Source organism: Pseudoalteromonas espejiana DSM 9414, from assembly GCF_002221525.1.
Lineage (GTDB): Bacteria > Pseudomonadota > Gammaproteobacteria > Enterobacterales > Alteromonadaceae > Pseudoalteromonas > Pseudoalteromonas espejiana.
In genome coordinates, this window is the sequence record NZ_CP011028.1 from 3076242 (window position 1) to 3442500 (window position 366259).

At 40.7% G+C, this 366259-nt stretch carries 326 protein-coding genes, 2 tRNA genes, 5 rRNA genes, 1 other RNA gene, 2 pseudogenes and 1 riboswitch (2 of these 337 only partly in view); of the genes and pseudogenes, 143 read left to right on the plus strand and 193 right to left on the minus strand.

Annotation, left to right across the window (positions count from 1 at the left end; translation table 11 throughout):
- The 4 genes in view from PESP_RS13925 to PESP_RS13940 are tightly spaced (each overlapping or abutting the next) and all read right to left on the minus strand, a layout consistent with a single transcriptional unit that may run on beyond the window.
- A protein-coding gene (locus PESP_RS13925; protein WP_089348561.1) for a response regulator transcription factor crosses the window boundary here: on the minus strand, window positions 1-661 show its 5' portion. It extends 20 nt beyond the left edge of the window; the window shows 661 of its 681 coding nt (coding positions 1-661); the start codon lies at window positions 659-661; its stop codon lies beyond the left edge, outside the window.
- Window positions 661-3846, minus strand: coding sequence for an efflux RND transporter permease subunit (locus PESP_RS13930; protein WP_089348562.1), 3186 nt, complete (start codon window positions 3844-3846; stop codon window positions 661-663). The genes PESP_RS13925 and PESP_RS13930 overlap by 1 nt, the downstream gene beginning before the upstream one ends.
- Window positions 3846-4991, minus strand: coding sequence for an efflux RND transporter periplasmic adaptor subunit (locus tag PESP_RS13935; RefSeq protein WP_089348563.1), 1146 nt, complete (start codon window positions 4989-4991; stop codon window positions 3846-3848). Before PESP_RS13935 ends, PESP_RS13930 begins: the two co-directional genes overlap by 1 nt.
- Window positions 4988-6349: a TolC family protein gene (locus PESP_RS13940; protein ID WP_089348564.1), complete on the minus strand. Its 1362-nt coding sequence runs from the start codon at window positions 6347-6349 to the stop codon at window positions 4988-4990. The genes PESP_RS13935 and PESP_RS13940 overlap by 4 nt, the downstream gene beginning before the upstream one ends.
- Window positions 6350-6501: 152 nt before the next feature.
- Here PESP_RS13940 and PESP_RS13945 point away from each other — a divergent pair, with 152 nt between their 5' ends.
- The 4 genes from PESP_RS13945 to PESP_RS13960 all read left to right on the plus strand — a co-directional run bounded on the left by PESP_RS13945 (window position 6502) and on the right by PESP_RS13960 (window position 13890).
- On the plus strand, window positions 6502-7194 hold the full coding sequence (locus PESP_RS13945) for a hypothetical protein (RefSeq protein ID WP_245852081.1): 693 nt from the start codon (window positions 6502-6504) through the stop codon (window positions 7192-7194).
- 194 nt (window positions 7195-7388) lie between these two features.
- Window positions 7389-10133: an Ig-like domain-containing protein gene (locus PESP_RS13950; protein WP_089348566.1), complete on the plus strand. Its 2745-nt coding sequence runs from the start codon at window positions 7389-7391 to the stop codon at window positions 10131-10133.
- 18 nt (window positions 10134-10151) lie between these two features.
- Window positions 10152-12830 carry a TonB-dependent receptor gene (locus tag PESP_RS13955; RefSeq protein ID WP_089348567.1) on the plus strand — a complete coding sequence of 893 codons (2679 nt, stop codon included), beginning with the start codon at window positions 10152-10154 and terminating at the stop codon, window positions 12828-12830.
- Window positions 12823-13890, plus strand: coding sequence for a cytochrome-c peroxidase (locus tag PESP_RS13960; RefSeq protein WP_089348568.1), 1068 nt, complete (start codon window positions 12823-12825; stop codon window positions 13888-13890). The genes PESP_RS13955 and PESP_RS13960 overlap by 8 nt, the downstream gene beginning before the upstream one ends.
- A gap of 16 nt (window positions 13891-13906) precedes the next feature.
- On the opposite strand, the gene PESP_RS13965 is transcribed toward PESP_RS13960, so the two are convergent.
- The gene (locus PESP_RS13965) at window positions 13907-14434 is read right to left on the minus strand and encodes an acyloxyacyl hydrolase (RefSeq protein ID WP_089348569.1); all 528 of its coding nucleotides are present in this window, start codon (window positions 14432-14434) and stop codon (window positions 13907-13909) included.
- A gap of 170 nt (window positions 14435-14604) precedes the next feature.
- Window positions 14605-15942: an MATE family efflux transporter gene (locus PESP_RS13970; RefSeq protein ID WP_089348570.1), complete on the minus strand. Its 1338-nt coding sequence runs from the start codon at window positions 15940-15942 to the stop codon at window positions 14605-14607.
- 172 nt (window positions 15943-16114) lie between these two features.
- On the opposite strand from PESP_RS13970, the gene PESP_RS13975 reads away from it, so the two are divergent.
- Window positions 16115-17011 (plus strand): LysR family transcriptional regulator, encoded by an 897-nt coding sequence (locus tag PESP_RS13975; protein WP_089348571.1) that lies wholly within the window; start codon window positions 16115-16117, stop codon window positions 17009-17011.
- An 87-nt stretch (window positions 17012-17098) separates the two neighbouring features.
- On the opposite strand, the gene PESP_RS13980 is transcribed toward PESP_RS13975, so the two are convergent.
- The 4 genes from PESP_RS13980 to PESP_RS13995 form a co-directional block, all read right to left on the minus strand.
- On the minus strand, window positions 17099-17338 hold the full coding sequence (locus PESP_RS13980) for an HP1242/YdcH family protein (RefSeq protein WP_089348572.1): 240 nt from the start codon (window positions 17336-17338) through the stop codon (window positions 17099-17101).
- Between the two features lie 136 nt (window positions 17339-17474).
- Window positions 17475-19331, minus strand: a complete 1857-nt coding sequence (locus PESP_RS13985) for a monovalent cation:proton antiporter-2 (CPA2) family protein (protein ID WP_089348573.1) — start codon at window positions 19329-19331, stop codon at window positions 17475-17477.
- 2 nt (window positions 19332-19333) lie between these two features.
- A complete protein-coding gene (locus PESP_RS13990; protein ID WP_089348574.1) occupies window positions 19334-19942 on the minus strand; it encodes an NAD(P)H-dependent oxidoreductase in 609 nt (202 codons plus the stop codon).
- A gap of 93 nt (window positions 19943-20035) precedes the next feature.
- Window positions 20036-20881, minus strand: coding sequence for an enoyl-CoA hydratase/isomerase family protein (locus PESP_RS13995; RefSeq protein ID WP_089348575.1), 846 nt, complete (start codon window positions 20879-20881; stop codon window positions 20036-20038).
- Between the two features lie 307 nt (window positions 20882-21188).
- Here PESP_RS13995 and PESP_RS14005 point away from each other — a divergent pair, with 307 nt between their 5' ends.
- Together PESP_RS14005 and PESP_RS14010 are read left to right on the plus strand one after the other, a co-directional pair.
- Window positions 21189-22487: a YHYH protein gene (locus PESP_RS14005; protein ID WP_089348577.1), complete on the plus strand. Its 1299-nt coding sequence runs from the start codon at window positions 21189-21191 to the stop codon at window positions 22485-22487.
- Window positions 22488-22876: 389 nt separating this feature from the next.
- A complete protein-coding gene (locus tag PESP_RS14010; protein WP_089348578.1) occupies window positions 22877-23644 on the plus strand; it encodes a DUF6515 family protein in 768 nt (255 codons plus the stop codon).
- 30 nt (window positions 23645-23674) lie between these two features.
- On the opposite strand, the gene PESP_RS14015 is transcribed toward PESP_RS14010, so the two are convergent.
- On the minus strand, window positions 23675-24148 hold the full coding sequence (locus PESP_RS14015) for a VOC family protein (RefSeq protein WP_089348579.1): 474 nt from the start codon (window positions 24146-24148) through the stop codon (window positions 23675-23677).
- Between the two features lie 174 nt (window positions 24149-24322).
- Here PESP_RS14015 and PESP_RS14020 point away from each other — a divergent pair, with 174 nt between their 5' ends.
- Window positions 24323-25339: a substrate-binding domain-containing protein gene (locus PESP_RS14020; protein WP_089348580.1), complete on the plus strand. Its 1017-nt coding sequence runs from the start codon at window positions 24323-24325 to the stop codon at window positions 25337-25339.
- 118 nt (window positions 25340-25457) lie between these two features.
- On the opposite strand, the gene PESP_RS14025 is transcribed toward PESP_RS14020, so the two are convergent.
- The 3 genes from PESP_RS14025 to PESP_RS14035 all read right to left on the minus strand — a co-directional run bounded on the left by PESP_RS14025 (window position 25458) and on the right by PESP_RS14035 (window position 29183).
- Window positions 25458-25928 carry a GFA family protein gene (locus tag PESP_RS14025; protein ID WP_089348581.1) on the minus strand — a complete coding sequence of 157 codons (471 nt, stop codon included), beginning with the start codon at window positions 25926-25928 and terminating at the stop codon, window positions 25458-25460.
- A gap of 106 nt (window positions 25929-26034) precedes the next feature.
- On the minus strand, window positions 26035-28107 hold the full coding sequence (locus PESP_RS14030) for a catalase (RefSeq protein ID WP_089348582.1): 2073 nt from the start codon (window positions 28105-28107) through the stop codon (window positions 26035-26037).
- A gap of 242 nt (window positions 28108-28349) precedes the next feature.
- Window positions 28350-29183, minus strand: a complete 834-nt coding sequence (locus PESP_RS14035) for a mechanosensitive ion channel family protein (protein WP_089348583.1) — start codon at window positions 29181-29183, stop codon at window positions 28350-28352.
- A gap of 256 nt (window positions 29184-29439) precedes the next feature.
- Between PESP_RS14035 and PESP_RS14040 the strand changes: the two genes are divergently transcribed.
- Window positions 29440-30219, plus strand: a complete 780-nt coding sequence (locus tag PESP_RS14040) for a DUF2189 domain-containing protein (RefSeq protein ID WP_089348584.1) — start codon at window positions 29440-29442, stop codon at window positions 30217-30219.
- Between the two features lie 97 nt (window positions 30220-30316).
- On the opposite strand, the gene PESP_RS14045 is transcribed toward PESP_RS14040, so the two are convergent.
- The gene (locus tag PESP_RS14045) at window positions 30317-31096 is read right to left on the minus strand and encodes a nucleoside-binding protein (RefSeq protein ID WP_089348585.1); all 780 of its coding nucleotides are present in this window, start codon (window positions 31094-31096) and stop codon (window positions 30317-30319) included.
- 368 nt (window positions 31097-31464) lie between these two features.
- Between PESP_RS14045 and dps the strand changes: the two genes are divergently transcribed.
- Window positions 31465-31980: a DNA starvation/stationary phase protection protein Dps gene (dps, locus tag PESP_RS14050; protein ID WP_089348586.1), complete on the plus strand. Its 516-nt coding sequence runs from the start codon at window positions 31465-31467 to the stop codon at window positions 31978-31980.
- A gap of 246 nt (window positions 31981-32226) precedes the next feature.
- Here dps and PESP_RS14055 read toward each other — a convergent pair whose 3' ends face one another.
- Window positions 32227-33594, minus strand: coding sequence for an alkaline phosphatase PhoX (locus PESP_RS14055; RefSeq protein ID WP_089348587.1), 1368 nt, complete (start codon window positions 33592-33594; stop codon window positions 32227-32229).
- 209 nt (window positions 33595-33803) lie between these two features.
- On the opposite strand from PESP_RS14055, the gene PESP_RS14060 reads away from it, so the two are divergent.
- Window positions 33804-34952 carry a hypothetical protein gene (locus PESP_RS14060; protein WP_089348588.1) on the plus strand — a complete coding sequence of 383 codons (1149 nt, stop codon included), beginning with the start codon at window positions 33804-33806 and terminating at the stop codon, window positions 34950-34952.
- 64 nt (window positions 34953-35016) lie between these two features.
- Here the strand turns inward: PESP_RS14060 and PESP_RS14065 are convergent, their stop codons facing one another.
- Window positions 35017-35694 carry a glutathione S-transferase family protein gene (locus tag PESP_RS14065; RefSeq protein WP_089348589.1) on the minus strand — a complete coding sequence of 226 codons (678 nt, stop codon included), beginning with the start codon at window positions 35692-35694 and terminating at the stop codon, window positions 35017-35019.
- Between the two features lie 308 nt (window positions 35695-36002).
- On the opposite strand from PESP_RS14065, the gene PESP_RS14070 reads away from it, so the two are divergent.
- Genes PESP_RS14070 through PESP_RS14080 form a run of 3 tightly spaced genes read left to right on the plus strand, consistent with a single transcriptional unit; the run spans window position 36003 to window position 37718 of the window.
- On the plus strand, window positions 36003-36683 hold the full coding sequence (locus tag PESP_RS14070) for a CsgG/HfaB family protein (RefSeq protein ID WP_089348590.1): 681 nt from the start codon (window positions 36003-36005) through the stop codon (window positions 36681-36683).
- Window positions 36683-37030, plus strand: coding sequence for a DUF4810 domain-containing protein (locus tag PESP_RS14075; RefSeq protein ID WP_089348591.1), 348 nt, complete (start codon window positions 36683-36685; stop codon window positions 37028-37030). Before PESP_RS14070 ends, PESP_RS14075 begins: the two co-directional genes overlap by 1 nt.
- 1 nt (window position 37031) lies before the next feature.
- Complete coding sequence (locus PESP_RS14080) at window positions 37032-37718, plus strand: DUF799 domain-containing protein (protein WP_089348592.1); 687 nt, start codon at window positions 37032-37034, stop codon at window positions 37716-37718.
- Between the two features lie 59 nt (window positions 37719-37777).
- Here the strand turns inward: PESP_RS14080 and PESP_RS14085 are convergent, their stop codons facing one another.
- Entirely contained in the window at window positions 37778-38368 is a 591-nt protein-coding gene (locus PESP_RS14085) for an acyl carrier protein phosphodiesterase (protein WP_089348593.1), read from the minus strand.
- A 263-nt stretch (window positions 38369-38631) separates the two neighbouring features.
- On the opposite strand from PESP_RS14085, the gene PESP_RS20620 reads away from it, so the two are divergent.
- Window positions 38632-38865 (plus strand): hypothetical protein, encoded by a 234-nt coding sequence (locus PESP_RS20620; RefSeq protein WP_245852083.1) that lies wholly within the window; start codon window positions 38632-38634, stop codon window positions 38863-38865.
- 305 nt (window positions 38866-39170) lie between these two features.
- Complete coding sequence (locus tag PESP_RS14095) at window positions 39171-39416, plus strand: DUF4235 domain-containing protein (RefSeq protein ID WP_089348594.1); 246 nt, start codon at window positions 39171-39173, stop codon at window positions 39414-39416.
- A 195-nt stretch (window positions 39417-39611) separates the two neighbouring features.
- Here PESP_RS14095 and PESP_RS14100 read toward each other — a convergent pair whose 3' ends face one another.
- Both PESP_RS14100 and PESP_RS14105 read right to left on the minus strand, forming a co-directional pair.
- A complete protein-coding gene (locus PESP_RS14100; RefSeq protein ID WP_089348595.1) occupies window positions 39612-40106 on the minus strand; it encodes a hypothetical protein in 495 nt (164 codons plus the stop codon).
- A 372-nt stretch (window positions 40107-40478) separates the two neighbouring features.
- Window positions 40479-41711: a Vgb family protein gene (locus tag PESP_RS14105; RefSeq protein WP_089348596.1), complete on the minus strand. Its 1233-nt coding sequence runs from the start codon at window positions 41709-41711 to the stop codon at window positions 40479-40481.
- A gap of 158 nt (window positions 41712-41869) precedes the next feature.
- Between PESP_RS14105 and PESP_RS14110 the strand changes: the two genes are divergently transcribed.
- Window positions 41870-42223, plus strand: a complete 354-nt coding sequence (locus PESP_RS14110; RefSeq protein ID WP_089348597.1) for a lipoprotein — start codon at window positions 41870-41872, stop codon at window positions 42221-42223.
- A gap of 181 nt (window positions 42224-42404) precedes the next feature.
- Here the strand turns inward: PESP_RS14110 and PESP_RS14115 are convergent, their stop codons facing one another.
- Entirely contained in the window at window positions 42405-43151 is a 747-nt protein-coding gene (locus PESP_RS14115) for a CPBP family glutamic-type intramembrane protease (protein ID WP_089348598.1), read from the minus strand.
- Window positions 43152-43280: 129 nt separating this feature from the next.
- On the opposite strand from PESP_RS14115, the gene PESP_RS14120 reads away from it, so the two are divergent.
- Window positions 43281-43475, plus strand: coding sequence for a hypothetical protein (locus tag PESP_RS14120; RefSeq protein WP_089348599.1), 195 nt, complete (start codon window positions 43281-43283; stop codon window positions 43473-43475).
- Between the two features lie 48 nt (window positions 43476-43523).
- The gene (locus PESP_RS14125) at window positions 43524-43832 is read left to right on the plus strand and encodes a hypothetical protein (RefSeq protein ID WP_089348600.1); all 309 of its coding nucleotides are present in this window, start codon (window positions 43524-43526) and stop codon (window positions 43830-43832) included.
- A 298-nt stretch (window positions 43833-44130) separates the two neighbouring features.
- Here the strand turns inward: PESP_RS14125 and PESP_RS14130 are convergent, their stop codons facing one another.
- The 8 genes and pseudogenes from PESP_RS14130 to PESP_RS14165 form a co-directional block, all read right to left on the minus strand.
- A complete protein-coding gene (locus PESP_RS14130; RefSeq protein WP_089348601.1) occupies window positions 44131-44472 on the minus strand; it encodes a hypothetical protein in 342 nt (113 codons plus the stop codon).
- 65 nt (window positions 44473-44537) lie between these two features.
- Window positions 44538-45512 (minus strand): transposase, encoded by a 975-nt coding sequence (locus PESP_RS14135; protein ID WP_089348602.1) that lies wholly within the window; start codon window positions 45510-45512, stop codon window positions 44538-44540.
- A gap of 425 nt (window positions 45513-45937) precedes the next feature.
- Window positions 45938-47422, minus strand: a complete 1485-nt coding sequence (locus tag PESP_RS14140; RefSeq protein WP_089348603.1) for a hypothetical protein — start codon at window positions 47420-47422, stop codon at window positions 45938-45940.
- Window positions 47423-47465: 43 nt separating this feature from the next.
- Window positions 47466-48613, minus strand: a pseudogene (locus tag PESP_RS14145) (IS3 family transposase).
- Between the two features lie 292 nt (window positions 48614-48905).
- The gene (gcvP, locus tag PESP_RS14150) at window positions 48906-51797 is read right to left on the minus strand and encodes an aminomethyl-transferring glycine dehydrogenase (protein ID WP_089348604.1); all 2892 of its coding nucleotides are present in this window, start codon (window positions 51795-51797) and stop codon (window positions 48906-48908) included.
- 152 nt (window positions 51798-51949) lie between these two features.
- Window positions 51950-52339 (minus strand): glycine cleavage system protein GcvH, encoded by a 390-nt coding sequence (gene gcvH, locus PESP_RS14155; RefSeq protein WP_089348605.1) that lies wholly within the window; start codon window positions 52337-52339, stop codon window positions 51950-51952.
- A gap of 127 nt (window positions 52340-52466) precedes the next feature.
- Window positions 52467-53549 (minus strand): glycine cleavage system aminomethyltransferase GcvT, encoded by a 1083-nt coding sequence (gene gcvT / locus PESP_RS14160; RefSeq protein WP_089348606.1) that lies wholly within the window; start codon window positions 53547-53549, stop codon window positions 52467-52469.
- 100 nt (window positions 53550-53649) lie between these two features.
- Window positions 53650-54249 carry a hypothetical protein gene (locus PESP_RS14165; RefSeq protein ID WP_089348607.1) on the minus strand — a complete coding sequence of 200 codons (600 nt, stop codon included), beginning with the start codon at window positions 54247-54249 and terminating at the stop codon, window positions 53650-53652.
- A gap of 126 nt (window positions 54250-54375) precedes the next feature.
- Here PESP_RS14165 and PESP_RS14170 point away from each other — a divergent pair, with 126 nt between their 5' ends.
- Both PESP_RS14170 and PESP_RS14175 read left to right on the plus strand, forming a co-directional pair.
- On the plus strand, window positions 54376-55224 hold the full coding sequence (locus PESP_RS14170; RefSeq protein ID WP_089348608.1) for a LysR family transcriptional regulator: 849 nt from the start codon (window positions 54376-54378) through the stop codon (window positions 55222-55224).
- A gap of 286 nt (window positions 55225-55510) precedes the next feature.
- Window positions 55511-57667, plus strand: coding sequence for a TonB-dependent receptor family protein (locus PESP_RS14175; protein ID WP_089348609.1), 2157 nt, complete (start codon window positions 55511-55513; stop codon window positions 57665-57667).
- 108 nt (window positions 57668-57775) lie between these two features.
- On the opposite strand, the gene rlmB is transcribed toward PESP_RS14175, so the two are convergent.
- From rlmB to PESP_RS20475, 5 genes are all read right to left on the minus strand, one after another.
- Window positions 57776-58519, minus strand: coding sequence for a 23S rRNA (guanosine(2251)-2'-O)-methyltransferase RlmB (rlmB, locus tag PESP_RS14180; protein ID WP_089348610.1), 744 nt, complete (start codon window positions 58517-58519; stop codon window positions 57776-57778).
- Complete coding sequence (rnr, locus tag PESP_RS14185) at window positions 58516-61017, minus strand: ribonuclease R (RefSeq protein ID WP_089348611.1); 2502 nt, start codon at window positions 61015-61017, stop codon at window positions 58516-58518. Before rnr ends, rlmB begins: the two co-directional genes overlap by 4 nt.
- 146 nt (window positions 61018-61163) lie before the next feature.
- Window positions 61164-61778: a response regulator transcription factor gene (locus PESP_RS14190; RefSeq protein WP_089348612.1), complete on the minus strand. Its 615-nt coding sequence runs from the start codon at window positions 61776-61778 to the stop codon at window positions 61164-61166.
- Window positions 61775-62878, minus strand: coding sequence for a sensor histidine kinase (locus PESP_RS14195; RefSeq protein ID WP_089348613.1), 1104 nt, complete (start codon window positions 62876-62878; stop codon window positions 61775-61777). The genes PESP_RS14190 and PESP_RS14195 overlap by 4 nt, the downstream gene beginning before the upstream one ends.
- The gene (locus PESP_RS20475; RefSeq protein ID WP_164504430.1) at window positions 62875-63045 is read right to left on the minus strand and encodes a hypothetical protein; all 171 of its coding nucleotides are present in this window, start codon (window positions 63043-63045) and stop codon (window positions 62875-62877) included. Before PESP_RS20475 ends, PESP_RS14195 begins: the two co-directional genes overlap by 4 nt.
- Window positions 63046-63201: 156 nt before the next feature.
- On the opposite strand from PESP_RS20475, the gene PESP_RS14205 reads away from it, so the two are divergent.
- The 4 genes from PESP_RS14205 (at window position 63202) to queG (ending at window position 67285) form a co-directional block, all read left to right on the plus strand.
- On the plus strand, window positions 63202-64068 hold the full coding sequence (locus tag PESP_RS14205; RefSeq protein WP_089348615.1) for a DMT family transporter: 867 nt from the start codon (window positions 63202-63204) through the stop codon (window positions 64066-64068).
- Window positions 64065-64766, plus strand: a complete 702-nt coding sequence (locus tag PESP_RS14210) for a glycerophosphodiester phosphodiesterase (protein WP_089348616.1) — start codon at window positions 64065-64067, stop codon at window positions 64764-64766. Before PESP_RS14205 ends, PESP_RS14210 begins: the two co-directional genes overlap by 4 nt.
- A 59-nt stretch (window positions 64767-64825) precedes the next feature.
- A complete protein-coding gene (locus tag PESP_RS14215; protein WP_089348617.1) occupies window positions 64826-66043 on the plus strand; it encodes a methyl-accepting chemotaxis protein in 1218 nt (405 codons plus the stop codon).
- 108 nt (window positions 66044-66151) lie between these two features.
- Window positions 66152-67285, plus strand: coding sequence for a tRNA epoxyqueuosine(34) reductase QueG (queG, locus tag PESP_RS14220; RefSeq protein ID WP_089348618.1), 1134 nt, complete (start codon window positions 66152-66154; stop codon window positions 67283-67285).
- A 33-nt stretch (window positions 67286-67318) separates the two neighbouring features.
- Here queG and PESP_RS14225 read toward each other — a convergent pair whose 3' ends face one another.
- The 3 genes from PESP_RS14225 to PESP_RS14235 form a co-directional block, all read right to left on the minus strand.
- Complete coding sequence (locus PESP_RS14225) at window positions 67319-68446, minus strand: response regulator (RefSeq protein WP_089348619.1); 1128 nt, start codon at window positions 68444-68446, stop codon at window positions 67319-67321.
- Window positions 68447-68494: 48 nt separating this feature from the next.
- Window positions 68495-70486, minus strand: coding sequence for a sensor histidine kinase (locus tag PESP_RS14230; RefSeq protein WP_089348620.1), 1992 nt, complete (start codon window positions 70484-70486; stop codon window positions 68495-68497).
- Window positions 70487-70596: 110 nt separating this feature from the next.
- Complete coding sequence (locus PESP_RS14235; protein ID WP_089348621.1) at window positions 70597-71088, minus strand: GNAT family N-acetyltransferase; 492 nt, start codon at window positions 71086-71088, stop codon at window positions 70597-70599.
- Window positions 71089-71169: 81 nt separating this feature from the next.
- Between PESP_RS14235 and PESP_RS14240 the strand changes: the two genes are divergently transcribed.
- The 6 genes from PESP_RS14240 to PESP_RS14265 all read left to right on the plus strand — a co-directional run bounded on the left by PESP_RS14240 (window position 71170) and on the right by PESP_RS14265 (window position 76827).
- On the plus strand, window positions 71170-71745 hold the full coding sequence (locus tag PESP_RS14240) for a glutathione peroxidase (RefSeq protein ID WP_089348622.1): 576 nt from the start codon (window positions 71170-71172) through the stop codon (window positions 71743-71745).
- Window positions 71746-71823: 78 nt separating this feature from the next.
- A complete protein-coding gene (locus PESP_RS14245) occupies window positions 71824-72105 on the plus strand; it encodes a peptidylprolyl isomerase (protein ID WP_055014157.1) in 282 nt (93 codons plus the stop codon).
- 62 nt (window positions 72106-72167) lie between these two features.
- The gene (locus PESP_RS14250) at window positions 72168-72746 is read left to right on the plus strand and encodes a glutathione S-transferase family protein (protein WP_089348623.1); all 579 of its coding nucleotides are present in this window, start codon (window positions 72168-72170) and stop codon (window positions 72744-72746) included.
- 17 nt (window positions 72747-72763) lie between these two features.
- Entirely contained in the window at window positions 72764-73114 is a 351-nt protein-coding gene (locus PESP_RS14255; RefSeq protein ID WP_089348624.1) for a DUF2750 domain-containing protein, read from the plus strand.
- 309 nt (window positions 73115-73423) lie between these two features.
- Window positions 73424-74104, plus strand: a complete 681-nt coding sequence (locus PESP_RS14260) for a site-specific integrase (protein WP_089348625.1) — start codon at window positions 73424-73426, stop codon at window positions 74102-74104.
- A 149-nt stretch (window positions 74105-74253) separates the two neighbouring features.
- Window positions 74254-76827 (plus strand): M1 family metallopeptidase, encoded by a 2574-nt coding sequence (locus PESP_RS14265; RefSeq protein WP_089348626.1) that lies wholly within the window; start codon window positions 74254-74256, stop codon window positions 76825-76827.
- Between the two features lie 66 nt (window positions 76828-76893).
- Here the strand turns inward: PESP_RS14265 and PESP_RS14270 are convergent, their stop codons facing one another.
- Both PESP_RS14270 and PESP_RS14275 read right to left on the minus strand, forming a co-directional pair.
- Complete coding sequence (locus PESP_RS14270; protein ID WP_089348627.1) at window positions 76894-77259, minus strand: hypothetical protein; 366 nt, start codon at window positions 77257-77259, stop codon at window positions 76894-76896.
- A 64-nt stretch (window positions 77260-77323) separates the two neighbouring features.
- The gene (locus PESP_RS14275; RefSeq protein WP_089348628.1) at window positions 77324-78196 is read right to left on the minus strand and encodes a hypothetical protein; all 873 of its coding nucleotides are present in this window, start codon (window positions 78194-78196) and stop codon (window positions 77324-77326) included.
- 116 nt (window positions 78197-78312) lie between these two features.
- Between PESP_RS14275 and PESP_RS14280 the strand changes: the two genes are divergently transcribed.
- The 3 genes from PESP_RS14280 (at window position 78313) to yjjG (ending at window position 80507) form a co-directional block, all read left to right on the plus strand.
- A complete protein-coding gene (locus tag PESP_RS14280) occupies window positions 78313-79212 on the plus strand; it encodes a phosphoribulokinase (protein ID WP_089348629.1) in 900 nt (299 codons plus the stop codon).
- 62 nt (window positions 79213-79274) lie between these two features.
- Window positions 79275-79814: an inosine/xanthosine triphosphatase gene (yjjX, locus tag PESP_RS14285; protein WP_089348630.1), complete on the plus strand. Its 540-nt coding sequence runs from the start codon at window positions 79275-79277 to the stop codon at window positions 79812-79814.
- A gap of 18 nt (window positions 79815-79832) precedes the next feature.
- Entirely contained in the window at window positions 79833-80507 is a 675-nt protein-coding gene (yjjG, locus tag PESP_RS14290; RefSeq protein ID WP_089348631.1) for a pyrimidine 5'-nucleotidase, read from the plus strand.
- A gap of 81 nt (window positions 80508-80588) precedes the next feature.
- Here the strand turns inward: yjjG and lpxC are convergent, their stop codons facing one another.
- From lpxC to mraZ, 16 genes are all read right to left on the minus strand, one after another.
- Window positions 80589-81500, minus strand: a complete 912-nt coding sequence (lpxC, locus tag PESP_RS14295; protein ID WP_089348632.1) for a UDP-3-O-acyl-N-acetylglucosamine deacetylase — start codon at window positions 81498-81500, stop codon at window positions 80589-80591.
- A gap of 106 nt (window positions 81501-81606) precedes the next feature.
- Window positions 81607-82854: a cell division protein FtsZ gene (ftsZ, locus tag PESP_RS14300; protein WP_089348633.1), complete on the minus strand. Its 1248-nt coding sequence runs from the start codon at window positions 82852-82854 to the stop codon at window positions 81607-81609.
- Between the two features lie 23 nt (window positions 82855-82877).
- A complete protein-coding gene (gene ftsA / locus PESP_RS14305; protein ID WP_089348634.1) occupies window positions 82878-84110 on the minus strand; it encodes a cell division protein FtsA in 1233 nt (410 codons plus the stop codon).
- Window positions 84107-84892 (minus strand): cell division protein FtsQ/DivIB, encoded by a 786-nt coding sequence (locus PESP_RS14310; protein ID WP_089348635.1) that lies wholly within the window; start codon window positions 84890-84892, stop codon window positions 84107-84109. Before PESP_RS14310 ends, ftsA begins: the two co-directional genes overlap by 4 nt.
- 1 nt (window position 84893) lies before the next feature.
- Window positions 84894-85814 carry a D-alanine--D-alanine ligase gene (locus tag PESP_RS14315; protein ID WP_089348636.1) on the minus strand — a complete coding sequence of 307 codons (921 nt, stop codon included), beginning with the start codon at window positions 85812-85814 and terminating at the stop codon, window positions 84894-84896.
- Window positions 85811-87220: a UDP-N-acetylmuramate--L-alanine ligase gene (gene murC / locus PESP_RS14320; protein WP_371862715.1), complete on the minus strand. Its 1410-nt coding sequence runs from the start codon at window positions 87218-87220 to the stop codon at window positions 85811-85813. The genes PESP_RS14315 and murC overlap by 4 nt, the downstream gene beginning before the upstream one ends.
- Window positions 87221-87262: 42 nt before the next feature.
- On the minus strand, window positions 87263-88339 hold the full coding sequence (gene murG / locus PESP_RS14325) for an undecaprenyldiphospho-muramoylpentapeptide beta-N-acetylglucosaminyltransferase (RefSeq protein WP_089348638.1): 1077 nt from the start codon (window positions 88337-88339) through the stop codon (window positions 87263-87265).
- Window positions 88336-89511, minus strand: coding sequence for a cell division protein FtsW (ftsW, locus tag PESP_RS14330; RefSeq protein ID WP_089348639.1), 1176 nt, complete (start codon window positions 89509-89511; stop codon window positions 88336-88338). Before ftsW ends, murG begins: the two co-directional genes overlap by 4 nt.
- Window positions 89508-90842: a UDP-N-acetylmuramoyl-L-alanine--D-glutamate ligase gene (murD, locus tag PESP_RS14335; RefSeq protein WP_089348640.1), complete on the minus strand. Its 1335-nt coding sequence runs from the start codon at window positions 90840-90842 to the stop codon at window positions 89508-89510. Before murD ends, ftsW begins: the two co-directional genes overlap by 4 nt.
- On the minus strand, window positions 90843-91925 hold the full coding sequence (gene mraY / locus PESP_RS14340) for a phospho-N-acetylmuramoyl-pentapeptide-transferase (protein ID WP_089348641.1): 1083 nt from the start codon (window positions 91923-91925) through the stop codon (window positions 90843-90845). It abuts the gene before it with no gap.
- Window positions 91925-93307 carry a UDP-N-acetylmuramoyl-tripeptide--D-alanyl-D-alanine ligase gene (locus PESP_RS14345; protein ID WP_089348642.1) on the minus strand — a complete coding sequence of 461 codons (1383 nt, stop codon included), beginning with the start codon at window positions 93305-93307 and terminating at the stop codon, window positions 91925-91927. Before PESP_RS14345 ends, mraY begins: the two co-directional genes overlap by 1 nt.
- Complete coding sequence (gene murE, locus PESP_RS14350) at window positions 93304-94782, minus strand: UDP-N-acetylmuramoyl-L-alanyl-D-glutamate--2,6-diaminopimelate ligase (RefSeq protein WP_089348643.1); 1479 nt, start codon at window positions 94780-94782, stop codon at window positions 93304-93306. The genes PESP_RS14345 and murE overlap by 4 nt, the downstream gene beginning before the upstream one ends.
- Window positions 94775-96592, minus strand: coding sequence for a penicillin-binding transpeptidase domain-containing protein (locus tag PESP_RS14355; RefSeq protein ID WP_089348644.1), 1818 nt, complete (start codon window positions 96590-96592; stop codon window positions 94775-94777). Before PESP_RS14355 ends, murE begins: the two co-directional genes overlap by 8 nt.
- Window positions 96589-96915: a cell division protein FtsL gene (gene ftsL, locus PESP_RS14360; protein WP_089348645.1), complete on the minus strand. Its 327-nt coding sequence runs from the start codon at window positions 96913-96915 to the stop codon at window positions 96589-96591. The genes PESP_RS14355 and ftsL overlap by 4 nt, the downstream gene beginning before the upstream one ends.
- Window positions 96912-97850 carry a 16S rRNA (cytosine(1402)-N(4))-methyltransferase RsmH gene (gene rsmH, locus PESP_RS14365; RefSeq protein ID WP_004589408.1) on the minus strand — a complete coding sequence of 313 codons (939 nt, stop codon included), beginning with the start codon at window positions 97848-97850 and terminating at the stop codon, window positions 96912-96914. The genes ftsL and rsmH overlap by 4 nt, the downstream gene beginning before the upstream one ends.
- A gap of 28 nt (window positions 97851-97878) precedes the next feature.
- On the minus strand, window positions 97879-98337 hold the full coding sequence (gene mraZ / locus PESP_RS14370) for a division/cell wall cluster transcriptional repressor MraZ (protein ID WP_089348646.1): 459 nt from the start codon (window positions 98335-98337) through the stop codon (window positions 97879-97881).
- 501 nt (window positions 98338-98838) lie between these two features.
- On the opposite strand from mraZ, the gene PESP_RS14375 reads away from it, so the two are divergent.
- The 3 genes from PESP_RS14375 to PESP_RS14385 are packed head-to-tail and all read left to right on the plus strand — an operon-like array spanning window position 98839 to window position 99882.
- Window positions 98839-99177: a DUF883 domain-containing protein gene (locus PESP_RS14375; RefSeq protein WP_089348647.1), complete on the plus strand. Its 339-nt coding sequence runs from the start codon at window positions 98839-98841 to the stop codon at window positions 99175-99177.
- Window positions 99178-99182: 5 nt separating this feature from the next.
- Window positions 99183-99638 (plus strand): hypothetical protein, encoded by a 456-nt coding sequence (locus PESP_RS14380; RefSeq protein WP_089348648.1) that lies wholly within the window; start codon window positions 99183-99185, stop codon window positions 99636-99638.
- Window position 99639: 1 nt separating this feature from the next.
- Window positions 99640-99882, plus strand: a complete 243-nt coding sequence (locus PESP_RS14385) for a hypothetical protein (protein WP_089348649.1) — start codon at window positions 99640-99642, stop codon at window positions 99880-99882.
- Window positions 99883-99933: 51 nt separating this feature from the next.
- Here PESP_RS14385 and PESP_RS14390 read toward each other — a convergent pair whose 3' ends face one another.
- Window positions 99934-100914 (minus strand): glutathione S-transferase family protein, encoded by a 981-nt coding sequence (locus tag PESP_RS14390; RefSeq protein WP_089348650.1) that lies wholly within the window; start codon window positions 100912-100914, stop codon window positions 99934-99936.
- Window positions 100915-100935: 21 nt separating this feature from the next.
- Window positions 100936-101778, minus strand: a complete 843-nt coding sequence (locus PESP_RS14395; protein WP_089348651.1) for a pirin family protein — start codon at window positions 101776-101778, stop codon at window positions 100936-100938.
- Between the two features lie 249 nt (window positions 101779-102027).
- On the opposite strand from PESP_RS14395, the gene PESP_RS14400 reads away from it, so the two are divergent.
- Window positions 102028-105072 (plus strand): bifunctional diguanylate cyclase/phosphodiesterase, encoded by a 3045-nt coding sequence (locus PESP_RS14400; protein ID WP_245852185.1) that lies wholly within the window; start codon window positions 102028-102030, stop codon window positions 105070-105072.
- Window positions 105073-105157: 85 nt separating this feature from the next.
- Window positions 105158-106048 (plus strand): LysR family transcriptional regulator, encoded by an 891-nt coding sequence (locus tag PESP_RS14405; protein WP_089348652.1) that lies wholly within the window; start codon window positions 105158-105160, stop codon window positions 106046-106048.
- On the opposite strand, the gene PESP_RS14410 is transcribed toward PESP_RS14405, so the two are convergent.
- On the minus strand, window positions 106045-107007 hold the full coding sequence (locus tag PESP_RS14410; RefSeq protein WP_089349181.1) for a YihY/virulence factor BrkB family protein: 963 nt from the start codon (window positions 107005-107007) through the stop codon (window positions 106045-106047). The two genes, PESP_RS14405 and PESP_RS14410, sit on opposite strands and share 4 nt — an antisense overlap.
- Window positions 107008-107116: 109 nt before the next feature.
- Here PESP_RS14410 and PESP_RS14415 point away from each other — a divergent pair, with 109 nt between their 5' ends.
- The 5 genes from PESP_RS14415 (at window position 107117) to PESP_RS14435 (ending at window position 114554) form a co-directional block, all read left to right on the plus strand.
- Window positions 107117-108205 carry a mechanosensitive ion channel family protein gene (locus PESP_RS14415; protein ID WP_089348653.1) on the plus strand — a complete coding sequence of 363 codons (1089 nt, stop codon included), beginning with the start codon at window positions 107117-107119 and terminating at the stop codon, window positions 108203-108205.
- 524 nt (window positions 108206-108729) lie between these two features.
- Window positions 108730-110001 (plus strand): dicarboxylate/amino acid:cation symporter, encoded by a 1272-nt coding sequence (locus PESP_RS14420; RefSeq protein ID WP_089348654.1) that lies wholly within the window; start codon window positions 108730-108732, stop codon window positions 109999-110001.
- A gap of 35 nt (window positions 110002-110036) precedes the next feature.
- Window positions 110037-111098, plus strand: a complete 1062-nt coding sequence (locus PESP_RS14425; RefSeq protein ID WP_089348655.1) for a putative porin — start codon at window positions 110037-110039, stop codon at window positions 111096-111098.
- Between the two features lie 340 nt (window positions 111099-111438).
- A complete protein-coding gene (locus PESP_RS14430; RefSeq protein WP_089348656.1) occupies window positions 111439-113145 on the plus strand; it encodes a transporter substrate-binding domain-containing protein in 1707 nt (568 codons plus the stop codon).
- Window positions 113142-114554 (plus strand): sigma-54-dependent transcriptional regulator, encoded by a 1413-nt coding sequence (locus PESP_RS14435; RefSeq protein WP_089348657.1) that lies wholly within the window; start codon window positions 113142-113144, stop codon window positions 114552-114554. Before PESP_RS14430 ends, PESP_RS14435 begins: the two co-directional genes overlap by 4 nt.
- A 237-nt stretch (window positions 114555-114791) precedes the next feature.
- Here PESP_RS14435 and rnpB read toward each other — a convergent pair.
- An RNA gene (gene rnpB / locus PESP_RS14440) (RNase P RNA component class A) lies at window positions 114792-115156 on the minus strand.
- A gap of 43 nt (window positions 115157-115199) precedes the next feature.
- Window positions 115200-116057 (minus strand): 16S rRNA (cytidine(1402)-2'-O)-methyltransferase, encoded by an 858-nt coding sequence (rsmI, locus tag PESP_RS14445; protein WP_089348658.1) that lies wholly within the window; start codon window positions 116055-116057, stop codon window positions 115200-115202.
- A gap of 61 nt (window positions 116058-116118) precedes the next feature.
- Here rsmI and PESP_RS14450 point away from each other — a divergent pair, with 61 nt between their 5' ends.
- From PESP_RS14450 to dolP, 4 genes are read left to right on the plus strand one after another with little or no spacing between them, the layout of a single operon-like run.
- Complete coding sequence (locus tag PESP_RS14450; protein ID WP_089348659.1) at window positions 116119-118005, plus strand: penicillin-binding protein activator; 1887 nt, start codon at window positions 116119-116121, stop codon at window positions 118003-118005.
- Window positions 118006-118017: 12 nt separating this feature from the next.
- Entirely contained in the window at window positions 118018-118389 is a 372-nt protein-coding gene (locus PESP_RS14455; protein WP_089348660.1) for a YraN family protein, read from the plus strand.
- Window positions 118390-118434: 45 nt separating this feature from the next.
- Window positions 118435-119028, plus strand: coding sequence for an SIS domain-containing protein (locus tag PESP_RS14460; protein ID WP_089348661.1), 594 nt, complete (start codon window positions 118435-118437; stop codon window positions 119026-119028).
- Window positions 119021-119587, plus strand: coding sequence for a division/outer membrane stress-associated lipid-binding lipoprotein (gene dolP, locus PESP_RS14465; protein WP_089348662.1), 567 nt, complete (start codon window positions 119021-119023; stop codon window positions 119585-119587). Before PESP_RS14460 ends, dolP begins: the two co-directional genes overlap by 8 nt.
- 59 nt (window positions 119588-119646) lie before the next feature.
- Here dolP and PESP_RS14470 read toward each other — a convergent pair whose 3' ends face one another.
- The 8 genes from PESP_RS14470 to zapE all read right to left on the minus strand — a co-directional run bounded on the left by PESP_RS14470 (window position 119647) and on the right by zapE (window position 126150).
- Window positions 119647-120084, minus strand: a complete 438-nt coding sequence (locus PESP_RS14470) for a ClpXP protease specificity-enhancing factor (RefSeq protein WP_089348663.1) — start codon at window positions 120082-120084, stop codon at window positions 119647-119649.
- Window positions 120084-120710, minus strand: coding sequence for a stringent starvation protein SspA (sspA, locus tag PESP_RS14475; RefSeq protein ID WP_089348664.1), 627 nt, complete (start codon window positions 120708-120710; stop codon window positions 120084-120086). The genes PESP_RS14470 and sspA overlap by 1 nt, the downstream gene beginning before the upstream one ends.
- Window positions 120711-120790: 80 nt before the next feature.
- Window positions 120791-121540: a cytochrome c1 gene (locus tag PESP_RS14480; protein ID WP_089348665.1), complete on the minus strand. Its 750-nt coding sequence runs from the start codon at window positions 121538-121540 to the stop codon at window positions 120791-120793.
- Entirely contained in the window at window positions 121537-122802 is a 1266-nt protein-coding gene (locus tag PESP_RS14485; protein WP_089348666.1) for a cytochrome b, read from the minus strand. Before PESP_RS14485 ends, PESP_RS14480 begins: the two co-directional genes overlap by 4 nt.
- A complete protein-coding gene (gene petA, locus PESP_RS14490) occupies window positions 122802-123392 on the minus strand; it encodes a ubiquinol-cytochrome c reductase iron-sulfur subunit (protein WP_004589105.1) in 591 nt (196 codons plus the stop codon). The genes PESP_RS14485 and petA overlap by 1 nt, the downstream gene beginning before the upstream one ends.
- A 554-nt stretch (window positions 123393-123946) precedes the next feature.
- Window positions 123947-124339: a 30S ribosomal protein S9 gene (rpsI, locus tag PESP_RS14495; RefSeq protein WP_024600778.1), complete on the minus strand. Its 393-nt coding sequence runs from the start codon at window positions 124337-124339 to the stop codon at window positions 123947-123949.
- An 8-nt stretch (window positions 124340-124347) separates the two neighbouring features.
- Window positions 124348-124776, minus strand: coding sequence for a 50S ribosomal protein L13 (rplM, locus tag PESP_RS14500; protein WP_002957960.1), 429 nt, complete (start codon window positions 124774-124776; stop codon window positions 124348-124350).
- A 285-nt stretch (window positions 124777-125061) separates the two neighbouring features.
- Entirely contained in the window at window positions 125062-126150 is a 1089-nt protein-coding gene (zapE, locus tag PESP_RS14505) for a cell division protein ZapE (RefSeq protein WP_089348667.1), read from the minus strand.
- A 134-nt stretch (window positions 126151-126284) separates the two neighbouring features.
- On the opposite strand from zapE, the gene PESP_RS14510 reads away from it, so the two are divergent.
- The 3 genes from PESP_RS14510 (at window position 126285) to PESP_RS14520 (ending at window position 129412) form a co-directional block, all read left to right on the plus strand.
- Window positions 126285-126728, plus strand: a complete 444-nt coding sequence (locus PESP_RS14510; RefSeq protein ID WP_089348668.1) for a Z-ring associated ZapG family protein — start codon at window positions 126285-126287, stop codon at window positions 126726-126728.
- Between the two features lie 148 nt (window positions 126729-126876).
- Complete coding sequence (locus tag PESP_RS14515) at window positions 126877-128229, plus strand: Do family serine endopeptidase (protein ID WP_089348669.1); 1353 nt, start codon at window positions 126877-126879, stop codon at window positions 128227-128229.
- Window positions 128230-128329: 100 nt separating this feature from the next.
- Window positions 128330-129412: a trypsin-like peptidase domain-containing protein gene (locus tag PESP_RS14520; RefSeq protein ID WP_089348670.1), complete on the plus strand. Its 1083-nt coding sequence runs from the start codon at window positions 128330-128332 to the stop codon at window positions 129410-129412.
- Between the two features lie 86 nt (window positions 129413-129498).
- Here PESP_RS14520 and murA read toward each other — a convergent pair whose 3' ends face one another.
- The 7 genes from murA to mlaF are packed head-to-tail and all read right to left on the minus strand — an operon-like array spanning window position 129499 to window position 134163.
- Window positions 129499-130758: a UDP-N-acetylglucosamine 1-carboxyvinyltransferase gene (gene murA, locus PESP_RS14525; RefSeq protein WP_089348671.1), complete on the minus strand. Its 1260-nt coding sequence runs from the start codon at window positions 130756-130758 to the stop codon at window positions 129499-129501.
- 13 nt (window positions 130759-130771) lie between these two features.
- On the minus strand, window positions 130772-131029 hold the full coding sequence (locus PESP_RS14530; protein WP_089348672.1) for a BolA family protein: 258 nt from the start codon (window positions 131027-131029) through the stop codon (window positions 130772-130774).
- 5 nt (window positions 131030-131034) lie between these two features.
- Window positions 131035-131328 (minus strand): STAS domain-containing protein, encoded by a 294-nt coding sequence (locus tag PESP_RS14535; RefSeq protein WP_089348673.1) that lies wholly within the window; start codon window positions 131326-131328, stop codon window positions 131035-131037.
- On the minus strand, window positions 131321-132001 hold the full coding sequence (locus PESP_RS14540; protein WP_089348674.1) for an MlaC/ttg2D family ABC transporter substrate-binding protein: 681 nt from the start codon (window positions 131999-132001) through the stop codon (window positions 131321-131323). Before PESP_RS14540 ends, PESP_RS14535 begins: the two co-directional genes overlap by 8 nt.
- Window positions 132002-132006: 5 nt before the next feature.
- The gene (gene mlaD / locus PESP_RS14545; RefSeq protein ID WP_089348675.1) at window positions 132007-132555 is read right to left on the minus strand and encodes an outer membrane lipid asymmetry maintenance protein MlaD; all 549 of its coding nucleotides are present in this window, start codon (window positions 132553-132555) and stop codon (window positions 132007-132009) included.
- Between the two features lie 13 nt (window positions 132556-132568).
- A complete protein-coding gene (gene mlaE / locus PESP_RS14550) occupies window positions 132569-133348 on the minus strand; it encodes a lipid asymmetry maintenance ABC transporter permease subunit MlaE (protein ID WP_089348676.1) in 780 nt (259 codons plus the stop codon).
- Window positions 133348-134163, minus strand: a complete 816-nt coding sequence (gene mlaF, locus PESP_RS14555; RefSeq protein WP_089349182.1) for a phospholipid ABC transporter ATP-binding protein MlaF — start codon at window positions 134161-134163, stop codon at window positions 133348-133350. Before mlaF ends, mlaE begins: the two co-directional genes overlap by 1 nt.
- 243 nt (window positions 134164-134406) lie before the next feature.
- Here mlaF and PESP_RS14560 point away from each other — a divergent pair, with 243 nt between their 5' ends.
- The 12 genes from PESP_RS14560 (at window position 134407) to mgtE (ending at window position 143736) form a co-directional block, all read left to right on the plus strand.
- A complete protein-coding gene (locus tag PESP_RS14560; RefSeq protein WP_089348677.1) occupies window positions 134407-135375 on the plus strand; it encodes a calcium/sodium antiporter in 969 nt (322 codons plus the stop codon).
- A gap of 2 nt (window positions 135376-135377) precedes the next feature.
- The gene (locus tag PESP_RS14565; RefSeq protein ID WP_089348678.1) at window positions 135378-136349 is read left to right on the plus strand and encodes a KpsF/GutQ family sugar-phosphate isomerase; all 972 of its coding nucleotides are present in this window, start codon (window positions 135378-135380) and stop codon (window positions 136347-136349) included.
- Window positions 136350-136901, plus strand: coding sequence for a 3-deoxy-manno-octulosonate-8-phosphatase KdsC (gene kdsC / locus PESP_RS14570; protein WP_089348679.1), 552 nt, complete (start codon window positions 136350-136352; stop codon window positions 136899-136901).
- Window positions 136898-137452 (plus strand): LPS export ABC transporter periplasmic protein LptC, encoded by a 555-nt coding sequence (lptC, locus tag PESP_RS14575; protein WP_089348680.1) that lies wholly within the window; start codon window positions 136898-136900, stop codon window positions 137450-137452. Before kdsC ends, lptC begins: the two co-directional genes overlap by 4 nt.
- Window positions 137442-137990, plus strand: a complete 549-nt coding sequence (gene lptA, locus PESP_RS14580; protein WP_089348681.1) for a lipopolysaccharide transport periplasmic protein LptA — start codon at window positions 137442-137444, stop codon at window positions 137988-137990. Before lptC ends, lptA begins: the two co-directional genes overlap by 11 nt.
- Entirely contained in the window at window positions 137987-138712 is a 726-nt protein-coding gene (lptB, locus tag PESP_RS14585; RefSeq protein WP_089348682.1) for an LPS export ABC transporter ATP-binding protein, read from the plus strand. The genes lptA and lptB overlap by 4 nt, the downstream gene beginning before the upstream one ends.
- A 69-nt stretch (window positions 138713-138781) precedes the next feature.
- A complete protein-coding gene (locus tag PESP_RS14590; protein WP_089348683.1) occupies window positions 138782-140281 on the plus strand; it encodes an RNA polymerase factor sigma-54 in 1500 nt (499 codons plus the stop codon).
- 27 nt (window positions 140282-140308) lie between these two features.
- Window positions 140309-140596, plus strand: coding sequence for a ribosome hibernation promoting factor (gene hpf, locus PESP_RS14595; RefSeq protein ID WP_089348684.1), 288 nt, complete (start codon window positions 140309-140311; stop codon window positions 140594-140596).
- Between the two features lie 4 nt (window positions 140597-140600).
- Window positions 140601-141053 carry a PTS sugar transporter subunit IIA gene (locus PESP_RS14600; RefSeq protein WP_089348685.1) on the plus strand — a complete coding sequence of 151 codons (453 nt, stop codon included), beginning with the start codon at window positions 140601-140603 and terminating at the stop codon, window positions 141051-141053.
- A 19-nt stretch (window positions 141054-141072) separates the two neighbouring features.
- Complete coding sequence (gene rapZ / locus PESP_RS14605; RefSeq protein WP_089348686.1) at window positions 141073-141918, plus strand: RNase adapter RapZ; 846 nt, start codon at window positions 141073-141075, stop codon at window positions 141916-141918.
- Between the two features lie 40 nt (window positions 141919-141958).
- Window positions 141959-142231, plus strand: a complete 273-nt coding sequence (locus PESP_RS14610; protein WP_089348687.1) for an HPr family phosphocarrier protein — start codon at window positions 141959-141961, stop codon at window positions 142229-142231.
- Between the two features lie 146 nt (window positions 142232-142377).
- Window positions 142378-143736 carry a magnesium transporter gene (gene mgtE, locus PESP_RS14615; RefSeq protein ID WP_089348688.1) on the plus strand — a complete coding sequence of 453 codons (1359 nt, stop codon included), beginning with the start codon at window positions 142378-142380 and terminating at the stop codon, window positions 143734-143736.
- Window positions 143737-143756: 20 nt separating this feature from the next.
- Here mgtE and PESP_RS14620 read toward each other — a convergent pair whose 3' ends face one another.
- Complete coding sequence (locus tag PESP_RS14620; protein ID WP_089348689.1) at window positions 143757-146186, minus strand: zinc-dependent metalloprotease; 2430 nt, start codon at window positions 146184-146186, stop codon at window positions 143757-143759.
- Window positions 146187-146340: 154 nt separating this feature from the next.
- Here PESP_RS14620 and PESP_RS14625 point away from each other — a divergent pair, with 154 nt between their 5' ends.
- A complete protein-coding gene (locus tag PESP_RS14625; RefSeq protein WP_089348690.1) occupies window positions 146341-147309 on the plus strand; it encodes a class 1 fructose-bisphosphatase in 969 nt (322 codons plus the stop codon).
- A gap of 160 nt (window positions 147310-147469) precedes the next feature.
- On the opposite strand, the gene PESP_RS14630 is transcribed toward PESP_RS14625, so the two are convergent.
- From PESP_RS14630 to PESP_RS14665, 8 genes are all read right to left on the minus strand, one after another.
- Window positions 147470-148219 carry a HesA/MoeB/ThiF family protein gene (locus PESP_RS14630; RefSeq protein WP_089348691.1) on the minus strand — a complete coding sequence of 250 codons (750 nt, stop codon included), beginning with the start codon at window positions 148217-148219 and terminating at the stop codon, window positions 147470-147472.
- Window positions 148212-149750, minus strand: a complete 1539-nt coding sequence (thiE, locus tag PESP_RS14635; protein ID WP_089348692.1) for a thiamine phosphate synthase — start codon at window positions 149748-149750, stop codon at window positions 148212-148214. Before thiE ends, PESP_RS14630 begins: the two co-directional genes overlap by 8 nt.
- 13 nt (window positions 149751-149763) lie before the next feature.
- Entirely contained in the window at window positions 149764-150555 is a 792-nt protein-coding gene (locus PESP_RS14640) for a thiazole synthase (RefSeq protein WP_089348693.1), read from the minus strand.
- A gap of 5 nt (window positions 150556-150560) precedes the next feature.
- Entirely contained in the window at window positions 150561-150755 is a 195-nt protein-coding gene (gene thiS / locus PESP_RS14645; protein WP_089348694.1) for a sulfur carrier protein ThiS, read from the minus strand.
- 7 nt (window positions 150756-150762) lie between these two features.
- On the minus strand, window positions 150763-151764 hold the full coding sequence (locus PESP_RS14650) for an FAD-dependent oxidoreductase (RefSeq protein ID WP_089348695.1): 1002 nt from the start codon (window positions 151762-151764) through the stop codon (window positions 150763-150765).
- A gap of 89 nt (window positions 151765-151853) precedes the next feature.
- On the minus strand, window positions 151854-153806 hold the full coding sequence (thiC, locus tag PESP_RS14655; protein WP_089348696.1) for a phosphomethylpyrimidine synthase ThiC: 1953 nt from the start codon (window positions 153804-153806) through the stop codon (window positions 151854-151856).
- 142 nt (window positions 153807-153948) lie between these two features.
- Window positions 153949-154054: riboswitch (TPP riboswitch) on the minus strand.
- Between the two features lie 106 nt (window positions 154055-154160).
- The gene (locus tag PESP_RS14660; protein ID WP_245852086.1) at window positions 154161-154559 is read right to left on the minus strand and encodes an META domain-containing protein; all 399 of its coding nucleotides are present in this window, start codon (window positions 154557-154559) and stop codon (window positions 154161-154163) included.
- A gap of 111 nt (window positions 154560-154670) precedes the next feature.
- Window positions 154671-155084, minus strand: a complete 414-nt coding sequence (locus tag PESP_RS14665) for an acyl-CoA thioesterase (RefSeq protein WP_089348698.1) — start codon at window positions 155082-155084, stop codon at window positions 154671-154673.
- Between the two features lie 84 nt (window positions 155085-155168).
- Here PESP_RS14665 and PESP_RS14670 point away from each other — a divergent pair, with 84 nt between their 5' ends.
- Window positions 155169-157307 (plus strand): TonB-dependent receptor, encoded by a 2139-nt coding sequence (locus tag PESP_RS14670; RefSeq protein ID WP_174694389.1) that lies wholly within the window; start codon window positions 155169-155171, stop codon window positions 157305-157307.
- A 92-nt stretch (window positions 157308-157399) separates the two neighbouring features.
- Here PESP_RS14670 and PESP_RS14675 read toward each other — a convergent pair.
- From PESP_RS14675 to radC, 4 genes and pseudogenes are all read right to left on the minus strand, one after another.
- Window positions 157400-158427 (minus strand): annotated as a pseudogene (locus PESP_RS14675) (IS3 family transposase).
- 160 nt (window positions 158428-158587) lie between these two features.
- Window positions 158588-158743, minus strand: coding sequence for a 50S ribosomal protein L33 (gene rpmG, locus PESP_RS14680; protein WP_004587947.1), 156 nt, complete (start codon window positions 158741-158743; stop codon window positions 158588-158590).
- Between the two features lie 11 nt (window positions 158744-158754).
- Window positions 158755-158991 (minus strand): 50S ribosomal protein L28, encoded by a 237-nt coding sequence (gene rpmB / locus PESP_RS14685; protein ID WP_004587946.1) that lies wholly within the window; start codon window positions 158989-158991, stop codon window positions 158755-158757.
- 270 nt (window positions 158992-159261) lie between these two features.
- Complete coding sequence (gene radC, locus PESP_RS14690) at window positions 159262-159936, minus strand: RadC family protein (protein ID WP_089348699.1); 675 nt, start codon at window positions 159934-159936, stop codon at window positions 159262-159264.
- A gap of 145 nt (window positions 159937-160081) precedes the next feature.
- On the opposite strand from radC, the gene coaBC reads away from it, so the two are divergent.
- From coaBC to PESP_RS14705, 3 genes are all read left to right on the plus strand, one after another.
- Window positions 160082-161275 (plus strand): bifunctional phosphopantothenoylcysteine decarboxylase/phosphopantothenate--cysteine ligase CoaBC, encoded by a 1194-nt coding sequence (gene coaBC / locus PESP_RS14695; protein WP_089348700.1) that lies wholly within the window; start codon window positions 160082-160084, stop codon window positions 161273-161275.
- A gap of 101 nt (window positions 161276-161376) precedes the next feature.
- The gene (slmA, locus tag PESP_RS14700; RefSeq protein ID WP_004587943.1) at window positions 161377-161964 is read left to right on the plus strand and encodes a nucleoid occlusion factor SlmA; all 588 of its coding nucleotides are present in this window, start codon (window positions 161377-161379) and stop codon (window positions 161962-161964) included.
- A 160-nt stretch (window positions 161965-162124) separates the two neighbouring features.
- Window positions 162125-164884, plus strand: a complete 2760-nt coding sequence (locus tag PESP_RS14705; RefSeq protein ID WP_089348701.1) for a S9 family peptidase — start codon at window positions 162125-162127, stop codon at window positions 164882-164884.
- Window positions 164885-164927: 43 nt separating this feature from the next.
- On the opposite strand, the gene PESP_RS14710 is transcribed toward PESP_RS14705, so the two are convergent.
- On the minus strand, window positions 164928-165836 hold the full coding sequence (locus tag PESP_RS14710; RefSeq protein WP_245852088.1) for a tetratricopeptide repeat protein: 909 nt from the start codon (window positions 165834-165836) through the stop codon (window positions 164928-164930).
- 78 nt (window positions 165837-165914) lie between these two features.
- A complete protein-coding gene (locus PESP_RS14715) occupies window positions 165915-167099 on the minus strand; it encodes a BaiN/RdsA family NAD(P)/FAD-dependent oxidoreductase (RefSeq protein ID WP_089348702.1) in 1185 nt (394 codons plus the stop codon).
- A gap of 329 nt (window positions 167100-167428) precedes the next feature.
- Between PESP_RS14715 and PESP_RS14720 the strand changes: the two genes are divergently transcribed.
- Window positions 167429-169204, plus strand: a complete 1776-nt coding sequence (locus tag PESP_RS14720) for a S8 family peptidase (protein ID WP_089348703.1) — start codon at window positions 167429-167431, stop codon at window positions 169202-169204.
- A gap of 52 nt (window positions 169205-169256) precedes the next feature.
- Here PESP_RS14720 and PESP_RS14725 read toward each other — a convergent pair whose 3' ends face one another.
- From PESP_RS14725 to rplU, 7 genes are all read right to left on the minus strand, one after another.
- Window positions 169257-169730 carry a peroxiredoxin gene (locus PESP_RS14725; protein ID WP_089348704.1) on the minus strand — a complete coding sequence of 158 codons (474 nt, stop codon included), beginning with the start codon at window positions 169728-169730 and terminating at the stop codon, window positions 169257-169259.
- An 82-nt stretch (window positions 169731-169812) separates the two neighbouring features.
- Window positions 169813-171738, minus strand: a complete 1926-nt coding sequence (locus tag PESP_RS14730; protein WP_089348705.1) for a methyl-accepting chemotaxis protein — start codon at window positions 171736-171738, stop codon at window positions 169813-169815.
- Window positions 171739-171901: 163 nt separating this feature from the next.
- On the minus strand, window positions 171902-172279 hold the full coding sequence (locus PESP_RS14735) for a DUF3718 domain-containing protein (protein ID WP_089348706.1): 378 nt from the start codon (window positions 172277-172279) through the stop codon (window positions 171902-171904).
- 78 nt (window positions 172280-172357) lie between these two features.
- Window positions 172358-172849, minus strand: a complete 492-nt coding sequence (folA, locus tag PESP_RS14740) for a type 3 dihydrofolate reductase (RefSeq protein WP_164504431.1) — start codon at window positions 172847-172849, stop codon at window positions 172358-172360.
- A 70-nt stretch (window positions 172850-172919) separates the two neighbouring features.
- Window positions 172920-174071 (minus strand): Obg family GTPase CgtA, encoded by a 1152-nt coding sequence (cgtA, locus tag PESP_RS14745; RefSeq protein ID WP_089348708.1) that lies wholly within the window; start codon window positions 174069-174071, stop codon window positions 172920-172922.
- A gap of 136 nt (window positions 174072-174207) precedes the next feature.
- Complete coding sequence (gene rpmA / locus PESP_RS14750; RefSeq protein WP_004587922.1) at window positions 174208-174465, minus strand: 50S ribosomal protein L27; 258 nt, start codon at window positions 174463-174465, stop codon at window positions 174208-174210.
- Between the two features lie 16 nt (window positions 174466-174481).
- A complete protein-coding gene (rplU, locus tag PESP_RS14755; protein ID WP_004587921.1) occupies window positions 174482-174793 on the minus strand; it encodes a 50S ribosomal protein L21 in 312 nt (103 codons plus the stop codon).
- 421 nt (window positions 174794-175214) lie between these two features.
- Between rplU and ispB the strand changes: the two genes are divergently transcribed.
- Window positions 175215-176186, plus strand: coding sequence for an octaprenyl diphosphate synthase (gene ispB, locus PESP_RS14760; RefSeq protein ID WP_089348709.1), 972 nt, complete (start codon window positions 175215-175217; stop codon window positions 176184-176186).
- Between the two features lie 93 nt (window positions 176187-176279).
- Here ispB and mdh read toward each other — a convergent pair whose 3' ends face one another.
- Window positions 176280-177212 (minus strand): malate dehydrogenase, encoded by a 933-nt coding sequence (gene mdh, locus PESP_RS14765; protein WP_089348710.1) that lies wholly within the window; start codon window positions 177210-177212, stop codon window positions 176280-176282.
- 225 nt (window positions 177213-177437) lie between these two features.
- Between mdh and argR the strand changes: the two genes are divergently transcribed.
- The gene (gene argR / locus PESP_RS14770) at window positions 177438-177905 is read left to right on the plus strand and encodes a transcriptional regulator ArgR (RefSeq protein ID WP_004587918.1); all 468 of its coding nucleotides are present in this window, start codon (window positions 177438-177440) and stop codon (window positions 177903-177905) included.
- Here argR and PESP_RS14775 read toward each other — a convergent pair.
- The 9 genes from PESP_RS14775 to pdhR form a co-directional block, all read right to left on the minus strand.
- Window positions 177902-178801, minus strand: a complete 900-nt coding sequence (locus PESP_RS14775) for a Dyp-type peroxidase (protein ID WP_089348711.1) — start codon at window positions 178799-178801, stop codon at window positions 177902-177904. The genes argR and PESP_RS14775 overlap by 4 nt on opposite strands.
- A gap of 46 nt (window positions 178802-178847) precedes the next feature.
- Window positions 178848-179897 carry an ABC transporter ATP-binding protein gene (locus PESP_RS14780; protein ID WP_089348712.1) on the minus strand — a complete coding sequence of 350 codons (1050 nt, stop codon included), beginning with the start codon at window positions 179895-179897 and terminating at the stop codon, window positions 178848-178850.
- The gene (locus tag PESP_RS14785) at window positions 179898-181529 is read right to left on the minus strand and encodes an ABC transporter permease (protein WP_089348713.1); all 1632 of its coding nucleotides are present in this window, start codon (window positions 181527-181529) and stop codon (window positions 179898-179900) included.
- Complete coding sequence (locus PESP_RS14790) at window positions 181529-182533, minus strand: extracellular solute-binding protein (RefSeq protein ID WP_089348714.1); 1005 nt, start codon at window positions 182531-182533, stop codon at window positions 181529-181531. Before PESP_RS14790 ends, PESP_RS14785 begins: the two co-directional genes overlap by 1 nt.
- 904 nt (window positions 182534-183437) lie before the next feature.
- Entirely contained in the window at window positions 183438-184124 is a 687-nt protein-coding gene (locus PESP_RS14795; protein WP_089348715.1) for a tRNA-uridine aminocarboxypropyltransferase, read from the minus strand.
- A gap of 232 nt (window positions 184125-184356) precedes the next feature.
- Window positions 184357-185784, minus strand: a complete 1428-nt coding sequence (gene lpdA / locus PESP_RS14800; protein ID WP_089348716.1) for a dihydrolipoyl dehydrogenase — start codon at window positions 185782-185784, stop codon at window positions 184357-184359.
- A gap of 334 nt (window positions 185785-186118) precedes the next feature.
- Window positions 186119-188029 (minus strand): pyruvate dehydrogenase complex dihydrolipoyllysine-residue acetyltransferase, encoded by a 1911-nt coding sequence (gene aceF / locus PESP_RS14805; protein WP_089348717.1) that lies wholly within the window; start codon window positions 188027-188029, stop codon window positions 186119-186121.
- 10 nt (window positions 188030-188039) lie between these two features.
- Window positions 188040-190706, minus strand: coding sequence for a pyruvate dehydrogenase (acetyl-transferring), homodimeric type (aceE, locus tag PESP_RS14810; protein ID WP_089348718.1), 2667 nt, complete (start codon window positions 190704-190706; stop codon window positions 188040-188042).
- A gap of 91 nt (window positions 190707-190797) precedes the next feature.
- Window positions 190798-191547: a pyruvate dehydrogenase complex transcriptional repressor PdhR gene (gene pdhR / locus PESP_RS14815; RefSeq protein WP_089348719.1), complete on the minus strand. Its 750-nt coding sequence runs from the start codon at window positions 191545-191547 to the stop codon at window positions 190798-190800.
- Window positions 191548-192023: 476 nt separating this feature from the next.
- Between pdhR and PESP_RS14820 the strand changes: the two genes are divergently transcribed.
- Window positions 192024-192476 carry an REP-associated tyrosine transposase gene (locus tag PESP_RS14820; RefSeq protein ID WP_089348720.1) on the plus strand — a complete coding sequence of 151 codons (453 nt, stop codon included), beginning with the start codon at window positions 192024-192026 and terminating at the stop codon, window positions 192474-192476.
- A 174-nt stretch (window positions 192477-192650) separates the two neighbouring features.
- Here PESP_RS14820 and ampE read toward each other — a convergent pair whose 3' ends face one another.
- Window positions 192651-193502, minus strand: coding sequence for a beta-lactamase regulator AmpE (gene ampE, locus PESP_RS14825; protein ID WP_089348721.1), 852 nt, complete (start codon window positions 193500-193502; stop codon window positions 192651-192653).
- Between the two features lie 13 nt (window positions 193503-193515).
- Window positions 193516-194070, minus strand: coding sequence for a 1,6-anhydro-N-acetylmuramyl-L-alanine amidase AmpD (ampD, locus tag PESP_RS14830; protein WP_089348722.1), 555 nt, complete (start codon window positions 194068-194070; stop codon window positions 193516-193518).
- A gap of 246 nt (window positions 194071-194316) precedes the next feature.
- On the opposite strand from ampD, the gene nadC reads away from it, so the two are divergent.
- The 7 genes from nadC to yacG all read left to right on the plus strand — a co-directional run bounded on the left by nadC (window position 194317) and on the right by yacG (window position 201180).
- Entirely contained in the window at window positions 194317-195162 is an 846-nt protein-coding gene (gene nadC / locus PESP_RS14835) for a carboxylating nicotinate-nucleotide diphosphorylase (protein WP_089348723.1), read from the plus strand.
- A gap of 475 nt (window positions 195163-195637) precedes the next feature.
- The gene (locus PESP_RS14840) at window positions 195638-196105 is read left to right on the plus strand and encodes a pilin (RefSeq protein ID WP_214631482.1); all 468 of its coding nucleotides are present in this window, start codon (window positions 195638-195640) and stop codon (window positions 196103-196105) included.
- Between the two features lie 78 nt (window positions 196106-196183).
- Window positions 196184-197410 carry a type II secretion system F family protein gene (locus tag PESP_RS14845; protein WP_089348724.1) on the plus strand — a complete coding sequence of 409 codons (1227 nt, stop codon included), beginning with the start codon at window positions 196184-196186 and terminating at the stop codon, window positions 197408-197410.
- Window positions 197411-197561: 151 nt separating this feature from the next.
- Window positions 197562-198452, plus strand: coding sequence for a prepilin peptidase (locus PESP_RS14850; protein ID WP_089348725.1), 891 nt, complete (start codon window positions 197562-197564; stop codon window positions 198450-198452).
- 1 nt (window position 198453) lies between these two features.
- Entirely contained in the window at window positions 198454-199095 is a 642-nt protein-coding gene (gene coaE / locus PESP_RS14855) for a dephospho-CoA kinase (protein ID WP_089348726.1), read from the plus strand.
- Between the two features lie 125 nt (window positions 199096-199220).
- On the plus strand, window positions 199221-200897 hold the full coding sequence (gene pilB, locus PESP_RS14860; RefSeq protein ID WP_089348727.1) for a type IV-A pilus assembly ATPase PilB: 1677 nt from the start codon (window positions 199221-199223) through the stop codon (window positions 200895-200897).
- Window positions 200898-200949: 52 nt separating this feature from the next.
- The gene (gene yacG / locus PESP_RS14865) at window positions 200950-201180 is read left to right on the plus strand and encodes a DNA gyrase inhibitor YacG (protein WP_089348728.1); all 231 of its coding nucleotides are present in this window, start codon (window positions 200950-200952) and stop codon (window positions 201178-201180) included.
- A gap of 88 nt (window positions 201181-201268) precedes the next feature.
- On the opposite strand, the gene PESP_RS14870 is transcribed toward yacG, so the two are convergent.
- Window positions 201269-201760, minus strand: a complete 492-nt coding sequence (locus PESP_RS14870) for a Spy/CpxP family protein refolding chaperone (protein ID WP_089348729.1) — start codon at window positions 201758-201760, stop codon at window positions 201269-201271.
- A gap of 171 nt (window positions 201761-201931) precedes the next feature.
- On the opposite strand from PESP_RS14870, the gene PESP_RS14875 reads away from it, so the two are divergent.
- The 3 genes from PESP_RS14875 to PESP_RS14885 are packed head-to-tail and all read left to right on the plus strand — an operon-like array spanning window position 201932 to window position 204986.
- Window positions 201932-202621, plus strand: a complete 690-nt coding sequence (locus PESP_RS14875; protein WP_089348730.1) for a response regulator transcription factor — start codon at window positions 201932-201934, stop codon at window positions 202619-202621.
- A complete protein-coding gene (locus PESP_RS14880) occupies window positions 202599-204014 on the plus strand; it encodes an ATP-binding protein (RefSeq protein ID WP_089348731.1) in 1416 nt (471 codons plus the stop codon). Before PESP_RS14875 ends, PESP_RS14880 begins: the two co-directional genes overlap by 23 nt.
- Before the next feature lie 3 nt (window positions 204015-204017).
- Window positions 204018-204986, plus strand: coding sequence for an alpha/beta fold hydrolase (locus tag PESP_RS14885; RefSeq protein WP_089348732.1), 969 nt, complete (start codon window positions 204018-204020; stop codon window positions 204984-204986).
- Here PESP_RS14885 and PESP_RS14890 read toward each other — a convergent pair.
- Complete coding sequence (locus tag PESP_RS14890; protein ID WP_483878438.1) at window positions 204952-205833, minus strand: cation diffusion facilitator family transporter; 882 nt, start codon at window positions 205831-205833, stop codon at window positions 204952-204954. The two genes, PESP_RS14885 and PESP_RS14890, sit on opposite strands and share 35 nt — an antisense overlap.
- A 108-nt stretch (window positions 205834-205941) precedes the next feature.
- Here PESP_RS14890 and trmL point away from each other — a divergent pair, with 108 nt between their 5' ends.
- Window positions 205942-206406, plus strand: a complete 465-nt coding sequence (gene trmL, locus PESP_RS14895; RefSeq protein ID WP_089348733.1) for a tRNA (uridine(34)/cytosine(34)/5-carboxymethylaminomethyluridine(34)-2'-O)-methyltransferase TrmL — start codon at window positions 205942-205944, stop codon at window positions 206404-206406.
- 69 nt (window positions 206407-206475) lie between these two features.
- Here trmL and gpsA read toward each other — a convergent pair whose 3' ends face one another.
- From gpsA to PESP_RS14915, 4 genes are read right to left on the minus strand one after another with little or no spacing between them, the layout of a single operon-like run.
- Window positions 206476-207483: an NAD(P)H-dependent glycerol-3-phosphate dehydrogenase gene (gene gpsA / locus PESP_RS14900; RefSeq protein ID WP_089348734.1), complete on the minus strand. Its 1008-nt coding sequence runs from the start codon at window positions 207481-207483 to the stop codon at window positions 206476-206478.
- Window positions 207484-207486: 3 nt separating this feature from the next.
- Window positions 207487-207972, minus strand: coding sequence for a protein-export chaperone SecB (secB, locus tag PESP_RS14905; RefSeq protein ID WP_089348735.1), 486 nt, complete (start codon window positions 207970-207972; stop codon window positions 207487-207489).
- A gap of 34 nt (window positions 207973-208006) precedes the next feature.
- Window positions 208007-208264 carry a glutaredoxin 3 gene (gene grxC / locus PESP_RS14910; protein WP_004588615.1) on the minus strand — a complete coding sequence of 86 codons (258 nt, stop codon included), beginning with the start codon at window positions 208262-208264 and terminating at the stop codon, window positions 208007-208009.
- A gap of 30 nt (window positions 208265-208294) precedes the next feature.
- The gene (locus PESP_RS14915) at window positions 208295-208726 is read right to left on the minus strand and encodes a rhodanese-like domain-containing protein (protein WP_089348736.1); all 432 of its coding nucleotides are present in this window, start codon (window positions 208724-208726) and stop codon (window positions 208295-208297) included.
- A 578-nt stretch (window positions 208727-209304) separates the two neighbouring features.
- Between PESP_RS14915 and gpmM the strand changes: the two genes are divergently transcribed.
- Genes gpmM through PESP_RS14935 form a run of 4 tightly spaced genes read left to right on the plus strand, consistent with a single transcriptional unit; the run spans window position 209305 to window position 214099 of the window.
- Complete coding sequence (gene gpmM / locus PESP_RS14920; protein ID WP_089348737.1) at window positions 209305-210849, plus strand: 2,3-bisphosphoglycerate-independent phosphoglycerate mutase; 1545 nt, start codon at window positions 209305-209307, stop codon at window positions 210847-210849.
- 3 nt (window positions 210850-210852) lie between these two features.
- Window positions 210853-211992, plus strand: coding sequence for a murein hydrolase activator EnvC family protein (locus PESP_RS14925; RefSeq protein ID WP_089348738.1), 1140 nt, complete (start codon window positions 210853-210855; stop codon window positions 211990-211992).
- A 36-nt stretch (window positions 211993-212028) separates the two neighbouring features.
- Window positions 212029-213294, plus strand: a complete 1266-nt coding sequence (locus tag PESP_RS14930; RefSeq protein ID WP_089348739.1) for a S41 family peptidase — start codon at window positions 212029-212031, stop codon at window positions 213292-213294.
- A gap of 43 nt (window positions 213295-213337) precedes the next feature.
- A complete protein-coding gene (locus PESP_RS14935; protein ID WP_245852091.1) occupies window positions 213338-214099 on the plus strand; it encodes a divergent polysaccharide deacetylase family protein in 762 nt (253 codons plus the stop codon).
- Window positions 214100-214234: 135 nt separating this feature from the next.
- On the opposite strand, the gene rpoH is transcribed toward PESP_RS14935, so the two are convergent.
- The 4 genes from rpoH to ftsY form a co-directional block, all read right to left on the minus strand.
- Complete coding sequence (rpoH, locus tag PESP_RS14940) at window positions 214235-215098, minus strand: RNA polymerase sigma factor RpoH (protein WP_089348741.1); 864 nt, start codon at window positions 215096-215098, stop codon at window positions 214235-214237.
- A gap of 526 nt (window positions 215099-215624) precedes the next feature.
- Window positions 215625-216611 (minus strand): permease-like cell division protein FtsX, encoded by a 987-nt coding sequence (gene ftsX, locus PESP_RS14945; RefSeq protein WP_089348742.1) that lies wholly within the window; start codon window positions 216609-216611, stop codon window positions 215625-215627.
- Complete coding sequence (ftsE, locus tag PESP_RS14950; protein WP_089348743.1) at window positions 216608-217285, minus strand: cell division ATP-binding protein FtsE; 678 nt, start codon at window positions 217283-217285, stop codon at window positions 216608-216610. Before ftsE ends, ftsX begins: the two co-directional genes overlap by 4 nt.
- A 76-nt stretch (window positions 217286-217361) precedes the next feature.
- On the minus strand, window positions 217362-219446 hold the full coding sequence (gene ftsY, locus PESP_RS14955; protein ID WP_089348744.1) for a signal recognition particle-docking protein FtsY: 2085 nt from the start codon (window positions 219444-219446) through the stop codon (window positions 217362-217364).
- A gap of 206 nt (window positions 219447-219652) precedes the next feature.
- On the opposite strand from ftsY, the gene rsmD reads away from it, so the two are divergent.
- The 14 genes from rsmD to PESP_RS15025 all read left to right on the plus strand — a co-directional run bounded on the left by rsmD (window position 219653) and on the right by PESP_RS15025 (window position 235347).
- Window positions 219653-220258 (plus strand): 16S rRNA (guanine(966)-N(2))-methyltransferase RsmD, encoded by a 606-nt coding sequence (gene rsmD, locus PESP_RS14960; protein WP_089348745.1) that lies wholly within the window; start codon window positions 219653-219655, stop codon window positions 220256-220258.
- 145 nt (window positions 220259-220403) lie between these two features.
- Window positions 220404-220619, plus strand: coding sequence for a 30S ribosomal protein S21 (gene rpsU, locus PESP_RS14965; protein WP_002957797.1), 216 nt, complete (start codon window positions 220404-220406; stop codon window positions 220617-220619).
- A gap of 20 nt (window positions 220620-220639) precedes the next feature.
- Complete coding sequence (locus PESP_RS14970; RefSeq protein ID WP_089348746.1) at window positions 220640-221086, plus strand: GatB/YqeY domain-containing protein; 447 nt, start codon at window positions 220640-220642, stop codon at window positions 221084-221086.
- Between the two features lie 239 nt (window positions 221087-221325).
- Window positions 221326-223077 (plus strand): DNA primase, encoded by a 1752-nt coding sequence (gene dnaG / locus PESP_RS14975; protein WP_089348747.1) that lies wholly within the window; start codon window positions 221326-221328, stop codon window positions 223075-223077.
- A gap of 124 nt (window positions 223078-223201) precedes the next feature.
- Entirely contained in the window at window positions 223202-225046 is a 1845-nt protein-coding gene (gene rpoD / locus PESP_RS14980; RefSeq protein WP_089348748.1) for an RNA polymerase sigma factor RpoD, read from the plus strand.
- Window positions 225047-225112: 66 nt separating this feature from the next.
- Window positions 225113-225994, plus strand: a complete 882-nt coding sequence (prmA, locus tag PESP_RS14985; protein WP_089348749.1) for a 50S ribosomal protein L11 methyltransferase — start codon at window positions 225113-225115, stop codon at window positions 225992-225994.
- 282 nt (window positions 225995-226276) lie between these two features.
- Entirely contained in the window at window positions 226277-227248 is a 972-nt protein-coding gene (gene dusB, locus PESP_RS14990) for a tRNA dihydrouridine synthase DusB (RefSeq protein WP_174694398.1), read from the plus strand.
- Between the two features lie 19 nt (window positions 227249-227267).
- Window positions 227268-227558 (plus strand): DNA-binding transcriptional regulator Fis, encoded by a 291-nt coding sequence (gene fis, locus PESP_RS14995; protein WP_002957804.1) that lies wholly within the window; start codon window positions 227268-227270, stop codon window positions 227556-227558.
- 191 nt (window positions 227559-227749) lie between these two features.
- On the plus strand, window positions 227750-229336 hold the full coding sequence (purH, locus tag PESP_RS15000) for a bifunctional phosphoribosylaminoimidazolecarboxamide formyltransferase/IMP cyclohydrolase (protein WP_089348751.1): 1587 nt from the start codon (window positions 227750-227752) through the stop codon (window positions 229334-229336).
- A 101-nt stretch (window positions 229337-229437) separates the two neighbouring features.
- Entirely contained in the window at window positions 229438-230259 is an 822-nt protein-coding gene (locus tag PESP_RS15005; RefSeq protein WP_089348752.1) for a class I SAM-dependent methyltransferase, read from the plus strand.
- A 16-nt stretch (window positions 230260-230275) separates the two neighbouring features.
- Window positions 230276-231559 carry a phosphoribosylamine--glycine ligase gene (purD, locus tag PESP_RS15010; protein ID WP_089348753.1) on the plus strand — a complete coding sequence of 428 codons (1284 nt, stop codon included), beginning with the start codon at window positions 230276-230278 and terminating at the stop codon, window positions 231557-231559.
- Window positions 231560-231668: 109 nt separating this feature from the next.
- Window positions 231669-234209, plus strand: a complete 2541-nt coding sequence (locus PESP_RS15015; protein ID WP_089348754.1) for an EAL domain-containing protein — start codon at window positions 231669-231671, stop codon at window positions 234207-234209.
- Window positions 234210-234237: 28 nt separating this feature from the next.
- On the plus strand, window positions 234238-235047 hold the full coding sequence (locus PESP_RS15020; protein WP_089348755.1) for a DUF2797 domain-containing protein: 810 nt from the start codon (window positions 234238-234240) through the stop codon (window positions 235045-235047).
- Window positions 235048-235053: 6 nt separating this feature from the next.
- Complete coding sequence (locus PESP_RS15025) at window positions 235054-235347, plus strand: hypothetical protein (protein WP_089348756.1); 294 nt, start codon at window positions 235054-235056, stop codon at window positions 235345-235347.
- An 11-nt stretch (window positions 235348-235358) separates the two neighbouring features.
- Here the strand turns inward: PESP_RS15025 and PESP_RS15030 are convergent, their stop codons facing one another.
- From PESP_RS15030 to PESP_RS15055, 6 genes are all read right to left on the minus strand, one after another.
- The gene (locus PESP_RS15030) at window positions 235359-236276 is read right to left on the minus strand and encodes a histone deacetylase family protein (protein ID WP_089348757.1); all 918 of its coding nucleotides are present in this window, start codon (window positions 236274-236276) and stop codon (window positions 235359-235361) included.
- A gap of 93 nt (window positions 236277-236369) precedes the next feature.
- The gene (locus PESP_RS15035; protein ID WP_089348758.1) at window positions 236370-237911 is read right to left on the minus strand and encodes a serine hydrolase; all 1542 of its coding nucleotides are present in this window, start codon (window positions 237909-237911) and stop codon (window positions 236370-236372) included.
- An 11-nt stretch (window positions 237912-237922) separates the two neighbouring features.
- Entirely contained in the window at window positions 237923-238417 is a 495-nt protein-coding gene (locus PESP_RS15040; protein WP_089348759.1) for a gamma-glutamylcyclotransferase family protein, read from the minus strand.
- A 21-nt stretch (window positions 238418-238438) separates the two neighbouring features.
- The gene (locus PESP_RS15045; protein ID WP_089348760.1) at window positions 238439-239065 is read right to left on the minus strand and encodes a LysE family translocator; all 627 of its coding nucleotides are present in this window, start codon (window positions 239063-239065) and stop codon (window positions 238439-238441) included.
- An 11-nt stretch (window positions 239066-239076) separates the two neighbouring features.
- A complete protein-coding gene (locus tag PESP_RS15050; protein WP_089348761.1) occupies window positions 239077-239850 on the minus strand; it encodes a hypothetical protein in 774 nt (257 codons plus the stop codon).
- Window positions 239851-239859: 9 nt separating this feature from the next.
- The gene (locus PESP_RS15055) at window positions 239860-240342 is read right to left on the minus strand and encodes a CreA family protein (protein ID WP_089348762.1); all 483 of its coding nucleotides are present in this window, start codon (window positions 240340-240342) and stop codon (window positions 239860-239862) included.
- 173 nt (window positions 240343-240515) lie between these two features.
- Between PESP_RS15055 and PESP_RS15060 the strand changes: the two genes are divergently transcribed.
- Window positions 240516-240845 carry a 5-carboxymethyl-2-hydroxymuconate Delta-isomerase gene (locus PESP_RS15060; RefSeq protein ID WP_004588643.1) on the plus strand — a complete coding sequence of 110 codons (330 nt, stop codon included), beginning with the start codon at window positions 240516-240518 and terminating at the stop codon, window positions 240843-240845.
- 63 nt (window positions 240846-240908) lie between these two features.
- Here the strand turns inward: PESP_RS15060 and PESP_RS15065 are convergent, their stop codons facing one another.
- Window positions 240909-242789 carry a methyl-accepting chemotaxis protein gene (locus PESP_RS15065; protein WP_089348763.1) on the minus strand — a complete coding sequence of 627 codons (1881 nt, stop codon included), beginning with the start codon at window positions 242787-242789 and terminating at the stop codon, window positions 240909-240911.
- A gap of 159 nt (window positions 242790-242948) precedes the next feature.
- Window positions 242949-243902, minus strand: a complete 954-nt coding sequence (locus tag PESP_RS15070; protein WP_089348764.1) for a LysR family transcriptional regulator — start codon at window positions 243900-243902, stop codon at window positions 242949-242951.
- A gap of 149 nt (window positions 243903-244051) precedes the next feature.
- On the opposite strand from PESP_RS15070, the gene PESP_RS15075 reads away from it, so the two are divergent.
- Window positions 244052-244873: a DUF4437 domain-containing protein gene (locus PESP_RS15075; protein ID WP_089348765.1), complete on the plus strand. Its 822-nt coding sequence runs from the start codon at window positions 244052-244054 to the stop codon at window positions 244871-244873.
- A gap of 252 nt (window positions 244874-245125) precedes the next feature.
- On the opposite strand, the gene PESP_RS15080 is transcribed toward PESP_RS15075, so the two are convergent.
- From PESP_RS15080 to PESP_RS15090, 3 genes are all read right to left on the minus strand, one after another.
- Window positions 245126-245202 (minus strand) — tRNA-Ile (locus PESP_RS15080).
- A gap of 268 nt (window positions 245203-245470) precedes the next feature.
- The gene (locus PESP_RS15085; protein WP_004587604.1) at window positions 245471-245629 is read right to left on the minus strand and encodes a YqaE/Pmp3 family membrane protein; all 159 of its coding nucleotides are present in this window, start codon (window positions 245627-245629) and stop codon (window positions 245471-245473) included.
- Window positions 245630-245694: 65 nt separating this feature from the next.
- Complete coding sequence (locus PESP_RS15090) at window positions 245695-246261, minus strand: BON domain-containing protein (RefSeq protein WP_089348766.1); 567 nt, start codon at window positions 246259-246261, stop codon at window positions 245695-245697.
- 318 nt (window positions 246262-246579) lie between these two features.
- Between PESP_RS15090 and PESP_RS15095 the strand changes: the two genes are divergently transcribed.
- Window positions 246580-247236 (plus strand): LiaF domain-containing protein, encoded by a 657-nt coding sequence (locus PESP_RS15095; RefSeq protein WP_089348767.1) that lies wholly within the window; start codon window positions 246580-246582, stop codon window positions 247234-247236.
- A gap of 68 nt (window positions 247237-247304) precedes the next feature.
- Here the strand turns inward: PESP_RS15095 and PESP_RS15100 are convergent, their stop codons facing one another.
- Complete coding sequence (locus PESP_RS15100; protein WP_089348768.1) at window positions 247305-247721, minus strand: VOC family protein; 417 nt, start codon at window positions 247719-247721, stop codon at window positions 247305-247307.
- A gap of 435 nt (window positions 247722-248156) precedes the next feature.
- On the opposite strand from PESP_RS15100, the gene suhB reads away from it, so the two are divergent.
- Complete coding sequence (suhB, locus tag PESP_RS15105; RefSeq protein WP_089349187.1) at window positions 248157-248960, plus strand: inositol-1-monophosphatase; 804 nt, start codon at window positions 248157-248159, stop codon at window positions 248958-248960.
- Window positions 248961-249174: 214 nt separating this feature from the next.
- Here the strand turns inward: suhB and PESP_RS15110 are convergent, their stop codons facing one another.
- The 7 genes from PESP_RS15110 to queA all read right to left on the minus strand — a co-directional run bounded on the left by PESP_RS15110 (window position 249175) and on the right by queA (window position 257445).
- Window positions 249175-249981 (minus strand): substrate-binding periplasmic protein, encoded by an 807-nt coding sequence (locus tag PESP_RS15110; RefSeq protein WP_089348769.1) that lies wholly within the window; start codon window positions 249979-249981, stop codon window positions 249175-249177.
- Window positions 249982-249998: 17 nt separating this feature from the next.
- Entirely contained in the window at window positions 249999-251786 is a 1788-nt protein-coding gene (locus PESP_RS15115; RefSeq protein WP_089348770.1) for a GGDEF domain-containing protein, read from the minus strand.
- Between the two features lie 130 nt (window positions 251787-251916).
- A complete protein-coding gene (gene secF, locus PESP_RS15120) occupies window positions 251917-252864 on the minus strand; it encodes a protein translocase subunit SecF (RefSeq protein ID WP_089348771.1) in 948 nt (315 codons plus the stop codon).
- A gap of 9 nt (window positions 252865-252873) precedes the next feature.
- Entirely contained in the window at window positions 252874-254733 is a 1860-nt protein-coding gene (secD, locus tag PESP_RS15125; protein WP_089348772.1) for a protein translocase subunit SecD, read from the minus strand.
- 19 nt (window positions 254734-254752) lie between these two features.
- Window positions 254753-255088, minus strand: a complete 336-nt coding sequence (gene yajC / locus PESP_RS15130; RefSeq protein ID WP_004587613.1) for a preprotein translocase subunit YajC — start codon at window positions 255086-255088, stop codon at window positions 254753-254755.
- Window positions 255089-255113: 25 nt separating this feature from the next.
- Window positions 255114-256238 (minus strand): tRNA guanosine(34) transglycosylase Tgt, encoded by a 1125-nt coding sequence (gene tgt / locus PESP_RS15135; protein ID WP_089348773.1) that lies wholly within the window; start codon window positions 256236-256238, stop codon window positions 255114-255116.
- 175 nt (window positions 256239-256413) lie between these two features.
- Entirely contained in the window at window positions 256414-257445 is a 1032-nt protein-coding gene (gene queA / locus PESP_RS15140) for a tRNA preQ1(34) S-adenosylmethionine ribosyltransferase-isomerase QueA (protein ID WP_089348774.1), read from the minus strand.
- A 202-nt stretch (window positions 257446-257647) separates the two neighbouring features.
- Between queA and PESP_RS15145 the strand changes: the two genes are divergently transcribed.
- Window positions 257648-260164, plus strand: coding sequence for an EAL domain-containing protein (locus tag PESP_RS15145; RefSeq protein ID WP_089348775.1), 2517 nt, complete (start codon window positions 257648-257650; stop codon window positions 260162-260164).
- Between the two features lie 204 nt (window positions 260165-260368).
- A complete protein-coding gene (locus PESP_RS15150) occupies window positions 260369-260581 on the plus strand; it encodes a hypothetical protein (RefSeq protein WP_089348776.1) in 213 nt (70 codons plus the stop codon).
- A 16-nt stretch (window positions 260582-260597) separates the two neighbouring features.
- On the opposite strand, the gene PESP_RS15155 is transcribed toward PESP_RS15150, so the two are convergent.
- The 7 genes from PESP_RS15155 to PESP_RS15185 all read right to left on the minus strand — a co-directional run bounded on the left by PESP_RS15155 (window position 260598) and on the right by PESP_RS15185 (window position 269238).
- Window positions 260598-261518 carry a hydrogen peroxide-inducible genes activator gene (locus PESP_RS15155; protein WP_089348777.1) on the minus strand — a complete coding sequence of 307 codons (921 nt, stop codon included), beginning with the start codon at window positions 261516-261518 and terminating at the stop codon, window positions 260598-260600.
- Window positions 261519-261601: 83 nt separating this feature from the next.
- Window positions 261602-262870: an inorganic phosphate transporter gene (locus tag PESP_RS15160; RefSeq protein ID WP_089348778.1), complete on the minus strand. Its 1269-nt coding sequence runs from the start codon at window positions 262868-262870 to the stop codon at window positions 261602-261604.
- Window positions 262871-262909: 39 nt separating this feature from the next.
- Window positions 262910-263587, minus strand: coding sequence for a TIGR00153 family protein (locus tag PESP_RS15165; RefSeq protein ID WP_089348779.1), 678 nt, complete (start codon window positions 263585-263587; stop codon window positions 262910-262912).
- A 150-nt stretch (window positions 263588-263737) separates the two neighbouring features.
- Window positions 263738-264439: a phosphate signaling complex protein PhoU gene (phoU, locus tag PESP_RS15170; RefSeq protein WP_089348780.1), complete on the minus strand. Its 702-nt coding sequence runs from the start codon at window positions 264437-264439 to the stop codon at window positions 263738-263740.
- Between the two features lie 45 nt (window positions 264440-264484).
- Window positions 264485-265312 carry a phosphate ABC transporter ATP-binding protein PstB gene (gene pstB, locus PESP_RS15175; protein WP_089348781.1) on the minus strand — a complete coding sequence of 276 codons (828 nt, stop codon included), beginning with the start codon at window positions 265310-265312 and terminating at the stop codon, window positions 264485-264487.
- A 26-nt stretch (window positions 265313-265338) separates the two neighbouring features.
- Window positions 265339-266988: a phosphate ABC transporter permease PstA gene (pstA, locus tag PESP_RS15180; protein WP_089348782.1), complete on the minus strand. Its 1650-nt coding sequence runs from the start codon at window positions 266986-266988 to the stop codon at window positions 265339-265341.
- 15 nt (window positions 266989-267003) lie between these two features.
- On the minus strand, window positions 267004-269238 hold the full coding sequence (locus PESP_RS15185; RefSeq protein WP_089348783.1) for an ABC transporter permease subunit: 2235 nt from the start codon (window positions 269236-269238) through the stop codon (window positions 267004-267006).
- Between the two features lie 604 nt (window positions 269239-269842).
- Between PESP_RS15185 and PESP_RS15190 the strand changes: the two genes are divergently transcribed.
- The 3 genes from PESP_RS15190 (at window position 269843) to ppx (ending at window position 274092) form a co-directional block, all read left to right on the plus strand.
- Window positions 269843-270349 carry a glycine cleavage system transcriptional repressor gene (locus tag PESP_RS15190; RefSeq protein WP_089348784.1) on the plus strand — a complete coding sequence of 169 codons (507 nt, stop codon included), beginning with the start codon at window positions 269843-269845 and terminating at the stop codon, window positions 270347-270349.
- A 175-nt stretch (window positions 270350-270524) separates the two neighbouring features.
- The gene (ppk1, locus tag PESP_RS15195; RefSeq protein ID WP_089348785.1) at window positions 270525-272612 is read left to right on the plus strand and encodes a polyphosphate kinase 1; all 2088 of its coding nucleotides are present in this window, start codon (window positions 270525-270527) and stop codon (window positions 272610-272612) included.
- Window positions 272605-274092 carry an exopolyphosphatase gene (gene ppx / locus PESP_RS15200; RefSeq protein ID WP_089348786.1) on the plus strand — a complete coding sequence of 496 codons (1488 nt, stop codon included), beginning with the start codon at window positions 272605-272607 and terminating at the stop codon, window positions 274090-274092. The genes ppk1 and ppx overlap by 8 nt, the downstream gene beginning before the upstream one ends.
- Window positions 274093-274128: 36 nt before the next feature.
- On the opposite strand, the gene PESP_RS15205 is transcribed toward ppx, so the two are convergent.
- The 7 genes from PESP_RS15205 to PESP_RS15235 form a co-directional block, all read right to left on the minus strand.
- Entirely contained in the window at window positions 274129-274584 is a 456-nt protein-coding gene (locus PESP_RS15205; RefSeq protein ID WP_089348787.1) for a hypothetical protein, read from the minus strand.
- A gap of 179 nt (window positions 274585-274763) precedes the next feature.
- Window positions 274764-277886, minus strand: coding sequence for an efflux RND transporter permease subunit (locus PESP_RS15210; protein ID WP_089348788.1), 3123 nt, complete (start codon window positions 277884-277886; stop codon window positions 274764-274766).
- Between the two features lie 2 nt (window positions 277887-277888).
- Window positions 277889-279412: an efflux RND transporter periplasmic adaptor subunit gene (locus tag PESP_RS15215; RefSeq protein WP_089348789.1), complete on the minus strand. Its 1524-nt coding sequence runs from the start codon at window positions 279410-279412 to the stop codon at window positions 277889-277891.
- A complete protein-coding gene (locus PESP_RS15220) occupies window positions 279402-280751 on the minus strand; it encodes a TolC family protein (protein ID WP_089348790.1) in 1350 nt (449 codons plus the stop codon). Before PESP_RS15220 ends, PESP_RS15215 begins: the two co-directional genes overlap by 11 nt.
- A 100-nt stretch (window positions 280752-280851) precedes the next feature.
- On the minus strand, window positions 280852-281211 hold the full coding sequence (locus PESP_RS15225; protein WP_245852093.1) for a hypothetical protein: 360 nt from the start codon (window positions 281209-281211) through the stop codon (window positions 280852-280854).
- A gap of 63 nt (window positions 281212-281274) precedes the next feature.
- Window positions 281275-281883, minus strand: coding sequence for a paraquat-inducible protein A (locus PESP_RS15230; protein WP_089348791.1), 609 nt, complete (start codon window positions 281881-281883; stop codon window positions 281275-281277).
- A gap of 2 nt (window positions 281884-281885) precedes the next feature.
- The gene (locus PESP_RS15235; RefSeq protein WP_089348792.1) at window positions 281886-283151 is read right to left on the minus strand and encodes an EAL and HDOD domain-containing protein; all 1266 of its coding nucleotides are present in this window, start codon (window positions 283149-283151) and stop codon (window positions 281886-281888) included.
- A 157-nt stretch (window positions 283152-283308) separates the two neighbouring features.
- Here PESP_RS15235 and PESP_RS15240 point away from each other — a divergent pair, with 157 nt between their 5' ends.
- From PESP_RS15240 to PESP_RS15250, 3 genes are all read left to right on the plus strand, one after another.
- Window positions 283309-284067: a substrate-binding periplasmic protein gene (locus PESP_RS15240; RefSeq protein ID WP_089348793.1), complete on the plus strand. Its 759-nt coding sequence runs from the start codon at window positions 283309-283311 to the stop codon at window positions 284065-284067.
- Window positions 284068-284136: 69 nt separating this feature from the next.
- Window positions 284137-284703 (plus strand): PhnA domain-containing protein, encoded by a 567-nt coding sequence (locus tag PESP_RS15245; RefSeq protein ID WP_089348794.1) that lies wholly within the window; start codon window positions 284137-284139, stop codon window positions 284701-284703.
- Between the two features lie 116 nt (window positions 284704-284819).
- Window positions 284820-285635, plus strand: coding sequence for an META domain-containing protein (locus PESP_RS15250; RefSeq protein WP_089348795.1), 816 nt, complete (start codon window positions 284820-284822; stop codon window positions 285633-285635).
- A gap of 392 nt (window positions 285636-286027) precedes the next feature.
- On the opposite strand, the gene PESP_RS15255 is transcribed toward PESP_RS15250, so the two are convergent.
- Window positions 286028-286867 (minus strand): 23S rRNA (adenine(2030)-N(6))-methyltransferase RlmJ, encoded by an 840-nt coding sequence (locus PESP_RS15255; protein ID WP_089348796.1) that lies wholly within the window; start codon window positions 286865-286867, stop codon window positions 286028-286030.
- Window positions 286868-287104: 237 nt separating this feature from the next.
- On the opposite strand from PESP_RS15255, the gene zapB reads away from it, so the two are divergent.
- The 8 genes from zapB to PESP_RS15300 all read left to right on the plus strand — a co-directional run bounded on the left by zapB (window position 287105) and on the right by PESP_RS15300 (window position 292807).
- Entirely contained in the window at window positions 287105-287335 is a 231-nt protein-coding gene (gene zapB, locus PESP_RS15265) for a cell division protein ZapB (RefSeq protein WP_024031454.1), read from the plus strand.
- Window positions 287335-287637, plus strand: a complete 303-nt coding sequence (locus tag PESP_RS15270) for a cell division protein ZapA (RefSeq protein ID WP_004587640.1) — start codon at window positions 287335-287337, stop codon at window positions 287635-287637. The genes zapB and PESP_RS15270 overlap by 1 nt, the downstream gene beginning before the upstream one ends.
- A gap of 62 nt (window positions 287638-287699) precedes the next feature.
- On the plus strand, window positions 287700-288722 hold the full coding sequence (locus PESP_RS15275) for an MBL fold metallo-hydrolase (protein WP_089348798.1): 1023 nt from the start codon (window positions 287700-287702) through the stop codon (window positions 288720-288722).
- Window positions 288723-288773: 51 nt separating this feature from the next.
- Window positions 288774-290237 (plus strand): LysM peptidoglycan-binding domain-containing protein, encoded by a 1464-nt coding sequence (locus PESP_RS15280; protein WP_371862734.1) that lies wholly within the window; start codon window positions 288774-288776, stop codon window positions 290235-290237.
- Window positions 290238-290305: 68 nt separating this feature from the next.
- Complete coding sequence (locus PESP_RS15285) at window positions 290306-290794, plus strand: FKBP-type peptidyl-prolyl cis-trans isomerase (RefSeq protein ID WP_089348799.1); 489 nt, start codon at window positions 290306-290308, stop codon at window positions 290792-290794.
- A 26-nt stretch (window positions 290795-290820) separates the two neighbouring features.
- Window positions 290821-291549, plus strand: a complete 729-nt coding sequence (locus PESP_RS15290; protein WP_089348800.1) for an SDR family NAD(P)-dependent oxidoreductase — start codon at window positions 290821-290823, stop codon at window positions 291547-291549.
- A 10-nt stretch (window positions 291550-291559) separates the two neighbouring features.
- Window positions 291560-292399, plus strand: coding sequence for an amidohydrolase family protein (locus PESP_RS15295; protein WP_089349190.1), 840 nt, complete (start codon window positions 291560-291562; stop codon window positions 292397-292399).
- A 42-nt stretch (window positions 292400-292441) separates the two neighbouring features.
- Window positions 292442-292807, plus strand: a complete 366-nt coding sequence (locus tag PESP_RS15300; protein WP_089348801.1) for a hypothetical protein — start codon at window positions 292442-292444, stop codon at window positions 292805-292807.
- 91 nt (window positions 292808-292898) lie between these two features.
- Here PESP_RS15300 and PESP_RS15305 read toward each other — a convergent pair whose 3' ends face one another.
- The 4 genes from PESP_RS15305 to PESP_RS15320 all read right to left on the minus strand — a co-directional run bounded on the left by PESP_RS15305 (window position 292899) and on the right by PESP_RS15320 (window position 296042).
- The gene (locus PESP_RS15305; RefSeq protein ID WP_089348802.1) at window positions 292899-294074 is read right to left on the minus strand and encodes a mandelate racemase/muconate lactonizing enzyme family protein; all 1176 of its coding nucleotides are present in this window, start codon (window positions 294072-294074) and stop codon (window positions 292899-292901) included.
- 9 nt (window positions 294075-294083) lie between these two features.
- Window positions 294084-294851 carry a class II aldolase/adducin family protein gene (locus tag PESP_RS15310; RefSeq protein WP_089348803.1) on the minus strand — a complete coding sequence of 256 codons (768 nt, stop codon included), beginning with the start codon at window positions 294849-294851 and terminating at the stop codon, window positions 294084-294086.
- A gap of 170 nt (window positions 294852-295021) precedes the next feature.
- Window positions 295022-295345: a c-type cytochrome gene (locus tag PESP_RS15315; protein WP_089348804.1), complete on the minus strand. Its 324-nt coding sequence runs from the start codon at window positions 295343-295345 to the stop codon at window positions 295022-295024.
- Between the two features lie 157 nt (window positions 295346-295502).
- Window positions 295503-296042: a DUF2058 domain-containing protein gene (locus PESP_RS15320; RefSeq protein ID WP_089348805.1), complete on the minus strand. Its 540-nt coding sequence runs from the start codon at window positions 296040-296042 to the stop codon at window positions 295503-295505.
- 199 nt (window positions 296043-296241) lie between these two features.
- Between PESP_RS15320 and PESP_RS15325 the strand changes: the two genes are divergently transcribed.
- Window positions 296242-297387, plus strand: coding sequence for an MFS transporter (locus tag PESP_RS15325; protein WP_089348806.1), 1146 nt, complete (start codon window positions 296242-296244; stop codon window positions 297385-297387).
- Here PESP_RS15325 and PESP_RS15330 read toward each other — a convergent pair.
- Both PESP_RS15330 and PESP_RS15335 read right to left on the minus strand, forming a co-directional pair.
- A complete protein-coding gene (locus PESP_RS15330; RefSeq protein WP_089348807.1) occupies window positions 297354-297854 on the minus strand; it encodes a prolyl-tRNA synthetase associated domain-containing protein in 501 nt (166 codons plus the stop codon). The genes PESP_RS15325 and PESP_RS15330 overlap by 34 nt on opposite strands.
- 1 nt (window position 297855) lies before the next feature.
- Window positions 297856-298260 carry a putative periplasmic lipoprotein gene (locus PESP_RS15335; RefSeq protein WP_089348808.1) on the minus strand — a complete coding sequence of 135 codons (405 nt, stop codon included), beginning with the start codon at window positions 298258-298260 and terminating at the stop codon, window positions 297856-297858.
- Window positions 298261-298425: 165 nt separating this feature from the next.
- On the opposite strand from PESP_RS15335, the gene PESP_RS15340 reads away from it, so the two are divergent.
- From PESP_RS15340 to PESP_RS15355, 4 genes are all read left to right on the plus strand, one after another.
- Window positions 298426-298501: transfer RNA gene (locus tag PESP_RS15340), tRNA-Ala, on the plus strand.
- A 152-nt stretch (window positions 298502-298653) separates the two neighbouring features.
- Window positions 298654-299916: an ABC transporter substrate-binding protein gene (locus tag PESP_RS15345; RefSeq protein ID WP_089348809.1), complete on the plus strand. Its 1263-nt coding sequence runs from the start codon at window positions 298654-298656 to the stop codon at window positions 299914-299916.
- A gap of 65 nt (window positions 299917-299981) precedes the next feature.
- Entirely contained in the window at window positions 299982-303134 is a 3153-nt protein-coding gene (locus PESP_RS15350; RefSeq protein ID WP_245852096.1) for a hybrid sensor histidine kinase/response regulator, read from the plus strand.
- 57 nt (window positions 303135-303191) lie between these two features.
- The gene (locus tag PESP_RS15355; protein ID WP_089348811.1) at window positions 303192-305417 is read left to right on the plus strand and encodes a two-component system response regulator; all 2226 of its coding nucleotides are present in this window, start codon (window positions 303192-303194) and stop codon (window positions 305415-305417) included.
- A gap of 49 nt (window positions 305418-305466) precedes the next feature.
- Here PESP_RS15355 and PESP_RS15360 read toward each other — a convergent pair whose 3' ends face one another.
- Entirely contained in the window at window positions 305467-306714 is a 1248-nt protein-coding gene (locus PESP_RS15360; protein WP_089348812.1) for a glutamate-5-semialdehyde dehydrogenase, read from the minus strand.
- A complete protein-coding gene (gene proB / locus PESP_RS15365; RefSeq protein ID WP_089348813.1) occupies window positions 306711-307817 on the minus strand; it encodes a glutamate 5-kinase in 1107 nt (368 codons plus the stop codon). Before proB ends, PESP_RS15360 begins: the two co-directional genes overlap by 4 nt.
- A gap of 852 nt (window positions 307818-308669) precedes the next feature.
- Between proB and PESP_RS15370 the strand changes: the two genes are divergently transcribed.
- A complete protein-coding gene (locus tag PESP_RS15370; RefSeq protein WP_089348814.1) occupies window positions 308670-310520 on the plus strand; it encodes a cation:proton antiporter in 1851 nt (616 codons plus the stop codon).
- 81 nt (window positions 310521-310601) lie between these two features.
- Here the strand turns inward: PESP_RS15370 and PESP_RS15375 are convergent, their stop codons facing one another.
- The 15 genes from PESP_RS15375 to cutA all read right to left on the minus strand — a co-directional run bounded on the left by PESP_RS15375 (window position 310602) and on the right by cutA (window position 326195).
- On the minus strand, window positions 310602-311240 hold the full coding sequence (locus PESP_RS15375) for a tetratricopeptide repeat protein (protein ID WP_089348815.1): 639 nt from the start codon (window positions 311238-311240) through the stop codon (window positions 310602-310604).
- A 111-nt stretch (window positions 311241-311351) separates the two neighbouring features.
- Window positions 311352-312665, minus strand: a complete 1314-nt coding sequence (locus PESP_RS15380) for an adenylosuccinate synthase (RefSeq protein ID WP_004587661.1) — start codon at window positions 312663-312665, stop codon at window positions 311352-311354.
- A 216-nt stretch (window positions 312666-312881) separates the two neighbouring features.
- Window positions 312882-313760 (minus strand): protease modulator HflC, encoded by an 879-nt coding sequence (gene hflC, locus PESP_RS15385; protein ID WP_089348816.1) that lies wholly within the window; start codon window positions 313758-313760, stop codon window positions 312882-312884.
- Between the two features lie 5 nt (window positions 313761-313765).
- Window positions 313766-314941, minus strand: coding sequence for an FtsH protease activity modulator HflK (hflK, locus tag PESP_RS15390; RefSeq protein WP_089348817.1), 1176 nt, complete (start codon window positions 314939-314941; stop codon window positions 313766-313768).
- A 100-nt stretch (window positions 314942-315041) separates the two neighbouring features.
- Window positions 315042-316331, minus strand: a complete 1290-nt coding sequence (gene hflX / locus PESP_RS15395) for a ribosome rescue GTPase HflX (RefSeq protein WP_089348818.1) — start codon at window positions 316329-316331, stop codon at window positions 315042-315044.
- Between the two features lie 15 nt (window positions 316332-316346).
- On the minus strand, window positions 316347-316610 hold the full coding sequence (hfq, locus tag PESP_RS15400; RefSeq protein WP_004587665.1) for an RNA chaperone Hfq: 264 nt from the start codon (window positions 316608-316610) through the stop codon (window positions 316347-316349).
- An 82-nt stretch (window positions 316611-316692) separates the two neighbouring features.
- Window positions 316693-317610, minus strand: a complete 918-nt coding sequence (miaA, locus tag PESP_RS15405; protein WP_089348819.1) for a tRNA (adenosine(37)-N6)-dimethylallyltransferase MiaA — start codon at window positions 317608-317610, stop codon at window positions 316693-316695.
- A gap of 10 nt (window positions 317611-317620) precedes the next feature.
- Complete coding sequence (mutL, locus tag PESP_RS15410) at window positions 317621-319480, minus strand: DNA mismatch repair endonuclease MutL (RefSeq protein ID WP_089348820.1); 1860 nt, start codon at window positions 319478-319480, stop codon at window positions 317621-317623.
- Between the two features lie 32 nt (window positions 319481-319512).
- Window positions 319513-320856, minus strand: coding sequence for an N-acetylmuramoyl-L-alanine amidase (locus PESP_RS15415; protein WP_089348821.1), 1344 nt, complete (start codon window positions 320854-320856; stop codon window positions 319513-319515).
- Between the two features lie 58 nt (window positions 320857-320914).
- The gene (tsaE, locus tag PESP_RS15420; protein ID WP_089348822.1) at window positions 320915-321379 is read right to left on the minus strand and encodes a tRNA (adenosine(37)-N6)-threonylcarbamoyltransferase complex ATPase subunit type 1 TsaE; all 465 of its coding nucleotides are present in this window, start codon (window positions 321377-321379) and stop codon (window positions 320915-320917) included.
- Window positions 321380-321504: 125 nt separating this feature from the next.
- Window positions 321505-322845 carry an acetyl-CoA carboxylase biotin carboxylase subunit gene (gene accC / locus PESP_RS15425; protein ID WP_089348823.1) on the minus strand — a complete coding sequence of 447 codons (1341 nt, stop codon included), beginning with the start codon at window positions 322843-322845 and terminating at the stop codon, window positions 321505-321507.
- Window positions 322846-322870: 25 nt separating this feature from the next.
- Complete coding sequence (gene accB / locus PESP_RS15430) at window positions 322871-323341, minus strand: acetyl-CoA carboxylase biotin carboxyl carrier protein (protein ID WP_089348824.1); 471 nt, start codon at window positions 323339-323341, stop codon at window positions 322871-322873.
- A gap of 32 nt (window positions 323342-323373) precedes the next feature.
- Window positions 323374-323826: a type II 3-dehydroquinate dehydratase gene (gene aroQ / locus PESP_RS15435; RefSeq protein WP_089348825.1), complete on the minus strand. Its 453-nt coding sequence runs from the start codon at window positions 323824-323826 to the stop codon at window positions 323374-323376.
- Window positions 323827-324054: 228 nt separating this feature from the next.
- A complete protein-coding gene (locus tag PESP_RS15440) occupies window positions 324055-325875 on the minus strand; it encodes a protein-disulfide reductase DsbD (protein WP_089348826.1) in 1821 nt (606 codons plus the stop codon).
- Entirely contained in the window at window positions 325875-326195 is a 321-nt protein-coding gene (cutA, locus tag PESP_RS15445; RefSeq protein WP_089348827.1) for a divalent-cation tolerance protein CutA, read from the minus strand. Before cutA ends, PESP_RS15440 begins: the two co-directional genes overlap by 1 nt.
- Before the next feature lie 188 nt (window positions 326196-326383).
- Between cutA and PESP_RS15450 the strand changes: the two genes are divergently transcribed.
- The 7 genes from PESP_RS15450 (at window position 326384) to PESP_RS15480 (ending at window position 332387) form a co-directional block, all read left to right on the plus strand.
- The gene (locus PESP_RS15450; protein WP_089348828.1) at window positions 326384-326860 is read left to right on the plus strand and encodes an FxsA family protein; all 477 of its coding nucleotides are present in this window, start codon (window positions 326384-326386) and stop codon (window positions 326858-326860) included.
- A gap of 109 nt (window positions 326861-326969) precedes the next feature.
- Complete coding sequence (locus tag PESP_RS15455; protein WP_089348829.1) at window positions 326970-327257, plus strand: co-chaperone GroES; 288 nt, start codon at window positions 326970-326972, stop codon at window positions 327255-327257.
- Between the two features lie 48 nt (window positions 327258-327305).
- On the plus strand, window positions 327306-328955 hold the full coding sequence (gene groL, locus PESP_RS15460) for a chaperonin GroEL (RefSeq protein ID WP_089348830.1): 1650 nt from the start codon (window positions 327306-327308) through the stop codon (window positions 328953-328955).
- Between the two features lie 498 nt (window positions 328956-329453).
- A complete protein-coding gene (locus PESP_RS15465) occupies window positions 329454-330401 on the plus strand; it encodes a bifunctional helix-turn-helix transcriptional regulator/GNAT family N-acetyltransferase (RefSeq protein ID WP_089348831.1) in 948 nt (315 codons plus the stop codon).
- Between the two features lie 10 nt (window positions 330402-330411).
- Window positions 330412-331095 carry an alkylmercury lyase family protein gene (locus tag PESP_RS15470; protein ID WP_089348832.1) on the plus strand — a complete coding sequence of 228 codons (684 nt, stop codon included), beginning with the start codon at window positions 330412-330414 and terminating at the stop codon, window positions 331093-331095.
- Between the two features lie 544 nt (window positions 331096-331639).
- Window positions 331640-331909, plus strand: a complete 270-nt coding sequence (locus tag PESP_RS15475) for a hypothetical protein (protein ID WP_089348833.1) — start codon at window positions 331640-331642, stop codon at window positions 331907-331909.
- Window positions 331910-331988: 79 nt separating this feature from the next.
- Window positions 331989-332387 carry a VOC family protein gene (locus PESP_RS15480; protein WP_089348834.1) on the plus strand — a complete coding sequence of 133 codons (399 nt, stop codon included), beginning with the start codon at window positions 331989-331991 and terminating at the stop codon, window positions 332385-332387.
- A gap of 2 nt (window positions 332388-332389) precedes the next feature.
- Here the strand turns inward: PESP_RS15480 and PESP_RS15485 are convergent, their stop codons facing one another.
- The 7 genes from PESP_RS15485 to rph all read right to left on the minus strand — a co-directional run bounded on the left by PESP_RS15485 (window position 332390) and on the right by rph (window position 341779).
- Window positions 332390-333862, minus strand: coding sequence for an NAD(P)H-hydrate dehydratase (locus PESP_RS15485; protein WP_089348835.1), 1473 nt, complete (start codon window positions 333860-333862; stop codon window positions 332390-332392).
- 571 nt (window positions 333863-334433) lie between these two features.
- Window positions 334434-334548, minus strand: a 5S ribosomal RNA gene (gene rrf / locus PESP_RS15490).
- A gap of 140 nt (window positions 334549-334688) precedes the next feature.
- Window positions 334689-337575, minus strand: a 23S ribosomal RNA gene (locus PESP_RS15495).
- Window positions 337576-337869: 294 nt separating this feature from the next.
- A 16S ribosomal RNA gene (locus tag PESP_RS15500) occupies window positions 337870-339405 on the minus strand.
- Together the 16S, 23S and 5S rRNA genes form the textbook arrangement of a ribosomal RNA operon.
- A 562-nt stretch (window positions 339406-339967) precedes the next feature.
- Entirely contained in the window at window positions 339968-340351 is a 384-nt protein-coding gene (locus PESP_RS15505; RefSeq protein ID WP_004588246.1) for a diacylglycerol kinase, read from the minus strand.
- 57 nt (window positions 340352-340408) lie between these two features.
- A complete protein-coding gene (gene pyrE, locus PESP_RS15510; protein WP_089348836.1) occupies window positions 340409-341053 on the minus strand; it encodes an orotate phosphoribosyltransferase in 645 nt (214 codons plus the stop codon).
- Window positions 341054-341065: 12 nt separating this feature from the next.
- On the minus strand, window positions 341066-341779 hold the full coding sequence (gene rph, locus PESP_RS15515; RefSeq protein ID WP_004588248.1) for a ribonuclease PH: 714 nt from the start codon (window positions 341777-341779) through the stop codon (window positions 341066-341068).
- A 163-nt stretch (window positions 341780-341942) separates the two neighbouring features.
- On the opposite strand from rph, the gene PESP_RS15520 reads away from it, so the two are divergent.
- Window positions 341943-342803, plus strand: a complete 861-nt coding sequence (locus PESP_RS15520; protein ID WP_089348837.1) for a YicC/YloC family endoribonuclease — start codon at window positions 341943-341945, stop codon at window positions 342801-342803.
- Window positions 342804-342872: 69 nt separating this feature from the next.
- Here the strand turns inward: PESP_RS15520 and PESP_RS15525 are convergent, their stop codons facing one another.
- From PESP_RS15525 to PESP_RS15555, 7 genes are all read right to left on the minus strand, one after another.
- On the minus strand, window positions 342873-345335 hold the full coding sequence (locus PESP_RS15525) for a S8 family serine peptidase (protein WP_089348838.1): 2463 nt from the start codon (window positions 345333-345335) through the stop codon (window positions 342873-342875).
- 101 nt (window positions 345336-345436) lie between these two features.
- Window positions 345437-346075 carry a response regulator transcription factor gene (locus tag PESP_RS15530; protein ID WP_024032425.1) on the minus strand — a complete coding sequence of 213 codons (639 nt, stop codon included), beginning with the start codon at window positions 346073-346075 and terminating at the stop codon, window positions 345437-345439.
- Window positions 346072-346800: a sensor histidine kinase gene (locus PESP_RS15535; protein ID WP_029773155.1), complete on the minus strand. Its 729-nt coding sequence runs from the start codon at window positions 346798-346800 to the stop codon at window positions 346072-346074. The genes PESP_RS15530 and PESP_RS15535 overlap by 4 nt, the downstream gene beginning before the upstream one ends.
- Window positions 346793-350032, minus strand: coding sequence for a serine/threonine-protein kinase (locus tag PESP_RS15540; RefSeq protein ID WP_089348839.1), 3240 nt, complete (start codon window positions 350030-350032; stop codon window positions 346793-346795). The genes PESP_RS15535 and PESP_RS15540 overlap by 8 nt, the downstream gene beginning before the upstream one ends.
- Before the next feature lie 95 nt (window positions 350033-350127).
- Window positions 350128-351021: an FHA domain-containing protein gene (locus tag PESP_RS15545; protein WP_089348840.1), complete on the minus strand. Its 894-nt coding sequence runs from the start codon at window positions 351019-351021 to the stop codon at window positions 350128-350130.
- Window positions 351022-351054: 33 nt separating this feature from the next.
- Window positions 351055-351891: a DUF6689 family protein gene (locus PESP_RS15550; RefSeq protein WP_089348841.1), complete on the minus strand. Its 837-nt coding sequence runs from the start codon at window positions 351889-351891 to the stop codon at window positions 351055-351057.
- A 147-nt stretch (window positions 351892-352038) separates the two neighbouring features.
- Window positions 352039-354507: a S8 family peptidase gene (locus PESP_RS15555; RefSeq protein ID WP_089348842.1), complete on the minus strand. Its 2469-nt coding sequence runs from the start codon at window positions 354505-354507 to the stop codon at window positions 352039-352041.
- 264 nt (window positions 354508-354771) lie between these two features.
- On the opposite strand from PESP_RS15555, the gene gmk reads away from it, so the two are divergent.
- The 5 genes from gmk to PESP_RS15580 all read left to right on the plus strand — a co-directional run bounded on the left by gmk (window position 354772) and on the right by PESP_RS15580 (window position 360179).
- Window positions 354772-355392, plus strand: a complete 621-nt coding sequence (gene gmk / locus PESP_RS15560; protein ID WP_089348843.1) for a guanylate kinase — start codon at window positions 354772-354774, stop codon at window positions 355390-355392.
- Between the two features lie 114 nt (window positions 355393-355506).
- Complete coding sequence (gene rpoZ, locus PESP_RS15565) at window positions 355507-355782, plus strand: DNA-directed RNA polymerase subunit omega (RefSeq protein ID WP_004588253.1); 276 nt, start codon at window positions 355507-355509, stop codon at window positions 355780-355782.
- A 127-nt stretch (window positions 355783-355909) separates the two neighbouring features.
- Entirely contained in the window at window positions 355910-358015 is a 2106-nt protein-coding gene (gene spoT / locus PESP_RS15570; RefSeq protein ID WP_089348844.1) for a bifunctional GTP diphosphokinase/guanosine-3',5'-bis pyrophosphate 3'-pyrophosphohydrolase, read from the plus strand.
- A 12-nt stretch (window positions 358016-358027) separates the two neighbouring features.
- Window positions 358028-358420 (plus strand): RidA family protein, encoded by a 393-nt coding sequence (locus tag PESP_RS15575; protein ID WP_004588255.1) that lies wholly within the window; start codon window positions 358028-358030, stop codon window positions 358418-358420.
- A gap of 151 nt (window positions 358421-358571) precedes the next feature.
- The gene (locus PESP_RS15580) at window positions 358572-360179 is read left to right on the plus strand and encodes a flagellar assembly protein A (RefSeq protein ID WP_089348845.1); all 1608 of its coding nucleotides are present in this window, start codon (window positions 358572-358574) and stop codon (window positions 360177-360179) included.
- Between the two features lie 24 nt (window positions 360180-360203).
- Here PESP_RS15580 and asnA read toward each other — a convergent pair whose 3' ends face one another.
- The gene (gene asnA / locus PESP_RS15585) at window positions 360204-361199 is read right to left on the minus strand and encodes an aspartate--ammonia ligase (RefSeq protein ID WP_089348846.1); all 996 of its coding nucleotides are present in this window, start codon (window positions 361197-361199) and stop codon (window positions 360204-360206) included.
- Between the two features lie 196 nt (window positions 361200-361395).
- Between asnA and asnC the strand changes: the two genes are divergently transcribed.
- The 3 genes from asnC to recG are packed head-to-tail and all read left to right on the plus strand — an operon-like array spanning window position 361396 to window position 364723.
- A complete protein-coding gene (asnC, locus tag PESP_RS15590) occupies window positions 361396-361854 on the plus strand; it encodes a transcriptional regulator AsnC (RefSeq protein ID WP_089348847.1) in 459 nt (152 codons plus the stop codon).
- 40 nt (window positions 361855-361894) lie between these two features.
- The gene (gene trmH, locus PESP_RS15595; protein WP_089348848.1) at window positions 361895-362581 is read left to right on the plus strand and encodes a tRNA (guanosine(18)-2'-O)-methyltransferase TrmH; all 687 of its coding nucleotides are present in this window, start codon (window positions 361895-361897) and stop codon (window positions 362579-362581) included.
- Window positions 362582-362641: 60 nt separating this feature from the next.
- Window positions 362642-364723 (plus strand): ATP-dependent DNA helicase RecG, encoded by a 2082-nt coding sequence (gene recG, locus PESP_RS15600; protein WP_089348849.1) that lies wholly within the window; start codon window positions 362642-362644, stop codon window positions 364721-364723.
- Window positions 364724-365167: 444 nt separating this feature from the next.
- On the opposite strand, the gene rrf (PESP_RS15605) is transcribed toward recG, so the two are convergent.
- Window positions 365168-365282 (minus strand): 5S ribosomal RNA (gene rrf / locus PESP_RS15605).
- A 143-nt stretch (window positions 365283-365425) separates the two neighbouring features.
- Window positions 365426-366259 (minus strand): 23S ribosomal RNA (locus PESP_RS15610) (it continues 2053 nt past the right edge of the window).

A 366259-nucleotide genomic window follows, 5' to 3' on the forward strand; every position in this document is an offset into this window, starting at 1 on the left:
GTTTTATTGCAAAGCCAACACTTGGAATGGTTTCAAGTTTCACTTGTTCAGTAGCTGCCTCTAACTGCTTACGCAAGTGGTAAATATGCACTTTTAAGCTATTACTGTCGGGCTGCTCTTCGCCCCAAACGGCTTGCATAATAGCGCTGCGTGTAACAGGTTGCGGTGCTTCGCGTACTAAGGTTTCAAGCAGTTTAAAAGCAATGGGAGAGAGCTTTAATGTTTGCTCTTCAACACTTGCACAGCGCTGAGCTAAATCTAACTTTAAATTAGCTAAGGTGAGGCGTTTAGCCTCACCGCTTTTACGCTTTGCAAGTACTTGTACACGTGCTACTAGCTCTTTCATGGCAAAAGGTTTAACTAAATAATCGTCGCTACCGGCGGCAAAGCCTTCTAGTTTGTTGTCGAGGCTATCGCGAGCAGTCAGCATTAATACCGGCGTATCTTTACCTTGTTCGCGCAATGTTTTACACATTGTTAAGCCATCCATTTTGGGCATATTTACATCCAAAATAATCATTTGGTACTGATTATTTTGAATTAAATTTAAACCCATAACCCCATTACTTGCATGGTCACACTCAATGTCTTCTATATCGAGGTAATCTACAATTGTTGTTGCAAGGTCTATGTCGTCTTCAACCAGTAGTACGTTTATCATTAAGAGGCAGCTCCTTGAGTGCGTTTACCACTTAAAAAGTCTAACATATTGGCAAGTAAGCGCTTAACGTCTATTTGAATCATTAATAAGGCCGGTATTAGTATTAATGTAATAACCGTTGCAAACAAAATACCATAACCAAGTGATACCGCAGCAGGAATTAAAAACTGTGCCTGCATTGAGGTTTCGCCTAATAACGGCACTAAGCCCGCATACGTTGTAATTGAGGTAAGCAAAACAGCCCGTAAGCGGCTTGTACACGACTCTATAATGGCATCGTGCGTGTTCATGCCCTCTTCTTTTACAAGCTCGTTAAAGCGCGAAACAAGTAATAGGCTGTCGTTTACTACTACCCCGCTTAGCGCCAAAATACCATTTAAAGAAAGTATGCTTATGGTTAAGTCGTTCCACCAGTGGCCTAAAATAGCACCCACAATACCAAACGGAATCGCCACCATAATCAACATAGGTTGAATGTAAGATTTAAGCGGAATTGCCAACAATACGTAAATAACTAATAACGCCGCTATAAACATAGTGCCCATTGAGCCGGTGGTTTCGTCTTGCTCTTCGGCTTCACCAGCAAAGTGAATACTTAAGTTAGGGAACTGCTTAGTAAGCTCAGGTACTAAATCGCGACTTAAATTATCAACCAGTTCATTAGAGGCCACTACGTTTTTATCTACTTGCGCACTTAAGTAAATTGCACGTAGGCCATCAATACGGGTTATTTCATCTTGTTGATATTCACTGCTTATATTGGCTACGTTAACTAAAGGCACAACGGTGCCATCGGGTAATCTAATACGCGATTGCAATATATCGGCCGGTGTTTTACGAGCGTTTTCTGGGTAGCGTACACGTACTTTTACTTCGTCTTTATCGCGCTGGTAGCGCTGTACAATTGCACCACCAAAAGCTTGTAATACTTGCTCTGATAGGCTCGCGGTATCCATACCTAAAGCCCGGCCTTGTGCGTTTAAAGTAAATTTAAGCTGCGGCTGACCTGGGTTTAAGTTGTCGTCTATACCATTAACACCAGCGGTGTTTTGTAAGCGCTCTTTAAACAGTGCGCCTGCGGCCATAACGGTTTCGTCATCCCATGCTTTTAGCTCTACTTTAAAGTTATCGACCATTTTACGAGTAGCCAATACTTGTAGCTTTTTACTGCCCTCTGGCATGCCTGCAAGGCGTTGCCATTCTTGTGCAAATTCGTTGGCGGTAAATTCGCCCTCGTTTAACAGCTCAACACTTACCGTACCGCCTGTATCGCTACTGCTCACTAATTGTAAGCTGGTTATTTCGCTATCTTGCGAGTCGTACTTATCCATTAAATTTTGCTGTGCTTGCAGTGCACTTTGCTCAAGCGCTAACAAGTTTTTATTAGTTTGCCCATAAGCAGCATCGTTTTGCATAACAAGCTCAGCGCTGACAGTATCACCGGCAATGCTTGGGAAAAAACCAACTTTTACTGCACCCGTCATAGGCATACCAATAACAAGTATAAAAAAGGCAATAAATGCAGCAACTACGGCATATCTAAAGCGTAGTGAGTATTCAATTACGCGGCGATACACATTAGCGCTAAACCAATTTAGGCCGCTGTCGGCACCGTGCTGCACTTTTGACCACAAGCCACTAAGACCTGACTTTAATTGGCGTTTAGTGCTTACGTGCGCTAAATGCGACGGTAAAATAAGCTTTGATTCAACAACAGAAAGTAATAAACAAATAGTCACTACGGTTGCAAACTGAGCGTAAATTTTACCTAGGTTGCCTGATACATTCGAAAGCGCCACAAACGCAGCCACCGTGGTTAATACGCCAAATATAGTGGGTACAGCTACCTTCATGGTGCCTAAAATAGTGTTATTAAGGGTATCGCCATGTTTTTTGCGGGTAGTATATATACTCTCCCCCACTACTACGGCATCGTCGACCACTATGCCCAGTGCCATAATAAAACCAAAGGTGGTCATTTCATTTATAGTAAGCGCGGTGAAGCTGTCGGTCATAAAGTACAGTGTGCCAAAAAATACAAATGGCAAGCCACCGGCAACCCACAATGCAACACGTACGTTTAAAAATATCGCTAAAATTACAAACACCATAATAATCCCGGTTACGGCATTTTTAGTAAGCAGCGATAGGCGCTCGGTGATCATGGTGCTTTTATCTTGCCAGCTTTCAAGCTCTACATTTTGTGGCAATAAACCGCGCTCGTGCCATGTATCAATTACGCTGTGTGCTTGCTCAACAATCGTGGTTATATCGCTATTTTCATCCATTAAAATTTCAATGCCTACAGCATTTTTTTGATTATAACGGCTTAACGAGTTGGTATCTTCTGCGAAAGTGTCGGTAACGGTTGCTACATCACCTAATTTAATTTGTGTGCCTGTTTGTGTTGTTAGTAACACAATATCGGCAAAGTCGCGCTGCCAATAAGCTTGGTCTGCGGCTTTTAGGCGCATAATTTTATTGCTATCGCGCAAGCTAGTCGAAAGCGGGCTCGATGATTCGTTGTTAATCACCTCGCTTACATCGCTAATGGTTAAACCGTAGGCTTGTAATTTACCTTCGTCGATTTCTACCGACATCATAGGGTCAAGCACGCCCGATTGCTCTACATCGCTAATGCCTGATTTAGCTAATAAATCAGCTTTTAATTGCTCACCTAGGCTTTGCAATGTATGGCGGTCGGCATCACCAAATAATTGTATGGATAATGCGTGATCTTGCCTACGGGCTTTGTCGATCACCGGCTCTTCGGCATCTGCCGGAAAGTTGTTTATGGCATCTACTTGGTTTTTTACATCGGTGAGTAGTTCATCTAACGAGTAGTCGGTTTTTTTCTCTATGCTTACATGGCTGCCGCTGGCATCGGATGTAGAGGTAATACGCTTAATACCGGGTACGGTTTCAAGGGCTTCTTCTACTTTTAGGGCTATGCCCTCTTCTGCTTGTAAGGCATCGCCACTGTCGTAAACCACCGATACCGAAATAGTATCTGGCTCAAGGCTTGGAAACGCCTCTTTACGCAAGGTAGAAAGCGACATTATACCCATTACTATTACGCTAATTAGTAATAAATTAGCCGCTACAGAGTTATTAGCAAACCAGCTAATAATGCCGTGCAAAGGGTTAGTATTATTAGGTAATTGCGGTGCTTGATGCGGGCTCATTATGGCATCTCCTCAACAACGGGGTTTACTAACATTTCGTTTAGGTAGCTCACTAACGGGCGGGCAACAACACGTAAGTTACTTTGCCCTTCAATAGGCGAAATATAAACATATTCATCACGCTCAAATACTTTATTAGCTTTAATACTTACTAAGCTGTTTTGCTCGTTTACGTACCAAATTAGGCCATCTTGCGATACCGCAGAAGCCGGTAATTTAATTACGTTATCAAGCGATTTACCAGCAATTTGCACCGCTAAAAAAGTACCTGGCAATAACGGTGTTGCTTGCTCAAAAGGTTTGTCTAGCGCAACCACTACACTGCGCTGACGCGAGCTGTCGTCAAGGTGTTGCTCAAAACGAGCAATGTAACCTTGCCACTGATTTTGGGTTGTTACATCGCTTAAAATAACCTCACCCGACTTATCGCTTGCTAAGTTTTGCCACTGACTTAATGAAAGCGGTACGCTAATTTCTACTTTGTCGGTGCTGTTTAATGTAGCAAGCGTGTCGCCAATGCTTACATACGTACCTAGGTCTATATCGCGCGATAAAATAACAGCATCAAATGGGGCGCTAAGGCGAGTATTTTTTTCATCACGTTGCGCTGTTTGTAATGCGTATTGAGCATTATCGGCAGTAGCTTGTGCAGCTTCTAACTGTAGCGTTCTAAATACTAATGGTGAGCTGGGAGCTTCGGTAACGCCCGAGCGCTGCCATTCACGTTTTGCTTGGCCTCCTAAGTCTTGCTCTTCTTGTAGTGCAAGCTTGGCATCGGCAAGGGTGGCTTTAGCACTTGCGACGGCTTGTAGGTATTCGGTGTTATCTATTTGTGCAAGTACTTGGTCTTTTTTAACTAAATTACCTGTGGCAAATTGCTCACTCATAGTCGTTATTTCGCCCTTAACTTGCGCTTTTAAGGTAAGTGCCCAATGTGCTTTGGCTTCACCGTGGCCGCTAACATACGCTTGATACGTACTTGGCACAGCATTAATTACCGTTACATTTGGCGCTATAGATTCAGTTGGCTCAGGCTTTGGCCCGTTCGCTTGTGCTGCCATTTTTTGGCCGTTATATGTAATAGCAAGCCCTATGCAAACAATGGCAACTAGGGTTACAACAACAGGTGCTGGCGAAATTTTCATGACGATACTCCAAGGCCCAAGGCAAGGCCTAAATCTATACGGTTAGTTAAAAGGGTGTAATTTATTTGGCTAAGCTGAGCTTGTAGGTCGTATACCTGTTGCTGCACGGTTAGTAGGTCTAAAATATCAACCAACCCCTGCTGGTATTTGCTTTGGTAGTTGCTAAAACTGCGCTTAGCACTGGCAAGCGCTTTGCTAATTTGTAGCTGCTGCTGCGTTAATGATTGCTCTTGGCCTAGCGCATTTTCTACTTCGTTTACGGCGCTTAATAAGGTGTCTTGATATTCCCAAAACGCTTGTTCGGCATTTAACTTTGCAATATCAACTTGTGCACGCAATGCTCCACCTTGAAACAATGGCGCACTTAAGCTTCCTAATAAGTTCCAAACTGGGCTGGTTAATAACGCTTGGCTTGGTGTAGTTGCTAAATCGCTAAGCGATGCCGAAAGCGTAATGCTTGGCAGTAAATCTTTGTAAGCTACATCAACTAAATAACGTTTAGATTGAATGTTGTAATAGGCACTTTGTAGGTCGGGGCGACGCGCTAAATCTTGCTCTGGTAACGCGCTTAGTGGCTCAACAACCTCAGGTAAAACAGAAGTAGTAGGTAAGTTTTCAAGCTTATCAACGCCCACTAATAATACTAAAGCACGTTTAGCTTGCGCTATTTGCTCTTGGTAATCGGCAATAGTGGCACGGGTCGATAACGTATCGGTGCGGGCGGTATCAAGGGCTTCTAAATCGCCTAAGCCGTATTGGTAACGCTCAACAATACTTTGTTCGTTATTTTCTAAAACCGTTAAACGCTGCTGCTCTATATTTAATAAATCTTGCTGCAAAATAATGTTTAAATACGTGCGTATAACGCTTGCTACTAAGGTGTCTTTAGCGCCTTGGTAAGTGGCTTGATTACTAGCAATAGTCATGTCTTGCGCGGCAACGTTATCAGCAATTTTTTGCCATACGTCGGCTTCCCAGCTTACACCTACCGATGAGCTGTACTGCGTGCCACTCGTTTCGTTGCGCTGCGCGTCAAAGCCTGCATCTACGCTAAACCACTGGCTTGCTGCGGTAACATCGCGCTGTGCATAAGCAAGTTTTAGCGCCACATGCACTTGGTTAAACGAAGGGTTATTTGCAACAGCCTGCTCAATAAGCGAATCAAGCCCCGCTATATTCACTAAATCAGTGATATAACTAACCTCGGTTGCATCTTCTTGTGTGTATTGCCAATTTGCATGCTGCTTTAGCGATTGCTCGGTGCTATTACCTGTATAGCTTGGCTGGCTACTACACGCAGCAAGCGTACAGCTAAGTGCAAGCAATAAAACTGTTGAGCGCTTTTTAAAATAAACCATTTAACTGTGCCTAATTTACATCATTACACATAGTTTATTAGGGCAAGGGTTAAGGATGGGTTAAAAGGGGTTAACTACTTTAGCCAAATTAGTATTTGCCACGTTTAGGCAATTTACGTAGGCTTTGGCAAAAATACTCATTCAAAACCCACATGCACAAATTCATTTTTACTCTTTTTTTAATACTCCCAACTTTATTACAGGCTCAAGTCACCTTAAGTGATAAAACCCTTATTTATAATGGCGAAATCAATAAACAAAATAACAATGCAGCAGTTGAGATTTTAAAAAACAATCCCACAATTAATACCTTTACTATTACCAGCGGCGGCGGAAACATTGATTTAGGAATGGATTTAGCCGAACTAATTTTGGCTTATAAGCTAACCGTAAATATAAAACAGTTTTGTTTTTCATCGTGTGCTAATTATGTGTTACTTGCCGGGCACCCTACTATAATTGAGCCCAATACAATTATTGGTTGGCATGGTGATGCAGCCTCAGCAAAATGGTTAGATAGCGATATTGACGCCATGGTTAAACATTTAAAAGAGCCACAAAAAAGCCAAAAGTGGCAAAGTTTACGTGCTCATTACGATGAAGTGATAAATAAAGCAAGCCTGCGCGAAAAAGCCTTTTATAAAAAGCTAAATGTAAATCACGACCTACTAACGGTGGGGCTTGGCGCAAGTTTACACAGCGCAGCCATAAAGCAGCGCGCCCGTGGCTGGACGTATTCACCTAAAGTGCTTGAGTATTTCAAAGTTCGCAATATTGATTTTGGTAAATGGCAGCCGCGTTCAGCTAAAAATTTCCCTCTTCTTATTATTAACGATCTTAACTAGAACATCCCCCTTATTTTAGTGACGCTCTGTTATTTGCAATATAAACCCTGTTAAGCGCAGGGTTTTGCTTTTTAGGTACATTTTCTACCTCAATTGAATACTCACTATTTATAATACAAATACAAATCACACTTTTAAATCTAATTGATATGCGTTATCATTCGCAACATCATTAACTTTTTATATTAACAATAATGAACACGTTTATTAAATATACCCCAATATTATGCGCCCTTGCTTTAGCGGGCTGTGGTGGTGGCTCTGGCAACACAGCTCCACAATTTGCACAACCTAATTTAAGCTTTACAGTAAACGAAGACACTTCATTTACTGCTCAAGTAACGGCAACCGACGACGAGGCACTTAGCTACACATTAGCAAACGCGCCAAGTAATGGGACGATAGCGGTAGAAGCAAATGGTGAGTTTACGTATACGCCTTTTAGTAATTACTATGGTGAAGATACCGCGACCATTAGCGCAAGCGATGGCAGCTTAACGGCAAATGTTGTAGTACGTTTTGCCGTAGAAAATGTTAATGATGCACCACAGTTACTAACCACAAACGTGTTTGTTACCTCTTCAACCACCACAGAAGGGGTTATTACTACTCAAGACTTAGATGGCGACACCGTAACTATTAGCTTAATTACACCACCAAGCAATGGCGTAATGAGCATAAATAGCACCACGGGTGAATTTACCTATGAAGCACAAACTCTGAGCAGCATTAATGAGCAATTTGAAATTAGCTACACAGACGGCCTAATTAGCGAGCCGTTAACTGCAATTATTTCGTTAAGCCCTTCTTATGTAACTAACGAAGACAAACTTAATTATTACTACAGCTCTAGCTTATCTCACTTAAAACAAGCAGATGAGTTAAGCGCAAATATTGCCGATGAACTTTCTCGATATGACGTATACGCAACACAAGCTGCGGCCTATGCGCGTGCAGGATTTTTAGATACAGCTAACGACTACCTAGCGCTTATAAACGAGCAAACAGCACGTTCTTCGGCACTAAAAGATGTAGCGCAAGCACTAGACGAAATAGGCCAAACAGAACAAGCAAACGACTACCGCGTCCAAGCAGTGGCGGCCTACAACCAATACCTAGCTGATAAAGGTTTCGATAACATTGCCTCATCAGACGCATCAGCGCTTTATTCTTTAGTAAAAAGCTATTTAGCCGCTGACCAAGTTTCGCAAGCAAGTAATCTTTTAAATACAATTTCGTTATACGCTGAGCAAGTACGCGAAGACGAATACACATCAAGCTATGGCTACTTTTTAAATGGCGTACGCTTATCAATAGATGACGCCCTAGAAAGCTACGCGCAAAGCCTAGACGAAAGCGATTTAACTCAAGCAAAATTACTTGCCAATAACTATGCACAACTTGCCGTAAAATCTGGCTACAGACTGGTACGCAGTGGTGATTACGAAGGCCAACCATACGAGCAATACAAAACATTGCACGGTGCTTGGGCTGCGCAATACCTTTATAGAGCTGGCGAATTTGAAGCAGCAAAAGATTACACTAACCAAGTACTTGCTATGTATGGCTCAACGGGTTTTGATAGTAACTATAACTACAGTGCGTCGGCTTATAGCGCCGCTACTCTAGATAACTACACCTACCCTATTCAATTTTTAGCAGGCTTAATTGAAGGCTTATACCAAAGCGACGAAAACCCAGCAATAACGCTATCAGATAGCGAAACCGATATAAACAACGCGCAAGAACAAGTGTATGGCTTTAATATAGCTAACCGCCTGCTTGATGGTGAAGATATAACGAGTGCCGCAGCACAAGCTCGCAGCTTTTTTACTGAAAACGGCGATTACAACGAGTTTTTTAGAGCGCTAACATTGCTTGATAACGTCCCTGGCACAGGGCTAATTTTAAGTGAAGCCGGTAGAAACGACCTAGCGCAGCAAGTATTTACCTATGCAGGTGACTTTTTGACCTCTGATGAATACATTAGCAAAGAGTCATCAACCACATTTTTAACCGGTTTTAAAGGCTGTAAGTCATTAGTAAGTTTAACCGCTCGAGTAGATGGCGATGCATCAAGTGCAGCTAATAAATGTTTAACCATGCTTAATACGCTCAATGCCGGCGAAATACGTACACTAAGTAATAGCTCATCAATTACGGCTCATAATCAAGTAATGGTATCGCTTATTGAAGGCGGCTTATCGGAGCAAGTAGCTGGTGTACACAGTCAACTACTTAGCTACATTGCACTAGATGAAGATACCGAAGACAGGTTTGAAGCTCGCTTAGAAACCTTAGGCTATTTAGTTAATGCAAACCAAGCATCGCTTGCAAGTAGTACTTTAAATGATGCCATTACTGAAATAACCCCTGAGCTAAATGCATTAACAAGCGACCAGCTAGAAACTATTTTAGCCGCTGTTAAAGCTGAAGTAATTGGCTTAGAAGAAGCGCAAACAGGTGAGTTTTTACGTTATTCTATGCTTTCAAGTATGGGGTCAAACGCAGCGAGCATTAGCGACTTTTCAGCAAATTATAGTAATGCAAAAACACAAGCAAGCACGCTTTTAAATACGCTTGAGCCTCTTATTATGGGCTTTGCCGATACAATTATTGCCGACAACATGGAAGACTTAGTTAACAGTTTTACGTTAATTAACGATACTAGCAAAGCGCAAAGCTTAATAAATAATGGCGTTAATGGTGAGGCCGATCAGCTTGAGCTTTACATAGGCATGACCAACTTAGTCGCCTCTCGCGATGACTTTAGAGGCATAGCTATTGCTAGCGTAGATACCGACCACGACGGCCTACCTAACTTCTTTTTACCTAACACCAGCGATGAAGACATAGCCTTAGCTGGATTAATTGCCGACCAAGACGCCGATAACGATGGCGTAATTGATAGCGAAGACACTACCCCACTAGGTATTTAAAAATAAGAGCCGTAATAAATGCAGACACCGACTACCCTCGCGTGTCTGCTTTTGCTTTCTCAGGGTGTATACGCCGCAGAGCAGCAACAGCAGACCGAGCCAAAACCACAGCCATGTAACGAACTTAAAGATGAGCAAAAAGAGCGCTGTGAAGCACTTGAGCACATTGAAGTAAAAGGCCAGTACATAGGCATAGAAGTACCCGAAGTTATTGGGCGTTCTTACTTAAACCGTGATTTTATAAACGCCACACCTAAAGGCAATGGCGATATAAATGAACTAATTGCATTACTCCCTGGCGTACAGCTAAGTAACGAAGCGTATTCTATTGGTAGCTTAGCTGAGATTAGCGCACCAGAAATTTCTATTTCAGGCGCGCAGCCTTGGCAAACAGGGTTTTCGTTAGATGGATTAAATTACAATAACCGCATAGACCCAGCCAGTAGCAGCCGATTAAGTTCTTCATCAGATGATGTATCCGGTGGCGTACAAAGCATGAATGTAAACTCTGATGTAGTTGAGTCTATTACTGTTTATGACCATAACATTCCGGCTGAGTTTGGTGGCTTTTCGGGCGGTATCGTTGATAGTAAAACTAAAAGTGTTTTTGCAACCGACAGCTTTAGTTTTGGCGTGCGGGGGAATCAAAGCAGCTGGGGGAGTTACCATTTTATAGAAGCAGATCAAGACAGTTCACAGCAAAATGTTGATCAAAGCACCCTTGAAGAGCCTAAATACGAAAAAATCAGCTATAACCTGCGTGCAAATAAACAAATTAATGAGCGTCATGGCTTAATGATGAGCGTTAATTACTTAACCAGCGACATTAGTGATTTGTCGTTAGGGGAAGTAAAAACACAAAGCAGAAAAAACATTAATGCTATCGTTAAATACGGCTACCGTAATGGCTGGGTAGATGCATTAGATTTAACTTTAATGTACTCGCCATATGAAGTAGATAACTTTATCACCGATGCCAAAGACAGTGACTTTCATTTAGAAGGAGGCGCTATTGGCGCCGTTGCGGCATTAACTGAGCATTTTGACTTTGCAACATGGCACAGTAATCTTAACTTTAGTATGAGTGATAGCAGCCGAGAAGGCCCTGCGCACTTTTACAACTGGCTACAAGCAAAAGGAAAAGATTGGGGACAATACGCCGACCAAGGTGATGCACAAACACGTTACTCTCGCCAAGGGGGATATGGCGCTCTCGATAACACCCAATACACCACCAGCTGGAAAAACACCCTTGATTTTAAAACGCTGGAGTTTGCAGGCACTGAGCACCGCATTAAAGCCGGTATTGAACTTATTCGCCAAGAAGTAGAACGCGAGCGCATACAAAATAGCTACAGCTACGACTCCCCTATTATTTGGTCAAGTAGCACAACACCACTTAATTGCAGTGGTTATACGCTTGATTGCCAAGCACTTCAAACCACTATTTCTATTGACGAACTTGCAGCGCAACTTGGTGGCGAAATTGATTTTAATAATCAAGCGCATATTACAGCCTACTCAAATAATGTAACCGCAACTGCACAGTATTTTAATGGCCGTTTAGTAACCCCTGCAGAGTATATAAGTGTGGCGTTAAATCGCGCATCTTTTTATGCAACCGACCACATCACATTAGGGCAATTAAACCTAAATTTAGGTATGCGATACGAATATGATGACTTTTTAGCTAATCATAATATCGCACCACGTATATCGCTGGGTTACGATGTATTTAACGACAACCGCACTATTATTAGTGCAGGAGTTAACCGCTATTACGATTCAGCCATAATTGGCTATAAAGTAAAAGAGCAGCAGCGTTTTTCATACCGAGAATACCGCCCAATTGAAAACGGTTACCTTCAAGGGTGGCTGCCCTCTAACTATACTGGTGCGTTTAAATACCGCTTTGATGATGTAAACACCCCATACGATGACGAACTCGCATTAGGCATTGCGCATTCATTTGAAAAAGCGGGCAATGTATCGCTCAAATATGTAAAACGTAAAAAGCATCAGCAATTTTCTCAGGTTACCGATGAAGAAGCAGGTAGCGATGGCTATAAATATATCCGTATGACCAACGAAGGCGATGGCAGCTCAGAGCGCTATTCTATTTCGTGGAGCGCGCAATTTGGTAGCCATTCATTATGGGCCAATGCCTCCTACGCTGAAAACAAAATTTCAAACGACGACTACAATGCCACGGCTGAAAACACCCCACTTGATGAACTCGTTTACTACGTAAATGCTAGTGGCAGTGGCGAACTCGTAACTCTTGGGCAGCTTGAGCAAATTCGCACAAACTTTGGTACTCCGGTAACCGGCGCGCTAGGTTGGAATGTTGATTGGACCAGCTCATTAAGCACAGGCCTAAATGTTACCTTTAGCGACAGCTACACCAGCGCTGTTAGTACCGGCGCGAGCGAAAGTATTGGCCTTGAACAAAGCTGTACAAGTTGCCCTGTGGAGTCAACGCTTGTTGATGTATACGAAGAACAAGAAATTCGTGCCAGAACCATGTTAGGCCTTAGCCTGCGCTATAGCCACAACCTAACAAAAACTCAGTCAGTTGAAATAAGAGCTGATATTTCTAACTTTTTAAACGCACGTACTTACACAGTAAACGAAGGAGCATCAGGCATTGAGCCTGGGCGTATGTTTTGGCTAGGAGTTAGCTATAACTATGATTAGGTTATTAAGCATTTTTGTACTGTGCTCTTTTAGCTTAAACGCCACACCAACAAGTAGCCACGATTTACGCTCACTGTATAGCAAAGGCCAAGCACATTGGCCTGCTATTCAAACCAGTGATGGCAGAAGTGTTGAGCCCATGTCGCTTTTGCCTGTAGCGTCGCCAAAACCTGAGCATGTTGCTTTAGGTGACAAGCTTTTTCATGATGTGCAGCTCTCGCGTAATAGTACCGTTAGCTGCGCTACCTGCCATGAGCGTGATAAAGGCTTTCATGATGGCCGCACAACCGCAGTAGGTATTGATGAGCAAATAGGCACACGTAACACCCCTGCTATTTTTGGTATAGATCAATGGCAAAGCTTTTTTTGGGATGGGCGCGCAAACACTGCTGAGCAGCAAGCACTTATGCCCATAGCAAACCCAATTGAAATGGACCTAGACCCCCAAGTAGCCTTAGCGCGGGTAAATAAAGATAAAAGCTATCGCATATTTAATCAAAGTGCTTTTAATAGTAATACCCTCACTTCAAAGCAAATGGCAAAAGCCTTAGTTGCGTTTGAGCGAACATTAGCCGCGCCAAATAGCCGCTATAAAACGTTTTTAACGCAGCTTAATAAACACCCACAACACGCAATTAGTAGCTTAAGTGATAATGAGCTAAATGGCCTGCACCTATTTAGAACTAAAGCCAAATGCATGACCTGCCATAACGGTGCACTACTGAGTGACAATCAATTTCATGGCACTGGGCTGCATTATTACGGCCGTCGCTTTGAAGATAAAGGCCGCTTTGATGCCACAAATAACCCTGATCACATAGGGCAATTTAGAACCCCCTCTTTACTAGGCTTAATGCAAACATTTCCGTGGATGCATAACGGCTTATTTGATGATTTAGCAGGCATTGTAGCCTTATATAACCACGGTGGTGTAAGACCAAGGCCACGAAAAAGCCAACTAAACGACCCGCACTTCCCTAAAACCACTGACCTGCTTATTAAGCTTAATTTAACCAAGCAAGAACAAGCCGACCTAGTCGCATTTTTACGTATATTATAAATCGTAAGCTACTCACCTAAAGTGCGCGTGAGTAGCTTAGCGAGATAAAATCAAGGCCTGGGTTGGGCTTTTTAATACCTGCGTTTGAATAATGGAAATACTTAAGTGATACGCTGTGCTGCTCAGTATCGCCAAATTTCATGGCTATGCCTATGCGGTCTTCAAATTGATAATGGGTGCTTATGTTTTTACCCGCAAATTTAGTGTCGTCTAATAGGCTTAAACCAATACCAAACTCTGCAAAAACACGGTTACCTGCAATGCTACCAATAGGATAAAAAATAACGGGCGATAGCGACAAACCTAAATTAGCGTCGTAACGTTTTGGGTCATCGTATTCAAAAAAGTTAACGTTGGCTTCAAGGTAAATTTCGAGTTCCTCAAATCCTTCTATTTGGTAATCAAGGGCGTATTGATAAGCAAGTTTAACGCCTTGTACGTCACCCTCATCTTGAATGTAGCTCATTGAAAAGTAGTTTTGTGCAGCCGTTGCAGCGCCTGCGTATAACGTTATTGCTATTAAAAATAGTTTATAAAGTTTCATGTTGTTCACCTCAAGCAGTTTTCTTTTTTATTGCAATTGCTTGAACTAAACACAGCGGCATTAGCCACTATAGATTAAGCAATTACGCTATGAGATGTATAATAATTGCATGCAACTATTTTGATAATTGCAATTATAGTGGAATAACTTTCTTTATAATTTTGATAATACTAAACAGCAATAGAATGCCCGCTAAACGGCATAGTTAGGCGGTTATATTGCTGCTTAAATAGCTGCCAACCCACAATACCCGACAAGGTATTGCCGCATGCCATACCAATAAACAGCCCTGTTAGGCCATAAAAATGCGAGCCTAACCAAAGAAGTGGCAAATAGCACAAAAATAACCGTAATATTGAAATAAATAACGCCGTAGTAGGAAACCCCAATGCGTTACATACCGATACCGTGATCATGCACACACCAAGCGCAGCGTAACTTAGCGGCACAAACGCAAAGTAATCAATTAAGTTTAAAACAATGGCGCTGTTTTCACTTAATGCATGTGCAAGTGGGTTAGCTAAGGCATAAATAATAACGGCTAATAAAATTTGTACGCCAATAACAAAACCGCAAGCAAGTTTTACAACGCTCATTATTTGCTTAAGCTCGCCACGCCCTTTTAAATTACCCACAATGGGCGGTAAGGCCATGGTAAGCGCTAAAATTAAAATAATTGCTATATATTCAATTCGGTTTGCAAGCCCCCAAGCCGCTACAGCAAAACCACCATAAGCGGCAATCAGTGCGGTTACTATCATGGCTGAAATAGGCGGAATAAATTGCGAAAGTAAAGCCGGCGCCATCATTTTAGCTATTGCTTGCACCGCTCGTTCAGTGCGGTTTTTTATAACCTCAAAGGTAATTAGCTTTCGTTTAATAAGCGTATAAAATATAACAATAAAACCCGTTAAAAATGCAATACATGTTGCCCACGCAGCGCCCGCTAAGCCCATATTAAAGGTAAACATAAAAAGCGGATCGATGGCAATATTTAACACGCTGGTTAGCACCATTATGCGCCCAGGTAATAAGGTTTCGTTATGCGCGCGGCAAATACTGTAGCCAATATAAAGCAAAGCACCAATCCAGCAGCTTAATAGCCAGGGCAACCAATAAAGTGCGGTTAGCTTAAATAATGAAGGCGAAGCACCCAATATTAAAATAATAGGTTGCTGGAAAAACCACAGCCCTACACATAAAATGGTCACCACAAGTGTGCCAATAACAATAATTAAGTTACCTAAATAGCGTGCGTAGTTAAGTTTGTTTTCACCAAGGGCTGTTGAAATAGTCGCGGTGGCAGCAATACCTAACCCTACTTGTACACCTACAACCACCTGAAAAATAGCAATACTAAACGCCACTACGGCTAATGGGTCGGCTCCTAATTTAGCAATAAAAATGCTGTCGATTAATTGGCTACCCATAATAGAAAACAAACCAACCAACATAGGCCATGTTTGCTTAAATAAATGCTTAGAAAGTAATGATGTATTACGATTCATGGAATGGACTCACTCTAAATTTAAAATTTAAACGAGATAAAAAACAGAAAAAAAAGGCGCTTATAATAAGCGTCAAAGGAAAAGTCACAATCAATAAGCTGTTAGTATATTTACACAACTAACTTTTGATAATATAGTTGTTTAAATAATCAGTTTATTGAAAAATTTGATAATGAATATTGCCCATTTAAATCTGTTTGTAAGAATAGCAACAACACACAATATTAGCTTAGCAGGCAAGGAGTTAGGCTTGTCGGCTGCGGTTTCTAGCGCGCAAATGAATAAGCTTGAAGAAACCCTAGGCGTTAAACTTATGCACCGTACAACGCGTAAAGTGTCGTTAACTGAAGAAGGCCAAGCTTTTTTACCTCACGCCGAAGAAGTACTAGCCAATATTGAAATGGCGCGTGCGTCGGTAGGTATAGGCAGTGTTACCCCACAAGGTAAGCTACGTATTACTGCACCAGCCTCATTTGGGCGTATGCATATTATTCCTGCGCTAGAGGGCTTTATTGAGCAATACCCCGACCTGACAATTGATTTACGCCTAAGCGATAGCATTATTGATATGGTTGGCGGAGGTTTTGACATAGCAATACGCGACGCCGCATTAAACGACTCAACCCTAATTGCTCGAAAAGTTGCCCGCGACAAACGCTTAATTTGCGCATCACCTAAGTACCTTGCTAAACACGGCACACCTAAAACACCGCAAGATTTAAAAAATCATACCTGTGTTAATTTACATGGTTTAACTACGTGGTCGTTTACAACACCCGAAGGCCCACAAAATATTAAAACCAATAATGTATTACAAGCCGATAACGGTGAAGCCGTGCGCGACGCGTGCGTACAAGGCTTAGGTATTACATTAATGTCGAGCTGGTGTGTATATAAAAAGCTACAAAGTGGTGAGCTGGTACAAATTTTAGAAGACTACCCACTTGCATCCGACACCGCTATTTGGAGTGTTTACCCTAGTTCGCGTTTATTAGCGCCAAAAGTAAGGGCCTTTATAGACTACTTTAGCGGCTACTTTGGTGACGAACCCTACTGGGAAAAAATATAATTATTTAACCATAAAATATAAAAGCACAAACCTAGGTTTGTGCTTTTTGCGTTTTAAGCTTTAACTTTAAAGTTTTAAATAAAACCGTTACTTACTGATTAAACGCTTATAGATGATGTCTTTAAGTACTGCGCGATCATGCTTTAACTGATGCATTGCTTCGTCATCAATTGGGGCGTTTTCAAGTTCTAACTCACGAATTTGCGTATCCAGTGCGTTGTATTTTTCAACTTGCTGTGCAAATTCTGTATCACTTTTTATAAGCGATATAAGTGTGTCTGTGTACTGTGGGAATTCGTTCGCTACTGAGTGATTTTCGCCTAACATAATCGTTCTCCGTTGTTTTAATAGGTAACCCCTTGGGCATATAAAAATAGTAGCAACTAACCTTTATTTTTATAATACCCATTTTAACAGAGTTACTTTATTGAATAATTTGATAATAGTTTAATATAAACTAACGCTACGTTGGGTTTTTAGCTCTCCAGGCGTTATCGGTCGCTCTTAGGTTTTCGCTATCTATACTCATTACTTGCTCAAGATGCTGATGATGCTGCTTATACGCCGATATATAGCTCTCTTGCTCGTTGCGATTTTTATAAAGCTCAGGCATTACATGGGCATCTTTTTGTTTAAACAAACGTTGTAGGCGGTAAGCCTCATAGGGCTCTACCCCTAATGCTTCTAGAGCGGCTTGCCCCATTTCCAGTGCGCTACCAAATGTTTCTCGGTGAATGCTATTAAGGCTGCTATCCATCAGTTCAAATTCGGCTTCGCGGTTATATGCACTAATTACTATTTTAAGCCACGGAAAATGCTTTTTAGCCAGCTCAGCTAAATGTTTGGCTTGTTCGGTATTGCTCATGGTAATTACCAGTAGTTCTGCCGATGCCGCCCCTGCTGCATGAAGTAAATCTAAACGCGTGGCATCGCCATAGTAAACTTCAAAGCCGAGTTTTCTCAGTAGGTTAACGTTATTAGCATCGTTATCTAAAATAACGGGTTTAATACCTGAAGATATTAAAAAGCGTCCAAGGTCTGTGCCTAAGCGGCCAAAGCCTGCCAAAATAACACGATGATTTTGCTGTGCTATGGTATCGGGCTCTGAGCTTTGTGCCGGTATTGCTTGGTTTTGTGCTAAAAACTTATCATGAAAAATAAATAACAACGGCGCTAAAAACATTGAAATAGCCACTGCCGATATAAGCGGGTCAATCACGTTATTGGCTAATACACCGTTATTTTTTGCAAACTGAAATAACACAAACGCAAACTCCCCACCTTGCGCTAAGGCAATGGCAAATAACGAGCACGCTCCCGAGCTAATTTTAAATAACTTGCCAACAGCCAATAATACCAACCACTTTATGGCAATTAAGCCTGTTGTTAAGCCAAGGATTAGTAATAGGTTATCGCCAATTAACGTAAAGTTTAAACTCGCCCCAATGGAAATAAAAAATATCCCCAGCAGCAAGCCTTTAAAGGGTTCTATGTCGCTTTCAAGTTCGTGTCTAAATTCGCTGTCGGCAAGTACCACACCTGCTAAAAATGCCCCAAGCGCAGGCGATAACCCTACGGCAAGCATTAACAAAGAGGTACCAATAACCAAAGCAAGCGCAGCGGCAACAAACACTTCGCGAATACCGGTTTTTGCTATGGCTCTAAATATAGGTTGGCTGGCAAATTTACCAATTAAAAATACCGCAAAAATAGCCGCAAGAGTCAGTATCACTCGCAAATAATTAGGCAGTGTTGTTATATCAAAAAGCACAGAGCTGTGGTGTGAGCCGCCCGCTATAGTAAATGTTGCCAATAACGGCAGTGCTGCAAGCATAGGAATAACCGCTAAATCTTGAAACAACAATACAGCAAACACACTGCGCCCTGCTTCTGTGTTCATTTGGCCTTTTTCTTGAAGGGTTTGTAGCACAATAGCGGTAGACGATAACGACACGATTAAACCAACGGCCAATGCTTGCTGCCACGGTAAAAATATTAGCGCAATAGCAGTAATAATAATGCTTGTAACAATTACCTGCGAACCACCAATACCTAAAATAGGCAGTTTTAATTGCCACAATAAAGACGGTTTAAGTTCAAGCCCAACTAAAAATAGCATCATCACTACGCCAAATTCAGTAAAGTGCATAATGGCTTCTACATCACCAATTAACGAGGCGCCAAAAGGGCCAAAAGGGCCAATAATTATACCGGCAATTAAATAACCCAGCACTGAGCCTAAACCTAATTTTTTTGCTATGGGTACCGCAATGGTTGCAGCCGCTAAAAATATAAATACTTGAAGTAAAAAACCTTCCATAGCTAGTCCCTCCTGATAAGTTTATTTAAATCAGAGTTAAAAAATTCACTGTGCGCCAACTGCGTTGCATCTAGTTTGCTATCTCGCAGTGCTAAAATGGCGCGGCGATATTGCTGAGCGTAATTATGTACCTGCTCTGGTGCTAAACCACGGTGCACACCACTAATTACAAACGGCGGTAAGCATTGCATTTTGCATAAATTAACAGTGGCTTTAAAAGGCGAAGTGAGTTGCTCAATGGTAAATTTATTTATACCCGTGGGCGTGTAGGTATCGGCATCGCCTCCGGTTGTAATGGCCTGTAGCGCCAATTTATTTTTTAATGCATCACCTTTTGAGCCGTACGCCCAATCGTGCTCAAGTACTAGGTCAAACCACTGTTTAATTATGGCTGGGCTTGAGTACCAGTAAAAAGGATGCTGAAAAACAATAATATCGTGTGCTTCGCACAACGCTTGCTCGCGCTGCACATCAATCATCAGATCGGGGTAATGTGCGTATAAGTCATTAACAGTAACGCCTTCAAGACCCTCTACTGCGTTGCGTAACCCTTTATTTATATTTGAGCGAGCTGCTGCTGGGTGAGCAAAAATAATGAGTATTTTTTTCATGTTTATCGCCTATTGCACTGTAAAAGCAAAGCCTACAGCTGAAGTTAAATAAAATAAGGCGCGCTGCTATGCACTGCGCCTTAGCTAAAACCGTTATTTAACGTCTTGAATTGAAACCACCATGTCGGGCCAATTACGTTGGTTTTCCATGCTGTACTCGGCACCTTGCTCATCGGCGTATTTAAAACGCCTTAACGCAGGTGTTTGGCTTGTCGCTTGGTATAACCAATAAGCTTCAGCGCGTAGCGCTTCTTGAATAGGTAAGTCGATTGACTCATACACCGCTTGTTTAGTGGCATTAATCGATTCGCTTGGCCAAAGCGCAATGCGTTTTGCAAGTTTATCAACGTACGGGCCTATTTCGTCTGGGTTTAGTGCACGGTTAACGGTGCCATAAAATTCGGCTTGGTCTGCGTCAAAGTCATCGGCGCTCAGCACTATTTCAAGCGCTCGGCCTAAACCAGTTTGGCGCGCCATACGCGATGCACCACCGCCACAAGGTAAAATACCCATGCCCACTTCCATTTGCATAAACTTAGCTTTTCCGCGAGCTGCAAAGCGCATGTCGCATGCGAGCGCAAACTCATGGCCGCCACCTCGGGCAAAGCCTTCTATTTTTGCAATGGTTGCTTGCGGTAATTTACTAATGCGTTCTAGCACAACTTGAAGGTCGAGCAGTTTTACTTCATTTCGTGGAACAGCCTTATCAGACATATCCTTTAAAAATTCGGTATCGGCATGCGAAACAAATATTTCTGGGTGAGCCGATTGAAACACCACCACTTTAATTTGTTTATCGGCTTCTAACTTTTGTGCCAACATTGTTAAATCTGCAAGCATTGGTAAACCTTGAACATTTACCGGTGCGTAGTCAAAAGTAACCGTTAAAATTCCATTATCTGCAATGGTATTGAATGTAGTAAACCCTTCGTATTTCATAGCGTTATCCTTTGTTATTTTGTGTAAATAAATAAACGTTAAATGTTGTTAGCAACAATCAACTGAACGATTTACATTCTAGTAACTAAAGATAAATTTGATAATATTGATATTAAACGAATTAGTTTACTGTTATTTTTGATAATAACTGGTATTACCACCATCTCATTAGTAATTAGCCCTGTATGTTTTTTAAACCACTACTTTATTGCGAACTGGGTTGAGCTATTAAATGAAATTTTCATTTTATTTGCACAATTTATTGCCATACTTAGGTACACAAAATTAAACAGTATTTGGGGTAAGTATGAGCTTAACCAAAGTCACTGAAACGGTGGCAAGTAGCATTAACGCAAAAAAAGCTAAACTAACACTTTGTATATTAAGTAGCGCTGTACTTTTATCTGCATGTGGCGAACACGCCCAAACCGACAATACAGCAGCTGCCTCTCAAGAACAAACAGCCAAAAACACGCTTATAAATACCGATGATTTTAATATTAAAGCCATGGTAAAGCTGCCACAAACTGTTGAGTGTACGCTTGAAAACGGCTTACAAACCCAATGTGCTCAGGTTGTTTTAAAATATCAGCCCGACAACATTAAAGTAGGCCCTTTTTGCCCAGAAACACTCGACGACGTTGGCGGAATTTGGGATTGGGATGGCACAGACGCAGGTTTATATAGATTAGATAAAGCGTTTTTAACCATGCTTAACGAGCAAGGTTTTACCTTTTATGACGAAGACGGCAACGTACATATTGTTGATAACGCAACCATTCGACCTACCGTTGATCATGCATGCATTAATGTATCGGTAGATAAGAGCGTGGAAATTACCGCCCTTTTGCCACTTCACCCTGTTATGTCTGAGCAATCAACTGCTTTGGGCACAGTGTCTAAAGTAGGGATAGCGCTTGCGGGTGTACCTATATTTTCAGATGCGCCAAGTGTGCAGCGCACTGGGCATTTACCCGCTTTAGACACCTGCGCGGGCCATATTGACCCTGGTGGTTGGTACCACTATCACGGCACAGCAAGTGATATAGATAGCGTATATAAACACGAACATGTAAAGGCTAACTGTAATAATTTAGCGCAAAAGCCAAGCGCCCTATTTGGTTATGGCTTTGATGGCTACCCAATTTACGGAAGCCAAGAAGTTGATGGTACAACCCCTGCCGAGCTTGATAGCTGTAATGGCCACACAGGCCCTACGGGTGAAAACGGCATAGTTACTTACCACTACCATGCCAGTAATACATTCCCTAACTTACCTAAGTGCTTAAAAGGCGTGGTTGCACAAAACAACTTAACGACCACAGCACAAGCGGGTGTAGGGGCTAAACCGCCTGAAGGCACTAAAATAACTCGCCATGAACCACCTGGTGGCGGTGGCCCAAAAGCAGCAGGCCCTGATGGCGGCGGCATGTCACCACCTGGGTTTGCACAAGCAGCTAAAAAGCTAGGCGTAAGCGAAAAGGCGCTTAATCAAGCTATGCAAGACGCTGGCGGCCCCAATGCCGATTTAGCGGTTGTAGCAAAAGCACTTAACGTACCATTGGAGCAATTAAAAGCAGCCCTACCCGAAAAACCAAAACGCTAATTAACCTAAACTCTGGTTAAGAGATTTACTAACATATTGAACCATGATGATATTTAGGTTTATTCTCTAGCCAGAAATTTTCAGTAAATTCAACGCTGTTAGCGCTGAAATAGCTGCTTGAGATAAATTTATTATCTAAAGTTCAGGTTAAATACAAATTACGGCAAGTGTTAAAAGCACTCGCCGTAACAATTAGTTACGCGATTTATAGCCTATAAAAGTTCCTAAAATCGTTAAAAATGCGAGAAAACGTTGGCTTGTGTCAAGAACAGTAAACGTTAGTAAAAAGCTGTAAACATCCCCTTGTTAGCCGTTACATGTCAGTTACCATTCAGTTTAAAGCGCTAGTATTGAACCCAGTTATGTAAAAACATACACGAGGCAATATTATGAAACTCACTTTTTTACTCCCAGCTCTACTTGCATTTGGCACAGTATCTGGCTCTGCGCTTGGAGCACCAAACGAGCGAGAGAACAGCAAAAATTTTAATAACGACCGTGCTAAACGTATTCAGTACAAACGCGATGAGCGCCGTGAAGATAAAAAACAACGTATTGAATATAAACAAAACAAAAGAGAAGATCGCAAACAAGAGAAACGCGAAAAGCGTAAAGAAACAAAACGCAAAGTAGTGCATTACAAGCAAGAAAAACGCAAACGTACCTACATAAAAAATAACCGCCACAATGTAGTTACCTACAGACCAGGGCGCTATTTTAATCATTTACCGCGTAACAGTGCATCAATTAGATTTAATGGTATTTCGTTTACCTTTAGTGACGGTATTTATTATCGTAAAGCGAAAAGAGGCTACCATGTTGTTAAGCCACCAAGAGGTTTAAGAATACGCTCATTACCTAGGCACTACTCGCATTTTAAGCGCCATAACACCACTTACTACACCTACCAAAATGTATATTACGTGGCAGACAATAATGGTTATAGAGTAGTTGATGAGCCTAAAATAATTGTTAATCAGGCTATAAAGGTAGGCAGTGCTAAAAATTACGATTTAGGCCACACCTACGACACCCTCCCTATTTCAGCAGAGGCTGTCACTATTAACGATCAACAATATTTTAAGTACCAAGGTATTTATTTTTTACCGCAAATAAATGGTGACGAAATAAAATATTTAGCTATCAATTTAGGTTAATAACCCCTCATAACAAAAGAGCAAGCTGCTTTATGCATCTTGCTCTTTTGACATTAAGTCAGCCATTCTTTGATTAATTTCTTGATCTGTTAAATCTTCTTTGTGTGTGCCTATGGTCCACATATGGCCATATGGGTCTTGTAACGTGCCCGCTCTATCGCCATAAAATTGATCGTGTACTGGGCGTATTTGCGTGGCACCTAGCTCTATGGCTTTATTAAAAACTGCATCTACGTCTTCAACGTACAGCATTAAGCTTACCGGTGTGCCTCCAAGTTTTTTTGGACTTTTAAAAGACTCATCTGGGCATGAATCTGAAATCATAATATGCGAGTCGCCAATTATAATTTCAGCATGTGCAATGCCGCCTTCGGGTAAAGGCATTTGCATAACAAGCTGGGCATTAAATGCATCGCAATAAAAGCAAATGGCTTGCTGCGCACCATCTATAATCAGATACGGTGTTACTGAACTAAACCCCTTAGGAATTGCTGAAACGGCCATGCCTATCTCCAAAATTTTATTATGGGTGTACATTTAGCGTATAGGTTAAAAACAGTTCTTTCAATGTGTTATGGCATGCAAATTAGTACAATTAAACTAGCCAATTGAAGGTTAATAACTATACTAACCGTAATATATATCTTACGAATAAAAAAATTAATCAGGACTTTTATAATGTTAGCAAATTTAAAACTAGCTCTTAAAAAGTTTAAAAGTCTTAAATTTTTAACCTTAAGTACATTGCTTTTATTTACTCATCAAAGTGCTGCCAATATAGTGATAGCAATCGTAGGTAAAACTAAAAATGACAGCTTTTATCAACAGGCTTTTAAAGGGTGCTTAAAGTTTGCAAGTGATCACCCAGAAGTAATATGCAAATACGATGGCCCAAAAGACTTTCAGGATATCCGCAGTCAATCTATAGTTATCAATAACTTAGTGCAACAAGGAATTGATGGACTTATTGTAGCCACCACCGATTCTCAGCATTTAGTGACCCGTTCACTTATGGCGCTAAAAAGTAAAAACATTCCGGTTATTACCTTTGACTCAGACCTACTAGAAAAACACCAGCATCATCGACTCGCATACGTAGGCAGTAATAACTTCGACTTTGGCATAGCCTTAGGAGAGCAAGTCAAAAAACTAACTAAAAAAGAAAATAACACTATTTGTATGCAATCAGGGCACCACACTACCCCTAACTTAAATAAACGTATTGCAGGCGTGAGGTATGCACTTTCTAAGCAATCAACTGAGCATTTATCTGGTCAAAATGGTTGGCGTGAACACAACCGCTGCCCATTATTTAGTCTAGGCAAGCGCGAAGAGTCACTTATACAGTTGATGCATATATTAAAAACTAAAAACCCGCCTATATTTTTAGCTGTCGCTGGGTTTGCACAATTTAACCCACACTATGTCAATGCACTTGAGCCTTACAAGCAGATGATTGAAAGTAAAGATATTATAATAGTATCTGCCGATACCGAAGAAATTCAGCTCAATGTGCTTAGTAGAGGCTTGTCGTCCGCTAATATTGGTCAAAACCCTTTTGAGATGGGGCGTTTAAGCACTGAGCTTATGCATGATTACATTCTATATGACAAAAAGCCCGAGCAAACTCATTACTACACCGATTTTCACTACTGTACACAAAGTAACGCCACACACTGCACCGTAAACCATTAGAACATTTTTGGTGCACTACCCCCATGAATACTAATTAGTTAGGCATATTTATAAAAGCCATTTACGCCTATTAATTAAGGTGTAGTGCATTAAGGTGTAGTGCATTAAACTGAATACATTATTGCTCTAGGTTTAAACGTTGATGCCAAGCAGCAATACTTTCATCAGGGTACTCCTCAAATTGCTTATCACCTTTATTTATGGGTGTATTTACCCAGTTTGCTTTACTACCAAGCATTAAATGAGTCCGCTCTGGGGGTATGGGTAACTCACTATCTATTGCACCAGCAAAAGGATGAACTTGCTCTGGCCAACGTGCATCGTATAACCATAAGTTGGCACTACAATGCTTACAAAAATGACGCTCTGCAGGGCTGGTTTTATCGCCTATTTTTGCATGATAAACAGTGATGTGTTCTCGCCCTGTAACCTCAAGCGTGCTGTATTGCGCGTTTAAATTAATAACAAATCCGCCGCTCCCAGCGGTTTTACGACAAATAGAGCAATAACATAAATTGTAAGGATAAGGGTGTTTTGAGTTAACCGTAAATTTCACTTTGCCACAGTGGCATGAGCCATTGAGCTTCATAATAAATCCAATTGTTTATTTTGAGAGTTAATACCATAACCATTAAGCCATAAAAAAACCACACCCTTTACAGGGGTGGTTTTTTTAAGTACAAAGGGTTCGTTTATTAACGTTGCCAAAACCTTAAATTGCGTAGCACTTCAATAAACTTATCGGCTGAATGCGCCTCTAAATCTACCCAACCATCATCTGCTTTTCCATCAAGGCCTGCCGCTTTAAATAAAGGCATTGCCTCTTGCGTGTAGCCAATGTATTTCATATGGGCAAATGCATCGTTTACAAAGTCTTTAGCCTCAGGAATACCAGCAAGTTTTTCAGCGCCTTCTTGAGTCGCCAGTACCATTACTGCATCGTACAATACCGAAGGGCCACCATTAATTACTTGGTCCGCAGCAATGTGCTTGCCTTTACTACAACATGCGCCGCCAACTTGCGCTGCAATAATTTCAAAGTTTGCGCCTTCGGCTTCAAGTTCATTTACAACTGAATCAAAAATATCTGCGTCAAAGCCATCGCTTACTAAAATACCTAACTTGCGGCCTTTAAAGGTGTTAGGCGCATTTTTTAAAATGCTAAGCGCATCTGAAGTAGGTAAGTCATCGCGAGTTGGCATTGCGGCTTCTGCCGGCTCTGGCATTTCTTGTAAGCGCAAGCCTTTGGCAACCTCTTGCGCTAACGTATCGTCAATATTAAGTAAGTGCGAAACCACACGCTCACGTATTGGTAAATGCTCAACTTTAGAAAGCTCAAACACTAGCGCGTATTGAATATGCGCTTGCTCTACGTCTGTTTGGCTTAAATAAAATTGGCGTGCTTGGCTGTAATGATCGCTAAATGTTTCTGAGCGATAACGTAATTTATCACCGCCGCTTACTTCAGGCTCGCTTGAGCTTTTAAAGCCATGTACAGGGCATTCGCGCGGGTTATTTTCACCGCCACTCCACGAGTTTGGTTCGTAATTTACACGCCCTTTTGGATTGTGCATTGCCATGTGGCCATCTTGTTGAAAATGACGCATTGGACATTTAGGAGCATTAACCGGAATGTGCGTAAAATTAGGCCCGCCTAAGCGCTTAGTTTGAGTATCTAAGTACGAAAAGTTACGACCTTGAAGTAGCGGGTCGGGTGTAAAGTCGAGCCCTGGTACAATATTTTGAGTACAAAATGCGACTTGTTCTGTTTCTGCAAAAAAGTTGTCTACAACACGGTCAAGCACCATGCGGCCAACAATTTGTACTGGCACTTGCTCTTCAGGTATAAGTTTGGTGGCATCAAAAACATCAAATTCAAATTCATCAGCAAATTGCTGATCAAACACTTGCACACCTAACTCCCACTCAGGGAAGTCGCCGTTGCCAATAGATTCCCACATGTCTCTGCGATGAAAATCAGGATCGGCGCCATTAAGCTTAAGTGCCTCGTTCCATACTACCGATTGCATTCCGCCTTTTGGTTTCCAATGAAATTTTACAAATTTCTCATCGCCCTTGGCATTAATAAATTTAAAAGTATGAACGCCAAAGCCTTCCATAAAGCGTAAAGAGCGCGGAATAGCTCTATCAGACATTGCCCACATAACCATGTGCATTGACTCAGGTGACAAGCTCACAAAATCCCAAAAGTTATCATGCGCTGTTTGCGCCTGTGGAAAACCACGATCTGGCTCAGCTTTAGCGCTATGTATTAGATCAGGAAACTTCATTGCATCCTGAATAAAAAATACAGGTATATTGTTACCCACTAAATCCCAGTTTCCCTCTTGGGTATAAAACTTAACAGCAAAACCGCGTACATCACGTGCTAAATCTGGCGATCCTTTGTTACCTGCAACCGTAGAGAAGCGAGTAAACACTGGTGTTTTTTCACCTTTTCGCTGAAAAATATCTGCACAGGTTAAATCTTCAAGCGTGTCGTATGTTTCAAAATATCCGTGTGCGCCATAACCTCTGGCATGTACCACACGCTCAGGAATGCGTTCGTGATCAAAGTGAAAGATCTTTTCGCGCATTACATGATCTTCCAACAATCCAGGGCCGCGCTTGCCTGCACGTAATGAGTTTTGATCGTCGCTTACAGGACAGCCCTGCGTGGTGGTCATGGTAGGGTGTTCATCCGACGCCTTTTGATGCAACTCGCCGCCATGCCCTTTATTACCTGAGTATTTAAATGATTCAGCCATGTTTAGTCCTTCATACAGTTTGATTTAATGGGTTATTAGTTTTTATGAGCTTTAAAACTAAAAGCGACCTTGCAAATGCAAAATAAAGACCAGCCATACAACCTAGTAAAAAAGGGCCATATAGGCAAAAAAGTAGTATTTAGAGGATTTAAAAAAAGAAAAAGTTACACAGGTATGTAACTTTTTCACATAAAAAAAGAGCACGTAAAAGTGCTCTTAGGTTTATGCAGTTCTAGATTTAGCTAATCTTTATTCTCGTTAACTAAAATAACTTTACGATGTGGGAATGGAATTTCTATATTGTTTTCATCAAGGGCTTTTTTAATAAGCTCAGGCACTGTGTATATAATTTCAAAATAATGCTCACCTTTACAAAACGGCCTTACTAAAAAGTCCACTGAGCTGTTATTAAGTGTTTCTACTTCTACAAATGGTGCAGGGTCTTTTAATATATGTGGATGCGCCTCTAATACACTATCTATTACTTTACGAACTGCGTCGGTGTTTTCATCGTATGCCACACCAAAGTGCATATCTACACCACGAATTGGGTGGTGCGAGTGGTTAATAATTTGCGCCCCCCAAATTTGGCTATTTGGAATAATAACTTGCTGATTATCGAACGTTTGCAAAATTGTAGTAAACATATCTACTTCAGTTACTTTACCAAAGCGCCCTGCTGCTTCAATAAAATCATTCACTTTATAAGGTCTAAATATGAGTAACATTACGCCTGCAGCTAAGTTAGACATAGCGCCTTGCAATGCTAAACCAATTGCTAAACCTGCAGCGCCTAATAACGCAATAATTGAAGCCGTTTGTACACCAAAGCGATTTAACACGGCAATAAATACAAACGCTAAAATAATGTAACGGGCCATGCTGCCCAAAAAGCGAAATAAAGTGTCGTCTAAATGAGTGTACTTGTGACACAAGCCAATAATTATCCCTCTTACTTTACCTGCAAGCCACAAACCTAAAAGTAAAATAACAATTGCTAGCAGAATATTAGTTGCCCAATTAAGTGCTGCAGGTAGGTACTGGTTTACATCTATATTATTTATTATGTCGTCCATTTTTGCTTCCTGTTGAACTAGTTGTAAATTAAAAAACCAAAAACAAACGTAATATTAACTTTTAATTAACTAAATTACGAATTTATAATGAGGAAGTAGCCTTTTTTAATTTTTATGCAGTTATTAAGCTTAAATAAAACTTAAGGCGATTATAAAGTGAGCACAAATTACATTTGTTGCGTACATATTGTTCAATTTGTAAATAAAGCCAATGTGTTCTAAACCTTAAAGAGACACTTTGTTAAGGAACATTGTTATGCCAACAACAAATACTATTAATAAACATGCAGAATTTGCTCGCTGTATTGAATGCAATAAAGTTGACACTTTTGCGGCCTTTCATTGGCTTGCACTTGCGTTTAAAGACATGGCGCGCGCACCGCTACTGAGCCTTATTTATGGCGTTATATTTACGCTGATTCCTGTTGCCATTGTTTACTCAGCAGTGTTTACAGGTACCTACTTAGTTATTTTGCCAGCAACCGTTGCCTTTGCTTTAATAGGTCCCGCATTTGCAGCAGGGCTATACGATGTAGCATGGGAACTCGAAAAAGGCCATAAACCAACGTTTGCACATTCTATTAAGTCGATGTTTAGAAACCCCGTAGGTGAATGGGGGTTTGCTATATTGCTTATGGTAATAATGATTGCTTGGATGCGCTTAGCCGCATTAGTACACGCTTTATACCCAAGCCACGCCAACCCAACCTTTGAAGAGCTATCGGCGTTTTTAACACTGGGCAGTATTATTGGCGGCGTATTATTAGTAACGGTATTTTCGCTTTCGGCATTTGCCCCACAAATTATGATGGAGCGCCGCGTTGATATAATGACCGCAGTGATCAGCTCTATGAATGCAGTAAAAACTAACTTTGCTGCCATGGTTGTGTGGTCAATCTGTATATTTTTATTGGTAGCTATTGGTTTTGCTACCGGTGCGACAGGCTTTATTATTATTATGCCGCTACTTAGCTACGCCAGTTGGCATGCCTATATAGCTGTTATTAAAACTAAAAAGCCTCGCGGATACGAGTAACACTTTACCAACCACATGAGTTAACAACCACGGTAAATAAAAATAGCGCCTTAGGCGCTATTTTTTTGTTCGTTTTAAAATGCTTAAAACATACTACTTAAAAAACCCAAATAGCATGTAAAAATGGTTGGTTTTCTATTTCATCAGTACCTAGCTTGTTGTACCAATAACGCCACTCAACCCCAACCATTAATTGCTTAGCATCTAAATTAAAGTTTTGACCAACATCCCAATGCACTGCGGGCTGCGCAAGCAGCCATTCGTTTACTTTGCTACCTTGCTCGTCATCACGCCCTGAAATATATTCAACGTGGCCAGTAAAATAAAATGCTTGGCTACCTAACGAAAAAGGAGCGCCCCACGCAAGGTCTATAAAAATACTGTTATCTTGCTTAGCTAGCTGATCTTTTTGTACGCCACCGTTAGCGTCGATGTATCCAGCAAAAGTTGTGGTTAAAAAATCAAATCCAGGGGCGTCCCAACTTAACTTTATACCGGGCGTGTATTTCATTAAGCCTTCTTCGCCTGCATTAATACCAAACACTAAACCTGTATCTTTTATTGGGCCATACTTTAAAGAGGTATTAAGTGCTTTAGATAAGCTAAGTGTTGTGTACCACTCGCCATAAATACCCGTATCTTGAAAACCATCGGTAAGGCTGTCGTTTAAAAAGTCGATAAAAAAGTAGTTATCACCTAAGTCATGCTCAGATGCATGCTCTATAGTGTATGTGCGTGTAAATGACGACTCCCCTGTAAAAGGGTTTAAGGCATCACCAAAATTTGTGTGAAGCTGTGTAACGCTCCAGTTTTCTGCCAATGCTGAGTGCGACAAAAGCAGTATAAGTGTTGTAAACAGTGTTTTTAAAAAATTCATATATTATTAACAGAACCCCAATTAAAATGCGGCAGGAGTATACCAGTGAGCATTTACTAACTAAAGGGCTTGGGTAATAAAAAGAGATTAGATTTTAAAAAATAACCAATATAAGCACTAAATTATGAGCGCCTCTATTTTTAAATTTAAGAATTACTTAGTAGTGTGCATAATTTACAAAAACAAGTGCACAAAATTCATTATATCTCTAACCTAGCTAATTAATAAAAACAAACCAAAGCAAATAAATACATTAAATATCAATAACTTAACTTTGATTTGTTAGGTAGGCACAGGCTTTGCTTCATGTTTGGTAAGTTTAGTAGTAGCAAAGGCTACATGCAGCAAATTATATAACGGGAGACATTATGAGTAACTCACAACATCCAATTGAATTTACAGCCCCAGGTATGGATAACGAAGCAGCAAAGCAAACTATTGCAACACTTGATAACAGACTCGTTGCCCTTTTAGACTTGCAACTTACTTTAAAGCATATTCATTGGAATGTAGTGGGACCAAGCTTTATTGGTGTTCATGAAATGTTAGACCCACAAGTTGACGCTGTTCGCGAAATGACCGACACCATTGCTGAGCGTATTGCAACTTTAGGTGGTACACCGCAAGGTACACCTCAATCAATTGTAGAGCGCCGCTCATGGAACGAGTACTCTTTAGGCAAGGCCTTTGTTGTAGAACATTTAGGAGCACTAGATAAAGTTTACACAGGCGTTAATGGCGATCACCGTAAAGCCATTGAAACTCTATCTGAGCTAGATCCTGTATCTGAAGACATGATCACCAGCCAACTTGGCGATTTAGAGCAATTTCAGTGGTTTGTACGTGCACACATTGAATCGTCTGCTGGCAAACTTAATCATTAATATTTAAGCCTGCTTTGAGCTACAAGGATTGTTAAAAACATTAAAGGACTAATAAATCTACAAGGATACGTTACAAAGCAGGCACAGGATGACGCAAAACCTACAAGGACTCGTTGATTATTACATACAGGACGGTAATAAAAGCAGCAAGGATGATAAACGCTTACTAACGGAATAACTACAAGGATTGTTAAAATACAAACGCCTAGCATACCTATGCTAAGCGTTTGTGTTTTTTACCCACTATTAAAGCTTAAAACTATCCCAAGGGCCTGTTATAGCAAGCGTTTTAGTTGGCATGTATACATTTACAAATAACGTTTTTCCGTCAGGTGAAAAACACGCCCCAGCCAATTCACTTTGTGCATGCAATTTTGCAAAGTTATACACCTCTCCTTTTGGCGTAACCCCTCTTAAATGATTGTTAACTGTTTCTGTGTATTGATCTTCACACACAATTAAGTGGCCGTTTGGCGCAACTGTTAAGTTATCACCAAAATTATAAAGAGACTCATTAGTGCTCTCTACAAATAACTGAATTTTACCCGGACTTGCGCTTTCTTGGTCGGTGCCTTCATGTATTGATGGCTGATACTTCATTACCTGCCCTAGCTGTTTTGCCCCGCCATTTGTACAGCAAAAGTAAAGCTCGCTATTACCCCAATGAATACCCTCACCACGGGCAAACAAAGCAGCGCCTTTGTTGTGACCTTGTTTTCTTAAATCGTCGTTGGGGCTTTTAGGATCGGTTAAATTAATCCACTCTACAGCCAAATCGCTGTGCAATTGCATTGCTGAAGCACTCCAGTTTCGGCTGTCAAACTGCGGCTGATTTTTAATAACCATAGCCTGAAGCTGGCCGCCTTGGTTTAATTTACCGCGTTGATGAGGAATAAATCGATAAAATAAACTATCGCCTCTATCTTCTGTTAAATAAACAATGCCGGTGCGGGGGTCTATTGCTGCAGCCTCGTGATTAAAGCGACCCATATCGTACAATGGCTCAGGAGTTACTAAACCCTTAGCATTGCCTGGTACTTCAAATACATAACCATGTGATTTATTAAGGCCGTCTTTAGTATCCATAACGGTTTCTTCACAGGTAAGCCAGCTTCCCCAAGGCGTTACACCACCAGAGCAATTTCTAATTGTGCCACACAAGGATAAATATTCTTGCTCGCGTTTTTGCTCTTTTAAATTATAAATAATATGGCTTGTACCACCCGGTAGCGCTACACCATTTTCAAGCGAATCATAAGCTAAAGGTGTTTTATGGTTACTAATTAAAGCAGACGCAGTATCAATATGTAACGGCTGTAATTCGTGGTTACGTACAAGCGCAACACGCTCATTATCTAATGTAATACAGCCCATACCATCGGCTCTGTCGGGTACATCTAGGCCATCATCCATTTTATCACCAATCTTAGATATAACCTGATAAGTAAACCCTTCTGGTAAATCAAGCAATGCATTAGTATCGGCAAGTAATGGGCCGTAAGCTGGTAATTTGGCTGTTACTTCTGGCAGTGCTACTATACCCATGGCACTTCGCGATAAGCCTAAAAATGCTAATGTACCCGCACTGAGTAAAAACTCTCTTCTAGAAACCATTTTATAAATCCCGTGTGTTTGTATTAATCAACTTATAATAAAGTAATTTGCTACCTAAAAACGCAGCGCTTTGATAAATTCATCAAATTGTAATGTTGTAACATACCATGTATACCAAATACATGTAGATTAAACTTATTCATTTGCCCTAAAGGTATAATAATAGGATAGTAAGTTACTCATAAAACAACGGCTTAATTAGGAGTATCATGATCAAAGTATTACTAGCGACAAGCTTAATTGCCTCTTCATTCGCCGCTTTAAGTAGCCCCCTCACCGTTGAAGAACAACGAATTAATAAAGCAAAAACAGCAATGCCAAAGGTTTTAAATGCCTTTAGCTCACAAATAACAACCTTTGAGCAGCAGTTTAAATCATTAAATAACTTTAACGATGCTAAAAAATTAGTAAAAAGCTACAGCTTTGAATTATGGCAAAGTGCCAAACAACGCATTATAAAAACCAACAACTACGACGACCGAGAGCTCTACTGGGCGCGTTTACTTTCAAGTAAAGTAATACGTAGTACATCACCTAACTTTTCGCCCTCTGCAGCTCAGTTAAATACCTTACTTTCCATGCTTGAAGAAGGCAGCCGTGGCCGTACCGATTTAGCCTTTTCATCTGGTAGTAATAAAAAAATTATACTAACGGGATTTGACCCATTTTTACTCGATAAAAACATAAACCAAAGTAACCCCTCCGGCGTAGCTGCGCTGTTGCTTGACGGGCAAATCATTAATTACAACGACGTGAGCGCCGAAATTAATACAGTAATGGTGCCTGTTCGCTACGAAGACTTTGATCAAGGCATCATAGAGTCACTCCTTGCCCCTTACTACGCACTTAATAATGTAGACATGGTGGTAACAGTTAGCATGGGCAGAACCGAGTTTGACCTAGAACACTTTCCAGGCAAGCGCCGCAGCGTAACCGCCCCCGACAACGCCAATATTGTATACGGCGGCACGCAAACCAGCCCTGTTATACCTAAATTAAATGGCCGCCCTTTACCTGGCAATGAGTTTGTAAAATTTAGCTTGCCTTTAAGTTACATGCAAAACGCCAAAGGCCCATATAAAGTGATCGACAACCGAGAAGTCACCACGCTAGATCAAACCTTTAAAGCGCCTTCGTACGGCGCGCTTAAAAATAGTGTTGCAGTAAATGGCGGCGGAGGTGGTTATTTATCTAACGAAATATCGTACCGCAGCATACGCCTTCGCGATGAGCTTAACTCAAGCATACCAACGGGGCATATACATACTCCACGTATACAACAGTTTGAGCCAGAAACAGAAGCAAAAATAGTTAAACAAATTAAGGCAATGCTAGAGCAAAGCTTAGTCGCATTGTAAGTTATGAAAGTAAATTTAAGTGTATAAAAAAGGGCAATATTGCCCTTTTTTACTTTCCTCGGTATTAACCTTTAGGGTAATTAGATGGAAAAAACGCGCGTTTGGCTTCTTCATCAAACTCTTTTTTAAAGGCCACATCGGTGCCTATTTTGCGCGCACGAGCAACCGCTGGGCGGCTATCAATACTTTCAAACCAACGTTTTAAATTAGGGTATGGTGCTAAGCCTTCTTCACCAAGCACTACTGGTGCTTTATCAATCCAACCCCAAGCAGATACATCAGCAATGGTGTATTCATCACCCACTATAAAGTCCCGGCCTTCAAGGTGTGTATCAAGCACTTCGTAATGGCGCTGTGCTTCACGCAAGTATCGGTTAACCGCGTAATCAAGCCCTTCTGGCGCCATGTGTCTAAAGTGTACACTTTGCCCAGAATACGGCCCAAGGCCCGATGCAATAAACATTAACCATGAGAGCATTTCGGCGCGATTTTCCACCTTACCTGCTAACTTATCGTGCTTTTCACTTAGGTACATTAAAATAGCGTTTGAATCAAACACACGAGTTTCACCATCAACAATAGCAGGTGCTTTTGCATTAGGATTAATGGCTTTAAATTCAGGTGTATGTTGCTCACCTTTTAACGTATCAAGTGGCACAAGTTCAAACGGCAGCCCTGTTTCTTCTAAAAACAAAGCAACCTTCATTGGGTTAGGTGTATGGTGAAAATAAAATTTGATCATAAAACGCTCCTAAAAGTAGTATCACCAATTAAACCACAAATTGAGCGATCGTTCAATTTTATGCTTTTTTAACTTAGAAATACTCACATTGAGCCTTACCATCTTTAGAAAGATAACTTGTAGATGAATAAAGTTGCATGAATTACAATTTTTACATCACTAAAAATTTAAAGTTAAATCATTAATAACATTGCGTTTACAAAGGTTTTTGTTTATAAAGTCGCTTAGAATGGATTCTTAAACTTTATACTTGTGCAAGCTCCTTTCTAGATTACTTCTGCATTTATTTAAACGGATATAAAAAACTTATGCGCATAAGCAATAAACACATTAAAACAATAATAATTTCTGCATTAACTGCATCTACGTTATCTGGTTGTGCAACTACATCGTCAAAAGTAGTTGAAACGCCAACTGTAGCAAGCTACAACACAACCTACTCTGGTACAAAAAGCAAATTGGTCGTAGGCCAATTTGTAAATCGCTCTAGCTTTCAAAACGGTATTTTTTCCTCAGGCCAAGACCGATTAGGCAGCCAAGCAAAAACAACACTAATGAGCCACTTACAACAAACAAATCGCTTTAGTGTGCTCGATCGTGACAATATGGCAGCCCTTGCAGAAGAAGCAAAGTTAACAGGGACTAAACAAGTTCTTAGCGGAGCTAAATTTGTGGTAACTGGGGATGTAACAGAGTTTGGTCGAAAAGCCATAGGCGATCGCCAACTGTTTGGCTTATTAGGTAAAGGTAAATCGCAAATTGCATATGCAAAAGTGACCTTAAATATTGTTGACGTAACAACTTCAGAAGTTATTTACTCAGTTCAAGGCGCTGGCGAATACAGCTTATCTGAGCGCGAAGTTATTGGATTTGGTAGTACAGCTTCATACGATGCTACTTTAAACGGAAAAGTGCTTGATTTAGCGATTCGTGAAGTAGTTAATAAGCTTGTTACTGGTTTAGAATCAGGTCAGTGGGGTAATAAATAATGAAAAAATTATTATCTCTTGTTGTGGTCTGTGCTGCCCTAGCAGGCTGTAACTCAACTAAAGAGCCAATTTATTATTACGGCGATTATAGCACTGCAGTTTATGCCTACCTAAAAGCAGATGAAGTATCAGCTGAAGAACAAATTAGTATGCTTGAGCAAATAATTAGTGAAGCTGCGGGTAAAAACAAACCTGTTGCGCCTGGCCTTCATGCTCACTTAGGTATGCTCTATTTTGAAACAGGTAATCCTTCTTTAGGTACTACTCACTTTGAAACTGAAAAAACACTTTTCCCAGAGTCAGTTCAGTATATAGACTTTCTTTTAAACTCAGCAAAAGGTGCCTAACATGTTTAATTTGAAAACACTTACGACGGCAGCACTATTAGCACTATTAGCACTTCTTGCAGGGTGTGTATCGCCTCCACCAGCACACGATTACACCGCATTCAAGCAAGCTGATCCTCATTCAGTAATTATTTTACCGCCATTAAATAATACACCTGAAGTTATAGCCCCATACAGTGTTATGACCCAAATGGTTGCTCCTATTGCTGAGTCTGGTTTTTACGTATTTCCAGTAGCTCTTGTTGAGCAAACCTTCAAGGGCAATGGCCTCACAGTTGCAAGCGATGTACACCAAGTACCAGTAAAAAAACTACATGATATTTTTGGTGCTGACACTGCTCTATACATTACTATTGAAGAATATGGTACGAGTTATGTTGTAATTTCTAGCGAAACCGCTGTAACTGTATCAGCGTCATTAGTAGATTTACGTTCAGGCGAACAGCTATGGCAAGGTACTGCAAGGGCTTCTTCAGCAGAACAGCAAAATAATAGCGGTGGCGGATTAGTTGGCATGCTTGTAGTTGCTGCTATTAATCAAATAGCAGAAACAGTAACCGACAAAGGGTTTGAAATTGCAGCGATTACTTCTACCCGTTTACTATCGTCTGATGCTTATAACGGCCTTCTGTACGGACCACGTTCACCTAACTACGGTCAACCAGCACCTAGCGAAAAGAAGCAGTAACGGAATACAGTTATTAACCTAAAAATGAAAAAAGCCGAACTAAATGTAGTTCGGCTTTTTTAATAACCGCTCTCAAGGCCGCTTTCTTTCACATGCTCAATTAACTCAGGAAAAAATGCTAAAAATACCGCTTCTAATTCATGGTAGTTACGCGTTATATCCTCTGCAGTACCCGCAAAGTTATTAGTAAAACGAATGCGTTTGGCTATGTTATCGAGCGCAAGCCCTATTCCATTAATTGTTTCGTACTCTTTAAACCAATCGTTTTTGGTCATACTGGTTACAGCCTGTTGCATGCGCGGCGGCATAATAGGCATACGTTTATTTAAAAGCGCAAAGCTATTGTACTTAAAGTCGCTTAAAGGCTGCTGATTAAAGCGCTGCCAATGCATAATTAAAAAGTGATCAAACACCACGTCAATAGCCACGCCTGCAAAGCGCTTACGCTCGGGTGAAAAGTACTGTTTGGCTTCTTTTACTAACGGGTGAGAGTCGGTAAATTTATCGACTAAGTAATGGTTGTTTAGCGCGTTTTTAACTGTGTTTGGCAATTGTTCTACATGCCTTTTACCACCAAAATCACCTAGTAAATTTCCAAAGTGCGAATCGGCTGTAGGCTTTGCTAAATAAAGGTGAGCTAAATAATTCACATGTCCTCTGTTTTGGTAGTTAATACATTTTGATGGTAACTTAAATTTATCTAAAATTCAGATGCCGGTCTCTCAAAGTAAAGCAATAAAAGCACCAAAAGTTATAAACGCCCTTGCCAATTACAATTGTGTTTTATTAATTCAGTAAAGGGTCAGCCTTATTTTGTTATCACTACTGCTCATTTTTCGGTGCGCATAAATCGTAAAATACTTTGCTAATTTTCTTTTTATATTGCCCTGCTATTTGCAGATATAGGCCTTACATGGATTACCAAAACAACTTTTTAAGTCAATCACAACACGCTGCACTGCAACAAGCGCTAATCAATACCAAGCTATTAAGCTGCCTTTCAGTAAATAGTGAAGATGTGCCTTCGCTAGAGCAGCAAGCTTATGGGGCTATTGCAGTTATGCTTTATCGCTTTAATTTACAAAAAATAAAATGGTCGTCGTTTTTAAAAACTGCAATAAACTCAGCTACCAATACCTGCCAATGATTAACCACCGAACTTGTAAGGTGCCAGCAAGAATACAAAGCCCGACCAAACGACGCTGTAATCATTGAGCAAAGCGCATTTTTTAACGGAATTTTTAGTGAAGAACTCGCCTACATTAACGCCTTACTAGGTACTGAAACGCAAACTTAATATTATTGCTAAGCATAAGTAAAATAACCCTTTAGTTAATAGCTGTGCTTTTCATCCTCAAACGTCTATCGGTACGTAAATTGCTGTTATTAATATTCTTACTTTAAGAGTTAACAACTAATAACTCTGCCGCTATTAAATAAAACGAGGACAATATGAGTAATAAACAACTAATTACGACGATAGGTATAGGTCTCGCTGCTGCTTCTGCTGGTATGTTAACAAGGAAAACTTTACAAAAGTCGTGGGAAAAGGTTACCAACGAACCAGCCCCTAAAGATAAACCAAGTGAGAGCACAGATCTTAAAGAAGCCGTTACATGGGCGGTAGTCTCAGGTATTGGAGCGGGCGCTGCAAGAATGGCCGTACGTTACGTACTAGATAAGCGTAAATCTAAGTAGCCAAAGTCATCTCTCTTATAAACAAATATCTCTTATAAATACTTATTTTTTATAAGAGATATTTGCTGCTAGCTTTATAAATAACGCGTGCCAAAACACGCTTAATTAAATTAATAATATTGATTACTCTATTTAAAAATTAGCACAAAAAAAGGTGAAACTAAGTTTCACCTTTTTTATTAAATCAATAAATAATTATGCAGTAGATACGTTGCTTGCCCCTGCATTGTTAAGTATTTCTTCAATAGCGTTCTGATTATCGCTACTGTACTTAACACCAATTAAAATAGAGCCTTTTTCAATCGCATCTTCATAATATTTAATTTCGTGCTCAGGAATAAACGCACCAATTGCAGCACCTAAAGTACCACCAACAGCAGCGCCTGCGCCACCAGCAGCAAATGCAGCCACTAATGGACCAGCGACTAGTAAACCTGTACCACCTGTTGCAACAATTCCTACAGCAGTAAAACCACCTACAATTGCAGCAATAATACCACCTGAAGCCGCGCCTAAAATTCCGCCTTCAGCAGCTTTGGTTCCTTCATCAACAGCAAAATCTTCCTTTGCGTATGAGTCGTTGGCTACAACACTTATATCGGCTTCACTAACGCCTAGCGCTTCTAATCTATAAATAGCCAGTGTTGCTTGTGATGCATTATCAAATAACCCAGTAATAACGGTACTCATAATAACTCCTTTTTAAATTTAAAAAATACACATATTACTAAGCAAAACCCAAACCAGATATTTAACCATTAAAAATCAGTACGTTAAATATAAAGCCAGTGCTAACTAGCTTATTTAAAAGGTAAAAGTTGCTGAGCTTTGTAAAAAACTCCTACCTAAAAACTAAACTTACTGGCAAACAGCCCACAGCTTTCATAAAAATAAAGTTATACCAACCCGCTTAATTAAGTGATCTATTTTGAGGATGGAGAAGCGTGTTGATAGCAAGGCAAAAAATTCGCTATTTAGTTGTTCTATATGAGAATTTTTTAACGCAGATAGCGACACGTTTAGCCCCTAAAAATGATTAAGTATTATTGCGGATTGGTATTATTACTTACTCCAGGTAATTTCGGCTAATTGATTGGTCGCTGTTTGATGAATAATGAGACCGTTATTACCCATACGCATGTGCCTAATTAGGCCAGAGTAAACGCCTTCTTTACTCGGAATTTGCCAGCTCTGCATGGTTTCGGTATTAAGATCAAACCTAACTAACGTTTCGGGGCGTTTAGCCGACTCATTAAACCAAATAGCGCTGTCGGCATATTCAATGGCATACGGATGGCTGTTTTTACCGCTTGGGTTATCCCACTGGGTGATATTGCCGTTTTTAGGGTTATAGCGGCCAAGTTTGCCCATGCCAGAGTTTACATAAAACACCATATCATCAGGTGTAATAGCAAGGCGCCTAGTATGGGTTTTAGCACCAGGGAGTTTTATTTCGCTAAGCGCCATGGTGTTTTTATCAACTTTAACCAAACAGTTACTGCCATTACACGACACCCAAGGCGTCCCGTTTGAATCAAGCTTTATACCATAAGGTCGCGAGCCTTTAGTGGGCAAAGTAACCAGTTGAATATCGCCACTTTTAGGATTTAGCTTACCAACCATGTTGCTGTGCTGCAGGGTAAACCAAAAAATGCCTGCGTTATCAAACACGCCAGTATGTGGGTCTCGGGCGTTTTTATCAGGCATTTCATACACTTTAAATTTTTCGGTTTTTAAATCTAAATACCCAACCGTGCCATTTTTATTGCCTAAAAACCAAGGGGTTTGGTTTTTATCAAGCGATACACTGTGCGCGTACGTACCACTTGGCAAAGTGTACTCTTTCATTTCACCGGTTTTAGGGTTTAACCTACCTAAAATATTGCCCCACTGGCCAACCCACCAAATAAGTCCGTTTTTACCTTGCACGGGGTCACGAGCGCGCTGCCCAAGCGTAGGAACTTGCCAGTATTTAAAGCTAAGTTTTAAATCGCCTTTTACCACCGTTGACTCACGCTTAGTGTTAACAGGGTAGTGCTTTGCCAAATACGTGCTTATATCTTGACTAAGCGCAGTACCCTCGCCTGTATCAACCATATAGCTTATTAGTGTTTGCCAATCCGCTTGGCTATAACCCGCACTGCGCTCTAGGTTGTTTAAACTATGGCAACTGGCACAAAGCTGCTCAACTAATACCCCAGGCTCATTACTCAATACAGGCAGCGGCGCAGCCAAAGCCCCTAGCGCAGCCATTGCCACAACGTGTTTATTAAATAAAAATCGATTTTTACGCATAACGCCCTCCCTTGTTTTTAATATTAAAGCATAGGGCGAAAGTGTTTACTATGTGAGCTATTGGCTTTGTTTTTCAAAACTTCGTTCTAGTGGATTTTATGAGGATTGTGTTAATTTAAAGAACTTTCCAAAAATAGAACTCTATAAATAAAGCTTAAATGAAAAAAATACTATGGCTATTACTAGCCCTTATATATCTATCAGGTTGTGATATTCAACATAGCGAATCTAAAGTGCTTAATAAACCAAATGAAGTACCAGGTAAGGCATTTTGGGTCGGCGGTTTAGATGGAGGTGTATTTGCTTTAATAGATAAAAGTAAAAATTTAGAACCAAATGAATACTATGGAAAAATATATTATGTTTCGGGAGATACAGCTTATATAGGTAAAATGATTCTATTACCAAAAAATAGTGGCGCTATAGATTACCTAAACCCAAAAATTTACCAAGGGTGGGATGGAAATACTTTGTACCTTGAAGGAAATAAGCAACTTAAGGTTCATCAGTGAAACTTAAAATACGTACAACTTGATGTAACTTAGTTCCAACCAAAGGCTGCCGCTAACAGCAGCCTGATGCTTTAAAACATTTTAATTTATAAGGTCTCGTGTGTTTTCACAATTTGCAAAAGAGCCCAGAGCAATAGCTCTTACTGCATATCTAGCACGACTAAACATTTTAGCCTCCCCCTTAAATTAATTGCCCAACAACATTAACGCAATTATGGGCAATAACGGGGAATATTAAGCTCCCTGTGCGCTCTCTTAGCCACAGTAATATAAAGCCATAACTCCCCGTTAATAAGATAGAGATTAACAAAAAGTGCCACTCGCCATCGCTAAACATAACTCCGTGTAACAAACCAAATAACAAGACTAACAATAATCCACCTACATTTAATGGCGCGCCCGCCAAACAGTATCGCTTTGATACTATTGCTAAGGATATACAAAATAGTAAAACCCCTCTAAACATAGGTTCTTCGTCTAACCCAGGCATGGTAGCTTGATAAAGTAATGTTTCTAAATCATAACGAGGTTCGCCACTCCAAAACAAAGAAACAATGGCTTGTAACATTACAAACAAGCACAAAACAATTAAAGCTGGCTTTGTAGAGCCTTCAATCTGCCTAAAAGTAAAACCTGCATCGACAATACTAAAACCACGTTTATATTTAGCTAGAGCGAAAAGTACACACCCCCACAAAATAATTACAGCTATCTTGCCAGACCAATTCCAAGACAAATCAGCAAAAAATATATCTAAAGGAATAACTTCAGCGCCTCTGAATAAAGCAAAAACGTAACACGTAAAAATCCCTAATGAGATCAAAGACCAAGTTATGTTTATATCAACTTTATTAAGTGCTTTTAGTATTAAAGTTAAAATAAAAATAACACCGACATTTGCAAATACGGCTATAAATGCATCTTCCATGTATACCTCGTTAGTAAGAGCATATTGCCACTTACTTTTATTATTATTTTATGTAGTACCTAATAGTAATCCTAAATTAAATACTATTAAACAATTACTTAATTCTTAAAGCAGCTTTGGGGTTTATTGATGGCAGAGGCGTATGTAGAGCATTTTTGTAAAGCTTTTAGCTATCACCCAATACGCCAGCAAGTTAAGCGCCTACAAGTAATAGCATTGTATTTGTATTTATCTTTAGCTGTGGTTATTACATTGGCTATGCGTTGGGTTTCGCTTCGCTCAAACCAACCTACGGTTGTTGCACGCCTACAAGCTTGCGTATAATGCCCGCATTCTGGCTGAATGTATTAGCCGCTAATTTGGATTTTAATAATGAAAAAACTCTCTGCAGTGCAAGTAAAACAACAAGCACTTGTGCTTAATGTTGCCGACAAACTCGAAGCACAAGGGCGCGAAGAAATCCCTGGCATGTTGCAGTGTTGGTTTGATGTGGAATATCACTTATTTCCAAGTTCATTACTGCTTTGTTTTCAGTTTGAAAGCGAGCAAGCATTAGCTGCCGCAGAGCCTGATTTATTAAAATGGCAAAAGCGTTTAAGCGGCGCAATGCTTAAAAAAGGCGTGATTTTAAAAGATATGCGTAAACATTTAGTGTTTACCTTAAAAGGCCCTGACGATTAAAGAAGGGCTTTAAATTAGGATTAGAGCAGAGCTTTGCAACGCTACAGTTTATAACTACTAATTTAAGCACATGATAAGGGCAATAAAATCGACCTTAATTATAACCCGCTGAATATAGCTTTTGCGGTTATTAAATGGAGGTAATGTTCTTTTAGCTTCTTTATCAAATTATTTTTAAACGGCATTACAGGGGGAGGGCTTTACACTTCTCCTTAATCACAAAAAGTAGAATGGTCGGCGCCTGCCGAATGCTATTATTGCTCGTAATCGAATTAAGTTAAGCCCAAGATAAAACATTTCACTGAAACTTTTTTATCAACTGATTTGCATTATTTATATGTATTTGGCACTTTTCTGTAGTTAATAAGCTTTCATCTAAAGATTTTTCTTTATCTGCATTTTCAAATGAATTAATAAAATCAACCTGCGCACTATAAAATCGATTACTTAAATCAGAGTTTGACTCTAACTCAGAGCTTAAATAACTATTTAGCTCATTATGCAACTTGCTATATTCTTTTATTTTTTTGAGAGTGGCTTTATTATTTAAATTTTCACAGAGCATTAAGCCCGCCGAAGTTTTTCCAGCAAGATGAAAGTCAGCACTTAGCGAAGCCATTAAAAAAATACTAAGCATCATTTAAAGTTCCTTTTTAAATATATAAAAATAAATTTTAATAAACTCGGATAAGGGCCTAAATGGGGTCAAATCTTGACTTCAGACATTAAACAATCTCGAAGTTTTTCCAATTGTAATTTAACCTTTTCATCTTCAACCATTAATTTATTCAACCTACCAACAGCTTTCGATATCGTCGAATAATGCTCAACATTAAAAACAGCTGCTAATGCCTGCAAATTTAACCCTGTTAAATCTTGGCATAATTTAATAGCAAACCAGCGTGGTAAATTTTTCTTTTTTCGCCCCTTTTCAACCGTTATAATCTCATTAACTTCAACATTAAAGTATTGAGCTAAGTAAACTATAACATCATCTACTGAGTGCTTTTTACTAACAAGCTTTCTTTCGCTATCTGGCTTGGCAATATAGTCTTTTATATTTTCAATAAAGTCCTCACAACCCAAAACCGACAATAACTTTTTAGCACTATAAAAAGCGCTTATCTCTTCATTATTTTCATATTCAACAAACTGTTTGTAAGCAGCATATTTACGCTTTTTACCTTGCAGCGAAAATATAAAGTCTCGAACTAACCATTTTGGCGTCGCTGTTTTTTTGATAAAAGCTGAATAGCTAGACCATTTATAGTCAATGAGTTCATCTACTAGCGGTGTACTGGCCTCTATTGGGTTACGATGTATGTAACGACTAACGTGTACTAAGTAATTATCAGCATCCACCAGCACAGCCTTATAGCGACCTCTAAACAGTGCACCATCTGTATTGTATGTTCTATTAAAATATTGCGTATAGAGACCATTAATATGTTTCATGGCTCTGCCTAAGTTTGCATCTGGGGTTTTTATTAGTAGGTGGTAATGATTGGTCATTAAACAATACGAATGCACTTCAATATTAAAGCGAAGGCTTGCTTGTTCAATGCAATATAAAAAATGCTTAAAATCGTCATCACTCAAAAAGGTATTTTCACGCCCTCTGCCGCGATTCATCACATGATAAAACGCATTTTCATACTCTATTCGCAGCGGTCTAGACATAATAATAAACTCAATGAGCAATAAACTATAAATCTAGACCATTGATGTATGAAGTCAAGATTTGACCCCCTTTGGTTTTCATGAAGTCAAGATTTGACCCCCTTTGGTTTTCATGAAGTCAAGATTTGACCCCCTTTGGTTTTCATGAAGTCAAGATTTGACCCCCTTTGGTTTTCATGAAGTCAAGATTTGACCCCCTTTGGTTTTCATTGATGTATGAAGTCAAGATTTGACCCATTTGGTTTTCAAAAATAACCCCTTAGTTAGTATGGTTTATTCAGTTTTACTAGAACAATGTTAAAAATAAGCTTAATACCCAGAAAGAAAAGTGAAGTTTCTAAAATTGTTCCACAAGTCTTCGCTGCAATGAAGCAAAATCTTTTACACAAACTAGCCGTTAATATTCATTTGGCAGTCAACAAGCTTCATAGTTTAGTATCTTCTCTAATAGAGTCTGGCCCACCTAAATTTCGTTCAGCAAGTTTGGTCTCTATTTCAGAAAAGTCGCTAGGCGCATAATGGCCTAAAGTCTCAAATATACTAGACAATAGTTTTTCATTACTGAAGTTTTTAGCATTTACAATGCCTTCAATAAAAGGCAGTGTTCGTACAATACTAGTTTTAGCTTTTTGGTAAGCACTTTCGCATCTATGTAAAACAAATTGATTACCTACATTTTTGGCTTCTAATTTTCGCTCAATCCTCTTAAATATATCTGTAAATACTTCAGTATTCGCGACATGCTTCTCATAATTTACTTCTCGCATATAATCAAAAATTGACTCTGTAAGAGTTAGATTCCATATCAATACATCATAGTAATGAGACAACAAGAACTCCGATTCTGAACGATACATTGGGAACGTAGATTTATAATGAGCAAATTGAGAATCTTCATACTCGACATAATGTTCTATAGCAGAGCTAATGCCATGACTTTTGATGTGAAGATTGAAGTCCGGGAATAGCAGAAGGTCTGCGATAACAGAGAACTCACCACCTAATTGTTTAAAATTTACATATACTTTTTCTATTACCTTAGATTTTCTAAGAATGACTGAGTACTCTTTTTCTAAACCAAGTTTAGCCTCACTTACTTTTTCACCTTTACTTGTTTCTTTAGAGCTAACAAATTGAGTAATTTCATCGAGTTTAAATAAAATAAATGAATCCATTTCTGCTTCTCTATCTATATACTCGTAAAATTTAGTTACCCCCTTTCTCAATTCTAAATAGTTAGAAAATTCTTTTGAATTTTTTACACGTTCTTTTATGTTAGGTTCAATAAATGTAAGCCCGTTATCAATTAACATCTCATGTTCATTCTTCAAGCTCCAGATTGCGAAATCTAAGGCTGTTTCTTTGGCAAGCTTGGGGTTTTTATCCATCCATTCATGAATATAATTATCTCCCAATAAAAACAAAGAGTTACTGTAAATCCTCTCATTATCAGAATATACTTTTTGAATATCTACATGAAAAAAATTACAAAAGTTAAACTCGTCTTCTAATGCTCTTAATGATTCAGAAACTAATAAGATTGTTTCGTAATATCTTGCCCTGTTTTGGTCATGTACTAGGTTTTTATAATTTGCATCTAGCACTTGAGCGTGAATCTTACTAACCTGTTCCATGTTTTCTTTATGCATTTCAGTGGCTGCATTCATAGCTATAATGGTTTGAGCCATACTTTTATTGTGATGCTCTATTGCTAACTTCAAAGACTTTTCTGAACTATCTTGCGTAGCATCAAAAGATAAGAAGCCCAAAATAAAAGTAGCGATTGGGAAAGCGATTGAAGCCAAATAGAACTCTAATCTTCTCTCTCTCTTTTCCCGCATTTTCATATTTTCTTCATGTTTTTTCTTTTTGATATTCTTTCTTTTTTCTAAAAAACTTTCATTTCTCATTTTTCTAATTTCTAATTTCTAACTTTGGACTTCCCAGCTTTCGCTAGACAGTTTCTAACTCAGAAAAATACGCTTCCTCAAATTTAGCAGGTGAAACACCGCCTGTATGCGAGTGACGTTTTTTCGGATTGTAAAACATTTCTATAAAATTAAATATCTCTGCTTTCGCATCATTGCGGGTTGAGTAAATCTTCCTTTTAATTATCCGCTTTTTAATCGTTGCAAAAAAGCTTTCAGCAACTGCATTATCGTGACAATTCCCAGCTCGACTCATGGAAGGTACAAGGTTATGTTCTTTCATAAAAGCTAAGTAATCAGCACTACCATATTGGCTTCCTTGATCACTATGTACCAATACGTCAGTTTTGGGTTGGCGCTGATAAACTGCCATGAGCAATGCTTTAATCACTAAGTGCTTACCCATGTTTTTATCCATCGACCAGCCTACTATGCGCCTAGAGAATAAATCCATGACAGTTGCTACAAACAAGAAGCCTTCATAGGTTCTCACATAAGTAATATCACTTACCCAAGTTTGATTCGGCGCAGGAGGATTAAACTGACGAGCTAACAAGTTATCTGCAATGCGTGATGTTTTACCACTTTTAATATGGCGACGTTTATAACCTGTTTGCGCTTTGAGTTTATGTTGACGCATGATCTTAGCTACTCGATTAACACTACATTGCTCAACGGCTTCACGTAAACCTGCGTGTATCCAAGGACTGCCTTAAGTGCCACCACTGGCAACGTAAAACTCTTTAATAAGCTTAAGCAAGCGGCTATCTTCAAGCACTCTATCACTTACAGGCTTTTTTAACCACGCATAGAAACCACTGCGATGCAGCTTAAAAAGGCGGCACATCGTAGTAATGGAAAACTCATCTTGGTGATCTCGGATGAAGCCGTACTTTACTCGGGGTTGCTGGCAAAGTACCTTGCGGTCTTTTTTAGAATATCCCGCTCCTCCGTGACACGTTTCAATTCAGCCTCTAGTTTAGCAATCCTAAGTTGTTCTTCTGATGACTTAACCGATTTAGGTTTATCTGATAGCTGGCTGCGCCAGTGATATAATGTTTTAGTACAAATACCTAATCGTTCTGATACTTCAGCAACTGAATAATCACGTTCAGTAATTTGTTTAACAGCTTCTATTTTAAATTCTTGGGTATACCGTTTGCCTTTGCTCATAAAACACCTCTAATAAGAAGTTACAATGTAACTCACTGGGTGACTAGCAAATTCTGGGAAGTCCAAGTTGACTATATTAATGATAAAGAAAACCGGCCCATAGTGATGATGTAGATTTGAGAGCTCTTTGGAGCATCGATGATTAATTCAGCTGTATAGGAATATTTCAAATTTCCAAAAAAACGAGCTCTATTTAGGAGCTCGTTTTTGTTTACTCAGTTTCCAACTAGGTTTGCAGTTTCCAACTACAATTACCTAATTTCCAACTACAATTGTCGTATTCAAAAAATTATCAATCTCTATATGTCTCAACCGCTGGGCATGAACATACTAAGTTACGGTCGCCGTATACGTCATCTATTCGTGTAACGGTTGGCCAAAACTTGTCTTTAGCAACGCTTGGCACTGGGAATGCAGCGTAAAAACGGTCATACGCGCGATCCCATTCGTTACCAAGTACATCAGCTTGTGTATGCGGTGCAAACACAAGTGGGTTATTTTCGATTGACCATTCCCCAGAGATTACTTTGTCGATTTCGCCTTTGATAGACACCATTGCTTCGATAAAGCGGTCTATCTCGCCTTTTGACTCAGACTCTGTTGGCTCAATCATCAATGTGCCCGCTACTGGGAACGACATAGTTGGTGAGTGGAAGCCGTAATCTTGTAGGCGCTTAGCTACGTCCATTTCAGTAATGCCTGACGCTTCTTTTAATGGGCGTAAGTCAACAATACATTCGTGAGCAACGCGGTTGTTGCGGCCACGGTATAAAATTGGGAAGTGCTGGCTTAGCTCATGCGTTAAGTAGTTAGCGTTCACAATGGCCATTTCGGTGGCTTGTTTTAAGCCCTCTGAGCCCATCATGGTAATGTAAGCCCATGAAATAGGTAAAATAGCCGCTGAGCCGTAAGGCGCTGCCGAAACTGCACCGTTGTTAATGTTTGTACCCGGTACGTTAATTACGCTGTGGTTTGGCATAAATGGCGCAAGGTGCGATTTAACACCAATTGGGCCTACACCTGGGCCGCCGCCACCATGTGGAATACAAAACGTTTTGTGTAAGTTTAAGTGCGATACGTCTGAGCCAATAAAGCCAGGGCTTGTTACGCCCACTTGTGCGTTCATGTTTGCGCCGTCCATGTAAACTTGGCCGCCGTGCTCATGAATAATGTCACAAATTTCGCGAATGGTTTCTTCGTAAACACCGTGTGTAGATGGGTATGTAATCATAATACACGATAAGTTTTCAGACACTTCTTCAGCTTTCGCTTTAAGATCGGCCATGTCTACGTTACCGTTTTTGTCGCAGTTAACTACCACAATTTTCATGCTGGCCATTTGCGCAGATGCAGGGTTAGTACCGTGCGCTGAACTTGGAATTAAACATACGTTACGGTGCGCGTCGCCGCGTGACTCGTGGTATTTACGAATCGCGATCAAGCCTGCGTATTCACCTTGTGCGCCCGAGTTTGGCTGTAGTGAAACCGCGTCGTAACCGGTAATGTTAACTAGCCAGTCGTGCAGCTCGTTAATCATTATTTGGTAACCTTCTGCTTGGTCTAGCGGGCAGAATGGGTGAAGGTTTGCGAATTCAGGCCATGTAATTGGGATCATCTCTGCAGTTGCGTTTAGCTTCATAGTACATGAACCTAACGAGATCATTGAGTGGTTAAGCGCTAAATCTTTGTTTTCAAGGCGCTTAATGTAGCGAAGCATGTCTGTTTCGCTGTGGTAGCTGTTAAAGTTTGGATGCGTTAGTACTTCGTCATCGCGTACTAAGCTTGCAGGAATAGAGTCGCTGCCATTTGCTTCAATATCGGCCGCGATGCTATCTACACTTAGGCCGTGGCCTTCGCCTAGTACAATATCAAATAACTGCGCTACGTCTTCACGTGTTGTGGTTTCTGATACTGAAATTGAGTATTCGCCATCGTGGTTTGTAGCAAAGTTAACGCCTTGTGCAATGGCACGTGCTATTACGTCGTCTTTACTGTCGCTTACTACTGTTAGGGTATCAAACCAAGTGCTGTGCTTAAGAGCTACACCTTTAGTTTTTAGGCCTGCAGCTAAAATATCAGCAAAGCGATGAATACGCTGCGCGATAGTTTTTAAGCCTTGTGGGCCGTGGTACACCGCGTAAAACGCGGCCATGTTGGCAAGTAGTACCTGCGCTGTACAAATGTTTGAGTTAGCTTTGTCACGGCGAATGTGTTGTTCGCGCGTTTGCATTGCCATACGTAGTGCGTCGTTACCTAAACGGTCTTTAGATACACCAATAATACGCCCTGGTAATGAACGTTTGTATGCGTCACGTGTTGCAAAAAATGCAGCGTGTGGACCGCCGTACCCCATAGGTACGCCAAAACGTTGAGCCGAACCAAGTACTACGTCGGCACCTAGTTTACCCGGTGCTTTTAATAGTAATAAACTCATAATGTCGGCAGCAACACATGCAATGGCCTTTTTGCTTTGTACGCCTGCAATTAGGTCGGTTACATCTACTACTTCACCCGATGTAGATGGGTATTGGAAAAGCGCACCAAAAATGTCGTGGTTAACAGCATCGGCTGCTTTGCCTACAATTATTTCAAAACCAAACTGCTCAGCACGGGTGCTTACTACGTCAATAGTTTGTGTGTGTACGTCGTCGGCGATAAAAAAGGCATTGGCTTTTTTAGCTTTAGATACGCGTTTTGCTAGGCCCATTGCCTCTGCAGCAGCGGTTGATTCGTCAAGTAACGAGGCGCTTGCTAAATCAAGGCCGGTTAAATCTAGGGTCATAGTTTGAAAATTTAATAACGACTCTAAACGCCCTTGCGCAATTTCCGGCTGGTACGGTGTGTACGCTGTATACCAACCTGGGTTTTCTAGTACGTTACGTAAAATTACGTGCGGTACGTGCGTTGGGTGGTAGCCTTGGCCAATGTACGATTTGAAAACTTTATTTTTGCTTGCTACCGATTTTAAGTAGCTTAGTGTTTCAACTTCAGTACGGCTTTCGCCAACTGTTAATGGCTGCTCTAAGCGAATGCTTGCAGGTACAGTTTGGTCGATCAGCTCTTGCACACTTGATACTTCTAAAGCACTTAGCATATCGCTTACTTGTGCTGGGCTAGGCCCAATATGGCGGCGAATAAAATCTTGCTTTTGCTCTAATTGTTCAAGAGATTTGGCGTTTGACATGAGTCTAGATTCCTATGATCCTAGATACTAACGGGTAATTAGTATTGATTAAAATATGTGATGATTTAAAAACTTACGGTGTATGGAGTAGGCTGTTAAATCATAAAAGCCCCGATATTTATATAAATACTCGGGGCTTTAGACTAAGAGTATTACTCTTCGTCGATTGTGTTAGCGTAATCTTCTGCGCTAAGTAGGTTTTCAAGCTCTGATTCGTCAGTTGCTTTAAGGCGGAATAACCAGCCGTCACCGTATGGGTCGTTGTTAACCGTTTCTGGTGAATCTTCTAGCTCTTCGTTAATTGCTACAATTTCGCCACCAATTGGTGCGTAAATGTCTGATGCAGCTTTAACCGACTCTGCTACTGCACAGTCTTCGCCTGCGTCTACTTCGTCGCCAACTTCTGGTAATTCAACAAATACCATGTCGCCGAGAAGCTCTTGTGCATGTGCAGAAATACCAACAGTAAAGGTACCGTCACCTTCGTTGCGAACCCACTCGTGAGAAGAGGCGTATTTTAAATCGCTAGGGATATTGCTCATTATTTTGTTCCTTTGGTTCTGATACCAATCAACTTAAATATTTAACCACTCGAGCGGTCTAAATAAAGCGCTATAAGTGGTTAATAACTCAATATGATTAGTATTATTGGGTGATAACACCAAATTTTTAAATGATTGATTTGCCGTTACGTACAAAGCTAGGCTTTACTACTTTAACGTTAACTAATTTTTTGCGCATTTCTACTTGGGCTGTATCACCTATTGAACGCGGTACACGTGCAAGGGCTACACTAAAACCAAGCGTTGGTGAAAAAGTACCTGAGGTAATAACCCCTTCCCCACCTTCAACAATTACTTTTGAGCCGCTACGCAATACGCCTTTTTCTTCAAGCACTAAACCCACGAGTTTATGTGTGCTTTTTTCGGCGCGTTGCTTAACAAGTACATCACGACCAATAAAGTCACGATCTTCAGGTTCCCATGCAATGGTCCACGCCATGTTAGCTGCAAGTGGCGATACGCTTTCGTCCATATCTAGGCCGTAAAGGTTCATACCTGCTTCTAAACGTAGTGTGTCACGTGCACCTAAACCTGCTGGCGCTACACCTGCATCTAGCAGTTGTTGCCATAAATCGGCTGCTTGCTCGTTCGGTACTACAATTTCGTAACCGTCTTCGCCAGTATAACCCGTTGTGGCAATAAATAAATCACCCACTTGTACACCAAAAAATGGCTTCATACCTTCAACAGCAGCTTGTTGCTCGGCATTTAAAAGTGTGGCTGTTTTTGCTTTTGCGTTAGGGCCTTGTACTGCAATCATTGCAAACTCTGGGCGCTCAGTAACGGTTACTGCAAAGTCGGCTGAAACAGTTGCTAAATGTGCTAGGTCTTTTTCGCGTGTTGCCGAGTTAACCACTAAGCGGTAAAAGGTTTCGCTAAAGTAGTAAATAATTAAGTCGTCAATTACGCCGCCTTGCTCGTTAAGCATGCCAGTGTAAAGTGCTTTACCCGGTACAGTTAATTTAGCTACGTCGTTGGCTACTAGCTTGCGTAAAAATGCTTTAGCTTGTTCGCCTTCAATATCAACAATCGTCATGTGTGATACGTCAAACATACCTGCATCGGTACGCACGGCATTGTGTTCTTCTATTTGTGAGCCGTAGTTGATTGGCATTTCCCAGCCATGAAAATCAACCATTTTTGCGCCTGCTTCAAGGTGCTTAGCATGTAGTACAGTTTTAGAAGTCATAACATTCCTTCACGTTTTAAATTAACCCTGTGCGGGCGTGGCTTAAATAGGTTTTATTAATACAGGTAAACACATAATGTTTACCTGTTAGTTATAAGTATTAAGCGGCTTCGCTTTGCATAATTGCAAAGCCTTGTGCTTGCAGGTGCTGTTGCCATTTTTGAAGTTCTTGTTGTTTAGCTACTAACACAAAATGTTGTTCGTCGTTTTTATCTATTGCGGTAATAAATACTTCGCCGCTTTGCGCGCCATAACATAGCTGCGGGTTTGATAAACGCAGCCCTGGCGTTAATTTAAACGCGCTTATTAAGGTATCAAAGGCGTTTTCACCACACAGTGCAAGAGTTGCTAAGTCGCTACGTAGTACATAATCAATATCAAAACGTAGTTGTTGCTCGTTTATAAGTGCTTGTAATTGCAAGCTTGCGTTGTGCGGTAGCACAAATCTAAATGCGGTTTCGCTAAAGTAATAAACGGCAAAACTGTAATCTGAATTTAAATCGCCATCGAGCGTGCCTTTTAGGCCTAAGCCACTAGCGGTTAGCTTAGTTAAATCTAAGCCTAATATAGTGCTTAAAAATACACTGGTTTCACTGCCGCTAAAATCCATAACAACCAGGTTGTTATTAGCTTGCACTGCATTAGTAACCGCGCTTGCAGCATTGCTGTGGCGGGCAAACATTATTGGATTAAAAGTCATAACAAACACCTATGTATTTTTGATACCAAAAGTATATTGCGCCGCTGTGACAACAACAAATTGTAATTATTTATCAATTGATAAATAATACTTATATATATGGCTATATAAATTGTAATTTTAAATATGAAAAACATTTCGACCGACAGTTTACGTACCTTTGTGATGGTAGTTGAGGTAGGCGGCTTTGCAAAAGCAGGCGACCTATTAGGCTTATCGCAACCGGCTGTAAGCCTACAAATTAAACGCCTAGAAGATTTACTCGGTTATAAATTATTTAAAAAACAAGGCCAGCGCCAAGTACTTAACCAATACGGCGAACTACTACTGCCAATGGCAAAACAAATGATGCAACATAACGACGCTATTTTGCAGCAATTCACCTCTGAGAGTATTACCGGTAAAGTGCGCTTGGGCATACCTAGCGAATTTGCTGCACGTATATTGCCCTCTATTATTGGCGACTTTGTGGCGTTATACCCAGAGGTATCTTTGGAGGTTAAATCGCGCCTTAGTAAACATTTGCTTTCGGCTTCAAGGCAGGATCAGTTTGATTTAGTGTTAGCGCTAAACGAGCAACTTAACTCTGATAAGTTCCCTATTTTTATGCAAGACGAACTAGTGTGGGTGGGCGATTTAGCACTGGCTAAAAATGAGGTTATTACTTTGGTTACCGCACCAGAGGGCTGTATTTATAGACGCCGAGCTACCGACGCACTTAAAAGTGCGGGTATTAAATACCGCATTGTATATAGTAATGCCGATTTAACTGGCCTTATAGCAGCCATAAAAGAAGGGTTAGGTATTACGGTACTGGCAAAAAGCACGGTGCCAAGTGATCTTAATTTTCAGCCACAAAGTAAACATTTACCAGCACTTGGTAGCATTGGCATTAGCTTAGTTAAAAGTACTGGCGAATCAGAACACGCTGTAGATAAACTTGCTGAGTTTATAGCACTACGCTTAGGGTATTAACCTACCTTTTGTTAAATAAGTCTATTAAAAGCAGGACTTACCAGTGCTAACTACATTAAACCTCATTATGAGCTAGCACAGCAGTAAAGCGCTTAACTCAACCTCAGATTAATTATTTACTTTTAGTGAATAAAAAATCACGTAAAACTAAAAATTAAGTTAATTCTTATTGCTAAATGTTCTAAATAAGTAAACAGTTAAACTCGTAATAACATTGATTCGTATTTGTTAACGTGTTTAAATTGCGTCGATTTACATAATTGACATGATTAAATTAGGACACGCAATGACACCTAAGTTTTTAGTATCTACCCTAGCAACTGCCGTTGCACTATCTTTAAGTGCTGCTGCAACAGCCAAAGATAGCAGTGAAAATGAGCAAAACTTCGAACAAATTACCGTTATTGGTTCTGAGCAGGCAATAAACGACATCCCTGGTTCTGCTACTTTTATATCTGATGAAGAACTACAAAAATTTGAATTTACCGATATTTCACGTGTATTAGCATCAGTACCTGGCGTTTACGTACAAGAAGAAGACGGCTATGGTCTTCGCCCTAATATAGGTATGCGCGGAACCGGTACTGGCCGTAACGATAAAATATCAGTAATGGAAGATGGGGTATTAGTTGCACCGGCACCTTACTCTGCACCTTCTGCTTATTATTTTCCAACTATGGGCCGCATGGAGTCTATAGAAGTATTAAAAGGGGCGGCTTCGGTTAAGTACGGCCCTCGTACTACGGGCGGTGTTTTAAACTTAGTATCGCGTAGTTTAGCTACCGAACCTAACAGCTCAAAAGGCATGGTAGATGCAGCCTTAGGTGGTGATGGCTACTACAAAGGCCATGCTTATTTTTCAAAAGAAAAAAACAACACTGCAGGTCTAATTGAAGTATTTACTTACGGTGCAGATGGCTTTAAAGAACTCCCTGTTGGCGATGACAACACAGGCTTTGAAAAAACTGACTTACTATTAAAGTTTGGTCATACTTTTGGTGAAAATGATGCCCACAGCCTTGAGCTAAAAGTGAAGTACTCGGATGAAACATCAGACGAAACTTACATGGGTTTAACTGAAGACGATTACAAAGCAAACCCTAATCGTCGTTACGCTGCATCGCAAAATGATGAAATGAACACGCGCCATAATGCGTATCAGCTTAACTATGCATACCGCTTTGGCGATGGCTACGAGTTATTAGCCACTGCTTATTTAAACGACTTTCATCGCAACTGGTATAAAGCAAGCAAAGTAAGCGAAAGCTACCTAGAGCAATACAGTAACTTTGAAGCAAACCCAACAAGTGAAGGCATTGAGGGTATTGGTATTAAAGCTAATAACCGTGACTACCAAGCAAAAGGTATTCAGTCTGAATTGCACATTCCTGCGGGCGATCACTACGTGACTGTTGGTGTGCGATACCACGAAGACGAAATGGATCGTTTTCAATGGCAAGACACCTATACGCTTAATCAAGACCTAAGCATGACGCTAACCCAAAGTGGCATTCCGGGCTCTGACAGCAACCGTGTAGATAGCGCAGAGGCAAGCACACTGTTTGTGCAAGACGAGTGGACTATTGATGCGTTAGTAATTAGTGCCGGCCTTCGTTATGAAGACATTACAATTACACGTGAAGAATGGGCTAAATCAGATTCAACGCGTAGCAATGGTTTAACTAAAAATGTATCAAATGATACTGAAATTTTAGTGCCATCTTTAGGTGCTACTTACACTCTTAACGAAAACGTAACGTTACTTGCAGGCATTCAAAAAGGGTATGCACCAGCCGCCCCAGGTAATGCAGACCAAGATGAAGAAGAAAGTGTAAATATTGAATTTGGTTCGCGTTTTAACGCAGCTGGGTTTAACGGTGAAATAATTGCGTTTTTCTCTGATTACGACAACATGCATGGTAACTGTACCGCTGCGGTTGGCTGTAGTGATGACAATATTGGTGACCAATACAACTACGGTGAAGTAGAAGTGTCGGGCTTTGAATTTAGTGCAGCACGCACTTTTAATACCGATAATATAGCATTTCCAGTTAAATTTACTTACACCTATACCGACTCTGAATTTAAAAACGATTTTGATTCAGCAATTTGGGGGCCTGTAAACGCTGGCGATGCAATGCCATACGTACCAGAAAACCAAGCTGCTTTATCATTAGGTGCTGAGTTTTCTAACTTTGTGATTAACAGCCAAATGCGCTATGTATCAAACGCTCATGCCGATTTAACTGACTCAGGCTTAGACGCTATAGATAGCCGTGTAGTATGGGATTTAGCTGCTAAATACTTAATTGATGCTAACCAAAAAGTATATTTAAGCGTAGATAACCTATTTGATAAAACCTACATTGCTAATCGTGCAAATGGCGGCATTCAGCCAGGAAAGCCACGTACGGTACAGATGGGCTACACATATAGCTTTTAAGTTTAAAGCTGGTTAAACGGTTCACCACCAGCGTAAATTATATATACAAAAAAGCCGAGATTATTAAATCTCGGCTTTTTTAATACTTATAAAGTAAGCTAACTCACATTAGTTATTTACGTTTCGCTGGCGTAATACTTCAAATAAACAAATACCGGTAGCAACCGATACGTTTAAGCTAGATACCGAACCTGCCATTGGAATTTTAACTAGTACATCACAGTGCTCACGCGTTAAACGGCGCATGCCCTCGCCCTCAGCTCCCATAACTATGGCCATTGGCCCAGTTAGGTTTGCATCAAATACATGTGTATCTGTTTCGCCAGCGGTGCCTACCACCCATACGCCTGCATCTTTAATTTCGCGCAAGGTACGTGCAAGGTTTGTTACTTGAATAAGCGGTACAGTTTCGGCCGCACCACAGGCTACTTTACGTGCTGTGCCGTTAAGCTTGGCCGACTTATCCTTAGGTACAATAATAGCGTGTACGCCTGCAGCATCAGCGCTACGAAGGCATGCACCTAAATTATGCGGATCGGTGATCCCATCTAAAACAAGTAAAAACGGTGTGTCTTCGCGAGCAATGATCTCATCAAGATCTTTTTCGTTATAAACACGCGCAGCTTTTACGTTGGCAATAATACCTTGGTGCTGCTCGTCGTTTGCTTTGTTATCAAGCGCTTTTCGCTGCATAAATTGTACAGAAATACCAAATTTACGTGCTTCATTAATAATCGGGGTTAAGCGTTTGTCGTCACGGCCTTTAAGGGCATAAATTTCTAAAAAACGCTCTGGCTCTTTTGATAAAATTGCTTCTACAGAGTGAAAGCCAAAAATTAATTCATTACTCACGTATTGTTTGCTCCTGAGCTATTACGTTTACGGGCGTTTTTGCCTGGTCTTTTAGGCTTTTTAACTGCCTTTTTTTTCGGTTTTTTCTTTGCGGTTGTTTCAGCGGCTTTTTTACCTGCTGGCTTGGCGCCAGATTTACCCGCTGGTTTACCTTTGTTTTTACTGGCTGGCTTTTTATCGCCTTTAGGTTTCTCATCGCTAGATGAATGCTTACCTGGAATTTTACCAGCCTTAAGCTGAGCTCTTACACTTGCTGGTGCATGGCTTGATTTACCTCGCCCTGCACTTTTTGGCCCACCACGACGACGTGCGTATCTGTCTTGTGGTGCATCGCCATTAAGCGTTAGGTTAATGCGGCGCTCATCTAAGCTTACCGACGCCACTTGCACAGTAACTTTGTCGCCAAGGCGATAAACAGTATGAGTGTGCTCACCAATTAAGGTGTGTTTAGCCGCATCGTGCTGGAAGTATTCGTCGCCTAAATTAGTAACATGAATTAGCCCGTCGATTTGTAAATCGTCTAGGCGTATAAATAAACCAAAATTAGTAACCGATGAAATAACCCCGTTGAACTCCTCGCCCACGTGGTCTTGCATAAATTCACATTTAAGCCAGTCGGCTACTTCGCGAGTTGCATCATCTGCGCGGCGCTCTGTGGTAGAACACTGCTCGCCAAGTTGGTCTACTTCATCGTCGGTGTACGCATACGCGCCCGATGTTTGTTGGCCTTGCGCCTTAATTACCGCTTTAATTGCGCGGTGAACCACTAAATCAGGGTAACGACGAATAGGCGATGTAAAGTGAGCATACGCAGGTAATGCTAAACCAAAGTGGCCTATATTATCTGGCTGGTAAACCGCTTGCTTCATTGAGCGAAGTAGCATGGTTTGAATAAGCTCGGCCTCTGGGCGGTCGCCTAAGCGTGCCAATACTTGGGTAATTTCTTTTGGTGTTGGCTCATCGCTTAATGTGCTTTGAATACCAAGCTCACCTAAAAACTGCGTAAAGTTACCTAGTTTTTCTTGATCAGGCTCGTCGTGTACACGGTACAAGGCGCTTGCTTCGTGTTTTTCTAATATTTTAGCCGCCGATACGTTGGCTAAAATCATACATTCTTCAATCAGTTTGTGCGCATCGTTACGAATAACCGGCACAATTGACTCTATTTTACGATGAGCATTAAATACAAAACGTGTTTCGAGTGTTTCAAATTCAATAGCACCACGGGTTTGACGCGCCGATTTAAGCGCCATATACATTTGCTGTAAATCAGTTAAATGTGGCACAACTGAGGCGTATTCTTCACGTAGTTTTTCATCACCTTGCAAAATAGCATTTACTTTGGTGTAAGTTAAACGTGCGTGCGAGTTCATAACGGCTTCGTAAAACTTGTACCCTGAAAGCTTACCCGCATCCGAAATTGTCATTTCGGCAACCATACATAAACGGTCTACTTTTGGGTTAAGCGAACATAAACCGTTAGACAGCACTTTAGGCAGCATAGGTATTACTTGCTCAGGAAAATACACTGAGTTACCGCGTGCGATTGCTTCTTTATTAAGTGGCGTGTTCATGCCTACGTAATGCGATACATCGGCAATAGCTACCCATAAACGCCATCCGCCTGACTTTTTACGCTCACAATAAACGGCGTCATCAAAGTCGCGTGCGTCTTCGCCATCTATGGTTACAAGCGGTAGGTCGCGTAAATCTACACGGCCTTGTTTGTCGGCTTCTTCAACAAATTCGCCAAGGTGGGCAACTTGTTTTTCTACTTCTTCAGGCCACACATGCGGTATATCGTGATTACGCAGTGCCACTTCAATTTCCATACCCGGCGCTAAGTGCTCACCCAGTACGTCAATAATTTTACCTACCGCGTTCATGTTACGGCTAGGGTTTTGCGTAATTTGCACTTGCACCATTTGGTTATGGCGCGCGCCGTTTTCACTACCCGGAAGGATTATAATATCTTGGGTAATACGTGGGTCTTCTGCGACTACAACTGCAATGCCATGTTCAACAAAATAACGCCCTACAATAGGTGCGCGCTCGTTGGTAAGTACTTTAATTATGCGGGCATCACATTTTGAACCCGAGCCACGCTTTGTGCCTTTAGCAAGTACTATGTCGCCGTGCAGCACCATGTTCATTTGATGCTTGGCTATAAACCAATCTTTGCTCTCGCCTTCAACTTCTAAAAAGCCAAAACCGTCTCTGTGGCCAATTACTTTGCCTTTAGTTAAACCGGCTTCGTCAATTAGGGCGTAGCATTTAAACTTGTTAAAATACAACTGGCCGTCGCGTTCCATAGCTCGAAGGCGACGCTTAAATGCAATTTGGCGCTCGGTGTCGTTTACCGCTAGTTCATCACATAACTGTGTGTAATTAGCTGGTTTTGAACGCTCTTGAAGGTGAGTAAGTATAAACTCACGACTAGGGACTGGGTTTTCGTACTTTTCTTGTTCTCGGCTGAGATTTGGATCTTGGTTTGACATTCACTATCTTGTTAGTTGGTTATGTAGGTATTTTAACCCATATACGTAAAATGAGACAGGTAAAAGCGTATGAAACTTTTAATAAACCGCGTTAATAAGTAAAACATACGCTTGTGGGGCTTAATCACCACTTAATGTAAGGGCGTTTACAACCAGCCTTTTTGCTTTGCAATACGTGCTGCATCTACTCGGTTTGTGGCATTAAGCTTAGCTATTGCATCTGATAAGTAATTACGCGTGGTGCCTTCACTTATAAATAACTGCTTGGCTATGTCGCTTGTTTTAAGGCCATCGCTTGCAAGTTTTAATGCTTTGCGCTCTTTATCGGTGAGAGGGTCGGCATCATCAAGTGCGTTTATGGCAAGCTCTGGGTCAATAACCTTTTGCCCTTGCATTACTTTTTTTAGCGCGTTTATTAGCTCATCGCTTGGTGCTTCTTTTAGTATAAAACCTTTAACACCTGCACTTAACGAGCGCCTAATGTAACCCGCACGCGAAAACGTAGTCATTATTACCATTTTTATTGCTGGGAACTTTTCGGCTATACGCTCGCTAAGCTCGATACCATTCATGCTTGGCATTTCGATATCGGTTAATATTATATCTGGCAAAGCGTTGTCGCTAAGCGCATTTATGGCTTTAAGCGCATCTTGGCCATTACTTGATTGGCCTATTACCTCAATATTAAAATCAAGGCTTAGCAAAGCGGCTACTGCGTCGCGCACCAGTGCTTGATCTTCCACTAAATATACTTTGATCATTGTAAATCCTTAGCTGTAATTGGCAGCATTACATTTAAAGTAAACTTATCGCCACAGGTGTAAGTGGCACTGCCATTAAGTTGCTGTGCACGCTCTTTAATACCGTTTAGGCCATTACCAGCGTTTAATGAGGTACAAGGGGCGTTATCAGTTACGGTTATAAGTAATTGTTGCGGCGTTTGCTCAATATTAATTTCGCAATTTTTTGTACTGCTATGGCGCAATAAATTAGTGACTGCTTCTTTGATTATAAGCCCAGCTATGCCTTCAACTTTAGCGGGTAAGGTATTTAATATAACGTTAAAGGTAACGTTAAACTCTTGCTCAATAAGCCTTTGTTTAAGCTGCGCTATTTGGCTTACTAAATTGAGTTGTTTTAAATCGCTTACTGCATTTCTTACATCGCTAAGTAACTGCCTAGCTAAATCGGCTACTTGGGCAATTTCGTTATTTGCTTGTTCGTATCGCTCGCCTTGATTCAGCTTATTAGCAAGCTCAGCTTTTAACGCAATAGAGGAAAGCGAGTGACCTAAAATGTCGTGGAGGTCGCGGGCTATTCGCTCACGCTCTGCAATAGCGGCTAACTGCTCTAATTGATTAGCGCTTTCTTGCTCGCGCATTTTATGCAGTCGCTCTTTTTGACTAGCTATACCAAAAGCAAATAATGCGGCTGAAATTAATAATGTGCCCGCTAAAAAATATTTTACGTTTTCCATATCAGCTAAGTAGGCGCTTAATAACACAGTAAAAGCAATACCAAACACTGCGTATACCCTGTGCCTTTTACTATACGATTCACCCGCTATAAAAGTGATAAACCCGTATAAGGTAGACGTGCCTGTGGTATAAAATGTAGCGCTAAAACAAACCACTAGCATCATTATAAACAGTGTAGTTATTGATTTTGTTTCACAGTTCATGGCTTTGATGTAAAGCAAAATAAATACAATGTAAAACGCTACACTCATTACAATTGTATTTACCGGCAAGTGCGATAAATTAAAAAGCGTGGGTAATAAATAAAACCCCGTAAAAATTAACGGCGCGTATTGCCAAAACTTTTTATCTGCTGGTTTTGAAAGTGTATTTTGTTCACTCATATCAATACCTCTACGTTATTATTTTTATTTAAAGCACTATTTTTATTAATAAATATAAATAACACAAAAAAGGTAACGAGTATAAAGTAATCATTTATTGAAGCACTAAAACTTAATGAATCTAAAAACTCGCTAATAGTTAGGCTTATTAAAACTAATGTATTCATAGCAACCTCCAAGTAAGTAAGGTAACTATGCCAAAGCTCAAAATTAATAAGAGTGTGAAATGTCATTAACTTTGCTGACAATTGTCATGTTTTAAAAATTTCATTATTTGTGTACCCGCCCAGTGATAACATAATAAAAAAGGAGATGATGTTTACATGAAGCCAGAACAGCAGAGTTTAATTTACCTACATATTGCCGTGTTACTTTTTGGAGGGACTGCCCTATTTGCAAAGTTAATAGGGTTAAATGCAATTGATATTACGGTCTACCGCACGGCAATTGCTGGCATGGCACTTTTGGCGATGCTGTATTTTCAAAAAAAACAAATAAAACTACATAAAACAAAAGACTATTTTATAGCCTTATTGTTAGGTGTTGCGGTAGGTACACATTGGGTTACCTATTTTGCAGGTATGCAAATGGCAGGCGTTACCGTGGGCATGCTGGCCTTTTTTAGCTACCCAGTAATGACGGTATTTTTAGAGCCTTTATTTAATAAAAGTCGGCCACAATCAAAAGATATTATAAGTGCCGCAGTGGTAATTGTGGGCATTTATTTACTAGTGCCCACGGCCGATATAGGTGACGATGTAACGCTAGGTATAATTATGGGAATAATATCGGCTTTATTTTTTTCTTTAAGAAACATTACTCACAAGCGCTATTTTAGCCAATATGGCGGCCCGCAAACTATGTTTTATCAAACCCTAGTAGCAAGCTTAATGTTGTGCGTATTTATAGAAGTACCAATATATGAAGTGGGCAATCATGACCTTATTTTAATAGCCGTAGCGGGTATTATTTTTACTGCTACACCGCATTCATTGTTTGCAGCCAGTTTAGCGCATTTATCGGCGGCTACTGCGGGTTTAATTTCTTGCTTACAACCATTGTACGGTACACTACTTGCCGTAATTATTGTGCATGAACGCCCTTCAGTAATGACTTTAATAGGTGGAGCATTAATTGTAAGCGCAGCATGTTTTGAAACCTGGTCTATTACTAAAAAGGCTAAAAAATGAAAATTTTTGCACATCGCGGTGCCAGTGGCGACTTTCCTGAAAATACCAAAAGCGCGATTTTAGAAGCATTAAAAGTAGGTGTTGATGGCATAGAAGTTGATATTCAAAGTGCAATTGATAACTACATGCTAATACACGACTCTTGGCTTGATAGAACCACCAGCGGGCAAGGTAAAGTAAGCGACTTTACAGCGCAGCAACTTAGCAGCCTTGATGCGGGTAACGGTGAGCAAATACCTACACTTCAGCAGTTACTCGATTGGAACAATAATAAAACCTTACTTAATATAGAACTTAAACACGCGTTTGAGCTTGAAAAGTTTGCAGACATTTTAATAAGCAATATTGAAAAAGGCGTTATTTCGAAAAGTAATATTTTAGTGTCGTCGTTTGATCATCATCAAATTCACTGGCTTAAAAATGCGTTACCGTGGTTAAACATTGGCGCACTCACGTCATCAATTCCGTTAAATTACGCAAAATTTGCGCAAGAACTCAATGCCTTTAGTGTTCATGTAGATAAGAGCTTTGTAAATAAAGCCTTTGTAGATGATGCCATAGACCGTGGATTACAAGTGTATGCGTACACCGTAGACAAGCCTGAAGATATAGCACATATGCTAAAAATAGGTGTACATGGCATTTTTACTAACTACCCTGCTATAGCAAAAAAATATTTAGCCAACACGATTACTTGAGTTAACTGAGAGTTAGTCAATAATCTACATATAAAGTATCTATATTAGGTAAGCAATAAATGAGTAGTGTGATGCAAGTTTATAATTATATTGAGCAAACATTTTTTTATACGCTAACACGTAAAATTGTCGGTAATTTAAGCTTTGTATTTTTGTTTCAAGCTATTACGTTATTTTGGCTGTACCAAAGCCTTAGCGAGCAACACAATACCACTGCTTTTTGGCTACTTAGCGTAGTAATTGTAGCCGGCTTTATATTTACTATATTTTATATGCGTTACCTTATTGTGCGCCCAGTTACCGCAATGCGCGATACTTTAATAAACATTAACCAGCAAGATGCTAATTTAGCTGCAAATTTACCGCAGTTTTCGTATGACGAATTTAGAGATTTAAGCACACAATACAATATATTTACCAATCACCTGAGCGACCTACTTAGCACTACGCATGCAAGTGCTAAAGCCAGCGAATTAAGTAATGTTGATGTAAATACCGCTATGCAAAATACACAGCAATTAAGCGAGCAACAAACACATTTAAGTCACAGCATTATTAGCGCAAGTAACCAAATAACACAAAGCTTAGAAAACATAGTTAGTAATACCGACAGCGTACATAGCGTAAATAACGAGCATTTAGGCTTTGTTAAACTCTCTGCTGAGGAGCTTGCAAGCTTAGTGAGCCAAGTATCGCTTATCGGTAATATGCTGCAAAGTTTTTCTAAAACGGTCTCGGGGCTTAAAGAAAACAGTGAAAATATACGCAGCATTTTAAAAATGGTTGAAGAATTTTCGGATCAAACTAACTTATTGGCACTAAATGCCGCCATTGAGGCGGCTCGTGCTGGTGAGGCAGGCAGAGGCTTTGCTGTAGTGGCCGATGAAGTGCGCACGTTATCTGTAAAAGTAAGTGGTGCAACTCGCCAAATTAGCGACTTTATAACTCAAATGAATGAGCTCGTTAATGAAACCAATCAAGAAAGTGAGCAGTTAATTAATCACTCAAACACTGCACAAGCTGCCATTAGTGGCACCTCAAATGGCTTTGCTAATATGTTGAAGGAGTTTGAACAAAACCAATTACAGCTTCAACAAATAGCCGATGCCGTACATATGTTGGAGCAGGCCCAAAATCAAACTCATCAATCGGTAGAGCAAATAGTTACCCTTGGTGAGCAAGCTAAAAACGCGATTGATAACGCATTAAACAACAGCCAGCAATCTCATGCACTTAGCCAACAAACCCAACAGCAATTAAAGCGTTTTGTGCACTAAGGCGCTAATTACTTTACTTTGTGAGGTTTAAATTATGTTTTACAAAGTTCAAAATGCGCCTACAAATATGTTAAATTACGCAGCCAAATATTCAAGTGTGTGAACTGTGTGAGCAACCCTACCCCAAACTATAAACAACTAGCCCAACAAATAAAAACGTGGGGCCAAGAGCTTGGCTTTAGTGAGGTAGGCATTACCGACATTGATTTATCTAAGCACGAAGCGCAACTGCAACGTTGGCTAGATGCGGGTTACCATGGCTCGATGGATTATATGGCGGCACATGGCATGAAACGCGCTCGCCCTGCAGAGCTAGTCCCTGGCACTCAACGTGTTATTTCGGTAAAAATGAATTACCTCCCGCCCGATGCAAGCTTTGCTAAAACGCTTAAAAACACCGAACAAGCGTATATTAGCCGCTATGCGCTGGGGCGTGATTATCACAAATTAATGCGTAATCGTTTAAAAAAACTTGGCCAAAAAATAGAACAAGAAATTGGTAATTACGGCTTTAGACCCTTTGTTGACTCAGCTCCCGTACTTGAACGACAGCTCGCTGAAAAAGCAGGCCTTGGTTGGCGAGGTAAACATTCCCTATTAATTAATCAAGAAGCGGGATCGTGGTTTTTTTTAGGCGAGTTATTTGTTGATTTACCTTTGCCAATTGATAACGAAAATACCTTTGAGGGCTGCGGTAAATGCGTAGCCTGTATTACGCTTTGTCCAACAGGTGCAATTGTAGAGCCTTATGTGGTTGATGCACGTAAGTGTATTTCGTATTTAACTATTGAGCACCAAGGTCCTATACCAGAGCAATACAGAACATTATTAGGTAACCGTATTTATGGTTGCGACGACTGCCAATTAGTTTGCCCTTGGAATCGCTACGGACAAATAACCGATGAGCAAGACTTTCACCCGCGAACTCAATTAAAAAATAAAGACTTACTTGAACTATTTGCTTGGGATGAAGCCACGTTTTTAAAAAATACTGAGGGAAGCCCTATACGCCGTATTGGGCATGAGCGTTGGTTACGCAATATAGCAATTGGTTTAGGCAACGCAGACTTTAGCCCAAACATTATCAGCGCGCTGGAAGATAAACGTAGTAATAGCTCAGAGCTAGTAATAGAGCATATAGATTGGGCGCTTGAGCAGCAAAATGATAAACAACGTAAGCAACTGCGAAAAACACAGCGCCTAATAAGAATTGTAGAAAAAGGCTTGCCCCGCGATGCTTAACATAGCAACGTAAGCCTATTTAAAGTGGTTACATTAACCTTTTAATAAAACCGATAAGTCTTGCTCAATTTCAGCAAAGGCTTCTTTTACCTGTTTAACCGACTCTTCTCTGGCAATAGAGTTTTGAATTGTTTCATCTACTTTTTTGTAAATAAATATCTCTTGGTCTTCGTCTAGCCCCATAGTCGGAATACGCACTTCTAAGTCTTCTTGAAGCTGCTTAAATACTTTTTCGTTGCTTTGACGATTATCATTTAGCAAGCCAATTAAACCATGAAACTTACTGTGCACAGCACTTGCCACGTCATTCAGTTTTTGCTGCTGTGACTCGAGCATTTGCTTAGTCATAATTGCACGTAACTGCTGCTCAGTAACACTTACAATAAAGCAAACGTGGTCGCGTATGCGCCCATGTTTATCAGGGTCGTGATCAGGCATATTTAATATTAATAAGCTTATCATTTCGTAATTAACGAGTATGCGGTGTGAAAATTCGTGCAATCGACCTTTGTTTTTAAGCATATCAAACAGCTCAATAACAATAGGTGAGCATACCCCATTTAGTGCAAAGTGCTCAATAGAGTCGCCATACCTAAATTCTACGTTGCTTTGTAAATCAAAGGTCTGTAGGCAATCGATTAAGGCTTTACCCAAATCTTGTGGATTATTAATAAAGCCTATGTTTTCAATGTAGTTAACTATTTGCCCCATTTCGCTACTATTAGCCATAGCGTTAAACGCGGTAGATGTTGCGTCTTCTACTTGTTTTTCGAGACTGTGCTTTTCTATTAATACTTGGTTTAAATTTTTAAGCTTAGATTTAAGCTCATCGTGCCCAAAAGGTTTAACAATATAATCTTCGGCACCAACCGAATACCCTTCCATACGCTCTTCGACAGTACCGCGCGCAGAAACAAACATCACAATGATATGCGCTGTATTAGGATTAGCTTTTAAAGCTTTACACACCTCGTAGCCATTCATCTGTGGCATACTTACATCAAGCAAAATCACTTGAGGCATATACCCTTCAACCATAGCTAAACACTCAGGACCACTGGTGGCTACTTGTAATTCGAAATCTAGATCCTCTAAAATTTCTTCAATAATTTCAAGGTTGAAAGGTTCATCATCTACAGCAAGAATTTTAGTTAAGGCCATAATTTCTCATCCAATTAAATATCATTTAAACATTAATTCCATATGTGATTAGCTATCTTGCACTGCTAGCTTTTCATCCGCTAAATGCTCATCTAAATCTATTTCTAAGGGAACCTGTATTCTAATAGTTGCCCCACCCGTTGAATTATTACTTGCCGTAATTTCGCCTTGGTGTAATGCAACAAACTCTCTACAAAGCGCAAGCCCTAAACCTGTACCACCTGCACCGCTATTGGTTTTGCTGCTTTGTACAAATTTAGTAAATACATGCTCTAATTCATCCTCGGGTATACCTATCCCGTTATCCACTACATCAATGGTGGCCGTGGTTTCATCAGCAATTAAATTAACTTCAATGCGGCTTTTAGGCTCACTGAATTTAAGGGCATTACCTAACACGTTACGAAGTAATTGATTAATTTGTTCTTCGTCACATTGCGCTACAACCGGACCTGGCTTTGAAAAAATAATTTCAATTTCTTTTTCCATCGCTGTGCCCGACACATCATCAATACTGGTCTTAATAATGCTTTCTAAATTGTATGGCCGTGGGTTAAACGGAAACTTACCTACATCAAGCTTTGATAAATCAAGCAAGTTATTTAATAACGATAGTAAGCGCTCACCACTACTTTCAATACGCGACAAGTACTTTAGAAGTTTATCTTTTGCAAAATCTCCGGCTTCTAACTTACTTAATCCAAATCGAGAAAAGCTTAAAATAGAATGCATAGGTGTTCTAAGCTCATGCGACATGTTGGCTAAAAACTCTGATTTACTTAAATTGGCAGCTTCAGCAACATTTTTAGCATGCTCAAGCTGTGAGGTTCTTGCGCGAACTTGCTCTTCTAGTACATCTTTGGCCTCAAGAAGCAGCTCTTCTTTTTGCTTTAAGTGGGTTACATTTTTAAATATAACCGCTAACGCAATTTCACCATGATGATCTATTTCATTAAATGAGCCTACGAGGGGGATGTATCCACCGTCACTTTTTTGTAAACGCAGGTCACAACTAAACTGGCGATTACTATTGAGTGTGGATATTTTATCTTTTATTTCGGTGCTGGAGCCATCATCTAAAAAATCAAACACAGAGTAGCCAGCAAGTTTATCAAAGGGCAGTTTAAACAGTTTTAAACAGGCGTCGTTTGCTTCTATAACTTTGCCTTTGCGCTCAAAAAGCATTATTGCATCTGGGGTGTGCTTATAAATAACTTGTAAGAGGCTGTCTTTTTCAATAAGTGCATCTACGGTGTCTTGTAGGCGCTCTACAAGTTCGGCGTTCCGTCGCTTTAAAAGCTCAGTTTGCCAAAGTTTATGAACCGATTGTAATAATACGCTATCGGTTAATGGCTTAATTAATACATCTTCTACGCCTTTACGGATAGCTTCTATCATCGACACTTGCTCAGGACGAGCGGTAAACAACAAACATCTACAGTCTGATTGAAACATTTTAATCGCTGAAAAAATATTTAAGCCTGTACCATCGTCAAAGCTAAAGTCGCTAATTAAAATATCTATGCTGTTATCTTGCGCCACTTGTATGGCTTCTTTTGCACTTGTAGCTGTAAGGGTTTTTATGTGCGCGCCCACCAAATTACTTTTCATTTTTTCAAGTCGCTCAGGCATATGATCGACAAGTAAAATGGTTGGTAGCTTTAACACATGGTTTGAGCCTAACTCTAAAAGGTTTTCAAGTAATGACGTGATTTCTTTGTTAGAAAAAAACGGATATATAACGGTGGCGTTTGGAACAAGTTTGTTTAATTCACTAAAAGCAGAAAGTTGTTCACCGCTTTCAGCTTTTGGTGCAAGTAGTACACACTGATCTTGAGAGACTGTTTCAGCTAACGATTTCACTATTTCACACGGAACACCAAAAGCGCCAATAACCAAGTCGTATTGGCTGGTGTCGCCGTATAAATCAATCATAGAGTAGTGAACAAGCTCAGCCTCACAACCTATTAATTCTAATAGAACTTTCACTCTCATTGCGATAACACTACTGCTATCAACAATTAAAATTTTTCGACTCATTAAGCCACGCTACAAAAATAACTTTATATGTTAATAGCGTAGCCTATAATTTCTTAGTTGGTATAGGTTGTTAGACTTAATTTTAATTTTTTTACCTATAAGCTCCACAACTATTTTGGTAGATGTTTACCAAAAATTGTTAAACTGTAACGTTTATCGTCCATAACTGCGATTTGAGGCAATTCTCCCCACACATCAAAGTCAAAATGCTTAAATAATTTAATGCTCGGTAAATTATGGCTAAAAATAAACCCTAGCAGTACATCTATACCTAATTGCTTAGCTGTTGTTTGAGCAAACTCCATTAGCTTTTTGCCAAGCCCTTTGCCTTGAGCTGCTTTAGTTATATAAATGCTCATTTCAACGGTGCCATCGTAAGCTGGGCGCCCGTAAAATGATTTATAACTCACCCAAGCAAGCACTTGGTTATTTTCGCAATAAACATATATTGGGCGTTTTGAAGTATGTCCATTAAACCATTCTCGTTTACTCTCAACAGATACTTCTTCAGTGTCGGCGGTCACCATACGCGAGGCGATAGTTTCGTTATATATGGCAACAATGCGTGGTAAATCTTCTATAGTGGCTAAACGGGTGTTCATAAAGGCTTATAATGTTGATCAATTTTCTGCATATTAGCGTATGATCACCAAGTCAAACAATTATAAATTTAGGCGAAAGGTATGTTAAAAAAACTAATAATAGGGCTAAGTATTTTAGTTACCAGCCTAAATGCCCAAGCAAATAGCAACGTAAAACTTAATAACCAGTTAGAGCAAGAATGTGACGATTTCACAAATGTAGAAATGCGCAAACTGCGCTCTAAAGACTCTTTAAATTTATGCCAATTTAAAAACCGCCCTCTGTTAATAGTTAATACTGCAAGTAACTGTGGCTTTACACCGCAATTTGAAGGCCTTGAAGCAGTGCATCAACAATATAAAGATAAAGGCTTGGTGGTGTTAGGTTTCCCTTCTGATGACTTTTTTCAAGAAGAAAACGACGAAAAAGAAACCGCTAAGGTTTGTTTTATCAATTACGGCGTAACCTTCAATATGTTTGCAACAAGCGAAGTACGCGGTAGTGATGCAAATCCAATTTTTAAACATTTAAACGCAGAAACAAGCTCGCCGAATTGGAATTTTTACAAATATTTAGTCTCGGCAGATCGTAAAACGATTCAACGTTTTAATAGTAAAGCTGCACCTAACTCTAAAGAAATAATCAACGCAATTGAAAATACGCTAGTCATCAATTAAGTTTATACTGGCACTGCTAGTTAAAACTAACTAGACTGGCTTTAATGGTAAATACACCAACTTTAAACAGGAGATTTTATGGCAGTGGCAAGTGCAAGGCACATACTAGTAGACAGCGAAGCAGAGTGCTTAGACTTAAAAGCAAAAATTGAGCAAGGTGAAGATTTTGCAGAGCTTGCTAAATCATATTCAAACTGTCCTTCTGGTCAAGACGGTGGAGCACTTGGTGAGTTTGGCCCAGGTATGATGGTGCCTGAATTTGATAAAGTAGTTTTCTCAGCACCAATTAACCAAGTACAAGGCCCTGTTCAAACTCAGTTTGGCTATCACCTACTTGAAGTTACAAGTCGTTCGGAGTAATTAACTTCGTTAGCACCTAAATTTCATAAAGCCGCTTTAGCGGCTTTTTTTGGAGCAAATTTATGCAACTTATTGGATCTATCCCCTCTCCGTTTGCTCGTAGAGTAAGAATGTGGGCAATTGAAAATAACTGTGACTTAGCGCTTGTTAACCTTGATATTTTTTCTGAGCAAGACCGCCCTACAATGGCGAGTAAAAACCCGGCTCGCAAAATCCCTATTTTAATTGATGGCGACCTAACACTTAGCGATTCCAGTACTATTTTACGCTACCTAATAGCTAAAACAGGTAAAACTACACTAAGTTGGCCCCAAGAGCATTTACTTAATATTATTAATGCGTGTAATGGCTCCTTAGTTGAAATAGCGCTAAGTAGGCGCTCTGGTTTTGACACAAACGACGATAAACTATTTTTTAGTCTACAAAACGAGCGAATTGCACAAACATTAAGCTATTTAAATAGTCATTTAAATGATGATGAATTTAAAGGCTGTGAATGCCTTAACATCAGTTTATACTGCTTGCTTGATTGGATTTGCTTTCGTGAATTAACTGACTTTAGCCAACACAGTGCTTTAGTTAGTTTTTATAATGACTACGGTAAACGCCAAGCAGCAAAAGAAACCGATCCCCGACTCTAAATTAATAAGGTAAACACATGAGCGATATTGAAATTGAATCACAACTAGTTAGCTTTGTAGAAAAAGTACGTGTAAGCGAGCAAGTGTGGGCATTAGGCGGTGAAGACGGCGGTTTTGTTGTATGCGAGTCTAATCAGTTTGCCGACACCGATGTGCTACTTTTATGGGAAAGCGAAGACGCAGCAAAAGCCCAGTGTAAAGAAGAATGGCAAGAATTCACGCCTGTAGAAATCAATCTAGATGAATTTTTAGATGAGTGGGTAGAAGATTTAAACGAAGACAGCGCATTAGTTGGTTTAAATTGGAACGACGACCAAGTGTGTGTAGAAATAGAGCCTGTTGGCTTAGCACGTGCACTAAGCGAATAAATAACACCAATCAGCATAATTAAGTGAGCTATTTTGAGGATGGAAAAACGTGTTGATAGCAAGGCAAAAAATTCGCTATTTAGTTGTTCTAGATAAGAATTTTTTAACGCAGATAGCGACACTTCAGCCCCTAAAAATGATTAAGTATTATTGCGGGTTGGTATAACACTATAAATTAAATAGTGATTACAACACCTGCTTTTTAAGTGGGTGTTTTTGTTTTTACCCGCTTAATAATTAAATCGATACTCGCATGTTTATCTGTTTTAAGTATAAAATAGAACATGTTATTAATTTCAAGGGATTACGTTGAAAACCCATCTTGGTCGCCGCCCTTTTTCAGCTATGGAACTGCATACTCTTTATAACGGCTATATTTATAGCGACTTTAAAGTAGCCAGAGAACAAGCAAAGCACTGGCATTTTTGGCTGCCCCTTATAGCTTATTACACTGGCGCTTACAGTGACGAAATTGGCTGCCTAACACTTGATGACCTTGAAATAAAAAACGATATTTTATGCTTTAACTTTCATACTCACGGAAAAATAAAAGCACGCTTAGTACCTGTACACAAAGCGCTTATTGATGCTGGTTTAAATGAGTTTATTAGTTTTGTAAAAGCACAAAATCACCACCGCTTAATGTTTGATTTACCCGCTAAATCTGGTCGTTACAGCGAAAAAGTACGAATTTGGTTTACCGGTGAAGGTGAGCGTGCCGGTTATTTACAAAAATGTGCAATTCCTAATGTCGATCAACTCGGTATGAAAACAGCAATAAGTAGCCTACGGCTTAACTTTGAGCAACAAGTGCGTATATACGCCTTGCAAGCAAACTCAAAAGAAGCCTTTAATTACTTATTGGGTTTTAACGAGTACACCCATTCGCGCTTTAGCGATATCGCTTTATTAAACGCCGTAATACAGCAAGTGCGCGTAATTAACCCACAACTACACTGGCAACGCTTTACACAGCGACAAAGTCACTGACACCATTTGTTACTCTTTTATACCCAAGCAGCTACGTTTATTAAATTACTCAAATAAAAAAAGCTGGTAGGATATCTAAATCTCAATTTTTAAAGGCATAGATATGCCTGTTTGAGTCAGTTTCTAACAACAACAATCTAGGGATCACTATGTTTTTAAAAAGCCTATTAACAGTAAGCGTTGCTTTAGCAATGAATGCTGCAAACGCTAACGAATTCGTTATTGAAAAGCTTGCTAAACCAAGCTCACAAAAGGTGTCGTTAACACTCGACCCAAACCAAGACACGTTTACAGGGATGACCGAAATAGCCCTAGAAGTGTTAAAACCAACTAACTACATTGAGTTAAACGGTGTTGCGTATGCCGTTAACATGGCGCAGTTACTGGGTGATGAAAACTGTGACTTAAATAATGAAATGCTTAAAACAGAAAAAGTTAAATTTAGTTGTGATGAGCAAATTCAACCAGGAAAATACACCTTAAAAATCGATTTTTCAGCGCCTTATAATCGCCAAAGTGTAGGCTTATATAAAACGTTAGACCAAGGCACACCCTACTTATTTACTCAATTTGAAATGAGCGATGCGCGTCGTGCATTTCCGGTATTTGATGAGCCAAGTTATAAAATTCCATTTCAGTTAACCATTACCGCACCCACATCGCAAAAAGTGTATGCCAATACGCCAGAGCTAAAAACAACAGTTAATGGCGATATGACCACTCACTTTTTCGATAAAACACCGCCAATTCCTTCTTATTTAGTTGCAATGGCTGTGGGTCCGTTTGAAGAACTTGAAATAAAAGACATGCCAATTCCTGGGCGTGTTATTACCCCACAAGGTAAAATTCATTTAGCTGATTACGCAAAAGAAAACATGCCTAAAGTGCTTGCGGCGCTTGAAGAATACTTTGGTATTCCATACGTTTATAAAAAATTAGACTCAGTTGCTGTGCCAGAATTTCCATTTGGTGCAATGGAAAATTCAGGCCTTGTAACCTACCGCGAAGATATTCTACTTGTTGATTTAGCCGCTGCTACACGAAGCAAAAAACAGCGTAATGTATCAATTATTGCGCACGAACTGGCTCACCAATGGTACGGTAACTTAGTTACCATGAAATGGTGGAACGACTTATGGTTAAACGAAGCATTTGCTAGCTGGATGGCAGCTAAAATGACCAAGCAGCTAAACCCTGAGTTTGAGTCGCACCTAGATTTACCACAAAACAATGTAATGGCACTTGATGCACGTTTGAGTACTAAGCCTATTCGTAAGCCAATTAAAACCGAAGCCGATATTATGGATGGCCTAGGCCTTGCGTATAGCAAAGGTAGCTCAGTGCTTGCTATGGTTGAAAATTGGATTGGTGAAGAAGCGTTCCAAAAAGGTATTCAAAGTTATCTAAAAAAATTCTCATATAAAAATGCTGAAGCAGCTGATTTATGGGAAGCGCTCGGCAAAGCCTCAAACAAAGATGTAGCAAGCGTTTTAAAATCGTTTATTGAGCAGTCATCTTTTCCGCTGGTTAATATAAAGCAACAAGGTAAAAAAGTGACTATTTCACAAAGTCGCTTTGCAAATGCAGGCGTTGATGCACCTGCACAGCTTTGGAATGTACCTGTTGGAATTAAATATGGCGCAGGCGATAAAGTAAAAACAGCCAACATTTTACTTAATAAGCAAAGCCAAACGCTTGAACTAGATTTTGAGCCAGAGTGGATTTATCCAGATGAAGGCGCCCTTGGTTACTACCGCTGGGTAATGGACGATGCACAGTTTGATGCGCTAATTAAAAACGCTCCACAAGCACTTAGCGATCGTGAACGCTTGGCACTGCTTTCGGCAACTGATGCATTACTTGATGCTGGTGTTATATCGGCCGCTAAATTAATGCAAACCTTAGAGGTATTTGTAAGCGACAGCCACCCACGTGTTGCAAATACAGCACTAGGCTACTTAGTATCGCAAAAAAATACCTTTAAAGACGAAAGCAACGAAACACTATGGCCTGAATTTATTCGTGGTGCGGTAATGCCTGCGGCTAAAAAATACGGCCTTGAAGCAAAAGCGGGAGAAGATGGTGCTGTATCGCAATTGCGTGCTGGTGTGGTGTCGTTGCTTGGTTTTGACGGTGAAGATCAAAACGTGATCAGTAAAGCTAAAGAGCAAACCCAACTTTATTTACAAGATCCACAAAAAGTAGATCCCTACTTAGCAGCTACATACTTAAAACTTGCGGCCTTTAATGGCGATAAAGCCTTGCTTGATCAATTTATGGCAACCTTTAAAACCACTAAAGATCCACAAGTACGTACTAACATGCTTGCTGCAATGGGCTTTATGGGTAATACCAAACTACAAAATAAAGTACTTGCCTATACGCTAACTGATAACGTTACAGCTTCTGATATGCGTACTATTTTAGCCGGACAAAGTTACACAGAATCACGCCAAGCGCTATTTATTGAATGGGTATACAACAATTACGAAAAAGTGACGCAAAGCCTGCCCCCGTTCTTTGTGCCTAACCTGCCGTACTTTACAACTGCACGTTGTGATGCAAAAAGCTTAGCAACAACACAAACGTTTTTTGCCGACAAAGTTGAAGAAACACCGGGTTATGCTCGTACTTTAAGCAAGCTTGAGGAAAGTACTAACGATTGTATTGCGCTTAAAAAGCGTGAACTAACATCAGTTAATAACTTTTTGAAAAGTAAATAAGCTTAATTAAGCAATAAAAAAGCCGCTGATTTATCTCTCAGCGGCTTTTTTATTTTAAACGGTTGTTTATCCGTTAATAATTTGAGTAAGCTTAGCAATAAAGTCTTTAGCGGCTTGCTCTGAGTTAATTTTAAATGCCACCCCATAATGAATTGGCTGTGCGCTTTTATGAATGCGTGTAGGAAACCGAGTCATCTCGCTGCTATGAAAATAGCCTTGAACGCGTGCTACATCGTCAATTGCAGTAAAATCATCACTAAACACCTCAAAGGCTGGGCGAATAACTATTTTACCTTTACCTGCTTCGCTGTGGGTATAAATTGCTTCTTTAGAATTTGCTAACATGTATTCAGCAATGTTTTTAATTTTAAAGTTACTTCTGCACTTTAACTGAATGAGCTGCTCTGTTAACTCATCTGCACTATAAGCCACGTGGTGATCCCTTTACTGTTTAGTTATGCTCTACATTAACGTATACGCTTTGCAAAGTCCGAATTTATTTTACATCACACACAAACGCTAGCTTGCCTTTTGTATAGCTCATGCGCGTTATTGTTGTTTCGCAGTATGGGCTTAAATCAAGCCATTGCGATACCTCATTAGCCCCGTTTAGCTTACGCTGATACACACGGTTTTTAACGGCATATGCAATCGTTTCATCGTCTTTTAAAATAAAGTCTTGCACCTGCTCTGGCAACCTGAGTAAATCTTCAACCTGCTTAGATTGCGGATTAAAACTTGCTAAAATATGCTGATCGTTTTGCATATAACTAAATAAAAACTGCGCCATTTCAGAGTTATAAATAAGTGTACGGCCGATATTGTTGGCTACTACCAGCCCTTTAGCTGCTGGCACAGAAGTGTATTGCAGTGTATGCGGTTCACCTAAAATAAACATCACTAAATCGTTTTGCTCACCCCAAGCGTGGTAACCTACCGGCTCTATCCAATCAAAAATTCGACTTGGACCTTGCTCGTTATTAAGTGGATATTGCCAAAGCTTTTGTTTAGCGTCTTCTTCTACCACAATAGCAGACAAACTATTTTTACTGGGCATAAGTGTAGGGGAATACTCGCTCACAGCTGAGTTTGTAAGGTTGCTAATTTGCTTGGTGGCCAAATCAAAATAGGCAATATCGGTTTGACTTTGCGCGCTTGAAATAACCTCATGCGTAAAATAAACGCCTGTATTGGTTAAATATGGCTGGTTATTATAACTGGTTTTGTCACTCACTATGCTTACTTGCATACCGTAAGGCGTATTTAAATCAGCCAGCAAAATTTGGCTTTTAGGCATGCTAGCCTGCGCATTAGCTAGGCTTAGCGCCGCTATTGAAAATAGCCCAAGCAATGGTTTAATAAGTTTCATGCTTTCTCTCGTTTTAATTTTAAGCACCTCATGATAACGTTATTTGCCGATGGCGTCACTTGACCTAAGTCAGTCAACTCTTTATAACTGTCTTGGTCCTAAAAAAGAGAAAATACATGTCAGCTAAACATCCTATCATTGCAATCACTGGTTCATCGGGTGCGGGTACTACCACCACCACCAATGCAATTAAACATATTTTTCGTAGCCTCAACATTGATGCGGCTTTTATCGAAGGAGATAGCTTTCATCGTTTCACTCGCCCAGAAATGGACAAAAAAATACGCGAAGCCCAACAAGAAAATAAACATATAAGCTACTTTGGCCGCGAAGCTAACGACTTTGGCGCACTAGAAACACTATTTGGTACGTATGGCGAAACAGGGCAAGGTAAGCTGCGTCGTTACTTACATACTTTTGATGAAGCCGTCCCGTATAACCAACTACCCGGCACCTTTACACCTTGGCAAGACCTTGAGTCGAGTACCGATTTAATGTTTTATGAAGGCTTGCATGGTGGCGTGGTTGATCAAGATCATGATGTTGCCAAACATGTAGATCTCCTCATTGGCATGGTGCCGATTATTAACCTTGAATGGATCCAAAAGCTGATCCGCGATACACAAGACCGCGGCCACTCTCGTGAAAAAGTAATGGATTCAATTGTACGCAGTATGGATGACTACATTAACCATATTACGCCGCAATTCTCGCGCACCCATATTAACTTTCAACGCGTACCAACGGTTGATACATCAAACCCTTTTAGCGCAAAAGATATTCCATCACTCGATGAAAGCTTTGTAGTTATTCGTTTTAGGGGAATTGATGATGTTGATTTTCCGTATTATTTACAAATGATTGAAGGCAGCTTTATGTCGCGTATTAATACCCTTGTAGTGCCCGGTGGTAAAATGGGTTTAGCAATGGAGCTGGTACTTACCCCACTTATTAAAGATATTATTATTAAAAAGCGTGCCTTAGAAAACTTAGCACCTCTGGATATACCTATTTAGCCCTCTTTTATGATTAACTCAACTCACGTACACTGCTGGTTTTGCCATCAGTAAGGGAAAACGTGTCGCACTCATTAAAAATTATTGTGGGTTCTAAAAACCCGGTAAAAATTAACGCTGCTAAACATATTTTTGCGATGTACTTTGCACATCACGAAATTGATTGCCAAGGCGTTGATGCACCCTCAAATGTGCCAGATCAACCTATTGGTGAAGAGCAAACCCGCATGGGTGCGCAAAACCGTGTAGCCTACTGCAAAAAAACCTACAATGCAGACTACTACTGCGCAATGGAAGGCGGTGCAGAGCAATTTAGTTACGGTGCAGCAACCTTTGCCTATGTAGTCATTGATAATGGCTCAGAGCAAGCTGTAGGGCGCAGTAGCAACTTACCTTTACCTCAAGCTTTATATAACGCGCTATTAAACGGTGAAGAACTGGGCGATGTAATGGATAAAGCCTTTAATACTCAAAATATTAAACAAAAAGGCGGCGCTATTGGGCTTCTTACTAATAACCATGCAACCCGTGAAAGTACTTATACTCAAGCACTTACTTTAGCAATGGCGCCTTTTTTACACCCTGCTTTGTATAACAAATGAATTAATTTAGGAAGTTTAATGAAATACAGTTATGTACTGTTTGATGCTGACGAAACATTATTTAGATTTGATATTTTAGCGGGTATGACCCGCATGTTTAAAACGTACAATGTACAGTTTACCCAAGCAGATTATGTGCATTATCAAAAAACCAATAAGCAACTGTGGTTAGATTACCAAGATGGAAAAATTAGCGCCGATTACTTACAAGTAACTCGCTTTAATGAATGGGCTGCAAAATTAAATGTACCAGCAAAAGAATTAAACGATGCATTTCTGGATGCTATGGCGCAAATTTGCGAGCCATTACCCGGCGCCGTAGAGCTTTTAAATAAACTAAAGCCACATGCTAAATTAGGTATCATAACTAACGGGTTTGCCCGCTTGCAGACCGTGCGCTTAGAACACACTGGTTTAAAAGATATGTTTGAATGGTTGGTCATATCAGAGCTGGTAGGCATAGCAAAACCTAACAAAGCTATTTTTGAGCACACATTTGAGCTTATGGGTGACCCTGATAAAAGCCAGATCTTAATGGTTGGTGATACTGCCTCAAGCGACATACTTGGCGGTAATAATGTTGGTATTGATACTTGTTGGTTGCAACACCCTGGTGAGCACCTACCTGAAGGCATAACTCCTACCTACACAATAGCTACCTTAGATCAATTGCAGTCCATTCTTAAAATTTAGCTAAATTAAAAGCAAAAAAAATGACGCTAATAGCGTCATTTTTTATAACTGTTTGTGAGCGTGTATTTTAAAAATACTAAATTAGGCAGTCGCTAATTCAAGGCCGGGTGCAGGCATCGTAACAGGCGTTTCAAATGTTGCCCACTCCCATGCTGACTCAGTTGCCATAATTTTGCGAAGTAACTTATTGTTTAAATCGTGACCCGATTTGAACGCGGTTACTTTACCTAACAGGTTATGACCTGTCATAAACATGTCACCTACACAGTCTAGTATTTTATGCTTAACAAACTCATCGCTGTAGCGTAAACCGTTAGGGTTAAGTACTTTAAAGTCATCAAGCACTACTGCGCTATCCATGCTGCCACCTAGAGCTAGGTTATTTGCATGCATATATTCAATGTCTTTCATAAAACCAAATGTACGTGCGCGGCTAATTTCTTCAGTAAAGCTTTGTGCCGTGATGTCTAAACCAACACGTTGGCGGCTTTCGTTAATTGCCGGGTGATCAAAGGCAATTTCAAAGTCGATATGAAAACCATCATAAGGTTCTACTTCGGCCCATTTATCACCTTCTTCAATACGTACTTTTTCTTTAATACGAATAAATCGCTTAGCAACATTTTGCTCTTCAATGCCGCCTTTTTGTAACAAGTAAATGAATGGTAATGCACTACCATCCATTATTGGTACTTCTGAGCTATCTAATTCAACAATTAGATTATCAATACCCATTGCAGCAACTGCTGCAATTAAGTGCTCAGTAGTTGATAAGCGAACGCCATCTTTGTTTATTAAACAGGTACACAACTGTGTATCACCAACGGCTTCAGGTGTTGTTTCAAAATCAACAACCGGATCAAGGTCGACACGACGAAATACAATCCCGGTATTTGCGCTCGCAGGTCGGAGAGTTATTGTGACCTTCTCACCTTTATGAAGTCCAATTCCTATGGCTTTGACTACTTGTGCAATCGTACGCTGTTTAATCATAGGTTCGCTCACTTTTAAATCAGTTACAGTTAGACGGCGGAGTTTAACATAAATCCTTTTGCCTTTCAATATTTGTACATATTTCAAACAAAAGCATTAGTAAATGTTAATCAGCCTGCTTACGTAAAAAAGCCGGAATATCAAAATAATCTCCGCCTTCTGATTTATCTGCTTTTTTACTGTTTTGCGCTGACGAACTTGCCGTATTGCTTGAGCTTGTAGAAGGCGCTTGTTCTTTGCTTTCTACTTGCGTGCTTGGCGCAGTTTCTTCAGTGCTAGTGCCTTGGCTTGCAAAGCTTGGTACGTACATGCTGCTTGATTGGTTTGATGAACTTGCTACATCAGAACCTGATGCCTTTTTAAAGCCGTTATCAACAATGCCAAACTGTGGACGACGATCGCCACCTAAACCAGTTGCAACAACCGTTACACGTAACTCGTCGCTCATTTCTGGGTCAATAACCGCACCTACAACAACCGTTGCATTTTCAGACGCTAGCGCCTTAACGTGGTTACCAACAATTTCAAATTCTTCAATCGCAATATCCATACCTGCGGTGATGTTAACCAATATACCTTTAGCACCTGTTAAATCAACGTCTTCTAGTAGTGGGCTTGAGATAGCTGCTTCTGCAGCTTCTTGTGCACGATCTGGGCCTGATGCAGAGGCTGTGCCCATCATCGCAGTACCCATTGCAGACATTACTGTACGCACATCGGCGAAATCCACGTTAATTAAACCAGAACGTGTGATCAGCTCAGCAATACCTTGAACGGCGCCAAAAAGAACGTCGTTTGCTTTAGCGAAGGCATCTAGAAGTGTAGTCCCTTTACCTAAAACTTTAAGCAATTTATTGTTAGGAATTGTAATAAGTGAGTCTACAATTTCTGACAATTCGTTAATGCCTTGTTCAGCCGCTGCAGCACGCTTTTTACCTTCAAAATCAAAAGGACGCGTTACTACTGCTACTGTTAAAATACCCAGCTCTTTAGCAATTTTAGCAACCACTGGTGCAGCACCAGTACCTGTACCACCCCCCATGCCGGCAGCAATAAATACCATGTCGGCACCTTCAAGGCTTGCACGGATAGTTTCTGCGTCTTCTTCAGCCGACTCACGGCCTACTTCTGGATTTGCACCCGCACCTAACCCAGAGGTTATTTGCGTGCCTAGTTGTACGGTAATATCGGCAGCGGAATTACGTAATGCTTGCGCATCCGTATTTGCGGCTATAAAGCGCACTCCTTCTATTTGTTGTTTTACCATGTGCTCAACAGCGTTACCGCCGCCACCGCCCACGCCAATTACCTTAATTACAGCTTCTTCGCTGTGTTGTTCCATCATATCAAACATGTTTACTCTCCGACTTGAGTACTTTAAAACTCGCCTTGGAACCATTTAGTAATGCGGTTCCACCAATTATTATTATCCTCTGCTTTCGACTTTTGTGCATTCATCGATTGCATAGTGCGCCCGTATTGTAACAAACCTACAGCGGTTGCGTACGAAGGATCGTCTACGTAGTCTGTCAAACCAACTATCCCGATTGGTTTGCCTATTCTTACTGGCATTTGGAAAATGTCTTCAGCCACTTCCATTGCGCCAGTCATTTTAGCAGTCCCGCCTGTAATAACGAGGCCTGCCGCAATTTGGTCTTCTAAACCTGAGCGACGAATTTCTTCCATCGCTAGTTCAAATAATTCTCTAAAACGAGGCTCTACCACTTCAGATAAAGTATGGCGCGACATTAAACGTGCTGGTCGCCCGCCTACACTCGGCACTTCAATGGTGTCTTCGTTGCTTGCCATTTGGCTGCTTGCACATGCATATTGTACTTTGAGTGACTCGGCATGTGATATAGGTGTACGAAATATTTTTGCAATATCCCCAGTCACTTGATTACCTGCAACCGGAATAACCGCTGAGTGGCGAAGTGCACCGTTAATATAAATAGTGATATCCATTGTACCACCACCAATATCAAGCACCGCTACTCCTAACTCTTTTTCGTCATCAGTTAATACTGAGTAACACGATGCCAGCGCGGTAAATATAAGCTGGTCTACTTCTAGGCCGCAACGCTCAACGCATTTTTCGATATTTTTAGCCATATCGTTTGAACAGGTAATAATATGTGCACGCGCTTCCATACGAACACCACTCATACCTAGCGGGTTCTTAATCCCCTCTTGCATATCTATGCTGTATTCTTGCGGTAGTGCATGTAGCATTTTACGTTCCGCCGAAATCGGCACTGAGCGCGCTATATGAATTACATTTTCAATGTCTTCGTCGGTTACTTCGGTATTATTAATTGCAACCACACCACTTTCGTTTTGACATTGTATGTGCTTACCAGAAATCCCCAAGTACACAGAGCTAATACGACAATCAGCCATTAGTTCGGCTTCGTCTATTGCTCGGCGAATCGACTCAGACACTAAGTTTAAATCGTTAACGCCGCCTTTATCCATACCATGAGATACTTGGCTGCCCACACCAACAATGCTGAGCTTGTTATCTGCGGTGATTTCACCTACCGTGGCAACCACTTTCGAGGTACCAACGTCTAATCCAATCACTAGGTTTCTTTCTGCTGACTTAGTCATGCCTTACTCTTATTTTGTAATTGCTGTTCTTGCACAGGCTTATAGCTAACTGCAAGGCCGGTATCATAGCGTAAATCTATTGCATCTATTTGTGCATCTGCACGCTTTTCCATGCGCGGGTACACATCAATAAAACGCTGTACTCGCTTTGCTTTATCTTTGCGTCCTAAATTTAAACGCACACCATTGTCTAACCATAACTGCCACGAAAAACGCTCCGAAAGCGCTAAGCTTTTTAATGTTAAGGCGTTTACCTTTAGCATTTCGTCAAATTGCTTAAACGCAATCCATGCTTCTTTTTCGCTGCCTTCAGGACCATATAATTGCGGTAAATCATTGGCTAATTTATCGCTGCTGGCCTGAAAAGCATCGCCACTTTGGTTTAGCAGTAAGTCGCTATTCCAGTGGGCTACGGCTTCATGCTCTACAACATACACTTGAATGGTATCGGGCCATTGTTTTCGTACCGAGACCGTTGCAACCCAAGGTAACTCTCTAACTAGCTGCTGTACGTGTTTTACATCTAACTCAAAAAAACTGCTTAAATCGGCCTTTTTTATTGCTTTAATTATGGCTTTTTCTTCAGTGTATTTTGGGTGTCCTAGCACCGTTAAGTGCTTTATTTGTGCGTCTTTGTTCTCTACTAGCCAATCAGACACACCTGTGGTTATTTGCACTAAGCCCACAACCACAACCAGAAAAAAGCTCACTCCAAAAATCAGCGACCAATTAAAGTTAAGTTGCTGTTTTAGCTGCTGAGCTTTTTCTAAAAGGGGATGCATATTAAAGCGTTTGCTCTAAAATGCGAACAACTAATTGCTCAAATGTTGCCCCATTTGCTTTTGCCGCCATAGGCACTAGCGATTTTTCAGTCATACCCGGTACTGTATTTACTTCTAATAAGTAAAAATTACCTTGCTCATCTTGCATGGCATCTACTCTTCCCCAGCCACTTGCCCCAACTAAATCAAAGGCATCAAGCGACATTGCTTGTAAGTGCTGTGTATCTTGCGCCGATAAATCGGCTGGGCAATGATACTGCGTAGTATTTGATTGATACTTAGCTTGGTAATCGTAAAAGCCATTGGGTGTGGTCATTTCAATAACAGGCTGTACTTCGTCGCCAAGCACAGTCACGGTAAATTCACGTCCGGTTATCCACTGCTCTACTAATACTTGGTTATCAAATTTAAATGCGTTAGCCAGTGCTTCTTCTAGCTCTTGTGCTGTGCTTGCTTGCGCCATACCAATGCTTGAGCCTTCGTGAGAAGGTTTTACCATTACTTTTTTAAATTCGTCCATGATGGCTTTAGCATCAAAGCCTTTTTTAGCATCAACAACCGCATAAGGTGCTGTACTTAATCCTGCAGATTTAAATAAGTGCTTACAGCGAACTTTATCCATAGCAAGGGCAGAGCCCAGCACGTTGCTACCTGTGTAAGGTAGGTTCATAAATTCGAGCGCACCTTGCACAGTGCCATCTTCACCGCCACGGCCATGAAGAGCAATAAAAACACGCTCTATATTTAACTCTTTTAATTCCCAAAGTGAGCGATTTTGAGGATCGAATGCAATGGCATCAACACCTGCATTTTGCAGTGCATTAAGCACCGCTTGTCCTGAACGTAAAGACACTTCGCGCTCTGCTGAGTTACCCCCTAGCAGTACTGCTACTTTACCAAATTGCGCGTTTACCTGTGTCATACTTCACCTTGCTTTAATTTTTCTACCGACATACCTGTTGCCGCTAACGTTTTAACCAATTGCCCTATATTACCAGCGCCTTGGGTTAATACTAAATCGTTATTTTGTAAGTTATCAGCAAGTACACCGGCAAGCTCTGCGCTGGTAGCTACATGAAGTGGCTCTTTACCTCGTTGGCGTAGGCTACGGCATAAGCTCTTGCTATCTGCGCCTACAATAGGCTCTTCACCTGCGCTATACACATCAAGCAACAAAAGCTGATCTACATCGGCAAGTACTCTTACAAAGTCTTCGTATAAGTCGCGTGTGCGGGTAAATCGGTGTGGTTGATAAACCATGACTAAACGCTTATCTGGCCAGCCTTCGCGCACTGCAGCAATAGTAGCTGCTACTTCAGATGGGTGATGTCCGTAGTCATCCACCAGCATCACATTACCGCGTTCATTTTCAAATTCACCGTAGTGCTGAAAACGACGCCCTATGCCTTCAAATTTTTGCAATGCCTCTAAAATGGCGTGGTTAGCAATGTTTTGATCTTTTGCAACGGCAATAGCTGCCGTGGCATTAAGCGCATTGTGCTTACCCGGCATGTTAAGCGTAGCTGTTAGGCTATCGCCATTCTTGTTTGTCACTGTAAAGGTACAAGTATTAGCTGATTGGCTAAAATCACTCATTCGGTAATCGGCATCTTTTGACTCGCCATAGGTAATAACTGGGCGACCAAAACGAGGAATAAGCTCACTGGCAACTTGCGAATCAATACACACAACCGCTAAGCCATAAAACGGTAGGTTATGAATAAAATCGACGTAGGTGTCTTTCATTTTTTCAAGGCTGCCGCCGTAAGTGTCCATGTGATCTTCTTCTATGTTTGTGATCACCGACACCATTGGCTGTAAGTGTAAAAACGATGCGTCGCTTTCATCAGCCTCTGCAATTAAAAAGTCGCTTTTACCTACTTTTGCGTTACTACCTGCGCTATTTAATAAGCCACCAATTATAAAAGTAGGATCAAGCCCTGCTTGGCCATAAATACTGGCAATTAAACTCGTTGTTGTGGTTTTACCGTGGGTACCTGCAATGGCAATACCGTGGCGAAAACGCATTAACTCTGCAAGCATTTCTGCACGGCGAACAACAGGTATACGCGCTGCTTTTGCTGCAATAATTTCAGGATTTGTTTCATCAATTGCGCTTGAAACCACCACTACGTTGGCATCTTTTACGTTATTTTCGTGATGGCCTATAAATACTTCTGCACCAGCTTTAATAAGGCGCTCTGTCATTGCACTGTGGGCAATATCTGAGCCCGTAATTCGGTAGCCTTCAAACGCAAGTACTTCGGCAATACCGCCCATACCTGCGCCACCAATACCAATAAAATGAATGGTTTCTATTCGACGCATAGCTGGTCGAGTTTGTTGTTCTTGTATTGACTTATCTTTCACTTATTTTCTCTTATTTGTTACTTGCTCACAGTGCGAAGCAACGCTTGCTGTGGCATCTAAAATGGCTTGCTGCTTAGCATTGCTGGCCATTTGTTTAATTAATATAGGTTTGGCTAAATACGGGCTTAATAGCTCAACAATTGAGTCTTTATTAAACTGCGGTTGCGGCATTAACAATGCGCCATTAGCGGTCACTAAATACTTTGCGTTAGCGGTTTGATGATCGTCCACCGCATGCGGAAACGGCACAAACACAGCCATTTTACCGGCAGCGGCAATTTCACTAACCGTAAGCGCACCAGCACGGCAAATAACAATATCAGCCCATTCATAGGCTGCATCCATATCATCTATAAATTCAGCAACCTTTAAATTTTCATCTGCAATATCAGTTGCTTTATAATCTGCTTCAACGCTTGCTATATGGCCTTCACCTGTTTGATGCCACACTTTTAAAGGCGCTGTTTTAGCCAATAGTTTAAACGCCTCAGGCAAGGTTTGATTTAGTACTTGCGCCCCTAATGAGCCACCAACCACTAAAATATTAACCGGGCTTGAAACTTCGCGCTTAACTACATTAGCAACGCTTTCACGTACCGGGTTACCAACTAATTCAGCTTGCCCGGGTGCAAAAGCACTTGGAAACGCAGCAAGTACTCTATTAGCAAATTTTGCCAACCACTTGTTGCTCATTCCTGCTACTGCATTTTGCTCATGAATAACCAGTGGAATACCTAAGCTTTTAGCTGCAATGCCGGTTGGCCCTGTTACATAGCCCCCCATAGCAAGCACTACATCTGGTTGCTGAGATTTCAATACCTTACGCGCTTGCAATATTGCATTAAGTACCATGAATGGTGCTTTAATAAGGCGTTTTAATCCGTTACCACGTACACCTTTAACATTAATAAAATCAATCTCAATGTTGTGCTTAGGCACAACCTCGGCTTCCATTCTGTCTGGCGTGCCTATCCAGCTCACTTGCCAGCCTTTATTTTTTAAATAATCGGCTACAGCAATACCTGGGAATATATGCCCGCCTGTACCACCGGCCACAACTACTAATTTTTTACTCATCGCTTACCTCCGCGTGAGGTGGCTTGTTTGGTTGCCATTTTAGTTTCAAAATCTATGCGTAATAAAATGCCGGTGGCAATCGTCATTATTAATAAACTTGAGCCACCATACGAAATAAACGGCAAGGTTAACCCTTTAGTCGGTAATAAACCCGCGCTGGCGCCTACATTAACCATGGTTTGAAACGCAAACCAAATGCCAATAGCAAACGCAAAATAGCCTTCGTATTCTTTGCCACACTTTAAAGCTTGCTGACCTATTAAAAGTGCCCTAAACACAAATACCGCCAACACACATAAAATACTTGCTACACCCATTAGGCCTAGCTCTTCACCTATAACGGCAAAAATAAAATCATTATGCGCCTCGGGCAAGTACTGTAGCTTTTGCACACTGTTACCTAACCCTTGCCCAAACCAACCGCCTTGGCTGTACGCCATAAGCGACTGCACTAACTGATACCCTTTACCAAAGGGGTCTTCCCATGGGTCTAAAAAGCCCACCACTCGCGCCATTCTGTATGGCTCTACAATAATCAGTAATACAACAAGCCCCACGCCTGTTAAAATAAGTACAAAAAACTGCCATAACTTTGCGCCGGCCAAAAATAACAGCCCCACTGTTGTTACAAACATAACCACCACAGTCCCTAAATCGGGCTGTAGTAAAATAAGCAAGGCATACACTGCAAATACAGCAATGGGCTTGGCAAATCCTTTAATATTTTCTTGTACTTCTTCGCGCTTTCTTACCAAGTAGCCTGCTATGTAACTAAAAAAGTATAATTTTGCGGCTTCGGCTACCTGAAAACCAACAGGCCCAATGGGAATCCAACGCTTAGCACCGTTAACTTCTCGGCCTATTATTAACACCGCAATAAGCAGTACCATGCCAAGCAGTAACAAATAAGGGTTTGAGCGTTTCCACCAATCCATAGGAACACTGGCGGCAATCCAAAACAAAATAAATGCCATTGCTAAAAACATGCTGTGGCGAATGGTAATATGGTATGAGTTATCAAACAGCCTTTCGGCTGTTGGTATTGAGGCGCTGGTCACCATTACAAAACCCACCCCAATGAGCATTAACATGCAATAAAGCAAAGGCACATCATAAAGCTGTGCTGATGGTTTAGGCGTTAGCGCCTCTTTAATATCAGCAAATGCCATCATAATTGCGCAGCCTTAACGCACGATACAAAATCATCGCCGCGTTGCATGTAATTGTTATACATATCAATGCTGGCACATGCAGGCGCCAGTAATACAATGTCGCCACGTTTGCTAAGCACTTTTGCAAGTGCCACGGCTTCTTGCATATTACTTACTAAGTGAGACTTACAGCTAAGCGCAGCAAGTTTATTTGCATCTTTACCAAAGCAAACAAGCGCTTTTGCATGACTTTTAATATAAGGTTTTAATGCACTTAAATCAGCGCCTTTAGCATCACCACCGGCTATTACAATCAGGTTTTCGTGATCTGAAGCTAAACTATCTATTGCTGCAATTGTGGCGCCCACATTGGTAGCTTTTGAGTCGTTAAAGTATTTAACCCCGTTTTGCTCATCTACAAACTGGCATCGATGCGCTAAACCATTAAATTGGCAAAGCGCCGTTGTGTACTGCTCTTTAGTAATATCAAAAGGGTTTAATAACGCCATTACCGCCAATGTATTTAAGTAATTGTGCTTACCTACAACCGCAAGCGTGCTAACAGGTAAAAATGCTTCGCCCTTAACTATAAAGTGCAGCTCATTATTGTGTTCAGCTAAGTGATAGTCGCCTTGTTCACTGCCAAAGCTGACGTGTGGCGCTGATGAATGGCTAATAGGAGTCGTTTGAATATCATCAGTATTTGTTACTACCAGCTCAGCATTGTTATAAATGCTTAATTTAGAATCGATATAAGCTTGGTAACTGTCGTAACGATCTAAATGATCTTCAGATATATTTAATACGGTGGCGCTAATTGGTTTTAAGCTTGAGCTGGTATCGAGTTGAAAACTAGAAAGCTCTAGTACAAACACATCGTAATCATCGTTCAATAAATCAAGTACAGCAGTACCAATATTACCGCCGAGCGCAACTTTGTAGCCTGCTGCTTTTAATACCTCATACGCAAGAGTAACAACGGTTGATTTTCCATTAGAACCCGTAACAGCAACGACCGGTTTAGTATTAATGCGAGCAAATAGCTCAACGTCACCAATAACTTCAACGCCTGACTCAATCGCCTTTGCGATAGCGGGTATTTTTAAGCTAAGCCCAGGACTTATAATAATCATGTCACTGTTACAAAGTACTGCATCATCCAAGTTACCAAAGTGAGTACTTAGCTTTGGCGCATGCTCTTTAAGCCAATCAATTCCAGGTGGGCTTTTTCGGCTATCAACCACCTTTGGCGCTAAACCGTGAGATAATAAAAAACGCACAATGCCCAGACCGGTTACACCGAGTCCGAGCACTGTTATTTGTTTGTTTTTTATCTCGTTTAAATACTGCATTTATCGAATCTTTAATGTCGCAAGGCCAGCAAGTACTAGCACAATTGAAATTATCCAAAAACGCACAATTACACGTGGCTCTGGCCAACCTTTTAGCTCGTAATGATGATGAATCGGCGCCATTCTAAAAATGCGTTGTCCGCGTAATTTGTATGAGCCTACTTGTAATATTACCGATAACGCTTCCATTACAAACACGCCACCCATAATAATAAGCAGTAACTCTTGGCGAACTAAAATAGCAATAATGCCCAGCGCACCACCCAATGCAAGCGAACCTACATCACCCATAAATACTTGTGCTGGGTAAGTGTTAAACCATAAAAAGCCTAACCCTGCGCCTACAATAGCGGTACACACCACTACAAGCTCACTAGCAAGTGGTAAATGTGGAATATGTAAGTAAGCCGAAAAGTTAATATTACCGGTTAAATAAGCAATTATGGCAAGCGCTGCCGCCACTAAAATAGTCGGTACAATTGCAAGGCCATCTAAACCATCAGTTAGGTTTACTGCGTTTGATGTACCGACTAATGCAAAGTAAGTAATTACAATATAAAACAGGCCTAACTGCGGCAGTACATCTTTAAAAAATGGCACAACCAGTGAGGTTTCTGATGCTTGTGTGCTAGTTGCATACAAGGCGGTAGCAACCACTAAGGCAATAACCGATTGCCAAAAATACTTCCACTTAGCAATTAACCCTTTAGGGTCTTTACGTATTACTTTACGGTAGTCATCTATAAAGCCCACTAAACCTAATGAGCCAATTACAAATAAAGTTGCCCACACATATTTATTAGATAGGTCAGCCCACAATAAGGTGCTAGTAAAAATAGCCCCTAAAATAAGTAAGCCACCCATGGTAGGCGTGCCTTTTTTAGATAAATGCGACTGCGGGCCATCGTCGCGCACAACTTGGCCAATTTGCATTTTTTGTAATGCGCGTATTAACTTAGGACCAAAATAAAGCGACATCATCAGCGCTGTTAATATGCCTAAAATGGCACGAAGCGTTAAATACGAAAAAACATTAAAGCCACTGTAATATTGAGTTAAATACTCTGCCAGCCAAACTAACATTATGATACTCCATTGATGGCTTGTTGCTGGCCATTTACTAAATCGGTTACTAATAATTCCATACGAGAACTGCGCGATCCTTTAACCACTATGGTGGTTTTGCTATTTATGTTGGTAATACTTGTTCGAATTTGTTTTAGCATCTCTTCTCGATTGGAAAAATGTCGGTTTGGCTTATCAAATACATCGCTTGCGTATTTGCTTAATACGCCGAGTGTAAATAGCTCATCTATACCTTGTTGTTTGGCATATTCACCCACTTCTTGATGGTAAGCTCTGGCATCTTCGCCAAGCTCTCCCATATCACCCAGAGCCAAAATTCGATGGCCTTGAATGTCACTCAGTAAATCAATTGCAGCTTTTACCGACTTAACATTAGCGTTGTAGGTATCATCTATAACAGTAAGAGAGTCGCTCACATTAATTAAATTTACGCGCCCTTTAACATCGCCCATAGTGGCAAGTGCTGTGGCTATATCATCAAGCGATACATCAAATTCACTAGTAAGAGCGGCGGCAATAAGGGCATTGCTTACATTGTGCTTACCAGGCAGGGCAAGTGTTACAGGTACTTTTTGATCTTTTGTACACAGTAAAAAGCTCGCACGGGCGTTTTCGTCTAGGCTAATATTTTCAGCCCAAATATCGAGTTTTTCAGTACTTGAAAAACACTTAACAGTGCGCCCTTTTAACTTATCAAGCCAGTATTGGCTAAATTCGCTGTCGCAATTAACAATGGCAACGCCATCATCTTTTAGGCCATCAAAAATCTCGCCTTTTGCCTTGGCAACTCCCATAAGACTGCCAAAACCTTCTAAGTGGGCAGCGGCAACATTACATACCACTGCAACATCAGGTTTTGCCATTGCGGTTGTATAAGCAATTTCACCTAAATGGTTGGCGCCAAGCTCTATAACCGCAAAACGATGCTGCGGTTCTAAACGCAATAGCGTAAGGGGTACGCCAATGTCGTTGTTAAAATTACCTTTTGTAGCAAGTACATCACCGTGTACTGACAAAATAGCTGCGCACATTTCTTTTACAGTGGTTTTGCCTACGCTACCTGTTATCGCTATTGTTTTAGGGTTAACTTGCGCCATTACAGCCGCGCCTATTTCGCCTAATGCAATGCGGGTATCGCTAACAACAAACTGCGGTATATCTACATCTACTTTTTGCTGAACAATGACGCCTATTGCGCCTTTTTGCTTTGCATCGGTTATAAACTTGTGGCCATCAAAGTTTGGCCCTTTAAGCGCTAAAAATACTTCACCGTCACAAATACTTCGCGTGTCGGTGTTAATGTTAAGCACTGTTTGATTATCACCTTGATAATCTGTTGCTAGCACATTCGCCAGCCAATCAAAGTCCATTGGGATCATTGAGTTATCCCTCTTACTGCTTTTTTTAGTTGTTCTTGTACATAACTGCGATCGCAAAAGTCGATACGTTGATCGCCAATAATTTGGTAATCCTCGTGGCCTTTACCTGCAATTAAAATTACTTCCCCAGCGCTTGCATTGTTTATTGCATAACTAATCGCGCTTGCTCTGTCGGCCTCTAAATGGGCTTTTTCAGGGTGTGATAAACCCGCCGCCACATCAGCAATAATTGCATCTGGGTTTTCTGAACGAGGATTATCACTGGTAATAATTACCTTATCTGCATTTTGCTCTGCAGCTTGCGCCATTAAAGCACGTTTACCTTTATCTCTGTCGCCACCACAGCCAAATACACAACTAACACCACCTGGCACATGTTTTTGCAAAGCTTGCAGTGCTAGTGAAAGTGCATCAGGGGTGTGAGCATAATCAACCACACAGGTTGGCATGTTTGGTTCGCTAAATGCTTGCATACGCCCTGCAAGGGGCTGTAAATATGCACATGCTGCAACTAGTTGCTCCAGCGGATAGCCTAATCCTAATAAGGTAGCCAGTGCTGCGGTTAAGTTATATAGATTAAATTCACCAAACAATGGCGATGATAAGCTAATATCACCCCAACTTGTGCTTAATTGCGCCGAAATACCATGATTAGAATATTCAACGTCAGAAAAGTACACATACTTGGCATTCTCTGGGCTTAAGTTTTTACGGCCATAGCAAACTAAATTATTAAAGCTGTATTTTTCTAGCCACAGCTCTGCTTGCCCATCGTCTTGGTTTAGCACCACAAGTTGCGGCTCAAAATCGCGAAACAACATCAATTTTGCATCGCCATAACTTGCCATATCACCATGGTAATCAAGGTGATCGCGCGATAAATTAGTAAACACCGCTGCTTTAAACTGGCACTGAGCAACACGCTGTTGCACCAACCCGTGCGATGAAACCTCCATCGCTAATAGCTTTTTATTTTGCTGTTTTAAATCGCTAATTATACGCTGTAAATCGACCGCTGATGGGGTGGTATTAATTAGAGGCGTTAAATCATTCGGGTGTCCGTAGCCAAGCGTGCCAATAATAGCCGACTCGGTACTGCAGTACTGCGCTAAATGAGCAATCATGGCTGTTGTAGTAGACTTACCATTGGTGCCTGTTACACCAATTAAATCAAGTACATGGCTTGGGTTTTCATAAAATCGACTTGCTAACTCGGGCAGTTTTTTATCAAGCTCAGATACCAAATAAAGAGGTTCAAATTCAACATCAAATTCGCATAAACGGTCGGCAATAATTGCTGTTGCTCCGTTTTCAATGGCTTTTGTAATAAACTGGCCACCATCGAGGGCATGGCCTTTTATCGCAACAAATACATCACCGGGTGTTACATCACGGCTATCAAGGCGCAAGTGCTTAACTAGCTGCGATGGCGCCTCAATATCGATGTACTTTAAAATAGCCTTTAAATCACGCATCGTTATCTTTACCTTTTACGTATGCCACTTCTTCTTTATCTGGCGCTACGTTTAATATTCTTAATGCGTTAGAGACGATTTCTGCAAATGCAGGGCCAGCGGTGGCACCTCCATAGTACACATCGCCACCTGGCTCATTTATCATCACTACCACAGCCAAGCGTGGATTACTCGCTGGTGCAACACCTGCAAAATAACCAACATATTCATCACCATAACCACCGGCAACGGCCTTTTTAGAAGTACCTGTTTTACCAGCAGCGCGGTAGCCATCCACTTTTATATTTCGGGCCGTACCGTCTTTTTCAAATACGCTTTCCATCATGTGTACAACGGCTTCAACATCTTTTTGTTTAAAAACACGTTCGCCTTCTGGTACACCATCTTGCTTTAAAATAGTTAGCGGGCGATTAATACCGCCAGCGCCTAACATGGTATAAAAGCGGGCCATTTGAGCTGTGCTTACCGAAATAGCATAACCAAACGATAGCGTGGCAATTTCAAAATCAGACCAGCGTCTATTTGGATAAAATAAACCACTGCTTTCACCCACCATGCCAGTACCCGTGTCGCTACCAAAACCTACCTTTTGGTATAAGCCCACTAAGTAGTCTTTTGGTACTTGCTGCGTTACTTTGGCAACCCCCATGTTTGATGAGTACTTTAAAATCTCACGTAGCGTCATTTCACCGTGGTTACGGGTATCTTTTACTAAACTGCCGCCTAAACGCATCCAACCTGGGTAGGTATCAATGGTGTCGTCGGCTTTAATTGCGCCGTAGTCTAGCCCAGCTAAAATGGCTAGTGGCTTAACGGTTGAGCCTGGTTCAAACAAATCTGTAATTGCACGATTACGGCGTTTGTGAGGTTGGGCATCATTTAAATTATTTGGGTTAAATGACGGGCTATTTACCATAGCTAATACTTCGCCGGTTTTAACGTCAACCACCATGGCCGACCCCGACGTCGCTTTATATGTCAGTACAGCCGATTTAACCGCTTTATAAGCAATTGCCTGAATACGTTGATCAATGCTTAGCTGAATACTCTCAGGCTCTACGCGCTCGCGCTCATCAAGTACTTCTACTTCACGCCCCTGGGCATCTTTTCGTATCGTACGGCGGCCTTCTTCACCGGTTAGGGCATTTTCGTAGAGTTTTTCAATGCCTTCTATACCTTTACCATCTATGTTGGTAAAACCAATAATATGCGCTGTAACCTCACCTGCGGGGTAATAACGTTTTGATTCGTCTAATAAATGAATACCAGGAAGGCGTAGTTGGCTAATGTAGTTCGCAACTGCGGGAGTTACTTGGCGTTTTAAATACACAAAACGACGAGAGGGGTCGTTTAATAAACGCGAATTAATTTTTTTAGGATCTATGCGTAAAACATCTGCCAGCTCACGCCAGCGCAGATCGTTTTTGTAATACATGGAGGTACGCTTATCAAGCTCAACCGCATTTTCTGCAAGGGTTTTGTGATCTTCACCACTTTTACGTGCTTGTTTAATCACTTTAGAAACAAGTGACTTATGCAGTGCTTTAGGATCGGCATACACACTTACTACAGGCACGCTTACGGCAAGCTCTTTACCTTGGCGATCGAAGATCATACCACGTTGTACATGTAGCTTTTCGACCCGAACGGTGCGTTTATCACTTTCAGAACGGGCTTTATCAGGTTCAATAACTTGCAAATAAGCAGCGCGCGATACAAGTGTTACAAACACCAAAAATACTACAGTGCACACTAACATAAAGCGCCAAGTGATTAAGTTATTGACCGGTTTTTTGCCTCTGTTTCTCATTGTATTATTATTACCTGCTCATCCTGGCTGGTAGGCCGTTTCATTTTTAGCTGCGATGTGGCGACTTCTTCAATGCGCGCATGCTGCGAATAAAATTCTTCTTCTACAAGTAAATAACGCCATTCTAAGTCCAACTCGTCACGCTCTTGTAATAGCGTATCTTGCTCAATAAGTTGCTCTCTAGCAGAGTGCGTAACCTGCACAACAGCCAAACTAGAAGCGAATATCACAACCAACAAGGCCGAGGTTAGCTTGTTAGCTCCTAGGCCTTTTAATATTTCTAAAAATAAATTGGGTTGGCGATGGTTCGCTTTACTACTCATCCCAACCTCTGTGCAATCCTAAGTACTGAGCTGCGAGAACGTGGATTACGTTCGATTTCTTCAGCGCTCGGTTTAATAGCTTTACCCACTGCTTTTAACGTCAGATTTTTATTTATTTGTGCGTCCGTTAAAGGCAGACCTCTGGGTATCGCCTCTCCCTTACTCTGTTTTCTAATAAATTGTTTTACGATTCTGTCTTCCAATGAATGGAACGAAATAACCACTAATCGCCCGCCTGGTTTAAGTACCTTTACAGCCGCTTGCAGTGCAGTTTGAATTTCTTCAAGTTCACTGTTTATGTAAATTCTGATTGCTTGGAAAGTACGTGTTGCAGGGTGTTTAAATTTATCTTTAACTGGTACGGCTTCATCAACTAAATCGGCAAGTTGCTTTGTTGTAGTAATTGGCGTGTGCTCGCGTACTTCTAATACTTTGTGAGCAATACGTTTACCAAACTTTTCTTCGCCGTAGGTTTTAATTACATGGGTAATATCTTCAAGCTCTGCTTCTGCAAGCCACTGCGCTGCACTTCGACCGCTTGTTGGGTCCATACGCATATCTAGTGGGCCATCTTTCATAAAGCTAAAGCCACGTTCGGCGTCATCAAGTTGTGGTGAAGACACGCCAATATCAAGCAAAATACCATCTACTTTACCTAATAGATCGTTTTGCTCTGCTACATCGTATAAGTTTGAAAAGCGGGTGTGTGCAATGGCAAAGCGGGCGTCATCTGCAAACTTTTCGGCAGATTTAATTGCTTGAGGATCTTGGTCAATGGCTTGCAAACGACCTTGCTCACCTAAGCGAGCAAGTATTTGACCTGAGTGTCCGCCACGTCCAAAAGTGCCATCCATGTATATGCCGTCTGGCTTAATTGCAAGAGCATCGATGGTTTCGTCCATTAATACGGATACGTGTTCAAATTGCGCAGTCATTAGCTATTGTTTGCCTTTTTTAGTGCCGTTAGAGTGTGAAATTATCTAAATCTTGGTTTGGTTCAAAGTCACCTAGCCTTTCAAGCTCAGTATCTTGGCGCATTTGTTCGTGCCAGCGCGCCTCATCCCAAATTTCAAATTTATTCATTAAACCAACAAGCATGATCTTTTTGCCAAGTTCTGCGTGGCTGCGCAATGAAGGCGCCAACAAAACCCGACCATTTTTATCAAGTTGATACTCTGTGGCATTACCTAGCAACATACGTTGCATGCGGCGTGCGCGTGGATTCATATTAGAGATTTTAGCTAAGCGGCTTTCTATTTCTTGCCACTGGGCAAGTGGGTATAACCATAAACACGGTTCGTTTAGCGCTACAGTGCAAATTACCGTTCCCTGATCTTCAGACAGCAACGCATCTCGGTACTTAGTCGGTACCGCAAAACGTCCTTTATCATCCAAGCTCAGTGAACTAGCGCCACGAAACATAAAAAGCCTACTTTTAAATTGTGTAATCGAGTTTCGATTAATTTGATCCAGTTAGATCCACTAAAAACCACTTTTTACCACAGTGCTCCAGTTTAGGGCTTGACAAGCCTTTTTGTCAAGTAAGCTGACCAGCTTTAACGACTCTCTAAGCTAGAAAAAATAAGGCTTTACGCAAAGCGGTTGAATTACGTGGGAAAAAGTGGAAGTAAGTATCAAAAAAAGTTTTATCTATTATTAATAACGTTTGGTTTACATAATTTGCTTACTGAATAATCAATGAATAATTACAAAAAATCATGCCAAATTATTAGCCATGTAAAATTTACTTATGCGCCCAGCAATTGTTACTCCCCAGGTTGAGTTAACAAACTAACCGAAGTACAAATTAAAATTTAAAAGCCATATAAATCAGTATATTAAATTAATTTATATAGGTGGTTTAAACGTTGCATCTACCTAGACACCAGTTAAATTTTTTATTTTATTTATTAAGGATTGATTATGGCTACTGCAACAAATACAAAACCAAATACTGAAACAAACATGAAACCGGAGCTTAAACAGACTGAGAGTGAAGCACCGTTTACAGATAAAGCAACGTCTGTAGCACATGATGCTGTTGATGCACTTTCAAGCAAAGCATCAGTTGCTGAATCAAGCGTTCGTAAAGGCGCATCTAGCTCAGCTGAAGCATTAAGCGAAAAACAACTTATTGCTCGCGAAAAACTATCTGAGTGCAGCGCTAAAACCCGTGCATTCGCTTCAGAAAACCCTTTAGCAACGGCTGGTATAGCGTTTGCAGCGGGCATGCTAGTAACTTCATTATTTCGTCGTAAGTAATTACGATGAGTAGCTCACAAACATCAGCAACCACGGATGGTAATGCTCAAAACCAAGCACCTGAACAGCAAAGCCAAAAGGACGATTGGCAAGATCATATAGCGAAGATCATCGAATATTCCGATCAGCTCAAGGAGGATTATAAAACTCAAGGAAAGATCACCCACCAGCTTGCCAAAGCTGAGTGGAAGCTATCATTGAGATCGATGGCCTTGATCACTATATTTTTAGGCTGTTTTGCAAGTGGCTTGGTTTTGTTGTGGGCAGGTTTATTAGGCGCGCTTGGTTATGCCGTATATGACCTTTTTGGTTCGGTATGGCTGAGTATTGCTACAGCTGCCTTGGCACAAATTATTTGCTTAGTGTGGCTTTGGCGAAACGCTGTTTACTTAAGTAATAAAATTGGTTTTAGTAAAACCATTAAAAGCTTAAAACAACTATTTAACTTACAAGGAAATTAATATGTTAGTTAACTTTTTAATAAAAGCACCCAACGAAACCGTCAATACGCTTAACAAGCAAATGGATTTGCAAGATGAGCTTAAACGACAACATCACGCAGCTTTAAAATACCGTTTTAGGCGCTTTGCAGCAACTAAGGTGGGTTTAACTTCAGCATTTTTAGCTGGGGTTACAGTACAAGCTGGTAAAAATGAATCCGGCTTTGTTAGAAAATACGGCTGGTTAGTAAAGCTTTTCGCATAGCAACAATTTATAAGGTTAATTGTTGCTATGGCTTAGCTTATTAACAGGCAATCAACTTAAACTTTCCCTATTATGTGCGCGGTCATAATTTAAGCTTGGTCCTTTTGGCACAACCTGTGTTGGATTAATCATTGTATGGCTAAAATAGTAATGGCGTTTAATGTGATAAAAATTAACGGTCTCGGCTATTCCCTCCACTTGATACAACTCACGTAGGTAATTACTCAATGCTGGGTAACTCTCTATTGTTCGTAAATTACATTTAAAATGGCCAACATAAACGCTATCAAAGCGAATTAACGTGGTAAATAACCGCCAATCGGCCTCTGTTAGTGTATTACCTGTTAAGTAACGATGGTTACTAAGTATGCCTTCTACCTTATCAAGTGCTGCAAATAATTCATCGAACGACTCTTCATAAGCCGCTTGCGTGGTCGCAAAACCTGTTTTATAAACGCCATTGTTTATATATGGATATACTTGTGCGTTAATTTCGTCAATTGAGTGTTGAAGTGCTTCGGGATAATAATCGTCGTAATTTTGAGTTATATCGTTAAATGCACTATTAAACATGCGAATAATATCTGCTGACTCATTACTCACAATTTTCTTTTGATGTTTATCCCACAACAGCGGCACAGTTACGCGCCCGGTATAATTAGCATCATTTTTAGTATAAACCTGATGTAAGTATTCACTCTTAAATAAGTCATCACCACTACTGTGATTCTCTTTATCGAAGCTCCACCCTTGATTTAACATATCGGGGCTCACAACGGACACACTAATAATATTTTGCAACTCTTTTAGCTGCCTAAATATCAAAGTACGGTGCGCCCACGGACACGCTAATGAAACATATAAATGGTAACGATTTGATTGCGCTTTAAATCCCGCTTCGCCCGTTGGGCCTGCGCTACCATCTTTAGTAATCCAGTTACGTAGCTGCGCGTCTTCTCGTTTAAACTTACCGTTATTTGCGTCGGTGTCATACCATTTATCTTGCCATTGACCATTTACTAATAAACCCATCATTAACTCCTAATTTTACTATTAAATGCTGCCAAATTTGCCACTTTGATAATCACTAACAGCTTGTTTAAGCTCTTCCTGCGTGGTCATAACAAACGGCCCCATATGAGCAATCGGTTGTGAAAGTGGATTTCCCGCTAAAATAAGTACGCCAGCGTGCTGCTTAGCCTGTAAATTAATTTCGCTGCCAGGCTTTAATATAGCTAATTTACCTGTCACGAGTACTTGTCCATCGGTAGTTATTAACTCACCGGTATGAACGTATACCATCACTTTTTTTTGTTTAAGTGGCGCTAATTGCACACACTTGCCTTGGGGGATTGTTACATCAGCAAGCACAGCCTCAGCAGCAAGGCTTTGTAAGCTGGCTGATAAGGTGTGGTTTTCAAACTGCCAATTACCAGCAAGCGCAGTAAATACAACTCCTTCTTCATTCGTTACTGCAGGTGTTGGTTGTTCAGTGGTATCTTGATAGCGCGGATCTCGCATTTTTTCAGCGCTTGGCATATTGATCCAAATTTGAAACCCATGCAGGCCGTCTTGCGTATCACTCAATGGCATTTCACTGTGCATAACGCCTTTACCTGTACTCATCCATTGTACATCGCCCGCTTTAATCGCCTTTTTATTACCCATTTGATCTTTATGCTCAAAACCACCTTTTATAATGTAGGTAAAGGTCTCGATCCCGCGGTGCGGATGAGGCGGAAAGCCACCGATATAATCGCTCTCATCATCAGATTTTAGCTCATCAATCATTAAAAAAGGATCTAGGTATTTGCCATCAAAGCCTGGGATCCGGCTTATATTTACACCGTCACCGTCTTGTGTTGAGTAGGCCGTTAAAACGTTTGCTATATTCATAATTTAATCGCTTTATAAGATCAGTTAATGATTGTATTAAAGCATTCATAAAATAAAACAACTATGTCTTAAAGTAGGCTTAAAGGTTCTATTTTATAGAATAAATAAACTTTAAATTTGTTTTTTACACAACCCTATATTTTGTATGGTTATTTTAATAATTGTTTACTACAATCACCTTGGGATTATACATTTAAGGGACATAACATTTTAACTTCATCGCTCAAAAGCCAATTATACCGCTTGCTAATCATACTAAGCATACCTGGCGCAGCTGTAACTTTGCTTACACTGTGGCATGAGCGTGATGCTGCAATCGAAAAAAGCGAAGAAAGAGTGGTTAATATTGCAAAGCACCTTACTCACTTACAAACAACCATGGTGCACGATGTAGAAAGACTGACTAAATTTTTAGCTAAAAAAGTAGCCTCTAATCAAACCTTGCCAACTACGTGCCCAGAATATTTTTTTCAAATAAAAGATTTATATAAAAATATAGCCAATATAGGCGTAGTAGATGCACAGGGTAATTTGCAATGTGTAACCAATGGCCGCGTTAAAAACGTCAGCATTAGCGACCGTCAGTATTTTAAAAATGCAGTGAGTAGTAATGATTTTTCTATTGGGTACTTTCAGTATGACAGGAGTATTCAAGCACCCAGTGTTAATTTTGCTTACCCAATTTTAGATGATACAAACCAATTAAAAGGTGTGCTTGTTACAGTAATAGCACTTAATTGGTGGAGCCTAGCTTTAAACGAAGCCGACTTTCCACAAGGGGCCAGTGCAGTTATTGCAGACTCGAATGGGTTAATTCTTGCAAATTACCCAAGCTCTCCAAACGATCTCGGAAATAAAATAACAGATACAAAGTTTTTGCACGGAGACAAACAATTAGCCCAATTCAAAGATAAAAACGCTATAGAGCAAGTTTTTCACCGAGCTGTTATTTATAAAGATGCGCATCAAAACAATTTAGATATTTATATAACGCTATCCATTGATAAATTTATTGATCAAGCAAATACTAACTTTTTAAACACAATGTTGGCTTTTTTTAGTGCTATTATTTTAATTGCTCTATTAGCCAAACGCCTAATACGTGTAAGTATATTTAAACCTTTGCACGAGCTTTCGCAGGCTACTAATATGTTAGCGCGAGGCCTAATGCCTACGAGCAATATAAAACCCAACAGCCCTGAGCTACATACTCTATATAACCGCTTTGAAACAATGGCAGCAACTAGGCTACAAGCCGAAGCCGATTTAAAATATAAACACGACGAGCTAACCGTTTTAATTAACGCCCTCCCCGACACTTATATACGCTTAAACGCCCAAGGCGACTTATTACATATTAGTGGCACTATAAACTCGCAGCTCGTTGTAAATGAAAAAACGCCGGATAGCCTGTTTGATATATTACCAAAAGAAAATACTGAACAAATTTTAGCAAAAATAGCATCGCTAGATAAGCTGACCACCATAGACTTTAAGCTTAATGTGGCCTCCAAAGAGGTTTACTTTGAGGCCCGTATAAATTGTCTTGAAAGAGTAAACGAGTTTATTTTAGTACTGCGCGATATAAGTGAAGAAGTTGTCAACGAGAATGCTCTTCACTTAGCGTCTTTAGTGTACGCAAATAGTAGTGAAAGCATGGCTATAACCGACGAAAAAGGGGTTATTTACGATGTTAATCCAGCCTTTTGTAAAACAACGCATTATTTAAAAGAAGAGGTAATAGGCAAAACAACCCGAATTTTATCCTCAGGCAAGCACTCAAAAGAGTTCTATCAGCAAATTTGGTCAGCGCTAGAATTAACAGGACGTTGGCAGGGAGAGATAATAAACCGTAAAAAAACGGGAGAACTTTTTACCCAATGGTTAATAATAGACACCGTATATGATGAGCATAATAAACCTATTCGTCGCATTGCTATATTTACCGATCTTACTGAAAAAATTCAGGCGAATCGCACAATTTGGCGACAAGCTCATTATGATCACTTAACAGATCTTCCTAACAGATTAGAGCTAAAAGAGCGTTTAAATTTAAGGTTTGACGATTTAAAAACAAATAATGAAAAGCTTGTTGTGATGCTCTTAGATATAGATCATTTTAAAGACATAAACGATACGCTTGGCCATCACTACGGCGATCTATTACTTAAAATGGTTTCTCAGCGTATTGTAAATTCGGCTAAAAATGCTGAATTTGTAGCCCGTATAGGTGGGGATGAGTTTGTAATTGTATTTGATAAAATTAAAAACCACAGTCACATAAGCCAGATTGCTAAAAACCTCTTAGAAAGCCTATCAACAGCTATAAAAATAGAAAACGAAGATTTATTTATCAGTGCCAGTTTAGGCATAGCTTGCGCGCCTAACGATGGCGAAAATACCGAGCAATTGTTAAAAGCAGCAGATCAGGCTATGTATAAAGTAAAAGCCAATGGCCGAAATGGGTTTGAGTTTTTCTCAAGCGACATGCGAGAACATGCGCAAGCGCGCATGCAGCTTTTAAAAGACTTACGCAGTGCAATAGAACTTAAACAGTTTGAGCTATATTACCAACCTATTGTGTCGCTCAATGATTTAAGTATTCATAAAGCTGAAGGGTTGATTCGATGGCAACACCCTGAAAAAGGCTTAATAAGCCCTATTCACTTTATTCAATTAGCTGAAGAAACTCGTCATATAAATGCATTAGGTCAGTTTGTATTTTGTGAAGCGCTACAAACCGTAAAAGAAATATTAGGGACTCGTTCTAATTTTCAAATCAGTATTAACGTATCGCCAGTACAGCTCTCGTCCTCAGATAGTGGAATAGATGATTGGCACGATATGCTCAGTGCTGCAGATATTCCTGCATCAGCAATCGTAGCTGAAATAACCGAAGGGCTAATGGTTAACCCAGGCGCATTAACTCAAAAACGCCTTAAAGCACTTGTAAAGTCGGGAATGCAGTTAGCCCTTGATGACTTTGGTACGGGTTACTCATCGCTTGCCTATTTACAAGAAATGGATACTGACTACTTAAAAATAGACAAGCGTTTTGTTGATAATATTAAAGCTAACAGCCAAGAGCTCGCCCTATGTGAAGCCATTATTGTAATGGCGCACCAGCTTGGCTTAAAAGTAATTGCTGAAGGCATAGAAACCACAGAGCAAATGAAGTTATTGCTTGCAGCAGGGTGTGACTTTGGCCAAGGTTATTTGTTTTCTAAGCCACTAAGTAAACAAAACTTTATGAACTTGGTATCGCAAAAAACTGTCGTTTTAGCTAATGAATAATTTAAATTACCTTTTAACGGAATAAATACTTAGTTAGTGCGGTCAAGTTACTCAATCAAAGTATAAATGCAGTAGTAGGATAAAAATGGCAAAGGCAACACTCGAGCAGTGGAGAATGTTTAAAGCTGTTGTAGAGCATGGTGGGTTTGCTGGCGCAAGCGCTGCGGTATTTAAAAGCCAATCAACAGTGCATCATGCAGTACAAAAGTTAGAAGCAGCCTTACAGGTAAAATTACTAGAAGTTAAAGGCCGTAAAGCCTATTTAACCGAAAGCGGAAAACTGATTTTACGCCGAGCAGAGTTTTTAATAGATGAAGCTAGTAAAATAGAATCGGTAGCTGAAACGCTAAGCGAAGGTGTTGAAAGCACTTTAAAAATTGCAGTAGATGAAGTGTTTCCGCAGCATTTACTATACCAAGCCCTTGCCCATATTAATGAGCTGTACCCGCTTGTAAAAATAGAGCTTATAGAAAGCGTACTTACTGGTGCTAACGAGTTACTCACTAATGCAGCGGCCGATTTAGCTATTTCGTCTATTCCTATATATGGCATAAACTGCCACACCCTTTGTAACATACAATTTTTAGCTGTAGCTCATGCATCGCACCCTTTGCATCAACGCAGTGAACCACTGACCTTTAGAGAGCTTAAATTACATAGGCAAATAGTTGTGCGCGACTCAGCAACACAAACAAGCCAAGATGAAGGCTGGCTTGGCGCTGATATGCGATGGACTGTAAGCCACTTACGTAACTCAATAGATATGGTTAGCCAAAACTTTGGTTATGCTTGGCTCCCCAGCGAGCAAATTCAGACGCATCTTAAAAATAATACGCTAAAACCACTTAATTTAGAGCAAGGCACAACGCGCACTTTAAAACTGTACCTAATGTGCACCGATAACGACCGTTTAGGCCCTGTAGGACAAGCCTTTACGCAGCAGCTTCTTAGCTTATGCAATAACGAGCAAAACTAAGAATTGGTAGGTTCATCAACATCTAGATGATCGGCTACATACGCGCCGCGTTTACCGCGCTCTTTTGCAGGCCCCGTAGTGCTGTCTTTTGCAGTTTGTTGCTCAGTTGATGCGTTAATTACAGCGCCCAAGGTAATAATATAAGCACTTATGTAAAGCCACATTAACATGATCACGACCCCACCTAGTGAACCATAGGTTTCGTTGTAGCTTGCAAAGTGCGATACATAAAACGAAAAGCCAATAGACGCTAAAATCCATAATACCGTAGCAATGCACGACCCTAGCGTTATCCAGCGCCATTTAGCGGGCTTTCTATGTGGCGCGTAGCGATATAAAAGCACCAGTGCAAAATTAAACATAAATGCAAGTAAGGGCCACGATATGAGCTTAATAAGCAGGTCTATGCTTTCTTTTAAACCAACAAGGTTTAGCACAATAGGTAAAATACCTATAATTAACAGTGCAAAAATAGCCACTAAAATAGCCCCAACTGAAAATAAAAAACGCACCAGTTGGGCATGAAAAAACGAGCGTTTTTCGTATTCGTGGTAGCTAATATTACATGCAGTAATAAGTGCTTGGCTGCCCTTAGAGCTACTCCAAATGGTAAGAATAAGTGTGCCTATTGCGCTTAAACTGAGGCTGGCATTTGAGGTTTGTGCCAAGCTCGATACCTGAGACAAAATTAAATCGCTAGTGCTTTGTGGTAACAAAGTCACAATTTTACTGAGGTGTTCACTAATATCGGTAGGCGATGAAAAATACGCATAAACAGACACCATAGCCGCAATCGCCGGAAATATAGCAAGCAAGGCATAAAACGCCACACCTGCAGCCACTAACGACAGATTGTCTTGGCTCATTTGTTTAAAAATACGCTTGGTTATATCCCACCAGCCCACTATTGGAATGTGAACGGGTTGTTCTGCATGTTGACCGCGTTTTGGTTTGCTCATGGCGTGCTCCTTTTCATAGTAATCAGCAAAAAGCTTGCCAAGCATTAACCCCGCATGTGGTACTAAACTTGCTCATATAACTTTACTTAAAATAATCAGGTAATACGCTATGAACAGCCCTGTATACATACTTACGGCACTAAATAACACGGCTGTAAACGCCCTAAATGCGCCTGAAAGTGTACTAAGTTGGCAATATTTGTATGCCCAAAGCATGCAATTACTTCACGCTACAGCGCAAATATTACCCACCCTTTTACTTGGCGTTATTCTTTTAACCATTAGTTATTTTGTTGCCAGCCCACTGTCTAAGTTACTTGTTAAGCCACTGGTGTATATGACCGACAGCAAGCTTGTTCACCTTGTTGCTAGGCGCGGTATAAGTATTTTAATTTTACTACTTGGGGTGTATTTGTTTTTACGCTTAGCTGGGCTCACTGAATTTGCGATTGCCATTATGAGTGGTACTGGGCTAATAGGGTTAATTTTAGGTTTTGCATTTAGAGATATTGCAGAGAACTTTATTGCCAGCTTGCTGTTAAGCGTACAACGCCCATTTAAAATAGACGATGTAATAGAGGTCGATAATCGTTTAGGCGTGGTAAAAAAGGTAACGGCTCGTGCCACCACGTTAGTCGATTACGATGGCAATCATATACAAATACCCAATTCAACGGTGTATAAAAATACCATTAAAAATTTAACTGCAAACCCAAAAATGCGTGCAAAGGTAGTGATTGGTATAGGTTACGATAACGATATTAGATACTGCCAAACCCTAGCTCTGGAAATAGCGAATAAACAAACAGGGGTTATTAACGAGCCTCCAGCGCAAGTTCTGATTAATAATTTAGGCAGCTCAACCATTAACTTTAATCTGTTTTTTTGGGTTAACAGCGAACAACATAGCCCGTTAAAAGTCGCCTCGCAGTTAATGCGCGAGCTAGTAACCGAATTTACAACGCAAAACATTAGTATGCCTGATGATGCGCGCGAGCGTATTTTACTCAGTACACCCGATGAGAGTGATACACAAAAGCCCACCAGCAAAGCTGAGCAACCTTTAACTGCTCAGCAAGCCAGTAAACCGCTACAGCAAAAAAATGAAACGGTTGATGATGTAAGCAGTGATACCGACGAAATTCGTGATCAAGCCGAAAAGTCACGCGATCCTGAACAGGGTAAAAATATTATCTAAGTTAAACGTATATGAAAAAATAAAACCGCGTACAGCAAATTTACAACTTAATAATGTTTTAAATCATAAAAAAGAAAAAAATATGATTAATTAATGCATTACCTATAACTTTTATTATATCAATAACAAAAGTTATACCCCAGCCACCCCATTGATTTTAAAAGACTTATTTAAAGCTTATTGCTTAAGTCACCTTTAACCTGCCTTTAATTATTAATAATTATTCAAAAAGTTATATTAACAAACCACCAACTAAAATCGATAAAAACCAATAACATTCAATACGTTATTAACAAAACCGCGCTTGGCATTATTAATGCAATAACAATAATCTAACAACTTTAGAGCTTAACTATGCACGTGCACAAACAACCCCTATCTAAAAAGGCCAGCGGTGTCTTGCCCATATCATTACAAGCACCTTATTTGGCCCGTGCACGTGCCAGTGCGATATCCACGCTAACGCTGTAAGTAAAAAGTTAAATAGCTCCCTCTAAATATTATAAATAATTGGAAATAACACCATGACCAGTACAACAAGTATTAATAACAACGAGCCTAAAAAAATGTCGCTCTGGCTAAAAATTCTCATCGGTATGATAGCCGGTATTATTGCAGGTACCCTACTTGGTAGTAATGCAGAGTATTTAAAGCCAATTGGCCAGTTGTTTATTAGCGCCATTAAAATGTTAATAGTGCCACTTATTTTTTGTTCGTTAATTGTCGGTGTTACCTCAATGAAAGACACCACAAAAATGGGCCGTATTGGAATTAAATCAATTGTGTTTTATTTAGCAACAACCGCCGTGGCCATTTCGATAGGCTTAGGACTTGGGTTGTTGTTTGAACCTGGCGCGGGGTTAAACATGGTGGCTACAACAGTAGCAGATGCTAAACCAAGCCCTACCTTAGTAGACACAATTGTAGGGTTAGTACCAAAAAATCCTGTGGGCTCACTTGCATCGGGCAATATTTTACAAATTATTGTGTTTGCGTTAAGCCTAGGCATTGCTTTAAACCTAATTGGTGAAAAAGGCCAACCTGCTGCAAAAATGTTTGAAAGCCTAGCAGAGGCTATGTACAAACTAACCGAACTTGTAATGAAACTTGCACCCTACGGTGTATTTGCACTAATGGCATGGGTTTCAGGAAAGTACGGCCTAGACGTATTATTACCGCTTATAAAAGTAATTGGCTTAGTGTACCTAGGCTGCATAATTCACATATTAGTGCTTGGTGGTGGTTTTGTTGGCTTACTTGGTAAGCTTAATCCGCAACGTTTTTATAAAGGCATTATTGAAGCGCAAATTATTGCTTTTACCACCACGAGTAGCTCAGGGACGTTACCAGCAAGTATTAAATGCGCCACACAAAACTTAGGCGTATCGCGTACCGTTTCGAGTTTTGTATTACCTGTAGGTGCAACAATTAATATGGATGGCACTGCACTTTACCAAGGCGTTTTAGCCCTATTTATTGCCCAAGCTTTTGGTGTTGACCTCTCTACTACCGACTACCTCACTATTATTGCCACCGCCACACTTGCCTCTGTTGGCACTGCAGGCGTACCAGGTGCTGGCCTTATTATGTTATCGCTCGTACTTACTACCGTAGGCTTACCACTTGAAGGCATTGCTATTGTTGCCGGTATTGACCGTATTTTAGATATGGCGCGCACCACTATTAATGTAACAGGAGATTTAATGGTTACTTTGTTAATTGGCAAAAGCGAAAACGAGCTTGACGAAGCTGTTTACAACAAAGAAAACACCGCAGCCCAACCAGCTAAACACTAAAGCGTATTTCGTTACCAATTTACAGAGAATAAATAATGACTAATAAATTTATATATTTACCAATTGCGTTAAGTGTAATGACGTTAATTAAACCCGCTCATGCCGATGTAACTATTGAAGGGTTAAACGGCCTAGAAGCCGTTAAATTATTTGGTGATATGCGTATGCGCTTTGAGCGTACTAGTGGCGATACAATAGATTCAACGAGCCGTGCTCGCCTGCGCGCTCGCTTTGGTATTAAATACGCTGCAACAGATAATTGGTCAGCGCAAATGCGCTTTAGAACCACATCAAGCGCACATGACTCTACTCACCAAACGTTTGGAATAACCAACACCAGCGACAACGACGATTTTGGCCTAGACCGCGCCTTTATGAAATACACAGGTATTAGCAACACCCAAGTATACATAGGTAAAGCAGCGCCAGTTTATATGCACTCATCTGAGTTATTATTTCGCGACGACATTGCTCTAGAAGGCGTGCAAGCTAATTGGGCAAATAACGCCTTTAGCGTTAATGCGGGGCATATTATTTTAGAAGAAAACGTAGATAACGGAGAAGGCAAGCGCGATGCTAGCTGGCAACAGTTACAAGGTGTATACGCGACTGAATTTAATAACGTAAACGTTAAAGCCGGTATTGGCGGAATTTTTGTAAGCGCTTCAGATACGGCCTATGCCAGTGCTGAATCGGGTCTTGATGACGACCAAGCCGGTAACGTAATGACCTATAACCTTGATGTACGTTACGGCGCGGTTCGCTTTGCTGCAGATTACTACACCAGTGAAGCCGACACTGAAAACACCGCCTATACCGTACATGCACGCTATCAAATAAATAAAGAATTTGGTCTGCGTTTTTATGTACTGCGTACCGAAGCCTACGCACTGCCTATGAATGGCGCGTTTACACAAACAAACACGCCAGGTTCGTATACCAACATTAAAGGCACACGTGTACAACTAGATTACAAAATTGCCGATAACCTAAATGCCGATTTAAGGTGGTTTAGTGTTGATAACATTAATAACGAGCTGCCAACTAACAACAATGGCCGTGATCGTATTCAAGTAAACCTTAATATGAAATTTTAAACAGCGTCTTCCAACCAATTAAAAGCGATTTAATAAAATAGGTTAAATCGCTTTTATTTTATTATTACCCTACAAAAGACATAAACACCTTAGTAGCCACGCAATTTTATGATTAATTTATTCTTAATATTTTAAATAACTACATAACTAAGACAAAAAACATCAAAAAATACGTTAGTACCTAATTTATATAAAATTGAAATACAGACTATAGTCCTCCTCCGCCTACTAGTAATACGCATTTTTACGGTTGTTTAAGGAAATAATCGGCCATTTTATTTGTATTGTTAACGCAATTTACTAACGGACTACGACAACTAAAACTTAGAGGTTAATTAACTTGCTTATTCATCAAAACACCTGGTTTTGTGCACTAAAGCTATGCCTAATAGCGCTGCTTGGCATAAATACTTTTACTTGCCATGCACAGGCTAATTTAACTGGGTCTAAACAAATAATAGTGGGTGGTGATTTTAACTACCCTCCTTATGAGTTTATAAATGAAGATGGTGAACTTACCGGTTATAACGTAGAACTTAGCCAAGAAATTGCGGCTGTTATGGGCCTAAATATAAAAATAAAATTAATGCCATGGGCCGAAATACGTGCAGAGTTTGACCGTGGCTCTGTAGATATATTGCAAGGTATGGCCGCTACACCTGAGCGCACCGACCTTTATAACTTTAGCCCTCACACATTTGTAAATCACTCTATATTTGCACGTAACAACAGCCCAAAAATAAGCCACTACAGTGAGCTTGAAAACTACCGCGTAATTGTACAAAACAGCGGCTCTGCGTTTGATATGCTAAACGACTCAGACCTAAATATTACGCTTATTCCGGTAGAAACACATGCCGATGCACTGCGCTTACTTGCATCAGGACGTTACGACTTTGCTGTGGTGTCTAACTTGCCCGGATTGTATTTAAGTAAAAAACTAGGTTTATCTAATATAACGGCTATTTCTAACCTTGAGCGAAACAGGTTATATGGCTACGCCACTAAAACGGCAGACAAAGCACTGCTTTCGCAATTTACGCAAGGCTTGGCTATTTTAAAAAATACTGGCCGCCAACAAGAAATTTACGACAAATGGTTTGGACCTTTAAAGGTATCGCCGTGGTCAAAAGCAGGTATTGCTGCAGGTATATTTGTGGTTGTACTGCTTTTGGTCAGTATTATTGTGATTATTTGGAATAAAGCCCTGCGTAAAAAGGTAGAAAGCCGTACTAAAGAGCTACAAGCACAGCAGTTACAGCTGTTACATGCCGATAAAATGGCATCGCTTGGCGTGCTCGTATCCGGTGTAGCGCATGAGATTAATAACCCTTGTAGTATTTTAACGCTTAATTTTCCGTTTATTAAAGAAGCCTTTGAAGATGCAAGCGAAATACTCGACGAATACCAAGCACAACAAGGCGATCTTTTAATTGCAGGTGTAAGCTATAATCGCTTTAAAAAGATGCTCCCCGAAACCCTAGACGACATGCACATTGCCAGCAACAAAGTAAAAGGCATAGTAGAGGATTTAAAAAGCTTTGCAGTAAAAGGTGAAACAGCCCACGAGAAAACAGACTCTTTAGATTTAAACCTACTCGCTAATCGCTCTATTCGCCTAGTGGCAAACCAAATTAAAAGCTCAACGAATCATCTTGAGGTTAACTTAGCCAATGCACTGCCCGCTTTTAAAGGCAGCGGTAGTAGAATAGAGCAAGTTATTGTTAACTTAATTTTAAATGCGTGCCAAGCACTAGAAGATAAAAATCAAAAAATAATCATTACTAGCTACTTTCATAGTAAACAAAACAACGTGGTATTAACGATAGAAGATCAAGGAATAGGCATAGATCAGCAGCACTTAATTAAACTTACCGACCCATTTTATACAACCAAGCGTCAAGCAGGCGGCACCGGGTTAGGGCTTTCTGTTTCAGCCGGGATCGTGGCGGATCATCAAGGTTTATTAACGTTTAAATCAACACTTGGCAAAGGCACAAAAGTAAAACTTTCACTGCCATTATTACAACAAGAGAACGCGCTATGAACACCAATACATACCCAAGCTTTCAGGTACTTATTTGTGATGACGATGACAGCTTTTTAAGAAGTATATCTTTTGCAATTGAGCGCTACTGCGGTATTAATAACATCATACAATGTAATGATAGCCGCGAAGTACTGGGCAAATTAAACGACGGTGACATTCGGGTAGTACTGCTAGATTTAAATATGCCGCACATAAGTGGCGATGAGCTTATAGCGCAAATTACCGAATTGCACCCGCATATTTCGGTGCTTATTATAAGTGGTATTAACCAAGTAGAAGCCGCCGTAAAATGTATTAAACTTGGCGCCTATGGGTACCATGTAAAAACCGAAGATCCCGAGCGCTTAAGTAACAGCATAATGCAGGTTATTCGCTACCAAGAACTTAATTTAGAAAACCAAGCAATGCGCGGCTACTTACTCGAAAACCAAACAAGCCTACACCCCGCTTTTTCTAAAATTATTAGTGTTAATCATCAAATGCACTCGGTGTTTAATTACATCGAATCTATATCAAACAGCCAACAACCTATTTTAATTACCGGCGAAAGCGGCGTAGGTAAAGAGTTAATAGCCAGAGCCATTCACGAAACCAGTAGTTGCAGCGGCGAGCTTGTGTGTGTAAATGTGGCAGGGCTCGACGATAACTTGTTCTCAGATACCTTATTTGGCCACAAAAAAGGCGCGTTTACCGGTGCCGAGCAAGCTCGTAAAGGCATGATAGAGCGCGCATCGGGCGGTATATTATTTCTTGATGAAATTGGCGATTTAAACCTAGCCTCACAAGTAAAGTTATTAAGGCTATTGCAAGAAGGTGAGTATTACCCTGTAGGCAGCGATACCCCAAAACGAATAAACGCCCACATTATTGCCGCCACCCATCAAAACTTACTCACTAAAAAAGAAAATGGCGAATTTAGAAACGACCTATACTATCGTTTAAAAATTCATCATGTGAATATTCCTCCGCTGCGTGAGCGCAAACAAGATATAGCATTACTCCTAGAGCATTTTTTAACGCTTGCTGCACAAGAGTTTAATAAGCCACTGGCAAATATTCCAAAAGAGCTATTAATTTTACTCGAAAACTACGCTTTCCCTGGCAACATAAGAGAGCTTCGCGCTATGGCGTTTGATGCAATGAGTACTCATCAATCAGGAGATTTATCGATGAAAGCCTTTGAAAGCGTGCGCAGCGCCGTGCCCACTTTAGATATACAAGCGCAGCTTTCAAAGCCGCTATTTGAATCGTCATCTACTTTGCCTACGCTAAAACAAGCGGCTGAGTTATTAGTCGCCGAGGCAATGAAGCGCGCTAACTCAAACCAATCATTAGCAGCCCAGTTACTCGGTATTTCACAGCCGGCATTAAGTAAACGGCTGAAAAAAGGCCAGCCTGAGTCATAAAAAACGAATACCAACCCGCTTAATTAAGCGATCTATTTTGAGGATAGTAAAACATGTTGATAGCTAGGTAAAAACTCGCTATTTAGTTGTTCAAAATGAAAATTTTTAAACACAAATAGCGACACGTTTAGCCGTGCAAAACGATTAAGTATTATTGCCGATTGATATAATAGAGTACTTATTAAAATTTAGGCACAAAAAAGCCCGCAGCGTTAACTGCGGGCTTTTTTGTTGAATGAGTGAGTTAGCCATGTAAGCCGGGTTCTGTCCTTTCCGAAGAAAGTGATAATCATTCGTCTAGGCCATAAATCGCTCTATGGCTCAAGCAACCTACCCGGTTCCAACGTGGGCCACGCCATAAGGAACCCTATTTGGTCTTGCTCCGAGTGGAGTTTACCTTGCAACCAACTATTACTAGCGGCCCGGTGCGCTCTTACCGCACCCTTTCACCCTTACCAACCCGAGGGTTGGCGGTCTCCTCTCTGCTGCACTTGTCGTGGACTCACGCCCCCCAGCCGTTAGCTGGCACTCTGCCCTGTGGAGCCCGGACTTTCCTCCCCCTGATCATTTTCGTCACAGGCAGCGATTATCTTGGCTAACTCGGCGCGCAGTATACATGAGCTGTGCCTAGTACGCAGTAAAGATTTACTCTTTTTCGTCAATAATTGTTTTATAAAGGGCGTTTTTCTTCATACCAAAGTATTCAGCTACTATGCCGCAGGCTTTTTTCATTGGCATTTCACTTTCAAGTAGCGCCAGCATTTTGCGCGCCTCGGGTGGAATATCATCCACAAGTTTTGGTTTACCCGGCAACATTAAAACAATTTCGCCGCGTTGCTTGGTTGGGTCATCAGTTAAAAACTGCTTTAACTCACTTACGCTACCGTTGAAAAAGGTTTCAAAGGTTTTGGTTAGCTCTTTTGCAAAAACCACGTGCTGCTCATTGCCAAGTGCCGCTTCTAAATCATCTAGGCTTGCCATAATACGGTGCGTGCTTTCGTACATTATGCTGGTAATGCCAGAATTAACAGCCTCAATAAAGAAGTCTTGCCTTGCTTTACTTTTAGCCGGTGTAAAACCAATAAATTGAAAGCGATCGGTTGGCAGGCCCGAGCAACATACCGCAGTAATCGCAGCACATGCACCAGGTACTGGTGTTACATGTGCGCCTTGTTCGCGGCATAAATTTACAACCGCGTAGCCTGGGTCACTTATTAGTGGCGTACCTGCATCTGACACCAGTGCTATATTTTTGCCTTCATTAAGCCAATCAATAATTTGCTGCGCTTTTTGCTTTTCGTTATGGTCGTGTAACGCGAAGGTTTTAGCCTTAATTCCAAAGTGGCTTAGTAGCTTACCTGTATGGCGCGTGTCTTCAGCAGCGATTAAGTCAACCTGCGATAATGTCGCGATGGCACGCTGGCTAAAGTCGTCAAAATTGCCAATTGGGGTGGCAACAATGTAAAGAGTGCCAATTTTCTGTGAATTCTCCTCATTTAACATTGAGGTCTCCTGCGTCAGTCAGTAATATAAGCAAATCGCGTTAACGTATTGGGAAATCATTGTGCGACTTAAACTTGTTAGTCTATTAATCATATTGTCAGGGTTATCGGCCTGTAGCACAACCGAAAAACCAACTAAAAATAGCGATAGTATTAACTCCAGCGCCAATGCGCTGCAAAATCAAGCAACCAGTGCCGATGCTATTTATAAATTAGCGTTAAACCGCACCGGTGCCGATAAAATTCAATTACTTTACAGTGCCCGAGATGCCGCAATTTCTGAGCAAAGCTGGCCGTTACTAGAAAATATTTGTAATGAACTTGAGCAAACTCCAAGCGTAGATAAAATACAAAATCGCTTATACATTGCTTATGCGCAAAAACAACAAAACAAAAATGACCAAGCACTGGTTATTTTGCAATCGCTAGACGGACAACTTAAGCAACCTGAGCACTTTGCATGGCATCAATATTTAACAGCCAGCATTTATGCATCACAAAACTTTCCTAAGCGTGCTGCCCCGTACTTTTTTAGGGCCTCAGAAACTGCAAATAAAAACAGTATTGAAATTCCAACGCTACAACAAACACTGTGGAATAACTTAACTAAGCTTTCTTCTTATGCGCTTGAGCGCTTTAATCGCGGCTCTGTTATTCAACAAGGTTGGGTTAATTTAGCTTTATACCATCAGGTTTATGCCAATAGCGGCGTAGAGCTTGATCAAGCAATTAATAATTGGCGCCGCCGTTACCCAGGTCACCCTGCAACAGCTATATTACCTGAGCAAGATGAAACCTTAACCGATCTTGCTCCAGTAAACATTGAGCGCTTAGTCGTGCTAATACCGCAATCGGGTGCTAATCAGCGCTTAGGCGATGCATTAAAAGCTGGCGTGCTTGCCGCACTTGATAACCAAAACATTAGCGAAACACTTTTTTTAGATGAGAACTTAACTACAGAGGAATTGACCGCGCAGTTTACTGAGCTTAATCCTGACTTTGTTATTGGCCCTTTATTAAAAGCAAATATAGATAAGCTTGCACAAGCAAAAACGCTGATTGATACCCCTACTTTGCACTTAAACACCTTTGATGGCGAGCGATTGTCGTTACAGCATTACTTTTTTGCTTTAAACCCTGAGCATGAAGTACAGCAAGCTTTGGAGCACTTTTTAGCAAAAGGTTATCAAAAACCTATGCTGCTCGCGCCAAATAACGCCAATGGCCAGCGCTTAATTGATTACTTTAATATTCAATGGCAACGCTACAGCGAGACGAAACCTGAAGTGGGTTTTTATAACGACAATAAAGACATGCCGAATACAATCACTAATTTGTTAGAAGTCGATAAGTCTAAACAACGCATTAAAACGGTTAAGTCGCTATTTAGACAAGAAGTGGAAAGCGAAACGCGTTCACGTAGTGATATAGACGCCATTTATATTTTAGGCGATGCAGTAGAAACACGCCTTATCAAACCTTATTTGGATGTAAATGTAAGTACGTTTGCACAGCGGATCCCGCTATATGCCAGCTCTAAGAGCCACAGTAAACAAATTGACCGTACCGATAAAGGCGATTTAGAGGGCCTTTATTTTACAGAGCTGCCGTGGATGCTTAATTCGCAAATTAAACAGCATAATTTGCGCAATCAATACAATACGTTATGGCCTGAAAATGCCGACATTAGCCAACGTTTATTTGCCATGGCTTACGACTCGGTGTCGGTACTTAGCGATATTAGGCAGCTTAGCATTATGCCGGGTAATAAATTTACTGGGTTAAGCGGAAAGCTATCGGTTAATACTAGCGGCCACATTGAACGCACGCTCGATTGGGCACAGTACAAAAACAGGCGCATAAAAGCAGTTCAGCTAGAAACTAAACAGCCAGTGCCTTTATTTATGCAATCAGCAAACGAAGCTAACTCTACACAAACGTTTAATTAAACTGGAGGGGCTATGTCGTGGTTTAAAGAGCTGTGGCAAAATAGTCGTGAAAAAGGCCAGTATTATGAGCGCCAAGCACAAAAGTATTTAGTCGCCGAGGGGTTAACACCCATAGAGTGTAATTATTATTGCCCTTTTGGTGAGCTAGATGTGATTATGAGGCAAGGTGACACACTTGTATTTGTGGAAGTTAAATATCGTAAAAATAACGCCAGAGGCGGTGCTAATTATGCTCTTGGCGCACAAAAGCAGGCGCGATTAAAGCGTACAATTTATCACTACTTAGCGGCTAAAGGCTTAACTAATCAGCCTATTAGAGTCGACTACGTTGCAATTACAGGTGATGGTTCAGCAAATATAAATTGGATCAAAAATGTACTGTAGCGCCCTGCAACAAAACAAAAATTACGTATAAATTATTGGTAGTCTATGCAAGATACAATTAAAGAAATTTTTACAGAAAGCATTCAAGTACAAATAGCAGCAGGTGAAGTATTGCCAAGTGCATTAGAATCAGCTGCCTTTACCATTGCTCAAAGCTTAATTAATGGTAATAAACTAATTTGCTGTGGTACAGCTAACTGCCATATGTTGGCGCAACACATGGCCGGTGTTTTGGTAAATCATTACGAAACTGAGCGCCCTTGCCTTCCGGCTATTGCTCTTTCGCAAGAAAACATAAACTTAGGTCAAAGCAGTCAAGTTGACGAGCATGATACGTTTGCCCGCCAAGTGCGCGCCTTTGCTCAGCAAGGCGACTTACTGCTTGCGCTCGCGATTAACGGAAACGAAAAACATATTATTTCTGCTGTAGAAGCTGCACTTACCAAAGATATGAAGGTCATAGTAATGGTAGGTGACGATGGCGGCGAACTCGTTGGTTTATTAGGCCCTAACGATGTAGAAATCCGTACGCCTTCTAAGCGCCCTAGCCGTATTATTGAATCTCACTTAGTTAACTTACATTGTTTAAGTGAACTGGTTGATTTAACCCTTTTCCCTCAGGATGAAAATTATGTTTAAACGCTCTCTTATTGTTTTAGGTACTGTTGTTTTACTGCAAGGCTGTGCAGCCGCCGTTGTTGCAGGTACAGCTAGTGCAGTAACAGCAGCAAACGATCGCCGTACTATTGGCTCACAAATAGACGACAACAACATTGAAATTAAAGCGAGTATTGCGCTGAGTGAAGTAGAGCGTCTTGAAAAATTTGCTAACGTAGACGCTGTAAGCGTAAATGGCATTGTTTTACTTGTTGGGCAAGTAGCTAATGAAGAAATGAAAAACGAAGCTCAGCGTACTATTGAGGGCGTTTCAGGCATACGTAAAATACATAATCAGATCAGAATTGGCTCGAACATTGGTATTACTACGCAAACGCATGACTCATGGTTAACCTCAAAAGTAAAAGCGCAGTTACTAACCGCAAAAGATATACCGAGCAATAATATTAAAGTGGTGACTGAAAACGCTGAGGTATTTTTAATGGGTTTGGTTTCTCAGTCTGAGTCTAACCAAGCCGTAAACATTGCTCGTAATGTATCAGGTGTTGAGCGTGTTATTAAGGTGTTTGAATATTTGTAACAGATATAAAACGCACATAAAAAAACCGCTTAACAAGCGGTTTTTTTTGTATTTAAACGTTATTTAATAACGCGTAAATGTGAGCCTTTTTTCTTTTCTGGCTTTTCTGGCGGGGTTTCATCAATAATTTCATCTGATGTTTCCACACTTTCAAGGTCAGGTGCAAAGTCGTCTTCGTCCTCTAAAAACTCTTCTGCAGTAAAGACTGTTCCTTCGCCATTCTCGCGCGCATATATTGCCAATACAGCACCTAGAGGTACATATACTTGCATAGGCTGTCCGCCAAAGCGCGCATTGAAGCTTAGTTGTTCCATATCTAACGAAAAACCAGTAACAGCTGAAGGGCTAATATTAAGCACTATTTGGCCGTCTTGTACAAATTGCGTTGGCACTTGTACTGCTGGGTAACCTGCATCAACCACTAAATGCGGTGTGCACTCGTTATCTACGATCCAATCAAAAAAAGCACGTAGTAAATAAGGACGATTAGGCGTCATTATAAACGGATCTCACGCTCTGCTTCAGTTAAAGAGGCTTGGAATGATTCACGTTCGAATAAACGGATCATGTACTCTTTAAGCTCTTTAGCGCCAGAACCATTAAGCTCAATACCAAACTCTGGTAAACGCCATAACAGTGGAGCTAAATAACAATCTACTAAACTAAACTCTTCACTCATAAAGTAAGGCGCTTCGTTAAAGATTGGTGCAATTGCAAGTAATGCTTCTGTAAGCTCTTTACGCGCTTGTGCAGCATCAGATGTATTGTTAATGATTTTTTCAGCAAGGCTGTACCAATCAGTATCAATACGGTGCATCATTAAACGGCTACGACCACGCATTACCGGATATACAGGCATTAGTGGAGGATGAGGAAAACGTTCATCAAGGTATTCCATGATGATGTTTGCCTGATATAAACCAAGCTCACGGTCAATCAGTGTTGGTACTGTACCGTAAGGGTTAATTTCGTGAAGTGCCTCTGGCAAGTTATCCTTTTCAGCCAAATGAATATCTACACTTACACCTTTTTCTGCAAGTACAATGCGTACTTGGTGGCTATACATACAGTTAGCACCAGAAAAAAGGGTCATTACAGGGCGCTTATTGGCAGCTACGGCCATGCCTATACCTCCATTAAATAACTAAAACAGCAATAGGGGCTTAAGCCCCTATTGCAAAATTACCTTGTAAAATGCTCAAATTAATGAACATCTCTCCAGTATTCTTTCTTAAGCATAAATGCCAAGATAAATAGGATAACTAAAAATCCAATTACCTTAATACCTAACGCTTCTGACTCAAGGCGTGTAGGTTCACCTACATACTCTAAGAAGTTCGTTAAATCACGAGCCGCTTGGTCGTATTCATCAACGCTTAATTCACCAGAACCATCTGTTTCAGTACCTTTGATGTGAACAGTTGTTACACCATCTACAGTTACTTCTTCAGTGATAGGGGTTGGTAAACCTTGAAGTTCTTGAAGAACATGTGGCATACCTACCGATGGGAATAACGTGTTGTTTACACCAAATGGGCGAGATTCGTCTTTGTAAAATGATTTTAAGTAGGTGTAAATCCAATCACTGCCACGCACACGCGCAACATTTGTTAGATCCGGCGGAGCCGCACCAAACCATTTCGCAGCATCTTCTTTAGCAATAGCGTTAAGAATGTGGCCACCTACTTTTGAACCATCAAAAATCAACTGTTCTTGACCAAGCTCTGTAGGAATACCAATATCACGGAAAGTACGTTCATAACGTTGATACTGCATTTGGTGACAACCAAGACAGTAGTTCATGAACAACTTTGCGCCGCGCTGCAAAGAAGGCTGATCAGATATATCATTACCCGCTTCCATAAGAGGAACCGAAGGCCCTGCAGCCATAACCATGTTAGGCAGCAAGTTTACTGATAAAGCAAATAAACCGATAATTAGCTTTTTCATCATTTCGTTAACCTCTCAGGCAATGGCTTAGTTTTTTCATTCTTACTGTATACAAATAACAGTACGAAGAACATAAAGTAAGTCACAGTACAAATTTGAGAAATTATCGTTTTCATATCAGTTTGTGGCGTTGCACCCACCCAACCTAAAAGAACGAAAGTTACTACAAAACCTGCAATGTTCCATTTGTGGAAACCACAACGGTAACGAACCGATTTAACACGTCCACGGTCAATCCACGGTAACAATGCGAGTACTACAATTGATGCACCCATTGCTGCAACACCGATAAGCTTATCAGGGATTGCACGTAAGATTGCATAAAATGGTGTGAAGTACCAAACCGGGAAAATATGCTCTGGTGTTTTAAGTGGGTTTGCTGCTTCAAAGTTTGGCGCTTCTAAGAAGAAACCATTCATCGCAGGCATAAAGAATACAACCCAACAGAACAAGATTAAGAAACCAACCACGCCCACAATATCTTTAACTGTGTAGTACGGGTGGAACGGTATCGCATCAACAATGTCTTTTTTGTTGGTGTAATACTCATGGAATTTAAATTTAGGCTTATCTTCTTCAGCCACAGTGCCTTTTTTACGTTTTATTTCAACACCGTCAGGGTTGTTTGAACCCACTTCGTGAAGGGCAACAATGTGTAAGAACACCAGAATAACAATAACGAGTGGTAGTGCAATAACGTGTAATGCAAAGAAGCGGTTAAGCGTTGCACCTGATATTACATAGTCACCACGGATCCAAAGTGTTAAGTCATCACCAATAACCGGAATAGCCCCGAATAATGAAATGATTACCTGTGCACCCCAGAACGACATTTGACCCCATGGTAATAAGTAACCCATGAAGGCTTCAGCCATTAATGCTAAGAAAATAAACATACCGAATAACCACAGTAATTCACGTGGTTTTTGGTAAGAACCGTAGATCATGCCACGGAACATATGCATATAAACAACGATGAAAAACGCAGATGCACCCGTTGAGTGTAAATAACGTAATAACCAACCGTATTCTACATCACGCATGATGTACTCTACTGATGCGAAAGCACCTTCAGAAGAGGGAACAAAGTTCATCGTTAACCAAATACCCGTAAGGATTTGGTTTACTAGTACTAACATGGCTAACGAGCCAAAAAAGTACCAGAAGTTAAAGTTTTTAGGTGCTGGATACTGTGCAATGTGCATGTTCCAAACACGTGTCATTGGGATACGGTCGTCAATCCAACCAACAATTTTACCAAACATTAGGCTACCCCTTTTTCTTCGCCCACTAAAATAGTGGTCTCATCAAGAAAAGTATAAGGTGGTACTTCTAAGTTCAATGGTGCAGGAACCGATTGAAATACTCGGCCAGCCATATCAAATTTAGAACCGTGACATGGACAGTAAAAACCATCATCAGTCCCTTCAACTTTTTCACTAAAGTTACCTTGGAAAAAGCCTGGAGAACACCCTAAATGCGTACAAATACCAACAGCGACAAAAATCTCTGGGCGTAATGAACGGTAATCATTTGTTGATGATTCTAGTTGTTGTGGCTCTTGCGATTGCGGATCACGAAGTTGACCTTCATGTTCTTTCATCTGCTCAAGCATTTTAGGGGTACGTGATACAACCCATACAGGTTTACCACGCCACTCGACACGTATTAATTGTCCTGGCTCAAGTTTGCTGATATCTACTTCTACAGGCGCACCCGCAGATTTAGCTCGCTCACTTGGATTCCAAGACGCAATAAAAGGAACAGCAGCCCCAGCCGCACCAACACCACCTACAACAGAGGTAGCTATGGTTAAAAAGCGACGTCGGCCATTGTCTACAGGCGCATTGCTCATCCACTTATCTCCACTATGATTCTCAACACTTGCTATATTGAGAACATCAGTTACAGCAGGTTAATTTTTCGAAATTTTAAAATAGAAGCGATCATAATTAAAACCCTTGATTAAAACAAGGTTATTCACAGCCTCACGCTCGAATAACCCGACTTAACCAAAAGTTTGATAAAGTAAGCTCGAGAATAAAGCCGAATGACTATAATAGCGCTTCTGTAAAAACAATATACTGACCAAGATCAACCCCACTACGAGGAAACAGATAAACTGTACATGGTGATGCTGAACTTGCGCATACTACTTGCCAGCCAATTGTAGCAAAAAATTCCACCAATTAACTGATGGATTTACACTAATTACGATAATTATTTAACTTTTTTGCAGCGAACTGGGTATTTTTTAACTTTCGTACATTAAATACGCTGTAATTGTAAAATATGATCAGCGCCTAATTTTAAAAAGGCCAGCAAAAGGTAGGTAAGTGCTTAAATTTAAATACCAAAAACAAAAAACCCAGCATAAGCTGGGTTTTTGAATTCTTGATAACGTAAAAATTAACGTTTTGAGAACTGTGGACGCTTACGCGCTTTCTTAAGACCCACTTTCTTACGTTCAACTTTACGTGCATCACGTGTAACAAAACCTGCTTTACGAAGTTGTGGACGTAATGACTCGTCAAACTCCATAAGTGCACGAGTGATACCGTGACGGATAGCACCAGCTTGACCAGTTGTACCACCACCGGCAACGGTGATGTGAAGGTCAAATTTTTCAGTCATGTCAACAAGCTCAAGAGCTTGACGAACAACCATGCGTGCTGTTTCGCGACCAAAGTACTCTTCTAAAGAGCGCTTGTTGATTACGATGTTACCAGTGCCTGGGCGTAAGAATACGCGAGCACTTGAACTTTTACGACGACCTGTACCGTAGTATTGATTTGCCATGATAGTGCTCCTTAAATGTCTAGAACCTGAGGCTGTTGTGCAGCATGATTGTGCTCAGTACCTGCGTAAACTTTAAGTTTACGGTACATAGCGCGGCCTAAAGGACCACGTGGCAACATGCCTTTTACAGCTTTCTCGATGATCATTTCAGGCTTTGCAGCTTGAAGTTTATCAAAAGTAGTAGACTTAAGACCACCTGGGAAACCAGAGTGAGCGTAGTACACTTTATCTTTGAATTTGTTACCAGTTACAGTAACTTTCTCAGCGTTGATAACGATGATGTAATCACCAGTATCTACGTGTGGAGTGTATTCAGCTTTGTGCTTACCGCGTAGGCGATGAGCGATTTCAGTAGCGATGCGACCTAAAGTTTTACCTTCAGCGTCAACTACGTACCAGTCACGTTTTACTGTTTCTGGTTTAGCAACAAACGTTTTCATTTATAAAAATCCAATGTTTTTCAATTAAAACCACAGGCAGTTATTATTAACTACCGCTCTAAGTATGCTATAACCCCTTCGAGTTTTAGACTTTCGCGCCGCTCACAAGTGGCTAAACTATATGAGGACATAGAACGCAACGTGGCAGACGCGGGAGTATACCAGCACTTAAAACACATTGCTACCGAGCGGTTGTTTTTTCCACAAGAAAATTACAAAAATTTGTGTATTTAAGTAAAAGCTAAAATAAGGCAGCTTTATAAAGTAATTACTGCCTTATTAAAGTTAAGCTAAATGCTCTTTTGCTAAATACTCTAAAGACTGCATTTCTTGTAGGCGGCTAATACAACGCTTAAATTCGAAATTAAGGTTGCCTTGTGTATAAAGCTCTGCGATGGGCTGCTCAGCAGAAATAATTAAGGTTACGTGGCGCTCATAAAATTCATCAACTAAGGCAATAAAGCGCCTTGCGGCATCATCGTTATTTTGCCCTAGCTGTTTTACGTTAGAAATAATAACCGTATTGTATAAGCGGCTAATTTCCATGTAATCAACTTGGCTACGAGCCGTTTCGCACAATTCGCTAAATTCAAACATCACTACACATTTAGCCACTTTGCGCGTGTTGATTAAGCGCCCTTCAATTTCAATCGGTTGGTCAAGCTCTCCTGCTTCTGGTGAGAGTTTATCAAAGTATTCAAATAAGTTTTTATCAGCTTGCTCATCTAGCGGGCTATGAAAAATCTCTGCTTGCTCAAGCGTTCGCAGCCGATAGTCAATCCCCGAATCTACATTAACTATTTCTGTATTGGCTTTAACAAGCTCTATGGCTGGGACAAAACGCGCACGCTGCAGGCCATTTTTATATAAATCATCGGGTACTATATTAGATGTAGCCACAAGCACTATATTACGCGCAAATAACGCCTGCATTAAGCCGCCGAGTAACATGGCATCGGTAATGTCTTGTACAAAAAATTCGTCAAAGCAAATAATATCGGTTTCGGCTTTAAATATGTCGGCAACTATTTCTAGTGGGTTACTTTTATTATTTAATTTTTTTAACTCATCGTGTACACGGTGCATAAAGCGGTGAAAGTGCACACGCATTTTTCGCTTGCCTGGCAACGCTTCGTAAAAAGTATCCACTAAATAGGTTTTACCACGCCCTACGCCCCCCCAAAAATAAAGCCCTTTAATTGGATCGGGTTCGCTTTTATCAAAAAGCTTTGCAAAAAAGCCTTTTTGTTTTGGCTTTTCGCTGGTTAGGTCATCGTATAAACGTTGTAAATGGCGCACTGCATTTTCTTGTGCTTGGTCATGTACAAAGTCATCGCGCTTAAGATCTTGCTGATAGGTTTGCCAAGGAGTCATATCTAATTACATTTAAAACACAGTTTAATTTGCACAACATATTAACACGCATCTTAACTCGGGGTATATTACCCATAGTATGATTTATATTTGAATCAGGCATTCTTAGATATTTTTCCCAAAGGGGTAGAGTTATGGGCACAGTTACGTGGGTAGGTTTAATTATTATTGCCGCTGTAGTGGCATTTTTTGCAGGTGCATTTGTTACTAAAAAGCAATTTAAGCAAGATGAATTAAAAGAGCAAGCTGAAGAAGCACAAAATGCACTAGAGCAATATCGTCAAGATGTGGCCGATCATTTAGCTAGCACTGGCAAGCTGGTTAGTAAAATGAAAGAAAACTATGACCAACTACTCAGTCATGTTGAAGAGACTAACCAACTATTATTAGAAGATAAAAATAAGGCACCTAGCGAGCCGTTTTTCTCTAAAGAGACCACAGAGCAATTACAAGCGTCTTTAAAAGAGCGCGATATTGACCGCTCATCGGCACAAGCACAACCTGCTGATTACGTATCGGGCGAATCTGGTTTATTTGCTGGTCAAAATGCTAGTTCAAAACAAGCTAAAGCCTCTTAACACACTGAGTGCGCTAAAAAGTTAGTACTATCTTGATGAACTTTTTTTTGACCCCATAGTCTTTAAATGTAACAGCTTTATATTTAAATTCGAAAAGGCTGCTTATGCAGCCTTTTTGCTTTCTTGTGATGTGGAGTACACCCTAACTATGAAAATGAAATTATCACTTATTAGTGCTGCAATCTTATCAACGAGCTTATTACTAAGCCCTATGGCCTCTTACGCAAAACTGCCAATTGCAGTTAATGGCCAACAGTTACCTACACTTGCACCTATGCTTGAGCAAATTACCCCCGGAGTTGTAAGTATTCAGGTTTCTGGCTCAAAAGAAGTTCGTCGTCGTGCAGACCCGCTTGAATTCTTTTTTGGTAACCCACAGCCTCGTAGCCAAAAGCGCCAATTTAGCGGCTTAGGCTCGGGTGTTATTATTGACGCCGACGAAGGCTATGTAGTTACCAATAACCATGTAATTCAAGATGCTGAAAAAATGGTGGTTACCCTTGAAGATGGCCGCGAATTTGAAGCCACAAAAATTGGTACCGATAAAGAATCTGATATCGCACTATTACAAATAGATGCAGATGACTTAACTGAAGTTAAACTTGCTAACTCTGACAAACTTCGAGTTGGCGACTTTGCTGTAGCCATTGGTAACCCGTTTGGTTTAAGCCATACAGTAACCTCGGGTATTGTAAGTGCGCTTGGCCGCAGTGGTTTAAACATTGAAGGCTATGAAGACTTTATTCAAACCGATGCTGCTATTAACCAAGGTAACTCGGGCGGAGCATTAGTTAATTTAAATGGTGAATTAATTGGTATTAATACTGCTATTTTAGGTGCCTCGGGTGGCAATGTAGGCATTGGCTTTGCTATTCCATCAAACATGATGAAAAACTTAGTTGACCAAATTATTGAGCACGGTGAAGTCCGTCGAGGATCACTGGGTATTTCTGGTCGTCCACTGGATGCAGGCCTTGCTAAAGCGCAGCAACTTGACGTAAAACAAGGTGCTTACGTTATGCAAGTAATGGATGATACCGCAGCAAGTAAGGCAGGTATTAAAGCAGGCGATGTAATTATTAGCATTAATGGTAGCGATATTAGTGGCTTCCACGAGCTGCGCAGTAAAATAGCGACATTAGGTGAAGGCCGCGAAGTTAAATTAGGCATTTATCGCGATGGTAAAGTTAAAACTGTAAACGTAACCCTTGATGGTGCATCTGGCGTAACGGCTGCAGGCGACGAACTACATCCTGCTTTCCAAGGTGCAGAGCTTGAAAACGTGCAAAAAAATGGTAACAAGGGTATTGAGGTGACAACAGTAGACCCTCGCTCTCCATCAGCTCGCGTAGGGCTTGAAGAAGGTGATGTTATCGTTCAAGTAAACCGCCAACGCGTAGAAAACATTCGTCAAATGAACAAAATTATTGAAGACACACAAGGCAATATTGTTTTAGGTGTTAAGCGTGGCAGAGAGTCTATCTTTGTGCTTATTCAATAGTAAATAAGTAATAATATTACAATAAAAATAACAGCAGCACTTGCCGCTGTTATTTTTTTTGTGCCATCATAAAGAATTGCTCACTAATAATAAGAATCTTGTGCTGAAATTACTAAAATTTGTACTTCCCCCGTTATTTGTAGGTTTAGGTATCGCTTTTTTAGTGGTTTTTTTCAGCCCTAACATGCGTGCATCTTTATTGCCCAATGTACCACTACCTAGCGCTATGAGCTCAAACCACCTTAGCTTTGCCGATGCAGTAAAACGTGCAGCCCCATCTGTAGTGACTATTTTTTCTGAAAGCATCTCTAAAGAGCCGCGCTACAAACAGCAAAACACCGTACAAGAGCTAGGCTCGGGTGTGATTATGGCCCAAGATGGATACATACTAACTAACTACCATGTCATTAATAATGCCGATCAAATTTTGGTTATATTAACCGATGGCAGACGCTTTTTTGATGTGCAACTTATTGGCTTTGACACAATTACAGACTTAGCACTGCTTAAAATTAATGCTGACCACCTACCTGTTATTCCTGTTAACGATAGTTACACCACAAGCGTGGGTGATGTAGTTTTAGCTATTGGTAATCCGCTTAATTTAGGTCAAACAATTACCCAAGGTATAATAAGTGCTACGGGTAAACAAAAAATTACTGATAGTCCTTATAACAATCTACTTCAAATGGATGCTGCAATTAACGTAGGTAACTCTGGCGGCGCACTGGTTAACTCAAATGGCGATTTAGTCGGAATAACATCGGCACAATTTAAAACCCGCGAAAACTTAAATATTCAGGGTATATTTTTTGCGGTTCCCTATTCGCTTGCCAAAGAGGTTATGGCAAAACTTATACGCCATGGTCGTGTGGTACGTGGTTATTTAGGCTTTGAAGGCACTGCGGTTGATAGCACAGGGAAAGAAGTAAACGACAGCCTAACTCCTGTAGCAGGCATGCGCATCACAAACCTAGACCCATTAGGGCCAGCCTGGCAAGCGGGTATTGAAGAGCAAGATATCGTTATAAAAATTGCCGGTTTATCTGTGGCTAATCCACAAAAAGTACTCGAAAAAATAGGCAATACCGAGCCTGGTAAAGAAATAGAGTTTGAGCTTTACCGCAGCGGTAAAGTAGAAAAAATAATGGTTACAGTAGCAGAGCTTGAGACTAAACTATAGTTTGCTTGTAGCATTAAAAAGGTCGGATAGCATACGCATATCCGACCTTTTTTAGCTTTTAGCAAAACGAATGCAACACGCTAATATTAACTGCTTCTGCGCTTAATGTTAGCACCTAGCCCACTTAGCTTATCTTCAATGCGTTGATAACCTCTATCAACATGGTAGATACGATCTACAACCGTTTCACCTTGAGCAACAATACCCGTTAAAATTAGGCTTGCTGAGGCGCGTAAATCGGTTGCCATTACTTGTGCACCACTTAAACTTTGTGTTTCACCACAAATAGCAGTGTGCCCTTCTAAACGAATATTTGCACCCATGCGTTGAAGCTCAGGTACATGCATAAAACGATTTTCAAAAATTGTTTCGGTTATCGTCGCGCTACCATTTGCTACCACATTTAATGCTGTAAACTGTGCTTGCATGTCGGTTGGAAAACCCGGGTGCGGCATAGTTTTAATGTTTACGGCTTTAAGTTCGCGATTACGCATATCTAAATAGATGCTGTCATCATTCACTTCTACTAGCGCGTTAGCAGCACGTAATTTTTCAATAACAGGTTCAAGCGAATGAAAGTCTGTTTTTTTACAAAGTACTTCGCCTGCCGCCATTGCTGCTGCAACTAAAAAAGTGCCGGTTTCAATGCGATCAGGAAGAATACTATGTTCACAGCCACCCAAACGCTCTACACCTTCAATTTCTATGCGGCTTGTGCCTGCACCGCTAATTTTTGCGCCCATGGCGATTAAACAATTCGCCAGGTCAATAATTTCAGGTTCGCGGGCTGCGTTTTCAAGCACTGTTTTACCATCAGCTAAAGCTGCGGCCATAAGTAAGTTTTCAGTTGCACCCACACTGACCATTTCCATGAAAATTTCAGCGCCTTTTAAGCGACCATCAACTTTTGCATTTATGTAGCCATTTTCAACGTTTATTTGTGCGCCCATGCGCTCTAAACCTTGAATGTGAATATCAACAGGACGAGCACCAATTGCACACCCACCAGGAAGTGACACTTGTGCCTCACCAAAGCGCGCTACAAGTGGCCCAAGCGCCAATACAGATGCACGCATTTGTTTAACTAAATCGTATGGAGCAAGCGTTTTATCAACTGTTGCACCATCAATATAAAGCTTATCGCCCTGCCAATTTACCGTTGCCCCTAAGGTGCTAAGCAGCGCCTCGGTAGTGACGATATCGCGAAGGCGAGGTACGTTAGTAAATGTGCTTTTACCGTCAGCGAGTAATGCTGCAAATAAAATAGGTAATGCCGCATTTTTAGCGCCTGAAATAGTTACTTCACCCGCAAGCGAAGTGCCACCTTGAATTACAAACTGATCCATTAAGAGGCCTTAACTATTGAGGTAAAATAAATTTTTGTTCACGCTTCCACTCAGTTGGCGTAAATGCACGAATAGATACAGCGTGAATTGTACCGTCTGAAATAGTATTCATTAATGGGCCATAAACTAGCTGTTGCTTTTTAACGCGGCTTAAACCGTCAAAGCACTCGCCTACTGCGATTACTTCATAATGACTACCATTGGCTTTTACTTTTACTTCAGTTAATTGAAGTTCGTCGCGTAATAACGTTTCGACTTGGCTAGTTTCCATAACTCTCACTCAAATAAAGTTGTAACCTGACCTAATTGCATTAAGTTTTGCAATTGTTCAGGTGGATTTTGCAATTCAAGGCGAGTGCCTTGTTGCTTAAATTCAGCAAAAGAGTGAATTAACCAAGCTAAGCCCGCTGTGTCAACCCTCATTACCTCACAAAGGTCAAAATAGATGGTTTTATGCTTACTTAGTGACTTGGTGTTCAGAAGTCGTTCATTGCCAATTGAGCTACGGGTAAGTTCACCACTTACCCTGTAGTGTTGCTCATCTACTTGGCTAATTGCCAATTTAGTCATTGGTATTGCTACCTCTAAACTGCACAGGTAACTGGCTCTTTTGCTCTAATAATTTACTTACGTGTGCAATACCTTGCTGGCGTAAAATACCTTGTAGCTCACTTTGCTTTGCATCGAGTAAGCTAATTCCTTCTGCGATCATATCGTATGCGCGCCATTCACCACTGCGGTCTTCGCGTACTTTAAAATCAATTTTAATATCTGGTTTACCATCTTCTGTAATTTTAGTTTTAACCACAACTACGTCTTTACCTTTAAATGGCTGCTCGGCGCCAAACTCCACGTGTTGATCGGTGTATTGAGTAAACACACCGGCGTAGGTTGCTACTAAATAGCTTCTAAAGGCACCTATAAACTCTTGAATTTCTTTAATTGCTTGTGCTTTTTCAGCTTCATCAGTAATTGCACGCACCTTTGACACTTCGCTACCTAATACGCGCAGTGCAGCATATTTGTAGTCGATGTAAGGCATAAGCTCTTCTTCTACAATAACACGAAGGTGCTCTTTATCTTTACTGATTAGCGGTTGATCTTTTTTAATGCGCTCAAACGTGTGCTCAGATACTTTTCGCACCATTTTATTAGGATCGGTAAGCTGAACCTCTGCGGCACTTACAGTACTTGTAACTAAGGTTGCACCTAGTGCAATAACGGCTAAAAACTGTTTCAACATAATAATTACTCACTACCTTGGTTGAATAAAAACTGCCCGATTAACTCTTCTAAAACAAGAGCAGACTTCGTGTCGGTGAGCGAATCACCATCGCCTAATGCTTTACTTTCAACACCAAATAACTCATCAATAGCTTGGTCTTGTGCGTTTTCGGTTACGGTTTGCCCTAAACAGCGCTGCTCGGCTGCGTTGGGTGAAATGACAGGATGAATACCTAAGTACTGCTCACCTAAAATACCCGATGTTAAAATTGAAATTGAGCTGGTGTCTGAAAAACGACATAAATACTGCGCATCAATTGTCATGTTTACCACAGGTAAAAACTCTTGCGGGTGAACATAAATAGACTCAACGCGGCCAATAACTACACCACCTACTTTTACGGGTGCACGTGCTTTTAGTGAACCAATGTTTTCAAACTTTGCATTTAACGTGTACGTCTCGCCCGAACCGCTAATGCCCGAATTGGCTACTTTAAGTGCCAGCATTGCAAATGCTAAAATGCCCAGCGCTACAAAAAAGCCAACTAAAATCTCTAATTTCCGTGAATTCATTATTTATACCCTATTAGCTGGTAAACATTACCGCTGTCAAAATAAAGTCAAACCCTAGTACTGCCAGTGATGAGTGAACTACGGTTTCTGTTGTTGCTTTACTGATCCCCTCAGAGGTAGGAACACAATCGTAGCCCTTATAAAGCGCAATCCACGTCACTACCATGGCAAATACAAAACTCTTGATCATGCCGTTTAATACATCTTCTTGAAACGATACTTGCGATTGCATTATTGACCAAAAACTACCGGTGTCTACGCCTAGCCAATCTACCCCAACTAAATGAGCACCGATAATGGCAACCGCAGAAAAAATAAGTGCAAGCAATGGCATACTAATAAAACCGGCCCAAAAGCGCGGTGCAATAATGCGCTTGAGAGGGTCTATTGCCATCATTTCTAGTGATGAGAGCTGCTCGGTTGCTTTCATTAAGCCTATTTCGGCAGTTAATGCGCTACCAGCGCGTCCAGCAAATAATAGCGCGGTAACCACAGGGCCAAGCTCACGTAGTAAACTTAATGCAACCAGCGGGCCTAAGCTATCTTCAGCGCCGTAGCCAACTAGTACGGTGTAACCTTGCAGCGCAAGCACCATACCAATAAACAAACCCGACACCATAATAATTAACAGCGACTGAGAGCCAACCATATAAAGTTGGCGTACTAAAAGCGGCGTGCCTTTTTTAAAGTTAGGTACATTCCACAATGCATTAAATAGCATGGTTGCAGAGCGCCCAAGTGCAGCAAAGCGCCCTAGCGTTTTATGGCCTATTTTTTGAAACAGATCCAACATTAAGCGTTTTCTCCTAACAGCTCATCAGCATAGGTTTGTGCGGGGTAATGAAATGGCACAGGCCCATCTGATAACCCTTTTAAAAACTGCTGCACTAATGGAGATTCATGATTTCGCATTTCATCTGGCGTACCCGCGCCTATTACGCCTTGGTCGGCAATAATAATAACGTGATCGGCAATACTCATTACCTCAGTAACATCATGGGTAACAATTAGTGATGACAAACCTAATACTTCATTAAGTGATTTAATAAGTTTAACTAATACACCCATTGAAATTGGATCTTGCCCAGCAAAAGGCTCATCGTACATGATCAGCTCCGGATCTAGTGCAATAGCACGTGCAAGAGCTGCTCGTCTGGCCATCCCGCCCGAAAGCTCAGATGGCATTAAATCTTTAGCGCCGCGTAAACCAACCGCTTGTAGTTTCATTAATACAACTAACTTAATTAACGCTTCACTTAATTGTGTATGCTCTCGCAGGGGAAAGGCAATATTGTCAAATACAGACATATCAGTAAATAACGCACCGCTTTGAAAAAGCATGCTCATTTTTGTTCGTGCCGCGTACAGCTCTTTACGCGACATTTTAGGAATACTGCCACCTTCAAATAAAATATCGCCAGCATCGGGCTTTAGCTGGCCACCAATTAAGCGCAGCATAGTGGTTTTGCCTATTCCGCTTGGCCCCATAATCGCTGTGATTTTACCTTTAGGAACACTAAAACTCATATTGTTATATATGGTTCTATCGCCTCGCGAAAAGCTCACATCCTTGACTTCTACTATTGATTGCGACAAGTCGCTCTCCATAACAATGTTCACTCGTGCTCCTATTTTAAGGGTTTTTTAGCCAAGATGGAAAAAACAATTCGTAAGATTTTGTAATACACCTGAAAAAAGCGTTCTAAGGCTGAAGTAAATCGCCTTAACCTCGGCTTAAGCGTATTAAATTTCACACCTCAAGATACTAGACCCTACTCTTTTGCTTATACTTTCATGTTGGCTTTTGTTACTATTCGCGCCATCTGTATTTTGAACAACTGGCTTAGCACAATGGTTACCTCGTTTGTTATTTTAATTCTTGGTTTTGCTGCACTTGTATGGAGTGCCGACCGATTTGTATACGGCGCAGCCGCGCTTGCAAAAAACTTTGGTGTACCTACTTTGATTGTAGGTTTAACTGTTGTAGCTATGGGCTCATCTGCCCCTGAAATGATGGTGTCGGCTTCAGCTGCTTTAGCCAACAAAACCGACACTGCTGTAGGTAATGCGGTTGGTTCAAACATAACAAATATTTTACTCGTATTAGGTATTACTGCGCTATTACGCCCACTTAGTGTTTCATCAAGTACATTAAAACGCGAAATGCCACTAGTTATGCTGGCATCCTTAGCTACATGGTATGTTTTTTCTGATAACTACTTTTCGTTTACCGAAGGGGTGGCATTACTCATTGGTTTTATAGTGTTTATTGGCGGGCTAATTGTTGTATCACTTCGTGCTAAAAACCAAGATGACCCGTTTGTATCAGAAGCCTGCGATGAAGTACCTAATAATGTACCCACCAAAAACGCCGTTTTTTGGCTTATTGTTGGCATGATTTTATTACCTGTAAGCTCACATTTCTTAGTAGGCTCAGCAGTAGATATTGCAAAATACTTTGGCTTAAGCGACTTAGTTATTGGCTTAACAATTATAGCAATTGGCACAAGCTTGCCTGAGCTTGCAGCTTCAGTCGCGGGTGTTTTAAAAAACGAAGACGACTTAGCGCTGGGTAATATTGTTGGCTCAAATATTTTTAATATTTTAGCGGTATTACCCCTTGCAGGTATTATTAACCCATCAATGGTTGATTCATCACTCGCAAGCCGCGATATCTTTATTATGCTAGGTGCTACACTTGCGCTTATTGTTATGTCATTGAACTTTAGAGGTTCTCAGCGTATCAATAGAGTTGAAGGTGGCCTATTGCTCATCGCATTTTTGGCTTACCAAGGTTATATTTTTAGTCAAGTAGGGTAACAATGGCAGAACTTAATTTTATTGAGCAAGGTTTACGAGTTTTAAATATTGAGCGCCAAGCACTCAACGATATTACCCAATACGTAGATAAAAACTTTAATCAAGCTTGTCAGCTAATGTTTGATTGCCAAGGCCGTATTATTGTAATTGGCATGGGTAAATCTGGGCACATTGGCAATAAAATAGCAGCAACACTTGCAAGTACTGGCAGCCCGGCTTTTTTTGTTCACCCTGGTGAAGCAAGTCATGGCGACTTAGGTATGATCACTAAAAATGATGTAGTTATGCTTATATCTAACTCAGGTGAAACCAGTGAAGTACTCAATATTATTCCGGTACTTAAACGCTTAGGCGCTAAAATTATATCAATGACAGGCAGCCCGCTCTCTACTATGGCAACCCTTGCCGATGTACACGTATGCATAAAAGTAGAACAAGAAGCTTGCTCATTAGGGTTGGCACCAACAGCCAGTACCACAGCAACTTTAGCAATGGGCGATGCCATGGCTGTTGCGCTATTAGAAGCTCGCGGCTTTACTGCCGATGACTTTGCTCTTTCTCACCCAGGTGGTAGCTTAGGTAAGCGATTATTACTTACCTTAAAAGATGTAATGCACAGTGGTAAAAACACCCCTATGATAGGTGTAGCGCAAACAATTAAAGATGCCCTTATTGAAATGTCTGCTAAAGGGCTTGGTATGACCGCTATAGTTGATAACAAGCAACAACTAGCAGGGCTTTTTACTGATGGTGACTTACGCCGTATTTTAGAGCAACGTATAGATATACATACTACGGCTATAAGCGAAGTGATGACCAAGTCTTGCACTACAGCCACTGCCGACATGCTCGCAGCAGAAGCACTAAATATAATGGAAAATAAGCGGATTAATGGTTTAATCGTAGTTAATGAGCAAAACCAGCCTGTTGGCGCCTTAAATATGCAAGACCTATTAAAAGCAGGAGTATTATAAATGCAATTTGAAGATCTCTATCAACCGCTAAGCGATGATGCAAAAGCACGCGCCAAAAAAGTAAAACTACTCATATGCGATATTGATGGTGTATTTTCTGACGGCCGTATTTACTTAGGTAATCAAGGTGAAGAGTTAAAAGCATTTAATACAAAAGACGGCTTTGGCGTTAAATCCCTTATTAATAGCGGCTTTGAGGTTGCTGTAATTACCGGACGCCACTCAAAAATAGTGCAAACACGCATGAGCAGTTTAACAGTACAGCATATTTATCAGGGCCAAGAAGATAAACTCATTGCTTATCAAGAGCTCAAAAACACATTAAATTTAACCGACGAGCAAATAGCTTACATAGGCGACGATGGCCCAGACATGCCAGTAATGGAGCAAGTAGGTTTTGCCGTCGCGGTTAACGATGCCCACCCGCTTATTAAGCGCTTATCGCATTACACCACGCAAATGCCTGGCGGCTTTGGCGCAGTAAGAGAGCTGACCGACTTACTAATGCTCGAAAACGGTATTGCACTAACTACCCAAGGCACCAGTTCATGAATGCAGCACGCGTTATACTCAGCGCGCTATTCATCGGCTGTATGGTTTGGCTTTGGTACCCTTATTTTAGTCAAACAAATGTTGCTCCCGAACAAGAGCCGGAGATTATAGCTAAACCCGACTACACCGCCATAGAGCTAAAGCAAACCTCTTACGATGAGCAAGGTAAAATAAATCACAAAGTGACTGCAGCTAAAATGGAGCTGTACCAACAACTTGGGTTTACCTTTTTTGAAAAACCAATTTTTACCCTATATAACGAAAAACAAACGTGGCGTATAAATGCTGACGAAGCCACCTTATATGAAGACAAACAACTTATTTTAGAAGGCAATGTAGTTGCCAAAAATTTAGTTGATAACGCCATGATAGATAACATTAATGCCGACAACATCGAAGTCGACATTAAAGCGCTAACAATGCGCTCAGAGCAACCGGTGGTTGTAACTGGACCCAGCTTAAAAATTGTCGGTAAAGGCCTAGAAGCCGATTTAAAAACCGAAGTAATAAAACTAATTAACCATACGCGAACAATATATTATGACCAATAAACTTACTAAAATTTTAATAATTCCATCGTTAGTGCTGGCTTTTAGCGCCTCTTCAGCTGAACCTGAAACACCGCCACCTGCGAACCAAATTTCAATTAGTGCAGACCGCCAAGAAGGTCAACTAAAAGAAAATGTAGGTATTTTTGAAAAAAATGTAGAAATTGTACATGGTAGCCGCAAAATTACAGCCGACCGTCTTGAAGTGCATAAACGCGAAGACTTAGGTGATAACAAGCAATTACTAATTGCCACAGGCAGCCCTGCATACTTTGAAGAAAAACAAGACGATGGCACTATAATGAGCGCCAGTGCTAACGAAGTTCGCTACGATGTAGCTAAGCGTTTTTTAACCCTTGTAGGTGATGCAGAAGTTGCCCAAGCGGGTCAAAAAATTAATGCAAAAAGCATTACCTATGACATGGAACAACAGCTAATTAGCGCTGAAAAAGACGAAAACTCAACAGATCGCGTACACACTATTTTAGTACCTGTTGAAGCAAAACCAGAAGATAAAACAGGTAACGAAGGCCAACCATGAGTACCTTAAAAGCAGAATTACTAGCAAAAAGCTATAAAGGTCGCCAAGTTGTAAAAAACGTTGGGTTAGAAGTTCAAGCAGGTAGTATTGTTGGCTTACTAGGCCCTAATGGTGCAGGTAAAACCACCACGTTTTACATGATTGTAGGCCTAGTTCCTAGCGATAAAGGTAAAATTTCAATAGATGATAACGACATTACGTTATTACCTATGCACAGCCGTGCTCGCTTAGGTATTGGCTATTTACCACAAGAGTCATCAATTTTTAGAAAGTTAACAGTTTATCAAAACTTAATGGCGATTTTAGAAACGCGAAAAGAGCTTAATAAAGCCGCTAGAGAAGAAACGCTTAACAACCTACTTGATGAGTTTAGTATTCAGCACATTCGCGACAGCCAAGGTATGGCGCTTTCTGGTGGCGAACGTCGCCGCGTTGAAATTGCCCGCGCATTAGCCGCAAATCCTAAATTTATTTTATTGGATGAGCCTTTTGCTGGTGTTGATCCAATTTCAGTGTTAGATATAAAGAAAATAATTGAACATCTTAAAAATCGTGGGATTGGGGTACTAATTACCGATCACAACGTAAGAGAAACCCTTGATGTTTGTGAAAAAGCCTACATTGTTTCTCATGGGGAGCTAATTGCATCTGGCACTCCAGAACACGTATTAAACGACAAAACTGTGCGCGATGTTTACTTAGGCGAGCAATTTAGGCTGTAACAATCAAGCCACTCCTTTGAGCATCTGCTAATATTAATTATAACAACATAAAAGGATTGTTAGAGATACATGAGGCAATCATTACAGCTGCGCATGGGCCAGCAACTTACAATGACTCCACAATTGCAGCAAGCGATACGTTTGCTGCAGCTCAGTACATTGGATCTCCAGCAAGAAATACAAGAAGCACTTGATAGCAACCCGCTATTAGAAGTTGAAGAGCAAGATTACACGGAAGATTCGGCTGGAAAAAACGAGCAAAAAGCAGACACCGATGATGTAACCGTAAGCGCATCAACTGACGATTCAGCCAGCGAATACGAACAAGACAGCGGTGAAGCTTTAAATAAAGACACCGTTAGCGATGATATGGCAATGGATGTTACGTGGGATGAATACATGAGCGCCGCGCCTGCAGCTTCATCAGGCCCAATGCCAGAAGATGAGTCTATTTACCAAGGTGCTTCTACCGAAACGCTTCATGAGTATTTAATGTGGCAGCTTCAACTTACACCCTTTAGCCCTACCGACGAAGCAATTGCTATTGCCATTGTAGAAGCTGTAGATGACTCAGGTATTTTAACGTTAAGCTGCGAAGAAATTTTAGAAAGCTTTAACCAAGAGCACGATGATGACGTTGAAGTTGAACTTGATGAAATTGAAGCTGTTTTAAAGCGAATTCAATTATTTGACCCTGTAGGTATTGCAGCACGAAGCCTACAAGAGTGCTTATGTATACAGTTGAATCAATTTGATAAAGATACACCTTTAATAGAACAAACAAAAATGATCTTAACCGATCATATTGATCTATTAGCAGCTCGCGACTATCGTACATTAATGAAGAAAACAAAGCTCAAAGAAGATGAGCTTAAAGAGGTAATGACATTAATACACACTCTCAACCCAAAACCTGCTGATACCATAGTGAGGGAAGAGTCTGAGTATGTTATACCTGATGTATCGGTTAAAAAAATTAAAGGCCGCTGGGTGGTTGAGTTAAACCCAGATAGCATGCCAAAAATACGTGTAAATAGTCAGTATGCGGCTATGTCGCGTACCGTAAAATCTTCGGGTGATAGCCAATTTATTCGCTCTCACCTGCAAGAAGCTAAATGGTTTATTAAAAGCCTAGAGAGCAGAAACGATACGCTATTAAAAGTAACTAACTGTATTGTAAAACAGCAGCAGGCATTTTTTGAACATGGCCCTGAAGCCATGAAGCCTATGGTATTAAACGATGTTGCTGAAATGGTAGAAATGCACGAGTCGACAATTTCGCGTGTAACTACGCAAAAATATATGCATACACCACGTGGTATTTTTGAGCTTAAATACTTTTTCTCAAGCCATGTAAGCACCGAAAACGGTGGTGAGTGCTCATCTACAGCAATACGCGCCTTGATTAAAAAGCTAATTGCCGCGGAAAACTCAGCTAAACCATTGAGTGATAGCAAAATTGCGGATATATTGGCAGAGCAAGGAATTAAAGTAGCTAGACGCACAATAGCAAAATACCGTGAATCGCTAGCTATTCCACCGTCAAATCAGAGAAAGAGTTTGATATAAGACGTAAAAAACAAAGAGGAAATGCTTATGCAACTAAACCTAACTGGTCGTCACGTAGAAGTAACTGAATCACTTAAAGACTATGTAAATAATAAATTTGCAAAGCTGGAAAGGCACTCAGATCATATTAGCAATGTGCATGTCATTCTCGATGTAGAAAAACTCAACCAAAAAGCTGAAGCGACAATTCATGTAAGTGGCGCAGACTTATTTGCCTCTACAGAGCACCAAGATATGTATGCCGCAATAGACTCGTTGATTGATAAACTCGATCGCCAAGTTATTAAACATAAAGAGAAGCTCGCTAGACACTAATATTATGAAATTAAGTACATTAGTATGCCAGGACTGCAGCAAAGCTGCGGTCCTTTTTAGTAGTAAAAAAAGAATTTTAGAATTCATTAGCGAACTCGCTCATGAAAAATTACCTTATTTACCACAGCAAGATATTCTCAACGCATTAGCAAGCAGAGAAAAACTAGGTAGCACAGGTATTGGCCGAGGAATCGCGATTCCTCATGGCAGAATGGGTGGCGTAGAAGAGCCGCTTGCATTAGTACTTGTTAGCGATACACCTGTTAACTTTGATGCGATAGATAACTGCCCGGTTGATATTTTTGTGGCACTCATCGTACCAGATGGTGATAACCAGCAGCACCTAAAGACTCTAGCAACTATAGCTGATAAACTGAGCAACAAAGAATTTTGTAAACAGCTACGCAGTGCAAAAACCGATGCTGAGCTGTATAACGTTATTGTTGAACAATCGTAGTAAATACTAAGGGCGATAAATGGAGTTGATTATCATAAGCGGCCGTTCTGGTTCAGGAAAGTCGGTTGCTTTGCGCGTAGTTGAAGATTTGGGTTATTATTGCGTAGATAATATTCCGGTAAACTTACTGCCCTCTTTGGTACGCAGCGTATCAGATAACTACGACAAAATAGCGGTCAGTATTGATGTGCGTAATATCCCAAAACAACAAGACGAATTCAACGATATTCTTGAATACCTTCCTGACTTTGCAAAACCAACACTGTTTTACTTAGATAGTGACGATCAAACACTGATCAAACGCTTTTCTGAAACGCGCCGCTTACACCCTCTATCAATTGATTCGTTACCACTTGATTTAGCAATAAAAAAAGAAAAAGAACTGCTTGATGTGTTGGTCACACGCGCCGATTTTATGCTTGATACCACTGATTTAAGTGTGCACCAATTAGCCGAATCTATCCGTGAAAAAATACTGGGTAAAAAAGATAAACAACTTATTGTGACGTTTGAATCTTTTGGGTTTAAACATGGTATTCCAAAAGAAGCTGATTATGTATTTGATGCTCGCTTTTTGCCAAACCCGCACTGGGAGCCAGAATTAAAGCCTTTAACAGGGCTCGATCAGCCTGTAAAAGACTTTTTAGCAAATCACAGCATAGTGCAAAAATTCACCTGGCAAATTCAAACCTTTGTACAAACTTGGTTACCGCATTTAGAGCGTAACAACCGCAGTTATTTAACAATTGCTATAGGTTGTACTGGCGGGCAACATCGCTCGGTGTATTTGGCACAAGCCATTGGTGAAAGCTTTGCTATGACGCACCCTAATGTAAAAATTCGTCATCGTGAGCAAGAAAAATAACCTTAAAATAATAACCTGTTCAGTTTAGGTATAGTAATTTATGCGCTGTGAAGACACGTTTTTAATAAAAAACAAATTAGGCTTACACGCCAGAGCTGCAACGGTGCTTGCACAATTAGCCGTGCAATTTGATGCTACAATAACCTTACATCAAGATGATAAAGAAGCCGCTGGTGATAGCGTATTAGCCTTAATGCTACTCGAAAGTAGTAAAGGTAAAGAAGTTAAAGTTGTATGTGAAGGCCCAGACTCAGAACAAGCTCTCCACGCTGTTGGGCAGTTAATTGCACAACGATTTAACGAACAAGAATAAACGTTTAATTACTTAGCTTGCTCAAACATTTTCGCTTTATGCCCTGATCAGTTTGTGTAGCTTGGTAAATGAATAGTATTTAATTAGATTAATCGCGATGTGGTTAATCGCCTCCCCCGTCGTATATAAAAAAATTTAGGATGCCAATGCCAGAAGCGTTTGAACAAGACTACCCACTGCAACAATTAAAACAGGTGACTAAATCACTTAATAGTGGGCAATTTGTTCAAGTAAGACGCATGCTAGCAAAAACGGCCCCGTGTGATACTGCCCTTTTACTCGAATCCTCACCACATAAAATTAGACGCATGCTTTGGCAGCTGGTTGACCCAGATGTACAAGGTGATGTGCTAGAAGAGCTCTCTGAGGATGTACGTTTAGGTATTATTGCGCAGATGGAGCCTGAACACATTGCCGCTGCCACCGAGGATATGGGGCACGATGATTTAGGTGAAGTACTACGTAGTCTCCCTGATACTGTCTATAAAGATGTTGTTGGGGCTATGGACACCCAAGACCGTGAAAGAGCCACTCAGGCTCTTTCATACCAAGAGCGCTCAGCGGGTGCGTTAATGAACACCGATACGGTGACCATTCGCCCAGACGTTACACTTGATGTAGTACTGCGTTATATAAGGCTCAGAGGTGAGCTGCCAGAAGGCACTGATGATTTATACGTTGTTGATAAACATAATTGCTTTTTAGGCGCATTATCGCTCAGTACACTTTTAACTAATCCACCTGAAAAAATAGTACGAGATTTAATGGATGAAGACTGTGAGTCGATTCCTATTTCTATGGATGAAAGTGAGGTTGCTCAGTTATTTGAGCGTCATAACTGGATATCTGCACCGGTAGTTGATGATAACGCACACTTGCTAGGGCGTGTTACCATTGATGATATTGTTGATGTAATACGTGAAGACGCTGAGCATAGCTTATTAAGCTTAGCGGGTCTTGATGATGAAGAAGACACCTTTGCACCGGTTTTAAAAAGCTCGAAAAAACGTTCTGTATGGTTAGGGGTTAACTTACTAACCGCCCTTGCAGCTGCATTTGTAGCAAGCTTTTTCGAAAGTACCCTCGATATACTGCCAATCTTAGCCGTGCTTAACGGTATTGTGCCCTCAATGGGGGGCGTAGCGGGTAGCCAATCTTTAACTTTGGTTATACGTGGTATTGCCGTGGGCCATATAAACCAAACCAATCAACGCTTTTTAATGGCAAAAGAGCTCGCTATTGGCGCATTAAATGGTGTTATTTGGTCTCTACTTATTGCCGGTGTTATTGCATTATGGCAGTGGGACTTTATGTTAGGTGGCGTGCTCGCGTTCGCGATGTTTATGAATTTAGTTGTAGCCGGTGTAGCGGGTGCATGTATTCCTATTTTACTGAAAAAAATGAATATAGACCCAGCACTTGCCGGCAGTGTAGTGCTTACAACGGTAACCGATATAGTTGGTATTTTTGCCTTTTTAGGCACAGCCACATGGCTACTTGTATAAGTAGCCACACTGCTTAAACGTTAAATTGGTGAACCTGGCGGTATAGGTAAATCAGTAAAGTTTTTAGGCCATTTTCCCTCTTTTAAAAATAGCTTTATTTGCTCAACTAAATACTGCTTAAAAGCACTTTCTCCGCTACTTGTATGGCTCAACATTGAGTTTTGATTAAAATCTTCACTCAGCGTAACTAAATAATAACGTAGCTGCGCTTGTACTTCTGGGCTCACTTTATCGCTTGCAACTAAATCAGCCATTGTTTTTGCAGTTAAAAATTGCACGCGCTGAGTAATTTTTCCTTTCATAGTATTAGGCGCAGATACATTAAACACTTGGCTATAAAGCTGCTCTAGCAACTCATCTAAGCTATAAAATTGAATATTGCGTGCCTGTTGCTGCGCTAACCGATTTAAGCGCTGCGGGTTTAATAAAAGCGATAAACTATGCTGCGCAGCTACTTCAGGTAGTGCCATAGCATCAAGCGTTAAGCCTGTACGCCCTGCTATGCTTTCGCGTGATTTAGACTCCCCATATGCTTTTGGCGGAATAAGCGCTAACACCGATTCAGGTAATAATAAATTGGTTGGCTTAAGCGTGGCTAAAATAGCGTTCACGGCTTCTTGTTGCTGCTCTTTAGCAACAACTTGTGCGCCTTTTGCAGGCGCATCATTTCGTAGTTCGTACTCATAATTGACACCTGCAATTAACTTAACTGCAGCTTCAATTTGATAGCGGTGAAACAAATAAAGCGGTACTAACTTTTCTTCTAATTGCGAGAGTGCATCACCCGTTTTAATGTTATTTATTCCAAACTGCGAAAGCGCTTTTTTACGCACACTAAGCACTCTTAAAAGCTCCTGTGATGGGTTTACACCGTTATCCCATAAATGGGCTGTTGGGTGAGCGCCACCTTTTGCTCGCGCGTCACTGTCGGATATAAACTCAAGGCCTTTGGCTTTATTCTCTTTTAATATTGCTGCCAGTTCAGCGCTTTCGTCTTGATTGGTAAAGTCGCTGTAGCCATATTTAATTACTTGGGTATCCCATGCGCCCATGCCTTTTGCATAGCCACGGGTTACATCTAGGTTGCCTTGCTCATCAAAGCTAAGTAGCGGGTGCGGGTAATCCATAACAGAGGCTCTATCACCTACTGATGCGGCAAAGTTATGAGAAATCCCTAAAGTGTGGCCAATTTCGTGTGCACTCAATTGGCGAATACGATCAAGCGCCATAGCCTGTAAATTCTTAGCGACCTCATTACCTTTTAAATAGGGGGCGGCAAGTGCCTCGGCAATTAATATATCTTGGCGTATACGCAGTGAACCAAGCGTTACATGCCCTTTTAATATTTCACCTGTGCGAGGGTCGATTACAGAGCTTCCGTATGACCAACCACGTGTAGCACGGTGCACCCACTGAATTACGTTGTAACGAATATCCATAGGATCTGCATTACTTGGCAATACTTTTACTATAAATGCGTTTTTGTACCCTGCAGCAGAAAATGCATCATTCCACCATTTACCGCCTTCTAGTAAAGCGCTTTTGACAGGCTCAGGAACGCCAGGGTCTAGGTAGTAAATAATAGGCTCTACGGGTTCACTAATAGGTAAACTTGGATCTTTTTTAGCTAAGCGATGGCGCGGTATATAGCGAACAAACATAGACTCACCAAGCGCAGCTGCATAGTCTTTATGCTCAATACTCCAAAAGCCAGATTGGGGATTAAACTTACGCGGCGTGTAGTTATCATCAGGTAGTTTAATCAGTGAATGATGCATATGCACAGTAAGTGCATATGGGTCGGCACTAACTTGGCGAACAAATTCACCCGGCTTTGTGCCTTTAAAGGTGAGTACAGCTTCAAGCTCGGTGTTTTTTACAAACGCTTTTGAGCGACCCATGTACACAGCACTTCGTGATTCATCAAGGCTAAAGTTACCCTGTTTACGTGCAGCCAATTTTCGACTAACCCCGTGCACATCGCTCAATAAGTACGGCGTGTAGTCAATCAGTGCGGTGGTTTTATCTTGTGCAACTACTTTAAAGCCCGCTAGGATACTTGATGCAAATGCCTCTTTAATACTTTGCTGCTCAGCTTTATTTGAGGTATTAGCACGATAGTAAGTATTTACAGCGCGCAGCATTACTTTATCGCCAAAACGCTCAAACTGTACAAGGTGCGTATTACCAAGTTGGCCCCTATCAAGGCCAATATCGTTTGAGCCAATACCATAAGGTAAGCTTTGCTGAAGTAAAAACTGCTGCTCTAGCTTGTCTACTTTTACATAAACTTTGCCGTTTTGGGTATCGTAAAAAAACGAAAAGTAACCTGGGAAGTGGTTCATTTGCGCAGTAAATTCATCTATAGACTTAATTGCTGCGTGCGCTTGGGTTATGATAGAGCACAGCACAGTAAAGAGTATGTAACTTATAAGTGGTATTTTTTTCATAATCTTATCTTTGTTATTGGCGTTTTAAGTACGATTAGGTAGCACCATTATAGGGCGCTATTTAAACAATACAGGTATTTAAGACGAAATTCAGCGCACTAAGTTAATCTCTCTCACATTATGATTAGCTAGTACACGTTATCAGGAAAATAGAATGCGTAGACTCCCTCCAGTATTACTAGAAGACGGTTGCCCAAGAGAACTTTTGTCGTTAATTAGAACCATTTTAGCGGCATGTAAAGAAATTTCGTTTCGTGTTGGCCAAGGCGCACTTTCAGGCGTATTAGGCTCAACCCTTGATGAAAACATTCAAGGCGAAACTCAAAAAAAGCTCGATGTGTTATCTAATCAGCTGTTAAAAGATATTTTATTGGAGTCAGGCACAGTTAAAGCGATTGCCTCTGAAGAAGAAGATTACACTGTTGCCGGTAATCAAGACGCTAAATACATAGTTGCATTTGACCCCCTTGATGGCTCATCAAACACCGACATAAACTCGCTGGTTGGTACTATATTTTCGATTATGGAAGCGCCTGCAGGCTCTGACGCTGCTGATCAAAGCATATTTATGCAGCCTGGCCATAAACAAGTTGCAGCCGGTTACGTACTTTACGGCCCTTCAACTATGCTTGCTCTTACAACAGGTAAAGGTACGCGCATGTTTACTCTTGATAAAACCCAAGGTAGCTTTTTACTAACAGAAGACTTTGCCACTATACCTGCCGATACCAACGAATTTGCCATTAATGCGTCAAACCAGCGCCATTGGCAATCAGCTATGCAAAACTATATAAACGATTTATTAGAAGGCGACACAGGCCCGCGCGCTAAAAACTTTAATATGCGCTGGATTGCAGCCATGGTTGGCGACGTGCACCGTGTACTTAGCCGTGGTGGTTTATTTACTTACCCAACCGATACTAAAGACCCAAACAAACCAAATAAACTACGCTTACTTTACGAAGCAAACCCAATGGCTATGCTTGTAGAGCAAGCCGGTGGTATAGCCTCAACAGGTACCGAGCGTATTATGGATATACAGCCAGATGCAATCCACCAGCGTGTAGCGGTTATTTTAGGCTCTAAAAACGAAGTAGAAACGTGCTTGGGATATCATAAGTAGACAAGCACTATATTAACATCAGCAAGCTTCTCTTCTACACTAACTTATGTTTTGTATTAGACTACTATTTCTCTTTTATCAATGGGAAATACAAGACGTGGAGCTTGCTCACGTTAGAAGCGCAGCTTCTCATGGCTTCCCCCGCGAATTACCTCATACTTTATCCACCGCACTCTTTACAGTTTAAATCTTTAACTACTTTAAAATGTTGCTGCTTAAAGCTCAGCGCATCGAAGGTAATAAACACACTCCCCTCAACGTGGCCTAATAATATATTAAGTGTAAGTTGTGCCTGCATAGAACCAATAACACCCAATAAAGGGCTTATCACACCCGCATTACTACAATTTACCACGGGCGCAGAGTCACTTTTTGCAAAAACGCAGCCATAACACGGGCTATTATTTTTCCTAAAATCAAACCCCATTAACTGCCCTTTCGTTGCCAGTGCAGCACCTGCAATTAACGGTGTTTTATTAACAAAACAATAGCGGTTAACACTATAGCGCGTGGCAAAATTATCTGAGCAATCAAGCACTACATCGACATTATTTAAAAGCTCAGCCGCGTTATTATCATCAAGCTTTTTATTGTGCGTCACTATGTGTATTTGATTATTAAGGCTTGTTAATACTTTGCCTGCAGCTGCTACTTTGCTTTGTCCTAAGTGATTAACTTTATAAAGCACTTGGCGCTGCAAGTTAGAAAGCTCAATAGCATCATCATCTATTAAAATAAGCGTACCAATACCCGCCGCCGCTAAATACAAAAGTGCGGGGCTACCTAAACCGCCCGCACCGACTACAGCAACGGTTGCAGCCTTTAACGCTAACTGCCCTTCTAGCCCCACTTCTTTTAATAATAAATGACGACTATAACGCAGGGTTTCTTTATCGCTGAGCTTATCCATTGGGCTGGTTTATAACACTTTGTAGCGCACTAATCGCAGCAATATAATCATCCGATTCACTAATGGCTCTTACTACCGCAACACTGCCTACGCCGGTATGTGCAACTTCGCTTACGCGGGTTAAATCTATTCCGCCAATGGCAACCGTTGGGTAGCTTTGCATTAATGGCACAAACTTTTTAAGTTTATCGAGCCCTTGTATTTGCCCTGTCATATCTTTGGTCGTGGTTGGGTAAATAGCGCCAAATGCCATATAACTTGGTCGGTAGTTGTGCGCACGGAGCATTTCGTAAAAGCCATGAGTCGAAAGCCCAAGCCTTAAACCTGCGTCTTTAATGGCGGCTAAATTAGCAATATCTAAATCTTCTTGACCTAAATGCACGCCGTAAGCACCGTGCTTTACGGCTAACTGCCAGTAGTCATTTATAAATACGTGCGCGCAGTACTTTTTACCCAGTTCAACTGCCTGTTTTATGAGTTCATCAAGCTCAATATCGGTTTTATTTTTAACGCGTAGCTGCACTGTTTTAATGCCTTGTTCTAAGCATTTAGTTAACCAGTCAATACTACTAACCACAGCATATAAGCCGAGTGTTTTATTTTCACAAGGTGCAAAATCAGCAGCCATATTAAATTCAAGCGGCACATCAAAATCAAGCTCATCGCCAAGCCAACTGCCTGGCTCAATCACTTGTGGAAAATCATCTAAATTTGTAGGAAAAGCAGTATGCGCAACAGGGCCTATTCCTTCACCGTATCTAACTGACTGCTTTAAGCCTTGGTTTATATAAGCTTTAGCTAAAATAAAGGCATCTTTTAGCGGGTAGTCTTTTGCTAAACACGCGGCAATTACCGAGGCCATACTGCAACCAGTACCATGGCTATGAGGGCTTTGAATTTTTTTATTACCAAGCCAATACTCTTCACCATTTTGCGTAAAATTATTTACACAATAATCAATACAGTAGCCGCTTGGGTAATCCCAATGCCCCCCTTTAATAACAACCGCTTTTGCACCCCAACTTAGCAGCTTATTCGCGGCGTCTTTAACGGCACTTGGGCCAATTAAATACACGCCTGTTAATAATTGAGTTTCGTGGGTGTTAGGCGTTATTACATCCACCAGCGGCATTAAGCATTCTTTAATAGCACTTACGGTATCTTCTTCTGTTAATACGTCACCACTTGAGGCAATAGCAACAGGGTCGTAAACAATCACAGGCGGTACAGGCCATTTAGCTTTGTAATGCGCTATATGCTCACTTATTAATTGAATTTGCTGCACATTAGCTAACATGCCAATTTTAATTACTTTGGCTTTCATATCGCTTTCGAGCGCTAGTAATTGCGATTCAATAATATCGGTAGATACCGCGTTAATAGCCTCTACACCTAAGCTATTTTGCGCCGTAAGCGCGGTAATTGCAGTACAACCATGCACGCCAAAACTTTGCATTGCTTTTATATCGGCCTGAATACCTGCACCACCGCCTGAGTCAGATCCGGCAATTGTCCACACTAAATTATTCATACTCTTTATTTCCTTACTGCTGATGCCAAAACGGCATGCCCATTGTGGGGGTTGATGGGGCCGCTAAGTCTTTTTCGGGCATTGCTTTTGCCTTATACGCAAAGCGCCCTGCTTCTACCGCAGCTTTAAATGCACGACTCATCGTAATTGGGCAACCCGCCCCAGCAATCGCTGAATTTAATAATACCGCATCATACCCTAATTCAAGCGCTTGGCAGGCATGTGAAGGTAAGCCAAGGCCAGCATCTACAATTAAAGTTGTGTTGGGTAAGCGTTCGCGAATTATTTTTAAATTATAACTATTTAAAAGCCCTTTACCGGTGCCAATAGGCGCGCCCCATGGCATAAGCACTTCACAGCCTAGCTCATTTAAACGCTGGCAAAGTACCAAGTCATCGGTGCAGTAAGGTAGTACTTTAAAGCCATCATCAATTAATATTTTTGTTGCCTCTAACAGCGCAAATGGGTCGGGCTGTAAGTTGTAGTCATCACCTATTAGTTCAAGCTTAATCCAATCGGTAGCAAATACTTCACGGCACATTTTAGCAAGCGTAACGGCTTCTTTCACACTGTGGCACCCGGCTGTGTTAGGCAGTATTTTAAGGCCGGTATTTTTAATTAATTGCCAAAAATCATCCCCCGCCGCCGCGCTTTGCTGCCGCCTTAATGACACAGTTACTATTTGTGACCCTGAGGCTTTTATAGATTCTTCCATAACAGCAGGAGAGGGATAAAGCGCAGAGCCGATTAATAAACGACTATTTATTTGCTCTCCGTAAATAGTTAAACAGTCTTTAGTTTGCATGAGCTTTATCCGCCTTGAATGGGTGACAGCAACTCAACACTGTCGCCTTCATTAAGTACATAGTTACCGTGCTGACTTTGTGGAATAAATTCACCATTAATCGCCACCGCATAGGGAGGTTGTGCACCAAAGTTTTGTAATATCTCAACAAGCGCTGCACTTTTAATAGTTAGCAGCTCACCATTAATTGTTATATTCATTTATTACTCACCCTATTTTTGAAACTGCATCGGCCACCAAAGCCGGCGCTAACATATAACCGTGGCGGTACAAGCCATTAATGCTAATTACATTCCCCTTTTTTAAAACCACAGGGCGGTTATCGCTAAATGCCGGGCGTAAGCCGGTTTGAATATTAAGTAATCGAGCCTCAGCAAACCCACTGTGCACTGTGTAAGCGGCCGAGAGTAACTCAAGCGTTGAGCGCACAGTTGCAGGGCCGCTATCATCAGACTCTATTTCGGTAGCACCAATTACATATTCATTATTAGGCTTTGGCGCTATGTAAATTGGGTAGCGCGGGTGCATTAAACGTACCGGCCTAGTTAAATTAACCTCTGGTGCCTGTAACCTTGCGACTTCTCCGCGCACCCCTCTGAGTGGTTTATCAGCTTTAGCACCAAGCCCTCGGCAATCAATAATATAATCAAAGGCGCGGTTATTAATTTCACCGTTTTTAATGGTTACTCGCTGATTAAAAAAAAATTTAACTTTGCGCTTATTAAGCAGGGTAAAACTTGCTTTATAAAAGGCTTGGTTATCTATTTGCCCTTCGCAAGGTAAAAACACACCTTGGCTAAAGCGGTTTGCAAGCTCTGGCTCTAACTGCGCTATTTGCTGAGCATTTAATGCCTGAGCACTGTGCTCTGCTATTGGCTTTATTCGCTGAGTAAAGCTTTGTAGGTCACCTTTATCTTGCTGATGCGCAACAACCAATGTGCCTTGCTGCTGAAAAAATACGTCACCTTCAAGCTCGCTTATTATTTCTGGCCAGCGCTTTAGTGAGTTTAGCCCCATAATGGCTAAATCGGCTTCACACAATACCGACTCAGCAAGTGGGGCAAGCATTGCCGCAGCCACTTTACCGGCGCTATTTTGGGTGTGCTCATCACTTGCTTCAAACACCGTTATATGGTGCGACTTACTTAGTTCAAGCGCTGCTAAGCGTCCTGCTAAACCAAAACCCACCACAGCAATGTTATAAAACATAAAATCTCCTATTAGCCGCGCGCTGCAAATAACTGGCAACGAGCAATAAGGTACTTACTTTATTGCTCGTAGCCCAAGCCCTATATGGCTTATATCGCTTTGTGGTAAATCTCTGAGCCTGTTTGTTTAAACTCCTCAGATTTAGCTTTCATTTGCGCTTCTACATCAATCATTTTGATCTCTATGGTTTCACCTGCATTATTAGGATCAATGCCACGCACTTCTAAGTCTTTAGCGTAATCACGCACTTCTTGGCTTATTTTCATTGAACAAAACTTAGGGCCACACATAGAGCAAAAATGCGCAACTTTGCCTGACTCTTGCGGAAGGGTTTCATCGTGGTATTCGCGGGCACGCTCAGGGTCTAAACCAATGTTAAATTGGTCGTGCCATCTAAATTCAAAGCGTGCTTTTGATAAGGCATTATCGCGCTCTTGCGCGCCCGGGTGGCCTTTAGCTAAATCGGCGGCATGCGCTGCAATTTTGTAGGTAATTAAGCCTTCTTTAACATCTTCTTTATTAGGCAAGCCTAAATGCTCTTTTGGTGTTACATAACAAAGCATTGCACAGCCGTACCATGCTATTTGTGCAGCGCCTATACCCGATGTTATATGGTCGTACCCTGGTGCTATGTCGGTCGTTAATGGGCCTAAGGTATAAAATGGGGCTTCGTCGCAATGTTTTAATTGCTCATCCATATTGGCTTTAATCATGTGCATTGGCACATGCCCTGGGCCTTCTATAAATACTTGTACGTCGTGCTTCCATGCAATTTTAGTGAGCTCGCCTAGCGTACGTAATTCACTAAATTGCGCCTCATCGTTGGCATCAGCAATAGAGCCTGGACGAAGGCCATCACCAAGTGAAAAACACACGTCATATTGTTTTAGAATTTCGCAAATGTCTTCAAAGTGGGTGTATAAAAAGTTTTCTTTATGGTGTGCTAAACACCACTTAGCCATAATTGAGCCACCGCGCGATACAATACCGGTTACGCGTTTTGCCGTCATAGGCACATAGCGAAGCAGTACACCGGCATGAATAGTAAAGTAATCAACGCCCTGCTCAGCTTGCTCTATAAGCGTATCACGGAAAATTTCCCACGTTAAATCCTCGGCCACGCCATTTACTTTTTCAAGCGCCTGATAAATAGGTACTGTGCCAATGGGCACTGGTGAGTTGCGAACTACCCACTCGCGCGTTTCGTGAATATAACGCCCAGTCGATAAATCCATTACGGTGTCGGCGCCCCAGCGGGTAGACCACACCATTTTTTCTACTTCTTCTTCGATTGATGAGCTTACTGATGAATTACCAATATTAGCGTTAACTTTTACTAAAAAGTTACGCCCTACTATCATTGGTTCGGTTTCTGGGTGGTTTATATTATTAGGTAAAATAGCGCGGCCTCGTGCAATTTCATCGCGTACAAATTCAGGGGTAATAAAATCAGGAATACTTGCACCAAACGACTCGCCTTTGTGCTGGGCTGCTAATAACTCTTCACGAATTTGTGCACGTCCCATGTTTTCGCGTACTGCCACATATTCCATTTCAGGGGTGATAATGCCTTGGCGAGCATAATGCATTTGCGTTACATTTTTACCCGCTTTACCACGGCGAATTTTTGGTAAATGTTCAAAACGAATATGATCAAGTCCGTCATCAGCCATACGCTGCTGTGCAAACTGTGAAGTTACCGAGTCGAGTATTTCGGTGTCGTCTCGGTTTTGTATCCATTGCTCACGAAATTTAGGTAAGCCTTTGCGTACATCTAATTCAAAATTAGGATCGGTATACGGGCCCGATGTATCGTAAACACGTAGCGGTTCATTTGGTTCATACACAGGGTTTTCGTCGGTGCCGCCGATAAAGGTGTCGCTTAGAGTTATTTCGCGCATACCTACACGCACGCCTGGCTGGCTACCCTGTACATATACTTTATGCGAACTTGGAAACGGCTGGCCCGTTAAGTTATAAATGTATTCAGACGCGGCTGCGCGCGTTTCTCGACGTGTTGATTTATTTGTAGTGTTTGACATGACTTACCTCATTGCTAAAGGGTTGTCTTGTCAGATATTCCATAAAGGAATAGAGAAAGATCGTAAAGCAGCTGCAGTGCTACTTTGCAGCCTAATAAGGTGACATTTTGTTGTGCGCATAAAAAAAGACGCACAAGCGTCCCGTTTTAGGCAGCTTGTTCCCTACGCAGGTTTTAACCTGATCAGGTTCACGGATCCCGCTTTCGCGATCTCAGCCTTAATTATTTAAGGCACTCCGACAAGTAAAAATATATAAATTATGTTCGTTGATTTGCAGTACTTTTTAGCAAATCTGCGCTGAGTGTACGCCAGTTAAAAATTGCCTGCAAGGGGCAACTTTAAATACTCATTAAGTTACTTTGCAATAAACACAAAGGTTTGCTCGCCTTGCATAACTAGTTGCTGGCCTTGCATTGTAAGCTGTGCGCCCTCTCTTAGAGCCTGTAAAAATTGCTGTTCAAACTCATCAATATTTGCCCCGCACGACTTACGTGTCATGCCAAGCTTATTAATACTAATGTTGCTACCTTCAAGTTCACCTTCGCCAAAAAATTTATTACATCCGGCAAAACCGTTTACTTGCAACGCCTCAATAAAGCTCATTGACGCAGTGTAAGATGCTGGAATAGCTAAACCATCAACCTTTGATAGTTGCCATTGTGTATATTTTAGCTGCTCAGAGGTCACCGTCCCTGTGGCTGTACAACCAATACATAAACCGATTAAAAGCATCGGTATCGCTGCTAATTTCATGCTATTACTAACTAAATATTTAATTGCGGTAATAGTAACAATTTTTATACGGTTTTTCCGTTAAAAATGCATGTTTTAAATGTAAATTTTTGTTCTATGGTAGTTTAAAAGTTAAACAGCTAAATTTAAGTCTGAGTTTTTAAATAAATTATCCATTTCTGGGGGCAAAAATGGGCGGCCTTTTTCGTTAACCGATGTACCAATTACTCTTGCTTGCAGCATTACTTTTTCATCGCTTTTGCGCACAATTGCTTGCTTAAACGCAAACTTTAAGCGACTTATACGCTCAGGCTCTACTGATACGTAAAACTCATCTTCAGGCACAAGGGAGTGCTTGTAATCAACTTCACTGCGTATTACCACTAAATTAACTTTTTGTTTTGCAAGCAAAGCAAAATCAACACCATTGGCAAATAAAAATTCATGGCGTGCGTGCTCTAAATAATTAAAATATACACTGTTATTTACAATTCCTTGTAAGTCACATTCGTAATGGCGTACTTTAAAGTCAACTTTAAAGGTCATATTAGTAATCCTGATTATTTAACGTATAATTGCCGCGTTTATAGCACATGTGTTGAAATAATTGCTACCATACGAGTCCCTAAAATGGAGTTAAGTAACCCAATGAACTTACGTTTGTCTTTAATTACTGCCGCACTTTTACCGCTAATTAGTGCACCACTTGTAGCTCATGCTGATGACAGCGACCTTGAAAGAATCGTTGTAACGGGCGACTTTCAACGTGAAAGCATTCAAACGCTAAGCGCCAGTGCAAGCCTATTCAGCGAGTCTGAAATTAACCAGCGTGGCGCAAGTTACTTAGACGAAATGTTAGGTAGCACTGCAAACGTAAACTTTACTTCAGGTGCTTCTCGTGGTCGTTATATCCAAATTCGTGGTGTGGGACTTCGTTCACAATTTGTAGACCCAATTAACCCATCGGTTGGTTTAGTTATTGACGGCATTAACTACTCAGGCCTTGGTGGTAGCTCATTATTATTTGATATTGACCAAGTAGAAATTTATCGCGGCCCGCAAGGCACACGTTTTGGTGCAGATGGCATGGCCGGTATGATCCAAATGGGATCAGCACAAGCCACCGCCGATCCGAGTTTAAAATTACAAGTGGGTATGGGCACATACAACTCACGTGAGGCAGGCCTTGCAGCAAGTACTGGCTTAACGGATGATACAAGCGCACGCGTAAGCTACTTTCGTAGAAAATCAGATGGCTATGTAGATAACCTATATTTAAACGACGAAACTCAACAACAAGATGAGCAAGTAGCCCGCTTTAAATTAAACAGCCAACTTACTGAGCATTTAAACACTGAGTTAAACCTACATTACATTGATATAAACAACGGTTACGATGCGTTCACGCTCGATAACAGCCGTAATAGTGTAGCCGACGAGCCGGGCCAAGATAACCAACAAAGCTACGCCGTTGGTATTAATAATACCTACACTGGCTTTAATGCCTTTGACGTAAGTTTAAACCTATCAGCCATTGATACAGAGCTACTTTACAGCTTTGATGAAGACTGGGTATGTAACGATGCAAGCGAGCCACAATTATGTGCGGCAGGCTTACACCCTTGGGGCTATAGCTACCAAGATACTTACTATCGGGAACGTGATGATAAAGCAGTTGAGTTGCAATTTAATGGAAAGTTAAAAGATTGGGTCTTGGGTGCGTATTACCAAGAGCGTGATATAGACCTTAACCGTCAACGTAGAAAGTTTGCTGAGTACCAAACTTTTAATTCTCGATATGAAGTAAGTAATACCGCGATTTACGGCCAAATTGCGAACCCAATAGGTCCTAAAACAACATTAATTGCGGGTTTACGTGTTGAACAATATCAAGGTGATTACACCGACAGCAACGGCTTTATTGAAGATACCGACGACGTAATGGTTGGCGGTAAAGTAGCACTTGAGTACCAAGTGATTGATCGCACCATGATCTACACAAGCATTACTCGTGGCTACAAAGCCGGCGGCATTAACTCAGAAGCACTGGCTAAAGCTAAAGATGAGGGCTTAAGCCTAAGCGCTGATTTTCTCCAGCAGCACACCAGTTTCGATCCTGAATATTTATGGAGTGGTGAATTTGGTGTTAAGGGCTCATCACTTGATGACAAGTTTACACTTCGCTTAGCCGCATTCTACATGCACCGTGATAACATGCAGCTAAAAGGCTGGTTGATAGAAGATCAACAATTTACCAGCTATGTTGATAATGCAAGCTCTGGCAGTAACTACGGCTTAGAAATTGAAGGCAGTTACCAACTTACTGAAGATTTATTCTTAACCGGTAGTGCAGGTTACTTAAATACAGAAATTGATGACTTTGTTGCTAGGACTGACATCTATCAACCCCCTTTAAACCAAGATGGTCGTGAGCAAGCGCAATCACCTAAATACCAATACGCATTTAGCGCACGTTATAACTTTACGAATGAACTATACGGGATGATTGGTGTTGAAGGTAAGGACGATTATTACTTCTCAGATAGTCATAACTCACAAGCGCCAAGCAGCAATTTAGTTAACCTGAGCTTTGGCTACGAAGCTGATATGTGGGCAGTACGCGCATGGGCTCGTAACGTGTTTGACGAAACAGTACCAACACGCGGCTTTGAGTTTGGTAACGACCCACTTGATGGTTATGCTACACACACCTATGTTCAATTAGGTGAGCCAAGAGTAGCCGGCGTAACGTTTACGCTAGAACTATAAGCTGTGTGATCTGACGCCGATAAAGTAGACACGGGGTTTTAATTCATTGATTCATATTGTATGGGACTAGCATTTCCAATCGTCCCATGCATTCACACTGAGTTGTAGTAATTCTCAATATAAAAACGACTTTAATTTGTCATTTCGCTACGACTCAGCTCATTTAGATTACTCATCCATTCTTTTCCTACTGAGCAAAAAAACTTTCTGAACAGGCATTATTCCAGCTGTTTCCCTTTCTCGATATGCTAATCGTTACACCTAGTTTGTTCAACCACGATATAGTCTCCTTTTCTCTATATTGGCTCCCTTGTTCAGAATCTTTGGCCGTTTGGTTTACGTACATTCCAAGCCTTCTTGGGTGTTTTAATCACTAAACCCGCTCTATTAATTCGACTTGTTGCCCAGCCTACAACTTTGCGTGAGTATAAATCAAAAATGACACATAAGTACTGCCAGCCTTCTTTACAGCGCACCTGAGTTATATCCGACACCCATACACTTTTAGGCTCTTCAACATCAAATTGACGAACAAGTAAGTTCTCTGTCGTTATAAAACCCTGCTTTTTATTGCCACTCGTGTAGCGACGCTTACCTGATTTAGAGCGATAACCTACGCTTTGTAATAAACGCTGCACTCTGCCTTTACTGCAATCATATCCGTCGGCTATAGCGGCTTGCCACAATTTTCTGTAACCAGGTATGCAGTGCTCTTCATTACTTCTTTTTATTAAAAACTGAAGTGATAAATCATTTTTCCTGAAACTGGGTTTAACGACTATTTCAGCCATTTGTAATACCCTACCTTAGAGACAGATAATTACGCACATAACTTACTTATTGCTTTCTTCGCCGAAGCGGTCTGATGGGTATAGTGAAACCTTATTCTTCTAGGCTGTCGAAGTAGGACCTCACCTTTTTTAACACGTCGTTCTCCAACTGCACGTCCTCAAGGTCTTTATATGATTTTTCTGGGCCTTTGTTTTTAAGTGGATTAGCTTCTTCTTTTGAGATCATTTTACTTCTCCAGCTTGATAGCATATAGGGATGAATACCGTATTTTTTTAGCGGTCATTCTAACGCTGCCGTGTGAGTCTAGCGACCCCTGCACTACTTTTATGGAGTCAGATCAGTAAAACAATGACCTTGTGGATTTTACCTGCAAGGTTTTTTATGCCTAAATTTTAGCGCAAGTTGGCGTATACATTACGAGTATGTGATTTTAAAAAACAAAAAACCCAGCATAAGCTGGGTTTTTACAATTCTGAAAGAAAACTAAATTACTTGATTTTAGCTTCTTTGAAAATCACGTGTTTACGAGCCTTAGGATCGAACTTTTTGATTTCCATCTTTTCAGGCATGTTACGCTTGTTTTTGTCAGTAGTGTAGAAAAAACCAGTACCAGCAGTTGAAACTAAACGGATTTTATCGCGCATGATTCAGTTCCTTAAACTTTTTCGCCGCGAGCACGGATATCTGTAAGTACCGCGTCGATGCCTTTTTTATCGATAATACGCATACCTTTAGTAGTAGTGCGTAGTGTTACAAAACGTTTTTCACTTTCAACCCAAAAACGGTGTGTTTGTAGGTTAGGTAGGAAACGACGTCTAGTCGCGTTTCTCGCGTGTGAACGGTGGTTACCAACCGTTGGACGCTTACCTGTAACTTGACATACTTTAGACATGTCTATATATCTCCAATAACTTCGCTCGAGCTTAATTTAACCTAAGGCCATGTATTTGTGCCCTAGATAAATCGAAGGGCGCTCTTTATACAGCTTTTACAGGCAAAGATCAAATACTGATCTATCCAACCAGCTCATATGTAAATTTGATAGCGGCTAATTATAAAGATCGAAAGCCCTTAGGGAAAGTAAAAACTGCATTTAAATTAAACTAATTTGCTAAAATGCCTCAAACCGCTCATTTTTAACACACTTATTCATCAAGCAGGGTTAAATCAAGCCTCGCTCAGCAAAAGAAACACAGGTTTCTCCTCCCACAATGATGTGATCAAGCACATTTATGTCTACCAATTGCAGCGCTTGCTGTAATTTATTGGTGATAAGTTTGTCAGCTTGGCTTGGTTCAGCAATACCGCTTGGGTGGTTATGAGCTAAAATAACGGCCGCTGCGTTATTTTTAAGTGCCGCCTTAACAACTTCCCTTGGGTAAACACTGGCAGAATTAATGGTGCCATAAAAAAGTACTTCATCATTTACTAAGCGGTTTTGGCTATCGAGGTAAAGCACCATAAATACCTCTTGCTGTAATCCACGCATCTGAATGGTTAAATATTCGTACACAGCATTGGGGGAATTAAACACAGCCTCTCGCTGGCAGCGCTCTTGCATATAACGCTGGCTTAGTTCAAGTACAGCTTGTAACTGCACATATTTAGCCATGCCTAGACCTTTTTGCGCACAAAACTCATCTTGGCTGGCATTAAATAAATTATGCAGTGTTTTATTCTCGTTAAGTAAGTGTTGGGCAAGCTCTATCACATTCATTCCTGGTAACCCAGTACGTAAAAATATAGCCAGTAACTCAGCATCAGTGAGCGCTTTAGGGCCTTTTGCAATTAATTTTTCACGTGGGCGCAGTGAATTAGGTAACGATGTTAATTGCATTATTCATCCTTGATGATTAAAAAACAGTCATATAACTGTAATGCAAATTTTAAAATTAGCCTGATTATTTAATCTTAAAAACTTAGCTCAAAGCACAAAGATTTGTTATTTTAGCCTGCATATAAACTCAAGCTGAAAAACACTCATGACTAACTTAACAAACAAAAAAATTGTCCTTGGCATAACCGGCGGTATTGCAGCCTATAAATGTGCAGAGCTCGTTAGGCGCTTAAAAGACGCTGGTTGCGAAGTAAAAGTCGTTATGAGCGAATCAGCTAAACACTTTATCACCCCGTTAACCATGCAAGCTGTAAGTGGCGAAATGGTGTCTGACTCATTACTTGACCCATCTGCAGAGGCGGCAATGGGCCACATAGAATTTGCCAAGTGGGCTGATTTAATTTTAGTGGCGCCTGCAACCAGCAATACTATAGCTAAAATGGCCGCAGGTATTGCCGATGACTTACTCACTACACTGCTATTGGCTACACCAGCAAAAGTAGCCGTAGCGCCTGCAATGAACCAGCAAATGTATGCACACCCTGCTACACAGGCTAATTTGGCAACGCTTAAATCTCGCAATGTACTAATTTGGGGTCCAGGTAAAGGCGAGCAAGCGTGTGGCGATGTAGGCGCTGGGCGCATGTTAGAACCACACGAACTAGTCGCACTGTGCACAGCCACAGAGCAGCCACAAATACTAACGGGTAAAACACTTACCATTACCGCAGGCCCAACACGTGAGCCACTTGACCCTGTGCGTTTTATATCAAACCACAGTTCAGGAAAAATGGGCTATGCCCTTGCACAAGCCGCATTAGAGCTTGGTGCTAAGGTTAATTTAATTTCAGGCCCGGTGACTATTAAAGCCCCTGCCGGCGCTAATTTAATAAACATAGAAAGTGCAGAGCAACTTTTAAATGAATCATTAACCTATGCCGCACATTCTGACGCTTTTATAGGCTGCGCCGCCGTAGCTGATTACAGAGCAGCGAATGTCGCTACTCAAAAAATGAAAAAACAAGGCGATGAGCTCACCCTTACCCTTGTTAAAAACCCCGATGTTGTTGCCGCCGTTGCTAGCTTAGAGCAAAGCCGCCCTTATACAGTAGGTTTTGCAGCCGAAACACAAAATGTAGAGAGCTACGCAAAGGGTAAACTTAAAAACAAAAACTTAGATATGATTTGCGCAAATGATGTATCAAAAAGTGGTTTAGGTTTTAACTCCGATCATAATGCTTTAACACTTTATTGGCATAATCAAAGCTTAGAATTACCAGCAACAAGTAAAACAGAAATTGCACATCAAGTGATCGAACAGCTCGCTAAACATCTATAAAAATGCTGGAAACAAACTGAATAAAACATTAACATAAGCCACTCATTTGAACAGAAAATGACTAGCCCCAGCTAAGAATAACTAATAAAAAAGGAAGGTTCATGCCTGCGACAAAAAGAAGTAATCGCAAAGAGCAGATACTGCAAGCACTCGCACAAATGTTAGAAACCAGCCCAGGACAACGAATTACCACAGCGAAGCTTGCTGCTGAAGTAGGCGTTTCTGAAGCTGCGCTTTACCGTCATTTTCCTAGCAAAGCACGTATGTTTGAAGGCCTAATTGAGTTTATTGAAGACACCCTTTTGTCGCGCATTAACCTTATTTTAGAAAACGAAAAAGAAAGCCAAACACGCGTTTACAATATTTTATTATTGCTACTCACCTTTGCAGAAAAAAACCCAGGTATTACCCGCATATTAACAGGCGACGCCCTGCAAGGTGAGCAAGAGCGATTACGCGAGCGTGTACAAGGTTTATTTGAAAAACTAGAAACACAATTCAAACAAGTTCTGCGCGAGCGAAAGCTCCGTGAAGGTAAAACTTTTCAAAGCGATGAGCTCACCTTAGCAAACTTTTTACTTGCTTACGTAGAGGGCAAAATGAACCAATTTGTACGCAGCGACTTTAAAGTAAAGCCAAGCTCTCAGTTTGAAAAACAATGGCCTGAACTACAAAAAATTTGGCTATAACACAAATTTACTCACTTCGTTTAAGCGCGGTACTTAATCGCGCTTAGCTTACTCCCTTTCATCCCTTTTCTTATACCGCTTATCTGATCCGCTCGAAATATAAGCCAAACTCGTTACAATGGTTGTTACCCTAAAAGCACCGTAAAAACGAGAATCAATAATGAAAACAACGCTCACCTTTTTAAGCTCTGCGCTTATAGCAAGCTTAGCGAGTTCCTCTGCTTTTGCTCAGCAGGCGTTAGCATTTAAAGATGTATTTGATTTTAAATACGCTAAGCAAACGCAACTTTCTGAAAACGGAAACATACTTAGCTTTAGCGCTAAACCATATCGTGGAAACGCCAGTGGCCAAGTTTATAATTTAGCTACAAACACCCTATTAAGTACTGTAGAGCGCGGCACTAAGCCTGTTATTAATAAATCAGCTAACTGGGTGGCCTTTACACAAGTACCAACGCTTTTAGAGCAAGAGACCGCTAAAAAGAAGTCTGAGCTAAAAAACAACCTTATACTCATCAACACTCAAACCGGCGAAAAACAACAATTTGCCGACGTAAAAGATTATGTATTAGCTGATAATGGCCAGTGGCTTGCTTACAGAGTTGATCAAAAAGCTGAAAAAGACGAAACCACCGACGATAAAACTGAAGAAAAAAGCGAGATCACGCCAGACAAAAAAGATAAAAGCTTTGAGCTGGTTATTGTCGATTTAAAAAACAACACAACACATAGCTTAAATAATGTATTTAGTTACGCCATAAGCCCTAAAGCCAGCCAGTTACTCGCAAGCCAAAGTTACAGCGATGGCAATAATAATCAAATTGTACTGCTTGAACTCAATAACAACTTTGCACAAAGTGTACTAATAGATGAGCCAGGTGTTGTTGCGCAAACAATTGTGTGGCACCCAAGTAAAGAAATTGCAGCATTTAGCTTAGGTAATTATGTAAATGACGATACACGCCGTAGGCAATATGAACTAAAACTTTGGCAAAATAATACCCTTAGCACTATCGACTCCCCTAATAAAGAGTGGGTAATAGGCAAAACATCAAAAATTACATTCTCCGAAGATGGCGAGCGTTTATACTTTGAAAATCACCCAAAACTCGCTGCAAAAATAACAGCAAAAGAGTACACAGACGAAGCGTCACTGTATGACTTTGACACGATTCGTGAGCATAAAGGGCTGAATGTTTGGCACAATAACGACGCTCAAATAAAACCACGCGAAGAACAACAGTGGAACAAGGTCAATAAAAACCGCCATTACAGCGCCGTTTTACATTTAAATAGCCAAAAAACAGTACAGCTTAGTAATGAAAAAGTGAGCGATTTAGCGCTTAACACTGAGCGAAACCAAAGCGTATTAGGCTACTCAAACCAAGCTCACCTTGAAAAAATAATGTACGGCGGCTTTTTTGCCGACTACTACAGCATTAATGTAAATACCGGTGAGCAAACAACAATTGTTAAAAACTCTCCGTTTACACCAAGCCTTGCGCCAAATGGTCAGTACGCGGCTTATTTTGCTAATAGCCAAGTGCAGCTTAAAGATTTAAAAAATAATAAAGTAACTGCGCTTAGCAAAGCTATTAATGCCACCTTTGCAGATGACAAGCACGACTACCCATCAGAGCAGCCTGGCTATGGGTTTGCCGGTTGGTTAAATAACAGCAGCCAAGTATTAGTGTATAGCAAATACGATATTTGGGCGTTTGATGTAAATACCCAACAAGCAACCCAACTTACAAACGGTAAAGATACAGACACCCAATACCGCGTAATTCAGCTAGATAAAAACTTAATTGGCTATAATAAAGACGACACCTTGCTACTATCGGCTGTGAACTTACAATCAAAACAGCGTGAAGTTGCTAAGCTCGACTTAGGCTCAAACACAGTCACTAAAGTACTTAGCGGTAATAAACGCTTTGATGTGGTTAAAAAAGCAAAAAATGCCAATAAATACCTGTTTACCGAGCAAACTTACCAACAATTTCCTGATTACTACCAAACTGACTTTAGCTTTTCTGCACCTAAAAAGGTGACTCATTTAAACCCACAAATTGCTGATTTTGCCTGGGGCGAAAAGCCAGAGCTAATAAGCTATAAAGGCTTTGATGGCGAAGACTTACAAGGGGTGCTAATCAAACCTGCAGGCTATAAAAAAGGAGATAAAGTACCGGTTGTTGTATACTTTTATCGCTACATGAGCCAGCGCATGTATGATTTTCCTAAAATGGAGCTAAATCACCGTCCTAACTTCCCTATGTTTACTTCAAACGGTTACGCTGTATTTTTACCTGATATTCGCTTTGAAATAGGCCACCCAGGTAAATCGTCAACGCAAACCATGATAAACGCCACTCAAAAATTAATAGATTTAGGTATAGCCGACCCAGATAAAATAGGCCTACAAGGGCATTCATGGGCGGGTTATCAAAGTGCATTTATGATCACTCAAACAGATATGTTTAAAGCGGTTGTATCGGGCGCGCCGGTTTCAAACATGACAAGTGCTTACAGTGGCATACGTTTAAAGTCGGGCCTTGCACGTCAATTTCAATACGAAACAGGGCAAAGCCGTATAGGTAAAAACTTATTTGAAGCACCCGAGCTTTACATTGAAAACTCACCGGTGTTTTTTGCAGATAAAGTAAATACCCCTATTTTAATTATGTTTGGCGATAAAGATGACGCAGTACCGTGGCACGAAGGCGTACAGTACTACTTAGCACTAAGAAGAGCAGGTAAAGACGCGACCTTTTTACAATACGAAGGCGAACCACACCACTTGAAAAAGTTTCCTAATCAGGTCGATTTTTCAGTACGTATGATGCAGTACTTTGATCATTACTTAAAAGGTAAACCAGCTGCAAAGTGGATGACACAAGGCGAAGCATTCGTTGAAGAGTAAATAATATTCGATAGAACTAGAGCCTATCAATAAAATTTTAGGGTTATTCTATTAGGGCTTGTTGCAGCTTGCTATACAATGCAGCATGCCCTTTACCAAAATCAGTGGTGTTTCTATCAATGCGACTCAACCACTTTTTGGCATGTGCCATATTGCCTGTTTGCCAATGAGCTTGTGCTAAACGTAAGCTATAAATTGCTTGATAAATACTTTGTGGCTCAGTGAAATCAAACGCTTTTTTATAATAGCTTATAGCCTCTTTATAATTTTTATTTTGATGGTAACTGTAAGCTAAATTGCCACTTGCGAGCACAATTTTAGCATGATGATTAGTGTGTTTAATGGCGTTATACGCCATTAAATTACTGCGTATAGCTTGCTCGTATTGCTGCCAATTTAAGTAAATATGAGCCTTGTTTACATGCAACTCTAAATGAAAAATAGGGTCGTTGTTTTTTGCAAAACGTTGCTCTGCGTCTATAAGCAAACGCATGGCTGTTTTTTTACTACCAAATACATAATGTAAATTAGCCAATTCCACCAGCCTTAGTGGGTCGCCAAACGCATCATAAATGCCATCAAGCTGTGAAAACGCTTTTGCTGCATAAACTTTTGCCTCTTCTTTTTTACCAATATAATTAAGGGTTTTAGCGTAGTAATAATACATTTGCAGCTTAAAAATACCCGGTAGGTGCTCTTGTTTTACAAATGGTGTTATAGCGGCAAATAAATTATCGAACTGTTGGTAGTCGTAGTAGTAATCAAACTCGTAGGTTTTAATTTTATACCAGTCTGCGGGGTTTCTTTTAGCATCATTAAGGCGAGTTTTAATATATGGGAGGCACTGCTGTTGTGATTGCTGCAAACAAAATGCTTCATGATCGCTGTAGTTTTCTGACGCTAATGCATTAAAACTTATAGCAACAATGCTTAACAGCAAAAATATACGCACTAATATTACACTCTTTAAAATCACCTTTAATTAAGAGTGTAATATTTTTATCTCACCTACCACAATACGCTGAAATGCTTATGCATATTGCCCACATGCAAACCCACAGCTCCACGCATATTGGAAGTTGTAGCCCCCAAGCCAGCCCGTTACATCGGTAACTTCGCCTATAAAATATAAGCCTTTGGCTTTTTTAGCTTCAAAAGTTTTAGAACTAAGCTCGTCGGTATCAACACCGCCCAAAGTTACCTCAGCGGTACGGTAGCCCTCTGTGCCATTAGGTTTTATTTTCCACGCGTGAATATAATGTACCAGCTCATCTATTTGAGCATGGGTAAGCTGATTAATATTACAATCAGGGATGGCTTTGCTCTCGTGTAGTATTTCTATAAAGCGTTTGGGTAAAATAGTCGCCAGGCTATTTTTTAATGACTTTTGAGATTGTGTTTCTCGCCAATCGGCTAGTTGCTGTTTTAAATCGAGCTCAGGAAGTAAGTTAATGGTTACGGCCTGCCCTGCTCGCCAAAATGAGCTTATTTGCAATATAGCAGGGCCCGAAAGGCCACGGTGGGTAAACAAAATATTTTCTTTAAATACTGTGCCGTCTTGACTTGAAACTTCACACGGTATGCTAATACCTGAAAGCCCTTCAAAGCGGTCTTTATCATGTTGGTGCAAAGTAAATGGCACTAGCGCCGCCATGGTAGGCAGTACGTTTAAGCCAAACTGCTCTGCAATTTTATAGCCTATGGGGGAAGCGCCAAGCTTGGGCATTGTTAAACCGCCCGATGCAATAACTAACGACTCGCATGTTAAGGTTTCTTGCTCTGTGGTAACGCTATAACCAGACTCAGTTTTAGAAACGCTTAACACTTCGCTACGTAATTTAATATTAACACCCGCCCACTCGCACTCAGTTAGTAGTATATCTACTATATCTTGTGCGCTGTTATCGCAAAAAAGCTGGCCTAGAGTTTTGTGGTGATAAGCCAAGCCATGGCGATCCACCAGCTCAATAAAGTCGTGTTGCGTGTAACGGCTTAAACACGATTTAACAAAGTGAGGGTTGCCACATAGGTAATTTTCGGGGCTGGCATTTTCGTTTGTAAAATTACAACGCCCCCCACCACTTATTAAAATTTTTCGGCCTGGTTTTTTACCCATATCAAGCACTGTAACGCTTCGGCCGCGATAACCTGCTTGTGTAGCGCTCATTAACCCGGCTGCACCTGCGCCAATAACAATTACATCTACTTGATTCATTACTTTACCTTACTAAAAAATTTGCTCAATTATAGCAAAGTTTAGCTAAACACCCTGAACAGAATTTATTGTTAATTATATAGCAACAAATGTAATTACACTTAATTACGCTTCACATCAAACCAGTCAAAACTACTAATACTTATACCTTATTTTGTTATTTAATAACAAATACTAAAATGCTGCAAAACCGCTAATCGCCTAAGTTATAACCAAAAGAAATAGGTACATAAGTAATTGGTATTTTAAAGAGGTTAACAGATCATTTACCTTTGTTTCTGTTTCGTAATCAAGCGTTACGAATTGACTAATAACAACTAGGGATAATTATGACAACAAGTAAATCATTTAAGCGTTGTGCAATAGCGCTAACTATTAGTACCGTATTTGCAGCATCTGCAAGTGTTGCTCAAGATGTTTCAACCTCTATGGCAGAAACCTCGGCAAAGCTACAAAGCCAAGCCGGCTTTGAAACCCAATTTATTATTAAATACAAAAATAGCGCTAACGATATGGCAAGTTTTTCAGTTGCTGATGCTAGCCCTTCAAACATGAAAAAACGCGCTAAAAACTTTGTTAAAAATTTCGCATCTAAAAAAGGCAAAGTTAAAGCTAAATATATTCGTGCTATGGCGCTTAATAACCATCACGTTATGCGTGCAGACAAAAAGCTAAGTGCATCAGAAGCACAAGAATTTATGCAAGAAATGGTGGCCTCTGGCAATGTTGAATACATTGAAGTGGATCAAATGCTTAAACCATTTGCAACGCCTAATGATCCTCGTTATGGCGATCAATGGCACTACTACGAACAAGCCAGTGGCTTAAATTTACCTACCGCTTGGGATACCGCAACCGGTAGCGGTGTGGTAGTGGCCGTACTTGATACAGGTTATCGCCCACATGCTGATTTAAACGCTAATATTTTACCTGGTTACGATATGATCTCTAACCTGTCGGTAGCTAACGATGGTGGTGGTCGCGATAGCGATGCTCGCGATCCGGGTGATGCTGTAGCCGCGGGTGAATGTGGCAATAACGGCGCACAAAGCTCTAGCTGGCACGGAACGCATGTTGCAGGTACTGTTGCTGCTGTTACTAATAACGGCGAAGGTGTAGCCGGTGTTGCTTACGATGCTAAAGTAGTGCCAGTACGTGTACTTGGCAAATGTGGTGGTTTAACTTCAGATATTGCAGATGGCATTATTTGGGCATCGGGCGGAAATGTATCTGGCATCCCTGCAAACTCAAACCCTGCTGATGTAATTAATATGAGTTTAGGTGGCAGCGGCTCGTGTAGCTCTACTACGCAAAACGCGATTAACACAGCACGTAGTAACGGTACTGTGGTTGTTATTGCTGCGGGTAACGACAACGATAATTCAGCAAACTATAACCCGGGTAACTGTAGTGGCGTTGTAAACGTTGCATCGGTTGGTCGTAATGGTGGGCGCGCATATTACTCAAACTACGGTAGCAACATTGACGTTGCAGCACCGGGTGGCGCACAAAGCTTTGCAAACGATTCTGAAGGTGTTTTATCTACTTACAACTCAGGTTCTTCTACACCATCAAGCGATAGCTATGGTTTTTCACAAGGTACATCAATGGCGGCTCCTCACGTTGCCGGTGTAGCTGCATTAATTAAGCAAGCAAAACCTAATGCTACTCCTGATGAAATTGAAAGCATTTTAAAATCAACAACTCGCTCATTTGCAGCAACGTGTACCAGCTGTGGTACAGGTATTGTTGATGCTGCGGCTGCAGTCGCTGCGGCAAGTGGAAATTCAAGTACGCCAAAAGCTGGTGGTGGAAGTGTAAGTGATGTCAGTGCAAATACAGGTCAATGGAAGCACTATACGTTAGATGTACCAGCAGGTATGAGCACGTTTACCGTAACAACCTCAGGTGGTAGCGGTGATGCTGACTTATTTGTTAAATATGGCAGCCAACCTACAGCGTCTAGCTACGATTGTCGTCCTTATAAAAACGGCAACGCAGAAACATGTACATTTAGCAATCCACAAGCAGGTACATGGCACTTAAGTGTTAATGCTTATAGCACCTTCTCGGGCTTAACCTTAAGCGGCCAATACCAGCCATAACAAAAAGGCCCTAAGTGTGCGCACTTAGGGCCTAATTTAAAACGCTGTGTGGTTATAGTTTTTCTAAAACTGCTTCTGCACGGCTTACTGTAAATTCTTTTTCTTTTTCAACAAATAAACCGCTTACTACGTTGTCATCAATAATCATTGCATAACGCGTAGAACGTGTACCACCAAAACCGCCGGTGTCTTTATCAAGGCCTAATGCTTTAGTAAAACTGGCATCGCCATCTGCAAGCATATCAATTTCTTGCGCATTTTGAGACTCACCCCATGCTTTCATAACAAACGCATCGTTTACTGATACACAGTAAATTGCAGCGATGCCTTTGGCTTTAATTTTATCGCTAAGGGTTATAAATTCAGGCAAATGGGCATTTGAGCACGTTGGGGTAAATGCACCTGGCACTGCAAATAACACAACTTTTTTACCGCTAAAAAGCTCAGTATTAGTAAGCGTTTGCATACCTTCATCGGTTAATTGCGATAATGTCACTGCGGGTAAAGTTTGGCCTTGTTCAATCATAATAAATCCTTAAGCATTTGATTAATGTACTCACAGTATAACGTTATTAAGCACGCTTAAAAGCAAAGTTTTAATACTGAATTTACAAACCGAGATTCGCTTTTATCGTTTGCGTTTGCTGCTGAAGCTGAGCGCGAATATCATCAACCAGTAGGCTTGATTCACTTACTTGGCCTTTCATGCTTTGCATAGACTGACTAAAGTTATCCAGTAGAGCACTTTGTTGTTTTGCAAGCGCCATTGCCTCAAAGGCAACCTTATTAGCATGTTGTGCATTACTCGCTACGCCTTCGGAGTTTACTTTGAGCTCTTGGGCATTTTGAGTTTGCGACTGCGCACCGTTTGCTAAAGCTGATATTTGCGTAGATACCACACCTGACTTTTCACTTAAAAGCGTAAGTTGCTCATTAATGTCACTTAACGACCCTTGTGTTTGGCGTGCTAGCTGCCTTACTTCATCAGCAACTACTGCAAAGCCTCGTCCGTGCTCACCCGCACGAGCTGATTCAATTGCCGCGTTAAGCGCAAGTAAATTAGTTTGATCGGCAATATTTCGGATCACTTCAATAATTTGCCCTACTCCTTCAACCCCAGATAACAGCTCTTGCAGGTTTTGCATACTTTGCTCAACTCGTGTCTGCGTATCTGAACTGGCGTTTAGCATACTCTGCGCAAAGCCTAAGCTTTGCTCCATAGCACTAAAGGTAGTTTTTGCGTTATCTGCAACTTGGCTATTAATCTCGTTAACGTGCTCGCCAATTTTTTGTATGTCGGTAAGTAAGTGCTGATTTTGTTCAACCTGCCCATGACTTGCTGCAGTTTGTTGACTAATCGTATGCAAGTGCTCGCTCATTTGTAACATAAAGCTATTTACTACTTTTAACATTTGAGCACGCTCATGCGCTTCTTGTCGTTGCCGCTCAATAAGTTGGTTAAAATAACTGGCTATTTCACCGACTTCTGTTTTTGGATTTTTGCTTTGGATATTTTTAAGCTCATTACTTTCAATTAAAAATGCAAATCCATCTCTAAGCTGCCTGAGCGGGTTAAGCACCTGATTACGCTGTACGATATATACACCTGCTGCCAATAAAACGAGTGTACTAATGGCAAAGCAAAACACCCAAAATACCTTTTCTTTAAGGGCGCTTTGCTGTTGTTTTAGCTGTTGCTCTGCATTAATTACCGTTTTAGATAACAGGCTTATTTGATTACGAAGTGCAGTGCTGCCTGCTTCTCTAAGCTGTGCTTGTTCAAGGGTGTTTGCTAAATCACGTGGATAACGGTTAGGCCAACTAATAAGCTCTGATTTTATCTCATCGGCTAAGTCTTCTGCTTCTTCATCAAAAAACAAGGCATCTTCGTCCACTTCGCTCATAACGCCTAAGTTTGGTAGTTGCTCTACTTGCATGGCTAACGAGTTCAAGTTAGTAACACTTTGTTGCAAGCTCTGCTTAGTACTTGCCTCATAGTTCATAACTAGCTGGTAAGTAAATAAACTAAGGTTTACAACTTCGTTGTAATAATCAGCAGCAAGAGAGTAGTAAGCCAATGCGTTAGCGTTTTGGTTGGGAGATTTTTTAGCGTAACTAATTAATGACGACGCTGATCCCATCATTTGTCGTATCGCGTTATCAAGCAGTGCAGTTTCGTTGCCTGAGAGTTTGCCAAGCGCCCTGTATTTGCCTTTAATATCAGTATCTAAATTACTTAACTGCTTATTGAGTTGTAGTGCTAACATGCTTGGTAGAACCTTAAGCTGCAGGCCTTTTACTTGCTCAATTAAAGCCGAGGATTGATTTAAGTATTGGCTATCTCCTTGCTCGAGGTAGGTTCCTAAAAAACCAGCTAAATCGACTACAATAGTGTTTTTTAATTCACTATACGCGCTATCTTGCTGCTCAAGTTTAAGTAAGGTTTGGCTTGCCCAAAATAATGTAATAGCTAATAAAATACTGGCTAAAGTTAGCAAAATAGCTAATAACCGAGTAAAAGATGAAACGCGCATAAATAACTACCCCTCGTGTTTATGCGCGTAGAGTATTAACTATTTATGACAATTTAATGTAAGTAATTCAAAACGCGTATATTTAGTGTAAATATACGAGTAAAGCATTAAAAATTAGACATAAAAAAACCGCGATAAACGCGGTTTTTTTTATAATTGCTAATTAAAGACCAGCACGGTCTTTTATTACAGCAATTAATGGTGACCCACCGTGGCCATTACCTTCAGCCCACGCGATGTCTGCGCCGTCTGATAATGAACTTTTTGATAAGTTTTTAACTATGTACTCACCAGAATTTACAGCGTTACTAGCTACAGCATGACGCAGTAAGTTATTACCATTACATTGAACAGCATCGTAAATATTGCGAATTTTTACACGTGAACTTTTTAGTTTACTACGTAAACGATTTTTATCGTCAGCTGCAATATATTCACAAATAGATACAGCTAATTGATCATTTGCTTTAGCAGGCACGGTATACATTAACGAACCAGCAGCAACGGCTGTGATAACAACTAGCTTTGACAATTTAAACATGAAACACCCTTTATGGTACTTTTTACCTATTTTGACTGCCTAATATTGTACCAACCTGCTGAAAGTTTCGCAATAATGTTAATCTTTTTTATATAAAGTTACGAATTTATAACTATATTGATTCTTTTCGTCGGGTTTATTTTGCTGTTCATCGACGATTTGCCAATTTGCCTCAGCTTGATAATCTGGGAACTGAGTATCCCCCTCAACCGCTAAGTCAATAAAGGTTAAATATAGACGAGTAGCTAAAGGTAAAAATTGCTGATAAATATTACCACCACCAATAATCATCACCTCTTCCACTTCGTTAACCAAGTCTAGCGCGGCCTCTGGCGTAGTAACTGTTTCAATACCTGATGCACTGTAATTCTCATTTCGGGTAATAATTATGTTTCGGCGCCCCGGTAACGGTCGGCCAATTGACTCAAAGGTTTTGCGCCCCATGATCACAGGCCTCCCCGTTGTGACCTTTTTAAAATGCTGTAAATCGGCTGGTAAGTGCCAAGGCATATTGTTATCAAGGCCAATAACACGGTTATTTGCCATAGCGGCTATCATTGAAATTATCACACTAAATACCTAATACTTTTATATTAAACAAATAAAAAGGAGCTTTCGCTCCTTTTTAATTAATTCGATTTTATCGCTCGTAGACTACTTCTACGTCGTAATCATCTTCGTCCCAGTCATCCCAATCATCATCGTCGTTCTTAGTCGCTTTTTGATGGTAGGTATCCCACTTGAACTCAACTTCTTCGTCTTCGATTTCTTCGAACTTCTCTTTAGGCATGCTATCAAGTAGCGCCATAATATCGTGAATTAACGGCTGAGTATTAAGCTTATTAACTGCAGAAATACGGTAAACGTTTTCTTCTTCACCAAGCTCTTGTGCAATTTGCTCACATAACGCTTGTGCTTCGTCTTCTGGTAATAAGTCTATTTTATTAAACACTAACCAGCGTGGTTTGTCTGCAAGCTTAGGGCTGTATTGATGTAGCTCGTTAATAATAGCAAATGCGTTATCAATTGGGTTTGAACCATCAACCGGCATCACATCAATCACGTGTAACAATACACGACAACGCTCAAGGTGCTTCAAAAAGCGAATACCAAGGCCTGCACCATCTGAGGCACCTTCAATTAACCCTGGAATATCTGCGATTACAAATGACTTGTTAGCTTCAGGGCGAACAACCCCTAAGTTAGGTATAAGCGTTGTAAACGGGTAATCGGCTACTTTTGGCTTAGCTGCCGATACACTACGAATAAACGTAGATTTACCCGCATTTGGTAAACCTAGTAGGCCTACATCAGCAAGCAACATAAGCTCTAACTTAAGATTACGCACCTCGCCTGGCGTACCTAGCGTTTTTTGGCGCGGAGCACGGTTTGTACTTGATTTAAAACGCGCATTCCCCAAGCCATGGAAACCGCCTTTTGCAACCACAATTTTTTGACCATGTTGCGTTAAATCACCTAACGCTTCTTGTGTGTCAACATCCATGATACGCGTACCAACAGGTACTTTTACCATTAAGTCTTCACCTTTTTTACCTGTACAGTTACGGCTTTGACCATTAGTACCACGCTCTGCGCGATGAAAACGTTCAAACTGGTAATCAATTAGGGTATTTAAGTTTTCATCAGCTTGTAGATAAACACTACCACCGTCTCCACCGTCACCGCCGTCAGGGCCACCGTCTGGTACATATTTTTCTCGACGGAAAGACACGACACCGCTGCCGCCGTCACCAGCTTCTGCGCGAATTTCTACTTCATCTACAAACTTCATGATTACTCACTTTAGGGATTGGCTTTAATTTAACTATTATATACCCAAGCCAACGCAAATGCAGGCTTGGGTATATATTTGATGTATCTGAAAACAAAAAACCCCGCAAAGGCGGGGTTTTTTACTACCTTACTGATTACTCAGCTACGATAGTTACGTATTTACGGTTTAAAGGACCTTTTTGTTCAAATTGAACTTTACCATCTGCTTTTGCGAAGATAGTGTGGTCTTTACCGATACCTACGTTTGCGCCAGCGTGGAAACGAGTACCACGTTGACGAACAATGATGCTACCCGCTAGAACTGATTCGCCACCAAAACGCTTAACACCTAGGCGTTTGCTTTCTGAATCGCGACCGTTACGAGTACTACCAGCTGCTTTTTTATGTGCCATTTCTAAGTACCTCTAATTAAGCGCTAATGCCAGTGATTTTAACTTCAGTGAACCATTGACGATGGCCCATTTGCTTACGAGAATGCTTACGGCGTCTAAATTTAACAACCTTAATCTTCTCACCGCGACCATGTGAAACAACCTCAGCTGTTACTTTACCACCGTTTACGAACGGTACACCGATCTCGATTTTCTCACCATCAGCAACTAAAAGTACTGAATCAAATTCAACTGCTGCACCAGTTTCAACGTCTAATTTTTCAAGACGAATCGTTTGACCTTCAGTCACACGATGCTGTTTACCACCACTTTGGAAAACCGCGTACATAATTAACTCCGTCTGTGCGCCCTCAAATCGACGCAACTAAAATATTCTTCGATAGGGCGCGAAGTTTACGCTAATGCATAAAAACTAGCAAGCCTATTTTGTAATTAAAATGAATAAAAAGTAGCTGCATTGAGAGCAATTCAATATTTCCCCCATTTTATATTAAATTGCCCTGTTGCCAAGCGCTTTTTAACCGAATAATAAAATAAATTAGTACACAGTTACGCCTGCTCCAGAAGTTATTCACTGCACACTTAATAAACACGCTTTGATTGCAAAACAAACAATTAAATTAGCTAATTAAGCCTCAATTAAGCTTTTTAACTCGGTTTTTTTAATGAATCGTCACAAAATATCGAGCTAGTGCATTTTTTGTTGTACAATCGGCGCCGTTCACACATAAAAATTGGCTCGGAGATCAATGGATATAAAAGCTATCCAGGCGTTAATCGAAAGCGATATGAATGACGTCAATCAACTTATACACGCGCAAATGCGCTCAGATGTGGCGTTAGTCAATCAACTCGGTTTGTACATCGTTAACAGCGGTGGCAAGCGTGTACGCCCTATGCTTGCTCTATTGGCAGCAAGAGCTTTAGGTTATCAAGGCAAAGATCATATTACCTTGGCAACGATTGTTGAATTTATTCACACCGCAACACTATTGCATGACGATGTTGTTGATGAGTCTAACCTGCGCCGTGGTACACCAACAGCTAATGCTGAGTTTGGTAATGCGGCAAGCGTGCTTGTTGGGGATTTTATTTACACTCGCTCGTTTCAGCTAATGGTGGGGCTTGGCAAAATGCAGATTATGCAAATTCTTGCCGATGCTACCAATATTATTGCTGAGGGTGAAGTATTGCAGCTTATGAATTGCAATGACCCTGATACCACTGAAGCAAGCTATATGCAGGTGATTTATTCTAAAACAGCTAAGTTATTTGAAGCAGCTACTGGGCTTGCAGCAATTATAACCGAACAAGACAATAGCGTTTTAGATGCACTAAACTTATACGGTATGCATTTAGGTACTGCTTTTCAGTTAGTTGATGATGTACTCGATTACAACGCCGACGCCGACCAATTAGGTAAAAATATTGGTGATGATTTAGCTGAAGGCAAGCCAACTTTACCATTAATATATGCTATGCAGCACGGTAGTGATGAGCAAAGAGCGCTTATTCGTGATGCCATTGAGCATTGTAATGGTATGGACCACCTTGAGGCTATTTTAACGGCGCTTAAAGAAACCAACGCACTTGAATTTACCATGCAAAAGGCGCAACAAGAGGCAGAAAAGGCCATTGCGTGTTTAGACTTTTTAGCAGAGTCAGAATATAAACAAGCACTAATTAGCTTAGCGCGTATTGCTGTAGAGCGAGATCACTAATTTGGTTGCCCCCCTTAACTAACATTAAGGGTAATAATTTTCGAGCAATAAAAAAGCCTGCATAAGCAGGCTTTTTTGTGTATATCTTGGCTATTACGCCATGAAATCAACACCTTCTTTGATGTCTTTTTTCAGTGTTTCAAGCATATCGTTTTTAGCTTTTTCTTCAAATGCGCTTAGTTCGCCGTAAGAAAGAATTTCTTCTACGCCGTTTGTGCCTAAACGTACTGGGTGAGCAAAGTACTCTGCATCGCCATTTTCAACAGCAACGTATGCGTAATCTACTACTTCTTCACCTTGTAGGCCTTTAACTAAAGACATACAAAAACGTGCAGCAGCAGCACCCATAGATAATGTAGCTGAACCGCCACCCGCTTTAGCGTTTACTACTTCAGTACCTGCGTTTTGGATACGTGGAGTAAGTGAAGCAACTTCTTCTTCAGTGAAGCTTACGCCTTCAACTTGAGAAAGTAGCGGAAGGATAGTTGTGCCTGAGTGACCACCAATTACTGGTACTTTAACAGTTGCTACGTCTACGCCTTTAAGCTCAGCAACAAATGCTTCTGAACGAATTACGTCAAGCGTAGTAATACCGAATACGCGCTTAGCGTCGTAAGTACCTGCTTTTTTGAATACTTCAGCAACAATTGGAACTGTGCCGTTTACTGGGTTAGTGATAACACCTACTAACGCTTTAGGACAGCTAGCAACAATGCCTTCAGCTAATGTTTTGATGATGCCGGCATTTACGTTAAATAAATCCGCACGATCCATACCTGGTTTACGTGGCATACCCGCTGGGATAAGTACGATATCACAACCTTCAAGCGCTTTGTTTAAATCGTCTGCGCCAAAACCTGCTACTTTAACATCTGTAGGGATGTGAGATAGGTCAACAGCAACACCTGGTACAACTGGCGCAACATCGTAAAGTGATAATTCAGAACCAGCTGGTAAGCCTGTTTTTAATAATAAAGACAACGCTTGACCGATACCGCCTGCAGCACCTAATACAGCAACTTTCATTGGAATTCTCCGTAATTTGAGGTAGGAAATATTTGTGGCTCTTAAGATAATGAAATTAGCGACTAAAAACAAATTTATCCTGCTTATTTCAGGTATATTTTCGACCATAGTTGTAAACTTTGTTGGTTTATCGCAGCAAACTGGCAAGTTAACTAAACAACTGCTGCATAATTATTCATTTTTGTGTAGAATTTACAGCATAAATAACAAAAATGAATAAAGACTATGCAACCACAAGACAAACAAGAAGCACTGGTAAAAGCGTTTAAAGCGCTTTTAAAAGAAGAAAACTTTGGCTCGCAAGGCGAAATAGTCGAAGCATTAAAAGAACAAGGCTTTGATAATATAAGCCAAAGTAAAGTGTCGCGTATGTTAAGCAAGTTTGGCGCAGTGCGTACACGTAACGCTAAACAAGAAATGGTTTACTGCTTACCGGCTGAAATGGGTGTACCAACGGCTAAGAGCCCGCTACGCCAGCTAGTTATTGATATAATGCACAATGAGATGATGATTATCATCACCACCAGCCCTGGCGCTGCACAGCTAATTGCCCGCTTACTTGACTCGTTAGGTAAAGCCGATGGCGTACTAGGCACAATAGCAGGTGATGACACTATTTTTATTGCCCCAGCAAAAATATCTGAAATAGACATTACCCTAGAGCGCGTTCGTATTTTATTTGATACGGTTTAAAGCTGCTTTAAAAAGCCAATTGACGGCGCAAAAAACGCAGACCCCATATCGGCTTGAGTAAAATCAAGCCAATGGTCGTAGCACTCCCCTTCTCCTAAGCGACTAGCCAATACTTTTTCAAATGCACTGCCCGAAGCCGAACACGTTATGCTGAGCATGCCCTGCTCGTAAACATCGCCATATGGTATGCTTTGGTTAAGTAAAATAGCATGGCCGTTTTCATCAACTAACTCACTGCGCGTGGCGTGGCTTGTATCGACCTTTGGTTCAATTAAGGTGTTATCTAAACGCGTGCGGCCCATAATATGCTCTTGCTCGCTAAGAGAAAGATGCTGCCATACTGTAAGGTCGTGCTTGAAGCGTTGTACATGAATATAACTGCCTTGGTTTTCAAAGCTATCTGGCTTATTTACCAATGCAGTAACACGCTTTTGTCTTCCGTGGGGAGTATTTCCACCATAAATAAAACCGTTAAAGTCTCGGCCATCTAAAAATCTAAAATTACGGATTTGTTCAACTAGTTCTACATCGGGCGAAAACAGTTTTAAAATTTGCAAAGCAAATAGATGGTTTACATCTTCTCGGTCTGAGCGAATTTGTATAAATAAATCACAAGGCTGAACCCGCATCACAAAATCGCTGTGGTTAATATTGGGAAAGCTTTGTAATTCACTGGGAATGTATTCCGGTAGAATATGCGGCCAATATTGCGCGCCAATGGCAACCATGCACGAGAGCATGGCTTCAGAGAATTGATCATTAAACTCTTCTTCAATCGCACTGACTCGCTTAAGCTTTGCGCGCAACGACTCATCTTGGCCGTCAAATACATTAAAAAATAAATGCAAACCGTGTAAGTTTGCTTCAGCACAAATCCCAGATTGCGCTTGTGCCATTGTTATTCCTTAGTTTTATTCAAAACACAGTGAATAACAAATCAACTCATAGTTTGAAAAAATTCACTGTGTGCGGTTTTATTTTTATTATAACCGACTCATTAATATCAAATGATTGGCCATATTGAGCGGCAACTTCAATTTCTTGCTCTGCAATAATTAAACTGTAAATATAAGCAGAGCCAATAAAGCGCTGGCTAAGTATTTTAGCTGTATAAGCAGCACTTGTTTGCCCATTGTGCTTGTGTAATTCAATGTGGTGCGGTCGAATATATATTTGTCCAATATTTGAATTATCACTGTGCTCATTAAACGATTTAACAACCCCTAAAGGTGTTTGGTATTCAGCTGCTGTTAACACTTTTGCGCTTAAGTATATGCCCTGACCAAGAAATTCTGCAACCACCTTTGAACTTGGCATTGAAAAAAGCTGCTCAGGCGTACCGTGCTGAACAATTTTTCCACTACTCATAATTGCTAACGTGTCTGAAAACGCAAATGCCTCTTCTTTTGAATGTGTTACAAACACAGCTGAAACTTTTGCCGCCTTTATAATGCGCCGAATATCTGCAATTAGCTCAAAACGCACCAGTGGGTCTATATTCGAAAATGGCTCATCAAGTAACAATAAACTCGGCTTATAGGCAAGTGCACGCGCAATAGCTACGCGCTGTTGTTGACCACCTGAAAGTTGATGAGGATATCTATCACCGCAGTCTTCTAGATGCACCAGCTTTAGCATCTCATTAACGCGTGTTTGCTTTTGTAGTTTAGTTGCTTTATCGAGCCCAAAAGCAATATTACTTGCCACTGTTAAATGAGGAAATAGCGCATAATCTTGAAACATCATACCAATATTTCTATGCTCAGGCGGTGTAAAAGTTTGCTCGTCGCTTACAAGCTGTCCATCAACAAAAATACGTCCTTGTTTTGCCTCTAGCACACCTGCGATGGCTTTTAAGGTGGTCGTTTTACCACAGCCGCTAGCACCAAGTAAGCATACAATTTCATTTTTACCTACGGTTAAGTTTAAGCCGTCTATAACCGGTGTATCGTTATAGTAGTAACTCACATTTTGTAAAACTAAACTGCCCATTTAACTGCGTGACTCCATAGAACGATTAATAAAATATAAAGGCACTAAGCCAACAACAACAATTAATAATGCAGAAAGAGAAGCCAGCTCAAGCTGCTCATCACTCACATACTGAAAAACATGGGTCGCTAAACTTTCAAAATTAAAAGGTCTAAGTAATAAGGCGGCAGGAAGTTCTTTCATACATTCAATAAAAACAAGTAGTGCTGCAGTTAAAATACCTCGTCGTAACAAAGGTAAATGCACTAACCTCAAAGTTTGGCTCTGGCTTTTACCCATAGATTGGCTTGCCATATCAAGCGAGGGGCTAATACGTACAAAGCTAGACTCAATAGCGCCATGCGCAATAGCATAAAATCGAACGACATAGGCAATAATAATAGTAACTATGCTACCGGTTAACAATAAGCCAATATTTAAATGGTAAGGCTCAAGCATAGTGTTTAAAGCGTTTTCAATGAGTGTAAGCGGTAATAGTACTGCAATGGCTAATACAGTACCTGGTAAGGCGTACCCTGTACTTGCTAACCGACCTGGTATTAAAGGGTGGGCTTGTTTTGCAATTCGCTGATAAAAAACAACAAAAACACTTAATACAATTGCTATCACACTAACAATTGTGGCAACTTTTAGACTTTGCCATGCATAGCTTAAAAGCGCATTACTCCATATGCTATCAAAATAAGTAACTGCGTAACTCAATAATACAGCCACAGGTAAAACAAAGGCGATTGCTAAAATAAAACTACAAAATAAAGTAGCGAACCAAGCAGATTTACCTCTTAACTGATAAAGCGCTTCGCTATTAACACTTGTTTGACGCTCAAATACCGCTTGATCTCGACGACTAAAACGCTCCGTAATTAATGCTAAGAATAAAAGTAATAGCATGACTCCAGATATTTTTGCTGCCGCAGTAAGTGAGTAATAACCAAACCAAGTGTCGTAAACAGCGGTTGTAAGGGTGCTTACGGCAAAATAGCTCACAGTGGCAAAATCAGCCATGGTTTCCATGCTAATAAGAGCAAGCGCAGCAACAATTGCGCCACGAGAAAGAACCAAACTTACTTTATAAAAGCTGCGTGAAGGTGAAAGCCCCATAAGCTGACTAGCTTGTACAAGTTTAAATGACTGCTCGCGTAGTGCGGTTTTAAAAATTAAAAATAAATAGGGGTATAACACTAACGACAACATCACAATTGCCCCTGGCAATGTTCGTATATCAAAAAACCAATAATCATCTGGCGATTGCCAACCAAACCATTGTCTAAGCGCTATTTGTACAGGGCCTGCATAATCAAGTAAGTCGGTATAAACGTATGCAATAATGTAAGTTGGCATTGCAAGTGGCAGCATTAACGCCCATTCAAACTGCCTTTTACCAGGAAAATGGCAGTATGCTGTTAGCCAACCAAGAGGAAGAGCAATAAAACAGCTGAGAAAGCACACACCAAAAATAAGTACAACGGTGTTAAAAATATAATCCCATAAAACAGTGTTCCAAAGGTGTATAAATACCTCTGAATCACCCTTTAACGACTCAACGACTAAAAAGAATAATGGCGCCGATAACAACAGCCCCACTAACCAAGCAAAGAGCTGCCATTTAGACAGCTTAAATTTATCGCTCATTAAAGGTCGAATTTAACTTCGTCAATTAATTTAAGTGCCACAGAACGATATTTACTAACTTCATTTAAAGGTAGGTTATCTTCTTTAAAACTCCCCCAAGATGCCACTAAGCTAGAAAGCTCAACGCCTGGCTTTACAGGGTATTCCATATTAACTGATGCATATGTATTTTGAGCCGTAGTGTCTGTCATATATTCGATTAGCTTTAATGCATTATCAGGGTTTTTGGCATATTTAGTAATAACGACACCTGATACATTAATATGTGAACCACGGTTTGTTTGATTAGGAAAATTAATATTTACCGCTTCGGCCCACGCTCTCTGATCTTTATTTTCGATCATTTTGCCAAGGTAATAGCTATTACCTAAAGCTAAATTACACAGCCCTTCTTTTACCGCTTTTACTTGAGCTCGGTCATTACCTTGAGGCTTGCGCGCAAGATTTGCTTTAACACCTTCAAGCCATACTTTAGCTTTTTCCTCACCGTGGTGCGCTACCATAGAGGCAATTAAACCTAAGTTATATGGGTGTTTACCTGAGCGAGTACAAATTTGCCCTTTAAATTTTGGATCGGCTAAATCTTCGTAGGTTAGTTCAGCAAGTGGGCCTACGCGCTCTTTTGATGAATACACATTGCGAACACGTTTTGTTAGAGCAACCCATTGCCCGTTTTCATCGCGAAAAGAAGCCGGTACGTTAGCATCAACATGCTCGCTTTTTATTGTCTGAGTTAATTTAAGGTCTTCTAATTGAATAAGCGCACTAAAGTTAGATGTTAAAACTAGATCTGCTTTACTATGTTTACCTTCACGCTTTACACGTTCAATTAACCCTTTTTTTGCAAAAACCACATTAGTTTTAATGCCAGTTTGCTCAGTAAAGTCATTTAAAATTGGCTGAATCAAATAAGGTTGACGAAAAGAGTATATATTTACAACATCGCTTGCAAAAGCAGGCGTAGCAGTGATTAAACCTAAAATTATAGCGAATATTTTTTTCATATTGTTTTGCCCAAATAACAACTATTATCAAATAATTTTACCGTGATCAGTCAAAATGTACACACTTTAAATAAATGTAAATAAGTAATTAATGTCGAAAAAGGAAATACAGTGTAAGAGATCTCTTACGGTACTGGCAGCTAATGAGTAAAAAGCAACGTAAAAAAACGCCCCCCAAAACCTAAGCCATTGTAATTATTGTTATTTTTTAAATTTACTATTGCGCATATGCTAATTGAATGCAGTTTTAACCTACTTTAGTTAACAACAAGCTCTATAATTACTACATCAACCAAGCAGTGATGCTTACCGAGTAAATGGAAATGGATTGCTTACTCGAACAACCAATGATTAGGTTATTACGGAAAACACGGAAACTAGGACAGACTCAGGATGAGTATCGCAATGGATTGTTGCACAAAGGATAGCATCAGGGTGATGCGAAAAGGATAACAACAGCGGATTGTTGTACAACAGGATGTTGCAGGAATAAACGGACAGGCCCTCGCGGCAACGCAATGGAGTTGTGATTTAACGGACTGCACTAGGAAGTGCGAATAGGATTAAGTAATAGATTTTACCATTACAGGATGTTTAAGGATTTAAGGGAGATAGGCCCGGATAGCCTAAATTACATAGAACTAAAAAGTAATATCGTAATAACATGGATAAGTAAAAATTGGAGTTGATTAAGTTCAATTGCAGGATGCAAAATTAGAAGATTCCGCAAGCGCGCCTAGAGATAGAGCGCGCTTTTCTTTGCCCAAAATTTAGTGCTTTGCCTACTTAATGTTAAAGGTATGCAAGCGACTGATATCAATTAGCTTCGGCTCTTAAATGATTAAGTTATACCAATCCGCTTAATTAAGTGATCTATTTTGAGGATTGGTATTATAGATTGGCACTATAACGGCCTACCCTTATTTCGCTTGCCGAGTAAATACGCATCACGAAACTTAATAAAGTGCTGCTCAAGCTTTGAGGCTGCATCTTGCTCCCCCGCCAGCGCGAGCACCATAATTCCTACTTCCGCAGTCCCTAGCTGATAAGCATGCGGGGCAACGCGTAAACGATAATCTGAGAGCTTATCCGCAGTAATTGATAATACCGGTAAGTTGTCAAGGTAGGGGCTTTTTCGTATCATTTTTTTAGCTTCACGCCAGGTGCCATCTAAAAATATAAACAGTGGCTTTTTGCCGTGTTCAATATTGACCTCAGTGACTGCTCGGCCCTCTTGAACATCCTCTTGCGGAAATATCACCATAGGCTGGTATTGTGAATCGTTAATTAACTCTAAAAGTGCAGGATCAGGGTCTGTTCTATCCCACCTAAACGCGTGGTTATCAGGTACTATTTGTGCAATTAAGCGCCCTGTATTCGACGGTTTAAAACTCTCGTTATGGTACATTAGTAAACACACTGCAGCATCGCACTGAGCGTACTCAACCCCTTCACAAATACAGTAATGTTTGGCAATTAAACACTGCTCACAGCGGTCCATTTTACCACCGCGGGCATTAAATTCTCGTCGCGATTCGCTAATTTGCTGGGCGCGTAATGCCAGTACAGAGTTTTTAAAAGAATTGGCCACAGTGATTAATTACCTTAAATTTGATCGGCGCGTATTGTAGCTAAAATCCTAGGGAATAGATATCAGCTATCAGCTATCAGCTATCAGCTATCAGCTATCAGCTATCAGCTATCAGCTCAAAATAAAAAAACATACTAACTGACGCTCATTTTATTTATCTATTTAAATTCCTGCTGTAAAAACAAAAACCCAGCAAAAGCTGGGTCTTTAAAAACTAAATTAAAAAGTTAAATTACTTCTTCTTTTTAACTGCTTTTTTATTTGGTAAATCAGTGATTGAACCTTCAAATACTTCAGCGGCAAGGCCGATTGATTCGTTCAATGTTGGGTGAGCATGAATTGTTAATGCGATATCTTCGCCATCAGCGCCCATTTCAATACCTAGGCCGATTTCGCCAAGCATTTCGCCTGCGTTAATACCAACCATAGCACCACCAATGATACGACCACTGTCTTTATCAAAGATTAGTTTAGTTTGACCTTCTGTACGAGCAGATGCAATTGCACGACCTGAAGCAGCCCACGGGAATACCGCAGTTTCAATGCTTAAACCTTGCTCTTTTGCTTCTTTCTCAGTAACACCTACCCATGCGATTTCTGGGTCAGTGTACGCAATTGATGGAATACATTTAGGGTCGAAGAAATGCTTCTGACCAGAGATAACCTCTGCAGCAACATGGCCTTCGTGTACCGCTTTATGCGCAAGCATAGGTTGGCCAACTAAGTCACCAATTGCGAAGATGTGGTTTACGTTAGTGCGTAATTGCTTATCAACATTAATAAAGCCACGCTCATCAACGTTTACGCCTGCTTTGTCTGCATCTAAAAGCTTACCATTTGGAGTACGGCCAACAGCTACAAGTACTTTGTCGTAACGTACGGCATCAGCTGGGGCGTTTTTGCCTTCAAATGATACGTATAAGCCATCGTCTTTCGCTTCAACGCCAACAACTTTAGTTGAAAGCATAACGTTAAATTTGTCTTTAACGTAGCGAGAGTAAATTTTAATTACGTCTTTATCAGCAGCAGGGACTAGTTGGTCTGCAAATTCTACAACATCTACTGTAGAACCTAATGAGCGGTAAACTGTGCCCATTTCAAGACCGATGATACCACCACCTAATACAAGTAGTTTTTCAGGTACGTCTTTAAGCTCTAGTGCGCCAGTTGAATCAATCACACGGTCATCTTCTGGGATGAAAGGTAAGTTAACTGGTTGAGAACCTGCAGCAATAATTGCGTTTTCAAACGTAATAGTAGTTGAACCTTCGCTGCCTTCAACAGCTAAAGTGTTGCTACCTGTAAATTTACCGTAGCCATTTACTACTTTTACTTTACGCATTTTAGCCATTCCGTCGATACCGCCAGTAAGCTTGCTTACTACAGAATCTTTCCAAGAACGGATTTTATCTAAATCAATTTGCGGCGCGCCAAACGAAACACCGTGAGATGACATTTCTGCAGCGTCATCAATCACTTTAGCTACGTGTAAAAGTGCTTTTGAAGGGATACAACCAACATTAAGACATACACCGCCTAATGTTTCGCGAGATTCTACTAATGTAACTTCTAAGCCCAAGTCAGCAGCACGGAAAGCCGCAGAGTAACCACCAGGACCACCGCCTAGTACAACAACTTGAGTTTTTAATTCGTTGCTCATGCTATTACCTTAATTGTTTGAACGGGACACAGCCCTAAAATTTAACTGCCATGTTTCTGCATGGGCAGAAAATCAGAGCAATTCACAAATAGTGCAAAGATTGTATCATTGCAAATGGTAAAAATCCCAGCTAAAAACAACCGGCTGGGATTTGATTTTATTTTTCTTGCAAACATCAATTGAATTAAATTAGCGAGCAATTATCGCGACAAGAAAATAGCGCTATAACAAGGTAGAAATTACGCTGTATAGTTTTTCCTATATGAGTAATTTCTGACGCCGTTAAAGTGCTATTTAATTCGCTAGAATGATCGCCTTTTTAATAAAATTGGTGTTACATCACCAATTGACGTATGTCGCTCATGTAGCTAGCAAGCGTTGCAGTAAAGCGTGCTGCTAGAGCACCGTCAATCACACGGTGATCGTACGACATAGACAGCGGAACCATTAGTTTAGGTTCAAAGTCTTTACCATTCCACTTAGGTTTCATTTCAGATTTAGATACACCTAAAATAGCCACTTCTGGTGCATTAACAATCGGCGTAAATGCCGTACCGCCAATACCACCTAAGCTAGAAATAGTAAAACAGCCGCCCTGCATATCAGATGACGTTAGCTTACCTTCACGTGCCTTTTTAGAAATATCCATTAGCTCGCGAGATAATTCCATAATGCCTTTTTTGTCCACGTCTTTAAATACCGGAACAACTAAGCCATTAGGTGTATCTACTGCAACACCTACGTTTATGTATTTTTTAAGAATTAAGCTTTCGCCATCTTCAGACAGTGATGCATTAAACGTTGGGAATTCAGCAAGTACTTTAGCTACCGCTTTCATCACAAACACAAGCGGTGTAATTTTAACGCCAAGCTTTTTCTTCTCGCTTAACACGTTTTGCTCTTTACGGAACACTTCAAGGCTTGTGATATCAGCTTCGTCAAACTGTGTAACATGTGGTATTTGTACCCAGTTACGGTGTAAGTTTTTACCCGACAGCTTTTGAATACGAGATAGTTTTTTCTCTTCAATTTCGCCAAACTTAGCAAAATCTACTTTAGGCCAAGGAATTAAACCAAGTTCACTACCGCCCGCATTGCCTTTACCTGCTGGTAATTGGCCAGATTCAACTTGCTTAACTAAGTTTTTAACATAGTTTTGCACGTCTTCTTTAACTACGCGGTTTTTACGGCCTGAGCCTTTAACGTTTGCTAAGTTAATACCAAACTCGCGCGCTAAACGGCGAACAACTGGCGATGCATGTGCATATGCACTGTTGTTTTCAAAGCTTTCGTTGCTTGCTTTAGCCGCAGGTGCAGCTTGAGCTGGCGCAGACTCGGTTTTTGCAGGTGCAGCCGCTGGCTTTTGCTCAGCAGGTGCAGAAGCTTTTGCAGGTGCACTACCGGCAACTTCAAATACAAAAATAAGAGAGCCTGTTTTTACTTTGTCGCCCGCAGCTACTTTAATTTCTTTAACTGTACCTGCAAACGGCGCTGGTACTTCCATCGCGGCTTTGTCGCCTTCAACGTTTAAGATAGATTGCTCTTCTTCTACGCTATCGCCAACAGCTACCATGATTTCAGTTACTTCAACTTCATCATCGCCAATGTCAGGTACGTTTACTTCTTTAGTGCTCGGCTGTGCACTTTGAGCAGGCTCTGCTGGTGCAGACTCTTGCTTAGGCGCATCTGATGCTGGTGCACTTGAACCGGCAACTTCAAAAACAAACACTAAAGAGCCTGTTTTTACTTTGTCGCCTTCGGTTACTTTAATTTCTTTTACAGTACCTGCAAATGGAGCAGGCACTTCCATAGATGCTTTGTCGCCTTCAACACTTAAAATTGACTGCTCTTCATCTACGCTGTCGCCAACGGCAACCATGATTTCTGTTACTTCAACTTCGTCGTCACCAATATCTGGTACGGTGACTTCTTGAGTATCAGAGCCTGAAGCTTCTGCAGGTGCAGCCGCTTCAGTTTTAGCCGGCGCTTCTGGCTCGCTTTGTGAGCCTGACTCTTCGCCTTCAAAAATCATAATTAACGAACCGGTTGTTACCGTGTCACCTTCGCTTACTTTAATTTCTTTTACTGTACCTGCTTGTGCAGCAGGTACTTCCATTGATGCTTTATCGCCTTCAACGGTAAGTAAAGATTGGTCAACATCTACTTTGTCGCCAACGCTTACTAGAATTTCGGTTACTTCTACGTCATCGCCACCGATATCTGGTACTTTAATTTCAATACTCATTGCAAACCTCTTATGCGTACAGTGGATTTAGTTTGTTTGTGTCAATGTCGAACTTTTTAATTGCTTCAACAACCACTGACTTTTCAACATCACCACGTTTAGCAAGTTCAGATAACGTAGCAACAACCACGTAGCTTGCATTAACTTCAAAGTGACGACGTAAGTTTTCACGGCTATCAGAACGTCCGTAACCATCTGTACCAAGCACTTTATAGTTGCTGCTTGGAATAAATGAACGCGCTTGCTCTGCGTAGTTTTTCATGTAATCGGTAGCGGCAACAGTTACTGAGTCGTTTAACACGCTCGTAATGTAAGCTGTTTTTTGCTCGCTTTCTGGGTTAAGCATGTTGAAACGTTCAACATCTTGACCATCACGCGTAAGCTCATTGAATGACGTTACTGAGTAAACATCTGATGCAATACCGTAATCTTCACTTAAAATTGCCGCTGCTTTACGTACTTCAGTCATGATAGTACCTGAGCTAAGTAGCTGTACGTTGGCTTTTTTACCTTCGTAGCTTTCAAGCTTATAAATACCTTTACGAATACCTTCTTCAGCACCTTCTGGCATAGCTGGCTGATGGTAGTTTTCGTTCATAAGCGTTAGGTAATAGTAAATGTTCTCTTGGTTTTCACCGTACATACGACGAATACCATCTTGAATAATTACCGCTACTTCAAATGCGTATGTTGGGTCGTAAGAAATACAGTTAGGAACCGTATTTGCAAGAATGTGGCTGTGACCATCTTCGTGCTGTAGACCTTCACCGTTAAGCGTAGTACGACCAGCCGTAGCACCTAATAAGAAACCACGTGCCTGTTGGTCACCCGCCATCCATGCCATGTCGCCAACACGTTGGAAACCAAACATAGAGTAGTAAATGTAGAACGGGATCATTGGTAAATCGTTTGTGCTGTATGATGTTGCAGCAGCAACCCATGACGACATTGCACCTAACTCGTTAATACCTTCTTGAAGTACTTGGCCTGATGTTGCTTCTTTGTAGTAAGAAACAATATCGCGGTCTTGAGGGGTGTAGTTTTGGCCATGTGGATTGTAAATACCGATTTGACGGAATAAACCTTCCATACCAAATGTACGTGCTTCATCGGCAATAATTGGCACAATGTTTTTACCAATGCCTTTGTCTTTAAGTAACACGTTAAGTGCACGTACAAAGCCCATTGTGGTAGAAATATCACGCTTTTGCTCTTCAAGTAGCGGCTTAAATGCCTCTACTTCTGGCAGTTTTAACTCTTCGCTAAAGTTAGGAATACGTGTAGGTGTGTAACCTTTAAGTGCATCACGGCGTGCGTGTAAGTACTTGTATTCTTCTGAACCTTCTTCAAGTGTTAAGTATGGAAGATCTTTAATTTGCTCTTCTGATACTAAATCTTGTAGGCCTAAACGGTCACGTAAGTGCTCAACATGGCTCATGTCCATTTTTTTCACTTGGTGCGCAATGTTTTTACCTTCCGCTGCTTCACCCATGCCGTAACCTTTAACCGTTTTAGCAAGAATTACAGTAGGACGGTCATTAGTTTGTTCAGCCTTTTTAAATGCAGCATAAAGTTTTGATGGCTCATGACCACCACGCTTAAGTGCAAAGATTTCGTCATCCGTCATATCAGCAACAAGGGCTGCTGTTTCTGGGTAACGACCAAAGAAATGCTCACGTACGTACGCACCATCTTTAGCTTTATATGTTTGGTAATCGCCATCAATTGTTTCGTTCATCAATTGTAGTAATTTACCTGTTGTATCTTTAGCAAGCAGGATATCCCAACCGCTACCCCATACAACTTTAATTACGTTCCAACCAGCGCCTTTAAACAGGCCTTCTAGTTCTTGAATAATTTTACCGTTACCCATAACTGGGCCATCTAAACGCTGTAAGTTACAGTTAATTAAGTAACATAAGTTGTCTAGCTTTTCACGAGCAGCAAACGAGATTGCGCCGCGTGATTCTGGCTCATCCATTTCACCGTCACCTAAAAACGCGTATACACGTTGGTTTTTAGTGTCTTTTAAGCCGCGGCCGTCTAAATATTTTAAGAAACGTGCTTGGTAAATAGATGCAATTGGACCTAAGCCCATTGATACCGTAGGGAACTGCCAAAATTCAGGCATTAACTTAGGGTGTGGGTATGAAGGTAAACCTTTGCCATCTACTTCTTGACGGAAGTTATCAAGCTGGTCTGCACTTAAGCGACCTTCAACAAATGCGCGCGCATAAATACCCGGAGAAATATGACCTTGGTAGTAAACTAAGTCACCGCCGTCTACGTCATTTGGTGCTTTGAAAAAGTGGTTAAAACACACTTCGTAAAAAGCAGCAGACGATTGGTAAGACGCCATATGGCCGCCTAAGTCGAGATCTTTTTTCGATGCGCGTAATACAATCATGATTGCATTCCAACGAATGATCGAACGAATACGACGCTCAAGGTTTACATCCCCTGGGTAAGCCGGTTCTTGATCTACTGGAATAGTATTAACGTAGTTAGTTGTAGTGCCAGTTGGCATATCAACGCCGTCTAAACGGGCTTGCTCTAACACTTGCTCAAGTAAATACTGAGCTCGTTCAACACCTTCTTCGCGCACAACTGATTCAAGAGCTTGTAACCACTCTTGTGTTTCTAGCGCGTCTACGTCAATTTTATTGACTTCAGACATATGGAGGTTTCCTTATGTTTAAAATACGAATGTTGTTAATTTAATACTACGTATACTTAATTTGTGTGTTCAATAAGTACAGCGTATTAGCTTAATTTTGTTTTGTGCGTCTTAAACTACGTTCAATTCGCGAATGTTCTTTACCCGCTTCAAGTAATGCTTCTTCAATAAATGCTAAGTGAGCATTACTTGCTAAACGAGCTTGTTCTGGATTGCCATCTATTACGGCATCCATTAATAAACGCCTGTGCTGTGCTAACTGATTGCTAATATCTGGCTTTTTTAATAAAACCGTTAAGTTTTGCAATACATTTTGCTCAAGTAGCGCTTGCATGCCTCGCACCAAGTGAAGTAAAACCACGTTGTGTGAGGCTTCAGCTACACTAAAGTGAAACGCATTAATTGCTTTGGCTTTTAGCTGTAAATCGTTATTAACTTGAGCAATTTTATCAAAGCTTTGTTTAACCTTGGTAAAATCGGTGCTGGTACCACGAAGCGCAGCATAATAAGCAGCGATCCCCTCAAGTGCATGACGAAATTCTAGTAAATCAAATTGAGATTCAGGGTGTTTACTGATCAAATCAAATAATGGATCGGTAAGGCCTTCTTCAAGCTGATTTTTTACAAACGTGCCACCGCCTTGCCTGCGTGTTACCAACCCCTTAGCTTCTAGCTTTTGGATGGCTTCACGTAGTGAGGGGCGAGACACCTCAAACTGTTTTGCTAATTCACGCTCTGGCGGCAGTTTTTCACCTGGCGCTAATGAGCCCTCAAGAATCATATTCTCAAGTTGCTGTAAAATAACATCAGATAATTTTGCTGCTTTAATCTTTAAAGACATTAATCAACGTCCACGTTGTATAAATACTAAAAAGCCTAATTTTTAAGGCCTAGAGCTTGACGATTTACCCAAAAGGTAAATTGGTCATACCAAAAATTTTCAATAAGGTATCAAAAAGGCTAATAACTGTCAATTTACCGCTAATTTGAGCAATTAGAGTAGCGTAACGCATTTTGAACGAAGTTCAAACAATGCTCAATTAAGGCAAGTTAACTTAAAAGTTAATAAGATGAAAACAAATGGTCTGACCAGATAGGTTTAGAATAATAGCTCTAGTTGAATTTATTGAAGAAATTAATTTTTGAATTAGAGAAAACCGTAACAGCGGGTTTACCCCGCGACAAATTAGCTCACCGCGATATAAGCCCTAAGCGATGTAGGCATTGCGCGATGTAAAATCGCGACTACGCAAGTCCATAAAAATTGCTACGCTTGTGTAATTAATTGCTCTGTAATTACTAAAATATAGGAATGGTATGCATAGCTCATATTTATTACGTAAAGGAAGAATATCTAAAGCAAACCACTATTATGCTATTACGTTAGTTTGCTACGAACGGAAAAATCTACTCACAAACTTAATAAGTAATAGAGCAGTAATCAATGAAATGAAAAATCTAGAGAAAGAGAAGCAAATTAACTCAAATACATTTGTATTAATGCCGAATCATATTCATTGGTTGTTTCGATTAAACGATATAGCAACATTAAGTGAGGTAATCAGAAATTTTAAAGGGCGCTCTGCAACTGTGTACCGAGAATTCAGTAAACAAAAACTTTGGCAAAAAGGGTTTTATGACCATTTAGTCAGAAGTGATGAAGATTTAACTCATTGCGCTAGATACATAGTCGCCAACCCATTACGTGCACATTTAATAAAAAACATTGCAGATTACCCATATTGGGACAGCGTTTATTTAAATCCGTAGCAGTGGGTTTACCCCGCGACGAATAACCGCAACTCCAAAATATAACTTAAAAGCACCATGTATTGCGCGATGTAAAATCGCGACTACGCAATATCGTAGCAGCGGGTTTACCCCGCGACCATTAGCCGAGCAATCTCCCAAGCATCAAACACAATACGCGATGTAAAATCGCGACTACGATAGCCCACCAAATAAAGTAAGCAGTGCAATTAGCACTAAATAAAATAAAACATTACGTTTAACTAGCTTAATCATACAGGTAGCTTCGTATGTACAGCCATAATAGCGTTTTTCTACTTGCTCTGCGGCAAGCGCGGTACACGTAACCACTTTGCGATTTGGGGTTTTAAAATCTAATGCATAGTGCAGCCAACAGCTGGTACCTTTATTAAAGTTACCAATAACTAAGTACCCAAAACTTGCTACACGCGCAGGTAGCCAATCAAGCCAAAAAAGTAATTTATGAATAAGCTTAAAGCGCTTAGCAAATACTACTTTGTGGTTTTCTCGCACTAAGTCGGCAAAAGTACGCACTATTGCATACAGCACAGCCCCTGGCGCACCTAGTATTACAAACCAAAAAATTACAGCGCAATAAAATCTAAAGTTTACCCACGCTAAAGTTTGTCCGAAGGTTTCGCCGTTTTCTTCATCTTCTAAGTGTTTTTGCCCCATTTGTAATGCATACAAAGAGGCCGCGGTTTGATCGTCGCGGGTTAACGCGTTTAAATACGACTTATATAAAGCACGTTGTTTTGCACAGCCAAAGCAAGCTAGTAGCACAGCTACATTTACAACCAATTGCCAAAGCACAAAGTCAGAAAGCACATAAACAAGGCCAACAGCTATAACAGGAAGCACTAGCCAAATTAAAAATCCCACAGCCGAGCTAAATAGCCCTTTATCTGCAAGTAACTTGGTCGAGCGGTTTAAATAACCATTGGCGTAGTAACTTATTTGCCAATAATTTGAACGAGCCCCTAAACGCTCAAGAATTAGTGCAATTATTATAGAAACTAAAATCATGATAGCGACTCACTTAATTTACTTGCTCAAGCCTACTTATATAAGCAGACCAATTAAAACTTTCCCCGGGGTCTGTTTTACGCCCTGGTGCTATATCACAATGCCCAACAATGCGCTGAGCATTTATATGCGGATAATGTTTGAGTACTGCTGTAGTAACTTTATGTAAACTAGCATACTGAGCTTGAGTATAAGGTGTGGTGTCGGTGCCCTCAAGCTCAATGCCTATACTAAAATTATTACATGCGCTTTGCCCAGCATACTCAGACTGCCCAGCATGCCAAGCACGCTTACAAAAAGGTACATACTGAATCACTTCCCCAGTGCGTTTAATAAAGCAATGCGCAGATACACGCAGCCCATTTAAATCACAAAAGCTTGGGTGAGCGCTGCAATCAATCTCTCCCATAAATAACGCATCAACATGCTCAGTGCCAAACTGCCCAGCAGGGAGTGAAATATTATGAATTACCAATAACGAAATATCTGTATTTTCGGGGCGTTCATCAAAGTGAGTGCATGGGCGCTGAACAACATTTGAAATTACCCCGTTTAAATCTATTTTCATAATACAAATACCAATATATACATACCCTTGATGCTAAAGGATTTATAAAAAAATTGATAGCGCACAGCCCATATGACCGCGCACTCTTAACATTATTTATTCTGTTTGGCTAAAGTTAGCCACAATAAATAATGGGCTATTTTAATAAACACCCATTTCAAAGCCAGCTTAAAGCCTAAATCACTTCTATTAACTATTTAAACATAGTAAAATTTGCATAATTTATTAACACTTATGAGCCTTCATATGTCTATTTCGCACACGCTTATTTCTCAACTTGTCACTCTAGCCTTAGATGAAGATCTAAATAACCAAACAGCGCAAAACGGCGATATTACCGCACAGCTTATTCCACAAAACGAGCAAGCAAACGCTAAAGTAATTACCCGTGAAGACTGTGTTTTTTGTGGTAAAGACATAATCATAGAAGTGTTTAAACAGGTAGATCCAAGCGTAGAAATTAACGTACTTGTAAATGATGGCGACTTTGTACCAGCAAATAGCACCTTATTTACCGCTAAAGGTGCTGCTCGCGCTATTTTAACGGGTGAGCGTACCGCGCTTAACTTTGTACAAACCCTTTCAGGCACTGCAACTACTACCGCTAATTATGTAAAAGAGCTTAGCGGCACTAGCACACAATTACTCGATACCCGTAAAACTATTCCAGGGCTTAGAGCATTTCAAAAATACGCAGTAAAATGTGGCGGCGGTGCAAACCACCGTATAGGCCTGTTCGATGCGTTTTTAATTAAAGAAAACCACATAGCAGCCTGCGGCGGTATTGATAAAGCAGTAGCACAAGCTAAACAAAACCACCCAACAAAACCCGTTGAAGTTGAGGTTGAGTCGTTAAATGAACTTGAGCAAGCCATTAATGCTGGTGCCGACATAATCATGCTCGATAACTTTAGCGTTGAACAAATTCAGCAAGCCGTGGTCATTACTAATAAGCGCGCTAAATTAGAGGTTTCTGGCAATATGACCTTAGAAACACTTAAAACTTACTCGCAAGCGGGTGTAGACTTTATATCTAGCGGGGCACTTACAAAAAATTTACAATCAATCGATTTATCGATGCGTTTTGTATAAAATAGCTGCGGCAATTTTGTTTTATTGCTGCTAATTAATTGACAAAGCGAATGAAAAGACATTTAATAATCCAAAAGACTTACTTTGTAACACTTTGTTAAATAAAGTATCCTTTTTAGAAAATCATGTGTGCTTTACAGTAAAAAAAAGTGTTAGACTAACCCTGTTGTATTACTTAAATAAAAAATATAGTGATAAATAATTTCTTTTTGTTTTAATTTTTAAAAATCATCAAAAAAATTAAAGCAAATGGTCAGTATGTTTTCTATATTAAGCTTACTTTGTTTATAAAGTAGCCCATGTAAGTTGCAACATGATGAACTCACATTTAGCTTTTGTGTTTCATACCTAAGGCTAAAAGTGCGTAAAATTTTATTTTTAAGTAAAACTGTAAAGTAAGTCGGTTACCTTGAGTTTGGCATTTTTGCCTTACACCTGACTTTACTTACAAACATTATCCTTTAGGAGAGGAAACATGAAAACAATGACTCAAAAACAACAGGGTTTCACCCTAATCGAATTAATGATTGTTGTAGCAATCATCGGTATTCTTGCTGCAGTAGCATTGCCTGCGTATCAAGATTATACGGCTAGAGCTAAAGCAGCCGAATTGTTACTTGCTGCAAGCACAGCAAAAACCTGTGCGAGTGAAAAGGCTCAAATAGGCGGTAGCCCGGCTAAATGTGCCGACGATTTTACTCCAACTAAATACGCTTCAGACGTAGCAATAAACGCTGCTGGAGAAATAACAGCTACTGGTGCTGATGATTTAACGGGCTTATCTATTATTTTGACACCTAAAACAGGTACTGGCGAAAATGCAGCAGATGCAACTGCAGATAATTTTACAGAAGGATTCCCTTTAACTGAATGGGTCTGTACTGGAGCTATAAGTGGGGACGATGCGAAAGCAAGTTGGTTGCCTAGCTCTTGTAGTATTTAGTAAGGTATTAGTCAATCTATGAACCAAGGTAGCTTATTTAGCTACCTTTTTTGTTAATGACGGCAAAGAGCTTGATAAATGGCAAAACAACCGGATAAAAAAAAGTTAGACACTTTCGAGTGGGTTGGTGTAAGTGCACGAGGTAAAAAGCTAGATGGTAATATTACAGGCACCAGTGTTGCTTTAGTAAAAGCACAACTACGTAAACAAGGCATAACCCCTTCAAAAGTAAAACGTAAAGCCAAACCTTTATTTAGCTCGCGTCTACAAAAAATCACTCCTAAAGATATTGCGCTAGTTACACGCCAAATAGCCACTATGTTAATGGCGGGCGTACCTCTTATTCAGGCTATCGAAATGATAGGATCTGGCTCCACTAACAAAAGCGTAGCCAAATTGATGGAAACTATTGGCGATGAGGTTAAAGCTGGTCAACCCCTCTCGCAAGCTCTGAGGCGCCATCCTCGCTACTTTGATGATTTGTATTGTGATTTAGTCGCATCAGGTGAGCAATCGGGCGCGCTTGATAAAATATTTGACCGCGTAGCCCTTTACAAAGAAAAATCAGAAGCGCTTAAATCAAAAATTAAAAAAGCCATGTTTTATCCCATTGCTGTTTTAGTGGTTGCCCTCATAGTTACCTCAATACTACTTATATTCGTAGTACCACAATTTCAAGATATTTTTAATGGCTTTGGTGCAGAACTTCCTGCATTCACTCTTTTTGTAATCGCCATATCTGAATTTATGCAAGAATACTGGTGGATTGCGCTAATTACGGTTTCTGCTGCTGGTTATATATTTAAAGAAGCAAGCTTAAGGAGTTTAAAACTCAGAGATGCAACTGATAGAGCCATTTTAAAACTTCCTGTAATTGGTACGATTTTGAATAAAGCAGCGGTTGCCCGTTACGCACGAACTCTTTCGACCACCTTTGCAGCGGGTGTACCGCTAGTTGATGCACTGGACTCAGCTGCAGGGGCTTCAGGCAATGCGGTGTACCGCTATGCTATTTTAGATATAAAAGCAGAGGTTAGCTCAGGTAACCAAATGAACTGGGCAATGCGTAACTCTAAAATATTCCCTGATATGGTTATTCAAATGGTCGCCATTGGTGAAGAGTCTGGCTCGCTTGATGGCATGCTAGCCAAGGTAGCGACTATTTACGAACAAGAAGTTGATGATGCCGTTGATGGCCTTTCTAGCTTATTAGAGCCGCTTATTATGGCAGTACTTGGTGTGCTTGTAGGTGGCTTAATTGTGGCTATGTACTTGCCAATTTTCCAGTTGGGCTCTGTAATTTAATTAATAAATTTACAAGAATTAAAGAGCGCCTTACTTTTAAATAGGGTTGGCGACCAGCGTATTCTCATTTACTCTCTTTAACTTCTCTTTGTGATAATTACTTTACTTAATTTTTAAACGCTTAATTTTTTAAATAGATTTCAGGTACATAATGCAAAGTATTATAGAAGTAATGCAAAGCCAAATGTGGTTTTATCTAACAACGGTTGGCTTAGTTAGTTTATGTGTGGGCAGTTTTTTAAATGTAGTAATTTACCGACTGCCAGTCATGATGCAGCGTGAGTGGCAAAGTGAATGTAGGTTATTATTAGAAGATGAACTAACAGCTAAACCTACACAAGCCAACACCAATGAGCCTTTTAATTTAGTAAAGCCTAATTCTACCTGCCCCAAATGCAAAACCGCCATTAAGCCTTGGCAAAATATTCCTATTATTAGCTGGCTTTTACTAAAAGGTAAATGCGCTAATTGCAGCAACCCAATATCAGCGCGTTACCCAATAGTTGAAGCCATTACCGCACTATTAAGTTTAGTTATTGCCTATAACTTTGGCGCTACAGAGCACGCCCTTTTATATATTTTTGTAACCTGGATTTTAGTGGCACTCACCTTTATAGATATTGACCACATGCTACTGCCCGACCAGCTCACTCTGCCCTTAGTATGGCTTGCGCTTATTGTCGCTGTAATGGGAGTAACAATAAGCCCCGCTGATGCAATTGTAGGCGCAGCATGTGGCTACTTAAGCCTCTGGAGTGTATTTTGGCTATTTAAGCTATTAACCGGTAAAGAGGGCATGGGCTATGGCGATTTTAAATTACTCGCGGTATTTGGTGCTCTGCTTGGCTGGCAATCGCTACTAACCATTATTTTGCTTTCAAGCGTAGTGGGCGCCATTATTGGTATTGCCCTTTTGAGTATTCAAGGTAAAGACAAAACAACCCCTATCCCTTTTGGGCCTTACTTAGCCATAGCAGGTTGGATAACACTTTTGTGGGGCACTCAAATTCAAAATACTTACTTTAATTTAATTGGTTACTAGTATGAGTAAGCCAATAACTAAAACAAATAACTGGGTGTTAGGCTTAACTGGCGGTATAGGTTGTGGTAAAACAGCCGTCAGCAATATGCTTGAAGAGCTTGACGTTACTGTTGTTGATGCCGATATTATTGCCCGCCAAGTCGTAGCCCCTAACAGTGATGGGTTAAATGCTATTATTGAATATTTTGGCCAAAATATTTTATTGCCAGACGGCACATTAAATAGAGCGGAATTACGCAGCAAAATTTTTACTAATAATGAAAATAAAGAATGGCTAAACGCGCTACTCCACCCGCTTATACGGTTAAAAATATTAACCGATTTAAACAACGCAACAAGTGCTTATGTTGTGTTAGTAGCGCCACTGTTATTTGAAAATAACTTAGATAAATACTGCAACCGCACTTTATTAATTGATGTACCAATAGCTACTCAAATAGAGCGTACAGCAAAGCGTGATAATACCAGTATTGAGCAAGTTAAAAGCATTATTGCCGCACAAATGCCCCGTAATGAAAAACAGCAAAAAGCAGACGACATATTAAATAATGACCGTAATTTATCGCTAGTTCATACAGAACTTGTTGTTCTTCATAAAAATTACCTACAATATGCATTACAAAATACAACTAATGCCCCTTAATGTGGTCATAACTACTTAAACTCGTAATTTGGTTAGCAAATAAAGTATTGATGATTAAGATTAATGTAATCACCTGCTTTTTTCTGATAAATTGTTAACTATTGAAGGACTAAAACAGGTGCGCAATGAATATTAACTCACCGTTATTGAGAAAATTTATAACGCTAGGCCGTATTGATGCCGATACAGTAAAAGCAAAACAGCAAGAATTTGCCTCAACCGCTGAGCTTATTTCTAAATGTGGAAGAATCGACAGTAAAGACTTAGCTGAGCAATGTATAGATTTATTTCGCGTACCGTATTTTGATTTAAAAGACTTCGACCCAGCGCAAATACCTGCCGATTTAGTAAAAGAAAAACTAATACGCAAGCATCACATTTTACCTCTGGTTCAAAAAGATAGAAAAGTATACATAGCCGCCTCAGATCCAACTGACTACGGCGCGTTTGAAAACTTTGAATTTAGTACAGGTTTATCGTGCGAAATTGTTGTTGTTGACTACATACAGCTCGACAACAAAATTGAACAACTACTTGATGCGGCGGGCAGCTTAGATTTAAGCGCAGATGAATTTAAAGAATTTGCCGACTTAGATACTGAAGGCCCTAAAGAAGCCACCCCAAAAGATGACGATAAAGACGATGCGCCAATCATTGTTTATATCAACAAAATTTTAATGGATGCCATTAAAAAAGGCGCATCTGATTTACACTTTGAGCCTTATGAGCACAAGTATCGCATTCGCTTTCGTATCGACGGCATTTTACACGAAGTTGCCAACCCGCCAAATACCTTGGCGAGTAAGCTCTCTGCACGTATAAAAGTAATGTCACGCCTTGATATTGCTGAAAAACGTAAACCGCAAGATGGTCGTATTAAACTAAAAATGACCGAGCGAAAAAGCATTGATTTTCGTGTAAGTACTATGCCGACCCTTTGGGGCGAAAAAATAGTAATGCGTATTTTAGATTCATCAAGCGCTATGCTAGGCATAGATGTTCTTGGTTATGAAGAAGAGCAAAAAAAGTTATACATGGATGCGCTTGGCCAGCCACAAGGCATGATACTTGTTACCGGCCCTACTGGCTCGGGTAAAACGGTATCGCTATATACTGGTTTGAATATACTTAACCAACCAGAGCGTAACATTAGTACCGCAGAAGACCCTGTTGAGATAAACCTTGAAGGCGTTAACCAAGTACAAATTAACCCTAAAGCAGATATGACCTTTGCAAACGCCTTGCGTGCGTTTTTACGTCAAGATCCAGACGTTGTAATGGTAGGTGAAATACGTGACCTTGAAACCGCAGAAATTTCTATTAAGGCGGCGCAAACGGGTCACTTAGTATTATCAACACTACATACCAACTCAGCGCCAGAAACAATTACGCGTTTGTTAAATATGGGCGTACCCGCCTATAACGTAGCAAGCTCAATAAGTTTAATTATTGCCCAGCGCTTAGCACGTCGATTATGTACTAAATGTAAAACGCCAGAGTCACTGCCAGCAGAAGAACTTGCTCGTCAAGGCTTTAGCGAACAGCAAATAAACGATATGACGCTATATTCCCCTAAAGGCTGCGAAAGTTGCACTGATGGCTACAAAGGCCGTGTAGGTATTTACGAGGTAATGCAAATAACCCCTGAAATAGCGCAAATTATTATGCGCGGTGGTAACTCACTAGAAATAGCCGAAGTATCACTACAGGCTGGGTTTAATAACTTACGTTTATCGGGTTTACGAAAAGCCTCAGATGGTTTAACGTCTCTGGCTGAAATAAACCGTGTTACCAACATGTAGAGTAAGTAGCGTTAAGTACCTGTACTTAACGCTTAATTGTAGAGAGTAAAGTATGCCAACAATTGTTAACTGCCCAACCTGTAAAAATAAAGTTGAGTGGTCAGAGCAAAGCCCCCACCGCCCTTTTTGTTCTAAACGCTGTCAGCTTATAGACTTAGGTGAGTGGTCGTTTGAAAACAATAAAATATCAAGCCCAATTACATCAGCAAATCAAATTAGCCAAGATATGATTGAAGACATTGAAGAAATGATGGCTAAAAACGATGACGACTTTTTTAAATAAAAAGCCTATTAAAAACAAAAGCCAGCATTAAGCTGGCTTTTGTTTTTAAGCTAAAATGTAAGGTTGTGGTAACCTACATTTTGGCAAATTAATCTCTTTGCTTACGGTGCTTTTTGCCCATACGCTTTTGCATTTTAGCAAACTTCTCTTGCTGCTCAGCGTTAAGTACCTGCATTACTTGGTGTTGGGTTTTAAGCTTAATTAAGCCAAACTCCGTGCCTTTTTCATGGCGTGCATTTAATAGCTCTTTTGCAGCATTTTCGTCAAAAGTTGCTGCGCTAAGTAATGCATCCATTTTAGCATTATGCGCTTCACGCTCTGCTTTACGTGCTTCTTTATCGTCGCCTCGCAGGGCTTTCATTTGCGTTTTTTGCGCTTCAAAAATAGACTCGAGCTTAGTTTGTTGCTCGTCGGTTAAATCAAGCTTTTCGGCACCGCGCTCAGACAATAAAAAACGCGCTTGAGAATGGCCTTGCTTGTTGTGCATACCGCCTTTAGCTAATACGCTACCTGCGCCAAGTGTAGCCGTTGCTAGACCACAAATAAGTACTAATTTTGAAAGTGTATTTACTTTAGTCATAATCATCACCTTAATATTGGGTTGTTGTAAATGTGGCTGCTTAGCCAGTGAGTTAACTATACCTCTTGCAACGCAAAGTAACGCAAAGCAGTGTAAAGGTTGTGTAAAGATTCACTTTTGCACAATTTAAGAAGTAAAATAACACTATAGAAAGTTGCCTAAGGGTTTGAAATGAAGCTATTAATGATTGATGACGACACGGGTTTGTGTGAACTACTCACCGAGTATTTAGCTGCACAAGGTTTTGACGTACAAAGCGTTCACGATGGGGAGCAAGGCTTAAAACTAGCTCAAACAAACGACTACGCACTTATATTACTTGATGTAATGCTTCCTACCCTTGATGGCTTTGAAGTTCTTAAGCAACTTAGGCAAACAAAATTAACGCCTGTTATTATGCTTACTGCAAAGGGTGAAGACTTTGACCGAATTTTTGGTTTGGAGCTTGGCGCCGACGACTACATTCCTAAACCATTTAACCACCGCGAGCTGCTGGCTCGCGTAAAAGCAATTACCCGACGCATAGAGCACATTAATAGCTTAAATGTTGCTAGCCCTAGTAAAATGGTTATTAACGGTATTACAGTTAATTTAGCAGCCCGAGAGGCCACAATTAACGAACACACCCTAACTCTTACAGGCACAGAGTACGAAGTATTAGTGCTATTAATTAAAAACGCCGGCGAAGTCGTTAGTAAAGAACAAATAAGTGAAGAAGTGCTCGGTAGGCGCTTAGCCTCGTTTGATCGCTCTATTGATATGCATGTAAGTAATATTCGTAAAAAAATAGCTGAGCATATTCAAGGCGAACGAATTAAAACAATGCGAGGGACAGGCTATGTCTTCATCCAAGGTGAATAAAAGCACCTACTTTGCTTGGTTAAAACGCCCACAACATTATCTGTTTTTTAAAATATTTGTTTGGTTTTGGCTTACCATAACCGGTACCGTTGCCGCGCTTATATTTTTAAGCAATATAACTGCAATTAATGCAGTAAGCACCGAGCCCCTGCGAGGGCCAATGAAAAAAAACCTCATTTATACCGCCAAAAGTATTGAGCGAAGTGCTACTAAGCACAAACGCACGCTTGTTGATGTTTTATCGCACCCTAGGCTTTCAAAACGTAAAATTTTATTTTTAGGTGCCACTCAGCCAGAAGATGCACTCAGCAATAAAGAAATCCCTGCAGAAATAGATTTAAGCCTACTAAGCTTTAGCCAAAATATGGCCGCACAAGTTATTTTTACCGAAAAATACCAAGCTTTTGGCCCTATTAATATAACCGTGCCGGAGGGTAGTTTTTACCTTTATGAAATAGACATAAACCATCAGCCGCCCTTAATAATGCGCTTTAAGCTAATGCCAAACTGGATGAAAATTTTAGTAGCTATATTTGCCTCTTTAATACTTAGTTTTATATTTAGCCGCAACTTAATAGCGCCAATTAATAGCCTAAAAAAGGCAGCTATTAAGCTATCTTCTGGTGATTTATCAGCGCGAGTTGCTATACCAGCCAACAGAAAAGATGAACTAGGTGTATTAGGTCGCGACTTTAACAGCATGGCTAATCAGCTTGAACAACTTATTAGTGCCCAAAAACGCCTATTGGCTGATATATCGCATGAGCTGCGCTCTCCTCTTACGCGTTTAAAAATGGCTACAGGCCTTGCGCAAATGCAAGCTAACGAGGCAAGCCAATCGTATTTATTACGCATAGAAAAAGAAGCTAACCAGCTAGATAAAATGATTGCTGATGTACTGCAAGTGTCGCGCCTAGAAGCCAAAAGCCAAACGCTTGCCCTACAAAAACAATCATTAAAAGGAATTGTTGATCACGTAATAAACGATGCTCAATTTGAAGCCAAACAAAACACCAAAACACTTAAGGTAAGCGGCAGTGCAGATGTAATGATTAATTGTGATGAGTCGCTAATAGCCAGCGCGCTCGAAAACCTGCTACGCAATGCCATTAAATATGCACAGAACGAAATAAGCTTTAGCGTAAATTACAACAAGGCAATCCATATAGAAATATGTGACGATGGCCCTGGCGTACCCGCAGATCAGCTCAGTAAACTGTGCGAGCCATTTTTTAGGCAATCAGATGCTCGCGACAGAGTAAGTGGCGGCACTGGGCTTGGCTTAGCCATCGCTAAAAATGCTATTATTGCTCACGGCGGTAATTTAGCATTATCAAACAAAGTAAAAGGCGGGCTATGTGCCAACATCACCCTGCCAATAATAAAAGAGTAAACCATGTTTTACAGCAGTGAATACGAGCTTGAGAGTAACCAACCTTTAATTGATGACTTTTACGAAAACATCCTTGTTAAGTCTTACTTAAAAACACCTCACGGCGCATTATTTTATGCTTATGCAAAGCCAGCTAATGCAAAAATGGCATTGGTTATTAGCTCAGGCAGGGTTGAAGGTGCTGATAAATACAAAGAACTCTTATGGGAATTTTACAATAATAACTACGCTATTTTTATCGTTGACCATCAAGGGCAAGGCCGCTCTTATCGTCACCTAAAAAATAAACACAAAGGCTATGTAGAACATTTTAAAAATTACAGTGCCGATCTAAATCAATTTACCCAAGAAATTGTAGATACATACTGGCACGGTAACAAGGTACTCATTGCTCACTCTATGGGCGGCGCTATAGCGCTTAATTACTTAGCCGAATACCAGCACAGCTATAAAGGGGTATTTTTATCTGCCCCCATGTTAAACATATTTACTAAAAAGGTGCCTCGTTTTTCTACCACTTTGGCTGTAAATATAGCTAAATTTTTAGGCTTACAATACAGCTATGCATTTGGGCAAAAAAACTATATCCCCCTAAACTTTGATTTAAACGTGCTAACAAGTAGTGAAATACGTTATAAGCAATTTAGGCACACTTACCACACTACGCCCTCATTACAACTAGGTGGAGTAACCTATGGCTGGCTACATGCGGTTATTAAGTTTTTGCCATCGGTAGATAAATTAAATATTACTATTCCAATGTATATAGCCAAAGCCGAAAACGATGAAGTAGTTAATAATACCGCGCTTGATAAGCTAGCGAGCAGCCATGCTAATGCATCAATAAAAAGTTTTAAAAATGCAAAGCACGAACTCTTTTTTGAACGCGACGAAATCCGTAAACCAGCATTAAAAAGCCTGTATACATTTTGCGAGTCTATTGAACCACAGAAAGTGGATCGAGGTGAATAAGAATATCTACCTCTGATTCAAAGCAGTTAGCAATCATCTTTTCAACTTCATCAGCCACATTATGCGCACGTATTAAGGTTAAATCGTCATCTAGCTCTAAATGCATTTGAATAAACTTAATTTTTCCGCCTTGGCGGGTACGAATATCGTGCACGCCGTGTACGTCTTGATGCTTATTGGCTATATCATAAATGCTTTGCTTTTCTTCATCGGGTAGCTCTTTATCCATTAAGTGATCTGCACTCTCACGCGCTATATCCCAGCTGTTGTAAAGTAAGTAACCCGCAACGCCAATGGCAAAAAGCGGATCGGCATACAGCACACCATAATACGCAAGTAATATGGCTAGTAATACGGCAGCATTTAAGATTAAATCGCCCTTGTAATGAACCGAATCAGCTCTAATAGCAATAGACTCAGTATGCTTAACGACTTTATTTTGAACAAATACAATAACTAAAGTACATACAATTGCAAAAGCGCTCACCCATACACCTAACAGCGAATGGTTAAGTACTATAGGGTTAAATAAGCGCTCAACACCATGAAATGCCAATAAACAACCGGAGCCTGCTATAAATGCAGCTTGGCCAAGCCCTGCAAGCGCCTCAGCTTTGCCGTGACCAAAACGGTGGTCGTCATCTGCGGGGCGCAGCGCATAACCTAAAACTAAAAAGCTCATTGCGGTGGCGGTAATATCCATTAATGAATCGGTTAAAGAGCCAAGCATAGAGGCAGAGCCCGACGCCAGCCAAGCCCAGGCTTTAGCCGCTATCATTAAGCTCACCATTATCATGGTAACTAGGCTTGATGTTTTAACCCAAAATTCGTAACTGCGGTGGTGCACGTTTATGTTCGCTAATCGCTGTATTCAATAGCGTGAGTATATCATTTTTTTAGCTAGATTCGTGTATACTGCCCTTCGTCAAATTACAAATTATTAGAAAGGCGCATTATGCTGGATATCGTTTTATATCAACCTGAAATTCCACCAAATACAGGTAATATTATACGCTTGTGTGCAAACACGGGTTACTCGTTACATTTAATTGAGCCGTTAGGCTTTGAGTGGGACGATAAGCGAGTAAAGCGTGCTGGCCTTGATTACCACGAATTTAGCAATGTGCAACGTCATGCATCGTTCGACGCATACCTTGAAAAATGCCAACCTAAAAAAGTATATGCCTGTACCACTAAAGGTAGCCAGTTCCATCACGAGGCAAGTTATGAAGCAGGCGATTGCTTAGTATTTGGCCCTGAAACACGTGGCCTACCAGATGATATGATCCAAGCCCTGCCAAACGATCAGCGCGTACGTATTCCTATGCAACCTAATAGCCGCAGTATGAACCTATCAAACGCTGTTGCTGTTTTTGTATATGAGTCTTGGCGCCAGCTAGGCTTTCCGAACGCGCAGTGATTAATGTTGCATTAGGCAATAAAAAACCGACTTAGCGTCGGTTTTTTAGTTTAAGTTTAGCTAACGTGCTTACTCAGCGCGTTGCTCTCGACCCAAAAGCGCCATAGCGGCTTCTTTCATGTCTTTGTTTTCATAAAGCACTTTATAAATTTGCTCAGTGATTGGCATTTCTACGCCAGCACGCTCAGCTAATAAATATACTTCTTTGGTGTTTCTAAAGCCTTCAACAACTTGGCCAATTGACTCAATAGCTGCGTCTACGCCTTCACCTTTACCTAATGCTAATCCAAAGCGGCGGTTGCGCGATTGATTGTCGGTACAGGTTAAGATTAAATCGCCAAGCCCAGCCATGCCCATAAAGGTTTCTTGTTTTGCGCCTAGCGCGCAGCCTAACCGTGTAAGTTCGGCAAGGCCACGGGTAATCAAAGCGGTTCGTGCATTGGCTCCAAAACCAACCCCGTCCGACATACCCGCACCAATAGCAATAACGTTTTTAACAGCTCCACCTAACTGAATGCCAATAAAATCATCGTTGTTATATACACGAAACGAGCGACCACAATGTAGTAAGTCAGCAAGTTGCTGAGCAAACTCAGTTGAAGTAGACGACACCGAAATAGCCGTAGGTAAACCCATTGCCATTTCTTTAGCAAATGTGGGCCCTGATAAAACCGCAAGCGGTATATCATCACCTAGCTCTTGCAATGCAACCTCTTGTAACAAGCGCCCCGTATTTGGTTCAAGCCCTTTAGTTGCCCATGCTACTTGCGCTCCGTCAACCAATGCAGGTTTAATTTGCTGTAACGTATCGCCAAATGCATGGCTAGGTATAACCACAAGTACAATGGCACTATTAGCTACGGCTTGTTGTAGATCGGCTTGTAATAAAAGAGTGTCGGGGAAAGGTACATCAGGTAAGTAACGTTGATTTTTCCGCTCAGCTGCAAGCGTGGCAACGTCGTCGCTATTGCGTCCCCAAAGAGTCACTTTATGACCATTTCGGGCTAAGCAAATAGCAAGAGCGGTGCCGTATGACCCCGCTCCTAATACAGTAACAGCTGAAGTTGCTGTACTCATAAATTATGCGTCTGCTGAAACCTGCTCAGCTTGCGCAGTGCGTTGTTGCATGTATTGTGCAAATAACGCATCAAAATTTACTGGCGCAAGGTTAAGCTGTGGGAAAGTACCACGGTTAACAAGATTAGATACGGCTTCACGCGCGTATGGGAATAACACGTTAGGGCAGTACGCGCCTAGCATATGTGCTAGTTGCACTTCTTCAAGTTCACCAACAGTAAAAATACCTGCTTGTTGAATCTCACATAAAAACGCAGTTTCTTCACCAATAGACGCTGTAACAGTTAATGCTAAAACAACTTCAAACACACCTTCGTCTAATTTATTAGAACGCGTGTCTAAATCTAGCTTAACTTCTGGCGTCCATTCTTTTTGAAAAATCGCAGGCGAGTTAGGCGTTTCAAACGATACATCTTTTGTGTAAATGCGTTGAATAGTAAATTGTGCGCCGGCTTCTTGTGCTGCTGCGTTTTGAGTTTCTTCGTTCATTGTGCTTCCTACGTGTTAGTTTTTATAATTAAAATTAAGCATTTAGCTTAGCGTCAAGTTTACCTTGCGCTTCAATTGCCATCATGTCGTCGCAGCCACCGATATGTTCATCATTAATAAAAATTTGCGGTACTGTGCTTGCGCCACCGGCTTTAGCAATCATCTCATCGCGAAGCTCTGGTTGAACACCAATATCAATATTTGTGTACTCAACGCCTTTACTGTTTAAAAGTGCTAATGCACGTTGACAAAATGGACAGTACGCTTTGGTGTATAAAACAACATTACTCATAATAAATCCTCTATCGGCGCTACTAACTGATTAGCGTCCTGTTGTAGTTGGAAGGCTCGCAGATTGCCACGACCCCATACCACCTGATAATACATAAACCGATTCAAAGCCTGCTTTATGCATTGCATTAGCAGTACCTTGAGCAGTCATGCCTGTGGCACATACCAATATAATGGGTTTGCTCGTGTGCTTTTCAAGGCTTGAAAAGTCAGATTGTTTTGCTTTTTCTGGGCTTAAGTGCTCTGCACCTGCAATACGACCTGCGTTAAATTCTTTTTGCGCACGTATATCAACTACCTTGCCATCTTCACGATTAATAAGGAGTGTTAATTGTTGTGGGTTAATTTCTCTAACTGCTGAAAATTTACTTTTTATCCAGCCACTTACAATAAGAAATACAATACCAACCCAAGCTAGGCTTAAAATAGGATGATTTGTAATAAATTCAATATATTGATCCATTCTACTTCCACTATGAAATTATGTTCTAAACCTAGGGCGTGTTGGCCTTTGTGGATTGAAATTTGTTCAATCTAGGGGCTATTAAATCGCGGCGCGAGATTTGTAACCTAGTGGGCTAAGTAAAAACCGAGCAAAGCTTCCGCGTCCTGCTCACGCCCCTTACCTACATCCATGTAGGCAACAAAAAGGTAATAGTCCCTAGAAAGAACCCAACGGGCAGCGCATGTTTGGGATTTATGCTACGTTATCGCCTATTTATGGGGAGTAACCACACTTCATAGGCTCTGCCTTGCCTAAAAACCAAACATACTGCTGCAAATTCAGCCACCAAAGTGCAACACGCCCTAATATTTTAGGTATTTTGTACTTTAGCCACGCAAGTATACCCAAACCAAGTTAAAATGCGAGTTTGCCGCAGTTTAAAAACACATAAAGCGCCCCATATATAATGTATATTTAAATTTTAATATCTTGTTTTCAGGGCTGATCCTAGCGTTAAAACACGGTATGCTAAAACTAACCAGATAACCTTTTCGGTGCAAAGTGCCATCAACAGGTGCTAATTTTCAGGAGCTATTATGACAGAGCATAAAAAACCACTGGTATTAATGATTTTAGACGGTTGGGGATACCGCGAAGACGAGCAAAGCAACGCAATTCTTGCTGCAAATACTCCCGTTTTAGACAAATTATGGGCTACCCGCCCACGCACATTAATTTCAGGCTCAGGATTAGATGTTGGTTTACCTGAAGGGCAAATGGGCAACTCAGAAGTTGGCCACGTTAATTTGGGTGCCGGACGAATCGTTTATCAAGACTTTACCCGCATTACAAAAGCGATTAACGATGGCGAGTTTGACTCAACACCTGCACTTGTTGAAAACATAGATAAAGCAGTTGCTGCAGGCAAAGCAGTACACATTATGGGCTTATTGAGCCCAGGTGGCGTTCACAGCCATGAAGATCACATAGTTGCAAGCATTGAACTTGCGGCAAAACGCGGCGCTAAAGAAGTTTACTTTCACGGATTTTTAGATGGCCGCGATACGCCACCACGCAGCGCTAAAGCATCGATAGAGCGTATTGAAGCTTTATTTAGCGAACTTAAATGTGGTCGTTTAGCCTCTTTAGTTGGTCGCTACTACGCAATGGATCGAGACAACCGCTGGAACCGTGTAGAAAAAGCTTACAACGTTATGGCTTTAGGCGAAGGCGAATTTACCTTCGCTGATGGCGTTTCGGCACTTGAAGCGGCTTACGAGCGCGATGAAAACGATGAGTTTGTAGCCCCAACCACCATTACACCACAAGGTACTGAAGCTGCACAAATTAATGATGGCGACACCGTTATTTTTGCCAACTTTAGAGCCGACCGTGCCCGCGAAATTACACGTGCATTTGTAGAGCCAGAGTTCGATGGTTTCACCAAGAAAAAATCACCGGCTCTTAGCGCATTTGTAATGATGACAGAATACGCAGCCGACATAGACGCCCCAGTAGCCTTTGGCCCTACACCACTCGTTAACGTGTTAGGGGAATGGTTTGAAAAAAATGGTAAAACACAATTACGTATTTCTGAAACAGAAAAATACGCACATGTTACGTTTTTCTTCAGTGGTGGCCGCGAAGATGAATTTGAAGGCGAATCACGCGAACTAATTCCTTCGCCGCAGGTTGCAACCTATGATCTACAACCAGAAATGAATTCAGAAATGCTAACCGATAAACTTATAGAAGCCATAAAAAGCGGTAAGTTTGACGCCATTATTTGTAACTACCCTAACGGCGACATGGTTGGTCACTCTGGCGTATTTGAAGCAGCTGTTAAAGCGTGTGAAGCAGTTGACGCTTGTATTGGCCGTGTAGTAGAGGCACTTGATGAATTTGGCGGTGAAGCACTAATAACAGCCGACCATGGTAATGCTGAGCAAATGGCCAGTCCTGCAACTGGGCAAGCACATACAGCACACACCAGCGAACCTGTACCATTTATTTATGTAGGTCGTGATGCTACGCCTAGTGAAGGTAAAGCATTAAGTGATGTTGCCCCTACCATGCTGCACCTTATGGGCATGGAACAACCAAGCGAAATGACAGGCACACCTATCATGACGTTGAAATAACACATGAGCAAACCTGTAAACTGGTTTAGTGTAAGTACATGTGTACTGGCTTTGTTAGTGGTTGCGCCTGCAACCGCTAACGAAGATCGCACTAAAAAGGATCTCTCAGAGGTGCAATCAGCCCTAGAGCAAAGCCAAGCAGATTATAATTCACAACGAAAAAAAATTACTCAGCTACAAAAAAACTTAAAAAAGCATGAGCTAGAAATAGCCAAAAATGCCAAAGCTCTCAATATGGCGGCCCAATCGGTAAAAGAAACCGAACAGCAACAAAAAGCCCAACAACAAAAAGCTAAAGAATTAGACAACCAACATAGTGAATTTCAAGCCATTTTGGCCGCACAATTAAAAAGTGCTTACATGGCTGGCGGTGACGACTACTCAAAAATGATTTTAAATCAGCAAGACACGGCTAAATTTGAGCGCACCTTAAGCTATTACAACTACTTAAATAAAGCCCGTATAGAGCAGCTTGAAGAGCTTAAAGCACTCCAACAAGAAATAGCCGAAAACCAAGTTGAACTTGCCAAAACTAAACAAAAACTCGCCGCTTTATTTGATGAGCAAAAAAGGCGTCAAAGTGCTTTAGTTAATGCTCAAAGTGAGCGCCAAACCAACCTTAAAAATTTGCAAGCACAGCTTAATAACACCAAAAGCTCTATTAACTATTTAAAAGATAACGAACAAACGCTTATCACCACAATTGAAGAATTAGAGCAAGAAAAAACCCAAAAAATAGAGTTGCTTGGTCTGAATAAAAGCAAAGGCAAACTTAGCTGGCCAAGTAAAGGTAAACTTAAGCACACCTTTGGCCAACGTAAACATGGCGGCATAGACTGGAAAGGCGTATTAATTGGCGCTAAAGAAGGTACCAACGTAAATAGTATAAACAATGGCCAAGTTGTTTTTGCTGATTGGCTTAAAGGCTTTGGCTGGGTGATTGTGGTTGACCACGGCGAAGGCTTTATGAGCCTATATGGCCATGCGCAAACTTTACTAAAAGATGTAGGCGATATGGTTCGCGAAGGCGAAACACTCGCTTTAGTAGGTCAAAGCGGCGGGCAGGCAAGTTCTGGTCTATACTTTGAAATACGCCACAAAGGACGCGCAGTAAATCCTGTAAAATGGTGCAGACGTATTTAATTGAATAAAGCAGCTGCACCGCATTAGGAGCAGCTGATGACTCAACAATCAACGCATATAGCCACCGTTAAAACCACCTATACTCGTGCCGCGTTTTTATTGTGGGCGCTTTTATCCCTCTCTATTTTTTGTTTTAGTAATGCTTTACATGCAAGCTCGATTAAAGATTTAAAAAGCCAACAAATATCAGAAATACTTTTTAATATTCATGCTTATTATGTTGACGATTTATCGCTACAAAAAACGCCTCACTACACCTATAGCAACCAACAAGTAGAAGTGTTATTAGAGCAACTTGACCCATACTCAAAATACTTAAACGAAAACGATTTAAACGCCCTGTTTAACAACACAAATGGTCAGTACACTGGCGTGGGTATTGAAGTAAAAAACATTGATGAGCACATTACCATTGTTGATGTAGTTAAAAACTCACCAGCAAAAGATGTCGGTATTTTAGCTGGCGATATTATTGTGAGTGTTAATAATAAAAGCACACAAGCACAAAGTTTAGAACACGTTGCCGCACTCATTAAAGACCCAAGCTTTAACACGGTAGCCATAAGCATAAGCCGTAAAGGTTACCAACAACCTCTTAACTTTGCAGTAAAGCGCAGTGAAATTAACCTTGAAAGCGCAACCAGCGAATTACTTGAATCGGGCGCAGGGTATTTAGCAATTCATAACTTTTCTAACCACACATTGCATGAGGTTGCTTTACATGTTGCTGCGCTCAAAAATGATTACCGCACGCCGTTAAAAGGCCTAGTAATTGATTTACGCGATAACCCCGGCGGCACGTTACAAAGCGCAGTGGCTGTGTCTGATTTATTTTTACAAAGTGGCACCATAGTAACTACAAAAGGGCGTTATTACGATGCTAACCAAGCCTATTACGCAAAACGAGGCGATATATTAAAAGGCGCCCCCATTATTGTGCTAATTAACGAAAACTCAGCGTCTGCCGCTGAAATACTCGCCGCCGCATTAAAAGATAACAAACGCGCCACAGTGGTAGGCAATCAATCGTATGGTAAGGGCTCGGTGCAATCGCTAATTCCTTTAGGTGATGGTAACACAGCACTAAAATTAACCACCGCAAAGTACTTTACTCCCTCAGGGGCTTCTATCGAGGGGGTAGGTATAACGCCTGATGTAGCAATTGCTCAAGCAACCCTTTCACAATCAAATAAAGCCGTTATAATAAAAAATAAACAGAACAAAAATACACCACAGTTAAAAAGTGAAATACTGGGTGATTTACAGCTAGTAAAAGCAAAGCAATTACTTAGCATGCAATAACAAAGCACTTAATAAACTTAAAAAGATAATAAAAATTATAAACGTGAAAATAATAAAATGGCTGTTATTGGCTGTTTGTTTAAGCTCCAGCTCTGTTGGGGCAAAGCAAATAGCCATCGTAATTGATGATATTGGCTATCATCAGCGGGATTTAGAATTTCTAACCTTACCTGGGCAATTGTCGTATTCAATTTTGCCCCATACACCTTACTCTCAAATTTTTGCCACTTTAGCCAGCCGAGCTAATAAAGAGTTGCTTTTGCACGTGCCTATGCAAGCCCTTAACGGTAAAGCATTAGGCCCTGGCGGACTGACGGTTAATATGGACAAGGAACAACTCCAGCAAACATTAGGTACTGCCTTGGCAAGCTTACCGCAAGTTAAAGGGGTTAATAACCATATGGGATCGGCTCTTACTCAACAAAGTAAAGCAATGAAGTGGACTATGGAGGTTCTAAAAAAACGTAAGTTATTTTTTTTAGATAGCCGCACAACCGATCTAAGCCAAGCGCAAAATGCTGCAAATTTTGTAGGTGTTAATAATATTGGTCGCCATGTGTTTTTAGACAATATAACCACTCATAACCAACTTCAACAAAGGCTCGATGAATTAAAATACAAAGCTACTAAGCACCACTTTGCCATTGCTATTGCGCACCCCTACCCTGAAACCATAGATTTTTTGCGCAAGGCACTACCAGAACTAGTAAAGCAAGGCTACGAACTAGTCCCTGTATCGCAATTAGTTGAAAGAAAATATATTCAGTTAGCTCAGGCACAAGGCAAAGCAATTAATGCAAGGTAGGCGCTTAGCCAAAGGAGTGCAGGTTATTTAAGTCAAAATCTTACATTCAACTAAGTAAGTAAAATTTTGCGCCCAATAGCAAAAAGCCCTGCATTTTAATGCAGGGCTTTTTAGTTTTTGCTGTTTAAAGCTTAATTAGCTCATAGCGCTTTGCAGCTTTTTCATTGCTGTTTTTTCTAGCTGGCGTACTCGCTCAGCTGATACGCTATATTTTTCAGCAAGCTCTTGTAATGTCGCTTTGTCGTCAGACAACCAACGTGCGCTTACAATATCTTGCGAGCGTTCGTCTAGTGTTTTTAGTGCACTAAACAAACGAGTATGCGACTGCTCTTGCCATTGTTGCTGCTCAATGTCGTCAGCTAAATCGGCAGAACCATCTGTTAAGTATTGTACTGGTGAATAAGTACTTGTTGGTGCGTCGTCGTTATCGTCGCCCGTTAAGTCAAAGCCCATGTCTTGGCCGCTCATACGCGATTCCATTTCACGTACTTCTTTTTCACTCACACCTAGCTCACTCGCTACAGTGCTAACTTCAGCTTGGTTAAACCAACCTAAACGCTTTTTGTTTTTACGAAGATTAAAAAACAATTTACGTTGTGCTTTAGTCGTTGCAACTTTTACGATGCGCCAGTTTTTAAGCACAAACTCATGAATTTCTGCTTTAATCCAATGAACAGCAAACGATACTAAGCGTACACCCACACTTGGGTCGAAACGCTTAACGGCTTTCATCAGACCAATATTGCCTTCTTGTATTAAGTCGGCTTGCGGTAAACCATATCCCGAGTAGCTTTTAGCAATATGTGCTACAAAGCGTAAATGCGACATAATGAGTTGCTTTGCAGCACTAAGATCGCCTTCTTCTTGAAGTCGTGTTGCTAGCTCTTTCTCTTGCTCAGCTTTAAGCATAGGAATAGTGCTAACCGCTTGAAGGTAGCCGTCCATGCTTGCGCTTTGTTGTCCAACTGTAAGTGCCATTGCGTATAAATCTTTACTCATTTTTCACCTCGGTGATAAACATTTGAAACCATCTTAGCACTCTTTCTCTAAGAGTGCTAACCCCAATTTAAAACTTTTTTAAAGCATAAATCAAGCGGTTTTTTAGTGTAAGTTAAGTCTACTACAAGCGACTGAATAAGTGATGAATTAAGGGATTGCTAGAGATTAGCAGCAAGGCAACAGGCCATTTACAACTAGGGCGTGTTGACCTTTACGGATTGAAATTTGTTCAATCTAGGGGCGTTCAAATCGCGGCGCGAGGTTTGTAACCTAGTGGGCTAAGTAAAAACCGAGCAACAAAGAGTTTATCGCCCCTAGGCAGAACCCGCAGGGCAGCGCATGTTTGGCATTTATGCTGCGTTATCGCCTATTTATGGGGAATAACCACACTTCATAGGCTCTGCCTTGCCTAAAAACCAAACATACTGCTGCAAATTCAACCATCAAAGATCAACACGCCCTAATATCTTTTGAGGATATTAATATACAAACATGACATTTTTGAGTCAGGCTTTAGCAGTGATAGTTAAACTTTGTCAGGTTCTATTTCTTTTATATATCGATTAACCGACAAGTAAGACCCAATAAAGCCTAAGCTAGTTGCAAGTAATACCAGTGCACCAAATTCGTTAAGTGTTAAACCAACAAGCTCAAAACTAGTTTGATACACCCCTGCTACACTACTTACTGCACTACTTAGCCACCACATCATTAGCGCTATACAAATAAAGGCAAACAAGCCACCTATTACACCATACCAAATACCCGTCCATAAAAATGGTGCATGTATAAAGGTATTAGTGGCCCCTACTAACTTCATTACTTGTATCTCTTCTTTTTTATCCATAATAGATAAACGAATAGTATTACCAATAATTAACGTCACCGAGGTAAGCAATAACAGAGCAATAGTGATTACACTCTCTTTTAATAAATCTAATAACGCATTTAAACGCTCTAACCAAGCGATATCGAGCTTACCAAAATCAACTTCCCGCTCACTCTCAAGCTTTCTCAGTAGTGCTTTAGCTGCATTAGGCTGGCGATGTCGCTTGGTAGGTGTAACAAGTACTACATCAGGTAGAGGGTTGCTATCAAGGTACTCTAGCGCTTGTCCAAATCCCGATACATCTTTAAATTCGGTTAATGCTTGCTGCTTAGAAATAAATTCAACGCTTTCCACCTCTGGGTATAGTGCAAGGCGTTTTACAAGAGTTTGTGTTTCTTGTGTACTCATCGTCTCTTTTACAAATAGCGAGATCTCACTGGCTTCTTCAAAGCCACTACTTACTTGCTGCACGTTTTTAACCACTAAGTAAAGCGTAGCAGGTAATGTTAAGCTCAAGCCAAGTACTGCTATTGTCATGAGTGAGGCAAGAGGCGTCCGCCACATTTCACCTAAGCTGTGTACACCTTGGCGAAAAATATTAATAACAAAAAAATAACCGCCAGCAATTGCCGATTTTTTTTGTTTGTCGTTTGTGTTTTGTCGCCCTTTAAATAGCAAGCTCATAATGCGCCCTCCGCAAGTGGGTCTTGAAGCATACGGCCATCTTTTAAGGTTAGGCTGCGGTATTTTAAACGAGAAATAAGGCCAAGATCGTGAGTTGCTATAAGTACAGTGGTACCGTGTTTATTAAAATCTTCAAATAGCCTTAATATTTCCATAGATAATTCAGGGTCGAGGTTACCGGTAGGTTCATCGGCCAATAAAATAGGCGGAGAGTTAACAATAGCCCTAGCAATACCTACACGTTGCTGCTCACCACCGGATAACGTTGAAGGGTGGCATTTTACTTTATCAAGTAAGCCCACTTTATCTAGCGCACCATGTACACGCTTAGCTATTTGCTTATGGTGTGTGCCTTCAATAATAAGCGGCAGTGCTACGTTATCAAATACGGTATAACGCTCTAATAAACGGTGGTTTTGAAAAATAATACCAATATCGCGACGAGCATACGGAATTTGCCGCGAGTTCACTTTATTTAAATCAACACCATTTATAAATACGTTACCCGCAGATGGACGCTCCATTAAACTGATTAGCTTTAATAAGGTACTTTTACCGGCGCCACTGTGGCCCGTTAAAAAAGCCAGCTCGCCAGGTTTAATATGAAAAGTGACTTTTTCGAGTGCCCGATGCCCACCCGGATAGGTTTTGCTTACTTGCTGAAAATTTATCATTATTTATTGTGCCAGCCCCAAAATAGTAAATTGGAATTCCTTGCAATTAAAAAGGGAGCAAGCTCCCTTTTATAAATTATACGTCATCCTCGTCTTGGCTAAATAACGCATCAATAAAGTCGTCGCTCTTAAACGCACGTAAGTCATCAATACCTTCACCTACACCAATGTAACGAATTGGAATATTAAACTTATCGGCAACAGCAAAAATAACACCGCCTTTAGCCGTACCGTCTAGCTTTGATAACGTAATACCTGTTAAGCCTACACATTGGTTAAATAGGTTAACTTGGCTAATTGCATTTTGACCCGTGCCTGCGTCAATCGTTAACATGACTTCGTGCGGTGCATCAGGGTCTATCTTTTTCATTACACGCGCTATTTTTTCAAGCTCTTGCATCAAGTTATCTTTATTTTGCAAGCGTCCTGCTGTATCAGCGATTAATACATCTACATTACGCGCTTTAGCCGCTTGGAACGCATCAAATACAACCGATGCGCTATCTGCACCTGTGTGCTGAGCAATAACCGGAATACTATTACGCTCACCCCAAACCTGAAGTTGCTCAACAGCAGCAGCACGGAATGTGTCACCTGCGGCTAACATAACCGACTTACCTTCATTCTGAAATTGTTTAGCAAGCTTACCAATGGTGGTTGTTTTACCAACACCGTTTACGCCTACCATTAAAATAACAAATGGTTTTTTATCTGCATTTATCTCTAGTGGTTGCTCTGCCGTTTTAAGCATAGCGGCCATTTCTTGTTTCATTAACTCATAAAGTGCATCACCATCTTTTAGCTGCTTACGATCAGCGGCATCAGTTAGGCTATCAATTAGCTTCATGGTGGTATCAACACCTAAATCGGCAGTGAGAAGCTGAGTTTCAAGATCTTCAAAAAGGTCATCGTCTATTTTTTTACCGCTAAAAATAGAGGCAAAGCCCGAACCTATGTTTACGCGGGTTTTTAATAAGCCCTTTTTAAGCCGAGAGAAAAAGCCTTCTTTTTTAGGCTTTTCAGCTAACTTAGCTTCTTCGTTTGCAAGTTCGGCCGTTAGGCGCTCTTGCTCTAATCGCTCAGCTTCTGCTTCAGCAGCTATACGTTCTTGTTCTGCACGTTCAGCCTCTGCTTGTTCTGCAGCAATACGCTCTTGTTCTAATCGCTCAGCCTCTGCTTGTTCTGCTGCAATACGCTGTTGCTCTAAACGCTCGGCCTCTGCCTGTTCTGCTGCAATACGCTGTTGCTCTAAACGCTCAGCCTCTGCCTGTTCTGCTGCAAGTCGTTCTTGCTCTAAACGCTCAGCTTCTGCCTGTTCTGCTGCAAGTCGTTCTTGCTCTAAACGCTCAGCTTCTGCCTGTTCTGCAGCAATACGCTGTTGCTCTAAACGTTCAGCCTCTGCTTGTTCTGCATCAATACGCTCTTGCTCTAAACGCTCAGCCTCTGCCTGTTCTGCTAAAATACGCTGTTGCTCTAAACGCTCAGCTTCTACTTTTTCAGCAGCAATTCGCTCTTGCTCTAAACGCATTTGAGCTTCTTGCTCAGCTAAACGCTCTGCTTGCACTACCCTTTGCGCCTCTGCATCTGCTTGCTCTTTTGCAAGTAACTCAGCATTGGCTTTTTCAATGGCTAGTTTTTCATCTTGCTCTGCCTGCTCACGCTCTCGCGCTAAACGCTGTTGTTCAGCCTCTTCTGCAGCTTTTCGCTCTTGCTCTAAACGCATTTGAGCTTCTTGCTCAGCTAAGCGCTCTGCCTGTGCTACTCTTTGCGCTTGTGCATCTGCCTGCTCTTTTGCAAGCAACTCAGCATTCGCTTTTTCAATGGCTGAACGCTCTTCATCGCGCTTTTCAGCGGCTATTCGCTCTTGCTCTACACGCTCGGCTTCTGCTTTTTCAGCGGCAATGCGCTCTTGATCTAAACGTTCAGCTTCTGCTTTTTCAGCAGCAATACGTTCTTGCTCTGCACGCTCGGCTTCTGCCTTTTCAGCAGCTATTCGCTCTTGCTCTAAACGCTCGGCTTCTGCTTTTTCAGCCGCAACACGTTCTTGCTCTAAGCGCTCAGCCTCTTGCTGAGCTAATGCTTGTTGTTTATCAGCTTCTGCTTGTTTTTTATCTGACTTACCAAAACCGAGCCAAGACATGAATTTACTTTTTTTTGCCATACTTGCTAATAACCACTTATAAAAATCTGATAAACTAAAATTTGAAATAGCTTGGTGTAGCTCAGCATAGAGTGCCGGCCAAACAACCGTTCAAAACGTAAGTGCTCAATAGTAACACTTTTAAAGCGGTTGAAAAATGAAGCTAAACGTAAACTAGTACAATATTATCTGAGCTAGATCCCATATACCATTTTTTAGTGACCTAAATGAGAAAAAAAACAACGCAAAATAAAGCAATTAGCAAACCTAAAGACGGCTTTATTAGAGTAATAAGTGGGCAGTTCCGTGGCCGTAAACTTCCCGTTAAAAATGTTGAAGGGCTTCGCCCAACAACCGACCGAATTAAAGAAACCGTTTTTAATTGGCTAATGCAAGACACCCGCGATGCAACAGTACTTGACTGCTTTGCGGGATCGGGTGGGCTAGGTTTTGAAGCGCTCTCACGTTATGCAAAAAGTACAACATTTATTGAGTTAGATTTATCAGCTGCGAAACAAATCGAACAAAACATTAGCACTTTAAAGCTAGAAAATGCACAAGTTAAACACACCAACTCTTTAACTTTTTTAGAGCAAAAAAATGTAAATGAACCTTTTGATTTAGTTTTTGTTGACCCGCCTTTTCGTAAAAATTTAGCGCAAAGTAGCTGTAATTTATTAGAAAACAACCAATGGCTCAGTAGAGAAGCACTTATTTATATTGAAGTTGAAACCGAGTTAGCTGAGTTTTCACCACCAAGTAACTGGCTGTTAATTAAAGAGAAAAAAGCAGGACAAGTACTTTGTAGGTTGTATCAACGCCAAGTAAATTAGCACTATTTTAGCTGCTGCATTTCTGTTAATATTATCCTTTACATGTGGTGTTGCTTCGGATTACAATACCGCACCATTTTTGAACCACTTGATCAATGTTTGATCAACTTGAGCAACGCTCATAATTTAGGTAGGTGAATTTTTAATGCCAGTAATTAAAGTAAGAGAGAACGAACCGTTTGACGTAGCACTTCGTCGCTTCAAGCGTTCATGTGAAAAAGCAGGTATCCTTTCAGAAGTTCGTCGTCGCGAGCACTATGAAAAGCCAACAGCTGAGCGTAAGCGTAAAAAAGCTGCAGCGGTTAAGCGTCACATGAAGAAGCTTTCTCGCGATAACGCACGCCGCGTTAAATTATACTAATAGTATTAGGTCTTGTATAAATGAGCCTTTTAATAACGCTAAAAGATGCGCAAAAAGATGCGATGAGAGCCAAAGACAAACAACGTCTTAACCCTATTCGCATGGTACTTGCCGCAATTAAGCAACGTGAAATTGACGAGCAAATAACACTAGACGACGCAGGTATTACCTCCGTTATAGTGAAGCTTGTTAAACAACGTCGTGATTCTTACACTCAGTACAAAGATGCTGGACGTGAAGATTTAGCCGAAATTGAAGCCAATGAGATCACCGCACTAGAAACTTTTTTACCTCAACAATTGAGTGAAGAAGAAATAGTAGCGCTTATTGATGCGGCTATTGCTGATACTAATGCAGCAGGTATGCAAGACATGGGTAAAGTAATGGGTATAATCAAAAGCAAAGCCGAAGGACGTGCCGATATGGGCAAGCTTTCTGGTTTAATTAAGCAACGATTAACAGCCTAATACTCCCACATACATAAAGTATGATTAAAGCAAACCGAGCCTAGTGCTCGGTTTCTTCGTTTATGGAGCAATAAATCTGCTTTTACAAACGCAAAAATTACAACATACCGTTATTCTATATGAATTATTAGTACGCTAATTTAATACGATAGAATGAACATGTTTTTAATAAAATTGGTATAAATACGCACATTGTGTTGAAATTACTACTCATCAATTGTTAGGACTACTTACAGAGCATGGCTGGAAAGATCCCACGAAATTTTATTGACGATTTACTCGCCAGAACAGATATTGTAGAGCTAATAGACTCAAAGGTTGGTCTTAAAAAAGCCGGTAAAGACTACCAAGCTTGCTGCCCTTTCCATAATGAAAAATCCCCTTCTTTTACTGTTTCTCAAGACAAACAGTTTTATCATTGCTTTGGCTGTGGGGCGAATGGCAACGCAATTTCGTTCGTTATGGAATATGACAAACTCGAATTTGTTGATGCCATTGAAGAGTTAGCAAGTTTACTCAATTTAGATGTTCCTCGCGAAAAAGGTACTAACTCTGCACCCGAGCGAACAGCGGCGCAAAAACGTTCTGACTACGATTTAATGCTGCATACAGCGCGCTTTTATCAACACCAACTAAAGCACCATAGCAACTCTGCTGCGGTTATTGATTATGTAAAAGGGCGTGGTTTAAGCGGCGAAACAGTTAAAAAGTTTATGATTGGCTATGCGCCTAGCGAATGGGAAGCGCTTTGCCAGCAGCTTGGCCGCACAAAAGAACAAAAAGAGCAATTAGTAGAGCTAAAACTCGCTTCAGAAAAAACACCAGGCAGACAGTTCGACTTTTTCCGCGACCGCCTAATGTTTCCTATACGAGATAAGCGCGGACGTGTAATTGCGTTTGGTGGGCGTGTTATGCAAGCCGACCAAGGGCCAAAATATCTCAACTCGCCAGAGACCCGTATTTTTCATAAGGGTTTTGAACTCTATGGCCTTTACGAAGCAAAACAAGCGCATAAAAAACTTGAGCATGTACTCATTGTTGAAGGTTACATGGACGTGGTTGCGCTTGCTGAGCAAGGAATAGAATACGCTGTGGCGGCTCTTGGTACAGCGACTACAAGTGAGCATATGCACACCTTATTTAGAACCACCGACAAAGTAGTGTGCTGTTATGATGGCGACAGGGCTGGGCGCGATGCTGCTTGGCGAGCGCTTGAAAATGCCTTGCCATATTTAACTGATGGCAAAGCACTGCATTTTGTATTTTTACCTGATGGCGAAGACCCAGACTCACTAGTACAACAAGAAGGCAAAGCACAATTTGAACAACGCCTAGCCCAAGCAGATGACTTCACTAAAGTACTGTTTAATAAACTTAGCCAAGAAGTAGATTTAACACTCGACTCTGGTAAAGCTAAATTATTGAGTGCCGCATTGCCGCTAATTGAGAAAATTCCGAGTGAGTTTTATCAAGAGAACATTTTAGAGCAATTAGGTCGTTTAATTGGCCGAACCCGAGAGCAATTAAACAGCCGATTAAAAACCCCTAAACAGCAACAAGCGGTTGAACGTAAATTTAAAATTACCCCTATGCGTCAAGCTATTGGTATTTTAATTCAGCATCCTCAATTAGCTAAAAGCGTGCCTTACTTGCCTGAGCTTGCTCAAATGAACATAGCCGGCATAGGTTTGTTATTGCGCTTACAAGAGCGTGCACTGCAAAAAGACAATGCAAACACCGCGGTTTTGCTTGAATCATTCAGAGACAGTGATGATTATGAGCCACTTGTAAAGCTTGCCACGTGGCAGCACCAAATAAGTGACGAGCGTTTAGAAACTGTTTTTCAAAATACTTTTAAATTTATTGAAGATCAGTGTTTAAATTATCGACTAGAGACCCTATTAATAAAGGACAAGACACAGGGCTTAACAAGTGATGAAAAACTCGAATGTCATTTACTTATGACAGCGCTAAAAGCGAGTAACAGCTAGTCAGACTTGATTTAAACTGTTATACTGTGCTATTCACTGCGTCACATTATTAAAGTTAGCCAAAGGGCAAACTCTATGATGGCGCCTGTTGTATCAACTTATCAGAGTGGAAGAAACAATCTCTATGGATCCAACTCCTCAGTCACAATTAAAACTTCTGATTCAAAAAGGTAAAGAGCAAGGCTATTTAACTTTTGCTGAAGTAAATGATCACCTTCCACAAGACATAATCGACTCAGATCAAGTAGAAGATATCATTAGCATGATTAATGACATGGGTATCAAGGTTAGCGAAAACGCGCCTGACGCCGATGAATTAATGATGCAAGAAACCACGACAGACGAAGACGCAGCCGAAGCTGCCGCTGCAGCCCTTGCAACTGTAGAAAAAGAAATCGGCCGTACTACCGACCCAGTACGCATGTACATGCGTGAAATGGGTACTGTTGAACTTCTTACCCGTGAAGGCGAAATTGTAATCGCTAAACGTATTGAAGAAGGTATTAACCAAGTACAGATTTCTGTTGCCGAATACCCAGAAGCGATCACTTACCTACTTGAACAGTGGGATAAGTTTGAAGCAGAAGAAATGCGCTTAAGCGACATTATTTCTGGCTTTTTCGATCCTAACGAAGACGAAGCGCAAATCTCTGCAACGCACATTGGTTCTGAATTAAGTGACGAACAACTTGATGAAGACGATGAAGATGACAAAGACAGTGATGACGATGATGACGAAGAAGAAGTAGATACAGGCCCAGATCCAGAAGAAGCCCGTATTCACTTTGAAAACTTACGTGATTTATACGTTAAAGCACGTGCTACGTTTGACGAAAAAGGTCGTTCGCACCCAGATTCTCAAGCCGCTATTTTTGAAATTGGCGAGCTTTTCAGAACCTTTAAATTAGTACCAAAACAGTTTGATCGCATGGTTAATAACATGCGAGAAATGATGGACAGAGTTCGTATTCAAGAACGTCTAATCATGAAACAAGCGGTACAAATTGCTAAGCTTCCTAAGAAAACGTTTATTAAGCATTTTGCTAACAACGAAACTGACGCAGCTTGGTTAGACCTAGAAATTGCAGCTAACGAAAAACACTCAGCTAAACTTGAAGAAGTAAAACCTGAAGTTATTCGTTGCATTCAAAAGCTTTGTGTAATTGAAGAAAGCACAGGCTTAAGCATTGAGCGTATTAAAGACATTAACCGTCGTATGAGTATTGGTGAAGCTAAAGCGCGCCGTGCGAAAAAAGAGATGGTTGAAGCTAACTTACGTCTTGTAATCTCAATTGCTAAAAAATACACCAACCGTGGCTTACAATTCTTGGACTTAATCCAAGAAGGTAATATTGGTTTGATGAAAGCGGTAGATAAGTTTGAATATCGCCGTGGTTATAAGTTCTCAACTTATGCTACGTGGTGGATACGCCAAGCTATCACGCGCTCAATTGCTGACCAAGCAAGAACAATCCGTATTCCGGTACATATGATAGAAACGATTAATAAACTTAACCGTATTTCTCGTCAAATGTTACAAGAAATGGGTCGTGAGCCAAATCCAGAAGAATTAGCAGAACGCATGATGATGCCAGAGGATAAAATCCGTAAGGTACTTAAAATTGCCAAAGAGCCAATTTCTATGGAAACACCCATTGGTGATGATGAAGATTCGCACTTAGGTGACTTTATCGAAGATACCACTATTGATTCGCCAATCGACTCGGCAACAATGGAATCTCTTCGTGGCGCAACTAACGATGTACTAGCAGGCCTTACAGCACGTGAAGCTAAAGTACTACGTATGCGTTTTGGTATTGATATGAATACCGACCACACCTTAGAAGAAGTAGGCAAACAGTTTGACGTAACACGTGAGCGTATTCGTCAAATAGAAGCGAAAGCGCTGCGTAAATTACGCCACCCTTCTCGCTCTGATTTACTAAAAAGCTTTTTAGACGCTAAGTAATTTAGCGCTTTGTATAAACTAAAAAGGCCGCTGTAGCGGCCTTTTTTCTATTTCAAGGAAATAAACATGGCTTGGATCCAAATCCGTATCAATGCCAATGCAGCAACAGCTGACGCTGTAAGTGACTTATTAATGGAAGCTGGCAGCGCATCAGTTACCTTTATTGACGCAAAGGACACACCAATATACGAGCCTAAAATTGGCACTGTAGAATTTTGGGCTGATACCACCGTAATTGGCTTATTTGAAGCCAATCACGATATGAATGCCGTAATTGCCTTACTAAAACGCCACGATGAAATTAAAGACTCACTAGTATATAAAATCGAGCAGCTAGAAGACAAAGACTGGGAACGTGAGTGGATGGATAACTTCCACCCAATCCAATTTGGCGAAAAACTATGGATTTGCCCAAGCTGGCGCGATATTCCTGACCCAGATGCAGTTAATGTGTTGCTTGATCCTGGCCTTGCATTTGGTACAGGCACCCATGCAACAACAGCTCTGTGTCTAAAGTGGCTAGAAAGCCAAGACCTAACGGGTAAAACTGTAGTCGATTTTGGTTGTGGTTCTGGCATTTTAGGGATTGCAGCTATCAAACTTGGCGCAGCGCGCATGATTGGCATTGATATTGACCCTCAAGCGCTTGAAGCTAGCTTAGATAACGCCCAACGTAATGGCGTTGCCGACAAGTTAGAAGTGTACTTACCAGAAAACCAGCCTGAGTTTACGGCCGACATTGTAGTCGCTAATATTTTAGCGCAGCCACTGCGTGAACTACACAGCGTAATTTTAGGTTTGTTAAAGCCAGGTGGCAAAATTGCTATGTCAGGTATATTAGAAGAGCAAGCTCAATCGGTCGCTGATATATACGCGCCATTTATTGCACTAGACGATATTGCCGTTGAAGGCGATTGGACTCGAGTTAGTGGCACAAAAAACAGCTAACTCTGAGCCAAAGCAATTTTAGAGTTTTAACTCAAAACTCGCATGTAAAGCCTGTATTTAACAGGCTTTACGTTTTTTTTACAGTTATAAAACTAACTCACTTTTTTTGACAAATTTATTTTTTGTTTAAATATCAAACAAATCAACCCACTTGTCATGCGGTTATCAAATGTCAATACGAAAAGGGCAAAAAAAAGTCACTTTTGTTCAATTTATAGCCTTTGATTTTTCCTAAAAAAACCGTAAACTTAGCGCCCCTTGAAAAGAGGCCTATTGAATACAGTGCGTATCGGTTCATACCAACTTGAGAATAATGTAATAGTCGCGCCAATGGCAGGTATTACAGACAGACCATTTAGACAGCTTTGCCGCCGCTTAGGTGCGGGCCTTGCCGTGTCTGAAATGCTATCGTCAAACCCGAAGGTTTGGAAAACTGAAAAATCGATGAACCGTATGGATCACAGCGGTGAATCGGGTATACGTGCGGTGCAAATTGCAGGAGCTGATCCTGAGCTTATGGCGCAGGCCGCACAATTCAATGTTGCTAACGGTGCACAGATCATAGATATCAATATGGGGTGCCCAGCAAAAAAAGTGAACAAGAAACTCGCAGGCTCTGCCTTATTACAGTTTCCTGAACTTGTGGAAGAGATAGTTGATGCAGTCGTTAATGCTGTTGATATCCCGGTCACACTTAAAATCCGTACAGGATGGGATCAGGATAACCGTAATGGTGTAGAGATTGCGAGAATAGCTGAGCGTTATGGCATAGCGTCACTTGCCGTACATGGGCGTACACGCGCATGTATGTATAAAGGTGAAGCAGAATATGACACGATTAGGGATATAAAACGCTCAGTGTCGATACCTGTTGTTGCAAATGGTGATATTACATCACCAGAAAAAGCAAAGCAGGTTTTGGACTATACGGGTGCAGATGCCATCATGATTGGCCGAGCCGCCCAAGGTCGCCCTTGGATATTTAGGGAGATAGACCACTATTTGCGAACTGGAGAACACTTACAGCCGCCTGCTATTTCAGAGGTACGCAGTATTTTAATGGAGCATTTAGATAACCTCCATGCGTTTTACGGTGAGCCAATGGGAGCGCGAATTGCTCGCAAACATGTATCTTGGTATTTGCAAACCCATGACAGTGATGGTCAGTTTAGGCGAGTATTTAATGCGCTCGACAACCCACAGGCACAGGTTGACGCATTAAAGCAATACTTTAAAACACTAGCAGCTAACTAAGAAAGAAAGAGACTTTATAATGTTCGAACAAAACGTGACTTCTCCATTTATCACAAACCCTCATGTTCAGTCACACGAGAAACCGCAGCCATTGCGTGATGCAGTAAAAAAAGCTGTTCACCACTATTTAAAGCAGCTTAACGGTCAAGATGTGCAAGACGTTTACGACCTTGTTCTTTCAGAGCTAGAAGCGCCATTACTTGAAGAAGTAATGACATACACACGTGGTAACCAAACTCGTGCGGCAATTTTACTAGGTATCAACCGTGGTACTTTACGTAAAAAGCTTAAAAAATACGGCATGAACTAATATGCTGGCTGTGAGTTATCGCAGCTAATTATTAAAAAAGCACCTTTGGGTGCTTTTTTTATGCCTGCAATTTATTAACCAAATTGCAAAATGCTCACGCTTATTGGCGCTTTATGAGTCGTTTTTTGAGTAGTAATCAGTTAAAATGCCCGCTTCTAAGCTAGCTCATTAACTGAGGAAATCAAACTACAATGGATACTCATCGTCCCATTCGTCGCGCACTGTTAAGTGTGTCTGATAAAACCGGTATTGTTGAATTTGCCCGCGCACTAGAAGCGCAAGGTGTAGATATTTTATCAACTGGCGGTACCTGTAAACTCCTTGCTGATAACGGCATAAAAGTGACTGAAGTGTCAGATCACACAGGTCATCCTGAAATCATGGATGGTCGCGTAAAAACCCTTCACCCTAAAATTCACGGCGGCATTTTAGCTCGTCGCGGACAAGATGAAAGCGTAATGGCAGATAACAACATCTCTGCTATCGATATTGTTGTAGTTAACTTATACCCCTTTGCGAATACTGTCGCTCAAGAAAACTGCAGCCTTGAAGATGCCATTGAGAACATTGATATTGGCGGCCCAACTATGGTGCGCGCAGCCGCTAAAAACCACAAAGATGTAACGATTGTGGTAAACGCGAGCGATTACGACCGTGTTATTAGCGAAATGCAAAACAATAATGGTTCAACTACATATAAAACACGTTTTGACTTAGCCATTGCGGCTTATGAGCACACTGCTCAATACGATGGCATGATTGCTAACTACTTTGGCAAAATGGTTCCTGATTACACTGAAGAAGCCGTTGAAGACACCAAATTCCCACGTACTATCAATATGCAGTTCACTAAAAAGCAAGATATGCGTTACGGTGAAAACTCACACCAAGATGCTGCTTTTTACGTTGAAAACGATGTAAGCGAAGCATCAGTTGCAACAGCAACTCAGCTGCAAGGTAAAGCGCTTTCGTTTAATAACATTGCAGATACCGATGCCGCACTTGAGTGTGTTAAAGAATTTGATGTACCTGCGTGTGTTATTGTTAAACACGCAAACCCGTGTGGTGTTTCAATTGGCGATAACATCTTACAAGCATATGAGCGTGCATTTAAAACAGACCCAACATCAGCGTTTGGTGGCATTATTGCCTTTAACCGCGAGCTTGATGCAGCAACAGCACAAGCCATTGTTGAGCGTCAATTTGTTGAAGTGATTATTGCTCCTAGCATATCAAGCGAAGCAGCAAAAATTGTTGAAGCTAAAAAGAACGTACGTTTATTAGCGTGCGGACAATGGAGCGGAAAAGCAACTGGCCACGATATTAAACGCGTAAACGGCGGTGTTTTAGTACAAGACCGTGACCTAGGTATGGTTACCCAAGGCGACTTAAAAGTAGTGTCTAAACGCCAGCCTTCTGAGCAAGAACTTAAAGACTTACTGTTTTGCTGGAAAGTCGCTAAGTTTGTTAAATCAAACGCAATTGTATATGCCCGCGACGGTATGACTATTGGCGTAGGCGCAGGCCAAATGAGCCGTGTTTACTCAGCTAAAATAGCAGGTATTAAAGCCGCTGATGAAAACTTAGAAGTACCGGGTTCAGTTATGGCGTCGGATGCGTTTTTCCCATTCCGTGATGGTATTGATGCTGCAGCAGAAGCTGGTATTACCGCTGTAATTCAACCTGGTGGCTCAATGCGCGATGAAGAAGTTATCGCCGCAGCTGACGAAGCAGGCATGGCTATGGTGTTTACCGGCATGCGCCATTTCCGCCACTAATCACACAAAGGGTTAAACACAGCGTTTAACCCTTTTTGTTTGCAATCAATTCACGTATTCTGGTTAATCTAACACCTAATTTTTATGTTAAGGAACAAACGATGAAATTTGCACTAAAGTCACTACTTGTTGCCTCGCTTACGCTTACATCAACAATGGCGCTTAGCCATAACCATGAGTCGAGCCTTAGTCATGCAGTTCAATCAAGCGAACGTAGCGCTAAAAATAGCGCCCGTGATGAATACCGTCACCCTGAGCAAACATTGGCATTTTTTGGTTTTAAACCAACAATGACCGTTGTTGAAATTGCGCCAGGTGGTGGTTGGTACAGTGAAATTTTAGCTCCTGCTTTGAAAGAGCAAGGCTTATATTACGCTGCGCACTTTCCTAGTGATTCATCTGTAGGTTACTACCAACGTTCTCTAGCTGCCTTTAAACAAAAAGTGGCTGAAGATAAACGCTTTAGTAAAGTAGAAATTTCTGAATTTGCCCCCCTAACACACACTGATATAGCTCCAGCGGGTACAGCCGATATGGTATTAACCTTTCGCAATGTACATAACTGGTACATGGGTAAAGACACCGAAGGCGCATTAAGTGCGTTTAAGTCTTTTTACACAGCGCTAAAACCAGGTGGCACATTAGGTGTAGTTGAGCATCGCTTAGATGAAAGCCGTGCTGATGAGGATCAAAAATCAACTGGCTACATGAAGCAAAGCTACGTAGTCGACTTAGCTAAAAAAGCTGGGTTTGAACTGGTTGCAACAAGTGAGATTAACGCGAATCCAAAAGATACAGCTGATCACCCTAAAGGGGTATGGACGCTACCACCTAGCTTACGTCTTGGCGAAAAAGACGCTGACAAATACAAAGCTATTGGTGAAAGCGACCGTATGACGCTGAAATTTAAAAAACCGCTTTAAATAGGAATAGTACGCCATGAATGTATTAGTCATTGGCAGCGGCGGCCGCGAACACGCACTTGCGTTTAAGGCCGCTCAAAACAGTAAAGTTAACACCGTGTTTGTAGCGCCAGGTAATGCAGGTACTGCACTTGAGCCAAAACTAGAAAACGTAGCAATTAACGTTGAAGACCTAGATGGCTTATTAAACTTTGCACAGCAAAACAATGTGGAGCTCACCATTGTTGGTCCTGAAATACCGCTAGTTTTAGGTGTTGTAGATAAGTTCCGTGAACATAATATGGCTATATTTGGCCCAACAGCTGGCGCAGCACAGCTTGAGGGCTCTAAGTCGTTCACTAAAGACTTTTTAGCACGCCACGCTATACCAACCGCCGATTACCAAACGTTTGAACAAATTGACCCTGCCCTTGCTTATTTAAAAGAAAAAGGCGCGCCAATTGTAATTAAAGCGGATGGTTTAGCTGCAGGTAAAGGCGTTATTGTCGCAATGACAGAGCGCGAAGCTGAAGACGCTATTCGCGATATGCTTGCTGGTAATGCCTTTGGTGATGCAGGTAGCCGCGTAGTAATTGAAGAGTTTTTAGATGGCGAAGAAGCGTCGTTTATCGTAATGGTTGATGGCAAAAACGTTTTACCGTTTGCAACTAGCCAAGATCATAAACGTGCTTACAATGGTGATGCGGGTCCAAATACAGGTGGCATGGGTGCTTACTCTCCGGCGCCAGTTGTTACTGACCAAATCCACCAGCGTATTATGGACGAAGTGATCACCCCTACGGTAGAAGGTATGGCAAGTGAAGGCCACCCTTACACTGGCTTTTTATACGCAGGTTTAATGATTGATGAAACGGGCACACCCAAAGTTATTGAATATAACTGTCGTTTTGGCGACCCTGAAACACAACCTATGATGTTACGCCTTCAATCTGACTTAGTAGAGCTAATTGAAGCGGCTAACCGCGTAGAGCTTGATAAAACCACTATCGAGTTTGATCCACGTGCGGCAGTCGGTGTTGTACTTGCAGCAAAAGGCTACCCAGGTGATTACCCTAAAGGTGATGCTATTTCGGGCCTTAAGGTTAACTACCCTGCTGATGAAAAAGTATTTCATGCGGGTACTAAGCAAGAGGACGAAAATGTTGTAACCGCAGGCGGACGCGTATTATGTGCAACAGCACTTGGTAATACCGTAACCGAGGCACAGCAACGCGCATACGAACTGGTAAAACAAATTAGCTGGGAAGGTATGGAATATCGTACAGATATAGCTTACCGTGCGATTGCCCGTGAGCAGTAGCCTGTAACTAAATTATTGGTATAACCAGTTAATTTAACTAAAAAAGCGCAGTTTATCTGCGCTTTTTTAGTGCTACACTAATTAAAATGGTTTTTACAAGTGTACAACGTTGGAAACGAAAACTTTACGTTATCATGGGTTGGCAGTAGCCATACTGATTTTTATATTTTTTATAATTAACACACTAGCTTCTAACCTAGTCGTGCCGACTCGTTACACCATAGATAAAACCACTCCAGTTTACTTAGATTTTGCTTACTACATAGATGAAACTAAAGATCGCACATTAAATGATCTTATTTCTAACCCCGATTTACTCACACACCAGCCTTTAACTAATGTTCAGTGGAGCTTTCAGCAGCAAAACTATTGGTTATTTATAGATTTAGAAAATAAAAGTTTAGATGCGCAAGACATTGTTGCTCATTTTGATAACCCAATGGTTGATCATCTAAGCGTGTATCGGTTAAATAAAAAAGATGAGCTAATAGAAACATACAAGCTAGGGGATAAAGTAAAGTCACTCACCTTGTTTCAATACAGTGTACCCCATGTGCGTTTTTCACTTGAGAGTAAGTCAATTGAGCGTTTAGCCATAAAAATAGACACGACGGGTATAAGTAAAACACCTGTAAACTTATATCGCCATAAAGAGTTTGTTGATTTAGTTCGCTCGCAAACGGGAATTTGGGGAATATTTGCAGGCGTATTATTAATGGCTGCACTTTATAACTTGGTGCTTTATTTTGGTATTAAAGACCGCGTTTACTTAGTCTACATTGGCTACATAATTAGTGCACTGTGCCTAATGGGCATTGTAATGGGCTTTGGCTTTTATTTATGGCCTTTAGAGTGGCAATTGTATTTGCATGAAAAAGTGATTTTTTCGAACTACGCAATGGCCTTTTTTACGCTTTCCTTTTGCACGATGTTTTTACGCTACCACAAAGACAAATGCTGGCGCTATAAACTAAGTAAAGCGCTACTAACGTTAATATTCTTATTATCAATAACCACCCTCTTTATACCAGAGTACATTGCGGCACCTATCTTTTTTTGTGTATTAAGCCTTTTATACATTATGTGCGTTATTTTAATTTACAAAAAACTGCGCACAGGATTTCGATGGGCAAAATTTTATGTTTTTTCGTGGGTGCCGTTAATTGTAGGAGCAGCAATACAACCTTTAGAATTAACTGGTTTTTTAGATTACAGCTTTGCGATTCGTCATGCGTTTTTGGTCGCTATTTTGTGTGAAGTCATTTTAATGGCGATGGCATTAGCAGACAGAGTACGTTTTCAGCGTGAACGCGCGCTTTATCATGCAACGCACACCCAGCAAACAAAATTACTTAATAGTGCCAAGTTAAAGCAAGCATTTATGGCATTACAATCACAAGGGCGTACAACCACCTTATGTTTAATTAAAATTCGCCATTTTAACTCGCTCAATACAATTATTACCCCTTCGCAAGGCTATACCTTAATAAAGCACGTAGCTAAGCAGGTAGAGCTTGAGCTAAGCCATGAGCGCGAATTTGCTAATCTCGATATCGATTTTAATAATAGCCCGCGCTTGGCCGATTTAGGCAGCGGAGTATTTGCTTGTATTTCGACTAGAAATCAAAATCAGCACACCTTAGAAGATGCACTAGTTAAAGTTATTAATAGCCTACCAAAACAATATGAAATACAGGGCCTAAACCTACAACTTACTTATAATATTGGTATAAGTAGTGCGGGCCATAGCGACGATTTTGAATATTGGCTAAAACGTGGTTATTTAGCGCTTAAAAAAGCTAAAACGAATAATGACTTGGTGGTTAGTACAACCAACGGCAGTAATATTTTAATGGATGTAACGCTTGCTGCTAAATTACAAAACGCGATTAAAACAGATCAATTAGCATTATATTATCAACCGCAAATAGGATTAAATTTCAGCCAAGTTAATGGCGCTGAGGCACTATTACGCTGGCCAGACCCAGCATTTAACGGCGTGTCTATAGAAGAGCTGATAATACTTGCGGAGCACACCGGTATTATTAATGAGTTAACACTTTGGGTAATTGAGCAAGCCTGTAAAGATATACTCAAACTTACGCAACAAGGTTATAACGACCACCCCATTAGCGTAAATTTAAGTGCTAAAAATTTATCTATTAAGAAGTTGGCTGAAAAAGTAGAAAACATACTTATTAAATATCAAGTTCCTGCCCATTTACTTAAGTTTGAACTGACCGAGTCTGCGCTCGTTGAAAGCCATGAAGCGCTCATTTCGCTTGTTAATGAGCTCTCAGACTTAGGCGTACGCGTTGTACTAGATGATTTTGGTACTGGCTATTCGTCATTAAGCTATTTGGTTAATTACCGCTTTACTGAGCTAAAAGTAGATAAATCGTTTGTATTTGATTTAACCAATAACACAGCGCATAAAGTAATAGTGCAAACCGCAATAGATATGGCACATAACCTTGGACTATCTATTACTATAGAAGGCATAGAAACACAGGCAGTTCACCACTTATTAAAAGATATGGGTGCCGATCGCGCACAGGGTTACTTATACGCAAAACCTCTCCCCTATGATGACTATTTACACTTCTTAAAAAGCCAATACAGTTTAAAGATGTTAAACTCCACGTTTTAATATCAACATCTTTAGGGGCCAAGTAAAGATGCAAGGCACTTTGCGTAAATTAAAATCGAGCTTAACAGAGCCCGTTCAATACCACCTTCCTGTTGGCGATAATCTAGTAGATTTAAATGCCTATATAGGTAAAGAACTAACGCTTACTTTTAGCGGCACAATTTTATGTTCTAACTGCGGTAAAAAAACCAAAAAGAGTTACTCTCAGGGTCATTGTTTTGTATGTATGCGTAAGCTTGCTAGCTGCGATATGTGCATTATGAAGCCAGAAACCTGCCATTACGACCAAGGTACATGCCGAGAGCCACAGTGGGGCGAAGCAAACTGCATGATCCCGCATTACGTTTACTTAGCGAACACCTCAGGTTTAAAGGTCGGCATTACTCGCCATACGCAAATACCAACGCGCTGGGTTGACCAAGGAGCTACGCAAGCCTTACCTATTTTTAAAGTACAAACACGTTTGCAGTCAGGCTTAGTGGAAGTTGCCTTAGCAGAGTTTATTGCCGATAAAACCAATTGGCGCAATATGCTAAAAGGCCAAAACGAGTCAATAGACTTAAAAGCTGCCGCCGCTGAGCTTATTCCACAAATTAGCGATAAACTAAACGAGCTAAGTGAGCTATTTGGTGCAACGGCCATAGAGCAGCTAGATGAAGACGTGGTTGATTTAAACTTTCCGGTAACAGAGTACCCAACTAAAATAAGCTCGTTTAACTTTGATAAAAACCCTGTAGTAAGCGGTGTATTACAAGGCATTAAAGGCCAATATTTAATTTTTGATAATGGCGTCATTAATATTCGTAAATTTACCTCGTACGAAGTAACCGTAGGCTAATACGCTATGCTAAACAGCTACCCACAGATATTGGTTATTTATAACGAGCTTGAAATAGCCCATAACCAGCAAGAGCAGCAAGAGTGCTTACACAGTGTTACGCAAAGTGAGCTAAACGACGTCCGCGTACTCAATAAACAAGGCGACTTCGTTGATTTACAAGGTACTACTTGCCCTGCCCTATCTGGGGAGCAACTAGCACAGCTAGTAACTACATATTTACTAAATGAAGGGCAATGTTGCTTAGGTAAAATTAAAACGCTAAACACTACGCAGGCGTTTGATTTACTAGGGTTATAAATTTTCTTTATTTAAAGCTCAGTGAGCACTTTAATATGCGCTACAGCACTTCTACCTAATGCTGATAGCGCATAGCCGCCTTCAAGGTATGATATAACGCCCCTGCAGCCACTGTTTTTAACAGCATCACACAGCTGCTCTGTTAGCCAAATATAATCATCTTCTACAAACTTTAAACTTGCCATGTCATCTTCTAAGTGCGCATCAAACCCTGCACTTATAAATAACAATTCAGGCTTAAATGCCTTTAGCTTAGGTAACCACTGAGTATTAAATACCTCTTTTAAATCGTCACCGTTACTGGCAATGGGTAAAGGAGAATTAACAATGTGATTATTATTTTTTACAGCTGTATTTGGGTAAAACGGGTATTGGAATAAGGAGCAAAGTAATACGTTTTCATCATCCATAAAAATGTCTTGTGTGCCATTACCATGGTGCACATCAAAATCGGCTATCGCAATACGTTTAACCCCTTTGCTTTGGGCGTACTTAACAGCAATGGCTAAGTTATTAAATACACAAAACCCAGACGATGAATATGCATTTGCATGATGACCAGGCGGGCGCACAGAACAAAAAGCAGCATCGAGTTTATCATCGAGTATTTCATCAACAGCCAACAGCCCAGCGCCTACAGCGCGCTCAACCGCTTTTAACGAATCAGGGCATAACCATGTGTCGCCATCAAGGTTGTTTAGCCCCTCCATAGGGATTAAACGCTCTACAAGGTTAACTAACGACTCATCATGCGCTAATAGGTAATCCTCACGCTTTGCTTTAGGTGCTTGTAAATGAGTTAAGCCTACATCTACACCGCTGGCGAGTAATCTGTCGGTAATGGCATCTAAGCGCTCTGGGCACTCTGGGTGATCGTCAATCATTTTATGTTTACGGCAATGAGGATGTGAAATAACTGCAGTACGCATAAAATGCTCCTAAGCAAACTAGTATGAGCGATTAATATAACAAAGCCACCTAATGGTGGCTTTGCGACTTTGGTGTATAGCGAGGTTAAATTACTATTTAGCTTTTAAATTTAAGTTTCTAAAGTCAAAGCTAAAGTCGGTAACAGCGGTTGATACCGCACGCATTTTGGCGCTATTTACGCGGTTTTGTGTGTTCATTTCAAAACGAATAAACGCATCGGCTTCTAGTAATTTTTCATCCCACTTAACAATAAAGGTATTGCCCGTATAGTGCTCTAATGTGCCTTTTAAGCGTTTAGTATGTGTAAAATCAATGCGTAATTTGCCATCGAGCTGCTCAACAATTACATCGCCATACCAATCATCATGTAAAGTGCCAGTGTAATTAATATTAGGCAGCTGTGGCTGATAGTCTGCTGGCGCATCGGGCTTAGCATCCGCATAAGCTTTTTGTTTACCGGCAAAATGCTTATTAGCTAAATCTTCTACCCAGTCTTTATCTTCAAGCTCAAGTACATCTTCTAATACTTCGTGAGTCACCGCCGACAGCGCACTAAATGCTTGCTGATTAGATAAAATTACAATACCAAGCTTTTTCTCTGGAAGTAACGTGACTTGCGATACCATACCTAAAATACCACCACCGTGGCCTAGCTTTTTAAAGCCGTGGTAATCTTCAATACTCCACCCTAGCCCATATCCTCTAAATTGCTGATGATACGCTTCAAACGCACTTTTAGAGGCCATAGAGGTAATATGCGGGTGCCACATTTGCGCTTGTTGCTTTTCGCTAAATAGTTGCTCGCCGTTTGGCATTTTGCCACCAGCAAGTTGTGTACGCAGCCACTGGCTCATGTCACTTACGCTCGATGCAATTGCACCTGCCCCTCTAAAATCTTCTAGGTAGTTCACAAAAAAGGGGTTGAGCTTGCCACCCATTGGGATATGACCAATTGCCCAGTTTTTATTACTTTTAGGAATACGTGAAAAGCCCGCACGAGAGTTATCCATATGCAGCGGTGTTAATATATTTTTTTCGATGTAATCGTTCCAGCTCATACCCGCCACACGCGCAACCACTTCACCTGCGGTGACAAACATTAAGTTGTTATACGCATATTGGCTTCGAAAGCTACTTGCCGGTTTTAAATACCTTAGCCCTGCTAAAATATCTTTTACCGATTTATCGGTGCTAGGCCAAATCATTAAATCGCCTTGGCCAAGCCCTAAGCCACTTCGATGACTTAATAAATCACGAATACGCATTTCTCGGGTTACGTATGAGTCATATAATCTAAATTCAGGTAAATGGTCGATTACCCTGTCACCCCAGCTTAACTTACCTTCATCAACCAATTTAGCCAGTGCAGCGCTGGTAAAGGCTTTAGTGTTTGATGCAATACCAAATAGGGTGTCTTTATTTACCTTAGCATTGGTATTTAAATTACTAACACCAAACCCCTTAGCAAACACTACTTGGTCGTCTTGCACTACCGCTACAGCCATACCGGGTACGTCAAAGCGCGCCATTGAGGTTTTAATTACCTCTTCAATATTATTAGTATTTAATTGCGCCCAGCTACTAAAAGTAGCACTGGCAAGCAAAGCAAAGCTGGCTAGTTTGGTTAATTTCATGATTATCCTTATTATTTTTGATGAACTGCAAATTCAATATCTGCACGCGCTTTATTGGTATCGCTTTTATGCGGCCTATTGAGTATTGCATCACTGTATTCTTTTGGTACGCCCGCCTCAAGTGCACCGCGATGAACGTGCTGAACATACCAATCATAAGGTAGTACATCGTTATCGTGCGTATTGGCTATATAGCAATGCGCCTCTATTTGCTTACCATCTAAAAGCGTTGGTTTAATGGCAACGCAATCGTATCCTGGGCCTTCTATGGTATCTAAAAGTGCTTTTTCAGCATCATCTATTTCATAAACAACGCCATACACTAACGCGTTTTTATCATCTACTTTTTGAATACTGCACTTACCTGAGCCATCTTTAAATAACATATTAAAAGTAAGCTCGTAGCCTTTTAATACCGCTGTGCCTACTCGCTTTGCTTTAGGTAAGCGAGCTAGCAAACGGTTAGATGACATATTAGATCCAAACGAAAAGTTATAAAGAGGCATGTTTACTCCTGCTTTTTTAATTTAAATAACAACACGAATAGCAAGGGCTATTAAAATAACGCCTATACCACGGTCAAACCAATAACCACTTTTTTGAAAAAAGCCACGCACACTCGGTTTAGATAACACCAGTGACAACATTGAAAACCACACCCAAGTAGCCAATGCCATATAAACGCCATACGCTATTTGCACGCTAGTAGGTGTAGTTACGCTAATTACTAAGGTAAATAACGACATAAAAAAGAGGGTTGCTTTAGGGTTCAGCGCATTAGTTAAAAAACCACGCCTAAAGGCAAGCCATACGCTTTCCTCAAGCACGGTTTTATTGTCAATATCATCGCTGTTATTTTCTGGCGGTTTTGCAGCTCTTAACGCTTGCACACCTAAATACGCTAAATAAGCGCCTGCTAAATATTTTAACGCCAAAAATAAGGTCGGTGATTGCGTTAAAATAAGCGCAACCCCTAATACACAATATGCAACGTGCAGTAAAATAGCTGCGCCAACGCCTGCGCTGGTCCATAAGGCGTTACGCCTTCCTTGTTGTACACTTTGCTTAAGTACGACGGCAAAATCAGGACCTGGGCTTGCTACTGCAAAAAAATGTGCAATAGCAATAAGTAAAAATTCATCTAAGTAGTTCACAAATATCCAGTTTAGCTTGGGGCATACGCAAGTAATAATGGGTTAGCAGAGGTATCTACTAGGGCTTTTATTTCTTTTTGTGCTTTTTTAAATTGGCTGCGTAAATGCGGCTTTAAATGTTTTTTAGACTCTTTATCATTTTTAAAATAGCTAATTAACGCGTGCATAAATACGGTATGGGTTTCGCTTAATTTAGCTTCGCGGTTAGCGTAAGGGTTATAGCACGAGCCACATCCCCCTTTAAATTGATATACCGTGTTGCTCATCATTACACCAAACCCTAAAAAGCATGCTAGCGCATCTGCAGCTTGGGGTAAGTAGTCTTTGCCCCCTGGTGGCAACACTGCAACATGATGAATAAGTATGGTCGCTAACGTACCGGCAAAGCTTGCCACTAAATCTTGTGGCTGATTAATTTGATTAGGGTTAAACGAAACATTAACCGCATGGCTTGGTGGTACTATAAGCGCGCTTTGTTCGCCCCGTAGGTGTTCACTAAACTCAAAATGAGGAAACACCTGCGGCTGCAATTGCTGTGGCGCAACAAGCTGAACTGGCCACGCACTCATGCCTGCGTAATTGCGCACTCGGGTAAATACGTTGGTAGCCATTTCTTCTATGCTCGACACCGAATCGGGAAAGTGCTTGCCCGTTGGTAATATTATTTGTGTGTGTTTAGTAAAAAATTCGGCATCAAAGTTTTCTACCGCCCAAATAAAAGTATCTATTAACCACTGCTGCTCGGCTTGCTCAAGCAGCGGTTTAGATTTAAATAACGCTAACATAATGTGCTCTTATTTTTGTTCTAGTGCCCAGTTCCATGCTTGGGTGTTATATAAAGGCACTGTAGAAAGTGCATGGTGGTGGCTACCACTAGACTCTTTTGTTGAATACGATAAGTACAATAAAGTACGATTTTGCGCATCGTAAATACGGCGTACTTTAAGCGACTTAAATAAAATACTCTTTGATGACTTAAATACCACTTCACCTGATTTACTACGGTCAATGGCCTGTAACATATCGGCGGTAATTGGCCCCGTTTGACGACACGCAATAGACATATCTGACGGGTCTGAAAAATCTAAATCAGCTTCTATATGGCTAATATGGCATGTAACCCCTGTTACTAAAGGGTCTTGCTGAGAATTAACCACCACATCTTTTGTAGTAAATAAACCCAAGCTCACCGAAGCAACATCATCTGAGCATGCACTTAAAGTTACAACTGCACTTAGCAGCACAGCTAAACGTTTAAAACTTTGTGGTAATTTCATATTAATCCTTAATTTTACTTTATAAGCTAAGCGAAGGTTCACGTGACTGATTTTATACTATCATCAAAAGCTAATACGACTAAATTTAGACAGTTCAGGGGTTAGCGCACTAGTTAGGCTTTGGTACAATTATGCGTACGCCCACGTAGTAACTCATAATAGGAAACGCGTAAATGCCGCACATTATTATTGAACACTCTGAAGATCTTCCTGTATTACCTCAAGTGCTTGTTGAAAAAGTACATAACGCCACATTTCAAAGTGGCTTATTTGATTTAGAAACCATTAAAACCCGTGCCATTGCTTATCAGCAATATCAATTAGGTGAAGGTAAAGAAGGGTTTATTCATATTGCGGCACACATTATGGCTGGGCGCTCTATTGAGCAAAAGCAAATGCTTAGCGAAAGCCTACTAGAGTGTTTAAAAACATACTGTCGCGACTCCGACAGCCTAAGCGTTAATATTTACGATATTCAGCACGAGATTTACCGTAAAAATTAAATGCCATAAAAAACGCGCTGTAACTTAGTTACAGCGCGTTTTTTGGTTTAATGGGTCACTTTTTTAAAGCGTAAACTTACCTAGTAACTCTTTTAAAATATTCGACTCTTTATTTAGCCCATTACATAGCTGCTCTGAATTTTTCATATTTTGCTTTGTTTGTTCTGCCGAGTCAGAAATCATCACCACGTTTTGACTTATTTCTGACGTAGCTAATGTTTGTTCACGCGTTGCTGTAGCAACCGAACTGTTTAACTCACTTAAAGTCACAATTTCCTGCGATATACCAGTTAATGTACTGCCTGTAACTTTTAGTCGCTCTGCGTTTTCAAGGGTATTTTTACTGCCAAGTTCAATGGCTGATACCGTACTAGAGGCTTTAGAGTTTAACGTATCTATCATTTCGTTAATTTGCTCAGTTGACTCAGCGGTACGCATAGCAAGTGTACGTACTTCATCAGCCACCACAGCAAAACCACGGCCATGCTCACCTGCGCGTGCTGCCTCTATAGCAGCATTAAGTGCTAGTAAATTGGTTTGCTCTGAAATAGCCTTAATTACATCAAGTACTTGCGTAATTGATTTTATTTCACCAGAAAGCTCGGTCACAGAAGCAACCGAGGTTGCCATAGCAGTTTCAAGTTGCTCCATTTGCTTTATGGTGCCATTAACAAACTCAACACCTTTGTGAGTAGTTTCCTCAGTAGTAGTTGCTATATTAGATGCGTTACTCGCACTATTTGAAATATCTTGTACCGTTACTTCCATTTCATTAACTGCCGCAGCAACGGTTTGTGTACTTGATGATTGCACCTCAGCTAAATTAGCAGCTCCTTGTACTTGCACTAATACACTTTCGGAAATACTTTTCACATGGCTAGCAGAGTCCGACACCTGCTTAAACATGCTATGTAATTGCTCTAAAAATAAATTAAAGTTTGCTGCTAGCTCTGATATTTCATTGTTATCGTTCGTTGGTAATCTTGCGGTTAGGTCGCCATCTTTTTTAGTTAACGCATTTACCGCCGAGGTAATATTTTCAATGGGTTTAAATATTTGCGCAACCAGCACCCGCGCCAATACAAACCCTATTATCGCAATGATTACACCAAACAATAAGTTACTGTTAATAGCACTATTTATGGGGCCGTATAATTGCTCTTCAGGGATCTCAGCAACTAAGTGCCAACCCAGTGACTCAATAGGCGTACTAGAAACAACATAGTCTTCTCCCTCTATTTGCTTATTAACAATGGCGCCATTTTTAATATCACTAATATTAATTTTTTGCCCCATTTTATCTCTATCGCTGTGAAGCATTACTTCACCTTCGTTAGAAACTAAATAAACTACACCTGCTTCACCAATACGGTATTCGTTAATTAAATTAATCATTGAATCGAGTGAGCGGCCAACGCCTGTAATTGCTGTACGCTCGCCGCCTATTTCTAACGCGTAATTAATAAAGACCACCATAGTGTTAGTGGTTTTATCAATATCTAACGCTATTTCGAAAGGTTTATTTGATGACAAAAATTGATCAAACCATAGATCTTCGCTTCTATCTATTTTTCTAGATATGCCAGTATCGGTGTAATAGTTGTTGGTGTTTTTTGAAATAATATAGGCAATAACGGCTTTGTTATCTTTTTTTATACTTGCTAAATAGTCAATGTAATCGGCTTGTGTTTGCTCTGATTCGCCATTACTCAGCCACTGTTTAACAAATAAATTTTGAGCTATTTCCTTTGCAACAATTATAGGCGTAGAGAGCTCAAGCTCAATTTTGTTTTTTACTTCACTAAGCGCCGTAGGCAAATCTACCTTGGCAAGTTTTTCATCGGTATGGTTTTGAATACTATTTGAAAATAAAAATGTAGAAACAGCTAACGGCACCACAATAGCTAAAATGAGACTAATATAAACTTTTTGCTTAAGTAACATACTATACCTATAAATGAACAAAGGGTTGAACTAACTCTGGTTAGCTATAAATATAGGATCAGCTAGGCAATAAGCCCAATAATTAGAAAAAATAGAACAAAAAAGAACAGCTTGAGCATTAAAATACGTAAGCAACCAAGATCACTTCTCGTATAAATCTTAAGGAGAGTCTGGCCACTCTTGCGTATCAATAATACCTTGGGCTATTAGCTGCCCTCTTAATTCATTAATTGTGTGCTTTAGCTCATCACGAATTACCCTAACGGCAGGTGTAATTAGTTGCCTGCTAGGAAGCACCAGCCACATTTCGGTGAGCGGCACTTTGTAGTCGCTCATTATCCTTTGAAGCCTTGTGCTTAATAAATCCTGCCCTACATCTATCGCTGATTTTTTGGCAATACCGGTTCCATCAATACACCAACGCCTTACTATATCGCCGTCGTTAACAGCGCGGTCGCTATTCATTTTTATTTTGTACTTTTCCTCATCTTTATAAAGCTCCCACCCATCGTGTACAACTTCGTATAGCTTGTATAAAAGTGCATTATGCTCAAGTAGGTCGTTTGGTGTTAAGGGCTCACCGTGCTTGGCAATATAATCAGGCGATGCGCACAACACGTGAGGGATATTGCAAATTTTAAAACCGTATAAATTAAGCTCTTTCGCTGCATCTTTGGTGATTGCTCTTAAAGCAACATCAACACCATCGCGGTAAAAATCGGCACGGCTATCACTAGCTTGTAAACGCAGCGTCACCTCACTGTACTTATCCATAATATTATTAAGCAAAACACGCATTAAATTGCGCCCCATTTCGGAGGATACCGCCATGCGCACTTCACCACTTATAGACTGTTGCTCTTCGTGAATGAGTACTTGGCCTTGCTGTAGTAATTCGAGCGCTTGCTGGCATAACGGTAGGTAGCGTTCGCCCTCTGGTGTAAGGCGTATTTGCCTTGTGGTACGCACAAAAATTTGAGCACCTAGTGCCTGTTCTATGCGCTTTATAGATACGCTTGCTGCCGATGAACTCATATCTAATTGATTTGCCGCTGCAGTAATAGATTGCAGCTCAGCAACTTTAAGCAATACTTGTAAATCAGCGATTTTCATCAAAACCTCTTATTATTCAGCTACGGGATTAAATGTTAACTATAAAACTATTATCCACGTTTTTGCGAAAGTGTATTGAACATTTGCCCATTTATTGGGTGAATTTTAAGCCGTACTATACACACATACCAACTTAACGGAGCATTCCCATGAAACTTTTATTAAACGCATCAACACTTGCACTTGTGGCCACACTAATTTCTTCACCTGCTTTTGCACAACAAAGCACCTCAAAAGTAGTTGCTGCAAGCAATATTGATTGGGGCTACCTAAACCCACTACGTGGTGATAAAAGCCCAGGTGCAGCAGATCTTTGGGGAAACCGTACAACAGATACAGCTACTGGCATGTTAGTGCGCTTTAAAAAAGGCTTTGAATCTCCACCGCATATCCACAATATTACCTACCGCGGTATTGTTATTGAAGGTCAAATGCATAACGACGACCCAGCGGCTGAAAAAATGTGGATGCCTGCAGGCTCGTTTTGGACACAACCAGCAGGTGAAAACCACACTACTGCTGCCAATGGCAAAACTAACTTAATTTACCTAGAAATAGACTCAGGTCCTTATTTGGTTAAACCAACTAAAGAGCAATTTGATAATAGTGAGCGCCCATTAAACCTACATAAAGACAATATTGTATGGTTAAGCGATAGCGACTTAAACGATATTAACGTAGACGGTGTTAAATCTACTTATGTATGGGGAAGTACAGCCAATATGAATGGCTCAATGATTAAACTTCCTGCTGGCTTTAAAGGTGAAGTAACTACTAATGCCAGTGAGTTTCGCGCAGTGGTTATTGCAGGTGCGGTTAATTACAACTCAAGCGAGCAAAATAAAGCACAAAGCCTAAGTGCAGGCAGCTACGTAGAGTCAACGGGCCGCTTTACTCACTCGCTTGAAAACAACAGCGATAAGCCGGCAACTATCTACATTCGTACTAATAGTAAGTACCAAGTTAATTAAATACTTAACGCCTCTAGCAAGCCATTGCTGGAGGCTTTTTATACCGGTTGGCTATCCCTTTATTTGCTGCTTTGAGCCTAAAGCGTAAACACCTCCAATCTTTTCAACACCTAATATCTAAATTATCTAAATTATCTAAATTATCTAAAAAAACAAAAACTAGCTATTCTGTAAAGCAGATCAAGCGTGGGATTTATAAATTTAATTATTAAGTTTAAAAATGTATTTATAAAGAAGGGTAACTTGGAAAAGTGGTGGCCCCTCCCAGACTCGAACTGGGGACCTAACGATTATGAGTCGTGTGCTCTAACCAACTGAGCTAAGGGGCCAACTTTTATATAACTACAAGGTAGTTAATTTTTGAAGCGTTTAGCCACTGAGCGACTAAAGCGGGTTGCAGTATAAAAAGTTTTTTAAGGCTTGTCACTAGCAAAAACCTTTATTTTAACAATCAGTAAGCTGACTGCTTAAATAGTAATCTTTTTATAAGCTAATAGACGAGAAAATACAGAAAAACGAACAAGGAGGGATGTAAGCCGCTTTTTTACAATCTGAATTATAAAAAAGTGGCCGGCTCACATTTATAGCGGCTACACATTATTTTTTAGCGATAATGTAGATTGCGTGTATTAACCCTGGGAAGTAACCTAACAGGGTTAATAAAATATTTAGCCAAAAATGCATGCCTAAACCTACTTGCAAAAACACGCCTAATGGTGGCAGTAAAATCGACAAAATTATACGAATGATATCCATGGGGTAGCTCCTTTAGAATGACAAAACAAAAAGCCCAGCTAGGCTGGGCTTTTTAGTATAGTGTATTATTCAGCAACAATAGTTAATTCATCAACTACGTCACGAACATCTTCAGCATTTTTAGCAATTTTCACTGCTAACTGCTTTTCGGCTTCTGTTTCTACAGAACCTTTAAGCTTAACTATACCGTTGTCGGTATCTACATCGATGTCTGTACCGTCAACTTCTGAGTCAAATAAGAAACGTGTAGTAATTACTGTGGTGATTTTAGCGTCAGTTAAGTCGTTATCGTCATCATCCATAGTGGCACGATCTTTATCGTCCATATCCATGTTTTTAACAACTGTTAGGTTGTTTTCTACATCAGATACGCCATCTAGGCTAATTACAAGTTCTTCAGCTAGCTCTTTATCAAGATCGCTGTTTACTTTACCTGTAAGTACTACCTTGCCATTTTTTACATCAGTGTTAATGTCAAAGTTGTTTAGATTAGTGTTCATAAGAAGCACTGTTTCTGCCTTACCATCAATCCAAGCATCTTTACTTTCATTTTCCCACGTGCCCGCTTGAGCACCCATAGCTGTAGTACCAAGAACTAAAGCCGCAATCATAGATTTGTTGAATGTTTTCATAATCTTTCTCCTTTTGATTAAAGACACTTTTATATATGCGAGCATTAGGCCAACTTTGTTATCCCTTAAATTTCAGCAACTTAAGGGAAAATATGCCAAGTTGGTATTAAGTGGGCGAGTAAACATTTACAGGCTATTCGGTAAAAGTTTCTCAAGTGGTGAAAATAACGATTATATTGCAGTTTTGGTTAATCTATCGTTAATATAGTAAAGCAACGGAATTCATATAAAACATAAGCACTTGATATTAAATGGTTTTAATATTGGTATATGGCTTGCTAATAAAACGATAACGCAAATATAAAAAGGATTACTCCCATGTCTGTAAAAATTGAAGACCGCCCAATAGAGCAAGTTCGTGAACAAGTGATAGATCAACTTATTTATAATTACAGCCATGGAGTAATATCTGCTGAAGCATTCGAAAGGCGCCTAGACAGCGCAATGGAAGCAACCGACAACACCACTCTGCTTGGCTTAGTTGAAGATTTAACTCTAAACGCAGATACACAGTATACTGCTCAAAAACAAACTCAGTTCTCACCTAACTACAGTGCACAACAAGGCGATAATGAAAGCCTGACTTTAAAAAGCATTTTGGGCTCAAGCGAACGTAGTGGCCAATGGGTTGTGCCTAAAGATATTTATATTCAAAACTATATGGGGTCAATTGTACTTGATTTTACCGATGCCATATTTACCCACCAACATGTCACTATTCACGTTAGTTGTTATTTTGGTAGCGAAGAAATATACGTACCAGAGCACGTTAATGTGGTTTCTAAAATGTTTTGTATATTGGGCAGCTTTGAAAATAAAACTGTCTCGCTAAATAAGCGCCAAGGCCCAACTATTCAGATTGAAGGTAGAACTGTATTAGGCTCTGTTGAGGTTAAAGTTAAACGCACCATTAAAGAAAAGTTTATAAGCTTTGCCAATGATTTAAAAGCGCAGCTTGGCGTGAGCAATAAATAGTGCACTTAAATGTAAGGTATAGAAAAGCCCTAATAAGCGCTTTTCTATACTCTTGTTTAATACACATTTTATAAGTCGTTATTGCGCTCACTAGGTATGTCACTTAAGTACTGCACAAATTCAACCTCAAACCCGGCCGGGTCTAAGTAATACACGTTTTTTCTAAAGGGGTTTTCTGCGCCTTGCTTATCTAGGTTAAATCCCGCTTGTTTTAAGCGCGTTATAAGCGCGTCTATATTGTTTGTAACATAGGCAAAGTGAGCCAGCCCTACTTGATGCCCTGTCAAATTTCTGTTTTTATGCTCGCCGTTGTTGCTTATAGCAATGTAGTGATTATCATCACCAAAGTGTACCCAGCGTTTTGGTTTACCATACCAAGTATTGTGCCCTTCGCTCCTAATTGACCAATACGGAAAGGCTGCTTTATAAAACGTTAGCATGGCGTCTATATCGTTTACGACTAAATGTACGTGCTCTAATCTCATTATTATTTACCTTAGTTGATTGCTTAAACACAAGATAAAACCTCAAGCTAACTTTAGGTAAAGCACTTTTTATTTTTTATTTAACCCAAGCTCTGGTTAAGAGACTTACTAACATAATGAATTATTGTGGCATTTAAATTTATTTTCTCTAGCCAAAGGTTTTCAATGAGAACAAGGCGGATTTACGCGTCAATAGCTGGCCTCACGCAATTAAATTCAACGCAGTTAGCGCTGAAAATAGCTGCTAAAGATAGATTTAATATCCGAAGCTCAGGTTAGTTATAAAATTTTAGATGAAGAAATATATAGATGTTTCAAGTGAGTACAAAAAACACACAAAAGTATTTAGGGTTAATTGTTTACTTTATGGCAAAAGTCGCTAAAATACGCCGGCTTAAATATATAAACGTTCTTTTACAACCCAAAGGTAATACCATGCATCCAATGTTAAACATTGCGGTTCGCGCTGCGCGCAACGCAGGCAAAATTTTACTTCGCGCTGGCGAAGATTTATCAAAAGTTGAAGTGCAACAAAAAGGCGCTAACGACTTAGTAACTAACATTGATAAAGAAGCCGAAGCCGTAATTCGCGACACAATTTTACAGTCTTACCCTACTCACTCAATTGTTGGTGAAGAACTAGGTGAGCACAAAGGCAAGGATGCAGATTACCAATGGATTGTAGATCCTATCGATGGAACAACTAATTTCATCAAAGGTATCCCTCATTACGCAATTTCTATTGCACTTAAGGTTAAAGGTCGTTTAGACCAAGCTGTAATCTACGATCCAATTCGTGGTGAGCTTTTCACGGCTTCTAAAGGTCAAGGCGCACAACTTAACAGCAAACGTCTTCGTGTAAGCAAAACAACTGTACTTGCGGGTACTGTACTTGCTACTGGTTTCCCTTTCAAAAACAAACATCATATGGATACTTACACTGAAGCATTTAAAGCATTGTTTGTGCATACAGCTGATATTCGCCGTGCAGGTTGTTCTGCTTTAGATATGGCATACGTTGCTGCGGGCCGTGTTGATGGCTTTTTCGAAATTGGTTTAAAACCTTGGCACTCTGCTGCAGGCGAGCTTATGGTTAAAGAAGCTGGCGGCATGGTAGTAGATTTTGCTGGTGGTAATAACTATAACCACAGTGGCAATATCATTTGTGGTGCACCTAAGCTTACTCAAGCTATTATTCGTGAAATTCGCCCAGTATTATCTGAGTCGTTACTTCGCTAATACAGTGCATTTAACTGCATGTTAAAAAAGGAGCCTTTGGCTCCTTTTTTGTTTTATACCGCGCAGTTTTATTACCAGTCTGTACCAATTTGCAATAATACTTAATCATTTTGCGGGGCTAAACGTGTCACTACTTGTATTAAAAAACTCTCACTAAGAACAAAGAAAATTAACACAATTCATATCAAGTATGAGCCAATAAAATGCGTAAGCATTATATAAACGGGTTTATAAGCTTTATTTCTGTTGTTTTACCTTTAGTGTAGGGCAGCGCATTTAAATCTTTTGCAAAATACTCATTAAACAACGCGTCAAATTCACCGTTTTTTTGCATTGTTTCTAAGCCCTGCTTTATCACACTGGCAAGCTTAGGTTTTTTATTCGTTACAAAGTAATAAATCCCTGTGGGGTAACTAATATATAAGTTAGGCACCACCACTAAGTTACCTTGCTTGCTGGCTATAAGCTCTGAGTTAACCTCTATAAACGAGCGCGGAAAATAATCTACTCGCCCACGGCTTACTAGCGTAAACATAGCTAAATCACTATTACTTGGCCTGACCGCTAAACCATTAGATGACATAATTTTAGTATCAGGCCAGTCAAAGCCTTGTACTGCTGTCATTTTACTTAACTGCTTTGCTGTTTTAATTTTTTCAAAGCGCTTTAAGTTTTGCTTATTAGTGAGTAATGCTCGCTTACCAATATAACCTTTAAACAAGGGAATTTTAATCGCAATGGCACTGGCTTCTCGTTGTGGGCTACTCATACTCCAATATACATCGAGCTTAGTACTATCAAGCTCGATTAACTCACGCTGCTCTTTTAAAGACACAGCTACCATGTTCACTATACTTGGGTATTGTGCGCTTTCTAAAGCACGTATTAGCAACTCACTTAGGTATTCTTCACGGGCATTTTGAATAGTTTGTTTTTGAGCAACATTAATGACATGTTCCTCAATTGCATAAGCTTTAAATGCTAACAAACCAATGACGAACATACATTTAATTGGCAACATAGTTATTACCTAACTATTTAAACCACCTGTTTATTAGCCGCTAAACGCACCACCGCAGGGGCTGGCTTACGGCGCTTGCAAACAAACAAGTAGCTATGACGAAATCGTTTGGCTTCTTTTTTAGCATCGGTTGCAAGTGCAGCAACCTGATGGCTATTTTTACATTCCTGTAGGTCGGGCTCCACAAGGCCAATCGATAACGTGAGTAAAGGTACAAATTGCTTTTCTCCTTCACGATTTGTAGCCCAATAGCCTTTGCTCTTAATGTGCTCAGGCGTAAAAAAGGTGCGTGACTGGTGTTCAAACTGTTTTATTATGGTGTTGCATACTTGTATGGCGTCACGCTGGTCAAACACCACCATAAAATCATCACCACCTATATGTCCTACAAAGTTAGCACTGTTTTCGCATGCTTGCACGGTTACATCAGCCAATAACTTAATCACACTATCGCCACTGGCATAACCGTACAAATCGTTAAACTGCTTAAAGTGGTTTAAATCTATATACGCTAATGAAAATGCACTTTGAGTACGAAGCCTTTGCTCTATGGCTTCGTTTATGGCTACATTGCCCGGTAACATGGTGAGTGGGTTTGCATGTTGAGCGTGGCGTATTTTTTCTTCTGTTATGTGCTTTAAAATATCGCGAAGGGGCGCTAAACCTAAATAACAACCGCTGCGAGTAATCACTATGTGGCGGCGAATATCAAAATCTTGCTCGGTAATTTGCTGACTTACGGTGTCGAGCAATTGGTTTTCATCAACAACCAAAGGCTGCTTATCCATAAGCTCAGTAACAGGGCGCTTGTCGTAAAGTGCATGCCCATAAGGCGCTGCAAACACTTCTGTAAGTTGATCTTTATGAAGTAGGCCCACAGGTTGGCCCGCTTTATTTAATACCGGAAGGCTTATTGTGGCTTTATCTTTTTCAAATAGCTTATGAGCGTCTTTACAGCGTGTTTCGCTATCTATTGCTTGCTGCGTTACAGCAAGCCAGCCTATTGCCATAGATTGATCAAATTGATTGTTAGGCTGAGAAAAGCTTAATGCTTTTAACTGCTTTAAGCTGTAATCAAGGCTGGGGGCAAGGTTTGGCTTTTCGAGTAAAAAACCTTGTACGTTTGCTATACCTAAGCTTTCAACAAAAGAAAGCTCTTCTACTCTTTCTATGCCTTCGGCAATCACTTGCGTATTTGTGGCTTTGGCTAAAATAGTAATTGATTTTAAAAACTCTTTTTTAACCTCACTTTCATCACAATGATCGATAAAATAGCGGTCGATTTTTACAAAGTCTGGGCAAAGTTCAGACCACTGCTTTAAACCTGAATAACCCGCGCCTAAATCATCTATGGCGATAGTAAAACCAAGCTCGCGGTAATGCGCTATTGTTTTTAATAATAAAAAGCCATCATCTACTTTTTCTTGTTCAGTAACTTCTATTACCACCCTATTTGCCGCTAAGCCAAATTGCTCTATTAAGTGCAGTGTTTCACCTTTAGGGTGACAAGGGTCGAGTAAGGTTTTAGGGCTTACGTTTAAAAATAGCTTCCCGCTTAGTTTAAGTTTTACAAAGTTTTCAATTGCTTTAGAGCGACACAAGAGCTCAAGCTCCGAAATTAAACCTTGCTCATGGGCAACTTCAAATAAGATAGTGGGCATTTCTAGCGGGCTATTTTTAGGCCCCCTACTTAGTGCTTCGTAACCTATGATTGTTTGCTTGGCTATATCAAAAATAGGTTGAAATAACGTGGTTATTTCACTGTTATGTAAAATATAGTCGAGCACTTTACGCTGTACTGTCACTGCCAAGCCTAGCTGTAGTTAAATAGGAGCATTAAAGTAGCAAGCACGTATGACAATTTTATTGCACCTGCATAAAAACCGCGCAATAAAAAACCGCTCAAGTGAGCGGTTTTTTTTAGTATTAAAACTATTATGGTAAAGCGTCTAGGTCGGCGCCTTCTTTTTCTACCACTTCTGGTATTAAGTCTTCTTTACTTACGCCCATGCTAATTGCTACTGAGCTTGCAACGTAAACTGAAGAGTAAGTACCAATAAACACACCAAATAACAATGCAGTTGCAAAGCCATGTATGGTTTGTCCGCCCCACACAAATAACGCAATCAATACTAAAATAGTGGTGATTGATGTTACAAGCGTACGGTTAAGTGTTTGCGTTAACGACATATCAATAATTTCGATGGTGTCGTCGATGCGTACTTTACGGAAGTTTTCACGAATACGGTCAGATACAACAATAGTATCGTTAAGTGAGTAACCAATTACCGCAAGAATCGCCGCTAAAATGGTTAAATCAAACTCTAACCCTAATACCGAAAACAAGCCTACAGTAATAATAACATCGTGAAGTAGTGCGCCTACTGCACCTACCGCAAAACGCCATTCAAAACGAAACGCTACGTAAATAAGTATACAAATAAGCGCAGTTAACATGGCAAGGCCACCCTGCTCTTTTAAGTCTTCACCCACGCTTGGACCAACAAATTCAATACGGCGCATTACTACGCTGTCATCAGCTTGTTTTAAGGCTGTAATTACTTGGTTACCAATTACTTCTGCTTTTACTTCGCTGCCGCGTGGCGCTAAACGTACTAAAATTTCTTGGCTAGAACCAAACAGTTGCACTGAGGCATCAGCAAAGCCGTTTTCAGCAAGTGCTGTACGTACTTTTTTAAGGTCAGCTGGTTGTGAAAAACCAACTTCTACCGCTGTACCGCCGGTAAAATCTAAACCGAAGTTTAGACCCTTTATAAAAATTGATGCAAACGACGCTAAAATTAATAACGTCGAAAAACCCATTGCCACTTTACGAAGAGACATGAAACGTAGGGTTTTACCGCCCAAACTTAAAATTTGCATGTCAGCTCCTTAAATCGAAAGTTTATCAATGCGTTTACCACCAATAAATAAATTGATTACCGCACGGGTACCAATAATTGCTGTAAACATTGAAGTTAAAATACCAATTGCTAGTGTTACCGCAAAACCTGCAATAGGACCAGTACCTACTGCAAACAGAATTACTGCAGCAATTAAGGTTGTAATATTGGCATCAAAAATGGTGCTAAATGCGCTATCGTAACCAAAATGAACTGATTGCTGAGGGCTACGGCCATCGGCCAGCTCTTCACGAATACGTTCAAATATAAGTACGTTAGCATCAACCGCCATACCTACGGTTAATACGATACCGGCAATACCTGGCAGCGTTAATGTAGCGCCTGGAATAAGCGACATTACACCCACAATAAGCACTAAGTTAGCTGCAAGCGCAATGTTTGCAACTAGGCCAAAGCCCTTGTAGTAAATAAGCATAAAGGCAAGTACAAACGCAAAACCAAGTGCAACGGCTGTCATACCTGCTTCAATGTTTTCTTGGCCAAGGCTTGGCCCTACTGTGCGCTCTTCTACTATTTGAATTGGCGCAACAAGTGCACCGGCTCTAAGTAGCAAGCTTAAATTATGGGCTTCAGCAGGGTTATCAATACCAGTAATACGGAACGAACGGTCAAGACGCGCTTGAATTGTTGCTACGTTAATCACTTCTTCTACCTTAATAGGTGGAAGCGCTTTTCCGTTGGCATCTTTTTTACCCGATGGCTTATATTCAATAAATACCGTTGCCATACGCTTACCAATAGCGCGTTTAGTAAAGGCATTCATTTTTGCCCCACCTTTGCTATCAAGCGTAATACTTACTTGAGGACGTTGGTATTCATCGTTACCTGATTGCGCGCCAGTGATGTGGCTACCTTCAAGTATAATGCGTTTTTTAAGTACAACAGGGTAACCGTCGCGGCTCATGATCATTTCAGTGCCCGCAGGAATACGCCCTTGCGCTGCGGCACTGGCATCTGCGTTTTCGTCTACTTCACGAAACTCAAGCGTTGCCGTTGCACCTAAAATTTCTTTTGCACGTGCGGTATCTTGTACACCTGGTAGTTGCACAATAATGCGTTCAGCACCTTGGCGCTGTACGTTTGGCTCGGCTACACCAATTTGGTTAATACGATTACGAATAATGGTTTCGTTTTGCTTGATAGCGTAATCACGAATTTCTTTAAGCTTTTGCTCACTCATAGTGGCAAAAAATGCGCGGTCGTTGCTGCTATCATCAATGTAAACATTAAGCGGGTAACGTGACTCTAAAAAACGCTCAGCAGCGTCTTTGTCTTCTTCGGTACGCATTTCTACACGCATACGCTCAGAGCCAGCAACACGACGAACACTGCGGTAACGCAGTTTTTCTACGCGTAGGTCGCTGCGAAAATCTTGTTCCATTTGCTCTAGCTGGTTATCCACAGCGGTTGCCATGTCGATTTCCATGGTGAAGTGAACACCACCACTTAAATCTAGGCCTAGCTTCATTGGGTTACCACCCAAGGATTTTAACCAAGCGGGCTGAGCAGGTGCCATATTGATAGCAGAAATGTAATCGTCGCTAAGTGAATTACGCAATAAATCTTGCGCTTTTAGCTGTTCTTCAACATTTTTAAAACGAACTAATACTTGCCCGCCTTCAAGCACGGTAGATTTAGCTGTTACGTTATGTTGTTTGAGGGTTGCGTTTACTTTGTCTACTACACTGAGATCGACATCTGCACCTTTTGCTCCCGAAACTTGTATGGCCGGATCGCGGCCATACAAGTTAGGTGAAGCATATAAAAGGCCAATGGCTACCACAGCTAAAACAAGTAAATACTTCCAAATTGGAAACTTGTTTAACACAGGAATGTCCTTTTTATTTTTATAGTGACTTCATTGTGCCTTTAGGCAATACAGCAGATACTGCCGATTTTTGTACCGTAACTTCAGCTTGCTCATTTAAAGAGATCACGATGAAATCTTTATCTTCAGTAATTTTAACAATTTTACCTACTAAGCCACCTTGGGTAAGTACTTCGTCGCCTTTAGCCATCGCGCTCATTAAGCTTTTGTGTTCTTTAACACGCTTTGCTTGCGGACGGTAAATTAAAAAGTAAAAAACTAAACCGAAAATAGCTAACATAATTAGCATTTCCCAGCCACCACTTGCAGCAGGTTGACCAGCAGCGGCGTGTGCGTTTGAAATAAATAAACTCATAATACTTCCTCTATATTTTTAAATTTTAATTTATATCTGCAAGCTCTGGCACGTCTTGGCCACGGCGAGCATAAAAATCACTAACAAATTCTTCTAGTTTGCCTTCGCTAATTGCATTGCGTAAGCCTTCCATAACACGTTGATAGTAACGTAAGTTATGAATTGTGTTTAGTCGTGCACCTAAAATTTCGTTACATTTATCAAGGTGATGCAAATAAGCACGCGAATAATTTTTACAAGTATGGCAATCACACTCAGGGTCTAGCGGGCCGGTGTCTGTTTTATGTACTGCGTTACGAATTTTAATGGTACCGGTAGTAATAAATAAATGACCATTTCGTGCATTACGCGTTGGCATAACACAGTCAAACATATCAATACCACGGCGTACCGACTCAACTAAGTCTTCTGGTTTACCTACGCCCATTAAGTAGCGCGGTTTATCTTCTGGCATTTTAAACGCACAATGATCAAGAATGTTCATCATTTCGTTTTTAGGCTCACCTACCGATAAGCCGCCTAATGCGTAACCATCAAAACCTATTTCTTCTAGGCCTTTTTGTGATTGTGCACGTAATTCTGGGTACATACCACCTTGAATAATACCAAATAAGGCTGACGGGTTATCACCGTGGCCTTCTTTAGAGCGTTTAGCCCAGCGAAGCGACAGCTCCATTGAGTCTTTTGCTTCTTTTTCGGTAGCTGGGTACGGCGTACATTCGTCAAAAATCATAACGATGTCTGAGCCTAAATCACGCTGTACTTCCATCGACTTTTCAGGCGACATCATAATTTGGTCACCGTTTACAGGCGACTGAAATAAAACACCTTCTTCGGTAATTTTACGCATTGCACCAAGGCTAAATACCTGAAAACCACCTGAGTCGGTTAAAATTGGGAAATCCCAATTCATAAAGTCGTGTAAATCACCATGTTGTTTAATGATTTCAGTACCTGGGCGAAGCATTAAGTGAAAGGTATTACCTAAGCAGATTTGTGCGCCAGTGGCTTTAACTTCATCTGGCGTCATACCCTTGACAGTACCGTAAGTACCTACAGGCATAAATGCCGGGGTTTCTATTACACCACGGTCAAAAATCAAGCGGCCGCGGCGCGCTTTTCCGTCGGTGCGGTCTAATTCAAATTTCATATCATCCTCAATGTCGGAAAAACAGTCCAACAAGCTATAATTTAACCGCTCGATTCTACCCTTTTTGCCCCGTTATTACTATCAGCTACGCTAAATTCAGTGTGTATTGGTATTGGCAAATAAAAACCCAGCTAGGTAGCTGGGTTTTTAAAAAGGGTTATTGCTAAATTTACGCTTATTTACGTGTTAAAAACATCGCGTCGCCATAGCTAAAAAAGCGGTACTGTTGCTCAATGGCCGTATTGTAAGCACCCATAATATTGTCTTGGCCGCTAAAGGCACTTACTAGCATTATTAGCGTTGATTCAGGTAAGTGAAAATTAGTAACCATGGCATCAACTACGTTAAATTGGTAACCCGGAAAAATAAATATATCAGTGTCGCCAAAGTAACTTTTTAGCTCGCCACCGTGTACTTTAGCTGCCGATTCAAGTGAGCGCACAGAGGTAGTACCTACAGCAATAACGCGCCCGCCACTGGCTTTAGTTTGTGCAACGGCTTGTACAACGTCATCAGGCACTTCAATGTATTCAGAGTGCATTACATGCTCATCAACACTTTCTACACGCACTGGCTGAAATGTACCTGCACCAACATGCAGTGTAACAAAAGCCATGTTCACGCCTTTATTTTTAAGCGCAGCCATTAGTTTATCGTCAAAGTGTAAACCTGCTGTGGGCGCAGCCACTGCACCTGGCTTTTCGCCATACACTGTTTGATAACGCTCACGGTCAGCTTCGGTATCTGGGCGGTCAATATAAGGGGGTAATGGCATGTGGCCAATATCGTTTAGTATATCGAGTACATTTTGACGGTGGTCAAATTCAAGCTCAAACAAGGTATCATGACGCGCTACCATGGTTGCTTTTGCTTTACCTTCTAAAATAACTTCATTACCTGGCTTTAGTGATTTACTGGCACGCACATGGGCAAGCACACGGTGCTCATCAACCACGCGTTCTACAAGTACCTCTACTTTTCCGCCCGATGCTTTTTGACCAAACATACGCGCCGGAATAACGCGGGTGTTATTAAATACTAATAAGTCACCTTCGTTTACTAAATCAAGAATATCGCTAAACACTTTGTGCTCAACGTTGCCACTAGGGCCATCTAAGGTTAATAAACGGCTGCTGGTTCTATCTTGTTTAGGAAAACGAGCAATTAATTCATCAGGTAAGTCAAAGCTAAAATCGGCCACGCGCATAGTCGGTATTCCACATCATTAAAATCGCGCCAAGTGTATATCTATCCTCTGTTAAGCTCAAGATATCTACCAGAGTAAAGGGAATTAGCCCTATTTTAGATACATTTGAGTAACAACTTTAAATATTCTTGTTCTTATGGGTAAATATCATTATTCTTACCCTCTTAAAATAATAATGGTTTAGTTTTGGGGTTATTAAAAAGTGGCAGAACAACTGAAGTTGCTCATTCTAAACGCAAGTAGCGATGAACGTCATACTATCCGCGCCACTTTAGAGTATTTAAAAGTATTCGAATTTATTGAAGCCTCCGATAGCCAAGACGCCTTAACCATTTTAAAAAAACAATCAGTAAACGTCATTATTACCGGGCTAAGTGTAGGTAAAATAGACGGTTGGCGTTTTTCACGCATGATTCGCTCTGGCTTACTCAGCACCCCAAAAAACACCCCTATTTTACTCATTCCGCCGATTTACTGTGAGCGAATTGCAGAAACCACAGCCCGTAGTTACGGAATAGACGCTGTACTGCCATTTGAGCATCAAGATATGTTGCCGCAAGTGCTTGCTAATGTGCTCTCTACTCACTTAGAAAAAAGCAGCCGCCTCAATTTGCTACTTCTTGAGCCCATTCAGCAAAAAGCAGATGAAATAACTGAGCAACTTCAACTTAATTTTGCAATTACCCATGTTACTTCAAGTAAAAGTGCATTAAACGCTTACAACCAACAGCAATTTGCTATTGTTTTACTTGATGCCACCGCTTCTCAGGCAGAGAGCTCAAGTGTACTTGTAGAAGAAATACTGCAACATAATTCCAAGCAAGCCATTGTTACTATTATTGATAATAATGACGCCGACTATGCAGAACAGCTGCTTTTATCTGGCGTAACTGACTTTATAAGAGCGCCGTACGACCCTTCATTTTTAAATAAAGTATGTGACCATGCTGCGCGCCGCGAAGACTTTATGGTGAGCTACGCTGAATTTGCGCATAAAGTAGAACAGTTAAGCATTAGTGAAGTACGCTATAAAGAGCTTTTTTCGGCGCATCAACGTATTTTACTGCATTTAAATACCGTTGTTTTAGAGCTTGATCAGCTTGGAAAAATTAGATTCATCAACCCAGCATGGGAAACCCTTAGCGGTTTTGGGGTTAAATCAACCTTACAGCAGTCTTTAGTTGATTACTGCTCTGATGAATGCAAAGAAAAGCTAAACGCCACTATTAACGATATTCTCAACGGCGGCATGCATCAGCAACAAGTAGAAATACAACTTAATCATAAAAACGGTAGTCAAATTTGGGTTGAATGCCGATTACAGCTAATAAAAAATAGCCGTAATAATGCCACTATTACTGCCACAATCGATAATATACATGAGCGTAAACAAGCTGAGTTTAAGCTACGCCACTTAGCATTGCACGATACCCTTACCGGTTTACATAATCGATATTACTTTGACCAGCAGCTCAATAAAATTTGCCAAACTAAACACACCTATGATGATGTAGAGCATGCGCTTATTTATATCGATTTAGATCATTTTAAAATAATTAACGATAGTAAAGGTCATCAACAAGGCGATATTGTTTTAAAAGACGTTGCGCAACTGTTTGAAGCCAACATTAACGCCAAGCACTTAGTGTGCAGAATTGGTGGCGACGAATTTGCCGTTATTTTAAAAAACACCCAGTTACTTGATGCCCATCTCATAGCTGAAAGCATTTGTAGCGCCGTTGAACAACACGAATTTAAGTCTGAAGAACAAACTTACTCGATTAGCTGCTCTATTGGTTTAACGCAAATTACCGCAAAAAACTGTGACCCAAATGAATGTTTAAAGCAGGCCGATATTTCTTTATACATTGCAAAAAGCTTAGGTCGCAATTTAGTACATTGTTATTCTAAAGAAGATGCGCAAAACAACACGCTGCAAACAGGCCTAGAGTGGGGGCATGAGATTAGACAAGCCCTTCAGCAAGATTCTATAGAGCTTCACTATCAACCTATTTGGGATTTTAAAGCAAATAAAGTCGCTTATTTTGAAGCGTTACTGCGATTAAAAGTAAATAATAAGCTCATTTTTCCAAATCAATTTATCCCTTCTTTAGAACTGCTAAATGATACATTTTTAATGGATCAGTGCGTTATACGTAATGCTATTGCAAGTGTTGCGAAGCACTCAGAGCTAAACCAAGTAGCCATTAACTTATCGGCGCAGTCGTTTTTAGATGAGCGCTTACTGCCGCATATAGAATCAAGTTTAGAAAAATATCAAGTTCCGCCTACACGCATTATTTTTGAAATAACCGAGTCGGCCAGTGTTAACAATTTAAAAGCAACACGCAAAATGATAGAAAAGCTAAACAGTTTAGGCTGTCATTTTTCTATTGATGATTTTGGCACTGGATTTAGTACCTTTAACTACTTAAAACAACTACCTGCGCAGCATGTGAAAATAGATGGCTCGTTTGTTCGTGACATGATTAATGACCCCATTGACCTTGCACTTGTTAAGGCAATTAATGATATAAGCCGCTCCCTTGATAAAAGTTCAGTTGCTGAGTACGTTGAAAGCGAAGAGATATTTTTTGCTTTAAAAGATATAGGTGTCGACTACGGACAAGGCTATTTTATTGCAAGGCCAGTGCCTGTAGAAAAGGTAAAACCTGCCCTTGAAATTATTTATCAAAAGAAACCTTTTAGCCAACAATAGCCTAGCGCTAGCTAAACATTTTTAAACAGTTTTAAGCATTTTATTACTATCTTTATTGCCCTTCTTGCCTATACTTTAGTCACTACTTAGTTAATGTCGTGTTATTTTGATGATTTAACAGTAAAAACATGACATTACCTATAAGCATACATGACCAGTAAATAAAGAGAGTTTGTAAACTGGTTTAGGTTTAAGGAGAAAGGTATGGCGCAGTTAATTATTTTGCTATTAGTAATTCACTTTATAATTGCTTATCAGTGCTACCGATATGCACAGTTAAAGGGGTATCCTGTGGGTGTATTTAGTATTTTAGGCTTAGTCCCTTACTTTAACTTAGTGGTCTGGATTTACTTACTTTTTCTTCCTGAGCTTGAACCATTTGAAAGCCAAACGCATAGTAAACAGCAGCCCTTATAGGCTGCTGTTTTGTTATTTATTCAGTAAAATTTAAACTGCACTGTCGATTCAAAAACACTTCTAGTTGCTGACTAAACAATTTAAAGTCACGAATGCGCCCAGTGGTTTTACGCCACAATATACCAATATCTCGATAAGCATCACCTTGCGATGGCGTTGCAATCATATCTTTGTTTTCAAGTATGCCTGCGTTGATTGCCATTTGTGGTAAAAACGTCACACCTAACTGATGCTCCACCATACTCAGTAACGTGTGTAGGCTTGCGGCCTCAAACGGGTTTATGCAGCTTGAACGGTTCAAATGGCATGCACTAAGTGCATGGCCTGTCATACAGTGTTCTCGTTCTAATAGAAACACACTGGCGTCGGGCAATAGGTTAAAATCCTCTACGCCTTTTGCTGGGCTGTAGTCTTTATGATGCACTAAGCTGAAGTGATCTTTAGCAAGTACCTGTGTATGAAACCTTTCGGTTTGATAAGGCAGCGCTAACAACGCTAAGTCAATTTGTCCATGCTCAAGCTTATCGAGTAGCTTGTCGCTGGTATCCTCAACAAGTACCAACTCTAAATCGCAAAAAGTTTGCTTACAAAAGTGATACAAAGGCGCAGCTATAAAGCTTGCAATAGTAGGAATTACCCCGACTACTAACTTACCACTAAGCGGTGTTAAAAAGCTTTTAGTTAGCTCTTTTAGGCTAATTGTATCATTTATAATTTTACGAGAGCGCTCTACCACCTCCTCACCAATACTAGTGAACATAAGGCTACGGTTTTCTCGCTCGATAAGTTGACAACCCAGCGTTTCCTCAAGATTTTGAATTGCACTACTTAAGGTAGACTGCCCTATAAAGCAGGCACTGGCTGCACGGCCAAAATGCTGGTGTTGATGCACAGCTAATAAATATTGCAGCTGCTTAATACTTGGAAGATTGGTCATTTTTTCTTTCCACAAATAAAAAGACCCCAACACCTAGGGCGTTGAGATCTTTTCAAGCTAAAAGTCTTTGAGTACTTTTTTTATTAAACCCCAAACGCGGTTCTTAGTACGTAGAAAATAACAATAGCAAGGGCAGCGCCAACTGGCAACGTTATTACCCAAGAAACTACAATGTTTCTGATAACGCCCATGTTAAGTGCGCCAATACCACGTGCCATACCTACACCTAACACGGCACCCACTAAGGTTTGTGTAGTAGAGATTGGCATACCAGTACCTGATGCAATAACAACGGTAGACGCAGCAGCTAATTCGGCAGCAAAACCACGGCTTGGTGTTAAATGCGTAATGCCTTCACCAATGGTTTTAATTACTTTTTTACCCAAAATAGCTAGGCCAGCAACAATACCAAAACCGCCTAGAGGTAATATCCACCATGCAATAGCTGCTTTCTTAGCAATTTCACCATTGCTTTCAACAATGTTCACAACAGCTGCTAATGGACCAATTGCATTAGCTACATCGTTTGAGCCGTGCGCAAATGCCATACAACAAGCTGTTAATACCATTAATACCGCAAATACTTTTTCTACGTTATTAAATTGCATTTGTTTATCGGCTTTAGGGTCGATATTTAAACGTGAAATCGCAATTTTACCAATAATAGCCACAAGCACAGCAATCGCGATTGCGATTAAGTAGCCTTCGGTAGCACCTAGGTTAATACCAATATGCTTTAAGCCTTTTTTAATAGTCACAAGCGCCATAATAAAGCCCGCTAAACCCATGTACAGAGGCACAAAGCGTTTTGCGTTTTTAAGAGGCGCATCGGTATCAAAAATCAGCTTTTGTGCACTCATAAAAATTAAGTACGCAATAAAGCCAGATATAGCTGGGGTTATGATCCAGCTACCAACAATACCACCTACTTTATTCCATTGAATTGCTTCTGTACCTACTGCTACTAGTGCAAAACCAATAATTGCACCAATGATTGAGTGGGTAGTTGAAACAGGCCAACCTAAAAATGAAGCAATTAATAGCCAAGAACCCGCTGCAAATAATGCAGAGATCATACCTAAAACCATTAAATCAGGGAGTGCAGCAAAAGGTGCTGCATCAATAATTCCTTTACGAATTGTTGATGTAACTTCACCACCTGCTAAATAAGCACCTGCAAACTCAAAAATCATCGCAATTAAAATTGCTTGTTTAATTGTTAGTGCTTTAGAACCTACTGAAGTACCCATCGCATTAGCAACGTCGTTCGCGCCAATACCATAAGCCATAAAAAAGCCGACTGCTGCGGCAATTAAAATTAATACCGTGCCGTAAGATGCAATGATATCCATTGTGTAACCTTAATCTTTCGTTTTTGAACTGATTTTAAATTAACGAGCTAGCATCAGCTCAAGACGTGATCCTACGCGCTCTGCAATATCTGCAAGTTCACCAACCCATTCAATGATTTTATATAAAAACATAACATCAATTGGGTTTAGCTCACTTTCTACATCACGTAGTTGGCGGCGTACCTTTATTTGCATATCATCCGTGTCTTGTTCTATGGCATCCAATTCTACGAGCATTTTTTCTACTAAAGTCACTTCGCGACCTTTAAAGCCCGTTTCTAGCAATTCTTCTAGCTCATTAATTGCTTTAGATGCTTGTTTAGTTGCATCTACACAGCGAGTTAAATAAGCTAAAAAGTCTGTTTGCATTACTTTAGGAATGGTCATTTCACGACCAATCACTCGTCCTGCAATATCTTTTGCTTTATTAGCAATTTTATCTTGTTGAGTTACTAATTCGAGCAGATCTGTACGCTCTACCGGCATGAATAAACCACGCGGTAGTTGTAAGCGTATATCTCTTTTCATATCATCAGCTTCACGCTCTAAATTACGAATGGTTATGCGTAGCTCTTCAGCTTGCTGCCACTCTTCTTTAAATACGTGATTAAAAAAAGGTATCAAGGCTTTACTAGCTTGATGCACTTTATTGATGTGTTCTTCCATTGGTTTGATAGGAGATTTTGCAAATACTCCTAGAAACGCGTTTGTAGGCATAACTGACCCTTTAATCAAATTGATATGCTTTGCAGCATTAATTTTACAGTATTAACCACGATTGTGAACGCTTTTTATTATTTCACCGTGGCTTACAATGCATAAAGCGGCACTCAGCCGCTTTAGTAAAAAAGAATGATAGGTAAAATCTTATAGCGATTTTTCTATATCTTCTTGAGATGTATGACGAATATCTTTGCCGTTAACAAAATAAATGATGTATTCAGCGATATTCTGGCAACGGTCGCCAATACGCTCTAATGAGCGTACAGACCACACTAAATCCATAATTTTAGGAATTGAGCGTGGATCTTCCATCATGTAAGTCATAATTTGACGTGTGATTGCTTCATATTCACGGTCAACTTTTGCATCTTCTTTATGTACTTCAAAAGCGCGTTGCACATCCATACGCGCAAATGCATCAAGTACGTCATGTAGCATTTTTAAAACTTGGCGACCCATGTTTTCAATATTCACTAATAAATCTTGCTGATCTTTAGTAAATGAATCCAAAGCTACTTTAGCAATGCGCTCTGCTTCATCGCCAATGCGCTCTAAATCTGCAATCGTTTTTGCAATGGCCACTACCAAGCGTAAATCACTTGCCGCAGGCTGACGACGCGCAATAATGCGCGTACATTCATCATCAATGCTCACTTCCATTGCATTAACTTTGTAATCGTTCTGACGTACTTTTTGTGCTAGTTCAGCATCGTTACGGCTTACTGCATCAAGTGCACTGCTTAGCTGCTGCTCAACTAAGCCACCCATGCTAAGTACATGGTTACGAACATTTTCTAGCTCTTGGTTAAAGCGCCCAGAAATATGCTTATTTATATTATGTTCCATAATTACCTTCTCTTAAATTCGTTTACAACACTAAAACGTATACGACTAGCCGTAACGGCCTGTAATGTAGTCTTCCGTTTTCTTTTTGCTTGGCGTTGTAAATAAGGTATTTGTGTCTGAGTATTCAATCAACTCACCCATGTACATAAAGGCCGTTTGATCAGATACACGCGCTGCTTGTTGCATGTTGTGCGTAACAATTACTACGGTAAATTTGTTCTTTAAATCGTTAATTAGCTCTTCAATAACCAAAGTAGAAATTGGGTCAAGTGCCGATGTTGGTTCATCAAGTAATAGTACTTCAGGTTCAATCGCAATTGAACGGGCAATAACTAAACGTTGTTGCTGACCACCAGATAAGCCAAATGCACTATCGTGCAATCTGTCTTTTACTTCATCCCAAAGCGCAGCACCACGAAGTGATTGCTCTACTACTTCGTCTAACTTACGCTTTTCTTTAATACCTTGTAAGCGTAGGCCATAAACCACATTTTCATAAATTGATTTGGGAAATGGGTTGGGACGCTGAAACACCATACCCACGTTACGACGAAGCGCGGCTACATCTACACTTTTATCGTAAATGTTTTGCCCGTGAAGCAAGATTTCACCTTCAATACGACACACATCAACTAAATCGTTCATGCGGTTAATACAACGCAATAGCGTTGATTTACCACAACCCGATGGACCGATAAACGCCGTTACCTGGCCTTTTGGGATGTTCATATTAACGTTACTTAATGCTTGCTTTTCACCATAGTAAAGATCAAGGTCCTTAATCTCTAACGCTTTTTGGTCATCAGTTAAGTTTTCTAAGTCTAACTTCAAGCTTTTGTTGGCTTGGTTTACTTGTGGAGCGACTGTAATCATGTTTGTTACCTATAATTCTTTACTAATTAGTGTTCAAGCGATCTGAATTTTTCACGTAAATGGTTACGTATGCCTATCGCTGTTATGTTGAGGGTAATAATCACCGACACTAATAAGAAGGCCGTTGCGTATACCAGCGGGCGTGCCGCTTCAACATTAGGGCTTTGAAAGCCCACATCATAAATATGAAAGCCTAAGTGCATAAACTTTCTATCTAAGTGAAAATAAGGGAAGTTGCCATCAAGTGGTAACGTAGGGGCCATTTTTACAACACCTACAAGCATTAACGGCGCAACTTCACCGGCCGCACGAGCAACAGCAAGTATTAAACCTGTCATAATTGCTGGGCTTGCCATAGGAATAATAATACGCCATAAGGTTTCAACCTTGGTTGCACCAAGCGCTAATGAACCATCACGCACTGTACTAGGAATACGCGATAAACCTTCCTCGGTTGATACAATAACCACCGGTAATGTAAGAATAGCTAATGTAAGCGCAGACCACATAACACCCGGCGTACCAAATACTGGCGTTGGCGCAGCTTCTGGGTAAAATAATTGGTCAAGGCTTCCACCTAGCATGTATACAAAAAAGCCTAAGCCAAATACACCGTATACAATAGACGGTACACCAGCAAGGTTAATTACCGCTATACGAATCATTTTAGTTACTGCGTTTTTAGCTGCGTACTCATGTAAGTATATTGCGGCTACTACGCCAAATGGAGTCACAATAACCGCCATTAACATAACCATAAATACAGTACCAAATATAGCTGGGAATACGCCGCCTTCGGTGTTTGCTTCACGTGGGTCGTCTGAAATAAACTTACCAAGCTGCACAAAGTAATGACCTAGCTTTGAGAAAAAGCCCATGTCATTCGGTAACCAAAAATCAAGTACCTGATAAAGTGGAATTGTTACCACTTCACCGCGCATGTCTTTAACTAATACTTGGTCGCGCTTCGCTTGCTTGCGCAAAGCAAATAGCTCTTTTTCAAGTACTGCGTATTCACTACGTAACTGGGCACGTGCATTTGCAAGCTCAGCAACACGTTCATCAGTTAGCTCATCATCAAGTAAGTACGCTTTTTCTTGTAAGCGTAAACGCTCAAGCTCGTAGTTAATATGACCAATATCGCCATTTTGTAAGTCTAGCGCTTCATCGTTTAAGTCAACCGCACGCTCGACTAGCTCATACAAGGTTTCTATTTTATTACCAGTGACTGGCTCGCCGTCTTTAATTACGCCTTCAATGTAACCGTAAAAGTTACCGTTTTTACTACGCTCAAATACAGCCAATGTAGCCGGCGTTGTTTGCGTTTTAATATCGGTTTCAAGTATCCAACGAAAATCTAGGTCTACGTATTCACGGTTACCCGTTTTAATAAGTAAACGCTCAACTTCTTCTTTATTAAAGTCAGAAACATCTATGCCTGTCGCGGCTAAACGTGCTGTAGGCACTAGCTCACGGTCATAAACTTCACCAATAATAGTTTGTTTTGAAATAGACCCTTCAAGCTCAAATTGAACTACTTCCGATGCCCAGAAAAAGCTTAATCCTTTCCAAGCTATCATTGCTAATAAACCTAGAACTGAGATTAAGCTGATGCTCACTGCACCACCTGTCATCCAAATCCAGGGAGAACCAGACTTAAACCACTGCTTTACCATGTCGTGTCTCTCCACTTACATTGAGCTGTATTTTTCACGCAGCTGCTGACGAACAAACTCAGCCACTGTGTTAAAAATAAAGGTGAATATGAATAATACAAATGCTGCTAAGAATAAGATTCTATAGTGCGAGCTGCCTACTTCCGACTCTGGCATTTCTACTGCAATGTTTGCTGCAAGCGTTCGCATGCCTTGGAAAATACTCCAATCCATAATTGGGGTATTACCCGTTGCCATTAATACAATCATGGTTTCGCCTACTGCACGGCCAAGTCCCATCATAACCGCAGAGAAAATACCTGGGCTTGCTGTTAAAAGTACAACGCGTACTAATGTTTGCCACTGCGTGGCACCTAATGCAAGTGAGCCATTTGATAAGTGCTTAGGAACACTAAATACGGCATCTTCTGCAATTGAGAAAATAGTAGGAATAACCGCAAAGCCCATCGCAATACCAACAACTAACGAGTTACGTTGGTCAAACGTCATACCTAATTCATTAGTTAAATACTGACGAACATTGCCATCAAACATCCAAAGCTCTACTGTTTCGCTCATCGCAAACGAGAACCAGCCAATTAATAGCACAACCGGAATCAATAAGATTGAATGAGACCCTTCAGGAATTTTATGACGAATACTTGCCGGAAGTTTTGTCCAACCCAGCGCTGTTGCTAGCACACCTAACGGTAGCAGCACGAGTAAACCAACAATAGCTGGTAAGTGTTCTTCAATAAGTGGCGCCAACCAAAGACCTGCTAAAAAGCCTAATATTACGGTTGGTAATGCTTCCATAATTTCTACGGTTGGCTTAACAACTTTACGCAGCTCGCTCGACATAAAGTAAGCGGTGTAAATAGCGGCAGAAAGCGCAATAGGTACCGCAAATAACATGGCGTAAAGCGCTGCTTTTAACGTACCAAACGAAATTGGAACCAATGAAAATTTAGATTCAAAGTCATCACTGGCCGACGTAGATTGCCAAATGTAACCAGGCTCTGGGTAACCTTCGTACCACACTTCTTGCCAAAGTGCAGACCACGTCACTTCAGGGTGTTCGTTATGAATTTCTAAAACGGTTAGGTTGTTATCAGCTAAAATGAGTGCTGCATTTGAGCGCGGCGCAATTGCAAAGTTTTTAATTTCACCTTCGCTTACTTTACCCTGCCAAAGTTTTGCCTCGCTTGTGGTGTAATAAACACCTAGCTCACCATTGCTGCTTGTAGTAAAGAATGTACGACGGTAAAACTCAGTAAAAATATTCAGCTTGCTTTGTTTTGCTGTCTCAAACGAGCGAATTTTTTGATACTCACGGCCATCGTCAGTGTTAACTTCAAACCACTGCGATACTTCACCGTTATCGTTAGCAAGCATAAGCGAATTAGCACCCGCTAATAGTTGCGCTGATACTAAGTTAGCATTTTCTTCATTCGCTGAAAGCAGTTGAATTTGCTCAACTTCACTTGGGTAGCGCGTGTCGTAAACATAAATTTGATTAGCCGAGCGAACAAAAGTACGGGTGGTGTCTGGCGAAATTAATAGCTCATCAACACGGCCTTCAATATTTAGCTCGGTACGCTCGACAACCCATTCAACTTCACCGGTAAACATGTTTTCTTCAGCAACAAAGCTGCTAAATAAAACGCGCTTATCTTCGGTAAGGGCTACAACGGCTGTTTTATCTTCGTAGTGGCTAAACGCAAAACGCTTAATTGCTGCGCCTTGGTCATCAACTTCGAGTGCCATTTTACCTAATGGGTAATCTAGACGCGGTGTTAGTTTTCTTTCGTTGTTAGGAAAGGTAACTAAAAACTTAGGTGCAACCAGCACCACGGTGCCATTTTCTAAGCCAAATGCATAATGCCCCTGAAACGGTGCACTGTTTGCAAAGCTTGATGTATCACTTGGTAACTCGGCATTTAACGTTTTAAGTTTTTTACCAAAACTACCATCCTGAACACTATAAAAATCAACTGTTCCTTGCTGACTAAGTAAAAAAGCAACTTCTGTTTGCTCTTCTACACCTAAGCCCACAATTTGCTCAGCATTAGCAACATTAAAACTATTACGTTTTTCTACTTTTGCTGATTCAAAAATTGGTTGTACTACATAAAGAAGGTAAAAGAATATTAATAACAATGCTATTAATACCATTACTCCGCCTGCGGTTATGCCAAACTGGGCAAACCGATCCTTAAATAGACGGCTTCGATCCGTATTAAAAGTCGGTTTATTCGGATTGGAAGTCATCAAAACACCCTTAAATTCTAACGTTCTATAAATTATATTTCATCAAGATGACAGTAATGTTACAGATGTAATAAATACCCGTTCAAAAGCTAAAAACTCAGTCCGTTTTTCTAAAGTGAGGTGACTCAATGAATTAAATTTGTTTAAACGCATAAATGAGACAGTTTAAAAGCATCTATTTATGCATTGATAAGATCACTAAAGCCCCAATTTGTCATAACGAGCTAAATATACTTACTTAACGTTTTGACTGAGCCTTATTGAAGCTAAAAAAGAAAAATTAAGCGCATTTAATGATTTTAAGCTCATAATTCACCTAAAATAATACAAATGGATATAAAGTCATGTAAACTTTTAGTGCAAATTCATTAGCTAATTTGAACTAATCAAGCCTTTTATTGGACAAATAAATTAACGAAGACAATACTCATTGCATGTGCAATTAATAAAAACAACTAAAGGAAACGATCAAAAAACAGCCGCACCAGTAGAAATAACTAATAATAAACAATTAGTTTTTATAGTTACAAAATACCCACTATACTTAAACAAAGAGCGATTAATGCCTACGCATTTAAATTTTCAGGCTTAGAGAGAGTTATTTATGAAGCAGTTGGTTATTACCATTTTAGGGCAAGACCGCCCCGGTTTAGTAGAAAACATTTCATCTGTTATCTTGCAAAATAACGGTAACTGGCTAAGCAGTAATTTAAGCCATTTACTGGGTCATTTTGCTGGTATTATCCAAATTGAAGTGGCAGAAGAGCATTTTCAATCATTACAAAATGCGTTAAATGCACTACCTAAACTCGATGTACGTATCGAAACAGGCAATACAGAAATAGAACCGAGCGCTAAAGAGCAAATTAATTTTGTGATAACAGGAAATGACCGTCCAGGCATTGTGCAAGAGCTGGCGAGCGTAATTCGTCATAAGGGCGCCAACATTACGCATTTAAACTCAAGGCAACAAAGTGCACCTAATTGGGGAGTGCCTATTTTTAGCGCAGTTGCGACAGTTACATTACCAACAGGTATGAATAAAGAAGAAGTAATTGATGCACTAGAGTCGATTACTAGTGACTTAATTGTTGATATTGAAGAAGCTTAAACTTTGAATTTGTAATAAAAATGACACGGATGTCATTTTTATGTCATCAAAAAACATTATATTTTTTACCTAAAGAAATAGTTCAAACGCTTGATGGCTTGCCTTTGGCGAGCCTCTAAAAATTAAATGTATTAACCCCGACTTACCTAAGCATATCCTAATAACGGACTAGAATATGAATGCCCATATAGAGCAATCTCACGCAACAGAATACTTTGCTAAAGAGCTAAGCTGGCTCTCGTTTAGTGAACGCGTGTTACAAGAAGCAAAAGACAAAAATAACCCAATTATTGAACGGATGCGCTTTTTAGGTATTTTTTCTAACAATTTAGATGAATTTTTTAGGGTACGTGTAGCAGATGTAAAGCGCAGAATTTTACTAAATAAGCTCCCTGATGCTAATTTTGAAGAAGATGAAATACTCCTAGCTGAAATACAAAAAAAAGTTCTACAACTTGGAAAAAAGTTTAACCAAATACATCAACTTGTTTTAAATGACCTAAACAACCACAACATCCACGTTAGTCGCCCTGATGAACTAAGTAAATTTCATTTAAATTGGTTAAAAAAATACTTTCATGACCATGTGCTACAACACACTTCCCCTATTTTACTTAACGAAAATAAAGATTACTCAGATTACATCAACGACACCATGACCTATCTATTTGTAGAAATGAGTGACGAAAAAAGCCATTACGCCATGCTTGAAGTACCTACGGATAGAGTTGAGCGGTTTATAAACCTACCACCAGAAAAAACACGCCGCCATAAAACCATTGTGATGCTTGATGATGTTATCTCTTATTTTTTAAATGATGTATTTAGTAGCTTTTTTTCGTTTAAAAGCATTGAAGGTTATGCAATAAAGTTAACGCGAGACGCACAGTACAATCTAGATGATGAACTAGAAGAAGGCCTGCTTGATAAAATGTCAAAGGGCTTAAAGCAGCGTATTTATGCTGAGCCTGTACGCCTTGTTTATGACGGGGCCATGCCTGAAGAAATGCTAAAAGTAATGAAAAAGCGCCTTGGTGTAACACACCATGATGCGCTTATTCCTGGCGGACGGTATCGTAACTTTAGAGACTTTATTGCATTTCCTAATGTAGGCCGCCAATATTTAGAAAACAAACCTTTACCTGCATTACAAAGTAGCGCATTTAATAAACACGCCAGTGTATTTGATGCTATTACCGAGCAAGACATTCTTCTTTACTACCCGTACCATACGTTTAACCATGTACTTGAATATGTACGCCAAGCAGCGTTTGATCCAAAGGTTACGCAAATTAAAGTAAACATTTACCGTGTAGCGAGTAAATCACGGCTCATATCGTCTTTAATTAATGCGGCTAAAAACGGCAAGCTGGTCACGGTTATGGTAGAGCTTAAAGCCCGCTTTGATGAGCAAAATAATATTGAATGGGCAAAACTGCTAAGTAGCGCAGGTATTAAAGTTATTTTTGGCATTCCGGCATTAAAGGTACACAGCAAGTTGTGTGTAGTACACCGTAAAGAAAAAGGCCATATAGTTAAATACGCGCATATTGGTACTGGTAACTTTCATGAAAAAACAGCAAAAATTTATACTGACTTTAGCCTGTTTACAAAGCACACCGGCATTTGTGAAGAAAGTGATAGTGTATTTAGGTTTATAGAAAGCAGCTATAAACCATTTAAATTTGACTATTTAATGCTCTCGCCTATTAATGCTCGCGAAACACTTCTTGCATTAATTGATAACGAAATTAAACACGTAGAAAACGCCAAGCCAGGTAAAATTACCGTAAAAATAAATAACCTGGTCGATAAAGAGCTAGTAGATAGGCTTTATCTTGCTGGGCGCATGGGCGTTAAAATTAGAATTATAGTACGGGGTATGTGCTCGCTCATTCCAGGCGTTGCTAAATTTAGCGACAATATTAAAGTGATTAGTATTGTCGATCGCTTCTTAGAGCATCCTCGGGTGATGGTGTTTGGCAATAACGGTGATGAAAAAGTATATATTTCTTCTGCCGATTGGATGACACGAAACCTAGATCACCGCGTTGAAGTAGGTGTGCCAATTTTAGACACCAAATTAAAACAACTCATAATTGATATATTAGAGCTACAATTTAAAGACCGCACTAAAGCACGCATTATAGATAGCGAGCAAAAAAATGCGTACGTAAGGCGAGGTAACCGCAAAAAAATACGCTCACAAATTGCTATTTACGATCACCTAAAAAAATGGGAACACAATTATAATAATGAATGATCATCCCTCTATTGCTGCTGTCGATTTAGGCTCAAATAGCTTTCACTTAGTGGTTGCACGAGAAGTAAATGGTACTTTGCAAATTCTTCATAAAGAAAAACAGCGCGTGTATTTAGCCGATGGCTTAGATGATAAGTTTCGCTTAAGCCAAGAGGCAATTGACCGAGCTTTAATTGTACTAAAGCAATTTGCTAAAACCCTGCAAGACTTTCCGGCCAGTAATGTAAAAGTAGCAGCTACCTACACTTTTAGGCGCGCTAAAAACATTAACGCGTTTTTAGCGCAAGCAAGTAGAGTGTTTCCTTTTCATATTGATGTAATAGCGGGGCAAGAAGAAGCACGGCTTATATACCAAGGTGTAGCGCATTATGTTCATAATGAAGAAAACCGCTTAGTAATCGATATTGGCGGAGGCAGCACCGAGCTTATAATAGGTAAGCATTTTAAGCATAAGCTTTTATCTAGCCGTAATATGGGATGTGTTAGCTTTACGAAGCAGTTTTTTAATGATGGGAACATAACCGCTAAACGCTTTAATAAAGCGCAAATAAGAGCCGAGCAAGAAATTGAAGCTATTTTTGCCAATTATGTTAGCGAAAACTGGCAAACTGTTATTGGCACCTCAGGCACAATTAAATCAATATTAGCGATGATTAGTGCCAAAAAGCCGCACCAACCAACGATCACCTTTAATGATTTACTCGAATTAAAGCAGCAATTTATAAGTACCAAAAAAATAGATAATTTAAATATTGAAGGGCTTACACCTGAGCGCCAACAAAGTATGTGCGGTGGTTTGGCTATTTTAATTGCTATATTTACTGAGTTTGCCATTAAAGAACTTACATACGGTGATTTTTCATTGCGTGAGGGCTTACTACACGAAATGCAACAAAAGCTTGCCGACAAAGACATACGCTCAAATACAATTAATAATTTAAGTGAGCGCTACACAGCAGATAAAGCCCATGGCGAGCGTGTAGCCGATACCGCTATTTGGTTATACAAGCAGCTAAAAAATGTGTGGCACTTAGATAATAACGATGATGTTGCCCTGCTTACTTGGGCCGCAAAGCTACACGAAATTGGTTTATCTATAAACTCTTCAGGTATTAATAAGCACAGCGCTTACATTGTTGCTAATAGCCAATTACCTGGCTTTACACAGCAAGAGCAGTTAATTTTAAGTTCGCTAATTCGCTTTTACCGTAAAAAAATTAAGCTAGATGAACTCCCTGAATTTTTAACTATTTCACAAAAGCATGTACTTAAATTAATTGTTATTCTGCGTTTAGCAATTTTGTTTAATCAAAAGCGGCAAGTTAGCCTAAAGCCAGATATGAAAATAAATGCCAGCAACTTGGGGGTATTTATAAATTTTTGCGATAACTACCTTCAAGAGCATACCTTGCTCCAAGCAGATTTAGCGCTAGAGCAACGCTATTTAAAAAAGGTAGGAATAGCGCTTGAATGCTCTTAAATAAAAAGCAGGGCGTTATGCACCCTGCTTTTATAGCTACATATCCATGTGGCGGTTAGAGCTTTGCATCATTTGTTTAATGCCTTGGTTTTCGAGTTCTAATATTTGCTCAAGCTTTTCTTTACCATTTTCTGTCTCTGCGCGCTCAAGTAAATATTCGTATAACTCAATAACTTTTTTATGCTGCTCGGTTAAATAGTTTTGAATTACTTTTTCATCAAACTCTTGGTCCTTACTAATATCTTTAAATGTAATAAGGTCTGGGTTGTCAGCAAAGTATTCGTAGCTATACGTATCTAACGTATTAATTTCTGTTATTGCTTTAAAGCCCACTAAATCTTCAGCCAGCTTTTTCTCATAATCTAAGTAGTAGCCCACTAGCATAGCGTTACGTTCGTCAAGTAACTCTTTAACGCTGTGAAAATTTGCCGCCATTTGTGTGTGAAATAAAACGGTCCAATCGTACACTTCTTTAATTGTTTTAACTTGCATGTGCATTCCTTACTAAGTTGACTGTATGCACTTAACGTTGCGTAAAGCATGCCAATATAAAATCAATAAAAAACAATGCATTAAAATATAAAAATAAACCCTAAGTAGAATTATTTGGTACAAGTTACAAAATACGGGTAATTTTTATAGAGCAATGTAAAGCGCATTGCCCTGTGTTTTTATTTAATAATATGCTGCTTTTTCCACAGTAAATACACCGCAGGTATTACCAATAAAGTAAGTATAATTGCACTGATCATGCCACCCACCATAGGCGCTGCTATACGGCTCATAATTTCGCTACCAGTACCGCTGCCATACAAAACAGGCAGCAAGCCAATAATAATGGTGGCCACTGTCATCATCACTGGGCGTACTCTAAGCCCAGCGCCCTGCACTATGGCTTTATGTAGTAGTAACACCGTAAATGGCTCACCTGTTTGCGCACTAAGCTCTCGCTGCTGCGTATAGGCCTGATTTAAATACACCAACATAATAACGCCAATTTCCACAGCTACACCCGCTAAGGCAATAAAACCAACCCCTACAGCCACCGAAAAGTTAAAGCCTTCAATATACATTAGCCAAATTCCACCAATCATTGCCAGTGGTAACGTGGCTAAAATAATGAATACCTCAGCAACACTTTTAAAATTAAGATAAAGCAGCACAACAATAATCGCTAAGGTAAGTGGTATAACATATGTTAACTTATCTTTTGCGCGTTGCATGTATTCATATTGACCCGCCCATGTAATTGAATACCCAGCGGGTAATTGCAAATTATCAGTAAGCACTTGCTGTGCACGTGCAACATAGCTGCCAATATCACTGCCTTTAATATCTATTAAACTCCAACCATTGAGCCGCGCATTTTCGCTTTTAATTCCTGCTGGGCCATCTTCAATAAACACATTAGCTACATCAGCAAGTGCAATGTGCTGCCCCATAGGCGTAATAATTGGCAATAGTTTTAGCGCTTCAGGAGAGTCTCTAAAACTTTGCGGGTAGCGCATGTTTACCGGATAACGTGCTTGGCCTTCAATGGTTTCGGTTACATTAGTGCCGCCTATTGCGGTGGCAACCACTTGCTGAATGTCGGCAATATTTAAGTTGTAACGAGCCGCTTTTTCGCGGTTTATATCAAGCTTAATATAGCGCCCTGCGGCCACTCGCTCAGAATAAACCGATGCTGTCCCGGGCACATTTTTTAATAATTGCTCTATTTGCTGTCCAATTTTTTGAATTTCATTCAAATTAGGCCCAGCAACCTTAATACCCACAGGTGTTTTAATTCCCGTTGCGAGCATATCAATACGCGTTTTTATTGGCATAACCCAGGCGTTAGTAAGCCCAGGAAACTTCACTAGGTTATCAAGCTCCTGTTTAAGCTTTTGCTTGGTCATGCCTGCGCGCCATTCAGATTGCGGTTTAAACTGTATAAAGGTTTCAATCATGGTTAATGGTGCCGGATCGGTGGCCGTTTCGGCGCGGCCAATTTTGCCAAATACAGTTTTAACTTCGGGTACTGTGGCTATGAGCTTATCGGTTTGCTGTAAAATTTTTCGTGCTTCACCGATTGAAAGCCCAGGGTAAGTTGTAGGCATATACATCAAATCGCCTTCATCGAGTAAAGGAATAAACTCGCTGCCCATTTTATTTACCGGATAAAAGCCAATCACAGTGGTAATAAAGGCTATAGCCAACGTACTTTTAGGAAATTTAAGCACTGTATTTAATAGTGGCTTGTAGCCTGCAACTAAAATCCGGTTAACTGGGTTTTTGTGCTCAGGTATCACTTTGCCACGAATAAAATACCCCATTAGTACGGGCACTAAGGTGATTGCTAAACCGGCAGCGGCTGCCATTGCATAAGTTTTAGTGTACGCAAGTGGCGAAAACATACGCCCTTCTTGCGCTTCTAAAATAAATACTGGCATAAAACTAACAGTAATAATAAGTAAGCTAAAAAATAATGCTGGCCCAACTTCGCTTGCCGATTTAGCCACTACTTGCCAACGGTTATGATGAGTAAGAGGCGTTTTTTCCATATGCTTATGCATATTTTCTATCATTACAATTGCGCCGTCGGTCATAGCACCAATGGCAATTGCAATCCCCCCTAACGACATAATATTTGCATTAACGCCTTGCCAATACATCACTATAAACGCAATTAATATGCCCATTGGCAACGTAATAATAGCCACCAGCGATGAGCGCACATGAAACAAAAACACCACACACACCAAAGCCACAATAATTAGCTCTTCGAGTAATTTACTGCTGAGGTTATCAACGGCATTTGTTATTAAGTTTGAGCGGTCGTACACAGGGATTATTTCAACGCCCTTTGGCAACCCTTGCTTTAATAGCTTAAGCTTTGCTTTTACGCGCGCTATAGTTTGCTGTGCGTTTTCGCCGTAACGCATAACCACGATGCCACCGGCCACTTCTCCTTCGCCATTAAGCTCGGCAATACCTCTGCGCATTTTTGGGCCAGTACGTATATCTGCCACATCGCGTAGCTGTAATGCACTTCCGCTTGAGTTAACACCTAACGGAATCGCTTCTAAATCGGCAACACCTTTTATATAGCCTGTACTGGTAACCATGTACTCAGCTTCAGCCATTTCGATTACCGACGCACCGGTTTCTTGGTTGCCTTGGCTAATCGCGGTTTGAATTAAACTAAGTGGAATGCCATAAGCACGTAACTTATTTGGATCTACAACAACTTGATATTGCTTAACCATGCCGCCTACTGCAGCTACCTCAGATACACCTTCTACACTTTGTAATTCAAACTTTAAAAACCAATCTTGCAAGCTGCGTAGCTGGCTTATATTTAGCTGATTTTTTTTATCAACGAGTGCATATAAATATACCCAGCCAACGCCTGTTGCATCTGGACCTAACTCTGCTGTAGCGTTACTTGGTAATCGGTTGGCTACTTGGCTTAAATATTCTTGTACTCGGCTGCGCGCCCAGTAAAGATCGGTTTTTTCATCAAAAATAATATACACATAAGAATCACCAAAAAACGAGAATCCACGTACTGTTTTTGCCCCAGGTACCGAAAGCATTGCAGAGGTAAGTGGGAAGGTCACTTGGTCTTGCACCACTTGCGGTGCTTGCCCAGGGTATGATGTTTTTACAATAACTTGCACGTCAGATAAATCGGGCAGTGCATCAACTGGGGTATGCTTTACACTGTAAATACCCGCACCACAAACTATGGCACTCAGTAACAATACAAAAAACCGATTAACTACAGACCAGCGAATAATAGCGGCTATCATAATTATTCCCCGTGCTTAGCGTGATCAGCAGCGCTTTTACTGTCTGGCATAATAGCAATATGGCTTATTACAAATTCACCATCAATAATACTAAAAGTAAAATGCACTAATTGGTTCGCTTTTAAGGTACTAATATCAAGCTCTTTGGCTGCATAAAAGTCCATGGTAGCGGGCCCTCTCCCCCATTTAGGAATGGCTTCGCGGCTAATATTTATTAATCGCTGGGTTTTATTTATATTATTGATGACTCCATTTACCATGGCTGTTTGTTGCTGTTTTGGCATATCCATTTTTGCCATGCTATTCGTTGTATTTTTATTATCTGGGCGCATGCGCTTAAAGTCAGATGCTTTACTCGACTCAGAATCTATTAAAAACTGAGCGGCCGTTACTATAAGGTCATTTTTCATAATGCCTGAGACAATAACGGCTTCGGTTTGTGTAATTTGCCCTACATTTACTTCAACAGATTTAAAGTGACCTTCCCCTAAAGCAAGCACTACTCTATTTTGCGTACCCGTGCGAATAAGTGCCTGCTTAGGAATAACCATTTGAGGTAAATTACTTTGTGTGTGAATGCTTACTTGTGCAAACATATTTGGCTTAAGTTGCTTACTCGTATTTTCAAAGCGAAGCCTGACCCGTAAGGTCCGGTTTTTATCGCTAAGTGCGGGGTAAATATAATCAACAACCCCTTGCCACTGCTGCCCTTTGGCATAATCGAGTGTCATAGTAACCGGTAGGCCCGTTGTTACTTGGTTTGCTTGGCGCTCAAATACTTCGGCCTCTACCCATACTTCATCTAACTTAGCGATGCTCATCATAGAAGTGCCAGGCTTTACATAAAACCCTTCACGAATATTTAGCTCATCAAGTACGCCACTTTGGCGAGCGTAAAAAGTAATGTTTTGCATCACTTTTTTATTTTGTTGTAAGCGTTTAATAAAACCAGCAGAAACATTAAGCGATTCAAGCCGTGCTTTTGCAGCTCGTATTAGCACTTTATTGTTTCTATTTACTGCTAATAAAAACTCCTCCTGAGCGTTAACAAGTTGCGGAGAATACAATGTATATAATGGCTCGCCCGCTTTAACCGGTTCGCCTTGTGCTTTTACAAATAATGTTTCAACCCAACCCTCTACCCGAGGGTGAATATGCGTTAATTGATCTTGATTGTATTGCACATACCCCACGGTTTTAATATCACTTTGCACAACTTTAAATTCTACCTTGCTTGTTTTTACGCCTAAGTTGTTTATCACTTGTGGGGAGATAGTCACTGTACCTGGGCTACTGCTGCTATTGTTTTCATAAACAGGAACCAGCTCCATACCCATTGGTGAAAGCCCAGGCTCTGCGCGCCGGTAATTACTATCCATTGGCGCTACCCAATACAAAGGTTTATTTTGCTTATTGGGCACAGCAGCACGACTGTGCTTCCCCTCATACACCAGTAAACTAGTCGCTGCAAACATTATTCCTGCGCCTATTAACAGCGCCACAAGGCATTTTAAATTAGTACTCATAGCTATCTCCTTGCAACTCAGCCATTACCGCAGTATCTAAACTGGCAGCATAATAATTAAGGCGGGCAATAATAATGTGTTTATCTATTTGAATATTTAGCGCGTCAATTTTGGCGGTTAATTCACTAATACGCGCTCGCATTACATCTGAAAAATCACCATCATCGCGGGTATATGCATTTAGAGTTGCCTGCGCCTGCTGCGACATTTGTGGTAGTAATGTATTTTGATAAAGTGCATTGCGCTGTTCTATGCGCGCCAGTTGGCTAAATTCTTTAAGGTACATTCCTTTTAAGTTTTGCAGTGCCACGCGTTTTTCGGTTTTTGTTGCCTCGGCATTTGCTATAGCCGCTTTAACTTGTTGATCTTGCCTGTTATCTGTAAATAACGGTAAATCAACACTCACTCCTACCGAGAGTAAATCTGCACGCGAATCCCCAGCTTGAGTATCGGCTCTGTAGCCATACCCCATATTTACACCCAACTGCGGCTTATAACTTTGTTTTGCTAGGTTTATTTGCGTGACCTTAGCGGTTACGTTTTGCTCTATAGCAACAATAGCAGGATGGGCCATAAGTAATTGTATTAATTCATCAAACGCTAAATTATTAAAATCAATTAAAGGGTTGGGCTTTTTAAACTCATTACTTAAAGGACGCTGTAACCAATGCATAGGAAGCCACTGTGCTAAACCTTGCTTAGCCGCATCTAATTGCTGAGCTAATACAATAAGTTTATCTTCAAGGCGGGTGAGCTCTAATTGCGAGCGAATAATATCTTGCTGGCGTGTTTTACCTAAGCTGCTTGAGTAGCTTGCCTCGGTCACCTCTATAAGTTGGGTAAATAAGGTTTTATCTTGCTTAATAAGGACAATACTTTGCTGAGCCCTATATGCATTAAGCCATAACTCCATTACGGTCGCTTTTACTTGTGCTTTTCGTTGTGCTCTTAACCATGGATGTTGCTGGACTTGCTCATTAATAACCTGCTGACTTAGCGCTAAACTATTACCACGGCTAAATTTTTGGCTTATATCGAGCTTAAGTTGAGTCATGTTTTCTTGATCAAACGCATAACCGTTAACCGGTAAGCTTTGCATACCAAGGCTTAATACAGGGTCTGGCAATGTGCCAGCTGCAATACTTTGTGCTTTAGCGGCTATTTGCTTTTGTTTGCTAGCACTAAGCCAAGGCTCGTTATTAAGCGCATAATTAACCGTGTCGGTTAAATTAAGTGTTGTTGTATTTGTAACTACAACGCTATTTGCACTGCTATTAAACACAGCGCCAAATAAGCTACTACTGAGTAATACAGCGTTAAAAAATACTCTGCGGGTCATTACCTGCTCCATCTAAAATTAAAAATAAAACTTTAAATTAAGAGGCAGAAAAGGCGTTTAAGCGGGAAATTCCTAAATTTTATTTACACCTATCCTGCATTTAGGCAAACATAGGAGGGCGAAACAAGGTACTTGCAGGCGGCAGTGCAACCCCCAAATTGAGTTGAGTTACTTTTTCTGTAGGTAATGCAAACGCGTTAAATATAGCGTAGTAAGTTAAAATAGAGCTACCGCCACAGCCATTTATTGGGCAATGGCAATCATTGTTGCTAGGTTCTTCATCGCAGCAGTCCATCTGCATTGTATCGGTATGCTCACTTGGCATGGCGTGGTGCTCTGCATGACTAGCAGAGGCTCCCATGTGCGGCATCTCACATTCCACAGAAACAGACGCAACCGCTTGCCCAACAAACGTGAGTAGCATAACGACGAGTAAAAATGAGGAATTAAAACGCTGCAAAACAAAGCCTTTAAAATAACATGCGCCGTAATGATATTTGAGTTACTAAGGTAACTCAAATAATTAATTTTCTTTACTTGGGGTTTTAATCTGGCTGCTGGCTAAAATAGCAAAAATACAATACGCACTAAAATACCAAAAGCCTTCACCAAAGCGACTATGCATAATGAGTAAGTCGTTACTTTGGCCATGTGCGTTACCAGCTAAATAAGTCACTATTAGTGCAATAACAAATACATCCACCATGCTCCATTTACTTAGCGCGCAAATAACGACCCCTAATTTATTTTTAAATGCGCTTAATGGTAAACAGCAATACAGTAGCTGCATAAGTAGCTTTAAGCTTGGGATCACAATAGAAAATAGCCCAACTAATGCCGCAACAAATAAGTTATTATTACTGGCCAGTTCGTTAACGGTACCCCAAATACTTTGCGTTTTACTGTAAGCGCTTATTTCACCCTCAAGCTTATCTAGCCCGAGCATATTAGAAAACATCATTAACATACTGCGGGTACGGCCATCGCCCTCTTCTGCTAGCATCTCTATGCCAGCTTTGGCTAATTGCGATTTATCAATGTTGCCTTCAATAGATAAAACCGGCTTGGTAATACCTGGAAACAATAACCCTAGTGCAATAACAATACTTAAAATAGATAACCAATTACGCATGTTTAATCTGAAATAGCCTCAATAATTTCGTCACTATACAGCACAGCATCAAGCACGAAATTAAAAATATGCCCAATGCGTAAGTCACTATTAATTTTTGGCATCAAGCTCGCTATCTGGTCCATATCATCAAGTTCAAAAGCTTTGATTAGTAAAAGGCTTTCGCCAAGTATTCCTTCGTTATTTAATAGCGCCTCTGAAATAACAGCATCAAGCGAGAACTCTTTTACAATGGTTTTTAAGTCAGTATCTAAAATGGCATCTAATACTGAAAACAACCCAACTAGATACCCCTGCTCAGATAATTTTGAGTCGTTTTGCCTAAGCATTAAAAAAATAAACTGCGCCCTTGTAAGCGCTAATTTAGTAAGTTCAGTTGGCTTTTCAACGCCTAATTCACTCAAGGCTAAAACCCGAACAAACTGCCTTATGCTATCTTCGCCCAAATACACAACCGCCTGCGAAATAGACGTAATAGTAAGGTTAGTATTTCCTGAGCGCGCATTGGCTAATTTTAAAACGCGAGCTGTAATGGCAACATCGCGTGCAACTCGCTGATGTATTTCTTCAAAGCAAAGTGACGCTTTTGCCGTAAAACGCAGTAAATCAAATACAATTAATTTCGAGGGCTCTACACCGTTATAGGTAATCATCTCTGGGCGTGCAAAAAAGTAACCCTGAAATAAATCACAGCCGGCTTGCTTTAGTGAATGAAACTGCTCATGTGTTTCAATACGCTCAACAATAATTTTGGCATGAGGGTTAGCGCGCTTAATTTTTTTTATGCGCATGTTTGTTTTAATTGCTACATCGTCCATTTCAATTTTGATGTAGTCAACATGCACTAACAAAGGCTCCCATTTATCATCGCCATCATAATCGTCTAAAGCAAAAATATACCCTTCTTGCTTTAGCTCTTGAACTCGATTAGCGACCTCGGCAATTTTATTAGTGCGTTCGACAATTTCAATAACGCTATTTTGTGGTACCAGTAATTTTGGAAAATTCTCTAAAATAGTGCTTGAAGACAAGTTTATAAACGCTAATTGGTGTGCCGTAAGCTTATCTAGGCCAAGTAACATTAACGAGTTAAAAAACAAACGACTTGTAGCTTGTTCATCAGATGTACCAACAGGAAATGCATTATGAGCAGAATCACGATAAAGCAACTCGTAAGCAAATACATTTTGCTCAACATCAAATATGGGTTGCCTGGCAACAAACTGGGTGAGCTTTTGCCCGTCTTTAATAATATTAGTGGGATTCACTTAATTTAAACCTATTAAATTTGACGTTGTTTATTACAATTAAGATCTACACTGTAATTCAACTTGTATAATAATTATATAGCCATAATGCACCAGTGTTGCAATTACAGCGAAATTGCATAACACTCAAAATTAAAGTTTAGCAAAGGTTACTTATTTGTTTTTTTTAAAATTGTTTTTACCTTTATTTATTTTGCAACTCGCTACTTTTGCCTTTGCAAAATCTAATTCTGCTGTACTGAAATACAACGTCAGTGCATCGGGAAACCATTACCCTTTTTACACCAGTAATCCACTAAAGCCTGGTATTTTACCTGAAGTAATAACAGCTATAATGGCGCAGGCCGAGATCACTGCAAACCATGTTGATTTACCAACTAAACGTATAACCAAATACTTAGAAAATGAATATATAGATTTTGATGTAATCACCTTAAAGTGGTTACCCGAAAAAGAGCGAAACAATCCGCGTTTTATTTTTTCCGATCCGATCATTCCTGCCACTGAAATGATAGTGGCCCTTCCTGAACAAGTCGCACAATTTCAAAGTAAGCAAAGCCTATACGGTAAAAACGTAGGCACAGTGTTAGGTTACTATTACCATGATGACGAGCTGTTTAATCGAGTAGACTTCCCTTCAGAAAAAGAGCTCATGCTCGCACTTGCCCGAAAACGTATTGATGTTGCCATTATGGGAATACACACCGCGGTTTACTGGTCTAAGCAGCTCAATGTAAAAACAGAGTTTGGCGCCGAACACTCCCATGGGTATTTAAGAGTGCGTTTACTTGCCAAACACAAGGCTTTACTACCAAAAGTTAACCAAGCACTTGAACACTTACACAGCAGTGGCTTTATAAAAAGCATTGAAAATAAGTATATTGAACATATACCCTCACAAATTATAAGGGATTAGTATCCTAGGATGGGTTTGCTAGGGTATAATACGCGCAAATGTAAACCTCTCCTGATATAAGAAAGCCTTATGAGTATTGAAAAAGCCCTAATCGAACGTAGCAACAACCAATGTGAGCTATGTGCTGCAACCGACAATTTATCTGTTTACGAAGTGCCACCGGTTACAGAAACCCACTCTGATAAGTGCATTTACACATGCCAAACATGTAAAGATCAAATACAAAACGATAGCGAGCTTACACCAACCCATTGGCACTGCCTCAACGACAGTATGTGGAGCCAAACTCCGGCTGTACAAGTTGTTGCATACCGAATGTTAGCACGCTTAGCCGCCGATAATGGCTGGGCACAAGATGCCCTTGATATGATTTACCTAGAAGAAGATACCCTTGCCTGGGCTAAAAAAGCACTTGCTGAAGATGACGATATAAAACACGTTGATAGCAACGGCGTAGTACTTCAAGCAGGCGATACCGTTACACTTATAAAAGATTTAGATGTAAAAGGCAGCAGCCTAACCGCTAAACGAGGCACTGCAGTACGCAACATTGGCCTAACCAGCAACCCTGAGCACATTGAAGGGAGAGTTGACGGTCAACGTATTGTTATTTTAACTAAATTTGTAAAAAAATAACTGCTTTGTATAAACTCTAAGGCGCAATAGCGCCTTTTTTTATGCAAAAAAATTAAGCCATTATTAAGCTCTTTCCCCCTACACTCATTGCTAATATGGGAATAAGGAACATAAACATGGCCAAGCAACAATTTCAGTTTCAAAAGCGTACATTATCAAGCCTAGGTCTTTTAGCACTTAGCGCTTTTACATTAGCCGGCTGTGAAAAGCCCGTTAACGAATCTCAACACACAGCACAAGAAAAAACCGTAAGAGGCCTTACTACGCTAGTTAACTATAGTGATAGCAGTAAACCACGCCCAGGTTCGCAACTAATTGTTACGCTTTCTGATGTATCAAAAGCCGATGTAACAGCCGAAATAATAACCCAGCAAGTGGTTGATATTAATAAAGCCCCTCCGTATACAGTGGAGCTAGTTTACGATGCCCATAATATTCATAACAAAAACCGTTATAGCCTAACAGCAAGAATAATTAACAAAGACAAAGTACTTTACACCAGCACTACACAGTACGACCCATTTAAAAGCGCCCAATCTGGCGTTCCTCACGAAATTGAACTAGATAAAGTCGCAGAGAAAAAAGCCGATGTTACTCTCACAAACACATACTGGAAAGCCGTTACAATTAATGCGCAAGCAGTAAGTGTTAGAACCAAAGAGCCATTTATTCAATTAGATAAAGATAACCGCGTTAACGGCTTTTTAGGGTGTAACAGTGTTAGTGGAAGCTATAGCACAGAGCAACAATCTATATCATTTAGTCAATTAGCCAGTACAAAAAAGATGTGCTCAGAAAACATGGAGCAAGAAACCGCCATGTTAAACGTGCTCAACAACACTAAAAACTGGGCAATTACAGGTGAGTCTTTACAATTAAAAGACAGCAGTAACACCACACTTGCAACGTTTAATGCCGTGTATTTCAACTAACAAATACACTAGGGCGTGTTGATCTTTGATGGTTGAATTTGCAGCAGCATGTTTGGTTTTTAGGCAAGGCAGAGCCTATGAAGTGTGGTTATTCCACATAAATAGGCGATAACGCAGCATAAATGCCAAACATGCGCTGCCCTTCGGGTTCTGCCTAGGGGCGATAAACTCTTTGTTGCCTACATGGATGTAGGTAAGGGGCGTGAGCAGGACGCGGAAGCTTTACTCGGCTTTTACTTAGCCCACTAGATTACAAACCTCGCGCCGCGATTTAATCGCCCCTAGATTGAACAAACTTCAATCCGCAAAGGTCAACACGCCCTAAACCACACGTATAAAAAAGCCCAGTTGAACTGGGCTTTTTAGTGCTCGTATTTAAATACAGCCACATATTATTCGTCTACTAGCTGCTCGCTTCGATAAAAGCCGCTAGGTTTACTTAAAAGCTTAACTAACTCAGGTAGCACGTTATCCATTGTTTGCTTTAACTTCCACGGCGGGTTAATTACTATCATGCCTGATGCGGTCATACCGTGTACGTCGGTATCAGCCTCAGTACCTAGCTCAAATAATTGAATATTACGCATACCAGAATCAATAAGGCCTTGTTCCATATTATTGATACGCTCTCTATCTACAACAGGATACCAAATCATGTAAGTACCTGTAGCAAAACGTTGATGCGCCTTTGTCAGTGTACTAATTACTGTGTCGTAATCGTCTTTAATTTCGTATGGCGGGTCAATAAGCACACATGCTCGGCGCGAAGCTGGTGGCAATAAGGCAATTAAACCTGCAAAACCGTTTTCGCCTCTTACACGGATAGAGCGCTTACCTTGCATGTTTTCTTCAAGTAATACTAAGTCGCGCGGATGCAACTCAAAAAACCAGCCTTTATCTTGGCGGCGTAAGTAATGCTCAGCAATTTTTGGTGAGCCCGGGTAAAAAGCTAAATCGTCAGATTCGTTGAACGATTTAATTAATTCAATATAATCGTTTAGTGCTGCATGCTCACTGGTATGTTGCCAAAGTTTAGCAATGCCATCTTTGTATTCTTGTGTTTTTTGCGCATCTGATGAGCTCAACTCAAAAAAGCCTGCACCTGAGTGAGTATCTATGTAGTCGAGTGGTTTGTCTTTTATTGTTTGGTATTGAAGTACCTGTGCAAGTACTAAATGTTTAAGCACATCGGCAGGGTTACCTGCATGAAAAGAGTGTCTGTAACTAAGCATTGTTAATTTTCGCTATACGCAATTAATATCGGCAGTGAACCATAAGCACTGTATTTTGGCAACCTATACACCGCTTGGCGATAAGTTAAGTGAACCATTTCTGAACGAAAAAGCCCGCTCCCTGAATTATCACTTAATAAACAATAAAAATCAGCTAAAACCGCCGTAAATGCTGGCAAAACAATACACTTTGCTTTACATTTGCATGACATTAATTACAGTTATATGAGCGCCTTTATGAACAACACAACTCTTCAACAACTCGAACAACTGATTGACTCACTAATCGAGCGCAACAACCAATTACAAACTGATGTTGCTAGCTTAAAAGAGCAAAACGCAAAACTAAGTGATGAAAACGAAATTTTACAACTAGAAGCATTAGAAAACGAAGAAAAGCAAAAAGATGCTAGCTCTACGTTAACTGGCTTACTTGATAAACTGCAAAGCGCACAACAGGCAAGCTAATGTCTGAGCTGCAAAACCAGCGGGTCACAGTTGAGTTGCTAGGTAAAGAGCAGCAGTTTGCATGCCCTGTAGGGCAAGAAGATGCATTAATAGCAGCAGCACAAAATTTAAATGACTTGGTTGAGCAAACAAAGCAACGCTCATCTGTTCGCAACGAACAACAAGCAATACTTTTAGCAGCACTCACACTAAGCCATGAGTTATTAGAAGCTAAAACCCATGCCAGTGTTGAGCAACAGCAGCAAGATCAACTCATTGATAAACTTAGCCAATGCTTGGCGAGTGACCCAATAAAAAAATAAAAAGCGCCCAGTGCGCTTTTTGTTTATTATAATGTATCTACAACGCCGCACAGAGATACACAATGAAGTTAAACGCCCTCTTTTTAAACGTTATCCCCGCCCTTTTTTTAACGCTTAGTGTCTATTCTCAAACAAGTTTTGCAGCGGTTACTTGGCAACAAGTAAACGATAATATTCATTTTTTAAAACAGCAAGATAAGCTGCGCTTTTACGACTCTAACCAAGTGCTGATAGAAGGCGAAAAATGTGCCCTAATGGTTGATGCTAGCGGTAACTTTGCAGCGGTTGAAGCACTGGCAGAACAGCTAAAAAAGCACCTTAAAACCCCATTATGTTATTTGGTTGCTACACATTTTCATGATGATCATTTACTTGGCATGGCAGTGCTACAACATGCTTTTCCCAAAGCGCAGCTAATTGTGCACAAACAAGTCGCAGATGACTTTACAATTTACCAAAAAGCCTACCAAGACAAACTCGCTGGGTATGAAAAAAGCATTGAACTGAGCTATCAACGATTAGCCACACTCCCGACGCAAGAGCAAACACAATGGCGAGAAAAGCTTAGCCTTGCAAAACAACGTTTTTTACGCTGGAAAACATTTAGCTTAAATAAACCACTTACAGCTATTAGCCAACAAAAAACGATAGATTTAGGCAACTTTAACGTTCAAATAAACCCAGAGCAGGCGCACACTAATGGTGATTTAACCCTAACTACAAACAACGGCAGCTTACTCATTGGTGGCGATATTGTTGATTGGCTGCCATACCCAGGCCATGGCGAACTGCAAAACTGGCAAGCCTTACTTGAGCGCTATATTAATCAGAGCAATTTGCGTACAATACTTCCCGGCCACGGCGGGGCGCTTAAAAAAGAGCAGCTTAAACAGCCTTTATTATTTTTAACCTCGCTTTCAACACATGTTAAAAATAATCAAAAACATACGCTTGAACAACTTATAGATACATTCCCTAAAAATGTATTAAAACCCTATAAACAAGAAGCGCTCAATACAAAGTCGAGCCAATTATTTTTACAAGCAGGGCTTAAACGCGCCCAACTTACTCAGCACACGGAATAGTGTTAAAACATAAAGGTATTTATAAAAGAGATGATAATGCGCGGATTGCTAATGAGTTGTGTATTTATTTTTATGCTAGGTTGTAGCACTTCGCAAAAGCCTGAGCCTGCTGATGCGCCGCAAATTTTTACTCACTTTGAGCCAAGCTACGAAAGCCAAACCGAGTTTGAACCGAGTAAGTCAGAGCAAGTAAGCTTGGCAACTACGCAGCCTTTGCCTAAAGTAAAAAAAACGATTGTAAAAAAACGCCCTGCAAAGCCAACTAATTTGTGGGTTCACATTGCTAATAACCTGCATTTTACGGTTTATCAAAATCGCGCTTTAAAAAAACGTATTAATTGGTATTTAAAGCAACCTAACTATTTGCCTACCGTTAATAAGCGCGCTGCGCCTTATCTGTACCATATTGTAAAAAAAATAGAGCAAAAACGCCTGCCTATGGAGCTTGCCCTACTTCCTTTTGTAGAAAGTGACTTTAGACCAACAATTGCCTCATCTCAGCAAGCAGTAGGGGTATGGCAGTTGGTGGGGGCTACGGCGCATCATTTTGGCGTTAAATCTGATCACTGGTACGATGGACGCCAAGATGTATTAGCCTCAACCGATGCCGCACTTGAGTATTTAAGCTATTTACATAAACGCTTTGATGGCGATTGGCTACATGCACTGGCCGCCTACAATAGTGGTGAGGGCCGCGTAAAGCGCGCTATAGAAAGCAATAAAAAACGCGGTAAAAGCACCGATTACTTCTCGTTAAAACTACCAAAAGAAACCGCCGACTACGTGCCCAAATTATTAGCACTTAGCTATTTGGTTAAACACCCACAAAAAGGCTTTAAGCGCCCTAAGCTTGCTAATAAACCTATAACAACGCAAATGAACGTAGGTCAGCAATTTGATTTTTCGGTTATTGCAAAGCTCTCTGGTGTGGGGTCAAAACAGCTACATGCACTTAACCAAGGGTATTTAAAAAACCAAAGTTCGCCCAATGGGCCCCACTCGCTGCTATTACCTATTGGCCAAGATGCTTTATTAAAAAGCCAATTTTTTAAATCTAATTTTGCTGGCGAATACATAGTGAAAAAAAACGATACGTTGTACAGCATCGCAAGGCGCTTTAGCATGTCGGTAAAAGCGCTCAAGCAACTAAACGAAAAACAAACCAATATGATAGGCATAGGCGAGAAACTGCTGGTAGGGCAACCTAAAACATTACCTGAATCGCTGACGGTTGATTATCAAATAAGTCCGTACCTAGAGCCACAAGAGGTGGTGATCCCTACACTTGAAATAGATTACGAAGTAAAACAAGGTGATAGCCTATGGAGCATAAGCCAACTTTACGAAGTTCCTCACAGCGATTTAGCAAAATGGAACAATCTCAGTGCATCAAGCATTTTAAAGCCTGGTACACAATTAACACTATTTATCCCTCAGGCTGAAAAACCTAAAGCCCCTTTGAAAAAACAAGACCTACTACACGACCTACAAAAGTCATTAATTCAACCTCGTTGAGTTTATAAACGCAGGTAATTCGCGTAAAATCGCCCTTTAACATAGTCAAAAACGTAAAAGAGACAAGCATGCAAATTAGCAAAAATTCAGCGGTTGAATTTCACTACACATTAAGCGAAGCGGGCGAGCAAATAGAAAGCAGCGTAAACGAAGCAGCACTTAGCTACATTCACGGCGGCGAAGGCATGCTTCCAGGTTTAGAAAAAGCCCTTGAAGGTAAAACAGCTGGCGAAAAATTTAGCGTAACCCTTGAGCCAAGCGAGTCTTACGGTGAACGTGTTGATGACTTAATTCAGCGTATACCACTTAAACACTTACAAGGTGACGTTAAAGTATGGAAAGCAGGCATGACTGCGATGGTGCATTCAAACCAAGGGCAGCATCAGGTAACACTTGTAAAAGTAGGCCGCTTTAATGCTGATTGCGATTTAAACCACCCATTTGCTGGTAAAACGCTGACATTTGACGTTGAAATTGTATCGGTACGTGAAGCAACCAGCGAAGAAATTTCGCATGGCCATGTTCACGCTGAAGGCGGCTGCGGTCACTCTCACTAGTCACCCACTTTAAATTAGGAGCATGTATGTCTAAGGTTGCGATTGTTACTGGCGGTACAAAAGGCATTGGTTTAGCCGTTGTAAAACGTTTTATTGAAAGCGGTTATACAGTGCATAACCTTGATATTGAGCCAAGTGAATTTGGTGTATTTCATCAATGCGATGTAAGTAACGTAAGCGCAGTAAAGGCGTGTATAAATGCCATTTGTGAGCAAAGCCCCACTATAGATATACTTGTTTCTAACGCAGGAAAACACTTAAATGCGACAATAGAGAACACCGATGAGCAAACCTTTGACGAACTTTTTGCGCTTAATGTTAAAGGTGCCTACGCTGCGCTGCAAAGTGTGCTCCCTAGCATGAAAGCGCAAAACAGCGGCGCAATTATTTTAGTTGCCTCCGATCAGGCAATTATTGGTAAACCTAACTCGTTTGCGTATAACCTTACAAAGCACGCCCTTGCCTCAATGGCTAAAACAACGGCGCTTGATTACGCGCTATTTAATATTCGCGCTAATGCAGTGTGCCCAGGGACTATAGAGACCCCTCTTTTTCATAACGCAATAGATGCGTATTGCAGTAAAAGTGGCGCTAATAAGGCCGATATAGTGGCAGAAGAAGCAAGCCTACAGCCTCTTAACCGACTAGGCCAAGCTGATGAAGTAGCAGCACTTGTTAGCTTTTTAGCAAGCGATGATGCAAGCTTTATAACTGGCAGCCTACAAAGTATTGATGGCGGCTACACAACGCAATGAGACCGTGCCAATGAGCCTAAAAATTATTGACCCCCATGTGCATTTTTTTAACCTTGCCCAGGGGCAATATACTTGGCTACAAGGTGAAAACCCACCAGCATGGCCAAATTTAGATAAAATAAAACAACCTGTAAGTGCTGAGCAACTTGTTAAAAGTACCGACTTTGAACTTGCAGGAATTGTACATATTGAAGCTGGGTTTGATAACCACTCACCCATTAATGAGCTTAATTGGTTATCTACTCATTTAAAAAGCCTGTCATTTAAAGCCATTAGCTACACACAAATAGACGCCTCAATAGATGAGTTTACACGCGCTATTAATGCACTTAAACACCCTAACTTAATGGGCATAAGAGATATAACGGAAGGTAACGACGCCGCACGTTTACTTAACCCTAACTGCTTTAGCAACTTGCAATTACTTAGCCAGCAAGGCATACATTTTGAAGCCCAGTTTGAACTTGAAAACACACTCGTAGCTGCTCAGCTTGCACGCTATGCCAAGCAATTACCGCAGCTAAAAATTATGATAAACCATGCAGGTTTACCGTGTAACCTAGCACAATGGCAGCAAAGTATTGAGCTACTCAGCGCACAAAGTAATATTGCAATTAAGTTTTCTGGGTTTGAGCTTTTATCGTTAAATGAGCAGCAATTAACACACTGCTTTAATTATATTTTTAAACACTTTGGCGAGCAGCGTATTTTATTTGCGAGTAATTTTCCGGTGTGCCAAATAAACTCAACATATAATAATGTATGGCATAAACATAAAGCCTTATGTAACTCAGATAAAATATGGCACCACCTTAGCTATTCAAACGCTAAGCATTTTTATCATATATAGGTATGATTAAATTTAATCACTCACTAAACTGCGGCCACTATTATGAAGTTAAAATTAGTATTTACACTCCTAAGCACTTTAATATTAATAAGTGGTTGCGCCTCAAATAATGAGCCGACTCCTAAATTACATCATGCCTTACTTAGCGAGCCCAACAGTAAAGCTGTAGAGCAGGTTATAGAACGCTTAATGCATATTAAAAACGTTAGCCTAGATAACGATGTATTTTTAAATACCAGCACATTTACCCTCAAAAATTCTAAACGCAGCGATGCTAGCGTTAATGAGCAGCTTAACTTTCCTGATCAATTTGAGCTTATGATTAAAGCGCAGCGTTGTTACGTACGTCACCTCGATAGTAAAGCCACGGCAGAAATTAAACACGTTACATGCAAAATAAACCTGTAGAACCCTGTATTGTAACGCATATAAAAAGGCCGGTAAGTGAGCTATCACTTACCGGCCTTTCTTTTAAATATGTTATTGTTGCTAATTAACGTTATTTAATTTCTACACGTTGTGAGCGCATAACAATATCATCATTTAGCTCAATACCTAGCCCAGGCTCTTCTGATACTTCAAAGAAACCATTTTTTGGTTGTGGGTCTTGTAAACACAGCTCACGGTTCCACTTTTTAATTGCGTAGGTATGGTGCTCATGAATCAAAAAGTTAGGAATAGCGGTTTCTAAATGCAGTGAAGCCGCAGTAGCTACTGGGCCGCCACACACATGCGCCTGAATGCGCACATCAAAAATATCGGCATAGTCACACACTTTTTTGGTTTCGGTAAAGCCACCACATAAACCAATATCAGGCTGTAGTACGTCAATGCTTTGATCTTCTAAATACGGACGCACACCCCAACGGTTGTATAAACGCTCGCCACCGGCAATAGGCACGGCTACTTTGTCGGCTACTTTTGCATGTAAAGAGTGGTTTAAGTAATTAACCGGCTCCTCGTAATACATACAGTCAAATTCTTCGGCTATTTCGCCAATTTGAATTGCCGAAGTAGCACCCGGTAAACTATGACATTCAAAAATAATATCTACTTCGTCGCCCACAGCTTCACGTATAGCTTGCATACGTGCACGATATAACTTCATTTCTGCACGTGAAATAATTTTAGTACGATCATAATACGTATTACCGTCTTTATCGTACTGAATAGGGTCAACTTTTACCGCATCGTAACCTTCAGCAATCGCTTTTAAAGCGGCTTCGGCATATTCTTGTGGTTGTACAAGTGCTTTAAACTCGCTATCCCAGTCAAACTGCAACTGCGATGCGTAAGTACGAAGCTTGTCGTTAACTTTGCCGCCTAGTAATTGGTATACAGGTAAGCCGAGTGCTTTACCTTTAATATCCCAAAGTGCGGTATCAATTGCACTCATTGCAGCATAAACCACAGGGCCGCCACCTAAACCCCAAAAGCTTTCGCGCAACATACGCGACCATAACTTTTCAGTTTGAAAAGGGTCGTGGCCAATTAAAAATGCATCGGCCATTTCTTTTATCATTGCAGCGGCTGCGCTATGGCCTAAGTCGTAGGCAAGGCCCGCTTCGCCAACACCGCTAATACCTTCATCAGTATGAATACGAACAAACACAGGCGTCCATGCTGGGCGCTCAGGGCAATGAATATCAAATACTTCTACGCGATTTACTTTCATTAAAATTCCTTAATTAGCAAAACTGGGATCAAGTCGGTACGCTTTACGTAACATAGCAGGCCAAGCTAGCTGTCCACCTGTGCTACCACTGTGTACAACGTTAGCTTGGTTATAAATATTATCGATTATTGGCTGCGGTACAGGTATAGCTTCTTGCGAGCTGGCTTGAAGGGCTAATTGTATTTCGCAGGCGCGCTGTAAATCATAAAAACGCATAAATGCATCGCCTACGGTTGGCCCTACTGTTAGGCCACCGTGATTGACTAACAACATATGATTGGTGCTACCTAAATCATCTTGTAGTACTTTGCGCTCATCATCATTTACTGCAAGCCCTTCATAACCATGATACGAAAGTGATGGCAATGAAAACATAGAATACTGGCTCAGCGGCAATAAGCCATTTTTTTGAGTAGCAACTGCGATGGTTTCTTTGGTGTGTAAATGAATAACACAGTGTGCGTCTTCACGTACTTCATGAATTGCGCTGTGTATTGTAAAACCCGCAGGGTTAATGCTAAGAGGTGTGTCGTCAATTATATTACCGTTTAAATCAACCTTTACTAAGTTAGATGCAGTTACCTCATCAAAGGTTAAACCAAAGGCATTTACAAGATAGTGATCCGTGCCAGGCAAGCGCGCCGATAAGTGCGTGTAAATTAAATCTCCCCATCGAAAATGATCAACTAAGCGGTAACAAGCCGCTAAATCAACACGTAATTGCCACTCTTGCTCCGACACTTTATTTTTTAAATCGAGTTGGGGTAAATCAAACATAATAAGCCTTTTAAAATACGTACAACAACACAGGTACGAATAGATGTTTAGAAGTCTAAAGCAGTATTAATTTTATAGCAAACACAAACAAAACAGCCACACATGTGTGTGGCTGTATTAAGGTGACGTAATATCTTAATTAGATAAAAACGTACTATACACGCGGTATATTATTTTACTTTAGAAAGGTAATCAGCAATTGCTTCAAACTCTTCATCAGTCACTGAGGCTACCATAGCTTTCATTGCCATAGTCATGCCATTACTGCGTGCACCCGATTTAATATCTTTCATTTGCGCAACTAAATAGTCTTTGTTTTGACCATTAATTTTTGGGTATGCACCCATAATTGGCGCTTTACCTTCAGCACCGTGACATGTTTGACACATTTTTTGAGTATAAAGGGCTTCGCCATCAGCAGCTGCTGCATTAAACGAAAAACTTGCGGCTAAACTAATACCCGCGCCTACTATTAGTGTTTTCATCTTGCTCATTGTATTTACTCTTCTTTTTTGACGGTTAGAAAAATAGTCTATTGATTGTAGTAAACAATCTAATAAAAAGCATACGTATCAATTTACGTTAGGCGATCAAACACGACTACGTTTAGCTCACCATTACTTACTTTAGCAAATAATAATGAACAGCCACTTACCACACTAAATCATCTGGCACTTCAAAGTCGGCGTACGGGTCGTCTTCATCTTTTGGTTTGTTTTCTGGTTCAACATGAAAAACAATGTATTGCTCGTCCACTTCTGCCACTTTACGTGCCGGCTCGTCGTCAAGTACGTAAAACTGCCCTTCTAGCACACATATTGCTAAACGGCCGCCCGAAAGTGCCTTTTGGGTTTTTTCGTTTACGTCTATTCCTTTCACTTTATTATCGTAAGTAAAGTTAAAAGTACGCTCACCACGAATAGAGTCTTGGTTATGGTGCTCAAGTATTTGTTTAACGCGCGCCACTTGCTCACGTTGTTTTAATTCACTTTGGCGAGACTGATTAAGCTCTTCAGCCTTTTTTTGCTGCTCAAGTTTAGTTTGCTGTATGTGCTTTTGCAGATCGCTAGGGTTACTTGTAGCCCCTTTCTTTTGCTTTTTTTGTTGCTTACGCTTTTCTGATTTAGCAACTTTTGCTTTATGCGATGTTGTTAACCCTGCTTGCAGCAATTGGTCTTGTAATGAACCCATGGCTTTGTTCCACTAAAAACTTATATTAGGTTTATTTTAATCACCAACGAGTACAAATAACAGTGCTATTAGCATTAATCTAGCAAACGCGTAATTACAAACCCTGATTTAACGCAAACTAGAGTGTTTTAGCATATGAAATATATACTATTTTTAATATACTCTGTTTAACTTATCAGCATATATACTAAGCCTTGCAATGCGTTTGCCTCATCTACTTATTTGCTCCGTATTTATATTTTTTGTGCTATATGCGCCGCAGCCTTTACTTAGTTTATTTGCACGCGAGTTTAATGTATTGCCAGCCGTTGCTGGCAGTTTAATGACCGCTACTATGTTGCCTTTAGCAATTGCCCCTTTTTTATATGGGTTGTTTTTAGCTAAACGTAACCCGTTAAAAATACTGCGTATAGCAATGATTTTTTTAGGCCTAAGCTGCCTATTATTTACGCTTGCACCTAGCTTTAAGCTGTTACTTTTAGTGCGGTTTTTACAAGGCCTAACGCTGCCTGCTGCACTAACCGCCATGACCAGCTACATTGGCACCAGCTACAGTAACGATACGCTACAAAAAAATATGACCTTTTATATAGGCAGTACCATAGCAGGTGGTTACTTTGGCCGTGTTTTAGCCGCATTATTTAGCGATTTATGGCACTGGCAAAGTTTTTATTATGTTATTGCCTTTGCCCTTATTGGGCTTGCACTTAGTATTAAACCGCAAGGCTTTATAAAAGCTAAGCAACCTATGCTTTCTCCTTTAGGTTACATAAAACAGCTTAAAAATGGCTCGGTACTAAAATTATATGGCGCCGTATTTTGTATGTTTTTTTGTTTTGCAGCACTACTTAATTACCTTCCGTTTATTTTGCAAAACACGTTTTTAATTACCAACACTCGCGACATAGGCTTAGTGTACAGCGGTTACTTAATTGGTGCTTTAGCATCTGTTGCAACGCCTTGGCTTGCTAAAAAAGCTCCCTCGCCCTGGCATTTACTGGCCGCGGTATTTATTATTTATAACGTGAGTATTTTATTACTTATAAGCCACCAGCTAAGCGTTTTTTTAATCGCCTTTACGCTGTTTTGCGCCGCCATGTTTGTTATTCATTCAAGTGCAGCCCCCTTAGTTAATAAAATAAGCAAGGCCCCAGCAAGCGTGACTAATGGTGGTTATGTATCGTTTTATTACAGTGGCGGAGCGCTTGGCTCATTGTTACCGGGCGTGGTGTACCAACACTCAGGGCAAACAGCATTTATGCTGTGTTTACTGAGTGTGTGTATCGTGGGATTTTCTTTGGTTATGTGGGGTTATCTTGAAGGTAAAAATACAACCCGAGGCTGATGCCCTGTATGACTAAAAAAGGTGTTTAAATCGTTTTTAGTAAGCAGCCATGTTTGTGTGTTTTCAAATAGATGGCAATGAAAAAGCGCATTAAACCAAATATCTTGGTCAAGCCATAGCGTCACTTCATTTTGCTTATCGTTTGCTAAGGCCAGCATAGATACACAACCTGGCTGCACTTTTAAATATCGTGCTAGGCGCTCGTTTGATGCAAACCCTAATCGAGAAAGCCCCTGCTGCTTAGACAAGGTTTTTAAATCAAGCTGTTTATCGTGAGCGGTGATCACTAAAAAGTGCTTTTTACCTTCGTTATCACGTAAAAATAAGTTTTTAAGCCGCGTGCCAGGGCGCTTTACCATAAATGCATCGGCATCTAAACTCGTATGCAGCGCAGGATGCTCTATTACATCGTAACTAATTTCTAGTTGCGCTAATACTTGCGCAAGCTTTGCTTTATCGGCCAACATGCTACAAACAACGCCCTCTTAGCTGCACACTTAAATCACGCCATAACACTTCGCTAATTTCGTGCTTGTTTTCGCAGTAATTGTTTTCACTGAGCTCTTGATTTAAAAAACTAACCGCTTGGTCTTCTAACTGCAGTTTTAACACGCTTGAATCTTCAAAATGTTCTTGCTCAATGTAACGTTTTACATCGGAGCGACTAGGCCTATTTTTACCACCTCGTCCCTCACCGTTTAAATTAATATTACTGCGATGCTTAGCTTTAACCGACACCACATATGCAAATATTTTATTACCTTGCTCATCTAGGTTCTCATAAAATTGCTTGTTGTTTATTTCAAAGGGTGGCTCTTCGTTGCTAGCACAACCGGCAAGTAGCAAAGCAAGTACACAGATACTTTTTTTCATTGTTTTTGTCGTTTAGCGTGGTATTTGTCTCGAGTCTATCAAAAATAAACGATAACAGTTAAATATTGCTAAAAAATACTTGACCAATTTTATAAATATATTTAAAGTTCACCCCGCTTGGAACTCAGCAGCCAAGTAATTACAGTATTTGTAATTTAGGAATGTGGGGCTATAGCTCAGCTGGGAGAGCGCCTGCCTTGCACGCAGGAGGTCAGCAGTTCGATCCTGCTTAGCTCCACCACTTTCCTACTCTCCTCCATCATTGTTATGCCTCATTTTATTATTCTATTTTTAACTACTTAATCGCATTTATCATAGCTAATTTCTTGTTTGTTTAGTTTTTTTTGTCTATAAATTATGTCACTTGTACTAATAATACTTTTGGCTTAAAGAATGGATCATCCAAAACGCTCTACCTTAAAAAAGCTTGCTGCAATAGGTTTAACCGCGGGCGTTGTTACCCATGCGCCTTATGTATTTGCACGTAAAAAGGTCACACTGAGAGTATTGGGTACTCATGTAACCTTACAAGAAGCCATTCGAAAACAAGCTATGCTTGATTTAGGTATTAATATTGAATTCACACCTGCTGGCAGTGCCGCAGTTTTACAAAAAGCCTCTATGGACCCAAGCTCGTTTGACTTATATGAACAGTGGTCAAATAGCATAAATGTGCTGTGGAATGCAGGCTCAATCCAACCAATAGAAAAAAAGCGCCTCACTTACTTTAATGAAATAAACACACTTACCAAAACAGGGAAGCTAACCCCCGATGCAAATATCGGTGCAGGTGATGCACCATATAAGTTACTCAATGTACAAGATAATGGAACCTTAAGTGCAGATGAGAGTGACCTAATTAGCTTTTTACCCTATGTGCATAACGTTGACTCATTTGGATATAACACCGCCATGATAAAACCTGGTATTGCATACGAAACAGAAAGCTGGGGCTGGTTATTAGATAAAGAGCACGCAGGAAAAGTAGCGATTGTAAATGCGCCAACTATTGGGTTATTTGATTTAGCCTTAGCAGCACAGAGTAAAGGCCTAATAAAATTTAAAAACATTGGTGCAATGACACGCTCTGAGTTAGACCGCTTATTTAATATTTTATTAGATTACAAACGCCAAGGTCACTTTGCGGGTTATTGGAACTCAGTTCCTGAGTCTGTTGAGTTTATGAAAAGCCAGCGAGTACATATTGAAAGTATGTTTTCTCCGGCCGTAGCAGCACTTAACAGTCAAAACATAAACGTGCGTTTTGCAGCCCCAAAAGAAGGCTACCGCGGCTGGCACGGGGTTATGTGTTTATCGTCGCAAACAAAAAACAGCGTAAAAGATGCAGCCTACGATTACATGAACTGGTGGCTTTCAGGCTGGCCTGGCGCCTTTATTGCTCGCCAAGGCTATTACATTAGCAACCCTCAAAGATCTAAAGCACTCTTATCGCCCGAAGAGTGGGACTACTGGTACTTAGGTAAAAAAGCCGATGTAGACTTACTTAATACAAATAGAGAGGTCGCTGTAAAGGCCGGTGAACAGCGCAATGGCGGAAGCTATAATAAACGCTTTAGTAATGTAGCAGTGTGGAACAGTGTAATGCCTACTTATGATTACAGTTTACAAAAATGGTATGAGTTAATAAGCCGATAATGATAGTACGCTCAATAAAATCAAAGATAATAATCGCCTTATGCTTTTTAATAACCATATTAATTTTGCAAAGTTACTTATTTAATTATTCGCAAAAATCCCTTTTTAAATTACAAAGTGCGCAGCATAAGGCATTACTGCAAAGTGAAACCGTTACCCGCTTAGAAAATGATGTCATTTCACTTCAAAGCCAAGCCGTAGCCTATTTAGATCATGCAAATAGTCATACAGTAGATAAGTTTAATGTTCACCTAAATGCAGCTAAAATAAACTTAGAGCAATTAAGAAAAAACTTCCCGGATTATGATGAAGATTACCAAAATCAAATCACTCGCCTAGACGATTACGTTAAGAGTTACCAAGAAACATTTAATCAAGTAATTATTAATAGAACCAAGCGTGAACTGTTATATGAGAGCCAGTTTAAGCAGCCCATAAACAATCTAAAAGCGCAAATAAATAAGCTTGAAAAAACCAGTACACTAAAAAACCAAACCCTTTTTGTCGATACGTTGCTAACAATTAGTAATATTGAGCAAGCCACTGCCAGTTATTTGTACAAGCCAAATTATGATGAGGCACTTAATGTGCAAAATAATCTAGCACATTTAAATACACTGCTGAAAAATATTGATGAAAGTAGTATTAACTTGCTTAGTAATACAACTGAGCTCAAACAAGCCTACAGCCAATTGGTGCTTTTAACACGCAGCTATACCTACTCAGTTAACGTAGTTTTAACCGGAATTGAAAATGAGTTACTGTATTTAGCTAGTCAAATTAGAGGGATTGAAAAACAAAAGCTTACCAAAACAGAAAAGCAACTGAGTGAGCACTTAATAAGAAATACTGAGCTTGCGAATCTTTTTGCGGCTCTTATTACTATTATTATTATTTTGGTTACGTTTTTTATTTTTAACTCTGTTATTAAGCCTTTAACACAACTAACAACGTTACTTAAAGATATGAGCAGTGGAAAGCAGGTTAACCTAAGCGGTAACATGCACCACCAAAGTGAAATTAATTCTGTTATAACAGCTGCAAATGCACTCTACTTAAAAAACAAGCAAACAAATGAACTATTAGAAGAAACCCAAGCGCTTAATTCAAAAATGGAAACAATGAATAAAGAGCTGACTGTAGCTATTACACAAGCAAAAAATGCCAACCAAGCGAAAGGCGATTTTGTTGCTAATATGAGCCATGAGCTACGCACACCAATGAATGGCATTTTAGGAATGCTACAACTATTACAAAGCAGTGCCCTGCCCGCTAGGCAAAAGCACTATGCCGATAAAGCCTTTTCAAGTGCGCAAAATTTACTACAAATACTTAATAACGTGCTTGATTTTTCAAAGCTTGAGTCTGAAAAGGTTAAGCTTGAGTCCATCCCATTTACTTTACATACCGTTGTTTCTAACGTTAAAAATTTATTTTCGGTTAATGCTAAACAAAAAGGGTTACGCCTTAACTTTGTACTACATGTTGATGCGGGGCTTGAGCTTATTGGTGACCCTTTACACTTGAGCCAAATTATCAATAACTGTGTTGGCAATGCTATTAAGTTTACTGAGCACGGTGAAATCACCTTAAGTATTGAAGCCACAACACAAGATAAACAAAATATTCACTTACGCTTTGGAATAAAAGACACAGGTATAGGAATGACACAAGCGCAGTGCGCTTCTATATTTGATTCGTTCTACCAAGGAGATTCGAGTACAACACGTAAATACGGCGGTACTGGATTAGGTTTGACTATTTGTAAGCAACTTACAAAATTACTTGGTGGCGAAATACAAGTACGTACTACACCTAACCAAGGGAGTGAGTTTTACTTTACACTGCCGTTTAAAATGTCTAGCCAAGAGATATTAAAAAAGCATGCATTGTTGATTAGCCCCAATACAGATCAAATAAACTCCCTAACTACGTTATTGAGTAATGCTGATATAACCACTGAAATTACTCAAGAGCCGCTTCGTGCTATTGCAAAAATGTCTCAGCCCAGCAATCCCTTTAATATCGTAATTATGGCGTTGCCACATACAGAGTTAAAAGATAACTTTATTTTGCAGCAACTTTACCTACAGAAACAAAAAAACAAACATAAGCTACTACTCATTCTGCTAATTAACGATCAGGAGCATCCTCAAGCCGTCCCCGATAGCGAACACATTGATATTATCACTATCGGTAACACTCATACTGAGTCTCAGTTAATGCGCTTACTGCTACCCGACTCAACAAAACTTGATGCGGGTGAATCATACCCGCAATTTACTGGTTACACTGCACTGGCAGTAGATGATAACCCTGTTAACCAAGAAATAATCGAAGCATTATTAGCTAAATTAAATATGACGGTGGTATCTGCAAGTAATGGACAAGAAGCGCTTACTAAGATTGAAGAAACCGACGTAGATATTATTTTTATGGATATACAAATGCCCGTGATGGATGGCTTAGAGGCGACACGCACACTCCGCCAAAGAGGTTATACAACACCTATTATTGCGGTAACTGCTGCAGCATTTTCAAATGATAAAAAAGCAGCAATTAGAGCTGGCATGGATGATTACTTAGTTAAACCCTTATTGTTTGGATTACTTTGTGACACCATAGAAAAACATATAAAGAAAACCGATACGTTAAGTACATTAAATTTAGAAGCAGCAAAAGATAACCTTGAAGAAAATAGCGAGCTCATCAATCTAGTATTTACTAAATTTAATGATGACTATAGCCATTTCATGGAGGTTGCTGTCAAAAAGTTAAATGATAATGAATATACAAGCTTATCTAGAGCCATGCATAGTCTAAAAGGACTAGCAGGAACGCTAGGTTTAGAGTTACTTGAGCAAAGTGCTAAAAAGGCAGAGTTAGAGCTTACAAATAACGAATATACTGACCTTGATATTTTTAATGAACAACTTACCTTAGCACTTTATGCTGTTAGGCAATTTCTCATTACTAGCACCATAAAAGAAGACACAGCAACATTAAGCCCACCAGAAGATCAAACGACATTAATTGATGAAGTGTATTCTTTAGCTTTATCTGCTCGCCCAATTCCTAGCAAATTTATTAGAGAGATTGAGCTTAAGCAATTCCCTAATTCCCACCCATTATTCGAGTTAAAAGAAGCAATAGATAACTTTAACTACACTTTAGTGATTAAACTTATTGATAAATACAGAAATAACCTTAAAAACTAGACAATTATAGGAACTATAAACTAACGTTAAGGGGTATTTATTGAATAAGGATTTAGTGTGCATTCGATCTTTCTCGCTGACAACAATAAGCCTGTAGCGAATCAAAAGCAAAAACCATTGATTCTCATTGTTGATGATGAACCTAGTAATTTGCACGTATTAGTTGAGGGTCTACTTGCTGACTACGATGTGCGTATATCTACTAGCGGCGAACAAGCACTTGTGTTTGTTGAATCAACGCGTCCAGATTTAATCTTACTTGATATCATGATGCCCGGCATGGATGGGTATGAAGTATGTAAAATTTTAAAGGCCAAACAAAATACCAAAGGTATACCAATAATTTTTGTTACCGCACTTACTGAAGAGGAGTCTGAAGAAAAAGGCTTTGCAATGGGTGCTATTGATTACATTACTAAACCTTACAAACTAGCTTTAGTAAGAGCTCGCGTACGCACACATATTACCGCGCAAGGCATGCTTGATAGGCTTATCGAAAAAAACTTTGACCTACACGATAAACTCCTTGAAATAGAGGCATTAGCGACAGAGTTAAGTCAACGCGAAGAAGAACTTAAGCAGCTATCCTCTAAACAAAAATTATTTTATCAGGCCCTAACAAGCACCGCTGATGGCGTGGTTATTACTAATAGTGAAGGAAAAATAATTGCGGTTAATCCTTCATTTTGTCGCATTACAGGTTACTGCGAAGCAGAATCACTTGAAATGGACTTAAAAGATATTAAACAAAATAATCACCCTAGCATTAGCTTTGATAAAGTATGGCAACATGCGCATGAGGCTGGTTATTGGAGTGGTGAGCTAGTTACTAGAAGAAAAAATGGAGAGCTATACCCTGAGCTATTAACGCTTAGTATGGTAAAAAGTGAGCAAGATACCAACATAAATTATATTGGCGTATTTAGTGATATATCGAGCGTTAAAGTAACACAAGAACGCATAGACTATTTAACCTGGCATGATGAGCTCACTGAGCTACCAAACCGAAATGGTTTTTTAAAACAGTTAGAACAAAAGTTACAAGACTGTAGTAATGAAAAAACCTATGCCTATATTTATATTATCGATATAGATAGCTTTCACTCAATTAATGATGGATTAGGGCTCTTAGCTGGAGATAAAATTTTAAAGGAACTTGCAAAACGTATTCATGCTAACGTTGATAAAAAAGATATTATTGCACGTTTAGGCAGCGATGAATTTGCGGCCCTTTGTAGTGTAGATAAAGGTATTGGAAGAGCCCGAACACAATCAATTGCCGAAAATAAGGCACAAGAGCTATTAAAAGCTGTAAACCAACCTTTTAAAGTGGATGGGCAAGATGTAAGTCTGACCATCAGCATAGGTACTTATATTTTCCCGCGTGAAGATGTGTGGGAAAGTGCAATTGAGACTATACGTAATTGTGAGGCTGCTTGTTACAAAGCCAAAGAAAAAGGCGGTAACAGAGTTACATTTTTTGATACTTCATTTGGCGAGCAAGCAAAACGCCGATTTGAAATAGAACAAGATTTAAGAAAAGCGATTCCACAAAATGAGTTGTCGATTTATTTACAGTCGCAATTTGATAGTAGCCAAGCGCTTAAAGGTGCCGAAATTCTCCTACGATGGAACCACCCTCAAAAAGGCTTTATAAGCCCGTGTGAGTTTATTTCTATTGCTGAAGAGTCTGATGTAATATTTGAGTTAGACTGTTGGGTAACATCGAATGCGTTAAAGTTACTACTGGAATTAAAAAATACCCATCCAACATTAAATATATCAGTGAATATAAGCGGGCGTCATTTTCACGAACCTAGATTCTTAAACTTTATAAGCCAGCAACTAAAACAGGTAGATATTAACCCGCAGCAACTCACCATTGAGATTATTGAAGGCACATTACTTAATCACATGGAGGCCGCTATAGAAGCCGTTCACTACCTCAAAAGGCTTGGTGTGCGTGTCTCTATTGATGATTTTGGGACCGGTTACTCAAGCTTAACTTACCTAAAACAGTTACCTATTCATGAGTTGAAAATAGACCGCTCTTTTGTACTTGAAGCTCCTACAGATAATAACGATAAACTGATAATAGATATGATTGTTAGCCTAGGGAGGCTATTTCAGTTAGAAGTTGTAGCAGAGGGGGTGGAAAACCAATCACATTTCGATTTGTTGCAAGAATACCCAGAAGTTATCTTACAAGGTTATCACTTACATCGCCCTGAACCACTTGAGCAGTGGTTAGAAAAGCTTAATAACACATTTCAAAATGCATAATTACCGCCGATTTGATACCGGCGGTATGCGCTTGCTTAGCGTATGGTAATTATTTACGCACTTGGCCTTCGCCGTTAACTAAATATTTTTCGGTAGTTAATGACTCAAGCCCCATAGGGCCGTAAGCATGAAGCTTAGTCGTAGCAATACCAATTTCTGCACCTAAGCCAAGCTGAGAGCCATCTGAAAAACGCGATGATGCGTTGACCATAACAACAGATGCATCAACACTGCGTTGGAAAAGCTCCGCTGCAGTATCGTTTTTGGTACAAATAACTTCAGTGTGGTTTGAACCAAATTGTGCAATGTGTTCAACCGCAGCACTAAAGGTTGGCACTACGCGAATCGCGATTTCTAAATCTAGATATTCTTCACCAAACTGTTCATCAGTAAGTACCGTTGCATTATCAAAGTATTTAGCTGCTTGTGCATCTGCGTTAATTTTTACGCCTTCTTGACGAAGCACTACCGCACATAAATTTAAAAACTCATCTGCTACATCTTGGTGTACCACTAAACCTTCAAGTGCATTACATACACCTGTACGCTGTGTTTTACCATTGAGTAATAAGTTAATAGCTACTTCTAAGTCTGCGTCTTTATCAACATATAAATGGCACACACCTTTAAAGTGCTGAATAACAGGAATTGTGCTGTTTTCGGTTACAAAGTTAATTAAGCCTTCACCACCACGAGGAATGATTAAATCAATGCTTTCACGTTGCTGCATTAATTCCATTAATAAAGCGCGGTCTGGATCTGGAATTACCGAGATTAATGCTTTTGGTAAGTTATGCTTTTCAAGCACGCTATGCATTACGCTTGCAATAGCCTGTGAGCTTTTAAGGGCTTCTTTACCACCGCGTAAAATAACACCATTACCCGATTTAAAACATAATGCACCCGCATCAGCAGTTACGTTAGGGCGTGCTTCATAAATCATACATACAACGCCTAATGGCACACGCATTTTACGAATTTTAATACCATTAGGACGCTCTGTAATATCGCGTAGCTGACCAACTGGGTCTTCCAGGCTTACTATAACCTCTATGCCTTCAGCCATAGCTTCAATACGCTCATCGTTAAGCGTTAAGCGGTCAATCATTGAGGCTGCTAAATTGTTATCGCGCGCTGCGCTCAAATCACTTTCGTTTTCTTTGATAATAAATGCTTTTTCTGCACGTAGTGCTGCCGCCATTTCGGTTAACACTTGGTTCTTGGTCTCGGTATCGAGTAAAGCAAGTGTGTTTGCAGCTTTAGCTGCTTGGCGTGATATATCCGTAATTAAACTCATGACTTCTCCAATAATGCGATATCTTTTTCAGAAATAACCGGACCGATAGAGTCCTGCATTTTTTCGCTAAATTCACTTTGTTCGTTATCTGCAATAAAGCTTAACAAACAACTACTATAATTTGCGGTGGCTTTTGCTAAGCGCGTGCCATCTTCGCTTCTAACTAAAATGGTGTCGCCAATGGCGAACTCACCATGCACTTCCATAATTTCATCGCCGCGTATGCAACCATCTTCGCCTTCAAGTGACTCATCAAACGAGCCATCAACTACTACTTCACCTTGCTCATTTGCAGTGTGCGTCATCCAGTGTACGGCTTCTTGCATTGGTTTTTCATACGGTAAGAAAACGCTGCCTGGGTTTTCACCGGCTAGTAACCTGTTAAAGGTTTCTTCTTCAAAACCGTTGATAATATAAGTGGCTATACCATGTGATGTAGCTTTTTCGGCGGCTTCTATTTTAGTTTTCATACCACCAGTACCTACAGCACTTGTAGCACATCCTGCCATAGCGTAAATAGACTCATCAATTGATTTTATTTCAGGCAGCAGCACTGCATCATCGTGAAGGTTTGGGTTTTTATCGTAAAGCCCATCCACATCAGAAAAAATCATCAACGCGTCTGCATCAGCCGCAGCGGCAACCATGGCTGATAAGTTATCGTTATCGCCCACTTTTAGATCATCCGTTGTTACTGCATCATTTTCGTTAATAATAGGCAGTACACCGTGCTCTAACAAGGTAAATACAGTTTCGCGAATACTCTCATAACGCTCACGATCTCTTAAATCGCCGTGGGTTAATAATAACTGGGCAGAAGGAAAATCAAAAAAGCGATCCCACATTGCCATCATTTCTGTTTGACCCGCGGCTGCCATTGCTTTTTTCATTACTACAGAACGCGGTATATCTGATGGAAATAAGTGTGAGCCTGCTGCTACTGAGCCTGAAGATACTAAAATAACTTCAATACCACGGGCGCGACAACGAACAATAAATTGTGCAATGGTTAATAAATAGCGTGAACGACAGCCATCTTGATCAGGGGCTATTAAAGCGCTACCTACTTTTAAAACAATACGACGCCAATTTAACTTTTGCATAAAATCTCAACTTTCCATTTTATCTGCATTCACATAATGTGAACTAAAACTAAGTAATTGCGTAAACGGTACGCAATTTCGAATATGTTATTTACTCAACCACTTTTTAGACGCACGCAAATACCCATCTAAAATCGCTTTTAGATTTGTAAAGACATGAAATAGCACCAACCAAAATGTATGGAGGTCTATTAAATATAAAAGTAAAAAGTGTTGTTTATGTATCGCTGTAAAAAGCTGTGTGCGGCTTTTTTGTTAACAACATACATAGAGCCTCTAAAGTCAGATACACCAACAGATAGGGTGATGACTCAAGGACCGAGATTTAACCGCCACGATGGGGGCTAAACATTGAAAGTAATAGTTCAACTCAAACATTTATTTACTTAATAAATTAAATAAACTTATTTGAAAAAACCATACCTAGGAGTTCAATTCAGTAATAGCTACTCATAAATACAAAAAGTAGCCTACATACGTATTATTACTGCTTAAATATGACGCCAATATTAATAACGAGTATTAATTGGCAAAAATTATATTTAGATGACTAATTGTTTGAACTCTAATTATAATACGTTAATTCAAGGGGTAAGATCAAGGCTAAAAATCGCCCTACCCTAAACAAACCAAAGCTAAAACAGCAATTACCTCATAAAAATCAGCAGGTTAAAAAGTATTTTGAATTTTAATTCAATTTTTATAAATAAATCAATAAGTTTAACCTACAATTTTTATATGAAGAGCTAAGATTTTATTAGCAAATTAAACATTTCCCGTGTATACCCCTGTATTAATATTTAACAAAAGTTATACTTTTTTATATTGTGATAAATAAGGAATTCTCAATCTATGTCAGCAATTTATATAGCCGGTATCGCACTTTGTTCTGTGCTTGCCCAGTGGGTAGCGTGGGCATTTAAAGTACCCGCTATCTTGTTCTTATTGCTTACCGGTTTATTGTTAGGGCCGTTTAGTGGTGTTTTAGACCCTGATGCTTTACTAGGTGATTTATTATTTCCTGTTGTGTCTTTAAGCGTAGCGGTAATTTTATTTGAGGGTGCTCTCACCCTGCACTTTAGGGAGCTCAAAGGTATAAGTAAGGTCGTTCGCAATCTATGTTCTATAGGTATGCTTACTACCTGTGTTGTTATTAGTTTAAGTGCTTATTGGCTGCTAGAGCTTAATTGGCGAGTGGCTGCAGTGTTAGGTGCCGTTTTAGTTGTTACAGGCCCAACCGTTATTGCACCATTGCTTAACTCTATGCGCCCGACTCAAGATATTGACCGTATTTTACGTTGGGAAGGCATAGTAATAGACCCTATTGGCGCCTTATTTGCAGTTTTAGTATTTGAAGCTGTTATGTTGGTAGGCCAAGGTGAAGTGCTTAGCCATACCATAGTCGCGCTGGTTAAAACCTTAGGGGTTGGCTTAACCATTGGGGTCGTTGCTGGGTGGATCACCACGCAATTAATGCGCCGTGAGTGGCTCCCATTTGAGTTACATAAATTTGGTATATTGGCGCTAGTACTCATTAGCTTTTCGGTATCAAATCATTTAAGCCACGAATCTGGCCTGCTAGCGGTAACTGTATTTGGCATTTGGCTTGCCAACCAAAACGATTTAGAAATTGACTCTGTTTTAGAGTTTAAAGAAGACTTATCGATGATTTTAATATCATCACTGTTTATTTTACTTGCTGCACGCCTACAACTTTCAGATTTAATGATGCTAGACGGTGATGTCTTTATATTTTTAGCAGTTGTGCTCTTTATTGCACGTCCGCTATGTATTGCTATATCTACTTTTGGTACAGACCTGCCTATGAAATCTCGATTAGTACTTTCGTGGATAGCGCCACGCGGTATTGTTGCCGCTGCTGTAGGCTCTGTATTTGCACTAAGTATGATGGAAGCCGGTGTAGCCGATGCAGAAAAAATGGTGCCGCTGATATTCACCGTTATTATTATCACAGTGGTACTACAAAGCTTAACCGCTATACCGGTTGCTAAACTGCTAGGGGTGCGTCAGCCCTCTCCCAATACCATACTTATTATTGGTGCTAACCATGTGTCACGCGCTATTGGCCGAGGCCTTAAGGAGCAAAACATACCTGTGCACTTGTCAGACCCAGCATGGGAAAACTGTAAAATGGCACGTATGGATGGCTTACCTTGTTATTATGGTAATCCACAATCAGAACATGCTGAGCGTTATTTACCATTAACAACAATTAGAACTGTATTGGCGCTTTCACCGAATCGCCACCACAATGCGCTTGGGGTGCAGTATTTTTCGCATTTATTAAACGAAAAGAACGTGTTTTCACTACGCTCATCCACGTCACATGCAAAAGCAAACAAAGACAGCGCTACCTTTTTATCCAGACAAATACTGTTTGGTGAAGATGGCTCATACGCCCGCTTAAGTAGCATTATTGCTAAAGGCGGTAAAGTAAGCGCAACGCGGATTTCAGAAGAGTTTGATTGGGAAAAATACCAAGAAATGAACCCTGAAGCTATACCGCTATTTATATTGAAAGGTGACAAAGACAGCGATGAAGATACACCAGTTAAACTTCGCCCGTTTACTAGCAATATGGAAAAGCCGCCACAAGAAGGCGAGCGTATATTTGCATTACAACCACCAAAAATGTCGGTGCTAAAAGACCCTGCAAAAACAAAAGGTAAAGAAGAAGGCTAGCCTCTTCAGTAATTGCAAAAAAGCCCTAATTAAACATTAGGGCTTTTTATTGGATAAAATAAACGTGCAATATTATTGATATTACATAGGTAACCGAGCACGCGCTACAACGCTATCTGGCATTTTTTGCGCTAGTAAGTTAAGAGCGCGTTCAATTTTTTTGTGCGTTGCTTTGTCTGCAACCATCGAATTAAACAGCCAGCGATATGCATCTTCAAAATCACGCGGGCTGCCATAACCACTATTAAAAAGCTTAACAAGCCTAAGCTGCGCTTTTAAATTACCTTGAGCAGATGCTTCACGTAAATACATAATAGCCATGGCTTTATCTTGTTGTACCAAACGGCCAATGTCGTAGTAGCGCCCTAACTGCTCTAATGCAGCCGCTAAGCCTTGCTCAGCCGCTTTACGCATATAATACACACCTAACTCTACATTTCGCTCAACACACACGTTATAGGCCAGCATATCACCGTATAAAAACTGATATGAAGGCAGCGCCATTTTATTGGCCCTCGCCTCTATATCTTGTACTAACTGGCAATCATCTGCCTTTACCCGCTGTAAGTGGGTATTTTTATTAATTAGGGCGATGAGCTCAGGCTCAGTATAAAGCGGCACAGCTGCGGGGGTTTCTTCAGCTAACACATTGCTATTAAAAGATAAAAGCATTGGAGCTAGCATAGCCGCTAAAAGTGTATTACAAGAAAATAAACGCATGTTCACCACGTACAATATAAAACTTACTAAATAATATACAAAGATCGTTCCAAGGTGAATTTTAGGCACAAAAAAAGCTGCACAAAGCAGCTTTTTTCAATTTAATGGTGATTATGCAAACGGGTTGCGAAGTACCATAGTTTCTACACGATCTGGGCCGGTAGAAATAATATCAACAGGTACACCTGTGATTTCTTCAATACGTTTGATGTAGTCAATCGCAGCTTTAGGTAAGCCTTCAAGGCTAGTTACACCTACAGTGTTTTCTGACCAACCTGGCATTTCTTCGTATACTGGTGTTACTTTCTCGTAACCTTCAGCAGCTAATGGCGTTACATTAGTAACGGTACCATCTTCAAGCTGGTAACCAGTACAGATTTTAAGTGTTTCTAAGCCGTCTAAAACGTCAAGCTTAGTTAAACAAAAACCTGAAATGCTGTTGATTTGTACTGCACGGCGCATAGCTACTGCGTCTAACCAACCTGTACGACGTAGTCGACCAGTTGTCGCACCAAACTCATGGCCTTTGTCACCTAAATGCTTACCTACTGGGTCTTGTTTTTCAAGGCCATCGTAAAGCTCTGTAGGGAATGGACCTGAACCAACGCGTGTCGTGTAGGCTTTAATAATACCCAATACGTAATCAAGGTTTAATGGACCAAAACCAGCACCCGTAGCAACACCACCAGCAGTCGTGTTTGAAGACGTTACATAAGGGTAAGTACCGTGATCGATATCAAGTAATGTACCTTGTGCACCTTCAAATAAAATGTGCTCGCCCGCTAAACGTGTTTGATCTAAAAGCTCGGTAACATCAACTACCATTGCTTTTAAGATATCTGCAACAGCCATTGCATCATCAAACGTTTTTTGGAAATCTACAGCATCTACTTTGTAGTAGTTAACTAATGTGAAGTTATGGTATTCAAGAACTTCTTTTAGCTTAGCTGCGAATAATTCTGGATTAAATAAGTCACCCACGCGTAAACCGCGACGTGCTACTTTATCTTCGTACGCTGGACCGATACCACGGCCAGTTGTACCAATTGGCTTGTCGCCGCGAGCTGTTTCGCGAGCTACATCTAATGCAACATGGAAAGGCAGAATTAATGGACATGCTTCACTAATTAAAAGACGCTCACGTACTGGTACGCCACGCTCTTCTAACATGCCAATTTCTTTCATTAGCGCTTCTGGTGATAAAACCACACCATTACCAATCACACATTTAACATTGTCACGTAATACACCCGATGGAATAAGGTGTAGAACTGTCTTTTCACCGTCGATAACTAAAGTATGACCCGCATTGTGGCCACCTTGATAACGAACTACTAAAGATGCTTTGTCTGTAAGGAGATCAACAACCTTACCCTTACCTTCGTCACCCCATTGGGTGCCTAATACAACAACGTTTTTACCCATTGTAAATTCACTTAGAGAAAATTAGGACGAGATTTTACCAGAAAACTAAACGAAAGATCACCCCTGTTCAGCTTATTTTTTCCGCGAGTGAGAATATTCAACCAAAGCAGCTTTAATAACCACATAAATAACAGTGGTTTAAAGTGTTAATTTACATTTAACAAAAAGCCCCGCAATTGCGAGGCTTTATAACTTTTTAAATACCAAAGGCTAAGCTTATTGTGCTTTAGCGCCTTTCATGTATTTGAAGAAGTCGCTGTCAGGAGAAAGCACCATAACATCTTGCTTATCTTTAAAGGTCTTTTTATAAGCCTCTAAAGAACGAACAAAGCCAAAGAACTCAGGATCTTTGTTGTACGCTTTTGCATATATTGCAGCAGCATCAGCATCACCTTGACCACGTACAGAACGAGCATTACGTTCAGCATCTGCAAGCATTACCGTTACACGGCGGTCAACACCAGCGCGAATAGTTTCGGCTTTTTCTTGACCTTCAGAGCGGTGCTCTTTTGCAACCGCAGTACGCTCTGCGCGCATACGTTGGTAAATAGAGCTACTTACTTCTTGTGGTAAATTGATTTGCTTAACACGCACATCTAGCACTTCAATGCCAAGCTCGCGTGCGCTTTCAGAAGCTTGTACTAACGCCTCTTCCATTAACTCGCTACGCTCACCTGATACAATTTCACGAATTGTACGAGTACCAAAGTTAGTACGAAGACCATTATTTACTTTTTGTTTAAGTAGCGTTTCAGCATATTGCTTATCGCCACGTGCACGTAAGTAAAATGCGCTAAAGTCGTTTACGCGCCATTTAACAAATGAGTCAACAATTAAGTCTTTTTTCTCACTTGTTACAAAGCGGTCTGGCGTGCCATCTAGCGTTTGAATACGCGCATCAATACGACGTACTTGGCTGAAAAAAGGCACTTTTAAATGAAGACCAGGGCTGTAAACAACCGCTTTGTCTTCACTGTCTTTTTCAACTTTACTAAACAGCAGCACGATTGCTTTTTGCCCTTCAGGTACTACAAATACCGATGAGAAAGACATAACAATGGCAACTAATAATATAATTAAACTAAAGTTTTTCATTATGCTTATCTCCCGTTATTGTTAAAGCGATCGTTGTTAAAACGGTCATTACCGCTATTAACAGTGCTATTGCGTGATGTATTTACTTTGTTACGTAAATCTTGAATATCACTTGAGCTTGGTAAAGCTACACGCGTTGCAGTGCCTTGCTTTTCCATAATTTTATCAAGTGGTAAGTACATCATGTTGTTACCGCCTTTCACATCAACAATCACTTTAGAGCTACTACCTAGCACCTCTTCCATTGCATCAATGTATAAACGCTCACGGGTAACTTCTTTTGCAGCTTGATACTCAGGTAAAAGCTTTTCAAAACGAGCCACTTCACCTTGCGCCTCTAACGTAATACGCTCTTGGTAACCTTCAGCTTCTTGCGTCATACGCGTTACTTGACCACGTGCACGTGGTTCAATTTCACGGGCATAGGCTTCGGCTTCACGGATGAAACGCTCTTCGTCTTCTTGTGCAGCAATGGCATCATCAAACGCATCTTTAACTTCAGTTGGTGGGCGTGAGTCTTTAAAGTTCACGTCAGTTACTATTAAGCCTAAGTTATAAGGTTCGATGATTTTATTAAGCTCATCCCATGTACTTTGACGCACAACTTCACGGCCATTTGTCAGTACTTGGTCCATCTTTGCATGGCCTACTACGTAACGTAATGCACTATCTAGCGCTTCTTCTAAGCTGTTATCAGCATTAGTCACACTAAATTTGTAAAGGTATGGGTCAATAACACGGTACTGTACTTCAAATTCAACGCTTACTACGTTTTCATCTTCAGTTAGCATAAACCCTGATGCAGATAACGAGCGAACAGCTTCAATATCCACAGGAATTACCGTTTCGATAAAGGTCATTTTCCAACGAAGGCCAGGCTCCGCGATACGGTCATATTTACCAAACTGCAGTACAACACCGCGCTCGGCTTCTTTTACCGTATAAATACCACTTAGCGCCCACACAATTGCAGCGATAATAAGGATAAATGAAATACCGGCTCCGCCAAGTCCGCCGCCGCTACTATTATTGCCGGATTTTTTACCGCCAAATAAGCCGCCTAACTTGTTGCTAAACTTACGGAACACCTCGTCTAAATCAGGTGGGCCTTGATCACGTCCGCCTTTATTGTTCCACGGATCTTTGTCATTGCCATTATTACCCGGTTCATTCCAGGCCATAGCTATACTCCATTGTTATCTAAATAAATTAGGAAATTGTGTTAAATCTATCAAATCTACCGCGTTTCTCATACAAAAACCGACATTTATATGGCAATTTTTAATCGCGGTTGATAAAACCTTCAATTTCAGGGCCAAACTCTTTAATTAAGCGGTTCCATTCAACCATAGGTAATCTCACATCTAACAGCCAATTACCTTGCTCATCAAAGTTTTCTTTGTGTACTGCACTTAAACTAAATAAAGACGCTCTTAGTCGGCCATACTGCGGCGCTAATAGTAAGGTTTCACTAAACATTTGCTTAGCAAGCAAGTCGCTTATGGCCTCACTTAACAGCTCACACCCAGCGCCGGTTTGTGCAGATAGCCATACTCTTATAGGCTGACCTTGGTCATCCCGATCAATTCTTGGGCTAACATCGTCAAGCGCATCAATTTTGTTATACACCAACAATTGCGGCACTTCGTCGGCTTCAATTTCTTTTAAAACCGACTGAACCTGCTCAATGTTCTCTTTTCTGCGCGGGTCTGCCACATCAATTACGTGTAATTGTAAGTCAGCTTCGCGAGTTTCAGTCAGTGTGGCTTTAAATGCAGCAACTAAGTCATGAGGTAAATGACGAATAAACCCTACTGTATCAGCTAAAATAACCGAACCTACATCACCAATATCTAATTTACGTAGTGTTGGGTCCAAAGTCGCAAACAGCTGATCTGCCGCGTAAACATCAGAGTCTGTAATACGATTAAACAGTGTTGATTTACCCGCATTAGTATAACCGACCAGTGAAACTGTAGGAATTTCGTTACGGGTACGGGCACGCCTGCCTTGTTCACGCTGAACGGCAACCTTGGCTAAGCGAGCACGAATATTTTTTATACGTGCACGTAATAAACGTCTATCGGTTTCGAGCTGTGTTTCACCCGGGCCACGTAAACCTATACCGCCTTTTTGGCGCTCAAGGTGAGTCCAACCACGAATTAATCGGGTAGACATATGCCTAAGCTGAGCAAGCTCTACTTGAAGCTTACCTTCGTGGGTGCGTGCTCTTTGGGCAAAAATATCAAGAATTAGTGTTGTTCTATCAAGTACGCGACATTGGCAAACGCGCTCTAAATTGCGTTCTTGAGACGGACTTAATTGATGATTAAAGATGACAACATCTGCATTGTGGATTTTGACAATCTCAGCTATTTCTTCTGCTTTACCGGTACCGACGAATAGTTTCGGATGTGGTGCTTGGCGGCTGCCTTGCACAACCGCCAAACTACTAACACCAGCAGAAGATACCAACATTTCTAATTCATGGAGATCTTCACGATCGCCATCTTTAGGTAAGTCGATATGAACTAAGACTGCCTGTTCGCCGGATTCATAGCGGTCAAACAAGCATTACGCTCCTAATTAAATATTTCCTGGTTCTTGCTCTTCAGTGTCATCGCTCCCTTGAACACCTTGGAAGTTGACTGCGCGAGCAGGTACAACTGTAGAAATTGCATGTTTATACACCATTTGGTTTACGGTGTTTTCAAGTAAAATAACAAATTGGTCAAATGACTGAATTTTACCTTGTAATTTTATGCCATTTACCAAAAAGATTGATACTGGAATGCGCTCACGACGTAGTGCATTCAAAAATGGGTCTTGTAACGATTGGCCTTTTGCCATGTTATTGTTCCTTCGTTCTAGGTGTTATTATAATTTAAGTGGCTGAACTTATTTAATTAAACTAAATAATACTCAACTACTACTAGCTTAGCGAACTTACTACGCGTTGCAAGTTTTCTTCATCGTCTGTTGTTAACCAAGTAACATCAGGCCAACTCCTTAACCACGTTAACTGGCGTTTAGCCAATTGACGCGTAGCAGCAATGCCGCGAAAAACCATCTCATCATGGTCCACTTCACCCGCAAGGTAATCCCACATTTGTCTATAACCTACACAACGAATAGAAGGCATATTGGGGTGTAAATCCTTACGTAGATATAGGGTCGAAACTTCGTTTTCAAACCCCTGCTCTATCATTATTTTAAACCTTTTTTCAATTCGCTGATGTAATTCACTGCGATCATCAGGCGCAATCGCAAATTGATGAAAAGTATATGGTAATGCTGGTTGTTTTTGCTTTTGCAATTCAGTCATTGTTTTACCACTAATACGGTAAACTTCCAAAGCCCGATTTATCCTTTGTGAATCATTTTCACTTATTTTTTCGGCAGCCCGTGGGTCAACTTTAGCTAATTCTGCATGTAAATGAGGCCAACCATACTGTTGCGCCTGTGCTTCAAGCTCTGCTCTTACTATTGGGCAAGCCTCTGGCAGTGGCGATAATCCATCAATTAATGATTTAAAGTACATCATGGTGCCACCCACTAATATTGGTACTTTACCTTGTTGATGAAATTCATCAATTTTTTTTATCGCGTCGCGTCTAAAATCGGCAACCGAGTAGGTTTCGCTCGGATCGAGTAAATCAATTAAGTGATGCGGCGCTCGCGCCAGTTCTTCAGCATCTGGCTTGGCCGTACCTATGTCCATACCCTTATACACCAACGCTGAATCAACGCTGATTATTTCTGTGTTTAGGTGCTCACACAATGAAATTGCCAAAGCTGTTTTACCAGCGGCAGTGGGGCCCATTAAAAATATGACCGGTAAATTACTCAACACGGGTACCTTAGTTTAATTGCGTTAAATAGTGTTCTAGGTCTATTTTAACTGCTTTTTCTTTCAAACGTTCAATTGTTTGCGGATTATTTTGTAAGCTAATTTGTAGTTCAATAAATGCATTACTTTCATAAAATCGCTCTGGCACACAACCTAGTTGCCACTCAAGCCATGCTTGCAGCTCGTTTAAATCATCTTTACATGCTGATAGTAAGCTCTCAACAGCAGCCGATACATCTAATAAATATAAACAAGTCGGTAGCTTTTTAACCATTACAAATTGCTTTTCTATAATTAGCTCAAAGCCTAAAAGCGTAAACCATGACTGTTGCTGTTCTATAAGCGCGCAATCATCTTTTGCCAGGTTAACTCTTACAGGAAGTAATAAAGCTTTACCTTCTAAACTTCCTAGTTCTTTTATTTGCGTATGCCAGTATTCACCAAGTGCATATTTGTAGTGCGAACAATAAAGCTGATGCTGATGACTAAAAACACATACGCCTTTATCTACACTCAGTACTTGTACATTTTCAATAGCCTGCGTACTAGGCTCATTATTTTGTACTGTGGCTGATACGCCATGGTCAAAGTGCGCAGCATGTTGCTCACTAATTCCTTGATAAAACGCATTTACATCGTGGTGGTTTGTTTGCGTTGCTCGTGGCTGCGCGCCATAGTTTGAAGGCATACCACCAGCACGGCCACCCGATGACCCTGAGCCACCTGAAAATGTATTCCCCTGTGAATGACTTGGCTGTAATTGCGACTTTGGATAGTCATACCCTTGCTGACTATTTTGCTCATTACTTCCTGCATAGCTATGTGCTTCAAACGCTGGTGCTTCATGCTCTATAGTTTGTGCTTGTGATGTAAACTCACCTTGTAGCGGTACTACAACCTGCTTGATAGCTTGCAAAATAAAGTCATGCACTAACCGCCCTTGATGAAAACGTACTTCATGCTTAGCTGGGTGCACATTTACATCCACTTGCCGTGGGTCTATATCAATATAAATAACAAAACCAGGGAGCTCTTGCGCGCCACTTACTTCTTCAAACGCTTGGCGAATAGCATGCAATATAAGTTTATCGCGCATCATACGGTTATTAACGTAAGTGTATTGCGTGGTATTTGCCGAACCTACTGGCAATACCCAGCCGTGTAGCTGCAAACCGCTCTCGCCCGATTGAATATGCAGCCCTTGCTCAGCAAACGCCTTACCTGCAACTTGCGCAACGCGAGTAATGGCTTGAGTGGGTTCTGTTTTAGCGCGGTACTGCCTAACCACCTTTTGGTTATGAGTAAGCGTTATAGATACGTCAAACCGGCTCAGCGCAATGCGCTTTATAAGCTCATCAATGTGGCTAAACTCGGTTTTTTCGGTGCGTAAAAATTTACGCCTAGCAGGGGTGTTAAAAAAGAGATCTTTAACTTCTATCGTTGTGCCATCAGGATGAGCCACAGGCTTAACCTGCACAGCCATATCGCGGCCTTCTGCAAATGCTTGCCACGCGGCTTCTTGGGCCTTTGGTTTAGAACTTAGCGTTAATCGCGATACAGAGCTAATAGATGCCAGCGCTTCGCCTCTAAAACCTAATGAGCAAATATTTTCTAAATCGTCAAGTGACTTTAGTTTACTGGTTGCATGGCGAGAAAGTGCAAGTGTTAGCTCATCTTTGCCAATACCGGCGCCGTTATCGCGAATACGAATAAGTTTGTGGCCGCCACGTTCAATATCTATTTGTATACGTGTAGCACCGGCATCGAGGCTATTTTCAACTAACTCTTTGACCACTGATGCAGGGCGTTCAACCACTTCACCTGCCGCTATTTGGTTAGCCAAACGTGCAGGTAATATTTCAATACTCATACAGCCCCTAGTACATGTGCAATTTAAAAACGTTAGCTTTGCGGTATATCCAACTCTTGACCTATAAATAAGGTATTAGAGCGCAGTTTATTTGCCTGCTTTAGCTTAGACACCGATACGCCATAACGGCTCGCTAGCAAGCTTAGCGACTCACCAGGGCGAACCTTATGCTTAGTTGGGTATTGCGATTTAAGCTTTGCAAATAACGAGTCATCTGGCGGGTTTTTTAAATAATAATTTTTAATAGATGTAAACATAGCTTTAGCTAAACGCTCTTGGTGGTTAGCACTTTTAAGCATACGTTCTTCTCGAGGGTTAGAAATAAACCCAGTTTCTACCAAAATAGATGGAATATCTGGCGATTTTAATACGGCTAAGCTTGCATGCTGTGGATCTTTTTTGTGTAATTTGGCTACTTTTTTTAGCTCTTTGACCACTTCTTCAGCCACATTAAGGCCTGTTTTCATTGAGTGATCCATCGACATATCCAGTAAAGCCTGCGCTAAATATTTTTCATTTGCAGCGTCTTTAATTACATCGGCGGCACCACCTAAAAGCTCAGAGTGCTTTTCTTTATCTTCTATCCATTTACCAATTTCAGAATTAGCACGTCCGAGCGATAAAACCCACACTGAGGCGCCATTTGGGCCTGGGCTTGTAAACGCATCTGCATGGATAGATACTAAAAAATCGGCCTTTTTTTCACGGGCTCGGTTAGTGCGTGTGTTAAGTTTTACAAAGTAATCGCCGCTTCTGACCATACGCGAAATCATACCGCGCTCGCCGTCAATCATACGCTCTAAACGCTTAGCAATTTGTAAGGTAATGGTTTTTTCGTAGGTGCCCGATGGACCAATAGAACCGGGATCTTCACCACCGTGGCCTGCATCTATTGCTATAACTATGTCGCGCTCTTGGCTTAACTGGCGTTTTTTAGCCGCTTTTTGTGCTGGTGTAGCTGTAACTACAGGCTCACTTTTATTATATAAGTCAACCACTAGCCTGTTCTTATAAGGTCCGGTAGGTGCAAGTGCAAATACAACCGGCTTAATAGGCGCTGTTAGTTCAAACACAAAGCGTACACTTTGCTTATTTTTAGGTTTTGAATAACGTAATTTACTTACAATTTTGTGTTTTGAAGGGATGCTTGGTAGCGAATCTAACCCACGAGTATTGTCTAAATCAACCACCAGTCGGCTTGGGTTTTTCAGCATAAAGTAGCTAAAATCTGGCTTTTCATCTAAATCAAACACGACTCGAGTGCTATCGGGCGAAGGCCAAACACGCACACTATTAATTGTATTTTTCGCCCACAGCGGTAAGCTCACAGTAATAACTATGAGACAAATAAAAAGTTTAACTACACCTCGATTCATTTTAACTACCACTGCCTTAACTATTTATTATTATGTAAGCGAGTACATAGACCCGCTATTAGCTATTTAGTTTTTCGACAATTGCTATTCCGCGCTCGCTAGCACTATTAATAACAATTTTACGCTCATCGCCTACGTAGCTTAAAGTAATATCTAAATCGGGAACAGGAATAAACTCACCGCCTTTTTCTGGCCATTCCACAACACAAATGGCTTGCTCAGAAAAATAATCGCGTATTCCCATATATTCAAGCTCTTCTGGGTCACCTAAGCGATACAAATCAAAATGGTAAACGTTGGCATCAGCCAGCTCGTAAGGCTCAACTAAGGTATAAGTTGGGCTTTTAACTTTGCCCGTGTGGCCAAAGCCTTGTATTACACCACGCGTAAACGTTGTTTTACCTGCCCCTAAATCTCCGTGTAAATAAATCACTGCACCTTGCTCGATTATGGCGGCCACTTTATTACCCATAGCCACAGTGGCCATTTCGTCATTTAGGTGAGCTTGGAAACTACGCGTCATTATTACCTCAAAAATTTACTAAAAGCGCATCTTTGCTAATCATACCAGAATATTTCTTTAAGGCGATAAATTGGCGTTTTAGGCATAAAAAAACCGGCCTAAGCCGGTTTTTATTAGCTTAGACTTTACAGCCCTAGCTTTTTCTCAAGGTAGTGGATATTTGTACCACCACTTTGGAAGTTCTCATCGGCAAGAATGCGTTTATGCAAAGGCGTATTAGTTTTAATACCATCAATAACTAATTCGTTTAGTGCATTACGCGCTCGCGCAATGGCTACATCACGGTTTTCACCATAAGTGATTAGCTTACCTACCATAGAATCGTAATGTGGAGGTACAGTGTAATCAGCATAAATATGGCTGTCCCAACGAATACCTAAACCACCTGCTGGGTGAAAACGTGTAATTTTACCCGGTGAAGGAATAAACGTTTCAGGGTCTTCGGCATTAATACGACACTCAATAGCATGACCACGAATAACCACATCATCTTGCGTAAACGACAACGGTTGACCCGCAGCAATTTTTAACTGCTCTTTAATTAAATCTACACCAGAAACCATTTCTGTTACTGGGTGCTCAACCTGAATACGCGTATTCATTTCGATGAAGTAAAACTCGCCGTTTTCGTATAAAAACTCAAACGTACCTGCACCACGGTATCCAATTTCGATACATGCACGAGTACAACGCTCACCAATAAATTTACGTGTTTCAGCAGTGATACCTGGCGCTGGAGCTTCTTCAACTACTTTTTGGTGACGACGTTGCATAGAACAATCGCGCTCACCTAAATGCACAGCATTACCTTGGCCGTCAGCTAATACCTGAACTTCGATATGACGTGGGTTTTCAAGGAATTTTTCCATGTAAACCATACCATTACCAAAGAACTGCTTAGCTTCTTGCTGCGTAAGTGCAATTGAATCAATAAGCTCTGCTTCGTTGCGTACTACACGCATACCACGGCCACCACCGCCGCCAGCGGCTTTGATAATTACCGGGTAACCGATACGCTTTGCAATTTGCATGTTGCGTTCTTTATCGTCCGAAACTGGCCCATCAGAACCCGGTACACATGGAACACCCGCTTTACGCATCGCTGCAATTGCAGACACTTTATCGCCCATTAAGCGAATTGTATCGCCTTTAGGACCAATAAATACAAAGCCACTTTGCTCAACTTGGTCGGCAAAATCAGCATTTTCAGCAAGGAAACCATAACCTGGGTGAATCGCTACAGCATCTGTTACTTCAGCCGCAGCAATAATGCGCGGAATATCTAAGTAACTTTCAGTTGCTGGAGGTCTACCAATACAGATGGTTTCATCTGCAAGCAATACATGCTTAAGATCGCGATCTGCCGTTGAATGCACAGCTACCGTTTTGATCCCAAGCTCTTTGCAGGCGCGCAATATACGAAGTGCAATTTCACCTCGGTTTGCAATGACTACTTTATCTAACATTAGAGTTGGCCTTTAGGTTACTGAATTATTCAATGATGAATAGAGGTTGGTCAAATTCTACCGGCTCACCGTTTTCAACTAAAATAGCTTTAACTGTACCGGCTTTATCTGATTCAATTTGGTTCATCATTTTCATTGCTTCAATAATACAAAGCGTGTCACCTACTTTAACTTGTGAGCCCACTTCTACATACGCTGACGCTTCTGGCGATGCAGCAGAGTAAAAAGAACCAACCATAGGTGATTTAACTTGATGACCTGTAGGTGCTGCTGGTGCTGCGTCGGCTTCAACCGCTGGAGCCGCTGCGGCAACTGGAGCGGCTTGTGCCGGCGCAGGTGCTGCAAATTGCTGAGGTGCGTATTGAGCGTAAGCTGGACCTGCACTCATATTATTACGGTTAATACGTACTGACTCTTCACCTTCGGTGATTTCTAGCTCAGCAATACCTGATTCTTCTACTAATTCGATAAGCTTTTTGATCTTGCGAATATCCATGAACGACCCGCCTGTAAGTTTGTTAGTTTAAATTAATTCGAGTTTTGCAACCGGCTCACTGCGGCATTTAATGCTGCGTGATAACCCATTGCACCTAATCCACATATCACGCCTTGTGCCACATCTGAAAAATAAGAATGATGACGAAACGCTTCACGTGCGTGCACATTGCTTAAGTGCACCTCAAAAAAAGGAATATCGACGCTTAACAATGCATCACGTAAAGCGACGCTAGTATGCGTAAATGCTGCAGGATTAATAATTATGTAATCTACTGCCTGCCAAGCATCGTGTATTCTTTCAATGAGAGCTTGCTCACTATTACTTTGAAAATGCGAAAGCTGAACATTCAGACCCTCTGCCGCAGTCGTTAGTTCGCTCACAATTTCACCAAGAGTGTGCAAACCGTATTTTTCTGGCTCGCGTTTTCCTAGCATGTTTAAATTTGGGCCATTTATAACTAAAAGTTTAAATTTTGCAGCCATAATCCGCGATATATCCTCTAAGTAATGAGTTAAGCCGTTGCGAGCTAATTTTGTACACTAAAGTAAGTATAAAAAACAAAAAATGCAACAAATTCTCACGTTAGCCAACTATTATAGTCAGTTCGATGTAAATAGCAGCAAAATACTGGTCTAATCTCTAGGAGGTGTAATAAATATGAAGTATTAAGGAGGTAGCCACTTGGTTATCCAAGCGGCTAAATTGCACTATTATTGTGCGCTAGCGCGCACTGTAGCTAGGTGGGTTGCAAAGTCTTCCGCGTTTAAAAAGCCAGTAACGCGTTGTGTACTGAGCTCTTGCCCTTGTGTGTTAAAAAACAAAATGCTTGGCAAACCAAATACAGTGTACTCTTCCATAAGCTCAATAGTTTTGTCATCACTTTGTGTTAAATCAATCTGAATTAACTGATAGTGCTTAAATTCGGCTTGTACTTTAGCGTCAGGAAACGTGTAATGTTCAAACTCTTTACATGCCACACACCAATCAGCATACAGATCAACCATTACTAATCGGCCTTGTTGGTTAGCTTGGGTAACAGCCTCTTTTAACTGTGCTAAATTAGCCACCTGTTTAAATTCGTTGTTTTGCTCATTAACTTGCACTAATTGTTGCTGGGTAGGCCAAATAACGTTTTTAGTTAATGTAAAACCAGTAAGCAGTAACAATGTAGCACTAAACCACAAAGTGGTTTTAAGCTTGCTTTGATGCTGTGCGCTTTGCCAATGGTGCAAATATAATGCTGTTACAAGCGCTAAAACACCCGCCATTAATAAAATAATATCGGCATCAACAATACGCTCTAATAAAATAAGGGGTACTACAAGCATAATAAAACCGAATAAGGTTTTAACTTGCTCCATCCAACCACCTGCTTTTGGAAGTAACTTGCCGCCCGATGTACCAAGCAATAATAGAGGCAGCCCCATACCAAGGCTTAATACATACAGTGTTAAACCACCCACTATGTAGTCGCCACTTTGTGCTACAAATAATAAAGCGGCCGACAATGGCGCTGTAGTACACGGTGATGCAATTAACCCCGACAGCACCCCCATTAAAAAGACCCCAACGTAGTTGCCGCCTTTTTGGTTATTACTTACTTGGGTAAGTTTGTTCATCATACTGCTTGGGAGTTTAATTTCGTACCAACCAAACATCGACATAGCCAATAATACAAATAATAAACTAAAGCTTATTAGTACATATGGATGTTGTAAGTAACCCTGAACTTGCCCCCCAAGCGCAGCAACAACTAACCCTAGAGCAGCATAGGTAAGCGCCATACCTTGAATATACACAAACGACAACGCAAACGCTTTTTTAGTAGAGAGGTTTTGTTGTCCGGCAATTAAACTCGACAAAATAGGGAACATTGGAAACACGCAAGGCGTGAATGCAAGGCCTACACCTACAGCAAAAAATATTAATAAGTTAGTAATTAAGCCCTGACTCGCTAATTGCTCAGTAAAGCTAAGATCTCCAGTTTGGCTATTACTTTTAGTTGCAACCACTTCACCTGTTGGCTCATTTAACGCGACAACAGTGTTATTTGTAGTTGCCGATTGTGTTGCTATTGGCGCTTGTTCAGAGGCAATGACACTTAAAGGAATGCTAATGACTTCAGGTGGGTAACATAGCCCTGCTTTAGCACAGCCTTGGTAACGTACCTTTACTACTGCGCCTTCGGTTATATTGCTGAGTTTACTAATAACGCTAACATTATTAAAAAACACTTCAGTTTTACCAAAAAACTCATCTTCTATTATTTCGCCACTGCCAGAGTCGCCTACCGAAATATTTGCACCTTTGGCAATGATTTCTATTTTCTTTTTATAAAGGTAGTAGTCGGGCGCTATATCCCAGCCAACAAACAAAGTACTGCCTTGCTGATCAAAATCAAATACAAAGGCTTGCTCCACAGGTAAAAATGTTTGTTGTGTAGGTGCAAGTAAGTGACCTAATACATTATTGGTGTTTGCCTTAGCAGGAAGCGTTAGCAATAAAACCAATAATAAAAAGAAAAACCGCATTAATTTAATACCTCGTCCATCCAATGAAAGTAAGCCAAATTACCCGTAGCTACATCAACTACCTGTATTTCTGGTACTTCGTAACTATGTAAGCTTTTAATTGTTTCAAAAACGTCGTTCATTTTTTCTGACTTTGTTTTAATAAGTAACTTTGCTTCTACTTCTTCACTCACTTCACCTTCCCACATATAAATAGAGGTCATATTAGGTAAAATATTTACACAGGCTGCTAACTTTTGCGCCACTAACGCCTTGGCTAATGTGCGTGCTTCCGCTTCGTTTTTACACGTGGTAAATATCAATTTAAATTGCGTAGTCATAATGAACCTTTACTTATTTACAGGGAACTAACGCCATAGTATCTGATAGCAGGTCCAATGTGTAGGCGCTGAATATTGGTAAATATTAAGCAATTTTTAATCACACTGACTGTAACCTTGAAAATAGACCTACTCACCCTCATTAATATTTCATCCACTCTTATGAGTGCCACTATTTAGAGAGCCATATGTTTAGATTTTTATTTGTGTTGTTTATCATCATTCCTATCATCGAAATTGCATTACTTATCCAAGTAAGTGACGTAATTGGTGGGTTTGCAACTATTGCTTTAGTAATAGTAACCGCTATTTTAGGTGCCAGAATGGTAAAGCAACAAGGCATGGGAGCATTACAAAATGCTCAAAACCAAATGGCGCAGGGGCAAATGCCAGCCAAAGAATTATTTACCGGAATTTGTGTGATCATTGCCGGCGTTTTACTACTCACCCCAGGTATTATGACCGATGTATTTGGCCTACTTTTACTTACACCATCAATACGTAATAAACTAGCTGCAGGCCTTGCTAGCCAAGCAACAGTTCGTATGAGTGCAGGCATGCAACAAGGCCCTTCAGGGTTTACAAGTAGCCAACAATCACAGCACGAACAACAGCAAGTAAATAAACCAACCACCATTGATGGTGAATATGAGAGAAAAGATTAAAAATTTATCTATTTTTCTCTTGGAATTTTACACTCCACCCCCATTAATGAATGCAAATTAGAAAAGCTTTTTTCTGTACTGTTCAGAAACTGTTAGGAGAACTAAAAAAATGAACATTCGTCCTTTACAAGATCGCGTAATCGTTAAGCGTCTAGAAGAAGAAACCAAGTCTGCTGGCGGTATTGTATTAACTGGCTCTGCAGCTGAAAAATCAACTCGCGGAGAAGTTATTGCCGTTGGTAATGGTCGCGTTCTAGAAAACGGTGACGTTAGAGCTTTAGAAGTAAAAGCCGGTGACACAGTGTTATTTGGCTCATATGTTGAAAAAACTGAAAAGATCGAAGGTCAAGAGTACCTGATCATGCGTGAAGACAACATTTTAGGCATTGTAGGCTAACCCTACTTTTCGTTTAACAAACATTTAAGAATTTAGAGGAATTTAAACATGGCAGCAAAAGAAGTACTTTTTGCAGGTGACGCACGCGCTAAAATGCTAACTGGCGTAAACATCCTAGCAAACGCAGTAAAAGTAACATTAGGTCCTAAAGGCCGTAACGTTGTACTAGACAAATCATTTGGCTCACCAGTAATCACCAAAGATGGTGTATCTGTAGCAAAAGAAATCGAACTTGAAGACAAGTTTGAAAACATGGGTGCACAAATGGTTAAAGAAGTTGCATCTAAAGCAAATGATGCAGCGGGCGATGGTACAACTACCGCAACTGTACTTGCACAGTCTATTGTTAATGAAGGCCTTAAAGCAGTTGCAGCGGGTATGAACCCAATGGACCTTAAGCGCGGTATTGATAAAGCAATTATTGCTGCTGTTGCAGAACTTAAAGAGCTTTCAGTACCATGTGCTGATACTAAAGCAATTGCACAAGTAGGTACTATTTCAGCAAACTCTGATAAAGAAATTGGTGAAATCATTGCAGATGCAATGGAAAAAGTAGGCCGTAATACAGGTGTTATCACTGTTGAAGAAGGTCAATCACTTGAAAACGAACTAGATGTTGTAGAAGGCATGCAGTTTGACCGTGGTTACCTATCACCTTACTTTATCAACAACGCTGAAAAAGGCGCTGTTGAATTAGACAACCCATTCATTCTACTTGTAGACAAAAAAGTATCTAACATTCGTGAGCTACTTCCTACATTAGAAGCCGTTGCTAAAGCAAGCAAGCCACTACTAATTATTGCAGAAGACCTTGAAGGCGAAGCTCTAGCTACTTTAGTAGTTAATAACATGCGCGGTATTGTTAAAGTATCTGCTGTTAAAGCACCTGGCTTTGGCGACCGTCGTAAAGCAATGCTACAAGATATTGCCGTATTAACTGGTGGTACTGTTATTTCTGAAGAAATCGGCTTAGAGCTTGAAAAAGCAACAGTTGAAGACTTAGGTACAGCTAAGCGCGTTGTAATAACTAAAGACGATACAACTATCATCGATGGTGCTGGTGAAGAAGACGGTATTAACGGCCGTGTTGCTCAAATTAAAGCACAAATTGAAGAAGCAACATCAGACTACGATAAAGAAAAACTACAAGAGCGCATGGCAAAACTAGCCGGCGGTGTTGCAGTAATTAAAGTAGGCGCAGCGACTGAAATTGAAATGAAAGAGAAAAAAGACCGTGTTGAAGATGCGTTACATGCAACTCGCGCAGCGGTTGAAGAAGGCGTAGTACCTGGTGGTGGTGTTGCCCTAGTACGTGCAGCTAGCAAGCTAGTTGAACTACTTGGCGACAACGAAGATCAAAACCACGGTATTAAAGTTGCACTTCGTGCAATGGAAGCACCGCTTCGTCAAATCGTAACTAACGCTGGTGATGAAGCATCTGTTGTTATTAATGCAGTTAAAGGCGGTGAAGGTAACTACGGTTACAACGCTGCAACTGGCGAATACAACGACATGATTGAAATGGGTATCTTAGATCCAACTAAAGTAACGCGCTCTGCACTACAGTTCGCAGGTTCGATTGCAGGTCTAATGATCACAACCGAAGCTATGGTAGCTGAAATCCCTAAAGAAGAAGCTGCTGGTGCCCCTGATATGGGTGGTATGGGCGGAATGGGTGGCATGGGCGGCATGATGTAATAGATTTTAAATCTATAACTTTAGCTCTAACCATTTAAACGAAAGCCTGAATAGTGATATTCAGGCTTTTTATTGGTTTATAAGTATTCTGACAACACATTTCTATGTAAATTAAGCGTATTCCTGAAGTTGATTAATTGAATTCACAGCTCATTGCTGCCGTTCAATTTGATGTGGCGATAGCCCGATGCGATACGAAAGCGGACGTTAACATCGGCAGATGTTTAAGCAGTTTAGTGTGTTCAATCTATCTTATTCCTGACAGAGAACTAAGCCACCACAGCGGTCATTCATTAAACTGATAGCTCGGTGTCAATAGCTGGCGTAACATTAACCTTTCTAATCATATATAAACTACATAGGTATAGACTGTTCCCGTCAACAGAACACCTACTTACTAAAATATAATTAATACATTTAAAGAGAGACTAAATAATTAATTTGACAGTTATTCAATTTACCTATTAATATACCCGTAACCAGTTACGGAGTTTATTGATGAAACCATTTAATGAACTAGGACATATCGCTTTAGGAACAGCCTTAAGGCAACTTGCTGCACAAGTATCTAAAGATGCCGAAAAAACCTATGAGAAATTTAGTTTTGAGATTGAAACGAAATGGTTTCCAGTCTTTTATGTACTCGCATCTAAAGGGGCTGATTCTGTAGTGAATATTGCTAAAGAAATTAATCACTCCCATGTATCAGTAAGTAAGATAATTAAAGAGATGAAGGCTTCATATTTAATTGATAGTTATAAATCGGTAGAAGATTCACGTATTACTTTAGTGCAGTTAAATAAACGAGCAAAGGCTATGATTCCTGCGATGCAAAAGCAATGTGATGCAATTGATGTAGCAATGAAGCAGCTTAAGCAAGAAGCGGGAGTAGACTTGTGGGAAGCATTAACGGTCATTGATAGGCATCTAAGGTTTCGGCCAATAAGTTCGAGAGTAGATGAAAATATTGAAGACATCCGTGTTGTTGATTACGCACCAAAATATCAATATGCTTTTAAAGACTTGAACGTTGAGTGGATCAGCAAGTATTGGGAGTTAGAAGAGCCAGATTACATTGCATTGAACGAACCTGAAAATTACATCCTAAACCACTCTGGCACTATCCTAATTGCATTGGATAAAGGTAACCCCGTTGGTTGTTGTGCCTTGATAAAAATGGATGCTGATAATTATGAACTTGCAAAAATGGCAGTGTCGCAAAAAGCTCAAGGAAATGGTATCGGTTTAATATTAGGTGAAAAAATTATTGAAAGAGCAAAGTTGATGGGAATAAAACGCCTTTATTTGGAAAGTAACTCAGTACTAACTCCTGCAATTAATCTCTATGAAAAGTTAGGCTTTAGTCACATTGAAGGCGCTACATCACCCTATGAGAGATGTAATGTTCAAATGGAACTTCATTTAACCAATGCGAAATTCAGTTAAGGGTAATAACATGGAACTGAACAACTCTACACTTCACTATTTCATTATGAATCAGTTCGTTGAACTTGGTTACGCACCTAAAATTGACGACATAATTTATCATTTTGATGTTTCAAAATTCGAGATAATAAAAGCACTACAAACCCTACAAGAATATCATGGTGTAGTTTTACACCCGAAATCATCAGAGGTTTGGATAATGCATCCATTCTCAACCGCTCCAACAAATTTTTGGATTGAGTCTAAAAAAGGCAGTTGGTGGGGAAACTGTGCATGGTGCTCTTTAGGCGTGGCAGCTTTGTTAAATTGTGATTTAACAATAACAACAACGTTAGGCGGTGAAGCTAAACAAGTTGTTATTGAAATCATCAATGGTCAGATAAAAAATCAAAACATGTTTATTCACTTTCCAATACCAATGGTAAATGCATGGGATAACGTCACATACACATGTAGCACAATGCTCATGTTTGAATCAGAGGCTGAAGTGAATAACTGGTGTGAAAAGCACAGTATGAATAAAGGCGATGTTCAACCAATAAACAATGTATGGGAGTTTTCAAAAGTTTGGTATGGAAACCATTTAAACCCTAACTGGGTTAAGTGGAGCGTTGAAGAAGCTAAAGAAATTTTCAAACGCTTTGAGCTTCAACATTCTGTGTGGAACATGCCCCAGAAGGTTGGCAGATTCTAAAGAGTAACAGTTCTTGTTGAATTAGTGTTTTGTGTTTAGCACAGCCGTATGTCTTCCTTCTACATATGGCTTTTTTACTTTATTCAAAAATAAAATTATTAAATCAGTCTGAACTAATTGAATATTTGCTGTAAACGTCCGCTTTGAGCTAGGAGCTGTCCTTCGATATGGTTTTTTGTATCTAATGCATGTCTATATTGGTGGCTATGCAGACAAGGAGCCACCAATATAGACTTTGTGTTGGAATAGTGGTGAACCACTATGTTTGTTTTAAAAATTATTTTACTATTTTTCAAAGACTTAATTAAGCCCATTTATCGACTGGGGTATAATGTGGGGTATCCCACTTTGTGAGTTTTATTTTTTATCTAAATATCAGTTGTTTAGGTTTTGAGTGGGCGGCATGATGTAATCATCACCGTTTAAGCAGCTTGCTTATATAAAAACCCAGCTTTTGCTGGGTTTTTGCTTTTTAATACACTTGTTATTGATATTGTTTAATTTATACCCACATAGTAATAACTTATAAGCAAAAAACATCACTATGGACATACTTAATAGTAATGGAGTTACTTTCTTTGCGGTGCTTGTAACCATAGTATCGGCATTACTGCTTTTAATTATTTGGCTTTTGTTAAAAATGATAGCGTGGGGTAAAAGCATGTCTAAAGGCGCTTATTTATTCTTAGCGTTTTTCCCGCTTATTTCACTGATGCCTATTCCGCCACCTACCTACGAAAATGTACAAAAGGCGAAGCAAGAGCAAAGAAAACGTAAAGAAGACTCTGGCGACCCCCCGGATGAAGAAATATAATCTACAAATACATTACAGCCCTACACAAAGCACACAATGCTATGTAAAAATGCGCAGCAACACAGTCAGGGAGTTATTTATGTCAGGTATAAAACAGCATATTGGTAGTATTGCTTTAGTCGTAAAAGATTATGATGAAGCTATTGAGTTTTACACTAAGAAATTAAGCTTTGAATTAGTCGAAGACACCGATTTAGGCGAAGGTAAACGTTGGGTACTGATCACTCCGCCTAACAGTAATGGCACACATATACTGCTCGCGCAAGCCACAGAGCCAGAGCAACTTGATGCTGTAGGCAACCAGGCGGGTGGGCGTGTTTGGCTATTTTTAAATACCAACGACTTTTGGCGCGATCATGAAAAAATGCTTAATAATGGCGTTATATTTCATGAAAAACCACGTATTGAACCTTATGGCACCGTTGCTGTATTTGAAGATCTATACGGAAACAAGTGGGATTTAATTCAACAAAAATAGTTTTAGTTTATTAGCGATCTTACTATTTGAAATAAATCTGAGGGTAGCATTCCTCGTTGCCCTTGTTCTCGCGCGGCAATTTCGCCTGCTCTAGCATGCAGTGTTACACCGTAGCGTGAAGCCTCATCAATGCTAAGCCCTTGTGCGAGCAATGCTCCAATAATACCTGTTAGTACATCACCACTACCACCTACAGCAAGCGCTGCATTACCATTTTCACATACCCATGTATTTTTAGCGTTATCGATTAACGACCCTGCTCCTTTTAAAATGCATGTTGTATTATAGCGTCGCGCGCACATACGTACGCTCGCAAAGCGATTTGCTTCAATATCTGCAGTGTGTGTACTTAATAACCGCGAAGCTTCACCAGGGTGAGGTGTAAGAACGCTCTGCTGTAAAGTATATGATGACGCGTTTTTAGCTAACAGGTTAAGCGCATCAGCATCGATCACTAGTGGTGTGTTATTATCTTGGCAATAATGCATCACTTCATCAAATGTTTGCTGTGCCCACTCATTTTGCCCAAGCCCAGGCCCAAGTACCACGCATGAGGCCCATTTTAGCGCCTTATTTAGGTTATCACTGGTAACCATTAATTCAGGCCGTCCTATGCTTATTGGCATAATAGAGCTGTGATGTGTGTATACTTTCACCATACCAGCACCTGCCCGCAGAGCAGCCTCACTGCTAAGCCTTATTGCACCAGCGGTCCCTTCATTACCACCCACGCATAATAACTTTCCATGGTTACCTTTATGACTATTTAGAGCACGTTCACCCAGTGGTTCAAAGCTATCAATGTTTACAAGCTCAGCTGTCGGCATGGCTAATTTGGTAAACTCACTACTTACGCCTAAATCATCAAGTATTAGCTGTCCACAGTACTGTTTGCCTGTACCTGTAGTTAGGCCTTGCTTAATACCAACAAAAGTAATCGTTTTAGTAGCTTCAATTGCCTCTCCTAAAATAGCACCTGTGTTAGCATCAATGCCCGAAGGTATATCAATACTTAAAACAGGTTTACCACTCGTATTAATTGCTTTGATTATCGTAGAGTATCGCTCTCGGATATTGGTATTTAAACCAGTACCTAATAAGCCATCTATTACGCAATCACAGCTATTTAATAGCTCATCGGTAAATTCATTAACTTGGCCACCATTTTCAAGCCATAACTGCCGTGCTTTATGTGCATCACCTTGTAAAGCCTTATCAGTATCTACCGCACAAAGAGTTACCTTTTTACCAGCTTGCTTTATTAGCCGAGCAGTAATATATGCATCACCGGCATTATTGCCATTACCCGCAACTATTAAGGTATGGCAAGCATTAAAAGATTGCCACTGCTTATATACACCTTCGCCTGCACGCTCCATTAGCGTAAATAAGTTTACGCCACATAATTTAGCGGCTTCGCCTTCATAATCACGAACCTGCTCTTTTGTATAAATGAGTTTGTGTTGTTGGGTCATATATGCGCCGTAGCTAGATAAATTAAGAGGATATAACTATAGCTTGGGATAAATAGACTTTTTTCAACCAAAGGGGTTAGAACAAAATTATTTAAATATTAATTTATAAGATACTACTAGTTCAGCTGGTTTTACTTTTTCATATTTTGAGTCGGTGTGCTGTCGTAGTCCTCACAGCGATGGAGAGTCACAGTGAAATGCTACACTATCATCGGGTAATGGCATTAGATGACCAAAACACTGTTCACAAAGAGGCGCTTCACTTAGGAGACGCTGCGCTTTAGAGAAGAAAATGTTGGGTATTACTTTTCTGCAGACGCAAAAAAGCCGCTTCATTTCTGAAGCGGCTTTCTCGTATTTGGGCTCGGTACGCTATGCGGTAGAATGTCGTAGTGCTTACAGCGGTGAAGAGTCACAGTGAAATGCTTCACTATCATCCGCCAATGCATTGGATAACCAAAACACGGTTTACAAAGAGGCGCTGCACTTTAGAGAAGAAAGTGCTGAATATTACTTTCCTTCAGACGTAAAAAAGCCGCTTCATTTCTGAAGCGGCTTTCTCGTATTTGGAGCCTGGCAATGTCCTACTTTCACATAGCAAATGCTACACTATCATCGGCGCTGTTTCGTTTCACTACTGAGTTCGGCATGGGGTCAGGTGGGTCCAAAACGCTATGGTTACCAAGCAAATTTGGTCGTCAGTCCGTTTTCACGTACCAACTAAATCTGGAAAATATCTGATAATATTTTTAAGTCTCAAGTAACTATCTACTTTAGCTATTAACTTCTGTCGCTTGTTTCTGTCACAAAACGCGTTTGGCGTTGTATGGTTAAGCCTCACGGGTAATTAGTACAAGTTAGCTTAATGGCTCACACCACTTCCACATCTTGCCTATCAACGTTGTAGTCTTCAACGGCCCTTCAGAGACTTTAAAAGTCTAGTGAGAAATCATCTCGAGGCCTGCTTCGCGCTTAGATGCTTTCAGCGCTTATCAGTTCCGAACGTAGCTACCGGGCAATGCCATTGGCATGACAACCCGAACACCAGCGGTTCGTTCACTCCGGTCCTCTCGTACTAGGAGCAACCCCTCTCAATTCTCAAACGCCCACGGCAGATAGGGACCGAACTGTCTCACGACGTTCTAAACCCAGCTCGCGTACCACTTTAAATGGCGAACAGCCATACCCTTGGGACCGACTTCAGCCCCAGGATGTGATGAGCCGACATCGAGGTGCCAAACACCGCCGTCGATATGAACTCTTGGGCGGTATCAGCCTGTTATCCCCGGAGTACCTTTTATCCGTTGAGCGATGGCCCTTCCATTCAGAACCACCGGATCACTATGACCTACTTTCGTACCTGCTCGACGTGTCTGTCTCGCAGTTAAGCTGGCTTCTACCATTACACTAACCGTACGATGTCCGACCGTACTTAGCCAACCTTCGTGCTCCTCCGTTACTCTTTGGGAGGAGACCGCCCCAGTCAAACTACCCACCAGGCACTGTCCGTAACCCCGATTCAGGGGCCAACGTTAGAACATCAAAACTACAAGGGTGGTATTTCAAGGACGACTCCACAACAACTAGCGTCGCTGCTTCAAAGTCTCCCACCTATCCTACACATGTAGGTTCAATGTTCAGTGCCAAGCTGTAGTAAAGGTTCACGGGGTCTTTCCGTCTAGCCGCGGGTACACAGCATCTTCACTGCGATTTCAATTTCACTGAGTCTCGGGTGGAGACAGCGTGGCCATGGTTACACCATTCGTGCAGGTCGGAACTTACCCGACAAGGAATTTCGCTACCTTAGGACCGTTATAGTTACGGCCGCCGTTTACCGGGGCTTCGATCAAGAGCTTCTCCCTAAGGATAACCCCATCAATTAACCTTCCGGCACCGGGCAGGTGTCACACCGTATACGTCATCTTGCGATTTTGCACAGTGCTGTGTTTTTAATAAACAGTCCCAGCCACCTGGTCACTGCGGCTCCCGTCCGCTTAGAGAGCAAGTCTCATCACAGATAGGAGCGTACCTTCTCCCGAAGTTACGGTACGATTTTGCCTAGTTCCTTCACCCGAGTTCTCTCAAGCGCCTTAGTATTCTCTACCTGACCACCTGTGTCGGTTTGGGGTACGATTCGGTATAATCTGAAGCTTAGAGGCTTTTCCTGGAAGTATGGCATCAGCAACTTCACACCCTTGGGTGCTCGTCTCGTGTCTCAGCCTAACAGCAACCCGGATTTACCTAAGTCGCTAGCCTACTCACTTTCACATGGACAACCATCGCCATGCTTGCTTAGCCTTCTCCGTCCCCCCATCGCAATTATACCAAGTACGGAAATATTAATCCGTTTCCCATCGACTACGCCTTTCGGCCTCGCCTTAGGGGTCGACTTACCCTACCCTGATTAACATGGGATAGGAACCCTTGGTCTTCCGGCGTGCGGGTTTTTCACCCGCATTATCGTTACTCATGTCAGCATTCGCACTTCTGATACGTCCAGCATACCTCCCGGTACACCTTCAACCGCTTACAGAACGCTCCCCTACCACTCATCCTAAGATGAATCCGCAGCTTCGGTGCATAGTTTAGCCCCGTTACATCTTCCGCGCAGACCGACTCGACCAGTGAGCTATTACGCTTTCTTTAAAGGATGGCTGCTTCTAAGCCAACCTCCTGGCTGTCTGGGCCTTTCCACATCGTTTCCCACTTAACTATGACTTTGGGACCTTAGCTGGCGGTCTGGGTTGTTTCCCTCTTCACGACGGACGTTAGCACCCGCCGTGTGTCTCCCGGATATTACTTTACGGTATTCGGAGTTTGCAAAGGGTTGGTAAGTCGGGATGACCCCCTAGCCTTAACAGTGCTCTACCCCCGTAAGTATTCGTCCGAGGCTCTACCTAAATAGATTTCGGGGAGAACCAGCTATCTCCCGGTTTGATTAGCCTTTCACTCCTAGCCACAGGTCATCCCCTAACTTTTCAACGTTAGTGGGTTCGGTCCTCCAGTTGATGTTACTCAACCTTCAACCTGCCCATGGCTAGATCACCGGGTTTCGGGTCTATACCTTGCAACTATTCGCCCAGTTAAGACTCGGTTTCCCTACGGCTACCCTAAACGGTTAACCTCGCTACAAAATATAAGTCGCTGACCCATTATACAAAAGGTACGCAGTCACCTAACAAGTAGGCTCCTACTGCTTGTACGTACACGGTTTCAGGTTCTATTTCACTCCCCTCACAGGGGTTCTTTTCGCCTTTCCCTCACGGTACTGGTTCACTATCGGTCAGTTGGGAGTATTTAGCCTTAGATGATGGTCCACCTATATTCAGTCAAAGTTTCACGTGCTCCGACCTACTCGATTTCACTTAAAATGTCTTTTCATGTACGGGACTATCACCCTGTATCGTGGCACTTTCCAGAGCCTTCCATTAACACATAATAAGCTTAAGGGCTGTTCCGATTTCGCTCGCCGCTACTATCGGAATCTCGGTTGATTTCTTTTCCTACGGGTACTTAGATGTTTCAGTTCTCCGCGTTCGCCTCGTTAACCTATGTATTCAGTTAACGATACCTGCAAGCAGGTGGGTTTCCCCATTCGGAAATCCTAGTCTCAAGCGCTTTTTACTAGCTTGACTAGGCTTATCGCAAGTTAATACGTCCTTCATCGCCTCCAACTGCCAAGGCATCCACCGTGTACGCTTAGTCACTTAACCATACAACCCAAACGGGTCTTTGTTATGTGACAGTTTAACTTCGCCAGAAGTTAATATTGAATACTAAAGTAGATACCAATCAATCAACTCATAAGAGTGATTAAATGGCACTGAATGATACTGCTATCATTCTTTTTTACTTTTGAAAACTCTTGATAAATACGAATATTTATCAGAATTTTATTATCAGCTTTTCCAAATTTTTAAAGAGCATATTAATTAGTAAACCCAAAGAGCATTACTAACTAACAATCATCTGTGTGGACACTACGAACAAATAAGTTCTAAATCGTATAAGGAGGTGATCCAGCCCCAGGTTCCCCTAGGGCTACCTTGTTACGACTTCACCCCAGTCATGAATCACTCCGTGGTAAACGTCCTCCCGAGGGTTAGACTATCTACTTCTGGAGCAACCCACTCCCATGGTGTGACGGGCGGTGTGTACAAGGCCCGGGAACGTATTCACCGCGTCATTCTGATACGCGATTACTAGCGATTCCGACTTCATGGAGTCGAGTTGCAGACTCCAATCCGGACTACGACGCACTTTAAGTGATTCGCTTACTCTCGCGAGTTCGCAGCACTCTGTATGCGCCATTGTAGCACGTGTGTAGCCCTACACGTAAGGGCCATGATGACTTGACGTCGTCCCCACCTTCCTCCGGTTTATCACCGGCAGTCTCCTTAGAGTTCTCAGCATTACCTGCTAGCAACTAAGGATAGGGGTTGCGCTCGTTGCGGGACTTAACCCAACATCTCACAACACGAGCTGACGACAGCCATGCAGCACCTGTATCAGAGTTCCCGAAGGCACCAAACCATCTCTGGTAAGTTCTCTGTATGTCAAGTGTAGGTAAGGTTCTTCGCGTTGCATCGAATTAAACCACATGCTCCACCGCTTGTGCGGGCCCCCGTCAATTCATTTGAGTTTTAACCTTGCGGCCGTACTCCCCAGGCGGTCTACTTAATGCGTTAGCTTTGAAAAACAGAGCCGAGGCTCCGAGCTTCTAGTAGACATCGTTTACGGCGTGGACTACCAGGGTATCTAATCCTGTTTGCTCCCCACGCTTTCGTACATGAGCGTCAGTGTTGACCCAGGTGGCTGCCTTCGCCATCGGTATTCCTTCAGATCTCTACGCATTTCACCGCTACACCTGAAATTCTACCACCCTCTATCACACTCTAGTTTGCCAGTTCGAAATGCAGTTCCCAGGTTGAGCCCGGGGCTTTCACATCTCGCTTAACAAACCGCCTGCGTACGCTTTACGCCCAGTAATTCCGATTAACGCTCGCACCCTCCGTATTACCGCGGCTGCTGGCACGGAGTTAGCCGGTGCTTCTTCTGTCAGTAACGTCACAACTAGCAGGTATTAACTACTAATCTTTCCTCCTGACTGAAAGTGCTTTACAACCCGAAGGCCTTCTTCACACACGCGGCATGGCTGCATCAGGCTTGCGCCCATTGTGCAATATTCCCCACTGCTGCCTCCCGTAGGAGTCTGGGCCGTGTCTCAGTCCCAGTGTGGCTGATCATCCTCTCAAACCAGCTAGGGATCGTTGCCTTGGTGAGCCATTACCTCACCAACTAGCTAATCCCACTTGGGCCAATCTAAAGGCGAGAGCCGAAGCCCCCTTTGGTCCGTAGACATTATGCGGTATTAGCAGTCGTTTCCAACTGTTGTCCCCCACCTCAAGGCATGTTCCCAAGCATTACTCACCCGTCCGCCGCTCGTCAGCAAAGTAGCAAGCTACTTTCTGTTACCGCTCGACTTGCATGTGTTAGGCCTGCCGCCAGCGTTCAATCTGAGCCATGATCAAACTCTTCAATTAAAAGTTTTTATGTTCCGAAGAACAGCTCAATGAATTCTGAATTTATTTAATATCTTTCGATATTGAATTGACTGTGCTGAATAACTACCTAAGTAATTATTCTGTTGGTCACTCAGTTTCAATTGAGACTCTAAATTTGTTTGCCTCGCTACCTAAGTAGCTTGGCTGTTAGAACTCAATCTGTACGAGTGCCCACACAGATGATTGCTTTATATTGTTAAAGAACGTTGCGATTAAAGCGTCAAACTTTATCTCGCTAGGGCTGCGCATATTACGCTTTCCTATTTTTTTGTCAACACTTAATTTTGTTAAACTTGAAAATTTTCAGAACTAAGTTTTACTCGACTCACTAAGTGGTTTGCTTGCCTCGCTAAGCGTTGCCTGCTCTGCCGTCTCAGTGGGGTCGCATTATAGGGAGATCCGAAAACAGATCAACCCTTTTTTGAAGAAAACTTGAAATAAATGACTGTTCGCTGAGTATTTGAGCTAAACATGCTAAAAACACAACATAACTAGCACTTTATTAACATTTTAGGGGTGTTAATTGGTTTATATAGAGGGTTTACTGAAATAACTTTATATACAAACTAGCACCCCACACGATCGTAAGGATCATTAATGAGAGTGTTACCGCTGCAGATCCCATATCTTTTGCCCGCCCTGAAAGCACATGGCGCTCAGTACTCACGCGATCTGTTAATGCTTCGATTGCTGAATTAAGTAGTTCTACAATTAATATGATCAGTAATGTACTTACTAATAATGCCCAATGTAATACTGATGAAGCTAGCCAAAAAGAAATGGGTAGCAAAATAATACTAAGTAGCAACTCTTGTCTAAAAGCCGCTTCTTCTATAAAGGCCGCTTTGAAGCCGAGGTATGAACAATACGTTGCTTTGAATATACGCTTTATACCAAGGCCATTAGGTTTAAATACATCTTTCATTATTAGCTCTATAAACTGTGGTCAAAATAAAGCCCCGCAATTGCGAGGCTTTTTTAGTTAGGCAATACCGTATTGATCTCGGTATGCTTTAACTGATGCTAAATGCTCGTCCATTGTACCTTGGCTCTCAAGGTAGCTAATAAGATCAGCTAATTTTACAATAGAGATCACTTTGGTATTAAAGTCGCGCTCTACTTCTTGAATAGCTGAAAGCTCTGCTTTACCTTTTTCTTGGCGATCAAGTGCTATTAATACACCACTTAAGTCTGCACCGTTATCTGCGATGATTTCCATTGATTCACGAATAGCAGTACCCGCTGTGATCACATCATCCACCAGCATGATTTTGCCCGTTAATTCAGAGCCAACTAATGTACCGCCTTCACCATGTGCTTTTTTCTCTTTGCGATTAAAGCAATAAGGCACGTCTTTATCGTGATGATCAGCTAAGGCAACTGCAGTTGTAGTTGCGATAGGGATACCTTTATAGGCTGGGCCAAATAAAACATCGTATTCTATTGCGGCATCTTCAAGGGCTGATGCGTAAAAGCGACCTAAACGCGCTAAATCGCGACCCGTATTAAAAAGGCCTGCATTAAAAAAGTATGGGCTAGTGCGGCCTGATTTAAGGGTAAACTCGCCAAATTTTAAAACCTGCTTTTCTAAAGCAAATTCAATAAACTCTTTTTGATAATCTTTCATTGGGATACTCGCTTATGCTAACGCTTGTTTTTGAACGTCAATAATCTCACGGATAGAGTGTTTAGCTAACGTAAGTAGCTCATCTAATTCGTCGAACGAGAATGGTTCGCCTTCTGCGGTACCTTGCACTTCAATAATTTTACCTGTTTCAGTTAAAATTACGTTCATATCGGTTTCGGCTTCAGAATCTTCAAGGTACTCTAAATCACTAATAGGTTGGCCTTTATAGATACCGACTGAAATTGCTGCAATCATATGTTTAAGTGGGTTTGAATTGATCATCCCTTTTGCGCGCATATGAGTAAGTGCATCAACTAAAGCAACACAGGCACCGCTTATAGAAGCTGTACGCGTTCCGCCGTCGGCTTGAATTACGTCGCAGTCAATAGTGATGGTGTTTTCGCCAAGCGCTTTTAAATCTACAGCAGCTCTAAGTGCGCGAGCAATTAAGCGTTGAATTTCCATAGTACGACCGCCTTGCTTACCACGTGCTGCTTCACGTGCATTACGCGTATGCGTTGAGCGCGGTAGCATACCGTATTCAGCGTTGATCCAACCTTTACCTTGGCCTTTCATAAAACGTGGGACACCTGCTTCAACCGTTGCAGTACAAAGTACTTTGGTGTTACCAAACTCTACAAGTACTGAACCTTCAGCGTGTAAAGTGTAGTTACGAGTAAATGATACCGGTCTAATTTGGTTAGGTGTTCTTTCGCTTGGACGCATTGACGATCCCCTTAATTCTGAATTTGCGACATTATAAGTGCATGTGAAGGTAGATGCCATGCTGATTGTAAAATATTCAGCGTAATAAATTTTCTCTAGAGGTTAAGCAGTGTTACGGTATAATCATCGCAATATTGTATTAATAAATTTTAGGAACTTATCCATGATCCACAGTATGACTGCTTATGCACGTCGCGAAATTAAAGGCGATTGGGGCACTGGCACCTGGGAAATTCGTTCAGTAAACCAGCGCTACCTTGAAACGTTTATTCGCGCACCAGAGCAATTTCGTGGCATGGAGCCTGTAATTCGTGAGCGTTTACGTAAAAATTTACAGCGCGGTAAGGTAGAAGTCTTTTTAAAGTTTGTTGCAAACCCTGCACACGTTGGCGAGCTTTCTATTAACGAGTCACTTGCAGAGCAACTAATAAAAAGTGCTAAATGGGTGCAGCAACAAAGCAATGGTGACATTAACCCTGTTGATATATTGCGTTGGCCTGGCGTTATGGAAGCACAAGAACTTGATTTAGATACTGTTAATAAAGCGCTTATTGCGGGTTTTGACCAAGTAGTTGAAGATTTTAAATCTGCTCGTGGTGATGAAGGTGAAAACCTCGAAGAAATGATCACGACTCGTCTCGATTCCATCCTAGAGCAAGTGACTGTTGTAGAAGGCCACTTACCAGAGATTGCAAAATGGCAGCGTGAAAAGCTTAACCAAAAGCTTGAAGACCTAAAAACAGATATTGATGAGTCTCGCCTTGAACAAGAGCTTATTTACCTTGCTCAAAAACAAGATGTTGCTGAAGAGCTAGACCGCTTAAAATCGCACGTTAAAGAAACACGAAAAATTCTTAATAAAGGTGGCGCATGTGGCCGCCGTTTAGATTTTATGATGCAAGAGTTTAACCGCGAAGCAAATACGCTAGCCTCTAAATCAATTAATAGTGATATTACTAATGCGGCTGTGGAACTAAAAGTGCTCATTGAGCAAATGCGAGAGCAGATCCAAAATATTGAATAACTATTAGTTTAAATAAAAAAGCACCACAATACATGTTGGTAAAGTGGTGCTTAATACTTCATCGGAGGGTTAGTTTTTGTGAAGCCTTGTGATTGCTACCGCGTAATCGGCTCGTGTAATTAACTTATCACCATTAAACGATGCTGATACTGTGGGCTCTAAATCATAAGCATTTTGGCTAATATTGTAATAAGCATTCATTACCCCTAAGTCTAAAGCAAGTTGCACATAACCTTTTAGCTCATTCGGGATTGCCTCTTGGTCTGTTAGCACTATTCGTTGCTCGCCATAAACTACTGTTACATCACCTTCAAAGCTCAAAGCTTGATTCTCTAATGCCAAAGATTGCATTAATGAATACGCGAGTTCACTTCGACTAACTGGCTCTTGAGGACTAAATAAGCTTGCGTCAGATTGCATAACTGCTGCTTGATTTTGTTCTGTGTTTCTAAGTGCAGCCCCTTTTTGAGTGACACTGTTAATCGCTGCAGAAAAATCGTTTGATACATCATTATACTGGCTACCCTTAGCTAAGTTTGACTGTCTAATCCCTCCACCTAGCATAAGAAAGTCAGCTAATTCTTGGCGGACAAGATAATCATTTGGGTGAAAACCCGTTCTTTTAGCATCAACTAACTGCTCACTCACGGCGTATGCAATAAATGACTTTGCAGGGTGATCGCTAATATCTCTGAGGCCTTTATATCCGTCGGTTTTAACTATTTTAATGTTTGCATTTATTTCACCAGGTAATCCGTAACCATTTGTAACACCAATAGGGTCTACATCAACACCTGAAACTCCACCTATGCCATGTGCTTTTAAGGTCCAATTACCAAATTCGGCTGGAGCAGTAACTGCAATATTTTGTCCTAAAACGGGTAATGCAATACTTGAACTATACGTTTTACCTGAAGGACTAACTAATGATAAACCAACCGTATTATCGTCAACATTAGCGTTAACCATTACCATGGAAGCATTAGCATTTACGGGAATTAAAACACCGTCGTTTTCACCCACTGGGCTAAAGGGTACTGATTCGCTATAGTCAGCTTGTATTGATGTTAACGCGTAAGCATTAAATTCACGTTGTAATTTAGTCGTTTCACCAAATGTAAGCTGTGTATTTACAACCGACTGTACTGCTGCGTAAGCATTTACGTAACCTGCACCAACTTCCCACGCTTCTTTGCCAGGCATGTTAGTTGCTGTTTTTTGCAAAATACTTTTTACTTCTCGCCAAGTTAAATTTGGATTAGCTTCAAGCATTAATGCAACAACACCTGAAATGTGCGGAGCAGACATCGAAGTACCACTCATAGATGTATAATACGGTACGTGATTAGCCTCCATTACTTCGCTATCATCTGTAATGCTCAGTGCACTTAAACTAGATAAAGAAGCACGTGTAGAAATAACATCAACGCCTGGTGCAGTAATTGTAGGGCGGTCTTCCCAAGTAAATGTTTCGCCATCAACACTTACAACGCCTGATTTACCTTTAACGCCGCGAGAACTAAAATCGGCTAACTGCCCATCTTTATCTCCTGCAGCAACCGTTATAACCCAAGGGGCTTTTTTAAAATTACCAGTAATCGTCGATTCACCGCTACCTGAGTTACCAGCAGAGAACACAACGATTACTCCGTTGTCTGAAAGCTGCTTTGTTGCCACATTGGTTGGGTGATCTGGGTTAAAGTCAGTGCCTGTATCGCTAGTACTACCAAATGAATTAGAGATCACACGAATATTGTAATCGTATTGGTGAGTTAAAGCGTAATCAAACCCCCCTATCGTATCAAGTATAAATAAACCAGCTCCTGAGCCATAACCAATAATTTTTGCTCCCGGTGCAACACCTTGATACTTACCACTAGACATAGCGCCATTACCACCAATAATGCCAGCTACGTGCGAGCCATGACCACCAGCAATATCTGTATTTTCCGTGTTTTCTTGATAGGTAATAGGTAGTATCTCAGAAAGAGAGTGCAAATTGGTTTGCGCCAATACGTTTTGTATAACATGGTTTGGGTATTTAATATCTGAGTGAGTGCCGTCTACACCAGAGTCGTTAACTACTACCCCAATACCACGGCCCGAAAAAGGCATGCCTTGGTTACGTAGGGATGAATCTTCACGGAGCCTATCTACACCTGTAATTTGTGTTGAGCCGTCATTTTCTAAGGTAAGCGGTGAGTTATACCAAACTGAGCGGACCTTATCAGAGGCATAAATTGCATCAATTTGAGCCTTGGTCGCTTTTATTCCCATAATTGGTAGGTTATTAAAGGTTATCCCTCCAAGTACACCCGCCGATTCGATAACATTGGTTAGATCGCTTGTTAGCTGCCCTTTACCTTCAAACGTTACGATTACTTCAAAAGCATCTTGATCTGTTGCACTTGTAAGTAGTTGTTGCAGCTGCGGCCCTAATGACTTTGCTGATACATGCAAGGGCGCTAAGCACATACCCGCACTCATAAGTCCGATCAGTAATTTTTTAGTTTTTAGTGTTGTTTTAAACATGAGCTTACACCTTAATTGTTTTGACCCATTGAGAATGGCAAACAACTAACGTTTAAAACATACGGGAAAACCCCTAGGGTGTATTAGTTAAAACACCCGTTTTATAGCAATAGGTTATTTTTAGCAGCGTAGCGTACAAGCTCAGCAGCATTAGCAACACTGAGCTTATCGAGCACTTTTCCTCGATGGTTTTCTGCCGTTTTAACGCTAATATCGAGTGAGCGTGCTATGTCTTTTGTAGTTTTACCTTCAATTATTAAATGAAAAACTTCTCTCTCTCTGCTGGTAAGGTTTTTATATGGGTCTTGCCATTGCTCAGCTGGCTTGCACGATAAAGAGGCTAAAACATTAGCTGCATACTGGCTAAAATACGTTTTACCTTGTGAGAGTGCATTAACCGCATCTAATAACTCATCGCTGGCGCTATCTTTTAATAGGTAGCCTGATGCACCAGCACGAACCATATGAATTACATACTCTTGTTCTTCATGCATGGTCAAAACCAATACTTTAGATTCGGGGAGTTGTTCGTGCAGCCTTTTAACTGCCTCCATGCCGTTTAGTTCAGGCATGCTTATATCAATAACAATAACGCATGGCTTTAATGCGAGTGCCTTAGTAACAGCCTGCATACCGTCAGCGGCTTCTGCCACTACACAAATATTCTCATCTTTACTAAGTAAACTTACTAGCCCCTGGCGTAAAATTGTATGATCGTCTGCCACCAGCACGCTGATCATAAAACCTCCTTACCTGTTACTAATACTTTTATTTCGCTGCCTTCACCTGGAGCTGAGTTTATAGTTAATTGCCCGCCATAAGCTGCAACCCTATCGTGCATAGCACCTAACCCGAAGCCCTCTTTGTAATTTTGCGGACTTACTTTAATTCCTACACCATCGTCTTTTATTTTTATCATTAATAAGCTTTCAGTAGCTATTAAATTAATTGTGATTAAAGAAGCATCTGCATGTTTTATCGCGTTTGTAAGCGCCTCTTGAACAACCCTAAAGGCTAAAGTTTGAATCTCATCTTTGAGCGGCGCATCAATTTTATGATGGAGCTTTACTAAAACCTCACAAGGCTCCCCCATAACTCTTACTAACCACTCAAGAGCAGGCACTAATCCTAAGTCATCTAAAATACGCGGGCGCATTAACCGAGAAATAACACGTGTGTCTGACAATGCTTGGCGAGCCAGCTCTATACTTTGCGTTAATTCATTAGTTGGTGAGTCATTTTGCACTTGTTGTAATTGGTTTATAAGTGCTGTTAATAACTGCCCTACGCCATCGTGTAGCTCTTGCGCTATTTGCTTACGTTCGTTTTCTTGAACACGCCATACCCGCTTTGCCAAACCACGCATTTGCTCATTATTTGTATTGAGCTGCTGGGTAATTAACTGTTGTTTTTGGTTTAATTGCTCAACAAAATAAGCAATATCCGTATCACTATCGTTAGTCATTCGCGCTAAGTTCTCCAAAGCCGTCATTTAATTCAAAATAACTTAAGGTTGATAAAAATGTGTGTTCAGCGTTTTTAGGTAAATTATTGAGCAGATCTGCCACTTTTTTATCTACTTTAGCTATATACGCCGAAGAGTCGGCCTCATTTGCTAATGCAAGTTGTGCATGCAGTCGGTCAAATTGAAAACTACGCCAATAGCCTCCCATGTTCCTTTGTAATAGCTCAGCCTCTCTAAGTGTTGCTTGAAGTGCTTGCCATTGCTTATTTAAAAACTGCTGTATGGCCAATAGCTCTAAATAGTCAATGTATTGGTACTTTTGTAATTCGTAATCTGCAGCTTTTAGCTTGACTAAATAAGCGCTGATATCCTTTTCACCGGTGCGTAAGTGTTCTCGGGCTGCATAAATAAGCTCACGTATATACACTGATTGGTGGGCAAAATCAGGCGCAACTAGCGCTTGGTTTTGTAAGTTGTTTAAGTGAAGTTGATCATTAATATAGCGAGATAAAAAGGCGTGCTTATTGTGGTACTCAACATTACCGTTATTCGCGACAGCTAATTCCACTTTTTCTAAATAGCGAATAGCGTGTTCTTTTAAACCAAGTTGCATTGACCAATCCGCAAGCCATAAACCAAACTCGGCAATTGCTCTTACGTCATTAAGCGCTTCAGCTTGCTGATAAACACTTTCAAGCTCACTAAAACTCTGTTTAAAACCACCTTGTAAAAAGCCAAGCTTAGCTAAGTAGCTTTTAGCAACTATGGTTTCTTCTACACTATTTAACGCACTAGCATCTTTAAGCGTGTTATTAAAAAGGTGAAAAGCATTACGCCAATTTCCTTTTGATAATTCAATTTGCGCTAAGTTTTGTTGCACATGAATAATGCCTATTGGAAATTGAATACGCTGAAATAGTTGCTCAGCCTGCTGCCAATAAACCAAAGCATGTTCATGATTGAGTAACATGTAATACATAAAACCAATGTTATTCATGCTCTCAGCTTGTAGCATTTGGTTACTAAGGTTTATTCTTATTGTTAGCGCATCTTGATAATGCTTTAACGCTTTTTGATAAAGTGCCTGTTCTTCAGCAAGTACACCTAGTTCATTATAAGAATTAGAAAGCCCTTGCTGATCGCCTAGCTGGGTATATATATCTAAGCTTTTTTCTAAATAGTCTTCAGCTTGTTTATACTGCGCCTCAGCAAGGTATAAAGAAGCTAAGTTTGTCATGGTTGTAGCTACACCTGCCGAGTCACCCATGTTTTGACGTACTGTTAAAGCTTGTAAGTAATAATCAAACGCCAGTTCGGTATTTCCTTGTTGCCCGTAAACAACACCAAACGCATTTAATGCTTCCCCCTCTTTAAGTGGGTTCTTTAACTTTTTAGCTGTAACCAGTGCTTTTACAAAGTAATCATCCACTGCTTTATTTAAATCACCTTGTAAAAAAGCAGCTCGACCAAGCATAAACCAAGCATTAGGGTGGTATGGATCGAGCTTTACAACATCTAACAACAATTGCTCAGCCTTACTATGCTGCTCTATAAAAAAGTAAAACTCTGCTAAGGCAATTTTTAATTCAATATTGTAAGGGAATGCTTTTATGAGCTCTAAATAATCATTTTTAGCCAGCTCTACTTTGCCTGCTAAATCATTAAGCCGCGCACTAGCAAATTTAGCGCTGTAAGTTAAAGGCTTAGAGTGCTCTAGTACTTTTGAATACGCCTGCTCTGCTTCTATTATCAAATTGTTTTCTAACAAAAGCTCACCTAATACCAACCAACCTTGCGCTAAGCTAGGGTTTTGAGCCAATAACGATTGCAACTTAGTTTTTGCCTCTTCTACATTACCCAATTCAATCTGCTTTTTTATATTAAACAATGCTTTTGATGGAGGGCTGCTAAGTAACAGTGATTTACCGTCTTGCTCTTTTAGGTTAAGGGCTTGTTTTAAATTTTTTACGGCCTGACTTGCAACGCTATTCCATTTTTCATCATCAAGCGGGGCATTTAATAATAGAGACTCGTTTATATTGAAGCCGTCGACTTTTATTAATTTAATTTGAACATCTTGATTATTACCCCCTGTGCGAATAACGGCAGGACTAATTAAAGCATCCACCTTAAGTAAGTCAGACAGTAGCTCTACTTTGGCTTTATCTAATGGCGGATTTAAACCTAATTGCTTTAGCAAATTTGTAACACGCGAAATATCGATAACTCTTAAATTGCTCACATGCGACAATCTGTAATGTATAAAGTCAGTAAACGCATCATTTTCCGTTTCGCTATTCATGACTGTGGGTAAAATAGCAATAGATGAATATTTTGCTTTATCTGTGTTTGCTGTATTTTCAACTGTTGTTAGCACCCAAATAAACCCAACAAATACAAAAGCGGCTGCAAATAGCATTACGGGGCGAGTATTACGCTTAGCATTTTTATTAATAAGCGACTCAAATGAGCGTGAGGCGAGGCTTACACTTTCAGGCCGAGACTGAGTATTTGCAGCAAGCATACTGAGCACTAAAGCTTTTAATGACTTTAATTTTGCCTGATAAGGGTTAAATTTAATATTTCCTGAAAGCTTACTATCAATGATTAATTCAAGACTATTACCCGTAAAAGGCATTGAATGGCAGCAAAGCTGATAAATAATTACCCCGAGGGAGTACAAGTCAGTGCTTTTATTAACTTTACCTTGCAGTAGATACTCAGGTGCCGCGTAGTAAGGCGTGCCAATAATACTTTGGCTGTTATCGTTATTTTTTAAAGCTGCTAAGCCAAAATCGGCAATGTAAACCTTGCCTTCGGTATCAATTAAAATATTATCGGGCTTTAAATCTTTATGAACTATACCAACTTCATCTGCGCACGCTAACCCTGCAAAAAGTTGTTTAACAATATCAATTATTTCTTGAGAGGTGAGTTTTTTTTCTGCAATTTTATCTTCTAATGTAAGCCCTTCTATCCAATCCATTGTTATAAAGTGAAGTTGTTGATCGTAGTAATATTCATGCACACGGATTATGTTAGGGTGACTTAGTTGCCTGACTAAAAGTAGCTCGTTTTTAAATGAACTAATTGCCTGCTCACTGTTGTGAAGTGCGCTATTAAGCACCTTAATAGCAACGTAAGTTTGCAGTTGTATATCAAGTGCTTTATATACACAACCATATTGCCCGCGCCCTTGGGCTGAGACAATTTCAAAACGTTCAACTAACAAACTTCCTGGTTGTAAATCGCTTTGCGGCGATATAAGTTGTGTTTCGATTAATGAACTTTGATTACGGTCGTCGGAGTTGATATGGCGTTACTCTTTTAATGACATAATTTAAATAAATTATAGTCATTACCGTCAAAAGAAGAGGAGTTTATAAGTTGCGACTGTAATAACTCTATAGACTGTTGAAGTAAAATAGCTTGTACTGTGGTCTCTATTTGCAAACTTATGCTGGTTAATATTTCAAGGTCTAACTCTGTAAGCACCTTTCCAGACATTTTGCTGTCGGTGTAAATAACCCCAATAATTGAACCTTCATAAGTCAGGGGGATACACGCTAGAGCAGATATTTTTTTAAGCTCAATACTTTGTCGACTACTTAAAAGCTGATGATGCGTTATATCCATGGCAATAATAGGCTCACCTTTTGAGTAACATTGCGATATTGCACCAATGCTCCCTTCAAAATTATTAAGCTTAAAATCTTTGCCCGATAACCCCTGCGTTATACACACACTTAGGCTTTGTAAGGTGTTGCCTAAAAACACCCCCCCTCGTTGAGTACCGGTAAGCATAATTAGGTTTTGTAATTGTGATAATAAGTTTTGCTTTAAATTAACTGTAATATTTTTTATGCCTGGCTTACTAGCAGATAGCCGCCAATTATTGTGGCTCTGAATAGCTTGAATTTGCTGCGTAGATTTAGACTCAAATAAGCAATCTAATTTACCAATCGATATTATGGCATCATCTTCTAAGGTTGAGGTAGATATAGCCAGCCCATTAACTCGAGTGCCGTTTCTACTTGATTCATCATTAAGCTGCCACACACGATTTAAGTTAGCTACGGTCGCATGTTGGCGCGAAACGGTAGGATGCTCAAGTATTAACTCACATTCTTTAGAGCGACCAATACGATAGTCGCTCTCCTCATATAAAAAACTTTCAACCGCTGGCTGGTTGGTATAACAAACCGTAATTCGCGCAGGCATAGTTTTACTCTTTAAATAGTCTTTTTGTTGACACTAATTAGCTAAACGTAGACTAAAGCGTAAGGTGTTCGCATAAGCCATCAGCTCACCCGCCACATTGCTTATATCTCTGCTAGAGCGCCATACATTAGGCACTTTATCGCCACTGTTATCGCTTATTCTTCGATTAAAGGTATTAAGTTTGTTGCTTGCAGCACTGTAATTTTGCAGCAACATAAGCTGGTTTACATCGGCTAAATCTTGTAATAAAGCTGAATAAACAGTGGGGTCAATATCTGCTGAAAAGTTGTTTAAAGCATTTTGCAAATCATTATATTTAGAGTCTATAACTGTTACCTGAGGACGTAAGTCAGCAACAATTATAAATTGAGAAAAACGACCGGTAGAGCCACGTGCTCTGTAGCTGCCAGCTCCCATGGTCATAGTAATATCTTTAAACTCACCGTTTAATGGCGCTTTAAAAAAGCGCAGCGGTGTGCCCGCGGTATACTCTAAGTTATGAGTATGTATATCAACGGTTGCCAAACCAGAAAAAGAAAAGCCACTCGTTAACTGCGGCTCTATTGTTATCATCATTGGAAAAGCTGCTGCCGGTGCTATATCGGTAATGCTCGGTAATCGCTGTAGCAACGCTTGAGATGTAATATCAACTACTTCAGCACTGATACCTAAATTTTGTGCTGTTAACCCCACCGCATTTTCAAACTCTAAGGTTATATCCGCAGAAACTCCACCTGGTAGCTCAATAATAGCCTCAGCAGAATTGCCATGTATATTAACTGATACAATATCAGTAGCTTCAACTTGCGAGCTCATAAACAGTAAACACCCTGTATATGAAGCAATTAATAGTTTTTTTATGTTTAGCATAGTGATCCCCAGAAAACACAACCAATGAACCAACTACAAAATGGTTACTATTTTTTCACTTATAATTAAAAACTAGCATGAGACATGCATTTATTGCAACAAATAAAAGCCAGACAAATATATGACTGGCTTTTGAGTTACTAGTAATTATTTACGTAAGTAATTGTTGAATAAACGAGAAATTATTACCGCATAGTCGCCACGTTTAATCGTACTTTGAGGTTTAAAGTAAGCAACAACAATTGGTGATAAATCATACGGCCCTTGCTCAACTTTATAAGTGACGTTGATCAGTGACATATCAATAGCAGCTTGAACATAACCTCTCAATTCAGGTGCAATTTGGTCTGTATCTAATACTGCAATGCGCTCTGAGTTATATTCAATTGTAATATTACCTGTAAAGGCACGTGCTTGCTCCTCTAAACCAAGCCCTTGAACCAGTGAATAGGCTAGCTCTTCTTTTGTTACATTACCTTGAGGAGAAAATGTCCCTTCGCTTGTAAGCATAACTGGCGCTTGGATTTGGGTGCGATCTTTTAACGCAGAGCCAACCTCAGTCACAGCTTCAATGAAAGGTGTGTATTGGCCGTTTACATCTGAAAGGGGCATTTTTTCATTGTTTAAAATATCTCTATGCTGCCTAACAGACATACCCATAACAAGATACTTAGCAAGTTCTTTGCGTTTAAGGTTTGCATCTGGGCGATATAAAAGATTGTTTCTGCTATCGACTAAGCGCTCACTGACAGCAAACTCAATTGCATTTTGCGCTGGATGCCCTTCAATATCATCTAGCCCTTCGTAGCCACCTGATTTTAAAATTGAAATTTCTCCACTTATAAATTCAGGTACGCCTGGGCCGTTAGTTAATCCAGTAGGGTCTGCTTGTACGCCGGATAACGATGTCATTCCATATACAGATAATTTCCATTCGCCTTCTTGCGCAGGTGCAGAAACCCGCATAGTTGTATCAAGCACTGGCAGTGTTAAGTTACCCATATATACAGTGCCATCTGGCGCTTCTAACTTTAACTTAGTGGTTGTAGCAAAAACCTCAGAAGAAACATTTATCCAACTATCCTCTGCATTTACGTTAAACCTGTGCACTTCAGGCTCCCCAACCGGTGAGTATAAGACTTCAAAAGGCTGCGGATCAGCGTCTGCCAATGTAATGGCGTTAGCATTAAAGTCACTTAAGTTGTTAACTGTTACGCTATTTTGGTTATCGTAACCTAATGCACCTGCAACAGCTGCATACGCATTTATATGCCCTGCACCAACTTTCCATGCTTCATAACCAGGCATATTCGTTGCCGTTTCTTGGATGATTTTTTTCACTTCTAAAGGTGTGAGATCTGGGTTTGCTTCTAGCATAAGTGCAATCACACCAGCCACATGCGGCGTAGCCATTGATGTGCCCGAAATCATAGTGTAATAAGGAAGGTGCTCAGCAGGCATGGCATCAATATCATCTGCTCCACCATTAGATACAACATTCGTTTTTGCTCTTGTAGAGATAATATCAACACCAGGGGCGACAATACTTACCTCATTTTTATAAGTCCATTCACTGCCGTCAGGCATAGTAAAGTCGCCTACTTCACCATTTTTACCTCTTGATGAAAAATCAATAAGCTCAGCTTGCTTCGTGCCAGCACCTACCGACATCCCCCAAGGAATTTGAGCATAAGGATTATGTGTATCTTCGCCCGAACCTGAATTACCAGCGGCAAAAACCGAGATCATGCCTAGCTTGTATGCCTTATAAGAAGCCAGTGAAATTGGTCCTAATGGATCAAACTTACCACTTGAGCCCCATGAATTACTCATTACTCGAATTGGCGAATTGAAATCCCAAATATGGCTAATTGCATAATCATAACCACCCAAGGCGTCTAAAATTGATAAACCGGCTCCAGAACCATAGCCAATTAAGTCAGCGCCTGGAGCCGCACCTTTATATTCACCATCAGAATGAGAGCCCCAACCCGCTACAGTGCCAGCACAATGAGTGCCGTGTCCTACATTTAGGTCTGTATTTGGTTGGCCCTCTATCCAAACACCATCTATTCCAGTAAGCGAAATTGCTTGTGCATGTGTAACCCCCTGTACGTTTTCAATAACCTTAGAGCCATACTCTAAGTCATCTAATGTGGCATCAATACCCGAGTCATTCACTATTACGGTCACACCCTTGCCCGTAAATTTGATTCCATTGTGGGCTTCAAAATCATCTGATTGAAGCTTATCCACACCCGTTAATTCGCGTGCTTCTTTATTAAAATAAGTAAGTGATCTATTTGCATAAACTGAACGAACACCTGGCACGTTTACTAACTGAGATATTTGTGAAGGTGTAGCCAACAAGCCTATAATTGGCAAAGACTTAAATTGCACACCTTCAACTAAGCCTAAGCTTAGTAAGTTTTGTAATTGAGTATTACTTAGTGCGCCTAGTTGATCATAACTGACCACAACCATGGCACTTTCTGTTGCAGACATTGTTTGTAGTTTTTGTTCTAGTTGATTACCTATAACAGCTGCGGCTGCAGCGTTAAGACTAAATCCCGCAAGAGAAAGACCAGCCAGTATATTCTTAATTGATGACTTCATAATTTACCCACCTACTTAAAAGAATGTTTGCTTAACATTGATTGGTTAATATTTTGTTTACAATTACATTTAATAAGCAAAGCGCTTTTTTGCATATCAGGATCACTCCCTATAAGGCATAGGGGAAAACCCCTAGGCACAAATAAACACTGCAGCTAAAAAGAGATGGTTGAGTAAAAAGTGTTAAATAAAGTACAATAGTGTCATTAAAGGCTTGGGTTATTTTTGTAACTCAAGCCTGTTTATTTTTAAGTAGAGAAAAACATGGCTCAAACTCGCGGAAACTTATTTATTCTATCTGCGCCTTCAGGTGCGGGTAAATCTAGCTTAATAACGGCGTTACTAAAAAAACACGCAGATATGAAAGTATCGGTATCGCATACCACTCGTGACCCTCGCCCAGGTGAAGAAAACGCCGTGCACTACCACTTTGTAAGCGCCGATGAATTTAAAGCGTTAATTGCCAAAGACGATTTTTTTGAATGGGCACAAGTGTTTGATAACTACTACGGCACGTCAAAGCAAGCAATTGAGTCGCAGTTAGATGCAGGTATTGATGTATTTTTAGATATTGATTGGCAAGGCGCGCAGCAAGTGCGTGAAATTATGCCAAGCGTGCAAACTATTTTTATTTTACCTCCTTCAAAAGCAGAACTTGAGCAACGCTTAAATAACCGCGGTCAAGATTCTGCAGAGGTTATAGCTGGTCGTATGGCTAAAGCGCAATCAGAAACATCACACTACAATGAATATGACTATGTTGTTGTTAATGATGACTTTGATACAGCACTAAGTAATATTGAAACGATTGTATTAGCGCAGCGCTTAACTCTAAATGCACAAGCGAGCCGTCATCACGATTTAATTACCAACTTACTCAAATAAGCTATTTATACCCTTTGTTGGGAAAACTGGTAAAAATTAACCACTGGCTATTGGCGAAACAAGCTGCTTGCAGTAAACTACGCCTTTGCTTTTAAATTATTTTGGAGTGCTGAGATGGCTCGCGTAACAGTTGAAGATGCAGTAGATGCAATTGGTAATCGTTTTGACTTAATTTTAGTTGCGGCTCGTCGTGCCCGCCAAATCGCAGTTGGTGGTAAAGATCCACTAGTTGACGCTGAAAATGATAAACCGACCGTTATCGCTCTACGTGAAATCGAGAAAGGTTTAGTTGATAGTTCATCAATGGACGTTATTGACCGTGAAGAACAACAACACCAAGAAGCAGCTGAATTAGCTGCGGTTGCTGCTATTGTTGGTGGCAATCAATAATCAACCTCCCGGTTTGATTTAGTCAACGGCTCAGTATTTCTACTCTAGCCGTTGGCAATCCCCTCTTTTCATCGTATATTCTATTACTTACCGTTACTTATTGCTTCACGAGAACATTGGAGTGTGAATGTATCTTTTTGAAGGTCTTAAAAAGAAAATATCTGAATACTTGCCAGCTGCTGATGTAGAGCTAGTGCAAAAAGCCTACGTGGTAGCCCGAGAAGCTCACGAGGGACAAACTCGCTCAAGCGGCGAACCATACATTACTCATCCCGTTGAAGTAACCCAAATTCTTGCCGGCATGCACCTTGACCATGAAACACTTATGGCCGCGCTAATGCATGACGTAATTGAAGACACCGACTTTAGCCAACAAGATTTAGCCGAAATATTTGGCGATACTGTGGCAGAGCTCGTTGAAGGGGTAAGTAAGCTCGATAAGCTCAGCTTTAAAGATAAAAAAGAATTCCAAGCTGAAAACTACCGAAAAATGATTATGGCTATGACCCAAGATATTAGGGTTATTTTAATTAAGCTTGCTGATCGTACTCATAACATGCGCACTTTAGGGGCACTGCGTCCAGATAAACGACGCCGAATAGCCCGCGAAACGCTTGAGATTTACGCACCAATAGCAAACCGCTTAGGTATTCACGATATTAAAAATGAGCTTGAAGATTTAGGCTTTCAAGCGCTATACCCTATGCGACATCGTGCACTTAAGTCTGAAGTGGCTAAAGCGCGTGGTAATCGCAAAGAAGTTATTTCTAATATACAAACCGAAATAGAAGCACGTCTTGAAGAATCAGGCATTAAAGCAACTGTGTCTGGGCGCGAAAAACACCTTTATAGTATTTACAAAAAAATGCTTAATAAAGAGCTGCTTTTTAATGAAGTAATGGATATTTACGCGTTTAGAATAAACGTAGATGCTATGGATACGTGTTACCGCGTATTAGGTGTTGCGCATAACTTATATAAGCCAATTGAAACGCGCTTTAAAGATTACATAGCTGTACCTAAAACCAATGGCTACCAATCTCTGCATACCTCATTGGTTGGCCCTCATGGTATTCCAGTGGAGATCCAAGTACGTACTCACGATATGGACCATATGGCCGATAAAGGGGTTGCTGCGCACTGGATGTATAAAAAAGCCGGTGATGGCGCAGGTAATACCGCGCAACAACGTGCTCGCCAATGGATGCAAAGCTTATTAGAACTTCAGCAAAGTGCGGGTTCGTCATTCGAATTTGTTGAGAACGTCAAAACTGAGTTATTCCCTGAAGAAATATACGTATTCACGCCAGATGGCCGCATAGTAGAGCTGCCAATGGGCGCTACAGCTGTTGATTTTGCTTACGCCGTACACACTGATGTAGGTAACACCTGTGTAGGTGCACGCGTAAACCGTAAACCTTACCCGCTAAGTAAAGCCTTAGACACCGGGCAAAGCGTTGAAATTATAACCAGTTCAGGCGCACATCCTAATGCAACGTGGCTTAACTTTATTGTAACCGGTAAAGCCCGTTTAGGTATTAGAAACTATCTTAAGAGTCAGCATCAAGAAGAGGCTTTATTACTAGGTCGTCGATTACTTGACTCTGCCTTGGGTGAAAACAAGCTAGACAGCATACCAGATGAAAACATTGCCCGCGTATTAGAAGAGCACGAGCTTTCTACGGTATTAGAATTACTCGTAGAAATAGGCGCTGGTAATTTAATGAGCGTATTAATAGCTAAACGCTTGTTACAAAACGAAAGCGAAGACCTAACAGATATTAGCAAACAAGCCAAAGCCACCATTATTGGTACCGAAGGCATGTTAGTTAATTACTCTAAGTGTTGTCGCCCTGTACCCGGAGATGCCATTACGGCTCACATTAGCCAAGGTAAAGGCCTTACCGTACACCGCCAAGAATGTAAAAACATTCGCGGTTGGGAAAGTGAGCGTTCAAAATACTTGGTTGTAAAATGGGACGATAATCCAGAAAAAGAATATATTGCAGCACTGCGAGTGGAAATTATTAACCACCAAGGCGCTTTAGCTAAACTCACAAATGTTGTTGCTACAACGCAAGCCAATATTGTTGAGATTACCACCGACGAAAAAGAAAGTAATTTGTATGTGATAGATTTGGGCGTTACGGTTAAAAACCGCGTTCATGTTGCCAATATTATGCGCCGCATTCGTGTGATGCCTGATGTGCAAAAAGTCTATCGTAAAAAGTAAAATAGGAAACTCATGAATAAAGCATTTATTTCTACCGAAAAAGCACCTGCTGCTATCGGCACATACAGCCAAGCGGTTAAAGTAGGTACTGCCGTTTACTTATCGGGCCAAATCCCGTTAGTACCTGAAACAATGGAAATGGTTTCAGAAGATTTTAGTGAGCAAACGCACCAAGTATTTAAAAATATTACTGCGGTATGTGAAGAAGCCGGTGGTAAAATTCAAGATCTAGTTAAAATTAATATTTACCTTACTGATTTATCAAACTTCGCCACCGTTAATGAAGTAATGAGCCAGTACTTTAAACAGCCTTACCCAGCGCGCGCTGCATTAGGTGTTCGTGCATTACCAAAAGGTGCACAAGTTGAGATTGACGGAATTATGGAATTACCTTCAACTAACTAATTAATACCGAGCTATAAAGGCCCCTTTATAGCTCAACTTCTATCTGCAACACTTTGTTTTCTCCCTTTCTTGACTCAAATGTAAATATCTAGCACTCTGTGATAATGCAATAAAACCAATCTTAACTTTAGTAGTAGAAAAGGATTAACTAGTGTTTAAGCTTGCCCATAACGGGAACGTATTACTTGATGTAAGTAAGCATGCTCCACCTAGTGCAGCATTTGTAATTGATGCGCTCGAAAAGTCGACATTTTGTGAATGCAAAATCGACCACGATGCCATTAATGACTATTTTAAAGCACAAAATAATGAATCGACCTTGGTTGTAGCGACTAAGCACGATGCGTCACTTATTGTGACAATTAGTGACGATAAAATGCAGGCAATTGGCGAGCTCACTCTAGCTTATGGCGGTAAAGTCCTCACCTTAGAGGAAGGGAAAAAACAGCTGGTTAAAGCAGGCGTAGTGAGAGGCTATAAACAAGCCTTTTTAGAGCAGCTATTAGATAAACAATTTAGTTTACCCGCAGGTACTTTATCCAAAGGTGTGCTTGCAAAAGGCCGCTTACCGGCTGAGGGAGCTGCGACTAAGTTTGTAACTATGGTAGAAACCCTAAAAGATCGCCTCAAAGCGCCAAAAATGAAAGAAGATGGCAGCGTGGATATGCGTGATTTTGGTAAGCTTGCCAGTGTAGAGCCAGGTGTAGTACTTATTCGCCAACAGCCTGCAACTCCCGGTAAAGAAGGGTTCACTGTAGTCGGTGACATACTGCCTGCTAAACCCGGTGAAAATAAAAAGTTAGTTGCAGGGGATGGCACTGAAATATCAAAAATCAATCCACTTGAATTAGTCTCTACTACAGCCGGCGTCCCCGTAGAAATACCTAATGGTATGCGAGTAGATGATATTTTCACAATATCTGATGTGGATGTTAAAAGTGGCCACATTGATTTTGAAGGCAGTGTAATTGTTACTAAAAACATTGACCCAGGTATGCGAGTCACAGCAAAAGGCGATATAACCGTTTTTGGTACTGTTGAGTCTGGTGAGTTATCTGCTGGCGGAAATGTCACTGTAAAGCAAGGTATTATTGGCCACCAAAGGCTAGAAGATAAAACATTGTCATGCTCTATTAAAAGCGAAGGTGACGTTCATGTATCTCACGCACAATATTGCTATATACAGGGCAAAAATATTTTTATAGACCGCCAAGCCAGCCATTGTGCAATTAAGGCAAAGCACCTATTGCAAGTTGGCCAAACAGAGTTACCCAAAGGGAAAATTTTTGGCGGAGAGATTCTCGATGCAACCGTATTAATTGCTGGTGAAATTGGCAATGAGTCAGGCGCTAAAATGGCAATTAATTTAGCCGCATCAGGGGCTGAAATAACAGCCGATACAGATAACTGCTTTAAAGACTTAGCAAAAACAGATGAGCAACTTGACACCCTTCAAGCAGCACTTGAAAAAGCTGATAAAGTAAAAGATATAGACAAGAAGAATTTGCTCATTAAAAAAATTGGTGCAACGCAGCAGCATTACTGCCAACAAGCAGAGCTGCTAGAAAAAAAGTTATCTAGCCTAGATCATGAACTACATGACTTACTGGGCGATGCAAACCTCGTCGTTAATACATCATTACACGCAGGGGTAGAGATTCATATTTTTGATAAAGTATTAAAAACCACCCGCAACTACCCACCATGTAATATAAACTTACAAAACAATAAAGTAGAAATAAACTTTAAAACACATTAGGGCGCATTTAGCGCCCTTTATAATTTACAGTAACCCGCTTACCGTATCATGCGTTTGCTTAGGCCATACACCTACTTGCACTTGTCCAATATGCTGCTTTTGCAGTAATAACATTGCTAAGCGCGATTGCCCGATTCCGCCACCTATCGTTTGTGGGAATGACTCTGCAAGTAACGCTTTATGCCAATCAAATGCTAAACGCTCTTCATCCCCTGTTATGTTCAACTGTGCTTTTAATACGTCAGGGCTCACACGTATCCCCATAGATGATATTTCGAAGGCATCTTCTAATACAGGATTCCACACTAAAATATCGCCATTTAACCCGTTGTATCCATCAGTTGTTTCGGTTGACCAATCATCGTAGTCAGGCGCTCTTACATCATGGATTTTGCCATCACTTAATGCACCACCAATACCAATTAAAAATACCGCACCGTACTCTTGCGCAATGGCTTTTTCACGTTGTTTTGCGCTAAAGTCAGGGTACATTTTACGTAACTGCTCACTGTGTATAAACGTAATTTCACTGGGTAAGAATGGGGCTATGCCAAAGCTTTCACTTACAAACTGCTCTGTTTGCTTAATGCCCTTGTAAATGGCTTTAACTGTGTCTTGTAATGTAGAGACCGTACGTTCACTGCGTTGGCAAATTACTTTCTCCCAGTCCCATTGGTCAACATATACAGAATGGATTGGACTTAATGAGTCTTCATCTGGGCGCAGCGCTTTCATTTGTGTATAAATACCCTCACCTACAGAAAAGCCATAAGTCGCTAGCGTTTTACGTTTCCACTTTGCCAGTGAGTGCACAACTTCATAGCTGCTATCACTTATCGCTTTAACATTTACAGCCACTGCATTTTCGTGACCGCTCAGGTTGTCTTGCGTGCCATCGCCTACTTTAGCCAAAATTGGCGCCTGAACTTCAACTAACCCCAGTTGCTGCTCTAATTGCTGTGAAAAAAATTGCTTAACTTTACTTATTTGCTGCTGTTGCTGCACATAGTGTGAACTCATAATAATTGGCCTCATTCCCAGTTATTGTTACTTGCTTATTTATGAAAAAGCACCTGACTGGCGCCTTTAATGAGGTTACTGTAACGATTTAAACTTTCAATTCAATAACCCATAATAAAAATAGCTTTAAGTTGCAAAATCCATTAATTTAAGCCGCAATAAACTAAACATTCACTAATTTTATAAAGAAAACACAATGGAAAATTATCAAATCGATAATCTCGATAAACAGATACTTCATGCACTAATGGCCAACGCCCGCACAGCCTATGCAGAATTAGCCAAACGATTTGCCGTTAGCGCCGGCACAATTCACGTGCGCATAGAAAAAATGAAACAGGCGGGGATCATCACGGGTACCCAATTAAGCATTAGTACTAAGCAGCTTGGCTACGATGTGTGTTGCTTTATTGGTATCAATTTAAATAACGCGCGCGACTACCCAGAGACACTTATAAAACTAGAAGCACTCGAAGAAGTAGTTGAAGCTTATTACACCACGGGTAACTACAGTATTTTTATAAAAGTAATGGCTAAGTCTATCGACCACTTACAAGATGTACTTATTAATAAAATACAAGCAATAGAAGCTATACAGTCAACCGAAACGCTTATTTCTTTGCAAAACCCAATTAGCCGCACAGTAATGCCTTAATAGGTAAATTCTCGTATAATTGCTAAAAAAGAGGATCACCATGCAGCAAAATCGCTACCAAAGAATAAAAGACGTATTATCACGTCGCCAAACTGACCTAACCGTGTGCCTAGAAGACGTGCATAAGCACCATAATTTATCGGCTATTGTAAGAAGTGCTGATGCAGTAGGCTGCCATCATGTACATGCTGTATGGCCTGAAAACCAGAAGTGGCTTACTAATAACACCTCTGGTGGAAGTAAAAATTGGTTAGAAACACACCTGCATAAAAATATTGATGATGCAGCTGCAATGATGCGACAGTACAACCCTAATGTACAAATACTCGCAACTCACCTTAGTGAAGATGCTGTAGATTTTAGAGAAATAGATTACACCAAACCAACCGCCATTATTGTCGGCCAAGAAAAAACCGGTATTTCTGAGCAAGCACTTAAACATGCCGATCAAAACATTATTATTCCAATGCAAGGCATGGTGCAATCACTTAATGTATCGGTTGCTGCAGCACTTATTTTATTTGAAGCCCAACAACAACGTGAAAAAGCAGGCCTGTATAGTCGCAATATGCTAAGTGAAGAGATTAAACACCCTATGTATTTTGAAGGGTATCACCCCATTATTGCCAAACAGTGCCGTTTAAAAAAGCTGCCTTACCCACCACTTGATGACGAAGGTGAGATTATAGCTAACGAGCAATTTTGGCATGCTTTAAAACATGCTTGATGCATAGCAAACCTGTGAGTACACTTAACTCATTCACAAATAAACAGATTTGAGCCTACATTGTCTAAACCTAGCTTAAGCCAATACCCAATTACAGAATTAAAAGGGGTTGGCCCAAAAATGGCCGAGCGCTTAAAAAAGCTAGGTATAGCGACTGTACAAGATATGCTGTTTCATTTGCCTCTTCGCTATGAAGACCGCACTCGTATATATGCTATTAACGACGTTACTTTACATAGTCACTGCTCTGTAGAGGCTACAATAGAAACAAGCCAAATAACCTTCGGTAAACGCCGCATGTTAGTCGTACAAATAAACGATGGTACGGGTAGGCTCACATTACGGTTTTTCAATTTTACTGCTGCGCAAAAAAATGCGTTTAGTAGTGGAAAGATAATTCGCTGTTTTGGCGAAGTTAGGCGTGGCCGTGTAGGCTTTGAAATGAGCCATCCAGAATATAGCATTAGCGACACACCCAACGAGCAGCCAACAGCAACAACACTCACACCGGTTTATTCAACAACCGAAGGGCTAAAGCAATTATCGATTAGGGGTTTAAGCGAGCAAGCAATAAACTTACTGCACAAATATTCAGTAGAAGAGCTTATTCCTGAAAAATGGCAACCTTCACATATGCAACTGCGTGACGCTATCTTGCTACTTCATCGTCCACCTAATGACGTAGATGTAATTTCACTTGAACAAGGCACTCACCCAGCGCAGCAACGCTTAGTGTTTGAAGAATTACTCGCACAAAATTTAAGCTTATTAAAAGTACGTGAACAGGGGCAGCAAGTAAGCGCAGTGTCTTTGGAACCAACAAACACTTTAGAAAGTCAATTTTTAAAACAACTCCCTTTTGCACCTACGCACGCACAAAGTCGAGTGGTAGCCGAAATTAAAGGTGATTTACAGCATCCTTACCCTATGATGCGCTTAGTACAAGGTGATGTAGGCTCAGGTAAAACCCTCGTAGCAGCATTAAGTGCATTAACAGCAATAGCACAAGGTTTTCAGGTTGCGCTAATGGCACCTACAGAAATACTCTCTGAGCAACATGGCATTAATTTTAAACTCTGGTTTGAAGCACTAGGGATTAACGTAGCCTGGCTTGGTGGTAAAACAAAAGGTAAAGAGCGCATCACTACGCTTGAAAAAATAGCCTCTGGAGAGGCGCAAATGATAGTAGGTACACACGCTTTATTTCAAGATGAAGTAAAGTTCAATAACCTTGTGCTTATCATCATTGATGAGCAACATCGTTTTGGTGTTCATCAACGCTTATCACTGCGAGAAAAAGGTAAATTTGGAAATTGTTATCCTCATCAGCTAGTGATGACGGCAACACCTATTCCTCGTACGCTCGCCATGACAGCCTATGCAGATTTAGAAACCTCAGTAATAGATGAACTCCCACCAGGTAGAACGCCAATTACCACTGTAGCCATCCCTGATACTCGCCGTGAGGATATAATCAACCGCGTTAAACTGGCATGTAACGAACAAGGCAGGCAAGTTTATTGGGTATGTACGCTAATAGATGAATCTGAAGCACTACAATGCCAAGCCGCAGAAGACAGCGCCCTGCAGTTAAAAGAGGCGTTGCCAGAGCTTAATGTAGGACTAGTTCATGGCCGCATGAAAGCTGCAGAAAAGCAGGCAATTATGAGCGATTTCAAAGCTGGTAATATACATGTACTTGTTGCAACAACAGTCATTGAGGTAGGTGTAGACGTGCCCAATGCGAGTTTAATCATAATAGAAAATCCGGAGCGCTTAGGCTTAGCACAATTACACCAATTACGCGGACGCGTTGGGCGTGGTGCCACAGCCTCACATTGTGTACTTTTATATCATGCCCCACTTTCACATACAGCTCAAAAGCGCTTGGGTGTATTAAGAGACAGTAACGATGGCTTTGTCATCGCGGAGCGCGATCTTGAAATACGCGGCCCAGGCGAAGTGCTTGGTACTAAACAAACAGGCTTAGCTGAATTTAAAATTGCAGATCTTACTCGTGATAAACACACGCTAAATCAAGTCAGACCTATCGCACAGCAAATGCTAAAACAAAACCCTGAACTTATAGACCCTTTAATCCAACGTTGGCTCGGCAATAAATCTAATTACGCCCAAGCGTAACTAGCCTTAACCGCTCATAAAGCTCACTCAGTTTGTTTTTAACTTGTTTTACTGATGGCCAAAGCCCCCTAATTACCTACTAAATAGGTATCTGACTGTCTTACTCTACCCATGGGTTTAGATGGGTGTGCATTGTGTGTGCGTATTTTACTTTTCTGCAGACGCAAAAAATCACTTCATCTCTGAAGCGGCTTTCTCGTATTTGGAGCCTTGCTATTTCGTAGTGCCCACAGCGGTTGAGGGTCGCACAGCAAATGGGAAACTATTCATTGGTCGGGGCTCGCCTTCGAGGTGTTTTGTTTGATGTATCGGGATACAAATGCCGTGAAGTACTGGATGTACGAGAGCGGCCACTATTGAGTTTGGCATAGGGTCTTGGCTTTTACTAAACCGCAGACAGCAAAAAACCCGTTACATTGCTGTAACGGGTTTCTCGTATTTGGAGCCTGGCAATGTCCTACTTTCACATAGCAAATGCTACACTATCATCGGCGCTGTTTCGTTTCACTACTGAGTTCGGCATGGGGTCAGGTGGGTCCAAAACGCTATGGTTACCAAGCAAATTAGGTGTCAGTCCGTTTTCACGTACCAACTAAATCTGGAAAATATCTGATAATATTTTTTAAGTCTTTCTAAGCATCTATCTACTTTAGCTATTAACTTCTGTCGCTTGTTTCTGTCACAAAACGCGTTTGGCGTTGTATGGTTAAGCCTCACGGGTAATTAGTACAAGTTAGCTTAATGGCTCACACCACTTCCACATCTTGCCTATCAACGTTGTAGTCTTCAACGGCCCTTCAGAGACTTTAAAAGTCTAGTGAGAAATCATCTCGAGGCCTGCTTCGCGCTTAGATGCTTTCAGCGCTTATCAGTTCCGAACGTAGCTACCGGGCAATGCCATTGGCATGACAACCCGAACACCAGCGGTTCGTTCACTCCGGTCCTCTCGTACTAGGAGCAACCCCTCTCAATTCTCAAACGCCCACGGCAGATAGGGACCGAACTGTCTCACGACGTTCTAAACCCAGCTCGCGTACCACTTTAAATGGCGAACAGCCATACCCTTGGGACCGACTTCAGCCCCAGGATGTGATGAGCCGACATCGAGGTGCCAAACACCGCCGTCGATATGAACTCTTGGGCGGTATCAGCCTGTTATCCCCGGAGTACCTTTTATCCGTTGAGCGATGGCCCTTCCATTCAGAACCACCGGATCACTATGACCTACTTTCGTACCTGCTCGACGTGTCTGTCTCGCAGTTAAGCTGGCTTCTACCATTACACTAACCGTACGATGTCCGACCGTACTTAGCCAACCTTCGTGCTCCTCCGTTACTCTTTGGGAGGAGACCGCCCCAGTCAAACTACCCACCAGGCACTGTCCGTAACCCCGATTCAGGGGCCAACGTTAGAACATCAAAACTACAAGGGTGGTATTTCAAGGACGACTCCACAACAACTAGCGTCGCTGCTTCAAAGTCTCCCACCTATCCTACACATGTAGGTTCAATGTTCAGTGCCAAGCTGTAGTAAAGG

What these genes read in the sequence shown, in the direction of transcription:
- PESP_RS13930 (WP_089348562.1), bottom strand. Translation starts at nt 3,846, where the DNA reads ATGAGCCCGCATCAAGCACCGCAATTACCTAATAATACTAACCCTTTG.
- PESP_RS13935 (WP_089348563.1), bottom strand. Translation starts at nt 4,991, where the DNA reads ATGAAAATTTCGCCAGCACCTGTTGTTGTAACCCTAGTTGCCATTGTT.
- PESP_RS13940 (WP_089348564.1), bottom strand. Translation starts at nt 6,349, where the DNA reads ATGGTTTATTTTAAAAAGCGCTCAACAGTTTTATTGCTTGCACTTAGC.
- PESP_RS13945 (WP_245852081.1), top strand. Translation starts at nt 6,502, where the DNA reads ATGCACAAATTCATTTTTACTCTTTTTTTAATACTCCCAACTTTATTA.
- PESP_RS13950 (WP_089348566.1), top strand. Translation starts at nt 7,389, where the DNA reads ATGAACACGTTTATTAAATATACCCCAATATTATGCGCCCTTGCTTTA.
- PESP_RS13955 (WP_089348567.1), top strand. Translation starts at nt 10,152, where the DNA reads ATGCAGACACCGACTACCCTCGCGTGTCTGCTTTTGCTTTCTCAGGGT.
- PESP_RS13960 (WP_089348568.1), top strand. Translation starts at nt 12,823, where the DNA reads ATGATTAGGTTATTAAGCATTTTTGTACTGTGCTCTTTTAGCTTAAAC.
- PESP_RS13965 (WP_089348569.1), bottom strand. Translation starts at nt 14,434, where the DNA reads ATGAAACTTTATAAACTATTTTTAATAGCAATAACGTTATACGCAGGC.
- PESP_RS13970 (WP_089348570.1), bottom strand. Translation starts at nt 15,942, where the DNA reads ATGAATCGTAATACATCATTACTTTCTAAGCATTTATTTAAGCAAACA.
- PESP_RS13975 (WP_089348571.1), top strand. Translation starts at nt 16,115, where the DNA reads ATGAATATTGCCCATTTAAATCTGTTTGTAAGAATAGCAACAACACAC.
- PESP_RS13980 (WP_089348572.1), bottom strand. Translation starts at nt 17,338, where the DNA reads ATGTTAGGCGAAAATCACTCAGTAGCGAACGAATTCCCACAGTACACA.
- PESP_RS13985 (WP_089348573.1), bottom strand. Translation starts at nt 19,331, where the DNA reads ATGGAAGGTTTTTTACTTCAAGTATTTATATTTTTAGCGGCTGCAACC.
- PESP_RS13990 (WP_089348574.1), bottom strand. Translation starts at nt 19,942, where the DNA reads ATGAAAAAAATACTCATTATTTTTGCTCACCCAGCAGCAGCTCGCTCA.
- PESP_RS13995 (WP_089348575.1), bottom strand. Translation starts at nt 20,881, where the DNA reads ATGAAATACGAAGGGTTTACTACATTCAATACCATTGCAGATAATGGA.
- PESP_RS14005 (WP_089348577.1), top strand. Translation starts at nt 21,189, where the DNA reads ATGAGCTTAACCAAAGTCACTGAAACGGTGGCAAGTAGCATTAACGCA.
- PESP_RS14010 (WP_089348578.1), top strand. Translation starts at nt 22,877, where the DNA reads ATGAAACTCACTTTTTTACTCCCAGCTCTACTTGCATTTGGCACAGTA.
- PESP_RS14015 (WP_089348579.1), bottom strand. Translation starts at nt 24,148, where the DNA reads ATGGCCGTTTCAGCAATTCCTAAGGGGTTTAGTTCAGTAACACCGTAT.
- PESP_RS14020 (WP_089348580.1), top strand. Translation starts at nt 24,323, where the DNA reads ATGTTAGCAAATTTAAAACTAGCTCTTAAAAAGTTTAAAAGTCTTAAA.
- PESP_RS14025 (WP_089348581.1), bottom strand. Translation starts at nt 25,928, where the DNA reads ATGAAGCTCAATGGCTCATGCCACTGTGGCAAAGTGAAATTTACGGTT.
- PESP_RS14030 (WP_089348582.1), bottom strand. Translation starts at nt 28,107, where the DNA reads ATGGCTGAATCATTTAAATACTCAGGTAATAAAGGGCATGGCGGCGAG.
- PESP_RS14035 (WP_089348583.1), bottom strand. Translation starts at nt 29,183, where the DNA reads ATGGACGACATAATAAATAATATAGATGTAAACCAGTACCTACCTGCA.
- PESP_RS14040 (WP_089348584.1), top strand. Translation starts at nt 29,440, where the DNA reads ATGCCAACAACAAATACTATTAATAAACATGCAGAATTTGCTCGCTGT.
- PESP_RS14045 (WP_089348585.1), bottom strand. Translation starts at nt 31,096, where the DNA reads ATGAATTTTTTAAAAACACTGTTTACAACACTTATACTGCTTTTGTCG.
- dps (WP_089348586.1), top strand. Translation starts at nt 31,465, where the DNA reads ATGAGTAACTCACAACATCCAATTGAATTTACAGCCCCAGGTATGGAT.
- PESP_RS14055 (WP_089348587.1), bottom strand. Translation starts at nt 33,594, where the DNA reads ATGGTTTCTAGAAGAGAGTTTTTACTCAGTGCGGGTACATTAGCATTT.
- PESP_RS14060 (WP_089348588.1), top strand. Translation starts at nt 33,804, where the DNA reads ATGATCAAAGTATTACTAGCGACAAGCTTAATTGCCTCTTCATTCGCC.
- PESP_RS14065 (WP_089348589.1), bottom strand. Translation starts at nt 35,694, where the DNA reads ATGATCAAATTTTATTTTCACCATACACCTAACCCAATGAAGGTTGCT.
- PESP_RS14070 (WP_089348590.1), top strand. Translation starts at nt 36,003, where the DNA reads ATGCGCATAAGCAATAAACACATTAAAACAATAATAATTTCTGCATTA.
- PESP_RS14075 (WP_089348591.1), top strand. Translation starts at nt 36,683, where the DNA reads ATGAAAAAATTATTATCTCTTGTTGTGGTCTGTGCTGCCCTAGCAGGC.
- PESP_RS14080 (WP_089348592.1), top strand. Translation starts at nt 37,032, where the DNA reads ATGTTTAATTTGAAAACACTTACGACGGCAGCACTATTAGCACTATTA.
- PESP_RS20620 (WP_245852083.1), top strand. Translation starts at nt 38,632, where the DNA reads ATGGATTACCAAAACAACTTTTTAAGTCAATCACAACACGCTGCACTG.
- PESP_RS14095 (WP_089348594.1), top strand. Translation starts at nt 39,171, where the DNA reads ATGAGTAATAAACAACTAATTACGACGATAGGTATAGGTCTCGCTGCT.
- PESP_RS14100 (WP_089348595.1), bottom strand. Translation starts at nt 40,106, where the DNA reads ATGAGTACCGTTATTACTGGGTTATTTGATAATGCATCACAAGCAACA.
- PESP_RS14105 (WP_089348596.1), bottom strand. Translation starts at nt 41,711, where the DNA reads ATGCGTAAAAATCGATTTTTATTTAATAAACACGTTGTGGCAATGGCT.
- PESP_RS14110 (WP_089348597.1), top strand. Translation starts at nt 41,870, where the DNA reads ATGAAAAAAATACTATGGCTATTACTAGCCCTTATATATCTATCAGGT.
- PESP_RS14115 (WP_089348598.1), bottom strand. Translation starts at nt 43,151, where the DNA reads ATGGAAGATGCATTTATAGCCGTATTTGCAAATGTCGGTGTTATTTTT.
- PESP_RS14120 (WP_089348599.1), top strand. Translation starts at nt 43,281, where the DNA reads ATGGCAGAGGCGTATGTAGAGCATTTTTGTAAAGCTTTTAGCTATCAC.
- PESP_RS14125 (WP_089348600.1), top strand. Translation starts at nt 43,524, where the DNA reads ATGAAAAAACTCTCTGCAGTGCAAGTAAAACAACAAGCACTTGTGCTT.
- PESP_RS14130 (WP_089348601.1), bottom strand. Translation starts at nt 44,472, where the DNA reads ATGATGCTTAGTATTTTTTTAATGGCTTCGCTAAGTGCTGACTTTCAT.
- PESP_RS14135 (WP_089348602.1), bottom strand. Translation starts at nt 45,512, where the DNA reads ATGTCTAGACCGCTGCGAATAGAGTATGAAAATGCGTTTTATCATGTG.
- PESP_RS14140 (WP_089348603.1), bottom strand. Translation starts at nt 47,422, where the DNA reads ATGAGAAATGAAAGTTTTTTAGAAAAAAGAAAGAATATCAAAAAGAAA.
- gcvP (WP_089348604.1), bottom strand. Translation starts at nt 51,797, where the DNA reads ATGTCAAACGCCAAATCTCTTGAACAATTAGAGCAAAAGCAAGATTTT.
- gcvH (WP_089348605.1), bottom strand. Translation starts at nt 52,339, where the DNA reads ATGAGCAATATCCCTAGCGATTTAAAATACGCCTCTTCTCACGAGTGG.
- gcvT (WP_089348606.1), bottom strand. Translation starts at nt 53,549, where the DNA reads ATGACTTCTAAAACTGTACTACATGCTAAGCACCTTGAAGCAGGCGCA.
- PESP_RS14165 (WP_089348607.1), bottom strand. Translation starts at nt 54,249, where the DNA reads ATGACTTTTAATCCAATAATGTTTGCCCGCCACAGCAATGCTGCAAGC.
- PESP_RS14170 (WP_089348608.1), top strand. Translation starts at nt 54,376, where the DNA reads ATGAAAAACATTTCGACCGACAGTTTACGTACCTTTGTGATGGTAGTT.
- PESP_RS14175 (WP_089348609.1), top strand. Translation starts at nt 55,511, where the DNA reads ATGACACCTAAGTTTTTAGTATCTACCCTAGCAACTGCCGTTGCACTA.
- rnr (WP_089348611.1), bottom strand. Translation starts at nt 61,017, where the DNA reads ATGTCAAACCAAGATCCAAATCTCAGCCGAGAACAAGAAAAGTACGAA.
- PESP_RS14190 (WP_089348612.1), bottom strand. Translation starts at nt 61,778, where the DNA reads ATGATCAAAGTATATTTAGTGGAAGATCAAGCACTGGTGCGCGACGCA.
- PESP_RS14195 (WP_089348613.1), bottom strand. Translation starts at nt 62,878, where the DNA reads ATGAGTGAACAAAATACACTTTCAAAACCAGCAGATAAAAAGTTTTGG.
- PESP_RS20475 (WP_164504430.1), bottom strand. Translation starts at nt 63,045, where the DNA reads ATGAATACATTAGTTTTAATAAGCCTAACTATTAGCGAGTTTTTAGAT.
- PESP_RS14205 (WP_089348615.1), top strand. Translation starts at nt 63,202, where the DNA reads ATGAAGCCAGAACAGCAGAGTTTAATTTACCTACATATTGCCGTGTTA.
- PESP_RS14210 (WP_089348616.1), top strand. Translation starts at nt 64,065, where the DNA reads ATGAAAATTTTTGCACATCGCGGTGCCAGTGGCGACTTTCCTGAAAAT.
- PESP_RS14215 (WP_089348617.1), top strand. Translation starts at nt 64,826, where the DNA reads ATGAGTAGTGTGATGCAAGTTTATAATTATATTGAGCAAACATTTTTT.
- PESP_RS14225 (WP_089348619.1), bottom strand. Translation starts at nt 68,446, where the DNA reads ATGGCCTTAACTAAAATTCTTGCTGTAGATGATGAACCTTTCAACCTT.
- PESP_RS14230 (WP_089348620.1), bottom strand. Translation starts at nt 70,486, where the DNA reads ATGAGTCGAAAAATTTTAATTGTTGATAGCAGTAGTGTTATCGCAATG.
- PESP_RS14235 (WP_089348621.1), bottom strand. Translation starts at nt 71,088, where the DNA reads ATGAACACCCGTTTAGCCACTATAGAAGATTTACCACGCATTGTTGCC.
- PESP_RS14240 (WP_089348622.1), top strand. Translation starts at nt 71,170, where the DNA reads ATGTTAAAAAAACTAATAATAGGGCTAAGTATTTTAGTTACCAGCCTA.
- PESP_RS14245 (WP_055014157.1), top strand. Translation starts at nt 71,824, where the DNA reads ATGGCAGTGGCAAGTGCAAGGCACATACTAGTAGACAGCGAAGCAGAG.
- PESP_RS14250 (WP_089348623.1), top strand. Translation starts at nt 72,168, where the DNA reads ATGCAACTTATTGGATCTATCCCCTCTCCGTTTGCTCGTAGAGTAAGA.
- PESP_RS14255 (WP_089348624.1), top strand. Translation starts at nt 72,764, where the DNA reads ATGAGCGATATTGAAATTGAATCACAACTAGTTAGCTTTGTAGAAAAA.
- PESP_RS14265 (WP_089348626.1), top strand. Translation starts at nt 74,254, where the DNA reads ATGTTTTTAAAAAGCCTATTAACAGTAAGCGTTGCTTTAGCAATGAAT.
- PESP_RS14275 (WP_089348628.1), bottom strand. Translation starts at nt 78,196, where the DNA reads ATGAAACTTATTAAACCATTGCTTGGGCTATTTTCAATAGCGGCGCTA.
- PESP_RS14280 (WP_089348629.1), top strand. Translation starts at nt 78,313, where the DNA reads ATGTCAGCTAAACATCCTATCATTGCAATCACTGGTTCATCGGGTGCG.
- yjjG (WP_089348631.1), top strand. Translation starts at nt 79,833, where the DNA reads ATGAAATACAGTTATGTACTGTTTGATGCTGACGAAACATTATTTAGA.
- lpxC (WP_089348632.1), bottom strand. Translation starts at nt 81,500, where the DNA reads ATGATTAAACAGCGTACGATTGCACAAGTAGTCAAAGCCATAGGAATT.
- ftsZ (WP_089348633.1), bottom strand. Translation starts at nt 82,854, where the DNA reads ATGTTTGATATGATGGAACAACACAGCGAAGAAGCTGTAATTAAGGTA.
- ftsA (WP_089348634.1), bottom strand. Translation starts at nt 84,110, where the DNA reads ATGACTAAGTCAGCAGAAAGAAACCTAGTGATTGGATTAGACGTTGGT.
- PESP_RS14310 (WP_089348635.1), bottom strand. Translation starts at nt 84,892, where the DNA reads ATGCATCCCCTTTTAGAAAAAGCTCAGCAGCTAAAACAGCAACTTAAC.
- PESP_RS14315 (WP_089348636.1), bottom strand. Translation starts at nt 85,814, where the DNA reads ATGACACAGGTAAACGCGCAATTTGGTAAAGTAGCAGTACTGCTAGGG.
- murC (WP_371862715.1), bottom strand. Translation starts at nt 87,220, where the DNA reads ATGCGTCGAATAGAAACCATTCATTTTATTGGTATTGGTGGCGCAGGT.
- murG (WP_089348638.1), bottom strand. Translation starts at nt 88,339, where the DNA reads ATGAGTAAAAAATTAGTAGTTGTGGCCGGTGGTACAGGCGGGCATATA.
- ftsW (WP_089348639.1), bottom strand. Translation starts at nt 89,511, where the DNA reads ATGATGGCATTTGCTGATATTAAAGAGGCGCTAACGCCTAAACCATCA.
- murD (WP_089348640.1), bottom strand. Translation starts at nt 90,842, where the DNA reads ATGCAGTATTTAAACGAGATAAAAAACAAACAAATAACAGTGCTCGGA.
- mraY (WP_089348641.1), bottom strand. Translation starts at nt 91,925, where the DNA reads ATGTTAGTTTGGCTGGCAGAGTATTTAACTCAATATTACAGTGGCTTT.
- PESP_RS14345 (WP_089348642.1), bottom strand. Translation starts at nt 93,307, where the DNA reads ATGATCCCAATGGACTTTGATTGGCTGGCGAATGTGCTAGCAACAGAT.
- murE (WP_089348643.1), bottom strand. Translation starts at nt 94,782, where the DNA reads ATGCGTGATTTAAAGGCTATTTTAAAGTACATCGATATTGAGGCGCCA.
- PESP_RS14355 (WP_089348644.1), bottom strand. Translation starts at nt 96,592, where the DNA reads ATGAGAAACAGAGGCAAAAAACCGGTCAATAACTTAATCACTTGGCGC.
- ftsL (WP_089348645.1), bottom strand. Translation starts at nt 96,915, where the DNA reads ATGAGTAGTAAAGCGAACCATCGCCAACCCAATTTATTTTTAGAAATA.
- rsmH (WP_004589408.1), bottom strand. Translation starts at nt 97,850, where the DNA reads ATGACTGCGCAATTTGAACACGTATCCGTATTAATGGACGAAACCATC.
- mraZ (WP_089348646.1), bottom strand. Translation starts at nt 98,337, where the DNA reads ATGTTTCGTGGCGCTAGTTCACTGAGCTTGGATGATAAAGGACGTTTT.
- PESP_RS14375 (WP_089348647.1), top strand. Translation starts at nt 98,839, where the DNA reads ATGGCTACTGCAACAAATACAAAACCAAATACTGAAACAAACATGAAA.
- PESP_RS14380 (WP_089348648.1), top strand. Translation starts at nt 99,183, where the DNA reads ATGAGTAGCTCACAAACATCAGCAACCACGGATGGTAATGCTCAAAAC.
- PESP_RS14385 (WP_089348649.1), top strand. Translation starts at nt 99,640, where the DNA reads ATGTTAGTTAACTTTTTAATAAAAGCACCCAACGAAACCGTCAATACG.
- PESP_RS14390 (WP_089348650.1), bottom strand. Translation starts at nt 100,914, where the DNA reads ATGGGTTTATTAGTAAATGGTCAATGGCAAGATAAATGGTATGACACC.
- PESP_RS14395 (WP_089348651.1), bottom strand. Translation starts at nt 101,778, where the DNA reads ATGAATATAGCAAACGTTTTAACGGCCTACTCAACACAAGACGGTGAC.
- PESP_RS14405 (WP_089348652.1), top strand. Translation starts at nt 105,158, where the DNA reads ATGGCAAAGGCAACACTCGAGCAGTGGAGAATGTTTAAAGCTGTTGTA.
- PESP_RS14410 (WP_089349181.1), bottom strand. Translation starts at nt 107,007, where the DNA reads ATGAGCAAACCAAAACGCGGTCAACATGCAGAACAACCCGTTCACATT.
- PESP_RS14415 (WP_089348653.1), top strand. Translation starts at nt 107,117, where the DNA reads ATGAACAGCCCTGTATACATACTTACGGCACTAAATAACACGGCTGTA.
- PESP_RS14420 (WP_089348654.1), top strand. Translation starts at nt 108,730, where the DNA reads ATGACCAGTACAACAAGTATTAATAACAACGAGCCTAAAAAAATGTCG.
- PESP_RS14425 (WP_089348655.1), top strand. Translation starts at nt 110,037, where the DNA reads ATGACTAATAAATTTATATATTTACCAATTGCGTTAAGTGTAATGACG.
- PESP_RS14435 (WP_089348657.1), top strand. Translation starts at nt 113,142, where the DNA reads ATGAACACCAATACATACCCAAGCTTTCAGGTACTTATTTGTGATGAC.
- rsmI (WP_089348658.1), bottom strand. Translation starts at nt 116,057, where the DNA reads ATGTTAAATGAGGAGAATTCACAGAAAATTGGCACTCTTTACATTGTT.
- PESP_RS14455 (WP_089348660.1), top strand. Translation starts at nt 118,018, where the DNA reads ATGTCGTGGTTTAAAGAGCTGTGGCAAAATAGTCGTGAAAAAGGCCAG.
- PESP_RS14460 (WP_089348661.1), top strand. Translation starts at nt 118,435, where the DNA reads ATGCAAGATACAATTAAAGAAATTTTTACAGAAAGCATTCAAGTACAA.
- dolP (WP_089348662.1), top strand. Translation starts at nt 119,021, where the DNA reads ATGTTTAAACGCTCTCTTATTGTTTTAGGTACTGTTGTTTTACTGCAA.
- PESP_RS14470 (WP_089348663.1), bottom strand. Translation starts at nt 120,084, where the DNA reads ATGACGCCTAATCGTCCTTATTTACTACGTGCTTTTTTTGATTGGATC.
- sspA (WP_089348664.1), bottom strand. Translation starts at nt 120,710, where the DNA reads ATGGCCGTAGCTGCCAATAAGCGCCCTGTAATGACCCTTTTTTCTGGT.
- PESP_RS14480 (WP_089348665.1), bottom strand. Translation starts at nt 121,540, where the DNA reads ATGATGAAAAAGCTAATTATCGGTTTATTTGCTTTATCAGTAAACTTG.
- PESP_RS14485 (WP_089348666.1), bottom strand. Translation starts at nt 122,802, where the DNA reads ATGTTTGGTAAAATTGTTGGTTGGATTGACGACCGTATCCCAATGACA.
- petA (WP_004589105.1), bottom strand. Translation starts at nt 123,392, where the DNA reads ATGAGCAATGCGCCTGTAGACAATGGCCGACGTCGCTTTTTAACCATA.
- rplM (WP_002957960.1), bottom strand. Translation starts at nt 124,776, where the DNA reads ATGAAAACGTTTGTTGCTAAACCAGAAACAGTAAAACGTGACTGGTAC.
- zapE (WP_089348667.1), bottom strand. Translation starts at nt 126,150, where the DNA reads ATGACTCCTTGGCAAACCTATCAGCAAGATCTTAAGCGCGATGACTTT.
- PESP_RS14510 (WP_089348668.1), top strand. Translation starts at nt 126,285, where the DNA reads ATGGGCACAGTTACGTGGGTAGGTTTAATTATTATTGCCGCTGTAGTG.
- PESP_RS14515 (WP_089348669.1), top strand. Translation starts at nt 126,877, where the DNA reads ATGAAAATGAAATTATCACTTATTAGTGCTGCAATCTTATCAACGAGC.
- murA (WP_089348671.1), bottom strand. Translation starts at nt 130,758, where the DNA reads ATGGATCAGTTTGTAATTCAAGGTGGCACTTCGCTTGCGGGTGAAGTA.
- PESP_RS14530 (WP_089348672.1), bottom strand. Translation starts at nt 131,029, where the DNA reads ATGGAAACTAGCCAAGTCGAAACGTTATTACGCGACGAACTTCAATTA.
- PESP_RS14535 (WP_089348673.1), bottom strand. Translation starts at nt 131,328, where the DNA reads ATGACTAAATTGGCAATTAGCCAAGTAGATGAGCAACACTACAGGGTA.
- PESP_RS14540 (WP_089348674.1), bottom strand. Translation starts at nt 132,001, where the DNA reads ATGTTGAAACAGTTTTTAGCCGTTATTGCACTAGGTGCAACCTTAGTT.
- mlaD (WP_089348675.1), bottom strand. Translation starts at nt 132,555, where the DNA reads ATGAATTCACGGAAATTAGAGATTTTAGTTGGCTTTTTTGTAGCGCTG.
- mlaE (WP_089348676.1), bottom strand. Translation starts at nt 133,348, where the DNA reads ATGTTGGATCTGTTTCAAAAAATAGGCCATAAAACGCTAGGGCGCTTT.
- mlaF (WP_089349182.1), bottom strand. Translation starts at nt 134,163, where the DNA reads ATGGAGAGCGACTTGTCGCAATCAATAGTAGAAGTCAAGGATGTGAGC.
- PESP_RS14560 (WP_089348677.1), top strand. Translation starts at nt 134,407, where the DNA reads ATGGTTACCTCGTTTGTTATTTTAATTCTTGGTTTTGCTGCACTTGTA.
- PESP_RS14565 (WP_089348678.1), top strand. Translation starts at nt 135,378, where the DNA reads ATGGCAGAACTTAATTTTATTGAGCAAGGTTTACGAGTTTTAAATATT.
- kdsC (WP_089348679.1), top strand. Translation starts at nt 136,350, where the DNA reads ATGCAATTTGAAGATCTCTATCAACCGCTAAGCGATGATGCAAAAGCA.
- lptC (WP_089348680.1), top strand. Translation starts at nt 136,898, where the DNA reads ATGAATGCAGCACGCGTTATACTCAGCGCGCTATTCATCGGCTGTATG.
- lptA (WP_089348681.1), top strand. Translation starts at nt 137,442, where the DNA reads ATGACCAATAAACTTACTAAAATTTTAATAATTCCATCGTTAGTGCTG.
- lptB (WP_089348682.1), top strand. Translation starts at nt 137,987, where the DNA reads ATGAGTACCTTAAAAGCAGAATTACTAGCAAAAAGCTATAAAGGTCGC.
- PESP_RS14590 (WP_089348683.1), top strand. Translation starts at nt 138,782, where the DNA reads ATGAGGCAATCATTACAGCTGCGCATGGGCCAGCAACTTACAATGACT.
- hpf (WP_089348684.1), top strand. Translation starts at nt 140,309, where the DNA reads ATGCAACTAAACCTAACTGGTCGTCACGTAGAAGTAACTGAATCACTT.
- PESP_RS14600 (WP_089348685.1), top strand. Translation starts at nt 140,601, where the DNA reads ATGAAATTAAGTACATTAGTATGCCAGGACTGCAGCAAAGCTGCGGTC.
- rapZ (WP_089348686.1), top strand. Translation starts at nt 141,073, where the DNA reads ATGGAGTTGATTATCATAAGCGGCCGTTCTGGTTCAGGAAAGTCGGTT.
- PESP_RS14610 (WP_089348687.1), top strand. Translation starts at nt 141,959, where the DNA reads ATGCGCTGTGAAGACACGTTTTTAATAAAAAACAAATTAGGCTTACAC.
- mgtE (WP_089348688.1), top strand. Translation starts at nt 142,378, where the DNA reads ATGCCAGAAGCGTTTGAACAAGACTACCCACTGCAACAATTAAAACAG.
- PESP_RS14620 (WP_089348689.1), bottom strand. Translation starts at nt 146,186, where the DNA reads ATGAAAAAAATACCACTTATAAGTTACATACTCTTTACTGTGCTGTGC.
- PESP_RS14625 (WP_089348690.1), top strand. Translation starts at nt 146,341, where the DNA reads ATGCGTAGACTCCCTCCAGTATTACTAGAAGACGGTTGCCCAAGAGAA.
- PESP_RS14630 (WP_089348691.1), bottom strand. Translation starts at nt 148,219, where the DNA reads ATGGATAAGCTCAGCGATAAAGAAACCCTGCGTTATAGTCGTCATTTA.
- thiE (WP_089348692.1), bottom strand. Translation starts at nt 149,750, where the DNA reads ATGAATAATTTAGTGTGGACAATTGCCGGATCTGACTCAGGCGGTGGT.
- PESP_RS14640 (WP_089348693.1), bottom strand. Translation starts at nt 150,555, where the DNA reads ATGCAAACTAAAGACTGTTTAACTATTTACGGAGAGCAAATAAATAGT.
- thiS (WP_089348694.1), bottom strand. Translation starts at nt 150,755, where the DNA reads ATGAATATAACAATTAATGGTGAGCTGCTAACTATTAAAAGTGCAGCG.
- PESP_RS14650 (WP_089348695.1), bottom strand. Translation starts at nt 151,764, where the DNA reads ATGTTTTATAACATTGCTGTGGTGGGTTTTGGTTTAGCAGGACGCTTA.
- thiC (WP_089348696.1), bottom strand. Translation starts at nt 153,806, where the DNA reads ATGTCAAACACTACAAATAAATCAACACGTCGAGAAACGCGCGCAGCC.
- PESP_RS14660 (WP_245852086.1), bottom strand. Translation starts at nt 154,559, where the DNA reads ATGAAATTAGCAGCGATACCGATGCTTTTAATCGGTTTATGTATTGGT.
- PESP_RS14665 (WP_089348698.1), bottom strand. Translation starts at nt 155,084, where the DNA reads ATGACCTTTAAAGTTGACTTTAAAGTACGCCATTACGAATGTGACTTA.
- PESP_RS14670 (WP_174694389.1), top strand. Translation starts at nt 155,169, where the DNA reads ATGGAGTTAAGTAACCCAATGAACTTACGTTTGTCTTTAATTACTGCC.
- rpmG (WP_004587947.1), bottom strand. Translation starts at nt 158,743, where the DNA reads ATGCGCGATAAAATCCGTTTAGTTTCAACTGCTGGTACTGGTTTTTTC.
- rpmB (WP_004587946.1), bottom strand. Translation starts at nt 158,991, where the DNA reads ATGTCTAAAGTATGTCAAGTTACAGGTAAGCGTCCAACGGTTGGTAAC.
- radC (WP_089348699.1), bottom strand. Translation starts at nt 159,936, where the DNA reads ATGCAATTAACATCGTTACCTAATTCACTGCGCCCACGTGAAAAATTA.
- coaBC (WP_089348700.1), top strand. Translation starts at nt 160,082, where the DNA reads ATGACTAACTTAACAAACAAAAAAATTGTCCTTGGCATAACCGGCGGT.
- slmA (WP_004587943.1), top strand. Translation starts at nt 161,377, where the DNA reads ATGCCTGCGACAAAAAGAAGTAATCGCAAAGAGCAGATACTGCAAGCA.
- PESP_RS14705 (WP_089348701.1), top strand. Translation starts at nt 162,125, where the DNA reads ATGAAAACAACGCTCACCTTTTTAAGCTCTGCGCTTATAGCAAGCTTA.
- PESP_RS14715 (WP_089348702.1), bottom strand. Translation starts at nt 167,099, where the DNA reads ATGAATCAAGTAGATGTAATTGTTATTGGCGCAGGTGCAGCCGGGTTA.
- PESP_RS14720 (WP_089348703.1), top strand. Translation starts at nt 167,429, where the DNA reads ATGACAACAAGTAAATCATTTAAGCGTTGTGCAATAGCGCTAACTATT.
- PESP_RS14725 (WP_089348704.1), bottom strand. Translation starts at nt 169,730, where the DNA reads ATGATTGAACAAGGCCAAACTTTACCCGCAGTGACATTATCGCAATTA.
- PESP_RS14730 (WP_089348705.1), bottom strand. Translation starts at nt 171,738, where the DNA reads ATGCGCGTTTCATCTTTTACTCGGTTATTAGCTATTTTGCTAACTTTA.
- PESP_RS14735 (WP_089348706.1), bottom strand. Translation starts at nt 172,279, where the DNA reads ATGTTTAAATTGTCAAAGCTAGTTGTTATCACAGCCGTTGCTGCTGGT.
- cgtA (WP_089348708.1), bottom strand. Translation starts at nt 174,071, where the DNA reads ATGAAGTTTGTAGATGAAGTAGAAATTCGCGCAGAAGCTGGTGACGGC.
- rpmA (WP_004587922.1), bottom strand. Translation starts at nt 174,465, where the DNA reads ATGGCACATAAAAAAGCAGCTGGTAGTACTCGTAACGGTCGCGATTCA.
- rplU (WP_004587921.1), bottom strand. Translation starts at nt 174,793, where the DNA reads ATGTACGCGGTTTTCCAAAGTGGTGGTAAACAGCATCGTGTGACTGAA.
- ispB (WP_089348709.1), top strand. Translation starts at nt 175,215, where the DNA reads ATGGATATAAAAGCTATCCAGGCGTTAATCGAAAGCGATATGAATGAC.
- mdh (WP_089348710.1), bottom strand. Translation starts at nt 177,212, where the DNA reads ATGAAAGTTGCTGTATTAGGTGCTGCAGGCGGTATCGGTCAAGCGTTG.
- argR (WP_004587918.1), top strand. Translation starts at nt 177,438, where the DNA reads ATGCAACCACAAGACAAACAAGAAGCACTGGTAAAAGCGTTTAAAGCG.
- PESP_RS14775 (WP_089348711.1), bottom strand. Translation starts at nt 178,801, where the DNA reads ATGGCACAAGCGCAATCTGGGATTTGTGCTGAAGCAAACTTACACGGT.
- PESP_RS14780 (WP_089348712.1), bottom strand. Translation starts at nt 179,897, where the DNA reads ATGGGCAGTTTAGTTTTACAAAATGTGAGTTACTACTATAACGATACA.
- PESP_RS14785 (WP_089348713.1), bottom strand. Translation starts at nt 181,529, where the DNA reads ATGAGCGATAAATTTAAGCTGTCTAAATGGCAGCTCTTTGCTTGGTTA.
- PESP_RS14790 (WP_089348714.1), bottom strand. Translation starts at nt 182,533, where the DNA reads ATGAAAAAAATATTCGCTATAATTTTAGGTTTAATCACTGCTACGCCT.
- lpdA (WP_089348716.1), bottom strand. Translation starts at nt 185,784, where the DNA reads ATGAGCAACGAATTAAAAACTCAAGTTGTTGTACTAGGCGGTGGTCCT.
- aceF (WP_089348717.1), bottom strand. Translation starts at nt 188,029, where the DNA reads ATGAGTATTGAAATTAAAGTACCAGATATCGGTGGCGATGACGTAGAA.
- aceE (WP_089348718.1), bottom strand. Translation starts at nt 190,706, where the DNA reads ATGTCTGAAGTCAATAAAATTGACGTAGACGCGCTAGAAACACAAGAG.
- pdhR (WP_089348719.1), bottom strand. Translation starts at nt 191,547, where the DNA reads ATGTCTTTAAAGATTAAAGCAGCAAAATTATCTGATGTTATTTTACAG.
- PESP_RS14820 (WP_089348720.1), top strand. Translation starts at nt 192,024, where the DNA reads ATGCATAGCTCATATTTATTACGTAAAGGAAGAATATCTAAAGCAAAC.
- ampE (WP_089348721.1), bottom strand. Translation starts at nt 193,502, where the DNA reads ATGATTTTAGTTTCTATAATAATTGCACTAATTCTTGAGCGTTTAGGG.
- ampD (WP_089348722.1), bottom strand. Translation starts at nt 194,070, where the DNA reads ATGAAAATAGATTTAAACGGGGTAATTTCAAATGTTGTTCAGCGCCCA.
- nadC (WP_089348723.1), top strand. Translation starts at nt 194,317, where the DNA reads ATGTCTATTTCGCACACGCTTATTTCTCAACTTGTCACTCTAGCCTTA.
- PESP_RS14840 (WP_214631482.1), top strand. Translation starts at nt 195,638, where the DNA reads ATGAAAACAATGACTCAAAAACAACAGGGTTTCACCCTAATCGAATTA.
- PESP_RS14845 (WP_089348724.1), top strand. Translation starts at nt 196,184, where the DNA reads ATGGCAAAACAACCGGATAAAAAAAAGTTAGACACTTTCGAGTGGGTT.
- PESP_RS14850 (WP_089348725.1), top strand. Translation starts at nt 197,562, where the DNA reads ATGCAAAGTATTATAGAAGTAATGCAAAGCCAAATGTGGTTTTATCTA.
- coaE (WP_089348726.1), top strand. Translation starts at nt 198,454, where the DNA reads ATGAGTAAGCCAATAACTAAAACAAATAACTGGGTGTTAGGCTTAACT.
- pilB (WP_089348727.1), top strand. Translation starts at nt 199,221, where the DNA reads ATGAATATTAACTCACCGTTATTGAGAAAATTTATAACGCTAGGCCGT.
- yacG (WP_089348728.1), top strand. Translation starts at nt 200,950, where the DNA reads ATGCCAACAATTGTTAACTGCCCAACCTGTAAAAATAAAGTTGAGTGG.
- PESP_RS14870 (WP_089348729.1), bottom strand. Translation starts at nt 201,760, where the DNA reads ATGACTAAAGTAAATACACTTTCAAAATTAGTACTTATTTGTGGTCTA.
- PESP_RS14875 (WP_089348730.1), top strand. Translation starts at nt 201,932, where the DNA reads ATGAAGCTATTAATGATTGATGACGACACGGGTTTGTGTGAACTACTC.
- PESP_RS14880 (WP_089348731.1), top strand. Translation starts at nt 202,599, where the DNA reads ATGTCTTCATCCAAGGTGAATAAAAGCACCTACTTTGCTTGGTTAAAA.
- PESP_RS14885 (WP_089348732.1), top strand. Translation starts at nt 204,018, where the DNA reads ATGTTTTACAGCAGTGAATACGAGCTTGAGAGTAACCAACCTTTAATT.
- trmL (WP_089348733.1), top strand. Translation starts at nt 205,942, where the DNA reads ATGCTGGATATCGTTTTATATCAACCTGAAATTCCACCAAATACAGGT.
- gpsA (WP_089348734.1), bottom strand. Translation starts at nt 207,483, where the DNA reads ATGAGTACAGCAACTTCAGCTGTTACTGTATTAGGAGCGGGGTCATAC.
- secB (WP_089348735.1), bottom strand. Translation starts at nt 207,972, where the DNA reads ATGAACGAAGAAACTCAAAACGCAGCAGCACAAGAAGCCGGCGCACAA.
- grxC (WP_004588615.1), bottom strand. Translation starts at nt 208,264, where the DNA reads ATGAGTAATGTTGTTTTATACACCAAAGCGTACTGTCCATTTTGTCAA.
- PESP_RS14915 (WP_089348736.1), bottom strand. Translation starts at nt 208,726, where the DNA reads ATGGATCAATATATTGAATTTATTACAAATCATCCTATTTTAAGCCTA.
- gpmM (WP_089348737.1), top strand. Translation starts at nt 209,305, where the DNA reads ATGACAGAGCATAAAAAACCACTGGTATTAATGATTTTAGACGGTTGG.
- PESP_RS14925 (WP_089348738.1), top strand. Translation starts at nt 210,853, where the DNA reads ATGAGCAAACCTGTAAACTGGTTTAGTGTAAGTACATGTGTACTGGCT.
- PESP_RS14930 (WP_089348739.1), top strand. Translation starts at nt 212,029, where the DNA reads ATGACTCAACAATCAACGCATATAGCCACCGTTAAAACCACCTATACT.
- rpoH (WP_089348741.1), bottom strand. Translation starts at nt 215,098, where the DNA reads ATGAGTAAAGATTTATACGCAATGGCACTTACAGTTGGACAACAAAGC.
- ftsX (WP_089348742.1), bottom strand. Translation starts at nt 216,611, where the DNA reads ATGAGCTTGCTATTTAAAGGGCGACAAAACACAAACGACAAACAAAAA.
- ftsE (WP_089348743.1), bottom strand. Translation starts at nt 217,285, where the DNA reads ATGATAAATTTTCAGCAAGTAAGCAAAACCTATCCGGGTGGGCATCGG.
- ftsY (WP_089348744.1), bottom strand. Translation starts at nt 219,446, where the DNA reads ATGGCAAAAAAAAGTAAATTCATGTCTTGGCTCGGTTTTGGTAAGTCA.
- rsmD (WP_089348745.1), top strand. Translation starts at nt 219,653, where the DNA reads ATGAGAAAAAAAACAACGCAAAATAAAGCAATTAGCAAACCTAAAGAC.
- rpsU (WP_002957797.1), top strand. Translation starts at nt 220,404, where the DNA reads ATGCCAGTAATTAAAGTAAGAGAGAACGAACCGTTTGACGTAGCACTT.
- PESP_RS14970 (WP_089348746.1), top strand. Translation starts at nt 220,640, where the DNA reads ATGAGCCTTTTAATAACGCTAAAAGATGCGCAAAAAGATGCGATGAGA.
- dnaG (WP_089348747.1), top strand. Translation starts at nt 221,326, where the DNA reads ATGGCTGGAAAGATCCCACGAAATTTTATTGACGATTTACTCGCCAGA.
- rpoD (WP_089348748.1), top strand. Translation starts at nt 223,202, where the DNA reads ATGGATCCAACTCCTCAGTCACAATTAAAACTTCTGATTCAAAAAGGT.
- prmA (WP_089348749.1), top strand. Translation starts at nt 225,113, where the DNA reads ATGGCTTGGATCCAAATCCGTATCAATGCCAATGCAGCAACAGCTGAC.
- fis (WP_002957804.1), top strand. Translation starts at nt 227,268, where the DNA reads ATGTTCGAACAAAACGTGACTTCTCCATTTATCACAAACCCTCATGTT.
- purH (WP_089348751.1), top strand. Translation starts at nt 227,750, where the DNA reads ATGGATACTCATCGTCCCATTCGTCGCGCACTGTTAAGTGTGTCTGAT.
- PESP_RS15005 (WP_089348752.1), top strand. Translation starts at nt 229,438, where the DNA reads ATGAAATTTGCACTAAAGTCACTACTTGTTGCCTCGCTTACGCTTACA.
- purD (WP_089348753.1), top strand. Translation starts at nt 230,276, where the DNA reads ATGAATGTATTAGTCATTGGCAGCGGCGGCCGCGAACACGCACTTGCG.
- PESP_RS15020 (WP_089348755.1), top strand. Translation starts at nt 234,238, where the DNA reads ATGCAAGGCACTTTGCGTAAATTAAAATCGAGCTTAACAGAGCCCGTT.
- PESP_RS15025 (WP_089348756.1), top strand. Translation starts at nt 235,054, where the DNA reads ATGCTAAACAGCTACCCACAGATATTGGTTATTTATAACGAGCTTGAA.
- PESP_RS15030 (WP_089348757.1), bottom strand. Translation starts at nt 236,276, where the DNA reads ATGCGTACTGCAGTTATTTCACATCCTCATTGCCGTAAACATAAAATG.
- PESP_RS15035 (WP_089348758.1), bottom strand. Translation starts at nt 237,911, where the DNA reads ATGAAATTAACCAAACTAGCCAGCTTTGCTTTGCTTGCCAGTGCTACT.
- PESP_RS15040 (WP_089348759.1), bottom strand. Translation starts at nt 238,417, where the DNA reads ATGCCTCTTTATAACTTTTCGTTTGGATCTAATATGTCATCTAACCGT.
- PESP_RS15050 (WP_089348761.1), bottom strand. Translation starts at nt 239,850, where the DNA reads ATGTTAGCGTTATTTAAATCTAAACCGCTGCTTGAGCAAGCCGAGCAG.
- PESP_RS15055 (WP_089348762.1), bottom strand. Translation starts at nt 240,342, where the DNA reads ATGAAATTACCACAAAGTTTTAAACGTTTAGCTGTGCTGCTAAGTGCA.
- PESP_RS15060 (WP_004588643.1), top strand. Translation starts at nt 240,516, where the DNA reads ATGCCGCACATTATTATTGAACACTCTGAAGATCTTCCTGTATTACCT.
- PESP_RS15065 (WP_089348763.1), bottom strand. Translation starts at nt 242,789, where the DNA reads ATGTTACTTAAGCAAAAAGTTTATATTAGTCTCATTTTAGCTATTGTG.
- PESP_RS15070 (WP_089348764.1), bottom strand. Translation starts at nt 243,902, where the DNA reads ATGAAAATCGCTGATTTACAAGTATTGCTTAAAGTTGCTGAGCTGCAA.
- PESP_RS15075 (WP_089348765.1), top strand. Translation starts at nt 244,052, where the DNA reads ATGAAACTTTTATTAAACGCATCAACACTTGCACTTGTGGCCACACTA.
- PESP_RS15085 (WP_004587604.1), bottom strand. Translation starts at nt 245,629, where the DNA reads ATGGATATCATTCGTATAATTTTGTCGATTTTACTGCCACCATTAGGC.
- PESP_RS15090 (WP_089348766.1), bottom strand. Translation starts at nt 246,261, where the DNA reads ATGAAAACATTCAACAAATCTATGATTGCGGCTTTAGTTCTTGGTACT.
- PESP_RS15095 (WP_089348767.1), top strand. Translation starts at nt 246,580, where the DNA reads ATGTCTGTAAAAATTGAAGACCGCCCAATAGAGCAAGTTCGTGAACAA.
- PESP_RS15100 (WP_089348768.1), bottom strand. Translation starts at nt 247,721, where the DNA reads ATGAGATTAGAGCACGTACATTTAGTCGTAAACGATATAGACGCCATG.
- suhB (WP_089349187.1), top strand. Translation starts at nt 248,157, where the DNA reads ATGCATCCAATGTTAAACATTGCGGTTCGCGCTGCGCGCAACGCAGGC.
- PESP_RS15110 (WP_089348769.1), bottom strand. Translation starts at nt 249,981, where the DNA reads ATGTTGCCAATTAAATGTATGTTCGTCATTGGTTTGTTAGCATTTAAA.
- secF (WP_089348771.1), bottom strand. Translation starts at nt 252,864, where the DNA reads ATGCAAATTTTAAGTTTGGGCGGTAAAACCCTACGTTTCATGTCTCTT.
- yajC (WP_004587613.1), bottom strand. Translation starts at nt 255,088, where the DNA reads ATGAGTTTATTTATTTCAAACGCACACGCCGCTGCTGGTCAACCTGCT.
- tgt (WP_089348773.1), bottom strand. Translation starts at nt 256,238, where the DNA reads ATGAAATTTGAATTAGACCGCACCGACGGAAAAGCGCGCCGCGGCCGC.
- queA (WP_089348774.1), bottom strand. Translation starts at nt 257,445, where the DNA reads ATGCGCGTGGCCGATTTTAGCTTTGACTTACCTGATGAATTAATTGCT.
- PESP_RS15150 (WP_089348776.1), top strand. Translation starts at nt 260,369, where the DNA reads ATGGCGCAGTTAATTATTTTGCTATTAGTAATTCACTTTATAATTGCT.
- PESP_RS15155 (WP_089348777.1), bottom strand. Translation starts at nt 261,518, where the DNA reads ATGACCAATCTTCCAAGTATTAAGCAGCTGCAATATTTATTAGCTGTG.
- PESP_RS15160 (WP_089348778.1), bottom strand. Translation starts at nt 262,870, where the DNA reads ATGGATATCATTGCATCTTACGGCACGGTATTAATTTTAATTGCCGCA.
- PESP_RS15165 (WP_089348779.1), bottom strand. Translation starts at nt 263,587, where the DNA reads ATGCCTACAAACGCGTTTCTAGGAGTATTTGCAAAATCTCCTATCAAA.
- phoU (WP_089348780.1), bottom strand. Translation starts at nt 264,439, where the DNA reads ATGGAACATAATATAAATAAGCATATTTCTGGGCGCTTTAACCAAGAG.
- pstB (WP_089348781.1), bottom strand. Translation starts at nt 265,312, where the DNA reads ATGATTACAGTCGCTCCACAAGTAAACCAAGCCAACAAAAGCTTGAAG.
- pstA (WP_089348782.1), bottom strand. Translation starts at nt 266,988, where the DNA reads ATGGTAAAGCAGTGGTTTAAGTCTGGTTCTCCCTGGATTTGGATGACA.
- PESP_RS15185 (WP_089348783.1), bottom strand. Translation starts at nt 269,238, where the DNA reads ATGACTTCCAATCCGAATAAACCGACTTTTAATACGGATCGAAGCCGT.
- PESP_RS15190 (WP_089348784.1), top strand. Translation starts at nt 269,843, where the DNA reads ATGAAGCAGTTGGTTATTACCATTTTAGGGCAAGACCGCCCCGGTTTA.
- ppk1 (WP_089348785.1), top strand. Translation starts at nt 270,525, where the DNA reads ATGAATGCCCATATAGAGCAATCTCACGCAACAGAATACTTTGCTAAA.
- ppx (WP_089348786.1), top strand. Translation starts at nt 272,605, where the DNA reads ATGAATGATCATCCCTCTATTGCTGCTGTCGATTTAGGCTCAAATAGC.
- PESP_RS15205 (WP_089348787.1), bottom strand. Translation starts at nt 274,584, where the DNA reads ATGCAAGTTAAAACAATTAAAGAAGTGTACGATTGGACCGTTTTATTT.
- PESP_RS15210 (WP_089348788.1), bottom strand. Translation starts at nt 277,886, where the DNA reads ATGATAGCCGCTATTATTCGCTGGTCTGTAGTTAATCGGTTTTTTGTA.
- PESP_RS15215 (WP_089348789.1), bottom strand. Translation starts at nt 279,412, where the DNA reads ATGAGTACTAATTTAAAATGCCTTGTGGCGCTGTTAATAGGCGCAGGA.
- PESP_RS15220 (WP_089348790.1), bottom strand. Translation starts at nt 280,751, where the DNA reads ATGACCCGCAGAGTATTTTTTAACGCTGTATTACTCAGTAGTAGCTTA.
- PESP_RS15230 (WP_089348791.1), bottom strand. Translation starts at nt 281,883, where the DNA reads ATGCGTAATTGGTTATCTATTTTAAGTATTGTTATTGCACTAGGGTTA.
- PESP_RS15245 (WP_089348794.1), top strand. Translation starts at nt 284,137, where the DNA reads ATGAGTATTGAAAAAGCCCTAATCGAACGTAGCAACAACCAATGTGAG.
- PESP_RS15250 (WP_089348795.1), top strand. Translation starts at nt 284,820, where the DNA reads ATGGCCAAGCAACAATTTCAGTTTCAAAAGCGTACATTATCAAGCCTA.
- PESP_RS15255 (WP_089348796.1), bottom strand. Translation starts at nt 286,867, where the DNA reads ATGCTTAGTTACAGACACTCTTTTCATGCAGGTAACCCTGCCGATGTG.
- zapB (WP_024031454.1), top strand. Translation starts at nt 287,105, where the DNA reads ATGAACAACACAACTCTTCAACAACTCGAACAACTGATTGACTCACTA.
- PESP_RS15270 (WP_004587640.1), top strand. Translation starts at nt 287,335, where the DNA reads ATGTCTGAGCTGCAAAACCAGCGGGTCACAGTTGAGTTGCTAGGTAAA.
- PESP_RS15275 (WP_089348798.1), top strand. Translation starts at nt 287,700, where the DNA reads ATGAAGTTAAACGCCCTCTTTTTAAACGTTATCCCCGCCCTTTTTTTA.
- PESP_RS15280 (WP_371862734.1), top strand. Translation starts at nt 288,774, where the DNA reads ATGAGTTGTGTATTTATTTTTATGCTAGGTTGTAGCACTTCGCAAAAG.
- PESP_RS15285 (WP_089348799.1), top strand. Translation starts at nt 290,306, where the DNA reads ATGCAAATTAGCAAAAATTCAGCGGTTGAATTTCACTACACATTAAGC.
- PESP_RS15290 (WP_089348800.1), top strand. Translation starts at nt 290,821, where the DNA reads ATGTCTAAGGTTGCGATTGTTACTGGCGGTACAAAAGGCATTGGTTTA.
- PESP_RS15295 (WP_089349190.1), top strand. Translation starts at nt 291,560, where the DNA reads ATGAGCCTAAAAATTATTGACCCCCATGTGCATTTTTTTAACCTTGCC.
- PESP_RS15300 (WP_089348801.1), top strand. Translation starts at nt 292,442, where the DNA reads ATGAAGTTAAAATTAGTATTTACACTCCTAAGCACTTTAATATTAATA.
- PESP_RS15305 (WP_089348802.1), bottom strand. Translation starts at nt 294,074, where the DNA reads ATGAAAGTAAATCGCGTAGAAGTATTTGATATTCATTGCCCTGAGCGC.
- PESP_RS15310 (WP_089348803.1), bottom strand. Translation starts at nt 294,851, where the DNA reads ATGTTTGATTTACCCCAACTCGATTTAAAAAATAAAGTGTCGGAGCAA.
- PESP_RS15315 (WP_089348804.1), bottom strand. Translation starts at nt 295,345, where the DNA reads ATGAGCAAGATGAAAACACTAATAGTAGGCGCGGGTATTAGTTTAGCC.
- PESP_RS15320 (WP_089348805.1), bottom strand. Translation starts at nt 296,042, where the DNA reads ATGGGTTCATTACAAGACCAATTGCTGCAAGCAGGGTTAACAACATCG.
- PESP_RS15325 (WP_089348806.1), top strand. Translation starts at nt 296,242, where the DNA reads ATGCGTTTGCCTCATCTACTTATTTGCTCCGTATTTATATTTTTTGTG.
- PESP_RS15330 (WP_089348807.1), bottom strand. Translation starts at nt 297,854, where the DNA reads ATGTTGGCCGATAAAGCAAAGCTTGCGCAAGTATTAGCGCAACTAGAA.
- PESP_RS15335 (WP_089348808.1), bottom strand. Translation starts at nt 298,260, where the DNA reads ATGAAAAAAAGTATCTGTGTACTTGCTTTGCTACTTGCCGGTTGTGCT.
- PESP_RS15345 (WP_089348809.1), top strand. Translation starts at nt 298,654, where the DNA reads ATGGATCATCCAAAACGCTCTACCTTAAAAAAGCTTGCTGCAATAGGT.
- PESP_RS15360 (WP_089348812.1), bottom strand. Translation starts at nt 306,714, where the DNA reads ATGAGTTTAATTACGGATATATCACGCCAAGCAGCTAAAGCTGCAAAC.
- proB (WP_089348813.1), bottom strand. Translation starts at nt 307,817, where the DNA reads ATGCAAAAGTTAAATTGGCGTCGTATTGTTTTAAAAGTAGGTAGCGCT.
- PESP_RS15370 (WP_089348814.1), top strand. Translation starts at nt 308,670, where the DNA reads ATGTCAGCAATTTATATAGCCGGTATCGCACTTTGTTCTGTGCTTGCC.
- PESP_RS15375 (WP_089348815.1), bottom strand. Translation starts at nt 311,240, where the DNA reads ATGCGTTTATTTTCTTGTAATACACTTTTAGCGGCTATGCTAGCTCCA.
- PESP_RS15380 (WP_004587661.1), bottom strand. Translation starts at nt 312,665, where the DNA reads ATGGGTAAAAACGTTGTTGTATTAGGCACCCAATGGGGTGACGAAGGT.
- hflC (WP_089348816.1), bottom strand. Translation starts at nt 313,760, where the DNA reads ATGAAAAACTTTAGTTTAATTATATTATTAGTTGCCATTGTTATGTCT.
- hflK (WP_089348817.1), bottom strand. Translation starts at nt 314,941, where the DNA reads ATGGCCTGGAATGAACCGGGTAATAATGGCAATGACAAAGATCCGTGG.
- hfq (WP_004587665.1), bottom strand. Translation starts at nt 316,610, where the DNA reads ATGGCAAAAGGCCAATCGTTACAAGACCCATTTTTGAATGCACTACGT.
- mutL (WP_089348820.1), bottom strand. Translation starts at nt 319,480, where the DNA reads ATGAGTATTGAAATATTACCTGCACGTTTGGCTAACCAAATAGCGGCA.
- PESP_RS15415 (WP_089348821.1), bottom strand. Translation starts at nt 320,856, where the DNA reads ATGAATCGAGGTGTAGTTAAACTTTTTATTTGTCTCATAGTTATTACT.
- tsaE (WP_089348822.1), bottom strand. Translation starts at nt 321,379, where the DNA reads ATGACGCGTAGTTTCCAAGCTCACCTAAATGACGAAATGGCCACTGTG.
- accC (WP_089348823.1), bottom strand. Translation starts at nt 322,845, where the DNA reads ATGTTAGATAAAGTAGTCATTGCAAACCGAGGTGAAATTGCACTTCGT.
- accB (WP_089348824.1), bottom strand. Translation starts at nt 323,341, where the DNA reads ATGGATATTCGCAAGATCAAAAAGCTTATCGAATTAGTAGAAGAATCA.
- aroQ (WP_089348825.1), bottom strand. Translation starts at nt 323,826, where the DNA reads ATGGCTGCAAAATTTAAACTTTTAGTTATAAATGGCCCAAATTTAAAC.
- PESP_RS15440 (WP_089348826.1), bottom strand. Translation starts at nt 325,875, where the DNA reads ATGCGGTTTTTCTTTTTATTATTGGTTTTATTGCTAACGCTTCCTGCT.
- cutA (WP_089348827.1), bottom strand. Translation starts at nt 326,195, where the DNA reads ATGACTACGCAATTTAAATTGATATTTACCACGTGTAAAAACGAAGCG.
- PESP_RS15450 (WP_089348828.1), top strand. Translation starts at nt 326,384, where the DNA reads ATGTTTAGATTTTTATTTGTGTTGTTTATCATCATTCCTATCATCGAA.
- PESP_RS15455 (WP_089348829.1), top strand. Translation starts at nt 326,970, where the DNA reads ATGAACATTCGTCCTTTACAAGATCGCGTAATCGTTAAGCGTCTAGAA.
- groL (WP_089348830.1), top strand. Translation starts at nt 327,306, where the DNA reads ATGGCAGCAAAAGAAGTACTTTTTGCAGGTGACGCACGCGCTAAAATG.
- PESP_RS15465 (WP_089348831.1), top strand. Translation starts at nt 329,454, where the DNA reads ATGAAACCATTTAATGAACTAGGACATATCGCTTTAGGAACAGCCTTA.
- PESP_RS15470 (WP_089348832.1), top strand. Translation starts at nt 330,412, where the DNA reads ATGGAACTGAACAACTCTACACTTCACTATTTCATTATGAATCAGTTC.
- PESP_RS15475 (WP_089348833.1), top strand. Translation starts at nt 331,640, where the DNA reads ATGGACATACTTAATAGTAATGGAGTTACTTTCTTTGCGGTGCTTGTA.
- PESP_RS15480 (WP_089348834.1), top strand. Translation starts at nt 331,989, where the DNA reads ATGTCAGGTATAAAACAGCATATTGGTAGTATTGCTTTAGTCGTAAAA.
- PESP_RS15485 (WP_089348835.1), bottom strand. Translation starts at nt 333,862, where the DNA reads ATGACCCAACAACACAAACTCATTTATACAAAAGAGCAGGTTCGTGAT.
- PESP_RS15505 (WP_004588246.1), bottom strand. Translation starts at nt 340,351, where the DNA reads ATGAAAGATGTATTTAAACCTAATGGCCTTGGTATAAAGCGTATATTC.
- pyrE (WP_089348836.1), bottom strand. Translation starts at nt 341,053, where the DNA reads ATGAAAGATTATCAAAAAGAGTTTATTGAATTTGCTTTAGAAAAGCAG.
- rph (WP_004588248.1), bottom strand. Translation starts at nt 341,779, where the DNA reads ATGCGTCCAAGCGAAAGAACACCTAACCAAATTAGACCGGTATCATTT.
- PESP_RS15520 (WP_089348837.1), top strand. Translation starts at nt 341,943, where the DNA reads ATGATCCACAGTATGACTGCTTATGCACGTCGCGAAATTAAAGGCGAT.
- PESP_RS15525 (WP_089348838.1), bottom strand. Translation starts at nt 345,335, where the DNA reads ATGTTTAAAACAACACTAAAAACTAAAAAATTACTGATCGGACTTATG.
- PESP_RS15530 (WP_024032425.1), bottom strand. Translation starts at nt 346,075, where the DNA reads ATGATCAGCGTGCTGGTGGCAGACGATCATACAATTTTACGCCAGGGG.
- PESP_RS15535 (WP_029773155.1), bottom strand. Translation starts at nt 346,800, where the DNA reads ATGACTAACGATAGTGATACGGATATTGCTTATTTTGTTGAGCAATTA.
- PESP_RS15545 (WP_089348840.1), bottom strand. Translation starts at nt 351,021, where the DNA reads ATGCCTGCGCGAATTACGGTTTGTTATACCAACCAGCCAGCGGTTGAA.
- PESP_RS15550 (WP_089348841.1), bottom strand. Translation starts at nt 351,891, where the DNA reads ATGCTAAACATAAAAAAACTATTAATTGCTTCATATACAGGGTGTTTA.
- PESP_RS15555 (WP_089348842.1), bottom strand. Translation starts at nt 354,507, where the DNA reads ATGAAGTCATCAATTAAGAATATACTGGCTGGTCTTTCTCTTGCGGGA.
- gmk (WP_089348843.1), top strand. Translation starts at nt 354,772, where the DNA reads ATGGCTCAAACTCGCGGAAACTTATTTATTCTATCTGCGCCTTCAGGT.
- rpoZ (WP_004588253.1), top strand. Translation starts at nt 355,507, where the DNA reads ATGGCTCGCGTAACAGTTGAAGATGCAGTAGATGCAATTGGTAATCGT.
- spoT (WP_089348844.1), top strand. Translation starts at nt 355,910, where the DNA reads ATGTATCTTTTTGAAGGTCTTAAAAAGAAAATATCTGAATACTTGCCA.
- PESP_RS15575 (WP_004588255.1), top strand. Translation starts at nt 358,028, where the DNA reads ATGAATAAAGCATTTATTTCTACCGAAAAAGCACCTGCTGCTATCGGC.
- asnA (WP_089348846.1), bottom strand. Translation starts at nt 361,199, where the DNA reads ATGAGTTCACACTATGTGCAGCAACAGCAGCAAATAAGTAAAGTTAAG.
- asnC (WP_089348847.1), top strand. Translation starts at nt 361,396, where the DNA reads ATGGAAAATTATCAAATCGATAATCTCGATAAACAGATACTTCATGCA.
- trmH (WP_089348848.1), top strand. Translation starts at nt 361,895, where the DNA reads ATGCAGCAAAATCGCTACCAAAGAATAAAAGACGTATTATCACGTCGC.